At 70.8% G+C, this 453,532-nt stretch carries 409 protein-coding genes, 8 tRNA genes, 1 other RNA gene, 8 pseudogenes and 1 riboswitch (2 of these 427 only partly in view); of the genes and pseudogenes, 199 read left to right on the top strand and 227 right to left on the bottom strand.

The features are described 5' to 3' along the window. Both HGN31_RS02415 and HGN31_RS02410 read right to left on the bottom strand, forming a co-directional pair. On the bottom strand, positions 1-124 hold the 5' end (the start) of the coding sequence (locus tag HGN31_RS02415; RefSeq protein WP_168782216.1) for a DUF6538 domain-containing protein. 584 nt of this gene lie to the left of the window's left edge; only the first 124 of its 708 coding nucleotides appear in the window; it begins with the start codon at positions 122-124; its stop codon lies beyond the left edge, outside the window. A gap of 113 nt (positions 125-237) precedes the next feature. After that, positions 238-312: transfer RNA gene (locus tag HGN31_RS02410), tRNA-Gln, on the bottom strand. Positions 313-617: 305 nt separating this feature from the next. On the opposite strand from HGN31_RS02410, the gene HGN31_RS02405 reads away from it, so the two are divergent. Next, positions 618-1,823: a BaiN/RdsA family NAD(P)/FAD-dependent oxidoreductase gene (locus tag HGN31_RS02405; protein WP_168782215.1), complete on the top strand. Its 1,206-nt coding sequence runs from the start codon at positions 618-620 to the stop codon at positions 1,821-1,823. Here the strand turns inward: HGN31_RS02405 and kdsA are convergent. From kdsA to HGN31_RS02390, 3 genes are read right to left on the bottom strand one after another with little or no spacing between them, the layout of a single operon-like run. Further along, positions 1,820-2,713 carry a 3-deoxy-8-phosphooctulonate synthase gene (kdsA, locus tag HGN31_RS02400; protein ID WP_168782214.1) on the bottom strand — a complete coding sequence of 298 codons (894 nt, stop codon included), beginning with the start codon at positions 2,711-2,713 and terminating at the stop codon, positions 1,820-1,822. The two genes, HGN31_RS02405 and kdsA, sit on opposite strands and share 4 nt — an antisense overlap. Beyond that, entirely contained in the window at positions 2,710-4,587 is a 1,878-nt protein-coding gene (locus HGN31_RS02395) for a KpsE/RkpR family capsule polysaccharide export protein (protein ID WP_168782213.1), read from the bottom strand. Before HGN31_RS02395 ends, kdsA begins: the two co-directional genes overlap by 4 nt. After that, the gene (locus HGN31_RS02390; protein ID WP_036705915.1) at positions 4,571-5,224 is read right to left on the bottom strand and encodes an ABC transporter ATP-binding protein; all 654 of its coding nucleotides are present in this window, start codon (positions 5,222-5,224) and stop codon (positions 4,571-4,573) included. The genes HGN31_RS02395 and HGN31_RS02390 overlap by 17 nt, the downstream gene beginning before the upstream one ends. A gap of 235 nt (positions 5,225-5,459) precedes the next feature. On the opposite strand from HGN31_RS02390, the gene HGN31_RS02385 reads away from it, so the two are divergent. Next, positions 5,460-6,164: a uracil-DNA glycosylase family protein gene (locus tag HGN31_RS02385; protein ID WP_168782212.1), complete on the top strand. Its 705-nt coding sequence runs from the start codon at positions 5,460-5,462 to the stop codon at positions 6,162-6,164. Further along, positions 6,161-6,925: an SseB family protein gene (locus tag HGN31_RS02380; protein ID WP_168782211.1), complete on the top strand. Its 765-nt coding sequence runs from the start codon at positions 6,161-6,163 to the stop codon at positions 6,923-6,925. Before HGN31_RS02385 ends, HGN31_RS02380 begins: the two co-directional genes overlap by 4 nt. A gap of 65 nt (positions 6,926-6,990) precedes the next feature. Here the strand turns inward: HGN31_RS02380 and HGN31_RS02375 are convergent, their stop codons facing one another. The 16 genes and pseudogenes from HGN31_RS02375 to HGN31_RS02300 all read right to left on the bottom strand — a co-directional run bounded on the left by HGN31_RS02375 (position 6,991) and on the right by HGN31_RS02300 (position 23,970). Then, positions 6,991-7,911 (bottom strand): 2-hydroxyacid dehydrogenase, encoded by a 921-nt coding sequence (locus tag HGN31_RS02375; protein WP_168782210.1) that lies wholly within the window; start codon positions 7,909-7,911, stop codon positions 6,991-6,993. A gap of 40 nt (positions 7,912-7,951) precedes the next feature. Continuing rightward, entirely contained in the window at positions 7,952-9,094 is a 1,143-nt protein-coding gene (rodA, locus tag HGN31_RS02370; protein WP_168782209.1) for a rod shape-determining protein RodA, read from the bottom strand. 42 nt (positions 9,095-9,136) lie between these two features. Next, on the bottom strand, positions 9,137-11,083 hold the full coding sequence (gene mrdA / locus HGN31_RS02365) for a penicillin-binding protein 2 (RefSeq protein WP_168782208.1): 1,947 nt from the start codon (positions 11,081-11,083) through the stop codon (positions 9,137-9,139). A 65-nt stretch (positions 11,084-11,148) separates the two neighbouring features. Further along, positions 11,149-11,688 carry a hypothetical protein gene (locus HGN31_RS02360; RefSeq protein ID WP_036711685.1) on the bottom strand — a complete coding sequence of 180 codons (540 nt, stop codon included), beginning with the start codon at positions 11,686-11,688 and terminating at the stop codon, positions 11,149-11,151. 4 nt (positions 11,689-11,692) lie between these two features. Then, positions 11,693-12,688, bottom strand: a complete 996-nt coding sequence (gene mreC / locus HGN31_RS02355) for a rod shape-determining protein MreC (RefSeq protein WP_074825958.1) — start codon at positions 12,686-12,688, stop codon at positions 11,693-11,695. Positions 12,689-12,696: 8 nt separating this feature from the next. Continuing rightward, entirely contained in the window at positions 12,697-13,731 is a 1,035-nt protein-coding gene (locus tag HGN31_RS02350) for a rod shape-determining protein (RefSeq protein ID WP_036704714.1), read from the bottom strand. A gap of 184 nt (positions 13,732-13,915) precedes the next feature. Further along, positions 13,916-15,250: a glutamine synthetase family protein gene (locus HGN31_RS02345; RefSeq protein ID WP_036712070.1), complete on the bottom strand. Its 1,335-nt coding sequence runs from the start codon at positions 15,248-15,250 to the stop codon at positions 13,916-13,918. 6 nt (positions 15,251-15,256) lie between these two features. Further along, positions 15,257-16,081: an ABC transporter permease gene (locus HGN31_RS02340; RefSeq protein ID WP_036704716.1), complete on the bottom strand. Its 825-nt coding sequence runs from the start codon at positions 16,079-16,081 to the stop codon at positions 15,257-15,259. Further along, the gene (locus HGN31_RS02335; protein WP_036704717.1) at positions 16,078-16,962 is read right to left on the bottom strand and encodes an ABC transporter permease; all 885 of its coding nucleotides are present in this window, start codon (positions 16,960-16,962) and stop codon (positions 16,078-16,080) included. Before HGN31_RS02335 ends, HGN31_RS02340 begins: the two co-directional genes overlap by 4 nt. Positions 16,963-17,208: 246 nt before the next feature. Beyond that, positions 17,209-17,931, bottom strand: a pseudogene (locus HGN31_RS02330) (transporter substrate-binding domain-containing protein); the annotation flags it as partial. A gap of 26 nt (positions 17,932-17,957) precedes the next feature. After that, positions 17,958-18,785: an ABC transporter ATP-binding protein gene (locus tag HGN31_RS02325; protein WP_168782206.1), complete on the bottom strand. Its 828-nt coding sequence runs from the start codon at positions 18,783-18,785 to the stop codon at positions 17,958-17,960. A gap of 73 nt (positions 18,786-18,858) precedes the next feature. After that, positions 18,859-19,311 carry a tellurite resistance TerB family protein gene (locus HGN31_RS02320; protein WP_043133758.1) on the bottom strand — a complete coding sequence of 151 codons (453 nt, stop codon included), beginning with the start codon at positions 19,309-19,311 and terminating at the stop codon, positions 18,859-18,861. Positions 19,312-19,413: 102 nt separating this feature from the next. After that, positions 19,414-19,722 (bottom strand): DUF1330 domain-containing protein, encoded by a 309-nt coding sequence (locus HGN31_RS02315; RefSeq protein WP_168782205.1) that lies wholly within the window; start codon positions 19,720-19,722, stop codon positions 19,414-19,416. Next, entirely contained in the window at positions 19,722-20,618 is an 897-nt protein-coding gene (gene ppk2, locus HGN31_RS02310; RefSeq protein WP_036712058.1) for a polyphosphate kinase 2, read from the bottom strand. Before ppk2 ends, HGN31_RS02315 begins: the two co-directional genes overlap by 1 nt. A 1,251-nt stretch (positions 20,619-21,869) precedes the next feature. Beyond that, positions 21,870-23,135, bottom strand: coding sequence for an ATP-dependent Clp protease ATP-binding subunit ClpX (gene clpX / locus HGN31_RS02305; RefSeq protein WP_036708137.1), 1,266 nt, complete (start codon positions 23,133-23,135; stop codon positions 21,870-21,872). 205 nt (positions 23,136-23,340) lie between these two features. Then, a complete protein-coding gene (locus HGN31_RS02300; protein WP_168782204.1) occupies positions 23,341-23,970 on the bottom strand; it encodes an ATP-dependent Clp protease proteolytic subunit in 630 nt (209 codons plus the stop codon). Positions 23,971-24,115: 145 nt separating this feature from the next. Between HGN31_RS02300 and pth the strand changes: the two genes are divergently transcribed. The 3 genes from pth to HGN31_RS02285 all read left to right on the top strand — a co-directional run bounded on the left by pth (position 24,116) and on the right by HGN31_RS02285 (position 25,940). Beyond that, the gene (pth, locus tag HGN31_RS02295) at positions 24,116-24,823 is read left to right on the top strand and encodes an aminoacyl-tRNA hydrolase (RefSeq protein ID WP_168782203.1); all 708 of its coding nucleotides are present in this window, start codon (positions 24,116-24,118) and stop codon (positions 24,821-24,823) included. Between the two features lie 90 nt (positions 24,824-24,913). Beyond that, positions 24,914-25,288, top strand: a complete 375-nt coding sequence (locus HGN31_RS02290) for a DUF2237 family protein (RefSeq protein WP_036708129.1) — start codon at positions 24,914-24,916, stop codon at positions 25,286-25,288. A 49-nt stretch (positions 25,289-25,337) separates the two neighbouring features. Further along, positions 25,338-25,940, top strand: a complete 603-nt coding sequence (locus HGN31_RS02285) for a DUF4893 domain-containing protein (RefSeq protein WP_168782202.1) — start codon at positions 25,338-25,340, stop codon at positions 25,938-25,940. Positions 25,941-25,971: 31 nt separating this feature from the next. Here the strand turns inward: HGN31_RS02285 and trpB are convergent, their stop codons facing one another. From trpB to lipB, 12 genes and pseudogenes are all read right to left on the bottom strand, one after another. Further along, complete coding sequence (gene trpB, locus HGN31_RS02280; protein ID WP_168782201.1) at positions 25,972-27,198, bottom strand: tryptophan synthase subunit beta; 1,227 nt, start codon at positions 27,196-27,198, stop codon at positions 25,972-25,974. Positions 27,199-27,249: 51 nt separating this feature from the next. Beyond that, entirely contained in the window at positions 27,250-27,705 is a 456-nt protein-coding gene (locus HGN31_RS02275; protein WP_168782200.1) for a GNAT family N-acetyltransferase, read from the bottom strand. After that, positions 27,702-28,373, bottom strand: a complete 672-nt coding sequence (locus HGN31_RS02270) for a phosphoribosylanthranilate isomerase (protein ID WP_168782199.1) — start codon at positions 28,371-28,373, stop codon at positions 27,702-27,704. Before HGN31_RS02270 ends, HGN31_RS02275 begins: the two co-directional genes overlap by 4 nt. Before the next feature lie 36 nt (positions 28,374-28,409). Then, positions 28,410-28,835 (bottom strand): lipopolysaccharide assembly protein LapA domain-containing protein, encoded by a 426-nt coding sequence (locus HGN31_RS02265; RefSeq protein ID WP_168782198.1) that lies wholly within the window; start codon positions 28,833-28,835, stop codon positions 28,410-28,412. A gap of 105 nt (positions 28,836-28,940) precedes the next feature. Then, positions 28,941-29,216, bottom strand: a pseudogene (gene ihfB, locus HGN31_RS02260) (integration host factor subunit beta); the annotation flags it as partial. A gap of 199 nt (positions 29,217-29,415) precedes the next feature. After that, positions 29,416-31,095: a 30S ribosomal protein S1 gene (gene rpsA, locus HGN31_RS02255; RefSeq protein ID WP_036700651.1), complete on the bottom strand. Its 1,680-nt coding sequence runs from the start codon at positions 31,093-31,095 to the stop codon at positions 29,416-29,418. A gap of 203 nt (positions 31,096-31,298) precedes the next feature. Continuing rightward, positions 31,299-32,606 carry an MFS transporter gene (locus HGN31_RS02250; RefSeq protein ID WP_168782197.1) on the bottom strand — a complete coding sequence of 436 codons (1,308 nt, stop codon included), beginning with the start codon at positions 32,604-32,606 and terminating at the stop codon, positions 31,299-31,301. A 177-nt stretch (positions 32,607-32,783) separates the two neighbouring features. Next, positions 32,784-33,275 (bottom strand): DUF2244 domain-containing protein, encoded by a 492-nt coding sequence (locus HGN31_RS02245; RefSeq protein ID WP_036700650.1) that lies wholly within the window; start codon positions 33,273-33,275, stop codon positions 32,784-32,786. Next, positions 33,265-33,717 (bottom strand): VOC family protein, encoded by a 453-nt coding sequence (locus tag HGN31_RS02240; protein WP_036700648.1) that lies wholly within the window; start codon positions 33,715-33,717, stop codon positions 33,265-33,267. The genes HGN31_RS02245 and HGN31_RS02240 overlap by 11 nt, the downstream gene beginning before the upstream one ends. A 63-nt stretch (positions 33,718-33,780) precedes the next feature. Beyond that, positions 33,781-35,460, bottom strand: coding sequence for a cytochrome c oxidase subunit I (locus tag HGN31_RS02235; RefSeq protein WP_168782196.1), 1,680 nt, complete (start codon positions 35,458-35,460; stop codon positions 33,781-33,783). A 302-nt stretch (positions 35,461-35,762) separates the two neighbouring features. Then, positions 35,763-36,311: a c-type cytochrome gene (locus HGN31_RS02230; RefSeq protein ID WP_036700645.1), complete on the bottom strand. Its 549-nt coding sequence runs from the start codon at positions 36,309-36,311 to the stop codon at positions 35,763-35,765. 125 nt (positions 36,312-36,436) lie between these two features. Next, a complete protein-coding gene (gene lipB / locus HGN31_RS02225; protein ID WP_168782195.1) occupies positions 36,437-37,144 on the bottom strand; it encodes a lipoyl(octanoyl) transferase LipB in 708 nt (235 codons plus the stop codon). A gap of 315 nt (positions 37,145-37,459) precedes the next feature. Here lipB and metH point away from each other — a divergent pair, with 315 nt between their 5' ends. The 8 genes from metH (at position 37,460) to HGN31_RS02185 (ending at position 48,399) form a co-directional block, all read left to right on the top strand. After that, positions 37,460-41,200 carry a methionine synthase gene (metH, locus tag HGN31_RS02220; RefSeq protein ID WP_168782194.1) on the top strand — a complete coding sequence of 1,247 codons (3,741 nt, stop codon included), beginning with the start codon at positions 37,460-37,462 and terminating at the stop codon, positions 41,198-41,200. Between the two features lie 49 nt (positions 41,201-41,249). Then, a tRNA-Leu gene (locus HGN31_RS02215) sits at positions 41,250-41,336 on the top strand. 192 nt (positions 41,337-41,528) lie between these two features. Next, a complete protein-coding gene (locus tag HGN31_RS02210) occupies positions 41,529-42,635 on the top strand; it encodes an ABC transporter ATP-binding protein (RefSeq protein ID WP_036731119.1) in 1,107 nt (368 codons plus the stop codon). 37 nt (positions 42,636-42,672) lie between these two features. After that, the gene (locus HGN31_RS02205) at positions 42,673-43,752 is read left to right on the top strand and encodes an ABC transporter substrate-binding protein (protein WP_036708104.1); all 1,080 of its coding nucleotides are present in this window, start codon (positions 42,673-42,675) and stop codon (positions 43,750-43,752) included. Between the two features lie 109 nt (positions 43,753-43,861). Then, positions 43,862-44,938 (top strand): ABC transporter substrate-binding protein, encoded by a 1,077-nt coding sequence (locus HGN31_RS02200; protein WP_036708102.1) that lies wholly within the window; start codon positions 43,862-43,864, stop codon positions 44,936-44,938. Between the two features lie 61 nt (positions 44,939-44,999). Further along, complete coding sequence (locus HGN31_RS02195) at positions 45,000-46,088, top strand: ABC transporter substrate-binding protein (RefSeq protein WP_168782193.1); 1,089 nt, start codon at positions 45,000-45,002, stop codon at positions 46,086-46,088. A 16-nt stretch (positions 46,089-46,104) separates the two neighbouring features. Continuing rightward, positions 46,105-47,421 (top strand): ABC transporter permease, encoded by a 1,317-nt coding sequence (locus tag HGN31_RS02190; RefSeq protein ID WP_168782192.1) that lies wholly within the window; start codon positions 46,105-46,107, stop codon positions 47,419-47,421. Positions 47,422-47,427: 6 nt separating this feature from the next. Further along, positions 47,428-48,399: an ABC transporter permease gene (locus HGN31_RS02185; RefSeq protein WP_168782191.1), complete on the top strand. Its 972-nt coding sequence runs from the start codon at positions 47,428-47,430 to the stop codon at positions 48,397-48,399. Positions 48,400-48,548: 149 nt separating this feature from the next. Here the strand turns inward: HGN31_RS02185 and HGN31_RS02180 are convergent, their stop codons facing one another. The 9 genes from HGN31_RS02180 to HGN31_RS02140 form a co-directional block, all read right to left on the bottom strand. Then, positions 48,549-49,493: an AEC family transporter gene (locus HGN31_RS02180; RefSeq protein WP_168782190.1), complete on the bottom strand. Its 945-nt coding sequence runs from the start codon at positions 49,491-49,493 to the stop codon at positions 48,549-48,551. Beyond that, a complete protein-coding gene (locus tag HGN31_RS02175) occupies positions 49,490-50,314 on the bottom strand; it encodes an MBL fold metallo-hydrolase (protein WP_168782189.1) in 825 nt (274 codons plus the stop codon). The genes HGN31_RS02180 and HGN31_RS02175 overlap by 4 nt, the downstream gene beginning before the upstream one ends. Next, positions 50,311-51,165: a TatD family hydrolase gene (locus tag HGN31_RS02170; protein ID WP_168782188.1), complete on the bottom strand. Its 855-nt coding sequence runs from the start codon at positions 51,163-51,165 to the stop codon at positions 50,311-50,313. Before HGN31_RS02170 ends, HGN31_RS02175 begins: the two co-directional genes overlap by 4 nt. Positions 51,166-51,194: 29 nt before the next feature. Further along, positions 51,195-52,304: a DNA polymerase III subunit delta' gene (locus tag HGN31_RS02165; protein WP_168782187.1), complete on the bottom strand. Its 1,110-nt coding sequence runs from the start codon at positions 52,302-52,304 to the stop codon at positions 51,195-51,197. 2 nt (positions 52,305-52,306) lie between these two features. Further along, positions 52,307-53,020, bottom strand: a complete 714-nt coding sequence (tmk, locus tag HGN31_RS02160) for a dTMP kinase (protein WP_168782186.1) — start codon at positions 53,018-53,020, stop codon at positions 52,307-52,309. Between the two features lie 20 nt (positions 53,021-53,040). Continuing rightward, the gene (locus HGN31_RS02155; RefSeq protein WP_052512846.1) at positions 53,041-54,210 is read right to left on the bottom strand and encodes a D-alanyl-D-alanine carboxypeptidase family protein; all 1,170 of its coding nucleotides are present in this window, start codon (positions 54,208-54,210) and stop codon (positions 53,041-53,043) included. A gap of 110 nt (positions 54,211-54,320) precedes the next feature. Continuing rightward, entirely contained in the window at positions 54,321-54,893 is a 573-nt protein-coding gene (locus tag HGN31_RS02150; protein ID WP_168782185.1) for a thymidine kinase, read from the bottom strand. Positions 54,894-55,010: 117 nt separating this feature from the next. Then, positions 55,011-56,258 carry a DEAD/DEAH box helicase gene (locus HGN31_RS02145; RefSeq protein ID WP_168783778.1) on the bottom strand — a complete coding sequence of 416 codons (1,248 nt, stop codon included), beginning with the start codon at positions 56,256-56,258 and terminating at the stop codon, positions 55,011-55,013. Between the two features lie 536 nt (positions 56,259-56,794). Next, positions 56,795-59,068: an adenosylcobalamin-dependent ribonucleoside-diphosphate reductase gene (locus HGN31_RS02140; protein WP_168782184.1), complete on the bottom strand. Its 2,274-nt coding sequence runs from the start codon at positions 59,066-59,068 to the stop codon at positions 56,795-56,797. 217 nt (positions 59,069-59,285) lie between these two features. Between HGN31_RS02140 and HGN31_RS02135 the strand changes: the two genes are divergently transcribed. Then, positions 59,286-59,648 (top strand): hypothetical protein, encoded by a 363-nt coding sequence (locus HGN31_RS02135; protein ID WP_168782183.1) that lies wholly within the window; start codon positions 59,286-59,288, stop codon positions 59,646-59,648. A gap of 36 nt (positions 59,649-59,684) precedes the next feature. Here HGN31_RS02135 and HGN31_RS02130 read toward each other — a convergent pair whose 3' ends face one another. Further along, positions 59,685-61,196 carry a class I adenylate-forming enzyme family protein gene (locus HGN31_RS02130; RefSeq protein WP_168782182.1) on the bottom strand — a complete coding sequence of 504 codons (1,512 nt, stop codon included), beginning with the start codon at positions 61,194-61,196 and terminating at the stop codon, positions 59,685-59,687. Positions 61,197-61,451: 255 nt separating this feature from the next. On the opposite strand from HGN31_RS02130, the gene HGN31_RS02125 reads away from it, so the two are divergent. The 9 genes from HGN31_RS02125 to HGN31_RS02085 all read left to right on the top strand — a co-directional run bounded on the left by HGN31_RS02125 (position 61,452) and on the right by HGN31_RS02085 (position 74,353). Continuing rightward, entirely contained in the window at positions 61,452-62,483 is a 1,032-nt protein-coding gene (locus tag HGN31_RS02125; protein ID WP_036701360.1) for a cysteine synthase A, read from the top strand. A 4-nt stretch (positions 62,484-62,487) separates the two neighbouring features. Continuing rightward, entirely contained in the window at positions 62,488-65,058 is a 2,571-nt protein-coding gene (locus tag HGN31_RS02120) for a DUF3772 domain-containing protein (protein ID WP_211096323.1), read from the top strand. 278 nt (positions 65,059-65,336) lie between these two features. Continuing rightward, a complete protein-coding gene (mgtE, locus tag HGN31_RS02115) occupies positions 65,337-66,722 on the top strand; it encodes a magnesium transporter (protein ID WP_036701362.1) in 1,386 nt (461 codons plus the stop codon). A 9-nt stretch (positions 66,723-66,731) separates the two neighbouring features. After that, positions 66,732-67,298 carry a 5-formyltetrahydrofolate cyclo-ligase gene (locus HGN31_RS02110; protein WP_231572709.1) on the top strand — a complete coding sequence of 189 codons (567 nt, stop codon included), beginning with the start codon at positions 66,732-66,734 and terminating at the stop codon, positions 67,296-67,298. Between the two features lie 419 nt (positions 67,299-67,717). Then, positions 67,718-71,353, top strand: a complete 3,636-nt coding sequence (locus tag HGN31_RS02105) for a vitamin B12-dependent ribonucleotide reductase (protein ID WP_168782181.1) — start codon at positions 67,718-67,720, stop codon at positions 71,351-71,353. Between the two features lie 12 nt (positions 71,354-71,365). Then, on the top strand, positions 71,366-71,554 hold the full coding sequence (locus HGN31_RS02100; protein ID WP_168782180.1) for a hypothetical protein: 189 nt from the start codon (positions 71,366-71,368) through the stop codon (positions 71,552-71,554). Positions 71,555-71,768: 214 nt separating this feature from the next. Further along, on the top strand, positions 71,769-73,433 hold the full coding sequence (locus HGN31_RS02095; protein WP_168782179.1) for a formate--tetrahydrofolate ligase: 1,665 nt from the start codon (positions 71,769-71,771) through the stop codon (positions 73,431-73,433). A gap of 72 nt (positions 73,434-73,505) precedes the next feature. Then, complete coding sequence (locus HGN31_RS02090; protein WP_168782178.1) at positions 73,506-73,997, top strand: GAF domain-containing protein; 492 nt, start codon at positions 73,506-73,508, stop codon at positions 73,995-73,997. Then, complete coding sequence (locus HGN31_RS02085) at positions 73,994-74,353, top strand: YigZ family protein (protein WP_168782177.1); 360 nt, start codon at positions 73,994-73,996, stop codon at positions 74,351-74,353. The genes HGN31_RS02090 and HGN31_RS02085 overlap by 4 nt, the downstream gene beginning before the upstream one ends. A gap of 7 nt (positions 74,354-74,360) precedes the next feature. On the opposite strand, the gene HGN31_RS02080 is transcribed toward HGN31_RS02085, so the two are convergent. Together HGN31_RS02080 and HGN31_RS02075 are read right to left on the bottom strand one after the other, a co-directional pair. Beyond that, positions 74,361-74,531, bottom strand: a complete 171-nt coding sequence (locus HGN31_RS02080) for a hypothetical protein (RefSeq protein ID WP_156114342.1) — start codon at positions 74,529-74,531, stop codon at positions 74,361-74,363. A gap of 26 nt (positions 74,532-74,557) precedes the next feature. Next, positions 74,558-74,633 (bottom strand) — tRNA-Ile (locus HGN31_RS02075). Positions 74,634-74,735: 102 nt separating this feature from the next. Here HGN31_RS02075 and purM point away from each other — a divergent pair. Together purM and purN are read left to right on the top strand one after the other, a co-directional pair. After that, positions 74,736-75,779: a phosphoribosylformylglycinamidine cyclo-ligase gene (purM, locus tag HGN31_RS02070; RefSeq protein ID WP_168782176.1), complete on the top strand. Its 1,044-nt coding sequence runs from the start codon at positions 74,736-74,738 to the stop codon at positions 75,777-75,779. Between the two features lie 77 nt (positions 75,780-75,856). Beyond that, positions 75,857-76,402 carry a phosphoribosylglycinamide formyltransferase gene (gene purN / locus HGN31_RS02065; protein ID WP_168783777.1) on the top strand — a complete coding sequence of 182 codons (546 nt, stop codon included), beginning with the start codon at positions 75,857-75,859 and terminating at the stop codon, positions 76,400-76,402. Between the two features lie 106 nt (positions 76,403-76,508). Here purN and HGN31_RS02060 read toward each other — a convergent pair whose 3' ends face one another. From HGN31_RS02060 to HGN31_RS02030, 7 genes and pseudogenes are all read right to left on the bottom strand, one after another. Beyond that, positions 76,509-77,852 carry a branched-chain amino acid ABC transporter permease gene (locus HGN31_RS02060; protein WP_168782175.1) on the bottom strand — a complete coding sequence of 448 codons (1,344 nt, stop codon included), beginning with the start codon at positions 77,850-77,852 and terminating at the stop codon, positions 76,509-76,511. A gap of 18 nt (positions 77,853-77,870) precedes the next feature. After that, the gene (locus tag HGN31_RS02055) at positions 77,871-78,872 is read right to left on the bottom strand and encodes a branched-chain amino acid ABC transporter permease (protein ID WP_168782174.1); all 1,002 of its coding nucleotides are present in this window, start codon (positions 78,870-78,872) and stop codon (positions 77,871-77,873) included. Between the two features lie 136 nt (positions 78,873-79,008). Continuing rightward, positions 79,009-79,476, bottom strand: a complete 468-nt coding sequence (locus HGN31_RS02050) for a hypothetical protein (protein ID WP_168782173.1) — start codon at positions 79,474-79,476, stop codon at positions 79,009-79,011. A gap of 3 nt (positions 79,477-79,479) precedes the next feature. Then, positions 79,480-80,160: an ABC transporter ATP-binding protein gene (locus HGN31_RS02045; RefSeq protein WP_216593447.1), complete on the bottom strand. Its 681-nt coding sequence runs from the start codon at positions 80,158-80,160 to the stop codon at positions 79,480-79,482. Between the two features lie 278 nt (positions 80,161-80,438). After that, positions 80,439-81,215, bottom strand: a pseudogene (locus tag HGN31_RS02040) (ABC transporter ATP-binding protein); the annotation flags it as partial. 145 nt (positions 81,216-81,360) lie between these two features. Next, entirely contained in the window at positions 81,361-82,545 is a 1,185-nt protein-coding gene (locus tag HGN31_RS02035) for an ABC transporter substrate-binding protein (protein WP_168782172.1), read from the bottom strand. A 147-nt stretch (positions 82,546-82,692) separates the two neighbouring features. Beyond that, positions 82,693-83,877, bottom strand: a complete 1,185-nt coding sequence (locus tag HGN31_RS02030; RefSeq protein WP_168782171.1) for an ABC transporter substrate-binding protein — start codon at positions 83,875-83,877, stop codon at positions 82,693-82,695. A gap of 219 nt (positions 83,878-84,096) precedes the next feature. Between HGN31_RS02030 and HGN31_RS02025 the strand changes: the two genes are divergently transcribed. Then, a complete protein-coding gene (locus HGN31_RS02025) occupies positions 84,097-85,518 on the top strand; it encodes a class II 3-deoxy-7-phosphoheptulonate synthase (RefSeq protein ID WP_052171723.1) in 1,422 nt (473 codons plus the stop codon). Between the two features lie 53 nt (positions 85,519-85,571). Here the strand turns inward: HGN31_RS02025 and HGN31_RS02020 are convergent, their stop codons facing one another. Both HGN31_RS02020 and HGN31_RS02015 read right to left on the bottom strand, forming a co-directional pair. Next, positions 85,572-86,396, bottom strand: coding sequence for a PAS domain-containing protein (locus HGN31_RS02020; protein WP_168782169.1), 825 nt, complete (start codon positions 86,394-86,396; stop codon positions 85,572-85,574). Between the two features lie 95 nt (positions 86,397-86,491). After that, positions 86,492-87,064, bottom strand: coding sequence for a LabA-like NYN domain-containing protein (locus HGN31_RS02015; RefSeq protein WP_036701386.1), 573 nt, complete (start codon positions 87,062-87,064; stop codon positions 86,492-86,494). Positions 87,065-87,192: 128 nt separating this feature from the next. Between HGN31_RS02015 and folK the strand changes: the two genes are divergently transcribed. The 4 genes from folK (at position 87,193) to HGN31_RS01995 (ending at position 91,177) form a co-directional block, all read left to right on the top strand. Further along, on the top strand, positions 87,193-87,708 hold the full coding sequence (gene folK, locus HGN31_RS02010) for a 2-amino-4-hydroxy-6-hydroxymethyldihydropteridine diphosphokinase (RefSeq protein ID WP_342355784.1): 516 nt from the start codon (positions 87,193-87,195) through the stop codon (positions 87,706-87,708). 101 nt (positions 87,709-87,809) lie between these two features. Next, positions 87,810-88,166 (top strand): DNA-directed RNA polymerase subunit omega, encoded by a 357-nt coding sequence (gene rpoZ / locus HGN31_RS02005; protein ID WP_036701390.1) that lies wholly within the window; start codon positions 87,810-87,812, stop codon positions 88,164-88,166. An 18-nt stretch (positions 88,167-88,184) separates the two neighbouring features. Continuing rightward, positions 88,185-90,305, top strand: a complete 2,121-nt coding sequence (locus HGN31_RS02000; protein WP_231565648.1) for a RelA/SpoT family protein — start codon at positions 88,185-88,187, stop codon at positions 90,303-90,305. Between the two features lie 182 nt (positions 90,306-90,487). After that, entirely contained in the window at positions 90,488-91,177 is a 690-nt protein-coding gene (locus HGN31_RS01995; RefSeq protein ID WP_139305877.1) for a DUF2062 domain-containing protein, read from the top strand. Here HGN31_RS01995 and HGN31_RS01990 read toward each other — a convergent pair. Beyond that, positions 91,174-92,484 carry an NAD(P)/FAD-dependent oxidoreductase gene (locus HGN31_RS01990; RefSeq protein ID WP_036736467.1) on the bottom strand — a complete coding sequence of 437 codons (1,311 nt, stop codon included), beginning with the start codon at positions 92,482-92,484 and terminating at the stop codon, positions 91,174-91,176. The two genes, HGN31_RS01995 and HGN31_RS01990, sit on opposite strands and share 4 nt — an antisense overlap. 130 nt (positions 92,485-92,614) lie before the next feature. On the opposite strand from HGN31_RS01990, the gene HGN31_RS01985 reads away from it, so the two are divergent. Beyond that, positions 92,615-93,106 (top strand): SRPBCC domain-containing protein, encoded by a 492-nt coding sequence (locus HGN31_RS01985; protein WP_036736465.1) that lies wholly within the window; start codon positions 92,615-92,617, stop codon positions 93,104-93,106. Positions 93,107-93,153: 47 nt separating this feature from the next. Here the strand turns inward: HGN31_RS01985 and gltA are convergent, their stop codons facing one another. Both gltA and gltX read right to left on the bottom strand, forming a co-directional pair. After that, on the bottom strand, positions 93,154-94,446 hold the full coding sequence (gltA, locus tag HGN31_RS01980; protein ID WP_036736464.1) for a citrate synthase: 1,293 nt from the start codon (positions 94,444-94,446) through the stop codon (positions 93,154-93,156). 139 nt (positions 94,447-94,585) lie between these two features. Then, on the bottom strand, positions 94,586-96,004 hold the full coding sequence (gltX, locus tag HGN31_RS01975) for a glutamate--tRNA ligase (protein WP_168782167.1): 1,419 nt from the start codon (positions 96,002-96,004) through the stop codon (positions 94,586-94,588). Positions 96,005-96,123: 119 nt separating this feature from the next. On the opposite strand from gltX, the gene HGN31_RS01970 reads away from it, so the two are divergent. Continuing rightward, positions 96,124-98,436: a ComEC/Rec2 family competence protein gene (locus tag HGN31_RS01970; RefSeq protein WP_244961107.1), complete on the top strand. Its 2,313-nt coding sequence runs from the start codon at positions 96,124-96,126 to the stop codon at positions 98,434-98,436. A gap of 550 nt (positions 98,437-98,986) precedes the next feature. On the opposite strand, the gene HGN31_RS01965 is transcribed toward HGN31_RS01970, so the two are convergent. Beyond that, positions 98,987-99,508: a VOC family protein gene (locus HGN31_RS01965; protein WP_244961187.1), complete on the bottom strand. Its 522-nt coding sequence runs from the start codon at positions 99,506-99,508 to the stop codon at positions 98,987-98,989. A gap of 127 nt (positions 99,509-99,635) precedes the next feature. Then, positions 99,636-100,505 (bottom strand): tryptophan synthase subunit alpha, encoded by an 870-nt coding sequence (gene trpA / locus HGN31_RS01960; protein WP_168782165.1) that lies wholly within the window; start codon positions 100,503-100,505, stop codon positions 99,636-99,638. Positions 100,506-100,682: 177 nt separating this feature from the next. Between trpA and ychF the strand changes: the two genes are divergently transcribed. Further along, complete coding sequence (gene ychF / locus HGN31_RS01955) at positions 100,683-101,780, top strand: redox-regulated ATPase YchF (protein ID WP_168782164.1); 1,098 nt, start codon at positions 100,683-100,685, stop codon at positions 101,778-101,780. Positions 101,781-102,148: 368 nt separating this feature from the next. Continuing rightward, positions 102,149-102,238, top strand: a tRNA-Ser gene (locus HGN31_RS01950). Positions 102,239-102,627: 389 nt separating this feature from the next. Here HGN31_RS01950 and HGN31_RS01945 read toward each other — a convergent pair. The 5 genes from HGN31_RS01945 to HGN31_RS01925 form a co-directional block, all read right to left on the bottom strand. Further along, positions 102,628-103,524, bottom strand: coding sequence for a restriction endonuclease subunit S (locus HGN31_RS01945; RefSeq protein WP_168782163.1), 897 nt, complete (start codon positions 103,522-103,524; stop codon positions 102,628-102,630). A 200-nt stretch (positions 103,525-103,724) separates the two neighbouring features. After that, positions 103,725-105,779: an HsdM family class I SAM-dependent methyltransferase gene (locus HGN31_RS01940; protein WP_168782162.1), complete on the bottom strand. Its 2,055-nt coding sequence runs from the start codon at positions 105,777-105,779 to the stop codon at positions 103,725-103,727. 183 nt (positions 105,780-105,962) lie between these two features. After that, positions 105,963-106,355 (bottom strand): hypothetical protein, encoded by a 393-nt coding sequence (locus tag HGN31_RS01935; RefSeq protein WP_168782161.1) that lies wholly within the window; start codon positions 106,353-106,355, stop codon positions 105,963-105,965. Then, entirely contained in the window at positions 106,352-107,662 is a 1,311-nt protein-coding gene (locus HGN31_RS01930; protein WP_168782160.1) for a recombinase family protein, read from the bottom strand. Before HGN31_RS01930 ends, HGN31_RS01935 begins: the two co-directional genes overlap by 4 nt. Next, positions 107,659-108,111 carry a DUF2924 domain-containing protein gene (locus tag HGN31_RS01925; protein ID WP_168782159.1) on the bottom strand — a complete coding sequence of 151 codons (453 nt, stop codon included), beginning with the start codon at positions 108,109-108,111 and terminating at the stop codon, positions 107,659-107,661. Before HGN31_RS01925 ends, HGN31_RS01930 begins: the two co-directional genes overlap by 4 nt. Positions 108,112-108,551: 440 nt before the next feature. Here HGN31_RS01925 and HGN31_RS01920 point away from each other — a divergent pair, with 440 nt between their 5' ends. The 16 genes from HGN31_RS01920 to HGN31_RS01845 all read left to right on the top strand — a co-directional run bounded on the left by HGN31_RS01920 (position 108,552) and on the right by HGN31_RS01845 (position 121,813). Further along, positions 108,552-109,484 carry an IS5 family transposase gene (locus tag HGN31_RS01920; RefSeq protein WP_168782158.1) on the top strand — a complete coding sequence of 311 codons (933 nt, stop codon included), beginning with the start codon at positions 108,552-108,554 and terminating at the stop codon, positions 109,482-109,484. Positions 109,485-109,525: 41 nt separating this feature from the next. Next, complete coding sequence (locus tag HGN31_RS01915) at positions 109,526-110,770, top strand: hypothetical protein (protein WP_168782157.1); 1,245 nt, start codon at positions 109,526-109,528, stop codon at positions 110,768-110,770. Next, positions 110,739-111,677, top strand: coding sequence for a uroporphyrinogen-III synthase (locus HGN31_RS01910; protein WP_168782156.1), 939 nt, complete (start codon positions 110,739-110,741; stop codon positions 111,675-111,677). Before HGN31_RS01915 ends, HGN31_RS01910 begins: the two co-directional genes overlap by 32 nt. A gap of 112 nt (positions 111,678-111,789) precedes the next feature. After that, the gene (locus HGN31_RS01905; protein WP_168782155.1) at positions 111,790-112,383 is read left to right on the top strand and encodes a sigma factor; all 594 of its coding nucleotides are present in this window, start codon (positions 111,790-111,792) and stop codon (positions 112,381-112,383) included. A gap of 13 nt (positions 112,384-112,396) precedes the next feature. Continuing rightward, on the top strand, positions 112,397-112,753 hold the full coding sequence (locus HGN31_RS01900; RefSeq protein WP_211096322.1) for a hypothetical protein: 357 nt from the start codon (positions 112,397-112,399) through the stop codon (positions 112,751-112,753). Between the two features lie 35 nt (positions 112,754-112,788). Next, positions 112,789-113,271 (top strand): hypothetical protein, encoded by a 483-nt coding sequence (locus HGN31_RS01895; RefSeq protein WP_168782154.1) that lies wholly within the window; start codon positions 112,789-112,791, stop codon positions 113,269-113,271. Between the two features lie 104 nt (positions 113,272-113,375). After that, positions 113,376-114,233 (top strand): ATP-binding protein, encoded by an 858-nt coding sequence (locus tag HGN31_RS01890; RefSeq protein WP_168782153.1) that lies wholly within the window; start codon positions 113,376-113,378, stop codon positions 114,231-114,233. Between the two features lie 22 nt (positions 114,234-114,255). After that, the gene (locus HGN31_RS01885; protein ID WP_168782152.1) at positions 114,256-115,032 is read left to right on the top strand and encodes a hypothetical protein; all 777 of its coding nucleotides are present in this window, start codon (positions 114,256-114,258) and stop codon (positions 115,030-115,032) included. 79 nt (positions 115,033-115,111) lie between these two features. Further along, positions 115,112-115,342 carry a hypothetical protein gene (locus HGN31_RS01880; RefSeq protein ID WP_168783742.1) on the top strand — a complete coding sequence of 77 codons (231 nt, stop codon included), beginning with the start codon at positions 115,112-115,114 and terminating at the stop codon, positions 115,340-115,342. A 140-nt stretch (positions 115,343-115,482) separates the two neighbouring features. After that, complete coding sequence (locus HGN31_RS16255; protein ID WP_211096309.1) at positions 115,483-115,710, top strand: DUF6511 domain-containing protein; 228 nt, start codon at positions 115,483-115,485, stop codon at positions 115,708-115,710. An 84-nt stretch (positions 115,711-115,794) separates the two neighbouring features. Further along, entirely contained in the window at positions 115,795-116,145 is a 351-nt protein-coding gene (locus HGN31_RS01870) for an HNH endonuclease signature motif containing protein (RefSeq protein ID WP_211096310.1), read from the top strand. Then, entirely contained in the window at positions 116,142-116,357 is a 216-nt protein-coding gene (locus HGN31_RS01865) for a hypothetical protein (protein ID WP_168782150.1), read from the top strand. The genes HGN31_RS01870 and HGN31_RS01865 overlap by 4 nt, the downstream gene beginning before the upstream one ends. Next, positions 116,354-117,151 carry a hypothetical protein gene (locus tag HGN31_RS16395; RefSeq protein ID WP_168782149.1) on the top strand — a complete coding sequence of 266 codons (798 nt, stop codon included), beginning with the start codon at positions 116,354-116,356 and terminating at the stop codon, positions 117,149-117,151. Before HGN31_RS01865 ends, HGN31_RS16395 begins: the two co-directional genes overlap by 4 nt. Then, a complete protein-coding gene (locus HGN31_RS01855) occupies positions 117,148-117,897 on the top strand; it encodes a hypothetical protein (RefSeq protein ID WP_168782148.1) in 750 nt (249 codons plus the stop codon). The genes HGN31_RS16395 and HGN31_RS01855 overlap by 4 nt, the downstream gene beginning before the upstream one ends. After that, entirely contained in the window at positions 117,894-119,213 is a 1,320-nt protein-coding gene (locus HGN31_RS01850) for an ATP-dependent DNA helicase (protein WP_168782147.1), read from the top strand. The genes HGN31_RS01855 and HGN31_RS01850 overlap by 4 nt, the downstream gene beginning before the upstream one ends. Before the next feature lie 8 nt (positions 119,214-119,221). Further along, the gene (locus HGN31_RS01845) at positions 119,222-121,813 is read left to right on the top strand and encodes a VapE domain-containing protein (RefSeq protein WP_168782146.1); all 2,592 of its coding nucleotides are present in this window, start codon (positions 119,222-119,224) and stop codon (positions 121,811-121,813) included. Positions 121,814-121,844: 31 nt separating this feature from the next. Here the strand turns inward: HGN31_RS01845 and HGN31_RS01840 are convergent, their stop codons facing one another. Further along, entirely contained in the window at positions 121,845-122,909 is a 1,065-nt protein-coding gene (locus tag HGN31_RS01840; protein ID WP_168782145.1) for a hypothetical protein, read from the bottom strand. 650 nt (positions 122,910-123,559) lie between these two features. On the opposite strand from HGN31_RS01840, the gene HGN31_RS01835 reads away from it, so the two are divergent. The 3 genes from HGN31_RS01835 to HGN31_RS16690 all read left to right on the top strand — a co-directional run bounded on the left by HGN31_RS01835 (position 123,560) and on the right by HGN31_RS16690 (position 125,472). Then, positions 123,560-124,024, top strand: coding sequence for a hypothetical protein (locus HGN31_RS01835; protein WP_168782144.1), 465 nt, complete (start codon positions 123,560-123,562; stop codon positions 124,022-124,024). Between the two features lie 63 nt (positions 124,025-124,087). Next, positions 124,088-125,277, top strand: a protein-coding gene (locus HGN31_RS01830; RefSeq protein WP_168781936.1) for an IS3 family transposase whose coding sequence is annotated in 2 segments (ribosomal slippage) — positions 124,088-124,340 and positions 124,340-125,277 — 1,191 coding nt in all. Because the reading frame shifts where the segments join, the coding sequence is not laid out codon by codon here. A 54-nt stretch (positions 125,278-125,331) separates the two neighbouring features. Continuing rightward, a complete protein-coding gene (locus HGN31_RS16690) occupies positions 125,332-125,472 on the top strand; it encodes a hypothetical protein (RefSeq protein ID WP_342355808.1) in 141 nt (46 codons plus the stop codon). 7 nt (positions 125,473-125,479) lie between these two features. Here HGN31_RS16690 and HGN31_RS01825 read toward each other — a convergent pair whose 3' ends face one another. Beyond that, positions 125,480-125,896 carry a type II toxin-antitoxin system VapC family toxin gene (locus tag HGN31_RS01825; RefSeq protein ID WP_021099075.1) on the bottom strand — a complete coding sequence of 139 codons (417 nt, stop codon included), beginning with the start codon at positions 125,894-125,896 and terminating at the stop codon, positions 125,480-125,482. Beyond that, complete coding sequence (locus tag HGN31_RS01820) at positions 125,893-126,177, bottom strand: hypothetical protein (protein ID WP_021099076.1); 285 nt, start codon at positions 126,175-126,177, stop codon at positions 125,893-125,895. The genes HGN31_RS01825 and HGN31_RS01820 overlap by 4 nt, the downstream gene beginning before the upstream one ends. Positions 126,178-126,691: 514 nt before the next feature. Between HGN31_RS01820 and HGN31_RS01815 the strand changes: the two genes are divergently transcribed. From HGN31_RS01815 to HGN31_RS01805, 3 genes are read left to right on the top strand one after another with little or no spacing between them, the layout of a single operon-like run. Beyond that, positions 126,692-128,011, top strand: coding sequence for a site-specific DNA-methyltransferase (locus HGN31_RS01815; RefSeq protein ID WP_168782143.1), 1,320 nt, complete (start codon positions 126,692-126,694; stop codon positions 128,009-128,011). Further along, positions 128,011-129,000 carry a DNA cytosine methyltransferase gene (locus HGN31_RS01810; protein WP_168782142.1) on the top strand — a complete coding sequence of 330 codons (990 nt, stop codon included), beginning with the start codon at positions 128,011-128,013 and terminating at the stop codon, positions 128,998-129,000. Before HGN31_RS01815 ends, HGN31_RS01810 begins: the two co-directional genes overlap by 1 nt. Positions 129,001-129,014: 14 nt before the next feature. Further along, positions 129,015-129,206 carry a DUF7220 family protein gene (locus tag HGN31_RS01805; RefSeq protein ID WP_425325324.1) on the top strand — a complete coding sequence of 64 codons (192 nt, stop codon included), beginning with the start codon at positions 129,015-129,017 and terminating at the stop codon, positions 129,204-129,206. A gap of 9 nt (positions 129,207-129,215) precedes the next feature. On the opposite strand, the gene HGN31_RS01800 is transcribed toward HGN31_RS01805, so the two are convergent. From HGN31_RS01800 to HGN31_RS01790, 4 genes are all read right to left on the bottom strand, one after another. After that, positions 129,216-129,416 (bottom strand): hypothetical protein, encoded by a 201-nt coding sequence (locus tag HGN31_RS01800; RefSeq protein ID WP_114076598.1) that lies wholly within the window; start codon positions 129,414-129,416, stop codon positions 129,216-129,218. Next, the gene (locus HGN31_RS16735; RefSeq protein ID WP_400176399.1) at positions 129,416-129,556 is read right to left on the bottom strand and encodes a DUF3489 domain-containing protein; all 141 of its coding nucleotides are present in this window, start codon (positions 129,554-129,556) and stop codon (positions 129,416-129,418) included. Before HGN31_RS16735 ends, HGN31_RS01800 begins: the two co-directional genes overlap by 1 nt. Continuing rightward, positions 129,520-130,005: a hypothetical protein gene (locus tag HGN31_RS01795; RefSeq protein ID WP_400176397.1), complete on the bottom strand. Its 486-nt coding sequence runs from the start codon at positions 130,003-130,005 to the stop codon at positions 129,520-129,522. The genes HGN31_RS16735 and HGN31_RS01795 overlap by 37 nt, the downstream gene beginning before the upstream one ends. A 95-nt stretch (positions 130,006-130,100) precedes the next feature. Further along, positions 130,101-130,373, bottom strand: coding sequence for a hypothetical protein (locus HGN31_RS01790; RefSeq protein WP_119000841.1), 273 nt, complete (start codon positions 130,371-130,373; stop codon positions 130,101-130,103). A 111-nt stretch (positions 130,374-130,484) separates the two neighbouring features. On the opposite strand from HGN31_RS01790, the gene HGN31_RS01785 reads away from it, so the two are divergent. The 9 genes from HGN31_RS01785 to HGN31_RS01745 are packed head-to-tail and all read left to right on the top strand — an operon-like array spanning position 130,485 to position 138,139. After that, the gene (locus tag HGN31_RS01785) at positions 130,485-131,069 is read left to right on the top strand and encodes a hypothetical protein (RefSeq protein WP_119000842.1); all 585 of its coding nucleotides are present in this window, start codon (positions 130,485-130,487) and stop codon (positions 131,067-131,069) included. After that, a complete protein-coding gene (locus HGN31_RS01780) occupies positions 131,017-133,011 on the top strand; it encodes a phage terminase large subunit family protein (RefSeq protein WP_211096321.1) in 1,995 nt (664 codons plus the stop codon). Before HGN31_RS01785 ends, HGN31_RS01780 begins: the two co-directional genes overlap by 53 nt. A gap of 3 nt (positions 133,012-133,014) precedes the next feature. Continuing rightward, positions 133,015-133,230: a phage head-tail joining protein gene (locus tag HGN31_RS01775; RefSeq protein ID WP_168782140.1), complete on the top strand. Its 216-nt coding sequence runs from the start codon at positions 133,015-133,017 to the stop codon at positions 133,228-133,230. 3 nt (positions 133,231-133,233) lie between these two features. Further along, positions 133,234-134,748, top strand: a complete 1,515-nt coding sequence (locus HGN31_RS01770) for a phage portal protein (RefSeq protein ID WP_244961105.1) — start codon at positions 133,234-133,236, stop codon at positions 134,746-134,748. Positions 134,749-134,758: 10 nt separating this feature from the next. Beyond that, the gene (locus HGN31_RS01765; RefSeq protein ID WP_168782139.1) at positions 134,759-135,784 is read left to right on the top strand and encodes a head maturation protease, ClpP-related; all 1,026 of its coding nucleotides are present in this window, start codon (positions 134,759-134,761) and stop codon (positions 135,782-135,784) included. Between the two features lie 4 nt (positions 135,785-135,788). Beyond that, positions 135,789-136,154, top strand: a complete 366-nt coding sequence (locus HGN31_RS01760) for a head decoration protein (protein WP_168782138.1) — start codon at positions 135,789-135,791, stop codon at positions 136,152-136,154. A gap of 25 nt (positions 136,155-136,179) precedes the next feature. After that, a complete protein-coding gene (locus tag HGN31_RS01755; protein ID WP_168782137.1) occupies positions 136,180-137,193 on the top strand; it encodes a major capsid protein in 1,014 nt (337 codons plus the stop codon). After that, on the top strand, positions 137,193-137,504 hold the full coding sequence (locus tag HGN31_RS01750; protein ID WP_007426706.1) for a head-tail joining protein: 312 nt from the start codon (positions 137,193-137,195) through the stop codon (positions 137,502-137,504). The genes HGN31_RS01755 and HGN31_RS01750 overlap by 1 nt, the downstream gene beginning before the upstream one ends. Before the next feature lie 5 nt (positions 137,505-137,509). Next, complete coding sequence (locus tag HGN31_RS01745; RefSeq protein ID WP_040610785.1) at positions 137,510-138,139, top strand: DUF6441 family protein; 630 nt, start codon at positions 137,510-137,512, stop codon at positions 138,137-138,139. A gap of 50 nt (positions 138,140-138,189) precedes the next feature. Here the strand turns inward: HGN31_RS01745 and merA are convergent, their stop codons facing one another. The 10 genes and pseudogenes from merA to HGN31_RS01700 all read right to left on the bottom strand — a co-directional run bounded on the left by merA (position 138,190) and on the right by HGN31_RS01700 (position 145,610). Continuing rightward, positions 138,190-139,626 (bottom strand): mercury(II) reductase, encoded by a 1,437-nt coding sequence (gene merA, locus HGN31_RS01740; protein WP_168782136.1) that lies wholly within the window; start codon positions 139,624-139,626, stop codon positions 138,190-138,192. Continuing rightward, complete coding sequence (gene merF / locus HGN31_RS01735) at positions 139,619-139,852, bottom strand: mercury resistance system transport protein MerF (protein WP_168782135.1); 234 nt, start codon at positions 139,850-139,852, stop codon at positions 139,619-139,621. The genes merA and merF overlap by 8 nt, the downstream gene beginning before the upstream one ends. 4 nt (positions 139,853-139,856) lie before the next feature. Beyond that, positions 139,857-140,162: a heavy-metal-associated domain-containing protein gene (locus HGN31_RS01730; RefSeq protein WP_168782134.1), complete on the bottom strand. Its 306-nt coding sequence runs from the start codon at positions 140,160-140,162 to the stop codon at positions 139,857-139,859. Positions 140,163-140,180: 18 nt separating this feature from the next. Further along, on the bottom strand, positions 140,181-140,570 hold the full coding sequence (locus HGN31_RS01725) for a mercuric transporter MerT family protein (RefSeq protein ID WP_040610800.1): 390 nt from the start codon (positions 140,568-140,570) through the stop codon (positions 140,181-140,183). Positions 140,571-140,674: 104 nt separating this feature from the next. Beyond that, positions 140,675-140,959: a DUF411 domain-containing protein gene (locus HGN31_RS01720; protein WP_211096320.1), complete on the bottom strand. Its 285-nt coding sequence runs from the start codon at positions 140,957-140,959 to the stop codon at positions 140,675-140,677. Between the two features lie 146 nt (positions 140,960-141,105). After that, positions 141,106-143,373, bottom strand: coding sequence for a heavy metal translocating P-type ATPase (locus HGN31_RS01715; RefSeq protein ID WP_231565656.1), 2,268 nt, complete (start codon positions 143,371-143,373; stop codon positions 141,106-141,108). A gap of 306 nt (positions 143,374-143,679) precedes the next feature. After that, positions 143,680-143,967: a cation transporter dimerization domain-containing protein gene (locus HGN31_RS16835; protein WP_462498360.1), complete on the bottom strand. Its 288-nt coding sequence runs from the start codon at positions 143,965-143,967 to the stop codon at positions 143,680-143,682. Between the two features lie 157 nt (positions 143,968-144,124). Beyond that, a pseudogene (locus HGN31_RS16830) lies at positions 144,125-144,661 on the bottom strand (cation diffusion facilitator family transporter); the annotation flags it as partial. 90 nt (positions 144,662-144,751) lie between these two features. Continuing rightward, the gene (gene copM / locus HGN31_RS16630; protein ID WP_036708062.1) at positions 144,752-145,249 is read right to left on the bottom strand and encodes a CopM family metallochaperone; all 498 of its coding nucleotides are present in this window, start codon (positions 145,247-145,249) and stop codon (positions 144,752-144,754) included. Between the two features lie 37 nt (positions 145,250-145,286). After that, the gene (locus HGN31_RS01700) at positions 145,287-145,610 is read right to left on the bottom strand and encodes a four-helix bundle copper-binding protein (RefSeq protein ID WP_211096319.1); all 324 of its coding nucleotides are present in this window, start codon (positions 145,608-145,610) and stop codon (positions 145,287-145,289) included. 408 nt (positions 145,611-146,018) lie between these two features. On the opposite strand from HGN31_RS01700, the gene HGN31_RS01695 reads away from it, so the two are divergent. The 3 genes from HGN31_RS01695 to HGN31_RS01685 all read left to right on the top strand — a co-directional run bounded on the left by HGN31_RS01695 (position 146,019) and on the right by HGN31_RS01685 (position 147,659). Beyond that, positions 146,019-146,375 (top strand): hypothetical protein, encoded by a 357-nt coding sequence (locus HGN31_RS01695; protein WP_134725741.1) that lies wholly within the window; start codon positions 146,019-146,021, stop codon positions 146,373-146,375. Then, on the top strand, positions 146,372-146,815 hold the full coding sequence (locus tag HGN31_RS01690; RefSeq protein ID WP_036700233.1) for a c-type cytochrome: 444 nt from the start codon (positions 146,372-146,374) through the stop codon (positions 146,813-146,815). The genes HGN31_RS01695 and HGN31_RS01690 overlap by 4 nt, the downstream gene beginning before the upstream one ends. Before the next feature lie 373 nt (positions 146,816-147,188). Beyond that, positions 147,189-147,659, top strand: coding sequence for a L,D-transpeptidase (locus HGN31_RS01685; RefSeq protein ID WP_211096318.1), 471 nt, complete (start codon positions 147,189-147,191; stop codon positions 147,657-147,659). Positions 147,660-147,695: 36 nt separating this feature from the next. Here HGN31_RS01685 and HGN31_RS01680 read toward each other — a convergent pair. Then, a protein-coding gene (locus HGN31_RS01680; protein ID WP_425325323.1) for an IS3 family transposase occupies positions 147,696-148,840 on the bottom strand; the annotation gives its coding sequence in 2 pieces (ribosomal slippage) (positions 147,696-148,579 and positions 148,579-148,840; 1,146 coding nt in all). An 80-nt stretch (positions 148,841-148,920) separates the two neighbouring features. Between HGN31_RS01680 and HGN31_RS01675 the strand changes: the two are divergent. Beyond that, positions 148,921-149,112 (top strand): annotated as a pseudogene (locus tag HGN31_RS01675) (L,D-transpeptidase); the annotation flags it as partial. A gap of 62 nt (positions 149,113-149,174) precedes the next feature. Here HGN31_RS01675 and HGN31_RS01670 read toward each other — a convergent pair. The 8 genes from HGN31_RS01670 to HGN31_RS01640 all read right to left on the bottom strand — a co-directional run bounded on the left by HGN31_RS01670 (position 149,175) and on the right by HGN31_RS01640 (position 154,482). Then, positions 149,175-149,690: a L,D-transpeptidase family protein gene (locus HGN31_RS01670; protein ID WP_036700235.1), complete on the bottom strand. Its 516-nt coding sequence runs from the start codon at positions 149,688-149,690 to the stop codon at positions 149,175-149,177. A gap of 23 nt (positions 149,691-149,713) precedes the next feature. Next, positions 149,714-150,169: a DUF411 domain-containing protein gene (locus HGN31_RS01665; protein WP_036732830.1), complete on the bottom strand. Its 456-nt coding sequence runs from the start codon at positions 150,167-150,169 to the stop codon at positions 149,714-149,716. Positions 150,170-150,177: 8 nt separating this feature from the next. After that, positions 150,178-150,807 (bottom strand): SCO family protein, encoded by a 630-nt coding sequence (locus HGN31_RS01660; protein WP_036700237.1) that lies wholly within the window; start codon positions 150,805-150,807, stop codon positions 150,178-150,180. After that, the gene (locus HGN31_RS01655) at positions 150,804-151,262 is read right to left on the bottom strand and encodes a copper chaperone PCu(A)C (RefSeq protein ID WP_036700241.1); all 459 of its coding nucleotides are present in this window, start codon (positions 151,260-151,262) and stop codon (positions 150,804-150,806) included. The genes HGN31_RS01660 and HGN31_RS01655 overlap by 4 nt, the downstream gene beginning before the upstream one ends. Before the next feature lie 10 nt (positions 151,263-151,272). Next, entirely contained in the window at positions 151,273-151,878 is a 606-nt protein-coding gene (locus tag HGN31_RS01650) for an SCO family protein (RefSeq protein ID WP_231555239.1), read from the bottom strand. A gap of 216 nt (positions 151,879-152,094) precedes the next feature. Continuing rightward, complete coding sequence (locus HGN31_RS01645; protein WP_036708058.1) at positions 152,095-153,276, bottom strand: ZIP family metal transporter; 1,182 nt, start codon at positions 153,274-153,276, stop codon at positions 152,095-152,097. Beyond that, positions 153,273-153,581 (bottom strand): multicopper oxidase domain-containing protein, encoded by a 309-nt coding sequence (locus HGN31_RS16385; RefSeq protein ID WP_342355782.1) that lies wholly within the window; start codon positions 153,579-153,581, stop codon positions 153,273-153,275. The genes HGN31_RS01645 and HGN31_RS16385 overlap by 4 nt, the downstream gene beginning before the upstream one ends. Then, positions 153,472-154,482, bottom strand: a complete 1,011-nt coding sequence (locus tag HGN31_RS01640; protein WP_244961103.1) for a multicopper oxidase domain-containing protein — start codon at positions 154,480-154,482, stop codon at positions 153,472-153,474. Before HGN31_RS01640 ends, HGN31_RS16385 begins: the two co-directional genes overlap by 110 nt. A gap of 118 nt (positions 154,483-154,600) precedes the next feature. On the opposite strand from HGN31_RS01640, the gene mntR reads away from it, so the two are divergent. Next, positions 154,601-155,056 carry a manganese-binding transcriptional regulator MntR gene (gene mntR / locus HGN31_RS01635; protein WP_036700249.1) on the top strand — a complete coding sequence of 152 codons (456 nt, stop codon included), beginning with the start codon at positions 154,601-154,603 and terminating at the stop codon, positions 155,054-155,056. 9 nt (positions 155,057-155,065) lie between these two features. Here mntR and HGN31_RS01630 read toward each other — a convergent pair whose 3' ends face one another. The 5 genes from HGN31_RS01630 to HGN31_RS01610 are packed head-to-tail and all read right to left on the bottom strand — an operon-like array spanning position 155,066 to position 159,483. Next, a complete protein-coding gene (locus tag HGN31_RS01630; protein WP_036708053.1) occupies positions 155,066-155,725 on the bottom strand; it encodes a DsbA family protein in 660 nt (219 codons plus the stop codon). After that, the gene (locus HGN31_RS01625) at positions 155,722-156,159 is read right to left on the bottom strand and encodes a disulfide bond formation protein B (RefSeq protein ID WP_081962575.1); all 438 of its coding nucleotides are present in this window, start codon (positions 156,157-156,159) and stop codon (positions 155,722-155,724) included. Before HGN31_RS01625 ends, HGN31_RS01630 begins: the two co-directional genes overlap by 4 nt. Continuing rightward, positions 156,146-156,631 (bottom strand): signal peptidase II, encoded by a 486-nt coding sequence (lspA, locus tag HGN31_RS01620; RefSeq protein WP_036700251.1) that lies wholly within the window; start codon positions 156,629-156,631, stop codon positions 156,146-156,148. Before lspA ends, HGN31_RS01625 begins: the two co-directional genes overlap by 14 nt. Next, positions 156,628-157,251, bottom strand: a complete 624-nt coding sequence (locus HGN31_RS01615; protein ID WP_168782133.1) for a methyltransferase family protein — start codon at positions 157,249-157,251, stop codon at positions 156,628-156,630. Before HGN31_RS01615 ends, lspA begins: the two co-directional genes overlap by 4 nt. 3 nt (positions 157,252-157,254) lie before the next feature. Next, positions 157,255-159,483, bottom strand: a complete 2,229-nt coding sequence (locus tag HGN31_RS01610; RefSeq protein ID WP_052042061.1) for a heavy metal translocating P-type ATPase — start codon at positions 159,481-159,483, stop codon at positions 157,255-157,257. A gap of 88 nt (positions 159,484-159,571) precedes the next feature. Here HGN31_RS01610 and HGN31_RS01605 point away from each other — a divergent pair, with 88 nt between their 5' ends. The 3 genes and pseudogenes from HGN31_RS01605 to HGN31_RS16380 all read left to right on the top strand — a co-directional run. Continuing rightward, positions 159,572-160,009: a MerR family transcriptional regulator gene (locus HGN31_RS01605; protein WP_036700253.1), complete on the top strand. Its 438-nt coding sequence runs from the start codon at positions 159,572-159,574 to the stop codon at positions 160,007-160,009. A gap of 460 nt (positions 160,010-160,469) precedes the next feature. After that, complete coding sequence (locus tag HGN31_RS01595) at positions 160,470-161,090, top strand: cation efflux transmembrane domain-containing protein (RefSeq protein WP_052042060.1); 621 nt, start codon at positions 160,470-160,472, stop codon at positions 161,088-161,090. A gap of 11 nt (positions 161,091-161,101) precedes the next feature. Next, positions 161,102-161,321 (top strand): annotated as a pseudogene (locus HGN31_RS16380) (cation diffusion facilitator family transporter); the annotation flags it as partial. A gap of 228 nt (positions 161,322-161,549) precedes the next feature. Here HGN31_RS16380 and HGN31_RS16245 read toward each other — a convergent pair. After that, complete coding sequence (locus HGN31_RS16245) at positions 161,550-162,272, bottom strand: M23 family metallopeptidase (RefSeq protein WP_211096317.1); 723 nt, start codon at positions 162,270-162,272, stop codon at positions 161,550-161,552. Between the two features lie 55 nt (positions 162,273-162,327). Here HGN31_RS16245 and HGN31_RS01575 point away from each other — a divergent pair. After that, a protein-coding gene (locus tag HGN31_RS01575; protein ID WP_168781936.1) for an IS3 family transposase occupies positions 162,328-163,517 on the top strand; the annotation gives its coding sequence in 2 pieces (ribosomal slippage) (positions 162,328-162,580 and positions 162,580-163,517; 1,191 coding nt in all). A 15-nt stretch (positions 163,518-163,532) separates the two neighbouring features. Here the strand turns inward: HGN31_RS01575 and HGN31_RS01570 are convergent. Next, a complete protein-coding gene (locus HGN31_RS01570) occupies positions 163,533-164,069 on the bottom strand; it encodes a DUF5930 domain-containing protein (RefSeq protein ID WP_244961101.1) in 537 nt (178 codons plus the stop codon). 577 nt (positions 164,070-164,646) lie between these two features. On the opposite strand from HGN31_RS01570, the gene HGN31_RS01565 reads away from it, so the two are divergent. Continuing rightward, a complete protein-coding gene (locus HGN31_RS01565) occupies positions 164,647-165,405 on the top strand; it encodes an alpha/beta hydrolase (protein WP_168782131.1) in 759 nt (252 codons plus the stop codon). 39 nt (positions 165,406-165,444) lie between these two features. Here the strand turns inward: HGN31_RS01565 and HGN31_RS01560 are convergent, their stop codons facing one another. Beyond that, complete coding sequence (locus tag HGN31_RS01560; RefSeq protein ID WP_168782130.1) at positions 165,445-165,918, bottom strand: pyridoxamine 5'-phosphate oxidase family protein; 474 nt, start codon at positions 165,916-165,918, stop codon at positions 165,445-165,447. Positions 165,919-166,006: 88 nt separating this feature from the next. Further along, positions 166,007-167,350, bottom strand: coding sequence for a polyhydroxyalkanoate depolymerase (gene phaZ, locus HGN31_RS01555; protein ID WP_168782129.1), 1,344 nt, complete (start codon positions 167,348-167,350; stop codon positions 166,007-166,009). Between the two features lie 748 nt (positions 167,351-168,098). Between phaZ and phaC the strand changes: the two genes are divergently transcribed. The 6 genes from phaC to HGN31_RS16375 all read left to right on the top strand — a co-directional run bounded on the left by phaC (position 168,099) and on the right by HGN31_RS16375 (position 174,469). Then, positions 168,099-169,922, top strand: coding sequence for a class I poly(R)-hydroxyalkanoic acid synthase (gene phaC, locus HGN31_RS01550; RefSeq protein ID WP_168782128.1), 1,824 nt, complete (start codon positions 168,099-168,101; stop codon positions 169,920-169,922). A gap of 201 nt (positions 169,923-170,123) precedes the next feature. Next, on the top strand, positions 170,124-170,597 hold the full coding sequence (locus HGN31_RS01545) for a hypothetical protein (protein ID WP_036708509.1): 474 nt from the start codon (positions 170,124-170,126) through the stop codon (positions 170,595-170,597). Positions 170,598-170,738: 141 nt separating this feature from the next. After that, positions 170,739-171,347 carry a polyhydroxyalkanoate synthesis repressor PhaR gene (phaR, locus tag HGN31_RS01540; protein ID WP_168782127.1) on the top strand — a complete coding sequence of 203 codons (609 nt, stop codon included), beginning with the start codon at positions 170,739-170,741 and terminating at the stop codon, positions 171,345-171,347. Between the two features lie 83 nt (positions 171,348-171,430). After that, positions 171,431-171,520 (top strand) — tRNA-Ser (locus tag HGN31_RS01535). 489 nt (positions 171,521-172,009) lie between these two features. Then, a complete protein-coding gene (locus HGN31_RS01530) occupies positions 172,010-173,821 on the top strand; it encodes a GmrSD restriction endonuclease domain-containing protein (protein WP_168782126.1) in 1,812 nt (603 codons plus the stop codon). Between the two features lie 9 nt (positions 173,822-173,830). Further along, positions 173,831-174,469, top strand: a complete 639-nt coding sequence (locus HGN31_RS16375; protein WP_244961099.1) for a hypothetical protein — start codon at positions 173,831-173,833, stop codon at positions 174,467-174,469. A 30-nt stretch (positions 174,470-174,499) separates the two neighbouring features. On the opposite strand, the gene HGN31_RS01520 is transcribed toward HGN31_RS16375, so the two are convergent. After that, entirely contained in the window at positions 174,500-175,165 is a 666-nt protein-coding gene (locus HGN31_RS01520; RefSeq protein ID WP_211096316.1) for a HEPN domain-containing protein, read from the bottom strand. Between the two features lie 23 nt (positions 175,166-175,188). After that, entirely contained in the window at positions 175,189-176,097 is a 909-nt protein-coding gene (locus HGN31_RS01515) for a helix-turn-helix transcriptional regulator (RefSeq protein WP_244961097.1), read from the bottom strand. Between the two features lie 202 nt (positions 176,098-176,299). On the opposite strand from HGN31_RS01515, the gene HGN31_RS01510 reads away from it, so the two are divergent. Together HGN31_RS01510 and HGN31_RS01505 are read left to right on the top strand one after the other, a co-directional pair. Further along, positions 176,300-176,578 (top strand): hypothetical protein, encoded by a 279-nt coding sequence (locus tag HGN31_RS01510; RefSeq protein WP_036700261.1) that lies wholly within the window; start codon positions 176,300-176,302, stop codon positions 176,576-176,578. 133 nt (positions 176,579-176,711) lie between these two features. Beyond that, positions 176,712-179,978, top strand: a complete 3,267-nt coding sequence (locus HGN31_RS01505; RefSeq protein WP_168782125.1) for a TM0106 family RecB-like putative nuclease — start codon at positions 176,712-176,714, stop codon at positions 179,976-179,978. A gap of 503 nt (positions 179,979-180,481) precedes the next feature. Here HGN31_RS01505 and HGN31_RS01500 read toward each other — a convergent pair. From HGN31_RS01500 to HGN31_RS01480, 5 genes are all read right to left on the bottom strand, one after another. Next, positions 180,482-181,519, bottom strand: coding sequence for a protein-glutamate methylesterase/protein-glutamine glutaminase (locus HGN31_RS01500; RefSeq protein ID WP_168782124.1), 1,038 nt, complete (start codon positions 181,517-181,519; stop codon positions 180,482-180,484). Positions 181,520-181,623: 104 nt separating this feature from the next. After that, the gene (locus tag HGN31_RS01495; RefSeq protein WP_244961095.1) at positions 181,624-182,373 is read right to left on the bottom strand and encodes a squalene/phytoene synthase family protein; all 750 of its coding nucleotides are present in this window, start codon (positions 182,371-182,373) and stop codon (positions 181,624-181,626) included. Next, the gene (cimA, locus tag HGN31_RS01490) at positions 182,370-183,983 is read right to left on the bottom strand and encodes a citramalate synthase (protein WP_168782123.1); all 1,614 of its coding nucleotides are present in this window, start codon (positions 183,981-183,983) and stop codon (positions 182,370-182,372) included. The genes HGN31_RS01495 and cimA overlap by 4 nt, the downstream gene beginning before the upstream one ends. A 7-nt stretch (positions 183,984-183,990) precedes the next feature. After that, positions 183,991-185,415 (bottom strand): cysteine--tRNA ligase, encoded by a 1,425-nt coding sequence (gene cysS, locus HGN31_RS01485; RefSeq protein WP_168782122.1) that lies wholly within the window; start codon positions 185,413-185,415, stop codon positions 183,991-183,993. A gap of 499 nt (positions 185,416-185,914) precedes the next feature. Beyond that, entirely contained in the window at positions 185,915-187,315 is a 1,401-nt protein-coding gene (locus HGN31_RS01480; RefSeq protein WP_168782121.1) for a diguanylate cyclase domain-containing protein, read from the bottom strand. Positions 187,316-187,439: 124 nt separating this feature from the next. On the opposite strand from HGN31_RS01480, the gene HGN31_RS01475 reads away from it, so the two are divergent. The 3 genes from HGN31_RS01475 to HGN31_RS16625 are packed head-to-tail and all read left to right on the top strand — an operon-like array spanning position 187,440 to position 189,299. Continuing rightward, the gene (locus HGN31_RS01475; protein WP_168782120.1) at positions 187,440-187,718 is read left to right on the top strand and encodes a DUF3572 family protein; all 279 of its coding nucleotides are present in this window, start codon (positions 187,440-187,442) and stop codon (positions 187,716-187,718) included. A 58-nt stretch (positions 187,719-187,776) separates the two neighbouring features. Then, entirely contained in the window at positions 187,777-188,343 is a 567-nt protein-coding gene (locus tag HGN31_RS01470) for a heme NO-binding domain-containing protein (protein WP_168782119.1), read from the top strand. 20 nt (positions 188,344-188,363) lie between these two features. After that, positions 188,364-189,299, top strand: coding sequence for a GGDEF domain-containing protein (locus HGN31_RS16625; protein ID WP_168782118.1), 936 nt, complete (start codon positions 188,364-188,366; stop codon positions 189,297-189,299). An 89-nt stretch (positions 189,300-189,388) separates the two neighbouring features. Here the strand turns inward: HGN31_RS16625 and HGN31_RS01460 are convergent, their stop codons facing one another. The 10 genes from HGN31_RS01460 to aptA form a co-directional block, all read right to left on the bottom strand. Then, positions 189,389-190,375, bottom strand: a complete 987-nt coding sequence (locus HGN31_RS01460; protein WP_168782117.1) for an ABC transporter substrate-binding protein — start codon at positions 190,373-190,375, stop codon at positions 189,389-189,391. Between the two features lie 55 nt (positions 190,376-190,430). Then, positions 190,431-191,249: an ABC transporter permease gene (locus tag HGN31_RS01455; RefSeq protein ID WP_244961185.1), complete on the bottom strand. Its 819-nt coding sequence runs from the start codon at positions 191,247-191,249 to the stop codon at positions 190,431-190,433. A 149-nt stretch (positions 191,250-191,398) separates the two neighbouring features. Continuing rightward, positions 191,399-192,262 carry an ABC transporter permease gene (locus HGN31_RS01450; protein ID WP_036700290.1) on the bottom strand — a complete coding sequence of 288 codons (864 nt, stop codon included), beginning with the start codon at positions 192,260-192,262 and terminating at the stop codon, positions 191,399-191,401. Then, entirely contained in the window at positions 192,259-192,732 is a 474-nt protein-coding gene (locus HGN31_RS01445; RefSeq protein WP_168782115.1) for a GNAT family N-acetyltransferase, read from the bottom strand. Before HGN31_RS01445 ends, HGN31_RS01450 begins: the two co-directional genes overlap by 4 nt. Further along, a complete protein-coding gene (locus tag HGN31_RS01440) occupies positions 192,725-193,504 on the bottom strand; it encodes an ABC transporter ATP-binding protein (RefSeq protein WP_168782114.1) in 780 nt (259 codons plus the stop codon). Before HGN31_RS01440 ends, HGN31_RS01445 begins: the two co-directional genes overlap by 8 nt. Continuing rightward, positions 193,501-194,196 (bottom strand): SDR family oxidoreductase, encoded by a 696-nt coding sequence (locus tag HGN31_RS01435; protein ID WP_168782113.1) that lies wholly within the window; start codon positions 194,194-194,196, stop codon positions 193,501-193,503. The genes HGN31_RS01440 and HGN31_RS01435 overlap by 4 nt, the downstream gene beginning before the upstream one ends. Continuing rightward, positions 194,196-195,650: a dihydropyrimidinase gene (gene hydA / locus HGN31_RS01430; protein ID WP_168782112.1), complete on the bottom strand. Its 1,455-nt coding sequence runs from the start codon at positions 195,648-195,650 to the stop codon at positions 194,196-194,198. Before hydA ends, HGN31_RS01435 begins: the two co-directional genes overlap by 1 nt. Positions 195,651-195,716: 66 nt before the next feature. Next, positions 195,717-196,982, bottom strand: a complete 1,266-nt coding sequence (locus tag HGN31_RS01425; RefSeq protein WP_168782111.1) for a Zn-dependent hydrolase — start codon at positions 196,980-196,982, stop codon at positions 195,717-195,719. A gap of 65 nt (positions 196,983-197,047) precedes the next feature. Next, entirely contained in the window at positions 197,048-197,329 is a 282-nt protein-coding gene (locus HGN31_RS01420; RefSeq protein ID WP_168782110.1) for a cupin domain-containing protein, read from the bottom strand. Continuing rightward, positions 197,326-198,651: an omega-aminotransferase AptA gene (gene aptA / locus HGN31_RS01415; RefSeq protein ID WP_168782109.1), complete on the bottom strand. Its 1,326-nt coding sequence runs from the start codon at positions 198,649-198,651 to the stop codon at positions 197,326-197,328. The genes HGN31_RS01420 and aptA overlap by 4 nt, the downstream gene beginning before the upstream one ends. A gap of 190 nt (positions 198,652-198,841) precedes the next feature. Here aptA and HGN31_RS01410 point away from each other — a divergent pair, with 190 nt between their 5' ends. Next, positions 198,842-199,453 carry a TetR family transcriptional regulator C-terminal domain-containing protein gene (locus HGN31_RS01410; RefSeq protein WP_168782108.1) on the top strand — a complete coding sequence of 204 codons (612 nt, stop codon included), beginning with the start codon at positions 198,842-198,844 and terminating at the stop codon, positions 199,451-199,453. 155 nt (positions 199,454-199,608) lie between these two features. Continuing rightward, complete coding sequence (locus HGN31_RS01405; protein WP_211096314.1) at positions 199,609-201,636, top strand: potassium transporter Kup; 2,028 nt, start codon at positions 199,609-199,611, stop codon at positions 201,634-201,636. 372 nt (positions 201,637-202,008) lie between these two features. Here HGN31_RS01405 and HGN31_RS01400 read toward each other — a convergent pair whose 3' ends face one another. The 6 genes from HGN31_RS01400 to mepK form a co-directional block, all read right to left on the bottom strand. Then, positions 202,009-203,331 carry a TRAP transporter large permease gene (locus HGN31_RS01400; protein WP_168782107.1) on the bottom strand — a complete coding sequence of 441 codons (1,323 nt, stop codon included), beginning with the start codon at positions 203,329-203,331 and terminating at the stop codon, positions 202,009-202,011. 3 nt (positions 203,332-203,334) lie between these two features. After that, on the bottom strand, positions 203,335-204,027 hold the full coding sequence (locus HGN31_RS01395; RefSeq protein WP_168782106.1) for a TRAP transporter small permease: 693 nt from the start codon (positions 204,025-204,027) through the stop codon (positions 203,335-203,337). A 100-nt stretch (positions 204,028-204,127) separates the two neighbouring features. Next, positions 204,128-205,120: a TRAP transporter substrate-binding protein gene (locus HGN31_RS01390; RefSeq protein WP_244961093.1), complete on the bottom strand. Its 993-nt coding sequence runs from the start codon at positions 205,118-205,120 to the stop codon at positions 204,128-204,130. Positions 205,121-205,287: 167 nt separating this feature from the next. After that, entirely contained in the window at positions 205,288-206,643 is a 1,356-nt protein-coding gene (locus tag HGN31_RS01385; protein ID WP_168782105.1) for an MATE family efflux transporter, read from the bottom strand. Between the two features lie 129 nt (positions 206,644-206,772). Continuing rightward, positions 206,773-208,203, bottom strand: coding sequence for a mannose-1-phosphate guanylyltransferase/mannose-6-phosphate isomerase (locus HGN31_RS01380; protein WP_168782104.1), 1,431 nt, complete (start codon positions 208,201-208,203; stop codon positions 206,773-206,775). A gap of 314 nt (positions 208,204-208,517) precedes the next feature. Then, the gene (gene mepK / locus HGN31_RS01375) at positions 208,518-209,075 is read right to left on the bottom strand and encodes a peptidoglycan L,D-endopeptidase MepK (protein ID WP_036703811.1); all 558 of its coding nucleotides are present in this window, start codon (positions 209,073-209,075) and stop codon (positions 208,518-208,520) included. A 278-nt stretch (positions 209,076-209,353) separates the two neighbouring features. Here mepK and HGN31_RS01370 point away from each other — a divergent pair, with 278 nt between their 5' ends. From HGN31_RS01370 to purU, 6 genes are all read left to right on the top strand, one after another. Beyond that, positions 209,354-211,033: a L,D-transpeptidase family protein gene (locus HGN31_RS01370; protein WP_244961090.1), complete on the top strand. Its 1,680-nt coding sequence runs from the start codon at positions 209,354-209,356 to the stop codon at positions 211,031-211,033. A 32-nt stretch (positions 211,034-211,065) separates the two neighbouring features. Next, positions 211,066-212,166 (top strand): UDP-3-O-(3-hydroxymyristoyl)glucosamine N-acyltransferase, encoded by a 1,101-nt coding sequence (gene lpxD, locus HGN31_RS01365; RefSeq protein ID WP_168782103.1) that lies wholly within the window; start codon positions 211,066-211,068, stop codon positions 212,164-212,166. 12 nt (positions 212,167-212,178) lie between these two features. Then, the gene (locus HGN31_RS01360; protein WP_036703809.1) at positions 212,179-212,445 is read left to right on the top strand and encodes an acyl carrier protein; all 267 of its coding nucleotides are present in this window, start codon (positions 212,179-212,181) and stop codon (positions 212,443-212,445) included. Between the two features lie 134 nt (positions 212,446-212,579). Beyond that, on the top strand, positions 212,580-213,788 hold the full coding sequence (locus HGN31_RS01355; protein WP_168783767.1) for a beta-ketoacyl-[acyl-carrier-protein] synthase family protein: 1,209 nt from the start codon (positions 212,580-212,582) through the stop codon (positions 213,786-213,788). 270 nt (positions 213,789-214,058) lie between these two features. After that, positions 214,059-214,382: a 2Fe-2S iron-sulfur cluster-binding protein gene (locus HGN31_RS01350; protein WP_036707208.1), complete on the top strand. Its 324-nt coding sequence runs from the start codon at positions 214,059-214,061 to the stop codon at positions 214,380-214,382. A gap of 4 nt (positions 214,383-214,386) precedes the next feature. Further along, positions 214,387-215,286, top strand: a complete 900-nt coding sequence (gene purU, locus HGN31_RS01345) for a formyltetrahydrofolate deformylase (protein ID WP_168782102.1) — start codon at positions 214,387-214,389, stop codon at positions 215,284-215,286. A 54-nt stretch (positions 215,287-215,340) separates the two neighbouring features. Here purU and HGN31_RS01340 read toward each other — a convergent pair whose 3' ends face one another. From HGN31_RS01340 to HGN31_RS01320, 5 genes are all read right to left on the bottom strand, one after another. After that, the gene (locus HGN31_RS01340; RefSeq protein ID WP_168782101.1) at positions 215,341-215,934 is read right to left on the bottom strand and encodes a TetR-like C-terminal domain-containing protein; all 594 of its coding nucleotides are present in this window, start codon (positions 215,932-215,934) and stop codon (positions 215,341-215,343) included. Between the two features lie 185 nt (positions 215,935-216,119). Continuing rightward, positions 216,120-217,937: a translational GTPase TypA gene (gene typA / locus HGN31_RS01335; protein ID WP_168782100.1), complete on the bottom strand. Its 1,818-nt coding sequence runs from the start codon at positions 217,935-217,937 to the stop codon at positions 216,120-216,122. Positions 217,938-218,107: 170 nt separating this feature from the next. Further along, positions 218,108-219,157 carry a hypothetical protein gene (locus HGN31_RS01330; protein ID WP_168782099.1) on the bottom strand — a complete coding sequence of 350 codons (1,050 nt, stop codon included), beginning with the start codon at positions 219,155-219,157 and terminating at the stop codon, positions 218,108-218,110. Between the two features lie 901 nt (positions 219,158-220,058). Further along, positions 220,059-220,823, bottom strand: coding sequence for a hydroxypyruvate isomerase family protein (locus tag HGN31_RS01325; protein WP_036704521.1), 765 nt, complete (start codon positions 220,821-220,823; stop codon positions 220,059-220,061). Next, the gene (locus HGN31_RS01320; protein WP_168782098.1) at positions 220,824-221,423 is read right to left on the bottom strand and encodes a DUF1285 domain-containing protein; all 600 of its coding nucleotides are present in this window, start codon (positions 221,421-221,423) and stop codon (positions 220,824-220,826) included. It abuts the gene before it with no gap. A gap of 63 nt (positions 221,424-221,486) precedes the next feature. On the opposite strand from HGN31_RS01320, the gene HGN31_RS01315 reads away from it, so the two are divergent. From HGN31_RS01315 to HGN31_RS01290, 6 genes are all read left to right on the top strand, one after another. Further along, on the top strand, positions 221,487-222,488 hold the full coding sequence (locus HGN31_RS01315; protein WP_036708504.1) for an AAA family ATPase: 1,002 nt from the start codon (positions 221,487-221,489) through the stop codon (positions 222,486-222,488). Continuing rightward, positions 222,488-223,378, top strand: coding sequence for a DUF58 domain-containing protein (locus HGN31_RS01310; protein ID WP_168782097.1), 891 nt, complete (start codon positions 222,488-222,490; stop codon positions 223,376-223,378). The genes HGN31_RS01315 and HGN31_RS01310 overlap by 1 nt, the downstream gene beginning before the upstream one ends. After that, complete coding sequence (locus tag HGN31_RS01305; protein WP_168782096.1) at positions 223,375-225,603, top strand: BatA domain-containing protein; 2,229 nt, start codon at positions 223,375-223,377, stop codon at positions 225,601-225,603. Before HGN31_RS01310 ends, HGN31_RS01305 begins: the two co-directional genes overlap by 4 nt. Positions 225,604-225,758: 155 nt before the next feature. Next, positions 225,759-226,853, top strand: a complete 1,095-nt coding sequence (locus HGN31_RS01300; protein WP_244961088.1) for a DUF4159 domain-containing protein — start codon at positions 225,759-225,761, stop codon at positions 226,851-226,853. After that, positions 226,850-229,000 carry a hypothetical protein gene (locus HGN31_RS01295; protein WP_168782094.1) on the top strand — a complete coding sequence of 717 codons (2,151 nt, stop codon included), beginning with the start codon at positions 226,850-226,852 and terminating at the stop codon, positions 228,998-229,000. Before HGN31_RS01300 ends, HGN31_RS01295 begins: the two co-directional genes overlap by 4 nt. 131 nt (positions 229,001-229,131) lie before the next feature. Next, entirely contained in the window at positions 229,132-230,634 is a 1,503-nt protein-coding gene (locus HGN31_RS01290) for a D-alanyl-D-alanine carboxypeptidase (protein ID WP_168782093.1), read from the top strand. A gap of 165 nt (positions 230,635-230,799) precedes the next feature. On the opposite strand, the gene HGN31_RS01285 is transcribed toward HGN31_RS01290, so the two are convergent. Beyond that, the gene (locus HGN31_RS01285) at positions 230,800-231,222 is read right to left on the bottom strand and encodes a tellurite resistance TerB family protein (protein ID WP_036701964.1); all 423 of its coding nucleotides are present in this window, start codon (positions 231,220-231,222) and stop codon (positions 230,800-230,802) included. A 90-nt stretch (positions 231,223-231,312) separates the two neighbouring features. On the opposite strand from HGN31_RS01285, the gene HGN31_RS01280 reads away from it, so the two are divergent. Continuing rightward, positions 231,313-232,896, top strand: a complete 1,584-nt coding sequence (locus HGN31_RS01280) for a lysine--tRNA ligase (RefSeq protein ID WP_168782092.1) — start codon at positions 231,313-231,315, stop codon at positions 232,894-232,896. Positions 232,897-233,061: 165 nt separating this feature from the next. Next, on the top strand, positions 233,062-235,353 hold the full coding sequence (locus HGN31_RS01275; protein WP_036731317.1) for a glycosyl hydrolase family 28-related protein: 2,292 nt from the start codon (positions 233,062-233,064) through the stop codon (positions 235,351-235,353). Positions 235,354-235,410: 57 nt separating this feature from the next. Here HGN31_RS01275 and HGN31_RS01270 read toward each other — a convergent pair whose 3' ends face one another. After that, positions 235,411-235,920: a HugZ family pyridoxamine 5'-phosphate oxidase gene (locus tag HGN31_RS01270; RefSeq protein WP_168782091.1), complete on the bottom strand. Its 510-nt coding sequence runs from the start codon at positions 235,918-235,920 to the stop codon at positions 235,411-235,413. A gap of 198 nt (positions 235,921-236,118) precedes the next feature. Between HGN31_RS01270 and acs the strand changes: the two genes are divergently transcribed. From acs to HGN31_RS01230, 8 genes are all read left to right on the top strand, one after another. Further along, the gene (gene acs, locus HGN31_RS01265; protein WP_052174938.1) at positions 236,119-238,071 is read left to right on the top strand and encodes an acetate--CoA ligase; all 1,953 of its coding nucleotides are present in this window, start codon (positions 236,119-236,121) and stop codon (positions 238,069-238,071) included. 370 nt (positions 238,072-238,441) lie between these two features. Then, a complete protein-coding gene (locus HGN31_RS01260) occupies positions 238,442-238,750 on the top strand; it encodes a DUF485 domain-containing protein (protein ID WP_036701957.1) in 309 nt (102 codons plus the stop codon). A gap of 8 nt (positions 238,751-238,758) precedes the next feature. Next, positions 238,759-240,498, top strand: coding sequence for a cation acetate symporter (locus HGN31_RS01255; RefSeq protein ID WP_036701976.1), 1,740 nt, complete (start codon positions 238,759-238,761; stop codon positions 240,496-240,498). Positions 240,499-240,566: 68 nt separating this feature from the next. After that, positions 240,567-242,051 carry a DUF294 nucleotidyltransferase-like domain-containing protein gene (locus tag HGN31_RS01250; RefSeq protein ID WP_244961086.1) on the top strand — a complete coding sequence of 495 codons (1,485 nt, stop codon included), beginning with the start codon at positions 240,567-240,569 and terminating at the stop codon, positions 242,049-242,051. Positions 242,052-242,146: 95 nt separating this feature from the next. Continuing rightward, the gene (locus tag HGN31_RS01245; RefSeq protein WP_168781928.1) at positions 242,147-242,419 is read left to right on the top strand and encodes a hypothetical protein; all 273 of its coding nucleotides are present in this window, start codon (positions 242,147-242,149) and stop codon (positions 242,417-242,419) included. Further along, positions 242,416-245,118: an ATP-binding protein gene (locus HGN31_RS01240; protein ID WP_168782090.1), complete on the top strand. Its 2,703-nt coding sequence runs from the start codon at positions 242,416-242,418 to the stop codon at positions 245,116-245,118. The genes HGN31_RS01245 and HGN31_RS01240 overlap by 4 nt, the downstream gene beginning before the upstream one ends. Then, the gene (locus tag HGN31_RS01235; protein WP_036701953.1) at positions 245,115-245,480 is read left to right on the top strand and encodes a response regulator transcription factor; all 366 of its coding nucleotides are present in this window, start codon (positions 245,115-245,117) and stop codon (positions 245,478-245,480) included. Before HGN31_RS01240 ends, HGN31_RS01235 begins: the two co-directional genes overlap by 4 nt. After that, on the top strand, positions 245,477-247,678 hold the full coding sequence (locus tag HGN31_RS01230; protein ID WP_168782089.1) for a 3'-5' exonuclease: 2,202 nt from the start codon (positions 245,477-245,479) through the stop codon (positions 247,676-247,678). Before HGN31_RS01235 ends, HGN31_RS01230 begins: the two co-directional genes overlap by 4 nt. 3 nt (positions 247,679-247,681) lie before the next feature. On the opposite strand, the gene HGN31_RS16365 is transcribed toward HGN31_RS01230, so the two are convergent. From HGN31_RS16365 to HGN31_RS01200, 6 genes are all read right to left on the bottom strand, one after another. Next, positions 247,682-248,266 carry a hypothetical protein gene (locus HGN31_RS16365; RefSeq protein ID WP_244961085.1) on the bottom strand — a complete coding sequence of 195 codons (585 nt, stop codon included), beginning with the start codon at positions 248,264-248,266 and terminating at the stop codon, positions 247,682-247,684. A gap of 43 nt (positions 248,267-248,309) precedes the next feature. After that, the gene (locus tag HGN31_RS01220) at positions 248,310-249,098 is read right to left on the bottom strand and encodes a TerB family tellurite resistance protein (RefSeq protein ID WP_081969332.1); all 789 of its coding nucleotides are present in this window, start codon (positions 249,096-249,098) and stop codon (positions 248,310-248,312) included. 71 nt (positions 249,099-249,169) lie between these two features. Next, positions 249,170-250,273, bottom strand: coding sequence for a non-hydrolyzing UDP-N-acetylglucosamine 2-epimerase (wecB, locus tag HGN31_RS01215; RefSeq protein ID WP_168782088.1), 1,104 nt, complete (start codon positions 250,271-250,273; stop codon positions 249,170-249,172). Beyond that, on the bottom strand, positions 250,270-251,151 hold the full coding sequence (locus tag HGN31_RS01210) for a sulfotransferase family 2 domain-containing protein (protein ID WP_168782087.1): 882 nt from the start codon (positions 251,149-251,151) through the stop codon (positions 250,270-250,272). The genes wecB and HGN31_RS01210 overlap by 4 nt, the downstream gene beginning before the upstream one ends. 3 nt (positions 251,152-251,154) lie before the next feature. After that, positions 251,155-254,691 (bottom strand): glycosyltransferase, encoded by a 3,537-nt coding sequence (locus HGN31_RS01205; RefSeq protein ID WP_168782086.1) that lies wholly within the window; start codon positions 254,689-254,691, stop codon positions 251,155-251,157. A gap of 215 nt (positions 254,692-254,906) precedes the next feature. After that, the gene (locus tag HGN31_RS01200; protein WP_036705771.1) at positions 254,907-256,283 is read right to left on the bottom strand and encodes an aminotransferase; all 1,377 of its coding nucleotides are present in this window, start codon (positions 256,281-256,283) and stop codon (positions 254,907-254,909) included. Positions 256,284-256,537: 254 nt separating this feature from the next. On the opposite strand from HGN31_RS01200, the gene miaB reads away from it, so the two are divergent. Further along, on the top strand, positions 256,538-257,845 hold the full coding sequence (gene miaB, locus HGN31_RS01195) for a tRNA (N6-isopentenyl adenosine(37)-C2)-methylthiotransferase MiaB (RefSeq protein ID WP_168782085.1): 1,308 nt from the start codon (positions 256,538-256,540) through the stop codon (positions 257,843-257,845). On the opposite strand, the gene HGN31_RS01190 is transcribed toward miaB, so the two are convergent. Beyond that, positions 257,842-258,069, bottom strand: a complete 228-nt coding sequence (locus HGN31_RS01190; RefSeq protein WP_168782084.1) for a CcdB family protein — start codon at positions 258,067-258,069, stop codon at positions 257,842-257,844. The two genes, miaB and HGN31_RS01190, sit on opposite strands and share 4 nt — an antisense overlap. A 188-nt stretch (positions 258,070-258,257) precedes the next feature. Next, positions 258,258-259,616 carry a proline--tRNA ligase gene (proS, locus tag HGN31_RS01185; protein WP_168782083.1) on the bottom strand — a complete coding sequence of 453 codons (1,359 nt, stop codon included), beginning with the start codon at positions 259,614-259,616 and terminating at the stop codon, positions 258,258-258,260. A gap of 190 nt (positions 259,617-259,806) precedes the next feature. Here proS and HGN31_RS01180 point away from each other — a divergent pair, with 190 nt between their 5' ends. The 5 genes from HGN31_RS01180 to HGN31_RS01155 all read left to right on the top strand — a co-directional run bounded on the left by HGN31_RS01180 (position 259,807) and on the right by HGN31_RS01155 (position 267,052). Continuing rightward, positions 259,807-261,387, top strand: a complete 1,581-nt coding sequence (locus HGN31_RS01180; RefSeq protein ID WP_168782082.1) for an AI-2E family transporter — start codon at positions 259,807-259,809, stop codon at positions 261,385-261,387. Between the two features lie 3 nt (positions 261,388-261,390). Then, entirely contained in the window at positions 261,391-262,077 is a 687-nt protein-coding gene (locus HGN31_RS01175; RefSeq protein ID WP_168782081.1) for a P-loop NTPase family protein, read from the top strand. 171 nt (positions 262,078-262,248) lie between these two features. Then, positions 262,249-264,540, top strand: coding sequence for an RNA degradosome polyphosphate kinase (locus HGN31_RS01170; protein WP_081969511.1), 2,292 nt, complete (start codon positions 262,249-262,251; stop codon positions 264,538-264,540). 41 nt (positions 264,541-264,581) lie between these two features. Next, positions 264,582-266,108: a Ppx/GppA family phosphatase gene (locus HGN31_RS01165; protein ID WP_036702040.1), complete on the top strand. Its 1,527-nt coding sequence runs from the start codon at positions 264,582-264,584 to the stop codon at positions 266,106-266,108. A gap of 74 nt (positions 266,109-266,182) precedes the next feature. Beyond that, positions 266,183-267,052 (top strand): hypothetical protein, encoded by an 870-nt coding sequence (locus HGN31_RS01155; protein WP_211096313.1) that lies wholly within the window; start codon positions 266,183-266,185, stop codon positions 267,050-267,052. Between the two features lie 349 nt (positions 267,053-267,401). On the opposite strand, the gene groL is transcribed toward HGN31_RS01155, so the two are convergent. Both groL and HGN31_RS01145 read right to left on the bottom strand, forming a co-directional pair. After that, the gene (groL, locus tag HGN31_RS01150; RefSeq protein WP_168782079.1) at positions 267,402-269,048 is read right to left on the bottom strand and encodes a chaperonin GroEL; all 1,647 of its coding nucleotides are present in this window, start codon (positions 269,046-269,048) and stop codon (positions 267,402-267,404) included. 45 nt (positions 269,049-269,093) lie between these two features. After that, positions 269,094-269,381, bottom strand: coding sequence for a co-chaperone GroES (locus tag HGN31_RS01145; RefSeq protein ID WP_036702044.1), 288 nt, complete (start codon positions 269,379-269,381; stop codon positions 269,094-269,096). A 236-nt stretch (positions 269,382-269,617) separates the two neighbouring features. Between HGN31_RS01145 and HGN31_RS01140 the strand changes: the two genes are divergently transcribed. The 10 genes from HGN31_RS01140 to HGN31_RS01095 all read left to right on the top strand — a co-directional run bounded on the left by HGN31_RS01140 (position 269,618) and on the right by HGN31_RS01095 (position 277,376). Next, positions 269,618-270,715 (top strand): TraB/GumN family protein, encoded by a 1,098-nt coding sequence (locus HGN31_RS01140; protein ID WP_168782078.1) that lies wholly within the window; start codon positions 269,618-269,620, stop codon positions 270,713-270,715. Beyond that, on the top strand, positions 270,712-271,053 hold the full coding sequence (locus tag HGN31_RS01135; protein WP_168782077.1) for a DUF4440 domain-containing protein: 342 nt from the start codon (positions 270,712-270,714) through the stop codon (positions 271,051-271,053). The genes HGN31_RS01140 and HGN31_RS01135 overlap by 4 nt, the downstream gene beginning before the upstream one ends. 3 nt (positions 271,054-271,056) lie before the next feature. Next, positions 271,057-271,746: a DUF1345 domain-containing protein gene (locus HGN31_RS01130; RefSeq protein ID WP_036731281.1), complete on the top strand. Its 690-nt coding sequence runs from the start codon at positions 271,057-271,059 to the stop codon at positions 271,744-271,746. 169 nt (positions 271,747-271,915) lie between these two features. Continuing rightward, the gene (locus tag HGN31_RS01125) at positions 271,916-272,833 is read left to right on the top strand and encodes a manganese-dependent inorganic pyrophosphatase (protein ID WP_168782076.1); all 918 of its coding nucleotides are present in this window, start codon (positions 271,916-271,918) and stop codon (positions 272,831-272,833) included. Between the two features lie 88 nt (positions 272,834-272,921). Further along, entirely contained in the window at positions 272,922-273,782 is an 861-nt protein-coding gene (locus HGN31_RS01120) for a TIGR01459 family HAD-type hydrolase (RefSeq protein ID WP_168782075.1), read from the top strand. Next, the gene (locus HGN31_RS01115) at positions 273,779-274,312 is read left to right on the top strand and encodes a VOC family protein (protein WP_244961084.1); all 534 of its coding nucleotides are present in this window, start codon (positions 273,779-273,781) and stop codon (positions 274,310-274,312) included. The genes HGN31_RS01120 and HGN31_RS01115 overlap by 4 nt, the downstream gene beginning before the upstream one ends. Positions 274,313-274,454: 142 nt before the next feature. After that, positions 274,455-274,913 carry a MaoC family dehydratase gene (locus tag HGN31_RS01110; protein WP_036702086.1) on the top strand — a complete coding sequence of 153 codons (459 nt, stop codon included), beginning with the start codon at positions 274,455-274,457 and terminating at the stop codon, positions 274,911-274,913. 53 nt (positions 274,914-274,966) lie between these two features. Beyond that, positions 274,967-275,908, top strand: coding sequence for a bifunctional riboflavin kinase/FAD synthetase (locus HGN31_RS01105; RefSeq protein ID WP_168783764.1), 942 nt, complete (start codon positions 274,967-274,969; stop codon positions 275,906-275,908). After that, entirely contained in the window at positions 275,908-276,348 is a 441-nt protein-coding gene (locus HGN31_RS01100) for a YcgN family cysteine cluster protein (protein WP_168782074.1), read from the top strand. The genes HGN31_RS01105 and HGN31_RS01100 overlap by 1 nt, the downstream gene beginning before the upstream one ends. Further along, a complete protein-coding gene (locus HGN31_RS01095) occupies positions 276,345-277,376 on the top strand; it encodes a threonine aldolase family protein (RefSeq protein WP_168782073.1) in 1,032 nt (343 codons plus the stop codon). The genes HGN31_RS01100 and HGN31_RS01095 overlap by 4 nt, the downstream gene beginning before the upstream one ends. Here the strand turns inward: HGN31_RS01095 and HGN31_RS01090 are convergent. The 3 genes from HGN31_RS01090 to HGN31_RS01080 are packed head-to-tail and all read right to left on the bottom strand — an operon-like array spanning position 277,373 to position 279,506. After that, positions 277,373-277,846 carry a CinA family protein gene (locus tag HGN31_RS01090; RefSeq protein WP_168782072.1) on the bottom strand — a complete coding sequence of 158 codons (474 nt, stop codon included), beginning with the start codon at positions 277,844-277,846 and terminating at the stop codon, positions 277,373-277,375. The two genes, HGN31_RS01095 and HGN31_RS01090, sit on opposite strands and share 4 nt — an antisense overlap. Then, entirely contained in the window at positions 277,846-278,334 is a 489-nt protein-coding gene (locus HGN31_RS01085) for a phosphatidylglycerophosphatase A family protein (protein WP_168782071.1), read from the bottom strand. Before HGN31_RS01085 ends, HGN31_RS01090 begins: the two co-directional genes overlap by 1 nt. Next, positions 278,334-279,506, bottom strand: coding sequence for a bifunctional 2-C-methyl-D-erythritol 4-phosphate cytidylyltransferase/2-C-methyl-D-erythritol 2,4-cyclodiphosphate synthase (locus tag HGN31_RS01080; protein ID WP_168782070.1), 1,173 nt, complete (start codon positions 279,504-279,506; stop codon positions 278,334-278,336). Before HGN31_RS01080 ends, HGN31_RS01085 begins: the two co-directional genes overlap by 1 nt. A gap of 140 nt (positions 279,507-279,646) precedes the next feature. Here HGN31_RS01080 and rpiA point away from each other — a divergent pair, with 140 nt between their 5' ends. The 5 genes and pseudogenes from rpiA to HGN31_RS01055 all read left to right on the top strand — a co-directional run bounded on the left by rpiA (position 279,647) and on the right by HGN31_RS01055 (position 286,405). Beyond that, on the top strand, positions 279,647-280,375 hold the full coding sequence (gene rpiA, locus HGN31_RS01075; protein WP_036702066.1) for a ribose-5-phosphate isomerase RpiA: 729 nt from the start codon (positions 279,647-279,649) through the stop codon (positions 280,373-280,375). Beyond that, positions 280,372-281,751, top strand: a complete 1,380-nt coding sequence (gene gorA / locus HGN31_RS01070; protein ID WP_168782069.1) for a glutathione-disulfide reductase — start codon at positions 280,372-280,374, stop codon at positions 281,749-281,751. The genes rpiA and gorA overlap by 4 nt, the downstream gene beginning before the upstream one ends. Before the next feature lie 128 nt (positions 281,752-281,879). Further along, positions 281,880-283,235 (top strand): FtsH protease activity modulator HflK, encoded by a 1,356-nt coding sequence (gene hflK / locus HGN31_RS01065; protein ID WP_168782068.1) that lies wholly within the window; start codon positions 281,880-281,882, stop codon positions 283,233-283,235. 61 nt (positions 283,236-283,296) lie between these two features. Beyond that, positions 283,297-284,092, top strand: a pseudogene (hflC, locus tag HGN31_RS01060) (protease modulator HflC); the annotation flags it as partial. 915 nt (positions 284,093-285,007) lie between these two features. Further along, positions 285,008-286,405, top strand: a complete 1,398-nt coding sequence (locus HGN31_RS01055) for a Do family serine endopeptidase (protein WP_244961183.1) — start codon at positions 285,008-285,010, stop codon at positions 286,403-286,405. Positions 286,406-286,504: 99 nt separating this feature from the next. Here HGN31_RS01055 and HGN31_RS01050 read toward each other — a convergent pair whose 3' ends face one another. Next, the gene (locus HGN31_RS01050; protein WP_168782066.1) at positions 286,505-287,425 is read right to left on the bottom strand and encodes an invasion associated locus B family protein; all 921 of its coding nucleotides are present in this window, start codon (positions 287,423-287,425) and stop codon (positions 286,505-286,507) included. A gap of 850 nt (positions 287,426-288,275) precedes the next feature. Here HGN31_RS01050 and HGN31_RS01045 point away from each other — a divergent pair. Then, positions 288,276-289,766, top strand: coding sequence for a helicase HerA-like domain-containing protein (locus HGN31_RS01045; RefSeq protein WP_244961182.1), 1,491 nt, complete (start codon positions 288,276-288,278; stop codon positions 289,764-289,766). A gap of 31 nt (positions 289,767-289,797) precedes the next feature. Here HGN31_RS01045 and HGN31_RS01040 read toward each other — a convergent pair whose 3' ends face one another. Continuing rightward, positions 289,798-290,115 carry a DUF6477 family protein gene (locus HGN31_RS01040; RefSeq protein ID WP_231565752.1) on the bottom strand — a complete coding sequence of 106 codons (318 nt, stop codon included), beginning with the start codon at positions 290,113-290,115 and terminating at the stop codon, positions 289,798-289,800. 215 nt (positions 290,116-290,330) lie between these two features. Between HGN31_RS01040 and HGN31_RS01035 the strand changes: the two genes are divergently transcribed. Then, positions 290,331-291,503: a DUF6456 domain-containing protein gene (locus HGN31_RS01035; RefSeq protein ID WP_244961083.1), complete on the top strand. Its 1,173-nt coding sequence runs from the start codon at positions 290,331-290,333 to the stop codon at positions 291,501-291,503. 174 nt (positions 291,504-291,677) lie between these two features. On the opposite strand, the gene HGN31_RS01030 is transcribed toward HGN31_RS01035, so the two are convergent. After that, a complete protein-coding gene (locus tag HGN31_RS01030; RefSeq protein ID WP_036704323.1) occupies positions 291,678-292,226 on the bottom strand; it encodes a peroxiredoxin in 549 nt (182 codons plus the stop codon). Positions 292,227-292,389: 163 nt separating this feature from the next. On the opposite strand from HGN31_RS01030, the gene lipA reads away from it, so the two are divergent. Then, complete coding sequence (gene lipA, locus HGN31_RS01025; protein WP_244961081.1) at positions 292,390-293,382, top strand: lipoyl synthase; 993 nt, start codon at positions 292,390-292,392, stop codon at positions 293,380-293,382. 67 nt (positions 293,383-293,449) lie between these two features. Further along, positions 293,450-293,535 (top strand) — tRNA-Leu (locus HGN31_RS01020). A 78-nt stretch (positions 293,536-293,613) separates the two neighbouring features. Here HGN31_RS01020 and preA read toward each other — a convergent pair. From preA to HGN31_RS00995, 5 genes are all read right to left on the bottom strand, one after another. Beyond that, positions 293,614-294,912, bottom strand: a complete 1,299-nt coding sequence (gene preA, locus HGN31_RS01015) for an NAD-dependent dihydropyrimidine dehydrogenase subunit PreA (RefSeq protein WP_168782065.1) — start codon at positions 294,910-294,912, stop codon at positions 293,614-293,616. Between the two features lie 4 nt (positions 294,913-294,916). Then, the gene (locus HGN31_RS01010) at positions 294,917-296,278 is read right to left on the bottom strand and encodes an NAD(P)-dependent oxidoreductase (RefSeq protein ID WP_052176455.1); all 1,362 of its coding nucleotides are present in this window, start codon (positions 296,276-296,278) and stop codon (positions 294,917-294,919) included. A gap of 275 nt (positions 296,279-296,553) precedes the next feature. Next, the gene (locus tag HGN31_RS01005; RefSeq protein WP_168782064.1) at positions 296,554-297,900 is read right to left on the bottom strand and encodes an ATP-binding protein; all 1,347 of its coding nucleotides are present in this window, start codon (positions 297,898-297,900) and stop codon (positions 296,554-296,556) included. After that, positions 297,897-298,565 (bottom strand): response regulator transcription factor, encoded by a 669-nt coding sequence (locus HGN31_RS01000; RefSeq protein ID WP_036711822.1) that lies wholly within the window; start codon positions 298,563-298,565, stop codon positions 297,897-297,899. Before HGN31_RS01000 ends, HGN31_RS01005 begins: the two co-directional genes overlap by 4 nt. Beyond that, positions 298,565-298,987: a PepSY domain-containing protein gene (locus tag HGN31_RS00995; RefSeq protein WP_168782063.1), complete on the bottom strand. Its 423-nt coding sequence runs from the start codon at positions 298,985-298,987 to the stop codon at positions 298,565-298,567. Before HGN31_RS00995 ends, HGN31_RS01000 begins: the two co-directional genes overlap by 1 nt. 135 nt (positions 298,988-299,122) lie before the next feature. Here HGN31_RS00995 and HGN31_RS00990 point away from each other — a divergent pair, with 135 nt between their 5' ends. After that, positions 299,123-300,049, top strand: coding sequence for a hypothetical protein (locus HGN31_RS00990; protein ID WP_168782062.1), 927 nt, complete (start codon positions 299,123-299,125; stop codon positions 300,047-300,049). A gap of 59 nt (positions 300,050-300,108) precedes the next feature. On the opposite strand, the gene HGN31_RS00985 is transcribed toward HGN31_RS00990, so the two are convergent. Together HGN31_RS00985 and HGN31_RS00980 are read right to left on the bottom strand one after the other, a co-directional pair. Further along, the gene (locus HGN31_RS00985) at positions 300,109-300,537 is read right to left on the bottom strand and encodes a protein tyrosine phosphatase family protein (RefSeq protein WP_168782061.1); all 429 of its coding nucleotides are present in this window, start codon (positions 300,535-300,537) and stop codon (positions 300,109-300,111) included. 179 nt (positions 300,538-300,716) lie between these two features. Further along, positions 300,717-301,586, bottom strand: coding sequence for a 3-hydroxyacyl-CoA dehydrogenase (locus HGN31_RS00980; protein WP_244961080.1), 870 nt, complete (start codon positions 301,584-301,586; stop codon positions 300,717-300,719). 183 nt (positions 301,587-301,769) lie between these two features. Here HGN31_RS00980 and HGN31_RS00975 point away from each other — a divergent pair, with 183 nt between their 5' ends. Together HGN31_RS00975 and grxD are read left to right on the top strand one after the other, a co-directional pair. Further along, entirely contained in the window at positions 301,770-302,012 is a 243-nt protein-coding gene (locus HGN31_RS00975) for a BolA family protein (RefSeq protein WP_036704664.1), read from the top strand. A 73-nt stretch (positions 302,013-302,085) separates the two neighbouring features. Next, a complete protein-coding gene (gene grxD, locus HGN31_RS00970; protein WP_036704661.1) occupies positions 302,086-302,448 on the top strand; it encodes a Grx4 family monothiol glutaredoxin in 363 nt (120 codons plus the stop codon). Positions 302,449-302,516: 68 nt separating this feature from the next. Here grxD and HGN31_RS00965 read toward each other — a convergent pair whose 3' ends face one another. Together HGN31_RS00965 and HGN31_RS00960 are read right to left on the bottom strand one after the other, a co-directional pair. Next, positions 302,517-303,245 (bottom strand): phage holin family protein, encoded by a 729-nt coding sequence (locus HGN31_RS00965; RefSeq protein WP_168782059.1) that lies wholly within the window; start codon positions 303,243-303,245, stop codon positions 302,517-302,519. Positions 303,246-303,249: 4 nt separating this feature from the next. Further along, positions 303,250-303,702 carry an ElaB/YgaM/YqjD family protein gene (locus tag HGN31_RS00960; protein WP_036707860.1) on the bottom strand — a complete coding sequence of 151 codons (453 nt, stop codon included), beginning with the start codon at positions 303,700-303,702 and terminating at the stop codon, positions 303,250-303,252. A 141-nt stretch (positions 303,703-303,843) separates the two neighbouring features. On the opposite strand from HGN31_RS00960, the gene arsC reads away from it, so the two are divergent. From arsC to HGN31_RS00940, 4 genes are all read left to right on the top strand, one after another. After that, positions 303,844-304,221 (top strand): arsenate reductase (glutaredoxin), encoded by a 378-nt coding sequence (gene arsC, locus HGN31_RS00955; protein WP_168782058.1) that lies wholly within the window; start codon positions 303,844-303,846, stop codon positions 304,219-304,221. A 66-nt stretch (positions 304,222-304,287) separates the two neighbouring features. After that, positions 304,288-304,995, top strand: coding sequence for a 4'-phosphopantetheinyl transferase family protein (locus HGN31_RS00950; protein WP_168782057.1), 708 nt, complete (start codon positions 304,288-304,290; stop codon positions 304,993-304,995). A gap of 119 nt (positions 304,996-305,114) precedes the next feature. Then, a complete protein-coding gene (locus HGN31_RS00945; protein WP_168782056.1) occupies positions 305,115-306,917 on the top strand; it encodes a Hint domain-containing protein in 1,803 nt (600 codons plus the stop codon). A 14-nt stretch (positions 306,918-306,931) separates the two neighbouring features. After that, positions 306,932-308,158: a glycosyltransferase gene (locus tag HGN31_RS00940; RefSeq protein ID WP_168782055.1), complete on the top strand. Its 1,227-nt coding sequence runs from the start codon at positions 306,932-306,934 to the stop codon at positions 308,156-308,158. On the opposite strand, the gene HGN31_RS00935 is transcribed toward HGN31_RS00940, so the two are convergent. After that, the gene (locus HGN31_RS00935) at positions 308,097-308,861 is read right to left on the bottom strand and encodes a WecB/TagA/CpsF family glycosyltransferase (RefSeq protein ID WP_074826689.1); all 765 of its coding nucleotides are present in this window, start codon (positions 308,859-308,861) and stop codon (positions 308,097-308,099) included. The genes HGN31_RS00940 and HGN31_RS00935 overlap by 62 nt on opposite strands. Positions 308,862-309,045: 184 nt before the next feature. Between HGN31_RS00935 and HGN31_RS00930 the strand changes: the two genes are divergently transcribed. From HGN31_RS00930 to HGN31_RS00920, 3 genes are read left to right on the top strand one after another with little or no spacing between them, the layout of a single operon-like run. Next, positions 309,046-315,414, top strand: coding sequence for a type I polyketide synthase (locus HGN31_RS00930; protein ID WP_244961078.1), 6,369 nt, complete (start codon positions 309,046-309,048; stop codon positions 315,412-315,414). Continuing rightward, complete coding sequence (locus HGN31_RS00925) at positions 315,411-316,388, top strand: glycosyltransferase (RefSeq protein ID WP_168782053.1); 978 nt, start codon at positions 315,411-315,413, stop codon at positions 316,386-316,388. The genes HGN31_RS00930 and HGN31_RS00925 overlap by 4 nt, the downstream gene beginning before the upstream one ends. Then, entirely contained in the window at positions 316,385-321,004 is a 4,620-nt protein-coding gene (locus HGN31_RS00920) for a MupA/Atu3671 family FMN-dependent luciferase-like monooxygenase (RefSeq protein ID WP_168782052.1), read from the top strand. Before HGN31_RS00925 ends, HGN31_RS00920 begins: the two co-directional genes overlap by 4 nt. Here HGN31_RS00920 and HGN31_RS00915 read toward each other — a convergent pair. Further along, the gene (locus tag HGN31_RS00915) at positions 321,001-322,236 is read right to left on the bottom strand and encodes a glycosyltransferase (RefSeq protein ID WP_168782051.1); all 1,236 of its coding nucleotides are present in this window, start codon (positions 322,234-322,236) and stop codon (positions 321,001-321,003) included. The two genes, HGN31_RS00920 and HGN31_RS00915, sit on opposite strands and share 4 nt — an antisense overlap. A gap of 116 nt (positions 322,237-322,352) precedes the next feature. Between HGN31_RS00915 and HGN31_RS00910 the strand changes: the two genes are divergently transcribed. Further along, positions 322,353-322,649, top strand: coding sequence for a hypothetical protein (locus HGN31_RS00910; RefSeq protein WP_168782050.1), 297 nt, complete (start codon positions 322,353-322,355; stop codon positions 322,647-322,649). An 84-nt stretch (positions 322,650-322,733) separates the two neighbouring features. On the opposite strand, the gene HGN31_RS00905 is transcribed toward HGN31_RS00910, so the two are convergent. Next, complete coding sequence (locus tag HGN31_RS00905; protein WP_168782049.1) at positions 322,734-323,411, bottom strand: sugar transferase; 678 nt, start codon at positions 323,409-323,411, stop codon at positions 322,734-322,736. A 250-nt stretch (positions 323,412-323,661) separates the two neighbouring features. Here HGN31_RS00905 and HGN31_RS00900 point away from each other — a divergent pair, with 250 nt between their 5' ends. Further along, positions 323,662-324,474 (top strand): hypothetical protein, encoded by an 813-nt coding sequence (locus tag HGN31_RS00900; protein WP_168782048.1) that lies wholly within the window; start codon positions 323,662-323,664, stop codon positions 324,472-324,474. Here the strand turns inward: HGN31_RS00900 and HGN31_RS00895 are convergent. From HGN31_RS00895 to HGN31_RS00880, 4 genes are read right to left on the bottom strand one after another with little or no spacing between them, the layout of a single operon-like run. Continuing rightward, positions 324,471-325,307, bottom strand: coding sequence for a glycosyltransferase family 2 protein (locus HGN31_RS00895; protein ID WP_168782047.1), 837 nt, complete (start codon positions 325,305-325,307; stop codon positions 324,471-324,473). The genes HGN31_RS00900 and HGN31_RS00895 overlap by 4 nt on opposite strands. Then, complete coding sequence (locus HGN31_RS00890) at positions 325,304-326,311, bottom strand: glycosyltransferase family 2 protein (RefSeq protein ID WP_168782046.1); 1,008 nt, start codon at positions 326,309-326,311, stop codon at positions 325,304-325,306. The genes HGN31_RS00895 and HGN31_RS00890 overlap by 4 nt, the downstream gene beginning before the upstream one ends. A gap of 7 nt (positions 326,312-326,318) precedes the next feature. Further along, positions 326,319-327,791 carry a GumC family protein gene (locus HGN31_RS00885; protein ID WP_168782045.1) on the bottom strand — a complete coding sequence of 491 codons (1,473 nt, stop codon included), beginning with the start codon at positions 327,789-327,791 and terminating at the stop codon, positions 326,319-326,321. A gap of 1 nt (position 327,792) precedes the next feature. After that, on the bottom strand, positions 327,793-328,524 hold the full coding sequence (locus tag HGN31_RS00880) for a CpsD/CapB family tyrosine-protein kinase (protein ID WP_168782044.1): 732 nt from the start codon (positions 328,522-328,524) through the stop codon (positions 327,793-327,795). Between the two features lie 462 nt (positions 328,525-328,986). On the opposite strand from HGN31_RS00880, the gene HGN31_RS00875 reads away from it, so the two are divergent. From HGN31_RS00875 to HGN31_RS00835, 9 genes are read left to right on the top strand one after another with little or no spacing between them, the layout of a single operon-like run. Next, complete coding sequence (locus tag HGN31_RS00875; RefSeq protein ID WP_168782043.1) at positions 328,987-330,399, top strand: hypothetical protein; 1,413 nt, start codon at positions 328,987-328,989, stop codon at positions 330,397-330,399. Continuing rightward, positions 330,396-332,090 (top strand): GMC oxidoreductase, encoded by a 1,695-nt coding sequence (locus HGN31_RS00870; RefSeq protein ID WP_244961077.1) that lies wholly within the window; start codon positions 330,396-330,398, stop codon positions 332,088-332,090. Before HGN31_RS00875 ends, HGN31_RS00870 begins: the two co-directional genes overlap by 4 nt. Positions 332,091-332,092: 2 nt before the next feature. Next, positions 332,093-333,457 (top strand): oligosaccharide flippase family protein, encoded by a 1,365-nt coding sequence (locus HGN31_RS00865; RefSeq protein WP_036702534.1) that lies wholly within the window; start codon positions 332,093-332,095, stop codon positions 333,455-333,457. A gap of 51 nt (positions 333,458-333,508) precedes the next feature. Beyond that, a complete protein-coding gene (locus tag HGN31_RS00860; RefSeq protein WP_244961076.1) occupies positions 333,509-334,051 on the top strand; it encodes a hypothetical protein in 543 nt (180 codons plus the stop codon). Positions 334,052-334,099: 48 nt separating this feature from the next. Next, entirely contained in the window at positions 334,100-335,149 is a 1,050-nt protein-coding gene (locus HGN31_RS00855; RefSeq protein WP_052176410.1) for a glycosyltransferase family 61 protein, read from the top strand. Then, complete coding sequence (locus HGN31_RS00850; protein ID WP_168782040.1) at positions 335,146-335,703, top strand: serine O-acetyltransferase; 558 nt, start codon at positions 335,146-335,148, stop codon at positions 335,701-335,703. Before HGN31_RS00855 ends, HGN31_RS00850 begins: the two co-directional genes overlap by 4 nt. Continuing rightward, positions 335,700-337,235 carry an AMP-binding protein gene (locus HGN31_RS00845; RefSeq protein WP_168782039.1) on the top strand — a complete coding sequence of 512 codons (1,536 nt, stop codon included), beginning with the start codon at positions 335,700-335,702 and terminating at the stop codon, positions 337,233-337,235. The genes HGN31_RS00850 and HGN31_RS00845 overlap by 4 nt, the downstream gene beginning before the upstream one ends. After that, positions 337,232-337,471, top strand: a complete 240-nt coding sequence (locus HGN31_RS00840; RefSeq protein WP_036736802.1) for an acyl carrier protein — start codon at positions 337,232-337,234, stop codon at positions 337,469-337,471. Before HGN31_RS00845 ends, HGN31_RS00840 begins: the two co-directional genes overlap by 4 nt. Beyond that, complete coding sequence (locus HGN31_RS00835; protein WP_168782038.1) at positions 337,458-338,666, top strand: alanine racemase; 1,209 nt, start codon at positions 337,458-337,460, stop codon at positions 338,664-338,666. Before HGN31_RS00840 ends, HGN31_RS00835 begins: the two co-directional genes overlap by 14 nt. Here HGN31_RS00835 and HGN31_RS00830 read toward each other — a convergent pair. Both HGN31_RS00830 and nudC read right to left on the bottom strand, forming a co-directional pair. Continuing rightward, positions 338,659-339,798: a GDSL-type esterase/lipase family protein gene (locus HGN31_RS00830; RefSeq protein ID WP_168782037.1), complete on the bottom strand. Its 1,140-nt coding sequence runs from the start codon at positions 339,796-339,798 to the stop codon at positions 338,659-338,661. The two genes, HGN31_RS00835 and HGN31_RS00830, sit on opposite strands and share 8 nt — an antisense overlap. A gap of 49 nt (positions 339,799-339,847) precedes the next feature. Then, entirely contained in the window at positions 339,848-340,795 is a 948-nt protein-coding gene (gene nudC / locus HGN31_RS00825; protein ID WP_168782036.1) for an NAD(+) diphosphatase, read from the bottom strand. Between the two features lie 89 nt (positions 340,796-340,884). Between nudC and HGN31_RS00820 the strand changes: the two genes are divergently transcribed. Genes HGN31_RS00820 through HGN31_RS00805 form a run of 4 tightly spaced genes read left to right on the top strand, consistent with a single transcriptional unit; the run spans position 340,885 to position 344,192 of the window. Next, entirely contained in the window at positions 340,885-342,702 is a 1,818-nt protein-coding gene (locus HGN31_RS00820; protein ID WP_168782035.1) for a DNA polymerase III subunit gamma/tau, read from the top strand. A gap of 4 nt (positions 342,703-342,706) precedes the next feature. Beyond that, a complete protein-coding gene (locus HGN31_RS00815) occupies positions 342,707-343,069 on the top strand; it encodes a YbaB/EbfC family nucleoid-associated protein (RefSeq protein ID WP_231572790.1) in 363 nt (120 codons plus the stop codon). A 17-nt stretch (positions 343,070-343,086) separates the two neighbouring features. Next, on the top strand, positions 343,087-343,686 hold the full coding sequence (gene recR, locus HGN31_RS00810; protein ID WP_168782034.1) for a recombination mediator RecR: 600 nt from the start codon (positions 343,087-343,089) through the stop codon (positions 343,684-343,686). Beyond that, positions 343,683-344,192 carry a thioesterase family protein gene (locus HGN31_RS00805; RefSeq protein WP_168782033.1) on the top strand — a complete coding sequence of 170 codons (510 nt, stop codon included), beginning with the start codon at positions 343,683-343,685 and terminating at the stop codon, positions 344,190-344,192. The genes recR and HGN31_RS00805 overlap by 4 nt, the downstream gene beginning before the upstream one ends. 116 nt (positions 344,193-344,308) lie before the next feature. Here HGN31_RS00805 and HGN31_RS00800 read toward each other — a convergent pair whose 3' ends face one another. The 6 genes from HGN31_RS00800 to HGN31_RS00775 form a co-directional block, all read right to left on the bottom strand. Beyond that, on the bottom strand, positions 344,309-344,794 hold the full coding sequence (locus HGN31_RS00800) for an Hsp20 family protein (protein WP_036710158.1): 486 nt from the start codon (positions 344,792-344,794) through the stop codon (positions 344,309-344,311). A gap of 156 nt (positions 344,795-344,950) precedes the next feature. Then, positions 344,951-345,385 (bottom strand): VOC family protein, encoded by a 435-nt coding sequence (locus HGN31_RS00795; protein ID WP_168782032.1) that lies wholly within the window; start codon positions 345,383-345,385, stop codon positions 344,951-344,953. Further along, entirely contained in the window at positions 345,382-346,689 is a 1,308-nt protein-coding gene (gene glcF / locus HGN31_RS00790) for a glycolate oxidase subunit GlcF (RefSeq protein ID WP_168782031.1), read from the bottom strand. Before glcF ends, HGN31_RS00795 begins: the two co-directional genes overlap by 4 nt. Further along, on the bottom strand, positions 346,689-347,744 hold the full coding sequence (locus HGN31_RS00785) for an FAD-binding protein (RefSeq protein ID WP_168783759.1): 1,056 nt from the start codon (positions 347,742-347,744) through the stop codon (positions 346,689-346,691). The genes glcF and HGN31_RS00785 overlap by 1 nt, the downstream gene beginning before the upstream one ends. Positions 347,745-347,748: 4 nt before the next feature. Continuing rightward, a complete protein-coding gene (locus tag HGN31_RS00780) occupies positions 347,749-349,197 on the bottom strand; it encodes an FAD-linked oxidase C-terminal domain-containing protein (RefSeq protein ID WP_168782030.1) in 1,449 nt (482 codons plus the stop codon). Between the two features lie 167 nt (positions 349,198-349,364). Beyond that, the gene (locus HGN31_RS00775) at positions 349,365-349,610 is read right to left on the bottom strand and encodes an HP1242/YdcH family protein (protein ID WP_036702688.1); all 246 of its coding nucleotides are present in this window, start codon (positions 349,608-349,610) and stop codon (positions 349,365-349,367) included. A gap of 101 nt (positions 349,611-349,711) precedes the next feature. On the opposite strand from HGN31_RS00775, the gene HGN31_RS00770 reads away from it, so the two are divergent. Continuing rightward, a complete protein-coding gene (locus HGN31_RS00770) occupies positions 349,712-350,422 on the top strand; it encodes a DUF599 domain-containing protein (protein WP_168782029.1) in 711 nt (236 codons plus the stop codon). A gap of 3 nt (positions 350,423-350,425) precedes the next feature. Here the strand turns inward: HGN31_RS00770 and HGN31_RS00765 are convergent, their stop codons facing one another. The 6 genes from HGN31_RS00765 to HGN31_RS00740 all read right to left on the bottom strand — a co-directional run bounded on the left by HGN31_RS00765 (position 350,426) and on the right by HGN31_RS00740 (position 356,706). After that, complete coding sequence (locus HGN31_RS00765) at positions 350,426-351,211, bottom strand: crotonase/enoyl-CoA hydratase family protein (RefSeq protein WP_168782028.1); 786 nt, start codon at positions 351,209-351,211, stop codon at positions 350,426-350,428. Next, positions 351,208-352,068, bottom strand: a complete 861-nt coding sequence (locus HGN31_RS00760; RefSeq protein WP_168782027.1) for a hydroxymethylglutaryl-CoA lyase — start codon at positions 352,066-352,068, stop codon at positions 351,208-351,210. The genes HGN31_RS00765 and HGN31_RS00760 overlap by 4 nt, the downstream gene beginning before the upstream one ends. Further along, the gene (locus tag HGN31_RS00755; RefSeq protein WP_168782026.1) at positions 352,061-352,711 is read right to left on the bottom strand and encodes a glutathione S-transferase family protein; all 651 of its coding nucleotides are present in this window, start codon (positions 352,709-352,711) and stop codon (positions 352,061-352,063) included. Before HGN31_RS00755 ends, HGN31_RS00760 begins: the two co-directional genes overlap by 8 nt. 82 nt (positions 352,712-352,793) lie before the next feature. Further along, positions 352,794-354,725: an ATP-binding protein gene (locus tag HGN31_RS00750; RefSeq protein ID WP_168782025.1), complete on the bottom strand. Its 1,932-nt coding sequence runs from the start codon at positions 354,723-354,725 to the stop codon at positions 352,794-352,796. Positions 354,726-354,807: 82 nt separating this feature from the next. After that, complete coding sequence (locus HGN31_RS00745; protein WP_168782024.1) at positions 354,808-355,095, bottom strand: hypothetical protein; 288 nt, start codon at positions 355,093-355,095, stop codon at positions 354,808-354,810. A 6-nt stretch (positions 355,096-355,101) separates the two neighbouring features. After that, a complete protein-coding gene (locus HGN31_RS00740) occupies positions 355,102-356,706 on the bottom strand; it encodes a carboxyl transferase domain-containing protein (RefSeq protein WP_168782023.1) in 1,605 nt (534 codons plus the stop codon). 230 nt (positions 356,707-356,936) lie between these two features. Here HGN31_RS00740 and HGN31_RS00735 point away from each other — a divergent pair, with 230 nt between their 5' ends. After that, positions 356,937-357,560, top strand: a complete 624-nt coding sequence (locus HGN31_RS00735) for an OmpW/AlkL family protein (protein WP_168782022.1) — start codon at positions 356,937-356,939, stop codon at positions 357,558-357,560. 77 nt (positions 357,561-357,637) lie between these two features. Here HGN31_RS00735 and HGN31_RS00730 read toward each other — a convergent pair whose 3' ends face one another. From HGN31_RS00730 to HGN31_RS00720, 3 genes are read right to left on the bottom strand one after another with little or no spacing between them, the layout of a single operon-like run. After that, positions 357,638-359,191: an AMP-binding protein gene (locus tag HGN31_RS00730; protein ID WP_168783758.1), complete on the bottom strand. Its 1,554-nt coding sequence runs from the start codon at positions 359,189-359,191 to the stop codon at positions 357,638-357,640. A 2-nt stretch (positions 359,192-359,193) separates the two neighbouring features. Beyond that, positions 359,194-359,745, bottom strand: coding sequence for a lysozyme inhibitor LprI family protein (locus HGN31_RS00725; RefSeq protein ID WP_168782021.1), 552 nt, complete (start codon positions 359,743-359,745; stop codon positions 359,194-359,196). Positions 359,746-359,799: 54 nt separating this feature from the next. Next, entirely contained in the window at positions 359,800-360,960 is a 1,161-nt protein-coding gene (locus HGN31_RS00720) for an isovaleryl-CoA dehydrogenase (protein WP_036702671.1), read from the bottom strand. Between the two features lie 410 nt (positions 360,961-361,370). Between HGN31_RS00720 and urtA the strand changes: the two genes are divergently transcribed. The 5 genes from urtA (at position 361,371) to urtE (ending at position 368,109) form a co-directional block, all read left to right on the top strand. Next, positions 361,371-362,654: an urea ABC transporter substrate-binding protein gene (urtA, locus tag HGN31_RS00715; RefSeq protein WP_168782020.1), complete on the top strand. Its 1,284-nt coding sequence runs from the start codon at positions 361,371-361,373 to the stop codon at positions 362,652-362,654. 535 nt (positions 362,655-363,189) lie between these two features. Then, positions 363,190-365,415 carry an urea ABC transporter permease subunit UrtB gene (gene urtB, locus HGN31_RS00710; RefSeq protein WP_244961074.1) on the top strand — a complete coding sequence of 742 codons (2,226 nt, stop codon included), beginning with the start codon at positions 363,190-363,192 and terminating at the stop codon, positions 365,413-365,415. A gap of 15 nt (positions 365,416-365,430) precedes the next feature. Then, positions 365,431-366,654 carry an urea ABC transporter permease subunit UrtC gene (gene urtC / locus HGN31_RS00705; protein ID WP_168782019.1) on the top strand — a complete coding sequence of 408 codons (1,224 nt, stop codon included), beginning with the start codon at positions 365,431-365,433 and terminating at the stop codon, positions 366,652-366,654. Next, positions 366,651-367,391 (top strand): urea ABC transporter ATP-binding protein UrtD, encoded by a 741-nt coding sequence (urtD, locus tag HGN31_RS00700; RefSeq protein WP_168782018.1) that lies wholly within the window; start codon positions 366,651-366,653, stop codon positions 367,389-367,391. Before urtC ends, urtD begins: the two co-directional genes overlap by 4 nt. 16 nt (positions 367,392-367,407) lie before the next feature. Further along, positions 367,408-368,109, top strand: coding sequence for an urea ABC transporter ATP-binding subunit UrtE (gene urtE, locus HGN31_RS00695; RefSeq protein ID WP_168782017.1), 702 nt, complete (start codon positions 367,408-367,410; stop codon positions 368,107-368,109). Between the two features lie 851 nt (positions 368,110-368,960). On the opposite strand, the gene HGN31_RS00690 is transcribed toward urtE, so the two are convergent. The 3 genes from HGN31_RS00690 to glmU form a co-directional block, all read right to left on the bottom strand. Next, the gene (locus HGN31_RS00690) at positions 368,961-369,659 is read right to left on the bottom strand and encodes a phosphatase PAP2 family protein (protein WP_168782016.1); all 699 of its coding nucleotides are present in this window, start codon (positions 369,657-369,659) and stop codon (positions 368,961-368,963) included. 179 nt (positions 369,660-369,838) lie between these two features. Further along, the gene (gene glmS / locus HGN31_RS00685; protein WP_168782015.1) at positions 369,839-371,656 is read right to left on the bottom strand and encodes a glutamine--fructose-6-phosphate transaminase (isomerizing); all 1,818 of its coding nucleotides are present in this window, start codon (positions 371,654-371,656) and stop codon (positions 369,839-369,841) included. Positions 371,657-371,659: 3 nt separating this feature from the next. Continuing rightward, positions 371,660-372,946: a bifunctional UDP-N-acetylglucosamine diphosphorylase/glucosamine-1-phosphate N-acetyltransferase GlmU gene (gene glmU, locus HGN31_RS00680; protein WP_052176460.1), complete on the bottom strand. Its 1,287-nt coding sequence runs from the start codon at positions 372,944-372,946 to the stop codon at positions 371,660-371,662. Positions 372,947-373,171: 225 nt separating this feature from the next. Between glmU and HGN31_RS00675 the strand changes: the two genes are divergently transcribed. Then, positions 373,172-373,864: an HAD hydrolase-like protein gene (locus HGN31_RS00675; protein WP_168782014.1), complete on the top strand. Its 693-nt coding sequence runs from the start codon at positions 373,172-373,174 to the stop codon at positions 373,862-373,864. Positions 373,865-373,867: 3 nt separating this feature from the next. On the opposite strand, the gene nagZ is transcribed toward HGN31_RS00675, so the two are convergent. The 4 genes from nagZ to HGN31_RS00655 form a co-directional block, all read right to left on the bottom strand. Continuing rightward, positions 373,868-374,833, bottom strand: coding sequence for a beta-N-acetylhexosaminidase (nagZ, locus tag HGN31_RS00670; RefSeq protein WP_244961180.1), 966 nt, complete (start codon positions 374,831-374,833; stop codon positions 373,868-373,870). A 77-nt stretch (positions 374,834-374,910) separates the two neighbouring features. After that, a complete protein-coding gene (locus HGN31_RS00665) occupies positions 374,911-376,116 on the bottom strand; it encodes an SPOR domain-containing protein (protein ID WP_168782013.1) in 1,206 nt (401 codons plus the stop codon). A 105-nt stretch (positions 376,117-376,221) separates the two neighbouring features. After that, entirely contained in the window at positions 376,222-377,967 is a 1,746-nt protein-coding gene (gene argS / locus HGN31_RS00660; RefSeq protein ID WP_168782012.1) for an arginine--tRNA ligase, read from the bottom strand. Between the two features lie 112 nt (positions 377,968-378,079). Then, positions 378,080-379,960, bottom strand: coding sequence for a cation:proton antiporter (locus HGN31_RS00655; RefSeq protein WP_168782011.1), 1,881 nt, complete (start codon positions 379,958-379,960; stop codon positions 378,080-378,082). A 178-nt stretch (positions 379,961-380,138) separates the two neighbouring features. Between HGN31_RS00655 and HGN31_RS16825 the strand changes: the two are divergent. The 13 genes and pseudogenes from HGN31_RS16825 to HGN31_RS00590 all read left to right on the top strand — a co-directional run. Beyond that, positions 380,139-381,608, top strand: a pseudogene (locus tag HGN31_RS16825) (DEAD/DEAH box helicase); the annotation flags it as partial. A gap of 997 nt (positions 381,609-382,605) precedes the next feature. Next, positions 382,606-384,159, top strand: coding sequence for an apolipoprotein N-acyltransferase (lnt, locus tag HGN31_RS00645; RefSeq protein ID WP_244961072.1), 1,554 nt, complete (start codon positions 382,606-382,608; stop codon positions 384,157-384,159). Between the two features lie 32 nt (positions 384,160-384,191). Then, positions 384,192-384,242: riboswitch (SAM-SAH riboswitch) on the top strand. Between the two features lie 3 nt (positions 384,243-384,245). Beyond that, on the top strand, positions 384,246-385,412 hold the full coding sequence (metK, locus tag HGN31_RS00640; protein ID WP_168782008.1) for a methionine adenosyltransferase: 1,167 nt from the start codon (positions 384,246-384,248) through the stop codon (positions 385,410-385,412). Positions 385,413-385,553: 141 nt separating this feature from the next. Continuing rightward, positions 385,554-386,936, top strand: a complete 1,383-nt coding sequence (gene ehuR, locus HGN31_RS00635; RefSeq protein ID WP_168782007.1) for a MocR-like ectoine utilization transcription factor EhuR — start codon at positions 385,554-385,556, stop codon at positions 386,934-386,936. Positions 386,937-387,026: 90 nt separating this feature from the next. Next, the gene (gene ehuA / locus HGN31_RS00630) at positions 387,027-387,812 is read left to right on the top strand and encodes an ectoine/hydroxyectoine ABC transporter ATP-binding protein EhuA (protein ID WP_036703565.1); all 786 of its coding nucleotides are present in this window, start codon (positions 387,027-387,029) and stop codon (positions 387,810-387,812) included. 28 nt (positions 387,813-387,840) lie between these two features. Further along, positions 387,841-388,680, top strand: a complete 840-nt coding sequence (gene ehuB, locus HGN31_RS00625) for an ectoine/hydroxyectoine ABC transporter substrate-binding protein EhuB (RefSeq protein ID WP_168782006.1) — start codon at positions 387,841-387,843, stop codon at positions 388,678-388,680. 167 nt (positions 388,681-388,847) lie between these two features. Then, positions 388,848-389,504, top strand: coding sequence for an ectoine/hydroxyectoine ABC transporter permease subunit EhuC (gene ehuC / locus HGN31_RS00620; RefSeq protein ID WP_168782005.1), 657 nt, complete (start codon positions 388,848-388,850; stop codon positions 389,502-389,504). Then, complete coding sequence (gene ehuD, locus HGN31_RS00615) at positions 389,504-390,160, top strand: ectoine/hydroxyectoine ABC transporter permease subunit EhuD (RefSeq protein ID WP_168782004.1); 657 nt, start codon at positions 389,504-389,506, stop codon at positions 390,158-390,160. Before ehuC ends, ehuD begins: the two co-directional genes overlap by 1 nt. Further along, the gene (locus tag HGN31_RS00610) at positions 390,157-390,948 is read left to right on the top strand and encodes an aspartate racemase/maleate isomerase family protein (protein ID WP_168782003.1); all 792 of its coding nucleotides are present in this window, start codon (positions 390,157-390,159) and stop codon (positions 390,946-390,948) included. The genes ehuD and HGN31_RS00610 overlap by 4 nt, the downstream gene beginning before the upstream one ends. A 24-nt stretch (positions 390,949-390,972) precedes the next feature. Then, entirely contained in the window at positions 390,973-392,154 is a 1,182-nt protein-coding gene (gene doeA / locus HGN31_RS00605; protein ID WP_168782002.1) for an ectoine hydrolase DoeA, read from the top strand. 4 nt (positions 392,155-392,158) lie between these two features. Then, positions 392,159-393,247 (top strand): N(2)-acetyl-L-2,4-diaminobutanoate deacetylase DoeB, encoded by a 1,089-nt coding sequence (gene doeB, locus HGN31_RS00600; protein ID WP_052176558.1) that lies wholly within the window; start codon positions 392,159-392,161, stop codon positions 393,245-393,247. Beyond that, positions 393,244-394,701: an NAD-dependent succinate-semialdehyde dehydrogenase gene (locus HGN31_RS00595; RefSeq protein ID WP_168782001.1), complete on the top strand. Its 1,458-nt coding sequence runs from the start codon at positions 393,244-393,246 to the stop codon at positions 394,699-394,701. Before doeB ends, HGN31_RS00595 begins: the two co-directional genes overlap by 4 nt. A gap of 9 nt (positions 394,702-394,710) precedes the next feature. After that, the gene (locus HGN31_RS00590; protein ID WP_168782000.1) at positions 394,711-396,084 is read left to right on the top strand and encodes an aminotransferase; all 1,374 of its coding nucleotides are present in this window, start codon (positions 394,711-394,713) and stop codon (positions 396,082-396,084) included. Positions 396,085-396,201: 117 nt separating this feature from the next. Here the strand turns inward: HGN31_RS00590 and HGN31_RS00585 are convergent, their stop codons facing one another. After that, entirely contained in the window at positions 396,202-398,952 is a 2,751-nt protein-coding gene (locus tag HGN31_RS00585; RefSeq protein ID WP_168781999.1) for a penicillin acylase family protein, read from the bottom strand. Positions 398,953-399,100: 148 nt separating this feature from the next. Between HGN31_RS00585 and HGN31_RS00580 the strand changes: the two genes are divergently transcribed. Together HGN31_RS00580 and HGN31_RS00575 are read left to right on the top strand one after the other, a co-directional pair. Then, positions 399,101-399,967, top strand: coding sequence for an NAD(P)-dependent oxidoreductase (locus tag HGN31_RS00580; protein ID WP_168781998.1), 867 nt, complete (start codon positions 399,101-399,103; stop codon positions 399,965-399,967). Beyond that, positions 399,964-400,410, top strand: coding sequence for a cupin domain-containing protein (locus HGN31_RS00575; RefSeq protein WP_168781997.1), 447 nt, complete (start codon positions 399,964-399,966; stop codon positions 400,408-400,410). Before HGN31_RS00580 ends, HGN31_RS00575 begins: the two co-directional genes overlap by 4 nt. Before the next feature lie 15 nt (positions 400,411-400,425). On the opposite strand, the gene HGN31_RS00570 is transcribed toward HGN31_RS00575, so the two are convergent. From HGN31_RS00570 to HGN31_RS00560, 3 genes are all read right to left on the bottom strand, one after another. Then, positions 400,426-400,502: transfer RNA gene (locus tag HGN31_RS00570), tRNA-Arg, on the bottom strand. 79 nt (positions 400,503-400,581) lie between these two features. Then, positions 400,582-401,064 (bottom strand): GNAT family N-acetyltransferase, encoded by a 483-nt coding sequence (locus HGN31_RS00565; RefSeq protein ID WP_244961070.1) that lies wholly within the window; start codon positions 401,062-401,064, stop codon positions 400,582-400,584. Continuing rightward, positions 401,052-401,363, bottom strand: a complete 312-nt coding sequence (locus HGN31_RS00560; protein ID WP_168781996.1) for an ETC complex I subunit — start codon at positions 401,361-401,363, stop codon at positions 401,052-401,054. The genes HGN31_RS00565 and HGN31_RS00560 overlap by 13 nt, the downstream gene beginning before the upstream one ends. A gap of 156 nt (positions 401,364-401,519) precedes the next feature. Here HGN31_RS00560 and HGN31_RS00555 point away from each other — a divergent pair, with 156 nt between their 5' ends. Continuing rightward, entirely contained in the window at positions 401,520-402,128 is a 609-nt protein-coding gene (locus tag HGN31_RS00555) for a superoxide dismutase family protein (protein WP_168781995.1), read from the top strand. A 108-nt stretch (positions 402,129-402,236) separates the two neighbouring features. After that, the gene (gene uvrB / locus HGN31_RS00550; RefSeq protein ID WP_052513143.1) at positions 402,237-404,429 is read left to right on the top strand and encodes an excinuclease ABC subunit UvrB; all 2,193 of its coding nucleotides are present in this window, start codon (positions 402,237-402,239) and stop codon (positions 404,427-404,429) included. 18 nt (positions 404,430-404,447) lie between these two features. Here uvrB and HGN31_RS00545 read toward each other — a convergent pair whose 3' ends face one another. The 3 genes from HGN31_RS00545 to HGN31_RS00535 all read right to left on the bottom strand — a co-directional run bounded on the left by HGN31_RS00545 (position 404,448) and on the right by HGN31_RS00535 (position 406,472). Further along, positions 404,448-405,230 carry a methyltransferase domain-containing protein gene (locus HGN31_RS00545; RefSeq protein WP_168781994.1) on the bottom strand — a complete coding sequence of 261 codons (783 nt, stop codon included), beginning with the start codon at positions 405,228-405,230 and terminating at the stop codon, positions 404,448-404,450. A gap of 131 nt (positions 405,231-405,361) precedes the next feature. Further along, positions 405,362-406,024 (bottom strand): ParA family partition ATPase, encoded by a 663-nt coding sequence (parA, locus tag HGN31_RS00540; RefSeq protein WP_052172101.1) that lies wholly within the window; start codon positions 406,022-406,024, stop codon positions 405,362-405,364. Between the two features lie 130 nt (positions 406,025-406,154). After that, positions 406,155-406,472, bottom strand: coding sequence for an antibiotic biosynthesis monooxygenase family protein (locus HGN31_RS00535; RefSeq protein ID WP_036712503.1), 318 nt, complete (start codon positions 406,470-406,472; stop codon positions 406,155-406,157). A gap of 182 nt (positions 406,473-406,654) precedes the next feature. Here HGN31_RS00535 and HGN31_RS00530 point away from each other — a divergent pair, with 182 nt between their 5' ends. Then, positions 406,655-407,704 (top strand): dipeptidase, encoded by a 1,050-nt coding sequence (locus HGN31_RS00530; protein WP_168781993.1) that lies wholly within the window; start codon positions 406,655-406,657, stop codon positions 407,702-407,704. A gap of 101 nt (positions 407,705-407,805) precedes the next feature. Here HGN31_RS00530 and HGN31_RS00525 read toward each other — a convergent pair. Together HGN31_RS00525 and HGN31_RS00520 are read right to left on the bottom strand one after the other, a co-directional pair. Beyond that, positions 407,806-407,880: transfer RNA gene (locus HGN31_RS00525), tRNA-Thr, on the bottom strand. Between the two features lie 43 nt (positions 407,881-407,923). Further along, positions 407,924-409,660, bottom strand: a complete 1,737-nt coding sequence (locus tag HGN31_RS00520; RefSeq protein WP_083388372.1) for an ABC transporter permease — start codon at positions 409,658-409,660, stop codon at positions 407,924-407,926. A gap of 232 nt (positions 409,661-409,892) precedes the next feature. Between HGN31_RS00520 and HGN31_RS00515 the strand changes: the two genes are divergently transcribed. Then, positions 409,893-410,765, top strand: a complete 873-nt coding sequence (locus tag HGN31_RS00515; RefSeq protein WP_036735515.1) for a hypothetical protein — start codon at positions 409,893-409,895, stop codon at positions 410,763-410,765. Positions 410,766-410,898: 133 nt separating this feature from the next. On the opposite strand, the gene HGN31_RS00510 is transcribed toward HGN31_RS00515, so the two are convergent. Beyond that, on the bottom strand, positions 410,899-411,147 hold the full coding sequence (locus tag HGN31_RS00510; protein ID WP_036704162.1) for a DUF2312 domain-containing protein: 249 nt from the start codon (positions 411,145-411,147) through the stop codon (positions 410,899-410,901). A gap of 115 nt (positions 411,148-411,262) precedes the next feature. Here HGN31_RS00510 and HGN31_RS00505 point away from each other — a divergent pair, with 115 nt between their 5' ends. The 4 genes from HGN31_RS00505 to dtd all read left to right on the top strand — a co-directional run bounded on the left by HGN31_RS00505 (position 411,263) and on the right by dtd (position 412,858). Then, complete coding sequence (locus tag HGN31_RS00505; protein WP_036704164.1) at positions 411,263-411,490, top strand: hypothetical protein; 228 nt, start codon at positions 411,263-411,265, stop codon at positions 411,488-411,490. A gap of 77 nt (positions 411,491-411,567) precedes the next feature. Then, positions 411,568-411,996 carry a YeeE/YedE family protein gene (locus tag HGN31_RS00500; protein WP_168781992.1) on the top strand — a complete coding sequence of 143 codons (429 nt, stop codon included), beginning with the start codon at positions 411,568-411,570 and terminating at the stop codon, positions 411,994-411,996. Continuing rightward, positions 411,993-412,406, top strand: a complete 414-nt coding sequence (locus HGN31_RS00495) for a DUF6691 family protein (protein WP_168781991.1) — start codon at positions 411,993-411,995, stop codon at positions 412,404-412,406. The genes HGN31_RS00500 and HGN31_RS00495 overlap by 4 nt, the downstream gene beginning before the upstream one ends. Further along, on the top strand, positions 412,403-412,858 hold the full coding sequence (gene dtd, locus HGN31_RS00490) for a D-aminoacyl-tRNA deacylase (RefSeq protein ID WP_168781990.1): 456 nt from the start codon (positions 412,403-412,405) through the stop codon (positions 412,856-412,858). Before HGN31_RS00495 ends, dtd begins: the two co-directional genes overlap by 4 nt. On the opposite strand, the gene ligD is transcribed toward dtd, so the two are convergent. From ligD to ileS, 6 genes are all read right to left on the bottom strand, one after another. Continuing rightward, positions 412,855-415,272 (bottom strand): DNA ligase D, encoded by a 2,418-nt coding sequence (gene ligD / locus HGN31_RS00485; RefSeq protein ID WP_168781989.1) that lies wholly within the window; start codon positions 415,270-415,272, stop codon positions 412,855-412,857. The genes dtd and ligD overlap by 4 nt on opposite strands. 6 nt (positions 415,273-415,278) lie before the next feature. Continuing rightward, a complete protein-coding gene (gene ku / locus HGN31_RS00480) occupies positions 415,279-416,196 on the bottom strand; it encodes a non-homologous end joining protein Ku (protein ID WP_168781988.1) in 918 nt (305 codons plus the stop codon). Positions 416,197-416,278: 82 nt separating this feature from the next. Further along, positions 416,279-416,641 (bottom strand): cell division protein ZapA, encoded by a 363-nt coding sequence (locus HGN31_RS00475; protein WP_036704172.1) that lies wholly within the window; start codon positions 416,639-416,641, stop codon positions 416,279-416,281. After that, positions 416,641-417,483: a hypothetical protein gene (locus tag HGN31_RS16240; protein ID WP_211096312.1), complete on the bottom strand. Its 843-nt coding sequence runs from the start codon at positions 417,481-417,483 to the stop codon at positions 416,641-416,643. Before HGN31_RS16240 ends, HGN31_RS00475 begins: the two co-directional genes overlap by 1 nt. A gap of 90 nt (positions 417,484-417,573) precedes the next feature. Beyond that, positions 417,574-417,936 (bottom strand): hypothetical protein, encoded by a 363-nt coding sequence (locus tag HGN31_RS00465; protein ID WP_168781987.1) that lies wholly within the window; start codon positions 417,934-417,936, stop codon positions 417,574-417,576. A 3-nt stretch (positions 417,937-417,939) separates the two neighbouring features. Continuing rightward, complete coding sequence (ileS, locus tag HGN31_RS00460) at positions 417,940-420,906, bottom strand: isoleucine--tRNA ligase (protein ID WP_168781986.1); 2,967 nt, start codon at positions 420,904-420,906, stop codon at positions 417,940-417,942. A 626-nt stretch (positions 420,907-421,532) separates the two neighbouring features. Here ileS and HGN31_RS00455 point away from each other — a divergent pair. Next, the gene (locus HGN31_RS00455) at positions 421,533-422,942 is read left to right on the top strand and encodes a hypothetical protein (protein ID WP_168781985.1); all 1,410 of its coding nucleotides are present in this window, start codon (positions 421,533-421,535) and stop codon (positions 422,940-422,942) included. Positions 422,943-422,950: 8 nt separating this feature from the next. Here the strand turns inward: HGN31_RS00455 and folE2 are convergent, their stop codons facing one another. Continuing rightward, complete coding sequence (gene folE2, locus HGN31_RS00450; RefSeq protein WP_168781984.1) at positions 422,951-423,916, bottom strand: GTP cyclohydrolase FolE2; 966 nt, start codon at positions 423,914-423,916, stop codon at positions 422,951-422,953. Positions 423,917-424,021: 105 nt separating this feature from the next. Continuing rightward, a complete protein-coding gene (locus HGN31_RS00445) occupies positions 424,022-425,215 on the bottom strand; it encodes an aminotransferase class I/II-fold pyridoxal phosphate-dependent enzyme (RefSeq protein WP_168781983.1) in 1,194 nt (397 codons plus the stop codon). A gap of 178 nt (positions 425,216-425,393) precedes the next feature. On the opposite strand from HGN31_RS00445, the gene HGN31_RS00440 reads away from it, so the two are divergent. The 3 genes from HGN31_RS00440 to HGN31_RS00430 all read left to right on the top strand — a co-directional run bounded on the left by HGN31_RS00440 (position 425,394) and on the right by HGN31_RS00430 (position 429,795). Next, positions 425,394-426,401: a TerC family protein gene (locus HGN31_RS00440; RefSeq protein ID WP_168781982.1), complete on the top strand. Its 1,008-nt coding sequence runs from the start codon at positions 425,394-425,396 to the stop codon at positions 426,399-426,401. Positions 426,402-426,445: 44 nt separating this feature from the next. Further along, positions 426,446-428,884, top strand: coding sequence for a UvrD-helicase domain-containing protein (locus tag HGN31_RS00435; protein ID WP_168781981.1), 2,439 nt, complete (start codon positions 426,446-426,448; stop codon positions 428,882-428,884). Between the two features lie 260 nt (positions 428,885-429,144). Further along, positions 429,145-429,795: an inner membrane-spanning protein YciB gene (locus tag HGN31_RS00430; protein ID WP_168781980.1), complete on the top strand. Its 651-nt coding sequence runs from the start codon at positions 429,145-429,147 to the stop codon at positions 429,793-429,795. Here the strand turns inward: HGN31_RS00430 and HGN31_RS00425 are convergent. The 5 genes from HGN31_RS00425 to HGN31_RS00405 form a co-directional block, all read right to left on the bottom strand. Continuing rightward, positions 429,744-430,658, bottom strand: a complete 915-nt coding sequence (locus HGN31_RS00425; protein WP_168781979.1) for an alpha/beta fold hydrolase — start codon at positions 430,656-430,658, stop codon at positions 429,744-429,746. The two genes, HGN31_RS00430 and HGN31_RS00425, sit on opposite strands and share 52 nt — an antisense overlap. 246 nt (positions 430,659-430,904) lie before the next feature. Next, a complete protein-coding gene (gene rpmG / locus HGN31_RS00420; protein WP_036700690.1) occupies positions 430,905-431,072 on the bottom strand; it encodes a 50S ribosomal protein L33 in 168 nt (55 codons plus the stop codon). A 135-nt stretch (positions 431,073-431,207) separates the two neighbouring features. Beyond that, a complete protein-coding gene (locus tag HGN31_RS00415) occupies positions 431,208-431,639 on the bottom strand; it encodes a PAS domain-containing protein (RefSeq protein WP_036700691.1) in 432 nt (143 codons plus the stop codon). Between the two features lie 142 nt (positions 431,640-431,781). After that, positions 431,782-432,198, bottom strand: an RNA gene (gene rnpB, locus HGN31_RS00410) — RNase P RNA component class A. 111 nt (positions 432,199-432,309) lie between these two features. Further along, positions 432,310-433,434, bottom strand: coding sequence for a DUF1223 domain-containing protein (locus HGN31_RS00405; protein ID WP_168781978.1), 1,125 nt, complete (start codon positions 433,432-433,434; stop codon positions 432,310-432,312). Between the two features lie 299 nt (positions 433,435-433,733). Here HGN31_RS00405 and acnA point away from each other — a divergent pair, with 299 nt between their 5' ends. Both acnA and HGN31_RS00395 read left to right on the top strand, forming a co-directional pair. Beyond that, positions 433,734-436,520, top strand: a complete 2,787-nt coding sequence (acnA, locus tag HGN31_RS00400; RefSeq protein ID WP_168781977.1) for an aconitate hydratase AcnA — start codon at positions 433,734-433,736, stop codon at positions 436,518-436,520. Between the two features lie 144 nt (positions 436,521-436,664). Next, positions 436,665-437,456: a calcium-binding protein gene (locus tag HGN31_RS00395; RefSeq protein ID WP_168781976.1), complete on the top strand. Its 792-nt coding sequence runs from the start codon at positions 436,665-436,667 to the stop codon at positions 437,454-437,456. A 49-nt stretch (positions 437,457-437,505) separates the two neighbouring features. Here HGN31_RS00395 and HGN31_RS00390 read toward each other — a convergent pair whose 3' ends face one another. The 13 genes from HGN31_RS00390 to HGN31_RS00330 form a co-directional block, all read right to left on the bottom strand. Next, positions 437,506-437,670, bottom strand: coding sequence for a hypothetical protein (locus HGN31_RS00390; RefSeq protein WP_168781975.1), 165 nt, complete (start codon positions 437,668-437,670; stop codon positions 437,506-437,508). Beyond that, positions 437,667-438,815 carry a YeeE/YedE thiosulfate transporter family protein gene (locus HGN31_RS00385; RefSeq protein ID WP_244961068.1) on the bottom strand — a complete coding sequence of 383 codons (1,149 nt, stop codon included), beginning with the start codon at positions 438,813-438,815 and terminating at the stop codon, positions 437,667-437,669. The genes HGN31_RS00390 and HGN31_RS00385 overlap by 4 nt, the downstream gene beginning before the upstream one ends. A gap of 4 nt (positions 438,816-438,819) precedes the next feature. Next, complete coding sequence (locus HGN31_RS00380; protein ID WP_168781974.1) at positions 438,820-439,803, bottom strand: sulfurtransferase; 984 nt, start codon at positions 439,801-439,803, stop codon at positions 438,820-438,822. 198 nt (positions 439,804-440,001) lie between these two features. Then, positions 440,002-440,547 (bottom strand): DsbE family thiol:disulfide interchange protein, encoded by a 546-nt coding sequence (locus tag HGN31_RS00375; protein ID WP_036700695.1) that lies wholly within the window; start codon positions 440,545-440,547, stop codon positions 440,002-440,004. Further along, positions 440,540-440,713, bottom strand: coding sequence for a heme exporter protein CcmD (gene ccmD, locus HGN31_RS00370; RefSeq protein ID WP_244961067.1), 174 nt, complete (start codon positions 440,711-440,713; stop codon positions 440,540-440,542). Before ccmD ends, HGN31_RS00375 begins: the two co-directional genes overlap by 8 nt. Then, positions 440,710-441,435: a heme ABC transporter permease gene (locus tag HGN31_RS00365; protein WP_043131119.1), complete on the bottom strand. Its 726-nt coding sequence runs from the start codon at positions 441,433-441,435 to the stop codon at positions 440,710-440,712. The genes ccmD and HGN31_RS00365 overlap by 4 nt, the downstream gene beginning before the upstream one ends. A gap of 44 nt (positions 441,436-441,479) precedes the next feature. Further along, entirely contained in the window at positions 441,480-442,136 is a 657-nt protein-coding gene (gene ccmB, locus HGN31_RS00360; protein WP_168781973.1) for a heme exporter protein CcmB, read from the bottom strand. Positions 442,137-442,233: 97 nt separating this feature from the next. Further along, positions 442,234-442,875: a heme ABC exporter ATP-binding protein CcmA gene (ccmA, locus tag HGN31_RS00355; protein WP_244961065.1), complete on the bottom strand. Its 642-nt coding sequence runs from the start codon at positions 442,873-442,875 to the stop codon at positions 442,234-442,236. Further along, positions 442,872-443,225, bottom strand: coding sequence for an Mth938-like domain-containing protein (locus tag HGN31_RS00350; RefSeq protein ID WP_168781972.1), 354 nt, complete (start codon positions 443,223-443,225; stop codon positions 442,872-442,874). Before HGN31_RS00350 ends, ccmA begins: the two co-directional genes overlap by 4 nt. Then, positions 443,225-444,220: a protein translocase subunit SecF gene (gene secF, locus HGN31_RS00345; protein WP_036700704.1), complete on the bottom strand. Its 996-nt coding sequence runs from the start codon at positions 444,218-444,220 to the stop codon at positions 443,225-443,227. Before secF ends, HGN31_RS00350 begins: the two co-directional genes overlap by 1 nt. A 12-nt stretch (positions 444,221-444,232) precedes the next feature. Next, positions 444,233-445,897, bottom strand: coding sequence for a protein translocase subunit SecD (gene secD / locus HGN31_RS00340; RefSeq protein WP_168781971.1), 1,665 nt, complete (start codon positions 445,895-445,897; stop codon positions 444,233-444,235). A gap of 12 nt (positions 445,898-445,909) precedes the next feature. After that, a complete protein-coding gene (gene yajC, locus HGN31_RS00335) occupies positions 445,910-446,242 on the bottom strand; it encodes a preprotein translocase subunit YajC (RefSeq protein WP_036700706.1) in 333 nt (110 codons plus the stop codon). A gap of 303 nt (positions 446,243-446,545) precedes the next feature. Then, positions 446,546-447,715: a M20 aminoacylase family protein gene (locus tag HGN31_RS00330; protein WP_168781970.1), complete on the bottom strand. Its 1,170-nt coding sequence runs from the start codon at positions 447,713-447,715 to the stop codon at positions 446,546-446,548. A gap of 149 nt (positions 447,716-447,864) precedes the next feature. Here HGN31_RS00330 and mazG point away from each other — a divergent pair, with 149 nt between their 5' ends. Beyond that, positions 447,865-448,614 carry a nucleoside triphosphate pyrophosphohydrolase gene (gene mazG, locus HGN31_RS00325; RefSeq protein ID WP_244961179.1) on the top strand — a complete coding sequence of 250 codons (750 nt, stop codon included), beginning with the start codon at positions 447,865-447,867 and terminating at the stop codon, positions 448,612-448,614. Here the strand turns inward: mazG and HGN31_RS00320 are convergent. From HGN31_RS00320 to benD, 6 genes are all read right to left on the bottom strand, one after another. Continuing rightward, on the bottom strand, positions 448,611-449,417 hold the full coding sequence (locus tag HGN31_RS00320) for a sulfite exporter TauE/SafE family protein (RefSeq protein WP_043131112.1): 807 nt from the start codon (positions 449,415-449,417) through the stop codon (positions 448,611-448,613). The genes mazG and HGN31_RS00320 overlap by 4 nt on opposite strands. Positions 449,418-449,540: 123 nt before the next feature. Next, positions 449,541-450,518, bottom strand: coding sequence for a tRNA dihydrouridine(20/20a) synthase DusA (gene dusA / locus HGN31_RS00315; protein WP_168781968.1), 978 nt, complete (start codon positions 450,516-450,518; stop codon positions 449,541-449,543). 443 nt (positions 450,519-450,961) lie between these two features. Continuing rightward, a complete protein-coding gene (locus HGN31_RS00310) occupies positions 450,962-451,831 on the bottom strand; it encodes a 3-oxoadipate:acetyl-CoA acetyltransferase (RefSeq protein ID WP_168781967.1) in 870 nt (289 codons plus the stop codon). Beyond that, positions 451,828-452,004, bottom strand: a complete 177-nt coding sequence (locus tag HGN31_RS00305; RefSeq protein WP_168781966.1) for a hypothetical protein — start codon at positions 452,002-452,004, stop codon at positions 451,828-451,830. The genes HGN31_RS00310 and HGN31_RS00305 overlap by 4 nt, the downstream gene beginning before the upstream one ends. A 58-nt stretch (positions 452,005-452,062) precedes the next feature. Continuing rightward, the gene (locus HGN31_RS00300) at positions 452,063-453,388 is read right to left on the bottom strand and encodes an MFS transporter (RefSeq protein ID WP_168781965.1); all 1,326 of its coding nucleotides are present in this window, start codon (positions 453,386-453,388) and stop codon (positions 452,063-452,065) included. Between the two features lie 44 nt (positions 453,389-453,432). Next, positions 453,433-453,532 carry the 3' end of a benzoate diol dehydrogenase BenD gene (gene benD / locus HGN31_RS00295; RefSeq protein WP_168781964.1) on the bottom strand. The gene runs 695 nt beyond the window's last position, so only the last 100 of its 795 coding nucleotides appear in the window; its start codon lies beyond the right edge, outside the window; it ends in the stop codon at positions 453,433-453,435.

Below are 453,532 nucleotides of genomic sequence, written 5' to 3'. Positions count from 1 at the left end.
GGGCCGCGCGAGGGTCGGTCGTGCAGAGACTGACCTGCAGCGACCCGGCCCCTGCGGCCGTCGGAACGCGGCGGCGCCAGACATAGGTCGCCTGCCGTCGGGTGACGTGATTGATCAGTCCCAAGGTGCTCTCCTTCAGAGCGCTCCTCGGCGGATGTCTCACACCCATGTACCACAGCCTGATTCTCAGGCCTAAACAGGCACATTATACAACGCGATCAACGGCTTGGATAAAAATGGCTGGGGCGGTAGGATTCGAACCTACGGTACACGGTACCAAAAACCGATGCCTTACCACTTGGCCACGCCCCAGCAGTGCGGGGGTGTTTAGCGGCAGCGGCGGGGGGGTGCAAGGGGCGGGTTGGAAAAACTTCGGCTCTCGAAGCACGTTAATCATTGGCTCGGTTTAGAAAGCTTCTTCGCGCGCCGACAGGGCGGTGTCGGAGCCACTCCTGAACACTGACCATGGCTCTCCCACAGCAACACGTGACCCGCCGCCCTGCCAGCTCGTAACCTTGGCCCTGAGCACCCCTACGACAGCGCCGCCCAGGGACGCCACTACCCCCACCATCCCCCCAAGCTTGCCCCCCCGTCCCCCCGCCTGTATCGCCCCAATGATGGAGTGCGTGGACATCCTCATTCTCGGCGGCGGCGCGGCGGGGTTGTTCTGCGCGGGCAGCCTCGCGGGGCAGGGGCGGCGGGTGCTGGTGCTCGAACACGCCCGCGCGCCGGGCGAGAAGATCCGCATCTCGGGCGGCGGGCGCTGCAACTTCACCAATCTCGCCACCGCGCCCGACCGCTTCCTCTCGGAGACCCCGCGCTTCTGCGCCTCGGCGCTGGCCGGCTACACCCCCGCGGACTTCGTGGCGCTCGTGGACCGGGCGGGCATCGCCTGGCACGAAAAGACCGAAGGCCAGCTCTTCTGCGACGGCAGCGCGAAGCAGATCGTCGAGATGCTGCGCCGGCGGATGGAGGGGGCCGAGCTGCGACTCGGCGTCGCGGTCGAGGGGATCACGGCCGGTACCCCGCACGTCGTCCACACCTCGGCCGGACCGATCCAGGCGCGCCATGTGGTGGTCGCCACCGGCGGCAAGTCGATCCCGAAGATGGGCGCCACGGGCATCGGCTACCGCATCGCCGAGACGACCGGGCACCGCCTCGCCGAAACGCGGCCCGGCCTCGTGCCGCTGACCTTCGGCGCGCATGAGCTGGCGCAGACCGCCCCGCTCGCCGGGCTGTCGGTCGAGGCGGTGGCCGAGACCACCACCGCACCGCGCAAGGGCCAGCGCCCGCCGCGATTCCGCGACCAGCTGCTCTTCACCCACCGCGGGCTGTCGGGGCCGGCGATCCTGCAGATCTCGAGCTTCTGGCGGCCAGGCGAGGTGCTGCGCCTTGACCTCGCGCCGGATCACGACCTCGCGGCGGAGCTGATCGCGGCCAAGCGGCAGGCTGGGCGCAGCCACCCGGCGGCGGTGCTGGGCCGAGTGCTGCCGGCGCGGCTCGCCAGCGCCATCGCCGACGAGATGGGGCTGGGGGCCGCCCGGCTCGCCGATGTCCCCGACCGGGTGCTGGCGACGCTCGCCGCGCGGGTGTCGGCCTGGACGATCAGCCCGGTCGGCTCCGAGGGCTATCGCACCGCCGAGGTCACGCTGGGCGGCGTGGACGGCCGCGACCTCGACGCCCGCACCCTCGAGTCCCGGCGCGTGCCGGGGCTGCATTTCATCGGCGAGGTGGTCGACGTCACCGGCTGGCTCGGCGGCTACAACTTCCAGTGGGCCTGGGCCTCGGCCCACGCCGCCGCCCGCGCCATCCTTGCGGCCTAGACCCGCAGCGGGTCGGCCTTGGCCAGCGCGTCGAACCGCATCAGGCTGGCGATCAGCGCCGGCATCCGGTCGAGCGGGATCATGTTCGGCCCGTCCGACGGCGCCGTGTCGGGCGTCTCGTGCGTCTCGATGAACACCCCGGCGATCCCCAACGACACGGCCGCCCGCGCCATCACCGGCGCAAACTCGCGCTGGCCGCCCGACGAGCCGCCCTGGCCGCCCGGCTGCTGGACCGAGTGTGTTGCGTCCATCACCACCGGCCAGCCGGTCCGCGCCATGATCGGCAGCGACCGCATGTCCGCGACCAGGGTGTTGTAGCCGAAGCTCACCCCCCGCTCGGTCAGCAGGATGCGCTCGTTGCCGGTCGAGGCGACCTTGTCGGCCACGTTGGGCATGTCCCAGGGCGCGAGGAACTGGCCCTTCTTGATGTTGACCACCGCCCCGGTGCGGCCCGCGGCCAGCAGGAGGTCGGTCTGCCGGCTGAGAAAGGCGGGGATCTGGATGATGTCGGCCACCTCGGCCGCCCGGACCGCCTGCTCGGCGTCATGCACGTCGGTCAGCACCGGGCAGCTGAAGGCGTCGCGCACGGCGGCGAGCATCTCCAGCCCCTCGTCGATCCCCACCCCGCGCCGCCCCGACAGCGAGGTACGGTTGGCCTTATCGTAGCTCGCCTTGAAGACGAAGCCCGCCCCGGCGGCGGCGCAGGCCTCGGCCAGCACCCCGGCCAGCCGCAACGCGTGGTCGCGCGTCTCGAGCTGGCAGGGCCCGGCGATCAGCACCAGCGGCAGGTCGTTGCCGAACACCACGTTGCCCGCGGCGACCGTCCGCTGGTTGCCGGCCGCCCCCGCGCCCAGCGTCCCCGGCGCTTCCGAGCCGTTGTCGCGGATCATGTGGACACCTGTTCGCGCAGGATCGAGGCGGTCAGCGACATCATCAGGTAAACTCCGGAAAAGATCAGGAACGCCACGATCGTGTTCTGCAGCGCCTTGGGATAGGTCGCCTCGTCGGGCGGCACCGGGGCCACCGAGAGCGACAGGTAGCGGACCTGCTTGTTGGCCTCGACCCGCGCGCTTTCCATCTGCGTCGCGGCGGCGGCCAGCAGCTGCTGGCGGGTGATGAGGTCGCTTTCCGCGATCCTCAGCTCGCCCGAGATCGAGGCGAGCGACGCCCGGTCGCCCTGGTTCACGGTCAACTGCGAGCGGGTCTCTGCGATCATCGTCTCAAGCCGGCCGATGTCGCCGCGCACGCCCTGCACCCGGCTCTGGTTCGGGCGCGGGTTGGCCTCGAGCTGGCCGAGTTCCAGCTGCTTCTTCGACAGCTCGCTCTCAAGGCTGGCGATGCGGCTCATCACCGCCCCGCTCTCGGCCATCGGGTCGAGCACGCCGAGCTTTTCCTGCAGCTGCTGGACGCGGTTCTGCGCGTCCAGAACCTTCTGCTCGGAATCCTCGTAGCGCTCGATCGCGCCCTTCATCTGGTCGTCGCGCAGCCGCGCGGTCATCTGGTCCACCTGCCCCTCGGCATAGCGGATCAGCGCCACGCTGAAGTCATGCGAGAGCGTCGGGTCGGGGGCGATGACGTTGAGGTTGATGACCCCCTCGGTCGGGTCGTAGCCGATCTTCACCGAGTCCTTGTAGACGCCGTAGGCCTGTTCCTGCGTGGCGTCGGCGGGCAGGCGCTTGAGCGGGTCGATGGCCGGGTCCTGGAAGGCGCGGGTGAAGCCCAGCTCCTCGTCCAGCCGCTGCATGGCGGCGCGCGAGCTGAGATAGGCCTGCACCGACACGCTGTCGGGGTTGGTGGCCAGCTGGGTGCCCGAGAACAGCCCGCCGAGTTCGCTGCCGCCGCCCGAGTCGGCCTGCTGGATCAGGAACTGCGAGTGCGTCTCGTAAAGCGGCGTCGCCTGGGTGAAGTAGTACCAGCCCGCGATCATCGTCGGCAGTCCGACGAAGAACGCCAGCCGCGCCATCAGCATCATCAGGTTGCGGCGGCGGCGGCGCGCGATGTCGCGCTGGATGCGGAAGATCTCGGCCGCGCGGCGCTCTTCGGTCAGCATCTCGCGCGAGGGCAGGCCGGGTGCGTTGGGCGGCCCGGGCAGGGCGGGGGGCGCGGCCTTGGCCAGATCGCGGCGCCGGGCGCGGGTCGGCAGCGCCGGGTCGGGCAAGCGCACCGGCGCCTGCGGCGACGGCGCGGCCTGCGCCTCGGTCCCGGCATCGGCGAGGATGCGGCCCACGGCGCCGCGGTTGAACGGATCGATCCCGCGGTCGCGCAGGCGCAGCACCGCCTCGACGTCGGTGGCGACCTCGATCCCGTGCATGGCGGCGATGCGGCGGGCGATGCGAAGCTGCCGGCCGGTCAGGTTCTCGGCCCGGATCGCGGCGAGCCGCTCGGCCTCGGTGGCGGGCGCGGCCGGGGTGGCCGGGGCGGCGGGGTCGGCGGATGCGGGTGCGCCCGGCGCAGGGGTGGCCTCGGGCTTGGGGGCGGCGCCCGGGAAGCGAGTGTCGCCGAAGCCGTCGTCGTTCTCGCCCGCGAACAGCCGGTCGATCCCGCCGGGCTGGGCCGCGCCGGGCAGGGGCAGGTTCGCCGCCGCCTCGGCCCCCGACCGCGCGCCGCGCTGCAGCTCGACCCGGATCGCCGCGCGGGGCGGCGTGCCCGCGGGCGGCTGGCTGGGTGCCGGGGCCGGGGCCGGGGCTGCGCTGCCGCGCACCGCAGCAACCGGGGATTCCGCGGCGCTCAGGTGAAACCGGCGGACCTTAGGCGGTGTAGTCATAATACTGCTTGGCCTCGTCGAGCGTGTCGAACATGAACAGACGTCCGTCGCGCAACACCGCCGCGCGCCGGGCAAACTTTTCCAGCGTCGCGGCCTGGTGCGACACCACCACCACCGTCGCCGTCTTGAGCCGCTCGAGCAGGACCGTCCCCGCCTTGCGGTTGAACTCGACATCCGTGGTCGAGGGCATCCCCTCGTCGATCAGGTAGATGTCGAGGTCGAGCGCCAGCAGCAGCGCGAAGGTCAGCCGCGAGCGCATCCCCGAGCTGTAGACCCCCACCGGGCGGTCGAAATACTCGTCGATGTCGCAGAGCCAGCGACAGAAGGCCGAGACGTAATCCGGGTCGAGCCCGTAGATCCGGGCGATGTAACGGGCGTTCTCATTGGCCGACAGGCGGTTGATGATCCCGCCGGTGAAGCCCAGCGGGAACGACACCCGGCAATTGGCGCGGATCCGGCCCTCGTCGGGTTTCTCCAGCCCGCACATCATGTTGATGATGGTCGTCTTGCCGGTGCCGTTGGCGGCGAGGATGCCGAGCGACTCGCCCAGGTTCACCCGGAACGAGGCCCGGTCGAGGATCACCTTGCGCTGGGTGCCGGTCCAGAAGGACTTCGAGACATTGTCGAATTCCAGCATGAGGCGGCGGGTCCTGGGCTCGGCGGGGTGGGGAACGGCGGGGTGGGGACGGCGGGAACGGCCGGCACGCGACCGGCCGGGGCAGACAGGGGCGGGTGAGCGGGCCGCACCGCGGATGAGACTGCGGCCCGTGCCCGCCTAGATAGTCCCGCAGGGCCGTTCTGTCCATCTGGGCACAGCGGATCGTGAAAATGCTGCCTGTAATTCCCCCGATGGGCGCCTATCTGTGGACCCCATGCCCAGACCCGATCCCTCCCCCGACGCGGCCGATCCAGCCGCCGCACCGCCCGCGGCTGAACCCTCCCCCGACCGCGCCGCGGCCGAGCCGCCGGTCGCGGCCGAGCTGCGCGCCTGCCGCCTCTGCGCCGACCGGTTTGCCGCCACCGCCACGGCGCACGCGCCTCGCCCGGTGGTGTGGTTCGCGCGCGGCGCCCGGGTGCTCGTCGCCAGCCAGGCGCCGGGGATGCGGGTGCATCTCTCGGGGCGGCCCTTCACCGATGCCTCGGGGCAGCGGCTCAGGGCGTGGATGGGGGTGGACGAGGCGACCTTCTATGACCGCACCCGCGTGGCCATCGTGCCGATGGGGTTCTGCTTTCCGGGCTATGACGCCGCGGGCGCCGACCTGCCGCCGCCGCGGCTCTGCGCCGAGACGTGGCGGGCGCGGGTGCTGACCGACATCGCCCCCGAGGTGACGCTGCTCATCGGCGGCCACGCGATCCGCTGGCATCTCGGGCTGCGCGACGTGACCGCGGCGGTGGCCGGCTGGCGGGACCATGCGCCGCGGGTCTGGCCCTTGCCTCACCCGTCGTGGCGGAATACCGGGTGGCTGAAGCGCAACCCGTGGTTCGCGGCCGAGTTGCTGCCGGCGCTGCAAGAGACGCTGGCCCGGACGCTGGACCCAGGACCCGCCCAGACGATGCCGGGAGAGACGACCCGATGACCGACGCCACCCCTCTCGACCGCCTGTCGGCCCGCGTGCCGTTCCACGATGCGGACCCGGCGCAGCGGGCGCTGGTCCTGCGCCAGCTGGCCGATACCGAGCTTTACGTGGCCCTCGCCCGCGACCCCGCCGGGCACCGGGCCGAGCTGCGGATGTTCGACCTGCCCGGTGGGCCGGTGGCGCTCGCCTGCGACGACGCGGCGGCGCTGGCGGGGTTCCTCGGCGGTCCGGTCGCGCATCTGGCGCTGCCGGGGCGGGTGCTCGCGGCCGAGCTTGCGGCGGCGGGGCAGGGGTTGCTGGTCAATCCGGGACGGGCGTCCGAGATGCTGCTCGACGCGGCGGCGCTGGGCTGGCTGGTCGGCGCGCTGGCGGGCGCGCCCGAGGCGGCCGAGGCCGCCCCGTTGCGCCTGACGCCGCCCGCCCCCGAGGCGCTGGCCGTGCTGGCTGAACCGCTGGCCGGGCGGCTTGGCGACATGGCGGGGATGATCGCGGGGGCCGCGCTGGTGGGAGCGGTCTGGCCGGACGGGCGGACCGGCCACCTGCTCGCGGTAGCGGGCGCGGCCGAGGCGGATCGCCCGGCCATCGCGAAGGCGCTGGCCGAACTCGCGGCGTTCCTGCCCGAGATTTCAGGCGGGCTGGACGTGACCTTCGAGACGCTGGCCCTGCCGCAGGGCGCGGTGACGATCGAGCCCGCGGCGCCCGCGCCTGCGCCCGCGCCGCCTCGGCGCGACCCCGACGCCCCGCCGCGGCTGCGCTGGTAAAGGGCGGCGCTGCCCCCCGTCCCTGCAGGACTCCCCCCCGGGATATTTGTGCAGACGAGACGCGGTCAGTAGCCGCGGCTGCGGTCCACCTGATAGAGCAGCGGGCGGCCGTCCATCGCCCGGCGCAGGTTCTCGGCCACCACGCGCGCGGCGGTGGCGGGCCGGGTTTCGGCGGCGATGTGCGGGGTCACGGTGATCCCGGGGTGGGCCCAGAAGGGATGCGCGGCGGGCAGCGGCTCGGTGCGGAACACGTCGAGCACCGCATGGCCGAGCCGGCCCGCATCGAGCGCGGCGATCAGCGCCTCCTCGACCACCAGCGTGCCGCGGCCGGGGTTGATCAGCACCGCGCCCTGCGGCAGAAGCGACAGCCTGTCCGCATCCAGCAGGTCGCGGGTCTCGGGCGTGTCGGGCAGCAGCGTCACGAGGATCTCGGCCCGCCCCAGCGCCTCGTCGAGGCGGGGCCCGGGCAGCACCTCAAGCCCCTCGACCGGCCGCCCCGAGGCCGACCAGCCGGTGACCCGGAACCCGAGCGCCGCCAGCGCCCGGCCCACCGCGGCGCCGAGTTCGCCCATTCCCAGCACCACCACCGACCGCTCGGCGGCGAGCGGCGGCACGGTGTCGTTGCGCCAGATGCCGTCCTGCGCATAGCGGTCCATGCCCAGATGGGCGCGCAGCACCCAGCCCGCGCAATACTCCACCATCCCCTGCGCCAGCCCCGGATCGACCATCCGGCAGAGCGGCTGGGTCAGGGTCGGGTTCGGGGCGATCCGCTCGACGCCGGCCCAGAGGCTCTGGACCAGCCGCGCGCGAGTGAAGGGGCGAAAGTCCATCGCCGTGCCGTCCTCGGGGTAGCCGGGGGCATAGATCACCGCGTCGAAGCCGGCCGGGTCGCCCTCGCGCGCGAGGTCGAGCTCTGGGCAGGCGGCGGTCAGCGCCGGGGCCCAGTCGCTCCACATGGCGGAACGGGCGGCGAAGAAGGCACGCATCAGCGGGTGCCTCTGGGCGCTTCACATGGCGGAACGGGCATCAGCGCGGCCGGTTGACGTGGGCGGACTGGACGATGCCGAACGCCATCAGCAGGATCATCAGCTGCGTGCCCCCATAGCTCACCATCGGCAGCGGCACCCCCACCACCGGCATCAGCCCCATCACCATGCTCATGTTGACGGCGAAATACAGAAAGAACGTGCCGCCGATCCCGAGCGTGACCATGCTGCCGAAGCGGTCGCGGTTGGTCAGCGCCGAGTAGAGGCAGAAGCCGATCACCAGCGCGTAGAGCGTCAGCAGGCTGATCGTGCCGACGAAGCCGAACTCTTCGGCGAGCGTGGTGAAGATGAAGTCGGTGTGCTTTTCGGGCAGGAAGTTCAGCCGCGACTGCGTGCCCTGCATGAAGCCGCGCCCCGACCAGCCGCCCGACCCCAGCGCGATCTGCGCCTGGGTGATGTTGTAGCCCGCCCCCAGCGGGTCGCTGGTCGGGTCGAGGAAGGTGTCCACCCGCCGGTACTGGTAGTCGTGCAAGAGCTGCCAGCTTGTCCCGCGGCTTTCGAGCACGGCCGCCACCAGCCCGCCCACCGCGCCGATCACGACGGCGAAGTACCACAGGCTCACCCCGGCCACGAACATCATGATCCCGCCCCCCGCGACCAGCATCACCGAGGTGCCGAGGTCGGGCTGCACCAGCACCAGCGCCGTGGGGGTCAGGATCAGCACCACCGGGATCAGCACCCAGAGCGGACGCGAGACCTTCGAGAGGTCGAGCCAGTCGTAATAGGCGGCCAGCACCAGGACGAGGGCGATCTTGGTGATCTCGGAGGGTTGCAGCTTGACCGGCCCGACGTCGAGCCAGCGCTGCGCCCCCATGGCGTTGTGCCCGAACACGTCCACCGCGAAGAGCAGCAGGACGCAGGCCACATAGGCCACGACCGAGATCGAGCGCCAGAACCAGATCGGCGTGAAGGCGAGCGCGATCATGGCGATCATGCCGACGACGAAGCGCTCGATCTGCGGCTCGGCCCAGACCTCGGCCCGCCCGCCCGAGACCGAATAGAGCATCAGGAACCCGGCCGAGGCCACCGCCGTCAGCAAAAACACGAGCGGCCAGTTCAGATACAGGATCTTGCGCCAGCCGGTGGGCGTCTGGTCGGACTTGTAGTCGAGATAGCTGCTCATGTCCTTAGCCTCATGCCGCGCTCGCGCCCGCTCATGCCCCGTTCATGCCCGCGCCCGGCCGGTCGCCTGCGCCACCGGCGCGGGCATCAGGCGCAGGCGGGCGCGCATCTCCTCGATGGCGCCGCGCTGGCCGGGGGGATAGGCCTCGAGCGGCGGCATCCCGCCGGCCAGCGCGAACAGCAGGATGTCGCGCGCGACCGGCGCGGCCACGGCCGAGCCGCCGCCGCCATGCTCGACCACCACCGCCACGGCATAGCGGGGTGCCTCGACCGGGGCGTAGCAGACGAAAAGCGCGTGGTCGCGGCGGATCCACGGCAGCTGGTCGTTCGAGATGACGCCGCGGGCGCGCTCGGCGGCGGTGATGTTGCGCACCTGGCTGGTGCCGGTCTTGCCGGCCATCCGCCACTCGGGCGCGACGATCCGCGACTTGGCCGCGGTGCCCCGGTCGCCGTTCATCACCGCGTCCATCCCGGCCCGCGCGATCTTGAGGCTGCTCTCGCCGAGCCCCAGGTCCGCGAACGGCGTCACCGGCACCGCCACCCCGTCCACCGCCCGGACGAGCCGCGGCATCACCTCGCGCCCCGTCGCCACCCGCGCGGTCATCACCGCCAACTGCAGGGGCGAGGCGAGCACATAGCCCTGCCCGATCGAGGCGTTGAGGCTGTCGCCGATCTGCCAGTCCTGATTGTGGCGGGCCTTCTTCCAGGCGCGGTCGGGGGCGATCCCCTCGGCGATGGCCGACATCGGCAGGTCGGGGCGCACCCCGATCCCCAGCCGCCGCGCCATCTCGGCGATGCGGTCGATGCCGATCTTCTGCGCCAGCTCGTAATAAAAGACGTCGCAGGACCGCTCGAGGCTCTGGACCGGGCCGACCGAGCCGTGGCCCCCCCGGCTCCAGCAATGGAAGCGGCGGCCGGCGACGGTGGTGTAGCCCGGGCAGTAGAAATGCGAGTTGGCGTTGATCAGCCCCGATTCCAGCCCGGCCAGCAGCGTGACCATCTTGAAGGTCGAGCCGGGCGGATAGACCCCCTGCACCGTCTTATCGGCGAGCGGGCGGTGGTCGTGCTCCATCAGCGCCTTGTAGTCGCCGCTCGAGATGCCGCGCACGAAGAGGTTCGGGTCGAAGCTGGGCGAGGACGCGCTGGCCAGCATGTCCCCCGTCTCGACATCCAGCACCACGGCGGCGGCGGATTCCTCGCCCAGCCGCTGCATGGCGAAGTTCTGCAGCGCTGCGTCGAGGGTCATCTGGACCGTCTCGCCCTGCTGGCCCTCGATCCGTTCCAGCTCGCGCATCTCGCGCCCGGCGCTGTTCACCTCGACCTTGCGGGTGCCGGCCTTGCCGCGCAGCTCGGTCTCGAGCTTGGCCTCGACGCCGAGCTTGCCAAGCTGGAACTCGGGCAGCATCAGCACCGGGTCGGGGTTCTCCATCTTCGAGAGGTCGAAGTCCGAGACCGGGCCGACGTAGCCCAGCACATGGGCGAAGTCGCCGCCGCGCGGATAGCTGCGCGACAGGCCGGATTCGGGCGAGACGCCGGGCAGCGCCGGGGCGTTGACGGCGATGGACGAGAACTGGTCCCAGCTCAGCCGGTCGGCGATCACGATGGGGGTGATGGCACTGCGGCGGTTGATCTCGGCCAGAAGCGCCGCCACGGCGGTGTCGGTCATCGGGATCAGGTGGCGCAGCCGGGCGATCACCAGCGAGGGGTCGCCGGCCTCCTCGCGCGTGATGGTGGCGCGGTAGTTGGCCTCGTTGCCGGCCAGCAGCACGCCGTTGCGGTCGTGGATCAGCCCGCGGGCCGGGGGCAGCAGCCGCAGTTTGATCGAGTTGCCGTCCGAGAGCAGCCGGAACTCGTCGGCGCGGTCGAGCTGCATGGTCTTGAGCCGCCAGCCGAGGGTGGCCACCACCGCCGCCTGGATCGCGCCCAGCATCAGCCCGCGCCGGGTGATCTGGCGGGAGCTGTCGACGATCTCGCGGGCGGATTTCTTCATCGGATCAGGTCATTCGCGGGTCAGGCAGGGCGGCGGGCAGGGGGCGGGCGAGGGGCGGGCGGGGGTCAGGCGAGGTCCATCTCTCCGGGTGCGGCGCGGCGCAGGCCGAAGGCGCGTAGCACCACCACGACCAGCGGATAGGCCGCGAGCGTGGCGATCAAGCGCAGGATATCCTGCCCCAACGGCGGCAGCGGCGCCAGCGCCGGGGGGATCACGAAAAGCGTCATCACCACCCGCTCGGCCAAAAGCCCGAGCGCCACGAGCGCGCCGACCCGCAGCCATTCGGCCACGAACCCCTGTTCGGCCCAGCGGGTCTCGCGCCGCCGCGCCGCCTCGGTCGCCACTACGGCGATGGCGGCGCCAAGCCCGATGGGACGCAGGAACAGCACGTCGGCCAGCAGCATGACGGCCGCCACCGACAGCACCGGCACCTGCTCGGGGCGGCGCAGCACCCAGGCGAGCGTCAGCGCCATCAGCCAGTCCGGCCCCGGCCAGCGGATCGCGCCGGGCGACAGCGGCAGCAGCGCCACGAGGATCAGCCCGAGGCTTGCGGCGAGGTAGAGGGCCTGGCCGATCAGCCGGCGCTGGCGGGGCGCGTCGAGCACCGGCTCAGTCCTCGGCCTGGACTTCACGGTCGGCCTCGGGCGCGGGCGAGTCGGTCGCCCGCACGGCACCCGCCGCGGCGGCGGCCTCGGCCGTGCCGACCGGCGAGGGGGCGGGGCGCGGGGGCAGGGGCGGGCCGATGAAGCTGGGCGGCGGCGGCGGGATCAGCCCGCCCGCGTCGGCCAGCTGCTCGGCCGGGTGCGAGCGCAGGACGCGCAGGAACTCGAGCCGGCCATAGTCGGCCGCGAGCCGCACCCGCATGCGCCGGTCGGACGCCTGCACCGCCTGGCCGACCAGCAGCCCCGGCGGGAACAGCCCGCCGTCGCCCGAGGTGATCACGCGGTCGCCGGGGCGCACGTCCTCGGGCGACTCCATGAAGTCGAGGACCGGGAACGGGGTGTTGTCCCCGGTCAGCAGCGCCCGCTGCCCCGAGGGCTGGATCGTCACCGGCAGCCGCGACGAGGGATCGGTGAGCAGCATCACCCGGCTGGTGGTCTGCCCCACGCCCGAGATGCGGCCGACGAGCCCCAGCCCGTCCATCGTCGCCCAGCCGTCAAGGATCCCGTCCCGCGCACCCCGGTTCAGCAGCACCGACTGGCGGAACGCCGTGCCTGCGTCAGTCATCACCACGCCCGAGACCGAGGTCAGCGCCGGGTCCAGCCGGACGTTGTTCTGCGCCAGAAGCTTGGCGTTCTCCTGCTCGAGCTGGACGGCGGCCTCTTTCCAGGCCGACATCTTCTGCAGCTCGCGCCGCAGCTCCTGGTTCTGCTGGTAGAGGCGCTGATAGGACTGCGCCCCCGCGACCATCCGGCTCGCGGCCGTGACCGGCGCCATCGCCCAGTCGAGCGACGGCACGAAGCGATCCACGAAGGCCGCGCGCATCCGCTCGGCCCGCGGGCTGTCGATGCGCCAGAACAGGAACATCCCGAACAGCACCAGCACCAGCAGCGCCACGAGGATGCGGCGCACGGGCGTCGCGTAGTCATGGCTGCGGCGCGCCATCGGCGGCCTCAGCTGTCGTAATCGATGACGTGGCGCAGCTGCTTTTCGTATTCCAGCGCCTTGCCGGTCCCCAGCGCCACGCAGCTCATCGGCTGGTCGGCGAGGCTGATCATCAGGCCCGTCTGCTCGCGCAGCGCAAGGTCCATCTCGCCCAGCATCGCGCCGCCGCCCGACAGCATCACGCCGCGGTCCACGATGTCGGCGGCGAGGTCGGGGGGCGTCGCCTCGAGCGCGATCATCACCGCCTCGCAGATCGCCTGCACCGGCTCGGCCAGCGCCTCGGCGATCATCGCCTGGGTGATCTCGACTTCCTTCGGGACGCCGTTCAAGAGGTCGCGGCCGCGCACCTGCATGACCGCGCCGCGCCCGTCGTCGGGCATCCGCGCGGTGCCGATCGAGGTCTTGACCTTCTCGGCGGTCTGCTCGCCGATCAGCAGATTGTGATTGCGGCGCAGGTAGTTGACGATCGCCTCATCCATCCGGTCGCCGCCGATGCGGACGCTGCGGGCATAGACCACGTCCCCGAGCGAGAGCACCGCGACCTCGGTCGTGCCGCCGCCGATGTCGACGACCATGCTGCCGGTCGGCTCGGTGATCGGCATCCCCGCGCCGATGGCCGCGGCGATGGGTTCCGCGATCAGCCCGGCCTTGCGGGCCCCGGCCGAAAGCACCGACTGGCGGATGGCGCGCTTTTCCACCGGGGTCGCGCCGTGGGGCACGCAGACGATGACCTTGGGCTTCGAGAACGAGGTGCGGCGGAACACCTTCTTCATGAAGTGCTTGATCATCTCTTCGGCGCTGTCGAAGTCGGCGATGACCCCGTCGCGCATCGGCCGGATCGCCTCGATCGAGCCGGGCGTGCGGCCCAGCATCAGCTTGGCGTCCTCGCCCACCGCCAGGACCTGCTTCTTGCCGTCCTTGACGTGATAGGCAACCACCGAGGGCTCGTTCAGGATCACGCCCTTGCCCTTGACGTAGATCAGCGTGTTCGCCGTCCCGAGGTCGATCGCGATATCGGTCGAAAACAGACCGCCGAATGCCATGTGCCGTAATCCTTCGTCTGCCCGTTTTCAGGCGGCCCGTTTGCCGCCTGCTGTCCCGAGGCCATTGTTGATCTGTGACCGCACGAGTCGCCCGCGCGCCCTGTCTGGCCGATGGCCCATATAGGCCGCGCGACCCAGCGGTGAAAGCTGTTTTCGCCCGGCTCGGCGGAACCCCGCGCCGCCGCTACACCGTGTCGAGATAGAGCTCGACGGTCTCCTCGTCCGACAGCTCGGCCATGTAGTGGGCCTCTTGCCGCTTGGTCATCACGAAGTTCTCGATCAGATGCGCGGGCAGGATGCGGCGGATCTCGGGCGAGGCCTCGAAGGCGTCGATGGCCGCGCCCCAGTCGGCGGGCAGTTGCTCGAGCGGGTGGTCATAGGCATTGCCGCTGATCGGGGCGGGCGCCTCGGCCCGGTCCTCGAGCCCGTTGAGCGCCGCCCCCAGGATCACCGCCGTGGTGAGATAGGGGTTCACGTCGCCGCCCGGCGTCCGATGCTCGATCCGCCGCGCCTTGGGGCCCGACGAGGGGATGCGGATCGCCGAGGTGCGGTTCTCGTAGGCCCAGCCGATGCCGGTCGGCGCATGGGCATTCGGCACCAATCGGTCGTAGGAGTTCTCGTGCGGGGCAAAGACCAGCGTCGAGCCGGGCATCGCGGCCAGGCACCCCGCGACCGCATGGCGCAGCCGGTCCGAGCCCGCGTCGGTGCCGTCGTCGAAGATGTTGTCGCCGTTCCGGTCCAGCACCGAGAAATGCATGTGCATCCCCGAGCCGTTGAACAGGTGATAGGGCTTGGCCATGAACGACCCGGCAAAGCCGTAGCGGCGCGCCAGACCCTTGACCAGCAGCTTGAAGAGCCACGCATCGTCCGCCGCCTTCAGCGGGTCGGGCTGGTGCATCAGGTTGATCTCGAACTGCCCCGGGGCGGCCTCGGAAATCGCCGTGTCGGCGGGAATGTCCATCGCCTCGCAGCTGTCGTAGAGGTCGGTGAAGAACTTGTCGAAGGCGTCGAGCGCCCGCAGGCTCAGCGTCTCGGCCCCGGTGCGGCGCTTGCCCGAGCGCGGCGAGGGCGGCACCTGCAGATGCCCCGACTGGCTGTCGTCGACGAGGAAGAACTCAAGCTCGGTCGCCACCACAGGGGTCAGCCCCGCGGCCTTGTAGCGCTCGACCACGCGGGCCAGCGCCTGGCGCGGGCAGCCGTCATAGGGCCGCCCGTCGGGGTGGAACATCCAGAGCGGCAGAAGCCCGGTCGGCGCGTCGAGCCACGGCATCGGCATGAAGCCGCGCTCGGTCGGCATCAACAGCCCGTCGGGATCGCCCGCCTGGAACACCAGCGGCGAGTTCTCGACGTCCTCGCCCCAGATATCCATGTTGAGCACCGAATAGGGGAACTTGGTCCCCTCGGTCAGCAGCTTGTCGGCAAAGCGCGCCGGGATGCGCTTGCCGCGTGCGACGCCGTTCAGATCGGCCGCCGCGACGCGGATCGTCTTGACCTCCGGGTGGTCCCTCAGCCAGTCCATGTTCGTTCACCTGATGAGCTTGGGCCGATACCTCAGCCGCTGGGCGGCGCCCGGCAGATGCCGGTTCAGCCGCCGGTTGACGACCCCGAAAAGGGCGATGAGCCCGAGGGTCAGAAGAATGAAATACCCCGCCACGATCGGATAGGCCACGAAGGGGTTGAAGGTCTTGTCGGCCAGATAGCTCGCGTAATACAGGCTGTCGCCCATCTGCTGCACGGCCGGAAACGCCGAAAAGAACACCAGCGTGGTGGCGTGGAAGAGAAAGATCGCCTCGTTGGTGTAGGCGGGCCACGACAGCCGCAGCATGGTCGGCCAGACGATGCGGCGGAACCGCGACCAGCCCGAGAGGCCATAGGCCTCGGCGGCCTCGAGGTCGCCCTTCGGGACATTTCGCAGCCCGCCGTGGAAGATCTCGGCCGAATAGGCGGCGGTGTTCAGGATCAGCACGATCAGCGCCCCGGCCCAGGCGCGAGCGAGCCACGCGGTGGGCACGGTGACGCCGAGCACGTTCAGCCCCTCGCGCGGCAGCAGCACCACCGCCGAATAGGCGAGGAAGAACTGGATGAAGAGCGGGCTGCCGCGGAAGACGAAGATGAAGGCCTCGGCCGGGCGGCGCAGCCACGGGTTGTCGCTGGCCTTGGCGAGCGCCAGCGCCGTGGCGAGGAAGAACCCCACCGCCAGCGCGAGGATGCCGAAGTAGAGGTTCCAGATCAGCCCCGAGCCGATCAGCACGAACTGGTGGCAGAGGTCGAAGTCGGTGCGCGGCAGGCCGCGCGCGCCGATCCCGATCGAGCGCAGGGCATAGTCGGCGAAGGTCTGCGCGCAGCTCATGGCGCGGCCCCGGCGTGGCGCATCCGCTCACCCGCCATCGTCGCCTGCCCGCGCGACAGCCGCCCCGAGAGCCGGTCGATCACCCGCTGCGAGATCCAGGTCATGCCGAGGTAGAACACCAGCAGCGCGAGGAAATACCACACCCGCCAGTCGCCGTGCGGATAGGCATAGGTCGAGGTCTTGGACCCGCCCAGCTCGCGCGCCCAGTAAACGATGTCCTCGACCCCGAGCAGGAACAGAAGCGGCGTGGCCTTGATGAGGATCATCCAGAGGTTCGAGAGGCCGGGCAGCGCATAGGTCCACATCTGCGGGATCAGGATGCGGCGGTCGATCTGCCGCGGGCTCATGCCGTAGGCCTCGCCGGTCTCGAGCTGGGCGCGCGGCACGGCCTGCATGGCGCCGTAGAGCACGTTGGCGGCAAACGCCCCGAACACGAACGAGAATGCCACGATGGCGAGCGTGATGCCGTAGAGGTCATGCACCCAAGGCGCGGCGTTCGACAGCGGCAGCTTGGCGGCCGGGCAGACGACGAACTCGTTGCCCTGCCGGACCGGCACCGAGGGGTCGCAATAGACGCGGCTGCGCAGCCACTCGAGCCCCTGGTCGAGCGCGATGGGCACGAAGAGGAAGAAGATGATGTCGGGCACGCCGCGGACGATGGCGGCGTAGGTCTTGCCCAGCCAGCGCAGCGGCGTCAGGCGCGAGCGTGCGGCCATGGCGCCCGCGAACCCCATCGCGAGCGCGATCGGCGCGGTGGCGACGAGCAGCAGCAGGACGATCCCGAACGAGCGATAGAACAGCAGGTGCGTCCCCGAGGTGAGGTAGCACAGCATCCAGGCGAGGCCGTCGAGGGCCTTGGGGTCGGCGCATTGGGCGAACATGGAGCGAGGCAAGGCCGCCGCCCCGAGCGCGGGACGGCGGCCTCGGTCAGGGCCGGATCAGTTGCTGGCCGGGGCCGCGGGGGCCGGGGCCGCCGCATCCGCCGCAGGCGCTGCCGCCGGGGCCGCGGGGGCCGCCGCCGGAGCCGTCGCGTCAGCAGCCGGAGCCGCCGCCGGGGCCGCTGCCGCAGGAGCCGCCGCCGGAGCCGCTGCCGCAGGAGCCGCCGCAGCCGCCTTAACCTCGGCGGCGAAGGTCTTGGCCTCGGGGCCGAACCACTTGCCGATCAGCGCGTCGAGGCTGCCGTCGGCCTTCATCTCCTCGATGGCCTTGTCGAACCGCGCCTTCAGCTCGGTGTCGGACTGGCGCATCCCGATGCCGATGCCTTCGCCCAGCGAGACGTTGTCCTGGCCGGTCACCCACACCAGCTCGCCGTTCGAATCCTTCATGAACGGGGCGAGGAAGTCCTTGTCGGCAAAGACCGCGTCGGCCTCGCCGTTGCGGACCGCGGCGATGGTCTCCTCGCCGGTGGCGAACTCGACCAGCGTGGCGCCGGTTTCGGCCACGTGGGCGGCCTGGATGGTGTTGGTCTGCGCCGAGACGGTGCCGTTGATGTCGGCATCGGCGGTCTTGGCGAGATAGGCCGAGGGCGGCGGCGGGGTGTAGGCTTCCGAGAAGGCAATCGACTTCTTGCGCTCGTCGGTAATGTTCATCCCGGCCATGATGGTGTCATAGTTCGACGCCACCAGGTTCGGGATGATCGAATCCCAGTCGTTCTTGACCCAGGTGCACTGGGCGTCGATCTTTTCGCACAGCGCGTTGCCGAGCTCGATCTCGAACCCGTCGAGCTGACCCTTGTCGTTGACGAAGTTGTAGGGAGGATAGGCGCCCTCGGTCCCCATCCGCAGGTTCTCGGCCATGCCCATCCCGGCGGTCAGGGCCAGCACGGCCCCGGCAAGCATCAGTTTCTTCATCACTCTCTCCTGTCGGTCGTGTTGTCTCAGGCGGCCATGGTCGCGCTGAGGAATTGGCGCAGCCGGTCCGTCCGGGGTGCGCGGAAAACCTGTTCGGGCGGGCCCTCTTCCTCGACCCGGCCCTTGTGCAGGAAGAGGACGTGGTCGCTCACGTCCGCCGCCAGCCGCATGTCGTGGGTCACGAGGATCATCGTCCGGTGCTCGGCGGCGAGGTCCTTGATGACCTTCACCACCTCCTGCTGCAGCTCGGGGTCGAGCGCGCTGGTCGGCTCGTCGAAGAGCAGCGCGCGCGGCTCCATGCAGAGCGCGCGGGCGATGGCGGCGCGCTGCTGCTGGCCACCCGAAAGCTGGGCGGGCCACGCCTCGGCCTTGTCGCCGATCCCCACCTTGTCGAGCAGCGAACGCGCCCGCGCCTCGACCTCGGCCGGGCGCTGGCCCAGCACCGTCACCGGCGCCTCCATCACGTTCTGCAGGACGCTGAGATGGGACCACAGGTTGAACTGCTGGAACACCATCGCAAGGTTGGTCCGCAGCCGGCGCACCTGCGCCCGGTCGGCGGGCTGGCGGGCGGGGCCGTCGCTGGTCCAGCGCACGGGCTCACCCTCGATCACGATCTCGCCGCGCTGGCTGATCTCAAGCAGGTTGCAGCAGCGCAGCAGCGTCGATTTCCCCGACCCCGACGAACCGATCAGCGTGACCACATGGCCGCGCGGCGCGGTCAGGTCGACGCCCTTCAGCACCTCGAGCGCGCCATAGGCCTTGTGCAGCCCGTTGATGCGGATGACCGGCGCCGCATCGGCAGCGGGGGCGGTGCCGGGCGGGGCGGGGGACGGCGAGGGAATGGCGGACGTCATGATCCGCCCATCTGGCGCAAAGCCGGGATGAAATGCAACGGGTTCGTGGCCGTGCCGGACGCGCCTCGGGCGGTCAGTTCAGGCTTCCGCCCTCGACCGACTGGCGGGCCAGCGCGCTGTCCACATCGTTGACGCCCAGAAGGCTCGCCGCCAGCCGGATCGCGGATTCCTCGGCCGCGCCGCGCGGCCCGTCGGTCAGGGCCACCGACCACATCGCGGCGATGACCGAGCGGCGCTGGTCGAGCGGGATCCGCTCCTTCACCGCGCGGGTGAAGCGGACGGTGTCGGGGGCCTCGGCCTCGAGCATCTCGGCCGCCGCCCGCCGGTCCGAGGCGAGCGCCGGGGTCAGCCCCTGCCGCCGCCCGAGCAGCGCGTCGATCCGGGCCTTTTCCGCCTGCGTGTAGTGGTTGTCGGCCCGCGCGATCCGCACCAGCAGCGCCGCGACGGCCATTTCGGCGTCATCCGCCGAAAGCCCGGTCTCGGGCGGCGTCTCACCAAACAGCCGTGGCAGCAGATTCCTGAACATGGGCCGAGTATCCAACGCGTCCGCGGCGGTTGCAACATGATGAAGATCATCGGCTTCAACCGCCCGCGGCGGGACGCGGGACTGGCGCGCGCGGAAGCTGCGTCAGGCGCCCGCGGCGGGATCGTCCCATCCGTCGACGATCACCACGTCTGCCTGGCTGCACGGGCGGCGCAGGGCGAGCGCCGCCTGATACTCGGCGCTCGCATAGCAGGCTTCGGCGTCGGCGCGGCTGGCGAACTCGATCACCACCGTGCGCGGGCGCGCCGTGCCCTCGACCACCGACTGCGGCCCGCCGCGGACGAGGAACCGGCCGCCGAAGCGGGCGAAGGCCGCGCCGTTGGCGGCCCGGTATGCCTCGTACCCCTCCGGGTCATCGACGGTGACGTGGGCCACCCAGTAGGCGCGGGGCATCAGTATTTCTCGGGCACGTAGAGCTCGCGCGGCAGCGTGTCCCGCTCGTAATCCGGGTTGAACACCCGGTCGGGCAGGCTGATCGGCTCATGCGCGATGTCGGTATAGGGGATCAGCCCCAGCAGGTGGCTGATGCAGTTGAGCCGCGCGCGCTTCTTGTCGTTGCCGGGCACGATGTACCACGGCGCCTCGGGGATCGAGGTGCGCTCGAGCATCTCCTCCTTGGCCTTGGTGTAGGATTCCCAGCGGACCCGGGACTGGAGGTCCATCGGCGACAGCTTCCACTGCTTGAGCGGGTCGTGGATGCGCATGAGGAACCGCATCTGCTGTTCCTCGTCGGTGATCGAGAACCAGTATTTCACCAGCCGGATGCCCGAGCGGACGAGCATCCGCTCGAACTCGGGCACGTCCTGGAAGAACTGCTCGACCTGCGGCTCGTCGGCGAAGCCCATCACCCGCTCGACGCCGGCGCGGTTGTACCAGCTGCGGTCGAAGAGCACGATCTCGCCCCCCGCCGGCAGATGCGGGACGTAGCGCTGGAAGTACCACTGGGTCTTCTCGCGGTCCGACGGCGCCGGCAGCGCCACGGTGCGGACCACGCGCGGGTTCAGCCGCTGTGTGATGCGCTTGATGACGCCGCCCTTGCCGGCGCTGTCGCGGCCCTCGAAGAGCACGACCACCTTTTCCTTCGAGTGGCTGACCCAGTCCTGGAGCTTGATCAGCTCGGACTGCAGGCGCAGCAGCTCGGTGTAGTAGATCTGGCGGGGCAGGGGGTTCGGATGCATCTCCTTGTAGGCGGCGGCGATCTGCTTGGGCAGCATCGCGTCCTCAAGGTCGAGCTCGAAATCCTCGTCGAGGCCTTCGTCGATGGCGAGCATGTCGAAATCGGTGGTCATCGTCGGTCCCTGTCATGGCGCGGCGGTTGGCCGGATCATGCGAAGCTTTCGCCGGCGGCGCAACCGGGCGGCGCGGGGCGCCGCGGCTGGCGCGGGCGAGGCGCGGGGCGGCATTTTGCCGCGCGGGTGTGGGGAGGGGGGGCTCGCCGAGATGGGTCGGCGTTGGGCAGGGGGAAAAGCCGAAACCTTCAGGAAGAATGCTGGGGCTCCTTCCGGCGCCGAGAGGCGCAGCGGCGGACCTCCGCTGGGAGCATCGCGGCACGGTAGGCACGTCGCACGGGGATGGAGTACGCGAGTGGCGCCGGATACCATGGCCCCGTCCGAGCTGCCCAGAACATGAGCCATCCGGCGAGCGGCACGCCTTCGTCAGGAAGGCCGAGGACGCGGGGAGTGCCGGATAATACATGGTCGCACGGTCCATCCACGGGGCGCTGAGGGCAGCCCATCCGCGCCAAGCCGCGTGCAGCGACATCCGCATCAACTGACCGCGGTGATCGAGCTCGTGGCTCGGGAAGACTTTCGCACGGTCTGACATCGGACAAGCGTTCGCTTGCGGCCTGCGATGGTCGATTCCCACGATTGTAGCCGCCGGCCGCTTAGGCCGAACCACCCGCCGCGATGCTTGCCGCCATCGCCTTAACTGCGGCGACATTCCCGTACCTAGACAGCGAAACGCGAGAGGCTTCCCCACTCAACGTGGTAGGACGCCCGGCTAAGCACCAACCTAGCCCGGCAGCGCCAGCCTGCCGCAGCCAGGTCCCTCTTCGGCTCGGCCTGTATGTGCAGCAGCTGGGCGGCGGGGTGGTCCACCGCCTCCTCGTTGACCGCCACCTCGGTCACGCTGCTCAGCTCCGGCCTGGCACCTAGGCAGGTCGCCGCCTTAGCGCCGCTAACTCCGCGGCGGCCGGATCTTTCTTCGGCTTGGCGTGGATCTGCAGCGGCTCGAGGCGGGGTTGTCGACTGCCTCCTCGTTCACCACCACCTCGGTCACGATGCACCCCGCTGGCAACTCGGCCAACGAGGCGAGCAGGTTGTCCAACTGTACGACACCGAACAAGTGTTCGCTCGCGTCCTCCCATGTTGGTCGCCGCGACCGGCGCGACCGGTCCATCGGGCCCATCACCCACCGCGATGCTTGCCGCGGTCGCCCAACGCGGCGCGATAGCCTCGTAGCGAGCAGTCGATACGCAAGAGGCGCCCCCCGCTCACCGTGGCAGGGCGCCCCCGTTAAACACCAAAGCCGACGCCGCCTTACCCCGCGGCGGCCGGCTCCTTCTTCGGCTCGGCGTGGATCTGCAGCGGCTTAGCGGCGGGGTTGTCCACCGCCTCCTCGTTGACCACCACCTCGGTCACGCTGCCCAGCCCTGGCAGCTCGAACATCGAGTCGAGCAGGATGTCCTCCATGATCGAGCGCAGGCCACGGGCGCCGGTCTTGCGCTTGATCGCCCGCCGCGCGATCGCCTTGAGGGCATCGTCGGTGAAGGTCAGCTTGACGTCCTCGAGGTCGAAGAGCCGCTGGTACTGCTTGACCAGCGCGTTCTTGGGCGCGGTCAGGATGGTGATCAGCGCCTCCTCATCCAGGTCGGTCAGCGTGGCGATGACCGGCAGGCGGCCGACGAACTCGGGGATCAGCCCGAACTTGAGCAGGTCCTCGGGCTCGAGCTGCTTGAAGAGCTCACCCACCCCGCGCTCGTCATTGTCCTTGACCGAGGCGCCAAAGCCGATCGCGGTGCCCTTGTTGCGTTGCGCGATGATCCGGTCGAGCCCGGCGAACGCGCCGCCGCAGATGAACAGGATGTTGGTGGTGTCGACCTGCAGGAACTCCTGCTGCGGATGCTTGCGGCCGCCCTGCGGGGGGACGCTGGCGACCGTCCCCTCCATGATCTTCAAGAGCGCCTGCTGCACCCCCTCGCCCGAGACGTCGCGGGTGATCGAGGGGTTGTCGGACTTGCGGGTGATCTTGTCGACCTCGTCGATGTAGACGATGCCGCGCTGCGCCCGCTCGACGTTGTATTCCGACGCCTGCAGCAGCTTCAGGATGATGTTCTCGACATCCTCGCCCACATAGCCGGCCTCGGTCAGCGTGGTCGCATCCGCCATGGTGAACGGCACGTCGAGGATCCGCGCCAGCGTCTGCGCCAGCAGCGTCTTGCCGCAGCCGGTCGGGCCGATCAGCAGGATGTTCGACTTCGCCAGCTCGATGTCGGTCTTCGACGAGTGGTTCAGGCGCTTGTAGTGGTTGTGCACGGCCACCGCGAGCACGCGCTTGGCGTGCTCCTGCCCGATCACGTAGTCGTCGAGCACCGCCATGATCTCGCGCGGAGTCGGCACCCCGTCGCCCGACTTGAGCCCCGAGGACTTCGTCTCCTCGCGGATGATGTCCATGCACAGCTCGACGCATTCGTCGCAGATGAACACGGTCGGGCCCGCAATGAGCTTGCGGACCTCGTGCTGGCTCTTGCCGCAGAAGCTGCAGTAGAGCGTGTTCTTGCTGTCACCGCCGGGCTGGTTGGCCATCGTCGTCGTCCTCGTTCGTCAGGTGCCCTGCGGCCGTGGCCCCGGGGTTCGTCGTCTAGCCGTCCCCTCGCCGGGCCCGCGGGCTGCGCCCAACGCCCGGTCCGGATGCGTCCGCCCATGTTAGGCAGCCCGCGCGGCGGTCACAATCCCGCATTTCCGTCGCAATCGACCGCTCGCCCCGCGAGGCGCGCCCGGCCGCGGGACCTCAATTCTCCGGGACCGCCTTGCCGCGGTCGGCCAGGATGTCGTCGATCAGGCCCCAGTCCTTCGCCTCCTCCGGCGACATGAACCGGTCCCGCTCCAGCGCCGCCTCGACCTCGTCCAGCGTCCGGCCGGTGTGCTTGACGTAGATCTCGTTCAGCCGCTGCTTCAGCTTCGAGGTCTCCTGCGCATGGATCAGGATATCCGACGCCGTGCCCTGGAACCCGCCCGAAGGCTGGTGGACCATGATCCGGCTGTTGGGCAGCGAGAAGCGCTGCCCCTTCTCGCCCGCGGCGAGCAGCAGCGAGCCCATCGACGCCGCCTGGCCGATCACCAGCGTCGAGATCCGCGGCCGGATGTACTGCATCGTGTCGTAGATCGAGAGCCCCGCGGTCACGTACCCGCCGGGGCTGTTGATATACATCGAGATGTCCTTGTTCGGATTCTCGGCCTCGAGGAACAGCAGCTGCGCACAGGCCAGCGTCGCCATCCCGTCATGCACCGGACCCGACAGAAAGATGATCCGCTCTTTCAGCAGGCGCGAGAAGATGTCGTAGGCGCGCTCGCCGCGCGACGTCTGTTCGACCACCATCGGGACGAGCGTGTTCATGTAGAATTCTGCCGGATCGTGCATCTCGCGCCTGTCGTCCCTGCCGTTGCCTGATGTGTGTCTCGAATCGCCGCTGGTCCCGGCCCTGAGGGACCTTTCATAGGGGCGAAAGGTTGACAGAGTCTTAGTTACGGGCAACGTCCGCCGCAAGGGACCGGGGATTTCCGTGATGCTGCTGATGGTAGGCCTGGGCAATCCGGGCGCGAAATATGCGGGCAACCGCCACAATGTCGGCTTCATGGCGCTGGACCGGATCGCCGCCGATCACGGTTTCTCGCCGTGGAAGTCGCGCTTCCAGGCCCTGACCGCCGAGGGGCGGCTGGGCGAGGCGCGGGTGACGCTGCTCAAGCCGCAGGGCTTCATGAACCTCTCAGGCCAGGCAGTGGGCGAGGCGATGCGCTACCTCAGGCTCACCCCGGCCGAGGTCATCGTGCTGCATGACGAGCTGGACCTCGCCCCCGGTCGGGTGCGGGTCAAGCAGGGCGGCGGGCACGCCGGCCACAACGGGCTGCGCTCGATCCACCAGCACATCGGCGAGGCCTACGGCCGCGTCCGCATCGGCATTGGCCACCCCGGCCACAAGGACCGGGTCGCGGGCTATGTGCTCTCGGACTTCGCCAAGGCCGAAGAGGCGATGCTCGACGACCTGCTGCGCGGGATCTCGGACGGGGCGCCGGCGCTGGCCGCGGGGGATGGCGCGCGGTTCCAGAACGCCGTCGCCGCCCGCACCGCGCCGCCGCGCAACAGCGGCACCCGCCCCGCACCGACGCCTGCGCCGGCCGCAGCCCCCGCCGCACCCCCCGCCGCGCCGCCTGCGCCCGACCCCGAGCCCGACCTCGCCAGCCGCCTGCGCGCCCTCACAGATCGCTTTCGCTGAACTCTTCCCTGCGCCAATATCCCGGGGTCCGGGGCAGCGCCCCGGTCCGGCCGCCGCAACCCGCGCCGCCCTCACCGGAAAGGACAGACGATGGAGCCTTCGCGCAACGTCCTCGGCACGCGGCTCGAGCCGTGCTCGACCGACCCGCTCACCGGCTTCTATCGCAACGGCTGCTGCGACACGGGGCGCGAGGACGCGGGCAGCCACACCGTCTGCGTGATCGTCACGGCCGAGTTCCTCGCGCTCTCGAAATACCTCGGCAACGACCTCTCGACCCCGCGCCCCGAGTACCGCTTCCCCGGCCTCAAGCCCGGTGACCGCTGGTGCCTCTGCGCCGCGCGGTTCCTGCAGGCGGCGCAGGAGTACGCCGCCCCGCAGGTGGTGCTCGAGGCCACGCACATCCGCGCGACCGACATCGTGCCGCTGGAACTGCTGCGCGCCCATGCGGTTGAGCGGGACCGCTGACGGCGGCTCAACTCTGCCGCCCAAGCCATTGACCGACAAGGAGATTTCCATGACCCGCCTCGCCCTTGCCGCAGTGATTTCGCTGCTTCCGCTGACCGCCACGGCCGCCGACCCGCTGGCCGATGGCACCCGGATCCGCCCCGAGGATGCCGCCCGGCTCGAGGCGCTCGACCGGGCGACCGGGGCGGCGCTGCGCCAGGCGCTGGGGCAGGGCAGCGCGGCCCAGGCGGCCGACGCGGCCGACACGCTGCGCGGCACGGCGCTGGCGGCCACGCCCGAGGCGCTCATCGGCGACTGGTCCTGCCGGATGACCAAGATCGGCGGGTTACAGGCGTCGGTCAGCTATCCGCCGTTCCGCTGCGCCATCACCCGCGACGGCACCGCGCTGCGTTTCGAGAAGCTGACCGGCTCGCAGCGCACGAGCGGGACGCTGCACCATGACGGCGGTGTCTGGGTCTACCTCGGCTCGACCTTCGTCGCGGGCGAGGCGCCGCGCCCCTATGCCGACTTCCCCGACGACATGGACACCCAGGGCACCGAGACGCTGCCCGATGTCGGCGTGCTCGAGCCGATCGACGCGGACCGGGCGCGCATCCTCTTCCCGCTGCCCTACCGCGAGTCGGTGCTGAACGTCCTCACGCTCACCCGCTGACGGGACACCGGCAACGGCGGGCGACCGAGGCTCAGCCCTCGATCGCCACGCCCAGGTGCCGTGCGACGGTGAAGATGTCCTTGTCGCCGCGCCCCGAGAGGTTGACCACGATCAGGTGCTCGCGCGGCAGGTCGGGCGCGATCTTGGCCACATGGGCCAGCGCGTGGGCGGGCTCGAGCGCCGGGATGATCCCTTCCGTCTCGCAAAGCTGGGTAAAGGCCGCGAGCGCCTCGGTGTCGGTGACGCTCACATACTCGGCCCGGCCCATGTCCCGCAGCCACGCGTGCTCGGGGCCGATGCCGGGATAGTCGAGCCCGGCCGAGATCGAGTGCCCCTCGAGGATCTGCCCCTCGTCGTCCTGCAAGAGATAGGTGCGGTTGCCGTGCAGCACGCCCGGCCGCCCACCGGTCAGGCTCGCGCAATGCTGCATCGTCTCGTCCACGCCCTTGCCGCCGGCCTCGACCCCGATGATCCGCACGTCGCGGTCGTCGAGGAAGGGGTGGAACAGCCCCATCGCGTTCGACCCCCCGCCGATCGCGGCGATCACCGTGTCGGGCAGGCGTCCCTCGGCCTCCATCAGCTGCGCCCTGGTCTCGCGGCCGATGACGGTCTGGAAATCCCGCACCATGCCCGGATAGGGATGCGGCCCCGCCACCGTGCCGATGCAGTAGAAGGTGTCGCGCACGTTCGTCACCCAGTCGCGCAGCGCGTCGTTCATCGCGTCCTTGAGCGTCCCACGGCCCGAGCGCACCGGCACCACCTCGGCGCCCAGAAGCTTCATGCGGAACACGTTGGGCTGCTGGCGCTCGACGTCGTGGGCGCCCATGTAGACCACGCATTTCAGCCCGAACTTGGCGCAGACGGTGGCCGTGGCCACCCCGTGCTGGCCGGCGCCCGTCTCGGCGATGATCCGGGTCTTGCCCATCCGCCGGGCAAGCAGGATCTGCCCCAGCACGTTGTTGATCTTGTGGCTGCCGGTGTGGTTCAGCTCTTCGCGCTTGAGATAGACCGTGGCGCCGCCCAGCCGCTCGGTCAGCCGGTCGGCGCGGTAAAGCGGCGAGGGGCGGCCGACATAGTTGCGCCACAGGTCGTCCATCTCGGCGGCGAAGGCGGGGTCGTTGCGGGCCCGCCCATATTCCGCCTCGAGGTCGAGGATCAGCGGCATCAGCGTCTCGCTGACGAAGCGGCCGCCGAAGATGCCGAAGCGGCCCTGTTCGTCGGGGCCCGACATGAAGCTGTTGACGAGATCCTCGGCCATGCGCGCGCTCTCCTGGCTGGGCCGCGCGCCAAGGGGCAGAGGGGCGCGGGGCTAGAGGGTCTTCTTAAATCCGATGTGCGAGGGCGTAAACCCGAGCCGCTGGTAGAAGCGCTGCGCATCCGTCCGCGCGGCATTGGTGGTGAACTGCAGGAGCGTCGCACCCCCGGCGCGCGCCCGCGCCTCGGCATCCGCGATCAGCGCCGCGCCGAGGCCCCTGCCGCGGCGTTCGGCGGCGACGCGGACCCCCTCGATCTGCGCCCGCCGCGCGGCCGAGAGCGACAGCCCGCTGATCAGCGTGATCTGGTAGCAGGCGACTACGCGGCCCTCGGCCTCGGCGACGATCAGGCGGTTGTCGCCCTCGCGCCGCATGGCGTCGAAGGCGGCGAGATAGGGGGTGAGGTCGGTGCCCTCGCGCCCGCGTCCGAGCACATCGTCGGCCAGCAGCGCCACCACGGCCGCGACATCGGCGCGGGTCGCCTCGCGCCACACGGGCGGGACAGGGGTCATGGAGACCCGGCGCCGGCCTCGGCCGCCGCATCCGCCCCGGCGGCGCGGGCAAAGGCGCGTATCAGGTCCGCGTCCTTGACGCCGGGCGCGCTCTCGACCCCGGACGAGACGTCCACGGCCGGCGCGCCCGTCAGGCGGATCGCCTCGGCCACGTTGTCCGGCGTCAGCCCGCCGGCCAGCATCCACGGCTTGAGGAACCGCCGCCCGACCAGCAGCCGCCAGTCGAAGGCGAGCCCGTTGCCGCCCGGCAGCGCCGCCCCCGGCGCGGGCTTGGCATCGACCAGCAGCAGGTCGGCCACCAGCCCGTAATCCCAGAGCCGGTCCAGATCGGCGGGCGCCGCGATCCCCACCGCCTTCATCACCGGCAGCCCGGTGCGCGCCCGCACCTCGGCCACCCGCGCGGGGGTCTCGCCCCCGTGCAGTTGCACGATGTCGAGCGGCACCTCGGCCAGCACCGCGTCGAGCGCCTCATCCGTCGGGTTCACGAACAGCCCCACGCGCGCCAGCCCCTCGGGCATGGCGCGGGCGAGGGCGGCAGCGCGCGGGACGTCGAGATGACGCGGCGAGCGGGGAAAGAACACGAGGCCGCCGAAGCGCGCCCCCGCCGCGGCGGCGGCGGCGGCATCCTCGGCGCGGGTCAGGCCGCAGATCTTGACGGCGGCGCTCATGCGGCGCGGCTTGTAGAGAGGGTGAGGGTCACGCGCTCAGCGCCGGACCAGCGCCGGCGCATTGGGGGTGCCGGGGGTCGTCGCGGTGGGCGCCGGAGCGGTCCCGACAGGACGGCGCGGCGCGTCCAGAATCGCCAGCACCTCATCGCGCGGCGCGGCGTGGGTGGTGCGCAGCCCGCCCACCTCACGCTCGAGCCGGGTCAGCTCGTGCGCCCGCCGCGCCGATTCCTGGCGCAGATGCGCCTCGCGCATCCACTCCCACACCAGCCCGAGCAGCATCCCGATCAGCAGCGACAGCAGGATGACAAGGAAAAGCGGCATCCGCGCCGCCCAGCCGCCGCCGAAATAGGCGTCGAGCTGGCCCGGGAACAGCCCGACCCTCACCAGCTGGCGGTTGGCCAGCGCCACCGTCAGCAGCGCCAACGCCAGCACCGCGACAAAGATCATGCGAAGATAGCGCATCCCGAACTCTCCGATTCATTCCGGCCCGGTACGCGCGTTGCGCCGCGCGCGGGCGCCCAAGAGCTGATCCGACAGGACTTGCCGCGCTCTGCCGTCGCTGTCCAGCCCGTTCAGCCGATCCCGCAGCAGCTTGCCGGTCTTGAAGAACGGGACGTGCTTCTGTTCGACCTCGACCGCCTCGCCGGTGCGCGGGTTGCGGCCCATGCGGGCGTCGCGCTTCTTGACCGAGAACGCGCCGAAGCCGCGCAGCTCGACCCGGTCGCCGCGGGCCATCGCCCCGGTGATCTCGTCAAAGACGGTGGCCACGATCCGTTCGACGTCGCGCTGGACCAGATGCGGGTTCTCGTCGGCGATCTTCTGGATCAGTTCGGACCGTATCATCGTTGCAAAACCCTTCATGCCTGGAACTGGGGGGCGAGGGTCCATGAGCTGCACCATGGACCGGCGCCGAGACTTGTCGCCCAACGCCGCGTCTCGGCTAAAGGTTGCAGAGGTTTCGCGCAACCCGCTGCCGCTGCACATGAAATGGCCGCCCCCACGCAAGGCGGGGGCGGCCGGTGTCTTCAGTCCAAGCCTCGGCTCAGCCGCGCGACTTCAGCGCCGCGCCGAGGATGTCGCCCAGCGACGCGCCCGAATCGGACGAGCCATACTGCTCGACGGCCTCTTTCTCTTCGGCGATCTCGCGCGCCTTGATCGACAGGCCCAGACGACGGGTCTTGGTGTCGATGTTGGTCACGCGGGCGTCGACCGTGTCACCGACCGAGAAGCGCTCGGGGCGCTGGTCCTGACGGTCGCGGGCCAGATCCGAGCGGCGGATGAACGACTTGACGCCGTTGTATTCCACCTCGATCCCGCCGTCCTCGATCGCCGTCACCGTGACCGACACGACCGAACCGCGCTTCACGCCGTCCACGGCCTCGGTCATGGTGTCGTTCTCGAGCGCCTTGATCGACAGGCTGATGCGCTCCTTGTCGGTGTCGACCTCCTGCACCACGGCCCGGACGACGTCGCCCTTGCGGTAGTTCTGGATCGCATCCTCGCCGCGCTGGTCCCACGACAGGTCCGACAGGTGCACCATGCCGTCGATGTCGCCGTCGAGACCCACGAACAGACCGAACTCGGTGATGTTCTTGACCTCGCCCTCGATCTGGGTGCCGGCCGGGTGGGTTTCGGCGAACACTTCCCACGGGTTGCGCATGGTCTGCTTGAGACCCAGCGACACGCGGCGCTTCTGCTCGTCGATCTCCAGCACCATGACGTCCACCTCCTGCGAGGTCGAGACGATCTTGCCGGGGTGCACGTTCTTCTTGGTCCAGCTCATCTCCGAGACGTGGACGAGACCCTCGATCCCGGCTTCCAGCTCGACGAAGGCGCCGTAGTCGGTGATGTTGGTCACGCGGCCCTTGTGGACCGAGCCGATCGGGAACTTCTCGGCCACCGTATCCCACGGATCGGACTGAAGCTGCTTCATGCCCAGGCTGATGCGGTGGGTTTCCTTGTTGATCTTGACGACCTGGACCTTGACGGTCTCGCCGATCGACAGGATCTCGGACGGGTGGTTGACGCGGCGCCAGGCCATGTCGGTGACGTGCAGCAGGCCGTCCACACCGCCCAGGTCCACGAAGGCCCCGTATTCGGTGATGTTCTTGACCACGCCGTCCACGACCTGCCCCTCGTGCAGGTTCGAGATGACCTCGGCGCGTTGCTCGGCGCGGCTCTCCTCGAGGATCGCGCGGCGCGAGACGACGATGTTGCCCCGGCGGCGGTCCATCTTGAGGATCTGGAACGGCTGCTTGAGACCCATGAGCGGGCCCGCATCGCGCACCGGACGCACGTCGACCTGCGAGCCGGGCAGGAACGCCACCGCGCCGCCGAGGTCGACGGTGAAGCCGCCCTTGACGCGGCCGAAGATGGCGCCGTCGACGCGCTCTTCCTTGGCATAGGCCTGCTCGAGCCGGTCCCACGCCTCTTCGCGGCGGGCCTTCTCGCGGCTGATCGAGGCCTCGCCCCGGGCGTTCTCGACGCGGTCGAGATAGACCTCGACCTCGTCGCCGACCGACAGGTTGGGCTCTTCGCCGGGGGCTGCGAATTCCTTGAGATCGACGCGGCCTTCCATCTTGTAGCCGACGTCGATGATGGCCTGGCCCGCCTCGATGGCGATGACCTTGCCCTTGACGACCGAACCTTCGTCCGGGGTGTCGATTTCGAAGCTTTCGTTGAGGAGGGCTTCGAATTCCTCCATGGTCGCGGCTTTTGCCATGCGGCTGATCAATCCTTTGACGTTGTTGCGGGCCGGGCGGTTGGCTCCGCCGGTCTGGTGATTGGCAGGCCCGTGGCAACGACAAAGGGTCGCGGCAAATTGCCCGACCCGAGTTCAAGCGGCCTGTTGTGGCCCCGTCACACCATCCCGTCGCCCGGGACTGGCGCGCGTATAGCGCAGACGGGCGCGCGGGGCAAGCCGCGCTAGGCCGCGCCGGGGGGGCGGCCCGCGGCCTCGGCCGGCGGCACCACCGCGCCGCGCGGCCGGTAGGCCCAGAGGATCGCCAGCGCCAGCACCATCATCGCCGCGGCGGCGACGAAGGGCATCCCCGGCGCATAGATCGGGGTGCTCTCGCGGGTGAAGAAGGCAAAGATCGCCGTCATGATCAGCGGCGAGATCCCCATCGCGATCGCCGCGACCGAAGAGAGCACGCCCTGCAGCTCGCCCTGCTGGTCGTCGCGGGCGATGTTGGACATGATCTGCTGCAGCGCCGGCCCGCCCAGCCCGGCGATGGCGGCAAGCGGCGTGAAGGCCAGCGCCAGCACCGGGTTGGTGACCACCCCGTAAAAGAGGAAGGCCACGATCTCGAGCGAGAAGCCCAGGATCACCGTCCGCCAGACCCCGAAGCGGCGGATCGCGGGGCCGACCAGCACGCCCTGGACGAAGGCCATGGCGATGCCGAAGGCTGCCAGCGACAGCCCGATGTGCAGCGGGTCCCAGCCGAAGCGCGCCTTGCCGAAGAAGCTCCACACCGCGGGATAGACATAGCCCGCGAGGTTGAAGAGCGCGAAGACCGCGAGCAGCGGGCGCAGCCCCGGCAGCCGCCCGATGGCCGCGAACGAGGCGAGCGGGTTCGCGCGCGCCCACGAGAACGGGCGGCGGATCGAGCGGGTGACGGTCTCGGGCAGCACGAACCAGCCGAAGACGAGGTTCGCCGCCGCCAGCGCGCCCGCGATCCAGAACGGCGCCCGCAGGTCGATGACCGAGGCGAGGCTGCCGATCACCGGGCCGAGCACGAACCCGACGCCGAAGGCCGCGCCGATCAGGCCGAAGTTGCGGCCCTTTTCCTCGGGCGTCGAGATGTCGGCCATGTAAGCCGCGGCGGTGGCATGGGTGGCGGCCATGATCCCGCCGATGATCCGCCCGATCAGGATCAGCGTGACGGTGTGCGCGACCGCCAGCAGGATATAGTCCATCGTCATGACGAAGAGCGCGGTCAGCATCACCGGCCGCCGCCCGTAGGCGTCCGAGAGGTTGCCCACCACCGGCCCGAACAGGAACTGCATGGCCGAATAGGCTGTCCCGAGGATCCCGCCCCAGACCGCCGCCCCGGCGAGGTTCTGGCCGGTCAGCTCTTCCAGCAGGTTCGGCATGACCGGGAAGATCAGCCCCATGCCGGTCGCGTCGATCAGCACCGTGAGCAGCACGAACATCCGCGCCGCCCGCCCGCCCTTGCGGCGGAACGCGGCGCGGCGTCGGTCGGCGCGGCTGCGGGGCAGGGTGGTGGTCATGGTCGGGTGATCTGGTCGGGCGAACTGCAGGGGCAAGGGGCGGGGCGCGCGTGACGCTCTCTGCCACGCCCGGGCGGTCGGCGAAAGCCTGTTGTGGCGCGGCAGGCGCCGCGCGGGCGGACGCGCGGGGTGCGGCTCGGCCAGTGGCTCAGCACCATAAGGCCGCGTTATCAGCCGTCAGCGCGGCGCCCGCACCTCGGCCAGCGCGTCCTCGATCTCGGCCCGCAGCGCCCGCCGCTCGGCGGGGTCGAGAAAGGCGCCGAGCTCGATCTCGCGGCTGCCGTCGGTCAGGGTCAGGTAGTCCTCGACCGGCCCGTCCCGGCGCAGCGCGAGGCGCACCCAGTAGGGATTGGCCTGCCACACCCGGTCGGCCCGTCCTGGATCGCGGCGGGTCACGGTCAGGCGCGCGGGCTCCAGCACCACCTCCTCGCGCGTCCCGCCGTTCTGCCAGCCGTGCTGCACCCCGCGCCACAGCCCCCACAGCGCCAGCGCCGCGAACGGCAGCAGCCCCCACATCACCGCCCGCCCGATCACCGCGACGAGCGGCAGCACCAGCGCCGCCGCCGCCCCGCCCATGACCCAGACGAAGCCCTCGGGCGTCAGCGAGCGGTGGCGCCAGAGCAGCACCCGCCGGCCCTCGGCAGAGGCGGGCTGCCACTCATAGGGCATGGCCGCCCTCCGCCGCAGGGCCCGCGCAGGGGCGGGTGCCCTGCGGCTCCGAAAAGCGCAGCAGGCAGCCTTCGGGGTCCGCAACGATGAACTGCCGGACGCCGATCTCGACCGCGCCGGCGCGGTACCACATCTCCTCGACCGGCAGGGCCAGCGGATGATCCCCCATCGCCGCCAGCACCGGCGCGAGCGCGGGCACCGTGATCTCGAGGTTGAGACCGCGCCCGAACGGCCGGTCGGCGGCCGTCAGGTCGGCGTCGAAGTTGCGCCCGGTCCGCATCCCGTCCAGCATCACCTCGGCCGCCTCCGGCGCCTCGCCCAGCCGCAGCAGGGCGAATTCGTCCTCGGGGCGGGCATGGACGACCGCCCAGCCGAGCCTGAGATAGAACGCGAGCGCGGCCGGGAAATCCGACACGCTCAGCTCGGGGACCAGCGCGGGCATCCTCACCTCCGACAGAAAAACGGCCCCGGATCGCTCCGGGGCCGCTTCAACCTCAGCGCACGCTCAGTGGGCGCGGGCGTGGTCCCAGTCCTCGCGCTTGGGCAGCTGCTCGAACGTGTGCTCGGGCGGCGGCGAGGGCAGCGTCCACTCCAGCGTGTCCGCGTACTCGTTCCAGTAGTTGTTCTCGGTCACGCGCTTGCCGGCGAAGAGAGTGTAGAACACCACGCCGATGAAGAACAGGAACGAGGCGAACGAGAGATAGGCGCCGATCGACGAGATGTTGTTCCAGTAGCCGAAGGCCTCCGGGTAGTCGATGTAGCGGCGCGGCATCCCCTCGCGGCCCAGGAAGTGCTGCGGGAAGAACAGCAGGTTCGAGCCGATGAACATCGCCCAGAAGTGCAGCTTGCCCGCCCACTCGGGGTACTGCCGGCCCGACATCTTGCCGATCCAGAAATACACCCCGGCGAAGATCGCATAGACCGCGCCCAGCGACATCACGTAGTGGAAGTGCGCCACGACGTAATAGGTGTCGTGATAGACCCGGTCGAGCGGGGCCTGGCTCAGCACCACGCCGGTCACGCCGCCGACGGTGAACAGGAACAGGAAGCCGAAGGCCCAGAGCATCGGCGTCTTGAACTCGATCGAGCCGCCCCACATCGTGGCGATCCACGAGAAGACCTTGATGCCGGTCGGCACCGCGATCGTCATCGTCGCCAGCATGAAATAGGCCTGCTGGGTCAGCGACAGGCCGGCGGTGTACATGTGGTGCGCCCACACGACGAAGCCGAGGATCGCGATCGCGGCCATCGCCAGCACCATCGGCAGATAGCCGAAGATCGGCTTGCGCGAGAAGGTGGCGATGACGTGGCTGATGATCCCGAAGCCCGGCAGGATGATCATGTAGACCTCGGGGTGACCGAAGAACCACAGGATGTGCTGGTAGAGCACCGGGTCGCCGCCGCCGGCGGGGTCGAAGAAATGGGTGCCGAAGTTGCGATCCATCAGCAGCATGGTGATGGCGCCGGCCAAGACCGGCAGCGACAGCAGGATCATCCAGGCGGTGATGAACACCGACCAGGCGAACAGCGGCACCTTGAAGAGCGTCATGCCCGGGGCGCGCATGTTCAGGAAGGTGGTGATGATGTTGATCGCGCCCAGGATCGACGAGGCGCCCGAGACGTGGACGGCGAAGATCGCCAGATCCATCGAATAGCCGCCCTCGGTGGTCGACAGCGGCGGGTAGAGCACCCAGCCCACGCCCGAGCCGTGCCCGTCGTTGCCGCCCGGCGCCAGCAGCGAGGCGATCCCCAGCGCGACGCCGGCGACGTAGAGCCAGTAAGAAAGGTTGTTCAGCCGCGGGAACGCCATGTCCGGCGCGCCGATGTGCAGCGGCATGAAGTAGTTGCCGAAGCCCCCGAACAGCGCCGGGATGACGACGAAGAACATCATCAGGACGCCGTGATAGGTGATCATCACGTTCCACAGATGCCCGTTCGGGGTGCAGACCTCACCGGCCGCGGCGGGGATCAGGCGCGCCCCCTCGAGGCACATGTACTGCACCCCGGGATGCTGCAGCTCCATCCGCATGTAGACGGTGAAGCAGACCGAGATCAGCCCGACGACGCCGGCGGTGAAGAGGTACAGGACCCCGATGTCCTTGTGATTGGTGGACATGAACCAGCGGGTGAAGAACCCGCGGGTGTCATGGTGCTCACCGTGGCCGTGAACGGCGGCGTCAGCCATGCGAATGCTCTCCTCAGAATCGGACCCGGCCCGGCTGGCGTGGCCGGCGGACTCCGGTCCGGTTCTAGGTCACGAATTCGAGTGAGGCAATGCGTCCGCGCAGCGGCGGCCGCAGATAAATGCAGCGGTGCCGACCGGCGGGGGCAGGGAGGCGATCCGGCTCAGGTCGCGCCTCGGCTAGCCCGCGCGGGGGCAAGAGGAACGCCCCGGATGCGTCCTGCATCCGAGGCGCGCTGTCAGGTCACTCAGGCCAGCGTGGCCGAGGCGCCGGTGGGGCGGAGCCGAGGCCCGCCCGCCGCGGCTCAGTTCGAGGCCGGGGCCGCGGGCGCCGCGCCAGCCGCCGGGGCCGCCGCCGCAGGGGCTGCCGCAGCCGGGGCCGCTGCCGCAGGCGCCGCCGCGGCAGGTGCCGCACCGGCGGCCGCGCCGGCGTCCGGCGAGTGCTGGGTGAGGAAGGCGATCACGTCCGCCTGACCCTTGGCGAGCTTGAAGGTCATCTTGGTCTTCAGCTTGTTGTCGCCGGTCTTTTCCTGCGTGTAGCTGTTCGGGTCGGTGATGTAGTGCATCAGGTCCTCGGGCGACCACACCTCACCGGCCTCGCCCAGCTTCACCAGCGCGTCCGAGTACTTGAAGCCCTCTTCGGTGCCCGCCTTGCGGCCGACGACGCCGTAGAGGTTCGGGCCGGTCTTGCCGCCCTTCACGATGTCGGTCCCGTCGGGCGCCTGCACCATGTGGCAGGCCTTGCACTTGTTGAATTCCTTCTCGCCCTTGACGGGGTCGCCCGCGGCGTCTTGGGCTGCGGCCGGAACGGCCAGGGCGAACATGGCGAGAGTGGCGTAAAGGCTGATCTTCATCGGGTCGTCCTTCCAGGGCGTTTGACGTTTGCTTGCGCGGCGCAGCGGCCCCTCGGGCGCGCCGTCATGAACAGCTCATAGCACCGCCTGCAATCCCGCAACACGACATAAGTCAAAGGGTTCGGTCAACCGGCAAAATGTCGCGGGAACGTGACCCTGAGCGCGGCGTCCAGATCCTCGATCCCGACCGGCAGGCCGAGATCCACGAGGCTCGTGACCCCGTGCCCGCTGATCCCGCAGGGGACGATTCCCGCATAATGCGACAGGTCCGGCTCGACGTTGATCGACAGGCCGTGAAAGCTGACCCAACGGCGCAGCTTGATGCCGATGGCGGCGATCTTGTCCTCGCGCATCGTCCCGCCGGGTAGGGGCGGGCGGTCCGGGCGGGCGATCCACACCCCCACCCGGCCCTCGCGGATCTCGCCCCGCAGCCCGAACCCCGCCAGCGCGTCGATCACCCACCCCTCGAGCGCCTGCACGAAGGCGCGCACGTCGCGCCCGCGGCGGTTGAGGTCGAGCATCACATAGACCACCCGCTGCCCCGGCCCGTGATAGGTGTACTGCCCGCCGCGCCCGGTGGGGTGGACCGGAAACCGGCCAGGATCGGTCAGGTCCTCGACCCGGGCCGAGGTTCCCGCGGTATAGAGCGGCGGATGCTCGACCAGCCACAGCGTCTCGGGCGCCGTGCCGGCAAGGATCGCCGCCACCCGCGCCTCCATCCACGCCACCGCCTCGGGGTGGCCGACGGGTTGGAAGGTGAGCAGCCATTCCACCGCGCTCCCCTCGAGCGGGGGCAGCGTCACGGTGTCGGGGGTGGGAAGCGGCGAGGTCATGGCGCCGAGGTGGCCCGACCCGGCGCCGCGCGCAAGGGGGCGTGGGCGGTGTCCGAGGCTGGTGGCGCGCGGTCGGCGGGTTTGCACGATCGTTCGCGTGAACTGTGCATGAACGCGGCATGAACATCAGGCGAACGGTGCACGGGATGTGTAGTGCCGTTTTCGCGGTGATCGCTGGTCGTCTCGCTGCCGGCGCCGTCGCGTCCCAACCCCGCAACGTGAAGCCCGCTCAACTTCACCCCGCACAACATGAGTTTTCCATTTTCCCCCGCGCGGCCTATATCCACCGCAAACCGCCCGCCCGGAGTCCGTCCCATGCCCCGCCTCTCTCCCGCCTTCGACGCCATCCGCGCCGCCGCCCGCGAGCGCATCCTGATCCTCGACGGGGCGATGGGCACGCAGATCCAGAACCTGCGCCTGGGGGAGGCGGATTTCCTTGGGGAATCAAGCCGTTCCGGGGGATGCGGCTGCCACCTGCACGCCGACCACCCGCAGCAGGGCAACAACGACCTGCTGAACCTCACCCAACCCGAGGCGATTGAGGCGATCCACCTGCGCTATGCGCTCGCCGGCGCCGACATCGTTGAAACCAATACGTTTTCCTCGACCACCATCGCCCAGGCCGACTACGGGATGGAGGGGCGGGTGTTCGAGCTGAACCGCGAGGGCGCCCGCCTCGCTCGCCGTGCCCTTAACGCGGCGACCGCGCAGGACGGCCGCCCGCGCTGGGTCGCGGGGGCGCTGGGGCCGACGAACCGCACCGCCTCGATCAGCCCCGACGTCAACGACCCGGGCTTCCGGGCCGTCACCTTCGACCAGCTTCGCGCGGCCTATACACAGCAGATTCAAGGTCTTGTCGCGGGCGGCGCGGACCTGATCCTGATCGAGACGATCTTCGACACCCTCAACGCCAAGGCCGCGATCTTCGCCGCCGAAGAGGTCTTTGCCGAGACCGGCCTGCGCCTGCCGGTGATGATCTCGGGGACGATCACCGACCTCTCGGGCCGCACCCTCTCGGGCCAGACGCCCACCGCCTTCTGGCACTCGGTGCGCCACGCGGCCCCCCTGACCATCGGCCTCAACTGCGCCCTCGGCGCGACCGCGATGCGCCCGCATCTTGCTGAATTGTCAGGCGTTTCGGACACGCTCATCTGCGCCTATCCGAACGCCGGCCTGCCCAACGAGATGGGCGAATACGACGAATCCGCCGCCCAGATGGCCGCCCAGATCGCCGGCTTCGCCGACGAGGGGCTGGTCAACGTGGTCGGCGGCTGCTGCGGCTCGACGCCCGAGCACATCGCCGCCATCGCCGCCGCCGTCGCCGGCAAGTCGCCCCGCCAAGTCCCTGACATCGCACCGAAACTGCGCCTCTCGGGGCTCGAGCCCTTCGTCAAGACCGAGGCCATCCCCTTCGTCAACGTGGGCGAGCGCACCAACGTCACCGGCTCGGCCCGCTTCCGCAAGCTCGTCACCGCGGGCGACTATCCCGCCGCGCTCGACGTGGCCCGCGACCAGGTCGAGAACGGCGCCCAGATCATCGACATCAACATGGACGAGGGGCTCATCGATTCGGCCGCCGCCATGACCGCCTTCCTCAACCTCATCGCCGCCGAGCCCGACATCGCCCGCGTCCCGGTGATGATCGATTCCTCGAAATGGGAGGTGATCGAGGCCGGGCTGAAATGCGTCCAGGGCAAGCCGGTGGTGAATTCGATCTCGCTCAAGGAAGGCGAGGCCGCGTTTCTCGCCCAGGCGCGGCTCTGCCGGCTCTACGGGGCGGCCGTCGTCGTCATGGCCTTCGACGAAACCGGCCAGGCCGACACCGAGAACCGCAAGGTCGAGATCTGCACCCGCGCCTACAACCTGTTGACCGAGATGGGTTTCCCGCCCGAGGACATCATCTTCGACCCCAACATCTTCGCCGTGGCGACGGGGATCGAGGAACACGACAACTACGGCAACGACTTCATCGGCGCGACCCGGCGCATCACCCAGACGTTGCCCCACGTCCATGTGTCGGGCGGCGTCTCGAACCTGTCCTTCAGCTTCCGCGGCAACGAGCCGGTGCGCGAGGCGATGCACGCGGTGTTCCTGTATCACGCGATCCAGGCCGGGATGGACATGGGGATCGTCAACGCCGGCCAGCTCGCCGTCTATGACCAGATCGACCCCGCCTTGCGCGAGGCCTGCGAGGACGTGGTGCTGAACCGCCGCCCCGCCGCCGGCGGCTCGGCCACCGAGCGGCTGCTGGAACTCGCCGAGCGGTTCCGGGGCGAGGGCGGCGCGAAGGGGCGGGAAAAGGACCTGCGCTGGCGCGACTGGCCGGTGGACAAGCGGCTCGAGCACGCGCTGGTCAACGGCATCACCGAGTACATCGAGGCCGACACCGAAGAGGCGCGGCTTGCCGCCGAGCGTCCGCTGCACGTCATCGAGGGGCCGCTGATGGCGGGGATGAACGTCGTCGGCGACCTCTTCGGCGCCGGCAAGATGTTCCTGCCGCAGGTGGTCAAGTCGGCCCGCGTGATGAAGCAGGCGGTCGCCCACCTGCTGCCCTACATGGAGGCCGAGAAGGCCGGCGGCGGCGCCCGCTCGGCCGGCAAGATCCTGATGGCGACGGTCAAGGGCGACGTCCACGACATCGGCAAGAACATCGTCGGCGTCGTGCTGTCGTGCAACAACTACGAGATCATCGACCTCGGCGTGATGGTCCCGGCGACGAAGATCCTCGAGACCGCGCGGGCCGAGGGGGTGGACGTGATCGGGCTGTCGGGCCTCATCACGCCGTCGCTCGACGAGATGGTCCATGTCGCCGCCGAGATGGAGCGCGAGGGCTTCGACATCCCGCTGCTGATCGGCGGGGCGACGACCAGCCGGGTGCATACGGCGGTCAAGATCGACCCCCGCTACCGCGCCGGGCAGACCGTCTATGTCACCGACGCGAGCCGCGCGGTGGGCGTCGTGGCGAACCTGCTGGGCGAGGCAAAATCCGGTTATGTCAGCCAGTTGCGGGCCGAATATCAGGATGTGGCTGAACGTCACGCCCGCGGCCAGACCGACCGCGAGCGCCTGCCGCTGACGGCGGCGCGCGACAATGCGCTGAAGCTCGACTGGGCGGCCTACCGGGCGACCGCGCCGCAGTTCACCGGCCCGCGGGTGGTGGAGGACTGGGATCTGGCCGAGATCGCCCGCTACATCGACTGGACCCCCTTCTTCCAGACATGGGAGATGAAGGGCGTCTATCCGCGCCTGCTCGACGACCCGAAGCAGGGCGAGGCGGCGCGCGCGCTCTTCGCCGATGCGCAGGCGATGCTGGCGCGGATCATCGACGAGGGCTGGTTCAAGCCCCGCGCGGTGGTGGGCTTCTGGCCCGCCAACGCGGTGGGCGACGACATCCGCCTGTGGACCGGCGAGGACCGCACCACGCCCCTCGCCACCCTGCACACGCTGCGCCAGCAGCTGCCCAAGCGCGACGGGCGGCCGAACGTGGCGCTGGCGGACTTCGTGGCGCCCGAGGGGCAGGCGGACTGGGTCGGCGGCTTCGTCGTCACGGCGGGGGACGAAACCGCCCGCGCCCAGGCCTACCGCGACGCGCATGACGACTTCTCGGCGATTCTCGTCCAGGCGCTGGCCGACCGCTTCGCCGAGGCGATGGCCGAGATGCTGCACGAGCGGGTGCGGCGCGCCTACTGGGGCTATGCCCCGGACGAGGCGCTCTCGACCGAAGAGCTGGTCGCCGAATCCTACCCCGGCATCCGCCCGGCGCCCGGCTATCCCGCGCAGCCCGACCACACCGAGAAATCCACCCTCTTCTCGCTGCTGGCCGCGACCGAGGCCACCGGCGTCGAGCTGACCGAGTCGATGGCGATGTGGCCAGGGGCGTCGGTCTCGGGCCTCTACATCGCCCATCCCGGCGCCTATTACTTCGGCGTGGCCAAGGTCGAGGCCGATCAGGTCGAGGATTACGCCGCCCGCAAGGGCATGAGCCTGGCCGAGGCCGAGCGCTGGCTGGCGCCGGTGCTGAATTATCTGCCGGGACGTGTCGTCGCCGCCGAATGACCCCTTTTCAAACCCGGCGGGCGCGGCTATGTCACGCCCACCACGGAATGCGGTCGTGGCGGAATTGGTAGACGCGCAGCGTTGAGGTCGCTGTTCCCTAACCGGAGTGGAAGTTCGAGTCTTCTCGACCGCACCATGAATGAGGGGCGCTCCGGGCAACCGGGCGCCCCTTTTTCCTGTCCGAAGCGCCCGCTCGCTGTCGCAATCCTGCCACCGAAATGACGCAAGCCTGCCGCGTTCATCGGCCCCTGACCGCTAGATTCGGATTGCGGCGCAAGGTGATCGCCGCTTAGTCTCGCACCGCATCGGACCGACCAAGGAGGGGCGCGTGGGTACGTCTTCGGCCAGGAGCGACGGTTTCGTCGTCTTCGACCATGTCCAGAAAAGCTATGACGGCCAGTCCCTTGTGGTGAAGGACCTCAATCTGGACATCGGCAAGGGCGAGTTCCTGACGATGCTCGGGCCGTCCGGGTCGGGCAAGACGACCTGCCTGATGATGCTTGCCGGCTTCGAGACCGCGACCAACGGCGAGATCCGTCTGGACGGCAAGAACATCAACGACGTCCCGCCCCACAAGCGCGGCATCGGCATGGTATTCCAGAGCTACGCACTGTTCCCGCACATGTCGGTGGGCGAGAACCTCGCCTTCCCGCTCGAGGTGCGCGGGATGGGCAAGGCCGAGCGCGAGAGCCGGATCGCCCGCGCGCTCGACATGGTGCAGATGGGCAAGTTCAAGAACCGCCGCCCGGCGCAGCTCTCGGGCGGCCAGCAGCAGCGCATCGCGCTGGCCCGGGCGCTGGTGTTCGACCCCAAGCTGGTGCTGATGGACGAGCCACTGGGCGCGCTCGACAAGCAGCTGCGCGAGCATATGCAGTATGAAATCAAGGCGCTGCACGAGAATCTGGGAATCACCGTGGTCTATGTGACGCATGACCAGGGCGAGGCGCTGACCATGTCGGACCGGATCGCGGTCTTCAACGACGGTCGCATCCAGCAGCTCGCGCCGCCCTCCGAGCTCTACGAGAAGCCGCAGAACAGCTTCGTCGCGGGCTTCATCGGCGAGAACAACAAGCTGTCTGGCGTGATCGAAAAGCTCGACGGCGAGCGCGCGGTGGTGCGCCTGCCGAACGGCGAGCTGATCGACGCGACCGCGGTCAACGTCCGCGAGGCGGGCCAGCCGACGCTCGTCTCGATCCGCCCCGAGCGGGTCGAGTTCAAGCCCGAGATGATGCCGCAGGGTGCCCACACCATCGACGCCGAGGTGCGCGACGTGATCTACATGGGCGACATCCTGCGGGCCCGGATGAAGGTGGCGGGCAGCGACGAGTTCGTGATGAAGTTCCGCAACACGCTGGGCCAGACCCGGCTGTCGCCCGGCCAGCACATCCGCATCGGCTGGAACCCGCAGGATGCCCGGGCGCTCGACCCGGTCTGACAGACCCAATCAACGACAAGACCAACAGGAGAGAGACATGAAGAAGCTGCTGATCTCGACCACCGCGCTGGTGGTGCTCGCCGGCGCTGCCTCGGCGCAGGACAAGGTCCTGAACGTGCTCGACTGGGGCGGGGCCTACGGCGAAAGCCACAAGGTCGCCTATAACGCCCCGTTCGAGGAAAAGACCGGCATCAAGATCACCGTGACCGACGCCGACAACCCGGCCACGCCGATCAAGGCGATGGTCGAGGCGGGCAACGTCACCGCCGACGTGGCCTCGGTCGAATATGCCGACGCGGTGCGGCTCTGCGACGAGGGCGCGCTGGAGCAGATCGACCCGGCGATCCTTTCGGCCGGTCCGGGCGGTGAGGCGGCCAAGGACGACTTCATCGAGGGCGCGGTGACCGAATGCTTCGTCGCCACTGACGTCTATTCGATGGTGCTGGCCTATGACGACAGCAAGTTCGCCGACGCCAAGCCCGCCACCCCGGCCGATTTCTTCGACACCGCCAAGTTCCCGGGCAAGCGCACCATGCGCAAGGGCGCCAAGTTCAACCTCGAGCTGGCGCTGATGGCCGATGGCGTGCCGGCGGCCGAGGTCTATCAGGTTCTGGGCACCCCCGAGGGCGTGGACCGCGCCTTCAAGAAGCTCGACACCATCAAGAAGGACGTGATCTGGTGGGAGGCCGGCGCCCAGCCGCCGCAGCTGCTGGCGGATGGCGAGGTGACGATGGCCTATGCCTTCAACGGCCGGATCTTCAACGCCGCCGTGGGCGAGGGCAAGCCGTTCAAGATCATCTGGGACGGCCAGATCTACGAGATGGAAGGTTGGGTGGTGCCGAAGGGCGCGCCGAACAAGCAGAACGCGATGGACTACATCGCCTTCTCGACCGAGGCGCCGCAGCTGGCCAAGGCAGCCGAGCAGATCAGCTACGGCCCGCCGCGCAAGTCGGCCTCGGGCCTCGTCGGCAACATCGCCGGCAAGGACCAGCCGATGGGGCCGCACCTGCCGACCTCGCCGGAGAACCTCGAGAAGGGCCTGAGCTCGAACCTCGACTTCTGGGTCGATCATGACGGCGAGCTGAGCGAGCGCTTCAACGCCTGGCTGGCTGGCTGACGAACGGTTGCAATGGTCCCCCGCGCCGCGTGGTGCGGGGGGTATCCGGGCCGCCGATGCGGGCCTGACCGGCGCCGGCGCCCATTTTCGTGGAGGGGAAAGAGACATCATGAAGACCAGACTGATCCTCGGCACCGCGCTGGCGCTGATCGCCGCGCCCGCCCTGGCCGAGGGGCCGCTGAACGTCACGACCTACGGCGGCGCCTTCGCCAAGACGGTCGAGGAGGCCTACGTCAAGCCGTTCAGCGAGGCGACCGGCATCCAGACGAGCGTGCTCGACGCCTCGGACCCGCCCGCCAAGCTCAAGGCCGAGGTCGAGGCGGGCAACATCACCTCGGACGTCTATGAGGTCGAGCAGTCGGACGTGATCCGGCTGTGCGACGAGGGGCTGATCGAGCCGATCGACCCGGCGGCGCTGGCCAAGGGCGCGGACGGCTCGGCCGCGGCCGACGACTATCTGCCGAGCGCGCTGAACGAGTGCGGCACCGCGATCATGGTCTGGTCCACCGCCATCGCCTATGACAAGGACGCCTTCCCGAACGGCGCCCCGCAGACGGTCGCGGATTTCTTCGACACCGCCAAATTCCCCGGCAAGCGCGGTATCATCAAGCGGCCGAAATACGCGCTCGAATTCGCGCTGCTGGCCGATGGCGTGCCCGCGGCCGAGGTCTATGACGTGCTCTCGACGCCCGAGGGCGTGGACCGGGCGTTCAAGAAGCTCGACACGATCAAGGGCGACGTCGTCTGGTGGGAAGCCGGGGCCCAGGCGCCGCAGCTTCTTGCCGACAAGGAGGTGTCGATGACGCTGGCCTACAACGGCCGGATCTTCGACGCCATCGTGGGCGAGGGCAAGAACTTCGGCTTCGTCTGGGACGGCGTGAACCTGGACATGGACTACTGGGTGATCCCCAAGGGCGCGCCCGGCAAGGACGCGGCGATGAAGTTCATCGCCTTCGCCTCGGACCCCGCGCGTCAGGCCGTGATGTCGAGCATGATCGCCTATGGCCCGTCGCGGAAGTCGGCGGCGGCCAGCGTCGGGAAGTACAAGGACGGTACGACCGACATGGCGCCCTATCTGCCCTCGACGCCCGAGAACGCCGAGAAGGGGCTGGTCAACGACGCCGCCTTCTGGGCCGACCACGGCACCGAGCTGACCGAGCGCTTCAACGCCTGGCTCGCCAGCTGATCCCGCGCGCCGGGGCGCCCCGTCGCGGGCGCCCCGGTCCCCAACTCACGGACCCCTCGCCATGCTGATGCGCCTTGCCCTTCTGCCGCTGCTCGTCTCGGTCGCCCCGGTGCCCTGGGCGGGCGCGGGTGAGCTGCGGGTGCTGTCCTGGGGCGGCGATTTCTCGGCCGCGCAGGAGGTGGCGATGGCCCGCCCCTTCACCGAGGCGACCGGGACGATGGTGCGGTTCTCGGACAGCGACGACCCCCACGGCATGGTCCACGCCGAGGTGCAGGCCGGCAACGTCACCACCGACGTGGCCAGCGTCGGGCAGGGGGCCGCGATGCGGCTGTGTGACGAGGGCGAGGTCGAGCCGATCGACCCCGCCACCCTCGTCCCCGCCCCGGACGGCACGGCCGCGGCGGCGGATTTCATGCCCGGCACGCTCGGGCCGTGCTTCGTGCCGACCGACATCTATTCGACCGTCATCGCCTATGACGCGCGCCGCGCCGCGCCGACGCAGGCGGCGGATTTCTTCGACCTGACGCGCTTCCCCGGCCGCCGTGGCCTGTCGCGCACCCCGCAGTTCACGCTCGAGCTGGCGCTGCTTGCCGACGGCGTCCCGCGCGAGCAGGTCTACCCGCTGCTCGCCACGCCCGAGGGGCAGGACCGCGCTTTCGCCAAGCTTGACACGATCAAGCACGAGGTCGTCTGGTGGGAGGCCGGCGCCCAGCCCGTGCAGCTTCTCGCCGATGGCGAGGTGGCGATGGCCGCGGCCTATAACGGGCGCATCTTCAAGGCGGCCGAGGTGGACGGGCTGCCGCTGGCGATCCTGTGGGACGCGCAGATCTACGAACTCGAGGGCTGGGTGATCCCCAAGGGCGCCCCGAACCGCGCCGGCGCGCTGGCCTTCGTCGCCGCCTCGACCGCGCCCGAGCCGCTGGCGCGCTTCGCCGAAGAGCTGCCCTACGGTCCCCCGCGGCTCTCGTCGCAGGCGATGGTGGGCAATTTCGCGGGCACCACCAAGCGCGGCGCGCCGGTGCCGATGACCCCGCATCTGCCCACCGCCCCCGCCAACGTCGCCACCGCCCTGGCGGTTGATCCGCAGTTCTGGGCCGAACACGAGACCGAGCTGCGCGAGCGTTTCGCCGCCTGGCTGGCCGCGGGCTGAGAGGAAGGACCCGAGCATGGCATCTGCACTCGACCCCCACGCCGCCGTGGTCGCCGGCGCCTCGGGCGCCAGCCCGACCGTGACCGCCCCCGGCGCGCCACTGACCACCGCCGACGGCCGCCCGCTCGCCCGGGCGCTGGCGCGCAGCCAGGCCAAGGCGCGGCGCCGCGCCTTCCTGCTGGTGCTGCCGCTGCTGACGTTCATCGTCATCACCTTCGTGATCCCGATCGGGCAGATGCTGCACCGCTCGATGTACAACGACGGGTTCTCGGCCAACATGCCGCAGACCTCGGCGTGGTTTGCCGCGCACAAGCCCGGCACCCAGCCCGACGAGGCCGCCTTTGCCGCGCTCGCCGCCGACCTGAAGGCCGCGGCCGACAACCGCACGGTGGGGATCGTCGGCACGCGCATCAACTATGACGTGCCGGGCACGCGCTCGCTCTTCACCGCCACCGGGCGGAAGGCGCGCGACGGGTTCGAGCCGCCCTACCGCGAGGCGCTGCTGGACGCCGACCCGAAATGGGGCGAGCCGATGCTGTGGCGGGCGATGCGCAATGCCTCGACGGCCTACACCGCGAACTTCTACCTCGCCGCGGTGGACCGGACCCGCGACGAAGCCGGCAACTTGGTGATGGCCCCTCCCCAGCAGCAGGTCTACGTGATGCTGTTCAAGCGCACGCTGATGCTGTCGCTGCTGATCACCTTCACCACCTTCCTGCTCGGCTTCCCGATCGCCCATCTGCTGGCGACGCTGCCGATGCGGAAGTCGAACCTGCTGATGATCCTCGTGCTGCTGCCGTTCTGGACCTCGCTTCTGGTGCGGACCACGGCGTGGATGGTGCTGTTGCAGCAGCAGGGGGTGATCAACGACCTGCTGGTGTGGCTGGGGGTGATCGGCAACGAGCAGCGTCTGCAGATGATCTACAACCAACTCGGCACGGTCATCGCCATGACCCACATCCTGCTGCCGTTCATGATCCTGCCGCTCTATTCGGTGATGCGGACCATCAACCCGAGCTACGTGCGCGCCGCCAAGTCGCTGGGCGCGACCTCGTGGACGGCGTTCCGGCGGGTCTATTTTCCGCTGACGCTGCCGGGGCTGGGGGCCGGGGCGCTGCTCGTCTTCATCCTCGCCGTGGGCTACTACATCACGCCCGCGCTGGTCGGCGGCTCGACCGGGCAGCTCATCTCGAACATGATCGCGATGCACATGACCGAGACGCTGAACTGGTCGATGGCGGCGGCGCTGGCGGCGATCCTGCTGGGTGCGGTGCTGGTGCTCTACTGGATCTACGACCGGCTGGTCGGGATCGACAATCTCAAGCTGGGGTGATCCGACATGGCGCTGCCCACCTACGCCTCGCCGCTCGAGCGGGTCTGGCACTGGACCTACATCGCGATCTGCGTGGCGATCTTCGTGTTCCTGATCGCGCCGATCATCGTGGTGATCCCGCTCAGCTTCAACGCCGAGCCCTACTTCACCTTCACCGAGAAGATGCTGTCCTTCGACCCGGACGGCTATTCGATGCGCTGGTACGACACGCTGCTGACCTTCGGGATGTCACGGGCCGACGCGCCGCGCGACGCGAGCTGGTGGGCGGACGCCTGGGCCAACGCCAAGTGGCTGAACGCGGCGAAGAACTCGCTGATCGTCGGGTTCTTCTCGACCATCCTTGCCACCGTGCTGGGGACGCTGGCCGCGCTCGGGCTGTCGCGGCCCGAGATGCCGTTCCGGCGGATCATCATGGCGGTGCTGATCTCGCCCATGATCGTGCCGATCATCATCACCGCGACGGGGATGTTCTTCTTCTACTCCTCGACCTGCGTGGACACGACAAGCACCATCGGCCGGCTGCTGGCGCCGATCCTGTCGAACTCGGGCTGCCTCGCCAACACCTATCTCGGCGTGATCCTTGCGCATGCGACGCTCGGGATTCCCTTCGTCATCATCACCGTGACGGCGACGCTGATCGGCTTCGACCAGTCGCTCAACCGGGCCGCGGCCTCGCTGGGGGCGAACCCGCGGACCACGTTCTTCAAGATCACCATGCCGCTGATCCTGCCCGGCGTGATCTCGGGGGCGCTGTTCGCCTTCGTCACCTCGTTCGACGAGGTCGTCGCGGTTCTCTTCATCGCCGGCCCCGACCAGCAGACCATCCCGCGGCAGATGTGGAACGGTATCCGCGAGCAGATCTCGCCCGCCATCCTCGCGGTGGCGACGCTGCTGGTGATCTTCTCGATCGCGCTGCTGGCGACGGTCGAGGTGCTGCGGCGCCGCGGCGAGCGGCTGCGTGGCCTGACCCCGGCTTGAGGGCGCGTGGGTGGGGTCGACGACCCCACCGCCCGGCGCTCGGCCGGAGCCCCCCAGAGCCTCGCCGCGTTCGACCACGCCGTGGGGCCGCATTGCTGCGTTCAGGACGACCCCCCCGGCCCGGCGTGAGGCCGTTCCGGCGTCCGAGCCTAGGGCAGCAGCGCGAGCCACCCCCAGATCGTCAGGATCGACAGCGCCGTGGCGATGAGGACCGAGGACGCCGCCGACCGGATCGCCGACTGGTAGAGGTTGGCAAACAGATAGGCATTGACCCCCGGCGCCATCGCCGCCGTCACCACCGCCGAGCGCAGCCCCGCCACGGGCAGGCCCAGCATCTGCCCCAGCCCCCAGGTCAGCGCCGGGTGCAGGATCAGCGAGCAGGCGCAGATGAGCGCGATCGAGGCCGCGTCGCCCTGCGGCTTGTAGCGCAGCAGCACGCCCCCCAGCGCAAACAGCGCCGCCGGCAGCGCCGAGCGGGCGATCATCTCGACCGCCGCCCAGAACCCGCCCGGCAGCACCAACCCGGCCATAGTCAGCACGTTCATCGTCAGGCCGCTGAGGATGCCGATCACCAGCGGCGTCCTGAGCACCCCCCTGAGCGCCCGCCCCGCGACGCGCCCCGCCGAGACCCCGGTGCCGCGGGCGCGCGTGAACTCCATCACCGTGATCCCGAGCGTGTAGAGCATCGGCGAATGCAGCGCGATGATGGCGAAGTTGCCGGCGAGCGACTCGGTGCCGTAGGCGCGCTCCATGATCGGGATGCCGAGCAGCAGCGAGTTCGAGAAGAGGCAGGCGAAGGCGACGGCGACGGAATCCTCGGGGCTCCGGCCGATGACGCGGCGCGCGACGACCCAGCCGACGAGGAACGAGGCGAGCGCGCCGGCGTAGAACGACACCAGCAGCCGCGGGTCGAACTCGGCCGAGAGGTCCAGCGCCGCCATCGACTTGAAGAGCAGCACCGGCACGCCGAAGTTCTGCGCATAGCGCTGCAGCCCGTCCACCGCGGCCGGCGCGAAAAGCCCCCGCCAAGCCACGAGATAGCCGAAGCCGATGACCAGGAAGACCGGCAGGATGACGTCGAAGAGCGCCGTCACAGCCGGATGTCCATCCCGTCATGGGCCGGGACGATGTGGTCGGGGGTCTCGGCCATGACGGCGTCATGGTCGAGGTCGATGTGCATATTGGTCAGCACCCCGCGCCGCGCCCGCGACCGCGCGATCCACTCCAGCGCCAGCGCGAGATGCGCGTGGCTCGGGTGCGGGGTGTAGCGCAGGGCGTCGCAGATGAAGACCTCGGGCTCCATGATCGCGGGCCAGGCCGCCTCGGGGATTTCCAGGACGTCGGGCAGATAGACGAGGGCAGGGGCGCCCGCGCCGGCGCTGATCCGGAACCCCAACGCCGGGGTGCCGCCGTGATCGACGGTGAAGGGGGTGAGGTGCAGCGCGCCGCCGGCGCCCTCGATCGCGAAGGGGCCGTCGATCCGGTTCAGCGTCACGATCGGCGGATAGCCCGAGCCGGGCGGCGTCTCGAAGACATAGCCGAAGCGGGTCCGCAAGGCGGCCTCGGTCGGGGCGTCGGCCCAGCCGGGCAGCAGGCTGTGGCGGTTGTGGACGATCTGGCGCAGGTCGTCGATGCCGTGGATGTGGTCGGCGTGGGCATGGGTCCACACCACCCCGTCCAGCAGCCCGACGCCCGCGTCTGTGAGCTGCGGCACGAGGTCGGGGCCGGTGTCGACCAGCACCCGCGTGACGCCGCGGGGGCCGTGGCGCTCGACCAGCAGCGCGCAGCGGCGGCGGCGGTTCTTCGGGTTTGCCGGGTCGCAGGCGCCCCAGTGCCCGCCGAGCCGCGGCACGCCGCCGGACGACCCGCAGCCGAGGATGACGGCGCGAAGCTGCCCCTCGGCCGGCGCGCTCACCCCGTAACCCCCGCGGCGCGCGTGAACAGGCGGTCGAAGTTGGCGCTGGTCAGGGCGGCGAACGCGGCCTCCTCCATCTCGAACAGCGCCGCGCCCACCCTGGCGGTGTGGGCGACGTAGGCGGGCTCGTTCCGCTTGCCGCGGTGCGGGGGCGGGGCGAGGTAGGGGGCGTCTGTCTCGACCAGGATGCGGTCGCGGGGGGCGGCCGCGAAGATCTCGCGCAGCTCGGTCGAGCGCGGGAAGGCCGCGATGCCCGACATCGACAGGTAGAAGCCGATCCCGAGCGCCGCCTCGGCCAGCGCCGGCCCCGAGGTGTAGCAGTGCATCACGCCGGTAAAGCCGCCCGCCGCGTGCTCGCGGGTCAGGATCGCCGCCATGTCGTCGTCGGCGTCGCGCGCGTGGATGATGAGCGGCAGGCCCGTGCGGCGCGCGGCCTCGATGTGCACCAGCAGGCTCTCGGCCTGCCGGGCGGCGCTTTCGGCGGTGTAGTGGTAGTCGAGCCCGGTCTCGCCGATGCCCACGAATTTCGGGTGACGGGCGAGGGCGACGAGATCCTCGACCGTCGCCAGCGGCTCTTCGGCGGCATACATCGGGTGGGTGCCGGCGGCGTAGAAGACGCCGTCATGGGCTTCGGCGATGGCCCGGACCGAGGGTTCCAGCCGCAACCGGGTGCAGATCGTCACCATCCGGGTGACGCCTGCGGCGCGGGCGCGGTCGACCAGCGCCGGCAGCTCGCCGGCGAAATCGGGGAAATCGAGGTGGCAGTGGCTGTCCACGAGCTGCGGACGGTCCGCAGGGTTCTGCGCCACGGGTTCGGGGGACCGGGCGGGCCGGGGTGCGTCGGTGCTCATCGGATCGGTCCCGGCTGCGGGGTCAGCGTTCATCCCCGCGCGGGCGCGTCGGCGCCGGTCTGGGCGAGGGTCATGAGCATATCCATCACCAGCGCCGCGGGGTCAAGGTTGACCGCCCGGCCGCGCCGGGCCCGCGCCGACAGCTCGGCCTGCGCCTCGGCCCAGCGGCGCGCGGCGGGCTCGTCGGGGGACAGGCGGGCGAGCAGGGCGGCCTCGCCGTCCGCGGCCTCGGGCAGGGGCGGGCCCATCAGCCCGGCGCGGGCGGCGCGGGCGAGGAAACGGTCGAGAAGCGTCATGGTCAGGTCGAAGGGATCGCCGTCCGGGCCCGGCCGCCCACCCGCCGTCTCGGCCAGCGCCGCGGCGCGGCTGCGGTCCATCCGCGGCAGGGTCTGGAACAGCGCCACGAGGTCGGCGTAGCGCGAAAGCCCGTCCTGCCCGGCGAGCCGCAGCGCCTCGCCCACCGAGCCTGCGGCGAGCGCGGCGAGGCGGGCCGGGTCGCCCTCGACCTCGAGCGGGGCGAGCGCCGCGGCCATGTCGTCGGGCGAAAGCGGCCCGAGGCGCAGCTGCCGGCAGCGCGAGCGGATCGTGGGCAAGAGCCGCCCCGGCTGGTGCGAGATCAGCAGCAGCATGGCGTCGCGCGGCGGTTCCTCGAGCATCTTGAGGACCGCGTTCGCGGACTGGGGGTTCATGTCGTCGGCGGCGTCGATGATCACCACCCGGCGGCCGCCGTCGATCGCCGAGAGGTGGAAGAACTCGATCATCCGGCGGATGTCGTCGATGACGATCTCTGCCCTGAGGCGGCCCTTGTCATCCTCGCTGCGGCGCACGAGATGCAGCCGCGGCTCGGCCAGCGCCCGCATCCGGCGGGCGGCGGGGTGGTCGGGGTCGACCTCGAGCCGGCCGGGTTCGCCGCCGGCGATGAGCCAGCGGGCGATGGCCCAGGCAAGCGTCGCCTTGCCGGTGCCGCGGGGGCCGGTGATGAGCCAGCCGTGGTGCAGCCGGCCGGCGGCGGCGGCGTCGAGGAAACCGGCCGCGGCCTCGTCCTGGCCGATGACGCGGGGCGTCTCGCGCGGGTGCGGGGCGCCGGGGACGCGGTCGGATTCGACCGGCGGGTCGTCGGGGGCGAGGTCGCGGGCCATCCTCAGAGCGCCGCGCGGACGCGGGCGGCGACTGCCTCGGCCGGGCCGCTGCCGTCGATCAGGCGGATGCGGTCGGGATGGGCCGCGGCGAGCGCCCGGAACCCGTCGCGCAGCGCGCGTTGGAACGGCAGGCCCATCGATTCGAAGCGGTCCTCGGCGGCGGCATCGTCGCTTGACGGAAGGTGGGTGCCGGCGGGCACGGCCGCGACCGGCGGCGCGGCGACGGCGCGCGCGGCCGCCTCGGCCAGCTCGGCGGCGGGCGGGAGATCGCCCGGTTGCTGCCGGCGCAGGGTCCGTGCCAGCGCCTCGGCCGGGTCGAGGTCGATCACGAAGGTCCGGTCCGGCTCGACCCCGATCATCAGCGCGTGCAGCGCATCGACCGCTCCGCGCAGGTCGCCGCGGGTCGCCCCCTGATAGACGCGGGTCGAGTCGGCAAAGCGGTCGGTCACGACCCATGCCCCGCGGTCGAGCGCCGGGCGGATGGTCCGTTCGAGGTGATCGCGGCGCGCGGCAGTGAAAAGCAGCAGTTCGGTCTCGGCCGACCAGCGGTCGGCGCTGCCCTCGACCAGCAGGCGGCGGATGTCCTCGGCCCCCGGCGCGCCGCCGGGCTCGCGGGTCAGCACGACCTCATGCCCCTCGGCCCTGAGCGCCTCGGCCAGACGCCGGGCCTGGGTGGACTTGCCCGACCCGTCGATGCCCTCGAGGCTGATGAACACCGTCCGCGGGCCCCGGCGCGTCAGCCGCCGACGGCGGCGGCGGCCTGCCGGCCCAGCCGCATCGCGGCGTTCTGCATCCGGCCCATGAAGCCTGCACGCGGCACGTCGTCCGCGGCGACCAGCGGCAGGCGCGACTGCACCGACCCCGGCACCGTCACCACGAGCTCGCCCAGCCGCTGCCCGGCGGTGATCGGCGCCTCGATCGGGCCGTCGAACACCGCCTCGGCGGTCACGCCCGCGGCGGCCCCGGCCGGGATCAGCACGTTCACCCCGTCCTGCGTGGTCAGCGCCACCCGCCGCGCGGCCCCCAGCCAGACGGGCGCCCAGGCCACCCGCTCCCCCTTCGGCACCACGGTCTTCATGGTGAACTGGCGGAAGGCCCAGTTGACGATGCGCTCGGATTCCTCGGCCCGCGCCTTTTCCGACCCGAGCCCGCTGAGGACGAAGATCACCCGCCGGCCGTCCTGCACAGCCGAGCCGACGAGGCCGTAGCCCGCCTCTTCGGTATGGCCGGTCTTGAGCCCGTCGGCGCCGATCCCCAGCCCGAGGATCGGGTTGCGGTTGTGGCGGTTGGCGGGGGCGCGGTTGTCGAAGGCGTATTCCTTGATCGCGAAGTTCTTGTAGAGCTCGGGGAAGTCCGTGATCAGGTGCTGCGCGAGCACGCCGAGGTCATGGGTGGACATCCGGTGCCCGGGGTCCGGCCAGCCCGAGGCGTTGGTCAGATGCGTCTCGGTCAGCCCCAGGGCCTTGGCCCGGGCCGTCGCCTCGCGGGCGAACGCCTCTTCGGTGCCGGCCAGCCCCTCGGCCACGACCACGCAGGCATCGTTGCCCGAGAGCACGATGATCCCCTTGATGAGCTCTTCCACCGTCGGGCGGTCGCGCTCGTTCAGGAACATCGTCGAGCCCTTCATCTGCCGGGCCTTGGTCGAGACGGGGAAGCGCGTGTCGAGGCTGACGCGCCCCTCGTGGATCGCCTCGAACAGCATGTACACGGTCATCAGCTTCGACATCGAGGCGGGGGGAATCGCCCGGTCGGCGTCCTTTTCCATCAGCACCGTGCCGGTCGCCACGTCATAGACCCAGGCCGCGCGGGCGGTGGTGTCGAACGCCGCCGCAGGCAGCGCGGTCAGCGCCAGGATCGCGGCAGCAAGCGCGCCACGGGCGGTGCAAGAAAGCGATGAAAGCCGCATGGGTCGTCCTTTGCCGGTTCGGCGTCAGGGTTAACGCAGCCGCAGCCCTGCCGCAACGCTCACCCCCGGTCTCGTCCTACAGCGCGGCGGTAAAGATTCCCTGAACCGCCTCAGGCGCCCATCGCCGCGCGCCAGTGGCGGCGGCAGAGCGAGACGTAGCTCTCGTTCCCGCCGACCTGGATCTGGGCGCCCTCGCGCAGCACCGCGCCGTCCGGCCCGAGCCGCACCACCATCGTGGCCTTGCGCCCGCAATGGCAGATCGTGCGCACCTCGCGCAGGTCGTCGGCAATGGCGAGCAGCGCCGCCGAGCCGGGGAACAGCTCGCCGCGGAAATCGGTGCGCAGGCCGTAGGCCATGACCGGCTGGCCGCAGTCGTCGGCCACCCGGGCGAGCTGCCAGACCTGCGCGGGGGTGAGGAACTGGGCCTCGTCCACGAAGATGCAGGCGGCGTCGGGGCCCTCGGCCGCGATCAGCGCGAAGAGGTCGGTGTCGGCGTCGAAGGCGATGGCGTCGGCGCCCAGCCCGATGCGGCTGCCGATCCGCCCCGGCCCCGCGCGGGTGTCGAGCGCCGCGATGAGCAGCAGGGGCGTCATGCCCCGCTCGCGGTAGTTGTGGGCGGCTTGCAGCAGGAGCGTGCTCTTGCCGGCATTCATCGTCGAGTAGTGGAAATAAAGCTTGGCCATGCCGCGGGGTGCCAACTCGGCGCGGCGGCTGCAAGGGGCGGGCGCACGGGGGGGCCGAAAAGATCCAGCCCGACGCGGGGGGGCGCCGGGCTGGACGGGGTCGAGGCGGGCGCGGGGTCAGCCGCGCTGCTGGCCCTTCGGCGCGCGCGAGGGGCGGCGCGCCGGGCGCTTGCGGGCGGCACCGTCGCCCTGCGGGCGGGCGCCGGGCTTGCGCGGGCTGGGCACCGGGCCGGCCGGCGGCTCGCCGCCGATGACCGGGATCTGCGCCTTCATGGCCTTTTCCACGGCCCTGAGCTCGCCGACCTCGGCCGGGGCGCAGAACGCCACGGCGCGGCCGTCACGCCCGGCGCGCGCGGTGCGGCCAATGCGGTGGACGTAGTTCTCGGGCACGTTCGGCAGGTCGAAGTTGTAGACATGCGCAACCTGCGGGATGTCGAGCCCGCGCGCCGCGACGTCGGTCGCCACGAGCACCTGCGTCTCTTCCGAGCGGAAGGACGAGAGCGCCCTCTCGCGCTGGCCCTGCGACTTGTTGCCGTGGATCGCGGCGACCGAGAAGCCCCATTTCTCGAGCAGCTTCGACAGCTTCTCGGACCCGTGCTTGGTGCGGCCGAAGACGATCGCAAGCTCGCCCGGGTGCTTGGAGAGATACTCGGCCAGCAGCGCCGCCTTGTCGCCCTGGTTCACGAAGTGGACGCCCTGGTCGATCTTTTCGGCGGCCTTGCCCGGCGGGTTCACCGCCACGCGGACCGGATCGGTCAGATAGCTGTCGGCCAGCTCTTCCATCAGCTTCGGCATGGTGGCCGAGAAGAGCATCGTCTGACGCTCGGCCGGCAGCAGCTTGGCGATGCGGCGCAGCGCGTGGATGAAGCCGATGTCGAGCATCTGGTCGGCCTCGTCCAGCACCAGATAGCGGGTCTGGTCGAAGCGGACAGCCTTGCGCTCGATCAGGTCGATCAGGCGGCCGGGCGTGGCGATCAGCACGTCGACACCCCGGGCGAGGCGGTCCACCTGCGCGTTGATCGAGGCGCCGCCGACGACCCGGAAGCTGCGGATGCCGGTGCCGCGGGCAAAGGCCTCGACGTTCTGGGCGATCTGGGTGGCCAGCTCGCGGGTGGGGGCGAGGATCAGCGCCTTGCAGCTCAGCGGCTCGGCCCGCTCGCCCTTGGTGACGAGGCGGGTCAGCATCGGCAGGCTGAAGGCGGCGGTCTTGCCGGTGCCGGTCTGGGCGAGGCCCAGCAGGTCACGGCCCGCGACCAGCGCCGGGATGGCCTCGGCCTGGATCGGCGTCGGCTCGTTCAGCCCCAGCTCTGGCAGGTTGATCGCCACGCGCGGGTCGATGCCCATGCGGGTGAAGGCCGTGTCCATCTCGGGGATGGCGCGGCGGATGAAGGGCTCGGCCTGGCCTTCGGCGCGCGCCTTCTTGGCGCGGCCGGGGCCGCGGCGGGCGCCGAAGCCCGCGGATTTCGGCTTGTCGGCGTCGAAGCGCGACTTGCCGCGCGGGCCGTCGGTGCCGTGCGCGCCCTCGCGGGGGCCGCGATGGGGGGCGTCGCCGCTGCGGCGGGGTTTCTGGGTGCGCCCGGCCGGGTTGGCGGGGCGGGCTTGGGTCATGTTGTCAGTCATCTTCTCATGGTCCTGTGGCGCCGCCCCCGTATCGGGCCGCGCGGAAAGATCACGCCGACGCCGCCCCGGTCAGGGGTCGGTCGCGGCAACGTCAGGGGCGCGGGGCGATACGAGGTCCCGCGGGCAACCCTGCGTGAGAGGGGAAACCGATTGAGCGTCCGGCCCTTGGCAGTCAGACTGCGGCTGCTCACGCGGCAGCGGGTTCCTGGACGTGGACTAGATCGGGGCCGGGGGGCCGAAAGTCAAGGGCGGATGCGGCAGAAACCCTGCCGCATCCGGCGTCAGCCGCATTTCGAGTGGCCGCAGCTCGGGCAGGTCAGGCAGCCCTCGACCATCCGCATTCCCGGCATCCCGCAGGCCGGGCACGAGGGGCCGACGGGGACGGCCCCCGGCGCGGGGGGCGCGGCGTCGGCGGTGGGGTCGGCCTTCAGCCCCGCGCCCTCGGCGGCGAGGAAGCCGATCGCCACCATGTGCCGCTCGATCACGCCGCCGATCGCGGCGAGGATCGAGGGGACGTAGCGGCCCGCGATCCAGGCCCCGCCGCGGGGGTCGAACACGGCCTTGAGCTCCTCGACCACGAAGGACACGTCGCCGCCGCGCCGGAACACCGCCGAGATCATCCGCGTCAGCGCCACGGTCCAGGCGTAATGCTCCATGTTCTTCGAGTTGATGAACACCTCGAACGGCCGCCGCCGGCCGCCCTCCTCGATGTCGTTGAGGGTGATGTAGATGGCGTGCTCGCTGCCCGGGAACTTGAGCTTGTAGGTCGCCCCCTCGAGCGCCTGTGGCCGGTCCATCGGCGCCTCGAGATAGAACGCCGGCAGCTGCTCTGCGGGCACGGCGGCGGGGGCGGCCGCGGGTTCGGCCACCGACAGGACCGACCCGGTCACGGCGTTCGGGCGATAGGTGGTGCAGCCCTTGCAGCCCTGGTCCCACGCGGCGAGGTAGACGTCCTTGAACGCCTCGAACGGAATGTCGGGCGGGCAGTTGATGGTCTTCGAGATCGAGCTGTCCACCCACTCCTGCGCCGCCGCCTGCATGGCGACATGGTCGAGCGGGTCGAGCGTCTGGGCGTCCACGAACCAGTCGGGCAGGGGGGCGTCGCCCATCCGTTCGCGCCAGAGGCTGGCGGCATAGTCCACCACCTCTTCCTCGCTGCGGGTGCCGTCCTTCTGCAGGATCTTGCGGGTGTAGCTCAGCGCGAACACCGGCTCGATCCCCGAGCTGACGTTGCCGGCGTAAAGCGAGATCGTCCCCGTGGGCGCGACCGAGGTCAGCAGCGCGTTGCGGATGCCGTGGGTGCGGATCGCGGCGCGCACGTCCTCGTCCATCCGCTGCATGAAGCCGGAGGCGAGGAACGCCTCGGCGTCGTAAAGCGGGAAGGCGCCCTTTTCCCGCGCCAGATCGGCGCTGGCGAGATAGGCCGCGCGGGCGATGCGGCGCATCCAGCGGCGGGTGGCGGCGGCGGCCTCGGGTGCGCCGTAGCGCAGCCCGACCATCATCAGCGCGTCGGCGAGCCCGGTGACGCCCAGCCCGATGCGCCGCTTGGCGCGCGCCTCGGCCGCCTGCTGGGGCAGGGGAAAGCGGCTCGCGTCCACCACGTTGTCCATCATCCGCACGGCGACGGTCACCAGCTTGGCGAGCGCGTCCTCGTCCAGCGCGGCCTCGGGGCCGAAGGGGTCGCGGACCAGCCGGGCGAGGTTCACCGAACCCAGCAGACAGGCGCCGTAGGGCGGCAGGGGCTGTTCGCCGCAGGGGTTGGTCGCGGCGATCGTCTCGGCATAGCCGAGGTTGTTCATCGCGTTGATCCGGTCGATGAAGATCACCCCCGGCTCGGCATAGTCATAGGTCGCCCGCATGATCCGGTCCCACAGATCGCGGGCGCGCAGCGTGCGGTAGACCTGCCCGCCGAAGACCAGCGGCCAGTCGCCATCGGCCTTGAGCGCAGCCATGAAGTCGTCGGTGACCAGCACCGACAGGTTGAACATCCGCAGCCGGGCGCTGTCCTGCTTGGCGGCGATGAACGCCTCGATGTCGGGGTGATCGCAGCGCATGGTGGCCATCATCGCCCCGCGGCGCGAGCCCGCCGACATGATCGTGCGGCACATCGCGTCCCAGACGTCCATGAACGACAGCGGCCCCGAGGCATCCGCCGCCACCCCCGTCACCGGCGCCCCCTTGGGCCGGATGGTCGAGAAGTCGTAGCCAATCCCGCCGCCCTGCTGCATCGTGAGCGCGGCTTCCTTGAGGGACTGGAAGATGCCCTCCATGCTGTCGGGGATGGTGCCCATGACGAAGCAGTTGAAGAGCGTCACCGACCGCCCCGTGCCGGCGCCCGACAGGATGCGGCCGGCGGGCAGGAAGCGGAAATCCTCGAGCGCGGCGTAGAAGCGGTCCTCCCACGCGGCGGGGTCGGCCTCGACCGAGGCGAGGTCGCGGGCGACGCGCCGCCAGCTGTCCTCGACCGAGCCGTCGCGCGGCGTGCCGTCGGCGTCGCGCAGGCGGTATTTCATGTCCCAGATCTGTTCGGCGATGGGGGCGGCAAAGCGGGTCATGGGCGGTCCTGCGGGTCGGGAGAGGGTCGGGGGCACAGGGCGCCTTGTTGCGGCAACCGCCCGGCGCAGGCAAGCCTGCGGTGAGGTGACGCCGTGGGGCGTCGGCGGACGGGCGGCGGCACGGGCTGACAGGCGGGGGTGCGACAATCCGGCGCAGTCCTGTTACCTTAGCAAAGAGATAAGGATTTCCGGCAACCAGCCCGAGAAGGCCAACCGAATGATCCGCAAAAGGATTTCCGCCGGCATCCTTGCCGCAACCGTGCTCGGCGCAGCCCCGGCCCTCGCCTCGCAGCCCGGCGAGATGGAGACCGGCCCGCAGACCGCAGGCGTCGCCGCGCCGATCAACCTCGTCCCCGCCCGTCCGGTGCCGATGGCGGTGATGACCTACGAGGTGTTCGAGGCGACGGTCGACCACGCCGACCTCGCCGAATGCCCCAAGGCGCTGGCCCGCGAGGGGCGGTTCTGCCGGGTGGTGCTGCACGGCGACGCGCTGCACGTCTTCGCCTTCAGCGAGGACCTCGACCAGCCGCTGCAGGCGGTGATGGAGTATCCGCTGGACGTGATCCGCTTCCCCGAGTGAGCCGGGGACAGGCCCGCCCGCGGCGTCAGCCGGGGGTCAGCCGGGGTGGGGCCGGTGCGCCTCGCGCAGCGCCCGGCGGTTGACCTTGCCGGTCGGCGTGCGGGGCAGGGCGTCGACGCGGACGTAGCGCCGCGGCTGCTTGTAGCGGGCCAGCCCCGCCTCGGCCGCGGCCTCGAGCGCGTCCTGCGTCGCGTCGCCGGTCCAGAACGCGGCGATGATCGACGCCCCGCCCGCCACGGTCAGCTCCGCCGCCGCCACGTCGCCCGCGCCGGGCACGGGGGCGAGCACGTCCTCGACCTCGGCGGGGGCCACGCGGAAGCCGCCCGCGTTCATCATGTCGTCGGCCCGCCCGAGCGTCGAGATCGCCCCGTCCTCGGCCGCCACGGCCAGATCGCCGGTCAGGAACCAGTCGCCCTGATGGCGGGCCGCGGTCTCCTCGGGCTGGCCCAGATAGCCGAGAAACAGCCCCGGATCGCTGCGATGGACGGCGAGGACGCCGGGCGTGCCGGGCGGGTTCTCGGCCCCGTCCTCGGACAGGATCGCCACCCGCCGCCCGGGCTGCGGATAGCCCGCCGTGCCGGGCGGCGCGGGCCGCGCGGGCGAGCCCGAGAGGAACGTCGAGCACTCGGACATCCCCATCGCCTCGTGGAGTTCCGTCCCCGTCCGCGCCCGCCACGCGTCGCGCAGCGCGGGGTCGAGCCGCTCGCCCGCGGTCAGCCCGTGGCGCAGGCTGGGGACCGGCGCCCAGTCGGCCCGCAGGATGCGGCGGAAGACGCCGGGGGCGGTGGCGAGGATGGTGGCGCCGTGGCGGGCGGCGAGCAGAGGGATCTGTTCGAGCGCCGTGCCCTCGGCCGGGATCAGCGCGGTGGCGCCGACCGTCCACGGGTCCATCAGCCCGGTGCCGAGGGTGAAGGTCCAGTTGAAGGCGCCCGCGTGCATCAGCCGGTCGTTCGGCGTGAGCCCGTACCAGCCCTGAAACATCATCGCCCGCGCGAGGATGGCGCGATGCGCGTGCATCACCGCCCGCGGCTGGCCCGAGGTGCCCGAGGTATAGACGATATAGGCCAGCCGGTCCGGGTCGCCCTCGGCGAACTCCCCCGGGGGCAGGGTCGCCATCGCGGCCAGCTCGGCCACCGGCAGGACCGGTGCGGTGTCGCCCTCGGGCAGGGCGATGCCGGGGCCGGCGATGGTCAGCGCATGGGTGATCTCGGCCGCGATCTTGCCCACCTCGCGGGCGGTGAGCATGGCCGAGGTCGGCACGGGCACCAGCCCCGCCGCGATGCAGCCGAGATAGGCGATGGGGAACGCGGGCTCGTTGCCGATCCTGAGCAGCACCCGGTCGCCGGGGTTGAGCCCGCGGGCGAGCAGCCCCGTCGCCGTCCCCCGCACCGCCGCCGTCAGCCGCCCGTAGGACCAGCGGTCGGCCCGGGTCGGCGAGACGACGGCGAGGGCGAGCTTGTCGGGCGTGGCCTGCCCCGCCGCCAGCACATGCGCGGCGAGGTTCAGCGGGCGCGAAGGGGCGGGGGCGGGGGGCGGCGTCTGGGTCATGGCGGCAGGATGATCCTGCCCGCGGGGCGGGTGCAAGGGGCCGCGCGAGGGGGGCGGGCCGCTGTGGCGCAACGCGCGCCCCCGGACCCGGCGCGGAGCGACCGCGGTCGACGGCCCCGGCGCGCCGACCGCGACCGCCCGCACGCCTCAACTCTGCCCACGATCGCGTGCGCCCGCGCCCCTCGCCGGCGGCGGACGGGTTGCCGCGCTCGTCCCCGGCTGGTTAAACGGCAGGATCAACAGCGAGGGCTGACCATGCGCAACGCATCCGATCTCGCGGCCCTGATCGGCCGCACGCCGCTCATCCGGCTCAACCGGGCCTCCGAGGCGACCGGCTGCGAGATCTGGGGCAAGTGCGAGTTCATGAACCCCGGCCAGTCGGTCAAGGACCGCGCCGCGCTCTACATCATCCGCGACGCCGTGGCGCGGGGTGCGCTCGGCCCGGGCGGCACCATCGTCGAGGGCACCGCGGGCAACACCGGCATCGGCCTCGCGCTGGTCGGCGCCTCGATGGGCTTCCGCTCGGTCATCGTCATCCCAGAGACGCAGAGCCAGGAAAAGAAGGACATGCTGCGCCTCGCCGGCGCCGAGCTGGTCGAGGTGCCTGCCGCCCCCTACCGCAACCCCAACAACTACGTCCGCTATTCGGGCCGGCTGGCCGAGGCGCTGGCCGCCACGCTGCCGGGCGGGGCGGTCTGGGCGAACCAGTTCGACAACACCGCCAACCGGCAGGCGCATCTGGAAACCACCGGCCCCGAGATCTGGGACCAGACCGGGGGCGGGGTGGACGGGTTCATCTGCTCGGTGGGCTCGGGCGGGACACTCGCCGGCGTCGGGATGGCGCTGCAGCCGAAGGGGGTGAAGATCGGCATCGCCGACCCCGAGGGATCGGCGCTGTTTGCGTGGTACACGCAGGGCGAACTCGACGCGCCCGGCAACTCGATCACCGAGGGGATCGGGCAGGGGCGGGTGACCGCGAACCTCGACGGCTTCACCCCCGATTTCGCCTGCCGGGTGCCCGACAGCGAGGCGCTGCCCATCCTCTACGACCTGCTCGAGCACGAGGGGCTGTGCCTCGGCGGCTCGTCGGGGATCAACGTCGCGGGCGCCATCCGCATGGCGCGCGAGATGGGGCCGGGCAAGACCATCGTCACGGTGCTCTGCGATTCGGGGACGCGCTACCAGACCAAGCTCTGGAACCCGGTGTTCCTGCGCGACAAGGGCCTGCCGGTGCCGCACTGGCTCGAGACGCGCGAATCGGCCCTGCCGGACGTGACCGAGGCCTGACGGGATGGCTGCTGCACTGACTGCCCGCGCCACCCCCGCGCCCTGCCGCCGCTGGTCCGCCGTCCTTCTCGCCGCGCTGGCCGCGCTGTGGCTGGCGCTGGCGGTGGCCCCGCCGGCGCTGGCCCAGACCGAGCCCGACTATCAGGCGTGGAACCAGATCGCGAGCCGCGCCGAGGAAGAGGTGGACGCCGGCGGCGCCACCACCGAGACGCTGCAGCGGCTGCGCGCCGACATCGTCTCGTGGCGCGACCGCTTCCTGCAGGCGCAGTCGCTCAACGCCCCGCGCATCGCCACGCTGCGCGACCAGATCTCGGCGCTGGGCCCGGCGCCCGCCGAGGGCGAGACCGAGGCCCCCGAGATCGCCGAGCGCCGCAAGGAGCTGACCGAGCAGCTCGCCCAGTTGCAGGCCCCCGGCCTGCGCGCGGTCGAGGCCTACAGCCGCGCCGACAGCCTCGTGCGGGCCATCGACGAGACCGCCCGCACCCGGCAGGCCGACGCGATCCTCAAGCTCAGCCCCTCGCCGCTGCTGCCGTCGAGCCTGGTCGCCGCGGCCTCCGAGGGGATGACGGTGCTGAACGGCATCGCCGGCGACGTCCGCGACCGGACCTATGGCGCCGCCGGGCGGGCGCTGATCGGGCGGCTGCCGCTGATCGGGCTGTATCTGGCGCTGGCGCTGGGGCTGCTGATCTACGGGCGGCGCTGGATCGACTCGCTGCCCTCGCGCCTCGGCTCGCGGGCGAGCGACTATGCCCGCGACGCGGTGGCCTTTGCCGTGTCGCTGGGGCAGATCGCCATCCCCACCGCGGGCGCCTATCTGCTGGTCCGCGCGCTCGACACCACCGGGCTGGCCGGGTCGTGGGCGCGGCCGCTGCTGATGGTGCTGCCGGTGGCGGCCCTGCTGTTCTTCACCGGGCGCTGGCTGTCGCTGCGGTTCTTCACCCTGACCGGCGACCCGCCGATCTGCTACCCCGAGGTCCAGCGCCAACGCGGCCAGTTCTACGGCATCTCGATGGCCGCCGCGCTCGCGGTCCATCACATCGCCGGGCAGGCGGTCCTGCCGCTCTCGGGCATCCGCACCGATCCCGGCACCGGCAGCCGCATCCCGCTCGAGGTGAGCGATGCCGCCGCGGCGGTCTGGCACCTGCCGCTGATCGTGGTCGGGGCGCTCTTGCTGTTCCGCCTCGGCCTGGTGCTGCGCCACCGGCCCGAGCACGACGCCTCCGAGCAGACGGGCTATGCCGGCAAGGTCATGGCCGCGCTCGGCGCCGCGGCGCGGCTGATCGCGCTGGCGAGCCCCGTGCTGGCGGTGATCGGCTTCGTGACGCTCGCCAACTCGATCCTGTGGCCGGCGGCCCTGACCATCGGCCTCGCCATGCTGGTGATCGTGCTGCAGGAGTTCGCCACCGACCTCTGGTCCGTGGTCAAGCGCGACCGGGGCATGTCGCGCAACGCGCTCGCGCCCGTGCTCATCGGTTTCGGCCTCGTGGTGCTGGCGATGCCGCTGCTGGCGCTGATCTGGGGGGCGAGCAACTCGGACCTCGGCGAGGCGTGGACGAGCCTGCGCAACGGCTTTTCGCTCGGCGGGGTGAAGCTCTCGCCCGGGGCCGTGCTGACCTTCGTCGTGGTGTTCACGCTCGGCTACATGGCGACGCGGGTGGTGCAGGGGACGGTGCGGACCTCGATCCTGCCGCGCACCCGGCTGGACATCGGCGCCAAGAACGCCGCCGTCTCGGGCCTCGGCTACGTCGGCATCTTCCTGTCGGCGCTGCTTGCGGTGACCTCGGCCGGGATCGACCTGTCGAGCCTTGCCATACTCGCCGGTGCCCTGTCGGTCGGTATCGGTTTCGGCCTGCAGAACATCGTGTCGAACTTCGTCTCGGGGATCATCCTGCTGGTCGAGCGTCCCGTCGCGGTCGGCGACTGGATCCAGGTCGGGCAGTCGCAGGGCTACGTCAAGCGCATCTCGGTGCGCTCGACCCAGATCCAGACCTTCGACCGCACCGACGTGATCGTGCCGAACTCGGACCTGATCTCGAAAGAGGTCACCAACTGGACGCGCGGCAACCTGCAGGGGCGGATCATCATCAAGGTGGGCGTGGCCTACGGCAGCAACACCCGCCGGGTGGTCGACATCCTGCGCGAGATCGCCGAGGACCAGCCGACGGTGCTGATCAACCCGGCGCCGAACGTGCTGTTCATGGGCTTCGGCGCCGACAGCCTCGACTTCGAGATCCGCGCCATCCTGTCGGACATCAACCAGGGCATGGGCGTGCAGTCCGAGATCCGCCACCAGATCATCGAGCGCTTCGCCGCCGAGGGGATCGAGATCCCCTTCGCCCACCGCGAGGTCCGCATCGTCAACGCCGAAGAGCTGGGCGAGGGCGGCAAGAAGGCCCTGGGCGCCCCCGCGGGGCCGGGCGCCCCTGCCGCGGCGGACGACGCCGAGGCCGAGGCCGCGACGGCCCGGCCGCGGGGCGAGGAGCAGCAGGACCCGCGGATCACGCAGGCGACCTCGTCGGGCCTCGAGATCGCCGAGGGCGGCAGCGACGGCGACGGCGACGGCGACCGGGGCTGAGGCACGGCGGAGCGACAGCGACGGCGACGGCGACCGGGGCTGAGGCACGGCGGGGGCGCGGCTCCCCGGCGGCCGGACGGCCGCCTCCCCCGGGATAATTCGGCGAGGACGACGCCGCGCGGAGGCTGGGCGTGCCGCGTGATCCGGCGGCCTGAGCCGGTTTTTGGCGGCGAAATGACAGCTTGCGTCGCGGCGCCCGCGGCCCCGGTGCATTGTCTCGGGGCGGGTGAACGGCCTATGGTCGCGCCGCAACCCACCCTCTGCCGAAGGCCGCCCGCATGACCGACCCGCGCCCGCGCGACAACGACCCCGAGGACGACGACTTCGTCCCCGCCCGCGCGCTGGTGGCCGAGGTCGTCGAGGCCATCGACGCGGGCGACGCGGCCGGGCTGAACGCGCTGCTGGAACCCGTCCACGGCGCCGACATCGCCGACCTGATCGAGCAGTTGCCGCCGCACCGGCGGCGCGAGTTCATCCGCCTCTACTCGGGCGAGATCGACGCCGAGATCCTGACCGAGATCGACGAATCGCTGCGCGAGGAGGTCATCGAGCAGCTCCCGCGCGAGGTCGTGGCCGAGGCCGTCCGCGAGATGGACACCGACGACGTGGTGGACCTGCTCGAGGACCTCGACCCGCCCGAGCGCGAACAGATCCTCGCCGCGCTCGACGCCGAGGACCGGGTCGCGGTCGAACAGTCGCTGACCTATCCCGAATACTCCGCCGGCCGCCTGATGCAGTCCGAGGTCGTGACCGCGCCGCAGCACTGGACGGTGGGCGAGACCATCGACTTCCTGCGCCGCGAGGACTGGCTGCCGGACCAGTTCTACCACGTCATCCTGGTCGATCCCCGCCGCCACCCGGTCGGCTACGTGACGCTCGGCCGGCTGCTCTCGGCGCAGCGCACGACGCGTCTGGCCGACATCGCCGAGGACAGTTTCCGCACCATCGGCGTGCTGCAGGACGAAGGCGACGTGGCCTATGCCTTCAACCAGTACCACCTCATCTCGGCCCCGGTCGTCGACGCCGACGACCGGCTGGTGGGCGTCATCACCATCGACGACGCGATGGGCGTACTCGACGAAGAGCACGAAGAGGACATGCTGCGCCTCTCGGGCGTGAACGAGGAGAGCCACGTTTCGGACGGCGCCTTCGCCACCGCCCGCCAGCGGTTGCCGTGGCTGGTGGTGAACCTCTTCACCGCGTCGCTTTCGGCCATCGTGATCTCGCGCTTCGAGGACACGATCTCGTCGCTGGTGATGCTCGCCGCGCTGATGCCGATCGTCGCCTCGACCGGCGGCATCGCCGGGACCCAGTCGCTCGCGGTCGCGGTGCGGGCGCTCGCCACCCGCGACCTGACCTCGAGCAACGCCCGCCGCGTCGTGCGGCGCGAGCTTTTCGCGGGGATGCTGAACGGCATGGGGCTGGCGCTGATCCTCGGCCTTGCCGGGACGCTGATCTTCGGCGATCCGAAGCTGGGGATGGTGCTGGCGATGGCGATGATCGTGAACCAGATCGTGGCCGCGCTGGGGGGCGTCTTGGTGCCGCTGACGCTCGAGCGGCTGGGGCTCGACCCGGCGCTGGCCTCGGGCACGTTCGTCACCACGCTGACCGACGTGATGGGGTTCCTGGCCTTCCTCGGCCTCGCCACCGTGATCCTGTTGTGAGGGTGCGCCGTGGGCGGTGACGTGGACGCGGATGTCGTGGCGCAGAAGACGGCGCTGCGGACGCAGGCGCTGACCGGGCGGCTTGCGGGCGGCGATGCGGCGGCGCTGGCGGCGAACCTGAGGCGGGCGCTCGCCCCCCACGCGGGGCGGGTGCTCGCCGGCTACTGGCCGATGCGCGGCGAGGCCGATCCCCGTCCGGCGATGGAGGCCCACGACGGCCCGCTGTGCCTGCCCGTGGTGCCGGGGCGTGGGCAGCCGCTGGTCTTTCGCCTCTGGCGCGGCGAGGCGCTGGTGCCGGGCAGCTTCGGCACCTCGAACCCGCCCGATTCGGCGCCCGAGGTCACGCCCGAGGTGCTGATCGTGCCGCTGGTCGGGTTCGACGCGGCGCTGCAGCGGCTGGGCTACGGCGGCGGGTTCTATGACCGCACGCTGGCCCGGCTGCGCGCCGCCGGGCCGGTCACGGCGATCGGGCTCGGCTGGGCGGGGCAGCAGCTGCCAGCGATTCCCGCGACGGCGACGGACGAGCGGCTCGATGCGATCGTCACCGACCGTGGCATCCTCGCCACCCCGGCCTGATCGCCCCCGCAGGGGGCGCACTGTGGATGGCCCTGTGGACAACCCTTGATAACTGCTGAACGACCGCCCCCAAGGCGCGCGCGGGGCTGATTTTTTCGGCTGCGCCGCGGTGATCCCCAGCCCCCGTTAACCTTCGAGTCGCGGCCCGATCGGGACGCCGCAACCCCTGCGTGTCAACCACCGATGTCCGTCGAAGGCGCAAATAAACCGCTTGAAGACAGGGCTCAGACGCTTCACTTTGTGTGGACCGGCGGACGAGACCACCACATCTAGTTGCCGGCCGAGGGATGACACGACAACCGACAGCGCCGCGGCGGCACCCTCGCCGCCCGCCTTCCGCCAGCCGTGCGGGGGGCGTGCAAGCGGCCCGGACCAGACCAACCAGCGCGGCCCGAGACCGCGGACCAGAGGGGCGAAGGATGAAGATCGACCGGCGTTACACCACCACCGAAACGGGCGCCTACGGCGGCATCGACTTCGTCACCACCACCTCGGAAATCCGCAACCCGGACGGCACCGTGGTGTTCCGCAACGACGCCGTCGAAGTCCCCGAGGGCTGGAGCCAGGTCGCCAGCGACGTCATCGCGCAGAAATACTTCCGCAAGGCGGGGGTGCCCGCGCGCCTCAAGCGGGTCAAGGAAAAGGGCGTCCCCGAGTTCCTGTGGCGCTCGGTCGCCGACGAGGCGGCGCTCGCCGCGCTGCCCGAGGGTGAGCGGAACGTGGGCGAGACCTCGGCGCGGCAGGTGTTCGACCGGCTGGCCGGCGCCTGGGCCTACTGGGGCTGGAAGGGCGGCTACTTCACCACCGAGGCCGACGCCCGCGCCTATTACGACGAGATGCGCCACATGCTCGCCCGGCAGATGGGGGCGCCGAACAGCCCGCAGTGGTTCAACACCGGCCTGCACTGGGCCTACGGCATCGACGGCCCGAGCCAGGGGCATTTCTACGTCGACTACCGCACCGGCGCGCTGGTCAAGTCCGACAGCGCCTATGAGCACCCGCAGCCGCACGCCTGCTTCATCCAGTCGGTCTCGGACGACCTGGTGAACGAGGGCGGGATCATGGACCTGTGGGTCCGCGAGGCGCGGCTGTTCAAGTATGGCTCGGGCACCGGCACCAACTTCTCGTCGCTGCGCGGCGAGGGTGAGAAGCTGTCGGGTGGCGGCAAGTCGTCGGGCCTGATGGGCTTCCTCAAGATCGGCGACCGCGCGGCGGGCGCGATCAAGTCGGGCGGCACCACGCGGCGGGCGGCCAAGATGGTCATCTGCGACATGGACCACCCCGACATCGAGCAGTTCATTAACTGGAAGGTCATCGAGGAGCAGAAGGTCGCCAGCCTCGTCGCCGGCTCGAAGCAGCATGAGGCGAAGCTGAACGAGATCTTCGCGGCGATCCGCCAGTGGGATGGCAGCGCAGACGGCGCCACCGATCCGGTGCAGAACGCGGCGCTGAAGGGGGCGATCCGCGCCGCCAAGCGCGCCATGATCCCCGAAACCTACATCAACCGGGTTCTGCAATACGCCCGCCAAGGCTTTGATTCGATCGAGTTTCCGACCTACGACACCGACTGGGACTCGGAAGCCTATGCCTCGGTGTCGGGCCAGAACTCGAACAACTCGGTCCGCGTCACCGACGCCTTCCTCAAGGCGGTGCGCGAGGATGCCGACTGGGCGCTGATCCGCCGCACCGACGGCAAGACCGCCAAGACCGTCAAGGCGCGCGAGCTGTGGGATCAGATCGGCCATGCCGCCTGGGCCTGCGCCGACCCCGGCATCCAGTTCCACGACACCGTGAACGCCTGGCACACCTGCCCCGAGGACGGGCCGATCCGCGGCTCGAACCCGTGCTCGGAGTACATGTTCCTTGACGACACGGCCTGCAATCTCGCGTCGATGAACCTGCTGACCTTCCTGAATGGCGGGCAGTTCGACGCACAGGGTTACGTGCACGCCACCCGGCTGTGGACCGTGACGCTCGAGATCAGCGTGCTGATGGCGCAGTTCCCGTCCAGGGAGATCGCGCAGCGCAGCTACGACTTCCGCACCCTCGGCCTCGGCTATGCCAACATCGGCGGACTGCTGATGAACCTCGGGCTTGGCTATGACAGCGACGAGGGCCGGGCGCTCTGCGGGGCGCTGACCGCGCTGATGACCGGCGTCAGCTACGCCACCTCGGCCGAGATGGCGGGCGAGCTCGGGCCCTTCCCGGGCTATGCGAAGAACGCCGACCACATGCTGCGGGTGATCCGCAACCACCGCGCCGCGGCGCACGGCACCGAGGCCTACGAGGCGGTGAACGTCGCCCCCGTGGCGCTGGACGTGGAGAACTGCCCCGACCCGGAGCTCGCCGTCATGGCGCAGCGGGCCTGGGACAAGGCGCTCGCGCTCGGCGAAGAGCACGGGTTCCGCAATGCCCAGACGACGGTGATCGCGCCGACCGGCACCATCGGCCTCGTCATGGACTGCGACACCACCGGGATCGAGCCCGACTTCGCGCTGGTGAAGTTCAAGAAGCTGGCCGGCGGCGGCTACTTCAAGATCATCAACCAGTCGGTGCCGGCGGCGCTGGAAACCCTCGGCTACGGCTCGGCCCAGATCGAGGAGATCGTGGCTTACGCCGTCGGCCACGCCTCGCTCGGCAACTGCCCCGGCATCAACCACGCAGCCCTGGTCGGCCACGGCTTCGGCCCGCGCGAGCTGGAAAAGGTGGACGCGGCGCTGGCGTCCGCCTTCGACATCCGCTTCGTCTTCAACCAGTGGACGCTGGGCGAGGATTTCTGCAAGGGCACCCTCGGCATCCCGGCCGAGAAGCTGTCGGACCCGGGCTTCGACCTGCTGCGCCACCTCGGCTTCACCCGCGCCCAGATCGACGCGGCCAACGACCACGTCTGCGGCACGATGACGCTGGAAGGCGCGCCGTTCCTCAAGCCCGAGCATTACGCCGTCTTCGACTGCGCCAATGCCTGCGGCAAGAAGGGCACCCGCTACCTGTCGGTGGACAGCCACATCCGCATGATGGCCGCCGCGCAGTCCTTCATCTCGGGCGCGATCTCGAAGACCATCAACATGCCGAACTCGGCCACCATCGCCGACGCGCTCGCGGCCTATGAGCTGTCCTGGTCGCTCGGGATCAAGGCCAACGCGCTCTACCGCGACGGCTCGAAGCTCTCGCAGCCGCTCGCGAGCGCGCTGGTCGAGGATGACGACGAGGCCGCCGAGGTGCTCGAATCCGGCTCGGCGCAGGAAAAGGCCACCGTCATCGCCGAGAAGATCGTCGAGCGCATCATCGTCAAGGAGGCCATCCGCTCGAACCGCGAAAAGCTGCCCGCGCGCCGCAAGGGCTATACCCAGAAGGCGATCATCGGCGGCCACAAGGTCTATCTGCGCACCGGCGAATACGACGACGGCAAGCTGGGCGAGATCTTCATCGACATGCACAAGGAAGGTGCGGGCTTCCGCGCCATGATGAACAACTTCGCCATCGCCGTGTCGGTGGGCCTGCAGTACGGCGTGCCGCTCGAAGAATTCGTGGACGCCTTCACCTTCACCCGGTTCGAGCCGGCGGGGATGGTGCAGGGCAACGACTCGATCAAGAACGCGACGTCGATTCTCGACTACATCTTCCGCGAGCTGGCGGTCAGCTACCTCGACCGGACCGACCTCGCCCACGTCAAGCCGAACGGCACCAGCTTCGACGACCTGGGTAACGGCCACCGCGAAGGCCAGCCCGAGCTGGTCCCGGCCGAGACCGGCGCCTCGAAGTCGGTCGAGCTGCTCAAGCAGATCAGCTCGACGGGCTACCTGCGCAAGCGGATGCCGCAAGAGCTGATGGTGCTGCAGGGCGGCGTCTCGACCGTCGCCGTCGCCTCGGGCTTGGCCGAGGAGGCCGCGGTCTTCGAAAGCACCACCGTCGCCGTGACGATGGACGCGCGCACCAAGGCCAAGATGCAGGGCTACGAGGGCGATCCCTGCGGCGAGTGCGGCAACTACACGCTGGTGCGCAACGGCACCTGCATGAAGTGCAACACCTGCGGCGGCACCTCGGGCTGCAGCTGAACGGAGGGCGAGATGGCGACCAACACCGGAGACGGCTATCGCAAGGGATCGGTCACCGACCGCACCCAGACGCAGCACCCCTCGGGCGACTGGGTCAAGCGCGACACCAGGACCGGCGAGTTCATGGACCGCAAGTCCTCCGACGGCCCCTTCAAGGGTGTCGCCAGGGAACCGGACGGGCGCCGCAGCCCGCAGAAATGACCGGCCACGGCCGGCCACGACCTCCGACCCGGGACGGGGCGGGGAACCTGTCGAGTTGAGCCAAGACGCGCGGAGTAACCGCGGGACAGGGACAGATCGCCGTCCGGGGCCAGCCTCGGGCGGCGATGCCGTGTCGGGCTTGGCGGCACCGCGCCGCCGCGGCTAGAGTGCCGCCACCCGGCGTCCAGACCGGGGCCGACCACGGGGGGACATCATGCTGACCGACATCGAGATCGCGCGCGCCGCGACCCCGCGCAACATCGCCGAGATCGCCGCACGGCTCGACATCGGGGCCGGCGACATCCTGCCCTACGGCCACGACAAGGCGAAGATTTCGCGGGATTTCATCGCCGGTCTCGACGGCGCGCCCGAGGGGCGGCTGGTGCTTGTCACCGCGATCAACCCGACGCCCGCGGGCGAGGGCAAGACCACCACCACGGTGGGGCTGGGCGATGCGCTGAACCGGATCGGCAAGGCCGCGACGGTCTGCATCCGCGAGGCGAGCCTCGGCCCGAACTTCGGGATGAAGGGGGGCGCCGCCGGCGGCGGGCGGGCGCAGGTGATCCCGATGGAGGACATGAACCTTCACTTCACCGGCGATTTCCACGCCATCACCAGCGCCCACAACCTGCTGGCCGCGCTGATCGACAACCACATCCACTGGGGCAACGCGCTCGACATCGACCCGGGGCGGGTGGCGTGGCGGCGGGTGATGGACATGAACGACCGGGCGCTCAGGGCGATGGTGCTGGGGCTGGGTGGCCCCGCGAATGGCACCCCGCGGGAAAGCGGCTTCGACATCACCGTCGCCTCCGAGGTCATGGCGATCCTGTGCCTTGCGAACGATCTCAATGACTTGCAGGAGCGTCTGGCGCGGATCATCGTGGCCCGGACCCGCGACGGGCGGCCGGTGACGGCGCGCGACCTCAAGGCGGACGGGGCGATGACGGTGCTGCTCAGGGATGCGTTGCAACCAAACCTCGTCCAGACGCTCGAGAACAACCCGGCGCTCGTCCACGGCGGGCCGTTCGCCAACATCGCGCATGGCTGCAACTCGGTCATCGCCACGCGGACGGCGCTGCGGCTGTCGGATTACGTCGTGACCGAAGCGGGCTTCGGGGCCGACCTCGGGGCGCAGAAGTTCTTTGATATCAAGTGCCGCGCGGCCGGGCTGCGGCCGGCGGCGGTGGTGCTGGTGGCAACCGTTCGGGCGCTCAAGATGAACGGTGGGGTGGCGCGGGCCGACCTCGGGACCGAGGATGTCGCGGCGGTCCGGCGCGGGTTGCCGAACCTCTTGCGGCATATCGAGAACCTGCGCCTCTACGGTCCGCCGGTGGTCGTGGCGATCAACCATTTCTCGAGCGATTCCAAGGCCGAAGCGCAGGCGATCATCGACGCCGCCGTGGCGGTCGGGGTGACGGCGGTCGTCTGCCGCCACTGGGCCGAGGGGGGGGCAGGGGCCGAGGACCTGGCCCGCGCGGTCGTCGCCGCCGCCGAAACGCCGAGCGATTTCAACATCTTGTACCCCGACACCCTGCCGCTGTGGGAGAAGGTCGAGACGATCTGCACCCGCATATACCGCGCCGACCACGTCGAGGCGCCGCCCGCGGTGCGCCGCCAGCTCGACGAGTGGCAGGCCGCCTTCGGCCATCTGCCGGTCTGCATGGCCAAGACGCAGTACAGTTTCTCGAGCGATCCCAAGCTCTTGGGCGCGCCCGAGGGCCATGTCATCCCGATCCGCGAGGTCCGGCTGTCGGCCGGCGCAGGCTTCGTCGTGGCGATCTGCGGCGACATCATGACCATGCCCGGCCTGCCGCGCGAACCGGCCGCCGACCGCATCGGCCTCGATGCCGCCGGTCAGGTCGTCGGGCTGTTCTGATGTTCGTGCAAGGTTCGTGCAGCGTTCATGCACGGTTCATGCGAATGCCATGCCTACGAAAGCGCCCCTCCCATGAGCCATGATCTGAGCGCAGCCCTTGCCGATCCCGACCCCCAAGCGGCGCTCGCGGCGCTCGAGGCGCTGGTGCAGGCGACGGTCGGGGCGCGGCTCTACACCGTCATGGCGCTCGACCCCGACACGGGGATGGCGCGACGGGTCTGGACGAGCGACCCCGACACCTACCCGGTCGGCGGCGAGAAGCCGCTGCCTGAGAACCGCTGGACCGAGATCGTCATTCGCGCCCGCCGGACCTGGGTCGCCAACACGCCCGAGGAGGTCGCCGAACTGCTCTTCGACCACGCCACCATCGCGCGGCTCGGCTGCGGGGCGGCGCTGAACCTGCCGGTCACGGTCGGCGGGCGGGTGATCGGGACGGTCAACCTGCTCGACCGCGCCGGGCATTTCACCCCCGACCGCGTGGCCGCCGCCGAGGCGTTGCGGCTGCCCGCGCAGGCGGTGCTGATGCGGGTGGCGCTGGCCCGCGCCGCGGACGGGGCGGCATGACCCTGACGACCTTCGACCGCATCATCCGCGACCGCGGCTCGGTCTATGCCGTCTCGGGCGGGCCGGTCGCCGACCGCGCGGCGATCGAGGCGGCGCTTTCCGCGCTGACCGCGCAGCGGCGGTTCGCCAAGGCCACCCACAACTCGTGGGCGGCGCGGCTCGGCGGCGAGGGGCTCAAGGCCGACGACGGCGAGGCGGGCGCGGGCGCGATCATCCTGCGGATGCTCGAGACCGAGGGGCTTGACGACCACCTGGTCGTGGTGACGCGCTGGTACGGCGGCAAGCACCTGGGCGGCGACCGCTTCCGGCACGTCATCGGCGCGGTGCGGCATTACCTCGCCGAGCGGCCGCGCTAGGCGCGGGCTAACGGCGCTGAAGCTCCGCCAGAATCCACGCCAGAGCGAGCAGGATCAGCCCGAAACCAAGACTTATCGCTGTGAAGAAGGTCCGGGCCTGACTGTCTGGCAGGATCATGTTGGCGATGGCCACGGCGATCTGAAGCCATCCCATCACCTGAAGAAATCCGGTCTTCACCGCGTGACTCCGCGTGCTGCTGAACGTGGTAGGGCCGGAGGGACTTGAACCCCCAACCAAGGCGTTATGAGCGCCCTGCTCTGACCATTGAGCTACAGCCCCACGCCTTTCGCCTAGTCAGCCGCGGCGCCCGGGTCAAGCGCGGCGCGTTGCGGGCCGCACGGGCTTGCGCTATCGGGGGGCAGCATCACCGAGGGGGCCCCGATGACCGAGAACAGCGCCTTGACCTATGCCCAGGCGGGCGTGGACATCGATGCCGGCAACGCGCTGGTGGACCGGATCAAGCCGGCCGCGAAATCGACCGACCGGCCGGGGGTCATGGCGGGGCTGGGCGGGTTCGGGGCGCTGTTTGACCTCAAGGCCGCGGGCTATGCCGACCCGGTGCTGGTCGCCGCGACCGACGGGGTGGGGACCAAGCTCAGGATCGCCATCGACACCGGGATCGTCGCCGGCGTCGGCACCGACCTGGTGGCGATGTGCGTCAACGACCTCGTCTGCCAGGGCGCCGAGCCGCTGTTCTTCCTCGACTATTTCGCCACCGGCAAGCTCGACGTGGCGCAGGCGGCCGCGGTGGTCGAGGGGATCGCCGCGGGCTGCAAGGCCGCCGGCTGCGCGCTGATCGGCGGCGAGACCGCCGAGATGCCGGGGATGTATCACGGCGGCGACTTCGACCTCGCCGGCTTCGCGGTCGGCGCGATGGAGCGGGGGGCGCATCTGCCGCAGGGCGTGGCCGAGGGCGACGTGCTGCTGGGTCTCGCCTCGAGCGGGGTGCACTCGAACGGCTATTCGCTGGTGCGCCGGATCGTAGAGCGGACCGGGCTTGGCTGGGACGCCGCGGCGCCCTTCGGCCGCGGCAAGCTGGGCGCTGCGCTGCTCGAGCCGACGCGGTTTTACGTCCGCCCGGTCCTTGAGGCGATGCGCGCGGGCGGGGTCCATGCCGCGGCCCACATCACCGGCGGCGGGATCACCGAGAACCTGCCGCGGGTGCTGCCCGAGGGGCTCGGCGCGATCGTCGACCTGGACGCGTGGGAGCCGCCGGCCCTGTTCCGCTGGCTCGCCGAAGAGGGCGGGGTGTCCGAGGCCGAGATGCTCAAGACCTTCAACTGCGGGATCGGCATGATCCTCGTCGTGGCGCGCGACCGGGCGCAGCCGCTGGCCGCGGGCCTGCGCGCCGCGGGCGAGACGGTGCGCGAGATCGGCGAGGTCGGCGGCCGCGCTGGCGTAGGCTACACCGGCACGCTGTGGTGAACGGCGCCGTGGTGGGCGGGGCCGTCACCGAGGGTCCGCGCCGGGTCGCCATCCTGATCTCGGGCGGCGGGTCGAACATGGTCGCGCTGGCCGACAGCATGACCGGCGACCATCCGGCGCGCCCGGTTCTGGTGCTGTCGAACGACCCTGCCGCCGGGGGGCTCGCCAAGGCCGCCGCCCGCGGCATCCCGACGGCCGCCGTCGATCACCGGCCCTTCCGGGGCGACCGCGCGGCGTTCGAGGCGGCGCTGCTGGGGCCCCTCGAGGCGGCGCGGCCGGACATCATCTGCCTTGCCGGGTTCATGCGCATCCTGACGCCAGCCTTTGTCGCGCGCTTTGGCGGGCGGATGCTGAACATCCACCCCTCGCTGCTGCCGCTCTATCCCGGGCTCGACACCCATGCCCGGGCGCTCGCGGCCGGCGATGCCGAGGCGGGGGCGAGCGTGCATCTGGTGACGCCGGAACTCGACGGCGGGCCGATCCTAGGGCAGGCGCGGGTGCCGGTCGTGGCGGGCGACACGCCCGAGACGCTCGCGGCGCGGGTGCTGGCCGCCGAGCACCGGCTTTACCCCGCCGTGCTGCGCCGCTTTGCGGCGGGGGAGACCGGGCGGCTCGACCTCTGACGGGCGCGCGCTGACCCGCGCGAGGCGCGGGCGGGACCGCCGGATGCCTCCGGCGGGGATATTTTTATCCAGCCCGAAGCGAGGCCGCGGGGCTGGCCGCCGCGGCTCAGCGCTCGGGCAGGAGGCCGCGCGGGGCGAAGCGCAGCACGGCGAGCAGCAGCAGCCCCATGGCGAGGAAGCGCATCTGCGGCGCGGTCTCGGTCAGGTGGCGCAGCAGCGGGCCGTCCGAGAGCGGCAGGGTCAAAAGCGACATGAGCGCCGGGCCCCAGACCTCGGCCTTGATCCACAGGAACCAGATCAGCACCGCGCCCAGCACCGCGCCCCAGTTGTTGCCCGAGCCGCCGACGATCACCATCACCCAGATGAGGAAGGTGTAGCGCAGCGGGTTGTAGCCGCCCGGCGCCATCAGCCCGTCGAGCGTCACCATCATCGCCCCCGAAAGCCCGATCACCGCCGAGCCGAGCACGAAGAGCTGCAGGTGGCGGCGGGTCACGTCCTTGCCCATGGCGCGGGCGGCGGTCTCGTTGTCGCGGATGGCGCGCATCATCCGGCCCCAGGGCGAGTGCAGCGCCAGCTCGGCCAGCAGGATCAGCGTCAGCACCACGGCGACGAAGATCGCGAGATAGCAGAGCTTGACGTAGATCCCCGAGAAGGTCGCGGCGTCATAGCCCCAGCGGGCGGCGGCGGCGACGAAATCGGGGTTGGACTGCAGTTGCAGCTCGTAGGGGACCGGGCGCGGGATGCCGGTGATGTTGAGGACGCCGCGCGCGAGCCAGCCCTCGTTCTTGAGGATGGCCACGATGATCTCGCCGATGCCCAGCGTGGCGATGGCGAGATAATCCGAGCGCAGCCCCAGCGCGACCTTGCCCACCCCCCAGGCGGCGAGCGCGGCGAAGACCATGCCGACCGGCCAGGACAACAGGACCGGCAGCCCGAGGCCGCCGATGTTGCCGGCGTTGGCGGGGTTGTTGGCCTCGATCGCGGCGATGGCGGGGTCGAAGACCTGCCGGGTGAGGATGTAGCCGCCGATCAGGATCGCCGCCGGCACCCAGATCCGGGCGGCGCGGCGCAGCCTCCCGGCGGCGGCGATGGCGAGAACCAGCGTGGCGAGGCCGAGCGCGAGCGCCAGCATCAGCCGCGGCCCGCCCGCCGCCCAGGCGCCCGCGACCGGCTGGGTCGAGATCAGCACCGGCGCGAGGCCGCCAAGGGCCACGAAGCCCACGACGCCCGCGTTGAAGAGCCCGCCATAGCCCCAGATCATGTTGACCCCGAGCGCGGTCACCGCCGAGATCAGGCCCATGTTGAGGATGGCGAGCGAACTGTTCCACGACCCCGAGAAGAGCGCGTTCGAGACCGTGCCCTCGAGGACGAAGAGCACCGCGAGCACGGCAAACAGCAGCGGCGCGCGCAGCGGGCTGGCGGTGGGATCGGCTTGGCGCGAGGAGGACATCGGCGGCGCTCCGGGGGGCTAGTAGGCCTTGCCGCGGAACAGCCCCGTGGGGCGCACCAGCAGCACGACGATCAGGATGACGAAGCTGACGGCCAGCTTGTATTCGGTGCCGAGCATCTGGAGCAGGCTGGTCGGCTCGAACCCGAGATATTCGGCGATCTTCTTCCACGGATAGGTCAGGGCGACCTCGGAGAAGGCGATCAGGAACCCGCCGGCGATGGCGCCCATCGGGTTGCCCAGGCCCCCGACGATGGCGGCCGCGAAGATCGGCAGGAGGATCTGGAAATAGTTGAAGGCCTTGAAGGACTTGTCGAGACCGTAAAGCGTGCCCGCCGTCACCGCGAGGGCGATGGCGATGATCCAGGTCAGCCGCACCACCCGGTCGGGGTCGATCCCCGAGAGGAGCGCGAGATCCTCGTTGTCGGCATAGGCGCGCATCGCCTTGCCGGCGCGGGTGCGGTTGAGAAAGCGAAACAGCGCCCAGACCGCGATGGCCGCCACCACCAGCGTGATGACCTGCGTGGTGCGCAGCGCCAGCCCCTCGGCCAGCCCGCTCCATTCCCGGAACTGCGGGACCGAGATCACGAAGCGGGTGCCGTCGGCGAACTGGATCTCGCCCACGCCGATCAGCAGGCGAGTGAGACCGTTCATCACGAACATCACCCCCACCGAGGCCATGACGACGACGATCGGCGCGGCCTTGACGCGGCGGTAGTGGCGATAGACCCAGCGGTCGGTCAGCAGCGCCAGCACCACCGTGAGCGCGATGCCCAGGGGCAGCGCCAAGAGCGCCGTCGGCAGCGGGCCGAAGCTGACCCCCATCGACTGCAGCCACCAGGTCAGCAGGATCACGATGGCGGTGCCGAAGGCCATGGTGTCGCCATGGGCGAAGTTCGAGAACCGCAGGATGCCGTAGATCAGCGTGACCCCGAGCGCGCCGAGCGCGAGCTGCGCGCCGTAGGCCGCGGCGGGGATGACGACGAAGTTCAGGATCGCGACGAGCGCGTTCAGCAGGTCCATCAGCTCTCTCTCGAGGGGGCGTCGCGGTGACGCGCGGGCGCAGAGGCGGCGCGCTGCGGGGGGCGGATCGCGGGCGGGGCCGCGGGATGCCTCCGGCGGGGATATTTCTGTCCAGCCCGAGGGGGGGCAGAGGGGGTCATGGCGTCACCCGGCAGAGGCCGCGCAGGTTCTGGACCGCGCGGGGCGTGCTGAGGCTCAGCGTGGCGTGGTGGTGGTCGCGGTCGATGTAGAGGACCGTGCGACCGGCGTCGAAGATCAGCGTGCGGCCGCGCTTGAAGAACCGCGCGGGGCGCGGGCCCTCGGGGCCGATCAGCATCGGGGCGGCGGACCACGGGTGGACGACCGCAACGCTGCGGGCGGTGCCGTCGGGGGCAGGGTCGAGCGCGCAGGCGATGCCGCGCACGCCCGGAGCGCCGGGCAGGATCGCGTCGGCGGGCAGCGCGGTGGCGGGGTTGACAGCCGCCGGGTCGTGGATCGACGGCGGGTCGGCCAGCGCCGCCACCGCGGGCGGCAGCGTCGCCGGGGCCGGGGCCACGGGCGCGGACTGCGCCAGTGCGGCCGCGGGCAGGGCGAGGGCGAGGGTCAGCAGGGCGAGCCGGCGCATCGGTCAGCCCCCGAGGAAGGTGCGGCGCACCTCGGGGTCGGCCATCAGCTCGGCCCCGGTGCCGGTGTAGCGGTTGGTGCCCTGCACCAGCACATAGCCGATGTCGGCGATTTCGAGCGCCTGACGGGCGTTCTGTTCGACCATCAGGATCGAGATGCCGGTGCGGGCGATCTCGATGATGCGGTCGAAGAGCTCGTCCATGACGATGGGCGAGACGCCCGCGGTGGGCTCGTCCAGCATCAGAAGCTTCGGCTGGGTCATCAGCGCCCGGCCCACCGCGACCTGCTGGCGCTGGCCGCCGGACAGCTCGCCCGCGTTCTGGCGCCGCTTGTCGGCCACGGCGGGGAAGAGGTGGTACACCTGCTCCATCGTGGCGCGGAAATTGTCGTCGCGGATATAGGCGCCCATCTCGAGGTTTTCCTCGACCGTCATGGTCGGGAAGACGTTGGCGGTCTGCGGCACGAAGCCCATGCCGCGGCGCACCCGGTCCTGCGGGGTGAGCCCGGCGATGTCGTGCCCGTCGAGCGTCACCGTGCCCTCGCGCAGGTCCAGCATCCCGAACACGGCCTTCATCGCGGTGGACTTGCCGGCGCCGTTGGGGCCGACGATCACCGCGATCTCGCCGCGGTCCACGCTGAGGTCGCAGCCGTTCAGGATGTCGGCCTTGCCGTAGCCGCCGCGCATCCCGGTCGCCGAGAGATAGGGCAGGGTGCCGTCCGGGCGGGTGCCGGCGGCGCCGGGGCGCGGGCGGGCATGGGCCGGCGTCTGGGTCTGGGTCTGGGTTTGCGTCTGGGTCTGCATCATGGCCGCACCTCGGTGCCGGGGTCGTCGAGTTCGCCCAGCGGTCCTCGGGTGGTGCCCGGCGAGGTCGCAGCCCCCGACGCGCTCACGGGACGGCCCGCCTCGGCGCCGAGGCCGGGCTGGGCGCCGTGGCCCTCGTGGCGGCGGGTTTCCTCGGCCATCTCGGCCTGGACCTTGTTCTTGAGGCCGCGGCCGAGATAGGCCTCGATCACCGCCTCGTTCTGCATGATGCTGTCGGCCGAGCCCTGCGCCAGCACCTTGCCCTCGGCCATCACGATCACCGGGTCGCAGAGCTTGCCGATGAAATCCATGTCGTGCTCGATCACGCAGAAGGTGTAGCCGCGTTCCCTGTTCAGCCGCAGGATCGCGTCGGCGATGGTCATGAGCAGCGTGCGGTTCACGCCCGCGCCGACCTCGTCCAGGAACACGATCTTGGCGTCGACCATCATGCAGCGGCCGAGTTCCAGAAGCTTCTTCTGCCCGCCCGAGAGGTTGCCGGCCTTTTCCTCGGCCACGTGGCTGATGGTGAGGAAGTCCAGCACCTCATCCGCGCGGGCGAGGAGCGCGCGTTCCTGATCGGCGATGCGCTTGCGGCCGAACCAGGTGTTCCACAGCGTTTCGCCCGACTGCGCGGGCGGCACCATCATCAGGTTCTCGCGCACGGTCATCGAGGAGAACTCATGCGCCATCTGGAAGGTGCGCAGCAGACCCTTGTGGAAGAGCTTGTGCGGGGCGAGGCCGGTGATGTCCTCGCCGTCCATCACCACGCGCCCCGAGGTGGGCGGCAGGACGCCGGCGATGACGTTGAAGAGCGTGGACTTGCCCGCGCCGTTCGGGCCGATCAGGCCGGTGATCGAGCCGGTGGCGATGGTCAGGCTCGCCCCGTCCACGGCGCGGAAGCCCCCGAAATGCCGGTGCAGGTCATGGACCTGGATCATGCGTCCCTCGTTTCCCTCTCGCGCCCGGTGGCCGTTCCCGCCGGGGCCGCGGCGCCCCGCAGGGCGCCGCCAATCTGGTCCGGTGCCGCCCCCGCCTGCGGCGGCTGGCGCGCGGCCCCCGCACCGGGCGGGCGCCGCGTCCGGATCAGTGCGTCTTGACCGCGTTGAGCGTGCCGCCCTTGAAGTCGACCTCGCGGTAGGTGCCGGCGCTTTCGCCCGGGCCGACCAGTTCGACGGCGCTCGCGCCGACATAGTCGATGTCCTTGCCGTCGGCCAGCAGCTCGAGCGCCTTGGCCAGTTCGCCGGGCATGATCTTTTCGCCCGGGGCGTTGGCCACGTCCATCACCTTGTCCTTGTAGACCTTGGGATCGGCCGACTTGGCGGCCTGCATGGCCAGGATCAGCAGCGCGGCGGCGTCATAGGCCTCGGCGGCGAAGGCGTCCGAGCCCTCGAAGCCCGCGTCCTTGGCCTTGGCGATGAAGGCGTCGCGGCCCTCGCCCTCGGCCGAGGGGTTCTGGCCGAACGAGGTCTCTAGTTCCTTGCCGAACTTGTCGACGAGGGTCTGGCTGACCATGCCGTCGGTGAAGACGAAGGTGTTGAAGGCCCCCGAATCGAGCGCCCCGCGCACGATCCCCGAGCCGCCCTGGTCGACGTAGCCCGCCACGACCAGCGCGTCGCCGCCGGCGGCGGCGAGCGCCGCGACCTCGGCCGCATAGTCGGCCTTGCCGTCGTCATGGGCAGCGGTGATGGTGATCTTGCCGCCCTTGCCCTCGTAGGCCGACTTGAACGACTCGGCGAGGCCCTTGCCGTAGTCGTTGTTGGTGTAGGTCACGGCGACCGACTTGATCCCGCGCTCGAGGATGATGTCGGCCATCACCTCGCCCTGGCGCGCGTCCGAGGGCGCGGTGCGGAAGAAGAAGCCCTTGTCGTCGATCGTGGTCAGCGCGGGCGAGGTGGCCGAGGGGGCGATCATCACGACGCCGTTCGGCACCGCGACCTTCTCCAGGCTGGCGATGGTTTCGCCCGAGCACATCCCGCCGACGATGCCCGCGACCTTGTCCGAGGTCACCAGCCGCTCGACCGCGGTCACGGCGGCGGCGGCGTCGGCGCAGGTGCTGTCGGCCTGGACGATCGAGAAGGTGGTGCCGTCCATCGCCTTGCCCGAGTCGTTGGCTTCCTTGACCGCCATCTCGACGCCCTTGAGCATCGACGGCGCCATCGACTCGAGCGGGCCGGTGAAGCCAAGCGAGACGCCCAGCTTGACGTCGGCGGCCAGCGCGCCCGAGGCGGTGAGGGCTGCCACGGCGGTGGCGAGCATCAGGTTCTTCATTCTGGTCTTCTCCCTGCTGTGTGTGCGGCGGCGGTCCGTTGATGGCCGCCTTGTCCGCGGGTTCCGCCGCGCCCCGGGCGGGGGCACGGCGTAGGTCCGGCGACCGCCGCGGCCGGGGACGGGCCCCGGACTGCGGCGGCGCGCGTGTCAGCGCATCTTGACGACGTTGAGCGTGCCGCCCTTGAAATCGACCTCGCGGAAGGTGCCGGCGCTTTCGCCCGGCTCGATCAGCTCGACCGACGAGGCGCCGTCATAGTCGATGTCGGTGCCGGCGGCCAAAAGCTCGAGGCCCTTGGCCAGCTCACCCACGCCGATCTTCTCGCCGGGGCCGTTCGCCACCTCCATGATCTTGTCCTTGTAGACCTTGGGATCGGTGGACTTGGCGGCCTGCATCGCCAGCAGCATCAGGGCGGCAGCGTCATAGGCCTCGCCCGAATAGACGGCGCTGCCGTCGAAGCCGGCGGACTTGGCGAGTTCGGTAAACTTGTCGCGGCCCGCGCCCTCGGACGAGGGGTTCTGGCCGAACGAGGTCTCGAGCTCGGCGCCGAACTTGTCGATCAGCGCCTGGCCCACCATCCCGTCGGGCATGATGAAGGTCGAGAACGCGCCGGAATCGAGCGCCCCGCGGACGATCCCCGAGCCGCCCTGGTCGACGTAGCCGACCACGGCCAGCGCGTCGCCGCCGGCGGCGGCCAGCGCCGCGACCTCGGCCGAATAGTCGGCCTTGCCGTCGTCATGCGCGGCGATCATCGTGACCTTGCCGCCCTTGCCCTCGTAGGCCGTCTTGAACGCCTCGGCGAGGCCCTTGCCGTAGTCGTTGTTGGTGTAGGTGATCGCCACCGACTTGACCCCGCGCTCAAGCGCGATGTCGGCCATGACGTCGCCCTGGCGGGCGTCGGACGGCGAGGTGCGGAAGAAGAAGCCCTTGTCGTCGATGGTCGAGAGCGCCGGCGAGGTGGCTGAGGGCGAGATCATCACCATGCCGTTCGGCACGGCCACGCGCTCGAGGCTGGCGATCGTCTCGCCCGAGCACATCCCGCCCATGATCCCGTTGACCTTGTCCGAGGTCACCAGCCGCTCGACCGCGGCGACCGAGGCGGCGGCGTCGGCGCAGGTGTTGTCGGCGCGCACGGCCTCGACCTTGGCGCCGTCCATCAGCTTGCCCGACTCGCTGATCTCCTTGATGGCGAGCTCGGCCCCGTTGGCCATCTGCGGCGCCATCGACTCGAGCGGGCCGGTGAAGCCCATCGAGATGCCGATCTTGACGTCCTCGGCGGTGGCCATGCCGACCGAAAGCGCGGTGGCGGCGGTGGCGAGCAGCAGTTTCTTCATGGTGTTCCGTTCTCCAGACACAGTCTGGAACGAGAGACTAGGCAGGTTGCCGCCGAAAGGAAAGCACCCGCTGCATAGCCGCTATGCAGGGCCGTCCGTGCGCCCCTCGGCCCACCGGGTGCCGCGGACCGGCTTTCCTCGCCCGCGCGGCGTCACTATATTCGCCCGGTGTTTCATCGAGGATCGTCCGTCATGCCGCAGGATACCAGTTCGACCGCCATGCCGCTCAGCGCCAAGACCGAGGCCCCCCGCCGTGCCGCGGGCGCCCCGGACTGGACCCGGCAGGGCTGGCGCACCCGGCCGCGCGTGCAGATGCCCGACTATCCCGACGCCGCCCCCCTGAACGCCGTCGAGGCGCAGCTGTCGCGCTTTCCGCCGCTGGTCTTCGCCGGCGAGGCGCGCCGCCTCAAGGCGCATCTGGCCGATGCGGCCGCGGGGCGGGCGTTCCTCTTGCAGGGCGGCGACTGTGCCGAGAGCTTCGCCGAGTTCTCGGCCGACAACATCCGCGACACCTTCAAGGTGATGCTGCAGATGGCGGTGGTGCTGACCTGGGGCGCGCAGATGCCGGTGGTCAAGGTCGGCCGGATGGCCGGGCAGTTCGCCAAGCCGCGCTCGGCGCCGACCGAGGTGATGGGGGGCGTCGAGCTGCCCTCCTACCGCGGCGACATCATCAACGGCTTCGACTTCACCGACGCGGCCCGTGTGCCCGATCCGCAGCGGATGCTGCAGGCCTACACCCAGGCGGCGGCCTCGCTGAACCTGCTCAGGGCATTCTCGACCGGGGGTTATGCCGACATCCACCGGGTGCAGAGCTGGATCGCCGACTTCACCGGCGGGCCGGAGGCGGCGGAGTATCGCGCCATCGCCGACCGGATCAGCGACGCCATGGCCTTCATGCAGGCGGCCGGGGTGTCGTCCGAGACCGCGCACGAACTGGGCACCGTCGAGTTCTACACCAGCCACGAGGCCTTGCTGCTGGAATACGAAGAGGCGCTGGCGCGGATCGACTCGACCACCGGGCTGCCGGTGGCGGGCTCGGGCCACATGCTCTGGATCGGCGACCGCACCCGGCAGCCGGACGGCGCCCATGTCGAGTTCCTGCGCGGCGTGCAGAACCCGATCGGGCTGAAATGCGGTCCCTCGATCAGCGAGGATGACCTCAAGCGGCTGATCGCCACGTTGAACCCGACGAACGAGGCCGGCCGGCTGACGCTGATCGCGCGCTTCGGGGCGGGCAAGGTGGGCGACCACCTGCCGCGGCTGATCCGCACCGTGCAGGCGGAAGGGGCCAACGTGCTGTGGTGCTGCGACCCGATGCACGGCAACACGATCAAGGCGGCCTCGGGCTACAAGACCCGGCAGTTCGACCAGGTGCTGCGCGAGGTGCGCGAGTTCTTCGCCGTCCATGCCGCCGAGGGCAGCGTGCCAGGGGGCGTTCATTTCGAGATGACGGGGCAGGACGTGACCGAGTGCACCGGCGGCGTCCGGGCGGTCACCGACGAGGATCTGTCGAGCCGTTATCACACCGCCTGCGACCCGCGGCTGAACGCCAGCCAGTCGCTGGAGCTGGCGTTCCTCGTCGCCGAAGAGCTGCGGGCGCGGCGCACCGGCACCCCGGTCGGGCTGCGCGACGCCGTCTGACGCCGACCGGCCTTGCCGAAACCGAAGGGCGCCCCGCGGGGCGCCCTTTGTCGTCAGTCGTTCGAGATGACGCGGAAGCGGGCGCGGCGCTCTTCGGGGGTCTCATCCTCGCGGATCGCCGGGCGCGGCGCGGGGGCGTCGAAGAGCGGCGGCATCGTCGGCAGCGACGGGGGCCGCCCGGCCGCGGGACGGCGCCGGGGAACGGGGGAGGGGGTGTCGGCGTCGTCGGCCGCGAACGGCTCGCCCCGCCACGGCGCCGGCGGCTCGGCGAAGCCGTGCATCGAGGGCTGCGGGGTGAGGACGCGGGCGCCCTCGACCACCGGCATGGCGCGGTCGGCGGCGATGTCGAAGCGGCGCGGGGCGGTGCCGACCTCGCCCTCGGTCGCGAGGCAGCCGAGCGCGCGGGACACGTCGCCCAGGTCCGACTTGAGCGGCATGAGCAGCATCCGCCCGGTCAGCGCCGGGCGCCCGTAGCCGACCGGCCCGATCAGGTCCAGCTCGGCGATCTGCGGGCCCTTGAACACCGCCTCGAGCACGTCGCTCAGCCGCCCGCGCGAAGGGGCGTTGAGAACCGAGCAGAGCGGCATGCCCCGCACCTCCATCCCCATCAGGTCGACGAGATGGCGCCCGGCGAGGCGGAAGCGCGCGGCCCCGGGGGCCACCCGCTCGAGGATGAAGGCGAAAGGCAGGGCGGCGCGCAGCCCGGCCGGCTCGACATCGGCGCGGGACGGCACCGCCCGGCCGCGGCGCAGCGACAGCCAGTAGTCGCGCAGCGCGCCCGCGACCCGGTCCGGGCTGCGGGCGTCGAAGTCGGACAGGCGCAGCAACCGCTCGGGTCCGAGCGGGGCGGTCTTGCCGTCGTCGTCGTTGCGGGTCATGGCACAATGGTCCTCGATACGGCTCGGATCATAACGCGGCGGCGGCGCGAACGTCTCGGCCGATCTTACCCAAGGGTTAAGATCGGCGGTTGAGATCAGGCCTCGACCGCCGGGGCAGGCTCGGCAGGGTCGCGGGTCTCGCGCGGGGGGCGGCCGATGATCTCGCGCAGGGCGTCGAGTTCGATGAAGTTGTCGGCCTGCCGGCGCAGCTCGTCGGCGATCATCGGCGGCTGGCTGCGCATGGTCGAGACGACCGAGACCCGCACCCCCTGGCATTGCAGCGCCGCCACCAGCGGGCGGAAGTCGCCGTCGCCCGAGAACAGCACCGCATGGTCGAGCCGCGGGGCCAGCGCCAGCGCATCGACCGCGAGTTCCACGTCCATGTTGCCCTTGACCCGGCGCCGGCCCATCGAGTCGGTGTATTCCCGCGCCGGTTTCGAGACGATGGCGAAGCCGTTGTAGTTCAGCCAGTCGATCAGCGGCCGGACCGGCGAGTATTCCTCGTTCTCAAGCAGCGCCGTATAGTAGTAGGCGCGGACCAGCTTGCCGCGCCGCTCGAATTCCTGCCGCAGCAGCTTGTAGTCGAGATCGAACCCGAGCGCCTTGGTCGCGGCATGAAGGTTCGCGCCGTCGATGAACAGCGCCAGTCGGTCGTCCTTGTAAAACAATGCCCCAGTCCCCTGCCGAACAAACCCAAGCCGGACCCGCCAACCCACCGCGGATGCTGCGAGAAAACCTAGCCCTGCTCGCCCTTGGCGCAAACCTGTCCTGTTGGGCAGGTCCGCCCGAGGCCGCCGTGCGCGTGGCGCTGGGCCGGCTGGGCGCCGAGGGGCTGGGGCTGCGCGCGGTCAGCCGATTCTGGCGCACCCCCGCCCACCCCGCGGGGTCGGGGCCGGACTACGTCAACGCCGCCGCGGTGGTGGCGGCGGGGGCGATGTCGTCCGAGGCGGTGTTGGCCGCGCTGCACCGGGTCGAGGCGGATCTGGGCCGGGTGCGGGACGGGACGCGCTGGGGGGCGCGGGTGATCGACCTCGACCTGCTGGCGATGGGGGGCGAGGTTCGCCCCGACGCGGCGACGCAGGACCGCTGGCGGGCCCTCCCGGCGGCGGCACAGGCGCAGGTGGCCCCCGACCGGCTGATCCTGCCGCACCCGCGGTTGCAGGACCGCGGCTTCGTGCTGGCGCCGCTGGCCGAGATCGCGCCCGGCTGGGTGCATCCGCGCCTGGGGCGGACGGTGGGCGCGATGCTGGCCGCGCTAGGCCCCGAGGGGCTGGCCGGGATGGTGCCCGAGGGCGGGCGCGCGCAGGTGTGACTGGCGCCTGCAACCCTCCCGGGCCAGCGCGGCTTGACTTTCCCGGTCCGCACCCCCACCTATGCCGCCTTGCCCCACCAGTCGATTCGGAAAGGTAGCTCATGGCCCGCGTCACAGTCGAGGATTGCGTTGACAAGGTTCCGAACCGGTTCGACCTGGTGATGCTCGCCGCCCACCGCGCCCGCGAGATCGGCGCCGGGGCCACGCTGTCGGTCGAGCGGGACAACGACAAGGACCCGGTCGTGGCGCTGCGCGAGATCGCCGACGAGGGCCAGCCGGTCGACGAGCTGCGCGAGCGGATGATCGAGCAGACTCAGACCCAGATCGAGGTGGACGAGCCCGAAGAGGACGCGATGGCGCTTCTGCTCGGGGCCGAGATCGACCGTCCCAAGCCCGCCGACGAGGAATCGGAAGAGCGGATGCTGCGCATGATGCTCGAGGCGCAAGGCCGCGGCTGAGGTCAGAGGCGGCACGGGTTGGACCGGATCGACGTCGAAGACCTCGTCGCGCTGGTCCGCAACTACAACCCGCGGACCAACGAGGACCTGATCCGGCGGGCCTATGACTATGGCCGCCGGATGCACGAGGGGCAGTTCCGCCACTCGGGCGAACCCTATTTCACCCATCCCGTCGCCGTCGCCGCCATCCTGACCGAGATGCGGCTGGACGATGCGACCATCGTCACGGCCCTTCTGCACGACACGATCGAGGACACCCGCTCGACCTGGGGCGAGGTGGCCGAGCTGTTCGGCCGCGACGTGGCCGACCTCGTGGACGGGGTGACCAAGCTCACCAACCTGCAGCTTTCCGGCACCCACTCGAAGCAGGCCGAGAACTTCCGCAAGCTCTTCATGGCGATGTCCCGCGACCTGCGGGTGATCCTCGTCAAGCTCGCCGACCGGCTGCACAACATGCGCACGATCCGCTCGATGCGGCCCGACAAGCAGGTGCAGAAGGCGCGCGAGACGATGGACATCTTTGCCCCCCTCGCCGGGCGGATGGGGATGCAGTGGATGCGCGAGGAGCTTGAGGACCTTGCCTTCAAGGTCATCAACCCCGAGGCGCGCAACTCGATCATCCGCCGCTTCGTGACGCTGCAGAAGGAAACCGGCGACATCATCCCGCGGATCACCGCCGACATCCGCGCGGCGCTGGACGCCGAGGGGATCGAGGCCGAGGTCTTCGGCCGCGCCAAGCGCCCCTACAGCGTCTGGCGCAAGATGCAGGAAAAGCAGCTCAGCTTCTCGCGGCTCTCGGACATCTACGGCTTCCGCATCATCACCCGGTCCGAGGCCGACTGCTACCGCGCGCTGGGGATCATCCACCGCCGCTGGCGCGCCGTGCCGGGGCGGTTCAAGGACTACATCAGCCAGCCCAAGTCGAACGGCTACCGCTCGATCCACTCGACCGTCTCGGCGCGCGACGGCACCCGCGTCGAGGTGCAGATCCGCACCCGCGCCATGCACGAGGTGGCCGAGGCCGGGGTCGCCGCGCACTGGGCTTACCGCGACGGGGTGCGGTCGAAGAACCCGTTTGCGGTCGATCCGGCCGAGTGGCTGGCCAGCCTCACCGAGCGCTTCGGGGAAGAGGATCACGACGAGTTCCTCGAGGCCGTCAAGCTCGAGATGTATCAGGACCAGGTGTTCTGCTTCACGCCCAAGGGCGACGTGATCCAGCTCCCCAAGGGGGCGACGCCGATCGACTTTGCCTATGCGATCCACACGCGGCTGGGCAATTCCTGCGTCGGCGCCAAGGTGGACGGCATCCGCGTGCCGCTGTGGACGCGGCTGAAGAACGGCCAGTCGGTCGAGATCATCGCGGCCTCGGGCCAGCGCCCGCAGGCCACCTGGCTCGACATCGTGGTGACGGGCCGGGCCAAGGCTGCGATCCGGCGCAGCTTGCGCGAAGAGGACCGCTCGCGCTTCATCCGGCTCGGGTCCGAGCTGGTGCGGGTGGCGTTCGAGCACGTCAACCGCAAGGTCACCGACAAGGCGCTGCGCACCGCCGCCAAGGCGCTGGCGATGCCGGGCGCGGACGAGCTGCTGGCCCGGATCGGCGCGGCCGAGATCTCGGCCCAGCAGGTGATCGGGGCGCTCTGGCCCGACCTCGCGCCCTCGGCCGACGAGATCGACGCAAGCCGTGCCGTCGCCGGGTTGCAGGCCGATCAGGAGTTCACCCGCGCCCCCTGCTGCACCCCGTTGCCGGGTGAGCGGATCGTGGGCATCACCTATCGCGGCAAGGGCGTGGTGATCCACGCCATCGACTGCCCGGTGCTGGCGGGGTTCGAGGACCAGCCCGAGCGCTGGGTCGACCTGCGCTGGCGCGAGGGGCGGCACCCGGCGGTCTACTCCTCGCGGCTGAACCTGACGATCCGGCATGACGCAGGTGTGCTGGGGCGCATCTGCACGCTGATCGGGGCGCAGGGGGCGAACATCTCGGACCTCGAGTTCCTGGACCGCAAGCCGGACTTCTACCGCCTGCGGGTGGACGTGGACCTGCGCGACAGCGAGCACCTGCACGCGCTGATGACGGCGCTCGAGGCGGAGAGCGACGTGGCGCAGGTGGCGCGGATCCGGGATCCCTCGGCGGTGGTCTGAGGGGGCCCTGCGGGGTGCGGGGGGGCGAACCCGAACGGCGTTAGGGGCGGAGGCGTGATCAAGAGCGGTCCCGCTGGAAACTCGTTGATCCGGCGCAGCCACGTTCGCGCCTTGCCGCACCGTTCTGAAGCACCCCGCCCGCCACACACTCCCGCGATCCGGTTGCCCTCCGCGGACGGCTGGTGGACAGTGGCGGACACACCGCCATCCGCCCGCCCGAGACGCCCATGTTCCGCCGCAAGCCCCGCAGCTATTCGCAGATGGCCAGCGACATCGTCTATCCGCGCGGCGGGTGGTGGCGGGCGATCAAGTACCGCGTGCACCGGCTGCGCCGCCTGCCGGACCCGCCGCAGCGGGTAGCGCGCGGGGTGGCGGCGGGGGTGTTCATCAGCTTCACGCCGCTCTTCGGGCTGCACGTCGTGGGGGCCATGGCGCTGGCGCTGGCGATCCGCGGCAACGTGCTCGCCTCGGTGATCGGCAGCTTCGTCGGCAACCCGCTGACGATCCCGGTGATCGCGGTCGTGGCGATCACGCTCGGGCGGTGGATGCTGGGGCAGGGGGGCAGCATCGACCCGATGCTGATCCTCGAGGCGTTCTCGGGCGCCACGCGGCAGTTCCTGCGCAACCTGCTCGCCGTGCTCGACGGCCGGCCGGCGGAATGGGACCGGCTGGTCGACTTCGCCCAGGCGGTGTTCCTGCCCTACATGGTCGGCGGGCTGATCCCGGGGCTGATCGCCGCGCTCCTCTTCCACCGCCTGACGGTGCCGCTGGTCGAGGTCTATCACCAGCGCCGGCTGGCCCGCCGGGCGCGCAAGGCGCGCGCCGAGGGCGCGGTGGGCGACGACCCCGGCCGGCCTGACGCCGCGCCCTAGACGCCCAGCCGGTCGCGCAGCGAGTACCAGCCCATCCCGGCCACCAGCAGCGGCCAGCGCAGCCCGGCGCCGCCGGGAAACTGCCGCGCGGGCAGGGCGGCCATGGTGTCGAACCCCTCGGATTGCCCCATCACCGCCTCGGCCATCAGCCGCCCGGCGAGGTTCGAGAGCGCCACCCCGTGGCCCGAGAACCCGCTCGCCGACAGGCAGTTCGGCGCGGGGCGGGCGAAGAGCGGCAGCCGGCTCATGGTGATCGCCAGCGTCCCGCCCCAGGCGTGGGTGATCCGCACCCCCCTGAGCTGCGGGTAGACCTGCTCAAGCGGGCCGCGGACCTTGGCCGCGATGTCGCGGGGGAAGCGGTAGCCCAGCGTTTCGCCGCCGCCGAAGACCAGCCGCCGGTCGTCCGAGAGCCGCCAGTAGTTCACCACGAAGCGGGTGTCGTGGACGGCGACGTTCTCGGCCATCAGCGCGTCGGCGCGGGGGCCAAGCGGCTCGGTGGCGACGACGTAGTTGTTGATCGGCATGACCCGGGCCGCCACGCCGAGGTCGAGGTGGCCGAGATAGCCGTTGGCGGCGAGGATGACGTGGTCGCAGAGCACCCGCCCGGTGCCGGTCTGCACGATGGTCGTCTCGGTCGCGCGACGGGCGTGGCGGATGGCGTGGACATGGGCGCCCTCGTGGATCACCGCGCCCGCGTCGCGGGCCAGCCGCGCCATCCCCAGCGCCAGCGCCAGCGGGTCGAGGTGCCCGGCGCCGCGGTCGAGGTCGCCGCCGGCATAGACGCCGGTGCCGATCAGCGCCGAAAGCGCCGGGCCGTCCAGCGGGGTGATGCGGTCGTAGCCGTAGTCGCGGGCGAGGCGGGCGGCATTCTCGTGCGCGTGGGCGACCTCGGCGGCGCTGCGGGCGGCGTGGGCGATGCCGTCGTGGACCGCGACCCCGGCCTCGGCCGCGTGGGCGCGGGTCAGGGCCTTGGCCTCTTCGGCCATGTCCCAGAGCCGGCGGGCGGCGGGCTTGCCGGCCAGCCGCTCGAGGTCGGCCACGTCGAGGCGCTGGCCGGACCCCATCTGCCCGCCGTTGCGGCCCGAGGCGCCGAACCCCACCCGCTGCGCCTCGAGCACGATGACCCGCCGCCCGGCGCGCGCGAGGTGCAGCGCGGCGGAGAGGCCCGTGTAGCCCGCACCGACGACCACCACGTCGGCCCGCGCCTCGCCGCGCAGGGGCGGGAAGGGGGGCAGCGGCGGGTTCTGCTCGGCATAGAGGCTGGGCGGATAGGTCCCGCGCCGGTCGTTGGCGAACAGCAGGTTCATCGCGCGCCCCCTTGTCGCAGCCGGATCACGGCAAGGCCTAGCACGTCGCCGCCCACCGCGGAACCGGGGCCTTGACGGTCGCGCGGGCGACGCCTCACCCTGTCCCGGACCGCTGAGGGGAGCGTCCGCCATGCCAGCCACGACCACGACCGAGGGCAACGACCTTGTCATCACGCGGCGCATCGACGCCGCACCCGAGGCGGTGTGGGCCGCCCTGACCCACCCCGAGCAGCTGTCGCGCTGGTTCGCGCCGCGCCCGTGGCGGGTGACCTCGGCGGTGGTCGAGCCGCATCCGGGCGGGGCCTTCGACATCCAGATGGAGGGGCCGGACGGCGCGGCCGAGGACTGCGCCGCAGATGCGGAGGGCGAGGCGGGCGGCTGCGTGCTGGTGGCCGAGCCGCCGCAACGGCTGGTGTGGACGGACGCGCTCTCGGCCGGGTTCCGGCCAGCCAGGACGCCGTTCATGACCGCCGAGTTGACGCTCGTGCCCGACGCGGGCGGCACGCGGCTGACCGCGCGGGTGCTGCACGCGTCGGCCGAGGACCGCGACCGGCACGCGGCGATGGGCTTTGCCGAGGGCTGGGGCGCGACCTTCGCGCAGCTCGCCGAACTCGTGGAATGAAAAAGGGGGCCGCGGCGGGCCCCCTTCGTCTTGACGGTCGGCGCGGCTCAGCGCTTGTCGACGTCCAGATAGTCGCGCCGGTCGGCACCGACATAGAGCTGGCGCGGGCGGCCGATCTTGTTGTCCGGGTCGCCCAGCATCTCCTTCCACTGCGAGATCCAGCCGACGGTGCGCGACAGCGCGAAGATCGGGGTGAACATCGAGGTCGGGAACCCCATCGCCGACAGGATGATCCCCGAGTAGAAGTCGACGTTCGGATAGAGCTTCTTCGAGACGAAGTACTCGTCCTCGAGCGCGATCTTCTCAAGCTCCTTGGCGACCTGCAGGGTGGGGTTGTTCTCGATCCCGAGGATGTCGAGCACCTCGTCGGCCGATTCCTTCATGATCTTCGCCCGCGGGTCGAAGTTCTTGTAGACCCGGTGACCGAAGCCCATCAGCCGGAAGGGATCGTCCTTGTCCTTGGCGCGCTTGATGTATTCGGGGATGCGGTCGACCGAGCCGATCTCTTCCAGCATCTCGAGCGCGGCCTGGTTGGCGCCGCCATGCGCCGGCCCCCACAGGCAGGCGATGCCGGCCGCGATGCAGGCGAAGGGGTTGGCGCCCGACGAGCCCGCGAGCCGCACGGTCGAGGTCGAGGCGTTCTGCTCGTGGTCCGCGTGCAGGGTGAAGATGCGGTCCATGGCGCGGGCCAGCGCCGGATCGACGTGGTAGGGCTCGGCCGGGACCGAGAAGCACATGTGCAGGAAGTTCGAGGCGTAATCGAGGTCGTTCCTCGGATAAACGAACGGCTGGCCGATCGAGTATTTATAGGCCATCGCCGCGATCGTCGGCACCTTGGCGATCAGCCGCATCGAGGCGATCTCGCGCTGGTTCGGATCGTTGATGTCGGTCGAATCGTGGTAGAAGGCCGACATCGCGCCCACGACGCCGACCATGGTCGCCATCGGGTGGCTGTCGCGCCGGAAGCCGCGGAAGAAATAGTGCATCTGCTCGTGCACCATCGTGTGGCGGGTGACCCGGGTCTCGAAATCGTCCATCTGCGACTTGTTCGGCAGCTCGCCGTGCAGCAGCAGGTAGCAGACCTCGAGGTAGTGCGACTTGGCCGCCAGCTGCTCGATCGGATAGCCGCGGTACCACAACTCGCCCTGGTCACCGTCGATGTAGGTAATCGCGCTTTCGCACGCCGCCGTCGAGGTGAAGCCGGGGTCGAAGGTGAACACGCCCCCCTGGCCATACAGCTTGCGGATATCCACGCAGTCCGGCCCGACCGTGGGGGTCAGCACCGGCAGGTCGATGTCCTTGTCGTTCACCGTGATCCGGGCAGTCTTGGCTTCGGCCATCGCACGTTCCTTTTCGCCTCTTGGTCCCGCGGGACCGGGTCACTCGTCGGGCGGCACCGGGCCGCCTTTGTCCTCGCATCGGCGCGCGGGCGCGCCGGTCACCCCTGCGGCAGCCGCCGCAGACCCCCTCGGCGCGGCGTCAGGACGCCGCGTCCGCCAGCCGGGCCAGGCTTTCCTCGCGGCCCAGAGCCAGCATCATGTCGAATACGCTGGGGGTGGAACTGCGCCCGGCCAGCGCGGCGCGCAACCCCGCCGCTATCTTGCCGAGCCCCACGCCGTGCGCCTCGGCGATCCGCTGCGCCGCGGCCTCCAGGTCGTCGCGATTCCAGTTAACATGCTGCAACGCAGCAGTCAATTCTGGCAGTATACCATCGGATACCGCATCCAGCCCCGCCTGCGCCTTGTCGTCGCGCGCGACGGGGCGGTCGACGAGGGCGAAATGCGCCTGCTCCATCAGTTGAGGCAGGGTCCGGGCCTTGGCCTTGAGCACCCCGAGCGCCGGGGTCAGCCACTCAGTCTGACGCGGCGTCAGCGCGGCCTCGCCGGTGGCCTGGCGGAAGGCCGCGATCTCGGCCAGTAGGGCGGCGTCGTCCATCTGCGCGATATGGTGCGACGAGACGTGCTCGAGCTTCTTGAAGTCGAGCCGCGCCGGCGCCTTGCCGATCCCGTCCAGATCGAACCACGCCTGCGCCTCGGCGTCCGAGAACAGCTCGTCGTCACCGTGGCTCCACCCCAGCCGGGCGAGGTAGTTGCGCATCGCCGCCGGCGGATAGCCCATTGCGGCGAACTCGTGCAGCCCGACGGCGCCGTGGCGCTTGGACAGCTTCTTGCCGTCGGTGCCGTGGATCAGCGGGATATGGGCGAAGACCGGCAGCGCCCAGCCGTTCGCGGCATAGACCTGGGCCTGGCGGGCGGCGTTGGTCAGGTGGTCGTCGCCGCGGATGATATGCGTCACGCCCATGTCGTGGTCGTCCACCACCACCGCGTGCATATAGGTGGGTGTCCCATCCGAGCGCAGCAGGATCATGTCGTCGAGCTGGTCGTTGCGGAAGGTCACGTCGCCCTGCACCGCGTCGTGGATCACCGTGACGCCCTCGCGCGGGGCGCGCAGGCGGATGGCATAGGGCGCGTCGGGCCGGGTGGCCGGGTCGGCGTCGCGCCACGGGCTCTGGAACACCTGGTTCGGGTGCGCCTCGCGCCAGGCGGCGATCTCGTCGGCGGGGGTGTAGCAGGGATAGGCGGTGCCGGCGGCGAGCATCTCGCGCGCGACCTCGGCGTGGCGGTCGGCGCGCCCGGCCTGGCTGATCGGCTCGCCGTCCCAGTCGAGGCCGAGCCACGTCAGCCCCTCGAGGATCGCCGCCGTCGCCTCGGGCGTCGAGCGGGCGCGATCCGTGTCCTCGATCCTGAGCAGGAAGCGCCCTCCCCGGCCCCGGGCGTAAAGCCAGTTGAATAGCGCCGTGCGCGCGCCGCCGATGTGCAGATAGCCGGTCGGCGAGGGGGCGAAGCGGGTGACGACGGGCGCGTCGGGGGCAGGCTGGCTGGGGGCGGGGGGCGTCATGGGTCGGTCCTGTCTCTCGGCCGCGGCGGTGGTCACCCGGGCGGGCGTTAACCTTCTGGAAAGGCCGCGCGGTTAGGGTTGGCCGAGGGATACGCGAAGCGGACGGGGAGAGACAAGGATTGGCGGCGCTCGACGCAGGGCTGACACCACGGCAGGCGCGGGGGCCGCGGGCGCTCGGGCTGCGGCTGTGGCAGGCGCTGGTGCGGCGCAAGGCGCGGCGCGAGGAGCTGGCGGGCGACGACACCCGGGTCGGGCAGGCCGGGCTGATCGTGTGGGCGCCGTTGTTTCTATCGCTCGGTATCGGGCCGTGGTTCGCCCTGACGGTCGAGCCGGGTGCCCGCGCCTATACCGCCGCTGGGTTGCTGATGCTGGTGGGGCTGGGGGCCGGATGGGGCGTCCGCCGCGCGGCGCTGGCCGGGCGGATCGGCTGGGCGCGCGCCGACCCGGTGCGGATGGCCGGCCTGGCGCTGGCGCTGGTCGCGGGCGGGTTCCTGTCCGCGGGGCTCAGGGCGCATCTGGTCGCCGCGCCGGTGCTCGACTTCCGCTACTATGGTCCGATCGAGGGGCGGGTGGCCGACATCGACCGCTCGGCCCGTGACCGGATGCGCCTGACGCTCGACGAGGTGCGCCTGCGCGACACCGCCCCCGAACGGACGCCGCGCCGGGTGCGGATCTCGCTGACCGAGCCGCAGGCGCTGCCGCCGCCGGGGACGCGGGTGATGCTGACCGGGCATCTGGGGCCGAACCCCGGCCCAGCCGAGCCCTGGGGCTTCGACTTCCGCCGCGCCGCCTTCTTCGAGGGGCTGGGCGCGGTCGGCTATACCCGGACGCCGATCCTGACCGTCGCGCCCGCCCCACCGCGCTGGCTTGACGCGACGGCCCTGCGGCTGCGGCTGGGGGCCGCGATGCGCGACGCGATCGGCGGGCAGGAGGGGGCGGTCGCCGCCGCGCTGATGACCGGGGACCGGTCGGGCATCGCCGAGACGACGAACCAGCTGATGCGCGATTCGAATCTCTACCACATCGTCTCGATCTCGGGCCTGCACATGAGCATGGTCGCGGGCTTCGTCTACGCGGCCCTCAGGCTGGCGCTGGCGGGGCTGATGGCGAGCCCGGCGGGACGCGACCTCGCCGGGCGGCCGCTGCACAAGGTGGCGGCGCTGGGGGCGCTGGCGGCGGCGGGGGCGTATCTGTGGCTCTCGGGCGGCGGGGTGCCGACCGAGCGGGCGTTCCTGATGGTGGCGGTGATGCTCGGGGCGATCCTGCTCGACCGCCGCGCGCTGTCGCTCAGGACCGTGGCGGTGGCGGCGCTGGCGATCCTCGCCGTGGCGCCCGAGGCGCTGGTGACGCCGGGGTTCCAGATGAGCTTTGCCGCCACCGCGGCGCTGATCCTCGTCTTTCCTGCCTGGTCGCGGCACGCCGACCGGCTGCCCTGGGTGCTGCGGGTCGTGGCGCTGCTGGTGCTGTCCTCGCTGATCGCGGGGCTGGCGACGGCGCCGCTGGCGGCGGCGCATTTCAACCGCTCGGCCCAGTACGGGCTGATCGCCAACCTGCTGGTGGTGACGGTGATGGGGGCGGTGGTGATGCCGGCGGGCGTGATCGCGGCGCTGCTGGCGCCGCTGGGCCTGGCCTGGCCGGCGCTCTGGGCGATGGGGTGGGGCACGCGCTGGATGCTGGGCGTGGGCGAGATGGTCGCCGGCTGGGCTGGGTCGGTCGCCACCGTCAGCGCGCCGCACTGGGCGGTGCTGCCGCTGGGCGGGACCGGGGCCACCGTGGCGCTGCTGGCGCTGAGCGCGCCGCTCGGGCGGTGGGCGGCGCGGGGACTGGCGGGGGTGGCGCTGGCGGCGGTCGCGCTTGCCGCAGGGATCTGGGTCGCGGGCGCGCGGCCGACGCTGATCGTCGCGGGGGACGCGAGCGCCGTGGGGGTGATGGCGGCCGAGGGGCGGGCGCTTTCGAAGCCCGCGGGCGCGTTCGTCGCCGACAGCTGGCTGCGCGCCGACGGCGATGCCGCGAGCGCCGAGGCAGCCGCCGCGCGGCCCGGCTGGACCGGCCCACGCGGCGAGCGGGTCGGCCGCGTGGGCGGGCTGGCGCTGCACCACCTCTCGGGCAAGGGCGCCGCGGCGGCACTGGAGCGCGCCTGCACCGGCGGGGCGGTCGTGGTGATGCAGGGCCGGGCGGCAAAGGGGCGGCGGGACTGCGTCCTGCTCGACGAAGCGCAGCTGCGGGCGACCGGGGCGCAGGCGGCGTGGGTGCGCGAGGGGCGGTTCACCTGGCTCACCACCGCCGAGGCGACCGGCGCGCGGCTCTGGACTTCGGCCGCGGTGCGGCGCCGGGCGGGGTTAGGTGGCGGGGGGTGGGCGGGGAACGCGACGGTGGAGCAGGGCGTCGAGGCGCGGGGCGCGGCAAAGGGCGGCAGGACGCGGCAGCGGTGAGGGCGAGGCGGGTCGGGTGGCCGGCTCCGCGGGGCGGAGTGGATTGCGACGGTCGGCGAGGTGACTGGGGGCGCAGCGCTGGCTTGAGCCGCGAGATTGAAGTGGCGCAGCGCTGGTTTGATCCGGGAGGTCAAAAGTGCGCAGCGCCGGCGCGATGCGCGAGGTTGGAGCCGCGCGCCGTGGCCCATTCACGTGCTGACGACCCTTTGGAGCGGCACGCCAGCGTGCGGTCGAGGGCTGAGTGGCCCGGTGCGCGGTAAGCGATTGCGCTTCCGGCGGCAGACGACCGATCTCATTGGGTCGGTGCGCCGAGAAACTGCGGTGGACGTTGAGCGCCGCCCGCGTCCAGCGCGCCCCCCAATCTCTCTGCCACTGAGCCCAAAACCTGCGACCGGGACGGGGCCGCACGCCGTAAGGCCGAGCAACGCGCCGTGGCTCCTTGTGCATGGGCAACCTCAGGCGACCTGAGGCCGAGCACCTCCCCGCCGCTCAACAATCGCAACCGCATCAACTCGCACGACGCCCGCCTGGTCGTCGCCCCAACGCGGCGCTACAGCCACACCGCCCCGCGTGGCGTCTCGATCAGCGCCCGCAGCGGGACTGCGCCCGGTCCGATCTCGATCCGCGGGTCGGAGGTGGCGGCCCATTCCGGCCAGCGGCCCGCTAACCCCAGCGCCAGCCGGGCCAGCCGCAGGCCGCGGTCGGGCAGGCGCGGCGCCGGGTGGGGGCCGCCCTGCCAGTCGATCAGCATTGGCAGCGCGCCGCCCGCCATGGGGCGGCCGTCCTCCGGCAGCGCGATCTGCCAGCGCAGGTCGCCGCGCGACTGCGCCGAACCCGAGGTGCCCGGCGGCGGGTGCAGCGCCGACGTCCGCGCCACCCAGCCGACCAGCCGCGGCGCGCCGCGAAACCCGTCGAGCCCGAACCAGCGCGGCCGGTCCGGGGCCGGGGCCGCGGGGTCGATGGCGATCAGTTTGAGATAGGCCTCGGGCCCCAGCGAGAGCAGCCGGTTGTGGGTTCCCATGCGGGGATGCGCGCCGCCCGGGTCAGGCGCGACGCCGAGCCGCGCAGCCAGAAACGCCGCCCCGGCCTCGAGCGTCTCGGCCGCGACTGCGAGATGGTCGAAGGTAATGGCGGCGCGAGCCGTTGCGGCATGGCCGTCCGCCCCGCTTACCCTGCCACCTCGTCGCGACGCGGACGCCTCACCCCGTCGGGCCTGCCCGGTGGGCACCGGCGGCGAGGCTTTCGACATAGCCCAGCACATCGGCCACCGGCTCACCCGCCCCGATCCGCGCCACGATGGCCGAGCCGACCACGCAGCCGTCCGCGACTCCGGCCAGCGCCTCGGCGGCCTCGGGCGAGGCGATGCCGAAGCCCACGACGACCGGCAGCCCTGCGGCGGCCCGGACGCGGGCGATCTCGGGGGCGACGTCGGCGGCGTTGGCGGCCGCGCCGCCGGTCGTGCCGGTGACCGACACGTAATAGACGAACCCCGAGGTGTTCTCGACCACCGCCGGCAGCCGCCGGTCGTCGGTCGTCGGCGTGGCGAGGCGGATGAAGTTCAGCCCCGCGGCCTGCGCGGGCAGGCAGAGCTCGGCGTCCTCCTCGGGCGGCAGGTCCACCACGATCAGACCGTCCACGCCGGCCGCGGCGGCCTCCTCGAGGAAGCGGGCGACGCCACCGCGGCGGGCGTAGATCGGGTTGTAATAGCCCATGAGGACGATGGGCGTGGTCGCATCCTCCTCGCGGAACGCGCGCACCAGTTCGAGCACCCCGGTGACCGTGCCGCCTGCGGCAAGCGCCCGCTGCCCTGCCGACTGGATCGTCGGTCCGTCCGCCATCGGGTCGGTGAAGGGCATCCCCAGCTCGATCACGTCCACCCCCGCCGCCGGCAGGCCGCGCAGGATTTGCAGCGAAGTCTCGCGGTCGGGGTCGAACGCCATGACGTAGGAGACGAAGGCCTTGCGCCCCGCGGCGCCCAGCCGGGCGAAGGTCGCGTCGATGCGGGTCGTCGCCGGGGCGTTCGGGCTCGGGTCGCGCTGATCGGGGTCGCGGTGGCTGGGGGCGGTCATGCGGGCTCCTCGCGGTCGGGTCTGGCCCGTCATAGGCAAGCAGGGCTGCGAGGGGAAGGGCAGGGACCGCACGGCCCGGCGGCCGCTGCGGGGGCAGGGGGCGGCCGTCCGGCACGCTGGACGCAGGGCCGCCGCTGCCCTAGAAGGCCGCGACACGCGCATCGAAGGGAATGGAACATGGGCTTTCGCATGGGGATCGTCGGGCTGCCGAACGTGGGCAAATCGACCCTGTTCAACGCCCTGACCCGCACCGCCGCAGCGCAGGCGGCCAACTTTCCCTTTTGCACCATCGAGCCCAACGTGGGCGAGGTGGCGGTCCCCGACCGCCGGCTCGAGCGGCTGGCCGCGATCGCGGGATCCAAGCAGATCATTCCGACCCGCATCACCTTCGTCGACATCGCGGGGCTCGTGAAGGGCGCCAGCAAGGGCGAGGGGCTCGGCAACCAGTTCCTTGCCAACATCCGCGAGGTGGACGCCATCGCCCATGTGCTGCGCTGTTTCGAGGACGGCGACATCACCCATGTCGAGGGGCGCGTGGACCCGGTCGCCGACGCCGAGACCATCGAAACCGAGCTGATGATCGCCGACCTCGAATCGATCGAGCGGCGGCGCGCGAACCTCGCCCGCAAGCTCAAGGGCGGCGACAAGGAGGCTGCGGCCCAGGACAGGCTGCTGATGGCCGCGCAGGCGGTGCTCGAGGCCGGACAGCCGGCGCGGACCGTCACGGTCGCCGAGGACGACCGCAAGGCGTGGGACATGCTGCAGCTTCTGACGGCGAAGCCCGTGCTCTACGTCTGCAACGTCGAAGAAGCGAAGGCCGCGACCGGCAACGCCCAATCCGACCGCGTCGCCGAGATGGCGCGCGCGCAGGGGGCCGGCCACGTGGTGATCTCGGCCCGCATCGAGGAGGAGATCAGCCAGCTGCCCGAGGACGAGGCGGCGCTGTTTTTGGGCGAGATGGGGCTGGAGGAGGCCGGGCTCGACCGCCTGATCCGCGCGGCCTATGCGCTGCTGGGGCTGCAGACCTATTTCACCGTCGGCCCCAAGGAGGCCCGGGCCTGGACGATCCACGCCGGCACGCTCGCCCCGCAGGCGGCGGGCGTGATCCACGGCGACTTCGAGAAGGGCTTCATCCGCGCGGAAACGATCGCCTACGAGGATTACGTCTCCGGCAACGGCGAGGCCGGCGCCCGCGAGGCCGGCCGGTTCCGCGTCGAGGGCAAGGGCTACGAGGTGCAGGACGGCGACGTGCTGCATTTCCTGTTCAACGCTTGAGGGGGTGGGGCGCGCGGTGGGTACGCGCGGTGGCCGCTCGGTGGTCGGGAACACGTCGTCGGGAAGGCGTCGAATGGCATGGTGTGGACGGTTGGGCGGTGAGGCCGCGGGGAAACCTAGTGCACGTCGTCGGCAAGACGCTGAGTGCATGGGTTTGTGGTTGGTTGAACGAAGCCCATCGCGGATTAGCGCGTTTTTGTCGGGGAATTTGCGTGGTCAGCGCCCGATGGATAACCTTCTCCGGAGCCGGGTGAGCGGGTCGGGGCGGGAGACAACGTTCGGTTCGGCCCGTACCGGTCAACGAACATCCTGCAGATGCTTCGATTCACCCTTGTTCTCCAGCCGCTGCCGCTGATAGACCCGCCGGCGGAGTGGTGGCCGAGTGGTCGAAGGCACACCCCTGCTAAGGGTGCAGGCGGGAAACCGTCTCGAGGGTTCGAATCCCTTCCACTCCGCCACTTGCCCTCGCGAAAGCGTTCTCCCGATCAGGCTGCGGCCGGATTTTTCCCTTGTTTTCGAGGGTTATGCGGGAGGGGCTGAACACCGACCCCGGCGCCAGGAGGCTTGGACGCGGTCTCTCGGGGCTGATATTCTCTGGACCTGTTGCCTTCGCAAGTTTAGTGAATTGTTTGCAAGCATCTGAAAATATGGGGCTTTTCGAGCTCGTCGCTGAGCACTTCGATTCCAGGAGCGTTTGGTAGATGGCACACAAATCGAACGCGCTGGTCGTCATACTGCAGCGCGACGGACGAGTCTGATGATCAGAGCTCGGTGCACATGGTCGCGTAGATCCATACTCCGACGCTTCGTAGCGCGTCCCAAAAACACCGTCTGAACACGACCCTAGTCAGACTGCGATATCCTCCACACGCAAACGTCCTCTCAACAGCTCCCCTAGCGCTGTGGAGGCAGCTTTACGGGCATTGTCGAGTGCTTCCATACGGTTCGCCATCTTTCGTTGCGCCTCAAGATCGAACTTTCCCGTGTTCGTATCGACAGGAACGGTCACTTCGACTTCAGCTCGAACGTTGCCGAGACTAGCTCGGAACACGCGGTCAAAGCCGTAGCGCTCCCGCGTTGCCTTGAGGTGCCAGTAAACATATCGCGCGTCCAGGCCGTCATCTAGCACCTGAATACGCCCGCAATGATCCGTGGTCGCAAAAGCTTCGCCGGCAGGGATAAAATTGAGATCGAACACCCCATCGATGCCCCATAGGATCGAGGGGCGCGAGAAGTCGCTGAGGTTTGAAGAGATGACATGACCAAAGGGAACCAGTGCGTTGGCACTGTAAGCGGGAATCCCCGAAGCGACGTGGCTTGAGCGAAGGACTCGCTCGCCAATCGAGAGTGAGAATAGCGCCTCGTCGCCTAGGCTCACCGCCTGTGTTGGGCCTTCGGGGTCAACTGCTAGCACAGCACGGTCCAATTGATCGGCTGCTGTTGTCATTCCTATCCGAGCGGCTTCGACCCGGCGCAACTTCGTTCCAATGGCCGCCATAGCCGCATAGTCAGGCGCGCCGTCCGTCCCAATTGGCACGGGGAACGTGACCTTGCCCGCTTCTTTCGGGTAGACTTTCGTGTAATTGTTTTTCCGACCCTCCACGATTCGGCCCACGGCCGCAGCCACAAGTTGCGGTTCTGCTGCAAGGCGCACGTACGCCAGATCAGGTGTGCGAACATCCTGGCGCGGCACCAAAATCCCCCGGTCGCGGGTAGCCGAAAAGCGCCCCTCGATCTCCTGCATGTGCCCTCCATAGCCATTCATGACCCAAGTAAGGCGTGGCCCTTCATGATCGAAGGTTGCGATGTGGCCGAACGGCCGCAAGAGCGATGCTGAGTAGACCGGATAAGGCCCCGGACTGGCCTCCGTGCTATCACGCGTGTGGGCGGCCCGCCCTTGGACAAGGCTAAAGAAATCCTCTAATGTGGCGTCTACATACTTTGTCATTTCACCGCATCCCTGAGGGCTTGGAGTGCTGATGCTGCCTCGTCGATCAGTTTCGACATCGTCGCGCCATCCACCTCAAAAACCTCTTCAGCAATTCCGAGGGCTACTTTCTCTTCGTGCGTCCAGATACGGTCAACTAACCAAGTTCTTAAAGTATCAAATTCATCCCACTTCAGCACTTTGCAGCGCGGATCGGTGGGAGCAAATTTGCTCGGCGCCGATCTGAAGTAACCGTAGGCAAGTTCCATGCCCTCAAGGTCATTATCCGCGATCGGCACTCGACGTGTATCACGCGATTCGCCAATCTCTGAAACGAGGTAAGTAAAAACAGGATCAGCTTGAACTTTACTCTCGTCACGTTTCTTGCGAAGCGCCAAAATGTAGGTCTTCTTCGGCGTAGAGTAAAAGGTCCGGCTAGGTAGTGCCGCTATCGCAAGAACGTCGCAGGTGGCCTTGATGTGATCGAGCATGGGCGCCTGGTTTAGCAGCCCATCCGGCGCAACGATCAAAGCCTCGCCACTAGGCTTGAGATGCCGAATGATCCACTGCAGAGCCAGAGATTCTGTGCCCCGCCCGCCCACGGCGTAGTGATCCCCGAGACCTTGTCCTTCAATCTCGCTACGAAGACTAGATGTGCCGCTGGTGACATATGGCGGATTCGTTAATATCAGATCGTAAAGCTCCTCGGCATCGACCTGGCCGAAGGTGCCGAGGTTTGTTCGAAGAAGTCGGAATACGTCGTTAAATGCGCCTGCAAACTCCTTCATGTGCTCTTCGGAAGGGTATCGATCCATAAGATCGGAGAGATAGACCAACATATTCGCCTTGGCCAAGATGATTGTACGCTCATCCTCCTTCTCGTCCGTGCCTTTGTCGTAACCGCGCAGCGCAATCCGAGGCTCTACCTTGCCGTCTTTCGGCTCAAATTCAGCCATCAAATGCGGATTTTCTGCAATGGCCTCAAGAATGAATCCGCCTACGCCGCTAAATGGGTCGCATATGCTTGATCCGGCTGAAAGCTGGCTAGCGTTTGACATGCGCACCATGCTTTGCACGACGTTTCGCGGTGTGAAGTACTGTCCGAGAGACTTTACGCCCGCCGATTGACGCAGGAATACCTCGTAGAGGCGGGTCTTGAAGTTTCGGTCAATGTGGCGCATGGAGCCGTTGTCGTTGTCGAAGGCTTGGAAAGCGCGAATAACCTCCCCGAACAAGCCTGCCTGCGACATGTTTGGCTGGCCGGCTTCATTTACGAATATCGTGCCATTTATCACTGTCGTATTGTCTTCTCCAGCGGGAAACAGCTTCCGGATCCGGTCTCGAATGACCTTGGCGTAGTGATCTAGCGCCTCTTCATCCTTTGCGCGTCCGCCCGGTGCGATGATCTCGACCACACGCTTGAAAGCATAGTTATCGGTCAGCACGCCAAGATCGCTTAGGAATTTGAAGACAAGTATTTCTACAACGTTGTAGAGGCACTTTTCGGGTTCCTTGCCTGTCTGAATCCAGATTTTTTGCCAGACTGCCTTGGCTAAGGGAGTGGGATCGATATGGCGGATGGATTCGAAGCGGTCGTTAGTATCCGACAAGCTGTAATCAGCCTTGTCGATAAATTCGGTAATCTCGCGCACCGCTTCAGGCGTAATGCGCCCCCCCTCGATCATCGATGGCTGTACCAGCGCCTTCACAGGCGTTCCATCCGCGTCGAGGACAGGATTGCCTGTCAGCGCGTTGTACCAGAGGGAGCGTTTGCCGTCCGTCAGAATCAACAATTTACATGATGCGCCCAATGCGATCGGGCGATAGTCTTCGACAAGAGTGGGGATGTTCTTGTCCCGCATCTCAGCCGGCGTCTTGACTTCAACGACCGCCTTTACATCCCCTAGGGGAAGATAGATCAAGGCGTCCGGCTTACGCTGCGCATGCTCAGGGGGTACGGCCCTGCGGAGAATTTTTGCGCGCTTAAGCTGCCCGAGCGTAGCTGAGCCCAAGCGCCGGTAGGCGTACCGACCAAGCGGCCGCGGCGGGCCTGAAACCAAGTCTTCGCTCAAGACATGCACCTTTGACTTCTCTGCGTCGAGATGCAAGGTGCCATGTTTCATCGACCGCCACAACCCGCTCGGGATGGCGATTTTCGCTAGGCTGCGACGCCTAGCACAATCCCGCTCAGCTGAGAAGCCCGCGACGCTGGCCCGGTTACCTTTCGAGGAGCCTTGGCGGCTTGGTGCCCGAGCTCAGGGACTGGGGTTGAACGACATTTCCTGCCGCTGCCACTCTACCGGGAACGGCTCCAGCACTTGCGCCAGCGTCACCTCCGGCCCCTGCGTCCCGTCCAGGATCGCTTCGATGATTTTGGGCGCGAGCAGAGTCAGGCGCAGGACCCGGGTCATGTAGGAGGGCGCGATCCCCTCGCGCTCGGCCAGTTCGGCGATAGTGGCGTACTCGCCCGACTCAAGCATCGTCTTCCAGCGGAAGGCGCGGGCAAGCGCCTTGAGCAGCGCACTATCGGTGCGCCTCGGCTGCGCGGCGCCATCCGGCAATTGCATCTCCTTTCGCCCGCCGCGCTTCACGATGCGGAACGGAACATGGAGCGTCACCGTGTCGGGGATGGGAGCCCCGCGGTTCATGCGGCCGCCTCGACGCCGCCAGCTAGCATTTCGCGTGCGAGGCTGCCGAGCCCATCCACGCGCAGCCGGACGTTGAGGCCGTCCGTGCCGATGTCCACCCGCTCGACCAGCAGCGCCACGATGCGGGCCTGCTCGGCGGGGAACAGTTCGTCCCACAGCGGGTCGATTTGTTGCAGGGCCGCACGGGCGTCAGCCTCGGTAATGTCGTCAGCATGGATGCGGGCGGCCTTCCACGTGCCCGCCACGATCTCGGGCTGGCGGAATACGGCGCGCAGCTGGTCGACGACGGCCGCCTCGATCTCGCCGGCGGGCACACGGCCGACCGGGCAGGACCCCGCGCCGTGCTTCAGCACTGTCTGGCTGACGTAGTAGCGGTAGAGCCTGTCGCCCTTGCGGGTGTGCGTCGGTGAGAAGGCCGCGCCGTCGGGTCCGAACAGCAGCCCCTTCAACAGCGCGGGCGTCTCGGCGCGCGTCCGGGCGGCGCGCTTGCGTGGGCTTTCCTGCAAGATGGCGTGGACGCGGTCCCATGTCGCGCCGTCGATTATCGCGTCATGCTCGCCGGGATAGCTTTCGCCCTTGTGCACCGCCTCGCCGATGTAGGCGCGGTTGTTCAGCATCCGGTAGAGGTACTTCTTGTCGATCCGGTTGCCGCGGGGCGTGCGGATCCCACGTTTCGCGACTTCCCGCGCCAGTTCGGTCCCCGAGCCGATCTCGAGGAAGCGGGCGAAGATCCAGCGGACGTGTTCGGCGGCGCCTTCGTCGATCGACAGTTTCCTGTTTTCGACCCGGTAGCCGTAGGGCGGGACGCCGCCCATCCACATGCCCTTCTTCCGGCTGGCGGCGACCTTGTCGCGGATGCGCTCGGCCGTCACCTCCCGCTCGAACTGGGCGAAGCTGAGCAGGATGTTCAGCGTCAGCCGGCCCATCGACGTGGTGGTGTTGAACGACTGCGTCACCGAAACGAAGGTCACGCCGTTCCTGTCGAACACCTCGACCAGCTTGGCGAAGTCTGCGAGCGAGCGCGAGAGTCGGTCGATCTTGTAGACCACCACGACATCGACCAGCCCGTCCTCGATGTCGGCCATGAGCCGCTGCAGGCCGGGCCTTTCCAGCGTGCCGCCCGAGATGCCGCCATCGTCGTACTGATCGCGGACCAGCACCCAGCCCTCGGAGCGCTGACTGGCGATGTAGGCCTCGCAGGCCTCGCGCTGGGCGTGGAGGCTGTTGAACTCCTGCTCCAACCCTTCCTCGGACGATTTGCGCGTATAGATCGCGCAGCGCTGCTTGCGGACGATCGGCTTCGTCATGTCCGCGCCCTCCGCGATTTCAAGCCGAAGAAGACCCACCCGTTCCAGCGCGTGCCGGTGATCGCACGGGCGATAGCCGACAATGACTTGTAGGGCCGCCCCTGCCATTCGAAGCCGTCCGCAGTGACGGTGACGACGTGCTCGACGCCCTGCCATTCGCGGATCAGCCGCGTGCCGGCGATCGGCATGGTGTCGGCGCGGACGCGGCTCTTCTTCCGGTCGCCGCCGTCCAGTTCCTCGCCGAGCCGTTCGAGGCGCCGGATCGTCTCGGGTTTGAGCCCGCCATAGGCAAGTTCCTGAATGCGGTAGGCCAAGCGGCTTTCCAGGTAGCGGCGATTGAACGGCGGCGGCTCGCTGTCGAACAGGTCGCGCCACTGCGCCTTCAGCTCCGGCGTCGTCGCGGTCTTCAGCGCGGCGAGGCGCGCGGGGATGGGATCGGGCTTGTTCATGCATTTCTCCGGTGAGTTGGAGTTGCATGACGGCATTGGTCGGGCGGATAGTGTAGGCAACGTTCTCCAGTATCGTCAGATACTTCGCCCCCATCCCGCATCCGCAACCGAACCAGCCCGAGCGCCAGCAGGCCGCATAGCTCAGTGCGGCGCTCTGCGGGCGTCATCTGGTCGGGCGGGAGCGGATTGGGTCGTTTCATGCGGGCCTCGGAGCGGTCGTCTCCTCTGGCCTCTACTCACCGTGATCGCGAACCGTCCCACGGAGTCCGGAAAGGCGCGGGTAGAGCCGCCTCGGACTCGACTCCCGGTTGTCCGGTCGGGTAGAACATAATCAGAACATGTCCGGTATTAGCGAGGTGAAAAAATGGGTTCAGACCGGCTCTGTTGCACAAATCGCGTGAGGGATTCACGTTGTGAATCCAGCGTGGTAGCTGCGGAACATGAGCAGACCCACACCCACAGCCTACAAGACCAGAAACTGGCCAGAGTATAACAAGGCGCTCAAACGCCGCGGCTCGCTGACGATCTGGTTCGATCCCGCCATGACCTGGGAAGCCGCGCCCACCGGCAAGCGCGGGCGGCAGCCCGACTACAGCGACGCTGCCATCCAGACCTGCCTGACAATGAAGGTGCTGTTCGGCATGGCGCTGCGGCAAACGACCGGGTTCGTCGAGAGCCTGCTGCGCCTGATCGACCTGGATTGGGAGGTGCCGAACTTCAGCACACTGTCACGGCGGCAGAAGACCCTGAAGGTCAACATTCCCTATCGGGGATCGGATGGGCCGTTGCACCTGCTGGTGGACAGCACCGGGATCAAGGTGGAAGGCGAAGGGGAGTGGAACGCCCGCAAGCATGGCGGCACCAAGCGCCGCGTCTGGCGCAAGATCCACATCGGGATAGATGAGAAATCCTTGGAAATCCGGGCCGCCGAGTTCACCACCAGTGAGATCGGCGATGCGCCCATGCTGCCCGAACTGCTGGACCAGATCCCGCCCGCACAGGAGATCGGCAGCGTCACCGCCGATGGCGCCTTCGACACCCGCAAGTGCCACGACGCCATTGCCGCCCGAGGTGCCGCAGCAATCATCCCGCCTCGCAAGAACGCCAAGCCGTGGAAACCCGACACCGCAGGAGCCATAGCCCGGAACGAAATCCTGCGGACATCGAAGCGTGTTGGCCGGACGATCTGGCGACGATGGAGCGGGTATCACCGCCGAAGCCGCGCCGAGACCAAGATGCACTGCGTCAAACTGCTGGGTCAGCGCCTGTCCGCAAGGGACTTCAACCGTCAGGTCGCGGAGGTCCAGGTTCGCGTCGCCGTCCTGAACGGCTTCACCGCGCTCGGCACACCCGTCACAGAGGTCGCAGGATAGGTCTGTCCGAGGGAAGGGGAACTCCGACCCTCAGCCGATTTGTGCAACAGAGCCGTTCAGACCTCAAGAAATTCGTCAATCCAAAATTCCTGAAGACCATCGATCTTGGCCTCATCAAGGAACTCTTTGCACGGCACTTCGAGTCGAAGGACGTGCCAATCGATTTCGATGGCGAAGATTCAGATGTCCGATCTGCGCTCGCGAAGCATTTCGAGGCGGCCGTCACCGCCTGGAACGAGGGCATGGTGGCCGATCTCCACCGGGTGGCAGACCTCGGAAGCAACGAGGGCATGCAGATCATCCTGAACGAGGCGCGGCGGCAGGGCGTGGTGCTCTATCCCGATCCCGAGCCGGACGAGAAGGAGTCTGCGCCAGCCAGACACGACCCGAAGCATGTCGCGCTTCACACCTACCTGCATCACAAGAGCGTCTTCGAGGCGGCGGCCGACTTCCACGCGCTGCGGGCCCCGACAGCACTGGCCGAGTTCCGAGGGCCGGAGCGCGACGTCAGCGCCGACCTGACGCCGGAGATCATCGACGCCTTCAAGGCCGCGGCGATGAAGCTTTTCGCCCGCGATCTTCAGGGCGAGTATTGCCGCCTCGGTCCCTACGAGGAGGACGGCGAGATCAACCTCGTCGTCAGCCATGGAGCCCCGGTCGCGACGACACCCGTGGTGGACGGCGACCAGGAGAAGATCATTCCGCTTCGCGCCGTGAAATACGCCACGCTGCGCTACTCGCCGGTGGAGGCGCGGTTGTTCATCGGCGGGGTCGCGAAGGCCCAGCAGGCGGATCTCGCCGAGATCTTCGCAAAGCACGTCCTTGGCCGTCCCGGCTTCTTCTCTGGCAAGGACGCCCGCGATCTCTATACCCTCGATCCGATCAGCGAGGCTGGCCCGGATTTCGCATTCGATCATCGCTACGACGACCGCATCCTCGACGTGCGGATCGTGGCCGGCGCCGCCGATCATTTCGAGTGGGACGAGGACGAGGCAAAATGGCGGTACGTCCGGACCTGGGAATCGAAGGACGCAACCGGCGCGCTGCGGCACTTCAAGGGCAGCGAAGTGCAGTTCGGCAAGGGCTGGCGGCTCGGCGAGATCTCGTTCCGCGTATTCTTCAAGTCGGAGGGCAAGCGGCCTGTGCAGGTCACCGTGAAACTGAAACCGCCGGGCACGCTCGCTTTCCGCAGGACGCGGTTCGAGAAGACGGTCCACACGCTGATCGCGCGGCACGGGCTGGAGAAGGATCGCGATGCTGGCATGGTTGTGGACGCGGCTGAGTGACGGCGGCCCGGAAGTCTCGATCTCGGGCCGGGCGCTGCGCCGGTTTCCCGAGCGCGAGGTCGAGCGCCTGCTGAGGACGCGCGTGCTGATCGAGCTTCCGAAGGCGGACAGCTGGTCGGTCTGTGCGCATTGCGACTGCGGTCTCGATGTTCGCCCGATCCGGCAGATCGGCGACGAACTGCGCGCATGCTGTCCGCACGATGCGGCACAGGACGTTGTTCTCGAGGATGGCGACCTGACGCGGTTCGGCGTCGATGCCAACCGGCTTGCAGGACGGATCGGCGCGAGCGGCGGTCTCGCCGGCGGGGTCTCGGCGGTCGTGGATGGGGTCTGGACGATCGGCTCCGGGCCTGCCGGTCGGGTGTTCATGCTGTGCGACGACGCGGACCGGTTGGAGGCGCCGGGCGCAATCCTCGCGCTGAAATCCGCGGCGGCGCCGCGGCCGCTGACCGTCATCGCCAAGGAGCCGGAGCCGGCACTGGTGCTGCGGCTGCGCGAGGCCGGGATCGAGGTCCGGGCGCTTGCCGACGTGGTCAAGGCAGATCGGGAGGGCGTCGACCGCCTCATCCTCGACGACGGGCGCATACCGAGCGGCGGAGTAAGGCTCGTCCTTCATCGCCAAGGGCAGTTCGCGGTGCTGGACGGTCGCCGCCTCGATCTTGCCCCGCAGATGTTCGCTCTCTTCAGAATGCTTGTCGAACGGTCGGTGCAGCGCGATCCCGTGCTCAAGGCGCAGGAGATCGAGGCGCAGTTTCAGCGAACACCGCGAGAGATCGTCCGAGACCTGCGCAGGGCCCTGGTCACCTGCGGGCTCACAGAAAAGGAGGTCGAAACGCTCGTGGGGACCGTCCGGTCGCGCGGGTACCGCCTTGGCCTCGCGCCGTCAGAGGTCGTCATGGAGGACTGAGTGCCGTCGGTCACACACCCGGCACACATCAAACACACGCCAATCACACCGGCAGACCGGCAGAGGCCGGCAGTCTCGGAGCATCAGAAACGACGTTCCGAGGCTTTCACCGATGTATCCCCCGATTTCCCCCTCCGACCTTGCCACGCTGATCGACGAGACAGACGTCGCGGCGCGGCGTCTGCACCGCAAGCTGGCGCTCCCTGCCGCCGATCTCGACGATCTCCGCCAGGACCTCCTGATCGATGTGATCTGCCGGCTGCCGGGCTTCGACAAGCGCCGCGGCTCCATCGGCGCCTTCGCCGGTCTCGTTCTCCGCAACCAGTGCTCGCGCATCGCGATCCGGCACCACCGGCAGCGCCGGGCGCAGGGCGGCACGGTGCTCTCGCTCGACGCGCCCGTCTCCGGCAGCGCCGAGCCGCTGGGCTGCCTGCTGGCGGAGACGGACGGGCTGGCCGCCTGGCACGGCCAGGATCGTTGCGCCGCGGCGGACGTGGAGACCCGCCACGATCTCGCCCGGGCGCTCGCCGACCTGCCGGAGGATGTCCGCGGGCTCTGCGCCGCGCTCGGCACCTGCGCCGTCGCCGATCTGGTCGGCCGCGACGGCATCTCCCGCTCCGCCCTCTACCGCCGCCTCGCACGCCTCCGGCTCGAGCTCGCCATGCGCGGGCTCGGGGGGCGGTGGGACGCCTCGCGAGCCGCGTGAGTAGAGGGAGGACATGGAGATGCTCGTCATGCCCCCAACAGCTTTCACCCCGGCGCGGCCCCGGCCGCTGACCGACATCGAGTTCTGCGCCTGGATCGGACAGGCGATGCCCGGCGACCGGCTGGAATACCACCGCGGGTTCCTCGGGATCGACACGACGGCCGTGATCTCGACGCTGCCGGAACCGGACCGCCGCCGGCTGGCCGCGCTGGCCGGCGCCGCGCACCGGGCCTTCGAGGTGGGCCTCGTCCACCTTGTTCAGGTGCGGCTCGGTCCGGACCGCTTCGCCTATCTCGCCATCGCCCGGACCAGGCCGCGCCGCACGCCGGTGCCGCTCGCCCGCCTGATCGAAGACGCCGAGGCCGCCTGATGGCCCTGCCATTCCCCTCCAATGGAGACCCCGCCATGCCGCATCCCGACAATGCCCCCCGTTTCGACGACCTCGAAGGTCTCGCCCTCGGCGACATCGCGGCGCTGCCGCCCGGGATGCTGCTGGATTTGCAGACGACGGCGCTCGCCGAGACCGCCCGCGTGAAGCGGCTGCGGGACCGGCTCGAGGCCGGGATCGCGCAGCGCTATGAGGCCGCCGTCGCGGCCGAGCGGGCCGCTCAGGGCAAGACCAGCGGCACCGTGAGGGTCGAGGACGAGGGTGTCGTGGTTGTCGCGGACCTGCCGAAGAAGGTTTCCTGGGATCAGGACCGGCTTGCCGCCATGGCCGAGCGCATCCGCGCCGCGGGCGACGATCCCACCGAGTATCTCGAGATCGCCTATCGCGTTCCCGAGCGGCGCTACGGCGCCTGGCCCGCGGCGATGCGCGAGGGCTTCGCGGACGCGCGCAGCGAGACCACCGGCAAACCCGTCTTCCGGCTCGAGGCTCGAGACCGGTGACGCGCGGCGGCGGGACGCCCGGTCGGCAACGCCGGGCAGGTTCCCCTTCGGCACCCGGTCACCCCCGCCGCCGCGCACCCTGAACGCAACTCCCGGAGAACCCCATGGCCTTCCGCATCATCACCGCCGACGAACGGCTCTCGGCCGCCGAGAACAAGACCTCGCTGGCCATCTTCGGCCCGCCCGGCGTCGGCAAGACGACGCTGCTGAAGACGCTGCCCGCCGAGGAGACGGTCTGTCTCGATCTCGAGGCCGGCATGAAGTCGGTGCAGGACTGGCGCGGGGACTCGATCCCGGTGCGCAGCTTCACCGATTTCCGCGACCTCGCCGTGCTGATCGGCGGCCACGATCCGGCGCAGCATCCGCAGTCCTGGTACGGCGCCGAGTATCACGCCTGGCTGCAGCAGCAGTATCTCGGCACCGGCATCGAGGACTTCCTCGCCCGGAAGCGGATCGTCTTCGTCGACTCGATCACCGACCTGACGCGGCAGGCCATGGCCTATGCCCGCCAGCAACCCGAGGCCTTCTCCGAGCGGACCGGCAAACCGGATGTCCGTGGCGCCTACGGGCTCCTGGGTCGCGAGGTGATCCAGGCGCTGAAGCACCTCCAGCACGCCCGCGGCAAGACGGTGATCTTCGTCGGCGTGCTCGAGAAGGTGACCGACGAATTCGGCGCGACGACATGGCAGCCGCAGATGGAGGGCACGAAGGCCGGGCGCGAATTGCCGGGCATCGTCGATCAGGTCGTCTCCATGCAGCTCTTCGGCCGCGACGCCAAGGGCGACTGGACCCTCGACGAGACCTCCGCCGAGCGCCGCCTCGTCTGCCGCTCCGGCAACCCCTGGGGCCTTCCCGCCAAGGACCGCTCCGGCCGCCTCGATGTGACCGAGCCGCCCGATCTCGGCGCGCTAATCGCGAAGATCGACGGCCGCGCACCTGCCCACTCCGCAAATCCCTCCTGATCCAGACGCAAAGGACAGATCCATGAGCTACGATCTCAATGATGCCCAGCCGCAGATGGCCCCCATCGGCGAGCTGATCCCCGACGGCACCTTCGCCAAGGTCCGCCTGACCGTGCGCCCCGGCGGCGTGGACGGCGCCACGCCGATGGACGCGAAGCTCCTGAAAGCCTCGCAGTCGAGCGACGCGAAGATGCTGGACTGCGAGTTCACCATCCTCGAGGGGCCGCATGCCCGGCGGAAGTTCTGGCAGAGCTTCACCGTGGCGGGCGGCAAGGTCGACGAGAAGGGCCAGTCGATCGGCTGGAAGATCTCGAAATCCACCTTTCGGGCGATGGTCGACAGCGCTCTCGGGCTCGATCCCAGGGACGAAAGCCCCGACGCCAAGGCCAAGCGGGTGCTGCCCGGGCTCAAGCATCTCGACGGCATCGTCTTCGCCGCGCGGATCATGGTGGAGCCCGCCTCGAACCCGCAATACCGCGACCAGAACCGCATCGCCAACGTCGTTCTGCCCGACGAGCCGCAGCACGGCCCGATCATGCGCGGCGAAGCCGTTCCTCCGGAGCCCGTCAACGCCCCGCCGCGCAAGGCCGCGAGCGCGCCGGCGCCGGGCTGGCAGGCGCCCACGCCGGCATGGGGCGCGCAGCCGCAAGCCCCGGCGGCGGCTCCGGCCTGGGGCGCGCCGGCGCCGGCTCCGCAGCAGCCCCCACAGCAACCGCCCGCCCAGCAGCCGCCGGCGTCCCCGCCCAACGCGCCGGGCGGAGCGCCGGCGACCGGCATGCCCGCTTGGCTCAATGGCTGAGGCGCGGTCGGCAGCGCGGCGACGGAGGTCAAACCGGCCTTCGCCGCTGCCCGAGGCCCGGCGCGATCCTGCCGGGCCGATGACCCCGGATGAATGGCAGGCGCATGTGACGCGCGAGGCGGCGCTGGAGATCGGACGATGGCTCGAGGCCCGAGGAAGACTGCACGCCCCCATCGCAAGCCTCGGCCTCGGAGACCTCGAAGCCATGGCCAGCAACGCGATCTCGCGCTGGATCGTGCTCCAGTCCGAAAAGCTCCGGAGGGCGGGCTGGCCGCCCGAGGACCCGATCGCGACCTTCTTGCTCGGGTAGCGCTCTGCGCCGTCTGCGCCCGCGAGGCGCGCGGCTTCGGCTACTGCCACGGCCTCCGCTGGGATCGCCACCCCTACCACCGCTTCTGCTCGCGCCGCTGTCAGGACGTGGGCAGCGCCATCGCCCAAAGGAACAACGGCATGATCGACAAGACCGCGCGCGAGGCGCAGGCGATCCGCGATGCGCGGACGCTCTTCGCCGAAGCGCTCACCGATCTGGGGCTCATGGAGCCCTTCTTCCATCGCAGCGCCCAAGACATCGACCGCCTGATCGAGGCGGCCGTCACCGGCTACATCGACAGCATGCAGGACCAGGCCGCGCGCAAGGAGCGCACCGGCACGGTCCTGGATGACCCTCTGCCATTCTAGTCGGAGAGCGAAATGACCAACGGTGAAATCTGGAGAACCGTCCCGAGCGCCCCCGACTTGCTAGTGAGCAGCGAGGGGCGCGTGATGCTCGCGCCCTATCGCGGTCCGATGCCCAAGGGCGGCGAACGATCCTACGGGGGCACGCCGACGTTCGGCGTGTGGAACAAGCAGGATGCCCGCTTCATCATCGTGGTGCGCGGAACGACCTACAAGGTCGCGAGGCTCGTCGCAGAGGCGTTCCACGGACCCGCGCCATTCGACCGCGCCGTCGTCATGCATCTCGACGAGAACGCCGCGAACAATCGCGCCGACAACCTCGCGTGGGGGACGCAGCGCGAAAACCTGAACGCGCCTGGTTTCCTCGAATACTGCCGTGGGAGGGCCGGAGATCGTCATCCCGTCGCCGTCGGCAAGCGTCGGAGGGCACGGTCATGATCGACCTGAACGACGACACCGCGTCCTGCAGCTGGAAGCACCTGCTCGAGGCCGCCACCGAAAACGCCGTCACCGACTTCGAGATCGAGTTCTGCGACAGCCTCCACGAGAAGCTCGCGCGGTTCGGCGAGAACGCCCGGCTGACGGACGCGCAGTTCCACAAGCTGACCTGCATCGCGCAGGCCGGCGGGTTCTGGGAGCGCGAGCGATGATCGACCTCAACCATGGCTCGGGTTTCCTCTACGGCGCCGGCGCGCCACGTCCTCCCATCGCCGAAGCCGTGTCTGCCGCCATCGACACGGCGCTGTCCGCGCGCAACCGCGCCGAACGCCCGCGCACCTATGTAAGCTCCTCGGGTCTCGGCCGCGACTGCCTGCGCCAGATCCAGTACGACTTCCTCGCGGTGCCCAAGGACGAAGGCCAGGAGTTCGCGCCGCGCACGCTGCGCATCTTCGAGGCGGGCCATCGGGCCGAGGACATCGTCGCGGGCTGGTTCCGCATCGCCGGGTTCGACCTGCGCACCGAGCGTCCGGACGGCCGCCAGTTCGGGTTTGAGGCCCTCGGCGGCCGGTTCAAGGGCCATATCGACGGCTGCCTCGTCTCGGGCCCCGTCGCGATGGTCTATCCCGCGCTCTGGGAGAACAAGGCGCTCGGCGCTGCCAGCTGGAAGGACGTGGTCAAGCGCGGCGTCAGCCTGGCGCGGCCGGTCTATGCCGCCCAGATCGCGCTCTATCAGGCCTACATGGACCTGCCGGCCCCGGCGCTCTTCACAGCGCTCAATCGCGACACGATGGAGCTGCATGCCGAGCTCGTGCCCTTCGATGCGCATCTCGCGCAGGAGATGTCGGATCGCGCCGTTGCCGTGGTGCGAGCCTCCGAGGCGGGGGAATGGCTGCCGCGCGCCGCGGCTGAGCCCACGGCGGTCCTCTGCCGCGGCGGCATGGCGGCGGGCAAATGGCACGCCCCCTGTGCGTGGGCGAAACGGTGCTGGGGTGAGCGGCGATGATCCCTGACGCCTATGAGCTCAAGCGGATCGTGCGCGCGCATCGCGAGCGGTTCTGGTGCTCCGACCTGCTCGGAGCGGCGGAGTTCGCGCCGATCTATTTCTTCGACGATCAGGCCGCCTTCGATGGCGATATCGTCGACCGCGCGATGACCCGGGTCTTTACCGGTCCGCTCCGGCTGCCGCATCCGTCCGTGATCTTCGAGGTTCGCGAGCAGCGCGCGTCTCCCTCTGGCCTGATCGTCTGCGCACGCGCCGACGGCGACATCGTCGAGGCCACGTTCCTCATGCGCAAGCGGGCGCCGCGCGGCTGGACGGATTGCCTGGTGCGGGTCTGGATGCATCCGGACGGCAAGGCGGAGATCGAGGGCAACCCGGCCGAGCGGAGCGACGAGACGGTCCGCGGTCACGGCGAAGTCGCCGCCGGCATCGTCTGGCGCGCGCTGACCATCCTCGGCGCCTCACCTGAAATCCGCGACCGCAAGGTGTCGCCTGCAAAACGGTCCCGCCTGTCCCGCGAGGGCGTGCGCGGATGGGTCTGGCGCCAGGTCGCCATCGATCCGGAGCGCCTGCGCGCGGCGACGCCGCCTCAGGGCGGCAGTCACGCCAGCCCACGCTGGCACATCCGACGCGGTCACTGGCGGCAGCTGGCCGACGGGCGCCGGGTCTTCGTCCGTCCGTGCGAGGTGGGCGATCCGACCCGCGGCGGGATCGTCAAGGATTACGCAGTGGAGGCACCCCATTCATGACCGAGTTCACCCCATCCGCCACGCAGGCCACCGCGATCCGCGAGATCAAGGAGTGGTTCGAGACCCGCACCGAGCAACAGCAGGTATTTCGCCTGTTCGGCTATGCCGGGTCCGGCAAGACCACCGTGCTGAAGTTCGCGCTCGACGAACTCGGGCTCTCGCCCCACCGCAGCGCGAAGGACGGCCGGTGCGTGCCGGGCGTCGTCACCGCCACCTTCACCGGCAAGGCCGCGCTGGTGCTGACCCGCAAGGGCACGCCGGCGCGCACCATCCACAGCCTGATCTACTCGGTGATCGAGGCGACCGAGGAGGAAATCGAGGAAGCCGCGAGGAAGATCGCGCTGGCCGAACGCGACGCGCTTCGCCTCACCGGGTTCGCGCGCACCACGGCCGATGCCGCGATCGAGGCGATGCGCCGGGGCCTCTCGGCGATGAAGCACCCGCGCTTCGCCCTGAACCCGCAGAGCGACGCCGCGGACGCCCGGCTCATCGTGCTCGACGAGGTGTCGATGGTCGGCGAGGAGATGGCGCGCGACCTGATGAGCTTCGGCAAGCCGATCCTCGTGCTCGGCGATCCCGGCCAGCTGCCGCCGATCCGGGGCGAAGGCGCCTTCACTCGCGACGAGCCGGACGTGATGCTGACCGAGATCCACCGCCAGGCGGCCGAGAGCGCGATCATCCGCCTCGCCACCATGGCGCGCGAAGGCCGGCCCATCGGCTTCGGCGTCTACGACGACCATGTCGCGAAGCTCCGCAAGGGCGATATAACGCCGGAACAGGCGCTCCGCGGCGGCCAGCTGATCTGCGGGCTGAACGCAACGCGGCTGCAGATCAACAACGCCATGCGCGCGGCGGCCGGTCTCGGCGGGACCTGGCTGCCCACGGGGCCGGCCGAGAAGATCATCTGCCTGAAGAACCAGAACGATCTGGGGCTGATCAACGGCATGTTCGTGACGCTCGAGGACATCGTCGACGAGGGGAGCCTCTACTTCTCCGCCGTCGTCCATGACGAGGACGGGCGCCGCATCGGCGAGCCCTATGAGGACGGGCGCCCGGGCCGGCTGCGCATCTACAAGGGGCATTTCGAGGACCATGTCGCCTACGACGACAAGCGTCACGACCGCGACTACAAGGAGAAGCGCCTCCTGACCGAGGCGACCTTCGGCTGGGCGATCACGGCCCACAAGGCGCAGGGCTCGCAGTGGGAGAATGTGATCGTCTGGGACGACGGGCTGGGTCGCACCGAGATCGACCGGCGCCGCTGGCTCTACACCGCGATCACCCGGGCCGAGCGCGGGCTCGTCCTTCTGGCCTGAGGGGTGCGATGATCGATCTCAACGACATCGCGGTTCCGAAGACCCGGCACGATCTGGCGGCGGTGAAGGAGCGGCTCGCCTACACGGCCGCCGACTGGCTGCCGGGGCTCTTCCCCGAGGCCCGGCTCGCGCGTGACCGTCGATCCTTGCGCTGCGCAGACCTCTCCGGGCGCCCGCCGCGCAAGGAGGGCTCCTGCACCATCCATCTCGACGGGCCCTATGCAGGCTGGGGCTTCGACTACGCCACCGGCGAGCGGGCCGGTCCCATCGACCTGATCGCGCAGGCGACAGGGCTCTGCGACGGCGCGCTCTTCGACGAGGCGGCGCGGCTTGCGGGGATGGACCTGCCGGCGCCGCGGCCCGCGCCGGCGTCGCCCATGCGCGCGCGCCCCGACCATACCGCCGAGATCGCGCGGCTGGTCGGCGGGGCCGTGCCGATCGCGGGTACGCCTGGCGAGACCTATCTGCGCGCCCGCGGGGTCTCGGATCCCGGATCGCCCGACCTGCTGTTCCATCCCGATCTTCCGGACTTCGACAGCTGCCGCGGCTGGCCCGGCCTGATCGCGATCCTGCGGCTGCCGGGCGGGGAGCGCGCGCCGGGCATCCACCGCACCTTCCTGCTCGACGACGGCAGCGCCAAGGCGCCTCCGGGCAAGAAGATGCTCGGCAGCGTGAAGGATGCGGTCGTTCGTCTGTTTCCTATGCCGGAGGATGGGCACATCGGCATCGCCGAGGGGATCGAGACGGCGCTCGCCGCCCACGCGCTCTTCGGCACACCGGTCTGGGCAGCGCTGTCGGCCGACGGTCTGGCGCGGTTCCAGTGGCCCGAGGGCACCCGGCGCGTCACCATCTATGCCGATGCCGGAGACGCGGGCTGCCAGGCGGCTGCGACGCTCTCGGACCGCCTGAACCGGGCCGACATCCCGAACGAAATCGTCGCGCCACTCCATGGCGACGACTTCAACGACGATCTGCTGCGCGGGGCCCGCGCCGAGGATTACGCGCGCGGGACAGATGCCGCAGCCGAGCCGCAGACCGAAGATCCGGTCGACGCCGAGACGGCCACGCCCGTCGTCACCTCTGCCGACGATCCCGCAACGCTGATTGCCGCGGCCGAGGCGCTGACCAACCCGCCCGAGTTCGAAGCCCTGTCCACGCTGCTCGGGCGCATCGCGCTGGCGAAACTCGACCCGCTGCCCGAACGGCAGGTCGTCGCGCGGATCAAGTCCGCGACCGGGATCGGCATGTCCGTCCTGACCCAGCAGCTGGCCGAGCTCCGCCGCAGGATCAACGCCACCGGCGATCCAAACGCGCCGATCCCGAAGCCTGCCTGGTTCAGGCGCCTTCGGCTCGATCTCGCGGGCGCGCCCGAGCGCAACGAGGCCAACGTCATCGTCGCGCTGACCTCCGACCCGGCCTTTGCCGGCGTGCTGGCCTTCGACGAGTTCGGGCAGGAGATTGTCGTGCGCCAGCCGCTGCCGTGGGATTGCGCCGCCGCGACCCTGCCGCGCCCGTGGGAGGACGCCGACGACATCCGCACCGCCGAATGGCTGCAGCTGCGCGGGATCAACGTGGCGCCGGTGGTCGTGAGCCGTGCCGTCGGCGCCGTCGCCCGCGAGCTGCGCATCCATCCCGTCCGCGACTGGCTCGACACCCTGAAATGGGACGGCACGCCCCGGATCGAGACCTGGACCAGCACCTATCTCGGTGCTGCGCCGACCGCCTTCCATCACACCGTCGGAGCGCTCTGGCTGATCTCTGCCGTCGCCCGGATCTACCGCCCCGGGGTGAAGGCCGACCACATGCTGATCCTTGAAGGGCCGCAGGGCGCGCGCAAATCCACCGCGATCAAGGTGATGGCGGGCGAGGACTGGTTCACCGACGAGCTGCCCGAGCTTGGGTCGAAGGACGCCGCACTGCACATGCAGGGCGTCTGGATTGTGGAGATCGCCGAGCTCGACGCCATCGGCCGCGCCGAGGTCTCGCGCATCAAGGCGTTCCTGACCCGCACCACTGACCGCTTCCGCCCGCCCTATGGCCGATACACGGTCGAGGTTCCGCGCCAGTGCGTCTTCGCCGGCACCGTGAACCCCGACACCTATCTGCGCGACGAGACCGGGAACCGCCGGTTCTGGCCCCTCCGCTGCGGCGCCATAGACATCGCGGCGCTCGCCCGCGACCGGGACCAGATCTGGGCCGAGGCCGTCCATCGCTTCCGGGCCGGCGCGATCTGGTGGATCGACGACCCGGCGCTGCTGGCCGAAGCCCGCGAGGAACAGGACCGTCGCTACCAGTCCGACGCCTGGGACGACCTGATCGAACACTGGCTGACGCACGAGATCTGCACCGTCTCGGACGGCTTCCCCGACTACGGCAACTCCCGCACCGAGAGCGTGCCGCGCCCCGAGCCGCTTGTCGACGTGTCGGTCGGCGAGATCCTCGAGGAAGCCATCGGGCTCGAACCTGCACGCTGGACCCGCGGCGACCAGATGCGCGTCTCGGCCTACCTCAAGGCGAACGGATGGGAGCGTTACCGGCGTCGCGACGAGGGTGGGCGCGAGGCGCCGCGGGAGTGGCGGTATAGGAGAGGGGCAGGATGATCATTGAACCGGAGCTTCTAGTTGGCCTTGATCAGTCATCCTTCGTCCAACCAGCGTGACCTTCGCAGAACTCGCAGCCGGTATGATAGCTGTATTCCAAATCGCCGCCTCCTATCTGCCGTTCGTTGCACCAGTCGCATTGGGGCGCTGAATCTTCTGAATAAAGGCATTCAGTACATACAAAGGTCTCGCCGTGCTGCACTACGCTGCCAAGACTGGAACATTGGGCGCAATTGATCTGGGGCTCAAAGTCTGACGGATCGGAGAATTCCGTGTCCAAGGCTTCTGACAGGTCTTCGCGCGTCACCTCGTATCCACATTCCTCGCAGGTCATCCCGGAGACGTTGTGCCCGTCGATGTGCAGTGTTGCACCGCATTCACCCGGGCAAGGTATCTCGATATACGACTCACCCAAGCCGCAGACCTTGCATCTTTGTTCAAAGAAAACCTCTGAAACTTCGGCTACGGCTGCCGCTTCGAACCCACAGCCGGAACAGGTCTTGAATACCGTGCCTGCCTTCTTTTCCGCGTCAATTTCCGGTTTCAGCCGGTCGAACGCCACCTGCAAATAGGCGCGAAGTTGGTTCATTCGCCAAGTTACGGTCGAGATTTCTTCTTCGAATTGATCAAATTGATCATCCCAATCGGAGAGCAGGCGTTCGAGGTGAAACCAACACAGGCACAACTCCTTGACGATCTCCTCCGTCATCTTGTCGTCGGCCTGTCTTTTTGCGGCCTCGTGGAAAAAATGGATCATACGATTCCGGTGTGCGGCGATCTGGGCAAACTGCGTCACTGCATCCTGCGGAATGTTCTCACCGCAGGCGTTCTTCAGCCTTTTGATCGCATCGCCTTGTGTGACAGTCTTCGCCTTCCCCGACAGGAAGTCTTCAACCGATACGTCCGAAGTTCGTTCGACTACGAGTGTCCAGTGTTCCCGCATCAGTCGAGCCTTCAGGATTAGTTCAACCGCCGTGGCGAAGTGGATCACAGAGTACTTCGGATGAGCCTTGATCTCCTCCACCGACCGTTCAAGGAAATCGAAGGCGCTTTCGGACAGGTTGTGTAGGGCAGTACTCAATTTTTTCTTTGACACGGTTCACTCCGTCAACGGCTTCGCACGGCGACATACTTGGCCCATTGCTATTGTTCCTTTACCGGCCCCGCAATGACACATGGAGCACGACTCCAGCGCGACCGACGGTTGGCCGCATACCAGGCATTTCTGCGGTCGCTCTGCCGCGGTGCAGTCTGGTCGCTTTCCGCCCTTTGCTAACCCTTGAGCGTTTCGGCTTCAGCCTCCCCTCGGAACAGAGTCTTGTCCCAACCTCCCCGGTGGCCCCAACCCTGGCCCAACCTCCCGAGGAGGTTGGGGACACAAAAAGCCGTTCAAAAACAAAGGTGTCCCCAACCTCACCCCGTGGTCCCAACCTTTTGCTACACATTCATGTGGGAGAACGGAAAAGGTCGGGAACATGTTTTTCTATACGAAAAGAGAAGGACCCCCGTTGGGGACACCGAGGTTGGGACCACATCCGTTCAAGCCATTGTAGTGAAACGATAAAAGGCTGTCCCAACCCCCTCGAAGGTTGGGGCCACGCGTTCGGAGGTTGGGACCGGAGCGTGCCGAGCGTCGATCACTGCCCGCTGCCGCGGCCCTGGTCGTTTTTGCTTTGGTCGTGGGCCGTCCGATGCTACATCTTGCGCTGACCGAAGCCGAAGGCCCACAGCTTGTGAGCCTTCACGATGAACACACCGATCCCCGCGCAGGACGTCCGTCCGGACCCGGGCGCTATCTCACGGTCCTGCATCCTCGCCCTCGATCTCGGCACCACGACCGGCTGGGCGCTTCGCAGCCATGACGGACTGATCACCAGCGGCACGGTCAGCTTTCGACCCGGCCGCTTCGACGGCGGTGGCATGCGGTTTCTCCGCTTCACCAACTGGCTGACCGAACTCGACCGGGTGTCCGGGCCCATCGCCGCGATCTGGTTCGAAGAGGTCCGCCGGCACGCCGGCACTGACGCGGCGCATGTGTTTGGAGGTCTCCTCGCGACGCTGACCGCATGGGCTGAACTGCGGGGCATCCCCTACCAGGGCGTTCCGGTCGGCACGATCAAGCGCCACGCCACCGGCAAGGGCAACGCGCCCAAGGAGGCGATGATCGCCGCGGCGCGAGCCAGAGGCTTCTCACCCGCCGACGACAACTGACCTGCCACGGGCTTTTTCCTCCATCTGTGACTAGAGTCCGGCCCAACGAGAGGACGGACGAAGATGAAGAAGGCACGACGGACCGAGGAACAGATTATCGGTATCCTTCAGGAGCATGATGCCGGCGCGAAGTGCGCAGATCTGTGCCGCAAGCACGGCATGTCGGAAGGCACATTTTACGCTTGGAAGGCGAAGTATGGCGGGATGACGGTGTCGGAGGCGAAGCGGCTGAAGGCACTCGAGGACGAGAACGCCAGGCTGAAGCGCTTGCTGGCTGACCAGATGCTCGACATGGCTGCGATGAAAGAACTGCTGTCAAAAAAGTGGTAACGCCCGCCGTGAAGCGCGAGGCTGTCGCGCACCTGAAGGCCCATCTCGGGCTGTCGGAGCGGCGGGCGTGCCAGATTGCCGGGGCGGACCGGACGATGGTGCGCTACCAGTCCCAGCGAGCGCCGGACACGGCGCTGCGCGGGCGGTTGCGGGATCTGGCCAACGAGCGGCGCAGGTTCGGCTACCGGCGGCTGTTCGTGCTGCTCAGGCGCGAGGGAGAGCCATCCGGGATCAACCGCATCTATCGGCTTTACCGAGAAGAGGGCTTAACCGTGCGTAAACGCAAAGCGCGCCGCAAGGCCCTCGGAACGAGGGCACCGATCCTGATCGAGACACGAGCCAATGCACGGTGGTCGCTGGACTTCGTCCATGACCAGTTCGCCTGCGGGCGGCGCTTCCGGGTGCTGAACGTGGTTGACGACGTCACCCGCGAATGTCTGGCGGCGATCCCGGACACCTCGATTTCGGGCCGCCGCGTGGCTCGGGAACTGACGGCGCTGATCGAACGCCGCGGCAGGCCTGGAATGATTGTCAGCGATAACGGGACAGAGCTGACATCGAACGCGATCCTGAAGTGGTGCGCCGAGCACAAGGTCGAATGGCATTACATTGCGCCGGGCAAGCCGATGCAGAACGGGTTCGTCGAAAGCTTCAACGGCAGGATGCGGGACGAGCTTCTGAACGAGGCCCTGTTCCGCAACATCGCCCATGCCCGTGACCTGATCGCTGCCTGGGTCACGGATTACAACACCGAAAGGCCCCACTCGGCCTTGGGCTACCAGACCCCTGTAGGGTTTGCCGCGAACCTGAACCCCGCAATCGCCCGCCCCGCTGCGCGAGATGAAAGCTCCGCGCGCCGGGCGATTGCTCAACCCGCGCCAACAGGCGTAAACAAAAACCGGGCTCAGGTCGCCGTTGGATGAAAGTTCAGTGGCAGGTCACTCTGGCTCCGGGCGAACCGGAAGCCGTGGAAACCGATCTGCTGGGAACTCGGCATCAGCCGTGCCACCGCGAACCGGCGCTGGCAATACGGGATCGTCGTGATCGTCTGGCGGCTGAATGGGAGGCAGGTGCCGAAGAAGCGGTCGATGGATTTCGTGGTCGGGCGTGCGGGATGAGCGCGCCTTACGTCGCCTCGAACGGGTTCAGCACCTCCACGTCCAGCCCGGCCACGTCCGCCCCGTTGCGCGTGACGAGCGTCAGGCCGTTGGTCTTGGCCGTCGCCGCCAGCAGCGCGTCGACGACCGGCACCGGACGGACCGCGTTCATTCGGCCCCATTCCTCCGCCACGGCCGTGTCGACGGGCAGAACCCGGTCACCGAAGCCCGCAATCACGTCCCCGAGCCACGCCTCGAGCGCGGCGGCCTTCGTGGGATCGCGGCGGCGCGCCAGTTCCACGCCCTTGCGGATCTCGCCCAGCACCAGCGCGCTGAGCCACAGGTCGTCCTCGGCGACGCCCGACCACCAGGCCGCCACGGCCGGGTCGCAGCGGTCGCCCTTGCGCACTTCAGAGATGATGTTCGTGTCGATCAGGAAGCTCACAGGGAGACGTCGCGCCCGAAATCGCGGGGACGGTCGAGATCGATCCCTTCGAGCGGCGCCGAGGCGAGCAACGCCTTGAGACCGCCGCTGCGGGGCGTGGCGATCCTCTCGCGCAGGATGGCGCGCGTCTCGCTCTCGCGTTCGGGATCGCCGAGAGCGGTGGCGACGTCCCGGACGAGGGCGGCATCCTCCTTGCGGACCTGCACTTCCACGCGCACGAAGCCCTGCCGCTGACGGCGCTTGCGCCACTGGGTGACGGGGGAAGGATCGGTGCTGGCCATGCTGCCCTCCATTTCCGGAAATACTACCGGAAAGATGGGGGCGCGGCAACGGGCTTCAAGATCGCGCTGTCAAGTCACAACGAACCCGCGAGACATTTTCCCGCGAGACACCGGAAGGCGAGACGCCGAAGCCCAGCCACGCTATCAAATCACTAGACTCGGAGTTGTGCGCTCGGGCGAACCGACGCTCATCCCGAGGTGGACACCGGGGCTGGCTTCCGGGGTCCAGCCGGGGTCCAGGCTGCCAAGCCGTTGTTTTCCGGTTCCTTTCCGGGCCCGCACGTATGCTGGCGGGCTTGGCTCGGCATTTCGCCAGCGACAGGGCCGGATTTTTGGGAAGCCACCGGAGTCCAGCGTCCAGCAGCGACGCCACGAAACCCTCGTGAATTCAAACTTCTGACCGGCCGCCCAGGGTGGATACCCCGCGGATGCCGGAGTCCGGCCGGAAGCCGGTGGACCCCTCCGTGCCGGAGTCCACCCGGCGGATGCCGATCCACCATCGACAGGAACCTGCATGACCCTCGCCTTCGCCCCCGAGCGGATCGAGATGTGGCCGCTGGCCAAGCTCCAGCCCTACGCGAAGAACGCGAAGGTGCACGGGGCCGACCAGGTCGCGAAGATCGCCGCCAGCATGGCCGAGTTCGGCTGGACCGTGCCGTGCCTCGTCGGTGAGGACGGGGAGCTGATCGCCGGCCACGGGCGCGTGCTGGCGGCGACGCAGCTCGGGCTGACCGAGGCGCCGGTGATCGTGCTGGGCCACCTGACCGAGGCGCAGCGCCGGGCCTATCGGATCGCGGACAACAAGCTGACGGAACTCGGCAGCTGGGACGAGGCGCTGCTCTCGGCCGAGCTGCAGGACCTGCTCGCGGACGACTACGACCTGTCGCTGGTCGGCTTCTCGGACGGCGAACTCGACAAGCTGCTGGCCTTCGATCCGGACGGGGGCGGTGAAGAAGAAGGTGGCGCCGGGGGCTCTGTGCCTCCGGTGACCATCCCAGAGCCGCCGCGCAACCCGGCATCGCGAACGGGCGATCTGTGGAGACTCGGCGACCACCGGCTGCTCTGTGGCGACAGCACGAACCACGACGATGTGCGCCGCCTGATGAACGGCGAGCGCGCGATCCTGTTTGCGACCGACCCTCCGTATCTCGTTGACTATGACGGCTCGAACCACCCGACCCGCAACAAGGACTGGTCGCAGTCCTACGGCGTGACCTGGGACGACAGCAGCCAGGGCGCGGACCTCTACGACGGTTTCATCGCCGCGGCTGTGGCCGAGGCGATCACCGAGGATGCCGCCTGGTACTGCTGGCACGCCTCCCGCCGCCAGGCGATGCTCGAGGCCTGCTGGGAGAAGGCCGGCGCCTTCGTCCATCAGCAGATCATCTGGGTGAAGGACCGCGGTGTCCTGACCCGGTCGCATTACCTCTGGAAGCACGAGCCCTGCTTCATGGGCTGGCGCCGTCCGAACCGCCCGCCGAAGGTCGCCGAGCAGACGCTGCCCTCGACCTGGGAGATGCCGTCCTTCGCCAAGGACGAGCGCCCCGACCACCCGACGCCGAAACCGCTCGACGCCTTCGGGATCCCGATGCGCCAGCACGTCGCTCGGGGCGGCCTCTGCTACGAGCCGTTCTCGGGCTCGGGCTCGCAGATCATGGCGGGCGAGGCCAACGGCCGGCGCGTCTTCGCGATGGAGATCAGCCCGGCCTACGTCGATGTCGCCGTGGAACGCTGGCAGGCCGAGACCGGCCGCGACGCGATCCTCGACGGCGACGGTCGGACCTTCGCGCAGGTGAGCACCGAGCGGCTGGGCGACGATGCCGATGCCGCCTGATGGCCGTCTACTACAACGATGCCGACCCCGCGGCCTGTGCATGGCTGCGGGAGTTGATCGCGGCCGGGCTGCTGACAGATGGCGATGTGGACGAGCGTTCCATCCTCGACGTCGAGCCCGCCGACCTGCGCGGCTTCGCGCAATGCCATTTCTTCGCCGGAATCGGCGGCTGGCCCTACGCACTGCGCCTCGCGGGAGTGGCCGAGAGCCTGCCGGTTTGGACCGGCTCGCCGCCCTGCCAGCCCTTCAGCCAGGCCGGGCAGCGCAAGGGACAGGACGATGACCGCCATCTCGCCCCGGCATTCCTGCGGCTCGTCGCAGCCTGCCGCCCGGAGTTCGTCTTCGGCGAGCAGGTCGCGAGCGCGGCAGTGCTCGGACCGGTTGGCAGAAAGTCTCGCGCGGCAGTTGAGGGACCGACTGGCTGGGCGTGGTTCGACGCTCTGGCGGCTGACCTGGAAGCGGCATCTTACGCCGTCGCGGCGGCTGATCTGCCGGCTGCGGGCATCGGCGCGCCGCACATCCGCCAGCGCCTGTTCTTCGGCGCCGTCGCCTTGGACGCAGTCACTCGCGGGTTGGGCGACGGCCTCGGCGAGGGATCACAAGGACGGATCGGAATGCCGGTCGGTGCCGATCAATGCGCTGCTCGGCCGACAGGTCTGGCTGGCGGGTTGGCCGACGGCGATGGCGGGCTCGCCCGCCACGAAGCGATACAATGCGGCCGGCAACACCGATGCGAGCCGCAGGACGGTGAAGCTGGTGGACTGGTCGATGGCGCCGACCCTGCCGGGGCCAATGCGACGGACGGCGTCTGGCGAGATCCGGACTGGCTCCTCTGCCGCGATGACCGCTGGCGGCCCGTTGAGCCCGGAACATTCCCGCTGGCTGATGGGATACCCGGTCGCATGGGGCTGCTGCGGGGCTACGGCAATGCGATCGTTCCGCCGCTCGCGGCGGAGTTCGTGACGGCCTTCATGGAGAGCCTGCGATGAAGCAGAGCCGGACCATGTCGATGGTCGAGGCCGCGGCAAACGTTGTCGTCGGCTACGTTTTGGCCATCGCCACGCAGATCGTCGTGTTCCCGTGGTTCGGGATCGAGACGGGATTTGCGGAGCATCTGACCATCGGCCTTGCCTTCGTCGGCGTGTCGTTGGCGCGGGGTTACCTGCTGCGACGACTGTTCGAGCGTTGGCGATAGCGCCGGGCATCACACATCGGCGGGCTCGACTGCCGTGATGTAGGCGGGGCCTGCATTCCACGAACCCTCATCAAGGTTCCAGAAGGCGTCCTCCATGTCGGCCAGCGCCACGAAGGCGACGGCTTGCGCCGCCTCCGGGGACAGTGCCTCGACGGTCACGCGGGTGCTTTCGGTGACGGCACGGGTGATCTTGACCCTGTACCGCGGCATCAGACGGCGTCCTCGATGCGGTAACAGCGCCCTCTTCCTTCGACTTTCTCCGAGGTGACGGTCAGACCGAGCTTTTTCTTTAGCGCGCCGGCAAGCGCACCCCTCACCGTGTGCGGTCTCCAGTCCAAGGCCGCGACCATCTCGTCGATGGTCGCGCCGCCCTCGGTGCGGAGCATCTCGACAGCTTCGCCTGCTTGGTGCCCGTGCGCGGTGTGCGCGCCTTGGGCGCGGGGTCGGGCTTGGCGGGGGTGTCCTGCGGGACCTCCGCACTCCGCGCCTCGTCGGCGCCCGTGGGCGCGGTGTCGCCGTCCTCCGGCTCGATGCCGATGGCGGCGAGGCCGGCGTCGGTGATGTGCAGGAGGATCGCGCAGCCGTCCTCGTTGTTGCGCCAGATCCGGTTGAGCGCGGCGTCCGCCTTGGTCTGGCTGTCCGTCGCGGTCTCCGCGATCAGCCCGCGGGAGAGCAGCGCGCCGACCACCTTGGCGGCCGCGCCGCCGCGGAGGGAGCCGGGGAGCGGCAGGACGTTGCGGTCCTCGCGCTGCGCGGCGGCGCTGAGGATCACGAGCTGGGTGTCGGAAAGCTTGGTCATGGGGCCGTCTCCGTATTCCGGCCCGCGTGATGCGGCGCCTTCTACGACCCCGAGCCGCGCAGGGCGCGCGGCGGGAGTTCCGGCAGTGCCGGAGATCAGCGGGCGTGTTCGCCTTCGCCGAAGGCGCTGTCGGTAATGCGCTTCAGGAGGCTGGCGTAGTGTTCGAGGGTGCCGACCATGGCCCAGCCCGCCTCGTCGGGGGCGCAGTTGAAATGGTCGTCGCTGAGCGCCTGCAGGCGCGCGAGCATCGCGTCGATCTCGGCTTTCTTGCCGATGAAGGCGGCCAATGCCGCCTCCTTGTTTCTGCGCGCCTTCTCGGCGCGGACCTCAAAGCGCGGGGTGGTGATCGGGTTCAGGCGGGTTGTCATCGTGGTGGCTCCGGGTGAGTTGCATCGTCCTTGTGGGATCGAAGTTCGCTCTGTCCGCGAGACTTATCAACTCGATAAGCGCATGATCTTGAATGATAATCGGAGCCGTCGATGCAGGGCATGAGCGAGCGCCAGTACGCCGCGCATGTCGGGCTATCGCGGGGCGCGATCCAGAAGGCGAAGACCGCCGGCCGGCTCGTGCTGCATGAAGATGGCAGCATCGACGCGGCGGCATCCGACAGGCTCAGGGCCGAGACGACGGACCCGTCGAAGACCCGCAAGCCGCCCGCGCCGAAGCTCAAACCCGTGCCCGAGGCCGCCGTCGCCGCCGTCGGCGACACGCTAAGAGAACAGGGGCTGTCCACCCCGGCCGTCGGTGGCGGTACGACGTTCCTGCAGGCCAAGACCGCGAACGAGGTGCTGAAGGCGCAGGAGCGGCGTATCCGGCTCCAGAAGCTGAAGGGGGAACTGGTCGACCGTGCGCGGGCGGAGACGCTGATGTTCCGGCTCGCGCGCGACGAACGCGACGCCTGGGTGACCTGGCCGGCGCGGGTGGCTGCCCTGATGGCCTCGGAGCTCACCGTGGCGCTTGGGGACACATGCGAGGTGGAGGCGGCGCTGATGCAGAAGGTTCTGGAGGCCCATGTCCGCGCTCAGCTCGACAGCCTCGCCGAGATCCGACCCGGGCTTGGATGACGATCTTGTCGGGTTCGACGGCGCCGCCGCGCTGATCCGCGCATGGTCGCGGGGCCTGCGCCCCGACCCGGATCTGACGGTCTCGAGCTGGGCCGACCGCCACCGGAAACTCGCCTCGCGGGCCTCGGCCGAGCCGGGGCAGTACCGGACTGCGCGCACGCCCTACATGCGCGAGATCATGGACCGGCTGTCGCCGGGCGATCCGACCCAGCGGATCGTGTTCATGAAGGCCGCGCAGGTCGGCGCGACCGAGGCCGGCAACAACTGGATCGGCTTCGTGATCCATCAGGCGCCGGGACCGATGCTGGCGGTCCAGCCGACGGTGGAACTGGCCAAGCGGAACTCACGCCAGCGGATCGACCCGCTGATCGACGAAAGCCCCGACCTGCGGGAACGGGTCAAACCGGCCCGGTCCCGCGACGCGGGCAACACGATGCTGTCGAAGGAGTTCGCGGGCGGCATCCTGATCATGACCGGGGCGAACTCGGCGGTGGGGCTGCGCTCGACCCCGGCACGCTACATCTTCCTCGACGAGGTCGATGCCTATCCGGCCTCGGCCGACGAGGAAGGCGACCCGGTCACGCTGGCGGAAGCCCGTTCGCTGACCTTCGCCCACCGGCGCAAGGTGTTCCTGGTCTCGACCCCGACGATCCGGGGGCTGAGCCGGATCGAGCGCGAGTTCGAGGCGTCCGACCAGCGCCGGTTCTTCGTGCCGTGCCCGCATTGCGACGCGATGCAGTGGCTGAAGTTCGACCGGCTGCGGTGGCAGACGGGCCGTCCGGAGACGGCCGAGTATCTCTGCGAGGGCTGCGAGCGGACCATCGCGGAGCACCACAAGACGCAGATGCTCGAGCGCGGCGAGTGGCGCGCGACCGCCACCGCCACCGACCCGACGACGGTCGGCTATCACCTCTCGGCGCTCTATTCGCCGGTCGGGTGGCTCACCTGGCAGCGGATCGCGCGGGCGCATGAGGCGGCACGGGGCAGCGACGAGGCGATGCGGGCGTTCCGGAACACCATCCTCGGCGAGACCTGGATGGAGACCGGCGAAGCGCCCGACTGGCAGCGGCTGGCCGACCGGCGCGAGGCATGGACGCCGGGCACGGTCCCGGAGCGCGGCCTGTTCCTGACCGCGGGCGCCGACGTGCAGAAGGACCGGATCGAGGTCGATGTCTGGGCCTGGGGTCGGGGTCTGGAAAGCTGGCTCGTCGATCACCTCGTGCTCGAGGGCGGCCCCGGCGATCCGGCCTGCTGGCAGCAGCTGACGGATCTGCTCGGGCGGACATGGACGCATGCTTCGGGTCAGCGAATGACGCTCGCCCGGCTCGCGATCGATACGGGCTACGAGACCAGCGCAGTCTATGCCTGGTCGCGCCAGGTGGGGTTCGCGCAAGTCGCGCCGGTGAAGGGCGTCGAGGGGTTCTCCCGGACGAGCCCGGTGACCGGGCCGACCTATGTCGACGCGACCGTTGCGGGCAAACGGCTCCGGCGCGGCGCCCGGCTCTGGACCGTGGCCACCTCGACCTTCAAGGCCGAGACCTATCGCTTCCTGCGGCAGGACCGGCCGACGAGGGAGGAACAGGCGGCGGGCGCGCTGTGCCCGCCCGGCACGATCCATCTGCCGGACTGGGCGGACGGCGAATGGCTGAAGCAGCTGACCGCCGAGCAGCTGGTGACGGTGAAGGGCAAGCGTGGCTTCACGCGGCTCGAATGGCAGAAGCTCCGCGAGCGCAACGAGGCGCTGGACACCCGGGTCTATGCCCGCGCGGCCGCGTGGATCCTCGGGGCGGATCGCTGGCCCGAGGCGCGGTGGGCCGATCTGGAAGCGCAGCTCGGGGTGGCGAAGCAGGACGGATCCGAAGCCGGTCCGGCAACGGCGCCGGCCGTCCCGACACGAACGATGCACCGCCGGCGCGCGGTGCGCTCGAGCTACATGAGGTGATCCATGGCCACGGCCGCCGAGCTCCGCGCCCGCCGCGACGCGCTGACCGCGCAGCGGTCCTCGGGCGTGGCGCGGGTCAGCTATGACGGCAAGACCGTGGATTATCGCAGCGTCGCCGAGATCGACCGGGCCATTGAGGCGCTGGATCGCGAGATCGCCGCGGCCGAGGGGCGTCGGATCGTCCGGCAGGTCCGCGTGACGACGACGAAGGGGCTTTGATCCATGAAGCTGTTCGACCGCTTTCGCCGTCGGTCCGCCGGCGCCCCCGCTGCCGTGCGTGCCCGGCTCGAAGGCGCCATGGCGAAGCGTCGGCTGCGCGGCTGGAACCCGCCGCTCGAGAACATCAACGCGCTGGTCGCCTCGGGCGGTCCTCGGCTCTTGGCGCGGTCCCGCGAACTGGTGGTGACCAATGGGTACGCCGCCAATGCCTGCGAGGCCTTCGCCGCGAACCTTGTCGGCGACGGGATCAAGCCGTCCTCGCTCATCGGGGACGCCGGACTTCGAGACCAGGTGCAGCGCCTCTGGCTCGCCTGGACCGACGAGGCCGATGCGGATGGGTTGACCGACTTCTACGGCCTGCAGGCCATGGTCGCGCGCGAGATGTTCGTGGCCGGCGAATGCTTCGTGCGGCTGCGTCCGCGCCGTGCCGAGGATGGTCTGCTGGTCCCGGTGCAGCTGCAGCTTCTCCAGTCCGAGATGCTGCCCTTCGAGAAGACCGAGACCGCGGCCAACGGCAACCGCATCCGATGCGGGATCGAGTTCGACGGGATCGGCCGGCGCGTGGCCTACCACTTCCGCCGCCGCCATCCGGGCGACAGCACCGACCAGGGGGCGGACATTCCGGAGACGGTGCGCGTGCCGGCGGCCGACGTGCTGCACATCTACCGGCCCATCGACGCGGGCCAGATCCGGGGACTGCCGCATATCGCACCCGCGATGGTGCGGCTGTTCCTGCTCGATCAGTACGACGACGCCGAACTCGACCGGAAGAAGACCGCGGCGATGTTCGCGGGCTTCATCACCAAGACCGCGCCGGAAGAGCCCATGATGGGCGAGGCCGAGGCGGATCTCGACGGGGCGGCCATCGCGAGCCTCGAGCCCGGCACGATGCAGGTGCTGCTGCCCGGCGAGGACGTGAAGTTCTCATCGCCGGCCGATGTCGGCGGCGGCTACGAGGCGTTCCAGTACCGCACGCTGCTGGCGGTCTCGGCCTCTCTGGGGCTGCCCTATCATCTCGTCACCGGCGACGTCCGGCAGGCGAATTACTCGTCCCTGCGCGCCGAACTCGTCGAGTTCCGCCGCCGCATCGGCCAGCTGCAGCATGGCGTGATCGTGCACCAGCTCTGCCGCGCGGTCTGGATGCGCTGGCTGGAGACGGCGGTGCTCTCGGGCGCGCTCGATGCCGATCCCGCGACGGCGCGGCCGGTGCAATGGATCCCGCCGCGCTGGGACTGGGTCGATCCGCTGAAGGACATCCAGGCGCAGGTGCTGGCGATGGAGGCCGGCATCACCTCACGGCGCAAGGTGGTGGAGGCCACCGGCTACGACATCGAGGAAGTGGATCGCGAGAACGCCGCCGACGCCGCGCGGGCGACAGGTCTCGGCCTGCGCTACCGCACGAGCCCCGGCGAGACGCAGGGCGCACGGGCAACGCCGGCGACGCGGGCCGAGCCCGGCGATGGCGCCGACAACGACACGGACGACGGAGCGGCGACGACCGATCCGGCCACCGAATAGGAGTGACGACATGGCAAGCTGGTATGCGATCCGCGCCCGCGGGACCGGTGCGGAAGTAGCGATCTATGACGAGATCGGCGCCTACGGGGTCTCGGCGAAGGGGTTTCTGGCAGAACTGGGCGCGCTGCCCGACGGTACCCCGGTCGATCTGCGGCTGAACAGCCCCGGCGGATCGGTCTTCGACGCAGTCGCGATCCACAACGCGCTGAAGCGACACGAGGGCACCGTCACGGTCTGGATCGACGGCATCGCCGCCTCGGCCGCCTCCTACATCGCGATGGCAGGCGACGAGGTCGTCATGCCCGAGAACGCATTCCTGATGATCCACGATCCCTCCGGCCTCGTGATGGGCACGGCCGAGGACATGCGCGCCATGGCCGAGGCGCTCGACAAGGTGAAGGGCAGCCTCGTCTCGGGCTACGCTGCGAAATCCGGCCGGACGCCCGAGGAGGTCTCCGCGCTCATGGCAGCCGAGACCTGGTTCGACGCTGGCGACGCCGTGGCGCAGGGCTTCGCCGACCGCCTGATTGAGCCTGTTCGGATCGCCGCGAACTTCGACATCGGGCGCTTCCGGAACGCGCCGCCGGTGTTGGTCGAGACCGTCGAAGCGGAAGCGGACGCCGGCGACGAGACCGATGGCGCCGAAACCGAAGCGGACAAAGGCAACACAGAGACAGCGGAGAACGATGAGGTCTCGGACGCCGACGACGAGCAGGAGGCTGCCCCCGACGCCCCTCAGCCACCGGCCAATACGCCGCCGCCGGGCGGCGCGCTGCCGGACCCCGCCGCGATCCGGGCAGAGGCCATCGGGCACGCCCGGGACGTCGTCGATCTCTGCCGTCTCGCGGGTCAGCCGCAGATGGCGGGCCGCTTCCTCGAACAGGACGCCAGCCTCGACGAGGTGCGCGCCGCGCTCCTCGCCGCCAAGGCCGAGGCCGAGCCCGAGATCGCACCCCATCACCCGCAGCCGGGGCGCAGTTCGGCCGCGCGCCCCTGGCGCGAGATCGTCGCCCGCAGCTTCAATCTGAAAGGATGACACCATGACCACGCTGGTCGAAGGCACGCACCCCGGCGGCTTCCTCGTCTGGGAAGCCTTCCGCGACTACACCCGCGAGACGATCACCGTCGCCGCGGGCACGCTCGAGCCCGGCACGGTGCTGGGCCAAATCACCGCCTCGGGCAAATACGCCGCCCACGACCCGGCCGCCGTCGACGGCACCGAGACAGCCGTCGCGGTGCTCTGGGGCAAGGCGGATGCGTCCGGTGGCGATCCGCCCGCCGTCGCCGTCGTTCGCGGCCCCGCCATCGTCAACCGTCACGACCTCGTCTTCGCCGGCACGCCCAGCGAGGGCGAGATCGCGGCCGCCCATGCGGCGCTCCTCGCCGCGGGCATCCTCGTCCGCTGATCCAATTCCGACAAGAGGCATCCTCATGGCCACCATGGACATCTTCGAAGGCGATGCCTTCACCATCGTCGAGCTCACCCGCGCGCTCGAGAACATTCCCTACAAGCCCGCGCTGCTCTCGGGCTCGAACCTCTTCAGCCCGCGCGGCGTGCGCTCCCGCACCGTCGTGATCGAGAGCCGCGACGGCACGCTCTCGCTGATCCCGTTCTCCGAGCGCGGCTCGGCTTATGAGCAGCAGATCCCGGATCGGCGCGAGATGCGCGCCTTCGTCTGCCGCCAGTTCAAGAAGCAGGACGTGCTCTGGGCCTCCGAGATCCAGTCCGTTCGCGACTTCGGCTCGGAGAGCGCCACCCAGCAGGTGCAGACCGAGGTGGCTTATCGGCTCAGGAAACTCCGCCAGGATGCCGAGACCACCTTCGAATACCACCTCCTGAATGGCATCCAGGGGCTGGTGAAGGACCCGAAGGACCACGCGACGGTGGTGAACTACTTCACCGAGTTCGGCATCTCGCCGGCGGCCGAGATCGACTTCGACCTCGACAATGCGAGCCCGGCCTCCGGGGCGCTCCGCAAGCGCTGCCAGGCGCTGATCGAGAGCGTCGAGGACTCGATGGGCGGGCTCTCGGCCGGCGCCGTGCAGGTCCGCGCGGAATGCGGCTCGGCCTTCTTCGCCGATCTCGTGGCGCACAAGGAGGTGCGGGAGACCTATCTCAACACCGCCGCGGCAGCCGATCTGCGCGGTCGCGTCGCCGACGAGGTCAGCTTCGGCGGCATCACCTTCCGCCGCTACCGGGGCGGCGTCGGTTTCACCGTGCCCACCGACAAGGCCTTCTTCTATCCCGAAGGCATCGAGGGGCTCTTCGAGATCTACTACGCCCCCGCCGACACGTTCGAAACGGTGAACACCCTCGGCCAGCCGCTCTACGCCCGTACGATCCCCGACCGGGATCGCGACGAATGGGTGCGGCTCGAGATCGAGTCCAACCCGCTGCCGATCTGCACCCGGCCGCAGGTGCTGCGACAGGCCAGGCGGACCTGATGACCGCTTTCGCCGCCGCCCTCGACGCGCTCTTCGCCGACGCGCATCTCGCGCGGGACGTGGTGTACACAGCAGAGGGCGGTGCGCCATCGCTGGTCCGCGCCATCCTGCGCCGGCCAGACGATGTCACCGGCTTCGGCGAGGCGCGCATCTGGTCGGAAACCACACGGCTGGATCTGCGCCTTTCCGAGGTGGCGAACCCGCGGCCCGGTGACCGCATCGAGATCGACGGCGAGGCATTTCTCATCCAGGGCGAACCCGTCCGCGACCGCGAGCGGCTCGTCTGGACTGTGGATCTGCGTCCGGCATGATCGCGATGAAGCTGAAGCTCGACATCACGCCGGACCTCGTCGCCGCCATGGCCGCCGAGGTGAAGGCCGGCGAGAAGGCCGTGACCGCCGCCATGCGCGAGGCCGGGACCGGGCTCAAGACCGCGTGGCGCGGCCAGATCACTGGTGCTGGGCTCGGCCGGCGGCTCGCGAACTCGATCCGGAGCCAGACATATCCGAAGGCCGGCGAGAGCCTGAACGCCGCGGCACTCGTGTGGTCCAAGGCCCCGGTCATCGTCGGCGCGCATGACACCGGCCCGCTGATCCGCTCGAAGGACGGGTTCTGGCTGGCGATTCCGCTCCCCGCCGCGGGCAAGTCCCTGCGCGGCGGCAGGATCACCCCCGGCGAATGGGAACGCCGCCGCGGGCTGCGCCTGCGCTTCGTCTATCGCCGCACGGGCCCGAGCCTGCTGGTGGCGGAGGGACGGCTGAACACGAAGGGCCAGGCGGTCGTGTCGCGCTCCAAGACCGGGCGCGGCAAAGTCACCGCGCCGATCTTCCTGCTGGTGCCGCAGGTCAAGCTGCCGAAGCGGCTGAACCTCGCGCGGGATGCAGACCGGGCGCACGACAGCGTTCCGGGGCTGATCGTGGCCAACTGGGTGGAGGGTAGGTTGTGATCGCGTCGATGCGCAATCTTGCTCGGCAGCCACGAGATCGACGGATCGGATCACCCCGCGCAGCACGACAGCTTCGCGACATCCTTGTCGAAGGTCTGCGCGGCGAGCTTGAGCCCCTCGACCGTTGTGAGATAGGGAAAGATCGTCTCGCCGAGCGCCTTTGTCGTCATGCCGAACTTGAGCGACATGGCGAGCGTCTGGACACTGTCTGCCCCCTCCGGCGCCATGATCACGCCGCCGAGAAGTCGGTCGGTCGCCCGGTCCACGACCAGCTTGATCAGGCCGCGCGTGTCGCGGGCGGCGAGCGCGCGGGGCACGTTTTCGAGGGTCAGCACGCTGGCCTTGACGTCATGATCCGCCGCGCGCGCCTGCGCCTCGGTCAGGCCCACGCCTGCAACCTGCGGATCGGTGAACACCACCCAGGGCATCGCGGCGTTATCGTAGCGCTCCGCCCGACCCAGAACGGCGTTGCGCGCCGCGAGCTTGGCGCCATAGGCGGCCATGTAGACGAACTGGTCGCGGTCCGTGACGTCGCCCGCCGCAAAGATGCCGCGCGTCGTGGTCTGCATGTCGTCGCCAACCCGGATCGCACCGCGTGCGTCGGTCTCGACGCCCATCTCCGCGAGTTCCAGCCCCTCGGTGTTGGGTGCGCGTCCCGTCGTCAGGACGAGGCGGTCGGCCGTCAGATCGCGGTCTGCGCCGTCCACCGTCACGGTCAGAACCGCACGGTCTCCGTCGCGCCGCGCGGCGTGATAGGTTGCGCCGTCAAGAACCGTGACACTCTCGGCGCGCAAGACCTCGGTGAGCGCTTGCGCCACCTCCGGCTCGGTGCGCGGCAACAGGCGCGAGCGGCAGACGATGGTGACGCGGGTGCCCATCCGCGCCATCATCTGCGCCAGCTCCACGCCGATATAGCCGCCGCCGAGGAAGATCAGGCTTTCGGGCAACCGGTCCAGCTCCAGCAGCGACGTGCTGTCGAGCGTTGGTGCGTCCTGGATACCGGGGATGTCGGGCACGGCGGGTCGGCCACCGGTCGCGACGATCACTTTGGGAGCCGTGATCTTGCGACCGCCGACCTCGACCCCGCCGGGGATGAGCCGTGCCGGACCCTCGTCGACATAGGTCACACCGTAGTAGCCCGGCAGCAGGTCGGCGTACTTCTTCTGGCGCAGCGTCGCGACCAGATCGTCCTTGGCCGCGACCAGCGCAGCCCAGTCGGCGACCTGCGCCTCGCCGCGAAGGCCCGGGAATCGGGACGCCGCCTGCGCGCAGTGCACGGCTTCGGCCGCTCGGATCATCGTCTTGGAGGGCACGCAACCCACGTTCACGCAGGTCCCGCCGATGGTTCCATGGCCGATCAACGCGACGCGCTTGCCTCCCTCGGCGGCGGTGATCGCGGCCGAGAAGCCGGCCGATCCGGCGCCGATCACGGCAAGGTCAAAATCGCCCTTGGGCGCGCAGCAATCGTCTTTCATCAAGTCATCCATCCGTTCGAGTTGTCTGGCGCCGCTGCCGTCTCCAGACCGCGTACACGGTCAGCCCGACAAAAAAGGCGAGCGCGGGCAGCAGCGCATAGTCGAGCCAGCCAAGCCAGGCCGACAGGCCCACGGCGCCGAGAAGAACGACCAGGATCGGCGTGAAGCAGCAGAGCGCTGCGATGACGGTGCCGACGACACCTGTCCCGATCAGCTTGCGGTCGGACTGCTCGGTCATCCCGTCAGCCCGCCACGCGCGCCGGGTAACCTGCATTGGCCGACGCGGTCGCGATGGCGTCGGCGCTGGTCGCGGCGGTATCGAAGACGACCGTGGCGGTGCGCGCCTCGAAGTCGATCTCGACGGCGCGCACGCCCGCGACGCCCTCCATCGCGCGCTTCACCGTCACTGGGCAGAGCGCGCAGGTCATGTTGTCGACCGCAAATGTCACGGTCTGCTCGGCGGCGACGTCCTGCGCTGCAGCAGGGATGGCCGTGATCGGCGCAACGGCGGTCAGGCCAAACAGAACAAGGGCAAGGATCTTCTTCATGAGGGTGTCCTTTCGGGATCAGTAGAGAAGCGGGGCCCACCAGTCGATGGTGAGCGCGGCGACAACGAGAACGAGCGAGGCCCAGAGCGCGCTCTTGGTGATGCGCGCCGATGCTGGCCTTGCGCAGTAGGAGCCGGGTTCGCAGACGGTCGGCTTGCGGAAATAGACCTGCCAGAAACCCGCCCCGATGAAGCCGAGCGCGATCACCGCGAAGATCGGCTTGTAGGGCTCCAGCGCCGTGAGATTGCCGATCCAGGCCCCCGAAATGCCGAGGGTCAGCAGCACCAGCGGCCCGATGCAGCAGGCCGAGGCGAGAAAGGCGGCCACCACCCCGCCCGCCGCAAGCCAGCCCTTTCGGGCGGGGCGATCCGCCCCCGTGCTGTCCGTTCGGTCGTCCGTCAGCGCCATGTCGCGCACCTCTCGTCTGCGATTGAGGAGAGGTGTAGGGTCTGTAGCAACTACAGGCTCAAGGGGAAACCTGCCCATGACCGATCACGAGCGAGAGAGCGGCTTCACACGCGGCGACCTGGCCCGGGCGACCGGCTGCAACATCGAGACGATCCGCTACTACGAGAAGACCGGCTGAACACGTCGTCCGAGTCCACGACCCGCACCGGAAAGCCCGCGGCTTCGATATGCGCGATCCAGCCGTCGCAGCAGCCGCAGGACGGATCCTTGGTGACGGTCACGAGCGGCAGGGCCTCGGCCCGCGCCCACGCCGGCATCGACAGCAGGAACGGAAGTGCGGCGGCGGCCGCGAGAACGGCCCGCCGGCCGATGGTGTGATCGTTCCGCATCGTCAAACCTTTCTTCGTGGACTCCATGATCTCACCGGCTAGTCCGGAGCGCGACCCACGAACGGGTGAGAATGCGCCGGCGTCCCGCGGCATGATGTCGCCTGTCAGATGCGCTCGCGGGAACGGCCCACGATGCCACCCGGACATCACAGCTTCACGCCCCGCAGCCGAGACGCATTCGCGATCACGCTGACCGAGGATAGCGCCATGGCGGCTGCCGCGATGATCGGCGACAGCAGGATGCCGAAGAACGGATAAAGCACCCCCGCGGCGATCGGGATACCGAGCGCGTTGTAGATGAAGGCGAAGAAAAGGTTCTGGCGGATGTTGCGCATCACCGCCTGAGACAGTCGCCGCGCCCGAACAATGCCGGTGAGATCGCCCTTCAGGAGGGTGACGCCCGCGCTCTCCATCGCCACGTCGGTGCCGGTGCCCATGGCGATGCCGACATCCGCGGCCGCGAGCGCAGGGGCATCGTTGACGCCGTCGCCCGCCATCGCCACCACCTCGCCCGCCGCCTTGTGCCGCTGCACGACCTCGCTCTTCTGGTCCGGCAGGACCTCCGCCTCGACCTCGTCGATGCCCAGCTGTCGGGCGACCGCCTTCGCTGTGGTCCAGTTGTCGCCGGTGAGCATGACCACGCGGATGCCTTGGGCCTTCAGCGCGGCAAGCGCTTCAGGCGTGGAGGGCTTGACCGGATCGGCGATGGCGAAGATTGCGGCGACCTCTCCGTCCACGCCCATGAAGATCGCGGTCGCCCCGTCTTGGCGCAGCCGGTCAGCCTGCGCGGCCAGCGGCGTCACATCGACCCCTTCTTCGGCCAGGAAGTTTGCGTTGCCGAGGGGAATGCGCTTGCCCTCGACCGTGCCATAGGCGCCCTTCCCGGTCGGCGAGTCGAAATCCGCAACCGGTGCGGTCGCGATCCCCCGCTCCTCTGCCGCGCGCACGATGGCGAGCGCCAGCGGATGCTCGCTCGCCCGCTCGACGCTGGCGGCCAGGCGCAGCACCTCCTCCTCGGTAAGACCGGCAGCGGGAACGATGGCCGTGACGGCGGGACGCCCCTCCGTCAGTGTGCCGGTCTTGTCGACGATGATCGTGTCGACCTTCTCCATGTGCTCGAGCGCCTCGGCGTTCTTGATCAGGACGCCATTCTGCGCGCCGCGGCCGACGCCGAACATGATCGACATCGGCGTCGCCAGACCCAGCGCGCAGGGGCAGGCGATGATCAGGACCGAAACCGCCACGACCAGCGCATAGGCGAAGCGCGGCTCCGGGCCCCAGATCGACCAGGCGATGAAGGCGAGCACCGCGACCACGATCACCGCCGGCACGAACCAGCCCGACACCTGGTCGGCAAGTCGCTGGATCGGGGCACGGCTGCGCTGTGCCTCTGCGACAAGCTGGACGATCTGCGACAGCATGGTGTCGCGTCCGACCTTGCGGGCCTCGATCACCAGCGCGCCGGACTGGTTCATGGTCCCCCCGATCGCCCGCGAGCCGACCTCCTTGGTCACCGGCATGGATTCGCCCGTCACCATCGACTCGTCGACGGCGCTGCGGCCTTCCAGCACCTCGCCATCCACGGGCACCTTCTCGCCCGGCCGCACCCGCAGGCGGTCGCCGACATGGACAGTGTCGAGCTGCACCTCTTCTTCGGTGCCGTCATCACGGATGACCCGTGCGGTTTTCGGGGCGAGATCGAGCAGCGCCCGGATTGCGCCGCTGGTGCTTTCCCGCGCCCGGAGTTCCAGCACCTGTCCGAGCAGCACGAGCACGGTGATGACCGCTGCGGCTTCGAAATAAACCGCGACCGACCCGTCATGCTGGCGGAAGGCGTCCGGGAAGATGTCTGGCGCGAGCGTCGCAACGACGCTGTAGATCCACGCCGCCCCCGTGCCCATGGCGATCAGGGTGAACATGTTGAGATTGCGCGTGACCAGCGACTGCCAGCCGCGCTGGAAGAAGGGCCACCCGGCCCACAGGACGACCGGGGTCGCGAAGAGCAGCTGGATCCAGTTCGAGGTCTGCTGATCGATGTAGCGGTCCAGCCCGAGGAAATGGCCGCCCATTTCCAGAATGAATACAGGGACCGTCAGCACCAGCCCGATCCAGAAGCGGCGCCGCATATCGATCAGTTCGAGATTGGGCTCCGCCTCGAGGCTGACCAGCACAGGCTCCAGCCCCATGCCGCAGATCGGGCAGGATCCCGGCCCCACCTGCCGGATCTCTGGGTGCATGGGACAGGTGTAGATCGTCCCCTCGGGCACGGGCTCGGCCTTTGCCGCCGCAGCGGCCGGGTCGAGGTAGCGGTCCGGCTCGGCCAGGAACTTCGCGCGGCATCCGGCCGAGCAGAAGTAATACGGCCGCCCCGCATGCTCGGCCTTGTGCTGCGTCGCATGGGGATCGACCATCATGCCGCAGACCGGGTCCTTGACCCGATGCACGCTGTCTGTCGGAGTCGCCTCCGCAGCGTGCGAATGCTCCGTCCCGTGGTGCCCCGAGTGAGCATGCCCGTGTTCGTGAGAATGTCCCGGCCCGCGATGCTCATGGCCGCCGACGCGAGAACTGCTCTCCATGTGGAGGGGGGCAGGGTGTTGGTCTTTGCTCTTGCTGGCCATCATGTACCTCGTCCGGGAAGTGCCCGAGAATCGTCCTCATTCGTCCTGCACCTTCCTGTCGTTGGAAGGTCAAGAGTAAGCCGCCAGGCGGAAGCCGCGGCGTCAGTGTTCATGCTGGGCGCTCCCTTCTTCCGGTCTTGCCCGCACGGCCTGCCGGGACTTCGCCTTCGGCCGCGTAACATCGATCTCGGCAGCTCCCTCCTCAACGGCAAGGCAGTATTCCTCGATCTGCGTGGTCGAGAAGTAGACCTTGAACCGGTCGCGCAGGAGGTTGTTCACCTCCCTCAGCACCCGCTCGCCATCCTGCCAGTCTCGAACGCAGACGTGGCTCGAGAACACGTTGCGCCCGGACGTCAGGCTCCAGGCATGGACGTGATGCACGTCCGTCACGCCCTCCAGCTCCCGAATGGCCGCGATCACAGCCTCGAGATCCAGGTCCTCCGGCGTGCCTTGCAGCAGGATGTGCAGCGACTCGCGCAGGATGCCCCAAGGAAGCCCAGAGCAGCACCAGTCCGAAGGCCATGCCGAGCAGCGGGTCGACGGCGAGGAAGCCGGTAAAGCGGATCACCAGGGCCGAGATGATGATGAGGAAGCTGCCGACGAACGTCTGCAGGATGTGCCAGTAGGCGCCCCGCATGTTCAGGTTGTCCTTCTGGCGCTCGTACAGGAGCCAGAGGGCGACAAGCTCGGTGGCGATGCCCCCCGCTGCCGCGATCAGCATCGGCGTGGTGGCCAACTCGATCGGCTCCATGAGGCGCATCGCGCCCATCCACAGCACGAAAATGGCCATTCCGACGAGAAAGAGGCCGTTGAAGAGGGCGCCGAGGATCTCCGCGCGAATGTAGCCGAAGGTGCGCGCCGGGCTGGACTTCCGCTCGCTCAGGCGCATGGCGACCAAGGCGATGAGCACGCCGCCGACGGCCGAGAAGGTGTGGAAGGCATCCGACATGACGGCGACTGAGCCCGTCCAGATGCCGATCCCGAGTTCAACGATGAAGTAAAGGCCGGTGAGCCAGCCGGAGATGACAAGCGCTTTGCGATCACCGCTCGCGGGCAGGTGGCCCGTATGGCTGCCGTGAGACATCGACATGGGTTCGCCTCCTGCTGACCGCGCATCATGCATCGTCGCGGTCGTTGAGGCCGCCGCAGCTCCAAGCTCCGGCGGCCCGAGTCCTTACTGCTGGCCCGCGTTCTCCTCGACCCAGGCGGTCATCTCCTCGATTTCCGGGCCTTGGGCGTCGATGATCTTCTGAGCCATCGCTTTCGACTCCTCATCGTCGCCATACTTCAGCTCGACTTCTGCCATGGCGATGGCGCCCGCATGATGCGCGATCATCCCGCAGTGGAAGGCGAGGTCGGGATCCTCGATGGTGTGGGTGGCCATCATCGGACCGTTCATCTCCATCATGGCCTGCATGGAGGCTTGCTGGGCCTCATCCATGCCCTCCATGCCTCCCATCATGGCGGACATGTCCATGCCCTGCATCATCCCCGGCATCCCGGACTGCTGGATGGCGTCCTGGCAGCCCTGCGGCAGGATCGACAGGTCGGGCATGGGACCTCCCTGTCCCGCCATGTGGCCAGCCTGCCCGCCTGTCCCGCTCTCCTGAGCGAAAGCCGCGGGCGCGGCGAGAAGGGCAGCAACGACGGCGGCTAGTTCAAACTTGCGCATAAGGGTTCTCCTTTGATGTAACTGGTTTCGGTGGGGATCAGGCCGCCATTTTCCGGCAGCTCTCGGCGCACCGGCGGCACGCATCCACGCATTCCTGCATGTCGCCGACCTGCTCGCAGCTCCGGGCGCATTCCTCACAGATCTCGGCACACTCACGGCAGAGATGCTTGTGATGACTGGTGCCGATCAGCATGAAATTCGCCGCGGTCTGGCAAATTTCGGCGCAGGCGATCATGAGCCGGAAGTGCTCCGGCTCGACATGCCGGCCACCTGCCTCAAGACAATGGTTCATGGCCATGCTGAGGCAAGTGCTGTGGCAGCTCAGGCATTCGTCGATGCAGCTCTGCATTTCAGGGGACATCTGGTGCATTTGTATTCTCCATCTTCGGAAAGCGCCGGGAAGAGAAGCAGCAAGCGTGGCGCTCGGCACTCGCAGCCAGCGATGACACGAAAAGACTTTCCTGGCGTCTTCAGACCGTCTTCTCATCCCTCCGGCGCGAGCGACGCCAGGCAGCAAGGCGCGACACGCGCTCACGATGGGTAACGATCAGATCAGATGGTGGTCCCGCGGCGGACGGCGCGGCCCATCCGGGGCAAGCCCGCTGAGCAAGGAGACTGGCATCACAAACTTCTGATCGCTCCTGCGCGGCTCTTTCAGATCGGCGGTTCGGCCGGGGATCAGCGCTGCCAGGCACGCATCTCCGCAACAGGCGAGCGTGTCATGGTTGTCATCGCTGGGCTCCTCCCCCACAGCCATCGAAGGAGCGTGATGCGGGACGGGGTCCGCCACGTTCGTCGCCGTCGGCGAAGATTCGGCGTGGACGGAGATGTGGGCATGACTGTGGGGCACCAGACTTCCGGCCGCCGCGCCATGGGCGATGAGCATGGCAGTTGCAAGAAGCGCCAGTGCGTTCGCAAGCTTCTGCCAGACGAATCCGGCTTTCGTCCGGGGGGTCCGCCGTTGCATCCTGTGGGAACGGCCGAGGAGGCGAAGTGTTCCGCTGATCATGGTGCTGCCGACATGCGTTCAGACCGTTTCTGCCATCAGTCTGCCGAAGTCACCGGCGACGAACAGCACGCGCGGATCGTGTTCCTGCAGGACTGGCTCGCCCAGCATGCCAAATGATGCTCCGGATACCAACCCTCATCGGCCTCACCGCCTCCGCGCTCATCGCCACCTGGATCCTTGTCGGGCTGCGGGCGGATGCGGAGAATGCCGAGACGATCGCACTGGGCCGCACCATTTACGAGACCCAGTGCGCCGCATGTCATGGCGCGCAGCTTGAGGGGCAGCCGGACTGGCAAATGCCTCTGCCCTCCGGGCGCCTGCCGGCTCCCCCGCACGACGCCACCGGCCACACATGGCATCATCCGGACGACATCCTGTTCCGGATCGTCAAGGAAGGCACCGCCGCCATCGTGGGAGGCGGATACGAGAGCGACATGCCCGGGTTTGCCGATGTCCTCAGCGACGCCGAGATCCGGGCCGTGCTCGCCTACATCAAGAGCACGTGGCCGGAACGCGAGCGGAGCTATCAGGCCGAGACGAGCGCGCGAGGCCGATAGATGGGTGGTCGGCGCGGTGTGGCAGGACATCATCCTCCTTGGGGTACGTCATTGTCGAGCTTGTGGCTCACGAAAGGGGCCTCCGTAGAACTCTTCGGTGACACTGCATTCTTCCCGCCCCCAGAAGCCGTGCGCGGGTGCAGCAGGCGCAACCAGTGCCCTCGACGACGTGGACGGCCAGCACGGCTGCAGCCCGTAGCGAAGGAGGCCACCTGAGGTGCAGCCCAACCCAGCGCCAACACCAGGTCACGTCGACGTGAGACACTTCGCCTATCCGTCTCACGCAGGCGTTATGGGTCATGATCTCCATTGTTCTTGAAGGGCAGCAGTGGGCAGCTAGCATCGCAATGAAAACAATAGCGAAAGGTGGGACATGACACAGGCAGATCGATCGAGCGGGCGCCGACAGTTCTTGACCGGACTGATGGCCACGGCGCTCGTCCTTCCGGCCGGACGGAGTTTCGCACAGAATATCGACCCTTATACCGGAATGCCTGTCTACGGTTCCGCCGGAGGGGCGGCCCCCGACCTCGGCGTGTTTCAGGTAGACCCGGACGCCGATCAACGCCGCAATCAGTCGTCATTTCGCGCGTGGCATTGGAGCGATTTCTATCCGAGTCTGGGAAAGGGCGTCATCCTTGCTGATGTGACCTCGCGGGCGCTGCATTACTGGTCTGCCGACGAATCGGTATACTTGTTGTTCCCTACAGCGGTACCCGTATCCGAGGATCTGACCCGCAGAGGAAAGACCGAGATCGTCAGAAAAGCGGAAAACCCTCCGTGGACCCCGACCCCGAGCATGCGCGAGAGAGATCCTTCGCTGCCGCAACGCGTCGAAGGATGAGCTACTCCCCATCGGTTGGACAGTTTAGGGAATGATTTAAGCTACTCTCTGCCCCTGCTGGTCGGTTTCGATCTGGTTGAAGTAGACCACGGCGGGCGGCTGTCCGCCATGGGCTGCATGGGGCCGCTGGTGATTGTAGAAGGTGATCCATCGGCCAACGCCGGCCTTGGCCTGCGAGCCGGTTTCCCATGCATGCAGGTAGACGCATTCATACTTCAGCGACCGCCAGAAGCGTTCGATGAAGATGTTGTCGAGGCAGCGCCCTTTCCCGTCCATCGATATCCGCGTGCCGATCCGCTTCAGCCGGTCCGTCCAGGCGAAGGACGTGAACTGCGAGCCCTGGTCGGTGTTCATGATCTCGGGCGGGCCGAAGCAGTGGACCGCCTCGTTCAGTGCCTCGACGCAGAAGTCCGCCTCAAGTGTGTTCGAGATGCGCCAGGCCAGCACCTTGCGGGTGAACCAGTCCATGATGGCCACCAGGTAGAGGAAGCCTCGTCGCATCGGCAGGTAGGTGATGTCGGCGCACCAGACCTGGTTGGGCCGATCGACCCGCAGCCCGCCCAGCAGGTAGGGATAGGTCTTGTGCCCCTTCGCGGGCTTGCTGGTGTTGGGCTTCTGGTAGATCGGCATCAGGCACATGAGCCGCATCAGCCGCCGGATGCGCTTCTGGTTCACAGGATGGCCCTCGTTCTGCAGGTGCCAGGTCATCTGCCGAACACCATAGAACGGGGTTTCCAGGAACCGCCGGTCGATCAGCCGCATCAGCGCGAGGTTCACCACGCTCTCGCCCCGCGGCGCGTAGTAGAACGACGACCGCGAGATCGACAGCAGGCGGCATTGCGCCCCGACCGACAGCTGGGGGTGATGGCGTTCGATCATCCCGCGCCTCACTTGCCGGTCCAGGGCTTGAGCTTTCGTGACAAAAAATCGTTGGCAACGGCCAGCTCTCCGATCTTGGCATGCAGCGACCGCACCGTATCTTCGTCGACCTCGGCCTTCTTCTTGCTGCCACGCTCGAAGATGTCAGGCGCCCCCTCGAGAAGGGCGCGCTTCCACTGGTTGATCATCGTCGGATGCACGCCATGTTCCGAGGCCAGTTCCGACACGGTGCGCTCGCCTTTCACGGCCTCGAGCGCCACACGGGCCTTGAAGCCCGCATCATGGTTCCTGCGCTTCGACATCTCTGGTCTCCTCGTTCTTGAAGACCAGCAGATGGCAGATCGTAGCTTACGTCACTGTCCGATTTTCGGGGGGTAGCTCAGGAGGCGTGCCAGAAAATCCGCTGGGCGTCCGCGGCCTTTATCTTTCATGGCCTGCATATCTGATTCACGGAACCCACGACACCCGGAAGATCGGCCGCAAATCGTCGAACGGATGCTACGGTCTTTATAACGAGCATGTCCTGAAACTCTACGAGGTCGCCGAGATAGGCACACAGGTCGCGGTCTTCTGATCTACCATCGAAGGGCGGAGCCGGAGACATCTCCGGCCCGCCCTCACCTACGAGCCATGATATCAGGGGTAAATCATCACCGGCACCCCGAGGCGCAGCATCGCGAAGATATCTTCGACCTCGTCGTCGCTGACCGTGATGCAGCCCGCCGTCCAGTCCCGCTTCTGTCTGACCAGACGCTTTCCCTCCGGCCCGCGGCCATGGATCATGATATCACCGCCCGGATCCAATCCGAACTGCTCCGCAAAAGCTCGGTCCCGCTCATTCGGATAGGAAATCCCCACTGAAAGATGGTATCGACTGCGGGGATTGAAACGGTCGATGTAATAGAGGCCCTCCGGGGTCTTTCCGTCGCCTTCAAACTGCTTGTGGCCGATGGGCTCGTTTCCCAGTCCGAAGTCATACGATTTCAGGACCGTCTGCCCGCTGAGCAGGTACATTCGGCGCCGCTCCTTCTGAACGACGACCTGTGTCACCGGAGGCCCCAGGTACCTCTTCAAGACGGGGGGTTGCGTGCCGCACGCGGCCAGAGCCGCGAGCATCGTGAGCGAAAAATGACGGCGGTTCGGTCGAAGCATCGGCAATTTATATCATCCGGAGATTATTGCGCGGCGGCGTAGTGCGAGAACACCTCAACCGAGCCATCCCGCTTAACAAGATTGACGTCGTAGGCTTTACGCTTGTTTTCGGGTCCCATCCCGGGACTGCCATAGGGCATTCCGGGAACCGCGAGCCCTGCGGCATCCGGCCTCTCTTTCAGAAGGCGCTCGATGTCGGCCGCGGGGACATGGCCTTCTATGAAATAGCCGTCGATCTCTCCCGTATGGCACGACAACTGACTGGTCGGGACGCCCAAGTCCATTTTGTGCCGGATCAGAAGAGCACCGTAGCGTTCCTCGGATGTCACCTCGAAGCCGTTCTGGCGCAGATACTCGGTCCACTGGGAACAGCATTCGCAGCCGGTCCCTTCGACCACATGGACCGTTCCGCGATCGGCGGCCATGGCGGCCGAGGTCGTCGTCAGCAGGACCGCTACGCCCTGCGTGAAGCGTCGAATACGATCAATCATGGTTGCTCCTTTTTCATGGCCCGCCGGATCTTGGGAACGGCGAACCTTCGGTCCTCGTGAAAGTCGATGATGCTGCCAAAGCTTCCGTCGGCCCGGAACAGGAACACACCGGCAGTATGATTCATGGTGTAGTCACCGTTTACGTCCTCGATGCGCTCTGCCTTCGCGCGGAAGTCGCCAAGAATGCGGGCGACCTCGCCTGGCTCTCCGGTCACACCGACGATGCGCGGATCGAAATAGCCGAGGTAGTCCGCAAGAACCTCCGGCGTGTCACGCTCGGGGTCCACAGAGATCAGAGCCACGTTGAGGCGGTCGGCGTCTGGCCCCAGCTCCTCCAGCCAGAGCGAGATGTCCGAGAGCGTGGTGGGGCAGACGTCGGGGCACCAGGTGAAGCCGAAGAAAACCAGGCTCGGCCTGCCGACCCAGTCCGAGATCGTCACCCGACGGCCCCGATGGTCCGTGAGCGTGACGTCCATTTCGCCCAGCGGTCGAGGCAGGTTGCGGGTAGGGCTCGCCGGCTGCGCCGCGCCGGGCCCGTCCACTTGCCACCAGCCCAGACCCAGCGCGCCGGCGCCGAGTGCCGTGACCGCGCCCGCGCCGAGAAGGAGCCGGCGCGAGAGGCTCATTCCGCAGGTCCCGTGGCGCCCGGTCCGAACACATGCACCTCCACCGTGACCTCGCCCGCGGCCTCGAAGGCGAGCGTCAGCGGGAAGGTGGCACCCTCCCGGAGAGGTGTGGCCAGTTCCATCAGCATGACGTGCATCCCGCCCGGCTCGAGTGTGAGTTCGCCGCTCGCGGGGATCTCGGCCGCCTCCACATGGGCCATCCGGGAGATGCCCTCGGAAAGGGTGGTCTCGTGCAGCATGGTCATGGTCGAGACCGGCGAGGACAGGCCGATCAGGCGATCGCCCTCGTCGCCGAAGTTGCGGACGGTGAAGTAGGCGGCGCCCGGCCGCGAGGTACCGATCGAGGCGCGTGCCCAGGCCGCGTCGATCTCAAGGTTGCCCTGCCGGACGGGTTCTGCTTGGGCGAGGCCGGCGGAAAGGCCGAAGGCAAAAACGGCAATAACAGGGAGCTTCATGGTGATGTTCCTAGAGGCGGTTCTGGAGGTCGGCAAGGATGTCGGCGGCGGGCGTGCCATAGGTGAACTGACGCAGCCAGTCCCCCTCCGGCCCGATGAGGTAAAGCGCGGGGCTGTGCGACATGGAATAGCCGTCGGGCGCGGCGGCATCGTCTTCGCGCGCGTAGTGAATGCGGAAGCTGTCCGCCGCAGCCCGGGTCTGGTTCGCATCCCCGGCAAGCCCGAGGATGGTGGGATGGAAGGCAGCGGTGAATTCGGCAATACCCAGCCTGCGGTCGCGCTCGGGGTCGATGGATATGAAGAGCGGCTGCACTTGCGTGGCCTCGTCGCCCAGATCGTCCATGACCTGAGCGACATCGGCCAGCGTCGTGGGGCAGACGTCGGGGCAATTGGTGAACCCGAAGAAAACCAGAATGTGTTTCCCCCCGAATTCCGTCGGGGTCCGCAGGCGCCCTTCGGCGTCGGGGAGTGCGAAGGTGGGACGGAACGGGGCCTCGACCACCGGCGCGGGCAAACGGTCTGCAATCAGAAACATCGTCCCGTAGCCCAGCATGGCAATACCCGCCGCCGCCCAGAGGCTTTTTTGCAGCCGTGTCAATCGCATCCGATCCGTCACTCCTCTTCTTGCGTCCTCCCTAAAGCCTCCAGTGACTTGAGGTTCAAGAGCGAACTCCTGTCGTCACACAACGGTGAGCCGTCGGCGGAGCAGAACGCTGCGCAGAAAGCTCATGTTCACGGCGACGATTGTGTCAGCGACAAGCGCGCGGATTGCGCCCGGCAAAAGCCGGTGTGCCGGATCTCGCCATGATCCGACGCCGGGGAATGGTCCGGGTCACACCTTGATCAGCGCCGCCGTCGCGTACATGAAGGCGAGCCCGCCAAGAAATCCGCCAAGAACGGCGGGGGAAAACAGTGCCGCTTGCCGGTCGCTGTTCTGACGCATCAGGTAGGCGCTGACCTCGACCATGACCTGCAGGATCGCACCGGCCCCGACCGCCAGCGCCAAGGCCGACCATTGCGGCGCATAGGCCAGACTGCCCGTCCACATTCCCAGCACGGCCGGGCCGCCAGCCAGAAGCGTCAGGGCTGCGAAGGTCCAGAGCGGCGGTCGAATCCGCAGCATCGGCGCTGCAATGCCGATCCCCTCGGTCACATTGTGCAGCGCAAAGCCGAGGACGAGGAACGTGCCAAGCCCCGCCGATCCGGCGGCAAAGGCGCCCCCGATCGCCAGCCCCTCGCCAAAGTTGTGCAACCCGATCCCGAGGGCGATGTAGAAGGCGAGCGCCAGACCCTCCGGTTGGCCGCGCCAGCGTCCGATCGCCATCAGCAGCAGAAAGCACGCCAAGGCCGTCAGCCAGACCATGGCCGAGCCTTGGAACAATGCGGCGGCTCCGGCTGAAAGCTCCAGCGCCTCTAAGGTCATGTCGATGAGCAGGAAGGCCAGCAGCCCGACGGTCAGCGCGAGCAGGAAGTTCATCCCGGTCCGCCCGACACCGCGCATCGCCGGATAGAACATCAGGCCGAGCGCCACGGGCAACAGGCCGACAATCGCCCCGACCAGCGCCTGAATGCGCAGCTGGCCCGCCGTGGCCTTCGGCGTCGGCACGGCTACGGCGATTTCATGTTCAAACGCCGTGCCGGTGTTGGACAGCAGCGCCACACGATGCGCCTCACCCAGCACCCATGGGTAAGGGATGCGAACCCAGACGGCAGTGCCACGCGCGACGGCCCCCGGAGGGGCCTGCGTGAACGTCCAATAGGCATCGTCGACGGCAACCTGCGCAATCTGCATGGCCTCTGAACCGCCCGCGCGCACCAGAATCTGGATGCCGGTCTCGTCCAGAATCGTCCGCTCCACCGTCAGCGCCTCGACCGGAGGCGCGCCATTGTTGAAACTGCGGAGGGGATCGAGCGACGCGATCCAGACGAAGGCGCCAAGCATGACCGCCAGCGGCACAAACAGAAGCAGCAGCCGGATCATTGCGGGGCGGGTGGGTTGGCTCTGGTCGCTCATGCTTCTGGCCCCCGAACGTCGAACATCCCGACCCAACCAAGCTCGGTGAATTCGGACTGGTGGGCGTGGAACATGTACATGCCGTCCTCGTGCTCGGCGAAGCTGAACTCGAGGATCCCGCGCTGCGCCTGACACTGCATGATCAGATCGACCGTGCGCAGCGACGGCGTCAGGGTGGTGCCGGTATCGTAGTAGTCAAAGAAATTCGCATGCAGGTGCAACGAGTTGATCGGGTCGAACTCGGTCACGTTCACCAGATAGATGCGCACAGGCCGCGACTTGTCGATGCGGATCGGCGCGTTCATGTAGGCCCTGGCCCACGGTGTTGACCGCGTAAATCTCGTTTGCTCCGTCGAAGTTGGTGTCGAAGGCGTTCATCACCATCGCCAGTTCCTGCCATCGAGCATTCTCGGGGCTGCCGAGCACGCGCGAGGCTGCCACGGCCGCATTCTCGGGGTGCCGGGCGGGATCGGGGTCAATCACGAACAGGCCATACATGCCCTTGTGAATGTGCCGCTTCAGCGGCAGGGCGTGGCAATGATAGAGGTGGCATCCGAACGGCTTGGCGTCGAACTCGTAGATGAACTCTTCGCCGGGACCAATCAAACCGGCACCAGGAACGCCGTCCATTCGCGCCGAATGGATGCCGTGGAAGTGCATCGAATGCGGGTGCGATCCATAGTTGCGGAAGATGATCCGCAACCGCTCGCCTTCCTTCGCCCTCAGTGCCGGTCCGGGCACGCGGTCATTGAAGGTCCAGGCCGGAAAGAAGATGCCGGGCGCGATCTCGATCTCCCGGTCGATGGCAGCGACTTCGAAGGTGCGCAGCGTTCGGCCATCGGGCAAAAGATCGGTCAGGCCCGTTTCCCACTCCGTCAGCATGGTTGTCGGGTCGAAGCCGTTCCGGTCGTGATCGACCACACCGACCGTTGTCATGTTGCCATGCGCCATGCCGGGCATGGGTGCTGCATAGGGGTCGGTCGGCATGGCGGACATGTCGTGGCCCGCCATCGGGTCTGGCGCGGCCTGGGACCGCGCGACACCCGCTATGATGGCGGCGCCACTCGCGGCGGCCAGTCCACCGACCAGCAACGCGCGTCGGGACGTGTCAACCGACCCTGCGTTGCCGTCAGGCGGAGCGATGGACCGGGACGCCTCCAATTCGGACGGCGCATCGCGCGCTTGCTTCCGGACATTGGCAGTCATGGGGAAGGCTTTCCCTGTGGGCAGCACGCCAAAGCCTCGGCGCGACAAGTTAGACAAGGCTAATAATCATCCCTGTGGCTTTACGTGTCAATCCGGTTCGTGCGAGACTGGAAGGATGATGGCTGATGACCACACTGAAGCAGAAGCTCTCGAGCCCGAGGCGCGCCCCGCCGACCCACGCGCGGAGGCGTTCCAAGGGGTGCGAGAGGCGCGGCGCAACGAATTGGCGGAAGACTACGTCGAACTGATCGCGGAACTGATCCACGAACACGGCGAGGCACGGCCGGTCGATATCGCGACCAAGATGGGTGTCACGGCGCCCACCGTCGCCAAGACACTCGGCCGTCTGGCCCGGGACGGCCTGATCACCCGCGCCAAGTACCGCTCGGTCTTTCTGACGGAAGAGGGCCGGGCGCTGGCCCGGGAATGCCAACAGCGGCACGAGATCGTGTTGCGGTTCCTGCTCAGTCTTGGTCTTGATCCCGAGACAGCCGAGCGCGATGCCGAAGGGATCGAGCATCACGTGAGCGAGCGAACGCTCGCCTTGTTCGCGGCCTTTGCCGACCGTTCCTGAGCCTTCCGTTCAGGCATTCTCCACGGCAGATCGCACAGCGGCGACAAGGCTTTCCGCGCTGAAGTTTTCCAGTCGCGTGCCGTTCAGAAAGAACGTCGGCGTCTGGCCGACGCCGAGGGCTTCAACATCGGCCATGTCCTGATTGAGGATGCCGGTGATCCCCGGAAACAGCCTGTCGCTTTCGGCCCGCTCGAGGTCGAGGCCAGCAGCTCCCGCGACCTGCCAGGCCACGTCCAGTCTCGGCATGCCATGCACTGCCCACTGGGGTTGCCGCTCCAGCAGCGCATCAAGCACCGGTTCGAGCTTGTCCTGCATCCGCGCGGTTTCGAGGATGCGCACCGCTTCGTCCGAGCCTTCGTGGAACACCGTGTAGCGCAGCACGACCCGGACCTGCTTCGGGAACTGCCGCCGGATTTCCTGTACCACCGGATGATAGGCTCGGCAGGCTTCGCAGGAGGGGTCGAAGAACTCGACCAAGGTAACCGGAGCATCCTCGGGGCCGAAGCTGGGGGAATGGGCGCGGATCAGAAGGGATGGATCCACCGCGGGGGTGGCGGCAGCGAGCGCTTCGGCCTCGGCCTGACGCTGGCGGTTCAGGATGGACGCACCGCCGCCGAATGCGACAAGCCCAAGAGCCGGAGCCCCGATCAAGAGAGTGCGGCGGTTCATATGCGGTTTCCTTTGGGCAAGATGAGACAGGCAAGGATCGCGGCAAAGGCTGCCAGCGACAGGTAGGGAATAGGCAGGCCCAGAATGATCTGCGCCGGACCAGAGCAGGACGGGCCATCCTTGGTGCAGGGTGCGATGTCCTGCGGGATTAGCCCCATGTAAAGCCCGGAATGCCAGGCGGCCAACGCCAGACCCGCCAGCGCCAGCGGCAGGGCGTATGGGCGGGCCATGCCGTCGCTTCGCCACAGCGACAGGCCAAGGATCGGCACCAGCGGGAACATGGCGATGCGCTGATACCAGCAGAGCGTGCAGGGCGTCTGTCCCAGCACCTCGCCGATGAAGAGCGCGCCAAGTGTTGCCGCCAGCGCGATCAGGAATGCGGCCGTAAGGTGCAAGTCGTCGTGGGACAGGCTCTGTACGTCAGTGTTGGTCAAGAACAGGCTCCTTGCGACGGCGTGCGGGAAGAGAGGCTGCGAGGATGCACACCGCGCCAAGCGTGATGGCAATATCCGCGACGTTGAACGTGGGCCAATGCCAGTCGCGCCAATAGAGGTCGAGGAAGTCGGTCACGGCGCCCTGCCGCAGCCGGTCGATGATGTTGCCAAGCGCACCGCCAACGACCAGCGCAAGACCGGCCCGCTCGAACGGGCGCGGCGCCCGGACTGCCATGACGGCGAAGATCAGGGTCAGAAATCCTGTCAGGGCCGCCATCAGCAGTGGCTTGCCCGCCATTACGTCCGACAGCATGCCGAAGCTCGATCCCTCGTTGAAGCCGAGCGTCAGGCTGAAGCCGGGAAGAACGGGAACCGTCTCGTCGCGAGAGAGCAGCGCCAGCGCCGCCGCCTTCGTCAGTTGATCGGCCAGCGTGGTGATACCGATCAGGGCAACGATCAGCCGGGTGCTCATTTGACGCTCCTGCGGCGCAAGCCGATCCAGCGCGGGACTGAAGCCGCGTAGCGCTCATACTCCGCGCCAAGGGACTGGCGCAGGACAGCTTCCTCGGACCGGATCTGCAAGGAGGCCGATCCGAGGAAGAGCAGCGGCGCAAGGATCGTCGGGAGTGAAGGGATTGCGAAGCCGACGCCCGCAAGCAGCGCGAACTGCCCGAGGAAGGTCGGATTGCGGCTGAACCGGTAAAGCCCGCCCGAGACGAGATCGCCCGTGGCATCGCTTGCGACCCCGACGCGCCTCGATGTGCCCATCGACATCTGCGCGGCAAAAGCCACCATCGCGCCGACCCCGGCGAGGAACACGCCAACCGCACCAAGCGCAGCCACCTCTCCCTCGGTCCAGAGCGGGTCGGCCTTGTGCAGGATCGGCCAGGCCAGCCAGAAGAGTGGCCCGAACAAGGCGACGACGAAGGCCGCACGAAAGCCGAAGGCCGCCCAGCGGTCGCGTCCGGACGCCCGCCCGAAAAGCCAGACAGAGCGGCCAGATGCATCTGCCGCGATGGCGATGCCCCAGAGGAACAGCGCCAGATAGCCGAAGATCAGGACCAGGACGGCCCAGCCAAAGCCGGAGATCATGCGTCATGCCTCGCGTTCGGGCTTGAAAGCGAGAAGCCGCAGCGCATTGAGCGTGACCAGCACCGTTGCGCCGGTATCGGCGAGGATGGCAATCCAGAGCCCGGTGATCCCGAGGATGGTCGTCACCAGAAACACCGCCTTGAGGCCGAGCGCGATCGCCACGTTCTGCCGGACGTTGGCCATTGCCGCACGGGCGAGCCGGATCATCGCCGGGATATCGATCACCCGGTCGCGAAGGATCGCCGCATCGGCGGTTTCCAAGGCCACGTCGGTTCCTGACCCCATAGCCACGCCGACATCCGCCTGTTTCAGCGCGGGGGCGTCGTTGATCCCGTCGCCGATCATCATCACGCCACCGTGCTCGCTCATGTCGCGGATCGCCGTGAGCTTGTCCTCGGGCATCATGTCGGCCTGGAACTCCATGCCGAGGCCCCCGGCAATGGCAGCGGCCGTGCGCGGATTGTCTCCGGTCAGGATGACCGGGGCGACACCCATGTCCTTGAGCTGCCGGACCGCCTCGGCCGCGTCCTTGCGGGGTTCGTCGCGCATGGCGATCAGGCCGAGCGGGGTCTTTTCACGGAACACCGCAACGGCGGTCTTGCCCTCTTCTTCGAAGACGGTGGCCTGGCGCAGGCCAGGATCGTCGAGGCCGCCGTTCTCCATCGCATGGCGGGGGGAGGTCACCCAGGCCGCTGCGTCCCCGACTGTCGCGATCACGCCCTTGCCCATCAGCGCCCTGGCATCGCGCGACGGCAGGGCTGCAACGCCCGCTTCCGTGGCCTTGTTCAGGATGGCGATGGCCAGCGGATGGCTGGATCCGGTCTCGACGCCCGCCGCCACGGCCAGAAGCTCGGCCTCGGTGGTGGCGCCGAAGGTCACGATATCGGTAACCATCGGCCGCCCGTGGGTCAGGGTGCCGGTCTTGTCGAAGGCGATGCGGCTGACCTTCGAGGCCGCCTCGATCACCGCGCCACCCTTCATCAGCAAGCCGCGCCGCGCGCCGGTGGATAGCGCCGAGGCGATTGAGGCCGGAACCGAGATGACCAGCGCGCAGGGGCAGCCGATCAGCAGAAGCGCAAGGCCACGATAAATCCAGGTATCCCAAGGCTGAGCGAAGGCCAGCGGCGGCACCAGCACGACCAGCGCCGCCACGGTGACGATGGCGGGCATGTACCAGCGGCTGAAGCGGTCGATGAAGCGTTCGGTCGGCGCGCGGGCCTCCTCGGCTTCTTCGACCAGACGGATGATGCGGGCGATGGTGTTGTCCTCGGCCGCCTTCGTGACCATTACGCGCAGCACGGCCTCGGTGTTGATCGACCCGGCAAAGACCGGATCGCCCGGCCCCCGCGTTTTCGGCATGCTCTCGCCGGTGACCGGGCTTTCGTCGATGCCGGATGTGCCCTTGGCGATCTCGCCATCCGCCGGGACGCGGTCGCCGGGGCGGACGAGCACGAACTGCCCGACCCGCAGGCTGGCGGCCGGAACCTCTTTCGTGACGCCATTCAGTTCAAGAAATGCGGTCTTCGGCACCAGATTGGCCAGAGCCCGAATGCCGTCCCGGGCCTTGCCCGCCGCGACACCTTCCAGAACCTCGCCGACCGCGAACAGGAACACGACCAGTGCCGCCTCCTCGGCCGCGTCGATGAAAAGGGCGCCGATGGCAGCCACGGTCATCAGGCTTTCGATGGTGAACGGTTGGCCCAGCCGCAGGGCGGCAAAGGCGCGTTGCGCCACCGGTGCCACGCCGATCAGGCAGGCGGCGACAAAGGCCCACTTGCCGAACTGAGGCGCCAGCAACTCTATGCCCCAGGCCACCGCCAGTAGGAGAGCGGTAAAGATGACGAGCTTGCCCTTGCCCGTCTGATACCAGCGCTTGCCGCGGTCTGCCGGGTCGTCATGGACATGGCTGGGGCTGCCGTGGCCGCTTTCGTCTCGTGTCGCGGCCGTGCCGGCCTTCGGGCCGCCGGGCATCACAAACTCGTTCTTGGCCGCCGCGGCGCGTGGTGCGATGCCGTATCCAAGGGCCCGGACCGTCTTTTCAACCTTGTCGCGGCCGGTCTGCGCCTCGTCCAGGGTCAGGCGCAGACGCTCGGACATGATGCCGACCTCCACGCCGCTGACGCCGGGGAGGCGCCCGACCGCATCCTTGATCTTGGTCGCGCAGGAGCCGCAATCCATGCCCGAAACGGTCCAGTCGCAGGCCGTCGCTGTTTCCACGTCGGTTCCCGTCATCGTCTTTCCTTCGCCCCGATCGGGCAGTTGCCTTCATCGAATCGGGAACTTAATGTCTCTAGCTACTGTAGCTTCAAGAGGGAATCTGATGCTCACCATCGGAAAACTGGGTGAGGCGGCCGGGGTGAAGGTGCCGACCATCCGCTACTACGAGCAGATCGGCCTCCTGCCCGAGCCGGAGCGCAGCGCCGGCAACCAGCGTCTATACGGAAAGTCCGCACAGGATCGGCTGGCTTTCATTCGCCACGCGCGCGAACTCGGGTTTCCGCTGGACGCCATCCGCGACCTTCTGAGCCTCTCCGACCAGCCCGACCAATCCTGCGCAGCCGCCGACATCATCGCGAAGGAGCAACTCGCTGCGGTGAAGGCCCGGATCGCGCAGCTGACGGCGCTGGAAGCCGAGCTGGAGCGGATGATCCGGCAATGCGCACAAGGGACCATCGCCGACTGCCGCGTAATCGAGTCGCTGAGCGACCATTCCCACTGCGCACATGACCACGACGTGCCGACGGCGGCGGCTGAATGACGGCGCTGCCGACCTTGACGATCTATGCCGCCGCGGCTTTGGCGCGAGATCGCGGGCTGTTTCGCCATTGTGGCGCCTCGGCGCCTCCGCGGCTTCGCTCGGGCCGGGCGTGGCGAGCCTGATCGCCTTCGGCCGGTTCCTGGCGCAGATCGACTCCGAAGCGTCTGCATCGTGGCGTCGATCCTCTGGACGTGGCTGGCCGAGCGACCCGATCGCCCGGACGTGACAGGCGGCCGCGTCTGCCTTGCGGCGCTGCCGTGAACCCGCCCGGCCCGCGCAGCGCTGGGCATAAATCCACGCGCCGCCCTCGAACTTCTGGGGACCAGAGGAACCAAAACTGTCTCTCGACCGATTCTTGGGCAAAGGGCTACCCTTTTCCGGCGAGGATCGAGTGGTTTGCGCCTGCAGGGTGGATGGAGCCGCCTTGATCCGCCGGCCAGTACGAACGGAGGCGAACCTGATGTCCAGAAAACTGTCAAAGGATCCGGATGAACGTCAGCGCCGTACGCTCTGGACGGTTCTGCTGCTGAATGTTGCCATTGCGTTCGGCTTCTTCGCGACCGGCGCACTGGGCGACTCCAGTGCGCTGATCGCCAACGGTCTGGACAACACCTCCGACAGCTTCGTCTACGCCATCAGCCTTTTCGCGCTGTCTCGTTCGGACAAATGGAAGCGTTGGGCCGCGAACTTGTCGGGGGGCCTGCTGCTGATTCTGGCGGTTGGCATCCTGATCGATGCTGTTCGTCGCTACTACACCGGTTCCGAGCCGCTCGGCCCGCTCATGATTTCCATGGCGCTCATTGCCGCGGTCGTGAATGGCGTCTGCATCCGGCTTCTTGGTCGACTCGAGGATCCGGACGTGAATGTCAGAGCGGCCAACACCTTCAGTATCAACGACTTCATTTCAAACGGCGGAATTCTCGTCGCAGGCGGTCTCGTCTGGTGGCTGGGCAGCAATTGGCCCGATCTGGTGGTCGGTATCGCCGTCGCCGGCGTCGCCGCTTGGGGCGGCATCGGAATCCTGCGCGACGCGCATGGCGAGCACCACAAGGCGGTCCATCAAGGTGACGCCGAGACCTGAGAGAGAAGACGATGCCTCACGATCACGGCCACGCCCATATCAGCCCCGCGTCCCGCGACCGGCGGGTCACCATTGCTTATCTGGGCCAACGCGCTTGACCGGCGCCCAGATTGTCTGCCGAATCCTCTCGGGCAGCCTCGCCCTCAGCGCCTTCGCGCGCGCAAGATCGCACGGCGGCCGGCGGACGAGCGCATGACCTTCGGTCATGATCGGATCGACGTTGTCGCAGCAGGCTCACCAGCGATCTCCAGTGTCTTCCTCGGGCGGCGGACAATCTCGTACTGGATTTCGGGCTCGCCGTACTGCAGGCAGTGCAGTTCCCGCGTCATGCCGCGAACCGGGCCCAAGCAAGTTCCATGACCTTCAGTTCGAGATCGTCGAGCACCTCTACGTGCAGTTCGACGCCCCTTCGCCTCACTGACGTAGCAAGAGCCCGGCTACCGGCGCGCGCGGGCGCGCTCAGAGGAGGTCCCGGCCGGCGCGAATGTAGCCCATCGGATCGACCGCTTCACCGTTCACGCGCACCTCGTAGTGGAGGTGGGATCCCGTGGAGCGGCCCGAGTTACCCATGTCGCCGACCCGCTCGCCGCGCGCAACTTCCTGGCCCACCTCGACGCGGATGGCGTTGAGGTGCGGGTAGCGGGTCTCCAGACCGAAGGGGTGGCGAACGATGATGATCCGCCCGTAGCCGTTCTGCCAGCCGGCGAAGGTGACGACCCCGTCGGCCGTGGCGTAGACGGGGGTGCCGACAGGCCCTGCCATGTCGACCCCTTTGTGCATTTGCCCCCAGCGCCGGCCAAAGGGCGAGGTGTACCGGAAGGCGTCCTGGACCGGCATGGCGAGCGGCAGCGATTCAAGGGCCAAGCGATAGTGGCTGAGCTCGTCGAGCCGCTCGAGAATGCGGTTCGCGCGCACGGTCTCGTCATCCAGCGAGGCTATTCCCCTCGTGGAGACCGCAAGGGGAACCAAGGCTTCCTTCGGGGCTGAGTGACCATCGCCAGCGGATGCGAGTACCGCCTCAGAGTCCAGTCCGGCCTCACGGAGCACCTCGTCGAGCGGCTCCACCGAGGCGATCAGAGCCTCCTCGATCTGCAGCAGGATTCGATTACTCTCGGATTTTCTCAGCCGCAGATCGAACTCCAGCTCGCCGGCAAGAAGAACGGCCTCCTTGTGACCTGCCACGGGCTTTTTCCTCCATCTGTGACTAGAGTCCGGCCCAACGAGAGGACGGACGAAGATGAAGAAGGCACGACGGACCGAGGAACAGATTATCGGTATCCTTCAGGAGCATGATGCCGGCGCGAAGTGCGCAGATCTGTGCCGCAAGCACGGCATGTCGGAAGGCACATTTTACGCTTGGAAGGCGAAGTATGGCGGGATGACGGTGTCGGAGGCGAAGCGGCTGAAGGCACTCGAGGACGAGAACGCCAGGCTGAAGCGCTTGCTGGCTGACCAGATGCTCGACATGGCTGCGATGAAAGAACTGCTGTCAAAAAAGTGGTAACGCCCGCCGTGAAGCGCGAGGCTGTCGCGCACCTGAAGGCCCATCTCGGGCTGTCGGAGCGGCGGGCGTGCCAGATTGCCGGGGCGGACCGGACGATGGTGCGCTACCAGTCCCAGCGAGCGCCGGACACGGCGCTGCGCGGGCGGTTGCGGGATCTGGCCAACGAGCGGCGCAGGTTCGGCTACCGGCGGCTGTTCGTGCTGCTCAGGCGCGAGGGAGAGCCATCCGGGATCAACCGCATCTATCGGCTTTACCGAGAAGAGGGCTTAACCGTGCGTAAACGCAAAGCGCGCCGCAAGGCCCTCGGAACGAGGGCACCGATCCTGATCGAGACACGAGCCAATGCACGGTGGTCGCTGGACTTCGTCCATGACCAGTTCGCCTGCGGGCGGCGCTTCCGGGTGCTGAACGTGGTTGACGACGTCACCCGCGAATGTCTGGCGGCGATCCCGGACACCTCGATTTCGGGCCGCCGCGTGGCTCGGGAACTGACGGCGCTGATCGAACGCCGCGGCAGGCCTGGAATGATTGTCAGCGATAACGGGACAGAGCTGACATCGAACGCGATCCTGAAGTGGTGCGCCGAGCACAAGGTCGAATGGCATTACATTGCGCCGGGCAAGCCGATGCAGAACGGGTTCGTCGAAAGCTTCAACGGCAGGATGCGGGACGAGCTTCTGAACGAGGCCCTGTTCCGCAACATCGCCCATGCCCGTGACCTGATCGCTGCCTGGGTCACGGATTACAACACCGAAAGGCCCCACTCGGCCTTGGGCTACCAGACCCCTGTAGGGTTTGCCGCGAACCTGAACCCCGCAATCGCCCGCCCCGCTGCGCGAGATGAAAGCTCCGCGCGCCGGGCGATTGCTCAACCCGCGCCAACAGGCGTAAACAAAAACCGGGCTCAGGTCGCCGTTGGATGAAAGTTCAGTGGCAGGTCACTTGGCCTTGGTGGCGGCCTGATCACGCTCGACCACCGTTTCGGTCAGGGCGAGGGTCAGTAGGTCGAGTGTGGCGGCGAGTTCCTCAGATCTCGGGTCCTGCGACGCAGACACTGCGGCAGCGCGCGCGTCCATCGTACGGCGCAGAGTGGCCTGGGCCGCCTGCAACTCGCTCTCCATCTCGCGGCGGCGGGTCTCGAGCGCAAGCAGGTCGCTCTGCATCGACGACATCTGCACCGTGGCGGCTGCAAACCGCTCTTGGGCCGCGAGTGCTTCCATCGCCTGCTGGTCGCGCTCCCCGCCGAGTGCGAGAGCGCGGTCCTCAAAGAGCGCCTGCTCTCGCTTGGCCTGCTCGCGCATGGTTAGGAAGTCGATGGAGTTCATGATCAGGACTGACGTGACCGTCAGGCACCACGCCACCAGAAACGCTCCACCAGCCCAGGCGAGGGCCTGCCTTCCGGGGCTCAGGCGAACGAACCGGACATGGTCGCCGGACCGGATGAACAATCTTCGCTCCGGAAGGACGCAACCCACAAGCGTGCGTAGTCCTCGGATTGGTCGAAGGGTCAAATGTCGTCGTCCCACGTTGACGCGGCCTTGCCCGCCGTCCGCGTGTCCGCTTAGTTGGGAGGCGCTCGCCTCGCAACCACCCACGTCCTTCCGGTCAGCCGACTAGAGCCGAAGACGCACAAATCGGCGGAAGGCTGCCTGCGGACCTGTAAAAGGAACCCGGTTGCCACGGGTGCAACTAGCCCCGTAGCCGGTCGCCATGACTCAGCGATCGCCCTTCCGCTACTTCAAGACCTCGCCCGAGAGCCGTAACGCCACCGTCCCGCGAGGGGAAGGAGGTCGAAGCCGGGGAACTCTCGCGCTTGCGCGTCATTCGTTGTGGAAGCGGGGCCCATCGACGTCAAAGCACAATCTGAAGGAGATCGCCTGGAATTCGCACTAATGAATCAACGTGTTAAAGGGCAGAGAAGGTTCGACGGCAGGCCCATCCCCTCCGCCAGTTTCCGACGCTGACGCAACCTTATGCGCCGTCGCCCCACGGGCGAAGTGGCGGACCGGCCTCGCCTTGCGTATCCCTGAGCGGAATTGACGGGAGACGACCATGACAGCTTTTCACGAGACGCGGCACGGGCGGCGACTGGCGTACCGAGCGCTGCCTGCCGTGGCCGAGGGGCCCGGCGTGGTGTTCCTGCACGGGTTCCGGTCCGACATGGAGGGGACGAAGGCGCTCGACCTTGCCGACTGGTGCGGGGCGACGCGGCGGGGGATGCTGCGGTTCGATCTGTCGGGGCATGGGCTTTCGACCGAGCAGGGGGCGGTCGAGGACTTCGGGATCACCGACTGGCTCGAGGATGCACGTGACATCATCGCCGCGCGGGCGCCGGGGCCGCAGGTGCTCGTGGGGTCGTCGCTCGGCGGCTGGCTGGCGCTGCGGCTTGCGCGCGAGGCGCCCGAACTGGTGGCGGGGCTGGTGACCATCGCCGCCGCGCCGGACTTCACGACGCGGATGGAGCAGGGGTTCACCGACGCCGACCGGGAGGCGCTGCGCACGCAGGGTGCGGTCACCCGGCCGAGCGCCTATGGGGCCGATTACGTCTTCTCGCGCCGGCTGTTCGAGCAGGGCGCGGCCGAGCGGCTATTCGACCAGCCGCTGCCGTTGCCGATGCCGGTCCGAATGTTCCAGGGGACGGCGGACGAGGATGTGCCGATGGGCGAGGCGCTGCGGCTTCTCGATCATGCGGAGGGGCCGGACATCCGCCTGACGCTCGTCAGGGGCGCCGATCACCGGTTCAGCGAGCCGGGCCAACTGGCGCTGATCCGCGCGGCTGTGGCCGAACTCACCGGCGCCGAGGCGCAATAAGGAAAAGGCAGGCGCCACCGCGCCTGCCCTTGGTCTCGATCAGACGAAGCTGATCTCGAAATGCTCGCCCATGTCGGGCTTTGCGCCGGTCAGCTTGGACTTGGCGATCTGGTACATGAACCCCAGCCCGCCGTCGGTCGACCACACTTCCGCCGCGCTGAGCGACAGGCGCAGCAGCCGGACGTCGTCGTCCTGCTTGCCGTCCTCGAACCAGCTCGAGGCGACCGCATTCCAGATCTCGTCCAGCTTCTCGCGGTCGTCCGACAGCGACAGCTCGCCCTCGATCCGCGCGTACAGCTTGCCGCCCTGGCTCGAGACGACATGGACCGCCTTCTTCGCGCCGCCGGCGACCGCTTCGGCGAGGTCGGTGCCCTCGGCGGTGATGAACCACAGCGCATCCTCGTCGGGGTCGGCGTAATGCGACATCGGCACCAGCCGCCAGTCGGGGTCGCAGCCCAGCATGCCGGCGTTCACGTCGTCGAGGCGTTTCCAGAAGGTCTCGCGGTCGCTCATCTCGGGGTTCCTTTCGGGTTGACCCCCTAGAAACGAGGCCGCCCGCCGGCGGTTCCGGCGGGCGGCGAGAGATGCGGCGGTGTCTGCCTCAGACGGCGATCTTGGAATCGTCGTCCGGGCCGAGCGGGCGGGTGTCGCCCTTGACCTGCCCGCCGCGCTTGCGCTTGGCTTTGGGCGTCTGGGTCTTGCCGGTGTGCTCATCCATGAAGTCGAGCACCAGCGGGCGGATGTTCAGCCGCCAGCTCTTGCCGGCGAAGATGCCGTAGTGGCCGGCGCCCGGCTCAAGGTGCTGGGCCTTGCGGTCGTCGGGCACGCCGGTGCAGAGCGCCAGCGCTGCGACGCACTGGCCGGGGGCCGAGATGTCGTCGTTGGCGCCCTCGACCGTCATCACCGCCACATCGCGGATGGCGCCAATGTCCACCGGCTTGCCATCGACCGAGAAGCTGTTCGAGGCGATCTCGCCGCGCTTGAAGATGCGGTCCACGGTCGAGAGGTAGAACTCGGCCGTCATGTCCATCACGGCGAGGTATTCGTCGTAGAACTTGTTGTGCTTGTCGCCCTCGGACCCGGCGCCGGTCGCCTCGGCGAAGATCTTGTCCATGAAGGCCTTGCGGTGGGTGTCGGCGTTCATGGCGATGAAGGACGACAGCTGCGCGAGGCCCGGATAGACCATCCGGCCGGCGCCGCGATACTTGAAGCCGACCTGCTGGATGGCGAGGTGCTCGAGCTCGCCCATCGTCACCCGGTTACCGAAGTCGGTGACCTCGGTCGCGGCGGCGTCGGGGTCGATCGGGCCGCCGATCAGGGTCAGGGTGCGGGGCTGCGCGTCGGGGTTCTCGGCCGCGAGGATCGCGGTCGCCGCCAGCGTCAGCGGCGCCGGCTGGCAGACCGCGATGACGTGCAGGTCGGGCCCGAGGTGGGACATGAAGTCGACGAGGTAGCGGGTGTAGTCCTCGACGTCGAACTTGCCCTCGCTCACCGGGATGTCGCGGGCGTTGTGCCAGTCCGTCACCCACACGTCGCAGTCTGGCAGGAGCGACGTCACCGTCGAGCGCAGGAGCGTCGCGTAGTGCCCCGACATCGGCGCGACCAGCAGCACCTTGCGCTCGGCCGGTTCGCGCCGGGCGACGCGGAAGCGGACAAGGTCGCCGAAGGGGCGCTCGATCTCGGGCTCGACATAGACGAGGTGGTCCTGGCCTTCGGACCCGGGGATCGGCGGGATCTCCCAGTCGGGCTTGATGACCATGCGGGCGAAGCTGCGTTCCGTCACCCGGCCCCAGGCCGAGAGCAGCTTGAACATCGGGGACGGGACCAGCGCGAAGATCGGGTAGGACGCGATCGCCCTGGCCGAGGCCCCCATCCATTCGTTGGTGTTCCGAAACGTCTCCATCGCGTCGTACGACACGATCCCTCGATAACCCTTGTACGCCATATGCACCGTCCCTTTCCGCAGGCCGACATGCAAAGTCCGGTTTACGCCTTTCGTCAACCGAGTCTTAATGGGGGTAGGGTAGGGAGGACAGCACGACATGGCCACGACGCGGGACGAGGGCGCACGGGATCAGGCGGACGGCAAGGGTCCGGCAGGCGGGGCCGAGGGGGGCGCGACGGCGCCGCGCCGCGCCTCGGGTGCGGCGGCCCGGCGTCCGGCGAAGGCGCCGGCGTCTGCGAAGGCCGCGGGCGCGGGCGAGTCTTCAGGGGCTGACGCGGGCGCTGGCGCCGACGGCGCGGCCGGGAAACGCGGGCGCGCCTCGGGATCGCGCGGGTCGAAGTCGTCCGCGGACGGGGCCCGGCGGAAGGGCGCCCGGGCGGCGGCTGAGGCCGCCGGCGCGGCGGCGGCGCGTGGGGCAGGGACCGCCGAGGCGAAGGGCGGTGGCGAGACGGCCGGACGGCGCGGCAAGGGTCCGGCCAAGACGGACGGTGCCGCGACGAAACCGGAGGGTGAGACGAAACGCCGCACTGCAGCAAAGTCGGATGCTGCACCTGCGAAGGCGGCGACCGCGACGGCGCGGGGCCCCCGCGGCGCGGGGGGCGAATCACGGCCTTCGACTGATTCTTCGGGCGCCGAGGCCGCCGCGACGACCGCCAAGCCAGACACGGAACGGACCGAGGAACGCGCCGAGACCGCCGCCGAATCCCAGCGCGCGCCGCAGTCCGGCCCCGCCGGCTACCGCGGCGACATGGCGACCGCCGCCAGCACCCTCGCCGCCACGGCGCCCGCCGACGACGAGGCCGCGCGCAACCCGCTCGCCATCGCCGGTCTGCCTGCCCGCCTGGCCGAGAACATCGAGCGGATCGAGGCCCTCGGGCAGCGGCTGCTGGCCGCGATGGCGGCCAAGCCCATGCACAGCCCCGCCGTCGAAGGCCCGGGGCCGGAGCTATACGGCTCGGTCGCACAGGCGTGGCTGAAGCTTGCCACCGAGCAGCCGGCGCGGCTGATCGAGCAGCAGGTTCGCTACTGGGGCGAGACGCTGCGCCACGTCGCGGCGGCGCAGGGCGCCTTTGCCCGCAACCTCGCCGCGCCCGAGACCGACACCCCGCCTGACCGGCGCTTCAAGAACCCGCTGTGGACCACGAACCCGTTCTACAGCTTCGTCATGAACCAGTATCAGATCAACGCCGAGGCGATCCGCAAGGCGGCCGCCGATCTGGACATCCCGGACGAGACCGACCGCCGCCGGATCGACTGGTTCACCCGCCAGATGATCGACATGCTGGCGCCGACCAACTTCCTCGCCACCAACCCCGACGCGCTCGAGCGGGCGATCGAGACCGAGGGCGAGAGCCTCGTGCGCGGGCTCGAGAACCTCGTGCGCGACATCGAGGAGAACCGCGGCGACCTCGTCGTGTCGCTGTCGGACCGCAGCGCCTTCCGCGTGGGCGAGAACATCGGCACCACGCCGGGCGAGGTCGTCTATCGCACCCCGATGCTTGAGCTGATCCAGTTCCGGCCGAGCACCGAGACGGTGCACCGGACCCCGGTGATCGTGTTCCCGCCGTGGATCAACAAGTACTACATCATGGACCTCAAGCCGCAGAACAGCCTGCTGCGCTGGATCGTGGCGCAGGGCTATACGCTCTTCGTCGTGTCGTGGAAGAACCCCGGCACCGAGGCGGCCGAGCAGTCGATGGACGACTATGTCTCGGCCTATCTGGACGTGGTTGGCAAGGTGCTTGAGCTGACGGACGAGCCGCAGCTCAATGCCGTCGGCTACTGCATCGCCGGGACCACGCTCTCGACCACGCTGGCACTGATGCAGCAGAAGGACGACGACCGGATCAAGTCGGCAACGCTCTTCACCACGCTGACCGATTTTTCCGATCAGGGCGAGTTCACCACCTTCCTGCAGGACGATTTCGTCGGCGGGATCGAGGACGAGGTGGCGCGCACCGGCTATCTCTCGGCGCAGCTCATGCAGCGGACCTTCAGCTTCCTGCGCGCCAACGACCTGGTGTGGGGGCCGGCGATCCGCAGCTACATGCTGGGCGAGGCGCCGCCGGCGTTCGACCTGCTCTACTGGAACGGCGACGGCACCAACCTGCCCGGCAAGATGGTGACACAGTATCTGCGCAACCTCTGCCAGAAGAACGCGCTCGCCGGCGAGGGGTTCGAGATCCTCGGCCACACGCTGCACCTGCGCGACGTGAAGGTGCCGATCTGCGCCGTCGCCTGCGAGGCCGACCACATCGCCCCCTGGCTGCACAGCTGGAAGGGCGTGGCGCAGATGGGCTCGGACGACCGGCGGTTCATCCTGTCCGAGTCCGGGCACATCGCCGGGATCATCAACCCGCCGACCAAGGTGAAATACGGGCACTACACCTCGGAGGCCGGGTTCTCGGGCAGCGCCGACGACTGGCGCAAGGCGGCGGAGTACCACGAGGGCAGCTGGTGGAACCGCTGGGGTGACTGGCTGGCCGAGCGGTCCGGCCCGATGGTCCCGGCCCGCACGCCCGCCGAGTCGCTCGGGCCGGCGCCGGGAACCTACGTGCTCGAAAAGGCTTGATTGTTTGCCCGGGCCGGTGCGCCGGCCCGGGCTATCCCCAAGCTGCGGCGCGCGCGCTTGCGGCGACCGCGGCGGGGACGGGAGAGGGGCAGAAATATTTTGCTGCACCGCAGCAAACCCTGTTGAAATGCTGCGACGCAGCATTTATCAATGAGGGCAGACGACAAACCCGCGACCACCACGCTTACGAGGATGACTTCGATGGCCAAGACCCCCGACTTCACCAAGCCGTTCCAGGACATGATGCAGAACTTCCCGGTCGACACCTCGTCGATGACCGAGGCGTTCAAGACCCAGTCGCAGCTGGGCGAGAAGATGACCCGCGTCGCGCTGCAGGCCGCCGAGCGCTCGACCGAGATCTCGGCCGCCTGGGCCAAGGACACCATCGCCCGCATGGGCGAGCTGGCGACCTCGAAAGAGCAGCCGGCCGACTATGCCAAGGCGATGTCTGACTTTGCCTCGGCCGCCGCGGAACTCGCCGCCGAGCACATGTCGGCCTATGCCGAGGTTGCCAAGCGCGTGCAGATGGACACCGTCGATCTGCTGATGAACGCCGGCAAGGAAGCCCAGGGCGACATGCAGCGCATGGCCGACACCGCGGCCCGCAACGTCAAGGACGCGACCCGCAAGGTGCAGGACGCGGCCGCCGAGGCGACCAACAAGGCCAAGGGCTGATCCAGCCCTGTTGTACGGCTCGCCCTGATGGGCGGGCCGGCCCGGTTCACGAGGACGCGCGCCCCCGCGAGGGGCGCGTTTTTCTTTTGCAATTGCAACGCTTCGGCCGCAAACTTGCCGCAATTGCACAGGACGCGGCCCATGCCCCCCGAGAAGCCTACCGAGACCGACCAGCCCCCCCAGCCGCTGCTGATCAAGCGCTATGCGAGCCGCCGGCTCTACAACACCGAGAGCAGCGACTACATCACGCTGGACGAGATCGCCCGGGTGATCCGCGAGGGGCGCGAGGTGCGGATCGTCGACCTGCGCTCGGGCGACGACCTGACGCGGCAGTACCTGCTGCAGATTATCGCCGAGCACGAGGCCCGGGGCGAGAACGTCCTGCCGGTCGACGTGCTGACCGACCTCGTGCGCAGCTACACCGCGCAGGCGCAGTCGGTGGTCCCGCAATTCCTGGCCGCGAGCTTCGAGATGCTGAGAGACGGGCAGTCGAAGCTGCTCGAGCAGATGACGAGCCTGCAGCATCCGATGGCGTCGATGCCCGGCTTCGCCGAGATGCAGCGCCAGCAGCAGGCCTTCCTGCGGGCGATGATCGGCGGCTGGTCCGGCAGCAGCGGACCCGCGCCGGACGACGACGCCGAGGCGCCGCAGGGCAAGCCGGCCGCCGAGGCTGCCCGGTCCCCCGCCGCCGAGGCCGAAGAGATCCGCCGCCAGCTGGCCGCCCTGCAGGACCGCATCGCGCGGCTTTGACGCCCGACCCGACGGGTCGTGCTGTGGTGGCTGTTCGTCCCCGCTTGCGCACTTTCCTGCCCCAAGCTAAACCCCACCGGCACGGACGGTTGGCCGAGTGGTCGAAGGCGCACGCCTGGAAAGTGTGTAGGCGGGGAACCGTCTCGAGGGTTCGAATCCCTCACCGTCCGCCATCATCCGAATACTGAGTATGGTCATCTGTGCTGAGCAGACGATCGGCATGATCTTTCGCGAAGATGAGCGTAATTTCGTCAAGGTCGACGCAACGACGTTGTGCGCCGCAGTCTGCGTCTCTATATGATCGCCACGCCGCGAATTACGGTGACGGTGCGAAGAGGTCCGCTTGCGCCATTTCTGATCGCACCGACCCCTTGCACGAACCGTCCCCCCCGGGCGGTTTCGGCGCAAGCCGGCGCGTCGCGGAAAACCAAGGCGGCGATCAGGGCCTCATTGCTCGGATCCAATGTGGCGAAACCTCCCGAACGCCTTGACATCGAACCGTGAAAAGCTGCTCTAGTCTGACCGAGACACAGTTCAGGATGCGGAACAACTTAAGAAGAACCATTGCTCCCGCCTCCTAGCGCTCGACGATTGCGAGCAGCCGTCCCGAATGCGCGACGTGTGATGAAACACATTGTTGCGCTCAATTAGACCAGATCCCCATGTCCTATGCCTCTCGCACCATTGGTGCCGTGATCGATGACGTGAATCGAACCTATTTCCTGCCTGCGATCCAGCGTCCCTATGTATGGTCCACCGGCCAGATCACCGCGCTGTTCGATTCGCTGCTGAAGGGTTATCCGATCTCCAGCTTCATGTTCTGGGCGGTGGATGAGGACACCAAGGCTGAGCTGAGCTGCTACAAGTTCATCGAGAACTATCAGCCCGACTTCATGAACGAGCCTACCCGCGCCGAGGGGCGGCAGGTCATCCTGGTGCTTGACGGCCAGCAGCGTCTGACCTCGCTTCTGGTAGGTTTGCGGGGGACCTTTTTGGAAAAGGCCAAGGGTAAAAGGCGCAGCAATCTCGCCGCCTGGTCGTCCAAGAGCCTGTACCTCGATCTTTTCAAGGATCCCGACCCCCGAGCTCTGGATGAGGAAGACGGCGACGAATTCGGCGTGACCTATGGCCTTGCCTTCCACGAGCGTCGTCCAGCAAACAACCATCGCAGACATTGGTTCAAGGTTGGTTCGATCCTGGATTATCCCACCGAAGAACGGCTGGAAGCCTTGATCGCGAAGGTAAAGACCGAGTTCCATCCCGGCGTCTCGGACTGGGAAAAGACCCTTGCCGAAGACACGCTGCGCCGCCTTTATCGGGTGATCTGGCGCGACGAGGGCATCAACTTCTACACCGAAAACGATCAGTCCGCCGACCGCGTGCTCGACATTTTTGTGCGCGCGAACGACGGCGGCACCAAGCTGTCAAAGGCCGATCTGCTGATGTCGATGATCACCTCGAAGTGGTCCAGCGGAACGGCGCGCGAGGATATTGGCGGCCTTGTTGACAGGATTAATAAAGGGATCGGCGCCCCGAACAAGATCACCCGAGATCTCGTGCTGAAAGCCTGTCTCGTGGTCTGCGATTACGATGTGGTCTATAACGTCCGCAACTTCACCACCGAAACCATCGCTGACATCGAGCGCAACTGGGATCGCATCGGACTGGCCATCGAAAACACGTTCCGGTTGCTCAACCGGCACGGCCTGACCGGCGACAACCTCGGGTCTTTGAACGCGGTTCTGCCCCTCGTCTATTACATCTACCACACGCCGGAATTTGACTTCCGCGGCTCGACCGAGTTCGAGCGGGTGAATGCGTCAGCGATGCACTATTGGCTTCTGAACAGCCTGTTGGTCAGCGCCTTCGTGGGGCATTCGGACCAGACCATTGCCACGGCCCGCGCAACCGTTCGGGAACATCTGCGTGTCGCCCGCGACTTTCCTACGCATAAGCTTTTCGAGGCAATGGGGAAGGGGGGCCGGCTGTCGAAGGTGGATGAGCGGACTGTCGAAGAACTGCTCGAAATGCAATACGGCAAGCCACGCACCTTTGTGGCGCTGTCACTGCTCTATCAAGGTGTCGACTGGAACGGGTCGACTTGGCATGTCGATCACATCATTCCACAGGCCGATGCGCAAAAGAACGTCCTGCGCGGCCGCAATCTGCCCGAACACCGTATCGAGGAGATCGTTGCTGCCTCGAACAGTCTTGGGAACCTCCAGCTCTTGCGCAGCGACGAGAACATCGAGAAAGGTGCGCTTCCGTTCAGATCCTGGATTACCGGCAGACGCAGGGATTTCTACGCACAGCACATGATCCCTGAGCGCCTGGAACTTTGCGATGTCACCTCGCTTCCGGAGTTTGTCCGAGAACGAGAAAAACTGATCCGCAAACGACTTTTGCAGCTGCTTGGCGGCGGAGAGGCCATGAGCGAGGCGCCTATGCCGTATGCCCTGGAAGACCAGAGATAGGGCCCGGCAATGGGTGTCATCATGATTATCCTTGTCGTGGTCCTGATAATCTGGATTGTCGGCGCTATCGTCGTCGTGGGGCCTCAGCGCAGAAGGGATCGACTGGCCGTTCAGGCTGACCTGCCTCCTCGCTGTCATATCGTTCCCCATCAACGAAACGATGGCGTCGTTGCGATCGATCCAACAGAAGCCACTGATTTGGCCGAGGCAATGGTCAGCCCTCCGACCCGGGCCGAAATCAGCGTAGACATGCAAGGACGCGAAGAGCTGAAAGCCCAGTGTCTGGCGCTTCTGAAAGAAGCTGCGCATGAGCATCCGGCTGGGCACAGCAAACTCGTTGCGCGCTACGTCATGCGATCACGGAACGACAATCGGATCGAGTTGATGTTTGAAAAGAGCGACAAAAGTCGCGCCAACCTCTGGCTCGCAAGCCGGTACGGTGCCGAGCTGATGGATGTCGGTATCCGCTGTCGCGCCTATCCAGCCTCGGCGATTTATCAGGATGCAGCTCCTGGCGGAAAGAAGGTCTATGGCCGTCACTCCGCCCTGAAATCGATGCGTGATCTGGCCCACGCAGATCTCATCCGGCTCACGATCGATCGTCCCGCGCAGATGGAGACTATTCTCCGAAAACTGGATGCGGCGTGACCCGAATTGGATTTCGGTGATCTCCGTCCCTCACGGCAACACCGGATAGAACGGGCGCCCCCAGTCGTCGTTGGGGTTTTCCATCATCAGGTCGGCAAAGATCGGGAGCAGGAACGTGAGGATCGCCGCGCCGTCGCGGACCTGGGCGCGGTTGATGCTGCTGTTCCATGTCGCCCCGCCGTGGACCAGCTGGTTGCGCAGGACGTAGAGGCGGTCGAACACGAAGCTCAGCACCCGGGCGGTGTCGCCGCTCTGGAACGCCTGGGCGAACGACTTCGCCGACGCCTTGAAGCGCTCCTCCCAGTCGGCGAACCCATCGATCCCGTTGTGGTGCTGCCAGAAGGGGTGGAAGACGTACCGGTTCTCGAGAAGCAGCCGGACGGGGCCCGAAAACCGCTGCCAGACGGCCTTGTAGATGCGACGGTCACTGTCCAGCGCCGTCAGGCGATCGAAGTAGCCGAGGAAGGCCGCGCGTTCGCCCTGCGGGACCGACTGGAAGGCGCGCTCGTCGGCATAGGCGGCATTGAAGGCGATCCAGAGGAAGATGAAGCGCGCGTCGTCGTCGCCCTCGCAGGCCTCGGCGCGGCCGATCCAGCTGATGGCGCGGTGGACGCGCAGGCCCATCGTCTGGGGGAACCCCGCCCGGATGGCCCGCTGCTTGTCCTTGAGCGCGGCGAAGGTCAGGGTGTCGGGCATCGGCGGCCTCCTTTCGGGATCGATCACGGCATGGCGGCAAAGTCGGGGCGGCGGTAACCCTCGACGAGGTCACGCAGCGCCTGCGGCGCGACGACCTCGACCTTGTCACCCCACTGGTAAAGGTGCCACGCCATCTCGAGCCAGCCCGCGGCGTGGAAGCGGACGATCAGGCTGCCGTCCGGCTGCGGTTCCAGGACCTGCCGCGGGTGAAAGCGGAAGCCCGCGGCGCGGTCGGCGGCCTCGCCGGCGAAGCGCCAGACGACCTCGCCGTATTGCGCGGGGTCCTGCCAGACGCCGAAGGCCTGGGCGGCGTAATCGGCGATCGAGAACCCGTCGACGAAGGCGAAGCTCTCGTGCGGCGCCTCGGCCTCGTGGATCAGGTCGATGCGGAAGTTCCTCACCTCGTCGGCCTTGGCCGGATCGCGCGCCGCAAGATAGGTCCGGTGGCCCAGCAGCACCCCGTGCGGTTCGAGGATGCGGGGCGCGGCGTCCCGGCTGTAGCGCACGCGCAGGCGGAAGGGACCGCGCAGCGCCTCGATGATCGCGTCGAGGATCTCGGGCCGAAGCCGGACCTTGGGTCCCGGCCGCGTCACCTGGCCCATCGCCATCAGCACGGCCTCGGCATCCGCCTCGACCCGTGCCCGCGCTTGCGCTCGGGACAGGAGACCGTCGCGCAGGTCGTCGAGCGCCCGCGCATGGCGCAGCCGCCCCTCGGTCTGGGCCGTCCGGGCCGCGATCTCGAGCGCCTCGAGCCCGGTCTCGTAGCGCAGTTGCAGCGCGGAGAGGCCGGGGTCGCGCAGCCGCCAGCGGCGCTTGCGGTCTTCGCCCTCGGTGACCTCGACGTTGCCGAAGCTTTCCTCCAGCGCCGCGGTCATGCGCTGCGCGGTGCGGTGCGAGATGGCGAACTCGGCGCGGATGTCGTCGAGCGTCACCCCCCCCGCGCCGGGCAGCGGCCATCTGCGCCAGACGGATGAGACCCTGCGCCTTGGAAAACGACATGAGGTGCGCAAACCTGTCAGGAATTGACACCCCGGCAGGCTAGGTGTGTCACCGCGTCCTGTCGAGCCGATTCACGAGTGCTCGTTCTGGCGTCGGGGCACGGCAGGGCGCACCAGAGAGCATAGGAGACTGCACATGGCTGGTCGGGTGATCAGGATTGAACGGGTTGCGCCGCGCAAGGGCGTCGTGGAGGCGCCGGTCCGGACGGAAAAGGGGTATCAGCTGGCCGATCCGGCGCACGGCGCGGACAAGCACAAGGTCGCGCACGCGGTGTACGTGGAGACGCTGGAAGAGGCGGCGTCGCTCATCGCGCGCGGTTTCTCGCTGCGCATGGGGGCCAAGGGAAAATCGCCGTCGCTCGTCGCACGGGACAGTCTGCGGATCGTGCGCGAGGAAGCGGCTCAGGCCGGCTGACCCTTGCACGCGCGCTGGCGACCGCGCCCCGTCAGCCGCCCGCCTTGCCTGCGCGGCGTAGGTGATCGAGCAGAAGATCCGACGCGAGCACGTCGCGTCGGATCGCAACGTTGCTAGGGAAAGGAGCACCACCATGCGGCATCTCGACGGCGACATCCTCCTGTCGGCGACCGACCTGATGCGGTTCATGGGCTGCGCCCATGCCACCACGCTCGACCTGGGACGGCTGCGCGGCGAGGGGCCTGAGCCGGGCGAGACGACCGAGGACGCGCTGCTGCTGCAGAAGCAGGGCGACGCACACGAGTCGGGGCATCTGCAGAAGCTCAAAACCGCCGGGACATCGGTGATCGAGATCCCTCGCAGCGATCTGGCCGCGGACGCGCAGGCCACCCGTGCCGCGTTGGCCGAAGGCGCCGAGGTGGTGTTCCAGGGCGCCTTCCTGTCCGGCAACTGGGGCGGCTGGTCGGATTTCCTGCAGCGCGTCGACCGTCCCTCGGATCTGGGTCCGTTCAGCTACGAGGTGGCCGACACCAAGCTGAAGCGCAGCGTGCAGCCCAAGCACGTGCTGCAGCTCGTGCTCTATTCGGACCTTCTGGCCAAGGTGCAGGGCGTGGCGCCCGAGTTCGCCCACGTCGAACTCGGCAGCGGCGAGCGCGCCACGCTGCGGTTGGCGGACTTTCAACACTACGCCCGTGCGGCGCGGGCGCGGCTCGAGGCGTTCGTGGCCGACCCCCGGCCGACCCGACCGGTCCCGTGCGCCGATTGCGCGCTCTGCCGCTGGGCGGGACACTGCGAGGGGGTCTGGCAGGCCGAGGACAGCCTTTTCAACGTCGCCAATGTCTCCCGCGGGCAGGTCAAGAAACTCGAGGCCGCGGGCGTTGCCACCATGGCGGCGCTGGCGGCCTTGACGGAGCCGGTGCGCGGCATGGCCGCGGGCACGCAGGCGCGGCTGGTGACGCAAGCGCGCCTGCAGCATGGCCGCAAGTCCGGCGCGCCCGCCTTTGAGCTGCGCGCCCCGGAACCGGGCAAGGGCTTCGACCTGCTGCCTGAGCCGCAGCCCGGCGATCTCTTCTACGACATCGAGGGCGACCCGCATCACGAGGGCGGCCTCGAATACCTGCACGGTGTCTGGGCCGATGGCCAGTTCCGCCCCTTCTGGGCGCATGACCATGCGGCCGAGGCCGAGGCGCTGGTCGCCCTGCTCGCCTTCTTCCGCGAACATCTCGAGGCGTTTCCGACGGCGCGCATCTATCACTACGCGGCCTACGAGATCACCGCGCTGCGCCGCCTGACCACGAAATACGGGATCAGCGAGGCGTTCCTCGACCGCCTGCTGCGCGAACGTCGGTTCGTCGATCTGTTCGCCGTGGTGCGCGGCGGGCTGTTCGCATCGGAGCCGAATTATTCGCTCAAGTCGCTCGAGGCCTTCTACGACCTCGTCCGTGCCGGCGAGGTGACGACGGCGGGCGGCTCGGTCGTGGCCTATGAACGCTGGCGCGAGACGCACGAACAGCGGATTCTGGACGAGATCAAGGATTACAACCGCATCGACTGCATATCGACCGAGGCGCTGCGCGACTGGCTGGTCGGGATCCGTCCCGCAGGTGCGTGGCCCGCGCTGGCGCCCGAGGCCGCGCTGAAAGAGGCGGAGGAGGACGCCGAAGCCCAGGCCCTGCGCGACCTTTTGTCCGGGTCGGATCTGCCCGAGGAGAGGCAGGCGATGCTGTTCGACCTCGGCCTCTTTCACAAGCGCGAGGCCAAGCCTGCCCAGTGGGCGGTGTTCGACTTGGCGGCGCGGGACGATGACGAGCTGATCGACGAGCTGGATGCCCTCTCTGGGCTCGAGGCCATCGGGCCGGTGCTGCCGGTCAAGCGGTCGTTCACGCGCAGCTATCGCTACCCGCCGCAAGAAACCAAACTGCGCGCCGGCCAGAAGGCGACCGTCAGCGTGCCGGATGGGGCGCCCGTGTCGGTGCTGATCGACAGCCTCGACCGCCGCTTGCGGCAGATTACGGTCAAGGTCGGTCCCGGCAAGGAACATCTGCTGACCCCGCGTCTGACGCTGGGCCCCGACTGGCCGCTGAACACCGATGTGATCGCGTCGGCCCTGCGCGACGTGATCGCCGATCAGTGCGGCCCGCGGACCTATCGCGCCGTCGACGATCTGCTCGCGCGGACGGCGCCGCGTCTGACGAGCGGGCCGCTGCTGCCGGTGGCCGACCCCGTGGCCGGCACGATTGCGGCCGTGGGTGCGATGGACGAAACCGTGCTGCCCATTCAGGGCCCGCCCGGCACGGGCAAGACCTATGTCGCGGCCCGGGCGATCCTGTCGCTCGTCCGTCAGGGCGCGCGCGTGGGCGTGACCTCGAACAGCCACGAGGCGATCCGCAACGTCCTGATGGGCTGTCTCAGCGCGCTGGAGGACGAGGATCTGCCGTTCGCGCTCGATCTCGTTCACAAGACCAGCGGGGACGTCGACGGCTATCCCGACGATTGTCCGGTCCGCCGCACCGGCAGCAATGACGAGGCCGCCGACGCCCGCCACGTCGTCGGCGCCACGGCCTGGTTCTTCACCCGCGACGAGAACGTGCAGGCCTTGGACTGGCTGTTCGTGGACGAGGCCGGACAGGTCGGGCTGGCCAACATGGCGGCGATGGGCCGCGCCGCGCGCAACATCGTGCTGATCGGTGACCCGCGCCAGTTGCCGCAGGTGATCCAGGGTGCCCACCCCGAACCCGCGCACCTGTCGTGCCTCGACTGGATGCTGGGCGAGCACGCGACCGTGCCGCCGGACCGCGGCATCTTCCTGCCGGTCACGCGGCGGATGCACCCGGCCGTCTGCCGCTTCATCTCCGATCTGGTCTACGAGGGGCGTCTGGCGAGCCACCCGGATACGGGCCGGCAAGCCGTGCGCGGCACCCGCTTCCCCGAGGCCGGCGCGCACTGGGTCCCGGTGCCGCACGACGGCAACGCGCAGATCGCGGCCGAGGAGGTGATCGCGATCCGCTCGGCCGTGGCCGAGCTGCTGACAGGCAGCTGGACCGACAAGGACGGCACCACCCGGCCGATGCAGGCCCGCGACATCATCGTCGTCGCCCCCTACAACGCCCAGGTGAACGCCCTGCGCGACGCGCTGCCGGACGACATCCGCGTCGGAACGGTGGACAAGTTCCAGGGGCAGGAGGCGCCGGTCTGTCTCGTGTCGATGACCGCGTCCTCTGCCGAGGAAACCTCGCGCGGCATGGAGTTCCTGTTCTCGCTCAACCGGATCAACGTGGCCGTCTCCCGTGCCAAGGGGCTGGCGCTGGTCTTCGGCGCGCCGCGTCTGCGCGAGGCGAAGTGCGACACGGTCGAGCAGATGCGGCTGGTGAACACACTTTGCGCGCTTCCGGCGCTGTGAGGCTGGGAGCGCGTGCTAGAGGCGGCATCGGCGGCTGCTGGCAGGGCAAAAGTGGTCGGCGGCGCAGTTGCGGTGCGATGCGGTGAGCGCTGGCGCGGCCCGCCGGTGGCCTGATCACACGTTACACCGCTGGCCTGCGGAGGCTCACGCTCGCCCCTTCCGACCTGATACGCAGCGTCTTCCAGCCTCACTTTCGTTGACACCCTGTCCGGGTTGGATCGCGCTGTGTGTGCGGTTCGCGGGCGAACAGACCTCCCAAGCGAAAGCGCTCACGCTGACACGTTAACCACTCTTCGCAGCTGCCAGTCGCCGTCGAGTGGCTTCGGCCCGAGCGTCGTCCGGCTCATACGCAAGTGCTCAACTTACCGCCCGGCGAAACGGACCAACCTTACCCTCTGGCGCCGGGGAGAAAGGCCATCCTCTCCGCAACCTTCTACCTTCAAACTCACAGCTTCTTCTTCCCCCGTTCCAACGCTCGCCCCGCAAAACCCAATCCTCCCGCCTCACGCCCGCACGCGGCGGCCGGCGAGCGTCAGAATCTCGTCGGCGATCTGCGGCAACGGCACGAGCCGATCCACCGCCCCCAGTTCATGGGCGACACGCGGCATCCCCCAGACCACCGAAGTCGCCTCGTCCTGGGCGAGGCACGTCGCGCCGGCGCGGCGCAGGGCCAGCATCGCCTCGGCGCCGTCGCGGCCCATGCCGGTCAGCATCACCCCGATCGCCCGCTCGCCGAGCGCCGCCCCGCTCTCGAACAGGAAGTCCACCGAGGGCCGGTGGCCGTTGCGCTTGTCGTCCTCGACCAACTCGCAGACCGGGGCGCGGGGCTGTCCGAGCCGCAGATGCGTCTCGCCGCCGGGCGCGATGTAGATCGATCCCTGCTGCACCGGCAGGCCAGTCTCGGCGAGCCGCACCCGCGGCGCGATCCGCGCGTCGAGCCGCTGGGCGAAGTTGGCGAGGAATGCCGGCGGCATGTGCTGGGTGATGAGGGTCGGCGGGCAGTTCGACGGAAACTCGGCCAGGATGCGTTCGAGGGCATCCACCCCGCCGGTGGAGGACCCGATCAGCACCACGCGCCCGTTCCAGGCGAAACCGCGGTCGCGGGGCTCAGCCGACGCCGGAGGAGGCGCCGGGCGGGGCCGGGCGCTGATGCGGGCGCCGGCGGCGGCGACGATGAGGTCCCGCAGCCCCGCGAAATCCCCCGACTGCGGCGCCGAGGGCTTGCCCACGCAGTCGACCGCGCCCAGCGACAGGGCCTGCACCGCCGCCGCGCTGCCCGATTGGGTGAGCGTCGAGACCATGACCACCGGCATCGGGCGATCGACCATCAGCCGCTCGAGGAACGCGAGGCCGCTCTCCCCCGGCATCTCGACGTCGAGCGTGAGCACGTCGGGGCGCAGCTCCGCAATCCGCGCGGTGGCTTGGGCGGTGTCGCGGGCCTCGCCCACCACCTCGATGCGCGGATCGTCCGACAGCGCCAGCCGGATCAGCCGCCGCATCGTCATCGAGTCGTCAACGATCAGGACCTTGACCGGGCGCATCGGGTCAGGCCGGGCGGGTGAGAGGAACGGGAAGATCGTGGCGCATCGGCGGTCCCTGCGATTCGGCGTCTCTCGAACCGTCGCAGAAACTGTTGAAGAACCAGTTAAATCCACCAGCGTCCGGTGAGGGCGAGGCGCGCCAGCGCCGCCCGACGGGCGAACTCGCTGGGGCCGGCGGGATCGGTGCCGGCCGCCGCACTCCGCAGCGCCGCCCCGACCGCGGCGCCGGGAAAGAGCACCGCGTGGGCCCCGCGGGGCACGCGGCGACGCTGCCCGCGCGCGGATGCGAAGGCCTCGCGCGCGGCCTGCGCCAGCGCCGGCAGCGCCGCCGGGTCCGTGCCGGGCAGCGCCAGCCCCAGCGCCGCCAGCGCCGGGCGGGCGCGCAACCACGCCACCAGCCCCGCGCCGCGCCCCTGGTCGCGGAACACGGCGGGCTCGCCAGCGCCGAGGGCCGCGCCGGCACGCTCCATCAGCGCGCCGCCGGTGGCGTCGGCATAGGCGACCACCGCCTCGGCGTCCGGATGCGGCAGGCGCGCCGCGTCGTGCATCCGCGCCTCGGCCAGCGGGGCAAGCGTCGCCGCCTCGCGGCCCCAACCTGCCCAGAGCGCGTCGAGGAGCGCGTGCGCCGGCGGCGGCCCGTCGGCCATCGCCGCGAGCCGGTCCGCCCACCAGCGCACCCGCATCTCGGCCACCAGCGGCTCACGGGCCGCGAGCGCCGTGCGCGCCAGCTCGTCGTTCAGCGCGTAGAGCCCGAGCAGCCGCAGCCGCGCCGGACGGGGCGCGAGCAGCGCCATGGCGAGCCGGTCGGGATCGGCCTGCCGCAGCCCGGCGATCAGCGCCTCGGCGCCGCTCACGCCGCGCCGTCGCGGATCAGCTTCCAGCGGATCGCGTCCACCAGCGCCTCGAAGCTCGCGTCCACGATATTGGGCGAGACGCCGACGGTGGACCACGCCGCGCCGCGGCTGTCGGCGGAATCGATCGTCACCCGCGTCACCGCGTCGGTCCCTGCCCCGATGATCCGCACCCGGAAGTCGGTCAGCGCCATCTCGTCGATCGACCGCTGCCACGGGCCCAGATCCTTGGCCAGCGCTCGCCAGAGCGCGTTGACCGGCCCGGCGTCCTCGCCCGTCTCGCCCAGCGAGTCGCTCACCGACATCACCCGCTGGTCGCCGATGCGGACCACGACCACCGCCTCGCTGACCGAGATCCGCCGCCCGATGGCGTTCAGCCGCCGCTCGACGGTGACCCGGTAGCGCTCGACCTCGAACAGCGCCGGCATCTGGCCCAGCTCGGCCCGCGCCAGCAGCTCGAACGAGGCCTGGGCGGAGTCGTACGCATAGCCCTGATCCTCGCGCGCCTTGACGGCCGAGAGGATGCGGGCGAGCGCCGGATCGCCCGGCTCGACCGCGATCCCGGCCCCGGCGAGGCGGGCGCGCAGGTTCGACTGCCCCGCCTGGTTCGACATCGGGATCACCCGGGCGTTGCCGACGAGCGCGGGGTCGACGTGCTCATAGGTCTGCGGCGCCTTGAGGATGGCGCTCGCGTGCAGCCCCGCCTTGTGGGCAAAGGCCGAGGCGCCGACATAGGGCGCGGCCCGGTCCGGGACGCGGTTCAGGATCTCGTCGAGCCGCCGCGAGATGCGGGTCAGCGCCGCCAGCCCCTCGGCCCCCACGCCGAGCGAGAGGGTGCTGCGGAACGGCTCTTTCAAGAGCAGGTTCGGGATCAGTGTGGTGAGGCTCGCGTTGCCGCAGCGCTCGCCCAGACCGTTGAGCGTGCCCTGCACCTGCCGCGCACCGGCGGCGATGGCGGCGAGCGAGCCTGCCACAGCGTTGCCGGTGTCGTCGTGGCAATGGATGCCCAGCCGGTCGCCGGGGATGCCGGCGGCGATGACCTCGGCCGTGACGGCGCCGATCCGGTCGGGCAGGGTGCCGCCGTTGGTGTCGCAGAGCACGATCCAGCGCGCCCCGGCCTCGGCCGCCGCCCGCAGGCAGGCCAGCGCGTAGCCGGGATTGGCCGCGTAGCCGTCGAAGAAATGCTCGGCGTCGAAGATCGCCTCGCGCCCCTGCGCCGCGACATGGGCGATCGAGCTGCCGATCGTCTCGAGGTTCTCGTCGAGCGTGATGCCGAGCGCCTCGCGGACGTGGTAATCATGGGTCTTGCCCACGAGACAGACCGCGGGCGTCCGCGCATCCAGCACCGCCGCCAGCACGTCGTCGTTGCCGGCCGAGCGGCCGGCGCGGCGGGTCATGCCGAAGGCGGTCATCACCGCCCGGGTCCGGGGCGGGTTGGCGAAGAACTCGCTGTCGGTCGGGTTTGCCCCCGGCCAGCCGCCCTCGATGTAGTCGACCCCCAGCTCGTCGAGCATGGCGGCGATCTCGGCCTTCTCCGTGGCGGTGAACTGGACGCCCTGGGTCTGCTGGCCGTCGCGCAGCGTGGTGTCATAGAGGCTGAGGCGGTCGGTCATGGCGGCCTCAGACGGGTGCGGGCAGACGCGCCGGGTCGAACCCCGGCCCGGGGACCAGATCGACGCCCGAGGCCGTCATCCGCACCTCGACTCCGGCCGAGATCAACGCCGCCTTAAGCGCATCGACCGGGGCGAAGTCGCGGCTCTGCTTCGCGGCCGCGCGCAGCGCCGCGAGCCGGCCGGCCAGCGCCGTGAGGTCCGGGGCCGCCGTCGCCCACGCGCCCAGCTCGGGGGTCAGCAACCCGAGAAGCTGGGCCGAGCCGACGAACGCGGGCGCCGTCGGGCCGGGCAGGGCGCGCGCCATCTCGTGCAGCCGGGCCAGTGCGCCTGCGGTGTTCAGGTCGTCCGCCAGTGCGGCGACCACCGCCGGGTCAGGGGCGCCGGGCGGAGTGTCCCCTGCCAGACCGCGCCACTTGCGCAGCGTCGCCTTGGCCTCGCGCGCCTTGTCGGCGGTCCAGTCCATCGGCTTGCGGTAGTGCGTCATCAGGAAGACGAAACGGATCACCTCGCCCGGCACGCCCTGATCCAGCAGGTCGCGGACGGTGAAGAAATTGCCGAGGCTTTTCGACATCTTCCGCCCCTCGACCTGCAGCATCTCGTTGTGCAGCCAGATGCGGGCGAACTCGGCCTCGGGGTGGGCGCAGCAGCTCTGCGCGATCTCGTTCTCGTGGTGCGGGAACTGCAGGTCGATGCCGCCGCCGTGGATGTCGAAGCTTTCGCCCAGCAGCGCTGCCGACATCGCCGAGCACTCGATGTGCCAGCCCGGGCGACCGCGGCCCCAGGGGCTGTCCCACCCCGGCAGATCGTCGTCCGAAGGCTTCCAGAGCACGAAGTCCATCGGGTCGCGCTTGAAGGGCGCGACCTCGACCCGGGCGCCCGCGATCATGTCGTCCACCGACCGGCCCGACAGCGCCCCGTAGTCCGGGAACGACCGGACGTCGAAGAGCACGTGCCCCTCGACGGCATAGGCGTGGCCGTCGGCGACGAGCTGGCCGATCATCGCGATCATCTGCGCGATATAGTCCGTGGCGCGCGGCTCGGCCCGGTCCGTCGCCTCGCCCCGCAGCGCCGGGCGCAGCGCGCCGAGCGCGTCCATGTCGGCGTGGTACCAGTCGATTGTCTCGGCCGTGCGGGCGCGGATCAGTTCTTCGAGCGTGCCCGTCGCCCCCCCCTCGCGCCGGGCGAGGGCGGCGGCGTTGATCTTGTCGTCGACGTCGGTGAAGTTGCGCACGTAGCTGACGTGCTCGGCGCCATAGACGTGGCGCAGCAGGCGGAACAGCACATCGAACATGACCACCGGCCGAGCGTTGCCGAGATGCGCGCGGTCATAGACGGTCGGCCCGCAGAGATACATCCGCACGTCGTCGGCGCGGATCGGCGCCAGCGCCTCCTTGCGGCGGGTGCGGCTGTTGGTGAGCCTGATCTCGGTCATGAGGTCCCCCTGCGGCGGGGGTCGCGTCGATACCGGACGTCCCGCCTGGCTGAATGTCAGACGATCCGGCAGCAGAAAAGAGTGGCGCGCGCGTCCATGGGGGCGGTGTTACCAGCGGGGCGCGGTTCGGGCAAGCGGCGCGGGGGGTGGGGAAGGCGTGGCGCTCGGGGCGCATGTTGAGGTCGGGGTGATGGACATACCTTGAACACCCGCACACGTTCCCAGCACCCAGCACCCAGCACCCAGCACCCAGCACCCAGCACCCAGCACCCAGCACCCAGCACCCAGCACCCAGCACCCAGCACCCAGCACCCAGCACCCAGCACCCAGCACCCAGCATTGTGCAACAGCAGGGGGCAATCGGCCCTAGGCTAGGGGGTGGGCGCGGCGCCTGCCTTAGGCTGGCTCGGGTTACTGCCAAGGAGTGGTAAGCGCCGAAGCACCTCCAGTCGGTCCGGGCAAGCGGAGAGCGTGTTAAGTGTGCTGGCCCTCCCTCCGCTCACGCCACCGCGTCGAGCCCCGCGACCATCAGCCGGTTCCGCCCCGCCCGCTTGGCCGACATCAGCGCCCCGTCGGCGCGCAGCAGCAGCGCCGCGGCCCGGTCGCGCCCGGCCCCGCACAGGTCCGGCGTCAGCGTCGAGACGCCCGCCGAGATGGTGATCGAGAGCGTCACCCCGGCGCCCCCGGCCGAGACGGGACGCGCCGACACGGCCTGCCGCATCGCCTCGGCAAGCGCCGCCGCTTCGGCGGGGCTGGTGTCCGGCAGGGCGGCCAGGAACTCCTCGCCGCCCATCCGCGCGACGAAGCCGGAGGGCGGGACGACGCGCTCGATGCGCTCGGCCACCTCGATCAGCACCGCGTCGCCCGCCGCGTGGCCGTGGTGGTCGTTCACCTGCTTGAAGCGGTCGATGTCGATCGCCACCACCGCACAGCCGCGCCCGTCGCGCGCCGGGGCATCGCACATTCCCGCCAGCCGGGGCAGGGCAAAGCGGCGGTTCACCAGCCCCGTCAGCGGATCGATGCGCGCCAGCGTCCGCTCGTGCTCGGCCGCTGCCCTGTTCTTGTCGGCCGAGCGCTTGCGCCGGATCAGGCCCGACAGCCGCAGCGCGGCCTCGTCGGCCACGGCCTCGGCGGCGAAACCCGCCGCCAGCACGTCGCCGGCGCCGAGGTCGAGCGCCACCGACATCATCTCCTGCCGGTGCGAGGGCAGGACGACCGCGAAGCTCGCGTTCCGCGAGGTCCGCCGGCAGCGCAGTTCCGACAGCAGCCGCAGCCCGTCTCCCGGCAGGCTCAGGTCCGCGGCGATCACGTAAAGATCCGGGACCAGCCCCACGGCGGCGTCTGCCAGCGCCCGGTCGGCATCCGCCACCGAGAGCCGCGCCGCCAGCCGCGGCGCGAGCGTGCGACGCCAGCCGAGCGCCGTCGCGGTGTCCCCGGCCACCAGCAGCACGGAGGGCGGCGGCAGCGCCGGCAACGCCGGCTCGAAGGCGAAGGTCGCCTGGTCCTCTGCCAGCCCCGCCAGCAGCGGACGGGGCGCTGCATCGGCCTCGTCCCGCATCAGCCCGCGGATGCGCGCGAAAAGGTTCAGATCGTCCACCGGCCCGTCGAGCACCGCCGCCGCGCCCGCCTTGAGCGCCGCGATCCGGTCGGCCTGGGGCACGATCATCAGCACCGGCACCCCCGGCCAGCCGGCCGCGATTCGCCCGCACAGATCGACCGCGCCCATGTCGCCCGGCTCGCCGCCGATCAGCACCAGCGTCGGGCGCGCCCGGGCCAGGATCGCCAGCGCTTCGACCCCCGTGCGCGCGGTGAGCGGGTCATAGCAGGCTGCGGCCAGCCTGACCTTGAGCGTGATTCGATGTGTCGCCGTGCCGTCAACGACGAGGATCTGACCCGACATCCGTGGCCCTCTGGGGTTTCGTAAGGACCACACTCCCTTAGAAAGATTAACAAATGGTTTGCGTCCGCGCCGCTCACGCGCTTGTGCTTGCGCCGCGGCTCGCACCATCGCTAGACCTGCCGTCATGATTTCGCGCGCGACCCTCGACCAGCTGACCCAGGACCTGCTCGCGCATCTCGCGGCCGCACCCGACCTGGTCGGGGCGCTGTCCGCCGAGACGGGCCTCGCGCCGGGCGACCTACGGCGGCTCGCGGCGCGGACGCCCGAGGATCTCTCGGCGGCGCTGCTCGACTTCATCTGCTGTGACGACTCGCGGCTCATCGGCTTTGCCGAGGCGAGCGGCTGGCCCGCGGCGCGCGTCGCCTACGCCCGCGCCGCGCTCGAGGCGGGCGCGGTCGGCTGATCTTTACCCGGCCTTAACCCCTGCGCGGCTATGGTGCGGCCGAGCGGAAGGGTGAGCTATGCACGGGCTGGTCAATCGGGCGATCGAGGAATTCACGCGCAGCACCTATGGCGACGGGATGTGGGCGGGTGCGGCGGCCGCCGCGGGGGTCGATCCCCGCGGCTTCGTCGTTATGCGCGTCTATGGTGACGCCACGACGCGCACGCTGATCGCCGAACTCGCCCGGCGACTGTCCCGCAGCGAGGGTGACCTGGCCGAGGACATCGGCGCCTGGGTCGCGCGGATCCCGACGATTCGCCGCCTCCTTCGCTTTGCAGCGCCGGATTTCGCCGGGTTCATGACGGTCCTGCCCGAGATGGGCGACCGGATCACGATGGTGGTCAGGGGGTTCGAGCTGCCCCGCATCCGGGTCCGGGCCGCCGCGCACGGCTGGTGCGTGGCGATCGGGGGGGACGGTGTGTGGCCGCATGTCCTGAGCGGCATCCTTCATGCCATGGCCGACGATTACGGGGTGCTGGCGGTGATCTCGGTGCGGCCCGAGGGGCTCTCGGTCTCGGTGCCGCTCACCGATTTCAGCGAGGGACGGCCGTTCTCGCTCAGCGATCCGATGGTGGGGCTGGGATGAGCGGCGGGGCTGAGACTGTGATGACGACCGCCCTTAGGCTGATGCCGATGCACCTGCATCTCGACGCCGATCGCCGCATCCTCTCGGCGGGGACCACGCTGCGCCACCTGATCGGCGAAGCCGCAGATTTCGACGCCGCCTTCGAACCTGCCGGACCCGAGGGGCTGGCAGGCGCGGGGGCCACGGGACGGGTGTTCCTGCGGCTGCTCGGCGACGACGGCATCATGCTCAGGGGGCAGGCTGCCCCGGACGGGCAGGGGGGGACGCTGCTCAACCTCGGGTTCGGCATCGGCGTGGTCGAGGCGATCCGCCGCTTCGGTCTCACCGACCGCGACTTCGCCCCGTCCGAGCTGGTCATGGAGGTGCTGTTCCTCACCGAAGCCAACAACGTCATGACCGACGAGCTGACCCGCGCCAACCTGCGGCTGGAAGAGGCGCGCAGCAAGGCCGAGGCCGAGGCCTTCACCGACCCGCTCACCGGGCTCTCGAACCGTCGCGGGCTCGAGCTGGCGTTCGAGGCGCTCCGCCGCGCTGCGGTGGCGGACCCCGAGCGGCAGTTCGCGGTGCTGGTGCTCGATCTCGACCGCTTCAAGGAACTGAACGACAGCATGGGCCACGCCGCGGGCGATGCGATGCTGCGCGCCGTGGCGCAGCGGCTGCGGGTCGTCACGCGCGACGAGGACACCATCGCGCGCACCGGTGGCGACGAGTTCGTGCTGCTGATCCCCGGCCTCGCCGATGCGCGCCAGCTCGAGGCGCTGGGGGCGCGGATCTGCGCGGCAATCACCCGTCCGGTGCCGATCGGCAGCACCGTCCAGTCCTTGTCCGCAAGCGTCGGCGCGGTGCTGTCGCGCGACTGCCCCACCCTCGACTGGACCGCACTCGAGGCCGCGGCGGACGAGGCGCTCTACGCCGCCAAGCGGGACGGGCGCGGCTGCCTGCGGGTGTCGCGGTGACGGCCGGCACGGCAAAGGGCGCTGCCGACGCAGCGCCCTTTCGAAGTGTCGAACCTCTGCGGGAACCGGCCGGACCCGCCGCGCCGGCTCTACTTCAGCGCCTTGTCGGTGATCGCGCTCGTCCACGCCCCCTCGGGCTTCTTCGAGATCACCGGGTCAGAGCCGCCCGAGAGCAGCGTCTCGACCGTCCGCTCGGCGTCGGCGGGGTCGAGCGCCCCGTTCGAGCCGGCGGTCAGCTTGGCGACCTCCTGCATCATGCGGACCTGATGGGCCTCGGTCTGCGCGCCGGTCTCATCGTTGTCGAGCACGATCTGCGCGGCTTCCTCGGGGTGCTCCTCGGCGTATTTCCAGCCCTTCATGCTGGCCCGGACGAAGCGCACCAGCTTGTCCTCCATCGCCGGGTCCTTGAGCTTGTCCTCGAGCGTGTAGAGCCCATCCTCGAGCGTGGCCACGCCCTGATCCTCGTACTTGAACGTCACGAGATCCTCGGGCTTCAGCCCCGCATCCAGCACCTGGCCGTACTCGTTGTAAGTCATGGTCGAGATGCAGGCCGCCTGCTTCTGCAGCAGCGGATCGACGTTGAAGCCCTGCTTCAGCACCGTCACCCCCTCGGGGCCGCCGTCGGTCTTGAGCCCGAGGTGGTTCATCCACGACAGGAACGGGAACTCGTTGCCGAAGAACCAGACGCCCAGCGTCTTGCCCTTGAAGTCGGTCTTGGGGTCGGTGATGCCGCTTTCCTTGAGGCAGGTCAGCATCATCCCCGACGCTTTGAACGGCTGGGCGATGTTGACGATCGGCAGCCCCTTCTCGCGCGCGGCCAGCGCGGCCGGCATCCACTCGACCGTTACGTCGGCCCCGCCGCCGGCTAGCACCTGCGTCGGCGCGATGTCGGGACCGCCGGGACGGATGGTCACGTCGAGGTTCTCGTCGCCGTAGAACCCCTTGTCCTTGGCCACGTAGTAGCCGGCGAACTGGGCCTGCGTCACCCATTTGAGCTGCAGCGTCAGCGGATCGGCGGCCCACGCCCCGCCGGCGAGCAGTGCGAAGGCGGCGGCACTCGTCATCAGTCTGGTCATCGCATCCTCTCCTGTTGGCGCGGGGTCGTTGCCCCGCAAGCTTCCGTCCATGCGGTCACTGGCGCTGCGAGGGGTGCCAGAAGGTCACCCGGCGCTCGATCAGCGCAACGAGTCCATAGAACAGCGACCCGGCGATGGCCGCCATCAGAATCTCGGCCCACACGAGCGCGAGGTCCATCTGCCCCACGGCCGTCGAGATGCGGAACCCCATCCCGCGGGTCGGGCTGCCGAAGAACTCGGCAACGATGGCGCCGATCAGGGCAAGCGTCGTGGTGATCTTCAACCCGTTGAAGAGGAACGGCATCGCCGCCGGCAGCCGCAGCTTGACGAGGGATTGCCAGTAGCCCGCGCTCCAGGTGGCCATCTGGTCGCGCTGCAGCGCGTCGGTGGCGGCGAGCCCCGCGACCATGTTCACGAGGATCGGGAAGAACACCATGACCACGACCACGGCGGCCTTGGACTGCCAGTCGAAGCCGAACCACATGACGAGGATCGGGGCGATGCCGACGATCGGCAGGGCGGCGACGAAATTGCCGATCGGCAAGAGGCCGCGCTGCAGGAACGGCGAGCGGTCGATGGCGATGGCGGTGCCGACCGCGGCGGCGGCGCCGATCAGCCAGCCGGTCAGCGCCCCCTTGATCAGCGTCTGCCACAAATCGCCCAGGATCATCGGCAGCGCCGTGACGAAGCGGGCGCCGATCACCGAGGGGGCGGGCAGGATGACCGAGGGGACGGCGAAGACCGTCACCGCCGCCTCCCACAGAGTGAGGAGCGTCAGGCCGAAGATCGCCGCCACCGCGAACCGGCGCAGGCGCGCCCAGGCGGGCGCGACCTGCAGCGTGGCGACGCGCGTGTTCGCGCCCCACAGGCCCATCCAGACCAGCACCAGCCCCGCCGCACGACCGGCCGCACCGAAACCGGGGCTCGCCCACAGCACGGCGATGCCCGCAAGCGCCACGCCAAGCGGCACCCACGCTGCCAGGCTGCGCCCCGCGCCGGCCCCGGCCGCCTTGCCGCGCGCGCTCATCGCGCCAGCCCCATGCGGGTCAGCGTCAGGCGCTCGACCAGCCCGATCAGCATCACCAGACCGGCCGCGAGGATCGCCGCGGCAAACAGCGCCGCCCAGATCTGGATCGTCTGGCCGTAGTAGCTCCCCGACAGAAGCCGCGCCCCGAGACCCTGCGAGGCACCCGCGGGCAGCTCGCCCACGATGGTCCCGACCAGCGCCGCCGCCACCGCCACCTTGAGCGAGGCGAATAGATAGGGCAGCGAGGCCGGCAGCCGCAGATGCCGCAGCACCTGACCCGCACTCGCATTCCACGACCGCATCAGGTCAAGCTGCATCGCGTCCGGCGCCCTGAGGCCCTTCACCATACCGACGAGCACGGGAAAGAACGACAGCCACGCCGCGATGAAGGCCTTGGGCAGGAGCCCGGTGACCCCGGCGCTGGCGAACACCACGATCACCATTGGCGCGATGGCGAGGATCGGCACGGTCTGCGAGGCGACCGCCCACGGCATGATCGACATGTCCATCGCCCGGTTGTGGACGATGCCCACCGCCAGCAGCACGCCGGCCGCCGCGCCGATGGCAAAGCCCGCGAGCGTCGCCGACAGCGTGATCCAGCCGTGCCAGACAAGGCTGCGGCGCGAGGTGATCTTCTGTCCCGCGACCCCCTCCCACAGGCCGGCGGCGACCTGGTGGGGGGCGGGCAGGACCGGGCGCTCGAGGCTGAGGGTCTCGCGCACCAGCGCCGAGGTCGAGACCGTCTCGCCGCTGCGGGCGGCCTGATCGCGCACCCAGGGTGCGTTCATCAGCACGGCGGCGGCGTACCAGACCACCGTGATCACGGCGAGGACCGTCAGCACTGGCAGCAGGCGCCTCATGCGGGCGCCCCCAGGTCCGGCGTGGACATCCCGGGCCACGCCATCTCCCACACCGGCAACCCGTCGGCATCGACGCTCTCGCCGGCCACGGCGAGCCCCTCGCGCTCATAGAATCGGCGCGCGGCGGTGTTCGGCTGCCAGACGTTGAGCACGAACCCGCCCGGCGCCTCGGCCTTGATCCGGTCGAGCATCTGCCGCCCGACCCCGCGCCCCTGCGCCGCGGGCGCGAGGTAGAGCGAGGCGAGAAACGCCGTCGCCGGGTCGAGCGAGGCATAGCCCACCACCGTGCCGCCCTGCTCGGCGACCAGCACCCGCCGCCGCTCGAGCAGGTCGGGCGAGAACATCGCCGCGATCTCCTCGGCCGGGCGGGCGCGGGGCAGCCAGTCGGTCGCGTCGATATAGGCGTTGATGATCGCCGCGCAGGCCGGCAGGTCGGCGGGCCGTGCGGCCCGGATCACCGCGTCAGTCATAGCTGTGCCCCGCGCGCAGCCCCTCGCGGACGCGGTGGGCGATGTCGATGAACGCGGCGCTGTCGCGGATGTCGAGCGGGCGCTCGCGGGGCAGGGGGCTTTCGATCACGTCCGCGATCCGCCCCGGCCGCGGGCTCATCACCACGATGCGGGTCGAGAGATACACCGCCTCGGGGATCGAATGGGTGACGAAGCCGATGGTCTTGCCGGTCTTGGCCCAGAGCGCCAGCAGCGCCTCGTTCAGCCGGTCGCGCACGATCTCGTCGAGCGCCCCGAACGGCTCGTCCATCAGCAGGATGTCGGCGTCGAAGGAGAGCGCGCGCGCGATCGAGGCGCGCTGCTGCATTCCGCCCGAGAGCTGCCAGGGGTATTTGCCGCCGAACCCCTTGAGGTCCACGAGGTCGAGGACCCGCGCCACCCGCTCGGCCCGGTCGGCGCGGGGAAACCCCATGATCTCGAGCGGCAGGGAAATGTTGCCGGCGATGCTGCGCCACGGGTAGAGGCCGGGCGCCTGGAACACATAGCCGTAGGCGCGCTCGCGCCGCGCCGCGTCCGGGGTCATGCCGTTCACGGTCAGGGTGCCGCCCGTGGGCGTCTCGAGCCCGGCGATGCAGCGCAGGAAGGTGGTCTTGCCGCAACCCGAGGGGCCGATGAAGCTAACGAAATCGCCCGCCGCGATGTCGAGCGAGACGTCCTTCAGCGCATGAACCGGGCCGTCCGCGGTCGGAAAGGTCAGGCTGACGTCGCGGGCCTGGATGACGGGGGTGCTCATACCGACCTCATCAGCCCGCCGTCCACGCGGAGGTTCTGCCCGGTGATGTAGGCCGCCCCCTCCGAGGCGAGGAACGCGACGGTCGCCGCGATCTCCTCGGCGGTGCCGTAGCGGCCGAGCGGCACCATCTCGCGGCGTTCCTCGGTCGCGGGCAGGCTGTCGATCCAGCCGGGCAGGACGTTGTTCATGCGGATGTTCTGGCCCGCGTGCTGGTCGGCGAAGAGCTTGGCGAAGCTCGCGAGCCCCGCCCGGAACACCGCCGAGGTCGGAAAGGTCGCCGCCGGCTCGAACGCCCAGGCAGAGGAGATGTTGATGATCGCGCCCCCGCCCTGCGCCGCCATCAGCGGTACGACCGCGCGGGTGGCGCGGACGACGTTGAGGAAATAGACCTCCATCCCCTCGTGCCACTGGTCGTCGGTCAGCTCGAGCACCGGCGCCCGCGGCCCGTGCCCGGCCGAGTTGACCAGCACGTCGACCCGACCCCAGCGCGCCTGCGCTTCGTCGACCAGCCGGGCGATGTCGTCGGCCGAGCGGTTCGAGCCGGTGACGCCGAGGCCGCCGAGGTCGCGCGCCAGCGCCTCGCCCTTGCCCGAGGAGGAGAGCACGCCGACGGAGAACCCGTCCGCGGCCAGCCGGCGGACGCAGGCCGCGCCCATGCCCGAGCCGCCTGCGGTGACGAGGGCGACCCGCATCACACCCCCGTCGCGGGGATGCCCGCGCGCTCGACCGGGCGCGGCGAGCTCAGCGCCTTCCACTCGGACAGCGCGCGGTTGACGGCGCCCTTGGGCTCGCGGGCGACGAACTCGCCCCAGCCCTCGCGCCCGTCGAGCTTGCCCTCGGTCAGCGCGACCCGCCCGCGGGTGAGCGTGAAGCGTGGCAGGCCGATCACCTCGTGGCCCTCGAACACGTTGTAATCGATCGCCGATTGCTGCGACCTGGCCGAGATGGTCTTCTTCGCCTTCGGGTCCAGCACGACCAGATCGGCGTCCGCGCCCACCAGCACCGCGCCCTTCCTCGGATACATCCCCATGATCTTGGCGATGTTAGTCGAGGTCACCGCGACGAACTCGTTCGGCGTCAGCCGCCCGGTCGCCACCCCGTGCGTCCAGAGCATCGGCAGCCGATCCTCGAGCCCGCCGGTGCCGTTCGGGATCTTGGTGAAGTCGCCCACCCCGAACCGCTTCTGCTCGGTGGTGAAGGCGCAGTGGTCGGTCGCCACCGCGGACAGCGAGCCCGACATCAGCCCCGACCAGAGCGACTCCTGATGGCGCTTGTCGCGGAACGGGGGCGACATGACGCGGCGGGCGGCATGGTCCCAGTCGGGGTTGAGGTATTCGCTTTCGTCCAGCGTCAGGTGCTGGATCAGCGGCTCGCCCCAGACCCGGCGGCCGAGGGCGCGCGCCCGGCGGATCGCCTCGTGACTGTCCTCGCAGCTGACGTGGACGACGTAGAGCGGCACCCGCGCCATGTCGGCGATCATGATCGCGCGGTTCGTCGCCTCGCCCTCGACCGCGGGCGGGCGGGAATAGGCGTGCGCCTCGGGGCCGGTGTTGCCCTCGGCCAACAGCCGCGCGCACATCTCGGCCACCACGTCGCCGTTCTCGGCGTGGACCATGGCGATCCCGCCCAGCTCGCCCACCCGGCGGAACGACGCGAACAGCTCGTCGTCGTTCACCATCAGCGCGCCCTTGTAGGCCATGAAGTGCTTGAAGCTGGTGATCCCGCGATCCACGACCTCGGCCATCTCGGCGTGGATGCCCTCGTTCCAGCCGGTGATCGCCATGTGGAAGGAATAGTCGCAATGCGCCCGCGCGGTCTTGTTGTCCCAGACCTTGAGCGCGTCCATCAGGCTCTGGTCGGGCGAGGGCAGGGCGAAGTCGATCACCATCGTCGTGCCGCCAGCCAGCGCCGCCCGGGTGCCGCTGTCGAAGTCATCGGCCGAATAGGTGCCCATGAACGGCATCTCGAGATGCGTGTGCGGATCGATCCCGCCCGGCATGACGTAGCAGCCGGTGGCGTCCAACACGGTGTCGCCCGAGAGGTTCGGTCCGATCTCGGCGATGCGGCCCCCCTCGATCCGCACATCCGCGCCATAGGTGAGGTCTGCGGTGACGACGGTGCCGCCCTTGATGACCGTGCTGCCCAAATCCGTTTCTCCTTGACGCAAATATCCTCCGGGGGTGCGGGGGTGGAAAACCCCCGCTTCGGCGGCTCAGTCCGCGCTGCCCGCCACCTCGAGCACCGCGTTCAACAACACATCCGCCCCGGCCGCGGCCCATTCGGGCGTGATCTCCTCGGCCTCGTTGTGCGACAGCCCGTCCACGCAGGGGCACATGATCATGACGGTGGGGGCGACGCGGTTGATCCAGCAGGCGTCGTGGCCGGCGCCCGACACGATATCCATGTGCGAATAGCCCAGCCGTTCGGCCGCGCCGCGGACTACCTCGACGAGCTTGGGGTCGAAGGTGACGGGGTCGAAGTGACCGACCGGCTCGATCGAGATCCCGAGCCCCAGATCACCGGCGATCACCGCCGCCTCTTCCTCGAGCCGCGCCCGCATGGCGTTCAGCTTGCCCAGGTCGGGCGAGCGGAAATCGACGGTGAACACCGCCTTGCCCGGGATCACGTTGCGCGAGTTCGGCCAGACGTTCGCCTGCCCCACCGCGCCCACCGCGGCGGGCTGGTGGTCCATGGCGATGCGGTGCACCGCCTCGATGATCCGCGCCATGCCGAGCCCCGCGTTCACCCGCATCGCCATGGGGGTCGAGCCGGTGTGCGCGTCCTTACCCGTCAGCGTCACCTCGAGCCACCAGAGCCCCTGGCCATGCGTCACCACGCCGATCTCGCGGCCCTCGGCCTCGAGGATCGGGCCCTGCTCGATGTGATATTCGAACATCGCATGGATCGGGCGACCGCCGACCGGCTCGTCCCCGCGCCAGCCGATCCGGTCGAGTTCGTCGCCGAAGCGCTTGCCCGCGGCGTCCACGCGGCTGTTGGCGTAATCCTCGGTGTGGATGCCCGCGAACACGCCTGAAGCGAGCATGGCAGGGGCAAAGCGCGCGCCCTCTTCGTTGGTCCAGTTCACCACCACGATGGGGCGGCGCGGGGTCACGCCCATGTCGCGGATGGTCCGCACGACCTCGAGCCCCGCGAGCACGCCCAGCACCCCGTCGAAGCGCCCGCCGGTCGGCTGGGTGTCGAGGTGGCTGCCGATCATCACCGGGTCCGCGTCGGGGTCCGCGCCCTCGAGCCGCATGAACATGTTGCCCATCCGGTCGAGCGCCATGCTCATGCCCGCCGCCTCGCACCACGACTGGAACAGCCGCCGCCCCTCGGCATCGGCATCGGTCAGGGTCTGGCGGTTGTTGCCGCCGGCGACGCCGGGCCCGATCTCGGCCATCTCCATCAGAGATTCCCACAGGCGTTCGCCGTTCACCCGGGTGTTGGCGGCCGAAACCGGCCCGCTGTCGCTGGTCATGCTCATGTCTCCCTGTCGCGGCCCGCCGCCCGTCTGCCGGGGCGGTCGGGACAAATGCCGGCCGGCTACTTCAGCTCGACCTCGATGAAGGCCATCGGCGCGGTTCCGGCGTTGATGACGTTGTGCTCGGTCCCCTCGGGGCGCGTGTACGCCTGCCCCGCCGGGATCACGCTGTCGCGCGTCTCGCCGCCCGGCAGCTCAAGCCGCAGGTGGCACTCGGTCAGCGTGGTGATGACGTATTCATAGGGGTGGACGTGCCAGCCCGTCTCGTCGCCGGGCTGGAAGTCGAAGCGGGTCACGCGCACCCGTTCGTTCTCCATCAGCGGGGTGCCGACCGCCGCGCTCATGCCGCGGCCTTCAGGACCTGACCGAGGGTGCCGATCAGCTCGTCGATCTGCGCCTCGGAGATGATGAGCGGCGGCGACAGCGCGATGATGTCGCCGGTGACGCGGATCAGGATGCCGGCCTCGTAGGCCTTGAGGAAGGCGTCGAAGGCGCGCTTGCCCGGCTGGCCGTCGATGGGCGCCAGCTCGACCGCGCCGATCAGCCCCATGTTGCGGATGTCGACGACATGGGGGTGGTCGGCCAGCCCGTGCAGGGCATTCTCCCAATAGGCCTCGAGGTCGGCGGCGCGGGTCAGCAGCCCGTCGTCGGCATAGGTGTCGAGCGTGGCGATGCCGGCGGCGCTGGCGATCGGGTTGCCCGAATAGGTGTAGCCGTGGAAGAGCTCGATGACGTGCTCGGGGCCCTGCATGAAGGCATCGTGGATGGCGGCCGAGGTCAGCACCGCGCCCATCGGGATCACCCCGTTGGTCAGGCCCTTGGCGCAGGTGATCATGTCCGGCACGACGCCGAAATGCTGGGCCGCGAAGGGCGAGCCGAGCCGCCCGAAGCCGGTGATGACCTCGTCGAAGATCAGCAGGATGCCGTGCTTGCGGGTGATCTCGCGCAGTTTTTCCAGATACCCCTTGGGCGGCATCAGCACCCCGGTCGAGCCAGCCATCGGCTCGACGATGACGGCGGCGATGGTCTCGGCCCCGTGCAGCGCCACGATGCGTTCGAGGTCGTCGGCGAGATGCGCGCCATGCGCGGGCTGGCCGCGGGTCATGCGGTTCTCGGGCAGATGGGTGTGGGGCAGGTGGTCCACCCCGGCCAGCAGCGAGCCGAAGAAGCGGCGGTTGTTGACGATGCCGCCGACCGAGATGCCGCCGAAGCCCACGCCGTGATAGCCGCGCTCGCGCCCGATCAGCCGGGTGCGCTGCCCCTCGCCGCGGGCGCGGTGATAGGCGAGCGCGATCTTCAGCGCCGTGTCGACCGCCTCGGAGCCCGAGTTGCAGTAGAAGACGTGGTCGATCCCGTCCGGCGCGATGTCGACGATCCGGTTCGCCAGCTCGAAGGCCGCCGGGTGGCCCATCTGGAACGCCGGCGCATAGTCGAGCGTCCCGGCCATCTCGCTGATGGCCTTGGTGATCCGCGGCCGCCCGTGGCCGGCGTTGCAGCACCAGAGCCCGGCCGTGCCATCCAGCACCTGCCGCCCGTCGGCGGTGGTGTAGTGCATGTCCTGCGCCGCGACGAGCATCCGCGGCTGCGACTTGAACTGCCGGTTGGCCGTGAACGGCATCCAGAAGGCGCTGAGGTCGTTCGGGGCGGGCTTGTGGTCAAGTGCCATGGCGGACCCTTGCTGGCTGGAAGTTTCACGCGGGAATTGACCAGTTGGTCAGGATCACGCTAGCACGGGACAAGACCCAGTCAAGCCGCCGCAAGTGGGGGCGATGCCGCAGCCCGGCCGCACCCCGACCCGGACGCCGGCCCCGTCTCTGGGGCGATTGCGGGACGCGACCAACGGAAGAGCCTGCGCCATGCCGCACGACCAGCCCCTCAGCCGCATCCAGACCCGCAACCGCCGCGTGATCCTGGACGCCGCGCTCGAGGAGTTCGCCGCCGCGGGCTTCGCCGGCGTGACGCTCGACCGGATCGCGGCGGCGGCGGGGCTGTCGAAGCCGAACCTGCTCTATTACTTCGCCTCGAAAGAGGCGATCTACACGGCCCTTCTGGACGATCTGCTCGACCTCTGGCTGGCGCCGCTGCGCGACCTCGACCCCGGGGGCGAACCGCAGGCCGAGATCCTGACCTATGTGCGCAAGAAGCTGGCGCTCTCGCAAAGCCACCCGCGCGAAAGCCGGCTCTTCGCCAACGAGGTGCTGCAGGGCGCGCCGCGGCTCGGGCCGGTGATCGCGGGGCCGCTGGCGCAGCTCGTCGCCGACCGGGCGGCGCTGATCCGCGGCTGGGCCGAGGCCGGGCGCATCGCCCCGGTCGATCCCCATCACCTGATCTTTTCGGTCTGGGCGCTGACCCAGCATTACGCGGATTTCGAGGCGCAGGTGCGTGCGGTCCTCGGCCCCGCGCATGATCCCTATGCCGAGGCCGGGCCGTTCCTCGAGACGCTTTACCGGCGGTTGCTGGCGGTCTGACCGGCGTGCCCGCGCGGCGGGCAGGGTGGAAACGGGCCGGGCGCGGGCGGCTGTGTGGCGCGGACGCCGGGACTTGCGCGCGCAGGCGAATGGCTCTCTTGTCTTGTCACCAGACGCGGGTCAGAACGCGCCGGCTTTAGACCAGAGGCGAATCGATGCCCGAGCCCCGCGACCCGGCCGCCCCGCAGCGCGCAGCGTCCCGTAAGCCGACCTCCCCGCAGCCCCCCGAACCCGAGGCCCCCGCCGCTGCGGCGGCGACGCCGCCCGAGGGCGTGGCGTCCGAGGCCGGGGCCGCGCTGCGGACGCCCGAGCATCCGGGCAGCCACGTCGACGCCAAGGCCACGCCGGCTCTGGTGCTGTCGTGCCTCGGGGTCGTCTTCGGCGACATCGGGACATCCCCGCTCTATGCGCTGCGCGAATCGCTTGTCCATGCCCACGAGCATCACATGGCCGAGACCGCGGTGATCGGCATCGTCTCGATGCTGTTCTGGACCGTGGTGCTGATCGTGACGCTGAAATATGTCACCCTGATCCTGCGCGCCGACAACAACGGCGAGGGCGGCACGCTGTCGCTGGTCGCCAAGGCGCAGGGCGCGCTCGGGCGGCGGGCCTGGTGGCTCTATCTCATCGGCATCGTGGGCGTGTCGCTGTTCTTCGGGGATGCGATCATCACGCCGGCCATGTCGGTCATGTCGGCGGTCGAGGGGATGGACCTCGTCGTGCCGGGCTTCGGCGACTGGGTGGTGCCGGTGACGCTCTTCATCGTCATCGTGCTGTTCTGGGTTCAGCGGTCGGGGACCGAGGCGGTCTCGCGCCTCTTCGGGCCGGTGATGCTGGTCTGGTTCGGGACGATGGCGACGCTCGGGGCGCTGCATCTCTTCGACGACGCGCGCATCCTGCAGGCGCTGAACCCGCTGCGCGCGGCGGGCTTCATCGCCACGAACGGCTTCGGCGCGCTGCCGGTGATGGGCTCGGTGTTCCTCGCCGTGACGGGGGCCGAGGCGCTTTACGCCGACATGGGCCATTTCGGCCGCAGCCCGGTGCGCGTCTCGTGGCTGGCCATCGTGTTCCCGGCGCTGACGATCAGCTATTTCGGGCAGGGCGCGATGGTGCTCGCGCACCCCGAGACCGCGTCCAACCCGTTCTTCCTGATGGCGCCCGGCTGGTTCACCCTGCCGCTGGTGCTGCTGGCGACCGGGGCCACGGTGATCGCCAGCCAGGCGGTGATCTCGGGCGCCTTCTCGGTCAGCCAGCAGGCGGTGCAGCTGGGTCTGCTGCCGCGGCTCGAGATCCAGCACACCTCGGACACCCAGGCCGGGCAGATCTACATGCCCAAGGTCAACACGCTCTTGATGATCGGGGTCTGCGCGCTGGTGCTGGCGTTCGGGTCGTCCTCGGCGCTGGCGAGCGCCTACGGGATCGCGGTGACGGGCGACATGGTGATCACCTCGATCCTCGCCATCATCGTCTTCCGCTTCGCCTGGGGCTGGCGCTGGCCGGTGGTACTGGGGATTATGCTGCCGATCCTCGCCATCGAGCTCGTGTTCTTTTACGCCAACATCCTCAAGGTGCCGGACGGCGGCTACATCCCGCTGATGTTCGCGGCGGTGGTCATCACCTTCATGGTGGTGTGGATGAAGGGCACGCAGCTGATCCAGCAGAAGCTGTCGGCCGAGTCGGTGCAGATCGACTTCCTGGCCAAGAAGCTGTCGGACAGCCCGCCGGTGATCGTGCCCGGCACGGCGGTGTTCCTGACCGCCGACCCGGCGCTGGCGCCGCCCGCGCTGATGCACAACCTCAAGCACAACCGGGTGCTGCACGAGCGCAACTTCATCGTGAAGGTCGAGACCGCGCCGCGCCCCGTGGTGGCCGAGGCCGACCGCCTGCGGATCGAGCAGATCGCCCCGCGCTTCTGGCGCGTCTGGCTGCGCTTCGGTTATATGGAGCAGCCGAACGTCCCCCGCGCGCTCGCCATCGCCCGCGAGCACGGGCACCGCTTCGACATCATGTCCACGTCCTACTTCCTGAACCGCCGCTCTCTGCGGGTGGGCAAGGCGCACATGATGCCGCTCTGGGCGTCGCGGCTCTATGCCGGGATGTATCGTTCGGCGTCGGAACCCACGAACTTCTACCGCCTGCCCTCGAACCGGGTGGTGGAACTGGGGCAGCAGATCAACATCTGAGGCTGCGCCGCGGTCGGGGCAGGGGCGCCCATTCGCGGGGCTTCCGATGCCTCGCGTGCCCCCGTGTCCCGTATTCGTGCGTTTGGCAGCCCTCGTCAGCTAGGGTGACGGGTCAGAGACTGGCGACGAAACCCCAGCGCCTCCACAGACGGCTGAGATCACACACTGCGCCAGCTCAGAACCGGCCGCCAGACCCTAGCCGCTGCCGACCCGTCCGAACGTCTGGCGGACGACTCCATCAGACAGAACGCCCCACGTGTGCTCCCGAGCAAGGGACAGGCCCCAGCCAATGCCCCACCGCAAGCGCCCGCAAAAAAGAAAGCGGTCCTGCGCAGGGGGCCGCCTCCAGACGTCTAGGCCATGCCGCCCGGCCTACATCCCCAGCGCGTGGGGCAGCCACAGCGACAGCGCCGGCACATAGGTCACCAGCACCAGGAACAGCAGCATCGTGAGCAGCCACGGCCAGACCGCCACGGTCAGCTCGGTGATCCCCATCTTGGTGATCCCGCTCGCCACGTAGAGGTTGAGGCCCACCGGCGGGTGGCACATCCCGACCTCCATGTTGACGACGATCATGATCCCGAAATGCACCGGGTCGATCCCCAGCCGCACCGCGACCGGGAACAGGATCGGCGCCATGATCAGGACGATCGAGGACGGCTCCATGAAGTTGCCGGCCGCGAGCAGCAGGATGTTGACCACGATCAGGAACATCCACCACGAGAGCCCCGCGTTCACCATCCACTCGCCCAGCGCCTGCGGGATGCCTTCCGAGGTCATCAGGAAGCTGAACAGCACCGCGTTGGTGATGATGTAGAGCAGCATGGCGCTCATGTTCGCGGAGGCCAGCAGGACGCGCGGCACGTCGCGCAGGCTCATGTCCTTGTAGACGAAGACCGCGATGACGAAGGCATAGACCGCCGACATGGCCGCGGCCTCGGTGGGCGTGAAGATGCCGGCGTAGATCCCGCCGATCACGATGACGATGAGGAAAAGCCCCCACATCGCCTTGCGGAACGCATCCCACCGCTGGCGGAAGCTGGCCTTGGGCAGCCGCGGATAGCCGAAGCGGCGGGCCCGGTTCCAGGTGGTGAAGGCCAGGAACCCCGCCAGCATCAGACCGGGGATGACGCCCGCCATGAAGAGCTCGCCCACCGAGGCGCTGTCGACCGGCTGGCCGTCCGGCCCGACCGCCTGCATCCCCGAGGTGGCGACCGAATACATCACCATCACGATCGACGGCGGGATCAGAATGCCGAGCGCGCCCGAAGTGGTGATGACGCCCGCGCCGAACTGCTTGGGGAACCCCTGCGCCACCATCGCCGGCAGGATCACCGAGCCGATGGCCACCACCGTCGCGGGCGACGAGCCCGACACGGCCGCAAACAGCGCACAGGCGATCACGCCCGCAAGCCCCAAGCCCCCGTGCCAGTGCCCGACCATCGAGGTGGCGAAGTTGATCATCCGCCGCGCCACGCCGCCGTGGGTCAGGAAGTTGCCGGCGAGGATGAAGAACGGGATCGCCATGATCTCGAACTTCTCGATCCCGGTGAAGAGCTTCAGCGCCACGGTGTCGAGCGGCACGGTGGTCATGGTGAAGAGGAACGTCAGCACCGTGAGGCCGAGCGCGATCGAGATCGGCATGCCCGTCAGCATCAGCGCGACGAGGATGCCAAAGATGATGAGTGCGCTCATGGCTCAGCGGTCCTTCCGGTCTTCGGTGAGGTCGCGGGGGGTCAGGGGGCTGTCGATCATCGCCTCGCCCACCGGGTCGACCCCATCGGCGAGGTTCGCCGGGTCGTCGGTGATCCCGTCCACGTGGCCGTGGTCGTGATGCGGCAGCTCGCCCGTGTGCCAGAAGGACCACGCCACCTGCAGGAAGCGGAAGCACATCAGCGACGAGCCGAGCGGGATCGCCAGATAGACGATCCACTGCGGCAGCCCGAGGTCGGGCGAGAACGAGGACGCCAGCCGGACGTGATAGACGAACTTCGCCCCCATCGCCGCGATGATGCCGGTGAAGAGCGCCCCAGCCAGCAGCCCGAACAGGATGAAGAAGCCGCGCGCCCGCGGCTTGAGCCGGTTGATGAGCACGTCGATGCCGACATGGATGCCGGTCCTCACGCCGTAGGCGGCGCCGAACTTGGCCATCCAGACGAACATGATGATCGTCAGCTCCTGCGCCCAGATCAGGTTCACCGACTTGATGGTCATGAACGCCGAGCGCGCGAACGCGGCCAGCCCGTCCATCTCGTGGCCCCGGGCCCAGCGCATCGTGCTGGCCGCCAGATCGAGCGAGTAGCGCTGTGCGACCGACACGAAGATCAGCAGCGTGGCCGCAGCGATCAGCGTGGCGATCAGGATTTCCTCGAGCCTGTCGAGCACCTTCATGCCCGCGTCCCCCTGATGAGCCTTGTTGTGGTTGGTGGCAGACGGGCCGGACCGCGATGGTCCGGCCCGCCCGCAGGTCAAACCGCCGCGCGGGCGGCGATCACTGGGCCGTGGCCGCCTCGATCGACTTGATCAGGTCGGCGCCGATGCGGCCCGCCATCTCCTCGCGGACCGGCAGCAGCGCGGCGCGCCAGGATTCCTTCTCCTCGGCGGTCAGCTCGTGGAACTCGGTCTTGCCCGCGGCCTTCATCGCCTCGAGCGCCTTGTCGTTCTCTTCCTTGGCGATGCCGTTGCCATAGGCGGTCGCCTCGGCCACCGCCTTGTCCAGCTGGCCGCGCACGTCCTCGGGCAGGCCGTCCCAGAACGCCTTGTTCACGATCAGCGCATAGCCCAGATAGCCGTGGTTCGAGATCGTGGCGTGCTTCTGCACCTCGTGCATCTTCTGGGTGAACATGTTCGAGGGCGGGTTCTCGGTCCCGTCCACGACCCCGGTCTGCAGCGCCTGATAGACTTCCGAGAAGGCCATCACCTGCGGCACCGCGCCCAGCGCGTTCATCTCGGCCTCGAGCACCTTCGAGGACTGGATGCGCATCTTCAGCCCCAGGAAATCGTCCGGCGTGTGCAGCGGGCTGTTGGCCGACATGATCTTGAAGCCGTTGTCCCAGTAGGCGAGGCCCTTGATCCCCTTGTCCTCGAGCTTGGCGAGCATCCCCTTGCCCACCTCGCCGTCGGTCACCTTGCGCAGCTGGTCGTAGCCGTCGAAGATGTAGGGCAGGTCGAACGCCTCGAAATCCGGGATGCCGAGCGGGCCGAACTTGGCAAGGCTCGGCGCGAGCATCTGGACCGATCCGAGCTGCAGCGCCTCGAGCTCTTCCTTGTCCTTGTAGAGCTGGCTGTTCGGATAGACCTCAACCTTGACCTTCCCCTCGGTGTACTGCTCGGCGAGCTCCTTGAACTTCTGCGCGGCCTTGCCCTTGGGGGTGTCGGGGGCGACGACGTGGCTCAACTTGATGGTGATGTCCTGCGCCACGGCGGGCACGGCCAGCGCCGCGGCGACGATCGCGGCAAAGCCGGTCTTGATGAGCATGTTCATGGTGTCGGACTCTCTCCCTGAGGTTCTGGCAGCCCGGCGGGCTGGGTCTCTGACGGCGCACCTTAGGCGCGGTCACCCGATCTGAAAAGGGCGTGAGCGGCCGCTGCGACACTGTTGACAGGGCCGCGCGGCCGGACGGCAGGGGCAGGGGGCGGAGACGCCGCCCCTCAGACCAGCGCGGTGATCTTCCGCTTGCGCCAGACGAAGGTGTAATAGGCCCCCTGCGCGACCATCAGCGCCGCGAAGCTCGCCACATAGGCCCACCAGATCCCCTCGAGCCCCATCGAGCGCGAGAGCAGCACCGCCAGCGGCAGCTCGACGAAGGCCACGCAGCCCATGGCGATCAGCATCGGCGGGATCACCGTCCCCGAGGCGCGCATGATCCCCGAAAAGATCGTCCCGGCCCCGAACATCAGCGCCGACCAGCTGACGATGTGCAGCAGGTGCTGGGCCAGCTCGACCACCTCGGGATCGGCGATGAAGGCCTGCACGAGCAGGCGCGAGAAGAGGTAGACGAGCGCCACCAGCCCGCCGGTCAGCACGAGGTTCATCACCATCGCGGTGCGCAGCACCACGGCCAGCCGGTCGGGCCGCCCCGCGCCGATCGCTTGGGCCCCGAAGATCGAGGCGGCGATGGCGATCGAGAGCGCCGGGAACTGGGCGTAGTTCTGGACCTGGCTCACCGCGCCGTAAGCCGCGGTCGCGTCCGAGCCGAAGCGGTTGATCAGCCCGACGATCACCAGCCCGGCGAGCGAGCCGACGACGAGCTGCGCCCCGGTCGGCAGCCCGATCCGCAGCACGGTCCGCAGAAGGCCCCAGTCGGGCCACAGCGCCCGCAGCAAGCCGGCGCCGGGGGCGAGCGGATGCGCGCGCGCCCGAAGCCACAGCGCCAGCACCACCAGCGCCGCGCTCTGCGCCACCCCGACCGAGAGCGCCGCGGCCGCCACCCCGAACCCCATCTCGGCCACCATGACGATGGTCAGCCCCGCGGCGACCCCGGTCGCCACCGCCTGCACGACCAGCGGGCGCACCGAATCGCCGGTCCCGCGCAGAAGCGCACCGGCGGCGATGAACAAAAACAGGATCGGCATGGTCGCAAAGGCCGTCCGGGCGTAGGAAATCGCCGGCGCCATGACGTCCGCGGGCGTGCCCATCCGCGCCAGCATCCACGGCGCCAGCGCGATCCCGGTCGTCCCGATCACCAGCCCGATCGCCAGCGTCGCGCCCAGCGCCGTGCCGCCGATCCGGCGCACGAGGTCGATCTTCTGCGCCCCCCAGGCCTGCCCGATCAGCACGCTGGCCCCGGCCGTGACCCCGATCACGAAGGCGATGAAGAAGAACGCGAGCGGCATGAACGTCGCCACGGCCGCCAACGCCCCGGTGCCGAGCATCTGGCCCACGACGATGCTGTTGATCGTCATCCCCAGAGATTGCAGGATGTTCTGCCCGATCAGCGGCAGAAGAAAGACGAGAAAGCTCCGCCACAGCGGGCCTTCCTGGATCGAGGGGCGTCTTGGGCTCATGGGATATCCGGGGGCGGCGCGCCGGACCCTGCCGGCGCCGCAGCTTGGCCTAAGCCCGCCGCGCCTGCGACGCAAGGCCGCGGGGCGGGCGCCGGCGGAGAGGCGCGCGGCCGGCCGCCACCCCGGCCGTCACTTGCGGGCGTAGACGTCATCGTAGCGGATGATGTCATCCTCGCCGAGATAGACGCCGGTCTGCACCTCGATCAGGATCATCGGCACCTTGCCGGGGTTCTCCATCCGGTGGATCGCGCCGAGGGGGACGTAGATCGACTGGTTCTCGGTCACCAGCGTCACCTTGTCGTCCACCGTGACGCGGGCGGTGCCGCTGACCACGATCCAGTGCTCGGCGCGATGGACGTGGCTCTGCAGCGAGAGCGCCGCGCCGGGGTGGACGACGATCCGCTTGACCTGGAAGCGGTCGCCCATCACCAGCGTCTCGAACCAGCCCCAGGGGCGGTGGTCGCGCAGGAACGACTCGGCCTGCCGGACCCCGCGCCCCTTCAGCGCCGTGACCGCCTGCCGGACGTCCTGCGCGCGGTTCATATCCGCGACCAGCACCGCGTCGCCGGTGGCGATCACCATCGTGTCGCGCAGCCCGATCCCCACCACCTGCATGTCCTCGTCGTCCGAGCGCAGCAGCACGTCGTCGCAGTCGATCGCCGTCGAGCGCGCGTCGGTGACCACCCCGCGCCAGGCCGGCGCGTCGATCTGCGCCTCGCGCCAGACGGCATCCCAACCGCCGAGGTCGGACCAGTGCTCGGCGAAGCGGACGACCGACAGCGCGTCGGACTTCTCCATCACTGCGTAGTCGACCGAGAGGTCGGGCAGGCTGTTCCACGGCTCGGGCGCGAGGCGCAGGAACCCGAGGTCGGGCGTGGCCTCCGCCAGAGCCGCCTCGACCGGGGCGACGAACTCGGGGGCATGGGCGCGGAACGCCGCGATCATCGTCCGGGCGGTGAAAAGGAAGATGCCGGCGTTCCACAGGAAATCGCCCTCGGCGAGCATCTGCGCGGCGGTCGCGGCATCGGGCTTTTCGACGAAGCGGCGCAGCGGCGCGGTGTCGGGGTCGGCGCTGGCGTCGAGTTCCAGCCAGCCGTACCCGGTCTCGGCGCGGGTCGGCTGGATGCCGAAGGTCACGATCCGTCCCGCCTGCGCCAGCGGCACGGCCCGGTCCACCGCCCGCCCGAAGGCCTCGGCATCGGGGACGACATGATCCGAGGGCGCCACGAGGATCAGCCCGTCGGGGTCCTGCGCCGCCACGTGCAGCGCCGCGGCCAGCACCGCGGGGGCGGTGTTGCGGCCCGACGGCTCGATGAGCACCCCCTGCGGCGCGACGCCGATCTCGGCCAGCTGCTCGGTGACGATGAAGCGGAAGTCGGCCCCCGTCAGCACCAGCGGCGCGGCATAGCGCGGCCCGGCCAGCCGCAGCGCCGAGGCCTGAAACAGCGACTGCGCGCCGATCAGTGGCGCGAACTGCTTGGGGAACGATTTTCGCGAGACCGGCCACAGCCGGGTGCCCGAGCCGCCGGCCAGAAGGACGGGGACGACGCCGTGGGTCATGCATTTCTCCTTGACCGCGATCCGCGCGGCTTATCTCAGCGCGGAGCCCCGCGCGGTTGGTCCGACTCTGCCTTGGCACCGAGGGGCATGGCAAGTCGGGCGCGCGGGGGAAGAGGGGGTGCTGAGCGGTGGTGAAGCTGCAGTCGCCCCAGACAGACGGACCGGCCCGACGGATCGACGTCGCATGGGGTCGACTCGGGGTTCGACCAGCCGATGAACTCCGGGCCAACGCTTGGGCACGTTCTCCCGAAAAATCAAAAAGCCCGCACAACGGCGGGCTTTTCTCTCAACTCATGCCAGACGGCGCGAACCCCTCAGCCGCCCCAGGTGCGCAGCGGGCCGCAGTCCATGTGCACGAAGTTCGAGCGCGAGTACTTTCCCACGCCCCCGGCGCGGCACGACGTCACGGCCTTGTACATCTGCGCGACCGAGCGCGACTTGAGCCGCATGTCGGCGGCCTTGCCCGACATGTGCAGCGAGTTGCGCGCCACCGCGCCGCTGCGCGAGCGCAGCATGGCGTTGGTCTTGGGCGAGCGGTAGCCCGACAGCATCATGTAGGGTTCGTTGGTCTGCAGCAGCCGGTGGCTGGCCGCGGCGATGTCCACGGTGCGCGGGTCGATGCCGATCACCTGACCGGTGCGCCAGTCGCGCATGAAGATGTTGATCTCGTTCAGGGCGTCGCGGATGTACTTGCCCTCGACCCAGTAGACGGTGTCGATGCTTTCCCCGGTGCGACCCGAATACATCCGGATGCGGCGATAGTCACCGGCGCCGCGGATGATGCCGAAGGCATTTGCCATCACAGGGGCGGCGGCCACGGTCGTGGCTGCGAAGACGCCGAGAATGCCGCGACGCGAGAATTCGAAGGTCATGTTCAGATCCGCCTGTCCTGCGTTCGTTTTCTGTGCCAGCGATTGGCTTGTCCGGTGTACCCCGGAATGATTGACAATATGTCACCAGCGCCCCGGTTGCGGAACTGTGAGTTCCATCGTGCAGCAAGATCGTGCCAATGTCGGCGGAAACTTGCCGATAACTTCGGGGTCGTTGCGCAAAAGCCGCGCCAAACCCGGGTTTCGCAATCGTGACCTGCCCGCTTGACGGGCACGGCGTTACCCTCGGGACCGCCTTCAACCGCCGAAAGAGACCCAGCGTGACCCAACCGCCACTCAACCGCAGCGCGAATCGATCCCCCCGTCCGCACGGCAAACGGGGGGCCGAGTCGCGGCGCGGACTGCGCTGCGGACGGCGGCTCGCCCTCGCGCTGATGCTGGCGCTGCCGAGCGTGGCGGCGGCCCAGGCGCCGGCGCCGCGGCTCGACTTTTCCCCCGACGAGATGGCGCTGGCCCGGGGCGTCGCGCGCGACGCGGGGCTGGCGGCGTGGTACGGCCGCACCGGCCTCGCGCCGGTCTTCACCGTCCCCGAGGCCGCCCCGCGCCGTGCCGCGCTCATCGCCGCGGTCGCCGGTGCCGCGAGCCACGGTCTGCCCGACGTCTATGATGCCCGCGGCCTCGCCGCCCTCGACGGCCAGACCGGTCCGCGGGCCGAGGCCGCCTTTGCCCGCGCCTTCGCCCGCTGGACCCACGACGTGGGCGGCGGCATCCTGACCCCGCGCCGGGTCGAACCCGGCATCCGCCGCGACGTCCCGCGGGTGGCGACCGAGACCCTGCTCGCCCGCTTCGTCGAGGCCCCCGATCCCGCGGCGATGCTCGAGACCGTGCCGCCGCAGTCGCGCGACTACCGGGCGCTGCGGGCCGCACTCGCCGCGGCGATCGGGCCGACGGTCGGCGCCGACGTGCCGCCCGCACCCGAAGGCACCTGGCGCGAGGGGATGAACGACCCGGCCATCGTCGCGCTGCGCGCCCGCCTCGCCGCGCTCGGCTTTGACGCGGGCGCCCCCGGCTCGCCCGCCTTCGACGCACCGCTCGCGGCCCAGATGGCCGCCTATCAGGCCCGCGTCGGCCTCGCCCCCGACGGCGTCGCCGGTCCGCGCACCATCGCCCGGATGAACCACAGCGGTGGCCAGGCGCCGCGCGGCCTCCTCATCGCGCTTGAGCGGATGCGCTGGATGGGCACGCATGACCTCGACGGCCGGATGGTCTGGGTGAACCTTCCCGAGTTCGTGGCCCGGGTGCGCGACGGCGGCGAGACGGTGTTCCAGACCAAGGTGGTGATCGGCAAGTCCGACCCGGCCGACCAGCGCACGCCCGAGTTCTCGGACGAGATGGAGTATGTCGTCGTCAACCCGCGCTGGAACGTGCCGCGCTCGATCACGGTCAAGGAATACCTGCCGCGGCTGCAGAAGAACCCGAACGCCGTCGCGCATCTCGACATCGTGGACAGCCGCGGCCGGGTGATCCCGCGCGGCAACATCGACTTCGGCCGCTACACCCCCGCCAACTTTCCCTACCGGATGCGGCAGAAGCCGAGCGACGACAATGCCTTGGGCGAGGTGAAGTTCATCTTCCCGAACAGCATGAACATCTATCTGCACGACACGCCCTCGAAGGGGCTGTTCGGCGAATCGCGGCGCGCCTTCTCGCATGGCTGCATCCGGGTGGCCCGGCCGGTGGACCTCGCCCACGAGCTGCTCAAGGGCTCGGCCGCCGATCCTGCAGCGCGCTATTCGCGGGCGCGGGCGTCCGGCAACGAGAGCTTCCTCGAGCTGACCCCGCATCTGCCGGTGCATCTGGTCTATTTCACCACCACCGTGGCCGAGGACGGCTCGCTGCGGCAGTTCCCGGACGTGTATGGCCGTGACGCTGCGGTGTGGGCGGCGTTGCAGCGGGCGGGTGCGGCGCCCGGACTGGAAACCGCGGCGCTGACCGATTAGCTCTCGCGGGCGAGGGCGGAACGGAGGCGCCGATGACCATCACCCTGGCCGACCTGGCCCGCGCGCTCGACGCGACGCTGTGGGGCGACGGCAGCCTGCGGGTGACCGGCGCGGCCGAGCCGGCCGAGGCTGGGGCGGCCCGCGACGGTTCCGCCCGCGTCGCGCTGGCGATGAGCCCCGCCTATGCCGCCCATCTTGTCCCCGGCGCCGCCGCGCTCATTGGCGCCGGCATGGACCCCGAGGCCTACGGGCTGGCCGGCGCGGTGATCGTCGCCCGGCCGCGGCTGGCGATGGCGGGGGTGACCCGCGCGCTGGACGCCGGGCCGGGCTTTGCCCCCGGCATCCACCCCAGCGCCGTCATCGACCCCTCCGCCGAGATCGGGGACGACCCCGCCATCGGCCCCTTCGTGGTGATCGGCCCCGGCGTGCGGCTTGGCCCCCGGGCGCGGATCGGCTCCCATGTCAGCATCGGCGCGGGCACCGTGGTCGGCGCCGAGGCGCTGATCCACGCCGGCGCCCGGCTCGCCCACGGCGTCACGGCCGGGGACCGGCTCATCGTCCAGCCCGGCGCGGTGATCGGCTCGGACGGGTTCTCGTTCGTCACCCCCGAGCCGTCGGGGGTCGAGGAGGTGCGCGGCACCCTCGGCCACCGCGGCGAGTTGCGCGACCAGCACTGGGTCCGCATCCACTCGCTCGGCGGGGTCAGCTTGGGCGATGATGTCGAGGTCGGCGCCAACGCCACCATCGACCGCGGCACGATCCGTGCGACGTCAATCGGTTCCGGCACCAAGCTCGACAACATGGTCCATGTCGGCCACAACGTGCAGGTCGGCCGCGACACGCTGCTTTGCGGGCAGGTCGGGATCGCCGGGTCGGCGCGCATCGGCGACCGGGTGGTGCTCGGCGGCCAGTGCGGGGTCAGCGACAACATCTTCGTCGGCGACGACGTGGTGGCCGGCGGAGCCTCGAAGATCTTCACCAACGTCCCCGCGGGCCGGGTGATCCTCGGGTCGCCGGCGGTGAAGATGGACACCCAGATCGAGATCAACAAGGCCGTGCGCCGGCTGCCGCGGATGGCCGCGCAACTGGCCGAGCTTCAGAAAACCGTTACACGCCTGATGCAGAAGGACTGACCAGAGGTAGCCATGACCCAAGACACCGTCCGCGACCGCATCATCGCCATCATCGCCGAGCAGGCGATGCTCGACCCGTCCGAGATCACCCTCGAGGCGACCCCGGCCGACCTCGGGATCGACAGCCTCGGGCTCGTCGAGTCGATCTTCGCCATCGAGGAGGCGTTCGACATCTCGATCCCCTTCAACGCCAACGAGCCCGAGAAGTCCGAGTTCGATATCTCGAACATGGGCGCGATCATCGCCGCGGTCGAGGCGCTCGTCGCCGCCAAGGCATGAGCGCGCGCAAGGTCAAGCGCGGGGCAGGGGCGAAGGGCGGCGACGGCGCCGCGGCCGCGGTCCCATCCACACCACCCGTCGCTCCCCCCGCCGCGCCTCATGTCGCGCCCGCGGCGGCGCAGGGCAGGGGCGGGCTGAGGCGGGTGGCGATCACCGGCATGGGCACGGTCAACGCGCTCGGCCGCAACGTGCCCGACACGCTGACCGCGATGCGCGAGGCGCGCTGCGGGATCGGCGAGCTCGAGTTCCAGGACGTGGACCGGCTCTCGGTCCGCATCGGCGCGCAGGTCCGCGACTGGGACCCCGAGGCCTATTTCAACCGCCAGCAGATCTCGCTTTACGACAAGTTCACCCAGTTCACGATGATCGCCGCCAAGGAGGCCGTGGCCCAGTCCGGCCTCAGCTTCCACGGCGAGCTCGGGCTCTGCTCGGGCGTGATCCTCGGCACCGCCGGCGGCGGGCTGAACACCTGGGACGAGAATTACCGCATCGTCTACGAAGAGGGGAAGAACCGCGTCCACCCCTTCGTCGTCCCCAAGCTGATGAACAACGCCGCCGCGAGCCATGTCAGCATGGAGTTCGGGCTGCGCGGCCCGGCCTTCACCGTGGCCACCGCCTGCGCCTCGTCGAACCACGCCATGGGCCTCGCCTTCCAGATGGTGCGCTCGGGGGCGGCGCGGGTCATGCTCGCCGGCGGGTCCGAGGCGATGCTCTGCTTCGGCGGCGTCAAGGCGTGGGAGGGGCTGCGCGTCATGTCCCGCGACGCCTGTCGCCCGTTCTCGGCCAACCGCAACGGCATGGTGCAGGGCGAGGGGGCCGGGGTCTTCGTCTTCGAGGACTGGGACCACGCCACCGCCCGCGGCGCCGAGATCTTCGCCGAGGTGGTGGGCTTCGCCATGTCGGCCGACGCGCAGGACATCGTCATGCCCTCGGCCATCGGCGCCGAGCGGGCCATCGCCGGGGCGATGGTGGATGCCGGGCTGAACCCCTCGGACATCGGCTACATCAACGCCCACGGCACCGGGACCGCCGCCAACGACAAGACCGAATGCGCTGCCGTGGCCCACGCCTTCGGTCCCCACGCCGACCGGCTGATGCTGTCGTCCACCAAGTCGATGCACGGGCATCTGATCGGCGGCACCGGCGCGGTCGAGCTGCTGGCCTGCGTCATGGCGCTGCGGGACGGCATCATCGCGCCCACCATCGGCTATGAAGAGCCCGACCCGGAATGCGCGCTCGACGTGGTCCCGAACGTCGCCCGCGAGGCGCGGGTTGAGGCGGTGCTGTCCAACGCCTTCGCCTTCGGCGGGCTGAACGCGGTGATCGCGCTGCGCCGGGTCTGATCCCTGTCGCCCGCGCTCCCACCGCTCTCCGCGGTGTCCAGCCGCGCGGGCGGCCAGCCCTGCCGCCGCCGCGCCTGCTGGCGCTGCCTCATGCGCCGGTGTCCCTGCCGCGTCATCTGATCCCTCCGTCCGCTCACCGGACTCATGCCACGGACCCCTTGCCATCCGGTTAACGCGGCCGATCTTTCCATCCCCCCGCCGATACAATATCCCCTCGCTCGACCAGAACGACCGACCCGGCCCCCGCCGGGCAGACGCAGGACAGGACAGATGGCCCGGATCACCTACATCGAATGGAACGGCACCCGGCACGAGGTCGACGTGCGCCCCGGCATGACCGTGATGGAGGGCGCCCGCGACAACGGCATCCCGGGGATCGAGGCCGATTGCGGCGGCGCCTGCGCCTGCTCGACCTGCCACGTCTACGTCGCGCCCGAGTGGGTGGACCGGCTGCCGCCCAAGGACCCGATGGAGGCCGACATGCTCGACTTCGCCTACCATCCCGACGCCGAGCGCTCGCGCCTGACCTGCCAGCTCAAGGTCACCGAGGCGCTCGACGGGCTGGTCGTGCAGATGCCCGAAAAGCAGATCTGAGCCGATGGCCGACCCCGCCACCAAGGACCTCGTCCTGACCGTCGCCTGCGCCTCGCGCCGCGGCATCGTCGCGGCCGTCGCAGGCTTCCTGGCCGAGCACGGCTGCAACATCACCGACTCGGCGCAGTTCGACGACCTCGCCAACGGCCGCTTCTTCATGCGGGTGAGCTTCCGCAGCGAGACGGGCGCCGCGGCCGAGGCGCTGCGCGAGGCGTTCGTGCCGGTGGCCGAGGGCTTCGGCATGGACTGGGCGATCCACGATCCCGCTGGGCGGATGCGGGTGCTGCTGATGGTGTCGGGCTTCGGCCATTGCCTGAACGACATCCTGTATCGCTGGCGGATCGGGGCGCTGCCGATCGACATCGTCGGCGTCGTCTCGAACCACCTGACCTATCAGAAGCTGGTGGTGAACCACGATCTGCCGTTCCACCACATCCCCGTCACCAAGGCCCGCAAGGCCGAGGCCGAGGCCCGGCTGATGGAGGTGGTCGAGGAGACCGGCACCGAGCTCGTGGTCCTCGCCCGCTACATGCAGGTGCTGTCGGACGCGATCTGCGCGCGGATGTCGGGGCGGATCATCAACATCCACCACTCGTTCCTGCCGAGCTTCAAGGGCGCCAACCCCTACCGGCAGGCCTATGACCGGGGGGTGAAGCTGATCGGCGCGACGGCGCATTACGTCACCGCCGATCTCGACGAAGGCCCGATCATCGAGCAGGACACGGTCCGCGTCACCCACGCCCAGTCGCCCGAGGACTACGTGAGCCTCGGCCGCGACGTCGAGGCGGTGGTGCTGTCGCGGGCGATCCACGCCCACATCAACCATCGGGTGTTCCTGAACGACGCCCGCACGGTGGTGTTCCCGGCCAGCCCCGGGGGCTACGCCTCCGAGCGGATGGGCTGAAGCAAGCCGGCCCTTGACCGAGGGATCAGCCCCTCCGGCGGTGCCGGGTGGGGCTCACGCCGTCGCCCGCGGCGGGCTCATCAGCAGGTCCACCATCTCTTCGACCGCCTGCCGGATTGCGGTGTCGTCGTCCATCCCGGTCGGCTTCCAGATGGAAAAATGGTCGTCGAGCACGATGTCCGCGAGCCCGAAGACGAAGGCCCGGCCCAGCAGCGGCCGCAGGCTGCCGGTGTCACGGCTGACGCCCAGGTGGCGTTCGACCAGCACCCGGAACCCGGCGTCGTAGCCGGCGTAGTTCACCCCCTCGCGGTGGAAGATCTGGTGGCCGACGACGCGGTAAAGTTCGGGGTTCGCCCGCGCCCAGTCGACGTAGGACACGCCCAACGCCACCAGCCCCGCCCGCGCGTCCCCGGCCGGCGCGTCGATCAGCGCCCGCGAGATGTGATCGGTGAGCCGCAGGATGCCGAAGCTGCCCACCGCATCATGCAGCGCGTCGTCGGTGGGAAAGATCGTCCGGGCAATGGCGATATCGATGCCCGCGCGCCCGGCCGCATCGTCGAGCCCGGGCATGGTCGGCGTCTCGCCGAGCATGGCGCAGACGACCTCCTGAATCAGACGGTCGGTCAGTGTCTCGCCGGGCTTGGCCATCGCCGCAATCTCCGCTTGTCACGGCGCCACAGTCGCGCCGAACCGGACGGGTGGCAAGACCGCGCGGCGGTCAGGCACGGCCCTCGCCGCGACGTCCCGCCCCGGCATGGCGCCGCGGCCACAGCTCTGTGGTGGGAGCCGACGGACGAAACCCGGGGCGACCGCGCCGCGCTGCCTCGCGAGCCTTACTCCGCCCGCGCCTGCCGCTTGCGCTCGTGCGGGTCGAGGTAGCGCTTGCGCAGCCGGACGATCTTGGGCGTCACCTCGACCAGCTCGTCGTCGTCGATATAGGCGATCGCCTCTTCCAGGCTCATCCGCACCGGGGGCGTCAGCCGCACCGCCTCGTCGGTCCCCGAGGCGCGCACGTTGGTCAGCTTCTTGCCCTTGAGCGGGTTCACCTCGAGGTCGTTGTCGCGCGAGTGCTCGCCGATGATCATCCCCTCGTAGACCTGCTCCTGCGCGCCGATGAACAGCTTGCCGCGCTCTTCGAGGTTCCACAGCGCATAGGCCACCGAGACGCCGTTCTCCATCGAGATCAGCACCCCCTGGCGGCGGCCGGCGATCGGGCCCTTGTAGGGCGCCCAGGCGTGGAAGATGCGGTTCAGGACCCCGTTGCCGCGGGTGTCGGTCATGAACTCGCCCTGATAGCCGATCAGCCCGCGCGAGGGGACGTGGGCGACGATCCGCGTCTTGCCGTGGCCGGCGGGGCGCATCTCGACCAGGTCGCCCTTGCGCGCGCCGGTCAGCTTGTCGATCACCGCGCCGGTGTATTCGTCATCGACGTCGATGATGACTTCCTCGATCGGCTCCATCCGCTCGCCGTCCTCGTCGCGGAAGATGACGCGAGGCCGCGAGATCGACAGCTCGAAGCCCTCGCGGCGCATGTTCTCGATCAGCACGCCCATCTGCAGTTCGCCGCGACCCGAGACCACGAAGGCGTCGCCGCCCCGCGTGTCCTCGACCTTGATGGCGACGTTGGTCTCGGCCTCCTTCATCAGTCGTTCGCGGATCACCCGCGACTGGACCTTGGTGCCGTCGCGGCCGGCCAGCGGGCTGTCGTTGATCCCGAAGGTGACGCTGATGGTCGGCGGGTCGATGGGCTGAGCGGGCAGGGCGGTCTCGACCTCGGGGGCGCAGATCGTGTCGGCGACGGTCGCCTTGGCCATGCCGGCGAGCGTCACGATGTCACCGGCCTCGGCCACGTCGATCGGGGTCTGGGTCAGGCCGCGGAACGCGAACACCTTCGAGATGCGGAACTGCTCGACCCGCTCGCCGTCGCGGCTGAGTGCCTTGACCGTGTCGCCGGCCTTCGCGCGCCCCGCCTCGACCCGGCCGGTCAGCAGCCGGCCGAGGAACGGGTCCGCCCCCAGCGTCACGGCGAGCATCTGGAACGGCTCGGCCTCGCGGGCGATCTGCTTCGGCGGCTCGACGTGGCGCAGGATCAGGTCGAAGAGCGCGCTCATGTCCTGCTTCGGGCCGTCCATCGTCTCGTCGGCCCAGCCGTTCACGCCCGAGGCGTAAACATGCGGGAAGTCCAGCTGCGCATCGCTCGCCCCGAGGTTGGCGAAGAGGTCGAAGACCTCGTTCAGCGTCTGGTCCGGCTCGGCCGCGGGCTTGTCGACCTTGTTCAGTACCACGATGGGCCTGAGGCCGAGCGCCAGCGCCTTCGAGGTCACGAACTTCGTCTGCGGCATCGGCCCCTCGGCCGCGTCCACCAGCAGGCAGACCCCATCCACCATCGACAGGATCCGCTCGACCTCGCCGCCGAAATCGGCGTGGCCGGGGGTGTCGACGATGTTGATGCGCGTCCCCTTCCACTCGACCGAGGTCGCCTTGGCGAGAATGGTGATGCCGCGCTCACGCTCGATGTCGTTCGAATCCATCGCCCGCTCGGCGACGGCCTGGTTCTCGCGGAACGACCCGGACTGCTTGAGCAGCTGATCGACCAGCGTGGTCTTGCCGTGATCGACGTGGGCGATGATGGCGATGTTGCGGATGTCCATGCGGCGGGCGGTCCTGATCGGAAAGGTTGCGGCCCCCTAGCGCAGACCGGGCCGGCGCGCCACCCCCGGAGTGGGCGGGGCGTGCCGACAAATGAGCGCGACCGGAGTCCTGCGCGCCATGAAAAAGGGCCGCATCGGATGATGCGGCCCTTTCGGTAGGTTCGGGTGACTCAGCGGCGACGCAGCGGCTTGTGCGTGAAGCCGGCCCAGACGCGGCCCTCGTCACGATGCAGACCACCCTTCTGGCCGCCGATAAAGGCAGCGACCGCGGCGACCAGCGCCGACGCGGCGAGCGCGAAGGCCAACAGCACGCCCGCGCGGCGGGCATCCTCGGCAGTTTCGACGGCCTGCACGCGCAGCTCCTCGACCCGGGCCGCAGCGTCGTCGCGCAGCTTCTGCGCTTCGGCGCGCAGCTCTTGCGCACGGGCCACGCCCTGATCGATGCGCGCGCTCACCTCCTGCTGCGAGAGCTGGGTGCGGGCGGCGACGGCACGCTCAAGATACGCGCGGTCCTCGGGGTTGATCTCGCCGGTGCGGATCACGTCGGCGAAGATCGTGGCGACCTCGCTGCGGATCGCCTCGTTCGAGAACTCGGCCGGGGCCTGCGCCTCGCTGCGCAGCAGCCGATCGGTGATCCCGTCGAGCGGATTGGGCAGGTCGATCCCGCCGTTCTGCGCCGCATCGGCCGCGCCCTGCGCCGCCTGGCCTGCGCCCTGAGCCACGCCGCCGACCAGCTGGCCCGCGCCCTGCGCAAGACCGCCGGCGACCGAGCCCGCCGCCTCGACGGCCGTGCCCGCCGCCGAACCCGCCGCCTTGACGGTGCCCGAGACGACGTTGCCCAGCACCATCGCCGAGAGCAGCATCCCCAGACCCCAGACGACGAGGCCGTGCATCCCGTCGCGGGTTGCGCTTTCCTCGGCATTGGCGCCATCGACCCGACGCCGCATCCGGCCGGCGAGATAGCCGCCCGCCATGTACGAGGCAACGATGGTGATGACCATGAAGAGGCCGGTGAGGATCACCGAGCCGAAGCCGAGCCCCTGACCCTCACGGGCCGAGATCGACCCGAGCCCGACGCCCGCGCCGAACGCGGTGAACACCGCCGAGAGCCCCGCCGCGATGACCGCACCCGCGAGGATGCTGCCCCAGTCCACGTAGCCGCGGTCCGTCTGCTGCGCGGGCACAGCGCTGTCGCGGATGCGCGCTTCCGAGCGCTCCATCAGCGCAGACCCAGCATCGACAGGATGAACAGGACGACGACGACCAGTCCGACGATGTAGATGATCGAATTCATGATTGGTTTCCTCTCGTGTCAGGGGCGCAGAGTTTGCCTTGAACGCCTGCCACCAAACCTGTCTCATTCCCGTCCCGTTCCTTGGAGAGGCTGATTTTCTTCGGCGGTTGCGGTCCAGCGGGCTGGACCGGCGCGGGTCAACTTAGTTGAGGCGGGTGATCTGAGCGGGGTCCGGAAACCTAGATTGGTGGGATGGTCCAGGATCAACCGCGGGCGGCGGCACGGCGCATGGCGATCCCGGCACGGTTGTGAAGCGGGCAACAGCCGGCCCCTCGCCGCGTGGGAGTATGCCTCGGGCCGCGCGGCGAAGGCCGCGCAGGTTCACGGTGTTGCGGTGGCGACTGGCGCCTGCAACGCCATACATCCGGGCCGGTGAACGGGCGGCTGACATTATCTCCGGCCCGCAAAAGCTTGCGGGTGGGGGCGAGAGGAAGGGTATGAGTTTGTGGCTTTATCTCGCCGAAGCAACGCCGGGCGGCATCCCCTTGACCGTCCACTGCCTGAGTGCGCGGCGGTATCTAATCGCAAAGCGCCGAGTGCCAGTCCGCTTATGACCGCGACTAAGCGGGCTCACGGCACCTGACGCCGGCCCCGACACCGGCGCCGCTCTGGTGGGGCTGGCCCATCAAAACACGCTGCGTCACGCGGGCACCCGCCTGCGTCGGACTTTTGCAAACGAGGTTTACGGCTCTGGTCAAACCCGACAACCAATTGCCGACCTTATCGCCCGCCAGCCTGCTGAGGCCGCATCTCCGCCGCGCAGCCAGCATGTAGGCTCGGCACACACCCACCACCCAAGCGCCACCCTCAGCGTCCGCCAGCCCCGGTCAGGCCGCCGCACCACCGCGCAGCCAGCGCAGCCCGGCCTCGGTCGTGGTCAGCGGCACGTATTCCGCGCTCACCCAGCCGCGATAGCCGGCGGCGTCCACGCGGCGGAAGAACTCGCCATAGTCGATCTCGCCCACCCGCGGCTCGTGCCGGCCCGGGCAGCCGGCGATCTGGATGTGGCGGACGAGCGGCAGATGCGCCTCCCACGCCGCGGTCAGGTCGCCGCTGATCAGATGGGCGTGATAGGCATCGAAGAGCAGCCCCAGGTTCGGCGCGCCGACCTCGGCGATCACCTCGGCGGCCAGGTCGAGGCTCGACAGGAAATAACCCGGCAGGTCGGCGGCATGGACCGGCTCGATCACGAGGCTCGCGTGCGGCGCGCGCGCGCAGGCCCAGCGCAGGTTCTCGATCAGGCAGCGCCGCGCGGCCGGGCCCTCGGCCTTGCCGGCCATGACGTGCAGGTGGCGCGACCGCAGCGCCTGGGCGAAGCGCAGCGAGCGGTCGAAGTCGCGCCGGAACCGCTCTTCGCTGCCCGGCACGGCGGCGAAACCGCGCGGCCCCCCGGCCCAGTTCGGGGGCGGGGTGTTCAGCAGCACGAACTCCAGCCCCGCGCCGTGGCAGGCCGCCGACAGCTCGCGCGCGGCGAGGTCATAGGGAAACAGCACCTCGGCCCCGTCGAACCCCGCCGCCTTCGCCGCGGCGAAGCGGTCGAGCATCGGCAGCTCGGTGAAGAGGAACGTCAGGTTGGCGGCGAAGCGGGCCATTCACCCCTCCAGCGCGAAGACCGCGCCCTGCGAGCGCAGGACCAGCCGGCCGTCGGCGTCCGGCTCGGCCGCGGCGACCAGCCGGTAGAAGCTCTTGCGGTCGATCAGCGCCTCGAGCCCGCGGCGGACGTGAACATAGGGCCGGGGGACGCCGTCGCGGTCCTCGACCCGGATCGGGTGCTCGGGTCCGGCCACCACCTCGTCGCCGACGTTGGTGGTGAAGGCGATGCGATCCGGCCCGATCTCGGCATCGATGGCCAGGAACGGCGCGTCCACCACCCGGATGCCCAGTTTTTCGACCGGGGTGACGAGGAAGAAGCGGTCCCCCTCGCGCTTGAGAACGGACGCGAACAGCCGCACCATCGCCGGGCGCCCGATCGGGCTGCCCTCGTGGATCCACGCCCCGTCGGGCCGGATCTCGAGGTCCATCTCGCCGCAATAGGGCGGGTCCCACAGATGCACCGGCGCCGGCCCGCGCCGGCCCTTCGCCGCCACCGCCACCGCCGCGGCAATCCCGCCGCCGGCCCCGGCCCTGCCCGCAGCCGCGCCCGCCGCCCCATCCGCCGCCTCTCGCGGCGATTTGTCGCCCGCTTGCGTCATTGCCGGTGGAGCCTCCTGCCGTCCCCTCATATGCTGTCCATAGGACAGTCCGGGGACGAAGTCATGGCCGCAGAAGATAAACTCGTCGCGGATATCGCGGCGCTCTCGGACCGGCTGGCCGAGGCCCGCGCCAGCATCGAGCGCCGCTTCGTCGGTCAGCACGCGGTGGTCGAGCAGGTGCTGGCCGCGATCCTTGCCGGCGGGCACGCGCTGCTGGTCGGCCAGCCCGGCCTCGGCAAGACGATGCTGGTCGATACGCTCTCGACCGTGCTCGGGCTCGACAGCGGCCGCATCCAGTTCACCCCCGACCTCATGCCCGCCGATATCCTCGGGGCCGAGGTGCTCGACATCCTGCCCGACGGCACCCGCGCCTTCCGCTTCATCGAGGGGCCGGTCTTCACCCAGCTTCTCATGGCCGACGAGATCAACCGCGCCAGCCCCCGCACCCAGTCGGCGTTGCTGCAGGCGATGGCCGAGGGCGAGGTCACCATCTCGGGCGCCCACCGCCCGCTCGGCCGGCCCTTCCACGTCCTCGCCACCCAGAACCCGATCGAGCAGGAGGGGACCTATCCGCTGCCCGAGGCGCAGCTCGACCGCTTCCTCGTGCAGGTCGAGATCGGCTACCCCGACCGGGCCACCGAGCGCGCCATCCTGCTAGCCACCACCGGCAGCGTGCAGGACCGCCCGCACCGGGTGCTCGACGCCGCGGCGCTGATCGAGGCGCAGGCGCTGGTCCGGGCCATGCCGGTCGGCGAGGCGGTGACGGCCGCGATCCTCGACCTCGTCCGCGCCGCGCGGCCGGGTGAGCCCGACGCCCCCGGCTGGCTCGCGGACACGCTCGTCTGGGGCCCCGGGCCGCGGGCGGCGCAGGCGCTGATGCTGCTGACCCGCGCCCGCGCGGTGCTGCACGGCCGGCTGGCGCCCTCGCTCGACGACGTGGCGGCGATGGCGGCGCCGGTGCTGCGCCACCGCATGGCGCTGTCCTTCGCCGCCCGCGCCCGCGGCGACGGGATCGAGGCGGTGATCGCCCGTCTGGTGGAGCCTGCGCTCGGCGCGGCGGCCTGATGGCGCAGGCGCCCGACCCCCGGCCCGCGGTGGGCCTGCGGCTGGACGCCGAGGCCGCCGCCGCCGCCGTCCCGGCGCTGCTCATCGCCGCCGAGCGGCTGGCCGCCAGCGTCGATCCCGGCGCCCACGGGCTGCGCCGGGCGGGCGCGGGCGAGGAGTTCTGGCAGTACCGCCCCGCCGCCCCCGGCGATCCGGCGGGGCTGATCGACTGGCGCCGCTCGGCCCGCTCGGACGCCGCCTTCGTGCGCGAGCGTGAGCGGCAGAGCCCGCAGGCCGCGGCGCTGTGGGTCGCGGGCGACCCCGGCATGGCATGGACCGGCGACCCCGCCCGGCCGCTCAAGCGCGACCGCGCGCGGCTGCTGGCGCTGGCGCTGGCGCTGGTGCTGTTGCGGGGCGGAGAGCGCGTCGCGGTCGGCGCCGACGACGCCCGCGCCGGGCGACTGCGCGCCGAGGCGCTGGCCCGCGACCTGCTGACCGCTGCACCCGACCCGCTGCCGCCCCCCGGCACGCTGCGCCCGCAGCGCCGGGTGGTGCTGCTCGGCGATTTCCTCGGCGATCCGGCACCGCTGGCCCGGTTCCTTGCCGAGGCCGCCGCCACGGGGTGCCGCGGGGTGCTGATGCAGGTGCTCGACCCCGCCGAAGAGAGCTTTCCCTTTGCCGGCGCGCTGCGCTTCCACGCCCCCGGGGCCGGCGTCCCCCGCCACCAAGAGACCCGGCACGAGACCCGCAACGCCACCGCCCTGCGCCCGGCCTATCTCGCCCGGCTGGCCGAGCGGCGGGCGCTGCTTGCGCGGCTGGCGGGCGAGGCGGGGTGGCAGTTTGGCACCCACGACACCGCCGCCCCGCCCGCCGCGGCGGTGCTCTGGCTGGCCGAGGCGCTGTCGGCATGATGATGCTCGGCCCGCTCGGGTTCGCGGCCCCGTGGCTGCTCGCCGCCGGGCTGGCGCTGCCGGTGCTGTGGTGGATGCTGCGCGCCGTGCCGCCCCGCCCGCGCGAGGTGAGCTTTCCCGGCACCGCGCTGCTGGCGGGGCTCGCCGATCCGGCCCCGGTCGCGCGCCGCACCCCGTGGTGGCTGCTGGCCCTGCGGCTGGCCGCGGTGGCGGCGTCGATCCTGGCGCTCGCCGGGCCCGTCTGGCGCCCCGCCGCGCCGGTCGCGGGGGACGCGCCGCTGCTGATCCTCGTCGATGCCGGCTGGGGCGCCGCCCCCGGGTGGGAGGGCGCCCAGTCCCGCGCCCGCACCGCGCTCGATCAGGCGCAGGCCAAGGGGCGGCCGGTGGCGTTGTGGCTCGCGGACGGGCAGGGCGGGCGCGGGGATGGCCCGGTGTTCGCCCCGGCGGGTGAGGCCGCCGCCGCCCTGCGCGCCGCCGCCCCGCAGCCGTGGGCGACGCGCTACCCGGCCGATCCGGCCGCCTTCCTCGCCGCAGCACCCGCGGGGTTCGATACGCTCTGGATCGCCGACGGGGCCGCCCACCCCGGCCAGGCCCCGCTGCTCGCGGCGCTGGCCGCCCGCGGCGCGGTCACCGTCGTGCCGCCCGCCCGGCCGCTGCGGGCGCTGGCGACCGACCCCGGCCCCCGCCCGGCGCTGCGCGTCACCGCGACCGCGCCGGGGCCGCTGCCGGCAGTGCTCGCCATCGGTCCCGACCCGCAGGGCACGCCGCGCCCGCTCGCCCGCCTCACCCCGCCCGACGCCACGGCCGAGGGCGAGGGGTTCGCCGCCACGCTGCCCCTCGACCTGCCGCCTGAACTGCGCAACCGCGTCATCCGCTTCGCGCTCGAGGGCGAGGCCTCTGCCGGGGCGGTGGTGCTGGCCGACGACGCGCTCAGGCGGCGCAAGGTGGCGCTGGTGGGCGACGCCCGCGCGACCGAGGGGCAGGCGCTGCTCGCCCCTCTGCACTACCTGCGCGAGGCGCTGGCGCCCGCGACCGACCTGATCGAGGGCGGGCTTTCCGAGGTGCTTCCCGCCCATCCCGACGTGCTGGTACTGGTCGACGCCCCGGTCGGCGCGCAGGCCGAGGCGCTCTCGGACTGGGTCGCGGGCGGCGGGATGCTGGTCCGCTTCGCCGGGCCGCGGCTCGCCGCGATGCCCGACCTCGCCGCCGAGCCGCTGATGCCGGTGCGGTTGCGCCCCGGCGGCCGGGCGGCCGGCGGGGCGCTGAGCTGGGGCGAGCCGCGCGAGATCGCCCCCTTCGCCGCCGACGGCCTCTTCGCCGGGCTGACGATCCCGGCCGAGGTCCGGGTGCGCGCCCAGCTTCTGCCCGAGCCCGACCCCGAGCTGCCGGGGCGGGTGCTCGCCGCGCTGTCGGACGGCACGCCGCTGGTGACGCGCGCGCGACTGGGCGAGGGGCAGGTGGTGCTGGTCCACAGCTCGGCCAACGCCGAGTGGAGCAATCTGGCGCTGTCGGGGCTGTTCGTCGGGATGCTCGAGCGGCTGGTGCAGTCGGCGCGGGCGGGCGGCGCGGGGGACGCCGGGGCAGGGGGCGACGCCCGGGCGCGGGACGCGGTCGGGCTCGCCGGCATGACGGGCTCTGCGGGCGCTGAGACGGGGGCCGCGTCGGGCGCCCAGACGAACACCGCCAACTCATCTGATATGGGCGCCGACGCGGATAGCTTGGCGACCCCCGGTCAGGGCTCAGGGCGAGGCGTTGAACCGGGCGCCGAGGCAGGCGCTGACCCCAGCGCCGCATCGGGCAACCCCGCAGGCGCACCCCGGCCCGCCGGCGCGGCCGCGCCGACTGCCGCCCCCGCGGGCCCCGGCCGCCGTCCCGAGGCCCCGCACTGGCGCCCCGAGCTGGTCCTCGACGGCTTCGGCCGCCCGCAGCCGCCCGGTCCCGGTTCGGCGCCCGTCGCCGCCGCCGACTTTGCCGCCGGCCCCGCCCCCGGCGCCCCGGCCGGGCTCTACGCCGCGGGCGAGCGCCGCGCGGCGCTCAACGCCGGCGGGCCCCTCGCGCCCGCCCGCTGGCCCGGCGCAACGGTCGAATCCGCCGCCAGCCCGCCCGGCGAACTGCTGGGCGGCTGGCTCCTCTCGCTCGCCGCGCTGCTGCTCGGCGCCGACGCGCTCGGCAGTGCGGCGCTCGCCGGCACGCGCCGACGTCGCCGGGCAGGGGTGGTGGCGTGATGCGGGTGGTCTCTCTTGACGCGCAGCCTTGGGCGGCTGGCGCTGGGGCGCAGCCTTCCCGAGGGCCCGCCGCGTCCAAGACCGCCACCCTGCTGCGGGTGCTGACCGCTCGACCACAGCTTTTCGCTGGCTGGCGGCCGACGTTTGCCATTCCGGTGTCAGCTCCGCCGCACCCCCCGGCGATCACACCGGCGACGGCGCACCCCCCCGCCGCTTCCGATCCTAACCATGCCCCCCGCTCGCGCGGTGGCCTCTCCGCGCGCCTCGCCCCCCAAGCTATCGTCGAGGCACTCCTCTCCTCCGCACACCGCTCCCGCCGCGCTTCCCTCGCACCGCGGCTCCGCCCCGCCGCGCTGCTCACCCCACTCCTCATCGCCCTCCTCGCCGCTCCCGCGCTGGCCCAGGACGCCCCACCCCCGGCACCGGGGCCAGCCGCCGCGCTCACCCCCGCAGACCCCGACCCGCGCCTCGCCGAGGCCGCGGGCACCGGGGCGCTCGCCTATGTCGTCACCGGCGACCCGCGCGTCGACGCCGCCTCCGAGGCGGGGCTGAACGGCCTCTCGCAGGGCCTGACCGAGCGCACCACCGTCGAGCCCGGGCCGCCGGTCGGCGTCGATCTCGACACCGACGACCTGTCGCTGCTGACCTTCCTCTACTGGCCGGTGACCGAGGACCAGCCGCTGCCCGGGCCGCCCGCCTACGCCGCGCTCAACCGCTTTCTGCGCACCGGCGGGATGATCGTCTTCGACACCCGCGACGGCGACCTCGCCGGAACCGGGGCGCCGGACGCGAGCGCCGCGCTCCAGCGGCTCGCCGCGCCGCTCGACATCCCGCCGCTCGCGCCGCTGCCGCCCGATCACGTCCTGACCCGCGCCTTCTACCTGCTCGACAGCTTTCCCGGCCGCTGGACCGCCGCCCCGCTCTGGGTCGAGGCGCCGCAGTCGCCCGAGGCGACCGACGCGGGCTTCGCCCCCTCGAACGACGGCGTCTCGCCGGTCATCATCGGCGGCAATGCCTATGCCGAGGCCTGGGCCACGACGCCCGAGGGCCTGCCCGCCTACGCCATCGGCGCGGGCTACGACGGTGAGCGGCAGCGCGAGCTGGCGCTGCGCTTCGGCATCAACCTCGTGATGTATGCGCTGAGCGGGAACTACAAATCCGATCAGGTCCACGTCCCCGAACTGCTCGAGCGGCTGGGGCGCGAGGCGCCGCGCACGCCGGGGCTTATCGGGCAGGGGGCGATCCGGTGACGCGGCTGACCTTCGATCCGGCGCTGCCCTGGGCGGCGGTCGCGGCCCTCGCCGCACTGGCGCTGGCCGCCGCGGCGCTGGCCTGGGCGCGGCGGCTGCCGGGCTGGCCGTGGCGCGGGCTGGCCGGGCTGGCGCTCGCCGCCGCGCTCGCCGGGCCGGGGGTCGAGACCGGCGTGCGCCGCGCGCTCACGGACATCGTCCTGATGATCGAGGACCAAAGCGCGAGCCAGTCGCTGCCCGGCCGCCCCGCCCAGACCGCGGCCGCGGCCGAGCGCCTCGCCGCCGCCGTCGCCGCGCTGCCGGGGACCGAGCTGCGCCGCATCCCGCTGGGCGACGACCCGGACGGCACAAGGCTCGGCGCGGCGCTGACCCGGGCGCTCGCGGCCGAGCCGGCAGCGCGGCTGGCCGGCGTGCTGGTCCTGACCGACGGGCTGGCTCACGACCCCGCGGCGATCCCCGCCGCGCTGCCTGATGGTGCGCCCGCCCCGGTCCATGTCCTGCTGACCGGCGCCCCCACCGACTGGGACCGCCGGCTGGTGATCGAGGAGGCCCCGGCCTTCGGCCTCATCGGCCAGCCCGTGACCCTGCGGGTCCGGGTCGAGGATCAGGGCACGCCGCCCGATGCCGTGGCCGGGCGCGCGGCGACGCTCAGCGTCTCGATCGACGGCGCGCCGGCCGCGCAGGTGGCGATCCCGCCGGGCGTCCCGCTCGAGATCCCCGTGACCCCCGCCCACGCGGGCCAGAACGTCGTGGCGCTGTCGCTCGACGACCCCGGTGGGGCGCCCGCGCAGCTCACCGACCTGAACGACCGCGCCGCCGTCACCATCGCCGGGGTGCGCGACCGGTTGCGGGTGCTGCTCGTCTCGGGCGAGCCGCATCCGGGCGAGCGCGCCTGGCGCAACCTGTTGAAATCCGACCCGAACGTGGACCTCGTCCACTTCACCATCCTGCGCCCGCCGGACAAGATGGACGGCGTGCCGGTGGACGAGCTGGCGCTGATCGCCTTTCCGACCGAGGCGCTGTTTCAGGACCGGATCGGGGATTTCGACCTCATCATCCTCGACCGCTACCGGATCCGCGGCATCCTGCCGCCGGCCTATTTCGACAACATCCGCCGCTATGTCGAAGAGGGCGGGGCGCTGCTCGTCGCCTCCGGCCCCGAGATGGCGGGGGTCGAGAGCCTGCACCTGTCGCCGCTCGCCCCGATCCTGCCCGGCCGGCCCACCGGCCGGCTGATCGAGGCGCCCTTCACCCCCTGGCCCACCCCCGCCGGCCAGCGCCACCCGGTGACCGCGGGCCTGCCGGGGGCGCCCGAGGGCGCGGAGGGCGGCGCCACGCCCCCGTGGGGCCGCTGGCTGCGGATGGCCGAGGTGATCCCCGACCCGCTGGCCGAGGTGCTGCTGACCGCGCGGCCCTCGGCGGCGACCGGCAGCGTGCTGGACGCCGACTCGCCGCTGCTCATCGTCAACCGGGTCGGCCGCGGCCGGGTGGCGCTGCTCGCCTCGGACCAGGTCTGGCTCTGGGGACGCGGCTTCGAGGGGGGCGGGCCGCAGGCCGAACTCTTGCGCCGCATCGCCCACTGGTCGCTGAAGGAACCCGAGCTCGAGGAAGAGGCGCTGGACGTCGCCGCCGCCCCGGGGATGCGCCTCGTCGTGACGCGCCGCACGATGGGCGACAGCGTCGGGGCGGTGACGATCACCCGGCCCGACGGCGGCACCGAGGCGCTGACCCTCGCCCCCGCCGGGGCCGGGCGGTTTGAGGCGGTCTATCAGGCCCCCGCGCCGGGGCTCTATCGGCTGGCCGAGGGCACGCTCAACCGCGTCGCCGCGCTCGGCCCCCCGGCCCCGCGCGAGTTCGAGGAGACCGTGGCCCGCCCCGACGCGCTCGCCCCGCTGGTCGCGGCCAGCGGCGGATCGGTGCACCGCCTGTCGGACGGGGTGCCCGACCTGCGGGTGGTGCGCCCCGGCCGCCCGGCGCAGGGCGAGGGCGTGGCCCGCCCGTGGATCGGGATCACCCCCCGCGAAGCGGCGGCGGTGGACGGGCTCGCGGTGCGGCCGCTGCTGCCGCCGTGGGGCTGGCTCGCGCTGATCGCGGGGCTGGCGCTGGCGGCGTGGCTGGCCGAGGGCGGGCGGCTGCGGCGGCGGTGACGGGCGGCCAACGGCGTGGCGGGGGTATCTGCCTGCGACCACCCGATCCCCCGCCGGGGCCCACCGGTTTCCCCTTGGGGCGCTTTCCGCTATCCCCGTCCGCACCCGACCCGCAGGCCACGAGGACCGCCATGCCCCATCCGTCGATCTCGCGGCGCGCCGTTCTGGCCGCCGGGCTGGTGCCGCTGCTCGCCGCGGGGCTGGGCGGGCCTGCGCTGGCCGAGGCGCTGGTGCCCGTCGCGCGGCGGCCCCGGCTCCGGCCCGCGCTTGGGCCCGAGGCGCTGCTGGCGCGGGCGCGGCTGGGCGCGGCGCGGCTCGGCGCGCTGGCGGTCGATCTGGGGACCGGGGCGCAGGTGCTGGCCCATGACCCGCAACTGGCGCTGCCGCCGGCCTCGACGCTCAAGACCGTGACGGCGCTCTATGCGCTCGACCGGCTGGGCGAGGGGCACCGCTTCGCCACCCGCATCCTGCGGGCGGGCGACACGCTGATCCTCGCGGGCGGCGGCGACCCGGAACTCGACAGCGACGCGCTGGCCATACTCGCGGCCGACACGGCGCGGGCCGTGGGCGACTGGCGCCCGGCCCGCTTCGCGGTGTGGGAGGGGGCGCTGCCGCGGCTGGCCGAGATCGCGCCGGGGCAGGCGGCGCAGCTCGCCTACAACCCCGCCGTCTCGGGGATCATCCTCAACTTCAACCGCGTGCACCTCGGCTGGCGGTGCGAGAGCGCCTGCACCCTCTCGCTCACCGCCCGCGCCGCGCGCGCGGCACCCCGCGCCTACGGCATCACCGCCGCCACCCGGCCCGGCGGGGGCGCATGGCGGGTCGCGGCCGAGGACGGCTCCCCGGCCGAGCGGTGGGAAGTGCCGCGCGCGGCACTCGGCGCCTCGGGCAGCCGCTGGCTGCCCGTGCGGCGGCCGGGGCTCTACGCGGGCGACGTGTTCCAGACGCTGGCCCGCGCCGCGGGGCTGCCGCTGCCCGCGCCCGAGATGCTGGGCGCGCTGCCGGCGGATGCGGCCGAGATCACCCGCCGCGACAGCCGCCCGCTGGCGGCGATCCTGCGCGGGATGCTCGAGTTCTCGACCAACCTCACCGCCGAGGTGGTGGGGCTGGCGGCGAGCGGCGCGCCGGACCTGAGGGCCTCGGCCCGCGCGATGGCCGACTGGGCGACGCGCGCGCTGCCGGATGCGCCGGCGGATGCGGGCGGGGTGGTGTTCGAGGACCACTCGGGCCTCGGCGCCGGCAGCCGGATCAGCCCTGCGGCGCTGGTGGCGCTGCTCGCGCGGCCCGACAGCGCCGCGCGGCTGCGGCCGCTTCTGAACCGCGATCCGCTGGCCGAGGCGCTGGGGCGCGAGGGGGGCGGCGACGGCGCGCACGGGCGCCCGCTGGTCGAGGCCAAGACCGGGACGCTGAATTTCGTCTCGAACCTCGCGGGCTACGCGCGTGGACCGGACGGGGCCGAGCGCGCCTTTGCGGTGATGGTCGCGGACCTGCCCCGCCGCGCCGCGACCGAGGGGCAGGAACTGCCCGAGGGCGTGCTCGGCTGGACCGCGCGCGCCAAGCGGCTGCAACGTGACGTCGTGGCCGCGGCGTGCGCCGGGGCCGAGCCGACGGGGCCGCTGCCGCCCGAGATCTGACGCGGGGTGCGCCCGGGCGTTCGCATGAACTGTGCATGAACATCGCCCGAACGATGCAGGAACGGTGCATCGTCTGTGCATCAGGGTTTTTCGTTTGCGGTCAACGGGTCGCAGGCGGTACCTCACCCGTTGCCGCACGTTGCGCAACGTTCGCGCGCAACGCCCTCAGAGCCGCCGATGGCGCGCCTTCGCCGCCAACTCGATCGCCGCGGCGTGTAGCCGGTCGAGCTCGAGCACCTCGCGGATCTCGCCCAGCATCCGCAGCTCGTCCTCGGTCAGCCGCCCGTCCGCCGAGGCCACGTCGCAGGCCAGCACATAGGCGGTCTCGAACAGCCGTCCCGGCAGCGCCGAGCCGATCAGCCCGAACAGCGCGTCGAGCCCGTCCTCTTCCTCGAAAAGCGTAATAACCGTCTGCGAAACCGCGCGAATCCGGTCGATGTCGTAGTCGGCGAAGACCGGGGTGTGGTTCACGATCCGCTCGATCGCGACGAGTTCGGCGGTGCGCAGGTTCTGGTCCGAGGCCGACACCGCCACCATCACCGCAACGAGCGCGTCGCAGGGCGAGAACGAGGGCAGGTCGGTGGTCATGGGCTTTCTCTCGGATGCAAGCGGGGCTGGACAGATTGACGCGGGCCGACCCCGCGGCTACGGCAGGGGCCGATGTGACGGAGACGGACGATGACCACCCTGCGCGATGCGGCGATGAATTCCAAGGCCTGGCCTTTCGAAGAGGCCCGCCGGGTGCTGAAACGCTATGAAAAGCGCGATCCCGAAAAGGGTTACGTGCTGTTCGAGACGGGCTATGGCCCCTCGGGCCTGCCCCATATCGGCACCTTCGGCGAGGTCGCGCGGACCACGATGATCCGCCGCGCCTTCGAGATGATCTCGGACATCCCCACGCGGCTGTTCTGTTTTTCCGACGACATGGACGGGATGCGCAAGGTCCCCGACAACGTCCCGCAGACCGAGATGCTGCGCGAGCATCTGCAGAAGCCGCTGACCTCGGTGCCCGATCCGTTCGGCGAATACCCGAGCTTCGGCGACCACAACAACGCCATGCTGCGCCGGTTTCTCGACACCTTCGGCTTCGCCTACGAGTTCATCAGCGCCACGGATTTCTATAAATCCGGCCAGTTCGACCCGACACTGCGGCTCGCGGCCGAGCGCTATGACGCGATCATGGAGATCATGCTGGCGTCGCTGCGCGAAGAGCGGCAGCAGACCTATTCCTGCTTCCTGCCGATCCACCCCGAGACAGGGCGCGTGCTCTATGTCCCGATCAAGCACGTCGACGCCGCCAACGGCGAGATCACCTTCGACGACGAGACCGGGCGCGAGTGGACGCTGCCGGTCACCGGCGGTCAGGTGAAGCTGCAGTGGAAGCCGGATTTCGGCGCCCGATGGGCGGCGCTCGACGTCGATTTCGAGATGTACGGCAAGGACCACTCGACCAACACGCCGATCTATGACGGCATCTGCGAGGTCCTGGGGGGCCGGGCGCCCGAGCATTTCACCTATGAGCTGTTCCTGGACGACAAGGGCCAGAAGATCAGCAAGTCCAAGGGCAACGGGCTCTCGATCGACGAGTGGCTGACCTATGCGGCCACCGAGAGCCTGTCCTACTTCATGTATCAGAAGCCCAAGACCGCGAAGAGGATGCACTTCGACGTCATCCCCAAGGCGGTGGACGAATACCACCAGCAGCTGCGCGCCTATCCGGGGCAGACGCCCGAGCACCAGCTCGCCAACCCGGTGTGGCACATCCACGGCGGCGAGGTGCCCGCCTCGGACATGGTGGTGCCGTTCGGGATGCTTCTGAACCTCGCCTCGGTGGCGGGGGCCAAGGACAAGGACGGGCTCTGGGGCTTCATCCGCCGCTACGCGCCCGAGGCCTCGCCCGAGACCAACCCGCAGATGGACGAGGCGGCGGGCTTCGCGGTGCGGTATTTCAACGACTTCGTGGCGCCGGCGCGGGTGTTCCGGGCGCCGGATGCGCGCGAGGCGGGGGCGCTGGCCGACCTCGCCGAACGGCTGGCGGCGTGGGATGCGCCCGCCGACCCGGAGAAGCTGCAGGAGATGGTCTATGCCGTCGGCCGCGACCACGGGTTCGAGCCGATGAAGGACTGGTTCGCGGCGCTCTATCAGGTGCTGCTCGGCGCCGATCAGGGGCCGCGCTTCGGCGGGTTCATCGCCCTCTACGGGGTGGCCGAGACGCAGGCGCTGATCGCGCGGGCGCTGCCGGGCGAGCTGACCGCGAACTGACTCGCGGGCTGCCCCCGAACTGACGGGCGGGGGCCGATTTCACCCCTGCCGTTGCGCGGGACGGTGTTGCGGCGGGCGGCGGGTTAACCGCGCGTCAACCGCGGCCCGGCAGGGTCCGGCCTGATCGCGGGGCGCTGTCGTCCTCGCTACGTCAGGAGGACGCCCATGAACATCGCCGTCACCGCCGGACTGCAACTGATGCCGCCGGGCTTCTCGGCCGGGCTCTACAACTGGTCGCGCGCCAATGGCGTGGCCAACGACCCCACCTGGTCGGGGGCGACGAACGCGGCCATCGTGCCGGCGGATCAGGACTTCGGGCCCTGCCTCGAGATCCAGAAGCTCGAGACCGTCACCCGCATCCGCTATATGGGCGAGACGCCGATCATCCCCGGCACGTTCCTGCGCGTCTCGGCGCGGGTCAAGGGCATCGCCGGCAACCTGCCGCAGGTGCGGGTCGCGGGCTGGCCGGGGACGGCGCAGCGGGTGGTCGTCTCGGGCGTCCCGCAATCGAGCGACGCGGTGAGCCTGCCCGGCTACGGGCGCGTGGTCGAGGTCTCGGCCATCATCGCCACGGCGACCCGGCAGGGCGTGGACATGAGCTGGGGGCCGACGGCGACCATCGGCCATCTCGGGCTCGACCTGATCGGGCCGAACGGCGGCGCGGTGCGGATCGAGAACCTGCGGATCGAGGATGTCACGGCCGAGTTCGTGCCGGCGATGATCGACTGGGTGGACGTGCGCGACTATGGCGCGGTGGGCGACGGGGTGGCCGACGACCGCGCAGCCTTCCTGCGCGCCGATGCGGCGGCGGCGGGCGGGCAGGTGCTGGTCCCGGCCGGCACCTACCGCATCAACGGCGACCTGACGATGAACGAGCCGGTGCGCTTCGTCGGCACGCTGCGGATGCCGCGGACGGCGCGGCTGTCGCTCAGGCGCAACTTCGATTTCCCGAGCTATGCCGACGCCTTCGGCGACGAGACCGAGGGGATGAAGAAGGCGCTGCAGGCGCTGCTGGATTATTGCGACCACAACATCCTCGACCTCTGCGGGCGCAAGGTGGACCTGACCGAGCCGCTGGTGATTGGCGACCTTGCCCCCGGCGTCACGGCGTTCTCGAGCCGCAGGGTGGTGGCGAACGGGCAGATCGCCATCGTCCCCGGCCCGGCGTGGAACAGCCGCACGGTGACGGCGGCCGCGACCTATGACCCGAACGACGGCTACAGGCTGAAGAACGTGGGCCAGCTTTCGGCGATCGAGGTCGGGTCGCGGGTGACCGGCCCCGGCGTCGGGCGCGAGGTCTATGTCACCGCCCGCAACCTGTCGGACGGGACGATCACGCTCTCGAACCCGCTGTTCGGCGGGGCGGGGACGCGCAACTACACCTTCATCCGGCGGCGCTATGCGTTCGATTTCTCGACCATCCCGCAGGTGGACCGCTTCTACTTCATGAACGTCGAGTTCGGGCTAGAGGGCAACGCCAACGGGGTGATGCTGCCGCCGTCGGGGGGGCTCTGGTCGTTCCGCGACTGCTTCTTCACCCGGCCGCAGGACCGCTGCATCACCTCGATCGGCGAGGCCTGCCAGGGGATGCTGATCGACCGCTGCGAGTTCATGTCGGACGACCTCGACCTGCCGGCCGGCAACCGAACCAGCATCGCGCTGAACATCAACGCCAACGACACCAAGATCCGCGATAACCGCTTCGTCCGCTTCGGGCATTTCTGCGTGGCCTCGGGGACCGGGCACCTGATCACCGGCAACCACTGGTTCCAGGGCGACGGCTCGACCGGGGTGCGGGTCGCGGGGCTGGTGCTGACCGGCCGGGTCGCGCAGGTGACCGTGACCGGCAACTACATCGACAATGCCAGCATCGAGTGGACCAACGAGCACCACCCGACCCCGAACGCGCTGACCCCGCAGGCGTCCTTCGGCGGGCTGACGATCACCGGCAACACGTTCCTGTGCTCGAACACCGTGTCGAACTTCTCGTGGATCGTGATCAAGCCCTACGGCTCCGGGCACACGCTGTCGGGTTTGACGGTGATGGGCAACGTGTTCAAGTCGCTCTATGCCAACATCGACCGGGTCGAGCGGGTGGACACGAGCTACGCCAACCTGCGGATGGACAAGATGCAGGGGGTGCGGTTCGAGGGGAACACCTTCTACGGCATCCGCACCCCGACGACCAACCCCCTTTACGTCACCCACACCCAGAACACCGCGGCAAGCCGCTGGCTCGTGGGGACGGACGCGGCGCTGCCCTTCAACGGGCAGTCACTCAAGGTCGAGGCGGTGGTGCCCGAGGGCACGATCACCGACGCGTCGGGGGGGCGCAACAACGACCTGCCCTCGGTGCAGCTTGCGCAAGGATCGGGGCGGAACCAGGTGGCGCTGGACTTCTCGGCGCCGGTGAAGGGCACGGTGAGCCTGCGGGTGCGGATGGACACGCCCGAATAGGGCCTTAGGTCCAACTCAGGACGGGGCGTCCGCGGAGCGATCCGCGGGCGCCCTTTGTCATTCCGCGATGGGCGCGGCGAGGTCGGCGGCGGTGAGCCGGAAGGCCGCGCCGAAGCCTGCGTTGAAGAGGCCGGCGCGGACCGTGAACCGCCAGAAGCGGAAGTCGGGCAAGCCGAGATAGACCGCCGCCTTGGGATCGCGGGCGCGCCAGAGGGTGCGCAGCGCGACCTCGTCGGCGGGGGGCACCAGCGCCGCCTCGACTTGCAGCGAAAGGCGCGGGCGGGTCAGGGCGCTGCCCTTGGTCGCGGCGTCGTCGGTCAGCAGCAGCGCCGCGCGGGGGTCACGCGACAGCGCCGCGCTGTGCAGCGCCAGCCCCGAGAGTAGCGCGAGCGGCGTGCCTGCGGCGTCGGTCTGCAGAGCGATCCGCGAGGTCATCGGCCAGCCCTCGGCGTCGAGGACGGCCAGCACCGCATCGCGGGCCGAGCCGAGCAGTGCCCGGGCCGCGGCGCGCGCCTCGGCGTCCGCCGCGCGGTGCGGCTCGGGGCGGGGCGCGGGCCGCTCGGTCACGGTCGCACCGGGGTCGGCTGAGGTTTACAGGTCACGCAGAGGCCCCCGAACTGTTTGCAATATTTGCATATGACAAGCTTCCGGCGATCTTCTACGGTCAGCCCAGCCGGTCCCGCAACTCTGCGTGAACGGCGCCCGCGGGAGGAGCGCGCGGGTCGGACTCGCGACGACGCGTTACGGAAGTCACTGGGAGGATTCATGTCTGACGCCATTGCCAAGCACCCCATCCCCGAGGGCTTTACCAAGGCCCATGTCACGCCCGAGGACTACAGGGCGCGCTATGCCGAGTCGATCAGCGACCCGGACGGTTTCTGGGGCCGCGAGGGCAAGCGGCTGGACTGGATCGAGCCCTACACCAAGGTCAAGAACACCGACTTCACGCTGGGCAACGTCTCGATCAAGTGGTTCGAGGACGGGGTGCTCAACGCCTGCGTGAACTGCGTGGACCGCCACCTGCCGCAGCGCGCCCGGCAGACCGCGATCATCTTCGAGCCGGACGATCCGGCCCAGCCCGCGCAGCACATCACCTATGCCGAGCTGTCGGAGAAGGTGCAGCGGATGGCCAACGTCCTGCTGAGCCAGGGCGTGATGCGCGGCGACCGGGTGGTGATCTACCTGCCGATGATCCCCGAGGCGGCCTATGCGATGTTGGCCTGCGCCCGGATCGGCGCCATCCATTCCATCGTCTTCGCGGGCTTCTCGCCCGACGCACTGGCCAACCGCATCAACGACTGCGGCGCCAAGCTGGTCATCACCGCCGACACCGCCCCGCGCGGCGGCCGGCGCACGGCGCTCAAGTCCAACACCGATGCGGCGCTGCTGCATTGCTCGGACCGGGTGCGCTGTCTCGTCGTCAAGCACACCGGCGACCAGACCACCTGGGTCGATGGCCGCGACGTCGACGTGAAGTACCTGATGGAGCACGCGAGCCCCGAGTGCCCGCCGCGCCCGATGGGGGCCGAGGACCCGCTGTTCATCCTCTACACCTCCGGCTCGACCGGGCGGCCGAAGGGGGTGGTGCACACCACCGGGGGGTACCTGACCTATGCGTCGATGACGCATCAGTACACCTTCGACTATCAGGACGGCGACGTGTTCTGGTGCACCGCCGACGTGGGCTGGGTCACCGGCCACAGCTACATCGTCTATGGCCCGCTCTCGAACGGCGCGACCACGCTGATGTTCGAGGGGGTGCCGACCTATCCCGACGCCGGCCGCTTCTGGGAGGTCTGCGCCAAGCACAAGGTCACCCAGTTCTACACCGCGCCGACCGCGATCCGCAGCCTCATGGGCCAGGGGCCCGAGTGGGTCGAGAAGCACGACCTGTCGAGCCTGCGCATCCTCGGCTCGGTCGGCGAGCCGATCAACCCCGAGGCGTGGGTCTGGTACGACAAGCACGTCGGCAAGGGCCGCTGCCCGATCGTCGACACCTTCTGGCAGACCGAGACCGGCGGCCACATGATCACCTCGATCCCCTATGCGATCGAGACGAAGCCGGGGGCGGCGACGCTGCCCTTCTTCGGGGTCAAGCCGGCGGTGCTGGACGCCGCCTCCGGTGCGCTGATCGAGGGCAACGGGGTCGAGGGGGTGCTGGCCATCGCCGACAGCTGGCCGGGGCAGATGCGCACCCTCTGGGGCGACCACCAGCGCTTCGAAGAGGCGTATTTCCAGCAGTATCCGGGCTATTACTTCACCGGCGACGGCTGCCGTAGGGACGAGGACGGGTATTACTGGATCACCGGCCGGGTCGATGACGTGATCAACGTCTCGGGCCACCGGATGGGCACGGCCGAGGTGGAATCGGCGCTCGTCGCCCACCCCAAGGTCGCCGAGGCGGCGGTCGTGGGCTACCCGCACGACCTCAAGGGGCAGGGCATCTACGCCTATGTCACGCTGATGAACGGGATCGAGCCCTCGTCCGAGCTGCGCAAGGAGCTGGAGGGCTGGGTCCGCACCGAGATCGGGCCGATCGCCAAGCCGGACCTGATCCAGTGGGCGCCCGGGCTGCCCAAGACCCGCTCGGGCAAGATCATGCGCCGCATCCTGCGCAAGATCGCCGAGAACGACTATGGCGCACTGGGCGACACCTCGACGCTGGCCGATCCGTCGGTCGTGGACGAGCTGATCGAGAACCGGATGAACCGCGCCTGAGGGGATGGGGCGGCGGGTCCGGGCGGCACGCGCCGCCTGCCCGCCGCGCTTGAGGACCCGGTCGCGGCGCGGCGGCGTGACCCGCCGACCGCCCCGACCGGGAGAGAGGACGGGCCGGAGGAGGGCCGCACGGCGCCCCGACGCGGGGCAGCCACGGGACGACGCCAGACGCGGCGGAGGGGCGGACCTGCGGGGCAGGGACGGCCCGCCGCAGGTGCCCGGCCGAAGTCCCGTGACCTGCCCGAGGCAGAGGGGCCACGCGCCGCCGCCGCACTTGCGGGGCGCACGGACGGCACCGAGGACGGACCGAAGGGACTGCCAAACCAACCGGCCGCACGAGCTGGAAACTCCCGGAGGAGGGACAACGACAATGCAGGATACGATGCTCGAACGCATCGCGTCCGACCCGAACTACCAGAAGCTGCGTTCTCGGCGGCTGAGTTTCGGTTGGACGCTGACCATCGCCATGCTGGTGGTCTATTACGGGTTCATCGCCATCATCGCCTTCGACAAGGCGCTGCTTGCCAAGCGGATCGGCAGCGGGGTCACGACCTGGGGCATCCCGGTCGGGTTCGGCGTCATCCTGTTCACCATCGTGATCACTGCCATCTACGTCATGCGCGCGAACAGCGAATATGACGAGCTGGCCGAGCGCGTGCGCCGCGAGGCCCTGAAATGAAGTTTCCGATGACCACGGGCCGGTTTCTCGGCCTTTCCGCGCTGCTCGTCGCGCCCTCGGCGGTGATGGCCGCAGGCGCCCTCGAGGGCGAGGTCGTCCAGCAGGCGACCAACTGGACCGCGATCACCATGTTCGGGGTGTTCGTCGTCCTGACGCTGTTCATCACCAAGTGGGCCGCCGGCCGCACCAAGTCGGCCGCCGACTTCTACACCGCCGGCGGCGGCATCTCGGGCTTCCAGAACGGCCTTGCCATCGCCGGGGACTACATGTCCGCGGCCTCGTTCCTCGGCATCTCGGCCGCGGTGATGGCCAACGGCTTCGACGGGCTGATCTACTCGATCGGCTTCCTCGTCGGCTGGCCGATCCTGACCTTCCTGATGGCCGAGAAGCTGCGCAACCTCGGCAAGTTCACCTTCGCCGACGTGGCCTCGTTCCGCTTCGAGCAGACGCCGGTGCGGCTGTTCGCGGCGATCTCGACGCTCGTCGTCGTGGCGTTCTACCTGATCGCGCAGATGGTCGGCGCGGGGCAGCTCATCAAGCTGCTGTTCGGGCTGGAATACTGGATGGCGGTGATCATCGTCGGCGCGCTGATGATGGTCTACGTGCTCTTCGGCGGCATGACCGCGACCACTTGGGTGCAGATCATCAAGGCCTGCCTGCTCTTGGGCGGGGCCTCGTTCATGGCCTTCATGGTCATGCAGCACTTCGGCTTCAGCTTCGAGCGGCTGTTTGCCGAGTCGGTGCGGATCAAGACCGATCTCGCCGCGACCACGCCGGTCCCCGACAAGCCCCTGCCCACGCCCGAGGAGGCCGCCGCGGCCGGCCAGGCGATCATGGGTCCGGGCACCTTCGTGAAAGACCCGATCTCGGCCATCAGCTTCGGCATGGCGCTGATGTTCGGGACCGCCGGCCTGCCGCACATCCTGATGCGCTTCTTCACCGTGCCCTCGGCCAAGGAAGCCCGGAAGTCGGTGATGTGGGCGACGATCTGGATCGGCTACTTCTACCTGCTGACCTTCATCATCGGCTTCGGCGCCATCGCCTTCGTGCTGACCAACCCCAGCTTCATCGAGATCAAGGACGGGGTCCGCGGGCTCATCGGCGGCAACAACATGGCGGCCGTGCATCTGGCCAACGCGGTCGGCGGCAACGTCTTCCTGGGCTTCATCTCGGCGGTGGCGTTTGCGACCATCCTCGCGGTGGTGGCGGGTCTGACGCTCTCGGGCGCCTCGGCGGTGTCGCACGACATCTACTCGAGCGTCGTGAAGAAGGGCCATGCCGACAGCGCTGCCGAACTGCGTGTCTCGCGCATCACCACCATCTGCCTCGGCATCGTGGCGGTGATCCTCGGGATCGCGTTCGAGAAGCAGAACATCGCCTTCATGGTGTCGCTCGCCTTCGCCATCGCGGCGTCCGCGAACTTCCCGGTGCTGTTCCTGTCGATCCTGTGGAAGGGCATGACCACCCGCGGCGCCGTCATCGGCGGCTTCATGGGGCTGATCTCGTCGGTGGCGCTGACCGTCGTCTCGCCCTCGGTGTGGGAAGCGACGCTGGGCAATCCCAAGGGCTCGGCGCTGTTCCCCTATACCTCGCCCGCGCTCTTCTCGATGACGCTCGCGTTCCTCGGGATCTGGTTCTTCTCGGTCACCGACAAGAGCCGCCGCGCCGCGATCGACAAGGCCGGCTACCTGGCGCAGGAGGTCCGGTCCGAGACCGGGATCGGCGCCTCGACGGCCTCCTCGCATTGAGCACGCCGCGCGCCCCTTCGGCGCCGGAGACGGCGGCGGCCGGACCCTCGGGTCCGGCCGCTTCCACCTTGGCCGGCGCAGGGCGCGCGCCGGACCAGCCCGGCCTCACCGCCGCCGGCAGCGACCACGGGCGGCGCGAGACGCTGTCGCTCATGGCCTCACGCGTGGGCGAGGCGTATCTGCGCCAGCCCCTGATCGTGCCGGGCGACACCGACGTGCTGTCGCTCTGCCAGCAGATGGCCGCCCAGGACGCGAGCGAGGCGCTGGTGCGCGACGGCGACCGGCTGGGCGTCTTCACCACCACCAACCTGCGCGACGTGGTGCTGATGGACCGCGCGCCCGCCAGCCTGCGCGTGGCCGAGGTCGCGAGCTTCCCGACCGTCGAGATCGCCATCGACGACGACCTGTTCACCGCGATGATCCTGATGCTGCGCCACCGCGTCCACCGCGTCGTGGTGCGCGGGACGGACGGCAGCATCGCGGGCGTGCTGAGCCAGCTCGACCTGATGAGCTTCGTCGCGAACCACTCGCATCTCATCGCCATGCAGGCCGCCGACGCCACCGACGTCGCGGCGCTGCGCCGGGCCGCCGACCAGATCGAGCCGCTGATCCGGGTGCTGGCCTCTGACGGCGTCCGGGTCGAGGTCATCGCCGGGCTGGTGGGCGAGCTGAACCGCGCCGTGTTCCGCCGGCTGTGGGAACTCGTCGCGCCCGAGACGCTGCGCGCCCGGTCCTGCCTCATCGTCATGGGCAGCGAGGGGCGGGGCGAGCAGATCATCCGCACCGACCAGGACAACGGCCTGATCCTTGCCGACGACGCCGACCCGGCCGAGGCCGCCGCGGCGACCGAGGCCTTCACGGCGGCGCTCGTCAGCTTCGGCTATCCGCCCTGTCCGGGCGGGATCATGGCCAACCAGCCGCTGTGGCGGCAGACCGTCACCGGCTTCCGCCAGACCTTCGGGCGCTGGATCTATGACGAGCCGGCCGAGGGGATGGGCGAGGGGCCGATGAACCTCGCCATCTTCATGGACGCGCTGGCGGTCGCGGGCGACGCCCGGCTGCTGGAGGAGGCCAAGGCGGCGCTGGTGGCGCTGATGACGGACTCGGACGCCTATCTGGCGCGGTTCGCGGCCGCCGTGAACAGCTTTTCCGAGGATCGCAGCTGGTGGTCGCGGCTGCCCGGCGTGCGCGGCCGGGCGAGTGCCGAGATCGACCTCAAGAAGCTGGGCCTGTTCCCGATCGTGCAGGGGGTGCGGGCGCTGGCGCTGAAATACCGCGTGCCGGCGCTGGCCACGACCGAGCGTCTCGCGGCCCTGGTCGCGGCCGGACGGGTGCCCGAGGGGATGGCGCGCGACCTGACCGACGCGCTACATTTCCTCATGGGTGCGAAGCTCGACACCAACCTGCGCCAGATCGCGGCCGGCCGCCCGCCGGGCAACCTCGTCAGCCTCGACGAGCTCGGCACGCTGGACCGGCAGGCGCTGAAGGATTCGCTCGCCATCGTGCGCGGCTTCCGCGACTGGGTGAGCCAGCAGTTCCGGCTGCCGGGATGAGGCGCGGCGGGACGGGGTCGGCGGGCGGACGGTCCGCGGGCGGAAGAAGTGGCGGCGGACGATCCGGGGGCGGCGGGCCGGACAGCGCGCGGCTGGTGGCGCTCGCGGCGCTGGCCGTGGTGGCGCTGAACTTTCCGCTGCTGCTGGTCTGGGACCGCACGGCGAGCGTGCTGGGCCTGCCGCTGCTCGGGGTGGCGGTGTTCGTGATCTGGGCCGGGCTGATCGCGGCGCTGGTGTGGGTGACCGAGCGGGCGCCATCGCCGCCCCGCGCTCGAACCGGCGTCACGGATGCCTCCCTGATGCCCGAGGCGCCCGCCCCGGTCGCACCCCCCGCGTCCCCGACCAACCCGCCCGAGGCCCGCCGATGATCTCCGGCAGCCTCGTCCTCGCCGTCTCGCTCGGCTATCTCGCACTGCTCTTCGCGGTCGCGGCGCTGGCGGACCGGCGGGCGGCGGCGGGGCGGTCGGTGATCGCGAGTCCCTGGATCTATGCGCTCTCGTGGGGCGTCTACTGCACCGCCTGGACCTATTTCGGCAGCGTCGGGCGCGCCGCTGCGGGGGGGATCTGGTTCCTGCCGATCTACCTCGGGCCGACCGTCGCCATGCTCTTGGCGTGGATCGTGCTGCGCAAGATGGTGCGGATCGCGCAGAGCTACCGCATCACCTCGATCGCCGACTTCATCGCCAGCCGCTACGGCAAGAGCCCCGGCCTCGCCGCCGCCGTCACGCTGATCACCGTCGTCGGCATCGTCCCCTACATCGCGCTGCAGGTGAAGGGCGTCTCGGCCGCCTATCAGCTTCTGCTGGGCGGGCATCGGGTTGCCGGCGGCTGGTGGCAGGACGGCACGCTGTGGGTGACGCTCGCGCTCGCGTTCTTCACCATTCTGTTCGGCACCCGCCACCTCGACCTCTCCGAGCGGCACGAGGGGATGGTCGCGGCCATCGCGCTCGAGTCGCTGGTCAAGCTGGGCGCGTTCCTCGCCGTCGGCATCTACGTCACCTGGGGGCTGTTCGACGGCCCCGCCGACATCTGGGCGCGGGCGAGCGCGGTGCCGGACCTCGCCCGGCTGATGCGGCTGGGCGGCGGCGAGGGCTTTGCCTATCCGCAGTGGTTCGCCATGAGCCTGCTCGCCATGCTCTCGGTGCTGCTGCTGCCGCGGCAGTTCCAGATGATGGTGGTCGAATGCGGCGACGAGCGGATGATACCCCGCGCGGCCTGGGTGTTCGCGGCCTATCTCTTCGCCATCAACCTGTTCGTGCTGCCGCTCGCCATCGGCGGGATGCTGATCCTCGGCCCCGGGGCGGATGCCGAGACCTTCGTGATCTCGCTGCCGCTGTCGCAGGGCGCGGTGGGGCTGGCCCTGCTTGCGGGCCTCGGGGGCATGTCGGCCGCGACGGGGATGCTGATCGTCGAGACGGTCGCCGTCTCGACCATGGTCTGCAACGACTTGGTGATGCCTGCGCTGCTCAGGGCCGGCCTTGTCGGGGGGCGCGCCGGTGGCGACGTGACGCGGCTGCTGCTCGCCATCCGGCGGGTGGCGATCGTCGGGCTGCTGCTGCTCGGCTACGTCTATTTCCGCGTCGCGGGCGACGTCTATGCGCTGGTCTCGATCGGGCTCATCAGCTTCGCCGCGGTGGCGCAGTTCGCGCCGGCGCTGTTCGGGGGCATGTGGTGGAAGGGGGGCACCGCGCTGGGGGCGATGGCCGGGCTGCTCGGCGGGTTCGCGGTCTGGGGCTATACGCTGATGCTGCCCGCGATCGCCAAATCCGGCTGGCTGCCGGACGGCTTCCTTGACCACGGCCCGCTGGGCATGGCCGCGCTCAGGCCCGAGGCGCTGTTCGGGCTGACCGGCCTCGACAACATCACCCATGCGCTCTTCTGGTCGATGCTGGTCAACGTCGGGCTTTACGTCGCCGTCTCGCTCGCCCGCCCGCCCGGCGCGCGCGAGGCCGCGCAGGCGGTGCTGTTCGTCGATGTCTATGACCGCGACGAGGGGGCCGCGCGGCCGGTGTTCTGGCGCGGCCGGGCGCGGGTCGCCGACCTCGACGCGCTGGCCCGGCGGCTGCTCGGGCCTGAGCGCGCGGCCCGCGCCATGGCGGGCGCGGACGGTGCGGCGCCGGCCAGCATCGCGGACGCGGCGCTGGTCGAGCGGGTCGAGCAGCAGATTGCCGGCGCCATCGGCGCGGCCTCGGCCCGCGTCATGGTCGCCTCGGTCGCGCAGGAAGAGCCGCTGACCCCCGGCGACGTGCTGGAAATCCTCGACGAGGCCTCGCAGATCCGCGCCTATGCCCGCGCGCTCGAGCAGAAGTCGGTGACGCTCGAGGCCGCGACCGCCGAGCTGCGGGCGGCGAACGAGGCGCTGACGAGCCTCGACCGGATGAAGGACGACTTCATGTCCTCGGTCACCCATGAGTTGCGCACGCCGCTCACCTCGATCCGCGCGCTGGCCGAGCTGATGCTGGACGCGCCCGACATGGAGGACGCGCAGCGCGAGGAGTTCCTGCGCATCGTGGTCGGCGAATCGCAGCGGCTGAGCCGGCTGGTCAACCAGGTGCTGGACATGGCGAAGCTCGATTCGGGGCAGGCCGACTGGACCAGCGCCGACGTCGATCTGCCCGGGCTGGTCGCCGACGCGGTGCGGGCCACGGCCGAGCTGTTCCGCGCCCGCGGCATCGTCGTGGACCTCGAGCTGCCGCCGTCGATGCCCACGGTGCGCGCCGACCCGGACCGGCTGATGCAGGTGGTGATGAACCTGCTGTCGAACGCCGCCAAGTTCGCCCGCAGCCGGGTCACCGTGGCGGTCCGCCCCGGCCCCGACACGGTGTTGCTTCGCGTCACCGACGACGGCGAGGGGATCGCCGCCGAGGACCACGAGGCGGTGTTCGAGCGCTTCCGCCAGGTCGGCCCCGGCCAGGATCACCCCGGCGGGACCGGGCTCGGCCTGCCGATCAGCCGCCGCATCGTCGAGCATCTGGGCGGGGCGATGTATGTCGATTCGGCGCGGGGGCAGGGGGCGACATTCCTGACCCGCCTGCCCTATGATGGCAAAAGGGGGGATGCGGGATGAGCCACAAGGTGCTGATCGCGGATGACGAACCGAACATCGTCATCTCGCTTGAGTTCATGATGAAGCGCGAGGGCTATCAGGTCTCGGTCGCCCGCGACGGGGCCGAGGCGCTGGCCGCGATCCGCCGCGACCGCCCGGCGCTGGTGCTGCTGGACGGGATGATGCCGGCGCTCTCGGGCTTCGAGGTGTGCGAGGCGGTGCGCGCCGACCCCGAGATCGCCGCGACCCGCATCCTGATGCTGACCGCGAAGGGGCGCGAGACCGACATGGCGCGCGGCCTCGGCGCCGGGGCCGACGCCTACATGGTCAAGCCGTTCTCGACCCGCGAACTGGTCGAGCGGGTCCGCGAGCTGATCGGATGAGGCCGACGCGGGGGCTGATCCTGACGCTGCTCGCGCCGGGGCTGGCGCTGGCCGCGTGGCTGGCGGTGGCGCTGTTGGCGGTGCGGCTCGTGACCGGCGGCAGCGGGATCGCGGTTGCGCCGGCGGTCGCGGGGCCGGTCGGCGCGGTGCTGCTGGCCCTGTGGCTTGCTGCGCTGGCCGGGGGCGCGTGGGTGATGCGACGGCTCTGGCAGGCCCATGTGCTCGACGCCGCGCGGCTCTTGAACGCGACCCGGATCGTCACCGCCGACCTCAGCGCGACTGAGCTGCGCTTCGTCCCCGACGGCGCCCCGGTGCTGCGCGCGCTGGGAGAGGAGATCGGCCAGCTCGCCCGGCAGCGCGACGAGCTGCGCATGGACATGGCCCGGCTGGTGGACGAGGCGAGCCGCTCGGTCTCGGACCAGCGCGACCAGCTCGCGGCGCTGATGGCCGAGCTGGATCACGCGGTCGTCGTCTGCACCCGCGAGGGGCGGGTGCTGCTCTACAACGCCCGCGCCCGGGCGCTGGCGGCGCGGCTTGCGCCCCGCGCGGTGGGGGCCGAGCCCGCGGCGCCGGGCGGGGTGCTGCTGGGGCTGGGGCGCAACATCCACGATTTCCTCGACCCCGCGGCGGTGGCGCACGCGCTCGAGACCGTCGAGGGGCGGATGGCGCGCGGGGTTGCCGCCGCCGCCGCCGGCGCGCAGTTCGTCACCGCGTCCGAGACCGGGCAGCTTCTGCGGGTGAGCCTTTCGCCGGTGCGCCCCACCGGGGCGGATGCGGCGGAGGCAGCGCTCTCGGGCTATGTGCTGCTCATCGACGACATCACGCTGGACCAGCAGCAACAGTCGCGGCGCGATGCGGCGCTGTTGAGCCTGACCGAGACGAGCCGGGCGGGGCTCGCCAACATGCAGGCCGCGCTCGAGATGCTCGACTATCCCGACCTCGAGCCCGAGGACCGGGCGCGGTTCCTCGCCGTGGTGCGCGACGAGGTGGGGGCGATGGGCGGCCGGGTCGCGGCGCTGGCCGACAGCGGCATGGCCGACCTCGCCACCCGCTGGCCGCTGAGCGACATGCTGGGCGCCGACCTCGTCGCCGCGGCGGTGCGGCAGCTGGGCGAGGCGACGGGCACGCCGATCACCACGACGCCGGTCGAGGACGACCTGTGGCTCAGGATCGACAGCTTCGGCCTGATCCGGGCGCTGGCGCATCTGGCCGCCGAGATCCGCGAGATGGTCACGGACCCCGTGCTGTGGCTGCGGCTGACCCGCACCGGGCCGCGGGCGCACCTCGACCTCGGCTGGGTCGCCCGCCCCGGCGCGCCCGCCGCCGACGCCGCGCGGCTGACCGCGCTGCCGACGCAGGAGATGCGGGCCGGCGGGCAGGGCACCGGCGTCTCGGTCCGCGAGGTCGTGGACCGCCACGGCGGCGAGGTCTGGCTCGACCGCGGGCGGGGCATCGACGGGGAAAGCGGGCAGCCGTTCTTCCGGTTGCTCTTGCCGCTCGCCGCGGTGGACGTGGCCGCACCCGAGGCGCAGATCGGCAGCCGGCCCGAGTTCTACGACTTCGACCTGTTCACCGCGGGCGCAGGGACGGCCGCCGACGAACAGCCGCTCTCCGCCCTCAGCTTCACGGTGTTCGATTGCGAGACGACCGGCCTCGACCCCGCGGGCGGCGACGAGATCATCCAGATCGGCGCGGTCCGCATCCTCAACTCGCGCATCCTCAAGGGCGAGACGATCGACCAGCTCGTGGACCCGCAGCGCTCGATCCCCGAGGCGGGCATCCCGATCCACCACATCCATCCGCACATGGTCCGCGGGATGCCGACCATCGGGCAGGTGCTGCCGGTGTTTCACCGCTTCGCTGCGGGCAGCGTGCTGGTCGGCCACAACGTCGCCTTCGACATGAGGTTTTTGAAACTCAAGGAAACCGCGACCGGCTGCGTCTTCGATCACCCGGTGCTCGACACGCTGCTGCTGTCGTCCATCGTACACCCGGCGGGCGAGAGCCACAGCCTCGAAGCGATTGCCGACCGGTTGGGCATCACCATCGGCGGCCGGCACACGGCGCTGGGGGATGCGCTGGCGACGGCCGAGGTCTTTGCCCGGCTGATCCCGCTGCTTTCACGGCAGGGAATCGAGACGCTGGGGCAGGCGCGCGAGGCGGCGAGCAAGTCGCAGTTCGCGCGGCTGAAGTACTAGCGCTCAGAGATCGACGGTCGAGCCAGCCGGCGGAGTCATGAGCGGGGTGCCATCGCCGGGCGCGGGCGGGGCTGCGCCACCCTGCTCGGGCGTCTGACCGCGCTCGAGCAGTTGCGGCAGCTCGGTCAGCGGCGGGGGCGGCGGCGCGTCGGCCTTGCGGCGGATCAGGATGTCGCCGTTCGGCTGGCGCTCGGGCGGCATCTCGTAATTCTGGATGTCGTCGATCAGCCCGCCCAGCTCCTCGAACATCGGCGAATATTCCTCGACCAGCCCGCCCATGTCGCGGGCCAGCCCCTCGAGATGCGGCTGGGCGCGGCTGAAGATGTTCTCCATCAGCTCATCGAGCGGCGAGGGCGCAGGTGCCGCCCCGCCGGGGGCGGCGTCGTCGGCGCGCGGCATCTCGAACGGGGTGGAAGGCGTCGGCGCGGGTGTCACCTGAGGGGTCTGCGGGGTCGCCGGCGCCGGGGTCTGGGCGGGCGCCGGGGCGGCGGCGAGCGTGGCCGCCAGCAGGGCGGCGAAACCGAGCGAGGCTGACGCGAGACGCGCGGCAGATGGGAGGGTCACGGCCCGGGTCTGGAAACGAAGCATCGGTGAGCCTTTCCTAGCGCTGCGGCGCGGACGCCGCCTTGCGTCAGAAACCGGCCCCGCCCCCCGCGGGTTCCCCGCCGCGCCGCGGGGGCGCGAAGCGGGCGCGGTAGCTGGCCCAGGCCGCGTTGATCGCGCGGGTGCGCGTCTCGGCCAGTCGCACCGCCTCGGGCGGCAGGCCGTGGGCCAGCGCCCGGTCGGGATGATTCTCGCGGATCAGCGCGCGGTAGCGGGCCCGCGCCTCGTCCAGCGGCGTGCCGTTCGGAATGCCCAGCACCTCGCAGGGCGGGCATCCGCGCTGCGGCAGGCGGCTGGCGCGGATCGCCTCGACCACCGGCTCGGGGATGGCGAAGATGCCCGCCACGGTGTCGAGGAACCGTTCCTCGCCCGGGTGCAGGTTGGGGTGGTCGGCGGTGGCGATCACGTAGAGCCCGTCGAGCACATCGACCAGCACCGGGTCGCCGGGCGGAAACATCCCCGCGATCCGGGCGGCCCAGAGGTCGAAGCCCGCCACGTCGCGGCGGGCGAGGTCGAAGACGTGGGCGGCGTGGCGTTCCTCGGTGCGCGGGATCTTGAAGATGCGGCGGAAGGCCGCGACCTCCTCGCGCGCCACCCGGCCGTCGGCCTTGGCGAGCTTGGCGCCGAGCGCGATGACCGCGATGGTGAAGGCGACCGAGCGCTCGGGCGGGACGGCCGCGCGCGGGCGGCCGATCATCGCCGCCAGCCGGTCGCCGATGCGCTGCCAGAACCCCCGCGGCGCCGGCAGGTGCGGCGCGCCGTCGGCGCGCCGGCCGGGGTCGCCGGCGGGGTGGGGGGTGTGGGTCAGCTCGTCCATCGGGGGCGAGGCTAGCCAAACCCTCGGCCCAGCGAAAGCGAAACCGGGAGGGCCCCGGCGGCACGTCTTCGTCAGACGAGGTCGCGCCGCAAGACCTCGACAATCCGCCCCGCGGCCTTGCCGTCGCCATAGGGCGAGATCCGCTGCGCCATCGCGGCATAGGCGGCGGGGTCGTCCAGAAGTTGTTGCGCCGCGGCCCGAATGGCGTCGGTCTGCGTGCCGACCAGCCGCGCGGCGCCCGCGGCCACTGCCTCGGGGCGCTCGGTCGTCTCGCGCAGGACCAGCACCGGCTTGCCCAGGGCCGGGGCCTCCTCCTGCACCCCGCCCGAGTCCGACAGGATCAGCGTCGCGCGGTCCATCACCGCCACGAAGGCGGCGTAGTCCAGCGGCTCGCACAGGATCACCCGGTCCATGCCGCCGAAGCGGTCCTGCACCACGCCGCGGACGTTCGGGTTGTGGTGGACCGGCAGCACCATCTGCAGGTCGGGGTTCGCCGCCATCAGCCCGGCCAGCGCGTCGCAGATCCGCCCGAGCGGGGCGCCGAAGTTCTCGCGCCGGTGCAGCGTCACGAGCAGCAGGCGCTTCGCCGGGTCGAGCGGCAACCCGCTGTCGGGTGCCAGCGCCACGGTGTGGTGCAGCGCGTCGATCACGGTGTTGCCGGTGACGTGGATCGCCTCGGGCCGGTAGCCCTCGGCCGCCAGCCGGTCGGCTGCGGTCCGGGTGGGCGCGAAGTGCCAGCGCGTCAGGTGGCTGGCGACGACGCGGTTCATCTCTTCGGGGAAGGGGTTGAGGATGTCGCCGGTCCGCAGCCCCGCCTCGACATGGCCGACCGGGATGCGGTCGTAGAAGGCCGCGAGCGCGGTGGCGAGCACGGTCGTCGTGTCGCCCTGCACCAGCACCGCGTCGGGACGCTCGGCCGTAAGCACCCGCTCGAGCGCGATGAGCAGACGGCCGGTCAGCCCGGTGAGGGTCTGGCCGGGCTGCATGATGTCGAGGTCGATGTCGGGCACGATGCCGAAGAGCCCGAGCACCTGGTCGAGCATCTGCCGGTGCTGCGCGGTGGCGAGCACCCGGCAGTCGAGGTCCGGGTCGGCCTTCAGCGCCTGGATCACCGGCGCCATCTTGATCGCCTCGGGGCGGGTGCCGACGGTCACCAGCACGGTCTTGCGGGTCAAGGCCGGTGGTCCTTCTCGATCAGCGCCACGGCGCGGTCGTAAAGCATCATGTCCTGGGCGTTCGCCGCCTCGATCCGGCGGCGCAGCGCCGGGGGCAGCGCGCCGAGCAGCGCCTCGACCCGCGCATCCGTCGTCTGGCCGTGGTTGTCGGTGACGTTCTTGCGGGTGTCGTCGGGCAGGGCGAGGGGCAGGCCGAAGCCCGCGAGAATGTCGGCGAAGCGCCCCACGTCGGCCTCGAACGCCTCGGTGCGGCCGAGCAGCTCGACCCCGGCGAGGGTCCGCAGCGCGGTCGACAGGTCGTAGCTCAACCCCGCCGGGCCACGCCGCAGCAACGGGCGCGAACGCGGCACGCCCGAGAAGAAGCGGGTCTGCGCATTCGACACATGGACGATCTCGGACGGCGTCGACAGGCAATGGTCAAGCCAGCCGGCGAAGTCGTGCTGGCGCGCCGCCTCGGCCGTGCTGGTGGTGTCGAGGCTGTCGGCCAGCTCGACATACTCCCCCCGCGCCTCGAGGACGCGCACCCGCTCCTCGCGCGGCAGATGCGCGAGCGGGGTGCCGTCGTCGGCGTCGGGACCGCGCTTGAAGCGGTAGATCGAGGCAATGCGCAGGAAGGGGTTCCGCACGAAGATGGCGCTGAGGGGGCGGTAGTCGAGCGAACTCGGCGGCGGCAGGGTGATCTGGTGGGACGAGAACGCGACCGCCGCCGGACGGCGCAGGATGATCCGGTCGAGCTGCTCCTGATCGATCGAGAAGAACGGGTAGGGGCCGTCGAAGCTTTCGTGCCGGTCACCGAAATTGTGGCTGAGCACGTGGTCGAAGGACGTGCCCGCGTTCTTGTAGATGTGGTAATGCAGGATGATCGTGCGCTGGCTCATCGCCTATCCCCTGTCGAGCGTCGAGGCCGGCCGCCCCTCGCGGTAGCGGTGCGGCACCCAGGCCCCCCAGCGCGCCTCGTAAAGCGCCTTGTTGCGCTGGAACAGCGCCTGTTTCTCGCCCGAGGGCAGGGCGTCGAAGGTGGCCGACAGGTGGTGGTGGCAGAACGCATCCTCGGCCAGCCCGGTGGCGAGCCCCGCCTCATGGAAAGTCGCGCAGTGGTCGTCGTCCTCGAACATCCCGCGGCCGTAGATCTCGGGCAGCAGCCCCAGCCGGTCCAGGTCGGCGCGGCGGAACATGGCGCAGAAATAGGCGCAGACGGCGATCGGCGTCCACTGGCCGCGATGCCCGGTGGCGAGGTCGCGGGCGGCGTGGGCCATCTGGTCCATGTCGGCGTAGGCGATCTCGATCCGCGCCTCGTTGCCGATGTTGTTGGTCATCGGCCCGACGATCCCCAGCTCGGGGTTGCGCTGCAGATGCCGGACCATCGCCAGCAGCGCGCCGGGCGCGAGGAAGGTGTCGTTGTTCAAAAGCAGCACGAACTCGCCCGTGGCGGCGCGGATGCCGGCGTTGTTGCCGCGGGCGAACCCCAGGTTCTCGCCGTTCTCGACCAGCCGGATGCGGTCGTCGGCGGCGGCGCGGTCGCGCAGGACGGCCAGCACCTCGGGCGCCGAGCCGTTGTCGACCAGCACCACCTCGAGGTTCGGATAGACCTCGCCGGTGCCGAGCATGGCGTGCAGCGCGGCCAGCGTCATGTCGGTGTCGGCGCCGTAATGCAGGACCACGACCGACAGCTTCGGCTCGCGCCCCATCTCGGCCAGCATGTCGGCGGCGCGGAAGCGCCAGTCGTTGTCGAGCGCGTATTGCCGCAGCCGGGCGCCGAAGTCCGGGTCGCGGGCGAGCGGCGCGGCGCGGCGGATCTGCTCGGCAAAGCCCTTGGCGTCCGAGGCGCGGAACACCAGATCGCCCGCCCGCGCCAGCTCGGGCAGCGGGGTCGAGACGGTCGGGCGCTTCACCGCCGAGTATTCGTAGAACTTGACCGGGTCGCAGGCCTTGATGATCGGCAGAAGCTGGAACGGGATGATCAGCACGTCCATCTGCCGGTGGAACGCGGGCACGTCGGCGTAGGGGATCTCGCCGTGCAGCGTCACGTTCGCCAGCGCGTCGAGCCGCATCGGCGCCTCGGCGGTGACCGCGCCGCAGAGGTGGATGTCGAAGTCGGGATTGTCGCGCGCCATCCGCTCGAGCAGGTCGGTGTCGAACCACTCGGCGATGGCGCCGACGTAGCCCACCCGGATCGTCCCCGGGCGCAGCCGGCCCTCGAGCCAGCGCGGCGCGGGCACCTCGTCGGGGTCGCGGGTGAAGTGGCTCACATCGGTGCCGTTGCGCACCATCGCCACCCGGCGCGCGGCCCCGAACTTGTCGAAGAGATACTGCGAGCTGACGATCATCTTGTCGGCCCGCTCGATCATGTCGAGCTCGGCCTCGAGGACATGGGCCTCGGTGTTCGAGAAGCCGCCGATGTCGTCCATGCAGTCGAAGGTGATCTGGTACTCGGGCGAGAGGTGCCGGGCGAGGTGCCACCAGTAGGGATGCTCGACCACCACATGGGCCACGGGGGTGCTGCCGACGGCATCGGCGAAGGCGTGGAAATGCCCGACCCAGGCCCGCGCCGCGTCGGGCGAGGGCACGCCGGTATAGGCGGCAAGGCCCCGCATCCCGCGGTTCGGCAGCCGGACCACATGGACCCCGGGCGCGACCGCGCGCACCGTACCCTCGCGCGGGTTCGTCTCCATCTCGAGGAAGAAGACGCGGTGCCCGGCGGCCGCCATCTCGGTCGCCAGGTGCTGCGGGCGCTGGGTGCGGAAATCCCAGTTGATGATCGACAGGATGAAGATGTCGGGCTTGCCCGGGGCGCCCGGGGGGACCGCCGCATAGGCCTGGGCCGGGGCGGCCTCGGACGGCAGTGGGACGAAGGCCAGCCCGCGGGGGATCCCGCCCGGCACCGGCAGGCGGCGCTTCAGCCGCTCGACCAGCGCCCCGGGCATCGCCCGGCGCAGCGCCCGCCCGCCCACCGAATAGGCCCGGCGGTAGAGCGGCTTGAGGATCGTGCGGCGCTCGAGTTCCAGAAACGCGCGGGTCTCGTTCAGAAGCTGGTCCGAGGCGGCGATGTGGGCGCTGGCATGGGCGAGGCGGTCCTGAAGGTCCTCGATGACGGCCCAGCGATCATCCGCGAGCGCGGTCATCTCGTCGCGCTGCGCCTCGGTCGCGGTCAGAAGCGCCAGGTGGGCGTCGCGCATCTGCTCGGCCTCGGCGAGGCTCAGCCGCAGACTGTCGGCGCTTGCGGCGGCGGCGTCGCGCTGCGCCTCGGTCGCAGCAAGGCGCTGGGTGACCGCGGCCACGGCCCCGTCACGCTGCGCCTCGGCAGCGGCGAGTTGCCGCTCCATCTCGGCGGACAGTTCGTCGCGCTGCGCCTCGGTGGCGGTCAGCCGCTCGGTGAGGGCGGCGGCGATCTGCTCGCGCTGGCGCTCGGTCGCGGCCAGCCGCTCGGTCAGGGCCGCGACCGCCGCCTCGCGCTGCGCCTCGGTGGCGGCAATGTGGCGCTGGAGGTCGGCGGCGTCGGCCAGCCGCGCCTCGACGTCCTGGCCCAGCTGCTCGATGCGCGCGTCACGCGCTGCCAGCGTTTCGGCATCGGCGACGAGGCGTTGCCCGTGGATCGCCTCGACCCCGCGGGCGGCGGCCGAGAGCGTGTCGAAGCGCGCACGGAAGGGGGCGAGGGCGGGGGCGTCGGGGACGGTGCCGGCGTCGGCGGCCCCGCGCAGAAGGGCAAAGACCTCGGCGGCGAGCGTCGCGATGGCGCCCTCGGCAGCGTCGGTGTCGCCGCGCCCGTGGACGGCGTCAGGCTGGAACGCCTCGCCCACCAGCGCGCGGGCGGCGGCGGGGACCGGCGTTCCGATCAGCCCGGCGATGCGGTCGAGCGTCGCGTCGGGCGCGGCGGTCCAGTCGGGGAACACCACGAGCGCGCGGGGCAGGCCCGCGCTTGCTTCGAGTGCGCCGAGCGTATGGGCGAGCCACGAGAGGATGGCGGCGTCGGGGTCCATCCCGTCGCGGCGGGCCAGCGAATGGGCGGCCTCGCGCGGGTCGCGCAGGGCGATCAGCACCGCCGCGCGGGTGCCGCGCGCCTCGGCCCAGGCGCGCCACAGCGGCAGGGTCAGCGACAGCCGCGGGTCCTTGACCATGATCCGGTGCGCGTCGCCGAAGCTGGTGGCGATGGCGGCGTCGATCTGCGCAAATAGCGCGTCGTCGGACGGCGGCAGCGCGGGCGTTCCGATCCGCTGCCAGAGCGCCCCGGCCCGGGCGAGAATCGCGTCGTTCAGCGCGACGACCGCCAGCGGCTCGAAATGCCCGCGCGGGTTGTCGGAGGCGGGACCGCCCCGGTCCTGCGGCAGCGTGAGCCCGAGGGCGCCGCAGCATTCGCCCAGAAACGAGGTGCCGCTGCGATGCATCCCGGCGACGAAGAGAGCGAACTCGGGGCTGTGCAAGATGGTGTGATCCGCGTGAGATGCTGAGGCGTCGGCTTATCCATGGTTGCGCAAACTATCAACATGTCGCCTTTGGCGCGCGCGCATTCCCGCCGAGCAAAGTCGCGTGATCTTTGGGTCTTGGCGCCCCATCCGCAACGCAGCGGGGGCGGCGCCGTGCCGCCCCCGTATTGCGGGTCATTCCCCGGGCAGGCGTCCCGGGGTGCCCCTGTGGCTCAGGCCTCGCCTTCGGCCCTGAGCCCGTCGAACACCCGCGTCAGCGCCGCGTCCAGCTTTTCGAACATCTCGTCCATCTGCGCGTCGGTCAGGATGAACGGCGGGCAGAGCACGATCGACTGCCCGAGCGGCCGGCAGATCAGCCCGAGGTCGGTGCAGGTGTTGGCGATCCGTTCGCTCACCGAGAGCTTGCCGGGGAAGGGCTCTTTCGTCTCGGCGTTCTTGACCGCCTCGAGCGCCCACATGTAGCCGATCCCGCGCAGCTCGCCGATGTTGGCGTGCTTCTGCATGATCCGGCGCAGCCCCGCCTCCATCCGCGGGGCGCCCTTGACCACGTTCTCGGCCAGCCCCTCGTTCATCACCACGTCGATGGCCTTGAGCGCGATGGCGCAGCCGACCGGGTGGCCCGAGGCGGTGAAGCCGTGCGGGAACTCCTCGATCGCCTCGATGGCGGTGTCGAGCCGGTCCGACAGCTCCGGCCCGAGGATCACCGCGCCCATCGGGAAGAGCCCGGCGGTCAGGTTCTTCGAGCTGATGATCGCATCGGGCGTGAAGCCGTAGGTCTCGCAGCCCCAGGTCGAACCGGTGCGGCCGAAGCCGCAGATCACCTCGTCCGAGATCAGCGGGATGCCGTGCTTCTTCAGGATCGGCTGGATGGCCTGGAAATACCCCTCGGCCGGCGGGATCACCCCGCCCGCGCCCTGCACCGGCTCGGCGAAGAAGCCGGCGATGGTGTCGGCGCCTTCACGGGCGATGGTGTCCTCGAGCTCGGCGGCGAGGCGGGCGACGAACTCGGCCTCGCTTTCGCCCGGGTTGCCGTAGCGCCAGAAATGCGGGCAGGTGAGGTGGATGAAGCCCTCGAGCGGCAGGCCGAAGACCTCGTTGTAAGGCTTGCCGGTCATCGACGCGCTGACCGCGGTGACGCCGTGATAGGCGTTCCAGCGGGTCAGGATCTTGCGCCGCTGCGGCTGGCCTTCGCTGCGGGCGAGGAACCACAGCATCTTCACCATGGTGTCGTTCGCCTCGGACCCCGAGTTGGTGTAGAACACCTTGCCGCGGGCGAAGGGCGAGACCTCGACCAGCTTTTCCGACAGCATCACCGTCTGGTCGGACATCCGGCCGAAGAAGGCGTGGTAGCCGGGGAAGCGGTCGTACTGCGCCTTGGCGGCCTCGATCAGGCCCTTGTGGTCGAAGCCCGCGACCATGTTCCAGAGCCCCGAGTTGGCGTCCAGCCACTTGCGGCCCTCGGTATCGAAGACATAGGGGCCTTCGCCGTGGGTCAGCACGATCGTGCCGCGGTCGTGCACGCTCGGCAGGTCGGTGAAGCCGTAAAGCGAATATTCCTCGGCCCGTGCGGCCCAGCTCTTGTCGTCCATGAGTGCCTCCAATGCGTTGGGCGCAGGGTAGCCGGGCGGCCGGGCGGGGGCAACGTGGGCCGCGGCGGCGGAATGGCCGGTCGTGCGGGCAGGGTGCCGGTGCGCGGGCTGGCACGGCCGGACCGGGGGTTTTCCACCCCCGGACCCCCGGAGGATATTTGGGTCCAGCCCGAGGGGCGCGGGCGAGGGTTCCGTTCGCGGGCTGTGGGTGCTATCAGCGCCCATCCCGCGACATCGAGAGCCCGCCCCCGGCCATGACCGACCAGAGCCCCAAACGCCTGTTCATCAAGACCTACGGGTGCCAGATGAACGTCTATGACAGCCAGCGCATGGCCGAGGCGCTGGGGGCCGAGGGCTATGTCGAGACCGACCGCGCCGACGACGCCGACATGGTGCTGCTCAACACCTGCCACATCCGCGAGAAGGCGGCCGAGAAGCTTTACTCCGACCTTGGGCGCCTGAAGCCGCTCAAGGCCGAGCGACCGGACCTCAAGATCGGCGTGGCGGGCTGCGTGGCGCAGGCCGAGGGTGACGAGATCATCCGCCGGATGCCGCTGGTCGATCTGGTCGTGGGCCCGCAGGCCTATCACCGCCTGCCCGCGATGGCGCGGGGCGAGGCGCCGGCGGTGGACACCGAGTTCCCGGCCGAGGACAAGTTCGACCACCTGCCCGAACGCCGCGCGACCCGCCGTCATCCGGCCGCCTTCCTGACCGTGCAGGAGGGCTGCGACAAGTTCTGCGCCTTTTGCGTCGTTCCCTATACCCGCGGCGCCGAGGTCAGCCGTCCGGCCGCGCGCATCCTGTCCGAGGCGCGCGATCTGGTGGCCCGCGGGGTGCGCGAGATCACGCTGTTGGGCCAGAACGTCAACGGCTGGCATGGCGAGGGCGCCGCGGGCCTGGGCGAGCTGATCCGGCAGCTGGGCGGCATCGAAGGGCTCGACCGCATCCGCTATACCACCAGCCACCCCAACGACATGGCCGACGACCTGATCGCCGCGCACCGGGACGTGCCGCAGCTCATGCCCTATCTGCATCTGCCGGTGCAGTCGGGGTCGGACCGGGTGCTCAAGGCGATGAACCGCAAGCACACGCGCGACGACTATCTGCGGCTCGTCGAGCGCATCCGGGCGGCGCGGCCGGACATCCTGCTGACCTCGGATTTCATCGCGGGCTTCCCGGGCGAGACGGACGAGGACCACGCCGACACGCTGCGGCTGATCGAAGAAGTGGGGTTCGGCACCGCGTTCTCCTTCAAGTATTCGCCGCGCCCGGGCACGCCCGCGGCCGGGCGGGCGCTGGTGCCTGAGGCGGTGGCGGATGCGCGGCTGCACGAGATGCAGGCGCTGCTCGCCCGCCAGCAGAAGGCGGTGCAGGAGGGGATGGTCGGGCGCACCCTCGGGGTGCTGTTCGAGAAGCCGGGGCGGATGCCCGGGCAGATGGTCGGCAAGTCGGACTATCTGCATTCGGTCTTCGTCCAGGCGCCCGAGGCGGCGGTGGGGGATCTGGTGCAGGTGCGCATCATCGCCAGCGCGCCGAACTCGCTGGAAGGGGTGCTGGACTAGAAGCCGTGGCTCAGCAGGACGATGGCGCGGAACAGCTCGTCACGGAACACCGCCGCCGAGCCCACCGCCTGTCCCAACCCGCGCGCCGGCACACCGGCCATCTGCGGCATGATCGCCAGCCACGCGCGGTCGTCGTGTTCAATGCGCGGTGTCAGCAGCGACACGTTGAGCCGCGGGGACAGCCGCAACATCGGCGCGACCAGCCGGCTCTCATGAATGTCCATCAGGTCGGTCTGCAGGTCGCCCGGATGTCGGCTGTCCCGCAGCCGGCTGGCCGCCCCGGCGTGGGCCGGGATGTGTATCGAGAAAGCGCATGGCGGCGTGGCCCGTCAACCCTGCCCGTCGGCCGGGTTGGTCGACCCGGCCCCTCAGCTTCCGCTAAAAGGTCGGATCCCCACACGGCCTCCTCGGCTCAGCCCCGATACGCCGCCGCGAACACCGGGGCGTAGATGTCGGCGAGACGGGCCACGGCCTCGCTGGCCGAGACCTCGACCGACTCGCCGGTCTTGCGGCTGGTCAGCTCGACCACGTTCGCGGCCAGGCCGCGCGGGCCGACGGTGATCCGCCACGGCAGGCCGATCAGGTCCATGGTGGCGAACTTGGCGCCCGCGCGTTCGTCGCGGTCGTCGTAGAGCACCTCGAGCCCGCGCGCGGTCAGCTCGCGCTCCAGCGCCTCGCAGGCGTTGTCGGTCGAGGCGTCGCCCTGCTTGAGGTTCACCAGCCCGACGTGGAACGGCGTGACCCCCTCCGGCCAGATGATGCCCTTGTCGTCGTGGCTCGCCTCGATGATCGCGCCCAGAAGGCGGCTGACGCCGATCCCGTGGCTGCCCATGTGGACCGGCACCCGCGCGCCGTCCGGGCCGACCACGGTCGCGCCCATCGGCTCGGAATACTTGGTGCCGAAATAGAAGATCTGCCCGACCTCGATCCCGCGGGCCGAGCGGCGGCGATCCTCGGGGATGGTCTCGAACACCGCCGGATCGTGGGTCTCGTCGGTGCGGGCGTAGCGCGAGGTGAACTCGTCCAGCACCGCGCGGCAGGCGGCGGCGTCGTCATAGTCGATGGCGCGGTCGCCGAAACGCAGATCGGTGATCTCGCTGTCATAGAAGACCTCGGATTCGCCGGTCTCGGCCAGCACGAGGAACTCGTGCGTGTCCTCGCCGCCGATGGGGCCCGAGTCGGCGCGCATCGGGATCGCCTGCAGGCCCATCCGCTCGTAGGTGCGCAGATAGCTGACCAGGTGGCGGTTATAGGCGTGCAGCGCGTCCTCCTTGGTCAGGTCGAAGTTGTAGCCGTCCTTCATCAGGAACTCGCGCCCGCGCATGACGCCGAAGCGGGGGCGGACCTCGTCGCGGAACTTCCACTGGATCTGGTAGAGCGTCAGCGGCAGGTCTTTGTAGCTGTTGACGTGGGCGCGGAAGATGTCGGTGATCATCTCTTCGTTGGTCGGCCCGAACAGCATGTCGCGGTCGTGGCGGTCCTTGATGCGCAGCATCTCCTGCCCGTAGTCGTCGTAGCGGCCGCTTTCGCGCCACAGGTCGGCCGACTGCATGGTGGGCATCAGGACCGGGATGTGCCCGGCGCGGCCCTGTTCCTCGTGCACGATCTGCTCGATCCGGCGCAGCACCTTGAGGCCGAGCGGGAGCCAGGAATAGATGCCCGCCGCCTGCTGCTTGATCATCCCCGCCCTGAGCATCAGCCGGTGGCTGACGATCTGCGCCTCGGAGGGGTTCTCTTTCAGGACAGGCAGGAAATAGCGCGTGAGACGCATGGGGCAGCACCTTGGATGATTGCCCGCCTGCGTTAGCGGATCGGGGCCGTCCCGGCAACGGCAAGGGACGGGCCGGGGGCGGATGCGCGAAGGGCCTTGCCCAAGACCCTTGCGCGCGAGGGGCGGGGACTGCATCACCGCAGGCATCGGGGCGAGGGCCCCCGGGACGGGATCGAGGGCGGGGACGCAGATGCAGATGTCGGCGACGAAACAGGCGCTCTGGTGGGGCGGCGCGGCGGCGGTGCTGCTGCTGGCGCTGTGGCTGCTGGGCGGGGCGATCCTGCCCTTCGTGCTCGGCATGGGGATCGCCTACATGCTCGACCCGGTGGCCGACCGGCTCGAGCGGGCGGGGCTCTCGCGCACGCTGGCGGTGGTGTTCATCACGCTGATCGTGGTGCTGGCGCTGGCGGCGCTGCTCTTGTGGCTCGGGCCGCTGCTGGTGCGGCAGGCGGGCCAGCTGGTCGAGTCGACCCCCGACCTGCTCAACAGCGTCCAGTCGATCGTGCGCAACCGCTTCCCCGAGTTCATGCCCGACGGCGGCATGATCGACACCGCGGTCGAGCAGATCCGCACCACGCTGACCAACTCGCTGGGCGGGCTGATGGGCACGCTTATGGGGTCGCTGCGCAGCGTGGTGGGGGTGTTCATGGTGCTGATCATCGCCCCGGTCGTGGCCTTCTACATGCTGCTCGACTGGGACCGGATGATCGAGCGCATCGACAACCTGCTGCCGCGTCAGCACGCGCCGACGATCCGCCGCATCTTCGCCCAGATCGACGACAGCGTGGCGGGGTTCGTGCGCGGCGAAGCGCTGGTGATCCTGATCCTCGCCACGCTCTATTCGACCGGGCTGATGCTGATCGGGCTGCCCTTCGGGATCGTCATCGGGGTGGCGGCGGCGCTCTTGTCCTTCATTCCCTATGTGGGCACGCTGGTCGGGGGTGTGCTGTCGATCGGGGTGGCGGTCGCGACCTTCTGGGGCGACTGGCCGCGGATCGGCGGGGTGGCGGCGATCTTTGCCGCCGGCCAGATGCTGGAAAGCAACGTGCTGCAACCCAAGATCGTCGGCGGCCATGTCGGACTGCACCCGGTCTGGCTGATGCTCTCGCTGTCGGTCTTCGGGGTGATGTTCGGCTTCCTCGGCCTGCTGATCGCGGTGCCGGTGGGGGCCGCGGTGGGCGTGATCGTCCGCTTCATGGCCGAGCAGTACAAGGAAAGCGCGCTCTACACTGGGCGTGAGGTGATGCCCGCGCCCGCGCCGCCGATGCTGGTCGAGATGGTCCCCCCGGGCACCACCGCCGAGGCGCGGCGCCGGTCCGAGGTCGCCCACCGTGCCGCCGCCGCCGAGGCGCGCGTGGACGAGGCCCGGTTCGAGGCGCGCGTCGCCGCCCGCGACGCCGCCCGCGCCGACGGGGCCCGGGTGGCCGAGGCGCGGATGGTCGTCCGCGGCGAGGGAGCCGAGGCTGCCGCCGCCGCCGAGTCCGACGCGCCCGAGGTCCGCACCTGGGGCGGCAAGACCCCCGACGGCACCGACCCCGCCGACCCCGAGGGTAAGGAGGCGCGCAAGGACGCCGCCGAGGACCGCGAGGAGGCCGACGACGCCCGGCGCGCGGCCGAGGCGTTCCGCGAGGGTCCGGTCCGGCCGGTGGCCGACGGCGTGCTCGAAGTTCCCATCGCCGACGTCCCGGCCGACCCGCGCGCCGAGGCCCGCCCGATCGCGGCGCCGCAGGAGGCGCCCGTCGCGCGCCCCGGCGACGCGCCGCGCGGCTGACGCGTGGCCCGCCAGCTCGCCCTCGATCTCGGCAGCGCACCGGCCCTCGGCCGGGGCGACTTCCTGCCCGCGCCGGCGAACGCCGCGGCGCTCTCGCTGGTGGACCGGCCGCAGGACTGGCCGCAGGGGCGGCTGCTGCTGGTCGGGCCGGAGGCCTCGGGCAAGTCCCACATCGCCGCCTTCTGGGCCGCCGAGCAGGGCGCCCAGCGGGTGCGCGCAGGCGCCCTGCGGGTCGAGGCGGTGGACTTGCTCGCCACCGAGCAGGGGGCGCTGGTGGTCGAGGACGCGCAGCGCGTCGCCACGGCGGCGGGGGCCGAGCAGGCGCTGTTTCACCTGTGGAACCTCGCCGCGGCGCGGGGGACGTGGCTTCTGCTCACCGCCCGCACCCCGCCGCGCGACTGGGGGCTGACGCTGCCCGACCTCGCCTCGCGGGTGCAGGCGATGGCGGCGGTGACGCTGGGCGCGCCGGACGAGGCGCTGCTCGGGGCGGTGCTGGTCAAGCTGCTGGGCGACCGGCAGCTCACCCCCGGCCCCGGGGTGATCGAGGCGCTGGTGCGGCGCATGGACCGCGACCTCGGCCTCGCCCGCCGGCTGGTTGCCGAGATCGACCGCGCCGCGTTGGCCGAAGGGCGCGCGGTCACGCGGCCGCTGGCGCTCGAGACGCTGGGGCGGTTGCAGGGGGCCGGTTGAGGGCGCGCACCCTTGAAACGCTGGCGCGCCGCGCCTCCCTTGCGCCGTTTCGGACCCTGGCGCGGGCCGCGCCACACCACGGGCAGCCCGGCCCAACGGTTTGACAGCCCCGGCCCGGCGGGCCACACGGGTTGGTGCGACCCCCCACTTGGCAAGCCGCCCGCAGAATCGATGACCCAGGCCGATTTCCTCACCTCGGACTTTCCCGCGCCGCGCAGCCTGCCCGACGGGCCGCCGGTCGGACCGGCCCGGTTCTTCAACCGCGAACTGTCGTGGCTCAGCTTCAACTGGCGAGTGCTGGACGAGGCCCGCAATCCGCGCGTGCCGCTGCTCGAGCGGCTGCGGTTTCTGTCGATCTCGGCCACCAACCTCGACGAATTCTACACCGTCCGCGTCGCCGGCCTGCGCGAGCTGGTGCGCGAGGGGAACACCTCGCCCTCGGACGACGGCCTGACCCCGGCCGACCAGCTCACCCTCATCAACGCCGATGCGCGCCGCCTGATGGACGCCCAGCAGACCGTCTGGAACCGCCTGCGCCGCGAGATGGAGGGCGAAGGGATCGTGATCCTGTCGCGCTCACGCGTGACCCGGGCCGAGGCCGCGTTCCTGCGCGAGCATTTCATGGCGCAGGTGTTCCCGGTCCTGACGCCGCTGGCGATCGACCCGGCGCACCCGTTCCCGTTCATCCCCAACACCGGCTTCTCGCTGGCGCTGGAACTCGCGCGCGAGTCGGACGGGCGGCAGATGCAGGCGCTGCTGCCGATCCCGGCCCAGCTCAAGCGCTTCATCCCGCTGCCGGGCGGGCAGCGGTTCCTGCGGCTCGAGGACCTGCTGCTGATGCATCTGTCGCGGCTCTTCCCCGGCTACCGCGACATCGGCCACTGCGCCTTTCGGGTGCTGCGCGACAGCGACCTCGAGGTCGAGGACGAGGCCGAGGACCTGGTGCGCGAGTTCGAGACGGCGCTGAAGCGGCGCCGCCGGGGCGACGTGATCCGCTGCAAGATCACCGAGGGCGCCCCCGACCGGCTGCGCCGCGCGATCATGCAGGAACTCGCGGTCGGCCCCGACGAGGTGGTCGAGGTCGAGGGGCTGCTGGGCATGGCCGACGTGCGCGAGCTGGTGCTCGACAGCCGCCGCGACCTGCAATGGCCGTCCTTCACCCCGCGGGTGCCCGAGCGGGTGCAGGACCACGACGGGGACATGTTCGCGGCGATCCGGCAAAAGGACATGCTGCTGCACCACCCCTACGAGACCTTCGACATGGTCATCCGCTTCCTGAGTCAGGCGGCGCGTGACCCGGACGTGGTGGCGATCAAGCAGACGCTCTACCGCACGAGCTGGGACAGCCCGGTCGTCTCGGCGCTGTGCGAGGCCGCCGAGGCGGGCAAGTCGGTGGTGGCGCTGGTGGAACTCAAGGCGCGCTTCGACGAGGCCGCCAACATCCGCCAGTCGCGGCGGCTGGAACGCTCGGGCGCGCACGTCGTCTATGGGTTCGTGAACTACAAGACCCACGCCAAGATCTCGACCGTGGTGCGGCGCGAGGGTGACCGGCTGGTGACCTATACCCACTACGGGACCGGCAACTATCACCCGATCACGGCGCGCATCTATACCGACCTGTCGCTCTTCACCTGCGACCCGGCGCTGGGGCGCGACGCGACCAAGGTCTTCAACTTCCTGTCCGGCTACGTCCAGCCCGAGGGGCTCGAGAACCTCGCCATCTCGCCCATCGACCTCAAGTCGCGGCTGCTCGAGCTGATCGGGCGCGAGGCGGACCTCGCCCGCCGCGGCCGCCCGGCCGCGATCTGGGCCAAGATGAACAGCCTGATCGAGCGCGACGTGATCGAGGCGCTCTATGCCGCCTCGGCCGCCGGGGTGAAGATCAACCTCGTGGTGCGCGGCATCTGCGGGCTGCGGCCGGGGATCGCGGGGTTGAGCGAGAACATCCGGGTCAAGTCGATCGTCGGGCGCTTCCTCGAACATTCGCGCATCGTCTGCTTCGGCAACGGCCACGGCCTGCCGTCCCGCAAGGCGCGGGTGTTCATCAGCTCGGCCGACTGGATGGACCGCAACCTGTCGCGCCGGGTCGAGACGCTGGTCGAGTGCCTGAACGACACCGTGAAGGCCCAGATCACCAGCCAGATCATGGCCGCCAACATGGCCGACGAGGCGCAGAGCTGGATCCTTCAGCCCGACGGGCGCTACCTGCGCTATCTGCCCGAGGGCCGGGACGATCTGTTCAACTGCCACCGCTTCTTCATGGACCACCCGTCGCTGTCGGGGCGCGGCAGCGCGGGCGCGGGGGACGTGCCGGCGCTGACCCACGGCACCGAGGGCAGCGGCGAGCCCTCGGGCGAGACCCCGGCCGAAGCGGCGGTCGAGGCCGCCGCCGAGCGCGCGGCCGCCCCCGCCGCGACGGCCGCCCCTGCCGCCGCCAAGACATCCGACCCGGACCGGGGCTGAGGCCCGGGCCGCCCACCACGCCACACGCGAGGAACACCAGGATGAACGTGACCACGACCTCGGGGCAGAAGGTCTCGCCCTTCGGCAAGGGCGGGCTGCCGGTGCGCCCGGCGCGCGAGCTGAAACGGGTGGGCGTGGTCGATGTCGGCTCGAACTCGATCCGCATGGTGGTGTTCGACGGTGCCGCCCGCAGCCCGGCCTATTTCTACAACGAGAAGGTCATGGCCGGGCTGGGGCAGGGGCTCGCCACCACCGGCCGGCTGAACCCCGAGGGCGTGGTGCGCGGCATGGCCGCGCTGCGGCGGTTTGCGGCGCTCGCCAAGGGGATGGGGATCGAGGCGCTGACCTGCGTCGCCACCGCCGCCGTGCGCGAGGCCGAGGACGGGCCCGCCTTCCACCAGGCCGTGGCGAAGGAGACCGGCCTCAAGCTGATCGTGATCGACGGCGAGGAAGAGGCGCGGCTGTCGGCGCAGGGGGTGCTGCTCGGCTGGCCCGACGCGCGCGGGCTCGTCTGCGACATCGGCGGCAACTCGATGGAGCTGGCCGAGGTCGGCGACGGCGCCATCGGCCGGCGCGCGACCTCTCCGCTCGGGCCGTTCCGCCTGCAGCAGGTCGAGGCGAAGGACCTCAAGAAGCACATCTCGCGGATCGTCGGCGGGCTGGCCGAAAGCTTCGGCACCGATCACGAGCGGCTCTATCTCGTCGGCGGCTCGTGGCGGGCCATCGCCCGGCTTGATATGGAGCGGCGGGCCTATCCGATGACGGTGCTGCACGAATACCGCATGACCCCCGAGGACGTGCTGGCGACCGTCAAGTGGATCGGCGAGCAGAGCCTCGCCGACCTCAAGTCGCGCACCGGCATCGGCTCGGGCCGGATCGAGCTGGTGCCGCTGGCGATGCAGGTGCTGCGCGAGCTGGTCTCGACCCTCGCGCCGCCCGAGATCGCCATCAGCTCCTACGGGATCCGCGAGGGGCTGCTTTACGAGCAGATGTCCGACAGCATCCGCAAGCGCGATCCGCTGATCGAGGCGGCGCGGTTCACCGAGCGGCAGATGGCGCGCATCCCCGGCTCGGGCAAGAAGCTCTACCAGTTCCTGTCGCCGCTGTTTGCGGATGCGCCGCCCTCGCACGAGCGGCTGATCCGGGCCGCCTGCCTCCTGCACGACACGAGCTGGCGGGCGCACCCGGACTATCGGGCCGAGGCCTGCTTCGACAACGTGACGCGCGCCAATCTCGCGGCGCTCAGCCACCCCGAGCGGGTGTTCCTGGGGCTCGCGCTTCTGCACCGCTACAAGAACAGCCGGGCCGGGTCGGCGATGGCGCCGCTCTTCACGCTGCTCGACGAGGCGCAGATCCGCGACGCCGAGACGCTGGGCAAGGCCATGCGGTTCGGGGCGATGTTCTCGGTCGGCGACCCATCCGAGGCGGGCGAGCTGATCCTCGACCGCGAGGCCAAGCGCCTGACCCTCAAGCTGACCCGCACCGGCCGGGCGCTGATGGGTGAGGTCGCGGCGGCGCGGTTCCAGTCGCTCTGCAGCGCAATGGGGGTCGAGTGCGTGGTGCAGTGAGCGCTGCGCTTTCAGCACATCTTCCCGAGGTCACGGCGCCGTGATTGTCTTCCGCCGCTAACGCCGGAGAGATCATGGAAAACCTGGGGCTTTTGTTGCCGATTCTGGCGGTGTTTGGCGTGGCCACACTCGCCGACGCCTTCCGCGACGATAACGATGACGATGACGATGTGGCGCCGGAGCCCGAGCCCGGGCCTGACCCGGAGCCTGAGCCCGAGCCGGAGCCCGAACCTGAGCCTGAGCCGGAACCCGAGCCCGAGCCTGAGCCGGAACCCGAGCCCGAGCCTGAACCCGGCGACTCGCCCACGATCGTCGACGGTGCCGAGGTCTATCGCGGCACCGACGGCCCCGACGACGTGCGGGCCTATGGCGACGGCGGCGACGTGGACGGGCGTGGTGGGGACGACCACCTCGTGTCGGGCGACGGCGCCACGCGCCTGGCGGGCGGCGACGGCGACGACGACATCGAGGGGATGCGCAGCCGGCTTGCCGACTCGCCGACCTCGTTCGACCTGCACGAGTGGCGGGTGGACGACGCGGCCGACACGCTGGACGGTGGGGCCGGGGACGACAGCATCCAGTTCTCGCAGCTCGATCTGGTCACCGGCGGCAGCGGTGAGGACGAGCTGGAGGGTTGGGTGACCCCCGCCGACACCGGCCCGGCCGTGGTCGGCGACTTCGCGCAGGGCGAGGATCACCTGTCGCTGGTGGTCGAGGACGAGAGCGCCTCGATCCAGGACTTCGGCGCCCGGTTCGAGGTGGTCGAGTCGGACGGCAGCACCGAGATCCTGCTGGACGGCACCCATGTCGTCACCCTGACGGGCGCGACCGGCCTGACGATCCGCCTGTCCGAGAACGGCGAGGGGCCGTATTACGACCTGAACGGCAACCGCACCGACGAACCGGCGGACGTGACCCTCACGACCTGGCAGAACGTCTATTGACCTGACGCGGCGGCTCGCTGCGACAGGCGACCGCGACGAGGGCCGCCCCGAGGGGCGGCCCTTTCCGTTGCGGACGTGGCTTGGCGGTCCGGCGAAACGACCTCTGCAGGAGAGGCCATTGCCCGCAATCCGGCGGTGGGCTCCTTCCTCAAGCCCCGGTGCAGGATTGAAGCCGATCTCGCTGCGTCGTCAGCCGGCATCATCGAGTCACGCGAGCGGGCCGGGCACCATCCACCCCCACACCGCATCAGGGATAGGCATCCACCCCGGTTGCCCCGCCCCACCAAAGAAAAAGGCCGCCCCGAGGGGCGGCCTTTCCTGTCCAGCCGTCAGACGGCCGGGCGGGACATCACATCATGTCCATGCCGCCCATGCCGCCCATGCCGCCGCCCATGCCGCCGGCGGCAGCCTTGGGCTCGGGCTTCTCGGCGATCATCGCTTCGGTGGTGATCAGCAGGCCGGCCACCGACGCGGCGTCCTCGAGCGCGGTGCGGACGACCTTGGCCGGGTCGATCACGCCGAACTTGAACATGTCGCCATATTCTTCGGTCTGGGCGTTGAAGCCGAAGCTCTTGTCCTGGCTCTCGCGGACCTTGCCCGCGACCACCGCGCCGTCGACGCCGGCGTTCTCGGCGATCTGGCGCATCGGGGCCTCGAGGGCGCGGCGGACCAGCGCGATGCCGGCGTTCTGGTCGGCGTTCTCGCCCTCCAGACCTTCCAGCGCCTTGCCGGCCTGCACCAGCGCGACGCCGCCACCGACCACGACACCTTCCTGCACCGCGGCGCGGGTCGCGTTCAGCGCGTCATCGACGCGGTCCTTGCGCTCCTTCACCTCGACTTCGGTCATGCCGCCGACGCGGATGACGGCGACGCCGCCGGCGAGCTTCGCCACGCGCTCCTGCAGCTTTTCCTTGTCGTAGTCCGAGGTGGTTTCCTCGATCTGCTGGCGGATCTGCGCCACGCGGGCCTCGATCTCGGCCTTCTCACCCGACCCGTCGACGATGGTCGTGTTGTCCTTGTTGATCGAGACCTTCTTGGCGCGGCCCAGCATGTCGATGCCGACATTCTCGAGCTTCATGCCCAGGTCTTCCGAGATCACCTGGCCGCCGGTCAGGATCGCGATGTCCTGCAGCATGGCCTTGCGGCGGTCGCCGAAGCCCGGCGCCTTGACGGCTGCGACCTTCAGCCCGCCGCGCAGGCGGTTGACGACCAGCGTGGCCAGCGCCTCGCCCTCGACATCCTCGGCCACGATCAAGAGCGGCTTCTGGGTCTGGATGACGGCTTCCAGCAGCGGGACCATCGGCTGCAGCGACGAGAGCTTCTTCTCGTGCAGCAGGATGTAGGCGTCCTCGAGCTCGGCCACCATCTTGTCGGGGTTGGTCACGAAGTAGGGCGAGAGATAGCCGCGGTCGAACTGCATCCCCTCGACGACTTCGACCTCGGTCTCCATCCCCTTGTTCTCTTCGACGGTGATGACACCCTCGTTGCCGACCTTCTGCATCGCCTCGGCGATCTGCTCGCCGATGAACTTCTCGCCGTTGGCCGAGATGGTGCCGACCTGGGCCACTTCGGCCGAGTCCGAGACCGGGCGGGCGGCCGACTTGATCGACTCGACGACGCGCGCGGTGGCCAGATCGACGCCGCGCTTGAGGTCCATCGGGTTCATGCCGGCGGCGACGGCCTTGAGGCCTTCCTTGATGATCGCCTGGGCGAGCACGGTGGCGGTGGTGGTGCCGTCCCCGGCCTCGTCATTGGTGCGCGAGGCGACTTCGCGGACCATCTGCGCGCCCATGTTCTCGAACTTGTCCGAGAGCTCGATTTCCTTGGCGACCGAGACGCCGTCCTTGGTGATGCGCGGGGCGCCGAACGACTTGTCGATCACCACGTTGCGGCCTTTCGGGCCGAGCGTGACCTTGACCGCATCCGCGAGGATGTTGACGCCCTTGAGCATCCGGTCGCGGGCGTCGGTGTTGAACTTGACTTCCTTGCCAGCCATTTATCTCTTCCTTGTCAGAGGGTTGTAAGCGCTACCTGCGAGGGATCAGCCGATGATCCCGAGGATGTCGCTTTCCTTCATGATGAGCAGCTCTTCGCCGTCCAGCGTCACTTCGGTGCCCGACCACTTGCCGAACAGGATGCGGTCGCCGGCCTTGACCGAGGGGGCGATCAGCTCGCCCGAGTCCTTGCGGGCGCCTTCGCCCACCGAGACGATCTCGCCTTCCGAGGGCTTTTCCTTGGCGCTGTCGGGGATGATCAGCCCGCCCTTGGTCTTTTCGTCCGACTGGACGCGGCGGACCAGGACGCGGTCGTGAAGCGGCTTGAATGCCATCGTGAACACTCCGGTTATTCAGGTTGCAGTGTTGCGTGCTGTTGGCACTCGATTGGGGTGAGTGCCAATGGCCGCGATGTAGGGGCCGGATCCGGGCCTGTCAACGGGGCGTGATCGCGGCGGGCGGGCTGATCAGCGCGGATCGCGGCCGGCGGGACGGCGCCCGGACGGGGTGGACCTCAAGGCGGCGCGGGGCCATGCTGCGGCGAAAGCCAGGGCGCGAGCGGGGTGCGCAGATGAGTTGGCACGAGCGGATGTGGGGGGCGGTGGTCGGGGCGCTTGCGGCCTGCGCGGTCGCCTCGGCCGGGGCGGCGGCCACCGCCGATCCGCCGCCCGGCGTGGCTCAAGCCGTGCCCGCGGAGGACGCGCCGCCGGCCGTCTGCGCCGGCGCCGACCTGATGCAGAGCCTGCCGGCCGAGACCCGCGCCCGCATCGACGCCGCGGTCGCCGCCACGCCCTATGCGCAGGGCACCCGCTTCACCGCCCGCAAGGGCGACGCGCGGATCGAGATCATCGGCACCTATCACTTCGACGACCCCCGCCACGACCCGATGGTCGCGGCCCTGACGCCGGTCATCGCCTCGGCCGACGCGATGCTGGTCGAGGCCGGACCCGATGAGGAGAAGCGCCTGACCGCCGCACTTGCCCGCGACCCGTCGCTGATGGTGGACACCGAGGGGCCGACGTTGCCCGAACGGCTCGGGGACGCGGCGTGGCGCGAGCTGGGCGAGGCCATGTCCGCGCGCGGGATGCCGCCCGTCATGGTCAGCCGACTGCGGCCCTGGTACGTCTCGATGATGCTGGGGATCTCGCCCTGCATGATGGGCCAGATCAAGGCGCGGGGCGACACCGCGGGCCTCGACCACCGGCTGATGCAGGTCGCGGCCGACGCGGGCGTGCCGGTCCGCGCGCTCGAGCCGTGGGACACGGTGCTGACCCTCTTCGACGGCATGAGCGACGCCGAAGAGCTGGACATGATCCGCGCCGCGCTGCCCGCCGCGCGGCTGGCCGAAGACTATGCGACGACCACGATCGAGGCGTATTTCCGCGGCGACATCTGGGCGATCTGGGAGTTCGGGCGGCTGGACGCCTATGACCACGCCGGGATGGACCGCGCGAGCGTCGACCGGCAGGTGCAACTGGCCGAGGACCGGCTGATGACCGGCCGCAACCTGGGCTGGATCGCGCCGTTGACCGAGGCCGCGACGGCCGCGGCGGCGCGCGGCAAGCCGGTGGTCGCGGCCTTCGGGGCGCTGCACCTGCCGGGCGAGGACGGGGTGCTGCGGCTTCTCGAACGGGACGGGTGGACGATCACGGCAGGGGGCGCGTCATGAGCCGCAGCGAGAACCGATGGGCCGACGAGACGGCGTGGTGGACGATGGGCGCGGCCGAGGCGCGGCGCCGGATGCACCCCGCCTGCGTGATGATCCTGCCCCGCGGCATCCTGCAGGGCCGCGACATCCTGTCGGCGCTCGACGGCCCGCGGTGGGAGGGGGTGACGCTGGGCGAGCGCCGCTTCGTCGAGACCGAGGACTGCATCGTGCTGGCCTATCGCGTCGCGGCCAGTCGCGGCGGGCGCGCCTACCGCGCCTTCTGCAGTTCGACCTGGGTGCGCCAGCACGAGGACTGGCAGATGATCGAGCACCAGCAGACGCCGTTGGCCGAGGACTGAGGGTTGCGCGGCTCGCTGCGCCGCCACGCGCGGTTTCACGGCGCCTTCGCCGCGGGGCTGGCGGCGGCGCTGCTGGGCGGCGCGCTGACGCCGACCGACCGCATCCTGATCGGGGCGGACCTCTTCTTCGTCGTCTATTTGGTGGCCACCGCCATCTGGATGCGGGGCCGCAGCGGCGACGACCTGCGGGCGCATTTCGCCGACGCCGACGAGGGCGGGGCGCTGATCGTGCTGATGGCGACGGGCGCGGTCGGGGTCAGCCTCTATGCCATCGCCCAGACGGTGCTCGCCTCGGCCGATCCGGGGGCGCTGCGGCTGCGCCCGGTGCTGGCGCTCGGGGCGGTGCCGCTGGGCTGGGCGACGGTCCACGCGGTCATGGCCTTTCACTATGCGCGGATGTTCTACACCCCCGACCGGGACGCGGGCAGGGCAGCGGGCGGGACGGCAACCCAAACGGGCGCGCGCGACAGCGGCGGGCTCGACTTTCCCGGCGGCCCCGCGGCGCCGGGCCCGTGGGAGTTCCTCTATTACAGTTTCACCCTCGGGATGACGGCGCAGACCTCGGACGTGGGCCTGACCTCGACGCCCTTCCGGCGGGTGACGCTGGCGCACTCGGTGCTCACCTTCTTCTATAATGCGGTGATCGTGGCGCTGGCCGTCAACGCCGGCCTTGCGCTGGGGCAGGGGGGCTAGGCGCCCGGACGCGCCCGGCGCCGCCTGAGGGGACGGAACGGCGCCCCATGCCTCAAGGGCTCCCCGGTCCTCCGCCGCAGGCTCTCGCTCACACCCCTCTGCCGCTTGAGCCGCACGCGGCCCGCGCCTATAACCCGCGCCGACCCGTTTTGCGCAAAGGCTGTCTCACATGATCCAGGTTCTCGGCCACAAGGCCCCCGACACCGACTCGACCGGCTCGCCGCTGATCTGGGCGTGGTACCTGTCCGAAGTCCGCAAGACCCCGGCCAAGGCCGTGCTGCAGGGGACGCCGAACACCGAGGCCGTGTGGATGCTGGGCCGCTGGGGGCTGGACCTGCCCGAGGTGATCGCCGACCTCGCGCCCGGCGACCAGTGCGTGATCGTCGACACCAACAACCCGGCCGAGCTGCCCGCTGGCATCAACGACGCCGAGGTGATCGAGATCATCGACCACCACCTGCTCGCCGGCGGGATCAAGACCCGGCTGCCGATCAACATCACCATCCGCCCGCTGGCCTGCACCGCGACGATCATGCACGACCTGATCGGCGGCGACCTCGACCGGGCGCCGGCGTGGGTCAAGGGCGTGATGCTGACCTGCATCCTGTCCGACACGCTCGAGTTCCGCTCGCCCACCACCACGCCGCATGACCGCTGGGTGGCCGAGAAGCTGGCCGGCGAGCTCGGCCTCTCGATCCCCGAATACGCCACCGAGATGTTCACCGCGAAATCGGACGTCTCGTCCTTCTCGGACGCGGCGCTGCTGAAGATGGACAGCAAGGAATACGAGCTCGGCGGCAAGCAGATGCGGATCTCGGTGCTCGAAACCACCGCCCCGCAGGTGCTGCTCGATCGCAAGGCGGCACTGCTGGCCGCCATGCCGGGCGTCGCGGCCGAGGACGGCGCCGACGAGGTGATGCTGTTCATCGTCGACATCCTGAACGAGCGCTCGACCCTGCTGGTCCCCAACGACTTCGTGCGCGCCGTCGCCGCCGCGTCCTTCGGCGTCCCGGTCGAGGGCGACAGCGTGATCCTTCCCGGGATCGTCAGCCGCAAGAAGCAGATCATCCCGGCGCTGAAGCTCTGAGGACGACCGCCGGCGTGGGGGTGTCCGACCCCCACACCCCGCAAGACATCCGCCGCGCCTCGACGGTGCGGCCAGCAAAGGGGTGGACATGACCCGGATCATCGACAGCCTGGCCGAGATCGCCGACGGCTATGACGTGCTCTTCTGCGACCTCTGGGGCTGCGTGCACAACGGCAAGGTGGCCTATCCGGCCGCCATCGCCGCGCTGCAGGCGTTCCGGCAGGGCGGCGGCAAGGTGGCGCTGATGACCAACGCGCCCCGCCCGCGCCGCTTCGTGGCCGAGCAGATCGACCGCCTGGGCGTGCCGCAGGACGCCTGGGACGACATCGTGACCTCCGGTGACGCGGCGCAGGACGCGATGTTCGCGGGCCGGGTCGGGCAGAACGTCTGGCACGTCGGGCCCGAGCGCGACCTCGGGTTCTTCACCGAGACCAGCGATCCCCGCGCGCCCGGCATCCGCCGCGTGGCGCTTGAGGATGCCGAGGGGATCGTCGTCACCGGCCCCTACGACGACATGACCGAGACGCCCGAGGACTACCGCGCCCGGCTGGAGGCCGCGCAGGCCCGCGGGCTGCCGCTTCTCTGTGCCAACCCCGACATCGTGGTGGATTACGGCGAACAGCGGCTCTACTGCGCCGGCGCGCTGGCCCAGCTCTACGAAGGGATGGGGGGCGAGGCGCTTTATTTCGGCAAGCCGCACGCGCCGATCTATGACCTCGCCCGGCGCCGGCTGGGCGTCAGCGGCGGGCGCGAGCTTGCCATCGGGGACGGAATCGGCACCGATGTTGCAGGGGCCGTCGCGCAGGGGATCGATTCGATCTTCGTCACCGGCGGGCTGGCGGCCGAGCACATGGGGGGCGACGTGGAACGACCCGAGGACAGCCTGCTGCGCGCCTGGCTCAAGGCCGAGGGCATCGCCCCGACCTATGCCATCGGGCGGCTGCGGTGAGCGCCCGCCCGATCGCCTCGCCGCCTGATCCCGCGCCCGCCGCGACGCGGGTGGGGCACGTCCACCTCAAGGTGGCCGACCTCGACCGGGCGATCGCCTTCTATTCGGGCGTGCTGGGGTTCGAGGTGATGCAGCATTATGGCACCCGCGCGGCCTTTCTCGGCGCCGGCGGCTATCACCACCACATCGGGCTCAATACGTGGGAGTCGGCCGGGGCCACGCCCCCGCCGCCGGGTCACACCGGGCTCTATCACAGCGCCTTCCTGTATCCCGACCGCGCCGCGCTCGGGCGGGTGCTGGCGCGGGTGCTGGCCGCGGGCATCCCGCTCGACGGCGCGGCCGACCACGGGGTCAGCGAGGCGCTCTATCTGCGCGACCCGGACGGCAACGGGGTCGAGCTCTACCGCGACCGCCCGCCCGCGGAGTGGCCGGTGGACGCGGAAGGCCGGGTGCAGATGGGCAACGCGCCCCTCGATCTCGCGGCGCTGCTGGCCGAGGGCGGCGCGCTGCCGGACACCGACGCCCCGTGACCTGACGTCGCAACATTATTATCCCCCACGCCGCGACGACGGTATATTCTTGCCCGACGGTCATCGACCTGTTACGCCGCAATGCAGCGAACGGGCCTTTTGACGGGCCAGTGAACGGGCCAGCGAACCGGGGATACCCATGATGCTCGACAATCCGCCGCGGGATAACCAGTTTCGGGGCACCATCGTCATCGAGGACCTCGAGGTGGGCATGATCCGCACCCTGCAGAAGCAGGTGACGGACGCCGACATTGAGATGTTCGCCACCATCTCGACCGACCGCAACCCGGTGCACCTGGACGAGGAATACGCCCGCGACACGATCTTCGAGGGGCGGATCGCGCACGGGATGCTGACCGCGGGCCTCATCTCGGCGGTGATCGGCGAGCAGTTGCCCGGCCACGGCACGGTCTATCTGGGCCAGACGCTCAAGTTCATGGCCCCCGTGCGCCCCGGCGACGTGGTCCGGGCCGAGGTGCAGGTGGACGCCATCGACCATGCCCGCCGGCGGGTCACCCTTGCCACCCGCTGCCTCGTCGGCGATACCGTCGTGCTGAAAGGCGAGGCGGTGGTTCTGGCGCCGTCCCGCAAGTTCGACTGAGGGCCGCGCTCCGGCCCGCTCTCCCGCGCGTGAGGCCGATGCAGAACCCCCCCATGCATATCCACCGCGACTGGCGCGGCCTGCCAGCGTCGGCGCGCGGCGCCAGCGTGGCGATGGGCAATTTCGACGGCGTCCACCTGGGCCACCGCGCGGTGATCGACGCGGCCCGCGCCGCCCGGCCCGACGCGCCGCTGGGGGCGGTCACGTTCGAGCCGCATCCGCGCGAGTATTTCGCCCGCGCCGCCGGGCGCAGCGAGCCGCCGTTCCGGCTGATGAACCCCGAGGCGCGGGCCAACCGGCTGGCCCGGCACGGGGTGGCGCAGCTCTACGAACTGCCCTTCGGCCCGACGCTCGCGGGGCTGACCCCCGAAGAGTTCGCCCGCGAGGTGCTGGCCGAGGGGCTGGGCGTCGTCCACGTCGCCGTGGGCGCCGATTTCCGCTTCGGCCGCGGCCGGGCCGGGGACAGCGCCGCGCTGGCCGAGCTGGGGCAGGCGATGGGCTTCGGGGTCACCATCGTGCCGCTGGTCGGCGGCGACGAGCCTGCCAGCTCGACCGCGATCCGCGTCGCGCTCTCCGAAGGGCGGCCGCGCGATGCCGAGGCGATGCTCGGCCACTGGCACCGGATCGAGGGCGAGGTGCTGCACGGCGCGCAGCGCGGCCGCGAGCTGGGCTATCCGACCGCGAACATGGCGCTGGACGGGCTGCATCTGCCGAAGCTTGGCGTCTATGCGGTGCTGGTCGAGGTGCTGACCGGCCCGCACCGCGGCCATTATCGGGGCGTCGCCAGCCTCGGCGTGCGGCCGATGTTCGGCGAGAACACCCCGAACCTCGAGACCTATCTCTTCGATTTCTCCGGCGATCTCTACGGCGCGCATCTGTCGGTGGCGCTGGTCGACTACCTTCGCCCCGAGGCGAAGTTCGACAGCCTCGAGGCGCTGGTGGCGCAGATGGACGACGACGCCGCCCGCGCCCGCGCCATCCTGGCGGCCGGCTGATGCGCCCGCGCTTCTGGGAACTGCCGCTGGCCGAGCTCAGCGCCGCCGAGTGGGAGGCGCTCTGCGACGGCTGCGGCAAGTGCTGCCTGAACAAGATCGAATACGAGGACGACGGCAGCGTGGATTTCACCCGCGTCGCCTGCCGCCTGCTCGACGGGCAGAGCTGCCGCTGTTCGTCCTATCCCAACCGCCACGACTTCGTGCCCGACTGCGTGGTGCTGACGCCCCAGAAGCTGCGCGACATCGCCTGGTGGCTGCCCGCGACCTGCGCCTATCGGCTGCGCGCCGAGGGCAAGCCGCTCTACGACTGGCACCACCTGATCTCGGGCGACCCCGAGGCGATCCACCGCGCCGGCGCCTCGGTCCGCGGCTGGACGGTCAGCGAGCTGTCGGTGACCGAGGACGAGTGGGACCAGTATGTGATCGAGGATCAGTCATGAACTTCGGCTCGGACAACGCCTCGGGCGTCCACCCCCGGATCATGGCCGCGCTGGCGGCGGCGAACGAGGGGGCGGCCGCCTCGTATGGCCGCGACGCGCTGACCGCGCAGGCGGTCGAGGCGGTGCGTGAGATGCTGGGCGCGCCCGACGCGGCGGTGTTCCTGCTCGGCACCGGGACCGGGGCGAACGCGCTGGCGTTGGCGCAGCTCTGCCCGCCCTGGGGGCGGATCTTCTGCCACCGCACCGCGCATATCGAGACCTCGGAAAGCGGTGCCCCGGCCTGGATGGCGGGCGGCGCGCAACTGGCGCTGGTCGAGGGGGACGCGGGCCGGATGACAGCGGCGACGCTCGCCCAGCGGATCGCGGACTACCCGCAGGTCGACGAGCACGACGGGCGGAACGCGGCCGTCTCGATCACCAACGCGACCGAGTGGGGGACGGTCCACGACGCGGCCTCGGTCGCGGCGCTGGCAGGGGTCGCGCGCGAGGGCGGGATGGCCGTCCACATCGACGGCGCCCGCTTTGCCAACGCGGTGGCGGCGACCGGGGCGGCGCCCGGGGATCTGACGTGGCGCGCGGGCGTCGACGCGCTGTCGCTCGGGGGGACGAAGAACGGCTGCCTCGCGCTCGAGGCGGTGGTGTTTTTCGACCCCGACCGGGCCCGCGACTTCGCCTTCCGCCGGATGCGGGCCGGGCATCTGTGGTCCAAGCACCGCTTCCTCGCCGCGCAGATTCTGGCCTGGCTCGAGGGCGGGCTGTGGCTCGACCTCGCCCGCCACGCCAACGCCGCCGCGGGCGAGGTGGCGGCAAGGCTCGCCGCAGCGGGCCACACCCCGCTGGTCCCGGTCGAGGCGAACGAGATCTTCGTGCGGCTTCCCGTGCCCGAGATCGCCCGCCTGCGCGCTGCGGGCCTGCGCGCGGCCGACTGGCCGGCCGAGGGCGACGACGCCGGGGCGGCGACGATCCGGCTGGTGACGAGCTGGGCCACCACCGACGCCGAGATCGCGGCGCTGGGGGCGGCGCTCTAAGCCAGCGCGCCCAGCACCATCCGCAGCGCGTGCTCGACCGTTGCCGCGCGCACGGCGTGGCGGCCGCGGGGGCCGAACTCGACCGTCTCGGTCCGCACGCCCGCGGGCGTGGCGAGGCCGAAACAGACCCGGCCCTCAGGCTTGAATTCGGACCCGCCGGGCCCCGCGATCCCCGTCACCGCGACGGCCATCCCGGCGCCTGACCGCGCCTGCGCGCCGGCGGCCATCTCGGCCGCGACCGCCTCGCTCACCGCGCCGTGGGTGGCGAGCGTCGCAGCCGACACCCCGAGCATCCGGGTCTTGGCGGCGTTCGAGTAGGTGACGAAGCCGCAGTCCACCACGTCCGACGACCCCGGCACCTCGGTCAGCGCCGCGGCGATCAGCCCGCCGGTGCAGCTTTCCGCCGTGGCGAGCGTCACGCCCCGGGCGCGCGCGGCGGCGAGCACCTCGGCCGCGAGCCCCTCGGCCATCACATCAGCCCGTGCGAGATGCCTGCCGCGACGATGGTGGCAAGCGCCGCAAAGAGCCCCGCCCAGAGGTCGTCGAGCATCACCCCGTCGGCGTCCGCGCGGGCATCGGCGCGGCCCACGAGCCACGGCTTCCAGATGTCGAAGAGCCGGAAGAACAGGAACGGCGCCACCAGCCCCGGCCAGGGGATGACCGAGGCGGGCAGCCCGGCGAACCAGAACCCCGCCGAGGCGGCGCAGAAGGCGATGAGCTGGCCCGCGACCTCGTCGATGACGATCTCGCTGCGGTCCTTGTCGGCCATGCCGGCCGTGAACCGCCGCACCGACCAGAACCCAAGCGCGATGGCCGCCAGCGTCGCCGCCGCCACGAGGGGGAAGTGCCCCACCCGGTGCAGGGCGTAGCCGAGCCCGATCGTCACCGCCGAGGCCCAGGTGCCGGGCGCGGGGCGCAGGTGGCCGATGCCGAAGAGGGTGGCAATGGCGCGGTCCATCAGACGCCTCCGATCAGGGTGGCGGTGGCGAGGGCGGCGATGCCTTCCTCGCGCCCGGTGAAGCCGAGCCGTTCCGAGGTGGTCGCCTTGACGCTGACGCGGGCGGGCTCGACCCCCATGATGTCGGCCAGCCGCGCCTGCATGGCGGCGGCGTGGGGGCCGATCTTCGGCCGCTCGCAGACCAGCGTCACGTCGGCGTTGCCGAGCCGGAAGCCGCGCGACCGCGCCAGCTCGGCCGCGTGGCGCAGGAAGATCTCGGACGCCGCGCCCTTCCACTGCGGGTCCGAGGGCGGGAAGTGCCGGCCGATGTCGCCCTCGGCCAGCGCCCCGTAGATCGCGTCGGTCAGCGCGTGCATCCCCACGTCGGCGTCGGAATGGCCGACCAGCCCGCGCTCATGCGGGACCAGCACCCCGCAGAGCCAGACGCCCTCGCCGGGGCCGAAGGCGTGCACGTCGTAGCCGTTCCCGAGCCGCACATCCATGCCGGCCTCCATTATCCGTCCGGCGCGTTCGAGATCGCCGGGATAGGTCAGTTTCAGATTGTCCTCGTCGCCCGCGACGATGGTGACCTCGATTCCGGCGCGGCGGGCGAGTTCCACGTCGTCGGCCGCCCCCTCGGTCGCGGCGCGATGGGCGGCGAGGATGGGGCCGAGCGCGAAGCCCTGCGGGGTCTGGGCGCGGAACAGCCCGTCGCGGGCGGCAAACCCCGTCACCCGGTCGCCCGCGCCGCGCCACAGCGCGTCGGTGACGGGCAGGGCCGGGGCGGCGGCGGGCGCCCCCTCGGCCAGCGCCGTCAGGACCCGGGCGATCACCGCCTGCGAGACCAGCGGGCGGGCCGCGTCGTGGATGAGCACACGGGTCACGCCCGCGCCCTCGAGCGTCTCGAGCCCGGCGCGGACGCTCTCGGACCGCGTGGCGCCGCCCGCGACCAGCACCACGGGGCCGGCGAGTTCCTCGACCGCGCGCTCCATGTCCTCGGGGGCGACGATGACCACCACCCGGGCGAAGCCGCGAAAGGCCGCGATGCTGCGGGCGATGACGCTTTGCCCGGCGAGGCTCTGCCACTGCTTCGGCGCCGCGCCGCCCATCCGCGTGCCGCGCCCGGCGCCGGTGACGAGCACCGCCGTGGTGGCCGCAAGGGGCGGCAGGGGGGAAGGGGGACCGTTGCGCATCGCCCTGCGGATACGCCAAGCCCGCCCGGGTCGCAACCGCGCCCCGCGGGCGGGCTCCCATCGCCCCCCCCCCTCGCACCCGGGCCGGATCGCCGCTATATCCCCTTCGCATCACCCGCCGCCGCGACAAGGAGCCCGCCATGGCCGACCCCACCCCCTCGGATGCCGCCAAGGACGCCGCCGCCCGCGCCGCGGTGGCGCTGGTCGAGGACGGGATGCGCCTCGGGCTCGGCACCGGCTCGACCGCGGTGTTCATGGTCCATCGCCTGGCCGAGCGCATCCGCGCCGAGGGGCTGCGCCTGCGCTGCGCCGCGACCAGCCGGGCGACCTGCGAACTCGCCGGCCAGCTAGGCATCCAGATCGAGGAGCTGGACGCGATCGGCTGGCTCGACCTGACGCTCGACGGCGCGGACGAGATCGACCCCGACCTGAACCTGATCAAGGGCGGCGGCGGCGCGCATCTGCGCGAAAAGATCATCGCCGCGGCCTCGGACCGGATGGTGGTCATCGCCGACCCGACCAAGGTGGTCGAGCAGCTCGGCGCCTTTCATCTGCCCGTCGAGGTGCTGGGCTTCGGGGTCGAGGCGACGCGCATCCACATCCAGCGCCTGCTCGACGCGATGGATCTGAGCCAGCGCCCGATGCTGGTGCGCCAGCGTGACGGCGCGGCGTTCCGCACCGACGAGGGCAACCTGATCCTCGACCTGTCGCTCGAGTGCATCCCCGACCCCGCGGCGCTGGCGCGCGGGCTGAACGCGGTGCCGGGCGTGGTCGAGCACGGGCTTTTCCTGAACATGTGCCAGCTGGCGCTGATCGGCAGCCCGGACGGCTCGGTCATCGAGCTGACCCGGACCGAGGATTTGACATGAGCTTCGACTACGACCTCTTCGTGATCGGCGGCGGATCGGGGGGCGTGCGCGCCGCCCGCATCGCCGCCTCGCAGCACGGCGCCCGCGTGGGGCTGGCTGAGGAAAGCCGCATGGGCGGCACCTGCGTGATCCGCGGCTGCGTGCCGAAGAAGCTGATGATCTTCGCCTCGGGCGCCCCCGCCGCCGCCGTCGAGGCGCGCGGCTACGGCTGGTCCGGGGCGACCGAGGGGCGCTTCGACTGGCCGCTCTTCCGCGGCAAGCTGCACGAGGAACTCTCGCGGCTCGAGGGGCTCTACGCGGGCGGGCTGCGCGCCGCGGGCGTGGACATCCACCCCCAGCGCGCGAAGCTCGCCGATCCGCACACGGTCGAACTGGCCGACGGGACGCGCCTGACCGCCAAGCACATCCTGATCGCGGTCGGCGGGCGCCCGAGCCTGCCCGGCATCCCCGGCGAGGAACTGGGGCTGATCTCGGACCACCTGTTCGATCTCGACACGCTGCCCGCGCGGGTGCTGATCGTCGGCGGCGGCTTCATCGCCTGCGAATACGCGACGATCCTGAACGGTCTCGGCTGCGACACCACCATCGCCTATCGCGGCGACAAGCTGCTGCGCGGCTTCGATGGCGAGTGCCGGACGCTCGCCACCCACCAGATCGAGAACCTGGGCATCACCCTGCGGCTGAACGACAGCCCGACGCGGCTGGACCGCGACGGCGCGGGCATCCGCGCCAGCTTCTCGGGCGGCGGGGCCGAGACCTATGACGCGGTGATGTTCGCCACAGGCCGCGCGCCCTACACTGGCGGGCTGGGGCTGGAAAACACCGGCGTCATCGTGGGCGCGCGCGGCCAGATCGAGGTGGACCAGTGGTCGCAGACCGCGGTGCCCTCGATCTACGCGGTGGGCGACGTGACCGACCGGGTGAACCTGACCCCGGTTGCGATCCGCGAGGGGCACAGCTTCGCCGACACCGTGTTCGGCGCCCAGCCGCGCTGCGTCGATCACAGCCTGATCGCCAGCGCCGTCTATCTGCGCCCGCACGAGCTCGGCACCATCGGCCTGACCGAGGAAGAGGCCGCGGAACAGGGCCCGATCGAGGTCTATGCCGCGAGCTTCCGCCCCATGCGGTCGCTGTTCGCCGGGTCCGAGGCGCGGGCGCTGATGAAGCTGATCGTCTGCGACCGGACGCGGCGGGTTCTCGGCTGCCACATCTTCGCGCCCGAGGCGGGTGAGATGATCCAGCTCGTCGCCGTGGCGATGGGGATGGGGGCGACCAAGGAACAGTTCGATGCGGCGATGGCGGTCCACCCGACGCTGGCCGAAGAGCTGGTGACGATGCGCGCGCCGGTCCGCCGGGCCGGGGGCGCCACGGTCTGAGAGGGCGGCCCCGGGTGACCTGCGGCGCGGCGGGCGGGGAGCCCGCGGCCGAGGTTCGGGGCGGTTGGCACTTGTCCTCACGGGGTTTCCCCCTAGTTAGGACCAGAGTTTGGACGAAAGGCGTGACGATGGCACAAGGACCTTGGGGCGGCGGCAGCGGCGGCAACGACGACGAGCGTCCGCCGCGCCCGCAACCTCCGCGCCCCGAGGGCGGGCGCGACGGGGGGCGTGACGGGGGCCGCCCCGACCGGGGCGAGACGCCGCGGCCCTGGGGCCAGCCGGGGGGACAGCAGCAGCCGCCGCAGGGTGGCCGCCGGCCCGAGACGCAGGTGCCCGAGATCGAAGAGCTGATGCGCAAGGGCCAGGACCGCCTGCGCGTGCTGATGGGCGGGCGCGACGGCGCGCCGCGTCCGGGCGGGCCGCGCGGCCCGATGGGCACCGGCCCGACCCTGCCGCGGATGGACCGTGGCAAGTGGGGGATCGCGGCGCTGGTCGCCGTCGGCCTCTGGGCCGCCTCGAGCTTCTATACCGTCGACACCGGCGAGAAGTCGGTCGAGCTGATGTTCGGCCGCCCCTATGCCGTCCGCGACGAGGGTCTGAACTTCGCGCCCTGGCCGCTGGTCACCCGCCAGCTTGTCGCCGTCACCGGCGAACGCACGATCGAGATCGGCGCCGGGCGCGACGCGCTTGACAGCGGGCTGATGCTGACCCGCGACCAGAACATCGTCGACATGAGCTATCAGGTGGTCTGGAACGTCTCGAACCCCGAGCAATTCCTGTTCAACCTCGCCGACCCCGAGGGCACCATCCGCGCCGTCGCCGAAAGCGCCATGCGCGACATCGTGGCGCGCTCGGAACTCGCCCCGATCCTCAACCGCGACCGCGGCCAGATCGCCCGGGACGCCGAGATGGCGATCCAGGCGACGCTCGACAGCTATCAGTCGGGGATCAACGTGGTCCGCGTGAACCTCGGCCGCGCCGACCCCCCGCAGGAGGTGATCAACAGCTTCCGCGAGGTGCAGGCCGCCCAGCAGGAACGCGACCGGCTTGAGAAAGAGGCCGACGCCTATGCCAACCGCGTGCTCGCCAACGCCCGCGGTGAGGCCGCGGCGATGGTCGAGCAGGCCGAGGCCTATCGCGCCCAGGCCGTCAACGACGCCCAGGGTGAGGCCGCGCGCTTCAATTCGGTGCGCGAGGAATACGTCAAGGCCCCGGACGTCACCCGGCGGCGGATGTATCTCGAGACGATGGAGCGCGTGCTCGGCAGCGTGAACAAGGTCATCATCGAAAGCAGCGCCCAGGGCGGGCAGGGCGTCGTGCCCTATCTGCCGCTCGACCAGCTCCGCCCGCAGGGCGGGCAGGTGGGCCAGCAGCAGATGGGCCAACAGACGGGGCAGGTGGCCCCGCAGATGGGCCAGACCGGACCCGTGGACCAGTCCGCAACCCCGGCGCTGCCGGGCCAGACCGTGATGGGGGGCAACTGACATGCGCCGCGCGCTTTCCTTCTTTGCCCTGCCGGTCGTGGTCGTCGTCGGCCTTCTGGTGATGGCCTCGATCTACATCGTCGACGTGCGCGAAAAGGTGCTCGTCCTGCGCTTCGGCGAGGTCGTGGCGGTCCGCGAGGAGCCAGGCCTCGGCTTCAAGATGCCGGTCATCGACCGGGTGGTGCGCTATGACGCGCGCATCCTCGGCCTGCCGACCGACCCGATGGAGGTCACGCCGCTCGATGACCGCCGCCTCGTGGTCGACGCCTTCGCGCGCTGGCAGGTGAACGACCCCGTGACCTTCCGCCGGGCCACCGGCGAGGGCGGCATCGACTTCGCCCAGAACCGGCTCGCCGGCATCCTCAACAACGCCATCCGGCAGGTGCTCGGCTCGGTGCCCTCGACCGCGGTGCTGTCGCAGGACCGCACCAACCTGATGGGCCAGATCCGCGACGCCGCCCGCGGCGAGGCCGAGGCGCTCGGGGTGCAGATCATCGACGTGCGCCTGACCCGCACCGACCTGCCCGAGCAGAACCTGACCGCGACCTACGCCCGGATGCGGGCCGAGCGCGAGCGCGAGGCCGCCGACGAGATCGCCCGCGGCGGCGAGGCCGCGCAGCGCGTCCGCGCCACCGCCGACCGCACGGTGGTCGAGCTGACCTCGGACGCCCGCCGCCGGTCCGAGATCGTCCGCGGTGAGGCCGATGCGCAGCGCAACGCCATCTACGCCCAGGCCTTCGGGCAGGACCCGGAGTTCTTCGCCTTCACCCGCTCGATGACCGCCTATGAGCGGGCGCTGCGGGGGCAGAACAGCTCGCTCGTGATCAACCCCGAAGGCGAGTTCTTCAGCTACCTCGGCGCGGGCGGCAATCCGAACGGGGTGAGCCCGGTCGCGGTCCCGCCCGAGGTCGCAGCGGCCGTGCCCGCCGACGCGCCCTCGACGGCCGAGGTCGCAGCCGAAGCCGCCGCCCAGGCCGCCGCGGCGGCCGAGGCGGCTGCGGCGACCGCCGCCCGCGCCGAGGGCGGCGCGGAAAGCGAGCCGGGCGAGGCGACCATCGCGGTTCCCGACGCGGTCGGCACCGTCCCGGGCCTTGAGGGTGAGTCTGCGGTCGGCACCGCGACCGACGCGGCCCCCGGCACCGTCCCCGCCACTACGGCCCCGGCCGACGCGCCGGCGCCGGCGCCCGAAGCTACGGCGCCTGCCGCGGACCCGGTGGCGACCCCCGCCGCCCCGGCCGATTCGGTGCCGCCGGCCAACTGACGCGTCCCGCCATCGCGCAGGGATCGAGGCGCAGCCCCCCGGGGCTGCGCCTTTTCGCGTCGCCCCGTCCGCTCGGCGCTTGCGTCAACCGCCTGCGCCCCTCACGATGAAATGACGATCCGCACTGTTGCCTTGTCGCCACGAGCGACCACATTGGCCGCACCCGACCCGCCGCCGGACGGGCTCACGATCCGGTCACCTGACGGAGATCAAACGCATGACATTCCACGGACTTACCCGGCGCACGGGGCTCGCCGCCTCGACCCTCGCGCTGACGCTCGCGCTGGCTGCGCCGGGCCTGGCCCAGCAGGCCCAGCCGACGCCCCCCGCGCCGCCGCCGGGCGTCGAGCAGCAGGTCCTGCCGCCCGCGGGCAGCGCCATGGCGCCGCAGGACATGCCGCAGACGACCACCACCCCCGACCAGCCGATGAACGGCAAGGTCCCCGAGGCCGCCAACGCCAACGCCCCGATCGACGTGCAGAAGGCACCGGTCGCCAGCGGCCAGTCGGTCATGCCCGACAGCTTCGCCGACATCGTGGCCCAGGTCAGCCCGGCGGTCGTGAACATCACGACCACCGCGGTCGTCTCGCGCCCCGTGGCGCAGGGGCCGATGTTCCCCGAGGGCAGCCCGTTCTCGGACCTGTTCCGCGACTTCGGCATTCCGGGCGTGCCCGGAATCCCCGGCGGGCCTGACCAGGGCTCGCCCTTCGGCAACCGCGGGCCGATGCAGCAGGAACGCTCGAACGCGCTCGGCTCGGGCTTCGTGGTCTCGGCCGACGGGTTCATCGTCACCAACAACCACGTCATCGACGGCGCCGACGAGATCGAGATCGAGTTCTACTCGGGCGCCAAGCTGCCCGCGAAACTGGTCGGGACCGACCCCACCACCGACATCGCCGTGCTGAAGGTCGAGGCGGAAAAGCCGCTGCCCTTCGTCAAGTTCGGCAACTCGGACAGCGCCCGGGTGGGCGACTGGGTGCTGGCGCTCGGCAACCCGCTGGGGCAGGGGCTGTCGGCCTCGTCCGGGATCATCTCGGCGAAAAGCCGGGCGCTGACCGGCACTTATGATGACTTCATCCAGACCGACGCCGCGATCAACCGCGGCAACTCGGGCGGGCCGCTCTTCAACATGGCGGGCGAGGTCGTGGGCGTGAATACCGCGATCCTGTCGCCCAACGGCGGCTCGATCGGGATCGGCTTCTCGATGGCCTCGAACGTTGTCAGCAAGGTCGTCGACCAGCTGCGCGAGTTCGGAGAGACGCGCCGCGGCTGGCTGGGGGTCAAGATCCAGGACGTGACGCCCGACATCGCCGCCTCGCTGGGGCTCGCCTCGGAAACCGGGGCGATGGTGACGGACGTGCCCGCGGGGCCCGCGGCCGACGCCGGGGTGAAGGCGGGCGACATCATCACCCGCTTCGCCGGCGGCGATGTGGCCGACACCCGCGACCTCGTACGCCGGGTGGCGGACGCGCCGGTGGGCGAGGCCGTGGACGTGACCGTGCAGCGCGCCGGCCAGCCGGTCGAGCTGAAGATTACCCTCGGGCGGCGCGAGCTGGCCGACGCCGACGGCAGCGGCGAGGGCAACGACGGCGCTCAGTCGCAGGGCGGTGACGGCCGCACCGTCCTCGGCATGACGCTGGTGCCGATCACGCCCGAGCTGGCCGCCCGGCTGCGCCTGCCCGAGGGGGCCAAGGGCCTTGTCGTGCAGGACATCGACGCGACCAGCGACGCTTCGGCCAAGGGGCTGCAGACCGGCGACGTGATCGTCGAGGCGGGCCAGCAGCCGGTGACGACGCTGGCCGACCTGAACGCGCGCATCGCCGAGGCGAAGGACGCGGGCCGCAAGTCGGTGCTGCTCTTGATCCGCCGCGAGGGCGAGCCGCGCTTCATGGCGCTGTCGATCGAGTAAGGCCGCGCGCCACGCCGGCACGCAAGGGGCGCCCGCGGGCGCCCCTTTCTTCATCCGGTCCGCGGCGCGCGCGTCGGGCGCGCACCGCGGGGGCAGGGCTCACTGGTTCGTCGCGACCGTGGCTTCCAGCGCGGTGAAGCCCGCGGTGAAGCCCTTGAGCGACATCGTCAGATTCACGAGGTCCTTGGCCGGGTCGGCGCCGAAGGGCAGCAGCGTGACCTTGCCCGAGCTGCCGCGCTTCATCGCGCCCAGCTCGTCGGCGGTCATGCCGATGCGCGAGACGCAGCCGATCGGGGCGCAGACGAGGAACGGGTAGCGGTGCTCCTTGCCGGTGTCGATCTGCAGCCCGAGCGCGGCCTGCAGGTCGGTCTCGAGCGGGGCGACGAAGTTCAGGATCGCCGCGGCCTTGCCCGAGAACGGGATGATCGAGACTTCCGCGACCGGCTTCTGCCCCTCGTCCTTGAGCAGCTGGTAGAGCTCGCACGGGTCCTTGCCGTCGGCGGTCTTGAGGCAGCGCAGCAGCCAGTCGTCGTGGGTCGACTTGGTGTAGTAGCTGCCGACCGCATCCGCGGCGGGCGCAGCCGGGGCGGCGCCGGCCGCCGGGGCCTCTGCGGCCGGGGCCGCAGGGGCGGCGGCGGCGTCAGCCGCGGGGGCGGCGCCGGCCTCGGGCGTCGCCGCGGGGGCGGTCGCAGCCGGGGTGGCCTCGGCGGCCGCGGCAGCATCGCTCGCAGCTTCGGCGGCCGAGTCGGCGGCGGCTTCGGCGGCCTTGGCCGCGTCGGTCGCGGTCGCCGCGGCATCCTTGGCCGCCTCGGTCGCGGTCGCGGTGGCGTCCTTGGCGGCTTCGGTCGCGGCGGCGGTGGCGGCGTCGGTGGCGGCGTCGGTCACGGCTTCGGCCGCGGCGGGTGCGGGCGGCACCACGACCGGGGCGGTCGTCGTCGCATCGGTCGCGGTCTGCGCCAGTGCGGCGAGCGGCGCGACGGCCAGCAGTGCGGCCAGGACGGCGGTTGAGGTTCGAGCCATGTCTGTTCCTTTCAGGGCAGGGCGCTGTCAGCGCGAAAGACGCTGGCCGCGCTGGTAACACGCCGGATCGGGACTGTCAGGGGTGGGGCAGTCACCTTTGTGTAGAGCCGGCGGCGACCCGCGCGGGGCAGGGGGTGCTGGGTCACACGGGCGTTCCATCGCGCCGTTGACCCCGGTCAGAACGGCCGACCGCCGCATCGCAACCCCTTGTCACGGAAAGGGGGATGCGGCGCGAGCGCTGCATCCCCCTCGTCCCCTGTAGGACTTGGCCGTTTCTGCGCGTGACGTTAGTCGCAAGCCACCCGCCCGTCAATGCGCCCGAGGGCCGCCCGAACGGCCGGTTTCGCCCCGCGACAACGTGCCGCCGGCGTCCTCCGGCGAGGCTCGATCGGCCGCTCGGCGACCCTCCCCTCCCCGCGCCGCGGGGCACACAAAAAAGCCGCGCCCGGAGGCGCGGCCAGTGGGTACGGAGGAAGCATCGGACCCTCGCCCGTCAACGATCCGACAGGGACACTCTGGCACCAAGTCGTTAATTTTGTATTGTTGTCCCGCGCGCCCCGTTGCGGCGCACCCGACCCGCTGCACGAAGGCCGCCCCCGTGACCCACCCGACGCCCCAAGACCCGACCGCCCGTCCGGACACGCCCGATGCCGCGGCAGACCGCGCCCCCGAGGCCGCGCCCCAGACCCCGCCGCCGCTGCCGGGGCGCGCACCCGACACCCCCCCGCCGCTTCCGACGTCCGCCGACCCGGCGCCCGCGCCGCCGCCCGCCCCCCACCCGGTCGTCGATTTCGATGCCGGCCTCGTCTTCGTCGGCGGCGGCGGCCCGGACTACGCCACCCCGCAGTCGCTGATCCTGAAATACGCCAACCGCCACGGGCTGATCGCCGGCGCCACCGGCACCGGCAAGACCGTCACCCTCCAGACCCTGGCCGAGGCGATGTCGCTCGCCGGCGTCCCGGTGGTGCTCGCCGACGTCAAGGGCGACCTCGCCGGCATGGCGGCGCCGGGCGGCACCGACCCCAAGCTGCTCGCCCCCTTTGCCGAGCGCGCCGCCCGAATCGGCGCGCCGCTCGACTATCGCGCCTTCCCGGTCACCTTCTGGGACGTGTGGGGCGAAAAGGGCCACCCGGTCCGCACCACCCCGGCCGAGATGGGGCCGCTGCTGCTCGCCCGCCTCATGGGCCTGACCGACGTGCAGGAGGGGGTGTTGAACATCGCCTTCCGCGTCGCCGACGAAGAGGGGCTGGCGCTCGCCGACCTCAAGGACCTGCAGTCGATGCTGGTCTGGGTCGGCGAGAACGCCAAGGAGCTGAGCCTGCGCTACGGCAACGTCGCCACCGCCTCGGTCGGCGCGATCCAGCGCGCGCTCTTGGTGCTGGAACAGCAGGGCGGGGACCGGCTCTTCGGGGAACCGGCGCTGGAACTCGCGGACCTGATGCGCACCGACGCCTCGGGCAAGGGGATGGTCAACATCCTCGCCGCCGAGCGGCTGATGAACGCGCCGCAGCTCTACGCCACCTTCCTGCTGTGGCTGCTGTCGGAACTCTTCGAGCAGCTGCCCGAGGTGGGCGACCCCGACCGCCCGCGCCTCGCCTTCTTCTTCGACGAGGCGCATCTGCTGTTCGACGGCGCCCCCCCGGCGCTGGTCGCCAAGGTCGAGCAGGTGGCGCGGCTCATCCGCTCCAAGGGGGTGAGCGTCTGGTTCATCACCCAGAACCCCGCCGACCTGCCCGATTCGGTGCTGGGCCAGCTTGGCAACCGCGTCCAGCACGCGCTGCGCGCCTTCACCGCCAAGGACCAGAAGGCGCTGCGCCAGGCGGCCGAGAACTACCGCGCCAACCCCGCCTTCGACACCGCCGACGCGATCCAGCACGTCGGCACGGGCGAGGCGGTGACCTCGTTCCTCGGCGCCAAGGGCGCGCCGGGGGTGGTCGAGCGCACGCTGGTCCGCCCGCCGCTGTCGCAGCTCGGGCCGATCCCCGACGCCGACCGGGACCGGATCATGCAGCTGTCGCCGCTGGGGCTGAAATACGCGACCCCGGTGGACCGCGAGAGCGCGTTCGAGCTGCTCGCCCAGCGGACCGCCGCCGCGGCCGAGGAAGCCGCCGCCGCCCAGCGGCGCGCGGCCGACGCGAGCCTCTTCGAGATGCGCAAGTCCGACGGCTATAGCCCCGGCCGGACCAGCACCGGCATCCAGATCGGGCCGCCCGCCACCCCGGCGCGGCGGGGCGATTCGATCGCCGAGGCCTTCGGCAAGAGCGTGGTCCGCACCATCGGCACTCAGGCCGGGCGCGAGATCGTGCGCGGCGTGCTCGGGACGCTGTTCCGGGGCCGCTGACCCGGCCAGCGCTCGCTGCCCAGCCCAAACCTCAGGGCAGGGCGCGCAGCGGCGCGGCGGCGGGCAGCAGCCGCGATTCCGCCAGCACCGCGATCATCAGCAGAACGTGCTGGTGCAGGTCGTACTCGGCCGCGCCCTCCTGCCGGGCGGCGTTCATCCGGTCCTCCTCCGCCCGCAGCCGGGGCAGGGCATGACCAGGCGCGGGCAGCGTCTCGCTGCGCAACAGCCGGCGCAGGTCGCGCTCGCGCCGCCAGCGGGCCTGCCCGGCGACCGCCGCCCGCACCAGTGCGGCAGGACGGCGCAGCGGCTGGCGGACCGGCTGGGCGGGAAAGGTCAGGATGTTCGACATCAGGCTCATTGGAACTCTCCGGTCCGAGGGCTGTTGTGTCCTTTGTGCTCTCCCTTGGGTTGTTGTTGCGCAACCAGTGCACGCAGCGCGCGACGTGGTTAACTCTCTTTAGGGAATCTTAGCGCTTCATGACCGAACTGTTCGGGGACCTGTCTTTTTCGACAGGGCGGACACCCAGGGCCGGCTGGCCCAAGGACATGAGGGGAAGCTTTGAGATGATGATTCTGACGGGCGATCTTTCCGCAGCCGCTGCCGTGACGCCCGAGGGCGAACCGGCCGCGGTCGCACAGCCCGCCGCGGCTGCGGCCGTCGCGGCCGATGACCTGCCCGAGGACGCCCGGCTCTACCTGCGCCACGTCGAGGGGGGTGAGACGATCCGGGCTCTGGCGCGCGAGGCGGGGTGCCACGCCTCGACTATCCTGCGCCGCATCCGCCGGTTCGAGACGCGCCGCGACGATCCGCTGATCGACCGGGCGGTGGACCCCGGCGCCCGGGCGACCGCCGGCAGCGCCGAGCCGGCCGAGCTGCGCCGGGTGCTGCGCCGGCTGGCCGAGCCGGGGGCGGTGCTGGCGGTGGCCGAGGGGATGGACAAGGCGATCGTCACCCGCTCGGACATCCGCACGGCGGTGCTCGACCGCAGCCTGGCCGAATACCTCGCGCTGCGGGGCTGGGTGGCGCTGGTGGGGCAGGGGCGGATCACCCGCCACGCGCTGACGCCCGCGGGCCGGGCGGCGCTCAAGGCGCTGGTCGCGGGGCGGTTCCCCGGCCTGCCGCAGGCGGGGGTGCTGACCCCGGCCGACGCCGAGGCGGTGGGCGGCCCCGACCGGCCGGGCCTGGCCGAGGCCGCCGCCGCCTTCGACATGGGCCCTGCGGCGGCGCAGCGGCACCGGATCTATGAGGACCGGACCCTCGATGACCCCGAGACGGGCGGCCCGCGCCGGATGCGCGTCAACATCGCGGAAAGCCCCCTGCTGGTGCTCGCCCGCCGACGCGACGCCAACGGCCAGCCGTTCCTCGACCCCGGCATGGTCCGCGCGGGCGAGCGGCTGCGCGAGGATTTCGAGCTGGCGCAGATGGGGCCGCGGGTGACCCAGAACTGGGACGGGTTCCTGACCGCCGGCTGCGCGGCCGCGGTGCCGGCCGGCGGCAACCTCGGCGGCGGGTCCGAGACCGCCCGCAGCCGCGTGGCCGAGGCGCTCCGCGACCTCGGCCCCGGCATGGGCGATCTGGTGCTGCGGGTGTGCTGCTTCCTCGAGGGGATCGAGCTGACCGAGCGGCGGCTCGGCTGGTCGGCGCGCTCGGGCAAGGTGGTGCTGCGCCTCGCGCTGATGCGCCTCGAGCGGCACTACCGCGAGCGCTACGGCGCCGGCAGCCCGCTGATCGGGTGAGGCGCGGCGGTCGCTGAGACGCCCTGACATCGGGCCGGGTCCGCGACGACCGTGGCCTGACGCAAGCCCGACCGCAGGCTCCTCACCCGCCCCGGCAACGAAAAGGGCCCGGCCGATCCCCCGGCCGGGCCCTTTCCTGTCATGCGCCGCAAGGCGCGCTCAGCGCATCGCCGATCAGGCCGCCTGCTGCTGCTTGTGGGTGCGCAGATAGGCCAGCACCGTCTCGGGCGACGATTCGCCATAGGGGTCCTCGGCGTGGTTGTCGCAGCGCCCCGGCTCTTCGAACAGCTTCTCGACCACACCGTCGGCGATCACCGCCGCATAGCGCCACGAGCGGCACCCGAACCCGAGGTTGTCCTTGCGCACCAGCATCCCGACCCGCTCGGTGAACTCGCCCGAGCCGTCCGGGATCACCTGGACGTTCTTCAGCCCCTGGGCCTTCGCCCACTGGTTCATCACGAAGCTGTCGTTGACCGACAGGCAGTAGATCGCGTCGATCCCCAGCTCGGCCATCTCGGCCGCCGCCGCCTCGAACCCCGGCAGCTGGTAGGTCGAGCAGGTCGGCGTGAACGCGCCCGGCAGCGAGAACAGCACCACGCGCTTGCCCTTGAAGTAGTCGTCGGTCGTCACCGCTTCCCAGCGGAACGGGTTCGGCCCGCCCACCGCCTCGTCGCGCACGCGGGTCTGGAACGTCACCTGGGGCAGTTTGTCGCCGGCTTTCATCGCATCGTCCTTTCCATCCGTCTGCCGCATTCGCAGCACCAGATGCTGCGACGCAGAAATCCAGTCCCGTATCTGGCAAGCCGTTGCCGGTTGATCAACCCCTTGCGAGGGTTTACCTCGGGTCAGACCCGCTTCCGCAGCGCCCGTCCCGAGGGGGCCCCTCATGCCGACCGTTCCGCCCGTCCTGCCCGCCGCCGGCGTCCCCGACGCCCCCGCCGCGCCGCCCGTCCTGCGCCACCCCGAAAAGGCCCACCGCCCCGACCAGACGCAGCCCAAGAAGCCCGCCTGGATCCGCGTCAAGGCGCCGACCTCGCAGGGCTACAAGGACACCCGCGACATCCTGCGCGAGAACCGCCTGTCGACCGTGTGCGAGGAGGCCGGCTGCCCCAACGTCGGCGAATGCTGGTCGCAGGGCCACGCCACCATGATGATCATGGGCGAGATCTGCACCCGCGGCTGCTCGTTCTGCAACGTCATCACCGGCAAGCCGCAGGCGCTGGACGTGTTCGAGCCGGGACGGGTCGCGCACGCCGTCGCCAAGCTCGGCCTCAATCACGTCGTGCTGACCTCGGTCGACCGCGACGACCTCGACGACGGCGGGGCCGAGCATTTCGCCCAGACCATCCGCGCCATTCGCCACCGCTCGCCCGAGGCGACGATCGAGGTGCTGACCCCCGACTTCCTCAAATGCGGCCCCGCCGCGCTGGAAACCGTGGTCGCGGCCCGCCCCGACGTCTTCAACCACAACCTCGAGACGGTGCCCGGCCTCTATCCCACCGTCCGGCCGGGGGCGCGCTACTTCCACTCGCTGCGGCTGTTGCAGCGGGTGAAGGAGCTCGACCCCGCCATGTTCACCAAGTCCGGCATCATGGTCGGCCTGGGCGAGGACCGGCAGGGCGTCCTGCAGGTCATGGACGACATGCGCGCCGCCGACATCGACTTCCTCACCATCGGCCAGTACCTGCAGCCGACCCCCAAGCACCACCGCGTGGACCGCTTCGTCACGCCCGAGGAGTTCGCGGGCTACGAGAAAGCCGCCTACGGCAAGGGGTTCCTGATGGTGTCGGCCACCCCGCTCACCCGGTCGTCCTATCACGCCGGCGACGACTTCGCCCGGCTCCGCGCCGCCCGGCACGCCCGCCTCGCCGGCGGCTGACCCGCACCCCCCGCCGCGCCGGCGCGCTTGCGCGCGGCGCCCCGCGCGGCTATCTGGAACCGGCGTTGCCCGAGTGGCGGAATGGTAGACGCAGCGGATTCAAAATCCGCCATCCGCAAGGATATGTCGGTTCGAGTCCGACCTCGGGTACCACGCGAAAAGCCCCCACCGGACGCCGGCGGGGGCTTCTTTCTGACCCCGATCCCCATTGGCCGCGCCACCCCGAAGGGGTCACTCCGCCGCGGTCACCATCGGGTTGTTCGGGTGCTGCGTCCAGTTCCGCTGCCCGCCCGCGACCTGGCCGGTGCGCGCATCGACCTCGCCCGGCGCCAGCTCGCGCATGGTGATGCAGTCCTCGACCGGGCACACGTCCACGCAAAGGTTGCAGGCCACGCACTCCTCCTCCTTCACGCGGAACACCCGTCCCGGGTCGATGGCGATCGCCTGGTGGCTGGTGTCCTCGCAGGCCGCATAGCAGCGCCCGCACGAGATGCACTTGTCCTGATCGATCACCGCCTTGGTGATGTAGTCGAGGTTCAGGTACTGCCAGTCGGTGACGTTCGGCACCGCCCGCCCGATCAGGTCCGACAGCGCCATCTCGCGCGCGTCGAGGTAGTCGCGCAGGCCCGAGATCATCTCCTGCACCACCTTGAAGCCATAGGTCATGGCGGCGGTGCAGACCTGCACGTTGCCGGCGCCCAGGGCGAGGAACTCGGCGGCGTCACGCCAGGTCGTGACGCCGCCGATCCCCGAGATCGGCAGTCCGCGCGTCTCGGGGTTCCGGGCGATTTCGGCCACCATGTTCAGCGCGATGGGCTTCACCGCCGGGCCGCAATAGCCGCCATGCGACCCCTTGCCGTCGATGGTGGGCTGGGGCGCAAACAGGTCCAGATCGACCGAGGTGATCGAGTTGACCGTGTTGATCAGGCTCACCGCATCCGCCCCGCCGCGCTTCGCGGCCTCGGCGGGCTTCCTCACATCGGTGATGTTCGGCGTCAGCTTGACGATGCAGGGCATCCGCGAGTACTGCTTGACCCAGCGCGTCACCATCTCGATGTACTCCGGCACCTGGCCCACGGCCGAGCCCATGCCGCGCTCGGCCATGCCGTGCGGGCAGCCGAAGTTCAGCTCGACCCCGTCCGCGCCGGTATCCTCGATCCGCGCCAGGATCGACTTCCACGATTCCTCGTCGCAGGGCACCATGAGCGAGATCACCAGCGCCCGGTCGGGATAGTCCCGCTTGACCGACTTGATCTCGTCGAGGTTCACCTGCAACGGCCGGTCGGTGATCAGCTCGATGTTGTTGAGCCCCAGCACCCGCCGGTCGGCGCCGTGGATGACGCCGTAGCGCGGCCCGTTGACGTTGACGACGGGCGGCCCGTCGAGGCCCAGCGTCTTCCACACCACCCCGCCCCAGCCGGCCTGAAAGGCGCGGCGGACGTTGTATTCCTTGTCGGTGGGCGGCGCCGAGGCGAGCCAGAACGGGTTGGGCGAACGGATGCCCACGAAGTCGCTGCGAAGGTCAGCCATCGCCTCAGCCCCTCATGTCGGGCGCATCGACCGGGGCAGGGGGCGTGGCCCCGCCGGTCAGATGCGCGTGGATGTCCTCGGCCGCGTCGCGCCCCTGCGCGACGGCCGTCACGGTCAGGTCCTCACCCCCCGCGGCGCAGTCGCCGCCCGCCCAGACCCCGGCGCGGCTGGTCCGGCCCGGCCCGGTCACGGCGATCTTGCCGCCGTCCAGCGCCAGCCCCTCGGGGACACCCGCGAGTTTCTGGCCGATCGCCGTCAGCACCATGTCGGCGGGGACCGACACCGTCTCGCCGGTGTTCAGCATCCCGCCATCGGGCAGGTCCTCGGTCCGCCCCAGCACCACGCCGCCATCCCCGGCCCGCGCCGCGACCACATTGGTCATCAGCCGCACGCCCGAGGTCACCGCGTGGTCCTGTTCGTGCCCCGAGGCCCCCATCCGGTCCTGCCCGCGCCGATAGGCGATGGTCACCGTCTCGGCGCCGAGCAGCTTCGCCTGCACCGCCGCATCGACCGCCGTCATGCCGCCGCCGATCACCAGCACGTCGCGCCCGACCGGCAGGGTGGCAAGGTCCGCCGCCTGCCGCAGCTCGGCGATGAACTCGACCGCGTCACGCTGGCCGGGGGCCTCGATCCCCAGCGCGTTGACGCCCCCGAGCCCCATCCCGAGGAACACCGCGTCATATTCGGCCGCGAGCGTCTCAAGCGTCACCGCCTCGCCCAGCACCGCGCCGGTGCGCAGCTCGATCCCGCCGATCCGCAGCAGCCACTCGACCTCGGCGGCGGCGAACCCGTCCACCGCCTTGTAGCTGGCGATGCCGTATTCGTTCAGCCCGCCGGGCTTGGGCCGGGCCTCGAACACCACCACCTCGTGCCCCTTGGCGGCGAGCCGGTGCGCGCAGGACAGCCCCGCCGGCCCCGCGCCCACGACCGCGATGCGCTTGCCCGTGGGGGCGCCGCGGCGGAACGGGTGGCCCTCGCCCAGCACGATCCCGTCGGTCGCATAGCGCTGCAAGGCGCCGATCTCGACCGGGCGGCCCTCGGCCTCCATCCGCACGCAGGCGCCCTCGCACAGAGTCTCGGTCGGGCAGACCCGGGCGCACATCCCGCCGAAGATGTTGTCGTGCAGGATGGTCATCCCCGCCGCATCCGGCGTGCCGGTGGCGATCTGGCGGATGAACAGCGGGATGTCGATGCCGGTGGGGCAGGCGGTGATGCAGGGCGCATCGTGGCAGAAATAGCAGCGATCGGCGGCGACGCGCGCCTCGTGATCGTCGAGCGGCGGGGCGACATCGGCAAAGTTGGCCGCGTAATCCCCGGGCGCGAGACGCCCCGGCACGATGCCCGGCGTCATCCTGGTCGTGGTCATGAGACCTCCCTGAAGCTGGCCGTTGTGCTGGCTCTTGTCCGTCAAGGCTGACACAGGTCGGAATTTTATCAAGAGGTAAAATTATGGCGGCCGCGTGTGGGGCCGGTGGGCGAGTTGGCGACTGGAAGTGACGCGAGTCGAACGCTGCGTTGCGCGCCGAACGTTCGCATGAACTGTGCATGAACATCGCACGAACGTCGCATGAACCCTGCATGGGTTGTGCATGATGTCGGATTGCGCCAGTCATGAAAAATCAATGCGTTGACCACGCAACATCAAGCAGCATGTGAGTTTCCGCCACCGCCCGCCGCCGGCAGAGCCAGCCGCGCCGCCAGCCCGCCCTCCGTGGCGCGCGAGAGCGTCAGCCGTCCGCCGTGCAGCGCCGCGAGATCGGCGACGATGGCTAGTCCCAGCCCGGCCCCCGGAGGTCCCGCCTCATCCAGCCGCCCCCCGCGGCTGAGCGCCGCGGCGTGATCCGTTTCGGCCATCCCCGGCCCGTCATCACTGACCGCGAGAACCAGCTCCAGCCCGTCGACAGTCGCCTCGACGCGGACTGAGGAGCGGGCGTATTTCACAGCGTTTTCAATCAGGTTGCCGGCCATTTCCTCGAGGTCCTGCCGCTCGCCCGCGAACCGCACACCGGGCGCACAATCCACCGTCACGCGCAGCCCGCGCGCCTCGGCCGGGCGTCGCAGGACCAGCAGGATGTCCTCGATCACACCTGCCACCGGCGTCGCTTGCCCCAGCAGCCGCGGCACCCCCGCGCTGCGCGCCCGCCGCAGGTGCCAGCCGATCTGCCGGTCCATCCGCGCGATCAGGGCCTGCCCCGGATGGTCGGGCGCAACGCTGTTCGCCAGCGCCGCCATCGGCGTCCTGAGCGAGTGCGCGAGGTTGCCCAGATGATCCCGCGCCCGCCCGATGACCGAGCGGTTCGCGTCCAGAAGCGCGTTGATTTCCAAGGCGATAGGACGCAGTTCTTTGACCGGGGGCAGGGGCAGCGCCTCGGCGCTCCCGGCCCGGATCGCCCGGATGTCGCGCCCCATCGCGTCCAGCGCCCGCAACCCCAGCGTCACCTGCGCCACGCTCGCCGCCGCCAGCCCCAGCCCGAGCACCGCCAGCGCCAGTGCCAGCGGCCGCAGCACCCGCGCCAGCGCCGCGTCGATCTCGTCCTGCGGCGCGGTGACCGTCACCGAAAGCGGCCCGTCGAGCCCCGGCAGCGTGAACGCCCGGCGCATCACCCTGAGCCGCTCACCCTCCGGCCCCAGCCCCGCGCCGCCGCTGAAAAATCCTTGCGGCGGTTGAAGATAGAGGTCGAGCAGCGACCCGGCCCGGGCGATCACCGCGCCGTCCGGCCCCTGCAGCTGCCAGGCCCAGAGCGACAGCGGCATCTCGAGCCGGGGGTCGGTCGGAGGCCGGGCGAGAGTCACGCGGCCCGTCGCGTCGACCTCGGTCCCGGCGATCACCGTCTCGGCGATTGCGTCGGCCTCGGCGTCGAAGCGGTCGGTGACGAAGCCCGTCAGCACCCCGCCGATCACCCACCACGCGCCCAGCAGCGCCAGCGTCAGCCACAGCGCCGCCGCCGCCAGCAGCCGGGCGCGGATGGAATCAGTGAGCCATCTCATGGGGTTGCGCCCGAAACCAGGACGTAGCCCTCGCCGCGCCGGGTCTCGATCAGCCCGTCGCCGATCTTGCGGCGGAGGCGCCCGATGACCACCTCGATCGACTTGAAGTCCCGGTCGCTGCCTGCGTCATAGAGATGCTCGGAGAGCTCGGTCCGGCTGACCACGCGTCCCGGGTGGTGCATCAGATAGCCGAGGATGCGCGTCTCGAAGGCCGTCAGCCGCAGCGCCACCCCGTCGCGCGTGATCAGCCCGAGCTGCGTGTCGAAGCTGAGCGGCCCCGCGGTCAGCACCGCCCGCGCGTGGCCTGCGGCGCGCCGCACCAGCGTCTGGGCGCGCAGCACGACCTCGTCGAGGCGGAAGGGCTTCACCGCATAGTCGTCGGCCCCGGCGCGGAAGCCCGCGACCTTGTCCGTCCAGTCGCCGCGCGCGGTCAGGATCAGCACCGGCATTGCCACCCCCGCCGCCCGCCAGCGCGTGAGCACCTCGATCCCGGGCAAGCCCGGCAGGCCGAGATCCAGGATGGCGACGTCGTAAGCCTCTGTCGCGCCAAGGAATTCCCCCTCGGCGCCATCGTGGGCGAGGTCGGCGACAAACCCCCCCTCGCGCATCGCGGCAGCGATCTGGTCGGCCAGCAGCGGGTCATCCTCGACGATCAGGCAGCGCATCAGTCGTCCTTCCTGCGGGAGGGTTTGGGCTTCTGGCGCGCGGCAGTCAGGTCGGTGCCCGCGACCTCGACGAAGCGGCCGCTCACCGCGTCCATGCGGATGTCGAGCACCGCCCGCGCGGGCGTCAGCAGGCGCAGCCGATAGATCAGGTTCGTGCCCTGCGCCCGCTCGGCCGGTCGCGCGGGCACGAGGTCGATCGCCAGCACCCGGCCGTCGAACCGCGCCTGCGCCCGCCGCACCGCCTTGTGGCGCGGCAGCAGGTCGTCCATCGCCACCGCGAACTCGTCGGGCAGGGGGGGCAGGGGGCGCGCTGAGGCATGGGCCGGAGGGCGCGGGGCGTCCGGGGCGCGCAGCCGCTCCAGCGCGCCGAGCCCGAAGAGGACCGCCCCGAGGATGAGGCCAATGACGATCAGCCGCCGCATGGGATCCTGTAGTAGGGCGAACCCAAACGGAAGGGAAACGGTCCGTTGGCGGTTCGTTCGGTCAGCGTGAGGTAACGAGACGACATCCGGGGTGGTGACAGCCGCCTCGCGACGCACCTATGAAAGGGAATTGAGATGATTCGGATGCTTCGGACCTCGGCTGCGACGGTGGCCGCGACGTCGATCCTCGCGCTGCCGCTGATGGCGCAGACCGCGCCGGTGGTGACCGCGCCTGTCGCGCCGCCGCCGGCGGTGACCGCGCCCGCCACCCTGGCGGCGCCCCCGGCGGTCACGGCGCCTGCCACCCCGGCGGCGCCTGCCGTGACGGCACCGGCCCAGGGCGGGTTGCCGGCCGCGCTGACGGCGCTGGGGATCACCGACGCCACCGTGACCGCGGGCCGCAAGGGCGGACAGCGCGTCGAGGGCACGCTGCCGGGCGGCGGCGCGTTCCAGGCGATGGTCGATCCTGCCGGGGCGCTGCGGATGATCCGCACGACCGACAACGCGGCGCTGCCGGCCCCCGTGGCCCAGGCGCTGATCCCCGAGGCGGTGCGCAACGCGCCGATCTTCGCCGAGTTTGCTCGCGTCGAGGGCATGGCGCAGGGCGACGAGGGGGTGATGGTGTTCGGAGCCGACACGGCGGGCGAGCCGCTCCGCGCCGGGTTTGCCGCCGACGGGACGCTGCAGCGCTTCGGTCGGGGCGAGATGGAGGGTCATAAGCACGGCAAGGGCGACCACGGCCGCAAGGATGGCGACCGGAAAGACCGCGGCAAGGGCCACGGGAAAGAGATGCACGGCAAGGAGATGCGCGGTGACAGAACCGGCCCGCGCGGTACGCGTCCCTCTGGGATGGACGGGATGGGTCAGCAAGGCGCGGGCCAGCCGGCGCCGCTGGACGATGCGGCGGTCAACCGGGTGCTGACCGAGGGCGGCTATACCGCCGTCGGCGCCATCACCCGCAACGGCCCGCGCGTCGAGGCCAAGGCGACCAACCCCGAGGGCGAGGCCGTGACGGTCACCATCAACCCGCGCGGCGTCGTGGTACGCGAACTCGCCCGCTGAGCCGCACGTCAGACGATCGAGGGCCGTCCCGTCCGGGGGGGCCCTTTTTCATCATGATTTCAAGAGAGATAGCCGGCAAGGCCCCAAAGATCGTAGCCGGCGCGGGCCGCCGTCTCGAGAATCTCGGCTCGCGGTCGCCGGCCCGACTGGCTCAGCGCCCAGGCGCTGGCCGACCGGGTGCCGGAGCGACAATAGGCGAGGATCTTGTCGCCGGGTTCGGCGCCTTGCGCGGCCTCGTCGATCAGGCTGCCCAGCCGGTCCGCGAGCGCCGGGGTCAGCCCGCCTGGCTCGATGGGCAGGTAATGGAACGCCAGCCCGGCGGCCTGAGCAGCCTCGGCCATCCGGGCGCTCTGCAGCGCCGCCTCGATCTCGCCGTCGGGCCGGTTGTCGATCAGCGTCGTGAAGCCGGCGTCCGCCAGCCGCGGCAGGTCGGCGATGTCGATCTGGGGGGCGACGAAGATCGTGTCGGTCAGGCGGCGCAGATCCACGGTGGGCCTTTCTTTGTCGTCCTCGCTTATGGCGAGGTTGGCGCTACAGCGAGGTCACTGTGGCAAACCGTGCAAGGGTTTGGCAACCTTGGTCTGCGGAGCGTAGCATCTCGGTCGAAGGGCGAGAAGCACAGCTGTCCGCGCCAATCCCGATACATCCATATCTTACATAATACGGATTATCGAGTATTCGGGTCAGTCCCGCCGTAGCGATAGAACCCCTCACCGGAACTCATCCCGAGTTTGCCCTTGTCCAGAAACTCGCTCTTCAGCCGCTGGGCGAAGGCCTGCGCCTTGGCGTCGCCGACCGCCGAGATGTGCCACGCGGTGTTCAGCCCCACGACGTCATAGATCTGGAACGGACCCACCGGCGCGCCGGTGGCGATGCGCCACACCTTGTCGATGTCTTCGGGCTGGGCCACGCCGTCCACCCACAGCGCCGAGGCCGACTGCAGGAACGGCACCAGCATCGAGTTCAGCACATAGCCGGGCTGTTCCTTCTCAAGCACGATCGGCTCCATCCCGATGGCGCGGGCAAAGGCGGTCACCTCGTCGCGGACCGCCGGGTCGGTGCCCGGGTGGCCCATGATCTCGGCGACATTATGCAGCCAGATGCGGTTGGCGAAATGCAGCGCGAGGAAGCGCGCGGGCCGCCCCGTGGCCTCGGCCAGCGCCGAGGGCAGTAGCGTCGAGGAGTTGGTGGCGAAGATGGTGCCCTCGGGCGCCAACCGGGCCAGCCTGGCGTAGAGGTCGCGCTTGATCTGCGGGTCTTCGGGGACCGCCTCGATGATCAGGTCGGCGGCCTCGACTGCCTTAGCCAGGTCCGAGGTCAGCGTCAGCCGCGCGCGGGCGGCGGTCATCTCGTCGGCCGGCAGGTCCAGGTCGGCCTGCATCTGGGCCGCGATCTGCGCGACCGCGCCCTCGGCGCGCGCCACCGCCTCGTCCGAGACGTCCTGCGCGATCACGTCGAACCCGTGGCGGGCGGCCTGCAGGGCGATCTGCACGCCCAACACACCGGCGCCGATCACGGTCACGTTGCGGATGGTCATGGCCTTGCCTCCGATGAATATCATATGATATTTATATATCATTTGAGCTGTCAGATTTCAAGGGTGGCGAGCGAAAGTCCGGCCCTGCCCCTCGCCGCGCGACCCCGTTGGCCCCTGCCCTTGCAGCGCCCCGGTCACCCGCTTAAGTCAGTCGGGATGTCTGCCGACCCGGAGGAGTTGCCGATGGCCATGGAAGCCTATGAGATCGAAGCGCTGATCCGTCAGGCCTTTCCTGACGCTGCGGTCACGATCACGGACCTTGCCGGCGACGGGAACCACTATGCCGCCGAAGTGGTGGACGAATCCTTCCGGGGCCTGAACCGCGTCCAGCAGCAGCGGCTCGTCTATGCGGCGCTGCAGGGCAAGATGGACGGGCCGAGCGGCGCGCTGCACGCGCTTGCGCTCACCACCAAGGCGCCGGACTGACGCGGGCGCGCCGCGTCCAATTTCACCCGCCGTGCCGACGTGCGGCCCTACCTCATCACGGGACACCTCTGCCATGACCGACATCCGCTCGCAGATCCAGGAAACCATCGACGGCAACGACGTCGTGCTGTTCATGAAGGGCACGCGCGAGGTTCCCCAGTGCGGGTTCTCGAGCCGCGTGGCCGGGGTGCTGAACTACATGGGCGTGGCGTTCCGCGACGTTAACGTGCTGTCGAGCGACGAGATGCGCCAAGGCATCAAGGACTTCTCGGACTGGCCGACCGTGCCGCAGCTCTACGTCAAGGGCGAGTTCGTCGGCGGCTGCGACATCGTCACCGAGATGACCCTCTCGGGCGAGCTCGACCAGCTCTTTGACCGGGCCGGCGTCGCTTATGACAAGGCCGCCGCCGAGAAGATCCGCGAAGCCAACAGCTGATCACGCAGCGCTGAATGCGAAAAGGGCCGCCCGGTGGGGCGGCCCTTTTCCATTCGGTGGCTCGACGCTCAGCGATAGAAGCCGTCAGCGTCGTAACGATCATCGTCGTCGTAATCCGCTTCGACGAAATCATACTCATCGTCGTCCCGGTGACGCCAGCTCTGCAGCTTCGAGGCCAGAGCCACGCCCACGGCAAAGGCGCCCATCAGCGGCGGGATGGTGGCCGCGTTCGAGTCCTTCACGCGCGACAGGGTGTCCCGCGTGTCGGCGAGGAACTGCGGCGTCAGCCCGACCCGGTTCGCCGCTTCGCCCGCGACCTTGCGGGTGAAGCCTTGGACCTTCGCCTCGGCGTCACGGGCGAACCCGTGCACCTTGGCTTCGGCATCGTCGGCGAACTTCGCGGCCCGATAGGACACGTCGTCGACCAGCGATGCGACCCGACCCTCGACGTTGTCCACGACCTCGGTCGCCTTCAGCCGCGCCTTCTCCAGCGCCGCGTCGGTGGCGAGGCTCACCCGCGCCTCGACCTCGGCACGAAGCTCGTCGGTCGACGGCACCGGATGCTTCACCGTCTTCGACATCGAGATCAGCACGACGCCGATGATGACGAACAGCAGGCCGATGGCGAGGGACGCCCCCAGCGAACCCCAGTGAAGGTGGTAGGCCAGGAACGTCCAGAGGGCGGCGACCAGAAACCCGGCGCCGATCAGCGCGACGACCCCGGCAGCGGCCTTCATTCCGGCGCGGCGACCCGCGTCGGAAAGGGCCAGCTGCATATTGCGCGCGTAATCGAACATCGGATCAGCGGCGGGCGAGGATCAGGCCGACCAGGAAGCCGACGCCGGCCGCGATGCCGAGCGCCTGCGCGGGCTTGCGGCGCACCATGTCGGACATCTCGTCGTAGTAGTCGCCGGCGTACTGCGCGACTTCGGTCGCCTTGCGCTCACCCGCGCGGTAGAGGCGGTCGGCCTCTTCACGAGCGCGCTCGGCGTACTCGGCGCCCTTCTCCTTCGCGGCCTCGACGTACTCGGCGCCCTTGTCCTTGGCGGCGTTCGCCATGTCGGCGGCGGCGTGCTTGACGTCGTCAGCGGCGCGGCGCGCCTTGTCAGCCGCGGTGTTGTCGGTCGCCTCGTTCCAGGCGTCCTTGGCGTCGCGGGCCAGCTTGTCCACGCCCGACTTGACGTCGTCGGCGGTTTCGCGGGCGGCGTCCTTGACGTCTTTCTTCAGATCCGAGGCGGTGTAATTGTTGGCCATGGTGCGGCTTCCTTTCCCGATAGAGGGTTCGTTTCGTTGCGGTTCTTGAACGGCCGACTCTGGCGTTTCGTTCCATCGGCGTGACAAGTAATCTCCCTGTCGACGGCCCGACGCTGGGTCACGATCTGAAGGGACCGGACCATGACCGTGACGATCTATCACAACCCCCGCTGCTCGACCTCGCGCCGGGTGCTGGCCACGCTGCGCGCGGGGGGCGAAGAGCCGCAGGTGATCGACTACCAGCGCACCCCCCCGGACCGGGCAACGATCCGGCGCCTGATCGCGGACGCCGGGCTGACGGTGCGCGCCGCGCTGCGACAGTCGGGAACGCCGTATGACGAGCTGGGCCTGGGTGACCCGAGCCTCGACGACGAGGCGCTGCTCGATGCCATCGAGGCGCATCCGATCCTGCTCAACCGCCCGTTCGTGGTGACCTCGCGCGGCACGGTGCTGGCGCGTCCGCCCGAGCGGGTGCTCGAGATCATGGAGAACCCGCCCGCCCACGTCGCCGAGGCGTGAGCCTGCGCGCCCTGAGCGCCCCCCTGCCCGGTCCTCGGTCCGCACGGCCCGCGGGGCGGCGTGACGATGCCGCATCCCGGCGTGGGTGACCCCGGCGCAGCCCCCGAAAGCGCCGCGCTCGCGCGGCTGATCGCGGCGCAGGATCACCCGTGGCTGGCGAAGCTGGCCGTTGCCACCGCCGACGTTGGGCCCACCCCCGCCCCGCTCTGGCCCGGCGAGGGCGCCGCCGTCGCCCGCGCCATTCCCCGCCGCCGGGCCGAGTTCGCCGCCGGGCGGGTCGCCGCGCGCGCGGCACTCGCCCAACTGGGTGAGCCGCCCGCGGCGATCCCTTCTGGGCCCGACCGCGCCCCGATCTGGCCGCGCGGTGTCGTGGGCAGCATCAGCCACGCCGGCGCGGTCGCCATCGCCGTCGCCGCGCGGACCGCGGACAGCGGCATCGCCGCGCTCGGCGTCGATGTCGAGCCGGACCGCCCGCTCTCCCCCGACCTGATCGGCGACATCGCGGACGACGCGGAAATCGCCCGTCTCGCCCCACTGCCCCCGCCGGTCGCTGCGCTGCGGATCTTTTCGCTCAAGGAGGCCGCCTACAAGGCGCAGTATCGGCTGACCCGGCAGCTGCTCGGCTTCCCCGACCTGCGGCTGACGCCCGATGGGCTGGTCTTCGCGCACGCGGTCCCGCCCTTTGCCGCGGGCGCGCTGCTGCCGGCGCAGCAATGGGTCGGGGGCGGGCTCTGCCTCTCGCTCTGCCTGCTCGAGGCCGCGGACACTCCGTGACCTGTCCAAAGTGATCCTGTCCAAAAGGTCAGGTGACTGCGGGGGCGGCCGCGTGATGTAGTCTTTCCGACTCTGCGTGTTTCCATTTTTTACCAGTTGGCCCTCGAAAGGCAGTTTTCATGGCGCATCTTGTCGGAACCGTCGGCGACGACACGCTAGTCGGAACGCCCGACGACGACCTGATCGATGGTCTGGCCGGCAACGACCGGATCGTCATCGGCGATGCCCCGGGCAACGACACGATCCTGGGCGGGGACGGCGGCGACACGCTCGACGCCAGCGGGCAGACCGCGGGTGCCACGGTGAGCTATTCCGGCGCGGGCGAAGGCACGCTCGTGCAGGGGGCGGACAGCGTCAGCTTTTCGGGGATCGAGCGGCTCAATCTCGGGTGGGGCAACGATGCCGTCACGGCGGCCGGCACCTCGGCCGGGATCGACGTGAACACCGGCGCCGGGGATGACACCATCATCGGCAGCGACGCCCGCGACACCATCGACGGCGGCGCGGGGAACGATCTGATCGACAGCGGCGACGGCGACGACCTGATCGAGAGCTCAACCGGCAACGACACCGTCCATGCCGGGGGCGGCGACGACGGCGTGCGGTGGGGCAAGGACGTCGACAACCAGACCGGTCACGACGTCCTCTACGGCGGCGAGACGGGTGAGACGAGCGGCGACGCGCTGAACGCGTGGACGTACGACGGTGTCGCGGTCGAATTCACCGGCGCCGAGTCCGGCACGCTCGCCGACAACCACGGCAACACCGCCGAGTTTCACCAGTTCGAGCGCATCCTGACCGGCGAGGGCGACGACAGCATCGACGCCTCGGGCGCGGTGCTGACCGGCACGACCGGCGTGAACGTCCTGACGCGCGAGGGCGACGACACGCTGATCGGCAGCGCCGGCGACGACACGCTGAACGGCGGCCACGGCGCGGACGTCATCAACGGCGGCGCCGGCGACGACATCATCTCGCTCAACGGCAATCTCTACGGCGACCCGACGCAGCCCGACAAGTTCGCCGATGTGCTGGTGCTGCAGGACGGGTCGGGCGACGACCGGGTGCTGGACTTCCGGATCCCGGTTCGGCAGCCCGACGGCAGCATCGTCTCGACCGACCGGCTCGACGTGAGCGCGCTACACGATGCCTCCGGCAACCCGGTCGACCTCGACGACGTGACGATCACCGCGGACGGCGACGGCAATGCCGTCCTGACCTTTCCGAACGGCGAAAGCATCACCCTCGTCAGCGTCACCCCGGCGCAGCTCGGCAGCCGGCGGCTGCTTAACGCAATGGGCATCCCCTGCTTCACCGCCGGGACGCGCATCGCCACACCGCGCGGCGCGGTCCCGATCGAGGCGCTGCGCGCCGGGGACGCAGTGCTGACCCGCGACCACGGGGCGCGACCGCTGCGCTGGGTCGGGCGCCGGAGGCTGGGCGCCGCGGCGCTCGCCTCGGCCCCGCATCTGCGCCCGGTGCGCATCCGCGCCGGGGCGCTGGGGCCGGGGTGCCCGGCCGCCGACCTGACCGTGTCGCCGCAGCACCGGATGCTGGTGACCTCGCGCATCGCCCAGCGGATGTTCGGCACCGCCGAGGTGCTCGTCGCGGCCAAGCAGCTGACCTCGCTGCCCGGCATCTCGATCGACACCGAGGCGACCGAGGTCGAGTACATCCACCTGCTCTTCGACGACCATGAAGTCGTCACCGCCAACGGCGCCGCAAGCGAGTCGCTCTACACCGGGGCCGAGGCGCTGCGGGCCGTGGGCCGGGCCGCGCGCGCCGAGATCCTCGAACTGTTCCCCGCGCTCAGGCACGGCGTGCCCGGCGCGCCGGCACGACCGCTGGTCCGCGGCCGACAAGCCCGCAGCCTGGCTGCGCGTCATCTGCGCAACCTGCGGCCGCTCGTCGGGATGCACTGACGGGCGGGTCCGACATGGCCCGCCCCCTGCTGGTCATCTTCGTGACGGCCGAAGCCGCGCGTGAGGGCCGGCTGGTCCACCTCGACGACAAGTTCGTCGAGGGCATGGCGCTGTATTGCCGCGAGTGGGACGGCCAGGTGAGGGTCGTCATGCCCGAGGCCCCTGCCCCGCCCCCGTTCAGTCACGCCCGCGATCCGACCGCGCTGGGGTTCGATCTGGTGCTGATGCCGCCCGCCACCCCGCCCGGGGCGCTGCTGCCGCCCGAGGCGGGGATGGTCCTCGGCTCGGCCGATTCCGCGGCGCAGCTTGGGTTGGCCGATCTCTGCCGGGCGCGCGGCGTGCCGCTGGTGTTCGGGATCGAATACACGCTCGGGACGCGGCTCAGGATCGCGCGGATGGACCCGGCGCGCAACGCAGCCCGGCGGCTCTGGTCGGCGGGCTGGAACCTGCGGCAAGAGCCGCGCCGCCGGGCCGCGCTCGCCCGTGCCGACGGGGTGCAGATGAACGGCTTTCCCGCGGCCGCCGCCTATGCGGGGCTGAACCGGCGGAGCCTGCTCTACCTCGACAACCGGATGACGGCGGCGATGATGGCCACGCCGGCCGAGATGGCGGCGCGGGCCGCCCGCCACGCCAGGCGGGCGCCGCTGCGGTTGATCCACTCCGGCCGGCTCGAACCGATGAAGGGGGCGCACCTCATCGCGCCGCTGGTGGCCGCGCTGGATGCGGCTGGAATGACCTACAGCCTCGACATCTACGGCGAGGGCAGCGTGCTGCCGGCCCTTAAGGCCGCGCTGGCGGCGCTGGGGCACCGCGCGGGCGGCAAGGAGCATGTGCGCCTCCACCGCCCCCTGCCCTTCGCCGACGGGCTGGTGCCGGTCTCGCGGCGCGAGGCGGACTTGTTCGTCAGCCTGCACACCCAGTCCGACCCGTCGTGCAGCTACATCGAGGCGATGGGCTGCGGCCTGCCGGTGGCGGGCTTCGACAACCGGATGCTGACCCCGCTGGTGGCGCGGTCAGGCGGCGGCTGGACGGTGCCGATGGGCGACGTGCGCGCGCTCGCCGCCCGGATCAGGGCGCTGGATGCCGACCGCGCGGCGCTCATGCGGGCGGCCGAGGCCGGGCTGGCCTTTGCCGCCCGCCATGATTTCGAGCGTGAGTTCACCGCCCGCACGGACCAGCTCAAGGCGATCTGCGATGCCGCGACCGCCAGGCGCGGCGGGCGTGGCCCGGCAGGATCATGAAGCCCCTCGCATAGCGCCCGGCGAGCCGGCGCGGATCACTCAGCATCCGCCACAGCCACTCCATCCGCGCTCGGCGCACGAGCCGGGGGGCGCGGCGCTGGTCCCCGGCGAGGAAGTCGAGCCCCGCCCCGATCGACGCAAACCCGACCCCCGGCAGGCGGCGGCGGGCGAAGGCGGCGAAGATCTCCTGCCGCGGCGCGCCGAGGGCGAGCAGGCACAGCCCCGCGCCCGACCGCGAGATGCGGTCGGCGACCGCCTCGGCCTCGGCGCCGGTCGGATCGAAGGGGAACCCCGGGGCATGGGTCAGGACGATGCGCGCCCCCGGCACCTCGCGCCCCAGCCGCGCGGCGGCGCGCACGAGGCTCTCGCCCCGCCCGCCGATCAGCGCCACGCCCACCCCCGCCGCCGTGGCGGCCCGGACCAGCGGCACCACGAGGTCCGAGCCGGGCACCAGCCCCACCGGCCGGCCGGAAAGGCGGGACAGCCACACCACAGGGTTCCCGTCCGCCACCACCAGATCATGCGCCGCATAGGCTGCGCGGAACCCCGCCTCCCGCCCCAGTTTCTCGAGGTGATCGACGTTCAGCGTCGCCAGCGCGAACCCCTGCCCCGCCTCAAGCCGCGCGGCGACCTCGGCCAGCAGGCTCGGGGCGTCGGCGTGGGTCAGCCGGACGCGCGCCCCGTCGGGATATGCAAACTCCACCTGCCCCTCCTCTCGCCCGGCGCCCCGGACCTGCATGAAAAGATAAGCCCGCGCGTCTATACTTGGCTCTGTCCTGCGGCCTATACTCGGGGCGTTGTAGTTGTTTGTTTGAATGAGTTTGGCCGTGAACGAGGGGTCGTCAAGCGTATCCCGCCCCGGGCACGATCAGTTTGCGATCGTCGGCATGGCAGCCCAGCTTCCGGGCGCCGAGACTGTCGGAGCCTACTGGCGCAACCTGTGCGAGGGGGTCGAGTCGATCGCGCGCCGGTCGGCCGACGAGCTGGCGGCGGCGGGCGAATCCGCGCTGCATCTGCGCGATCCGCATTACGTTCCGGCCGCCGCGATCCTCGACCAGTTCGACGGCTTCGACGCCGAGTTCTTCGGGCTCTCGCCCAAGGACGCGGCGATCATGGACCCCCAGCACCGCAAGTTCCTGGAAAGCTGCTGGAACGCGCTCGAGGATGCGGGCCACGTCCCCGAGAGCTTCCCCGGACCCATCGGCGTCTTCGCCGGCTGCGGGATGGGCAGCTATTTCTACTTCAACCTCTGCTCGAACCGCGAGCTGGTGGACGGCGTGGGGATGTTCCTCTTGCGCCACACCGGCAACGACAAGGATTTCCTCGCCACCCGCGCCAGCCACCTGTTCGACCTGACCGGGCCCAGCGTGAACGTGCAGACCGCCTGCTCGACCTCGCTGGTCGCGGTGCATCTGGCCTGCCAGTCGCTCGCGTCGGGCGAGTGCGACATGGCGCTGGCCGGCGGGGTGACGATCGAGCTGCCGCACGGGCGCGGCTATCTCTACAAGGAAAACGAGATCCTGTCGCCGGACGGGCATTGCCGGGCGTTCGACCACCGCGCGCAGGGCACCGTGTTCGGCAGCGGGACGGCGGTGGTGGTGCTGCGCCGGCTGGCCGATGCGCTGGCCGACGGCGACCACATCTGGGCGGTGGTGCGGGGCAGCGCGATCAACAACGACGGCGCCGCCAAGGCCGGCTATCTCGCCCCCAGCGTCGAGGGCCAGGCCGCGGCGGTGGCCGAGGCGCTGGTGATGTCGGGGACGCCCCCCGACAGCGTCGGCTATGTCGAGTGCCACGGCACCGGCACGCCGCTCGGCGACCCGATCGAGATCGCCGCGCTGAACCACGCCTTCGCCCGCGTCCCCGCGGCCGCGGCGCGGGCGGGGCCGTGCCTCGTCGGCTCGGTCAAGACCAACATCGGCCACCTCGACACCGCGGCGGGGACGGCCGGGCTGGTCAAGGCGGCGCTGGCCGTCCACCACGGGCGCATCCCGCCCACGCTGGGGTTCTCGGCCCCGAACCCCGCGATCGACTTTGCCGGCGGACCGTTCCGGGTCGCGGACCGGCTGGCCGACTGGCCCGAGGCGATGCGTCCGCGCCGCGCGGGCGTCAACTCGCTCGGCGTCGGCGGCACCAACGCCCATGTCGTCCTCGAGGAACCCCCGCCCCCCGCCGCGGCCGAGGACTCCGACTGGCCCTTCCATATCTTCACCGTCTCGGGCCGCAGCCGCGCGGCGCTCGACGACAATGCGGCGGCGCTGGCCGGCTGGCTCGAGGCCCATCCCGACGCCGATCCCGCCGACATCTCGCACACGCTGGTCCGTGGCCGCCGCCGGTTCGAGCGGCGCCGAGTGCTCGTCGCCCATGACCCGGCCGAGGCGGCGGCGCTGTTGCGCGGGGGCGCCGACAACCGCCGGGTGTTCGACGCCCAGAAGGCCGGCGACGACCCGCGCGTCGTCTTCATGTTCCCCGGCGGCGGGGCCCAATACGCAGGCATGGCGCGCGGGCTTTACGACACCGAGCCGGTGTTCCGCGAGTGGATGGACCGCGGGCTGGCGCATCTGGCCACCCTCGGCCCCGACCTGCGCCCGCTCTGGCTGCCCGAACCGGACGCCACCGCCGCGGCCGATGCGGCGCTGATGCGGCCCTCGGCGCAGCTGCCGCTGCTGATGATCGTCGAATACGCGCTGGCGCGGCTGTGGATGGCCTGGGGCGTCACCCCCGCGGCGCTGATCGGCCACAGCATGGGCGAGAACGCCGCCGCCTGCCTCGCCGGGGTGATGAGCTTCGAGGACTGCATCGGCCTCGTCCATCTGCGCGGGACGCTGTTCGACGGGGTGGCGCCGGGCGGGATGCTGTCGGTGCCGCTGGCACCCGAGGGGTTTGCGGCCGAGCTGGGCGATCTGGATCTTGCCGCGGTGAACGCGCCGTCGCTGTCGGTCGTGTCGGGGCCGCAGGCGGCGCTCGACGATTTTGCCGCGGCGATGGCGGCGCGGGGGGTCGAGACGCAGAAGATCGCCATCTCGATCGCCGCCCACTCGCGGATGCTCGAGGACATCCTGCCGCGCTTCCGCGCCTATCTGGCGGGCATCCGCCTTTCAGCCCCGCAGATCCCGATCATCTCGAACCGCACCGGGCGGCCGCTCACCGACGCCGAGGCGACCGATCCCGACTACTGGACCGCGCATCTGCGCGGCACCGTCCATTTCGCCGAGGGCATCGCTCATCTGTCTGCCGACCCCGCGACGCTGTTCGTCGAGGTCGGGCCGGGCCGGGCGATGTCGTCGATGGCCGGGGCCAATCCCGGGGTGCGGCCCTTCCAGGTGATCTCGACCCTGCGGCACCGCGACCAGGCGGTGGGCGACGATCTCTTTTTCATCAACGCGCTGGCCCGGCTGTGGGCGGCGGGGGGCGACTTCGACTGGGCGCAGATCTGGGGCGACGCCGCGCGGCGGCGGCTGCCGCTGCCGGGCTACCAGTTCCAGCGCAAACGCTATTTCATCGAGCGCAGCGCGGCCTCGGCGGCGGTCGAGGACGAGGCGCCGGCGCGGATCGAGGACCCGGCGGGCTGGGGCTGGCGCCCGGTCTGGCGCCTCTCCGCCCCGGCGGTCGAACTGGACGCGCTGGGCGCGCCGCTGCACCCGCCGCTGCGCTGGCTGGTGCTGGCCGACGAGATGGGGGTCGCCGATCGGGTCGCGGATCGGCTGCGCGCGGGCGGGCACGCGGTGACCCTGCTGCGCGCCGGCGACCGGGTGGCGCAGACGCCCGAGGGGCTGACGCTGCCGCCCGAGGCCGGGCGCGACGGCTATGCGCAGATGCTGGGGATGCTCGACGCGCCGGTGGACCGGATCGCGCATTTCTGGGGCATCACCTCGGGGCAGAGCTGCCGCCCGGGGTCGAGCGTGCCGATGGCCCATCTCGAGCGGGGGTTCTTCAGCCTGCTGCATCTGGCGCAGGCGCTGGGGTCCGAATGGCCCGACGCGAACCCGGCGCTGATCGCGGTCTGCAACGACGCGCTGAGCGTGGCGGGCGAACCGGCCCCGCATCCCGAAAAGATGACGGCGACCGGCCCGGTGCGGATGCTGCCGCGCGAGGGTGGCGGCCCGGCGCGGCTGGTCGATGTCCGGCTGCCGCCGCCGCGCCGCGGGCTGATCGGGCGCACCCAGCCCGACGAGGCCGGGCTCGACCGGCTGGCCGATGCGCTGCTCGAGGAATTGCTCGCCCCGGTCAGCGGGGACGAGCCGCTGGTCGCCTGGCGCGGCGGGCGACGGCTCGTCCAGCAGCTCGCCCCCCTGCCCCTCGCGCCCCATCCGCCCGCGGCCATCCCGCCCGGCGCAGTGACGCTGATCACCGGCGGCTTCGGCGGGATCGGGCAGGCGCTGGCGCAGGATCTCGCCCGGCGCGGCTGGGCGCGGCTGGTGCTGACGACGCGCGAGCCTCTGGACGGGCAGAGCGCCCGCAGCCGCGCGGTGCTGGAGGCGGTCGCGGGCTTGCGCGCGGCGGGGGCCGAGGTGCTCGCCGTGACGGCCGACCCGAACAGCGCCGAGGACATGACCGCGGCGGTGGATGCGGCGGTTGCGCGGTTCGGCCCCGTGGACAGCGTCCTGCACGCCGCGGGCCTGACTCGCGACGGGCTGATGGCGGGCAAGAGCGACGACGAGGCGTGGGACGTGCTCGCCCCCAAGATGCACGGCACCGACGCGCTGATCGCGGCGCTGCGCGGCCGCCCGCCGCGGCTGACGGTGCTCTTCGCCTCGACCAGCACGGCGATCGCGCCGGCCGGCCAGGCGGACTATGTCGCGGCGAACGAGTATCTGAACGCCATAGCCCGGCAGGCCCCGCCCGAGCTGGGCCGGGTGGTGGCGGTGAACTGGGGGGTCTGGGCCGACACCGGCATGGCCGCTCGCGCTACCGGCGCGGTGCGGGCCACGCCTGCCGAGCCGGTGGCGCACGCCGTTGGCGCGGCGCCCAACCCTGCAACGACGAGCCATGAGCCTGAGGCCGGAACACCTGCGTCCGGCCCGCTGCTCGGGCTGCGCCTGCCGGGAGATGACGCGCTGCGCTTCGTCCGCCGCCTCAGCGCCGCGGACTGGGTCATCGACGAGCACCGGACCGAGTCGGGGCAGGCGCTGCTGCCCGGCACCGGCAGCCTCGAGATTCTGGCCGAGGCGGCGCGCGAGGCGGGCCTCGCCCTGCCGCTGACCCTGCGCGGCGTCGAGTTCCTGCGCCCCGTACTGGTCCCCGACGGGGCCGAAATGCGGCTCTCGGTCGAGGTTGCGCGGGTCGAGGATGCCGCCCGCATCACCCTCTCGGACGGGGCCGGCGACGGGGCGAACGTCACCGCACTGGTGGTGCCGCTGGCCGATCCCGCCCCGCCGCCGCCCCCGGCGCCACCCCCCGCGCCGGGGGGATGGGACGAGGACGGCGGCGGCCGGCCGCTCGCCTCGGCGCAGGCGCCGCGGATGCGGTTCGGCCCGCGTTGGCAGGTCCTGCGCCGTCACCGGATCGCGGGCGACGCCGGCGTGGCCGAGCTGGCGCTCGACCCGGCCTATGCCGGCGATCTCGCGCAGGGCTATCTGCTGCACCCGGCGCTGATGGACATCGCCACCGGCTGGGCCATGCCGCTGATCCCGGGCTGGACGGCCAGCCATCTCTGGGTGCCGCTCGGCTACGACCAGCTCGACCTCTGGCGCCCGTTGCCGGCGCGGGTCACGAGCCACGTCCGCCTGACCGCCGCCACCGGCGGCATGGCGCGCTTCGACGTGACGCTGACCGATCCCGAGGGCGCCGTCTGCTGCCGCATCACCGGCTTCGCCCTGCGCCGCCTCGACACCGCCGCGGCGGGGTTCACCGCAGGCCCCGAAGCCGCCCCGGCGCACAGCGCCCACCCCGTCCACCACGACCCCGGCGAGCGGCGGCTCGCCCATCTCGTCGCGCAGGGCATTCCCGCCGCCGAGGGGCCGCGGGCGCTCGACCGCGCGGTGGCGAGCGGGCTGCCGCAGCTCTACATCTCGTCGATGGACCTGCCGGCGCTGGTCGCCGACGCCGCCCGCCCGCCCGAGGCCGACCGCGGCGGCCAGAGCTTCGAGCGCCCCGAGATGGACGCCGACTACGTCCCCCCCGCCCCCGGCACCCAGTCCGAGCTGGCGACGATCTGGGCCGAGCTGCTGGGCGTGGCGCAGATCGGGGCCGAGGACAGCTTCTTCGACCTCGGCGGGCACTCGCTGATCGCGGTGCGGATGTTCAACCAGCTGCGCAAGGTGTTCGGGGTCGATCTGCCGATCTCGACGCTCTTCGAGACCCCGACCATCGCCGGCCTCGCCCGGCTGGTCGAGGAGCGCGCCGGCCCCCGCGCCACCCCCGATGCCGCGGGCACCCCCGGCACCCAGCCCGCGCCTGTGCCCCACGCACCCACCCGCCGCCACCTCGTCCCGATGGGCGGCCAGGGCGGCGCCACGGGGGGCACGCCGTTCTTCCTTGTCGCCGGGATGTTCGGCAACGTGATGAACCTGCGCCACCTCGCCCAGCGGGTCGGTGCCGACCGGCCGTTCTACGGGCTGCAGGCGCGCGGGCTGTTCGGCGAGGACCGCCCGCACGAGGATTTCGCCGAGGCCGCCCGCGACTATCTGGCCGAGGTGCGGCAGGTGCAGCCGCGCGGCCCCTATCTGCTCGGCGGCTTCTCGGGCGGTGGCCTGATCGCGCTCGAGATGGCCCGCGCGCTCAAGGCCGAGGGCGAGGCGGTGGCGCAGCTCGTCCTGCTCGACACGCCGCTGCCGCAGCGCCCGGTGCTGAGCCGCCGCGACAAGCTGATGATCCGCACCCAGCAGCTCAAGGCCGAGGGGCCGGCGTTCCTCGCCGCCTGGGCGCGCGACAAGCTCAGCTACGAGCTCGCCCGGCGCCGGCAGGCGGGGGCCGCGAACGAGCCCGAGGCGTTCCACGACCGCGCCATCGAGGCGGCCTTCCGCGCCGCCCTGCCCCGCGTCGCGCTGGCCCCGTGGGAGGGGCCGGTGACGCTGTTCCGCCCGCCGCTCGACCGGCGCTGGAAGGTCTCGGGCGACCGCTGGGTCACGACCGGGCGCGAGTATCTCTACGGCGACAACGGCTGGGGCGACTGGATGCCCGCGCTGCGGGTGGTCGAGGTGCCGGGCGACCACGACTCGATGGTGCTCGAGCCGAACGTCCGCCGCCTCGGCACGGTGCTACGCGACATCCTGCGCGCCGCCGACCGGACCGGACCCCGGATGGCCGCCGAATGACCGCCCCGCACGTCCTGCACACGATCATCCTGAACTGGCGCACGCCCGCGCTGACCCTCGCCGCCGCCGAGGCCGCGCTTGAGGCGATGGAGGGGATCGCAGGCGGCATCACCATCGTCGACAACGACTCGGGCGACGGCTCGGAAGCGCTGCTCGCCGCCGAGGCCGCGGCGCGGGCGTGGACCGCGGGCGGGCGGCTGGCCGTCGTCGGCTCGGGGCACAACGGCGGGTTCGGCGCGGGCAACAACTTCGCCATCCGCCGCGGCCTGCCGGACGGCCGGCGGGCCGATCTGGTCTATCTGCTGAACTCGGACGCGATGCCCGCGCCGGACGCGATCCGCGCGCTCATCGCCCATCTCGACGCTCACCCCGAGGCGGGGATCGCCTGCTCGCGCCTGCACGGGCCCGCGGGCGACCACCACGACACCGCCTTCCGCTTTCCCTCCGTCGCCGGCGAGTTCGAGGCGACCGCCCGCACCGGCCCGGTGACGAGGTGGCTCGCGCGTCACGTCGTCGCGCTGCCGCGGCCCCAGGTCTCGGGGCGGGTGGACTGGTCGGCGGGCGCCTCGATGATGATCCGGCAGGCGGTGATCGACGAGATCGGCGACTTCGACGAGGGGTTCTTCCTTTATTTCGAGGAAACCGATCTCTGCCGCCGCGCCGCCGCCCGCGGCTGGCAGACCCATTACGTCGTCGAAAGCAAGGTCGTCCATGTCGGCTCGGCCAGCACCGGGATGAAGACCTGGGCGCGCGTCCCCGACTACTGGTACGCCTCGCACGACCGCTATTTCCGCAAGCACCACGGCCGCCGCGGGGCGCTGGCGGCCGCGATGGCCCATGTCGCGGGCGGCGGGCTGTGGCGGCTGCGCTGCCTGATCGAACGCCGCGCGCCGGGCGTGCCGCCCGGCCACCTGACCCGCATGGCCCGCGGCGCCGTCGCCCGTGCCGTCCGGCCTGAAAGGAAGACGCCATGACCCGGTTCTCTGCGATCCTCGTCGGCAACGAGCTGCTGCTGCGCCACGCCGCCGACCTGCTGCGCGCGCGCGGTCACGAGGTGCGGGCGATCATCACCTGCAACCCCGACCTGCGCGCCTATGCCACGAGCCACGGCATCCCGGTCGAGGATCAGGACGCCGCCGCCCTGACGGCGCCCGACGCCGACTGGCTGTTCAGCATCGCCAATCTCTCGATCCTGCCGCGCGAGACGCTGGCCCGCGGCCGGCTGGGGGCGATCAACTTCCATGACGGCCCCCTGCCGCGGATGGCGGGGCTGAACGCGCCGGTCTGGGCGATCATCGGCGGGCACGCGCGGCACGGCATCTGCTGGCACCTGATCGAGGGCGGCATCGACGAGGGCGACGTGCTGGTGCGCCGCGACTTTCCGATCCGCGCGGACGACACCGCGCTGACGCTGAACGCGCGCTGCTTTGCCCAGGCCGCCGACAGCCTGCCGGAGCTGGTCGAGATGCTGGAAACCGGCGATCTGCGCCGCGAGCGGCAGGATCTGGGCCAGCGCAGCTATCTGCCCAAGGCCAAGCGGCCCGAGGCCGGCGGGCTCGTGGACCTCTCCGGTCCGGCGCAGCGGGTGGTCGATCTGGTCCGGGGGCTCGATCACGGCGCCTACTGGAACCCGCTGGCCGAGCCGCGGCTGGCCCTGCCGGGCGGGCGGGTGGCGACGGTGACGCAAGCGGATCTCGTGGACGGCGGCGGGGTGCCGGGCACGGTGCTGGCGGCCGGCGACCGCAGCCTGACCGTCGCCTGCGCCGACCGCGCCGTGCGGCTGGCGCTGCGCGAGCCGCTGGACCTGCCGCCGCCCGGCACGGTGCTCGGGACCGATCCCGCGCTGCGCGCGCAGCTGGGCGCGTTCGCCGCCGCGGCGGCACCTCACGACGGCTACTGGCGCAAGCGTCTGGCGCGGATGGACCCGCTGCACCTCGCGGACCTGCCGCCGCAGGCCGAGGCCGCCGGCGCCCCGCGCAGCCGGATCGCCATCCCCGCACAGGGGAGCGATGCCCGCGCCACACGGGCCGCCGTGGCCGCGGTGCTGGCCCAGATCGCCGGGCGCGCCGGCGCCACGGTCGCGCTGCGGCCCGAGGGTCACCCCGACGACCCCACCGGCATGGTCAGCGACTGGGTGCCGCTGGCGCTGCCCGACGCGCCCGACCTCGCCGGCATGGCCGCGGCGCTCGACACGGCGCTGGCGGCGCAGGCCGGTCGCGGGGCGTTCATGGCCGACCTGCGGCACCGCGCGCCCGAGCTGCGCCATGCTGCGATCCCGGACGTGGCCCTCGACCTCACCGGTCGCGGCCCAGTGGCCGAGAGTGCCGCCACACTGTTCCTGTCTGGGACCGGCGTGACGCTCGACCACGACCCGGCGCGGCTCTCGCCCGCCGCGGCGCAGCGGCTCGCGGCGCGGATCGGCTGGGCGCTCGAGGCGGCACCCGCGACCGCCGTCCGAGACCTGCCGGTGATGGACCCCGCCGCGCGCGAGGCGCTGCTGGTCGGGCGCAACGACACCGCGCGCGACATCCCCCCCGCCTGCATCCACGACCTCATCGCCGCGACCGCCGCCGCCGACCCCGAGGCCGTGGCGCTGGTGTTCGAGGACCAGAGCCTCAGCCGCCGCGCGCTTGACCGCGCCGCCAATGCGCTGGCTCACCGCCTCATTGCGGCGGGCGTCGGCCCCGACCAGCCGGTGGGGCTGATGGCAAGGCGCGGGCCCGAGCTGGTCATCGGTGCGCTGGCGATCTGGAAGGCGGGCGGCGCCTACCTGCCGCTCGACCCCGACTATCCGGCCGACCGGCTCACCTATTACCTCGCCGACAGCGGCGCTCGCGTGGCCCTGATCCAGCCGGGACTGGCGCTGCCCGCGGGGGCCGAGGGGGTCACCGCGCTGCCGATCGAGGCGGGCGAAGCCGAGGCGCCGCAGGTCGCGGTGACGCCCGCGCACCTCGCCTATCTCATCTACACCTCCGGCTCGACGGGGCGCCCCAAGGGGGTGATGGTCGAGCACCGGCAGGTGGCGAACTTCTTCGGCGGCATGGACGCCGAGATCCCGGTCGCGCCCGGCGACGCCTGGCTGGCGGTCACGAGCCTGTCGTTCGACATCTCGGTGCTCGAGATCTTCTGGTCGCTCGCCCGCGGTCTCAAGCTGGTCATCGCCGGAGAGGAGAGCCGCCTGGCCGTCTCGGCTGCCGCGAGTGGCCGTCCGGCCGGGGCGGCCCCCGGCAGCCCGGGGATGCAGTTCAGCCTCTACTACTGGGGCAACGACGACGGGCCGGGGGCGCTGAAATACCGTCTGCTGCTGGAAGGGGCGCGGTTCGCCGACGACAACGGCTTCGTGGCGCTCTGGACGCCCGAGCGGCATTTCCACGCCTTCGGCGGCCCCTACCCCAACCCCGCCGTGACCGGCGCGGCGGTGGCGGCGGTCACCAGCCGCATCTCGGTCCGCGCGGGCAGCTGCGTGGTGCCGCTGCACCACCCGGCGCGGGTGGCCGAGGAATGGGCGGTGATCGACAACCTGACCGGTGGGCGGGCGGCGATCGCCGTCGCCTCGGGCTGGCAGCCCGACGATTTCATCCTGCGCCCCGAGAACGCGCCGCCCCACAACAAGACCGCAATGATCGAAAGCGTGGATACGCTGCGCCGGCTGTGGCGCGGCGAGGCGGTGGCCTTTCCGCGCGCCGACGGCTCGATGCACGCGGTGGTGACGCAGCCCCGGCCCGTGCAGCGCGAGCTGCCGATCTGGGTGACGGTCGCCGGCAACCCCGAGACCTGGGCCGAGGCCGGCCGGCTGGGCGCCAACGTGCTGACTCACCTGCTAGGCCAGAGCATCGACACCGTGGCCCAACGGATCGGCGAATACCACGCCGCCCTGCGCGCGGCGGGGCATGATCCGGCCGACTTCACCGTGACGCTGATGCTGCACAGCTTCCTCGCCGAGGACCGCGAGACGGCGCGCGAGATCGCCCGGGGGCCGATGAAGGACTATCTCCGCGCGGCCGCCGCGCTGGTCAAGCAATACGCGTGGGAGTTTCCGGCCTTCCGCCGCCCGGCGGGGATGACCAACCCGATGGCCATCGACCTCGGCACACTGACCGAGGAGGAGCTCGACGGCATCCTCGAGTTCGCCTTCCTGCGCTATTTCGAGGACTCGGGGCTGTTCGGCTCGCTCGACGACGCCATCGCGCGGGTCGAGCAGCTCAAGGCCATCGGCGTGGGCGAGATCGCCTGCCTCATCGACTACGGCATCGCCCCCGATGTGGTGGCCGGGTCGTTCCCGCTGCTGGCCCGGCTACGGGCGGCGACCGGGGGCGATACCGGTGAGGCCGATCCCGGCGATTACTCCATCGCCGCGATGATGCGCCGGCACGGGGTCACGCATCTGCAATGCACCCCGAGCATGGCGCGCATCCTCGTCGCTGACCCGGCGGTGGCCGGGCCGTTGGGCGGGCTCAAGGTGCTGATGCTGGGCGGCGAGGCACTGCCGCCGCCGCTGCTGGGCGAGCTGCGCGGGCTGACCGGCGCGCGGATCATGAACATGTACGGCCCGACCGAGACGACGATCTGGTCGACCACGGCGGTGCTCTCGGCCGAGGTCACGGGCGCGCCGATCGGCCGGCCGATTGCCAACACCACGGTCTATGTGCTCGACGCCGACGGTCGCCCGGTCCCCGAGGGGACCGAGGGCGAGCTGTGGATCGGCGGCGACGGGGTGACGCGCGGCTACTGGAACCGCCCCGACCTGACCGAAGCGGCGTTCCGCCCCGACCCGTTCCGCAGCACGCCTCAAGGCGGGCGGATGTACCGCACCGGCGACCGGGTGCGCTGGCGGCCAGACGGCGGGCTCGACTACCTCGGGCGGATCGACCAGCAGGTGAAGCTGCGCGGCTTCCGCATCGAGCCGGGCGAGATCGAGGCCGCGCTCGCCCGCCAGCCCGGCGTGCGCGAGGCGGTGGTGATCGTGCGCGAGGACACCCCGGGCGATGCCCGGCTGGTCGGCTATGTGACCGGCACGCCCGGCGACGAGGCCGGCTTGCGCGCGGCGCTCGAGCGCGACCTGCCGGCGCATATGGTGCCGGGGCGGATCGTCCGGCTCGAGCAGCTGCCGCTGACGCCCAATCGCAAGATCGACCGCAAGGCCCTGCCCCCGCCGGGCACGGTCGCCCCCGCCCGCGTCGCCGCCGCGCCGACCGCCGCTGCCTCGGCGCCCGCCGAGAGCACCATGCCCCCGGCGCAGACCGGCGACCGCGCGGCTGCGATCCGGGGGATCTGGTGCGAGGTGCTGGGCGTGTCTGAACTCGGCGTCCGGGACAATTTCTTTGCCGCCGGTGGGCACTCGCTGCTGGCGATCCAGATGCACCGGACGCTGCGCGACCGGCTGGGGCTGGCGCATCTGGGTGTGACGGACGTGTTCCGCTTCCCGGTTCTGGGGGATTTCATCCGCCACGCCGAGGGCGGCCCGGCGGCCGCGGCCCCGCCGCCGCGGGCCCCGGCCCCGGCCCCGGCGACTGGCGTGGACCCCGCGGAGGACAGCATGGCCGCCCGCCGTGCCCTGCGGGCCCAGATGCGCCAGCAGCCCCGGCCCTAGCGCGCGGGCTGCCCGTCCCGGCGGGTGGCCTCGCCCGCCTGCTGGAACAGCGCCGCAAGCTGGGCCGCCGACTGGCGGACGTCGTGGCGCGCCACGACCCGCGCGCGCGCGCTGTGCCCCATGGCCGCGAGCGTCTCGCGCGGGCTGTCGGCGACCGCGACCATTGCGGCGGCAAGCGCCGCCTCGTCCCCCGCCGGGACCAGCCAGCCGTCGTGGCCGGGTCGCGCCAGTTCGGGGATGCCCGCGATCATTGTGGCGACCACGGGGCGCCCCAGCGCCATCGCCTCCATCATCACCACCGGCAAACCCTCGGCGAAGCTCGGGACGACCAGCGCATCGGCCGCGGCGAGCGCGCGGCGGACGCCCGCCCGGTCCTGCCAGCCGGCCAGCTCGACCGCCTCGCCCAAGCCGGCGGCCGCCAGCATCGCCTCGATCTGCGGGCGCAGAGGCCCGTCGCCGACCAGCGTGAGGCGCAACCGCGGGCGCTCGGCGCGCGCCCGGGCGAAGGCGCGGACGAGCAGGCCGAAGCCCTTCTGCTCGGCGAAGCGCCCGACCGCCACCAGCCGGCCCGGATCGGCCGGCAGCGGCAGGGGGGCGGGAAACTCGTCCAGGTCGATGCCGCAATGGACGACATGGACCCGGTCCCAGTCCTGCGGCGCGGCCCACCGCCAGAGCTGCGAGCGGCCGAAGCTGCTGACGGCGACGGCAAAGGCCGCGGACGCGATCTTGCCGCCGAGGTCGAGCTGGACGGGGGCGTCGAACTCCTCGGGGCCGTGGACGGTGAAGCTGAAGGGCGGGCCGCCGAGGCGGCGCGCATACCCCGCGATCCGGGTCGAGTTGGTGCCGAAATGGGCGTGCAGATGGTCGAGCCCCAGCTCGCGCGCCCGCCGGGCGATGACGGCGCCCTCGGCGAGATAGGCGAACTGCCGCGCGAGGCTCGATTCACCGGCCGCCGCGCGCGTTCGCGCGAGCCGCAGGGCGCCGGCCACCGCGGCAGGCGCGGCCCCGCTTTCCCGCAGCAGCGCGTCCAGCAACCCGCGGGCGCCGCGGTCGTGCAGATGCTCGGTGCGGTCGTGCTCGGCTCGGTCGAGCGGGTCAGCGAGGGCCGAGCGGTCACCGCGCATGGCGAATCTGTGGACATCGTGCCCGAGCGATTCCAGCGCCGCGATTTCACATCGGATGAAGCTGTGGGACGGCAGCGGATAGCTGTTGACAACATAACCGAGGTGCATGAAGCGTCACCGATAGCCGCACTATTTCGTGGCAGTATCGATGTTTCCCGTCAGCTTTTCCACCTCCCGGCGGAATCTCGCCGGGGTTAACGGATTTTTAGGCAATTTTACGGACGATGAACCAACGCACCGAATCGATCGTTCCGGATAAGCGCCGGGGCGCGCATACTCAGATGGTGGCGGGTGATTTGAGACACGGGAGGGGCAAGGGCATGGTTGGCACGCTCCTGCTGGGTATGGCTCTGGCGGTGGCGAGTGCGGCTGGCAGCATCGTTCTGCTCGGCGTCCGCCCGCTCGTGGGCCTGCTGGTCTATTCGGTCGTCGGTGTGATCGCGGTACTGGTCATCGCGATACGCACCGCCGCCTGTTCCGACGCCATCGAGGCCGCCGAGACGGTCAAACCGAAGCCCTGACTCGGCGCAGCGCAGGGGAATCACATCGATCCGGCCGGCCGTCGCCTACCAGTCGCGGCAAAAACGTCCGGCGCCCCTCTGCACCTAGTATCCCGTGCAGCGCAGCACGGCGCTGACCGTGCGCTTTAGGATCGCCAGATCGCTGGCCAGCGACAGGTTGCGGGCATATTCGGCGTCGAACGTCGCCCGCTGGGCGAAGCTGCTTTCGTTGCGATCCGAGATCTGCCACAGGCCGGTCACGCCCGGCCGCATGTCATAGTAGTCCGACCCCGGGTACAGAACGGCCTGGTTCAGCATCATCGGCCGCGGCCCGACGATGCTCATGTCACCGATCAGCACGTTCCAGAGCTGCGGCAATTCGTCCAGCGACGACTTGCGCAGGAAACGCCCGAACGGGGTGATGCGCGGATCGCGCTTGAGCTTCTGGGTCGACTCCCACTCGGCGCGGGCAGATGGATCGCGGGCGAGATGCGCCGCAAGCCGGGCGTCGGCATCGGCGACCATCGTGCGCAGCTTCCACATCCGGAACGGGCGGCCGGAGCGGCCGACGCGCATCTGGGTGTAGAGCGGCCGCCCACCCCGCAGCATGATGCAGACGACCAGGATCAGGACCAGCGGAACGACGATCGGCGCCGACAGCAGCACACTCGTCACGTCGAGCGGGCGCTTCGCAATCCGGGCATAGGGCTCATCGAGCGCCTTGGACCGGGGGCCGTGAACGATCTTGGAAACAGGGTACTGGATACGCGGTTGCGACAACATAAGGGTCTTCCATCGCTAACTGCTGGTATCATACGTCATACGGTCACCCCACGGTATAAAAATCTGTCCGATTGTCCATAAAGGCAGGTATTCATTGGCTTCTCTGGTGGAAAAAATTCCCAGAAGATCGTAATATCAACTGGTTGGTAAAATTTTAACGATTGGGTGAAGGCCTGCCCCGCGGGCCGCCCGCTGCAAATCGCATTTCAATTGAATTGCGAAATACAGCCGTCAGTTGAAGCGAGGAACCATGGATCAGATGCTGCGCGAAATCGCCTCGGTGCTGTTCGTCGGCCACAGCCTCATCAGCCCGACTCTGCCGACCATGATGGACGATCTGCTCGAGGCCGAGGTCCATTATCAGATCATCAACGGCGCCCCGCTCGAATCGGCGTGGAAGGACTCGCGCAAGGCCGAGGGCGAGGATGGGCGCGCGCTTTTGCGCAAGGCGCCGGTCGACGTGCTGGTGCTGACCGAGCGGGTGCCGCTCGACCCGACGCTGCGCTGGCACGATCCGGCGCGCTTCGCCGGGCGCTGGGTCGACCTGGCGGTCAAGGCGAACCCGCAGACCCAGACCTATCTCTACGAGACGTGGCACAATATCGACAGCGGCACCGGGCGCGAGATCCCCTGGGACGACAAGGGGCACCTGCCCTGGCGCGAGCGCCTCGAGCTCGACCTGCCGGTGTGGGAGGCGATCGTGGACGACGTCAACCGCCCGCGGGCCGGCAAGGCGCCGCCGATGCGGCTCATCCCGGCCGGGCAGGGCATGGCGCGGCTCTACGATGCGCTGGCCGCGGGGGAGGTTCCGGGCGCGACGCGGATCCCGGACTTCTTTTCGGACGACATCCACCCGAACGACCTCGGGATGTATTACGTCGCGATGATCCATTACGCGACCATCACCGGACAGCCGGCCGAGGGCCTGCCGAGGCGGCTGACGGATGCCCACGGCGGGACGTTCCAGACCCCCTCGCCCGACCTCGCCGCGACGCTGCAACGGCTGGCGGACGAGACGGTCGCCGCCTATCGCACCCACGCCGAGACGCGCGGCGCGGACTAGCGCCCGCGTGCCCACCCGGCGGCGCCACCGCGCGCGCCGCCCAGTCGCACCGCGAGCGCCACGGCGGCATAGGCGGCGAACCCCACCGGGTCGGCCGCGGCCAGCCGTGCGAGCTGCGCCCGCCCCGGGCGGACCGGGCCGCTCTGCGCCATCAGCTCGGGGAAGCGCGCGGCGATCTCGCGCACCCCCGCGTCCTGCCGCCGGCGGACGCGGACCAGCCGCGCAAAGCCCTCGCTGAGCGGCCAGGCGTAGGGGATGTCGACCCGCAGCCGCTCGCCCGGTGCAAACTGCAACCGCACGAAGCTGTCGTCCGAGATCACCTCGGGGAAAGCGCCCCAGCGCGCCCGGCCCGGGCCGTTCACCGCAAACAGCCCCGCCGCGGTGACGCCCTCGGTCATGAACGGCAGCCGCGACCAGAAGCGGCCATAGGCCCGGCTGACCCGGCTCGCGGCCGGCGCCACGACCAGCCGACCGCCGGCGAGCCGCGGGCGCGGGTCGTCGAGCCCTTGGGCGAGACCGGACAGCAGCCCCTGCCCCATGCGGATGTCGGCGTCGAGATAGAGCCGCGCCGGGTGCTGCGCGCAGCCGTCGCCGTGGTTCAGCGCCCCGATCTTGCCGCCCGAAGCCAGCTCCTCGACCCGGAACCCCCAGCCCCGGGCGGCGAAGCGCGGCGCGTGGGCGCGGGCCCGTGCCGCGGTGGCGTCGGTGCAGCCGTTCGCCACCACGATCACCTCAACCGCGCCGGCGTGGTCCTGCGCGGCCAGCGCGCCGAGGCAGGCGTCGATATAGGCGGCCTCGTTGTTGGCCGGGATGATGACGCTGAGCGGGATCATTTGTATTCGATTAGCCGGGCGCGACCCCGGCCCCCCAGCCGGCGCAGGTGGAACTCGGCCACGCCCACCGCCTCGGGCAGCTTGCCCGCCACGGTGAGGACCGCGCGCCCCCAGCGGCGGTGCGGGCGTGGGTCGCGCCGGGCGATGCGGACGACCTGCGCGGGCAGCGCCGCCAGCGCCAGCCAGGCCCAGGGCGTCACCACCCCCGCGCCTGCGGCGACCAGCGGCAGCGCCGCCCAGCCCACCGCCCGGCGCGTCTCGCGCTGCCAGATCCGCTCGGGGCCGGCGCGGTGCAGCCACGACACCTCGGCGAAGGCGTGTCCCGCCCGCCGGCTGCGCCGCCACCACTGCGACAGGCGGTGCATGTCCGCGTCGTGCCGGGTCATCTCGGCGTCGAGGCGCGCGATCCCCCAGCCGGCGCGGGCGAGGCGCAGGCACAGCTCCGGCTCCTCCCCCGCGATCAGGCTTTCGCGGAAGAACCCCGCCGCCGCGAGCGCCGGCCAGCGCACCAGCATATCCCCCCCGACCGCGCGGGCGGGGCCAACGGGGGTGTCCCATTCGGCGTCGCAGGCGGCGTTGTAGAGCGTGGCGTCGGGCGCCCGCTCGCGCCGCCGGCCGGCTACCACGCCGAGGCGCGGGTCGGCGTCGAGGGCGGCGAGTCCTTGGGCGATCCACCCCGGCGCGACCTCGCAATCGCCATCGACGAACTGGATGAACGCAGGCGCCCCCTCCCGCGCCGCGGCCGCGGCGCCGGCGTTGCGCGCCCGGGCGGCGGTGAAGGGCCGGCTGAGATCCAGCGCCACCACCTCGGCGCCCATCCCGGCGGCGCGCGCGGCGCTGCCGTCGGTCGAGCCGGAATCGACGTAGATCACCCGCGCGAGGTCCGGTTGCGCCTTGAGCGAGCCGATGCAGCGGACCAGCCGCTCGCCCTCGTTGCGGCCGATGGCGACGGCCACCACGCGCGCGCCACCGGCGCGCGGCGCGGGCCCGGGCGACGTGGCCAACGGCGGCTCAGGCCGCCGCCGGCGCGAGGGCCGGGGCGACCAGCGTCCAGGAATACCACGCGCCCGCCGCGAGGATGAGCAGCGTCAGTGCCAGCCGCACGCTGCCCGCCATCCGGTCGGCGGGCATCTGCACCCGCCCCGCCGCCGCGATGGCGCTGACGCCGAGCGCGTGGCGCAACTGCCGGGGGGTGCGCAGGACAGGGCGCGCGAGTTCCAGCAGGAACCCCGCCAGCAGCGCCGCGCCGATGCTGGCCGCAAGGCCCAGCACGGCCACCCGGCGGCGGCTCGAGGACAGCGGGTTGTCGGGCACCTCGGCGTTCTCGAGCACCACCATCCGCTCGCCGTGCTCGCCCGCGACCAGTTCGCGGTCCAGTCGCGCGGCCGCGACCCTTGCGGCCACCGCATCGCGCTGGATCTCGATCTCGCGCATCTGCCGGGTGAGCGCGTCGAGCCGCTCGGCCACCTCGGGGATATGGGCGATGGCGGTGTCGATCGCCTCGAGCCGGGCGTCGAGGACGCTGCGCTCATCCTCCATCGAGCCGAGCTGCTCGTCGATCAGCGCGATCTGCTGGCGCACCGCGGGGTCGAGGTTCTGCACCCCGCCGCCTTGCAGCTCACCGATGGCGGTCTCGAGGCGGCGCACCTCGGGGTGGCTCTCGCCCAGCCGCCGGCGGGCCTGCGCCAGCTCGACCCGCAACCGGCCGATCTGGTCGGCGACGGTCACCGTGCCGCTGCCCGAGCCGCTGCCCTCGCTGACCTGAAGCGTGAGCCGCTCGCGCTCGAGCGTCTGGATGCTGCGCGTGGTGGCGACGCGCTGGCCGCGCAGCGTGGTCATCTCGGCCTGCAGCACCTCGAGGTTCTCGGGCAGGGCATCCGTCTCGCGCCGGCGGATGTCGTCGATCTTGGCCTGCACCTGCGCAGCCTCGTCCTCAACCCGGCGGCTTTCGACGTCGAGGGCCGAGACGAGGTTGGCGAGGCGGCGAGAGACGACCTCGCTGTTGCCGGTCACGATCTGGTTGGCGATGTCGTTGGCCAGCGCCGCGGCCACCGCCGGATCGCCGGCGTTGGCGGTCAGCATCAGCGCCGACACCCCGGCATCGGGCGACTGCGCCCCGCCGGCCGAGGGGATCAGGTCGATCCGCACGTCCTGCCGGAAGCGCCACAGCTGCTCGCTGCTGGTCAGCTCCGGGCGGTCCTCGAAGAGGTGGAAGCGCGCGATCATGTCGGTGACGTTCTGGCGCGACATCACCTGTTGCTCGATCAGCCGCAGCCGCGCCGGGGCCTCGGACACCTGCGCCTCGGTCCCGCCGCCGATCACCGAGGGCAGGATCTGGATCACGGTGCTCGCCTGATAGGTCCGCGGCATCGCGGTGACAAAGCTCAGCGTCCCGACGATCCCCGCCACCAGCACTGCGGCGATCACCGGCGCGCGGCGGGTCAGCATCGACAGGAACTCGGCCAGGCCGGTGATCGGGCCCATGTCAGACCTCGCCGTCGTAGAGAAACAGCCCGAGCAGCGGGCGGCGGGCCACCACGAACCCCTCGGCCGCGCGGACACGCGAGGGGGTGTCGCTGGTGCCATCGACGGCAAGCAGCACCGTCTCGGCCATGTCCAGCGCCGCCATCCCGGCGTCGGCCATCAGGATCGGCGGCAGGTGCAGGATGGTGAGGTCGGGGGCGAGGCTCTCGACCATCTCGGCCAGGCGGGCCTGGAACTGGGCCGACAGCAGCGTCTCGGCGCTGCGCCCGGGCGGGGCGGTGAAGCTTGCGAGGGCGAGGTTCTCGCCCAGGCGCGCACGGCTCCAGTGCAGGACGCGGTTGGGGGGCGGCAGGGCGTGGCCGAGCAGCCCCAGCACCGGTTGGCGGTCGAGGTCGAGGTCGACGAGCGCCACCCGCTGATCGGCGCGCCGGGCGACCGACAGGGCGAGGTTCAGCGCCACCGCGGGCGCCGCGGGGCCGCGGCCGGTACCGGTGACGCCGATCCGCGTCCAGCCGGCCGCGGCCATCGCCTGCATCGAGCGGGTGCGCAGCACGTCATAGGGCGCCACGGCGGCCAGCCCGGGGTGGTCGGGGGGCCCGCCCGCCAGCCGCAGGCGCAGCAGCGTGCGGTGCGGCCAGCCGAGCGCAGGCAGCGCCGCCCAGGCGGCGTCGCGGGGGGGCGCGCCGTCAGGCCGGGACGGGTCGGCAAGGAGCTGACCCGCGGGGCGCGGCATCTGGGGGCCGCTGACGAAGGACGGTCGAACGGCCGAGGGCGCCGTGGCCCGGCGCGAGGGGTCTGGCGGGGACGCCGTTTCAGCCGGCAAGGACGAAGGCGGGTTGATCGGGGACGCCGCTGCCGGCGCCCCGGACGGGTTGGGCGCCCCGGTTCCGGCCGTGCCGCGGCTCTGCGCCTCAGCCTCCGGGCGCGGGGCGTTGCGAGACGCCGCGGGGCGCTGTCGCATCCCGTCGGCGGGGCGTTCCATCGTCACTTCGACACCTGCAACAATACCCGAAACCAACAAAGTGATGATGACGCGGATGGCCCCGGCGCTCAACGCCCGGACGGCCCGCGCCGCCGGCAATGACCCCCTCAGTGATGCCACGTCGCGGGCCGCGGGCACACTGTCTTTTAAGGCAGGATTGCCGGAACCCCTCCCCGCCCCTAATCTCGGCTCAGGTTTTTAATGAGGTCGCGGTTGCATTCGCCGCTTGCGTTCATCGTGCTGACACTGTGGCCGGTCGCGGCGGGGGTGATGTTCTCGCGCCTCGACCGGGTGCAGGCGGTGATCTGGACGCTGCTCGGCGGCTATCTGCTGCTGCCGCCGGTGGTGGCGATCGACCTGCCGATGCTGCCGGCGATGGACAAGAACACCATCGCCGCCGTCTCGGCGCTGGTGGGGGTCGCGGTGCTCGGGACCGGGGCCGGCGCCGAGGCCCCGCGGATGCCGGTCTGGATCAAGGCGCTGCTGCTTCTGGCCGTGAGCGCGCCGATGCTGACCGCGCTCGCCAATCCCGAGCCGCTGACCGTGGGCAGCAACTTCCGCCCCGGCATGACCCCCTATGACGGGATCACCGGGGCGATGGGCGCGGTGCTCGAGCTCACGCCCTTCGTCCTCGGCTATCTCGTCCTCTCGTCGCCCGCGGCGCTGAGGTCGTGGCTGGCGGCGCTGGTCCTCGCAGGGTTCGCCTATGCCTGGCCGATGCTGCTCGAGATCCGGCTCAGCCCGCAGCTCAACGTGTGGATCTACGGGTTCTTCGCCCATGATTTCGGGCAGATGATGCGCTATGGCGGGTTCCGCCCGATGGTGTTCCTGTCGCACGGGCTGTGGGTCGCGCTGTTCGCCTGCATGGCGGTCCTTGCCGCGGCGGTGCGGCTGCGCGACCCGGCCGTGCGCCGTCCCGGCCGCGGGGCGCGGGCCGCGCTTCTCGTCTTCCTGCTGGTGGTGCTGGTGCTCTGCAAGAGCATGGCGGCGCTGATCTATGCGCTGCTGCTGGTGCCGCTGGTGCTGCTGGCGCCGGTGCGCCTGCAGTTCGCGGTGGCGGCGCTGCTGGCCGTGGTCGTGCTGTCCTACCCGCTTCTGCGGTGGGTCGAGGTGCTGCCGATCCGCGCGATCACCGACCTCGCCCACGACATCTCGCCCGAGCGCGGCCAGTCCTTCGGCTTCCGGATGACGAACGAGGACATGCTGCTCGCCCGCGCGGCGGAAAAGCCGTGGACCGGGTGGGGCGGGTGGAACCGCAACCACGTCGTCGACCCCTTCACCGGCCGCGTCGCGACCGTCACCGACGGCAAGTGGATCGTGCAGATGTCGTCGGCCGGATTGCTCGGGTTTGCCTGGATGTTCGGGCTGCTGTCGGGCTCGGTGCTGCGGGCGGCGCGGGCGGCGTGGCGGCGGCCCTCGGCCTCGGACCTGCCGGCGGCGGGGCTGGCGCTGATCCTGGCCGCGAACCTCGTCGATCTGCTGCCGAACGCCACGCTCACCTCGCTGAGCTGGGTCTGCGCCGGGTCGCTCGCCGGATGGGCGGTGCGCCGGCAGGAGGCCGCAGGCCCCGCGTCCACCCCCGCCGCGACGGGGCGCGCGGCCCCGCTGCGCGTGGTGCTGTCGTGAACGCCCCCACCCTCACCCCCCCGGCCGTTCCGGTCCCGCCCGCGGGGCAGCCGGTCTGGGACGTGGCGATCATCGGCGCCGGCCTTGGCGGCGGGCTGTGCGGCCGGATGCTGGCCGAGGCCGGGCTGTCGGTGCTGTTCATCGAGCGCGGGCGCGGCCACCCGCGCCGCGCCGGCGACACGCTCGACTGCACCGACGACGACCCCGAGGTGCGCCGCGCCCACGACTGCTGGCCCGAGCGGCTGCGCGGCACCGTCGATGGCCGCAGTTGCGACGGCTATCCGTTGCAGGGAACCGGCCTCGGCGGCACCTCGGTCTATTACGCCGCAGCCCTCGAGCGGCCCGAGCGCCACGACCTCGAGCCGACCCCGACGATGCCGCATCCGACCGGCGGCTGGCCGGTGGGCTACGACGCCTTCACCCCGTGGTTCGACCGCGCGCAGGCGCTGATGGCGCTGTCGGGCACGCCCGATCCGCTGCGCCCCGAGCCGCTGCCGCCGCTGCGCGACCCGCCGGTCCTGTCGCCGGCCGAGGCCGTCCTGGTCGAGCGCATGCGCGCCGCGGGCCTGCACCCCTACCGCACCCACCTTGCCATCCGCGGCGGCGACGGCTGCCGCGAATGCGTCGGCTGCAGCTGCCCGCGCGACTGCAAGATGGACGGCCGCTCGGCCGGGATCGAGCCGGCGCTGGCCACCGGCCGGGCGGCGGTCCTCGACGGCGCCGTGGTCCGCCGCCTCGGCGCCGACCGCCACCACGTCACCCACGCCGAGGTCGAGTGCGGCGGCGAGGCGATGCGGATCGAGGCCCGCGTGTTCGTGCTTGCGGCGGGCGCCCTCGCGTCACCCATGCTGCTGCTCGCCTCGGCCTCGGATGACTGGCCCGAGGGGCTGGCCAACGACAGCGGCCTCGCCGGGCGGTTCCTCATGTTCCACGTCGGCGAGCGGATCGCGCTCTGGGCGCCGCGCGGGCTCGACCACCGCGGGCCGCGCAAGACCATCAGCCTGCGCGATTTCTACACCGGCGACGGCGCGCGGCTGGGGCTCGTGCAGTCGCTGGGCGTGGGGGCGCGCTACGGCGTCGTGGTGCACGAGCTGAAGCAGCGCTACGACCGCTCGCCGCTGCGCCGCTTTCGCGCCGGCAAGCCGTTCATCCGCATCCCCGCAGCCATCGCATCGGCGCTGCTGGGCGAGGCGAGCGTCTTCGCCACCATCGTCGAGGATCTGCCCGATCCCGAGAACCGGGTGACCCACGACCCCGCGCACCCGAACGCCCTGACCTTCACCTATCGGATCCCGGCCGAACTGCGGCAACGCTCGGCGCTTCTGCGCCGCAAGCTGCGCGCGCAGCTGCGCGGCATCCGGATGCTGTTCCTGTCGTTCCAGCCCGAGCTGAACCTCGCCCACCCCTGCGGCACGCTGCGGTTCTCGGACGATCCGGCGCAGGGCGTGCTCGACCGCGACTGCCGCGCGCACGGGATCGACAACCTCTACGTCGCGGATGCCTCGTTCATGCCCACCTCGACCGGGGTGAACCCGAGCCTCACCATCGTCGCCAACGCCCTGCGGGTGGCCGACATCATCGTGCGCCACCACCCCCCCGCTGGCGCCGCGGACGGCAGCGCCACCCCGGCGCCCGCACCCGCCGAGATGCCCGACCTGCAATCGCCCGCCGTGTCCGCGGCGCTGCACTGACGATGCGGACCCGCCTGAGAAACCTGCGCCATGGCGAGGGATTGCTGCACCGCGCGGCCCGCGGCTCGGCGTGGACGGTGATCGGGGTGTTCGGCTCGCAGGGGATCCGGCTCGCCTCGAACCTGGTGCTGACGCGCCTGCTCTTCCCCGAGATCTTCGGGGTGATGACGCTGATCATGGTGGTGATCCAGGGGCTCAACAACCTGTCGGACGTCGGCATCGGGCCAGCGGTGCTGCAAAGCCGGCGCGGCGACGACCCGAGGTTCCTCGACACCGCCTACACGCTGCAGTTCATCCGCGGCATCGGGCTGTGGCTGGGCTGCTGCGTGCTCGCCTGGCCGGCGGCGCGCTTCTACGAGGTGCCCGAGCTCGCCTGGTACCTGCCGGTCGCTGGCTTCACCTCGGTGATCTGGGGGCTGCTGCCGACCCGGATCGAGCAGGCCAACCGGCATCTCGACCTCGGCCGGCTGACCCGGCTCGAGCTCGGCTCACAGGTCGTCACGATCCTCATCACCATCGCGCTGGCGGCGGCGATGCGCTCGGCTTGGGCGCTGGTCATCGCGCTCGTCATCGGCGCGGTGGTCAAGAAGGTGATGGCCGACCGGATGCTGCCCGGCCACGTCAACCGGCTGCGCTACGACCGCTCGGCCGCGGAAGAGATCCTGGGCTTCGGCAAGTGGATCTTCCCCAGCACCATCGTCGGCTTCGCGCTGTCGCAGGGCGACAAGATGATCCTCGGCAAGTACCTGAGCCTTGCCGCACTCGGCCTCTACAACATCGCCTTTTTCCTCGCGAGCTTCGCGCTGCAGATGGGGATCACGGTGATCTGGCGGCTGATGATCCCGGTCTACCGGGAATCGCCGCCGGGCGAGAGCCGCGAGAACTTCCTGCGCGTGCGCCGCATCCGCATGGCACTGACCGCAGGGTTCCTGCTGACGCTTGCGGTGATGGCGGCGCTGGGGCCGTGGCTGGTCGGGTTCCTCTACGACGACCGCTATGCCGAGGCGGGCGGGCTGGTGCGGATGATCGCCTGCGCCACCATCCCGCAGATCATCCTGCTGAGCTACGACCAGTCGGCGCTGGCGGCGGGCGATTCGCGCCGGTTCTTCGTGCTGACCCTGATCCGGGCGGTGCTGTTCCTCGGGCTGTTCTGGCTGGGGCTGCACACCCACGGCCTGCCCGGGGCGCTGGCCGGGCAGGCGCTCGCCACCATCCTCGCCTATCCGGCGACGGTCTGGCTGGCCCGCCGGCACGGGGCCTGGGACCCGCTGCACGACGTCCTGGCCGGGCTGGCGGGGATCGCCATCGCGCTGGTCTTTGCGGACAGTTTCGTCGCCGGCGCGGGTGCAGGCGGGGCGTTTCCATGAGAGGATCCGTGAAACCCGGGGCAAGCGGAGGGTCGGGCGATGTGGGCCTGCATGACGCACGACTGGCAGCCGGGCATCGGCGACCCGACCTGGCAGGGGTGGGCCACGGTGCTGGTCTATCTCGTCGCCGCGGCGCTGGCGCTGGCGGCCTCGGGCTCTGGGGCCGCGCGCGAGCGGTGGTTCTGGCGGCTGACCGGGGTGCTGCTGCTCCTGCTCGCGGTCAACAAGCAGCTCGACCTACAATCGGCGCTGACGGCCTATGGCCGCTGCCTCGCGATGGCGCAGGGGTGGTACGAGAACCGGCGCTGGGTGCAGCTTGGCTTCCTCGCCGCGCTGGCCCTGCTGGCGCTGTGGCTGCTCGTCGGGATGCTGCGGCTCCTCTCCGGGACCCTGGCGCGGACCGGGCTGGCCGCGGTGGGGGTCGCGGTCGTGGCGGGGTTCGTGATGATTCGCGCCGTCGGCTTCCACCACGTGGACGGGCTTCTGCGGCTGCCGGTTATGGGGCTGCGCGCCAACACCGTGCTCGAGTGGACCGGGCCGGTGCTCATCGCACTCGGCGCGCTCGGGGTGCTGCTCCGGCCGCGGCGGCGGTAGGCAGGATCACGAGAATATGATAAGATGTCGCAAGAAAGGGGGACGGCCATGTTGAGCTTTGCGCCTGCCGTCCAGCGCCTTCGGTCGCGGCTGGGGCGCGCGCTCCCCGACATCGCCGCCGTGGCCGAGATCGACGAGGCCGAGCCCGGCGGCCGGTTCGAGGTTCCCGCCGCCCTCGCCCTGCCCGGCATCTACGACCGCGTCCGCCGCACCGAGTTCGCCGACCGCGACAGCGCCCTACGCCACCTGCGCGGCGGCTACGCCGTGGACGAGGCGCCCACCCGCGTCCTGCGGCTCAGGGACGTGGATCTGGTGGACGGCACGCTCTACTGCGCCGGGGCGGCCCGGCCGCTGCGCCGGATGGCGGGGCGCCGCCCGGCCTATCGCCGCCCGGTCGAGCATTCCGGCGCGGTGCTGGCGGAAAGCTGGGTCGGCAACAGCTACTTCGGCAACTGGCTCGCCGATGACTGCGTGACCGCGCTGCTGGCCGAGACCCGCGCCCTGCCCCATGTCACGACCCGCTCCCCCGCGGGCCATGTGGCGGAGTACGAGCGCCGGATGGGCCTTAACCCCGCGCGGGTGACCGAGGCGCATTTCTGCCGGCTCGAGGTGATTGACGACCTCGGCGCGAACCCCTCGCAGCGCGCCCGTGCGCGCGCGCAGCGTGCGCGCCTGCTGCGCGGCGCTGACCCCGCCCCGCACCCCGGCGTCTTCCTGCTGCGCGGCCGTTCGGGCCATGTCCGCGAGCTCGAGGGCGAGCTCGCGCTGGCCGAGATGCTGGCGGCGCGGCGAGGGATCACCGTCATCGACCCGCAGCGCGAGGATGCCGCGACGCTGATCGACGCCTGCGCCGGGGCGCGGGTGGCGGTCGGGGTCGAGGGCAGCCAGATGGTGCACGCGCTGGTGGCGATGGGGCCGGGGACCGCGTTCCTCGCCCTCCAGCCGCCGGACAGGGTGGTGGCGGGAATGAAGCTGATGACCGACCGCCGCGATCAACACTATGCGCTGCTGGTCGGCGACGGCCCCCCCGAGGCCTTCCGCATCGACCCCGACGAGCTGCTGGCCAGTTTCGATCTTGCCGCCGAGGCCGCCGCATGACCGCCTATCGCCCCGTCCCCGACGCCCGAACCCTGCGCCAACTCGTCGCCGGCGACTACCGCCGCCACGGGGCGCGGCTCTCCAACCCGGCGTTCCAGGCGATGGCCGTGTTCCGCCTCGGCCAGTGGGCGATCTCGCGGAAGGGGCGGCTGGCGCGGCGGGTCGCGTCGAAACTCTACGGCTTTCTCAACTACTTCGTCTCGAACTGGGCGCGGGTCTATCTGCCGGCCGAGACGCGTGTGGGCGCCGACCTGCACCTCATCCACGCCGAGGGCTCGATCTCGGTCCATCCGGCGAGCGTTCTGGGCGACCGGGTGGGGCTGATGCACAACGTCACCATCGGCACGAACATGCACGCCGGCGCGCCGGTGATCGGCGACGACGTGTTCATCGGCGTGAACTCCTGCGTGCTGGGCGGGGTGCGGATCGGCCACCGGGTCCGCATCGGCGCCAACACGGCGGTCGTCACCGACGTGCCCGACGACCACATCGCCAACGGCTCGCCCGCGCGCATCCTGCCGCGCATGGGCCCCCTGACCTCGGGGCACGGATGACGCCCGCCGCCCTCAGCCTCGACCACCTGCTCTGGGACAATGCCGCGCTGCACCCCGACCGGGTGGCGCTGATCGACGCCGACCAGCCGGTCAGCTACGGCGCGCTGGCCGACCGGGCCGGGCAGGTGGCGGCGTGGCTTGCGGCCGCAGGGGTCCGTCGCGGTGACCGGGTGGTGGTCCACCTGCGCAAGTCGGCCGACGAGATCGCCGCGATGTTCGGCGCCGCCCGCCTCGGCGCCGCGGTGGTCAACATCGCCGCGCAATGGAGCCTCGACCAGCTTGCCTACGTGCTGAGCGACACCGAGGCGCGCGCGCTCGTCACCTCGGCCCCCGTCGCCGCCGCGCTCGCGGCGCGCCCCGAGGCGGAGGGGGTGGCCGTGCTGGCGCTGGGCCCCGGCGCCCCGCCCCTGCCCCCGACGACGGCCCCTGAGGCGGTGCCGGTGCTGGACAGCGACATTGCGATGATCCTCTACACCTCCGGCTCGACCGGGCGGCCCAAGGGGGTGATGCTGACCCATCGCAACGTGCTGACCGGTGCGCGGGCCGTGACGCGCTACCTCGGGCTCGGGCCCGACGACCGGCTGATGTCGGTGCTGCCGTTCTCGTTCGACTACGGGCTGAACCAGCTCACCACGATGATGCTGGTGGGCGGCACGCTGATCTGCCAGCCGGTGCCGCTGCCGGCCGAGATCGTGGCCAGCGTCAATCGCCACGCCGCCACGGGCCTCGCCTGCGTGCCGCCGCTCTGGGCGCGGCTCGCCGCCCATCTCGCCGCCGCGCCGACGCCGATGCCCTCGATCCGGCGCATCACCAACACCGGCGGCGCGATCCCCGGCGCGGTGCTCGAGGCGCTGCCACGGCTTTTCCCCGGCGCGGCGATCCACCTGATGTACGGGCTGACCGAATCCTTCCGCTCGACCCACCTCGACCCCGAGCGCTTCGCCGCCAAGCGCGGCAGCATCGGCCGCGCCATCCCGGCGGCCGAGGTCTATGTGGTCCGCGCGGGCGAAGGGTTGGCCGGCCCGGGCGAGACGGGCGAGCTGGTCCACCGCGGCCCGCTCGTCTCGGCGGGCTACTGGCGCCGCCCCGAGGCCACCGCCGAAAAGATCCGCCCCTGCCCCGAACTCGCGCCGCTGATCGGCGACGAGAAGGTGGTTCATTCGGGCGACATCGTGCGGATCGACGCCGACGGCGACCTGTGGTTCGTCGGCCGCCGCGACGCGATGATGAAGGTCATGGGCTTCCGCCTCAGCCCCGAAGAGGTCGAGGAGGTCGCCCACGCCTCGGGCCAGGTCATGGAATGCGTGGCCTTCGGCACCGACGACCCGCTGATGGGGCAGGCCGTCCACCTTGCGCTGGTGCCGCGGCCGGGGTTCGACCGCGCCGCGCTCGAGGGCCATTTCCGCCGCCACGCGCCCAGCTATATGCTGCCCCAGGCCCTGCACCTGTGGGAGGGCGAGATGCCGCGCATCTCCTCGGGCAAGATCGACCGCCAGGCCGTTGCGGCCCGCTTTTCAAAGGAGCCGACATGACCCGATCCGAACCGCTGACCGAACCCGAGCTGCTGGCCGAGCTGTCCCGGCTGGCCGGACAGGACGGGATCGCCGCCGACACGCCGCTGTTCTCGACCGGGTTGCTCGACTCGGTGACGATGATCCAGCTCATCGGCTATCTCGAGGACCGCACCGGGCAGAGCGTGGGCGCCGCCGACGTGACGCTCGAGAACTTCGACAGCGCCGGGCGGATCATGGCCTATGTCGGCGGCTGACCCGGCCGCCTGCGACGCCGCCCCCGACGCCGCCGCGCTCGCGGCGCTGGCCGAGCGGCACGGAACGCCGCTCTACGTCTACGACCTCGGCCGGGTCGCGGCCCGCGCGGCACGGCTGCGGGCCGCCTTCGGCGGGCGGGTAAGCTTGAGCTACGCGGTCAAGGCCAACCCCCATGGCGGCGTGCTGTCCGGTCTGCGCGGGCTCGTCGAGACGCTGGACGTCTCGTCCCTGGGCGAGTTCCGGCGTGCCATCGCCGCCGGCTGGCAGCCGGGGCAGATCAGCTTCACCGGCCCGGGCAAGCGGCCGGCCGAACTCTCCGAAAGCATCGGCGCCGGCCTCGGCGAGCTGGTGATCGAGCATCCCGCCGAGGCCCGCGCCGCCGACGCCATCGCGCGCGCCGCGGGCCGGGTGCAGGACGTGCTGGTACGGATCACGCCCCAGGCCGTGCCGCGCGGGTTCGGCGACACCATGGCGGGCCGCCCGGTCCCCTTCGGCATCGACGCCGAGGAGGCCGTCCCCGCCCTGCGCGAGATCGCCGCCCTGCCCGGGCTGCGGCTGACGGGGCTGCATTTCTACTCGGGCACCCAGTGCCTCTCGGCCCCCGCCATCGCCGCCAACTACCGCATCTTCCACGACCTCTCCGCCCAGCTTTGCGCCGCAACCGGCCTCATCCCCGCGCGGCTGGTGTTCGGGGCCGGGATGGGCATCCCCTATCACGAGACGGACGCGCCCCTCGACCTGCCCGCGCTGGGGGCGGAGGCGTCCGCCGACCTCGACCGGATGCGCGGCGTGCCGCAGCTCGCGGGGGCGGCGGTGGCGCTGGAACTCGGGCGCTATCTCGTCGGGCCGGCCGGCTGGCTGCTGACCCGCGTGATCGCCGTCAAGCATTCGCGCGGCCACCGCATCCTGATCTGCGACGCGGGGCTGAACAACCACCTCGCCGCGGCGGGGCGGTTCGGCATGGTGCTGCACCGGAACTACCGGATGAGCGCGCCGCTGGCCCACGGCGAGGCCGAGCCGCAGGATGTGTTCGGGCCGCTCTGCACCTCGCTCGACCGGCTCGCATCGGGGGTGATGCTGCCGCCGCTCGACCCGGGCGGGCTGATCGCCATCCACATGAGCGGCGCCTATGGGCTGACGGCCAGCCCCACCGGCTTCATCAGCCATCCGGTGCCGGGCGAGGTCGTCATCTGATCCCGACGGCCGCCAGATGGTCCAGCACCGCGGCGGCGGCCGCGGCGTGGTCGGCCTCGGTCGGGTGCCACAGGCAGGCCCCGAGGCTCATCCGCGGCAGGTCGATGAGGTCGAGCGCGGTCTCGCCCGCCGCCAACCGCGCCTCGCGCGCCCGGACCAGCGCGCGACGCAGCGGGCGGCCGTAGTTCGGCCACGCCACCAGCACGATCCGCGCCCCCGGCTGGGCCGCGCGCAGATCGGCCAGCAGCCGCTCCATTGCCGCTGCGAAATCCGAAGCGAGCGCCGCGCGGTCCGGCCAGCGCTCGCCGGGCTGCGGGGCGTCGTCGCTGAAGTCGTTGGACCCGAGCGCGATCAGGATCGCTGCCGCCGCCTCGTCGGCGGGCGGGGCGGGGTCCGCGGCCAGCCGGACCGGCATCGTAGGCGCCGGGTCGTTGGCGTAGTTGCGCACCAGGCCGATCCCCGACTGCGCCCTGAGCCGCAGCCCGGCCCCGAGCGCCGCGGCGACCCGCGCGGGCCAGGCGAGGGTGCTGTCGGTCGCCGCCCGCAGCTCGGCCGGGTCGCAGTGCCGGCCCTCGTGGCGGGAGCCGAAGCCGGTACTGTCCGAGTCGCCGATTACCTCGATCCAGCGCCCCGGTGCCGGCGCCGCCAGCGCCGCCCCGGGGGGGACGGCGAACCGGGGCAGCGCCTCCGGCGCCAGCCCGGACTCGCCCAGCGACACCAGCCGCAGGTCGTGCGGCCCCGGCCCCAGCCCGTCGATCTGCCAGCGCTCCTGCGCGGTCGCGTCGAGCGTCGCCGTCACCGCGCCGAGGGTCAGGCGGAACACCCCCTCGCCCGCGGGCAGCGTTACCGCCAGGCGGTCGCCCGCGAAGCGCCCGCGCAGGTCGAGGCCGGGCCACGGGCGCCCGCCCGCCGGGACGGGCGGGCTGCCCCAGCGGGCCAGCGGCAGCGGCACCTCGGTCGGGTCGGGCTGGAGGGGTGCCACACGGGCCGGGCCGGGCGAGAGCGCCAGCCCCTCGGCCAGCAGGCGCGGCGCGAGCGCCCCGGCCCCGCCGACCGCCAGCAGCATGGCGACCCCGCGCCGGGTCCAGAGAACCGCGGCGCGCCGGTCGCGCGAGGGGGTCGGGACGGCCATCGGGGCCTCTCTGCTCTGCCCTCAGGCTAGCGCCCTGCCCGCCCGCCTGTCAAAACGCCGCCGCCTCGCCCAGCCAACCCCGCATCAGCCACCCCGCGATCGCCCCCCGCCGCGGCGCCCGCAGCACCGGGTGCGTCCCGGCCATCACCGCCGCCAGATCGGCGCGCGACAGCCACAGCGCGTCCTCGAGTTCCACCGGATCGAGGGTGATCGCCTCGCTTGCGGCCTCGGCCACCAGCCCGATCATCAGCGAGGCGGGGAACGGCCACGGCTGGCTGCCGGCATAGCGCACCGCGCCGATGCGGATGCCGGTCTCTTCGGCGACCTCGCGGCGGACGGCAGCCTCGAGCGTCTCGCCCGGCTCGATGAAGCCGGCGAGGCAGGAATACATCCCCTCGGGCCAGCCGGGCGAGCGGCCCAGCAGCACCCGGTCGCCGCGGGTGACGAGCATGATGACGACCGGGTCGGTGCGGGGGAAATGGGTGCGCCCGCAGCCCGGGCAGCGGCGCTGCCAGCCCGATTGCGCGGCCTGCGTCTCGTGCCCGCAGGTGGGGCAGAAGCGGTGGGTGGCGTGCCAGCCAGTCAGCGCCCGGGCCGTCGCGGCGAGTTCCGCGTCGAGCGGCGACAGCCGCATCATCGCGCCGCGCAGCTCGACGAACCCGGCGCCGGGGATCGCCGGGTGGACCTGCTCGGAGGGGTCGAAGAACAGCTCGGTCTCGGGCAGGTTCGGCGGCGCCCAGGCGCTGATGTCGCAGACCGCGACCGCCTGCCCCGCCCCATCGCGGCCGAGCAGCACCGGCCCCGCCTCGCCCGTGTCGGCCAGCGCCGGGTGCCCGGACCCCAGCCGCACAAGCGCGCCGTCGGCATCGAGGCAGACCTTGCCGCGCCACACCGGGACCATCGCCGCCCCCGCCTGCCAGTCTGCACCGCCCCGCGCCTCGGCCGCGCGGTCCAGCCCGCCGCCGGCGAAGGCCAGCCCTGCCCGATCCCCGATCATCCCCTCACCCCGTCCCCTCTGCCGTTGCCCTCTGCCGTTGCCCTCGTCGGGCCGTCCCCCTACATTCCCCCGGTCAGACGAGGGAACCCATGACCGACACGCCCGCCTATCGGGTGCTCGCCCGGAAATACCGGCCCGAGACCTTTGCCGATCTGGTCGGGCAGGACGCCATGGTCCGCACGCTGAAGAATGCCTTCGAGGCCGACCGCATCGCGCAGGCCTTCATCATGACCGGCATCCGCGGCACCGGAAAGACCACCACCGCGCGGATCATCGCCAAGGGGATGAACTGCATCGGCCCGGACGGGACTGGCGGGCCGACCACCCACCCCTGCGGCGTCTGCGAGCATTGCGTGGCCATCGCCGAGGGCCGCCACGTCGACGTGCTGGAGATGGACGCGGCCTCGCGCACCGGCGTGGGCGACATCCGCGAGATCATCGAGAGCGTGCACTACGCGCCGGGCGCCGCGCGCTACAAGATCTACATCATCGACGAGGTGCACATGCTCAGCACCTCGGCCTTCAACGCGCTCTTGAAGACGCTCGAGGAACCCCCGCCGCACGTCAAGTTCATCTTCGCCACCACCGAGATCCGCAAGGTGCCGGTCACCGTGCTCAGCCGCTGCCAGCGCTTCGACCTGCGCCGGATCGAGCCCGAGGTGATGCTCGCCCTCCTGCGCCGCATCGCGGGGGCCGAGGGCGCGGCGATCACCGACGACGCGCTGGCGCTGATCACGCGCGCGGCCGAAGGCTCGGCGCGGGACGCGACCTCGCTTTTGGACCAGGCGATCAGCCATGGCGCGGGCGAGACGACGGCCGCCGAGGTCCGCTCGATGCTGGGCCTCGCCGATCGTGGCCGGGTGCTCGACCTCTTCGACATGATCCTGCGCGGGGCGGCGGCCGAGGCGCTGGCCGAGTTGCAGGCGCAATATGCCGAGGGCGCCGATCCGCTCGCCGTGCTGCGCGATCTGGCCGAGATCACCCATTGGGTGAGCGTGGTGAAGATCACCCCCGCCGCCGCCGAGGACCCCACCGTCGGCCCGGACGAGCGCGCCCGCGGCGCCGACATGGCCGCGCGGGTGCCGATGCGGGCGCTGACGCGGCTGTGGCAGATGCTGCTCAAGGCGCTCGAGGAGGTCGCGGCGGCGCCGAACGCGATGATGGCCGCCGAGATGGCGATCATCCGCCTGACCCATGTGGCCGACCTGCCAGACCCCGAGGCGCTGATCCGCCGGGTGCAGGCGGGCCAGGCGGCGGGCGAGTTCGCCCGCGGCCCCGCGGCCGGTGCAGGCGGCGGCGCCCCGCAGGGCGCGGCCCACGCGCCGCAGGCGGTGTCGGCCCCTGCCCCCGCGCTGCGCCGCGTCGCGGGCGGCGCCGCGATTGCCGCCGCGCCTGAGCCGCAGCGCGCCGCCGACGCGCTCGCCGCCTATCCCGACTTTCAGTCGGTCGTCGATCTGATCCGCCGGATGAAGGACGGGCTGCTGCTGACCCAGGTCGAGGACCACGTCCGCCTCGTCCGCTACACCCCCGGCCGGATCGAGTTCGAGCCGACGCCCGAGGCGCCCCGCGACCTCGCCCAGCGGCTGGCCGAGCGGCTGCGCGGCTGGACCGGCGGGGCGCGCTGGGGCGTCTCGGTCACCGCGCAGGGCGGCGGGCCGACGCTGTCCGAGCGCAAGGCCGAGGCGCGCGCGAAGGCCGAGGCCGAGGCGATGCAGAACCCGGTGATCGCCGCGATCTTCGCCGCCGCCCCCGGCGCGCGCTTTGCCGAGATCCGCGACGAGACCCCGCCCCCCGCCCCCGCGGGGCCCGAGGGCGAGGGCGAGACGCCGCCCGCCGATCCGCACGCCACCGCCGAAGGCGGGCTGGCCGCGGCCGAGGAATGGGACCCCTTCGAGGACGAGGAGTAAGCGCATGAAGAACCCGTTTGGCGGCATGGGGGGCCTCGGCGGCCTCGGCGACATGGCCAAGATGATGAGTGCCGCCCGCGACATGCAGGGCAAGGTCGAAGAGTTCCAGAAATCGCTCGAGGCGATCACCGTCACCGGCGAGGCCGGCGCCGGTCTGGTGCGCGTGACCGCCACCGCCAAGGGCGATCTGACCGGGCTCGAGATCGACCCGTCGATCTTCGTGCCCTCGGAAAAGCAGGTGGTCGAGGACCTGATCCTCGCCGCGATCAAGGACGTGCAGGCCCGCGCGACCGAGCGCGCCCAGTCCGAGGCCCAACGGCTCGCGCAGGAGATGGGCCTGCCGCCGGGGATGAAGCTGCCGGTCTGAGCCGGCAGCAGGCCGCGATGACCGAGGGCAGCGACGCCATCCAGACGCTGATCGCGCAGATCGCGCGGCTGCCGGGGCTTGGCCCCCGCTCGGCGCGGCGCATCGTGCTGGCGCTGATCCGGCGCCGGACCGGGCAGATGGCGCAGCTTGCCGCGCAGATGGCCGAGGTCGCCGCCCGCTCGCGCGAGTGTGCCCGCTGCGGCAACATCTGCGAGGCCGAGCTCTGCCCGATCTGCGCCGACCCGGTCCGGGCCAACGGGGCGCTCTGCGTGGTCGAGGACGTGGCCGACCTCTGGGCGCTCGAGCGCGGACGCCAGTTCCGCGGCCGCTATCACGTCCTCGGCGGCACGCTGTCGGCGCTGGACGAGATCGGCCCGGACGAGCTGGGCATCCCCCGCCTCGTCGCCCGCGTCGCCGACGAGGGGGTGACCGAGGTGATCCTTGCCCTCAACGCCACGGTCGAGGGGCAGACCACCGCGCATTATGTCGCCGACGCGCTCGCGCCCTCGGGCGTGACGGTGACGACGCTGGCGCAAGGGGTGCCCGTCGGCGGTGAGCTCGATTATCTCGACGACGGCACCATCGGCGCGGCGCTGCGCGCCCGGCGGCGGCTGTGAGCGTCGGGGGCGCGGTGCCCGCGCCGTTCAGTTCGGGGCCGCGCGACGTGCTGGCCGAGTGGGCGGATTACAACGGCCATCTGAACATGGCCTACTACCACGTGCTCTTCGACAACGCGATCGACGTGGTGCTTGACTGGCTGGGGCTGGGACCGGCGGTGGCAGCCGAGACGGGGCAGTCGGTGTTCACCGCCCAGGCGCAGGTCCATTATCTGCGCGAGGTCGCGCCCGGCAGTCGCGTCATCGTCGAGACGCGGCTCATCGCCCATGACGCCAAGCGCCTGCACTACGTCCAGACGATGCGCGACGCCGCCGAAGGCTGGGTCGCGGCGATCAGCGAGAACATCGTGCTGCACGTCGATCTGCGGGTGCGGCGGGTCACGCCGTGGTCCGCGCCGGTCGCCGCGCGGCTGGCGCAGGCGGTGGCGGCACACGGCCCCCTGCCCCTGCCGCCGCAGGTCGGACGGCGGGTGGAGCTGCCGGGCCGACCCGGCTTGTCAGGCTGACAGTTACAATATAACAATCCACCTGCGCCGGGGCTCCCTCCGGTCGCCGCCGTGCACAGGCGAAAAAGGGGCGCGAGTCCTCCGCTCGCGCCCCTCCATCCGGTGCTTAGACGCGATCAGGCGTCGAGCTTGCGGGTCTCGGCCTCGACCGTCTCGCCCGCCTCGATGGTCGAGGGCGCGCTGCGCGAGATGGCGATGCGGCGCGGCTTGAGCGCCTCGGGGATCTCGCGCACCAGGTCGATGTGCAGCATCCCGTCCACGTGGCTCGCGCCCTCGACGCGGACGTGATCGGCCAGCGCGAACTTGCGCTCGAACGCGCGGGTGGCGATGCCGCGGTGCAGGTAGGTGCGGGCCTCGTCCTCGGCGGCCTTGCGGGCCGAGACGATCACCGCGCCGTCGCGCATTTCCACCGAAAGGTCATCGGCGGCGAAGCCGGCCACGGCGATCGAGATGCGATAGGCGTTCTCGCCGGTCTTCTCGATGTTGTAGGGGGGATAGGTGGGCGCGGCGACCTCGGAGGTCAGGGCGCGGTCCATCAGGTCGGCGATGCGGTCAAATCCCACCGAAGCGCGGTAGAGCGGGGTCAGGTCCATGTTACGCATGATCCATCCTTTGCAGCGATGATGTTGTGATGCCCCCCGAAACCGGGCGGGCGCAGTCGCCGGACGCCACGTGGGGCCGCCCGACAGGGTTGATGTGGTTGCGTCGGCCGGGGTTTCAAGACCTCGCCACCGGAGCGCCGCACGCGTGCGCGGCGCTCAGGCCTCGGCCCAGATCGCCGGATCGGCCAGCTCGATCGAGTTGCCCGCCGGGTCGCGGAAATAGATCGAGCGACCGCCGTTCGGCCATTCAAAATCCGCCTCGATGGCGATGCCGTGGGCTTTCAGATGCGCCCGCCAGCCGTCCATCCGGTCCGGCGCCACCGCGAGGCAGGCGTGCCCCGGCCCGCGCGCCCCGTGCGGCGGAACGGGCAGCCGTGCGCCCTGCGCCGGCGGCTGTTCGGTCGCCGCGGGGTTGAAGATCAGCAGCACCTGCGGCCGCGGCTCGGACGCGGTGCGCAGGAACAGGTGCCGCCCCGGGACCTTGGTAATCACCGAAAGCCCCATCACCCCGGTCCAGAACGCCTCGGCGGCGTCGAGATCGTCGGCATAGAGCGCCGTCTCGAGCGTGCCGAGCACGGGCGGCGCGCTCATCGCCCCGCCTCGAGCGCGTCGGGGCGCGGCCCGCCGGTCGCCCAGTCGAGCAGCTCGACGGTGTGGACCACCGGCAGCGCGGTGCCCGAGCCGATCTGCATCAAGCAGCCGATGTTGCCCGCCGCCACCACCTGCGGCCCCAGCGCCTCGATGGTGCGCACCTTGCGGTCGCGCAGCCGCACCGAAAGCTCGGGTTGCAGCAGGTTATAGGTCCCGGCCGAGCCGCAGCAGAGGTGGCTGTCGGCCGGCGTGACGACGGCGAACCCCGCCTGCGCCAGCAGCGCCTTGGGGGCGGCGACGATCCGTTGCCCGTGCTGCAGCGAGCAGGCGGCGTGATAGGCGACCCTGAGCGGCGCGTCCCCGCCCCCGGGCCGGGTCACGGGGGGCAGGCCGTGGCTGGCGAGGAACTCGGTCACGTCGCGGGCGAGGGAGGCCACCCGCTCGGCCCCCGCCCGGTCGGGATCGCGCGCGAACATGTGGCCGTAGTCCTTTACCGTCGTGCCGCAGCCCGAGGCGTTGACGATGATCGCGTCCAGCGGCGCCTCGGCGTCCGCCGCCAGGAACGCCCCGATCGCCGCGCGGGCCTGCGCCATGGCCGTGCCCTCTTTCCCCATGTGATGGGTCAGCGCGCCGCAGCAGCCGAGGTTCCGGGGAACGACCACCTCGCACCCGGCGCGGGTCAGCAGCCGGATCGTCGCCGCGTTGATCGCGGGGTCGAGCGCCTTTTGCGCGCAGCCGGTCAGCAGCGCCACCCGCGCCCGCCGCGCCCCCTGCGCGGGGTAGGTCGCGCCGAGATCGTCGCGCGACGGCCCCGCGATCCGCGCCGGCGCCATCGCCAGCATGGCGCGCAGCCGCCGGTCGGGCATCAGCCGGGCGAAGGGCCGGGCGATCTTCGCGCCGAGCAGCGCCAGCCGGAACCGGCCCGGATGCGGGATCACCGCCGCGAGCAGCGCCCTGAGCGCCCGGTCCTGCCACGGCCGCCGATAGGTCCTCTCGACGTGGACCCGCGCGTGGTCGACCAGGTGCATGTAGTCCACCCCCGAGGGGCAGGTCGTCATGCAGGCGAGGCACGACAGGCAGCGATCGACGTGCAGCGCCGTCTTGGCGTCCGCCGGGCGGCCGGATTCCAGCATGTCCTTGATGAGGTAGATGCGGCCGCGCGGGCTGTCGAGCTCGTCGCCCAGAAGCTGATAGGTCGGGCAGGTGGCGGTGCAGAAGCCGCAGTGCACGCAGGTCCGCAGGATGCGGTTGGCGGTGGCGATCTCGGGGTCGGCGAGCTGTTCGGCGGTGAAGTTCGTCTGCATCAGAAGGCCCCCGTGAAGAGGCCGCGCGGGTCGAACCGGGCGCGCAGCCCGTCGTTCAGCGCCGCGACCGCGGGCGCCATCGGCGGCAGGCTGAGCGGCGTCGCGCCGGTCAGGCGGGTGGCGATGGCCCGTGTGCCGGTCAGGTCCGGGGTCTCGCCCGCGGGCAGCGCCACGCGGATCAGCCCGCCGCCCCAGTCAAGCGACAGCGGCTCGGGCAGGCGCTCGAGCAGCAGCGCGGCCTCGGACGGGCGGCAGGTGATCCGCCAGAGGTCGCGGGACCGGGGCGCTGCCCCGCACTCCGGGATATTTGGGTCAAGAAGACGCCAAGGGTCATCGTCGCGGCGCGTGACCCCGCCCCAGGCGCCAAGGCGCGCGGCAAGGCTCTCGGCGCGCCGCGCCACCGACCCCGCGAGCCCCTCGATCCGGATCAGCGCCCCGTGGCCCGGCAGCCATCCCGCCCCGGTCACGTCCCACGGTCCCGTCAGCGCCGCGGTGAGCGCCGGGATCGCCGCTGCGGCGCCCAGCCCCGGCAGCGCCAGCGTGGCCGAGGCCGGCGGGATCGGCTGGGTCTTGAGGCTGACCTCGGTCAGCACCCCCAGCCGCCCCCGGCTGCCCGCCATCAGCTTCACGAGGTCATAGCCGGTGACGTTCTTCATCACCCGCCCGCCGCTCTGGATCACCTCACCGCGCCCGTCCACGAACCGCACTCCGAGGGCCGAGTCCCGCGCCGCGCCGTCCTTGACCCGGCGCGGGCCGCTCGCGTTGGCGGCGATCACCCCGCCGATGGTCGAGCGCGTGAAGCGCGGCGGCTCGAACGCGAGGCGCTGGCCCTCGGCGGCGAGTGCCGCCTCGATCTCGGAGAGCGGAGTCCCGGCGCGGGCAACCAGCGTCAGCGCGGCGGGTTCATACAGGATCACGCCCGACAGCCCCGCGGTCGCAAGCCGCACCCCCTGCCCCTCACCGGGCGCAAGCCGCGTGCCGCCGCCGACCGGGGTCAGCGGGCCGCTCGCCCCCCGGATCATCGCCGCCAGCTCGGCCTCGGACTCCGGCCGCAGCATCTCAGGCGACATTGCGCAGCCCCTCGCGGCGGCTCGCCGAGACGTGCAGCGGGAACACCTTGGCTGCGTTCAGCAGCCAGTGCGGGTCGAAGACGTCCTTGACCCGCATCTGCGCCTCGAGATCGGCGTCGGTGAACTGCGCCGTCATCAGGTCGCGCTTCTCGACCCCCACCCCGTGCTCGCCGGTCAGGCAGCCGCCGACCTCGACGCAGAGGCGCAGGATGTCGGCGCCGAGCGCCTCGACCCGTTCCAGATCGCCCGGCCGGTTGGCGTCGAAGATGATCAGCGGGTGCATGTTGCCGTCGCCCGCGTGGAACACATTGGCGACCGGCAGCCCCGCCGCGTCCGACATCTCGGCGATGCGCCGCAGCACCTGCGGCAGCGCGCTGACCGGGATCGTCCCGTCAAGGCACATGTAGTCGCCCATCTGCCCCATCGCGCCGAAGGCCGACTTGCGGCCCAGCCAGATGCGGCGCGATTCCTCCTCGGACCGGCTTTCGCGGAACTCGACCGGGGCGAAGTCGTCGGCGATGGCGCGGATCAGGGAGAGCTGCTCGTTGATCTCCGGGGGCGTGCCCTCGACCTCGACGATCAGCAGCGCCTCGCAGTCGGGATAGCCGGGGGCGGCGAAGTTCTCGGTCGCGACGATACAGGGGCGGTCCATGAACTCGATGGCGACCGGCAGGACGCCGGCGCGGATGATCGCGGCCACGCAGGCGCCGGCGGTCTCACTCGAGTCGAACCCGATCAGCACGGGGCGGGCGCCCGCGGGCTTGGGCAGGATGCGCAGCGTCGCCTCGGTCACGATGCCCAGCTGGCCTTCGGCCCCGCAGACGACGCCCAGCAGGTCCAGTCCCGGCGCCTCGCCCATCGGGCCGCCCAGCTCGACCACAGTGCCGTCCATCAGCACCATGGTGACGCCCAGCAGGTTGTTGGTCGTCACCCCGTATTTCAGGCAATGCGCCCCGCCCGAGTTCATGCCGATGTTGCCGCCGATGGCGCAGGCGAGCTGGCTGGACGGGTCGGGGGCGTAGAAGAACCCGGCCTCGTCCACCGCGCCCGAGATCGAGAGGTTCGTGCGCCCCGCCTGCACCCGGATCTGCCGGTCGCCGTAATCCACCTCGAGCACCGCGTTCATCCGCGCGAGGCCAAGGACCACCGCATCCGCCGTGGGCATCGACCCGCCGGCGAGGCTGGTGCCGGCGCCGCGCGGCACGACCGGCACGCGCTCGGCGTGGCAGACCTGCAGGATGGCGGCGACCTCCTCGGTGGTGGTCGGCAGCGCGACGGCCAGCGGCGGGCAGCGATAGGCCGAGAGCGCGTCGCATTCGTAGGCGCGGGCCTCGACCGGGTCGTCGATCACGTCGCCCGCCCCGATGACGGCGCGCAGCCGCGCGACGATGGCGGCGCGGCGGGACAGGATCGCGGGGTCGGGGACGGGCATCTGCATCGGATCGGCCTTTCTCGCCCTCGGCGGGTCGGGGCCAGACTAGCAGAGCCGAGGCGGCGGGCGACACGCAAATCCGCCGCCCGGCGTTTCCCGCATGGCGAAAGGCCGCGCCCCGTCGGGCGCGGCCCTGCCGCGTATCAAGGGGACGTCATGAGCCCCGGCGCATCTCAGCCGGCCTGCGCGGCCGACAGCATCCGGGCGATCTCGTCCTTCAGATGCGCGCGCTTCTTGCGCAGCGCCTGCTCGGCCTCGTCCGACATCGGGGTCTGGCGGGATTCGGCGCCCGCGACCTCATCGTTGACCGAGTCGTATTCGTCGAGCAGCCGCGCGAAATGCGCGTCCGAGACCTTCAGCGCGTGGATGCGCTCGGCGTCGTTCGGGAACTCTTCGTGAATCGCGTGCGGTGCGGCCATGTCCTCGTCCTTTCCTGGTCGTCCGGTTCGCCCGAGGGGATAGCCGCCGCAGCGGGTGCTGGCAACGGGGCGCGGCCCGGCCTATCGTCGGGCCGATGCCCATGCCGCTGACCCTGCACCTGCCCCTTTCGTTGACCGCCACCGACCTCGTCGCGCTGGCGCTCTTGCTCGTCGCGTGGTTCGGCACCGGGCGGCTGATCGAAAAGCCGCCCACGTCCCGGCCGTCGGTCTCGATGCTGATGCGCCGCTACCGCCGCGACTGGATGGTGCAGTTCGTCCACCGCGAACCGCGGATCTTCGACGGCAACATCCTGTCGAGCCTGCGCGAGGGCACCTCGTTCTACGCCTCGGCCTGCATGATCGCGATCGGCGGCGGGCTGGCGCTGATCGGCAACACCGACCCGCTGGCCGGCATCGCCCGCGATCTCGAGGCGACCGAGGTCCCGTCCCTCGTGTGGAAGGTCAAGATCCTGCTGGTCCTCGGCTTTCTCGCCAACGCCTTCCTCAAGTTCGTCTGGTCGCACCGGCTGTTCGGCTATTGCGCGATCATGATGGCGGCAGTCCCGAACGACCCCCGCGCGGCCGAGGCCGAGACCCGCGCCCGCGCCGCGGCCGAGGTCAACATCCACGCCGCCCGCAACTTCAACATCGGCCTGCGGGCGGTCTATTTCGCGCTTGGCGCGATGTGCTGGATGGCCGGCCCCTGGGCGCTGATGACGGGGACGGCGCTCGTCACCGCGCTGACGCTCCGGCGCGAGTTCGCCTCGGGCTCGCGCCGGGCGATCCTCGCCGATCTCGGCGACCGGCGCTGAGGGCTACGCCTGCCAGCGCGGCTTTCGCTTGGCGAAGAACGCGGCGATCCCCTCGGGGGCCTCGTCATCCTCCCACACGGCCACCAGCGCGTCGATGCTGTCGGCGATCACCTCGGCGTCGATCCGCGGCCCGAGCCTGCGGGCCAGCCGCTTGGCCGCCGCCACTGCCTTGGGCGCGGTTGAGAGATAGGGCACCACCTCGTCCTCGATTGCCGCGTCGAGGTCCTCGGCGTCCACGACGTAGGAGAGCAGGTTCAGCCGCTCCGCCTCGGCCGCATCAAAGAGCCGCGCCGACATGAAGACGCGGCGGGCCCGGTCCTCGCCCATCCGCGCCACGACGTAAGGCCCGATGGTGGCCGGGATCAGCCCCAGCTTCGTCTCGGTCAGCCCGAAGGTCGCACCACGCGCCCCCACGGCCACGTCGCACACCGCCATCATCCCCACGCCGCCGCCGAAGGCGTTGCCCTGCACCCGCCCGATCAGCGGCTTCGGCAGTTCGTTGAGCGCATTCAGCATCCCCGCGAGTGCCGCGGCCCCCGCCCGCCGCGTGGCGGCATCGGCGGTCATCTGCGCCTGCATCCAGCCCAGGTCGCCGCCGGCGCAGAAGCTCTTGCCCTCGGCGGCGAGGATCACCGCCCGCACCGCCGGGTCGGCGCCCAGCTCGCCCGCCGCGGCCGTCAGCTCGTCGATCATCTGCGCCGACAGCGCGTTGTGCTTGTCGGCGCGCGCCAAAAACAGGGTCGCCACGCCGCGGGCGTCGGTCTCGATGCGGATCGTCTCATGGGTCATGCGGGGGCTCCTGAACGCAAGCTGCGGGCGAAGGCGGCGGCGCGGGCCAGCACCGCGGGGTCGAGGCCGGTCTGGTGGCCGGCGGCGGCGAGATGCGCCGCCACTGCCTCGGTCGCCACGTTGCCGGCGGCGCCGGGGGCGTAGGGGCAGCCGCCGAGGCCCCCCACGGCGGCGTCGAAGACCCGCACGCCGCGGGCGATGCTCGCGTCGATGTTGGCGAGCGCCCGGCCGGCGGTGTCGTGGTAATGCCCGGCGAGCTGCCCGGCCGGCACCACGTCCAGCACCGCGGCCAGCATCGCGTCGATGGTCTCGGGGCGGCCTTGGCCGATGGTGTCGCCCAGGCTGATCTCATAGCAGCCCATCTCGAACAGCCTTGCCGCCACACGGGCCACGTTGGCGGGCGGGGTCGGGCCGTCGAAGGGGCAGTCGGTGACGACCGAGACATAGCCGCGCACCGGGATGCCGTCGGCGCGCGCGGCCTCCATCACCGGGGCGAAGCGGGCGAGGCTCTCGTCGATCGTCGCGTTGAGGTTGGCCTTGGAAAACCCCTCAGAGGCCGAGGCGAACACGGCGACCTCGTCGGCCCGCGCCGCCCGCGCCCCCTCGTAGCCCTTGAGGTTCGGGGTCAGCGCCGCGTAGCGCACGCCCGGCGCGCGGGTGATGCCGGCCAGCACCTCGGCCGCGTCGGCCATCTGCGGCACCCATTTCGGGCTGACGAAGCTCGTCACCTCGATCCGCCGGAAGCCCGCCCCGCTCAGCAGATCCACCAGCGCGATCTTGTCGGCGGCGGGGATCAGCCGCTTTTCATTCTGCAGCCCGTCGCGCGGGCCCATCTCGAAGATCTCGATCTCAGCCATTGGGAATCTCGTAGAAGTCACGGTCGAACATCTCGCCCCCCTCACGGTCGAGCGCGCGGGCGCAGGCCGGCCGCGCGCGCATCCGTTCCCACCAGCCGAAGACGGCGGGATAGTCGGCCTTGGGCAGAAAATACCCCAGCGACCGGACGTTGAAGCCGAACATGCAGTCGGCGGCCGAGAATCCCGAATCGAGCAGATGCGCCCGCCCCGTCAGCCGCGCCTCGAGCGCGCGGGCCGTCACCGCCAGCCGCCGGGTTTCCAGCTTAATCGTGGGGATCGAGCGCGCCTCGGCCGGGCGGATGAAGTTGTGCTGGATGTTGAGGTTCTGGAGGCAGATCGCCTGGGTCTCGGCGAAATGCAGCCATTGCAGGAAATCGGCCCGCTCGGGCTCGCCGGGCTTCGGCGCCAGCCGCCCGGCCTGCTCGGTCAGAAGCTGGACGATGGCGCCCGATTCAAACAGCGCCGCCCCGTTGATCTCGAGCGCCGGCACCTTGCCCGCGGGCGAGCGCGCCAGATGCTCGGGCGCCCGCAGGCTGCCGTCGGCAAAGTCATACCGGGTCAGCGCGTAGTCGAGCCCCAGCTCCTCGAGCAGCCACAGAACCCGGAAGCTGCGCGACCCCCGCGCATGATGCAGATGGATCATCGCGCTCCCTTCTTTCTTGCCCAAATATCCCGGGGTCCGGGGCAGCGCCCCGGTCCGGCGCTGCACCAGGCGCGGCGGCGGGTCACGCCGCGGCCTCCTCGTCCGCCAGGCGGATCAGCGGCGCGCCGGCCTCGACCTGGTCGCCCGCCGCCGCCAGCACCTCGGCCACCACCCCGTCGCGGGCGGCGGTCAGCGTGTGCTCCATCTTCATCGCCTCGAGGATGGCCAGCCGGTCGCCCGCCGCCACCGCCTGCCCGGCCGCGACGAACACCGCCTTGACCAGCCCCGGCATGGGCGAGAGCGTCTGCCCGCCCCCCGCCGCCTCGGCCTGCCGGTCGAGCGGGTCCTGTGGCACCAGCGTCAGCGAGCGCCCGCCGAAGACGCTCACCCCCGCCGGATGGGTCACGATGCGCGAGCGGCGCGGCGCGCCGTCCACCCACCAGCGCCCGCCCTCGTGCGCGACCTCATGCACCGCACCGTCCAGCGTCACCCGCGCCGCGCCGGGGCCCAGCACCTCGACAATGCCCTCGCCCCCGTCCCACGTCACCGTGCGGCGCAAGGGGGCCCAGAGCGTCACGCCCCCCCGCACCGCCGGGTCGTGCAGCCCGGCGACGCCGAGCGCGGCCAGCGCGCGTGTCTCGGGCGAGGGCTCGGCCTGGTCGAGCAGCGCGTCGAGATCGCGGGCAATCAGCCCGGTGTCGACCTCGCCCGCGCGGAACCCCTCGTGGCGGGTCAGCGCGATGAGGAAATCGAGGTTCGTCACCGTCCCCGCCACCTCGGTATCGACCAGCGCCTGTTCCAGCGCCCGCAACGCGATGGCGCGCGTCGGCCCGTGTGTCACGATCTTGGCGATCATCGGGTCGTACCAGGGCGAGATCGCGTCCCCCTGCCGCACCCCGGTCTCGTTCCGCGCGCCCTCGGCAAAGCGCAGATGCGCGAGCCGCCCGGTGGCGGGCAGGAACCCTGCCGGCACGTCCTCGGCATAAAGCCGCGCCTCGAAGGCGTGGCCGCGGATCGTCAGGTCCTGCTGGCGGGCGGGCAGCGGCTCACCGCTCGCCACGCGCAACTGCCACTCCACGAGGTCGATGCCCGTGATCGCTTCGGTCACCGGATGCTCGACCTGCAGGCGGGTGTTCATCTCCATGAACCAGAACCCGTCCGGGCGCAGGCCGTGGCTGCCGTCGACGATGAACTCGATGGTGCCCGCGCCCGCGTAGCCGATGGCTTCCGCCGCGCGGACGGCGGCGGCGCCCATCGCGGCGCGGACCTCGGGCGTCATGCCGGGGGCCGGGGCCTCCTCGATCACCTTCTGGTGTCGGCGCTGCAGCGAGCAATCGCGTTCGAAGAGATGCACCGCGCGCTGGCCGTCACCGAACACCTGCACCTCGATGTGGCGGGGGGCGGTGACGTATTTTTCGATCAGCACGGCGGGGTTGCCGAAGGCCGTCTGCGCCTCGCCCTGGGCGCTACCCAGCGCCTCGGCGAAGCCCTGGGGCGCGTCCACCCGGCGCATCCCCTTGCCGCCGCCGCCCGCCACGGCCTTGATCAGCACCGGATAGCCGATCCGGTCCGCCTCGGCGGCCAGATGCGCCGCGTCCTGGTTCTCACCGTGATAGCCGGGGACGACGGGGACGCCCGCCTCTTCCATCAGCGCCTTGGCGGCGTCCTTGAGGCCCATGGCGCGGATCGCCCTGGCCGAGGGGCCGATGAAGACGAGCCCCGCCGCCTCGACCGCATCCACGAACTCGGGGTTCTCGGACAGGAAGCCGTAGCCCGGGTGGATCGCCTCGGCGCCGGTCGCCAGCGCCGCCTCGATGATCGCGTCGCCGCGCAGATAGCTGTCCTTGGGCGCCGGGCCGCCGATGTGGACCGCCTCGTCGGCCAGCGCCACGTGGCGCGCGCCGCGGTCGGCGTCGGAATAGACGGCCACGGTCGCCACCCCCATCCGGCGGCAGCTGTCCATGACGCGGCAGGCGATCTCGCCGCGGTTGGCGATCAGGATCTTGCTGAACATGGCGTTCCTCTCGTGACGGCGCAGGACCCGGGGCGGCGCCCCGGCCCCCGGAGAATGTGGATCGAGACGCAGCCGGCGCGCCTCACGTCGGCGACCCGAGGCTGAGCGTCGTGCCGGTCAGCCCGGCGGGGTCGTCGAACAGCCGCGCGTCGGGCGTCACGATCAGCGTGACCACCCGCCCCGCGGGCAGCGGAAAATCCGGCGCCTCGGGCCGATGCTCGATCATCGCCTCGACCTCGTACTCGGCCCCGCCGGCGTGGAAGCGCTGGCCCGGAAGGGCCGTGCCCTCGGCGTCCGCGACCGCGAGACCGGCGCGCGCGGCGCCCCTGTGAACGACCGGGTAGGCCCCGGCAATCTTGCCCTTGAACATGATCCCTCACATCCTGAAGACGCCGAAGCGCGTGGGTTCGATCGGCGCATTGAGACTGGCCCTGAGCGACAGCGCCAGCACGTCGCGGGTCTTGCGGGGGTCCACCACCCCGTCGTCCCAGAGCCGGGCCGAGGCATAGAGCGGGTGCGACTGGCGGTCGAACATCTCGATCGTCGGGCGCTTGAACTCGGCCTCGTCCTCGGCCGACCACGTCCCGCCCTTGCGCTCGATCCCCTCGCGCCGGACGGTGGCGAGCACGCCCGCCGCCTGCTCGCCGCCCATGACCGAGATGCGGCTGTTGGGCCAGGTCCACAGGAAGCGCGGCGAATAGGCGCGCCCCGCCATGCCGTAGTTGCCGGCCCCGAAGCTGCCGCCGACCAGCATGGTGATCTTGGGCACCGCGGTCGTCGCCACCGCCGTCACCATCTTGGCGCCGTGCCGGGCGATGCCCTCGTTCTCGTATTTGCGCCCGACCATGAAGCCGGTGATGTTCTGCAGGAACACCAGCGGGATACCGCGCTGCGAGCAGAGCTCGATGAAATGCGCGCCCTTGATCGCGGCCTCGGAGAACAGCACCCCGTTGTTGGCCACGATCCCCACCGGGCAGCCCTCGAGATGGGCGAAGCCCGTCACCAGCGTCTCGCCGAAGCGCGGCTTGAACTCGTCGAAGCGCGAGCCGTCGACCACCCGGGCGATGACCTCGCGGATGTCATAGGGCGTCCGCAGGTCGGCGGGCACCACGCCCAGGATCTCGTCGGGGTCGTAGGCGGGCGGCTCGGGCGATTGCCACACCACCGTCTCGGGCAGGCGGCGGTTGAGGTGGCTGACCGCGCGCCGCGCCAGCGCGAGCGCGTGGGTGTCGTCTTCGGCCAGGTAATCCGCGACGCCCGAGAGACGCGTGTGCACGTCGCCGCCGCCGAGGTCTTCTGCGCTGACGACCTCGCCCGTCGCGGCCTTCACCAGCGGCGGCCCGGCCAGGAAGATCGTCCCCTGGTTCCGCACGATGATCGACACGTCGCACATCGCCGGCACATACGCCCCGCCTGCGGTCGAGGAGCCCATGACCACGGCGATCTGCGCGATCCCCTTGGCCGAGAGATTGGCCTGATTGTAGAAGATGCGGCCGAAATGCTCGCGGTCCGGGAACACCTCGTCCTGGTTGGGCAGGTTCGCCCCGCCCGAATCGACGAGGTAGATGCAGGGCAACCGGCACTCGCCCGCGATCTCCTGCGCGCGCAGGTGCTTCTTGACCGTCATCGGGTAGTAGGTGCCGCCCTTCACCGTGGCGTCGTTGGCGACCACCATCACGTCCTGCCCGTGGACCCGCCCCACCCCGGCAATCACCCCCGCGCCGGGCGCGGCCCCATCATACATCCCGTGCGCCGCCGTCGCCCCGATCTCGAGGAACGGCGAGCCGGGGTCGAGCAGGTTCGCCACCCGCTCGCGCGGGGGCATCTTGCCGCGGCTGGTGTGGCGGGCGAGCGCCTCGGCCCCACCCCCACCGGCCGCCGCCTCGGCCGCGGCCCGGATCGTGGCCAGCATCTCGAGGTGGGCGGCGCGGTTGGCGCGGAACGCCTCCGACGACGGCAGGGCAGAGGTCTTGAGTTTCATGCGGCGGACTCCTCGGAAGGCAAACGGACGGGCAAGGGGAACGGCGGGGGCGGGACCGCGCATCTGCCAAGGGCGCGGCGCACTGTCGCAGGGGCCCGGTTCGCGGCCCCGGATTGATCCAGATCATGCAGCAAGGCCGCGGAATCGTTCACGTCCGCAGCATCAGGCACGGGCGACGCCCGGCCCGCCATCCTATCGAACGCCACTTCACTGAACGACGGAGAACGACGATGACCACCCCTCGCGCAACCTTGATCCCCGTGGCCCTGGCGGCCGCGCTGCTGGCCGGGCCTTCGCTGGCGCAGTCGGCGGGCGAATGGACGGTCGGCATCGGCGCGGCCAGCGTGCAGCCCAAGGGCGACAACGGCCGGCTCGCGGGGACCTATGACACCGAGGTCGGCAACGACGTGCGCCCCTCGCTGACGCTGGAATACTTCGTGCGCGACAACGTCGGCGTCGAGCTGCTGGCCGCGACCCCCTTCGAGCACGAGGTCAAGTTCGACGGCGTGGGCAAGGTCGGCACCGTCAAGCACCTGCCGCCGACGCTGAGCCTCAACTATCACTTCGAGACGAACACCCCGTTCAAGCCCTACATCGGCGCCGGTCTGAACTGGACCAGCTTCTGGGGCGAGAAGACCAGCGGCCCGCTGGCCGGGGCCGACCTCGACCTCAAGCACAGCTTCGGCGTCGCGCTGCAGGCCGGGGCGGACTACTGGGTGAACGACAAGTCGGCGATCCGCGGCACGCTGCGCTGGATCGACATCGACAGCGACGTCTATCTGAACGGCGCCAAGGTCGGCACGGTCGAGATCGACCCGCTGGTCGTGCAGGCGGCCTATGTGATGAAATTCTGACCCGCCAGCTTCCCGGCGGTCTCCCGGACGGCGCGCCCCCGTGGCGCGTCGTCTCGTTTGCGGGGGGCGGGCGCCGTTCATGACGCCTCCGCCAGCCGGCGCAACTCGCGCCGCATCACCTTGCCGGTGACGGTCATCGGCAGCGCGTCGAGGAACCGCACCTCGCGCGGATAGGAATGCGCCGCGCAATGGACGCGGGCGTGGTCCTGCAATTCCGCGGCGAGCGCGTCCGACGCCGCCTGCCCGTCGCGCAGCACGACATAGGCCACCACGATCTCGGTTCGCAGCGGATCGGGGCGCCCGATCACCCCCGCGGCGGCGACGGCGGGGTGCTTGAGCAGCACGTCCTCGATCTCGGACGGGCCGATGCGATAGCCGGCCGAGGTGATCACGTCGTCGTCGCGGCCGACGAAGCGCAGATAGCCGTCCTCGATCGCCCCGCGGTCGCCGGTCAGCATCCAGTCGCCGCGGTACTTCTGGGCCGTCGCCGCGGGGTTCTGCCAGTAGCCGAGGAACATCGACGCCGCCCCGCGGCGGATGGCGATGTCGCCCTCGGCGCACGTGGGGGTGCCGCCCGCGTCGATCACCTGCACGTCGAAGCCCGGCACCGGCTTGCCGATGCTCCCCGGCCGGGGCGGAAACAGCGAGGCCGCGGACGAGGCGACCATGTTGCACTCGGTCTGGCCGTAGAACTCGTTGATCGTCAGCCCCAGCGCTTCGCGGCCCCAGTCGAGCATCTCGGCGCCCAGCGTCTCGCCACCCGAGGCGACCGAGCGCAGCCCGCCGATGCGCGCCCCCGCCGCCCGCAGCATCCTGAGCGCGGTCGGCGGCAGGAATGCCGCGGTCACGCCGCAGTCGGCGATCACCCGGGCGGCGGCGTCCGCGTCGAACCGCGGCAGCCGGGCGGCCACGACCGGGATGCCGAGCGCCAGCGCCGGCATCGCCACGTCGAAGAGCCCGCCGATCCAGGCCCAGTCGGCCGGGGTCCACAGCACGTCCGCGCCGGGGCTCAGGCGGTCGTGGCTCATCTCCACCCCCGGCAGATGGCCGACGAGCATCCGGTGACCGTGCAGCGCCCCCTTGGGCGCGCCGGTGGTGCCCGAGGTGTAGATCATCACCGCCGGGTCCTCTGGGCCGGTGTCGGCGGCGGCAAAGGGCCCCGCGTCGGGCAGCGCGTCCTCCTCGGGGACGATCACCCTGAGGCCGAAGGGCGCGAGCATCGCCCGCCCCTCGGGGTCGGAGATCACCGTCTCGATCCCCGCATCGCCCAGCCGCAGCCGCAGCGCCTCATCCCCGAAGAGCTTGAAGAGCGGCACCGAGATCGCGCCGGATTTCCAGATCGCCGCATGGGCGGCCGCGGTCCAGGCCGACTGGGTGCGCAGCACCCCGATCCGCGCCCCCGGCGCCGCGGCGAGCGCGTGCGCCAGCCGGTCGGTCATGTCGCGCAGCGCCGCCCGCGTCGTCACCGCCACCCGCCCCTCGGCCCAGTCCAGCACCGCCGGCGCCTCGGGGTCGGCCGCAGCGGGGGCATCGACCACCTGCGCGCCCATGTTCATCCGCGCCGGCAGGTCCCAGCGGAACGCCGCCCGGGCGGTGTCGTAGTCGCCGTCCGGCAGGGTCGGGCGCAGCATCGTCATGGCCCCGTCACCGCCTGCCCCTGCGGCTCGAGCGAGAGCACCCGCTGCGCCACCCCGCGCATCCGGCATTCAGCCGTGGCGACGGTGGCGGCCTCGGGATCGAAGCCCTGCGCGTACCATGCACATTCCGCCGCCCGCCACGCCGCCCAGGCGTCCTGCGCCCGGGTCAGCGCCGAAAGCCGCGGCCCCGGCGGGGCGGCGGGGGCGGCGGTCGGCACCGTTCCGGCCATCCCGGGCTCGGGCGCGGCGCCCACCGCATCCGCCGCGGCGGCATCGCCCCGCAGGCTCACCAGCGCCGCGTCGAGGCGACCCTGCCACGCCGCCCGCTCCCGGTCATAGCAGGCCGCGACCGTCTCGACCGTGCCGGCCTGATCCCCCAGGCAGCCGCTCGACAGCACCCCGATGCAGGCATGGGCGTCCTCGGCCTCGCTCACGCAGGCCTCCAGCGCCGCCGCATCCTCGGACGACGGGCCCTCGGGTGCCGGCGCCTGCGCCAGCGCCGGGGCGCCGCCCAGCAGCGCCAGCAGGGCGAGACTACCGCCCCGCATCGCACCGGGTCCGCGGCGCACGTGCGTGCCTCGCAAGGGCCGGGCCCGTCCGCATCACTCCAGCGCCATCAGCTCGCGGCCGATCAGCATCCGCCGGATTTCCGAGGTGCCGGCCCCGATCTCCATCAGCTTGGCGTCGCGGAAGAGCCGGCTGACGGTCGAATCGTTGAGGAACCCCGCCCCGCCCAGGGCCTGCACCGCCTGGTGCGCCTGCACCATCGCCTGCTCCGAGGCATAGAGCACCGCCCCCGCCGCGTCCTGCCGGGTGACCTTGCCCGCGTCGCAGGCCTTGGCGACCTCGTAGACATAGGCCTTGGCGGTGTTCATCGCGACATACATGTCGGCGATCTTGCCCTGCATGAGCTGGAAGTTCCCGATCGGCTGGCCGAACTGCCGCCGCTCGCGCGCATAGGGCAGCACCGCATCGAGGCAGGCGGCCATGATCCCGGTCCCGATCCCCGACAGAACGAGGCGCTCATAGTCGAGCCCCGACATCAGCACCCGCACGCCCTTCCCCTCGGCGCCGAGCACGTTCTCGAACGGCACCTCGGCGTTGTCGAAGATCAGCTCGCCGGTGTTCGAGCCGCGCATCCCCAGCTTGTCGAAATGCGGCCCCTGGGTGAACCCCTTGATCCCCTTCTCGACGATGAAGGCGGTGATGCCCTTGCTGCCCGCCTCGGGGTCGGTCTTGGCATAGACGACCAGCGTGTCGGCGTCCGGCCCGTTGGTGATCCAGTATTTCGAGCCGTTGAGGACGTAGTAGCCGTTCCGCTTCTCGGCCCTCAGCTTCATGCCGACCACGTCCGAACCCGCCCCTTCCTCGGACATGGCGAGCGCACCGACGTGCTCGCCCGAGCAGAGCTTGGGCAGGTATTTCCGCTTCTGCTCGTCGGTCCCGTTCAGCTTGAGCTGGTTGACGCAGAGGTTCGAGTGCGCGCCGTAGCTGAGGCTGATCGAGGGGCTGACGCGGGCGATCTCCTCGACCGCGACGGTGTGGGCGAGGTAGCCCATGCCGGTGCCGCCGAATTCCTCGGGGACGGTGATCCCGAGCAGGCCCAGCTCGCCCATCTCGCGCCACAGCTCGGCCGGAAAGACGTTCTCGCGGTCCACGCGCCCGGCGATCGGGCCCAGCCGGTCCTGCGCCCAGCGGTGCACCATCTCGCGCAGCGCGCCCACATCCTCGCCCAGATCGAATTCCATCCCGCGCGTGAACATCGGCGCAACCCCTCCCGGTTATTGAACGGCCGTTCATATACCGGCGTTATGACGCACCCCGCCCCCGCCGGTCAAGAGAGTTTAGCGGCCCGACCGCCCCGCCCGGCAAGCGGTTTCGCAGCGCCGCGCGCGGGCCGCGCGAAACGCCGCCTGCCCGTTTTGGCGGCAACCCCCGCAGCAGCGCGACCGGAAAAGCGCCACAGGCGGAATCCGCGCCGCGATTGCGCCGTGCCGCGTTGCCGCATGGCGCGCGGCCGGGCTTTCTGCAGGTGCAAAGGGCGCCGCCCGAGCCTGCCGGGACGGACCGCCCGCCCGCTGCCAAAAAGACCGAATCGACCGTGCACTCACCCTGCACCGCCCCGCCTGCCGCGGGCGGATGGGGGGCGCGCGGCCCGCGAACAGGGGACAGGATGAACCGCTACACTCACCTCATGGCCGGCGCCGCGCTGGCGCTGGCGCTGGCCGGACCGGCCGCGGCGGCCGACGACACGATCAAGATCGGCGTGCTGCACTCGCTGTCCGGCACCATGGCGATCTCGGAAACCACGCTCAAGGACACGGTCCTGATGATGGTGGACCAGCAGAACGCCAAGGGCGGGCTGCTGGGCAAGAAGATCGAGGCGGTGGTGGTCGACCCCGCCTCGGACTGGCCGCTCTTTGCCGAAAAGGCGCGCGAGCTGATCTCGGTGCAGGGCGTGGACGCGATCTTCGGCTGCTGGACCAGCGTCAGCCGCAAGTCGGTGCTGCCGGTCGTCGAGGAACTGAACGGCCTGCTCTTCTACCCCGTCCAGTACGAGGGCGAGGAATCCTCGAAGAACGTCATCTACACCGGCGCCGCCCCGAACCAGCAGGCGATCCCGGCCGTGGACTACATGGCCGACGAGCTGGGGGTCGAGAAATGGGCGCTGCTCGGGACCGACTACGTCTATCCGCGCACCACCAACACGATCCTTGAAAGCTACCTCAAGTCGAAGGGCGTGGCGCAGGGCGACATCTTCGTGAACTACACGCCCTTCGGCCACTCGGACTGGTCGAAGATCGTGGCCGACGTGGTGGCGCTCGGCAAGGACGGCAAGAAGGTCGGCGTCGTCTCGACCATCAACGGCGACGCCAACGTGGGCTTCTACAAGGAGCTCGCCGCCGCCGGCGTCTCGGCCGAGGACATCCCGGTGATGGCCTTCTCGGTCGGCGAGGAGGAGCTGTCGGGTCTCGACACCAAGAACCTCGCCGGCCACCTTGCGGCCTGGAACTACTTCCAGTCGGCCGACACGCCCGAGAACAAGGCTTTCATCGAGGGCTGGCACAAGTTCACCGGCAACGACAAGCGCGTGACCAACGACCCGATGGAGGCGACGAAGCTCGGCTTCGAGGCTTGGGTCAACGCGGTCGAGAAGGCCGGGTCCACCGACACCGACAAGGTGCTGGACGCGATCGTCGGGGTCGAGGTGCCGAACCTGACCGGGGGTGTGGCCAAGGTGCTGCCCAACCACCACCTGACCAAGCCGGTCCTGATCGGCGAGATCCGCGACGACGGCCAGTTCGACATCGTGAGCCAGACCGAGCCGGTCGCCGGCGACGCCTGGACCGACTTCCTGCCCGAGAGCGCCAAGCTCGACGCCGACTGGCCGGGCAAGAAATGCGGGATGTGGAACACCGAGACGCAGAGCTGCGTGCAGGTGAAGTCGAACTACTGACGGGATCGGGGCGGCGTCCCGCGCGCCGCCCCTGCCCCCGGGTTCGCCTGTGATGCCGGTGCGTCGGATGGGTCGGGTCACCTTCGAATTGCGGGATGGTCCTGTGCTGTTCGGCAGCCCCGCTCGGTCCCCGCGGAGCGACTAGCCCAAGGTTCGCGCGGTCCCCGCGGAGTGTCTGGTCCAGGTCCCGCTCGGTTGGCCCTCCAACGTGGCTCGGCGGGTCGCCAGACGTCAGGGTCCAAGAGCGGCGACAGACAGTCGGTCGAACGCAGCCCTAACCACCCTCGGCCAGATCGCCGCGCGGGCGGCGCCCGGTCCGCCTCGCCTTCGCCTCGGCCACCCGGCCCGGCAACCCGGGACGCCCGGCCTTGCCCGCCCCCGGGCGCCGTTCGCTCAGGTCGCCCTGCGTCCTGATCGCGTCGCCCCGACCCCGGCTCGGGCCAACTCACGGCCCGCGCCCCTCACCGCCGCCCCGCCCCGCAGCGCCTCACGGTCGCCCGGGGCGAGGCCCCCCTTCCTGAACCTCGGCAGGTCCATGCGTCCCCTGATCCACGCCCTTCTCGTGCTGCTCGCGCTCCCCGCCCTTCCCGTGATGGCTCAGGTCACCGCGGAGACGCCGGTCGAAGCGCCATTAGCCGCGACGCCCGCAGCGGCCCCTGCTGACGCCGAGCCCGCACCCGCGACCACGGTTGACCCCGCAGCGGCTCCCACAGCCGCGCCGACCGCTGCTCCAGTCGGCGACGCCACTCCATCCCCGGCGACCCCGGCCGCATCGGCCCCCGCCGCCGCGCCGACCGCCTCCCCGGCGACGCCGGCTGACCATGCACCGGCCCCCGCCGCAGCGCCGTCCACTGCTCCCGCCGCCGACCCTGCGCCTTTACCAGCAGCCACGTCCGCCCCCAACCCCGCCGCCCCCCTCGCCGAGGCCCTCGCCACGCACGCCGACCAGATCGCCCGCCCCTCGCGCCAGACCGTCGCCCCCGCCATCGCCGCCCTCGCCGCCGCCGGCGGGGCCGAGGTGCTCGCCGCCTGGCAGGACCGCCGCCTCGGCCGCACCCCAGACGGCCGCTTCGTCATCGTCGCGGCCGACACGCCCGACACTGCCACCGACGCCATCACCGGCGCCCCGGTCACCGCCGAGTGGGAGGTGCTGAAACCCAACTCCGGCGTCCGGGCGCTGATCGCCGCGGCGCTGGTGCCCGCGCAGCTCTCGGACCCCGACCCGGCCCGGCGCGCCGCGGCGCTTGACGCCATCGCCCGCGCGCCCGAGGCCGCGCATCTCGCCGCCATCCGCTCCGCCGCGCCCGAGCCCGACCCGGCTCTCGCCCAGCGCCGCGACCGGCTGGGGCGGCTGCTCACGGTGCGCTTCGACACCCAGCAGACCGCCCGCCTCGCCGCCATCGACAGCTTCGGCCGCGACACCGGCGCGGATTTCCAGGCGGTGCTCAACCCGCTCCTCGCCACCACCCGCATCGCCGCCCCCGCCCTGCCCGAGGGCGCCAACGTCGCCGCCACCCTGACGCCGGGCGAGGACATCGGGCGCGAGGCCGCCTATGCGCTGCTCGTGGACCAGGGCCTCGCCCCCGCGCCCCTCGACCCCGCCGCGCAGAAGGCCGCGCTCGCTGCCCATCTCGCCGACGGCGCCGTGGGCGGGGTGCCGGTCGCGGACCTCTCGGACCCCGCCCGCCGCGATGCCGCCTACGAGGCGCTCGCCGCCGCGCGCCGCGTCCCCGACGCCGCCACCACCGCCGAGATCGACGCGGCGCTGGCCGCCCACCGCTTCGCCGATGTCTATGTCGAGCCGGACCCTGCCGTGACCGACGCCGCCCGCGCCGCCCTGCGCGGCATGGCGGTCCGGCAGGGCGCGGCGCAGGCCGCCGACCTCGCGCTCGACGCGCTGTCGCTGGCCTCGATCTACTTCCTCGCCGCCATCGGCCTCGCCATCACCTTCGGCGTCATGGGCGTCATCAACATGGCGCATGGCGAGTTCATCATGATGGGCGCCTATACCGGCTACGTCGTCCAGACGCTGATCGCCAACCGCACGCTGTCGCTGATCGTGGCGCTGCCGGCGGCGTTCCTCGTCACCGCGCTGGCCGGGGTGGTGCTCTACCGCGTCGTCATCCGTCGCCTCGCGCGCCGCCCGCTCGAGACGCTGCTGGCGACCTTCGGGGTGTCCATCGCGCTCCAGCAGATCGCCAAGAACGTGTTCGGCACCCAGGCCCGGCCGCTGACCGCGCCGGCCTGGCTCGAGGGGTCGGTCGGCTGGGGCGAGACGATCCAGATCTCGTCGATCCGGGTGGCGATCTTCGTCCTCGCGCTCATGTTCCTCGCCCTCTTCGTGGTCATCATGAACCGCACCCGCCTGGGGCTGCAGGTCCGCGCCGTGACCCAGAACCCCGGCATGGCGGCCAGCATGGGGATCGACCCCGACCGCATCGCCATGCTGACCTTCGGCCTCGGCTCGGGCATCGCCGGCATCGCGGGCGTGGCCATCGGCCTCTTCGCCAAGGTCACATCCGAGCTCGGCAGCGACTACATCGTGCAGAGCTTCATGACGGTCGTCGTGGGCGGGGTCGGCAACATCTGGGGCACGCTCGCCGGCGCCGCCCTGATCGGCGGGCTGCAGAAGGGGATCGAGGTCATGAACCCCGGCAACACGCTCGCCGCCCAGACCTTCATGATCCTCTTCATCATCGTCTTCATCCAGTTCCGGCCGCGCGGGATCATGCCGCAGCGGGGCCGGGCCGCCGCGGCCTGAGGGAGGGGCCCACCCATGCTGATCCGCCGCCACCCCGCGCTGCTCACCGCGCTCACGCTGCTGGCGCTCGCCACGCTCGCCATCACGCTGGGGTCCGAGGCCTACGGCTTGGGCGCGCTCGCCACCTCGACCGTCAAGCTTCTGGGCAAGACCCTCTGCCTCGCGCTTGCTGCGGTGGCGATGGACCTCGTCTGGGGCTACGCGGGCATCCTGTCGCTCGGCCACATGGCCTTCTTCGCGCTCGGCGGCTACATGATCGGCCAGTGGCTGATGTATGCCCGCACCGCCGAGGGCGTCGCGGCGACGCTGGCCACCGCCCCCATCCCCCCCACCCCCGCCGAGCTGGCGCAGGGCACCGCCGCGCAGATCTTCGGCGTCGTCGGCTCGACCGACCTGCCGTGGAGCTGGGCCTTCGCCCACTCCCTGCCCGCGCAACTCGTGCTCGTCCTCGCCGTGCCCGGCCTGCTGGCCGCGCTCTTCGGCTGGCTCGCCTTCCGGGCGCGGGTCAACGGGGTCTATCTCTCGATCCTGACCCAGGCGATGACGCTGGCGCTGGCGCTGTGGCTCTTCCAGAACGACGCGGGCTTTCGCGGCAACAACGGGCTGTCGGGCTTGCAGAACATCCCCGGCGCGGCCGACGTGCCGCAATCGGTGATCTCGATCCGCTTCCTCTGGGCGTCCGCCTTCGCGCTCGCCTGCGGGATGGTGCTCGCGACCTGGATCACCGGCGGCAAGTTCGGCAGCGTGATCCGCGCCATCCGCGACGACGAGGCGCGGGTGCGCTTCCTCGGCTATCCGGTCGAGACCTTCAAGCTGACCGTCTTCACGCTCTCGGCGATGATCTGCGGGGTGGCCGGCGCGCTCTACTACCCGCAGGCGGGGATCATCAACCCGGCCGAGCTGATGCCCATCGCCTCGATCTACCTCGCCGTCTGGGTGGCGATCGGCGGGCGCGGGCGCATCTACGGCGCCATCGTCGGCGCCATCGCCGTGTCGCTGCTGTCGAGCTGGTTCACCGGCGGCCGCGCCCCCGACCTCACCCTCGGGCCGCTGACCATCCGCTGGGTGGACTGGTGGCAGGTGCTGCTCGGCTTCGGCTTCGTCGCCGTGACCCTGCTGGCGCCGCGCGGGCTCTCGTCGCTCTGGGATGCGCTCATGCGCCTGCGCCCCCCACGCCGGCACGGCGCCGACCTCGGCCCCGACCTCGGCGCGCTGCGCGAACGCGAGGCCCAGGCATGAGCGCGCTTCTTGAAGTTTCCGGCGTCAGCAAGACCTTCGACGGGTTCCGCGCCATCAACGGCCTGTCCTTCGCCATCGGCCCGGCCGAGCTCCGCGCCATCATCGGCCCGAACGGCGCCGGCAAGACCACCTTCATGGACATCGTGACCGGCAAGACCCGCCCCGACACGGGCGACGTGCTGTGGGGCGAGCGCTCGGTCTCGCTGGTCGGGATGTCCGAGGCGCGGATCGCCCGCGCCGGCATCGGCCGCAAGTTCCAACGCCCCACGGTGTTCGAGGATCAGAGCGTTGCCGAGAACCTGACCCTCGCGCTCAAGGCCGCGCGCGGGCCGCTGGCGGTGCTGCGCTGGCGCCCGACGTCCGCCAGCCGCGCCCGGGTGGCGGCGCTCGCGGCCGAGGTCGGGCTGGGGGACCAGCTTCACCGCAAGGCCGGCGAGCTGTGCCACGGGCAGAAGCAGTGGCTCGAGATCGGAATGCTGCTCGCGTCCGAGCCGAGGCTGCTGCTGGTGGACGAGCCCGCCGCCGGCATGACGCTCGCCGAGCGCGAGGCGACCACGGCGCTCTTGCGTCGTCTGGCCGAGACCCGCGCCGTGGTGGTTGTCGAGCATGACATGGAGTTCGTGCGCCGCCTCGACTGCAAGGTCACCGTGCTGCACCAGGGCGCGGTGCTGGCCGAGGGGTCGCTCGACCACGTCTCGGCCAATGCGCAGGTGATCGACGTCTATCTGGGCCGCTAGGGAAGGGAACACCGCGATGATCGAGGCCGAGAACGTGACGCTGCACTATGGCGGCAGCCAGATCCTGCACGGCGTGTCGCTGAGCGCCGCCCCGGGCGAGGTCGCCTGCGTGATGGGCAACAACGGCGTGGGCAAGACCTCGCTGATGAACCTGCTGGCCGGGCGCCACCCCCGCTCGGGCGGCGAGCTGCGGCTGATGGGCGAGCGGCTGGGGCGGGTGACCGCGCAGGGCATGGCCCGGCGGGGCGTCGCCTATGTGCCGCAGGGGCGGGCGATCTTTCCGATGCTGACGGTGCGCGAGAACCTCGAGACCGGGCTCGGCTGCCTGCCCCGCGGCGCGCGGCGGGTGCCGGATGCGGTCTACGACAGCTTCCCGGTGCTGGCCGAGATGGCCCACCGCCGCGGCGGCGACCTGTCGGGCGGCCAGCAGCAGCAGCTCGCCATCGCCCGGGCGCTGGTGATCCGGCCGAAGGTGCTGTTGATGGACGAGCCGACCGAGGGCATCCAGCCCAACATCATCGCCCAGATCGGCCGGGTCATCACCGCGCTGCGCGACGCGGGCGAGATGGCGATCGTGCTGGTCGAGCAGTATTTCGACTTCGCCTGGTCACTCGGCGACCGCATCACGGTGATGGACCGCGGCCGCGCGGTGCTGTCCGGGCCGCGCGGCGACGTAGAGCGCGAGGCGGTGCGGCAGCGCCTGTCGGCGATGGGGTGAGGTGGATGGGTCCGGTGGGGTGAGGGCGCTGCACCGATTGTGCGGCCGGCGAGATCAGCGTCGGGCGATGGCGTGCGGGTCATAGACGATCTGCCCTACTCCTAAGGTCTGCTTGCTTGCCCGCACCGATTTTCGCACACCTTAGTGGGCAATGGCGCAGGTCGGAGGCCATCCCACGAGGCAGCCATGCGTTTCGAGGAACCGGCCACACATCAAAGCGATAGCATCGTTCGGCACACCGCCGTAAGCCTTTAAGCGTGGGGCCCACCGGCAGCGCTACGAGCCCGGGCGCCGGAGCATCCCCTGCCGCTCAAGACGCTGTGCGCGGCGTGCCGGCCCCGTCCCCCTCGTCCGATCGCAGCAGCCACGTGTGTCACGCTCCATAACGCCCCTCTCGGTCAACACGCCCGGCCCCGACCGTTCCCACCACTCCTCTCGTCTGATTGCGGGAGCGGCGCGCGTCCGGCGCCATCGCACCCCTGCGCGTCCGACCCGCTGGGCGAGTAACGTGCGCCCCCGCTCCCTAGCCGGATCTCGGCGCAGAAGGCAGCAACAACTACACTGAGCGAGACCTCCCCGCCCCGCCTGCGTGCTTCCGATGGACGCCCTCCACCGGCCCATTCTTCCTTGCCCAAATATCCCGGGGGAGTCGGCCCGCAGGGTCGGCGGGGGCGGAGCCCCCTTTACGGGCCAAGCCGCCTAAAAGGACCGCCACCCCGGCACGCGCCAATTGAAGCCACGCCCCAACCCCGGGGGATGGCGCGCCGCGAAAGCGCTGCTACAGACTGGAGGCCGCATGGCACGCCCGGCATCTCTCAACGTCACCCGATCACACCGCCCTCCCGCCCCACTCACCCCCGACCCGTCCGCTCCTCGCCACGCCCCGCGCCCGGCAGCCACGAACGCCGCGCCACGCCCATCCGCACCCGCCGCATCTCCTCTTGCGGGATCACCCCAATCGCGGCCGCGACGGCGGCCTCGGCGGCGACGCCGACCGCCGCACCCGCCACCACATCCGCGAGATGATGCGTCGCCCGCGGCACCTGGACCAGCCCGATCAGCGCAGCGAGCCCCAGCGCCGGTCCCCGCAACCCCGGCGCCACCCGCCCGATCGCCTGCGCGGCGGCAAAGGCGTCCGCGGTGTGGCCCGACGGGAACGAGTTGTAGGGGTGCTCATCCGGGCCGCCGACGCCAGTCTCGTAATGCCCCTCGTCCAGCAGCTTGTAGGGCCGGGTGCGCACCACCGCCTTCTTGATCGCCGCCTTGGTCTGGATCGCCACGGTCAGGGCGAGGAACGCCCGCACCCCGCCCTCGGCCAGCCGCGGCCGCCCGGCGAGCACCCCGGCCGCCACAGCCAGCGCCGCGAGTTGCAGCGCCGGGGGCTGGTCGGCGATCTCGCTCGCCGCGCCCGCCGCCTCGACGAGCGGATGGTCGCGCAGCTTCCCCGCCTCTTCTGACAGAGCCACGTCGGCGGCCTCGATCCGCTCGATCAGGCCGACATCCTCGTCTGCCTTCGGCGCGCCCGTGTCGCGGACTGTGCGGTCGTTCATGGCCTGATCCCCTTGCGATGCCGCCACCGAACCCGCGATGCGCCGCTCGGGTTGCACCGCGGCTGGTCACGCCGCGACGCGTTCGCATGAACTGTGCATGAACATCGCATGAACGATGCACGAACCCTGCAGGGATCGTGCATCGCTGTTTCCGCCCTGTCCGGGGTCGCCGGGCGGCGCTACTCGACCGTCACCGACTTGGCGAGGTTGCGCGGCTGGTCCACGTCGGTCCCCTTGGCGACCGCCGTGTGATAGGCGAGCAGCTGCATCGGCACCGCGTGCACGATCGGCGCGAACGCCCCGCCCCCGGCCGGCATCGTCAGCGCGGCGTGCACCCCCTCGCCCGCCGCGGCAATCCCCTCGGCGTCCGAGACGAGCAGCACGGGCCCCTGCCGCGCCATCACCTCCTGCATGTTCGAGACGGTCTTCTCGAACAGCGGGTCGGACGGCGCCACGACCACCACCGGCACCATCCGGTCCACGAGCGCGATGGGCCCGTGCTTGAGTTCGCCCGATGCATAGCCTTCGGCGTGGATATAGCTGATTTCCTTGAGCTTCAGCGCCCCCTCGAGCGCGATCGGATACAGCGCCCCGCGACCCAGGAACAGCACGTCCTGCGCCTCGGAGAGCCAGCCCGCCAGCCGCTTGCAGTCGTCGCTCGTCCCCACCGCCTGGCTGACCAGCGCCGGGATCGACAGCAGGTCATCCAGATGCGCCGAGAGCGACGCCGGGTCGAGCACGCCGCGATCCTGCGCCGCCTTGAGCGCCAGCACCGCAAGCACCGCCAACTGGCAGGTGAAGGCCTTGGTTGAGGCCACGCCGACCTCGACGCCCGCCATGATCGGCAGCGCCACGTCGGCCTCGCGCGCGATGGCCGAGGTGCCCACGTTCACCACCCCGAGCGTCCGCGCCACCTTGTCCTTGCAGTAGTGCAGCGCCGCGAGCGTGTCCGCCGTCTCGCCCGACTGGCTGACGAAGATCGCCCACGAGCGCGGCGACAGCGGCGGCTCGCGGTAGCGGAACTCGGACGCGACATCGACCTCGGCCGGCAGGCCCGCGATCCGCTCGAACCAGTATTTCGCCACCCAGGCGGCGTAATAGGCGGTGCCGCAGCCGACCAGCGTGACGCGCTCGACGCCGGTGAAATCGACGGTCTCCGGCATGACGATCCGCCCGTCCTTGATGTAATGCGACAGCGCGTCGGCCAGCACGCCGGGCTGCTGGGCGATCTCCTTGGCCATGAAATGGCGGTAGCCGCCCTTGTCGATGGCGGTGGTGCCCACGTCGATGCGCGCGGCCTCGCGGTTCACCAGCCGCCCCTCGGCATCATAGACCTGCGCGCCGCCGCGGGTCAGGACCACGTGATCGCCGTCCTCGAGATAGGTCACGAGGTCGGTGAACGGCGCCAGCGCGATGGCGTCCGAGCCGAGGAACATCTCGCCCTCGCCATGCCCGAGCGCGAGCGGGCTGCCCTTGCGGGCGCCGATCATCAGGTCGCCCTCGCCCTCGAAGAGGAACGCGAGCGCGAAGGCGCCGCGCAGCCGCGAAAGCGTCGCGCGCACCGCGTCGAGCGGCGCCATCCCCTGGGCCATGTGGTGCCCGGTCAAGAGCGCCACGGTCTCGGTGTCGGTCTCGCTTTCGGGGACGATCCCCTCGGCAGCGAGCTCGGCGCGCAACTCGCGGAAGTTCTCGATGATGCCGTTGTGGACGACCGCGACGGGCCCGTGGCGGTGCGGGTGGGCGTTGCCCTCGGTCGCGGCGCCGTGGGTGGCCCAGCGGGTGTGGCCGATCCCGCTGCGCCCCTCGAGCGGGTTGAGCACCAGCCGGTCCGACAGGTTGACGAGCTTGCCCACCGCACGGCGGCGGTCGAGGCGGCCGGCGTCGTCCACCGTCGCCACCCCGGCGCTGTCATAGCCGCGATATTCGAGCCGCTGCAGCGCCTCGACCAACTGCGGCCCGACCTGGTGGTTGCCGAGGATGCCGATGATTCCACACATGATTTATCGTCCCTTGGCGGCGCGCAGCGCCTGCATGATGCGGGCCGCGAGGCCGGGTTTCGTCACCTGCCGGGCGCGGCCGAGCCCCAGCGCGTCGTCGGGGATGTCGGCCGTGATCACCGAGCCCGAACCGGTCATCGCCCGCGCCCCCACACGCACCGGCGCCACCAGCATCGTGTCCGACCCGATGAAGGCGTCCGCGCCGATCTCGGTCCGGTGCTTGCCGACGCCGTCATAGTTGCAGGTCACCGTGCCCGCGCCGATGTTGGCGCGCTCGCCCACATGGGCGTCGCCGAGATAGGTCAGGTGGCCGACCTTCACGCCGGCGTCGAGCACGCTGTTCTTGATCTCGACGAAGTTCCCGACATGGACGTCGCCGCCGAGTTCCGCGCCCGGGCGCAGCCGGGCGAACGGGCCGACCGTGGCGCCGGCGCTGACGTGGCAGCCCTCGAGATGGCAGAAGGGCAGGATCTCGGCCCCGCTCTCGACCGTCACGCCGGGGCCGAACACCACGTTCTGCCCGATCACCGCATCGCGGCCGATGGCGGTGTCGGGGGCGAACCAGACCGTCGCGGGGTCGGCCAGCGCCACGCCCGCCTCGACGGCCTCGGCGCGCTTGCGGGCCTGGAACGCGGCCTCGGCGGCGGCGAGTTCGGCGCGGGTGTTGATCCCCAGCGTCTCGGCCTCGTCGCAGGTCACCACGGCCGCCGTGCGTCCCTCGGCGCGGGCAAGGCCCACGATGTCGGTGAGGTAGTATTCGCCGGCCGCGTTGTCGTTGCCGAGCCGGCCGACGAGCTCGGCCAGCAGCGCCGCCTCGACCGCCATGACGCCCGAATTGCAGAGCGCGACCTGCCGGGTCGCCTCGTCGGCATCCTTGAACTCGACGATCCGGTCGAGCGTGTCGCCCTTGACGATCAGCCGCCCGTAGCGGCCGGGATCGGCGGCCTCGAACCCCAGCACGACCACGTCGGCGGGGTGCGCGGCCAGCGCCGCCAGCGTCTCGGCCGAGATGAAGGGCGTGTCGCCGTAAAGCACCACGACCCGGCCCGCGAACCCCTCGAGCAGCGGCAGCGCCTGCGCGACCGCGTGGCCGGTGCCGAGCTGCTCGGCCTGCAGCGCCACCTGCGCCTCGGGGTCGAGCTTGCCGACCGCCTTCGTCACCGCCTCGGCGCCGTGGCCCGCGACCACGACGACCCGCGCGGGATCGAGGCTGCGCCCGGCGGCGAGCGCGTGGCCGACCAGCGGCACGCCGCCCAGCCGGTGCAGCACCTTGGGCAGGTCCGACAGCATCCGGCTGCCCTGCCCCGCGGCCAGCACCACCAGCGCCACCGGCTGCGTCGGAGCGGGCGCCCCGCGCGAGTCCCCGGCGGCCACCTGTTCCGAATGGCCCTGCCCGGCCGCGCGTTCGTCCGCCATCATCCTGCCGTCCCGTCGTTTGTCCGGGGACTTCTAGCCACGCCGGGCGCGGTGTGAAAGGGTGCGGCCGCTCACAAGGTTTGACGAAAGGTTACGGGCGTGACGCAGAACGGCAGGGATCGCGGAACGGTGGTGTTCGACCTCGACGGAACGCTGGCCGATACGGCGGGCGACCTGATCGCCGCGGCCAACGCCTGTCTGGCCGCGCGCGGGCTGGGGCGGCCCCTCGACCCGGTGGCGGATGCGGGCATCGCCTTTCACGGCGGCCGGGCGATGCTGCGCGCGGGCTATGCGCGGGCCCCCGCCGACATGCTGCTGCCGCCCGGCGCCGAGGACGAGGATTTCCCGCTGCTGCTCGACCACTACGGCAACTGCCTCGCCGACACGACGCGGCTCTATCCCGGCACCGAGGCGGCGCTCGAGGCGCTGGCGGCGGCGGGCTACGCGCTCGCCGTCTGCACCAACAAGCCCGAGGCGCTGGCCGAGCGGCTGCTCGTCGCGCTGGGGGTGCGGGAGCGGTTCGCCTCGCTCGTGGGGGCCGACACGCTGCCGGTGCGCAAGCCCGACCCGCGCCCCTACGCCGAAAGCGTGGCGCGGGCCGGGGGCACGGTGGCGCGGTCGTTCCTCGTCGGCGACACCGAGACGGATCTCAGGACCGCGCGCGCCGCGGGCGTGCGGGTGGCGCTGGTCGGGTTCGGGCCCGAAGGCGAGGGGATCGCGCGGCTCGGGCCGGACGCGATGCTGGGGGAGTTTGCCGCCCTGCCGGCACTGGCCCGCGACTGGCTCGGCTGAGGCTCAGGCGCGGCGGGTCAGCGCGTCGAGTTCGGCCCTGAGTGCGGCGGGGTCGGCCTCGTCCGGCGCGCCGCGGCGGGCGAGCGCGGCCGTCACGCGGGCGGCGGCGGCCTCGGTCATCGGGCCTGCGGCCTCGGCCACGGCGGCGAACTCGGCCCGCGTCAGGTTGCAGGCCAAGACGAGATCGCAGCCCGCGGCAATGGCGGCGGCGGCGCGCTCGGCCGGGGTGCCGGACAGCGCGTTCATCCCGATGTCGTCGCTCATCAAAAGCCCGCCGAACCCGATCCGCTCGCGGATCAGCGCGATGGCGGCCGGCGAGGCCGTCGCCGGGCGGTCGTCGAGCGCCGTCAACCGGATATGCGCGGTCATCCCGAGCGGCAGATCGGCGAGCGCCCGGAACGGCGCGAAGTCGCGGGCGTCGAGCGCGTCGAGTGCGACGTCGAGCACCGGCAGGTCGTGGTGGCTGTCCACCCGCGCCCGCCCGTGCCCCGGCATGTGCTTGACGATCGGCAGCACGCCCGCGGCCATGAGCCCGTCGGCCGCCGCCCGGCCCATGCGGGCCACGGTGTCGGGGTCGGTGCCGAAGCAGCGGTTGCGCAGGAAGGGATGGGTCTCGGCGTCCGCCACGTCGAGGCAGGGCGCCGCGTCGGCGTCGATGCCCACCGCCCGCAGCTCCTGCCCCATCAGCCGGTGGCGCAGCGCCACCGCGCGGGCGCCGTCTGTGGCCGAGTCCATCGCCGCGGGCCAGTCGGTCCAGTGCGGCGCGGTGAGGCGCTGGACGCGCCCGCCCTCCTGATCGACCATCACCACCGCGTCGCGGCCCACCGCCTCGCGCAGGTCGGCGGTCAGGCGCGCGAGCTGCGCGGGGTCGGCGACATTGCGGGCGAAGAGGATGAAGCCCCAGGGATCGGCGTCGCGCAGGAAGGCGCGCTCGTCCGCGCCGAGCGTCAGGCCCTCGACGCCGAGGATCGTGGCGCCGTGCGCCGGACCCGCGGACGCGAACGCCCCGCCCGAGGGGGGCGGGGCGGCATTCGCGGGCGTCAGGCTCACTTCGCCGCCGCGGGGATGCAGTCGGTGCCGGCGGCGATCAGCGCGGCGCAGAACTTGCGCGCCTCGTCGCGGGTCTCGAACCCGGCCACGCGCAGGCGGTAGAAGGTGCGCCCGCCGGCCTTGTGCTCCTGCACCAGCGGCAACTTGCCCGAGAACAGGTCGCCGTAGCGGCCCGACACGCGGCTCCATTCGTTTTCGGCGATGGCGCCCGAGTCGAAGGCGCCGATCTGGACCAGCGGCGCGCCGGACTTGACCACGGCCGGGGCGACGGCGGCGGCGGGCGGCTCGGCGGCGTCCGGGGTGGCCGCGGGGGCCGCCTCGGTGCTGGCCTGCGCCTCGGGGGCGACGGCGGCCAGCGGCGCGGCGTCGTTGGCGACCGGCACCTGGCTCGCCGCGGCGATGCGGCGCGGGCGTGGCAGCGGCCGGGTCGGCGTGGTGACGGCCGGCGCGGCCCCGGCCTCGGCCAGCGCGGCGGTGATGGCGGTGTCCTGGGTCGGCAGCCCGGCCACGTCGGTGACGGCGGCCGAGGCGGCGACGCTGTCGGCCTCGAGCGGGGCGACCGCGGGCACGGCGGCCTGCTGTTCCGCGGCGAGGCGCGCGGCCTCGCTGTCGGTCAGCGCGATGGCGGCGGGGGCCGGGGCCTCGACCGCCTCGCTCGTCACGGTGGGGTTCTGGGCGGTGGCGCCGAGTTCGCCCATCGCCACGTCCTGCCCGTCGAGCGCGGTCGGCGCGGGGGCGATCGCCACCTTCTCGGCAGCCTTGGCGTTGCCGCCGCCAGCGACGGTGTTCACCGCCAGCCCGGTGCGGTCGGTCAGCTCGCCACCCGGCTCGTCGGGGGCGGTGCGGGCCTCGCCCTCGACCGCGCGGATCACCGGGACGCCCGAGACATCGCGGACGATGAGCTGGTAGCCCCAGACCGCGAGCCCGACCATCAGCCCGACCGAGACCAGCGCGCCGAGGTAATGCGTCAGCCGCGCCACCCGGCCCAGCACGCCCTCGCGGTCCGAAAGCCGCGCGGCGCTGCCGGCGGCGGCGTAGCGGGTGGCGTCCCAGTCGTCGTCGTGCCAGTCGGGGTGCCATTCGGTCGCGGGCTCGCCGTGGCGGGCGCCATGCCAGTGGGTCGCGTGGCCCGGCGCGTCATCGGACAGCTGCCCGTCACGCGCATCCGCGTATCCGCCCGAGCGGAAATCCAGCACCGTCATCGTCGTGTTCCTGCCTGTCCGCCGGGTGGTCCCGGTCGTCGTTCACTGCTCGTGCCCCGACAGGCTGCGCCGTTATCTCGTGCCCCGGTGGTCTGACCGGGGCCCTCAGCGCATTTCCGTCGCCGGAGTCACGCCCAAGATACCCAAGCCCGCCGAAATGACAACGCCGACCGCACGGGCGAGCGCAATTTTCGCGGCTGTTGCAGACGGGTCACCCTCGGTGACGAAGCGCAGCTCGACCTCGTCGTTGCCGCGGTTCCAGAACCCGTGCAGGTCCGAGGCGAGCTCGTAGAGGAAGAAGGCCACCCGGTGCGGCTCATGCGCGCGGGCCGCGATCTCGACCGTGCGCGGCCACTCGGCCAGCTTGCGCATGAGCGCCAGCTGCGCGGGATGGGTGAGCGGCGACAGGTCCGCGGCGGCCAGCGCCGCGTCCGAGGTATCCACCCCCATCTCGGCCGCGCGGCGCAGGACCGAGTTGATCCGGGCGCTGGCATACTGGACGTACCACACCGGGTTGTCCTTGGACTGCTCGAGCACCTTGTCGAAGTCGAAGTCGAGCGGTGCGTCGTTCTTGCGGGTCAGCATGTGGAAGCGGGTCACGTCGCGGCCCGCCTGCTCGACCACGTCGCGCAGGGTGACGAAGGTGCCGGCGCGCTTGGACATCTTGAACGGCTCGCCGTTCTTGAACAGCCGCACGAGCTGGATCAGCTTGATGTCGAGCGGCACCCGCCCGTTCGAGAGCGCGTGCACCACCGCCGTCAGCCGCTTGACGTAGCCGCCGTGGTCGGCGCCGAAGACGTTGATGAGTTGGTCGTAGCCGCGGTCGATCTTGTCCCAGTGATAGGCGATGTCGGGGGCGAAATAGGTCCAGGCGCCGTCCGATTTCTTCACCGGCCGGTCCACGTCGTCCCCGAACGCGGTCGAGCGGAACAGCGTCTGCTCGCGCGCCTCCCAGTCCTCGGGCAGCTTGCCCTTGGGGGGCTCGAGCGTGCCTTCGTAGATCAGTCCGGCGCTTTCCAGACGCGCGATGGCGGCCTCGATCCGGCCGGTGCCGTAGAGCGCCTTTTCCGACGAGAACACGTCCATCTCAACGCCGAGCAGGGCGAGGTCGGCGCGGATCGTCTCCATCATCGCCTCGGTTGCGACCTCGCGCACCTCGGCCAGCCACTCGGCCTCGGGCTTGTCGAGGAGGCTATCGCCGAACCGCGCCTTGAGCGCCTCGCCCACCGGGATCAGGTAGTCGCCGGGATAGAGCCCCTCGGCGATCTGCGGCTCGAGCCCGTGGGCCTCGCGGTAGCGCTCATAGGCCGAGCGGGCGAGCACGTCGACCTGCGCGCCGCCGTCGTTGACGTAGTATTCGCGCGTCACCTCGTGGCCGGCGAAACCCAGCAGGCTGGCCAGCGCGTCGCCGAAGACCGCACCGCGCATGTGGCCGACGTGCATCGGGCCGGTCGGGTTGGCGCTCACGAACTCGATGTTGATCCGCTCACCCGCGCCCTGCGGCACGCGGCCGAAATCTGCGGGCGCGGCCAGCGCCGCGGCCATCACCTCGCGCCAGAGCGCGGGCGCGAGGCGCAGGTTCAGGAACCCCGGCCCGGCGACCTCGGCGGCCTCGATCCGCGGGTCGGTACCGAGCCGGGCGGCCAGCGCCTCGGCGATCTCGCGCGGCTTCTTCGCGGCGGGCTTGGCCAGCACCATCGCGGCGTTGGTCGCCATGTCGCCATGCGCCGGATCGCGCGGCGGCTCGACCGCCACGGCGTCGAAGCTGAGCCCGGCGGGCAACTCGCCCGCGTCGGTCATGGCGGTGAGCGCGTCGAGGACGAGGGCGCGGATGTCGGCGAAGAGGTTCATGGATCACTCGGAATGCAGCTTGACCCTGCGATAGCGAAGCCGCCCCGCCACCGCAACCGCCCGCCACCGCGGGCGGCGCCCGCCGCAGCGGGCCAACCGCGGGGCGGGGCCGTCAGACGTCCAGCGCGTCGGCGTTGTCGTCGGCGGCGCGCTGCAGCCGGGTGTCGTTGGCCGCGGCGCGGATGCGGGCGGCGAGTTCCGGCGGGATGAGCGACACGATCCGAAGCCCGGGCTGGTCGGGGATGCGTTCGGGGTCCGACACCATCACGATCCGGTCGGCCTCGTCGTCGAGCGTCACCAGCGGGACGGCGCCCGGCCGGGCCGCGCGCCACTCCTCGACCCCGTATTCCTTGGTCAGCCGCGTGGTGCGGAACACCCAGCCCTCGGCCAGCATCTCGTTCAGCCGCGCCAGCGTCAGCCCGCCGCCGAACCCCTGCCCGCGCAGCTGGCTGGGCAGGCTGTGGCGCGGCCGGTCGTCGTTCTCGCGCGCGACCTGCCAGATTACCTCGCGGCCGAAATCGGGCGCGAGGTCGGTCGCCACCAGCGTGTTGTAGGCGTCGTTGTCCGAGGCCGCGACGACGTAAGTGTAGGCGAGGAACTCGACGTTCGTCTCGGCCGCCTCGCCCAAGACGTCGCCATAATAGGTGGGCACTCCCGCCGTGCGGGCCGAGCGCAGGTGGTCGCGGTTGGGGTCGGTGACGAGCACCTCGACCCCCTCCTTGATCAGCGCCTGGGCGAGGCCGGTGGCGAAGGGCGAGCCGCCGACGATCATCACCCCCGGTGTGTCGCCCGACGTGAGCCCCAGCCGCCGCGCCAGCGGCCCGAGGGTGAAGCCGTGCAGGATGACCGTCGCCAGCACGAGGCAGAAGGCCAGCGGCGCGACCATCCCGCCGTCGGGCACGCCCTCGGCCACCAGCCGCTCGGCGAAGATCCCCGAGACGGCGACCAGCACCACCCCGCGCGGGCCCGTGAAGGCGATGAGCAGCCGCTCTTTCATCGGCAGGTTGGTCCCGATCAGCGACAGCATCACGGTCGCCGGCCGCACCAGCAGGATCACCGCCGCGATCAGGAGGAACGCGCGCCACGACAGCTGGGTGAGCTGCGAGAACTGGATCCCCGCCGCCAGGATGATGAACACGCCCGAGACGAGCAGCACCGTCGCCTGTTCCTTGAACCGGTAGAGCTCGGTGTAGGACGGCAGGTTGGCGTTGGCGACGATCAGCCCCATCAGCGTCACCGCCAGCAGCCCGGATTCGTGCAGGATCGAGTCGGCCGCCGTGAAGGCGCCGATGACGGTGACGAAGAGCACCGGCACCTTCATGTATTCGGGCACGATGTGGCGGCGGAACGCCTGCACGATGGCCCAGCCGGCGGCGATGCCGATGAGGCAGGCGGCGAGCACGCCCGGCACCACGCGGGCGAGCGCCTGGCCCCAGAAGAGCCCGGCGTTGGCGACCAGCACGATCTGCATCGCCAGCGCCGCGGCGAGCGCGCCGATGGGGTCGTTGACGATCCCCTCCCACTGCAGGACCTGGGCCGGGCGGGTGACGAGCTTGGCCTGCCGCAGAAGCGGCGCGATTACGGTGGGGCCGGTGACGATCATGATCCCGCCGAAGACGAGCGACGCCTTCCAGCTGAGCCCGCCGATCCAGATCAGCGCCAGCGTCGAGAGCAGCCAGCCGAGCGGCGCGCCGACATAGACCAGCCGCCGCACCGCCGGGCGCGCATCGGCGAGACGGTGGAAGTTGAGGGTCAGCCCGCCCTCGAACAGGATCACTGACACCGCCAGCGACACCATCGGCGCGATCAGCGGGCCGATGTCGCGGGCGGGCACGAGGATGCCTGTGACCGGCCCGAGGACGAGCCCCGCGGTCAGCATCAGCACGATCGCGGGCATCCGCAGCCGCCACGCCAGCCATTGTGCGCCGACCCCGGCCACGCCGATCACGGCAAAGGCCTCCATCGCGCTCAGTCCCGTCGTCGGTGTCGCCATCCGGCCTGTTTCCCTCTTGCGACGACTCGGCGCCGGAATTGACCTTGTGCCGGTTTTGCGCTAGGGGCCGCAAGCCCGCGTCCGGCGGGCAAGCCGAGGGGCGCATGGATGAGCCGCGTCCCGTGACCGCGCCCGAATGGCGCGTCGGACCGCGACGATACTCAACCGAAAGACCCCGATGACCAAGTTTTCCGATCTCAAGCTCGACCCCAAGGTGCTCAAGGCTGTGGCCGAGGCGGGCTACGAGACCCCTACCCCCATCCAGCTCGGGGCGATTCCCCCGGCGCTCGAGGGGCGCGACGTGCTGGGCATCGCCCAGACCGGGACCGGCAAGACCGCGTCCTTCACCCTGCCGATGATCACCCTGCTCGGCCGTGGCCGCGCCCGCGCGCGGATGCCGCGCAGCCTAGTGCTGTGCCCGACGCGCGAACTCGCCGCCCAGGTGGCCGAGAACTTCGACACCTACGCCAGCCACACGCGACTGACCAAGGCGCTGCTGATCGGCGGCGTCTCGTTCGGCGAGCAGGACAAGCTGATCGACCGCGGCGTGGATGTGCTGATCGCCACCCCCGGCCGCCTGCTTGACCATTTCGAGCGCGGCAAGCTGCTGCTCACCGGCGTGCAGATCATGGTCGTGGACGAGGCCGACCGGATGCTCGACATGGGGTTCATCCCCGACATCGAGCGCATCTTCCAGCTGACCCCGGCGCTGACCCGGCAGACGCTGTTCTTCTCGGCCACCATGGCGCCCGAGATCGAGCGGATCACCAACACCTTCCTGAACGCCCCGGTGCGGATCGAGGTCGCGCGCCAGGCCACCACCAGCGAGACGATCACCCAGAAGCTCGTCGAGCTGACCCCCACCCGCAAGGACCAGAGCGCCAAGCAGAAGCGCGAGCTGCTGCGGGCGCTGATCGACGCCGAGGGCGAGGGGCTGAAGAACGCGATCATCTTCTGCAACCGCAAGACCGAGGTCGACGTGGTGGCGAAGTCGCTCAAGAAGCACGGCTATGACGCGGCGCCGATCCACGGCGACCTGGACCAGCGGGTGCGGATGGCGACGCTTGACGGGTTCCGCGACGGCACGCTGCGGTTCCTCGTGGCCTCCGACGTGGCGGCGCGCGGGCTCGACATCCCGGCGGTGAGCCATGTGGTCAACTTCGACCTGCCGAGCCACGCCGAGGATTACGTCCACCGCATCGGCCGCACCGGCCGGGCCGGGCGGCTCGGCACCGCGATCTCGATCGCGACGCCGGCGGACGAGAAGTATCTGGCGGCGATCGAGAACCTGGTGAAGCAGTCCCTGCCCCGGGCCGAGAAGCCCGAGGGGTTCAGCCTGTCCGAGGCGGCGCAATCCGCCCCCCGCGAGCGGAGCGAGCGCGAGCGCGGCCCCCGGGCCGGCAGCCGGGTGCGCACCCGCGGCCGGCGCAGCGAGGCGGCGGCGAAGCCCGCGGCCGAGGCCGAGGCGCTGCCCGAGGCCGTCGAGGTCGCGGCGAGCCCCGAGCCGCGCCGTGACGAGCGCCGCGATGAGCGCCGCGACGAGCGCGCCAGCGACGACCGCCGTGGCGACGACCGCCGCACCGATGACCGCCGCGGCGAGGATCGGGGCGAGCGCCGCTCGGGCGAGCGCGGCGAACGCAACGGCGACCGCCGCAACGACCGCGCGGCGGACCGCAACGGCGACCGCCGCGAGGATCGCAACGCGGATCGCAACGGCGACCGCCGCGACGAGCGTCGGGACGAGCGCAAGGATGATCGCCGCGACGACCGGCGCGAGCGTTACCGCGACCGCGACCGCGGCCCGGCGGTGCTCGGCATGGGCGATCACGTCCCCGAGTTCCTGACCACCAGCTTCGCCGAGGCCATTGCCATCACCGACGCCCGCTCGGCCGCCTCGGCGCGCGCCGAGGCCGCGGGCGCCGAGCGGACCGGCGACGACACCCGCAGCGAGGCCCAGCCCGCCGAGCGCCCGGCCCGGTCCGAGGGCGACGAGGCCGCGCCCCGCAGCCGCTCGCGCCGCGGTCGTGGCCGGGGTCGGGGCAGCGATGCCGCGTCCGACTCCACCCGCGAGGCCGAGGGCGCTGCCGAGGCGCCGGTCCACCAGACCAGCCCCGAGGCGACGCCCGCTGAGGTGACCGTCGAAGCCGTCACCGAAGCCCCCGCGCCCGAGGCCGCCGAGGCCGCGCCCGAGGCTCCGGCCAAGCCGCGCCGCACCCGCACGCGCCGCAAGCCCGCCGCCGAACTGCCGGAAGAGCGCGAGGCCCGCGAGGCCGAGGCCACCCCGGCGGGGAACGCCGAGCCCGCGCCCGTGACCGCCGACCCCGCACCCGACGCGCTGCCCGAGGAACGCGCCGCGCAGGAGGGCGAGACCGACGGCAGCACCGACACCGGAGCCGACAACGCTGCCGAGGCGGACGCGAAGCCCGCGCCGAAGCCCCGCAAGCCGCGCGCCCCGCGCAAGCCGCGGGCGACCAAGGCCAAGGCCGACGCTTCCGACGACGCCGCGCCCGCCGCCGCGCCGGTGGCCGAGGCCACCTCGGGGACCGTCGCCGGCGCGGAGTGATCCGCGCCGCCCGGACCCGGCCATGAGCGGCCGCCCGCACGACCCGAGGCCCCTCCCCCCCGCCCCGCGGGCGGGCGGGGTTTTGCCCTCCCGCCCCCTGCCCGCACCCGCCCGCCTCACGCTCGACGTGGGTCTGGGGGTGGCGGCGGCGCTGGGACAGGCGCCGTGGGGGCTCTGGCCGGTCACGCTGATCGCGCTCGCCGCGCTGCTCTGGCGCATCGGCGGCGCCCCCTCGGCCCGCGCGGCGTTCCTGCGGGCGCTGGCGGGCGGCGCGGGGCATTTCGCTCTCGCGCTCTTCTGGATCACCCAGCCCTTCCTCGTCGAGGCCGAGATCTACGGCTGGATGGCGCCGTTTGCGCTGGTGCTGATGGCGCTCGGCGGGGGGCTGTTCTGGGCCATCCCGGCCGCGGCGCTGCACCCGCTCGGGCACGACCGACGGACGCGGGCGCTGGGTCTGGCGCTGGGGCTGGTCGTCTCGGACTGGCTGCGCGGCTGGATCTTCACCGGCTTTCCCTGGGCGCTCAGCGGCCACATCTGGATCGACACCCCCGCGGGCCAGATCGCGGCCTGGGGGGGCGCGCTGGGGTTGTCGGCGCTGACGCTCGCCGCCGCTGCCCTGCCCGCCTGGGGTTGGACGCCCGCCCGTCCCGGCTGGCGGGCCTGGGTGCTTGGCACGACGCTCGCCGCGATGCTCGTCGCCGCGGCGTGGGTCGCCGGGCTCGCGCGGCTCGCGCAGCCGCTGCCGCCCGACCACTCTGCGGTGATCCGGCTCGTCCAGCCCAACGCCGACCAGACGCTGAAATGGACCCCCGAATGGGCGCCGGTGTTCTACGCCCGGCTGCTCGAGCTCAGCGCCCTGCCCGTCGATCCGCGCCTCGGCGGCGGCCGCCCCGCGGCGGTGGTCTGGCCCGAAACCTCGGTGCCGTTCCTGCTCAACGAGGCGGACCCCTTCCTGCCCGAGATCGCCGCCGCCGCCGGCGCCCCGGTCCTCGCCGGCATCCAGCGCGGCGAAGGGGGGCGCTGGTACAACAGCCTCGCCGAGTTCACCGCCGAGGGCGGCATCGGCCCGGTCTACGACAAGTTCCACCTCGTCCCCTTCGGCGAATACATCCCCTGGGGTGATGCGCTGGCGCGCTTCGGGGTCTCGGCCTTCGCCGCGCAGGCGGGCAACGGCTATGCGCGCGGGACGGGGCCGACGGTGCTGACCCTCGCCGGTCTGCCGCCGGTGCAGCCGATGATCTGCTACGAGACGATCTTCGAGCGCGACCTCGCCCGCCCGCCCCGGTGGGCGGGTGAGCGGCCCGCGTGGCTGTTGCAGGTCACGAACGACGCCTGGTTCGGCAGCTGGTCGGGCCCCTACCAGCATCTCGCGCAGGCGAGGCTGCGCGCGATCCAGACCGGGTTGCCGCTGCTGCGCGCCGCCAACACCGGCGTTTCGGCGGTGATCGACGCACAGGGGCGGGTGCGCGACCGGCTGGCGCTGAACGGGGCCGGCGTGCTCGACGCGCGGCTGCCGGGCGCGCTGCCCCCGACGCTCTGGTGGCGTTGGGGCGACGCGCCGCTGCTGGCGCTGCTCGGGCTCGCGCTCGCGGCGCTCATCGCCCGCCGTCCGCGGCGGGCCCGCAGCGGCCGTTGACGCCGCCGTGCGGTTGGCGTAGCTGCGGGCTTCGGCCCCCACAACGGCTTCCTGGCGTGGCGCGGCCCTGACCCAATGGAGCAATCATGTCCCGTCAGAATTATGTCTTCACCTCGGAATCCGTCTCCGAGGGGCATCCCGACAAATTGTGCGACCAGATCTCGGACGCCGTCCTCGACGCGCTCTTGACCGAGGAAGAGCAGGCCCGGGTGGCGTGCGAGGCCTTTGCCACCTCTGGCATGGTGGTCATCGGCGGTGAAATCGGGCTGCGGGACAAGGCCCGGCTCACCTCGATGATGGGCCGCATCCCCGAGATCGCCCGCGGGGTGATCAAGGACATCGGCTACGAGCAGGAGAAGTTCCACTGGAACACCTGCCACGTCCTGAACTTCCTGCACCAGCAGTCGGCGCATATCGCGCAGGGCGTGGACAAGGACGGCGCCGGCGACCAGGGGATCATGTTCGGCTATGCCGTGGACGAGACGCCCGAGCTGATGCCCGCGCCGATCCAGTATGCCCACGCGATCCTGCGCCGGCTCGCCGAGGCGCGGAAGTCGGGTGAGCAGCCGACGCTCGGCCCCGACGCCAAGTCGCAGCTGTCGGTGCGCTACGAGAACGGCAAGCCGGTGGGCGTGACCCAGATCGTCGTCAGCCACCAGCACCACGACGAGTTCCAGACCTCGGACGACATCCGTGCCATCGTCGAGCCCTATGTCCGCGAGGTCCTGCCCGAGGGTTGGCTGACCAAAGAGACGGTGTGGCACGTCAACCCGACCGGCAAGTTCGTGATCGGCGGGCCGGACGGGGACGCCGGGCTGACCGGGCGCAAGATCATCGTGGACACCTACGGCGGCGCGGCCCCGCATGGCGGCGGGGCGTTCTCGGGCAAGGACGCGACCAAGGTGGACCGCTCGGCGGCCTATGCGGCGCGCTATCTGGCCAAGAACGTGGTTGCGGCGGGGCTGGCGAAGCGCTGCGTGATCCAGCTGTCCTATGCGATCGGCGTGGCCGAGCCGCTGTCGATCTATGCCGACACCTTCGGCACCGGCGAGATCCCGAATGCCGAGATCGAGCGCGCGGTGCGGGCGGTGATGGACCTCAAGCCCTCGGGCATCCGCGACCACCTGAACCTGAACCGCCCGATCTACCGCCGCACCGCCGCCTACGGCCACTTCGGCCGCGCCCCTGAGGCGGACGGCGGCTTCAGCTGGGAACGCACGGACCTGGTCGAGGCGCTGAAGGGCGCGGTCTGACCTCCTCGCCGATAGCGGAAACGATGCGCCCGCCGGTCCCGCCCGGCGGGCGTTCTTCTTTGTCGCCGCCTGTCGCAAATAGCATGACAATATCGCCGCGTGGGCTATGATTGACATGATCCTTCACGACGGCGTTCGTTCATGCAATGGCATCCCGATCCCCAGCGGCTGGCCCGTCCTGTCTACCTGTCGCTGGCGGAGCAGTTCACCCAGGCCATCCAGACGGGGCGGATGGGGGCGGGAACACGGCTGCCGCCGCAGCGCACGCTGGCGGATCGGCTGGGCGTCTCGCTGCAGACCGTATCGCGCGCCTATGACGAGCTCGGCCGCCGCGGCATGATCGCGGGCGAAGTCGGGCGCGGCACCTTCGTGCTGCCGCAGTCGGCCGAGGCGCCCGCGCCCTATCTGAACCGGCGGACCGGCGGGGTGGTGGATCTGTCGATCCTCAAGCCCGTCACCGACGCGCTGCATCTTCAGAAGATGCGCGAGGGGCTGGCCTGGCTGGCCGAAAACCTGCCGCCGCAGGCGGCGCTGTCGTTCCGGCCGACCTCGGTGATGCCCGAGCATCTCAAGACCGCCGCCGCGTGGCTGGCGCGCGGCGGGATCGACGTCGCGCCCGAGCAGATCGTGATCACCGATGGCGCGACGCCGGCGATCACCACGGCGGTGATGACGGCCGTGCCGCCGGGCGGAACGCTCGCCGCGGCCGAGCTGACCCACCACCTGCTGCAACCCCTGACCCGCTATCTCGGTCTGCACCTCGAGCCCTTGCCGCTGGACGACCACGGCATCGTGCCTGCCGCGCTCGAGCAGGCGGCCCGGACCAAGGGGCTGTCGGCGCTCTACCTCCAGCCCGCGGCCATCAACCCGCGGGGCGTTCTGTCGCCGGCCGAGCGGCGGGCCGAGATCGTCGCCATCGCCCGGCGCCACAACCTCGCGCTGATCGAGAACGACATCCTGAACCAGCTTCTGACCGACCGCCCGACGCCCTATGCGGCGCTGGCGCCCGAGCGGGTGCTGCACATCAACGGCTTCACCAAGATCAGCCTGCCGGGGCTGCGGGTGGCCTATCTGACGCTGCCCGAGCGGCTGGCCCGCGCGGCCGCCAACCGCCATCTGGTGACGAACTGGATGGCGACGCCGATCATGGTCGAACTTCTCGGCCGCTGGATCGCCGACGGGACCATGACCGGGCTGATCGGCTGGCAGCGCCAGGCGCTGGCCGAGCGGCACGCCATCGCCCGCGCGGTGCTGCCGGAGGGCCTGTGCCGGTCCCACGCCCAGGCACTGCACCTCTGGCTCGAGCTGCCGGCCGGCATCCGGGAAGAGGAGTTCGTTGCCATGGCGCACCGGCGCGGCGTCGCGGTCGCCTCGAGCCAGTCGTTTCGGATTGGCGGGCAGCCCGGACCGGGGGCATTGCGCATCGCACTGGGTCCGCCGAGCCGCGACGATCTGAGCCGGGGCCTCGCCACCGTGGCCGAGCTGCTCGCCGAGTCGGACGAGCCGATCCTGCCGCTGGTCTGACAACCCGCCTCATATTGTCATGATACGATATTGTTGATTGACATGATTTGAAGCGACGCCGATGCTGGGCCGAACGTTGGTGCGGGGGCCATGGACCAGCCAGTCATCCGGGTCGAGAACCTCAGAAAGTCGTTCGGCGCGCTGACCGTCATCGACGGGTTGTCGTTCGACGTGGCGCGCGGCGAGAAACTGGCGCTGATCGGGCCCTCGGGATCGGGCAAGACGACCATCCTGCGCATCCTCATGACGCTCGAGACGATCTCGGGCGGGCGCATCGAGATCTGCGGCGAGCCGCTGTTCCACATGCGCCGGGGCGGGGCCGAGGTGCCCGCCGACGAGGCCCATCTGCACAGGATGCGCCGCCACATCGGCATGGTCTTCCAGCACTTCAACCTGTTCCCGCACAAGTCGGTGCTCGACAACATCACGCTCGCCCCGATCCTGACCAAGGGCGAGACGCGCCCGGCCGCCGAGGCGCGCGCCCGCGAGCTGCTCGAGATGGTCGGGCTTTCGGACAAGGCATCGGCGATGCCCGCACAGCTGTCGGGCGGGCAGAAGCAGCGCGTGGCGATCGCCCGTGCGCTGGCGCTCAACCCGCAGATCATGCTCTTCGACGAGGTCACCTCGGCCCTCGACCCCGAGCTGGTCGAGGAGGTGCTCGAGGTGATGAAGCGGCTCGCCGCCGAGACCGACATGACCATGCTGCTGGTGACCCACGAGATGGGCTTCGCGCGCGAGTTCGCCGACCGGGTGCTGTTCTTCGACGGCGGCCGGATCTGCGAACAGGGCCCGCCCGAGCAGCTTTTCACCAATCCCACGCAGGAGCGCACCAGAACCTTCCTGCGCAAGATCATCGCTGCGGGTCACCGCGTGTGATGCCCCCCAACAGGAGAGAGATGCGACCATGAAAGCCAGTATCCTCGCGGCGTTCGCCATCGCCGTCCCGGTCCTTGCGGTGCCGACGCTCGCCGCGGCCGACAAGCTCGACGACCTGAAATCAGCCGGCAAGGTCACGATCGCCATCGGCAACGAGCCGCCCTTCACGGCCATCGCCCCCGATGGCGCCGTCTCGGGCGCCGCCCCGGACGTGGCCCGCGCGGTGTTCCAGAAACTCGGCGTCGATACGCTCGGCGCGCAGGTGATCGAGTACGGCGCGATGATCCCGAGCCTTCAGGCGGGCCGCGTGGACGCCATCGCCGCCGGGCTCTTCATGAAGCCCGAGCGCTGCGCCGCGGTCGCCTATTCCGAGCCAGTGCTCTGCGACGCCGAGGCGATGCTGGTCGCCAAGGGCAACCCCAAGGGCTTCAAGTCCTACGCCGACATCGCCGCGGCGGACGGCGCCCGCATCGGCGCGCCCGGCGGCGGCACCGAGGAGAAGCTGGCGCTCGAGGCGGGCGTGCCGCGCGACCGGGTGATCGTGGTGCCGGACCCGCAGTCGGGGCTGAAGATGCTGCAGGACGGCCGGCTCGACGCCTATTCGCTGCCGGTGCTGTCGATGAGCGACCTGATGAAGAAGGGCGGCGAGGGCAGCGTGGACCTGATCGCGCCGGTCGAGGGGGCGCCGGTTTCGTGCGACGGCGTGGCGTTCAACCGCAACGACACCGCCCTGCGCGATGCCTTCGACGTCGAGCTGGCGAAGCTGAAGGAGTCGGGCGAGTTCGCGAAGATCGTCGAGCCCTACGGCTTCTCGGCCCAGGCCGCGCTGTCGACGACCCGCGACAAGCAGTGCGCCGCGCCGCAGTGACGCGCGCGCCCGGGCCGTCGCCCTGACGGTCCGGCGCCACCGGGGCGCCCCCGCCCCCACCGGCCACGGGGCAAGTGCGCCCCCGGCCCCGATCCCCGCCCGATGGGCCGCGGCTGACCCGTGGCCCCGGGTGACCCCTTGGCTTCCAACAGGCGGACCGCATCCCGATGGGCGACTGGGCAGGCTATCTGACGCTGATCCTCGACGGCGCCTGGGTCACGGTCAGGCTGACCGTGATGGGCGCCGCGGTGGCGCTGGTGTTCGCCTTCCTCGCCGGCCTCGGCCGCCTGTCCCGCCACGCGGCCGTGCGCTGGCTCGCCACCGCCTACATCGAGTTCTTCCGCGGCACCTCGATCTTCGTCCAGCTGTTCTGGATCTACTTCGTCCTGCCGCTGACCGGCGTCACCCTGACCCCGATGCAGGCGGGGGTGATGGCCCTCGGGCTGAACGTCGGGGCCTACGGGGCCGAGGTGGTGCGCGGCGCGATCCTGTCGGTTCCGCGCGACCAGTATGAGGCGACGACAGCCCTCAACCTCACGCGCTGGCAGCGGATGCGCCACGTCATCCTGCCGCAGGCCCTGCCGCTGATGCTGCCGACCTTCGGCAACAACGCCATCGAGCTGCTCAAGGCGACCTCGGTGGTGTCGCTCATCTCCCTGTCGGACATGACCTTCCAGGCCCAGGTCGTGCGCTCGCAGACCGGCAACACGCTGATCCCCTTCGTGACCGTGCTGGTGCTCTACTTCGCACTCTCCATGACCATCGCCGCGGCCGTGGGCGCGCTCGAGCGGCGCGTCACCCGCGGGCTGGACGGGGTGCGCTGATGGATTGGGACTGGTCCTTCGCCTGGTCGATCATGCCCCAGCTTCTCGCCGGGGTCCGCATCACCATCCTCGCCACGATCCTCGGCGCGGCGGTGGCGGCGGTGCTGGGGCTGGTCTTCGCGATCCTGCGCCGTTCGCCGAACCGCTGGATCGCCCGGCCCACCGCCTTCGTCGTGCAGTTCATCCGGGGCACGCCGCTGCTGGTGCAGCTCTATTTCATCTTCTACGTGCTGCCCGACATCGGCATCCGCCTGCCCGCGCTGGCCGCGGGCGTGCTGGGCATGGGGCTGCACTACGCCACCTACGCGGCCGAGGTCTATCGCGGCGGCATCGAGGCCGTCCCCCGCGGCCAGTGGGAGGCCGCCCGCGCCACCAACCTCACCGCCCGCCAGACGTGGGTCCACGTCATCCTGCCGCAGGCGGTGCCGCCGATGATCCCGGCGATGGCGAATTATCTTCTGGCGATGTTCAAGGAAACGCCGCTGCTGTCGGCGATCACCGTGCTCGAGCTGATGAACCAGGCGCGCTCGGCCGCCAACTTCTCGTATCGCTACGTCGAGCCGATGACGCTGGTGGGGGTATTCTTCCTCGTCATCAGCCTGATCTCGGTGGCGATCCTGCGCTGGCTTGAGCGTCGCTACGCGAGGCGCACATGAGCGGCGCGGGGGTGGGCACGGGCTCGGGCGGGGACGTGGCGCTCGACGACCGGCCGATGCGGGCGCGGGTCGGGCTGGTGGTGCTGGCCACCGACCACACGACCGAGCCCGATTACGCCCGCATCGTCGCCCCGCAGGGGATCGGCGTCTATGCGACCCGCATCCCCTTCGCGAACCCCGTCACGGCCGAAAGCCTTGCCGCGATGGCCCCCGACATCACCGCCGCCGCGGCGCTAATTCTGCCGGGCGAGGCGCTTGACGCGGTGGTCTATTCCTGCACCTCGGCCTCGGTCGCGATCGGGGACGCCGCGGTGCGGGCGGCGCTCTGCGCGGGCAAGCCGGGGGCGCGGGCGATCACACCGCTCTCGGCCGCCTTCGCGGCGTTTCAGGCCCTCGTCGCCCTGCGTGTGAGCCTGCTCACCCCCTATGACGACGCAACGACGGCGGCGATGGCGGGCTGCCTCGAGGCCGGGGGCGTCTCTCTCGGTGCCGTCACCGGCCTCGGTCTCACCGACGACCGCGACATGGCCCGGCTGAGCCGCGCGACCCTCGTCGAGGCCGCGGCCCGCGCCACCGCACCCGGGTCCGAGGCCCTGTTCGTCGCCTGCACCGCGGTCCGCGCCGCGGCATGGGTCGAGGCGCTCGAGGCGGCCGCGGGCGTCCCGGTCGTCACCGCCAATCTCGCCACCGCCTGGGCCGCGCTGCGGCTCTGCGGCCACGCAGGCCCGGCCGCCCCGGGGCGGCTGATGACCCTGCCCCTCAACGACACCTACCCGACCACGCCCTGACCGCGCCCCAACCCCAGGTGCCCCATGCCCGACATCCCGCTGAACTTCTCCCGTGCCGAATACGCCGCCCGCCTCGACAAGACCCGCCGCGCAATGGAGGCGGCCGGGGTCGAGTTGCTGGTCGTCACCGACCCCTCGAACATGAACTGGCTGACCGGCTATGACGGCTGGTCCTTCTACGTCCCGCAAAGCGTGATCGTCCCCCCGCACGGCGAGCCGCTGTTCTTCGGCCGGGGCATGGACGCGGTCGGCGCACGCTTCACCGCCTGGATCGGCGAGGAGTCGATCATCGGCTATCCTGACGACTACGTGATGAACCCCGCCAAGCACCCGATGGAGCTCTTGGCGCAGATCCTGACCGACCGCGGCTGGGGGCGGCTCAGGGTCGGTGTCGAGATGGACAACTGCTGGTACACCGCCCGCAGCCATGCGGCGCTGGCGGCCGGGCTGGCGGACGCGCGGCTGAGCGACACCACCGGCCTCGTGAACTGGCAGCGGGCGGTCAAGTCGCCTGCCGAGCTCGACTACATGCGCAAGGCCGGCGAGATCGTCACCGCGATGCACGCCCGCATCCTCGAGGTGGTGGCGCCGGGCGTCCGCAAGAACGACCTCGTGGCCGAGATCATGGCCACCGGCGTCCGCGGCGTCCCCGGCGCGGGCGGCGACTACCCGGCCATCGTGCCGCTGCTGCCCTCGGGGCGCGAGGCAGCGGCGGCGCACCTGACCTGGGACGACCGGCCGATGCGCGCGGGCGAAGGTACCTTCTTCGAGATCGCCGGCTGCCATCACCGCTATCACTGCCCGCTGTCGCGCACCGTGTTCCTCGGCAAGCCGCCGCAGGTCTTCGTCGAGGGCGAAAAGGCGGTGCTCGAGGGAATGGAGGCCGGGCTCGAGGCCGCCCGCGCCGGCAACACCTGCGAGGAGTTCGCCGGGGCCTTCTACGCCGTGCTGAAGAAGCACGGCATCACCAAGGACGGCCGCACCGGCTATCCGATCGGGGTCAGCTATCCGCCCGACTGGGGCGAGCGCACGATGTCGCTGCGCCCCGGCGACCGGACGGTGCTGGAACCCGGCATGACCTTCCACTTCATGACCGGACTCTGGTCGGACGACATGGGGCTCGAGATCACCGAGAGCCTGGTGATCACCGAGGGCGCGCCCGAGCTGCTGGCAAACGTCCCTCGCCAGCTCTTCGTCAAGGACTAGGGCAATGGAGGCGACGCTCCGCCCCTCTCCGGTGCTGGCCACGGTCGATTACGACCGGCCGGGCGTTCAGCACGGGTTCCTGCGCCTGCCCTATAGCCGCGACGACAGCGCCTGGGGGTCGGTCGTGATCCCGATCACCGTGATCCGCGGCGGCGAGGGGCCGACGGCGCTGTTGACCGGCGCCAACCACGGCGACGAATACGAGGGGCCGCTGGCGCTCTTCGACCTCGCGCAGACATTGCGCCCCGATGAGGTGGTGGGCCGGGTCATCATCGTCCCGGCGATGAACTATCCCGCGTTCCTGGCCGGCACCCGGACCTCACCCATCGACCGCGGCAACCTCAACCGCAGCTTTCCGGGCCGCCCGGACGGCAGCGTGACCGAAAAGATCGCGGACTACTTCCAGCGGGTGCTGCTGCCGCTGGCGGACGTGGTGCTCGACTTCCATTCAGGCGGCAAGACGCTGGATTTCCTGCCGTTCTGCGCGGCCCACATCCTGCCCGGCGAGGGGCCCGAGGTGCGCGCGCAAGAGGAACGGGCCTTCGCGCTGGTGCGCGCCTTCGCCGCGCCGTTCAGCGTGCGGATGCTCGAGATTGACGCGATCGGGATGTATGACACCGCCGCCGAAGAGATGGGCAAGGTATTCGTCACGACCGAGCTGGGGGGCGGCGGGACTGCGACGGCGCGCACGGTTCGGATCGCGCGCGAGGGTCTGCGCCGGGTGCTGGCCGCCGCCGGGGTGACCCGCGGCCCGGGCGCTCCCGCGCCCGCGCCGCTGCCGCCGACCCGCTGGCTCGACATGCCCGACGCGGACTGCTTCGTCTTCGCCGAGGACGGCGGGCTGGTCGAGTTCCTGGCCGATCTGGGCGACAGCGTGGCCGCCGGCGACCCGGTGGCGCGGCTGTGGCCGCTGGGCCGCACCGGCGTCGCCCCCTCCGAGCTGACGGCGGCGCGGGCGGGCGTGCTCTGCGCGCGGCACGTCCCCGGGATCGTCAAGCCAGGCGACTGCGTCGCGGTCCTCGCGGTCGAGGTCGCGGACGCCTCGCAGCTCGAGGGTCCGGGCCCGCGCGAGCTCGAGGGGGTGGTGCCATGACCGCGCTCGCGCTGAGTGACCCGACCCTTCTGCGGCGTGAGGGGTTGCTGGACGGGCGCTGGCAGGGCGCCCCGCAGAGCTTCCCCGTCACCGATCCCGCGACCGGTGCGCGGGTGGCCGACGTCGCCCGGCTGGACGCCGACGCCGCCCGCGCCGCGGTCGAGGCCGCCCATCGCGCCTTCGACGACTGGGCCTGGGCGCTGCCGCAGACCCGCGCGACCTTGCTGCGGCGCTGGTTCGACCAGATCACCGCGCACCGCGAGGACCTCGCCCTCATCATGGTGGCCGAGCAGGGCAAACCCCTCTCCGAGGCGCGGGGCGAGATCGACTATGCCGCGAGCTTCGTCGAGTTCTACGCCGAAGAGGCGCGCCGCCCGAACATCGAAAGCGTCACCTCGCATCTCGCCACGGCCGAGATGGAACTGTGGCGCGAGCCCGTGGGGGTGGCGGCGCTGGTCACGCCCTGGAACTTCCCCGCTGCGATGCTGACCCGCAAGGCGGCTGCGGCGCTGGCGGCGGGCTGCACGGTCGTCGCCCACCCCTCGGCCCAGACCCCGCTTTCGGCGCTGGCGCTGGCCGAGCTGGCGCAGCGCGCGGGGTTTCCGCCGGGGCTCTTCAACGTCATCCCGGGCGACGCGGCCGAAATCGTCGGCGCCTGGTGCGCCGCGCCGCGGGTTCGGGCGCTCAGCTTCACCGGCTCGACCGAGATCGGGCGGCTCATCTACCGCCAGTCCGCGGATACCGTGAAGCGGCTGGTGCTCGAACTCGGCGGGCACGCGCCGTTCCTCGTCTTCGCCGAGGCCGATCAGGAGCTTGCGGTGACCGAAGCGATCAAGGCCAAGTTCGCCACCTCGGGGCAGGATTGCCTCGGCGCCAACCGCTTCCTGATCGAGCGCCCGGTCTATGACGCCTTCTGCTCGGCCTTCACCGCCCGCGCCCGGGCGCTGACGCTGGGACCGGGGACGGCGGATTGCGACCTCGGGCCCTTGATGAACGAGGCCGCCGTGGCCAAGCAGGAGGCGCAGGTCGCGGATGCGCTCGCCCGCGGGGCGCGGCCGCTTTGCGGCGGTGCGCGGGATCCGCAGGGGCCGCTTTTCTACCCCGCGACGGTGCTGGCCGACGTGCCGCCCGACGCGCTGATCTTCCGCGAGGAGACCTTCGGCCCGGTCGCGGCCCTCGCCCCCTTCGACACCGAGGACGAGGCAGTGCGGATCGCCAACGACACCGAATACGGGCTGGTGGCCTATCTGCACAGCCAGGACCCGCGCCGGATCTATCGCCTGACCCGGGCGCTCGACTTCGGCATGGTCTCGGTCAACCGCACCAAGGTCACCGGCCCGCCGATCCCCTTCGGCGGGATGAAACAATCCGGCCTTGGCCGCGAGGGGTCGCGCCACGGGCTCGAGGCCTTCACCGACATCAAATACGTCTGCCGCGACTGGTCGGACGGTTAGGAGGACCACATGCTGACGAATGACGAGCTGGCCCAGTGGGACCGCGAGGCGTTCATGCACCCCTCGACGCATCTGGGCCAGTTCGCCCGTGGCGAGGCGGCGCAGCGGATCATCCGCACCGGCGAGGGCAGCACCATCGTCGACCGCGACGGCAACCGGCTGCTCGACGGGTTCGCCGGGCTCTATTGCGTCAACGTGGGCTATGGCCGCCCCGAGATCGCCGAGGCGATCGCCGCGCAGGCCCGCGAGCTGGCCTATTACCACGCCTACGCCGGGCACGGGTCCGAGGCCGCGATCACGCTGGCGCGGATGGTGATGGACCGCGCGCCGGCGGGCATGGCGCGGGTCTATTTCGGCCTCTCGGGGTCGGACGCGAACGAGACCAACATCAAGCTCGTCTGGTACTACAACAACATCCTCGGCCGGCCCGAGAAGAAGAAGATCATCTCGCGCTGGCGCGGCTATCACGGCTCGGGGCTGATGACCGGCAGCCTGACGGGGCTCGAGCTGTTCCATCGCAAGTTCGACCTGCCGCTCGCGCAGGTGATCCACACAGAGGCGCCCTATTACTACCGCCGCGCCGACACGGGCCTGACCGAGGCCGAGTTCACCGCCCATTGCGCCGCCGCGCTCGAGGCGCTGATCGCCCGCGAGGGGGCCGAGACCATCGCCGCCTTCATCGGCGAGCCGGTGCTCGGGACCGGCGGGCTCGTACCGCCGCCGGCGGGATATTGGGACGCGATCCAGACGGTGCTCGCCCGCCACGACATCCTGCTGATCGCGGACGAGGTGGTGACGGGGTTCGGGCGGCTCGGGACGATGTTCGGCTCGGACCACTACGGCCTGCGCCCCGACCTGATCACCTGCGCCAAGGGTCTGACCTCTGCCTATGCGCCGCTCTCGGCCAGCATCGTCGGTCAGCGGGTCTGGGACGTGCTGATGCAGGGCACGGACGAGAACGGGGTGTTCGGCCACGGCTGGACCTATTCGGCCCACCCCATCGGCGCCGCGGCGGGCGTGGCCAACCTGCGGCTGATCGACGAGCTGGGGCTGGTCGGCAACGCCGCCCGGGTCGGCGGACATCTCACCGCCGCGATGCGCGCCGCGGTCGGCGACCACCCCCATGTCGGCGAGGTGCGGGGCGAGGGGATGCTCTGCGCGGTCGAGCTGGTCCGCGACCGCGACCCGCGCACCTTCTTCGCCGCCGACGAGGGCATCGGCGCCAAGGTCGTCGCCGCCATGCTGCGCCGCGGGGTGATCGCCCGGGCGATGCCGCAGGGCGACATCATCGGCCTCGCGCCTCCGCTGTGTCTGACCGAGGCCGAGGCCGACCGCATCGTCGCGGTGACGGCCGAGGCGATCGGCGAAATCCTCGGGGCTTAGCGTCTTTACGGCGGGACCGCGCTGCGGGGATTGGGGTCAGTTGAGAGGCGGCTCGCCAGACGAAAGCCGGTGAGCGCAGGCTTGAGAACGTACTCCGGCGCGTCGCAGGGACCGGCGCTACTGCGCCGGCCTCAGCCAAGTCACCCCCGACGCCCCCGCCCGCGCCAGCGTGGGGTCAAGCGACATGGCGATGTACTCCCCCCGCCGCCAGCGTTCGGCGAGGTCGTCGTAGTGGCGCGAGAGCGGGTGCCCGGACTGCCCGGTCGAGATCACGAAGACTGAGCTGTCCGGGTCGGCGAGGTCATAGACGCCGCGGAACCCCGCCCCGGTGACCGCCTGCCACGGGTCGGCCCCCTCGCCCAGCGTGCCGGCGCGCGCGAGGCTCGAGCCGTCGCCCGAGATCGACTGCACGAGGTTAACCACCCAGGCCACCCCCGGCATACGGCCGAGCGCCGGGTGCAGGTGGCGCGCGGCGTGGACGTCGCCCCAGCGCCAGCTCGTCACGTCGGGGCCGAAGCGGGCGGTCAGATCGACCAGCGCCGCGTCGAGCGCCCGGCGGGCGATGGTCGCGCAATCCTCGACCGGCGCCGACTGCACCACGTCGCACCACACCGCCGCGCCGCCGGTGTTGCGGAACACCCGGTCGATAAACGCCGGTCGTAGCCGCCCCGCGACCACGGGGGCGAGCGCCCCCAGCTCGTCATGCACCAGCCGGTCCTGCAGCGCGGCCATCCAGGCGGCGTAGATCAGCGGCTCGGGCAGGTGCTCGCCCATGTTGCCGTCCCACTCGGCCAGCAGGCCGAGCGCGTCCTGCCGCTGGCGCTCGGGCGTGCCGGGGGCCGCGGGCTCTCCGGTGAACCACAGGTCGGCGCCGACCAGCGGCAGCAGGGCGCGGGCCGCCGGGCTCACGGTGTCGAGCTGGGCGTCGATGAAGCTGTCGCGCGAGTGGATCTCGCGCGCCGCGAGCAAGCGGCGCAGGCGCGCGAGGCGCAGCGGGTCGTCGCGGTCGAAGCCGAGGGCGAGCGGGCCGGTGGCGGGGGCCGTCGCGGGACCGGCGGGCGCGGGCGCGACGGTTGGCGCGGGCGCAGGCTGGGCGGTGTCCGGCGTTGCGGGAGCTGCCTCGCTAGCAACGGCACCCGGTGCAGCGGCCACCGCTCCAACGCCTGTAGCCGTGCCGAGGCTCGGTGCCCCGATCGCGCCGATGGGCACAGCCGTCGCACTCCCACCGGGCGCCGCCGCACCGGGCGCAGCCGCGCCCGCGGCCACGGCGCTGCCCGGGATTTCTCCCCCGGTCGCGGCCACCAGCCCCTGCGCGGGCTGCGTCTCGCGGCGCGGGTCGCCCGGGGGCACCAGCCCCTGCCACGTCGTGCGGGGATCGCTGCCCGGGGCCGGCATCCGCCCGCCGGTCGGGTGATCGCCGCGGATCGGGATCGCCCCGGCCAGCACCTGCGCCACCCCGGCCTTGTCGGCCAGCGTGACCTCGACCGCGGGGGCCACCACGGCCTCGACCGCGCGGCGGGCGGCGGCGCGGTCCGGGGCGGCCATCAGCGCCACCAGCGCGCTCATCGTCCGGTCGTCGGTGGCGAGCCCCGTCCAGCGCAGCGCCGGGACGAACCCCGCGGGCGTGACCGAAGCGAGCCCCAGATGCGCCGGCGGGATCACCGGCCCGGCCAGCGATTCGCGCAGCGTGATGCGACGCGGCTCGGCGTCGCGCACCCGGATGATCTCGTGCGTGGTGACGAAGTCGCGCCAGCCGCCGGGACCGAGATAGCGGTCGGGCGCGCCGGGCTGCACCTCCTCCATCACCAGATCCTGGTCGTCGATCGCGGCCGGGGTCAGCCCCCAGGCGAGCGTCGGGTTGCGGCCCGAGAGCACCGCCGGGATGCCCGGGATGGTGCCACCGATCACGCTGCCCGCGCGCAGGTCCATCCGGGCGAGGTACCACAGCGACGGTGCCGTCAGCGCCACATGGGGGTCGTTGGCGAGGATCGGGGCGCCCGCCGCGGTGCGCTCGGCCACGGCGGCGAAGGCGTTGGCCGAGGTGCCCTCGAACAGCGGCACATAGCCCAGCAACCGCGCGGCCCAGGCGGCCGCGGCATCGCCCGGACCCGCCGGGCGCGCGGCGTCGCCCCGCGCCCCCTCGGCCCCGCCGGGGGCCAGCGGCTGGAACAGCGCGCCCTCGCCGAAGAGCGCGGCATAGGCGGGCAACGGCGGCTCACCCGCTGCGCCGACGAGGTCCGCGGCGCGCTCGGGGACGGCGAGCGACACCTGCGCCCGCTCGATTTCGGCCACCGCCTGCGTGGTGGCGCCGGCCGCGATCAGCTTGAGGATGGCGAGCGAATCCGCCGGCTGCCAATAGGTGATGTCACCGGGCAGCAGGAAGAACTCGGGCGCGCCGCGGCCGCGGGCGCCGCTGTTGACCTGCTCGACCCAGGCGTTGACCCCGTCGGCATAGGCCTTGAGCGCCGCCTGCGTCGTCTCATCCTGCGCGGCGAGCGAGGCCTGCGCCGTGCGCCACAGCCCGAGCCGGCGGGCGAGGTCGTCGCTGGCATAGGCGCGGGCGCCGAACAGCTCGGCCAGCCGCCCCTGCGCGGCGCGGCGCAGCACCACCATCTGGAACAGCCGGTCCTGCGCATGGGCGAGGCCGAGCGCGAAGAACGCGTCGTGGTCGGTCTGGGCGAGGATATGCGGCACCCCTTCGGTGGTGCGCACGATCTCGACCGGCTGCTCGATCCCGGCGAGGTCGAAGCTCTCGTCATAGCCCGGCAGCGAGCGGACGGCGAAATACCAGACCAGCGCCACGGCCGCGACAAGCCCGAGGATCAGCCCGATCGTCAGCCGGACGAGCCAGCGAAACAGCGTCAGCATGGTGGGGGGCTGGTCCTTGGAAGCGTCGGCAGGCCGGTTGACCGTCCCGCGGGGGCGATGGAATGTGGCCCTGCTGATAGGCCAGCCGGCGCGGGTTTTCAACGCGCGAGGGGCGGGCGGCGCGCAGACGGGCAATCGGGGGGACGGCATGGCACGGGTGGCATTTCTGGGGCTGGGGGTGATGGGGTTCCCGATGGCCGGGCATCTGGCGGCGGTGGGGCACGAGGTCACGGTCTACAACCGCACCCCTGCCCGCGCCGCTGACTGGGCGGCCCGCCACACGGGCCACACCGCCCCCACCCCGCGCGCGGCGGCCGAGGGCGCCGAGGTGGTCATGGCCTGCGTCGGGAACGACGACGACCTGCGGGCGGTCTGCCTCGGCCCGGACGGCGCCTTTGCGGGCATGGCCGCGGGGGCGCTCTTCGTCGATCACACCACCGTCTCGGCCAAGGTCACGCGCGAACTGGCCGAGGCCGCGCGCGCCGCGGGGCTGGGCTTCGTCGATGCCCCCGTCTCGGGCGGGCAGGCGGGGGCCGAGACCGGCCAGCTTTCGATCATGTGCGGCGGCACGCCCGAGCATTACGCGCGGGCCGAGCCGGTGATCGCCGCTTATGCCCGGATCTGCCGGCGGATGGGCGACAGCGGCGCGGGGCAGCTGACCAAGATGGCCAACCAGATCGCCATCGCGGGGCTGGTACAGGGCCTCGCCGAATCGCTGAACTTCGCCGAGCGAGCCGGGCTCTCGATCCCCGAGGTGGTCGAGGTGATCAGCCAGGGCGCCGCCGGCAGCTGGCAGATGGTGAACCGCCACAAGGCGATGGCCGAGGGGGCCTTTGACTTCGGCTTCGCGGTTGACTGGATGCGCAAGGACCTGGGCATCTGCCTCGACACCGCGAACGAGACCGGCGCCAGCCTGCCGGTCACGGCGCTGGTGGACCAGTTCTACAAGGAGGTGCAGGCGATGGGCGGCGGGCGCTGGGACACCTCGTCGCTGATCGCGCGGCTGAGGCGGTGACGATCGCCGCCCATCAGCGGCCGCTGCTCCACCGCGCAGCGGGCCCGGCCGACCCGGCGTGGTTCGAGCGCCGCTTTAGCGCCAACGGCTGGTCGGGGACATGGCGGGGCGGCGTCTATGCGCGCCACCACTTCCACGCGACGACGCACGAGGTGCTGGGTTGCTATGCCGGCACCGCACGGCTGCAACTCGGCGGCCCCGCGGGCGAGGTCCACGACATCGCCGCCGGCGACGTGGTGGTGATCCCGGCCGGGCTCGCCCATTGCAACCAGGGCTCGAGCGCGGATTTTGCGGTGGTGGGCGCCTATCCCGGCGGGGTCTCGCCCGATCTGCAGGACGGGGCGGGCGATGCGGAGGTCGCGCTGCCCCGGCCGGCGCGCGATCCGGTGCTCGGGGCGGGCAACGGATTTGCGGCGGATGCCGTGCCCGTAACGCGCGGCTGAAGGGTGGAGGGTGAATGGCGGGCCCGGAAGGGCTCGAACCCTCAACCTGCCGATTAGAAGTCGGCTGCTCTATCCAGTTGAGCTACGGGCCCGCGCTGCCGGTTTCTCTGCGGCAAATGCCGCGCGCGTGCAAGGGACAGGCCGGGGCGACCTGCGGCCCCGGCCCCCCGGTCAGATCACCCGCGTCATGAAGACGCTCATCGGATCGGGGCGATAGTCGCCGAAGGGCGGGCACTCCGCGAACCCGGCGCGCGCGTAGAGCGCGCGGGCGGGCGCGAAGCTCGGCTGCGCGCCGGTCTCGAGCGACAGGCGCGCGAGCCCCATTTCCCGCCCCGCCTCGACCAGATGCGTCACCATCAGCGCGGCGAGGCCGCGGCCGCGGGCCTCGTCGAGGACGTGCATCGACTTGATCTCGCCATGCTCCGCGCCGATCCGCTTGATCGCCCCCATCGCCAGCGGTTGCCCGGCATCGCGCAGCACGAACAGCGCCACGCCCTCCGCGGCAAGGCCCGCGCGGTCCATCATGTGGATCGACTCGGGCGGCGTGTCGGCGTGGCAGAAGGCGTGATGGCGCTCGAACAGCAGCCCGAGGTCGGGGGTCAGCGGGTCCTCGCGCCCGACCGTCAGGCGGTCGTCAGAGGTCAGTGGGTCCACGGTGCCCGCCGGTCGGTGGCGAAGTTCTCGCCGTAGCCGCGCGGGCGCACGTTCGGGGCGCGCTTGTTCGGCTCGACCACCACGTAATCGAGTTCGTTGGCCTTGGCGTAGGCCTCGGCCTCGGCGCGGGTGGCGAAGCGCAGGCGGACCTGCGACTGGGTGTCGCCGCTCGACGTCCAGCCCATCAGCGGGTCGATGGCCCGGGGGGCGTCCTGCGGAAACTCCAGCACCCAGCCGCGGGTGCGGGCGGTGCCCGACTGCATCGCGTTGCGGGCAGGCTGGAAGATGCGGACGCGCATGGGAAACGACCCTTCGGGCTACAGGCTTGCGTCCGTCTTGTGCCGCAGCCGCGCGCCGGGATCAAGCGGGCGGATCGGGGCGTGCGGTCAGGCGGCGGGAACGCGGGCGGCGTCCTCGCGTTGAGCCCTGCCACCCGTCATCGAGAGGATACGCCCATGACCCGCCCCCATGCCGCGACCCGCGCCGAGACCCTCCCCGCCCCGCGGATGCTTGGCGCGCTGATGCTCGGCGCCGCGCTCGCCCTCGTCCCGCTCTTTGCCCACGCCCAGGCGCCCGCGGCCCCGGCCGCGACGACCGAGGCGGCCGCCGCGACCCAGCAGGCTGCCGCCACGCTCAAGGGCGCGGACGGGGCCGAGATGGGCAGCGTCACGCTCTCCGACACGCCCTCGGGAACGCTGCACGTCATCCTGCACCTCGCCAAGCTGCCCGATGGCCCGCACGCCATCCACATTCACGAGACCGGCAAATGCGAAGGGCCGGACTTCAAGTCGGCCGGCGGGCACCTCGCCGGGGGCAAGCAGCACGGCGCGCTACACCCCGAGGGGATGCATTCGGGCGACCTGCCCAACATCGACTCGGCCGGCGGCGGGCCGATCAATCAGGAGTTCTTCCTTGAGGGCGTGAAGCTCGCCGACGTGATGGACGCCGACGGCGGCAGCTTCATCGTCCACGCGGACGCCGACGACTACGTCTCGCAGCCGGCCGGCAATGCCGGCGACCGCATCGCCTGCGGCGTGTTCGAGGCGACGGCCGCCACCAACTGACCAAGGCGCCCGCGCGCCTGAGGGCCGTCCCGTCATGGGGCGGCCCTTCGGCTTGCAAACACCCGTCGCGACCCCCACCCTTCTGGGCGTCCCCCGCAAGGTCCCGTCATGGCTCACAACAACACCAACGCCCCGATGCCGCTGCTTCTGACCCCGTCGAAGCCGCGCGAGAAGCTCGAGGGCGGGCGCCGCTTCGTCATGCACAGCGAGTTCCAGCCCGCGGGCGACCAGCCGACCGCCATCGTCGAGCTGACCGCAGGCGTGCGCGCGGGCGAGCGCGACCAGGTGCTGCTCGGCGCGACGGGCACCGGCAAGACCTTCACCATGGCCAAGGTGATCGAGGAAACCCAGCGCCCGGCGATCATCCTCGCCCCGAATAAGACGCTGGCCGCCCAACTTTACGGCGAGTTCAAGGGCTTCTTCCCCGAGAACGCGGTAGAGTATTTCGTCAGCTACTACGACTACTACCAGCCCGAGGCCTACGTCCCGCGCTCGGACACCTACATCGAGAAGGAATCGCAGATCAACGAGGCCATCGACCGGATGCGCCACTCGGCCACCCGCGCGCTGCTGGAGCGTGACGACGTGATCATCGTGGCCTCGGTGAGCTGCATCTACGGCATCGGCTCGGTCGAGACCTACTCGGCCATGACCCAGGACATGGTCGTTGGGCAAAGCTACGACCAGCGCCAGTTCATCGGCGAGCTGGTGGCCCAGCAGTACAAGCGCCTCGACACCGCCTTCCAGCGCGGCGCCTTCCGGGTCCGCGGCGATCTGGTCGAGGTGTGGCCCGCCCACCTCGAGGACCGCGCCTGGCGGTTTTCCTTCTTCGGCAACGAGCTTGAGAGCATCACCGAGTTCGACCCGCTGACCGGCGCGAAAGAGGCCGAGTACAAGCAGATCCGCATCTACGCCAACAGCCACTACGTCACCCCGCGCCCGACATTGCAGCAGGCGATCAAGGGGATACGCATCGAACTTGAGAACCGGCTGAAACAGCTGACCGACGAGGGCAAGCTCTTGGAGGCGCAGCGGCTGGAACAGCGCACCAACTTCGACCTCGAGATGCTTGAGGCGACGGGCGTCTGCAACGGGATCGAGAACTACTCGCGCTACCTGACCGGCCGCGCGCCGGGCGAGCCGCCGCCGACGCTCTTCGAGTTCATCCCCGACAACGCCATCGTCTTCGCCGACGAAAGCCACGTCAGCGTGCCGCAGATCGGCGGCATGTACCGGGGCGACTTCCGGCGCAAGTTCACGCTGGCCGAGCACGGCTTCCGCCTGCCCTCGTGCATGGACAACCGCCCGCTCAAGTTCGAGGAATGGGACGCGATGCGGCCGCAGTCGGTGTTCGTCTCGGCCACCCCCGCGGATTGGGAGCTCGACCAGACCGGCGGCGTCTTCACCGAGCAGGTGATCCGCCCGACCGGGCTTCTGGACCCGGTGATCGAGATCCGGCCGGTCGAGACGCAGGTGGACGACCTGCTGGACGAGGTCCGCAAGGTCAGCGCCCAGGGCTACCGCACGCTGGTCACCACGCTGACCAAGCGCATGGCCGAGGATCTGACCGAATACCTGCACGAACAGGGAATCCGGGTGCGCTACATGCACTCGGACATCGACACGATCGAGCGGATCGAGATCCTGCGCGACCTGCGGCTGGGCGCCTATGACGTGCTGGTGGGGATCAACCTGCTGCGCGAGGGGCTCGACATCCCCGAGTGCGGGCTGGTGGCGATCCTCGATGCCGACAAGGAGGGGTTCCTGCGCTCGGAAACCTCGCTGATCCAGACGATCGGGCGGGCGGCGCGGAACGTCGACGGGCGGGTGATCCTCTATGCCGACCACATCACCGGCAGCATGGAACGCGCCATGGCCGAGACCGAGCGGCGGCGCGCCAAGCAGATGGCCTATAACGAGGAACACGGCATCACCCCGCAGACCGTCCGCAAGAACGTCGAGGATGTGCTGGCCGGTCTCTGGCAGGGCGACACCGATCAGGCGCGGATCACGACCAAGGTCGACAAGCCGCTGGTCGGCGGCAACCTCGCGGCCCATCTCGACGCGCTGCGGGTGCAGATGCGCAAGGCCGCCGAGAACCTCGAGTTCGAGGAGGCCGCGCGGCTGAGGGACGAGGTCAAGCGGCTGGAAGCGGTCGAGCTGACCATCGCCGACGACCCGCTCGCCCGCCAGCAGGCGGTCGAGGAGGCCGCCGAGGCGGCGGTCGCGGCGTCGGGACGCTCGACCGCCGGCCGGGCGGGCCAGCGCGGCGGCAACAAGCGCAGCAAGCGGCGGGGCTGAGGCCCCGCGGCGGCCGCCTCAGCGCCGGGCGAGGAACGAGCCGCGACCGGGCGTCGGGTCGGGAATGTCCTCGATGGTGGTGAACTTGCACTCGTCCAGCATGTCGCGGACGCAGGCGCGCGTCGGGAACCACTTGCGGATGTGGTGCACCCCCTCGGCCGGCGGCTTGAAGTGGATGAAGCTGCCCTCGCCGTCGTGCAGCGTGGTCTCGAGCCACAGCAGGTCCGAGGCCTTTGCGATCCGTTCCAGATCGTGGAACGGGTGGCGCAGGTGGTAGAGCAGCCCGAGGCAGAGGATGGCGTCGTAGCGCTCGCCCTCAGCGATGGCGTTGACGTCGCCCACGCGGGTCCAGATCCGGTCCTGCGTCCCCGTCGCCTGGGCGGCGAAGCGCAGCCGCTTGATCATCGCGCCCCAGAAGTCCTGGGCGAGCACATGGGCGCCGCGGCGCGCCATCTCGATGGCGAAGAACCCGTCGGCCGAGCCGAGGTCCAGCACCCGCATCCCGGTCATGTCGGCAGGCAGCACGTCCTCATAGACGTGCCAGCGGCGCAGCGGGTGATCGGCCGGCTGCGGGCCGACGCTCGGGGCGATGGCGCGGGTCTCGACCCCGGGGGAGAGGCGGATGTTGTGAAACCAGGGCCCGAGCGCGGTGACCTGCGCCCGCAGCGCCTCGTCGTCGAGGGGCGCGTCGAGCGCCGGGATCGCGGTCGCCCCGGCGATGTCGCTGAAATCGGCCCCGTGCGGCGCGGGATCTTGTCCCGCGGCGGGCGTGGTGTCCTGGTCGATGGTGGTCTCGGTCATCTGCTGCGCTCGCGCTCATCCCCGGCCGATGCGGCCATGAGGGATTTGTGTGGCCCGGCCCGCGGCGAGAGTCGAGAGGTCAGCGCGGCCGCCGGCACCCGACGCCGGCGCAGATTTCGCAGCCCGGCGGCTCAGCCCGCCCGCACGGTCCGCGCCCCGGCGCCGCCGGCGTGGGACATGACCTCGTCGGCCAGCGCCGCGATCTCGTCGCGGGCCGGGCCCTTCGGGCCTTCGGCCACCGCGCTGCCCTGCCCCAGCGTCTCGGCATAGGCGACGCGGTTGGCCACCGTCGTCTCGGCCACATCGACGCCGAGCGCCGCCGCCCCCGCGGCGACCTCGGCCCCGAGGCGGGTGTTGGGGCGCACCCGGTTCAGCACGATCAGCACCGGCCGCTTCTCGCGTTGGGCAAGGTCCAGCACCCCTTCGGTCGCCCACAGATCCACCTGGCTCGACGCCACCGGGACCACGATCAGGTCGGCGATCCGCAGCGCCGGGCGCAGGTCGCTCTCGATCTTCGGGGGCGTGTCGATCAGCACCACGTCGAAGCGGCGCTTGAGCTTCTCGCCCTCGTAGCTCGCCCCCCAGGCCGACGAGGTGGTGAACTCGAGCCCCTCGTCCTCGCCCACCCGATCCATCCGCTCGATGAACCAGCGCCCGAGGCTGCCCTGCGGGTCGGTGTCGAGCACCGCCACGCGCAGCCCCTGGCGGCGCAGCGCAATGGCGAGGTTGACGGTGAGCGTGGTCTTGCCGGACCCGCCCTTCTGCTGGGCGACGGTGATGATGCGTCCGGTCATCTGGCTTCCCCTGGCCGTACTGCCTTGGAAACGACGTCGCACGGGCGGCCGCGAAGGGCAAGGCTGCGCGGCCCCGCGCGCCGTAGGTTCGGGTGCTGCGGCCGCGCGCTGCCCGCCCGGCCGGCAGCGATCAATAGACCGAGGCAACCTCGTACATCACCGGCTCGAAGCTGCGGCACATGGTGTGGATGACGCGGTTGCGCTCGCGCATCTCTGGGGTGCGCAGCATCGCCTGATAGTCCTTGCGGTCGGACCATTGCGAATAGGTGGCGATCCGCGTCTGGGCGTCGTTGAGGTGCACCGCGGCGGCGATGAACCCCGCCTGGCGCGAGATCACCGCGGCATAGGCGTCGTTCAGTGCGTCGAGCACGTCCTGCGCCGTGCCCGGGGTGACGTCGAAGGTGCAGATCACCGTCTGGCCGACGGCGTCGGTGCTGATCTGGGGCATGGCGGGCTCCTTTGTCGCGTCAGGCTGTCCTGGGCCGCAGTCTGCCACGGGTGCCGGCACCGGGCCACCCCCTCGCGCCACCCCGCGGGGCCGGGTCCCGGGCCGCCCGCGCGGCCTTGCATCGCCCGGCGCGGGGTGAAACACCTCGACCGCCCAGCCCTGACCTGCCCGAGGAGAGGCCCATGATCCCGGTGTTCGACGGCCACAACGACTATCTGCAACGCGCCGTGGCCGCGGGGCCGGACGGCCCGGCGCTGTGGCTGGAGGGCGACGGGACCGGCCACATGGACCTGCCGCGGCTCAGGCGCGGCGGCATGGCGGGCGGGTTCTTCGCCATGTGGATCCCCGACCCCGAGACCGGCGACATCGAGGCGCTGCTGAAGGCGAAGGAGAACCCGCCCTTCGCCCTGCCCCTGCCCGACCCCGTCCCCGCCGCCACCGGGCTGCCTCAGGCCTTCGCCCAGGCCGCGGCGCTGTTCGCGCTCGAGCGGACCGGGACGCTCTCGATCTGCCGCAGCGCCGCCGACATCCGCGCGGCGATGGACGCCGGGCGGATCGCGGCGATCCTGCACATGGAGGGGGCCGAGGCGATCCCGAGCCTCGACGCGCTGCATCTGTGGCACGGGCTGGGGATGCGCTCGCTGGGCTTCGTCTGGTCGCGGCCGACCGATTACGCGACCGGGGTGCCCTTCGCCTTCCCCTCGTCGCCCGACCGCGGCGACGGGTTGACTGCGGCAGGCAAGGCGCTGGTGCGCGAGTGCAACGCGCTGAAGATCCTGATCGACCTGTCGCATCTGAACGAGAAGGGCTGCGACGACGTGGCGGCGCTCTCGGATGCGCCGCTGGTCGCCACCCATTCCGGTGTGCACGCGATCTCGGCCAGCTCGCGCAACCTGACCGACCGCCAGCTGCGCCAGATCGCCGACAGCGGCGGGGTGGTGGGGCTCAACTACAACACCGGCTTCCTGCGCCCCGACGGCCGGCGCGAGCGCTTCGCCGGGTTCGACCTGCTTCTGCGCCACCTCGACCACCTGCTCGGGATCCTCGGCGAGGGGGGCGTGGCGCTGGGATCCGACTTCGACGGGGCGGTAATGCCCGCCGACCTCGGCGACGCCGCCGCCCTGCCCGGGCTGGTCGCGGCGATGGAGGCGCATGGCTACGGCCGCGCCCTGACCGAGCGCATCGCCTGGCGCAACTGGGTGGATGTGCTCGAGCGGACCTGGGGCGGGTGAGTCGGCTGTAGCTCTCAGGCGACACCGCCGCGCGGGGGCTGCGCGCCCCCGCCCCCCCCGCGGGATATTGGGGCAGGGAAGAAGGGTGCTGGCCAGGGGCTTGGTGCCGGCTGAGGGATTTGAACCCCCGACCCCCTGATTACAAATCAGACGCTCTACCACTGAGCTAAGCCGGCGCCGCCCCGAGATAGGACCAGCGGGGCCGCGGCGCAAGCGCGGTCAGCCGCGCCCCCGGCCGAGGTTGGTGCGGGCCAGCAGCGCCACCGCCACCAGCCCCACCGCCATCACCAGAAGCGCGGCGGGGGCGGCGTTGCCCAGATCCTCGAGGCTCGCCTTTTCATGCACCCGCGTGGCGAGGGTCTCGTAGTTGAAGGGCCGCAACAGAAGCGTCGCCGGCAGCTCTTTGGTGCAGTCCACGAACACCACCAGCAGCGCCGAGGCGACCGAGCCGCGCATCAGCGGCACGTAGAGATCGCGCAGCACGCCGCCCGCGTCGCGCCCGAGGGAGCGCGCCGCCATCGGCAGCGACGGCGGCACCCGGGTGAAGGCCGCGTCGAGCGCCCCCTGCCCGAGCGCGAAGAACCGCACGACATAGGCCACGATGATGGCGAACCCGGTCCCGGTCAGCAGCAGCCCGGGGTCCCGCCCGGTCAGCGCCTCGATCGCATCGGCGACCCGGTGGTCGAGCGCTGCGAGCGGAAAGAGGATGCCCACCGCCAGCACCGCGCCGGGGGCGGCGTAGCCGATGGTCGTGACCGGCAGAAGCAGCCGCGGCAGGCGCAGCCCCGACAGCCGCACCCCGTAGACCATGAACATCGCCGCCAGCACCGTGACCACCGCCGCCCCGCCGCCCAGCGTCAGCGTGTGGCTGAGCGCCTTGGCCAGCCCCGGCCCGAACCAGCCCTGCGGATAGGCGATGGCGTAATGCCCGATCACCGCCACCGGCAGCACGAATCCGACGAGGAACGGCGCGAGGCAGGCAAGCGTCGCCGCCGCCCCCGCGAGGCCCGTGAGGCGCGTGCGGATCACCGGACGGGGATGGCGGGCGCTCTGGTGATAGCGCGCCCGCCGCCGCCCCGCCCGCTCGAGCAGCATGATCAGCGCGACGAGCCCCAGGATCACCAGCGCGATCTGCGCCGCCCCGCCGGCGTTCTGGCCCTCGAGCCAGGTGGTGAAGATGCCGGTGTTGAGCGTCTGGACGCCGAAATAGCTGACCACGCCGTAGTCCGCGACCGACTCCATCATCGCGATCGCGGCGCCCGCGACGATGGCGGGCCGCGCCAGCGGCAGGCCCACCCGGCGGAACAGCCCCCAGCCGCCGGTGCCAAGCGCGCGCGCGGCCTCGTAGGCCGAGGCGGATTGCTCGAGCCACGCGGCGCGGGCCAGCAGGTAGACATAGGGGTAGAGCGAGGCGGCCAGCACCACCATCGCCGCCTCGATCGAGCGGATGCGCGGGAACCAGTAGTCGCGGGCCGAGGCATAGCCCATCGCCTCGCGCAGCGCCGTCTGCACCGGGCCGGAATAGTCGAGGAAATCCGCGAGCGCATAGGCGCCGATATAGGCCGGCACGGCCAGCGGCATGAGCAGCATCCACTCGAGCGCGCGGCGGCCGGGGAACTGGAACATGGTGACGAGCCAGGCCGCCCCGGCCCCCGTCGCCGCCGCCATCAGCCCGGTCCCGAGCGCAAGGATCAGCGTGTTGGTCAGGTAGCGCGGCAGGGTGGTGGCGATCAGGTGCGGCCAGATGTTGTCGGTCGGGTTCAGCGCCATGACCGCGACCGCCACGACCGGCGCCAGCACGAGGGCGGCGATGGCCAGCGCTCCGAGCGACCAGCCGATCCCGGCGCCGTGCCGCAGCTCCTGCACCGCGCGGCGGGCGGCGGGTGCGGGTGCGGGGGCGGGCCCCGGCGGGGGGACGGGCGCGGGCGGACGCGGGGGGGCAGCGGCTGCGGGCATCGTGGGCTCACCCTGTCGAGGACGGCGACCGGGTCGGGCGCCTTGGGGGAACGTCGCGGGGACGTCAACGGGACCGGCCCGCGACGCCGAAGGGACGGCCCCGGCTATCGCAAAGCGGTTTGACTGTCCACGCCGCGCCGCTAAGTTGCGGCCCGCAGCGGCGCGCGAACCGCCCGCCTGTTCCATCCGCCACGCCCGTCCCGCTTGGGGCAGCCCGCCCGAGGAGCCCCAGATGCAGGTCGCCATCCACTTCGGCACCCACGGCACCGAGCCCGAGCGGATGATCCGCACGCTGATGGAGAACCGCGACTGGCTGCTCGGTGCGGGCGTCGAGGTGGTGCCGCCCGGCAGGTACAAGGGGGTGCTCGACGAATCGCTCAGCTCGCTCAAGGGCGGCGAGGCGCCGCCGGCGATGGAAGAGGTGATCTACGACGCGCTGCTCGAATCCGACCAGGTGCGGCGGATGGTGCTGAGCCAGGCCTCGCTGATCGGATCGCCCGCGCGCTGCCTCTCGGACCGCGGCTTCTTCGCCGCCGCCGGCGGTCGGATCCGGGCGGTGGCCGCGCTCTTCCCCTCGGCCGAGGTCGAGGTGTCGCTGGCGATCCGCAACCCGGCGCTGCAGATCCCGCATCTGATCGAGCGGATCGGCGAGCCCTACGACAAGGTGATGCCCGGCGTGGACCCGCGCAGCCTGCGCTGGGGCCCAGCGATGCAGGCGATCGTCGCGGCCTTCCCCGGTCGCCGGGTGATCGTCTGGTGCTACGAGGACACGCCGCTGATCTGGCCCGAGGCGGTGCGGCGCATCGCCCGGATGCCGGCCGACGTGCCGCTGAAGTCGGGTCTCGCGGTGCTGGGCGAGCTCTTGCCGCCCGAGGGCATGACCGAGCTGCGCGATGCGCTGTCGGCGGCCGGCCGGCTGACGGTCGAGGCGCGGCGCAAGATCTTTGCCGAGATGCTGGGCCGGCACGCCCGCCCCGAGGCGGTGCTGGAGACGGTCACCCTGCCCGGCTGGACGCAGGACCTCGTGGACGAGATGACCGACCTCTACGAGGAAGACGTGGCGATGATCGCGGCCCTGCCGGGGGTGGAGTTCCTCGCCCCCTGAGTCTGGGGCTGATCCCGAAAACCGGCCGGGGGCGGCGGTCGGGCGTGTCCGGCGCGCGACGGAAGGCCGAGCCGTCGGACGTCGCCGGGCGTCCGTCGAGCGGCCGACAAACGGCCGCCCGCCCGGCCCGCCGTCACATCCCCAGCGCGGCCTTGTACATCTCGAGGATCGCCTCTTCCTCGGCCACGTCGTCCTTGTCGCGCTTCCGCAGCGCGATGACCTTGCGCATCACCTTGGTGTCGTAGCCGCGCGCCTTGGCCTCGGCCATCAGCTCTTTCTGCCGCTCGGCGATGTCGGCCTTTTCGGCGTCGAGCTGTTCGAACTGTTCGATGAACTGGCGCAGCTCGCCGGCTGCGATGCCGTAAGCCTGGTCGTCGCTCATGGGGCCTCCTCGGGGGCTGGCGGTTGAGGCGCCGTTCCTAGGCCGTCTTGCCGCCCCGCGCAATCGCCGCTAGGGCCGGGCGGATGAGTGGGGCCAACGGCAAGGGGGACGCGCGATGACGGTCTGGGACGTGCTGATCTGGGGCGGCGCAGGGCTGGCGGCACTAGGTCTGGCCGGGATCGTCTGGTGCATCGCCGCGGTGCTGGGCGCCCGCCGCCGGGCGCTGGACGACGCCGCCATGCGCGCCGTCATGCGCCGGGTGGTCGCGGTGAACATGGCCGCGCTCGCGGCGTCGATGCTGGGGCTGATGGCGGTGGTGCTGGGGATCATGCTCGGCCGCTGAGCCGGGCCCGCAGCTGCGTTGACATTCGCAACACCGAATATATCTTTGCGCAAACCCGTGAACGATGGAGGGGCGCGATGCCGCTGGACTGGATGATGGGGCTCGCCGGCGGGCTGATGATCGGGCTGGCCGCGGCGGTGTTCCTGCTCGGCACCGGCCGGATCATGGGCGCGAGCGGGCTGATCGCGGGCGTGCTCGCGCCCGGCGACGGCGCGACGCCGTGGCTCGAGCGGGCGCTGTTCGTCATGGGCCTCGTCGGCGCGCCGGCGCTGCTGGTGGCGACGGGCGCGGGCCAAGGGGTCGCGCCGCTCGTGGGCCTGCCGGTGCTGGTCGTGGCGGGGCTGCTGGTCGGCTTCGGCTCACGGCTCGCCAACGGCTGCACCTCGGGGCACGGCGTCTGCGGCGTCTCGCGGCTGGCGCCGCGGGGGCTGGCCGCAACCTTCACCTATCTCGGCTTCGGCGTCGTCGGCGTGCTGATCGGCCGGGCACTCGGGGTCGCGCCATGAGCGCGCTGCGGCTGATCCTGCCGCTGCTCTGCGGCGCGCTGTTCGGGGCCGGGCTGCTGGTCGCGGGGATGACCGACCCGGCCAAGGTGCGCGGGTTCCTCGACCCGTTCGGGGCCTGGGACCCGACGCTGGCCTTCGTGATGGGCGGCGCGGTGGCGGCGATGGCGGTGGCCTGGCGCGTGGCGGGGCGGATGACCCGTGCCGCGACCGGCGCACCGCTGCCCGGCCCCGCGCCCCGGCAGCTCGATGCGCCGCTCTTCGTCGGGTCGGCGCTGTTCGGGCTCGGCTGGGGGCTGGCGGGCTACTGCCCCGGCCCCGCAGCCGCCTCGGCGCTGATCGCGCCCTGGCCGTTCCTCGCCTTCCTGGCCGCCATGCTGGCCGGCATGGCCGCCGCGCGGCTGGTCCGGTGAGGGTCCTGATCCAGCGCGTGACCGAGGCCGAGGTCACGGTCGCGGGCCGCTCGGTCGGCCGGATCGGCCCGGGGCTGCTGGTGCTGGTCTGCGCGATGGCGGGCGACGATGCGGGCACCGCCGAGCGGCTGGCCGGGCGCGTGGCGCGACTGCGGATCTTCCGCGACGCGGCCGACAAGATGAACCGCTCGGTGCAGGACGTGGGCGGGGCGGTGCTGGTCGTGAGCCAGTTCACGCTGGCCGCCGACACGCGGACCGGGAACCGCCCCGGCTTCTCGACCGCCGCCCCGCCGGACGAGGGCGAGCGGCTCTACCTCCACTTCGCCGAGGCGCTGCGCGGGCTGGGCCTGCCGGTCGAGACCGGGGCGTTCGGCGCGGACATGAAGGTTTCGCTGTTCAATGACGGGCCGGTGACGATCTGGATGGACAGCGCCGACCGCGACCGCGCCTAGTCGCCGACGAGCGCCCGGGCGACCTTCTCGATGCCGACTGGCGCCGCCCGCGCGGGCGCGATCCGCGGTGCGGCCTCAAGCGCGGTGCGGACGTCATAGGCCGCCGCGCTCGTCTCGGCCTCCAGCGCCGCCCACGACAGCGGCACCGCCACCGTGGCCCCGGCCCGTGCGCGGCAGGAAAACGGAGCGATCGCGGTGGCTTGCGTGTCGTTCCTTAGCCAGTCGATAAAGATTTTCCCCTCGCGCCTGGCCTTGGACATCACCGCCACGTAACGCTCGGGCGCCTCGGCGGCGAGCAGATGCGCGAAGCTGCGGGCGAAGAGCTTGACGACCTCCCACCCCGCCGTGCGGCGCAGGTCGCCGACGACGTGGATGCCCTTGCCGCCGGTCAGCATCGGCCAGGTCGGCAGCCCCAGTGCGGCAAGGCGGTCGCGCAGGTCGAAGGCCGCGGCTTTCACCTCGGCGAAGCCCAGCCCCTCGTCGGGGTCGAGGTCGAACACGATCCGGTCCGGCCGGTCCGGCCGGTCACGCAGCACCCCGCGGATGTGGTATTCGACGACCCCCATCTGCGCCCCAGCAACCAGCCCCGCGGCCGAGGTGACGTAGAGCGCCGGTTCGTCCTCGCCCGGGAGGTCGGTCTGGGCGATCTGGGCGGGAAATCCCTTGCCGGCGTGCTTCTGGAAGAAGCTCTGCCCACCCATCCCCTCGGGCAGCCGCACCAGCGACAGGGGCCGGTTGGCGCAATGCGCCAGCATCAGCGGGGCGGCGGCGGCGTAGTATTCGGCCAGCTCGCCCTTGGTGACGCCCGGCTCGGGGAAGATCACGCGGTCGGGGTTGGTGATGGTGACGCCCGCCACCTTGCGCCCGGCCGTCACCCGCTCGACCCGGACGACGGGCGGCTCAGACGGCGCGGGGGGCGCCATCTTGTCCTCGCGCAGGCCCTGGAAGCTCGCGTGACGCAGGATGCCGCCGGTGGTCTCTTCGGCATAGCGGACCTCGGCCATCAGCACCGGCTCGACCCAGGTCACGCCGCGGGTTTCGCTGCGCGGGACCGCGGCGGGGGCGGTCTTGCGGGTCAGCGGCGCCATGCGCGCGGCAAGGTCCGCCTGCACCTCGGCCGAAAACCCGGTGCCGACCCGGCCGCGATAGCGCCAGCCGTCGCCCTCGGGGCTCGCCAGCAGCAGCGAGGCGAATGGGCGGCCGGGGCGGTCGGATTTCGCCCAGCCGATGACGGCAAAGGCGGTGCGGCGGTCGCACTTGATCTTGCGCCACGAATCACTGCGCCCGGCGCGATAGACGCTGGCCGCGCGTTTCGAGACGATCCCCTCGCCCCCCGCCGCGCAGATGGCGCCAAGCGCCGCCGCGCCGTCGCCGGGCAGCGCCACCGACATCTGCAGGATCCCCAGAGGCGGCTGGTCGCCGAGCAGCGCCGCAAGCGCCGCGCGGCGCGCGGTCAGCGGCTCGCGGCGCAGGCTGGCGCCGTCGAGTTCCAGCAGGTCGAAGGCGACGTAGCCAAACGGCCCGCCGTCGGTGATCGCCTGTTGCAGCGCGGCGAACCCCTGCGCCCCGGCGCCCGCGACGATCTCGCCGTCGATCAGCGCCGCACGGGCCGGCAGGCTCGCCAGCACCGGCACCAGCGGCGCAAAGCGGTCGGTCCAGTCGAGCCCGTTGCGGGTGCGGATCACCGGCCCGCCGCGGCCCAGATGCACCAGCCCGCGGTAGCCGTCGATCTTGACCTCATGCAGCCAGTCGTCGCCCTCGGGCGGGTCGGTGACCAGCTTGGCCAGCATCGGCTCGGCCGGTTTCGGCAGCGCCAGCGGCTCCGCCGGTCCGGGCGGCACCGCCTTCGCCCCCGCGGCGATGGCGGCGAAGTCCCGGCCCGAGGCGATGCTGGTGGTGTAGCGCGCCACCGGGTCGGGCTGGTGGGCGGCGGCATCCTCGGCCTTGACCATCAGCCAGTTCTCGCGGCCCTTGTCCGACGGCTTGCCCTTGATCCGCACGAGATCCCAGAGCCCTGTCAGCCGCCGCCCGTAAAGCTGGAAGCGCAGGTGCCCCTTGGTCAGGCCGCGGGCGGCATCCTCGACCGGGCGCCAGTGGCCGATGTCCCACAGCATCACCGTGCCGGCGCCGTACTCGCCCTTGGGGATCGTCCCCTCGAAGGTCAGGTAGGGCAGCGGATGATCCTCGGTCCGCACGGCAAGGCGCTTGTCGGCGGGATCGAGCGACGGGCCGCGGGTCACCGCCCAGCTGAGCAGCACCCCCTCCCACTCGAGCCGCAGGTCCCAGTGCAGGCGGGTCGCGTCGTGGTTCTGCATCGAATAGCGCAGCGCCCCGCCCGAGGGGGTGCCGGGCTCGAACGGCTCGGGCGTCTTCGCGGGGTCGCGCTTGGCGGCGTAGGGCGCGAGGCGGTCCAAACCCGATCAGCCCGCCTTGCGGGCGCGGGGCTTCGCAGCAGGCTTGGCGGGCTTCTCGTCCTCGTCCGCGGCGGCCTTGGCCTTGCCGGCCGCCGGTTTCTTCGCCGCCGTCTTGCCGCCCGAGGCACCTGCCCCCGCCCCGCCCGAGGCCTTGAGACTGTCCTTGAGCGCCTGCATCAGGTCCACGACGTTGTCGGCCGAGGGCCGCTCGCCCGAGGCGGTGACCCGCGGCGCCCGCCCCTTGCGCTTGTCCTCGATCAGCGCCCGCAGCGACTTGTCGTAGTTGTCGGTGAAGGCCGCGGCGTCGAAGGGCGCGGTCTTCTTGTCGATCAGCGCGGTGGCGACCGACAAAAGGTCCGGGTCGGCCTCGTCGTCCTCGATGGTGCTGAACAGCGGGTCGGCGTCCTTGATCTCGTCGGCGTAGAACAGCGTCTCCATCAGCAGCCCGTCGCCGCAGGGGCGCACCGCGCACAGATGCTCGCGCCCGCGCAGGGTGAGCTGGCCGATCCCGGTCTTCTGCGCCTTGCGCAGCGCGTCACGGACCACGCGATAGGCGTCCTCGGCCAGATCGTCGGCGGGGACGATGTAATAGGGCTGGTCGTAGTAGAGCGGCGAGATCTCGTTGGTGCCGACGAACTGCACCAGCTCGAAGGTCTTCTTCGTCTCGAGCTTGATCGCGTCGATCTCTTCGGGGTCGATCAGCAGGTATTCGTTGTCGCCCAGCGAATAGCCCTTGAGGATCTCGTCGGACGAGACCTTGCCGATGCCCGGCACGGTCTTCTCATAGTTCACCGGCTTGCCCGAGGGGCCGTGGATCTGCCGGAAGGCGACCCGGCGGCCGGTCTTGGTCGCGGTGTGGATCTCGATCGGGATCGACACCAGCGAGAGCCTGAGCTGCCCCTTCCAGACCGCGCGCGACGCCATGACCGTTCCCCCTCGCAAGATGCCTCGCGCCGAACGCCCCGGCGCCCGGCGCGGTTGCATCGCGCGCACGGGCGGCGCGGGGTCAGACGTCCAGCGTTTCCTCGGCCTTCTCGGCCAGCGCCTCGGCCCGGGCGGCGAGTTCGGCCAGCGCCTCGCCGATGGCCGCGGGGACCACCGGCACCTCGATGCGGGGCGGATTGGCCTTGAGCCGCGCCAGCTCGCGCTCGGCCGCCGCGGCCCGATCCTCGAGCGCCGCGGTGCGGTCGGCGAGCATCAGCCCGGCCAGCAGCAAGAGCCGCGGCTCGGGCATCCGCCCGGCCTGGTCGAGGATCGCCCGCGCCTCGGTATCCAGCATCGCCGCCGCGCGTTTGAGCAGCCGCTCCTCGCCCTCCTGGCAGGAGAGCGTGTAGTCCTTGTGGCCGATGGAGAAATCGACGGTGGGCATCAGCGGCGCCCTCCTTCCTGGTCGAGCGGATCGGCGGTCAGGTCTTCGGGAAGTTCATCGGGCAGGTCATCGGTCGGGTCGGCATCCTCGTCGAGCCAGTCCTCGCCCGCCCGCAGCGCGTCGGGGTCGGGGTCCACGATCAGGTCGCGGGGGGTGTCCTGCGGCGGGGTGCGGTCGGTCGGGGTCGGGCTTTCCGGGGCCGGGCTGTCCGGGGCCGCGACGGCGGGCGCCTCATCCGCGGCGGTTGCGACATCCGGGGCGGCGCGCTCCGCGGTGGGCTCGCCACGCACAGGCGCGCGGCTACGGTCCGTCGCGGGGCGCCCGTTCGTGCCGGGGCGGCCCCGCGCGGCCGAGGAATGGCTGCGCGGCGTCGTCGTCACCCCGAGCATCCGGTCGAGCGCGTCGAGGATCTCGCTCATCTGCGCAACCTCCGCCGCCCGCGCCGCGTGCTGGGCCTCGATCTCCGCCTCGAGCGCCGTGCGCACCGGGTCGTCGCCCGCGCCCTCGCCGTCGATCGCCGCGATCAGCGCCCGGTTGGCGCGCGCCAGTTCGTCGTTGGCGGCCGCGAGCCGCGCCGCCTGCTCGCCCGCGCCGGCCAGCCGCTCATGCGCCTCGGCCAGCCGCATCTGCATCGCCTCGAGCGTCGCCGCCTGCCGGTCGCGCAGCGCCGCGATCTCGGCCGAGGGCTCGGCGTCGTCGGGCGATGCCGGGGCGGCAGCGGTGACGGGCGCTGCAACGGCAACCGCGGCGGGCGCGGGCCTGCGGGCGGCACGGTCGAGGCTGTGGTCAAGCCGGTCGAGCGCGGCGCTCAGGCGCCGCTCGGCGGCGGAGATGTCGGTCATGGGACGGTCGGTCCTCTGGCTAGGCAACCCGTTCTCGCAAAGCCGGGCGGTTCTGGCAAGCGCCGGGGCCCCCGCCCCCCGACGCCCGGCTCAGCCGTCCAGCGGCGCCTGCGCCGAGAGCGCGCACCAGACCGCCGGATCGGCGTCGGGCGCCGCCGTGCAGTCGCCGATCCGGTCCAGCGGCTCGACCGCCGCCGCGCCGGTCGCCGGCACCGTCACGCGGTAGGCGTGGGGGAAGACGCTGGCGCCGTGATCGTAGGGGGCGAAGCGGGCGTCCGTCTCGACGCACGCCTGCGCGCCGATCCGGTAGCCCGAGCCGGTCAGGATCGCCCCCAGCCGCTCACCCTTGGCCGCGCAGTCGGCGGCATCCTCGGCGGTGCTGAACGACACATGCGGCGGCTCGCCCGCCGACAGCGTCACCAGCACCAGCACGACCGACAGCGCGCCCGCCACCCCTCAGACCCCCGCCGCGTCCAGCACCGCGTCGCAGCGGGCGCAGGTCGCGGGATGGTCGTGGGTGCCCACGTCGGGCAGGATCTGCCAGCAGCGCTGGCATTTCTCGCCCTCGGCCAGCTCGAACACCACGCCGATCCCCGGCACCTCGGGCAGCCGGAACGCCTCGGACGGCGCCGGATCGCCCGACAGCCCCACGTCCGAGGTGATGCACACCGCGGCGAAATCGACCGAGCGCAGCGCCGCCAGCGTCGCGGCATCCTCGACATGGACCACCGGCGCCGCCTCGAGGCTCGCGCCGATGGTCTTGTCGGCGCGCCGCAGCTCCAGCGCCGCCGTCACCACCCGGCGGGCGCGGCGGATGCCGTCCCACTTGGCGGCCAGCGCGGGGTTCAGCCACTCCGCCGGCGTCTCGGGGAAGTCGTGCAGGTGCACGCTGTCATCCTCGGACGGATGGCGCGAAAGCCACACGTCCTCGGCCGTGAAGGGCAGGATCGGCGCCAGCCACAGCGTCAGCCGCTGGAAGAGCGCGTCGAGCACCGTGCGCGCGGCCCGCCGGCGCGGGCTGGTCGGCGCGTCGCAATAGAGCGCGTCCTTGCGGATGTCGAAGTAGAAGGCCGAGAGATCGCCGGTGGCGAAGTCGAAGAGCGCCCGGAACACCCCCTGGAAGTCATAGGCCGCGTAACCCGCCCGCACCCGGCTGTCGAGTTCCGCCAGCCGGTGCAGCATCAGCGCGTCCAGTTCGGGCATCTCGGCCAGCGGCAGCCGCTCGGCCGCGTCGAAGCCGGCCAGCGCGCCCAGCATGAAGCGCATGGTGTTCCTGAGCCGCCGATAGGCGTCCGCGGTGCCTTTCAAAATTTCCTTCCCGATCCGCAGGTCGACCGTATAGTCCGACTGCGCCACCCACAGCCGCAGGATGTCGGCGCCGTACTGGTCGATCACCTCCTGCGGGGCGACGGTGTTGCCCAGCGACTTGGACATCTTCATGCCCTTCTCGTCGAGCGTGAAGCCGTGGGTCAGCACGCCCCGATAGGGCGCCCGGCCGCGCGTCGCACAGGCCTGCAGGAGCGAGGACTGGAACCAGCCGCGATGCTGGTCGGTGCCCTCGAGGTAGAGGTCGGCGATGCCGTCCGGCGCCCCGTCCGCGCGGTCGCGCAGCACGAAGGCGTGGGTCGAGCCCGAATCGAACCACACGTCGAGCACGTCCATGACCTGCTCGTACTCCGCGGGGTTCACGATCCCGTCGAGGACGCGCTCCTTGAAGCCGTCGCGGTACCAGACGTCGGCGCCGTCGCGCTCGAACGCCGCGAGGATGCGGGCATTCACGCGGTCGTCGCGCAGCAGGAAGTCGGCGTCGTCGGGGCGCGCGCCCTTGCGGGTGAAGCAGGTCAGAGGCACCCCCCAGGCGCGCTGCCGCGACAGCACCCAGTCGGGGCGGCCTTCGACCATGCTGTGGATGCGGTTGCGCCCCGAGGGCGGGGTCCACGTCACCAGCTCGTCGATCGAGGCGAGCGCCCGGGCGCGGATGGTCTCGCCATGCGCGTCCATCCCGTCCGCCAGCGGCTTGTCGATGGCCGCGAACCACTGCGGCGTGTTGCGATAGATCAGCGGCGCCTTGGACCGCCAGCTGTGCGGGTACGAATGCTTGAGCTTGCCCTTGGCCAAGAGCGCCCCCTGCCCCGCCAACGCCTTGATGTTGCTGACGTTCGCCGGGCCCTCCTTGCCGTCGGCGGTCAGGATCGCCTGCCCCCCGAAGACCGGCAGGTCGGCGCGGTAGCTGCCATCGGGCAGCACGTTGTGGGTCATCTTCAACCCGTGCTTCAGCGCCAACTGATAGTCGTCGTCGCCGTGGCTGGGCGCGGTGTGCACAAAGCCCGTCCCCGCGTCCTCGGTCACGTGGTCGCCGGGCAGCATCGGGATGTCGCCGTCCCACTCGCCCGCGCCCCCCTCGATCCCGCGATAGGGATGGGCGAGGACCAGCGAGGCCAGCTCGTCGGCCGGCACGTCGCGCAGGCGGCGATACATCCCCGGTTCAAGCTTGGCTGCGCGGAACGTCTCGTCGGCCAGCCTGTCGGCCAGCAGGTAGGTGCCGCCGATCCGCGCCATCGACGCCTCGGGCCGGCCCGTCACCTCGTAAAGCCCGTAGGCGATGCCCGGCCCGAAGGCGACCGCCCGGTTCTGCGGGATCGTCCAGGGCGTCGTGGTCCAGATCACCACCCGCGCGCCCAGCAGGTCGGTGCGGAGGCAGCCGTCGAGCGGCGCGAACTCATGCTGGGCCACCACCGGGAAGCCGACCCAGATCATGTGGCTGGTGTGGTCGTGGTATTCGACCTCGGCCTCGGCCAGCGCGGTCTGCTCGACCGGCGACCACATCACCGGCTTCGAACCCTGGTAGAGGCTGCCGTTCATCACAAGCTTCATGAACTCGCCCGCGATCACCGCCTCGGCGTGATAGTCCATGGTCAGGTAGGGGTCGTCCCACTTGCCGGTGACGCCGAGGCGGCGGAACTCGTCCCGCTGCACCTCGACCCAGCCCTCGGCGAAGCGGCGGCATTCCTGCCGGAACTCGACCACGTCCACGGCGTCCTTGTCCTGCCCGCGGGCGCGATAGGCTTCCTCGATCTTCCACTCGATCGGCAGGCCGTGACAGTCCCAGCCCGGCACGTAGCGCGCGTCCCGGCCCATCATCTGCTGGCTGCGGGTGATGAAGTCCTTGAGCACCTTGTTGAGTGCATGGCCGATGTGCAGATGCCCGTTGGCATAGGGGGGGCCATCGTGCAGCACGAAGGGCTGCCGCCCCGCCGCGCGCGCGCGCAGCCGGTCATAGACGCCGAGCCGGTCCCAGCGGGTCAGCCACTCGGGCTCGCGCTGCGGCAGGCCCGCGCGCATGGGAAACTCGGTCTCGGGCAAAAAGACGGTGCTGCGATAGTCGGGGGCGGCGTGGTCTTCGGTCAGGGTGTCGGCGGGCATCGGGAATCCTCGGGGGCGGGCGCGCTAGGGCAGACGGCAACGGGCAGGCAACGACCCGGCAGGCGCGAGACGCTCACGCCGCCGGGCGGCTAATTCGGGATATCCGGGCCGCGGGAACCATGCCGGGCTTATAGGAACCGCGCCCGGCCCCTGCAAGGCGGGGCGGCAGGGGGGGGCATGGGGGTGCGGAGGCGGATCGGTTGAGGGCACGCTGGCACCCACAAGGTCGGGATGCGCGGTACCTGCCCCGGGTCAAGCAACGCTAACGCGCAGGGAGACCGCCGCAAGCGGCGCCGCCGCTTCCATCGCATGTGAGACAGGTCACAGATCCTCGCCGCGTGGGGGCAAGAGGGGTGGGCATTAGAGCATTATCAGGATGCGGCTGAATCAGGATGCGGCTGGCCTAGTCCGCACCGCGACCCCGCAACACGCGCGCCGGGCACCGGCCGCCCGCCGCACCTCCACCGCCCGTCGCCCCCCACCTTCCCAAGCCAGCCATGCACCCACCGCATGGCACGCGCCACCGATGCGGCAGCCGGATTGCGCCCGTCCCGTCCCCGCCCCAACGTGGCCCGCATGACCGACTCGCGACGCCCCTGCCCCCACCCCGCCCGCCGATGATCGACGTGCCGCCCCGCTCGCGCGCCGCGCTCGTCTCGCAGGCCTGCATCTGCGCGGTGATCGCCGTGTCGCTGGCCGAGATCGTGCACCCTGCCCCGGCCCTCGGCTGGATCGCGGGCGCGGCCATCGCGGTCTATTTCGCGCTCGAGTGGCGGCGCTTCACCCTCGCCTCGTGGGTGCCGGTGGGCCTGTCGGCCGCGCTGCTCGCCCTCGCGCTGGCCCGCGGCGTCGCCCCCGCCGCGATCGAGGACGGGCTGGCGCGCATGGCCTTTCTCGCCTCGCTGCTGGCGCTGCTCGGGATCCTGCGGGTGGTGGCGGGCGACGCGCCGGCGATCGCCGAGGCGGGGCGCTATCTCACCGCGCAGCCGCCGGGGCGGCGCTACCTCGCGCTCGCCTCGGGCGGCAATATCTTCGGGCTGCTCATCAACCTCGGGGGGCTCGCCATCCTGCTCGAGATGGCGGTGCGGGCGCTCGACGCCGACACCCGCGCCTCGGCGGCGGTGCGGGCGGTGCGGCTGAGGCGGATGACCGTGGCGGTGTTGCGCGGCTTCAGCCTGCTGCCGCTGTGGTCGCCCTTCGGCTTCGGGATGAACACCCTGCTGCTGGCCATGCCGGGCCTGAGCTACGCCCGGCTCGGGCCGCCGGGGATCGCGGTGGCGCTGGTGTTCCTGGCCGCGGGCTGGGTGCTCGACCGCGCCACCGCGCCGGCGCGCACGCCCGGGGTGACCCCCGCCCACGCCGAGCCCGGCGACCGGGCCGGGCTGATCCGGCTGATCCTGCACGTCGCAGCCCTCGGCGCCCTGGTCTTCGCCATCGGCGAGATCGCGCGGCAGGATTTCCAGCACGCGCTGCTGCTCGCGGTGCCGGCCTACAGCCTCGGCTGGGCGGCGGTCCTCGGCCGCCACCAGCCGGGCGGGGCGGGCGCCGCCGTCCGACGCACCGCAGTGATGACCGTGCGCCGCTTCCCCCTCGCGGCGGGCGAGATCGCCATCTTCGCCTCGGCCGGGCTGCTCTCGGTGCTGGCGCTCGAGCTGATCCCGGTCGAGCGGGTGCAGGCGCTGGTCGCCAGCCTCCACGCCAGCGGCGGGGTGGTGATCGTGGCGCTGAACCTCACGCTCTTCGGCCTCGCCAGCCTCGGGATCAACCCGATCATCACCGCCGCGGTGGCGGGCGCGCTCGTGACCCGGCTCGACATCCCCGGCCTCACCGACCTCGCCGCCGCCCTCAGCCTCGCGGGATCGTGGAGCCTGGTGATGATCTTCTCGCCCGTGATCACCACCGTTGCCTATGCCGCGGCGCTGGTCGGCCAGACGCCGGTGACGGTCGGGCCGCGCTGGAACGGAGTCTATTGCCTCGCCGGGCTGGTGCTCTGGACCGGGGCGATGGCCGGGCTGGTGACGCTGGGCTGGGTCTAGGCCCGCCCCTACGCCCGCAGCCCGGCGAAGGTCGCGGGGTCGAGCGAGGTCTGCGCGAAGGTCTCGCCCTCGGTCAGCAGGCTCACCGCGTCATGCGAGTGCAGCGATTCCTGGTGGCTGGCGATGATGCGGAAATCGCCCACCCGCGGCTCGGCCTCGAGCTCGCGGGCGAAGGCGCGCACCGCGTCCTCGACGAAGATCGGGTTGGCGGCGTTCAGCTCGGCGAAGGCCTGCTCGTCCTCGCGCTTGACCATCACCTGCGTCTCGGTCGCCACCGCCCGGCGGCAGAGCGCGATCATGTCCTCGAACCACAGCTTCTCCTCGCCCAGCATCACCGCCGAGATCCGCGCGACCGAGCGCTGCGAGTGCGGCGTGGCAAGCTGCCCGCGCCCCGCCCGCGCGTGCTCGGACAGTTCCAGCGAGCAGGGGCAGGTCGAGGAATAGACGTAATCGGCGTGCAGGATGCGCAGCCGCTCGCCACCCTGGTCCACCATCTCGAGCGCGAGGTCGTAATACTGCCACCCCTCGAGCCCCGAGCGCAGCGAGCCGACCCGCATCGGATAGCTGAGCCGCATCTGGATGCGCGCGTCGAACGCGTCGAGGTGGTCCTTGTAGTCCGACAGCGCCGCCGCCATCACGCCGAGCGAGAACTGCTTGTCGGCGTGGGCATAGAAGGACCGCATGATGCGGCTCATGTTGATGCCCTTGCGGTCCGCCTCAAGGCTGACGGTGCCGGTCACGCTGGTCTCCAGCGTGATCTCGCCGCCGTCCTTCTGGCGGTAGCGGATCGGCAGGCGGAAGTTCGAGATGCCGACGTGCTGGATCGCCTTGCGGGCGCCGACGATCAGGCTCGCCGGGCCGTTCTGCAGGTCGGGCAGGCTGGCGCGATAGGCCTCGTCCACGCGGAAATCGGCCGGATAGTCGCGGCGCAGCGCCGGATAGGCGGGGGACGGGGTGGGCGTGGTCTGGGTCATCGGCGCCTCGGGCGGTTCGGACGGTCCCGATATGGGGCCGCCGCGGGCGAAATCAAAGCGGCAGGCGCGGTTTGGACAAAGGCCGCCGAGACGGGCGGCCCCGGCTCAGCCGATCGCGCCGAGGATGTCGGCGGCCAGGTCGTCCGCGTGTTCCAGCCCGACCGACAGGCGGATCAGCCCCGGCCCGATCCCCATCGCCGCGCGGTCGTCCTCGGACAGGCGCTGGTGGGTGGTCGTCGCCGGGTGGGTGGCGATGGACTTGGCGTCGCCGAGGTTGTTCGAGATCGACACCAGGTCCATCCGGTTCAGCGCCGCGAAGGCAGCCTCCTTGGTGCCGAGGTCGAGCGCGATCATCGTCCCCCCCGACCCCATCTGCCGCATCGCCAGCGCGTGCTGGGGATGGGCGGCAAGGCCCGGATAGATCACCCGCACCCCGGCGCCCTCAAGCGCCAGCGCCAGCGCCAGCGCCCCGTCCGCCATTGCCCGCACCCGCAGCTCGAGCGTCGAAAGCCCGTTCAGCATGATCCAGGCGTTGAAGGGGCTGATCGCCCCGCCGGTGTGCTTGAGATAAGGCTCGGCCACCTCGCGCACGAACTGGCGGGTGCCGCAGATCACCCCGCCGAGCGCCCGCCCGCCGCCATCGACGTGCTTGGTCGTCGAATAGATCACCACATCCGCGCCCTGATCGACGGCGCGCGAGAAGACCGGCGTGGCGAAGACGTTGTCCACCACCACCAGCGCGCCCGCCGCATGGGCGATGTCGGCGATCCCCGCGATGTCCATCACCTCGAGCGTCGGGTTCGAGACCGTCTCGAAGAACACCGCCCGCGTCCCCGGCGTCACCGCCGCCCGCCACTGGTCGAGGTCGGTGCCGTCGAGCAGCACCACGTCGACCCCGAAGCGCTTGAGGATGTCGAGCACATAGAGGCACGACCCGAAAAGCTGCCGCGCCGCCACGATCCGCTCGCCCGGTCGCGCGATCGCCATCAGCGCCCCGTTGACCGCGGCCATCCCCGAGGCGGTGGCAAAGGCATCCTCGGTCCCCTCGAGGCTCGCCATCCGGTCCTCGAACATCCGGCTCGTCGGGTTGCCGTAGCGGGCATAAATGAACTCGTCCGGCCCCGACTTGATGAACCGCGCCTCGGCCTCCTCGGCGCTGGCGTAGGCGAAGCCCTGGGTCAGGAACAGCGCCTCGGCCATCTCGCCGTACTGGCTGCGGCGGATGCCGGCATGGACCGCCCGGGTGCGGGGGTGCCGGGCGGACGCGGGGCGCGGGGGGGAATCGGAGTTCTCGGCCATGGCCGCGGAATACGCCCGGCGCGGAAAAAGCGCAACGTGGCCGCCGCGTCGCTCTTGACGCCGACGCGGCGTGCCCTAAGTCGCGTCGGGACCGGGCCCCTCTGGCGATCTTGGCGGATCGTGATGTCGGTCGCATCACCTCAACCGCCGCAAGGCCCGCCGCAAAGGATCGCCACCCGTGGATTTCCTGACTTCAACGATGTTTCTCGGCCAGCCCGTCTGGATGTGGGCCGTCTTCCTCACCGCCGTGGTGGTGCTGCTGGTCCTCGACCTCGGCGTCCTGAACCGCGGCAACCGCGAGATCGGGGTGCGCCGCAGCCTGATGCTGTCGGTGATGTACATCGCCCTCGGGCTCGGTTTCGGCGGCTTCGTCTGGTGGCAGATGGGCCAGCAGCCCGCGCTCGAGTACCTCACCGGCTTCGTGGTCGAGAAGTCGCTGGCGATGGACAACGTGTTCGTCATCGCCATGATCTTCGGCGCGCTGGCCATCCCGCGGCAGTACCAGCACCGGGTGCTGTTCTGGGGCATCCTCGGCGTGATCGTCCTGCGCGGCATCATGATCGGCGTCGGCGCCACGCTGGTCGCGCGCTACGAGTGGATCCTGCTGATCTTCGCCGTCTTCCTGATCGCCACCGGCATCAAGATGCTGCTGTCCTCGGGGGACGAGGATCACGACGTGGGCCAGTCGCGCATCCTGCGCTGGCTCAAGCGCAACCTGCGCGTCACCTCGCGACTGCATGGCGAGCGCTTCTTCGTCCGCCGCGCCGATCCCCGCCCCGGCCGCCGCGGCAAGACCCTGCTCTTCGCCACGCCGCTGTTCCTCGCACTGGCGATGGTCGAGATCGCCGACGTGATCTTCGCCGTCGACAGCGTGCCCGCGATCTTCGCGATCACCACCGACCCCTACATCGTCTACACTTCGAACATCTTCGCCATTCTCGGGCTGCGCGCGCTCTACTTCGCGCTTGCGGCGATCATCCACCGCTTCGCCTATCTCAAGCAGGCGCTGGCCGTGCTGCTGGTGTTCATCGGCGGCAAGGTGATCGTGGCCGAGATGCTGGGGATCGAGAAGGTGCCGCCGTCGGTGTCGCTGTCGGTGACCTTCGTGATCCTCGCCGCGGGCGTCGCCTACTCGCTGTGGCGCACCCGCGGCGCGGCCCACGCGGAGCTGACGAACAAGGCGTGAACACCGCCCTTTCGTTGCGAGGCTGAACGGCCTATGTTGGCGTCATGAGCCAGTTCGACGACGCCGACGCCTTCGAGGCCGCAGCCTCCCGTGCCCCCGCCCCCCGCCCGTCGCTCAGCGCGCGGGCGATGGGGATCGGGGCGCAGGCGGCGCCCGCCTATCTCGACGGGCTGAACCCCGCGCAGCGCGCCGCGGTCGAGGCGCTGGACGGCCCGGTCCTGCTGCTCGCCGGCGCCGGCACCGGCAAGACCCGCGCGCTCACCACCCGCATCGCCCATCTTCTGACCCAGGGCCGGGCCACGCCGGGCCGCATCCTCGCCGTGACCTTCACCAACAAGGCCGCGCGCGAGATGAAGGCGCGGATCGCGAAGCTCCTGGGCGAGACGATCGAGGGGATGCCGTGGCTCGGCACCTTCCACTCGGTCAGCGTCAAGATCCTGCGCCGCCACGCCGAACTCGTCGGCGTGGGCGACCTGCACCTGAAGTCGAGCTTCACCATCCTCGACACCGACGACCAGCTGCGGCTGCTCAAGCAGCTCATCGCCGCCGAGAACATCGACGAGAAGCGCTGGCCGGCGCGGATGCTGGCCGGGCTCATCGACGACTGGAAGAACCGCGCCCTGACCCCAGGCCGCGTGCCCGCGTCCGAGTCCCACGCCTACGACGGCAAGGGCGTCGCGCTCTACACCCAGTACCAGCGCCGCCTGATCGAGCTGAACGCCACCGACTTCGGTGACCTGCTGTTGCATTGCGTGACGATCTTCCAGGCCCACCCCGACGTGCTGGCGCAGTGGCAGGACCGCTTCCGCTACATCCTCGTCGACGAGTACCAGGACACCAACGTCGCCCAGTATCTCTGGCTGCGGCTGCTCGCGGCCGGGCACCGCAACATCTGCTGCGTGGGCGACGACGACCAGTCGATCTACGGCTGGCGCGGCGCCGAGGTCGGCAACATCCTGCGGTTCGAGACCGACTTCCCCGGCGCCCAGGTGATCCGGCTGGAACAGAACTACCGCTCGACGCCGCAGATCCTCGCCGCCGCCTCGGGCCTCATCGCCGCCAACAAGGGCCGGCTGGGCAAGACGCTCTGGACCGAGGCCGAACCGGGCGAGAAGGTCCGCCTCATCGGCCACTGGGACAGCGAGGCCGAAGCCCGCTGGATCGGCGAGGAGATCGAGGCCTTCCACGGCGGCCACCGCCATTCCGTCGGCCGCCGCAGCCTCAACGACATCGCCATCCTCGTGCGCGCCGCCCACCAGATGCGGGCCTTCGAGGACCGCTTCATGACCATCGGACTGCCCTACCGCGTGATCGGCGGCCCGCGCTTCTACGAGCGGCTCGAGATCCGCGACGCGATGGCCTATTTCCGCCTCGCCGTCTCGCCCACCGACGACCTCGCGTTCGAGCGCATCGCCAACACCCCCAAGCGGGGCCTGGGCGACAAGGGCCTGCAGACCATCCAGCGGGTCGCCCGCGCCGAGGGGCTGTCGCTGCTGCAGGGGGCGGCGGCGGCGGTCGCCTCGGGCGACTTGGGCGGCAAGGCCGCGGCCCAGATGCGGCTCTTCACCGAGGCGATGGGCCGCTTTCACGCCGACGCGCTCGACAGCCGGGTGAGCCACGTCGAGCTGGCCGAGCGCATCCTCGACGAGACCGGCTACACGGCCATGTGGCAGGCCGACAAGTCGCCCGACGCGCCGGGCCGCCTCGACAACCTCAAGGAACTCGTCAAGGCGCTGGAAGAGTTCGAAAACCTGCAGGGCTTTCTCGAGCACGTGGCGCTGGTGATGGACGCGGCCGAGGGCGAGCAAGCCGAAGAGGTGTCGATCATGACGCTGCACGCCGCCAAGGGCCTCGAATACCCCATCGTCTTCCTGCCGGGGTGGGAGGACGGGCTGTTCCCCAGCCAGCGCAGCATGGACGAATCGGGCCTGAAGGGCCTCGAGGAAGAGCGGCGGCTCGCCTATGTCGGCCTGACCCGGGCCGAGGACCTCGCCACCATCAGCTTCGCCGGCAACCGGCGGATGTATGGCCAGTGGCAGTCGTCGCTGCCCTCGCGCTTCATCGACGAGCTGCCCGAGGACCAGATCGAGGTGCTGACGCCCCCCGGCCTCTACGGCGGCGGCTACGGCGCGGCCGCGCAGGGGTTCGGGCAGCCCTTCACCCCCTCGGCCATGCACGACCGCGCGAGCCGCGCCGACGTCTACAACTCGCCCGGCTGGAAGCGGATGCAGGAACGCGCGGCGGCCCGGTCGGCGCCGACCCACCGCACCCCGATCGTCATCGACGCGACCCCGGGCGAGCGCTTCGCCGTGGGCGAGCGGGTGTTCCATCCGAAGTTCGGCACCGGCACGGTCCAGGGCATTGCCGAGGACACGCTGACGGTCGAGTTTCCCGCCGGCTTCAAGACCATCAAGGCGGCCTACGTCCAGCCCGCCGCCGAGGCCGCCCGCGACATCACCCCGTCGGACGACGTGCCGTTCTGAGGCTGAGCCGAAGGGCTCCCGCCCCGCCGCCCACGCGCCGACGCGCGGCGTGGCCCACCCGGCGGCCTCGCTGGCTCAACCCATTCCGCTGACGGCTCTGCGGGGGTCCCACACCCCCGATTCCCCCTGCCCGCCGGTTAGCCGCACCGCCCCCTCGGGCTGGACCCAAATATCCCGGGGTCCGGGGCAGCGCCCCGGCCGGCGTCGCCGCTCGCCGCTTCCGCTTGCCCCTTGGCCACGCTTGCGCGAAAACCCCCGCCATGACCGATCGCACCCCCGCCTCCGCCCCGCGCGCGCCCCTGCCCCACAGCCTCAAGCTGGCGCTCGACTACGGCCCGCTCGTGGCCTTCCTCGTCGTGTTCCTGCTCTATCGTGACCGCACCGTGCATTGGGGCGGGCAGAGCTATCCCGGGCTGATCGTCGCCACGCTGGTGTTCGTGCCGCTCACCATCGCCGCCAACGCCGTGCTCTGGGCACGCACCCGCAAGCTCTCGGTCATGCAGCTGGTCACGCTGGTGATCGTGGTGATCTTCGGCGGGCTGACGATCTGGCTCAATGACGAGCGGTTCATCAAGATGAAGCCGACCTTCATCTACCTGCTGCTGGCCGGGATGCTCGGCCTCGGCCTCGTGCTGCGCCGCAACTGGCTGGCGCTGGCGATGGGCGAGATGGTGCCGCTCGCCCCCGAGGGCTGGCGGCGCCTGACCCTCAGGATGACCGGGCTGTTCCTGACCCTTGCGGTCCTCAACGAGATCATCTGGCGCACCCAGTCCGACACCACCTGGGTGCTGTTCAAGACCGTGGGTCTGATCGCGCTGACCTTCGTTTTCCTGATGGCCAACGTCCCGCTGATCCAGCGCTACGCACTGATCCCCGAGGAGAACGCGGGCGAGGACGGCACCCCGCGCTGAGGCGCCATCAGCCGCGACCAGCGCCGCGCCGGCCGCGCTGGCCCCGCCGCCGCCAGCAGCGGCAGCGGCAGCGCGGCGGGCGTGCAGAGCACGCAGCGCCACAGGTCGAAGAGCCCGGCGCGCAGATAGGGCGACCAGTGGCAGGCGCGGCTCGCGCGCGGGTCGATCGCGAACCCCAGCCGCCCCAGGCTCGCGAGCGTCGCCGCATCGTCGATCTGCAGGTCCACCCAGTTCCGCCGCGGCTGGCCGAGCCCGAACCCCAGGGCCCGATGCCGCCCGGCCGACAGGATCAGCTCGAGCGCGAGGTCGAACGGGTCGTTCTCGCGCGAGGTGACGTTGACGACCTCGGCCAGCATCCCGGCTGGGCTGGCGATGGCCGCCTCGGCCCGCGGGCGCAGCTCGGCCGCGGCGAGCAGCACGACCCGCCCCACCGCTCCCGGCGCGGCGCGCCCCAGCGCTGCCAGCGCCACCCGGGCGCCGAGCGAATGGCCGATCAGCGCCACTGGCCGCCGCGCCGCGAGCGCGAGCCGGTCGATCAGCGCGGCGAGTTCAGCCCCGACCTCGGCCGCCCGCCCATGCACCGCCCTCAGCCCGCCGCAGCTGTCCCAGCCAAGCGCCACGCCCAGCCCCTCGCTCCCCTCGGCGCTGAACCCGAGCGCCGCGGGCCAGGACAGCGCCCGGCGCGCGCCCGGATCGGGGGTGAGCGACAGGATGTGGTGATGGGGCGAGCGGTCGGGGACGGACGGGGTGAAGCGGTAGCCGTGGATCATCACCACCACGGGCCGGTCCGGGGGCAGCGTCTCGGCGCGGCGCCACAACTCCGCAGGGACCGGAGCCCCGCTGTCGATCCTGACCAGCGCCATGTCGCACCTCGTCGATCTCCTGCGCCGAGGCTGCGCGGATTTCGCAACCGCAGCATGACGCGCGGGTGACGGTCGGGTGACGGAGGGGGCGTGACGCCTGCCATGCGCCGGGTCGTTCGCATGAACCGTGCACGAACATCGCACGAACGTTGCACGAACGGCGCAGGGATGGTGCATGGCCCCAAAACGGAAAACCGCGCCGCGGCAGGGCCGGGCGCGGTCGGGTCGTCTCAAAAGGGGGCGATCTTACTTGATCTTGCCTTCCTTGTACTCGACGTGCTTGCGGAGGACGGGGTCGTACTTGTTGACCGTCATCTTCTCGGTCATCGTGCGGGCGTTCTTCTTGGTGACGTAGAAGTGCCCGGTTCCCGCCGTCGAGTTCAGACGGATCTTGATCGTCGTCGGCTTCGCCATTGGTCCTGCTCCTGCTGCGGGGCGGGCCTCTGGGCCGCTGTCCGATTACCCCGTCCTAATCTGTGAAGCCCGCCTTTTAAGCGTGCCCACCCGGGTGTCAACCGGATTCGGCTCGAAATGCCGCCGAAAACGCCCTCAGCGCGCCCTGAGCAGGCACATGACCTTGGCGACGCCCCCGCCCGCATCCTCGATCGGCACCAGCACCGCGGTCGAGGCGACCGCACGGCGGCAGTCGAGCGTGACGCGCACCGTCTCGCCGCCCGCCGCCTCGGCCAGCGCGCCGCGCAGGGCGAGCCCATCGGCGTGGGGCCAGAGCTGCCACCAGAAGCGGCCGCCGGGGCCGAACCGCCCCGGCTCACCCGGCATCAGCAGCGACTGCGCAGCGGGGTTGAGCTGGGTCACGCGGCCATCTGGGTCCATCAGGATCACCGGCTGGACCATGTGGCGCATGAGCGCGAGCGCCAGCCGCGTGCCGCGGTCGGCGCCGGGGGTGGAGGACAGCGCGAGGCCGGCGGCCAGGTCGACCGGGATGGCATCGCGCAGGACGGATTCGGGGTGCGGCAGCATGGAATCCCTCGCGAAACTGAAAATGGGTACGACAATCCCTGCAACTTTAGCATGAGTTGCGGAACCGACAGACACAATTTTCATCAGTCGGTCTGCCGCCGCGACTCGGGCGGTCGCGTGCGGGGCCGGGCAGGAGTGGGAAACGCGCGGACGGCCTGTAAGCCGGGTTCTGTCCAAGGGGCTTGCACCCCTCTGGATGACCATTCCTCTCGGCCCGCCATTGCTGACGGGCTCAAGCTGCCAACCCGGATCTGCTGGGGCGCAGGCGGCCCTGCGGGGTTGCCCCCGCGCGCGATCCCTATTCGGCATTGCTCCCGGTGGGGCTTGCCGTGCCGGTCCGGTTGCCCGTCCCGCGGTGGGCTTTTACCCCACCGTTTCACCCTTGCCTGCGGCTGGTACCCCGAAGGGGCCTGGCCGCTGGCGGTCTCTTCTCTGTGGCGCTTTCCCTGGGGTTGCCCCCGCCGGGCGTTACCCGGCACCGTGCCTGCATGGAGCCCGGACTTTCCTCGCGCGGCCCCGCCCCGAAGGTCGGCCCGCCCGCGGTCATCCAGCCATCCGCGCAGGCGCCGAGATAGGGGGGGCGGCGGCCCCGGTCAAGCGCGGCCTCACCGCTCGGGCGGTCGAATGATCCATGAGCACGGACGGCGGGGGCAAGCGGCCCCCTGCCCCGTCAGTCGAGCCGCAGCGCCGCGAGGATCGGACCGGGGCGCCCGCCGCGCAGCGGCTGCTGGACGAGGATCGCGTGGCGGGTGTCGGCGGGGTAGCCGCGGCTTGCCATGGTGCCCGGCCGCACGGTCAGGCGCAGCGGGGTGCGGGCCGGCCAGGCGCTCAGCTTTTCGACCCCCACGACGATGTTGCGGTAGAGGATCGAGTGGCCGCGGTTCTCGCCGCCGTCGATCCGCACCTTGCGCTCGGGCAGGTAGCGGACCAGCAGCACGTCCACGCCGCCGGGGATCGCCGCCCGGGGGGTCAGGTCGATCACCGGGTTGCCGCCGTCCTCGGCCGCGGTGACCATGACGGCGGGCGGGCGGCTCGCATGTTCGTCGATGAGGGCGAGCAGCCCCATCCGGCCGACGCCGATCAGCGTGTCCTGCCCGTCCACGATGATCTGCGGCGTATAGACCCCGCGCTCGCCGGCGGCGGCGGCGTAGCCCTCTTGCCGGGTGGTGTGGCGGGGGTCGGCGAAATTGTCGGTCCAGCCGAGATAGTCCCAGTAGTCCACGTGCCAGCTGAGCGGCAGCACGCCCGGCAGGTCGGCGAGCCCGGCCAGCAGCGCATCCGCCACCGGGCAGGTCGAGCAGCCCTGCGCGGTGAAGAGCTCGACCACCACCGGCGCCGCGATGCTGCGCGCCATCGCCGCGCGGGGCGCCGGGGCGGCCTGTCCGCGCATCGGATCGGCACGCTCTGGGACGAGGGCAAAGCCCTCTCCGCCCATCGGCATGTCCTCGACGAACCCCTCGCCCGGGACGGTGTAGCCGTTGTCGTCGGGGGCCTCGATCACCGCGATGTCGCCGGGATCGACGGCGTCACCCATGTCGCCCGGGTCGAAGCCGGGATCGAAGTCGCCGGTGTCGGGCGCGTCGCCCACCTGCTCCTGCCCCGGCGCGCCGTCGAATGGGTCGGCAGAGAGCGGGTGCGGCGCCGCGGTCAGCGAGACGAGCAGCACCGACAGCGCGAGTGCCAGCGCCTTGAGCGGCGTCCGGCCCGGCCCGGCGGAGGGGCCCGATGACGGGGCGCAGGCCAGCCGCGAAGTCGGGACGGGGTGGCGGAGTGGGGTCGGCGCGGCGCAGGACATGGCCTGTCTTTAGGACCAATTCGTCGGAGCGGCCAAATCAACGCTTCGTTAGACCCGCGCGCTGTGGCGTGTGCGCCGCACCCGCGATGTTCGGCGTCCCGGTCGCACCCCGCCGCCACGGTTCGGCCCCGCGGCAATGCCGCGCTTGCAGCGCCCGCGCAAAATGTATACTATGGCATACAAAGACGCACCCCGGAGGCCGCCGACCCGCCATGCAGCGCTTGCGCTGCGCGGCGGATCGGGGCAATCGGGGCGCAGACCCGCCCTCCCGCCAGCTCTCCACCGTTGAAAGGACAGCCATGCCGATCGTCACCGGAACCGACACCGCCAAGACCCGCCGCGAGCTTTCCGCGGGCGGCGCGACCTACGCCTATTACTCGATCCCGGCCGCGACCGAGGCGGGCTTGGGCGACTTCTCGCGCCTGCCCGCGGCCCTCAAGGTCGTGCTCGAGAACATGCTGCGCTTCGAGGATGACGGCTTCACCGTCAGCGTGGACGACATCAAGGCCTTTGCTCAGTGGGCGCAGGACGGCGGCAAGTCGGACCGCGAGATCGCCTATCGTCCGGCCCGCGTGCTGATGCAGGACTTCACTGGCGTTCCGGCGGTCGTGGACCTCGCCGCGATGCGCGACGGGATCAAGGCGCTTGGCGGCGACGCGCAGAAGATCAACCCGCTGAACCCGGTCGATCTGGTCATCGACCACTCGGTGATGGTGGACGAGTTCGGCACCCCGCGCGCCTTCCAGCGCAACGTCGATCTGGAATACGACCGCAACATGGAACGCTATCAGTTCCTGAAATGGGGCCAGGGCGCGTTCAACAACTTCCGCGTGGTGCCGCCCGGGACCGGCATCTGCCACCAGGTGAACCTCGAGTATCTGGCCCAGACCGTCTGGACCGACACCGATCAGGACGGCAAGACCGTGGCCTATCCCGACACGCTGGTCGGCACCGACAGCCACACCACCATGGTCAACGGCCTTGCGGTGCTCGGCTGGGGCGTTGGCGGGATCGAGGCCGAGGCGGCGATGCTGGGCCAGCCCGTGTCGATGCTGATCCCCGAGGTCGTGGGCTTCAAGATCACCGGCGCGCTCAAGGAAGGCGTGACCGCGACCGACCTCGTGCTCAAGGTCGTCAAGATGCTGCGCGACCACAAGGTGGTCGGCAAGTTCGTCGAGTTCTACGGCGCCGGCCTCGACAACATGCCGCTGGCCGACCGCGCGACCATCGCCAACATGGCCCCCGAATACGGCGCCACCTGCGGCTTTTTCCCCGTCGATGACGAGACGCTGCGCTACCTGCGCCAGACCGGCCGCGACGAGGACCGCATCGCGCTGGTCGAGGCCTATGCCAAGGCCAACGGCCTGTGGCGCGACGCGGCCTATGAGCCGGTCTATACCTCGACCCTGTCGCTCGACCTGGGCGACGTGGTGCCGGCCATCTCCGGTCCCAAGCGGCCGCAGGACCACGTGGCGCTCGACGCCGCGGCGCAGACCTTCAAGGCCTATATCGAGGGGCTGAAGCCCGCCCCGTCGGTCCCGAAAGAGCAGAAGTTCGAGATGACCGAGGAAGGCGGCGCGCCGTCGCCCTCGTCGGACCAGATCCCGGGCGGCAACCGCGGCGGGGCCGAGCTGTTCGGCGCCCCCGTCGAGGGCCGCGACTTCACCCTCAACGACGGCTCGGTGGTGATCGCGGCGATCACGTCGTGCACCAACACCTCGAACCCCTATGTGCTGATGGCCGCGGGGCTCGTCGCGCGGAAGGCGCGGGCGCTGGGGCTGACCCGCAAGCCGTGGGTCAAGACCTCGCTCGCCCCCGGGTCGCAGGTGGTGGCGGAATATCTCGACGCTGCCGGGCTGCAGGACGATCTCGACGCGCTGGGGTTCAACCTCGTGGGCTTCGGCTGCACGACCTGCATCGGCAACTCGGGCCCGCTCGAGCCCGAGATCAGCAAGGCGATCGCCGAGAACGACCTCGTCGCCGTGTCGGTGCTGTCGGGCAACCGCAACTTCGAGGGGCGGATCTCGCCCGACGTGCGCGCCAACTACCTCGCCAGCCCGCCGCTGGTGGTGGCCTATGCCATCGCGGGCGACATGAACATCGACATCACCCGCGAGCCGATCGGCCAGGACAAGGACGGCCGCGACGTGTTCCTCAAGGACATCTGGCCGACCTCGGCCGAGGTCTCGGACCTCGTCCACAAGGTCGTCACCCGCGAGATGTTCCAGTCGAAATATGCCGACGTGTTCAAGGGCGACGAGCGCTGGCAGGCGGTCGAGACCACCGACAGCGAGACCTATGACTGGCCGGCGACCTCGACCTACATCCAGAACCCGCCCTACTTCCAGGGCATGAACCGCGAGCCGGGCGTCATCACCGACATCGAGGGCGCGCGGGTGCTGGCGGTGCTGGGCGACATGATCACCACCGACCACATCTCGCCCGCGGGCTCGTTCAAACCGACCACTCCGGCCGGGAAATACCTGACCGAGCGTCAGGTCGCGCCCGCCGACTTCAACAGCTACGGCTCGCGCCGCGGCAACCACGAGATCATGATGCGCGGCACCTTCGCCAACATCCGCATCAAGAACGAGATGCTCGAGGGAGTCGAGGGCGGCTACACCAAGGGGCCTGACGGCGACGAGACCTCGATCTACGACGCGGCGATGGCCTATCAGCAGGCCGGCACCCCGCTGGTCGTGGTGGGCGGCGTCGAGTACGGCGCCGGCTCGAGCCGCGACTGGGCGGCCAAGGGCACCAACCTCCTGGGCGTCAAGGCGGTCATCGCCGAAAGCTTCGAGCGCATCCACCGCTCGAACCTCGTCGGCATGGGGGTGATCCCGTTCGAGTTCACTGGGGGCGACACCCGCAAGACCCTGGGGCTGACCGGCGCCGAGGTGATCTCGATCCACGGGCTCGCGGACGACTTCAAGCCGCTCAAGATCGTGCCGGCGACGATCCGCTATGCCGACGGGACCGAGAAGACCGTTGACCTCAAGGCCCGCGTCGATACCGAGGTCGAGATCGAGTATCTGAAGAACGGCGGCGTGCTGCACTACGTGCTGCGGAACCTCGCCAAGAGCTGAGCCCGCGCCGGGCTGAGGATCGAAGGGGCCCCCAGGCGGGGCCCCTTTTCACATTCGCTTGGGCAAATGTTGAATTGCGCGGCCCGCGCGCCCCGTGCCAGCGTGACGGTTCTTCCAGTGTTCATGCAGCAAGGGATCTGACCGATGGCTACCATCAACGGCACCAACGAGAACAACACCCTCTATGGCACCGCCTGGGCGGACCTGATCCGCGGGTTCGACGGGGACGACCGGATCTACGGCCGGGCCGGCAACGACACGATTTATGGCGGCGACGACCACGACAGCATCTGGGGCGAGAACGGCGACGACATCATCGTGGCCGGCAAGGGCGAGGATCGGGTGTGGGGCGGGGCCGGTAATGACCGGATCACCGACGAAAGCGGCAACGACATGCTGGACGGCGGCGACGGCAACAACCTGATCAACGCCGGCGAAGGCAACGACACGATCCGCTCGGGGACCGGGTCCGACACCATCAACGCCGGCGAAGGCAACGACATCGTCAGCGCGGGCGCCGGGGGCGACCGGATCTTCGGGCTCGAGGGCGACGACCGCATCGACGCGGGCGCCGGCCACGACATCCTGATCGGCGGCGCGGGCAACGACACGCTGATCGGCGGGCTCGGCAACGACGACCTTGCCGCGGGCGAGGGCAGCGACTACCTGAACGGCGGCGCGGGCAACGACATGCTGCGCGGCGGCGAGGGCGACGACCGCTTCGTCTTCACCGCCGGTCTCGACACGGTGCGCAACTTCGACAGCGACGACGACGTGATCGACCTGCGCAGCTTCGCGGGCCTCGACAGCTATGCGGACGTGCGCGCGCATCTCGTGCAGGCCGGCAACCATGTCGAGTTCCGGCATGGCGCGGACGTGCTGCGGATCGAGTGGACCCGGCTCGGCGATCTCGGGTCCGACGACTTCAACTGGTAAGTCGGCTCACCCAAGGGGGCGCGCACCTGCAAGCGGTGCGCGCCCTCCGTCAGCGCGGCAGCGCGCCGCAGAACCCCCCGCTCGCCACCGCTCCCGAGCCGAGGGCCAGCATGGCCGGGGCGCGGTAGGGATTGGGCGGCGCGGCCGCGAGGTCCGCGCCGATCAGCGCGGCGAGCCCGGCAAGGCACAGGGCAGCCATCACGCGACGGGTCATTGCCGCCCCTCCATCCCGAGCCAGGGGCGCAGCCGGACACCGACCGCCGACCCGGCGAAGCCCATCACCAGCCATGCCCAGCCGTGCAGGCTGCCGGTCGAGATGCCCGAGAACAGCGCCCCCACGTTGCAGCCGAACGCGAGCCGCGAGGAGTAGCCGAGCAGCAGCCCCGAGACGACGGTGGCGACCCATGCCCGCGCCGGCAGGTCCGGCAGGCGCTGCGCCAGCCCGCCCCGCCAGAAGGCCACGAGCATCGCCCCGAGGATGGTGCCGAAGGCGGTGAGCGAGGTGATGTCGGTCAGCACGCTCTGCGTCACCCGCGCCGCGTTCCCCGGCGCCGACCAGAAGGCCGACGCGCTGAGGTCGACGCCGAGGCTCGCGGCCGCCTTGGCCCCCCAAAGGCCGAGGCCGTAGACCACGCCCCAGGGCTGGCCCGAGACGACGAGGTTCGCCAGCGCCAGCGCGGCCAGCAGCCCCGCCGCCGCGATCCAGCGGCCGGGAATGCGCCGATGCCCGGGCGCGGCCACGGCCAGCACCACCGCCGCGAGCACCGCCAGCAGCGCCAGCGTGATCCCGAGGCCGCTCGCCCCGCCCAGCACCACCACCGGCAGCGACCCGAGGTTCGTCCACCAGACGAGCGAGAACGACCCGAGGAAGCTGCCGAGGGCGAAGAACGGCAGCGCCACGACTGCGACCGGGTTGCCGCTGCCCGCGTTGACGAGGGTGCCCGAGCCGCAGCCCAGCACCACCTGCATCGCTGCGCCGAAGACGAAGGCCCCGCCGAGCATTGCCCAGCCGATCGGCGCGGCGGCGCCGGAAAGCTCGCCCGGGTTCGCGGCGATCAGCGGCATGGCAACCAGCGCGGTCAGCGCGATGGCAAGGATCTGCGCCAGCACGCCCCCCGCCTCGCGGCGCAGGATCAGCGCCCGCCACGGGCCGGCAAAGCCGAAGCGCAGCCCCTCGAGCGTGATGCCGAAGCCGAGGCCGATGGCCAGCAGCAACGCGAAGCGCGCGCCCACGAACAGCGCCACGGCGGCCAGCGCCGCGAGCGCCAGCGCCACCGCCGCGCTGCGGCTGGCGAGACCGGGGACGAGCGGGGTGGCGGGCGCCTCGCGCGCGCCCATCTGGCTGGTGACAGCGACCATGCGCTTACCCCCTGATCTGCCGCAGCAGGTTCTCGACCAGCCCCGGCCGGTTGGCGATCTCGTGGTCGCCCCGGGTATAGCCGACCATCGATTCGGGATACATCTTCACGTCCGGCAGCCCGGCGAGTTCCGAGAGCGCGAACCACTCGGTCGCGGCCCAGTGGCCGGTGTTGCAGAAGGTGACGATCTCGCGGTCAGGGCTCAGCCCCAGCGCGCGGGCCACGTCCGCGGCGGTGGCGGCCGGGGCAATGGCGGGCGTGCTGCCCGCGAACCATTCCGTGTGCGGCACGTTCTCGGCCCCCGGCACGGTCCCCGGCACCGAGGCCGCGGCATGGGCCTGGCGCCCCTCGTAGAAGCCCGGCGGGCGGGCGTCGAGCAGCACCGCATCGCCCTTGCCCGCGGCGATGGCCGCGACCTCGGCCTCGGTCGCGGTCCAGCGGTCGTCCCAGGTGATCTCGATCAGCGAGGGCGCGGGCGTGACCGGGGTGGTCTCGGTCGGCTGGCCGGCGGCGGCCCAGCCGTTCATGCCGCCGTTCAGGATGGCGATGTCCTGCACCCCGGCGGATTTCAGCGTCCAGTAGACCCGCGCGGCCGCGCCGAAGTCGTCCTGGTCGCTGCCCTGATGGACGACGACCACCGGGCGGTCGAGTTCGACCCCCAGCTGCGAGAGCGTGGCCTGCAGCTGCTCGGGGGCAACGGGGCGGCCGGGGTTGTCGGTCGGCCCGCGGAACAGCTTGTAGGGCGCATCGACCGCGCCGGGGATGTGCCCCTTGGCGTAGTCCGCGCCGCGGATGTCGAGGATCAGCGGCGCGCGGTCGGTCGCGGCCAGTTCGGCGGGCGTGACGAGCGGCCCGAGGTGCTGGGCGCGGGGCGCCTCGGCGGCCGGGGTCGCGGAAACGGGTGCGGTGGGGGCCGGCGCGGTCTGGGCCAGCGCCGGGACCGCCAGCGCCACGGCAGCGGCAGTCAGGAACGGGGCGATGAAGCGCATGGGACACTCACTGGGTCAGCGGGGTTGAGCGTCGAGATACGCAGCCCCGCCCGCCCCGCCAACCCGCGACGGGTCGGACGGGGGACCGGCAGGCCGACAGATCGTCGCCTGAGGACGGTTTTCCCGGATATGCTTCGCCGATGAGCGGGCTCGGGCGAAAATCGTCTCGCCGATCCGGCCCCGCCGCGAATGCTGTCCTTATTTCTGCGCCGCGAGCGCCTTGTCCAGCTCGGGACGGAAGCGGTTGGTATAGTCCTCGCGGATCAGCGGCCCGGCGTGGCGGTAGAGCACCCTGCCCTCGGCGTCGAGGATGAAGGTCTCGGGCGGGGCGGTCACGCCCCAGTCGATCGCCGCGCGCCCCTGCGGGTCGGTGGCGAGCCGGGCGAAGGGGTTGCCGTGCTCGGCGAGGAACCGCTGCGCGGCCGGCTCGGGGTCCTTGAGGTCGATGCCCATCACCGGGATGCCCTCGGCGGCGAGCGCGGTCAGCGTCGGATGCTCGGCCCGGCAGGGCGGGCACCAGCTGGCCCAGAAGTTGACCAGCGTCACCTTGCCGCTGCGCAGGTCGGCATCGGTCAGCGGCGTGGCGCCCGGCAGGGTCGTCGCGGGCACCGCCGGCGCCTCTTGCCCGATCAGGGTGGACGGGATCGCGGTCGGGTCGTCCCGGCCCATCCCCCAATAGAACATCGCGGCGAGGCCGGCGAACAGCACCGGCGGCAGGGCGACGAGGGGTGAGATCCTAGCCACGGCGCGACTCCTGCTGGCGATTGCGGGGCGGCTCGACCCGCTCGAGATCGCGCCGCGCGCGGGCGCTGGCGGCCAGCGTCTGGACCACCAGCGCCACGATCAGCGCCAGCGAGATCGCCCAGGCCGACAGCACCGGAACGGCGTATTTGCCGAGTTCGACGATCATCCCCGCACCTCGCGCGCCAGCAGCGCCGCGGTCCGGCGGCGGCGGATCTCGGTCCTTGTGCGGACCAGCAGCAGGGCGAGGAACAACAGGAAGAACCCGGCCATGCAGGTATAAAGCGGGTAGCTGTAGACCGAACTGATCCGGTCCCCCGGCGCGACGCTGATCGTCGCCCCCTGGTGCAGCCCCTGGTTCCAGAAGTTGACCGCGTAGCGCGAGAGCAGCGCGAAGACCGAGCCGACGAGGCACAGCACGCCCGTCAGGTCGGCGGCGCTGTCGGGGTTCTCGATCGCCGCCCAGAGCGCCATGTAGCCGAGGTAGAAGAGGAACAGGATCAGGAACGAAGTCAGGCGCGGGTCCCACTCCCACCAGGTGCCCCACATCGGCTGGCCCCAGACCGCCCCGGTGACGAGCGCGATCACCGTCATCACCGCGCCCACCGGGGCGGCGGCGCGGGCGGCGAGTGCGCTGACGTGGTGGCGGCGGATCAGCCAGATCAGCGAGGTGACGAGCATCATCACCCAGATGTTGATCGCCATCATCGCCGCGGGCACGTGCAGGAACATGATCTTGACGGTCGCGCCCTGCTTGTAGTCCTCGGGCACCGAAAAGCCCCAGATCAGCCCGCCGACCAGCGTCACGGCAGCAGCGGCGGTGACCCACGGCAGCACCGCGCCCGAAAGGCGCATGAACTTGACCGGGTTGGCGTATTCCCAAAGCGACATGCGGGTTGTCTAGCCGTCCGCGCGGGGGGGTGAAAGCCCCCTCCTCACCGCAGGTTGACCCTCAGCGCCGCGGCGGCGGCAAAGGGGATGGCCGCCAGCACCGCAAGGCTGATGCCGGCGAGCAGCACCAGCGGGGTCATCCCGTCCGCCCCCGCGGCACCACGTCGCACCGCCTCGGCCCCGAAGATCAGCGTGGGCACGTAGAGCGGCAGCACCAGCAGCGACATGAGCAGCCCGCCCCGCCGCAGCCCCACGGTGAGCGCGGCCCCGAACGCGCCCAGCATCGAGAGCGCCGGGGTGCCCAACAGCAGCGCCGCCACCAGCCACGGCAGCGCCGCGCCGGGCAGGTGCAGCAGGATGCCGAAGAGCGGCGCGGCCACGACCAGCGGCAGCCCGGTGGTGATCCAGTGGGCGAGCGCCTTGATCCCCACCGCCCCCTCGAGCGGCAGCGGAGAGGTGGCGAGCAGGTCGAGGCTCCCATCCTCCCAATCCAGCGCGAACAGGCGGTCGAGCGACAGCAGGCAGGCGAGCAGCGCGCCGACCCAGAGGATGCCGGGGGCGATGCGGGCGAGCGTCCCGCCCTCGGGGCCGACGCCGAAGGGGACGAGGGTGCAGAGGATCAGGAAGAACGCGAGGCCGAGCCCGAAGCCGCCGCCCGCCCGGGTGGCGAGCGCGAGGTCGCGCAGAAGCAGCGCTTTCATGGCCGCGCCTCATGGGGGTAGCGGGGCCGGATGGGGTATTCGTCCCAGAAAGAAACAGCGGACCGGCGCGCGGGTCGTGCACGGGTGCGGGCGGCGGTCATGCGAAGGCCTCGTCGAAGCTCGCCGGGGCGCGGTCGGTCGGGCGGTCCGGGTCGGCGCGGAAGCGGGCGAGGTCGAGGATGCGCGCCTCGGGCAGGCCGAGGTCGATGTGGGTCGCCACCAGCGCCGCCCCGCCGGCGGCGAGGTGGCCGCGCACCACCCGGGCGAAGAGCGCCACCGAGTCGGCGTCGAGCGAGACGGTCGGCTCGTCCAGCACCCAGACCGCGCGGCCGGTGACCATCAGCCGCGCCAGCCCGGTCCGGCGCTTCTGCCCGGCCGAGAGCATCGCCGCGGGACGCTCGGCCAGCGCGGCAAGGTTCATGGCCTCGAGCGCCGGGCCGATGGGCGGGCCGCCGAACACCGCGCGCCAGAAGTCGAGGTTCTCGGCCACCGTCAACGCGCCCTTCAGCCCGTCGGCGTGGGCGGCATAGGCGATGGCGTCGGGGTCGGCCTCGATCCGGCCCGCGGCGGGGGGCTGAAGCCCGGCCACGGTGCGCAGCAGCGTCGTCTTGCCGATCCCGTTCGGGCCGCGCAGGATCAGCGCCTCGCCCGGCGCGAGAGTGAAGGCGACGCGTTCGACCGCCCGCCGCCCGCCGCGGGACACGGCGAGGTCGTGGGCGGTGACCAGCGGCGCCGTCACACCGGCAGAAGCGCGCAGGCGACGCGCCGCCCCTCGGACAGGGTGACGTTGTAGCTGCGCGCGGCGGTGGGGGTGGCGGTCGGCTCGACCGCGAGGCCAGCGGCGGCGAGCGCCTGCGACAGCGCCGCGGGCGGCCGCGCGGGGTCGGCGCCCATGCCGAGGAACAGCACGTCCACCGTGCCCCCCAGCGCCTCGAGCGCGGCGAGGTCGTCCAGCCCGCCCCAGGGCCGCGGCCCCGCGGCGGTCACGATCACCGGCCCGTGGTGCAGCCGGCCGCCGACGCGAAAGAAACCGGGGCCGTAGCCGTCCACGGGGACCGCGCCGGCGAAGTCGGTTTCCTTCATCGCCATCAGGGGCGGTCCTGGAACGGCGTTCCGGCCAGGTCGCTGACCTCGCCCGCCGGGGTCTTTTCGGGCTTCGACCAGTCCCGCTTGACCCCGAGCCACAGCACGATGTTCTTAGCCACGTAGATCGTCGAGTAGCAGCCGACAAACACGCCCCAGAGCATCGCGAAGACGAAGCCCCGGATCACGTCGCCCCCCAGCGCGAGCAGCGCGGCGAGCGCGAGCGCCGTCGCCACCGCCGTCATGATGGTGCGCGACAGCGTCTCGTTCACCGTCAGGTTCATCACCTCGATCAGCGGCATCGTCTTGAACTTGATCAGGTTCTCACGCAGCCGGTCGAACACCACGACGGTGTCGTTGATCGAATAGCCGAGGATGGTCAGCAGCGCCGCGATGGTCGAGAGGTCGAACTTGATCTGGAACAGCGAGAAGATGCCGGCCGTCAGCAGGATGTCGTGGACGAGCGCGAACACGCCGCCCACCGCGAACTGCCACTCGAACCGCAGCCAGACGTAGAAGAGGATCCCCAGCGTCGCCGCGCCCACGGCATATAGCGCGGTCTTGATCAGCTCGCCCGAGACCTTGGGCCCGACCGACTCGACCGCGGCGAAGCGGACCTGCGGGTCGACGGTCTTCAGCGCCGCCTCGACCTGGTTCAGCTCTTCGGGGGTGACCGAGCCGGTCTCGCCCGAGGTGCCGATGCGGATCATGGCGACGTGCCGGTCGGCGCCGAAGGACGGGTCGAAGACCTCGGTGATCGAGACGTCCCCGAGGTTCAACCCGCCGAGCGCCTGCCGGTAGTCCGAGACCTCGAAGGCCGTCGGGCTTTCGGCGCGGATCGTCGTGCCGCCCTTGAAGTCGATGCCGAAGTTGAAGCCGTTCAGGAAGATGATGATCACCGAGGCGATCATCGCCACCGCCGAGATGCCGAAGGTCAGCTTCTGCCAGCGGAAGAAGTCGTAGTGGGTGACGTCGGGAACGAGTTTCAGACGAAAGGCCATCTCACGCCCCCCTTACAGAACGAGTGTCTTGGGCTTGCGCCAGTCGAGCCACAGCACGATCATCAACCGGGTGAGGAAGATCGCGGTGAAGACCGAGGTCACGAGGCCGATGGTCAGCGTCACGGCGAAGCCCTTGACCGGGCCCGATCCCAGGAAGAACATCACCAGCGCCGCGATGAAGGTCGTCACGTTGGCGTCGATGATCGCGCTCATCGCCTCGTTGAAGCCGTTGTCGATGGCGGCGGCGACGCGCTTGCCGGCGCGCAGCTCCTCGCGGATGCGCTCGTAGATGATGACGTTGGCGTCGACCGCGGTGCCCACGGTCAGCACGATGCCGGCGATGCCGGGCAGCGTGAGGGTCGCCCCCATCGCCGACATGATGGCCAGGATCATCACCACGTTCACGATCACCGCGATCGAGGCAAAGACGCCGAAGAGCCCGTAGCTGGCGACGATGTAGGCCACGACGAGGATGGTCCCGACGACCGCCGCGATCTTGCCGGCGTCGATCGAATCCTGTCCCAGTTCCGGCCCGATGGTCCGTTCCTCGAGGAAGGTCATCTCGGCCGGCAGCGCGCCCGCGCGCAGCAGCACGGCCAGGCGGTTCGACTCGTCGACGCCCATCGAACCCGAGATCTGCCCCGAGCCGGTGGTGATCGCGTCGCGGATCACCGGCGCCGAGATCACCTGGTTGTCGAGCACGATGGCGAAGGGCTGGCCCACGTTGGCCGAGGTATAGGCGCCGAAGCGGCGCGCGCCCTGCGGGTTGAAGCGGAAGTCGACCGAGGGCTGGCCGTTCTGGTCGAACGAGGGCCGCGCGTCGGTCAGCTCTTCGCCGGTGACCACGGGGGCCTCGGCGATGGTGTAGTAGACGCCCTGCTCGTCGAGCGAGGGGACCACGATGTTGCCGACGCCGGCCGGCGCGTTCGGGTCGGTGCCGCGGCCGACAACCGGGTTGAAGGTCAGCTTGGCGGTGGTGCCGATCAGCTTCTTGAGCTCTTCGGCCGAGCCGATGCCCGGCACCTGGATCAGGATGCGGTCCTTGCCCTGGCGCTGGATCGTCGGCTCGCGCGTGCCGACCTCGTCCACCCGGCGCCGCACGATCTCGAGCGACTGCTGGATGGTGCGGTCGTCGGTGGCGGCCTTCTCGGCGTCCGACAGCTTGATCATCATCGTCGGCCCGTTGGCCGTGATGTCGAGGCTCGACGACCCGGCGCCGGTCAGCGACACCACCGGCGCGGCGAGCGTCCGGGCGATCTCGACCGCGCGGGCCATCTGGTCGGGGTTGCCGATCTCGACCCGCAGCTCGTCCTCGGGGCCCGGCACGCGGCGCACGGCGCCGAGCGTGTCGCGCTCGGCCGCGAGCGCGTCGCGCAGCTCGGGCCAGAGGGCGGTCATGCGGGACTTGTAGACGTCGGCCGTGTGGACCTCGCCCAGAAGATGCGCCCCGCCGCGCAGGTCGAGCCCGAGGTTGACGAGGCTCGACGGCAGCCACGACGGCCAGAGGCCGCGCGCGGCGGCCTGCTCGGGCGTCTCGAACCCGGCGCGCTCGGCCGCGACGAGGGCGTCGTTATGGGCCTCGACGCGGGAATAGAACAGGTTGGGCATCGCATAGACGAAGGCCAGCGCCACGACGGCGAGGATCGCAATGCGTTTCCACAGCGGGATCTGCAGCATGATGGGGGCGGCTCAGCTGTTGGCGGCGACGGGCGCGGTACGGTTCACGACCTGCGCGATGCTCGACCGGACGACGCGGACGCGCACGCCCTGCGCCAGCTCGACGTCCAGTTCGTCGTCGCGCACGCCCACGACCTTGCCGATCAGCCCGCCCTGGGTGATCACCTGGTCGCCCTTCTTCAACGCCGCGACCATCGCCCGGTGCTGGGACATCTTCTTCTGCTGCGGGCGCAGGATCAGGAAATACATGATCACGAAGACCAGCAGCAGCGGGACGAACTGCGCGAAGGCGGCGGCGCCGCCGGGCGCGCCGGCAGCCTGGGCATAGGCAGGAGAGACGAACATGGGCGATCCTCAGCTGGGGCCGGTCATGAGGCCGGTCAGGGCATGATCCGCGGGCACGCGGCGGCAGGGCCGCGGCCGGGGCGCAAAGCGCGAATTGGCGCGGGTTCTAGTCGGGCGGGCGGCGCTTGTCCAGAAACGCCGTGGCCCCGCCGCCTTACCCCTTCGTGGGCGCGGCGCAGCCGTAGGGGGCGCCGCGTCGGGGCATCTTTCTGGCGCGATTACCCCGGGGGACGCGCCGGAACGGCGCGGAGGGCAGCGCCCCCGGCACCGACGGCCGCAGGTCGCCCGGCAACCCGCGCCCGCTCAGCCCACCGCGGCGGGCTGGGCACGCTCGACGAGGCGGGCAAAGAAACTCGCCCCGATCGGCGCGATCTCGTCGTTGAAGTCATAGGCGGGGTGATGCAGCCCTGCCCCCGGCCCCTGGCCGATGAAGACATAGGCCCCCGGCCGCGCCTCGAGCATGTAGCTGAAATCCTCGGCCCCCATCTCGCGCGGGCAGTCGCCGTCGACCATGTCGAGCCCCGCGACCTCGGCCGCGACCCCCGCGGCAAAGCTCGCGCAGGCCGGGTCGTTGACCGTCGCCGGGTCGCCCGTCTGGTAGTCGAGCACCGCCTCGACCCCGTAGCTCGCGGCCTGTCCGGCGACGATCTCCTCCATCCGGCGCATCACCATTGCCTGCACGGCGGGGTCGAAAGTGCGCACCGTGCCGTTGATCCAGGCGTCGTCGGGGATGACGTTGTGGGCCGAGCCGGTGTGGATCTGGGTGACCGAGACCACGAGGTCGTCGATGGCCTTGTGGTTGCGGCTGACGATGGATTGCAGCGCCTGCACGATGCCGACCGCGGCGATCACCGGGTCGGCGGTCTCGTGCGGCATCGCCCCGTGGCCGCCGCGGCCCTTGATGCGGATGTCGAAGGCATCGACCGCCGCCATCAGCGCCCCGCCGTTGGTCTGGAACGACCCCAGCGCCACGTTGGGCGAGTTGTGCAGCGCGAACACCTGGCCGATGTCGAAGCGCTCCATGATGCCTTCGTCCACCATGACCTTGGCGCCGCGTCCGCCCTCTTCCGCGGGCTGGAAGATCAGCGCCACGCGGCCCGAGAAGTTGCGCGTCTCGGCCAGATACTTCGCCGCGCCGAGCAGCATCGTGGTGTGCCCGTCGTGCCCGCAGGCGTGCATCCTGCCCGGCACGGTCGAGGCATAGGCCGCCCCCGTCGCCTCGATGATCGGCAGCGCGTCCATGTCGGCCCTGAGCCCGATGGTCGGCCCCTCGCCGCGCCCGTTGATGATCGCCACCATGCCGGTCTGCGCGATCCCTTCGTGCAGCTCGTCCACCCCGAACTCGCGCAGGCGGGCGGCGACGAAGGCGGAGGTCTCGCCGAGGTCGAACTGCAGCTCGGGGTGCTGGTGCAGATGCCGCCGCCAGGCGGTCATCTCGTCGGCGTATCCGGCGATGCGGTTCAGGACGGGCATGGTGGACTCTTTCCGGGTGCTTGTGTCTCTTGGCCGCACTCGAACCGAACGGGGCGCGAAAGTCCATGACCGACCGATCCGCAGACACCGCCGACGCCACGGCCGCGGCCAACTCAGCCACCGACGAAACGGCGCGGCTGATCGGGATCATGGCCGCGCTGCGCGACCCTGAGACGGGCTGCCCCTGGGACATCGAGCAGGATTTCGCCTCGATCGCCCCCTACACCATCGAAGAGGCCCACGAGGTCGCCGACGCCATCGCGCGCGAGGCTTGGGACGAGTTGCCGGGCGAGCTGGGCGACCTGCTGCTGCAGGTCGTCTTCCACGCCCAGATGGCCGACGAGGCGGGGATGTTCGGCTTTGCCGACGTGGCCCGCGCCATTTCGGACAAGCTGGTGGCGCGGCATCCGCACGTCTTCGGCACCGAATCGCGCGACAAGTCCGCCGCCCAGCAGGTGAAGGACTGGGAGGCGATCAAGGCCACCGAGCGCGCCGCCAAGGCCGAGAAGGGCGTGCTCGACGGCGTGGCGCTTGGCCTGCCGGCGCTCACGCGGGCGATCAAGCTGCAGAACCGCGCGGCGCGGGTGGGGTTCGACTGGCCCTCGGCCGACGAGGTGCTCGACAAGCTCGCCGAGGAGACCGCCGAGCTGCGCGCCGCCACCGACCCCGCCCACCGGGCCGAGGAATTCGGCGACCTGATGTTCGTGATGGCCAATCTCGCCCGCCACCTCGACATCGACCCCGAGGCCGCGCTGCGCGACGCGAACGCCAAGTTCACCCGCCGCTTCGCCGCCATCGAGGCGGCGCTGGCCGCGGACGGCCGCCGCCCCGAGGACTCGACGTTGGCCGAGATGGACGCGCTCTGGGATGCTGCCAAGGCGGCGGAGCGCGCGGGCTAGAGCAGCGCCTTCCGCAGCATGTTCAGGCCCACGGCGAGCAGGAACACGGCAAAGATCCGCCGCAGCCGCCGCGCGTCAGTCCCATGCGCGAGGTTCGCCCCGATGGGCGCGGTCAGCAGCGTCATCGCGATGGTCAGCGCGAAGATCGGCAGGTTGACCGAGCCGATGGTGCCGGGCGGCGCCCCGGCGGCGGGCACGAACAGGAACGCCAGCACCGAGGGCAGCGCGATCACCGCCCCGAACCCCGCCGAGGTCGCCACCGCGCGGTGCATCGGCCGCCCGTGCAGCGTCAGCATCGGCACCCCCAGTGACCCGCCGCCGATCCCCAGCAGCACGCCCACCAGCCCCACGGTGCCGCCGAGGGCGGCGCGGCGCGCGCCCTCGGGCGGTGTGTCGGCCAGCCGCCAGTCGGCGCGGCTGATCAGCATGAAGCTCGCCACGCAGAGCACCAGCACCCCGAAGATCGCCTTGAGCTGCTGGGTCGAGAGCCGCGAGACGAGCCACACGCCGACGATCGCGCCGAGCATGATCCACGGCGCCCAGGCCCGCAGGATGTCCCAGTCCACCGCCCCCTTGCGGTTGTGGGCCAGCACCGAGCGGATCGAGGTCACGAAGATCGTCGACAGCGAGGTGGCGAGGCAGACCTGCATGAGGTCGCCCGCCCCATAGCCCGCCGCCGTCAGGATCGCCGCGAAGGCGGGGACGAGGACGATGCCGCCGCCGACGCCCAGAAGCCCGGCGAGGATGCCGGCAAAGGCGCCCGCCGCCAGGAGGGCTGCGACATAAGGCAGAAGTTCGGTCATGACGGTCGTCCGTTGTTGCGTCGCGCCCGCTTAGCGCCGCGGCGCGGGCGGCGCCAGCGGGCGCGGCGGGGCCTGCCGCAGGGTCCGGTGGTGGGATGGCGCGTCGCGCCCCGACGCCGGCGCTCAGGCCGCGTCCAAGCTGACCGCCGCGAGCGCCGCGTCATAGTCGGCGAGTGTGCCCTGCGACGCGCGCTCGGACAGGATGCGCTTCCACTGCCGCGCGCCGGGGCGGCCGTGGAAGAGCCCGAGCATGTGCCGGGTGATCTGGTGCATCCGCCCGCCGGCGGCGAGGTGGCGGGCCAGCACCTCGCGCATCGCCTCGGCCGCGGCGACGGGAGAGGCGAGCGGCGGCGCCTCGCCCCATAGCCGGTCCGCCGCGCCGAGGATGGCCCAGGGCTCGTGATACGCGGCGCGGCCGATCATCGCCCCGTCCATCACCGCCAGCTGCGCCTCGGCCTCGGCCAGCGAGGCGATGCCGCCGTTGATCGACAGGTGCAGGCCGGGAAAGGCCGCCTTCATCGCGTGGACCAGCGGATAGTCGAGCGGCGGGATCTCGCGGTTCTCGCGCGGGCTCAGCCCCTCGAGCCAGGCCTTGCGGGCGTGGACGATGACCCGGCGGACACCGGCCGCCTCGAGCGTGGCGAGGAAGGCGGGCAGGACCTCGGCGGGCTCCTGCTCGTCCACGCCGATGCGGCATTTCACCGTGACCTCGACCGGCGAGGCCGCCTGCATCGCCGCGACGCAGGCGGCGACGAGGTCGGGCGACTTCATCAGCACCGCGCCGAAGCAGCCCGACTGCACCCGGTCGCTGGGGCAGCCGACGTTGAGGTTGATCTCGTCGTAGCCGTAATCCGCGCCGATGCGCGCGGCTTCGGCCAGCTGCGCGGGGTCCGAACCGCCGATCTGCAGCGCCACCGGCCCGTCGCCGTCATGGCCGAGCAGCCGGTCGCGGTCGCCATGCAGGATCGCCGGGGCGGTGATCATCTCGGTGTAGAGCAGCGCCCGACGAGAGAGCAGCCGGTGGAAGCCGCGGCATTGACGGTCGGTCCAGTCGATCATCGGCGCCACGCTCAGGCGGGCAGCGAGGGAAATGCTGGACATTCCTTCTTTTTCAGGGATTTCCAGCATACTAGGCCTTTCGGTGCTTGCTCGTTGTCTCCGATTCCGCGCCGTCTTGTCCGAAGCCACTTAGCCGCAAGCAGGCGTCTGGACCCTTGCAGGAGGGCTTCGCTGTATTCGATCGCCGTCCGGGCGACAACCGGCCTTCCTTGCCTATGCTCAAGCCCTGCGCAGGGCGGATGCGTCCGAGAAATGCGGCTGACTATCTCGTCGTATCTTGACCGGGTGGCGCTGCGATCTGTGGATCGCGCTTTCAGACGACCCACTTCCGACCGTGGCTCGACGACGAGCGTTCACTGATCTCGGTCAGCCGATCTCGTCATCGCCGCTTGGGTCGCCGGTCGGCGATCTCAATCCCGCCATTCGGTGGGGATGCCAGCTTTTACAGCCTTCGCGACACTGTCGTCACCCAGGGAACGACAAATTCATCCATGCGCACCCACCACCATGAGCTGTTCGCGGTGCACCTGACCGAGACCCAGAATCTCGTGCGCTTGTGCGGGCGTGGCGACGGGGCGGCCGTGGCGCGCCGCGATCTCGGCCGTCCGGCGCACCAGCGCGGCGTTCGACGGCGCAAGCGTCTTGCGGTCCAGACGGACGTTGTCCTCGAGACCCGTGCGCGCGTGACCGCCCGCACCGATGGACCAGTCGTTCAGCGTGACCTGATGCGCCCCGATGCCCGCCGCGCACCAGGGCGCGTCGGGCCCGACCAGCCGATGAACGGTGCGGATGTAGTAGTCGAACACGTCGCGATCGACCGGCATCGCGTTCTTCACGCCCATGACGAACTGGACATAGGGTCGCGCGGCGATCTGCCCGCGCTGCCACATTTCGTGCGCCTTGAGGATGTGGGACAGATCGAATGCCTCGATCTCGGGCTTCACTTCGTGGGCGATCATCTCGGACGCCAGCCAGTCCACCAGATCCGGGGGGTTTTCGTAAACGCGGGTGGGGAAGTTGTTCGAGCCCACGCTGAGCGACGCCATGTCGGGCCGCAGCCCCAGCATACCCCCGCGCGTCCGTCCCGCCCCCGAACGGCCCCCGGTAGAGAGCTGCACGATCATGCCGGGGCAATGCGTCCGCACCCCCTCCATCAGTCGGGCGAAGCGGTCGGGTTCGCTGCTCGGGCGGCCTTCGTCGTCGCGCACATGGGCGTGGACGATGGCGGCGCCTGCCTCGAACGCCTCGTGCGTGCTCTCCACCTGTTCGGCGATCGTGATCGGCACCGCAGGGTTGTCGGCCTTGGTCGGCAAACTGCCGGTGATCGCGACACAGATGATGCAGGGCGTGGTCATGGCGACGTCTCTCTCAGAAAGCGGGTGAGGATGCGGGACGGCGCCTCGGGCGCCTCGATGCAGAGAATGTGAGCGCCCTTGGCAATCCGGTCGAACCGAGCGCGGTGGCCGACATCTGCCGGGCCATCGGCGCGGATTGGCAGGTCAACACCATTCACGGTCACGCCGTGCATGATGGGTTCTCCCAGGGGAAAGCCCGGCGCGAGGGAATGGCCCCGCGCCGGGTCGAGGTCACTCCGCAGGCACCACGACAGGGGCGCGGGTGCGCGCGCTGGCCAGCGCAAAGACGAGCATGGCCAGTGCCGCGACGCCGGCGGGGATCGCGAAGATCAGGAAGTTCTCGCGCAGCGGCAGTTGCTGGGCCAGCAGCACGCCCCCCAACGTCGGGCCGACGATGGCCCCGATCCGCCCCACGCCCGAGGCCCAGCCGAGGCCCGCGCCCCGCACCGGCAGATCGTAGAGCTGCGCCACGCTCGCATAGAGCAGGATCTGCGTGCCGATGGTCGTGGCGCCCGCCACGAAGATCAGCGCAAACAGCAGGGCGGGCGAGGCGACAAAGCCCACCATCGCGATCGAGAGGGCGGCGGCGGCGAAGAACCCCACGACCACGCGCGGCAGACCGTAACGGTCGCCCATCCAGCCGCCCAGGATCGCGCCCACCATGCCACCGAAGTTGAGCGAGAACAGGCTCAGCAGGCTCGCGCGTTCGGCATAGCCCACCTCTTGCAGCAGCTTCGGCAGCCAGGACGACAGCAGATAGACGAGCAGCAGGCAGCAGAAGAACGCCACCCACAGCATGAGCGTGCCAAGCGCGCGGTTGTGGCGGAACAGCTCAGCCACCGAGGTCGAGCGGCTCTTGGTGTTGGTATAGACCAGCTCCACATGGGCTGGGGTTTCTGGGGCGATGCGGGCAAAGATGCGCCGCGCCTCGTCGTGCCGACCGGCGCGGATCAGGAAGCCCAGCGATTCCGGCAGACGCCACAGGATCAGCGGCAGCATCAGAAGGGGCAGCGCCGCCACCCAGAACATCGGGCGCCAGCCGTGAATCGGGATCAGCCAGACGCCCAGCCCGGCGGCCACCATGCCCCCCAGCGAGTAGCCCGAGAACATGATCGCCACCATGGTGCCGCGGAGGCGCTTGGGTGCATACTCGTTCATCAGCGCGACCGCGTTCGGCATCAGCCCGCCGCAACCCAGGCCCGCGACGAAGCCGGCGATCTTGAACTGCTCCGGCGTTTGCGCGAACCCGGTGATGACGGTGGCCGCCGTGAACAGGCCAAAGCAGATTGCCACGCCTTTCTTGCGGCCAATCCGGTCCGCCAGCGAGCCGAAGCCCAGCGCGCCAAACATCATGCCGAACAGCGCCCAGGCCTGCAGCATCCCGGCCTGCGGCTTTGTCAGCCCCCATTCCGCAATCAGCGTGGGCAGCACCGTGCCCGCCACAAACACGTCGTAGCCATCGACGATCAGCAGGACGCCGCACAGCGCGACGACCATCCACTGAAAGCCTCCGAACGGGCGCGCGTCGATGGCCGCGCCCACGTCAAGCGTTCTCATTTGGGGTTTCCTCCTCCCAGTTGGTCGTTGGGGGACCGGGCGTTTCAGCCCAGATCGCCCCCGGCCACCGGCAGGATGCTGCCGGTGATGTATCCCGCCTCGTCCGAGGCGAGGAACAGGATGGGCGCCACCTGTTCGTCGATG

The organism is Paracoccus sanguinis, assembly GCF_012689545.1.
In the GTDB taxonomy this organism is placed as follows: Bacteria; Pseudomonadota; Alphaproteobacteria; order Rhodobacterales; family Rhodobacteraceae; genus Paracoccus; species Paracoccus panacisoli.
This window is presented reverse-complemented; position numbering and strand designations above follow the sequence as displayed.

Coding starts and splice junctions, on each gene's coding strand:
- acs (WP_052174938.1), top strand. CDS start 236,119: ATGTCTGACGCCATTGCCAAGCACCCCATCCCCGAGGGCTTTACCAAG.
- HGN31_RS02285 (WP_168782202.1), top strand. CDS start 25,338: ATGACCCGCCTCGCCCTTGCCGCAGTGATTTCGCTGCTTCCGCTGACC.
- HGN31_RS02060 (WP_168782175.1), bottom strand. CDS start 77,852: ATGTCCTCCTCGCGCCAAGCCGATCCCACCGCCAGCCCGCTGCGCGCG.
- HGN31_RS01910 (WP_168782156.1), top strand. CDS start 110,739: ATGCTGGCATGGTTGTGGACGCGGCTGAGTGACGGCGGCCCGGAAGTC.
- HGN31_RS00300 (WP_168781965.1), bottom strand. CDS start 453,388: ATGAGAACGCTTGACGTGGGCGCGGCCATCGACGCGCGCCCGTTCGGA.
- glmU (WP_052176460.1), bottom strand. CDS start 372,946: ATGCTGTCGGACCTGCCCAAGGTGCTGCACCGGCTGGGCGGCGTGCCG.
- HGN31_RS02385 (WP_168782212.1), top strand. CDS start 5,460: ATGCCCAGACCCGATCCCTCCCCCGACGCGGCCGATCCAGCCGCCGCA.
- purN (WP_168783777.1), top strand. CDS start 75,857: ATGGTCGCGCTGGCCGACAGCATGACCGGCGACCATCCGGCGCGCCCG.
- acnA (WP_168781977.1), top strand. CDS start 433,734: ATGCCGATCGTCACCGGAACCGACACCGCCAAGACCCGCCGCGAGCTT.
- HGN31_RS02380 (WP_168782211.1), top strand. CDS start 6,161: ATGACCGACGCCACCCCTCTCGACCGCCTGTCGGCCCGCGTGCCGTTC.
- ku (WP_168781988.1), bottom strand. CDS start 416,196: ATGGCGTCGCGCGCGGTCTGGAAGGGGCAGCTCAGGCTCTCGCTGGTG.
- folE2 (WP_168781984.1), bottom strand. CDS start 423,916: ATGACCCAGACCACGCCCACCCCGTCCCCCGCCTATCCGGCGCTGCGC.
- HGN31_RS01530 (WP_168782126.1), top strand. CDS start 172,010: ATGTCCTATGCCTCTCGCACCATTGGTGCCGTGATCGATGACGTGAAT.
- lipA (WP_244961081.1), top strand. CDS start 292,390: ATGCCGACCGTTCCGCCCGTCCTGCCCGCCGCCGGCGTCCCCGACGCC.
- HGN31_RS00845 (WP_168782039.1), top strand. CDS start 335,700: ATGACGCCCGCCGCCCTCAGCCTCGACCACCTGCTCTGGGACAATGCC.
- HGN31_RS02055 (WP_168782174.1), bottom strand. CDS start 78,872: ATGGACCTGCTGAACGCGCTCGTCGCGATCCTGAACTTCGTCGTCATC.
- HGN31_RS01870 (WP_211096310.1), top strand. CDS start 115,795: ATGCTCGCGCCCTATCGCGGTCCGATGCCCAAGGGCGGCGAACGATCC.
- HGN31_RS16365 (WP_244961085.1), bottom strand. CDS start 248,266: ATGCTTCGTTTCCAGACCCGGGCCGTGACCCTCCCATCTGCCGCGCGT.
- ehuR (WP_168782007.1), top strand. CDS start 385,554: ATGCAATGGCATCCCGATCCCCAGCGGCTGGCCCGTCCTGTCTACCTG.
- HGN31_RS16375 (WP_244961099.1), top strand. CDS start 173,831: ATGGGTGTCATCATGATTATCCTTGTCGTGGTCCTGATAATCTGGATT.
- HGN31_RS00990 (WP_168782062.1), top strand. CDS start 299,123: ATGATTCGGATGCTTCGGACCTCGGCTGCGACGGTGGCCGCGACGTCG.
- HGN31_RS00320 (WP_043131112.1), bottom strand. CDS start 449,417: ATGACCGAACTTCTGCCTTATGTCGCAGCCCTCCTGGCGGCGGGCGCC.
- HGN31_RS01380 (WP_168782104.1), bottom strand. CDS start 208,203: ATGACCCACGGCGTCGTCCCCGTCCTTCTGGCCGGCGGCTCGGGCACC.
- HGN31_RS01435 (WP_168782113.1), bottom strand. CDS start 194,196: ATGCGGGTCGCCCTCGTCACCGCAGGCGGCTCGGGCATGGGCGCGGCC.
- HGN31_RS00350 (WP_168781972.1), bottom strand. CDS start 443,225: ATGGCGATGAAGGAAACCGACTTCGCCGGCGCGGTCCCCGTGGACGGC.
- HGN31_RS01545 (WP_036708509.1), top strand. CDS start 170,124: ATGGCCAAGACCCCCGACTTCACCAAGCCGTTCCAGGACATGATGCAG.
- HGN31_RS00395 (WP_168781976.1), top strand. CDS start 436,665: ATGGCTACCATCAACGGCACCAACGAGAACAACACCCTCTATGGCACC.
- HGN31_RS02350 (WP_036704714.1), bottom strand. CDS start 13,731: ATGGCATTCGGCGGTCTGTTTTCGACCGATATCGCGATCGACCTCGGG.
- HGN31_RS01455 (WP_244961185.1), bottom strand. CDS start 191,249: ATGGGCCTGTGGGGCGCGAACACGCGCGTCGCCACGCTGCAGGTCGCG.
- uvrB (WP_052513143.1), top strand. CDS start 402,237: ATGGCTCACAACAACACCAACGCCCCGATGCCGCTGCTTCTGACCCCG.
- HGN31_RS02130 (WP_168782182.1), bottom strand. CDS start 61,196: ATGACCCAGACGCCGCCCCCCGCCCCCGCCCCTTCGCGCCCGCTGAAC.
- HGN31_RS00905 (WP_168782049.1), bottom strand. CDS start 323,411: ATGTTGTCGCAACCGCGTATCCAGTACCCTGTTTCCAAGATCGTTCAC.
- HGN31_RS01405 (WP_211096314.1), top strand. CDS start 199,609: ATGCCCGAGCCCCGCGACCCGGCCGCCCCGCAGCGCGCAGCGTCCCGT.
- doeA (WP_168782002.1), top strand. CDS start 390,973: ATGCCCGACATCCCGCTGAACTTCTCCCGTGCCGAATACGCCGCCCGC.
- HGN31_RS01135 (WP_168782077.1), top strand. CDS start 270,712: ATGAGCCGCAGCGAGAACCGATGGGCCGACGAGACGGCGTGGTGGACG.
- HGN31_RS01835 (WP_168782144.1), top strand. CDS start 123,560: ATGAACACACCGATCCCCGCGCAGGACGTCCGTCCGGACCCGGGCGCT.
- HGN31_RS00885 (WP_168782045.1), bottom strand. CDS start 327,791: ATGGGCCCGATCACCGGCCTGGCCGAGTTCCTGTCGATGCTGACCCGC.
- HGN31_RS01645 (WP_036708058.1), bottom strand. CDS start 153,276: ATGAGCGACCAGAGCCAACCCACCCGCCCCGCAATGATCCGGCTGCTG.
- ileS (WP_168781986.1), bottom strand. CDS start 420,906: ATGCCCGCCGACACCCTGACCGAAGACCACGCCGCCCCCGACTATCGC.
- HGN31_RS02035 (WP_168782172.1), bottom strand. CDS start 82,545: ATGAAGAACCTGATGCTCGCCACCGCCGTGGCAGCCCTCACCGCCTCG.
- HGN31_RS00835 (WP_168782038.1), top strand. CDS start 337,458: ATGTCGGCGGCTGACCCGGCCGCCTGCGACGCCGCCCCCGACGCCGCC.
- HGN31_RS01755 (WP_168782137.1), top strand. CDS start 136,180: ATGGCCACCATGGACATCTTCGAAGGCGATGCCTTCACCATCGTCGAG.
- HGN31_RS02030 (WP_168782171.1), bottom strand. CDS start 83,877: ATGAAGAAACTGCTGCTCGCCACCGCCGCCACCGCGCTTTCGGTCGGC.
- HGN31_RS01785 (WP_119000842.1), top strand. CDS start 130,485: ATGCAGGGCATGAGCGAGCGCCAGTACGCCGCGCATGTCGGGCTATCG.
- HGN31_RS01145 (WP_036702044.1), bottom strand. CDS start 269,381: ATGGCATTCAAGCCGCTTCACGACCGCGTCCTGGTCCGCCGCGTCCAG.
- urtB (WP_244961074.1), top strand. CDS start 363,190: ATGCGTCCCCTGATCCACGCCCTTCTCGTGCTGCTCGCGCTCCCCGCC.
- rpiA (WP_036702066.1), top strand. CDS start 279,647: ATGGCCGACCCCACCCCCTCGGATGCCGCCAAGGACGCCGCCGCCCGC.
- HGN31_RS00590 (WP_168782000.1), top strand. CDS start 394,711: ATGCTGACGAATGACGAGCTGGCCCAGTGGGACCGCGAGGCGTTCATG.
- HGN31_RS02145 (WP_168783778.1), bottom strand. CDS start 56,258: ATGGACACGGCCTTCACCCGCATGGGCATCGACCCGCGCGTGGCGATC.
- trpA (WP_168782165.1), bottom strand. CDS start 100,505: ATGACCGCCCCCAGCCACCGCGACCCCGATCAGCGCGACCCGAGCCCG.
- HGN31_RS00585 (WP_168781999.1), bottom strand. CDS start 398,952: ATGCTGACGCTGTTTCGCTGGCTCGTCCGGCTGACGATCGGGCTGATC.
- HGN31_RS01010 (WP_052176455.1), bottom strand. CDS start 296,278: ATGACCACGACCAGGATGACGCCGGGCATCGTGCCGGGGCGTCTCGCG.
- HGN31_RS00730 (WP_168783758.1), bottom strand. CDS start 359,191: ATGCTGCGCCCGACCCTGCCGGACGGCGACTACGACACCGCCCGGGCG.
- merA (WP_168782136.1), bottom strand. CDS start 139,626: ATGGATGACTTGATGAAAGACGATTGCTGCGCGCCCAAGGGCGATTTT.
- HGN31_RS02315 (WP_168782205.1), bottom strand. CDS start 19,722: ATGCCCCGCGCCTACTGGGTGGCCCACGTCACCGTCGATGACCCGGAG.
- HGN31_RS01890 (WP_168782153.1), top strand. CDS start 113,376: ATGGCCTTCCGCATCATCACCGCCGACGAACGGCTCTCGGCCGCCGAG.
- HGN31_RS01815 (WP_168782143.1), top strand. CDS start 126,692: ATGACCCTCGCCTTCGCCCCCGAGCGGATCGAGATGTGGCCGCTGGCC.
- pth (WP_168782203.1), top strand. CDS start 24,116: ATGCTGCTGATGGTAGGCCTGGGCAATCCGGGCGCGAAATATGCGGGC.
- lspA (WP_036700251.1), bottom strand. CDS start 156,631: ATGAGCACCCGGCTGATCGTTGCCCTGATCGGTATCACCACGCTGGCC.
- HGN31_RS01390 (WP_244961093.1), bottom strand. CDS start 205,120: ATGAACATGCTCATCAAGACCGGCTTTGCCGCGATCGTCGCCGCGGCG.
- HGN31_RS01470 (WP_168782119.1), top strand. CDS start 187,777: ATGCACGGGCTGGTCAATCGGGCGATCGAGGAATTCACGCGCAGCACC.
- HGN31_RS01400 (WP_168782107.1), bottom strand. CDS start 203,331: ATGAGCGCACTCATCATCTTTGGCATCCTCGTCGCGCTGATGCTGACG.
- HGN31_RS01510 (WP_036700261.1), top strand. CDS start 176,300: ATGGCTGGTCGGGTGATCAGGATTGAACGGGTTGCGCCGCGCAAGGGC.
- nudC (WP_168782036.1), bottom strand. CDS start 340,795: ATGATCGGGGATCGGGCAGGGCTGGCCTTCGCCGGCGGCGGGCTGGAC.
- argS (WP_168782012.1), bottom strand. CDS start 377,967: ATGAACCTCTTCGCCGACATCCGCGCCCTCGTCCTCGACGCGCTCACC.
- HGN31_RS00925 (WP_168782053.1), top strand. CDS start 315,411: ATGACCGCCCCGCACGTCCTGCACACGATCATCCTGAACTGGCGCACG.
- mgtE (WP_036701362.1), top strand. CDS start 65,337: ATGACCGACCCGCGCCCGCGCGACAACGACCCCGAGGACGACGACTTC.
- gorA (WP_168782069.1), top strand. CDS start 280,372: ATGAGCTTCGACTACGACCTCTTCGTGATCGGCGGCGGATCGGGGGGC.
- groL (WP_168782079.1), bottom strand. CDS start 269,048: ATGGCTGGCAAGGAAGTCAAGTTCAACACCGACGCCCGCGACCGGATG.
- HGN31_RS01810 (WP_168782142.1), top strand. CDS start 128,011: ATGGCCGTCTACTACAACGATGCCGACCCCGCGGCCTGTGCATGGCTG.
- trpB (WP_168782201.1), bottom strand. CDS start 27,198: ATGGCCGAGGATCTCGTCAACAGCTTCATGTCGGGCCCCGACGAACAG.
- HGN31_RS00980 (WP_244961080.1), bottom strand. CDS start 301,586: ATGACCATCCGCAACGTGACCGTGATCGGCGCCGGTGTGTTGGGCGTG.
- HGN31_RS00505 (WP_036704164.1), top strand. CDS start 411,263: ATGACGGTCTGGGACGTGCTGATCTGGGGCGGCGCAGGGCTGGCGGCA.
- HGN31_RS01155 (WP_211096313.1), top strand. CDS start 266,183: ATGGAAAACCTGGGGCTTTTGTTGCCGATTCTGGCGGTGTTTGGCGTG.
- HGN31_RS01340 (WP_168782101.1), bottom strand. CDS start 215,934: ATGGCCAAGCCCGGCGAGACACTGACCGACCGTCTGATTCAGGAGGTC.
- HGN31_RS16240 (WP_211096312.1), bottom strand. CDS start 417,483: ATGACCGACATCTCCGCCGCCGAGCGGCGCCTGAGCGCCGCGCTCGAC.
- HGN31_RS02025 (WP_052171723.1), top strand. CDS start 84,097: ATGCCGCTCAGCGCCAAGACCGAGGCCCCCCGCCGTGCCGCGGGCGCC.
- HGN31_RS02345 (WP_036712070.1), bottom strand. CDS start 15,250: ATGGACTGGCTGAGGGACCACCCGGAGGTCAAGACGATCCGCGTCGCG.
- HGN31_RS01255 (WP_036701976.1), top strand. CDS start 238,759: ATGACCACGGGCCGGTTTCTCGGCCTTTCCGCGCTGCTCGTCGCGCCC.
- HGN31_RS02405 (WP_168782215.1), top strand. CDS start 618: ATGGAGTGCGTGGACATCCTCATTCTCGGCGGCGGCGCGGCGGGGTTG.
- HGN31_RS00560 (WP_168781996.1), bottom strand. CDS start 401,363: ATGCGCGTCCGCATCTTCCAGCCTGCCCGCAACGCGATGCAGTCGGGC.
- HGN31_RS00365 (WP_043131119.1), bottom strand. CDS start 441,435: ATGTCGCTTTGGGAATACGCCAACCCGGTCAAGTTCATGCGCCTTTCG.
- HGN31_RS01660 (WP_036700237.1), bottom strand. CDS start 150,807: ATGAGCCTCTCGCGCCGGCTCCTTCTCGGCGCGGGCGCGGTCACGGCA.
- ehuB (WP_168782006.1), top strand. CDS start 387,841: ATGAAAGCCAGTATCCTCGCGGCGTTCGCCATCGCCGTCCCGGTCCTT.
- HGN31_RS02135 (WP_168782183.1), top strand. CDS start 59,286: ATGATCCGCAAAAGGATTTCCGCCGGCATCCTTGCCGCAACCGTGCTC.
- HGN31_RS02085 (WP_168782177.1), top strand. CDS start 73,994: ATGACCCTGACGACCTTCGACCGCATCATCCGCGACCGCGGCTCGGTC.
- HGN31_RS00610 (WP_168782003.1), top strand. CDS start 390,157: ATGAGCGGCGCGGGGGTGGGCACGGGCTCGGGCGGGGACGTGGCGCTC.
- HGN31_RS00380 (WP_168781974.1), bottom strand. CDS start 439,803: ATGCGCTTCATCGCCCCGTTCCTGACTGCCGCTGCCGTGGCGCTGGCG.
- HGN31_RS01730 (WP_168782134.1), bottom strand. CDS start 140,162: ATGAAGAAGATCCTTGCCCTTGTTCTGTTTGGCCTGACCGCCGTTGCG.
- lipB (WP_168782195.1), bottom strand. CDS start 37,144: ATGACCTCGCCGCTTCCCACCCCCGACACCGTGACGCTGCCCCCGCTC.
- HGN31_RS01200 (WP_036705771.1), bottom strand. CDS start 256,283: ATGGACGACAAGAGCTGGGCCGCACGGGCCGAGGAATATTCGCTTTAC.
- doeB (WP_052176558.1), top strand. CDS start 392,159: ATGGAGGCGACGCTCCGCCCCTCTCCGGTGCTGGCCACGGTCGATTAC.
- HGN31_RS00580 (WP_168781998.1), top strand. CDS start 399,101: ATGGCACGGGTGGCATTTCTGGGGCTGGGGGTGATGGGGTTCCCGATG.
- HGN31_RS00390 (WP_168781975.1), bottom strand. CDS start 437,670: ATGACCCGTCGCGTGATGGCTGCCCTGTGCCTTGCCGGGCTCGCCGCG.
- HGN31_RS00555 (WP_168781995.1), top strand. CDS start 401,520: ATGACCCGCCCCCATGCCGCGACCCGCGCCGAGACCCTCCCCGCCCCG.
- HGN31_RS01080 (WP_168782070.1), bottom strand. CDS start 279,506: ATGCGCAACGGTCCCCCTTCCCCCCTGCCGCCCCTTGCGGCCACCACG.
- HGN31_RS01085 (WP_168782071.1), bottom strand. CDS start 278,334: ATGGACCGCGCCATTGCCACCCTCTTCGGCATCGGCCACCTGCGCCCC.
- HGN31_RS02275 (WP_168782200.1), bottom strand. CDS start 27,705: ATGACCCCTGTCCCGCCCGTGTGGCGCGAGGCGACCCGCGCCGATGTC.
- HGN31_RS16625 (WP_168782118.1), top strand. CDS start 188,364: ATGACGACCGCCCTTAGGCTGATGCCGATGCACCTGCATCTCGACGCC.
- HGN31_RS00535 (WP_036712503.1), bottom strand. CDS start 406,472: ATGCCCCAGATCAGCACCGACGCCGTCGGCCAGACGGTGATCTGCACC.
- HGN31_RS00510 (WP_036704162.1), bottom strand. CDS start 411,147: ATGAGCGACGACCAGGCTTACGGCATCGCAGCCGGCGAGCTGCGCCAG.
- HGN31_RS01725 (WP_040610800.1), bottom strand. CDS start 140,570: ATGGCGCTGACGGACGACCGAACGGACAGCACGGGGGCGGATCGCCCC.
- mazG (WP_244961179.1), top strand. CDS start 447,865: ATGGCCGCGCTGCGCGACCCTGAGACGGGCTGCCCCTGGGACATCGAG.
- phaC (WP_168782128.1), top strand. CDS start 168,099: ATGGCGACCGCCGCCAGCACCCTCGCCGCCACGGCGCCCGCCGACGAC.
- HGN31_RS00930 (WP_244961078.1), top strand. CDS start 309,046: ATGGCAGCCCAGCTTCCGGGCGCCGAGACTGTCGGAGCCTACTGGCGC.
- HGN31_RS00995 (WP_168782063.1), bottom strand. CDS start 298,987: ATGCGGCGGCTGATCGTCATTGGCCTCATCCTCGGGGCGGTCCTCTTC.
- cysS (WP_168782122.1), bottom strand. CDS start 185,415: ATGACCGAGATCAGGCTCACCAACAGCCGCACCCGCCGCAAGGAGGCG.
- HGN31_RS00895 (WP_168782047.1), bottom strand. CDS start 325,307: ATGATCCCGCTCAGCGTCATCATCCCGGCCAACAACGAGGCCGCCTAT.
- HGN31_RS00720 (WP_036702671.1), bottom strand. CDS start 360,960: ATGTTCACGCGCGGGATGGAATTCGATCTGGGCGAGGATGTGGGCGCG.
- HGN31_RS01985 (WP_036736465.1), top strand. CDS start 92,615: ATGCCAGCCACGACCACGACCGAGGGCAACGACCTTGTCATCACGCGG.
- HGN31_RS01760 (WP_168782138.1), top strand. CDS start 135,789: ATGACCACGCTGGTCGAAGGCACGCACCCCGGCGGCTTCCTCGTCTGG.
- HGN31_RS01505 (WP_168782125.1), top strand. CDS start 176,712: ATGCGGCATCTCGACGGCGACATCCTCCTGTCGGCGACCGACCTGATG.
- HGN31_RS02190 (WP_168782192.1), top strand. CDS start 46,105: ATGGCATCTGCACTCGACCCCCACGCCGCCGTGGTCGCCGGCGCCTCG.
- merF (WP_168782135.1), bottom strand. CDS start 139,852: ATGACCGAGCAGTCCGACCGCAAGCTGATCGGGACAGGTGTCGTCGGC.
- HGN31_RS01260 (WP_036701957.1), top strand. CDS start 238,442: ATGCAGGATACGATGCTCGAACGCATCGCGTCCGACCCGAACTACCAG.
- HGN31_RS01480 (WP_168782121.1), bottom strand. CDS start 187,315: ATGTCGGGTCAGATCCTCGTCGTTGACGGCACGGCGACACATCGAATC.
- HGN31_RS01565 (WP_168782131.1), top strand. CDS start 164,647: ATGACAGCTTTTCACGAGACGCGGCACGGGCGGCGACTGGCGTACCGA.
- arsC (WP_168782058.1), top strand. CDS start 303,844: ATGACCGTGACGATCTATCACAACCCCCGCTGCTCGACCTCGCGCCGG.
- HGN31_RS01900 (WP_211096322.1), top strand. CDS start 112,397: ATGGAGATGCTCGTCATGCCCCCAACAGCTTTCACCCCGGCGCGGCCC.
- HGN31_RS01945 (WP_168782163.1), bottom strand. CDS start 103,524: ATGCAGGAGATCGAGGGGCGCTTTTCGGCTACCCGCGACCGGGGGATT.
- HGN31_RS00530 (WP_168781993.1), top strand. CDS start 406,655: ATGATCCCGGTGTTCGACGGCCACAACGACTATCTGCAACGCGCCGTG.
- HGN31_RS02170 (WP_168782188.1), bottom strand. CDS start 51,165: ATGAGCACCGACGCACCCCGGCCCGCCCGGTCCCCCGAACCCGTGGCG.
- HGN31_RS02090 (WP_168782178.1), top strand. CDS start 73,506: ATGAGCCATGATCTGAGCGCAGCCCTTGCCGATCCCGACCCCCAAGCG.
- HGN31_RS01855 (WP_168782148.1), top strand. CDS start 117,148: ATGATCCCTGACGCCTATGAGCTCAAGCGGATCGTGCGCGCGCATCGC.
- HGN31_RS01030 (WP_036704323.1), bottom strand. CDS start 292,226: ATGAAAGCCGGCGACAAACTGCCCCAGGTGACGTTCCAGACCCGCGTG.
- urtE (WP_168782017.1), top strand. CDS start 367,408: ATGATCGAGGCCGAGAACGTGACGCTGCACTATGGCGGCAGCCAGATC.
- HGN31_RS00745 (WP_168782024.1), bottom strand. CDS start 355,095: ATGTTCAAGGGCAAGATTGCCGGGGCCTACCCGGTCGTTCACAGGGGC.
- HGN31_RS01395 (WP_168782106.1), bottom strand. CDS start 204,027: ATGAAGGTGCTCGACAGGCTCGAGGAAATCCTGATCGCCACGCTGATC.
- HGN31_RS00965 (WP_168782059.1), bottom strand. CDS start 303,245: ATGTTCGATTACGCGCGCAATATGCAGCTGGCCCTTTCCGACGCGGGT.
- phaZ (WP_168782129.1), bottom strand. CDS start 167,350: ATGGCGTACAAGGGTTATCGAGGGATCGTGTCGTACGACGCGATGGAG.
- HGN31_RS01320 (WP_168782098.1), bottom strand. CDS start 221,423: ATGACGCAAGCGGGCGACAAATCGCCGCGAGAGGCGGCGGATGGGGCG.
- HGN31_RS01090 (WP_168782072.1), bottom strand. CDS start 277,846: ATGGCCGAGGGGCTCGCGGCCGAGGTGCTCGCCGCCGCGCGCGCCCGG.
- HGN31_RS01775 (WP_168782140.1), top strand. CDS start 133,015: ATGGCCACGGCCGCCGAGCTCCGCGCCCGCCGCGACGCGCTGACCGCG.
- mreC (WP_074825958.1), bottom strand. CDS start 12,688: ATGGCGCGCCGCAGCCATGACTACGCGACGCCCGTGCGCCGCATCCTC.
- HGN31_RS02235 (WP_168782196.1), bottom strand. CDS start 35,460: ATGGCTGACGCCGCCGTTCACGGCCACGGTGAGCACCATGACACCCGC.
- HGN31_RS01325 (WP_036704521.1), bottom strand. CDS start 220,823: ATGGCCCGCTTCGCCGCCAACCTGACGTTCCTCTTCACCGAGCTGCCG.
- HGN31_RS01475 (WP_168782120.1), top strand. CDS start 187,440: ATGATTTCGCGCGCGACCCTCGACCAGCTGACCCAGGACCTGCTCGCG.
- dusA (WP_168781968.1), bottom strand. CDS start 450,518: ATGTCCAGCATTTCCCTCGCTGCCCGCCTGAGCGTGGCGCCGATGATC.
- HGN31_RS00515 (WP_036735515.1), top strand. CDS start 409,893: ATGCAGGTCGCCATCCACTTCGGCACCCACGGCACCGAGCCCGAGCGG.
- HGN31_RS02195 (WP_168782193.1), top strand. CDS start 45,000: ATGCTGATGCGCCTTGCCCTTCTGCCGCTGCTCGTCTCGGTCGCCCCG.
- HGN31_RS00665 (WP_168782013.1), bottom strand. CDS start 376,116: ATGACGGTGCTGGATTTCCGCTCGGGCGGATACGCGGATGCGCGTGAC.
- HGN31_RS00960 (WP_036707860.1), bottom strand. CDS start 303,702: ATGGCCAACAATTACACCGCCTCGGATCTGAAGAAAGACGTCAAGGAC.
- HGN31_RS02245 (WP_036700650.1), bottom strand. CDS start 33,275: ATGCCCTATGAGTGGCAGCCCGCCTCTGCCGAGGGCCGGCGGGTGCTG.
- HGN31_RS00915 (WP_168782051.1), bottom strand. CDS start 322,236: ATGCACCTCGGTTATGTTGTCAACAGCTATCCGCTGCCGTCCCACAGC.
- HGN31_RS01595 (WP_052042060.1), top strand. CDS start 160,470: ATGTCCAGAAAACTGTCAAAGGATCCGGATGAACGTCAGCGCCGTACG.
- HGN31_RS02300 (WP_168782204.1), bottom strand. CDS start 23,970: ATGCACGATCCGGCAGAATTCTACATGAACACGCTCGTCCCGATGGTG.
- HGN31_RS00690 (WP_168782016.1), bottom strand. CDS start 369,659: ATGAACGACCGCACAGTCCGCGACACGGGCGCGCCGAAGGCAGACGAG.
- HGN31_RS02165 (WP_168782187.1), bottom strand. CDS start 52,304: ATGGCCCGCGACCTCGCCCCCGACGACCCGCCGGTCGAATCCGACCGC.
- typA (WP_168782100.1), bottom strand. CDS start 217,937: ATGGACATCCGCAACATCGCCATCATCGCCCACGTCGATCACGGCAAG.
- cimA (WP_168782123.1), bottom strand. CDS start 183,983: ATGACCGACCGCCTCAGCCTCTATGACACCACGCTGCGCGACGGCCAG.
- HGN31_RS02395 (WP_168782213.1), bottom strand. CDS start 4,587: ATGACTACACCGCCTAAGGTCCGCCGGTTTCACCTGAGCGCCGCGGAA.
- HGN31_RS01120 (WP_168782075.1), top strand. CDS start 272,922: ATGACCCGGATCATCGACAGCCTGGCCGAGATCGCCGACGGCTATGAC.
- HGN31_RS00750 (WP_168782025.1), bottom strand. CDS start 354,725: ATGTTCAGCAAGATCCTGATCGCCAACCGCGGCGAGATCGCCTGCCGC.
- HGN31_RS01240 (WP_168782090.1), top strand. CDS start 242,416: ATGATCTCCGGCAGCCTCGTCCTCGCCGTCTCGCTCGGCTATCTCGCA.
- HGN31_RS00655 (WP_168782011.1), bottom strand. CDS start 379,960: ATGGCGACACCGACGACGGGACTGAGCGCGATGGAGGCCTTTGCCGTG.
- HGN31_RS00545 (WP_168781994.1), bottom strand. CDS start 405,230: ATGACCGAGACCACCATCGACCAGGACACCACGCCCGCCGCGGGACAA.
- HGN31_RS01140 (WP_168782078.1), top strand. CDS start 269,618: ATGAGTTGGCACGAGCGGATGTGGGGGGCGGTGGTCGGGGCGCTTGCG.
- HGN31_RS00780 (WP_168782030.1), bottom strand. CDS start 349,197: ATGCAGATGCCCGTCCCCGACCCCGCGATCCTGTCCCGCCGCGCCGCC.
- rodA (WP_168782209.1), bottom strand. CDS start 9,094: ATGAGCAGCTATCTCGACTACAAGTCCGACCAGACGCCCACCGGCTGG.
- HGN31_RS02250 (WP_168782197.1), bottom strand. CDS start 32,606: ATGACCACCACCCTGCCCCGCAGCCGCGCCGACCGACGCCGCGCCGCG.
- HGN31_RS01330 (WP_168782099.1), bottom strand. CDS start 219,157: ATGGAGCGCTCGGAAGCGCGCATCCGCGACAGCGCTGTGCCCGCGCAG.
- HGN31_RS02270 (WP_168782199.1), bottom strand. CDS start 28,373: ATGAGCGCCGCCGTCAAGATCTGCGGCCTGACCCGCGCCGAGGATGCC.
- HGN31_RS00945 (WP_168782056.1), top strand. CDS start 305,115: ATGGCGCATCTTGTCGGAACCGTCGGCGACGACACGCTAGTCGGAACG.
- HGN31_RS01605 (WP_036700253.1), top strand. CDS start 159,572: ATGCTCACCATCGGAAAACTGGGTGAGGCGGCCGGGGTGAAGGTGCCG.
- metH (WP_168782194.1), top strand. CDS start 37,460: ATGCCCCGCCTCTCTCCCGCCTTCGACGCCATCCGCGCCGCCGCCCGC.
- HGN31_RS00740 (WP_168782023.1), bottom strand. CDS start 356,706: ATGAAACTCAAGACCTCTGCCCTGCCGTCGTCGGAGGCGTTCCGCGCC.
- ppk2 (WP_036712058.1), bottom strand. CDS start 20,618: ATGACCACCGATTTCGACATGCTCGCCATCGACGAAGGCCTCGACGAG.
- HGN31_RS00500 (WP_168781992.1), top strand. CDS start 411,568: ATGCCGCTGGACTGGATGATGGGGCTCGCCGGCGGGCTGATGATCGGG.
- HGN31_RS01095 (WP_168782073.1), top strand. CDS start 276,345: ATGAACTTCGGCTCGGACAACGCCTCGGGCGTCCACCCCCGGATCATG.
- glmS (WP_168782015.1), bottom strand. CDS start 371,656: ATGTGTGGAATCATCGGCATCCTCGGCAACCACCAGGTCGGGCCGCAG.
- HGN31_RS02140 (WP_168782184.1), bottom strand. CDS start 59,068: ATGACCCGCTTTGCCGCCCCCATCGCCGAACAGATCTGGGACATGAAA.
- purM (WP_168782176.1), top strand. CDS start 74,736: ATGACCGAGAACAGCGCCTTGACCTATGCCCAGGCGGGCGTGGACATC.
- HGN31_RS01360 (WP_036703809.1), top strand. CDS start 212,179: ATGACCCAAGACACCGTCCGCGACCGCATCATCGCCATCATCGCCGAG.
- HGN31_RS00430 (WP_168781980.1), top strand. CDS start 429,145: ATGACCGATCGCACCCCCGCCTCCGCCCCGCGCGCGCCCCTGCCCCAC.
- ychF (WP_168782164.1), top strand. CDS start 100,683: ATGGGCTTTCGCATGGGGATCGTCGGGCTGCCGAACGTGGGCAAATCG.
- urtC (WP_168782019.1), top strand. CDS start 365,431: ATGCTGATCCGCCGCCACCCCGCGCTGCTCACCGCGCTCACGCTGCTG.
- HGN31_RS01180 (WP_168782082.1), top strand. CDS start 259,807: ATGCAGATGTCGGCGACGAAACAGGCGCTCTGGTGGGGCGGCGCGGCG.
- metK (WP_168782008.1), top strand. CDS start 384,246: ATGTCCCGTCAGAATTATGTCTTCACCTCGGAATCCGTCTCCGAGGGG.
- HGN31_RS01700 (WP_211096319.1), bottom strand. CDS start 145,610: ATGTCCCCTGAAATGCAGAGCTGCATCGACGAATGCCTGAGCTGCCAC.
- grxD (WP_036704661.1), top strand. CDS start 302,086: ATGACCGACATCCGCTCGCAGATCCAGGAAACCATCGACGGCAACGAC.
- HGN31_RS01040 (WP_231565752.1), bottom strand. CDS start 290,115: ATGTCGAACATCCTGACCTTTCCCGCCCAGCCGGTCCGCCAGCCGCTG.
- HGN31_RS01520 (WP_211096316.1), bottom strand. CDS start 175,165: ATGCCCGACACCCTGACCTTCGCCGCGCTCAAGGACAAGCAGCGGGCC.
- HGN31_RS01930 (WP_168782160.1), bottom strand. CDS start 107,662: ATGACGAAGCCGATCGTCCGCAAGCAGCGCTGCGCGATCTATACGCGC.
- aptA (WP_168782109.1), bottom strand. CDS start 198,651: ATGGCACTTGACCACAAGCCCGCCCCGAACGACCTCAGCGCCTTCTGG.
- HGN31_RS00865 (WP_036702534.1), top strand. CDS start 332,093: ATGCGGACCCGCCTGAGAAACCTGCGCCATGGCGAGGGATTGCTGCAC.
- HGN31_RS01720 (WP_211096320.1), bottom strand. CDS start 140,959: ATGCGGAACGATCACACCATCGGCCGGCGGGCCGTTCTCGCGGCCGCC.
- HGN31_RS01820 (WP_021099076.1), bottom strand. CDS start 126,177: ATGGCCAGCACCGATCCTTCCCCCGTCACCCAGTGGCGCAAGCGCCGT.
- HGN31_RS00815 (WP_231572790.1), top strand. CDS start 342,707: ATGAAGAACCCGTTTGGCGGCATGGGGGGCCTCGGCGGCCTCGGCGAC.
- HGN31_RS02185 (WP_168782191.1), top strand. CDS start 47,428: ATGGCGCTGCCCACCTACGCCTCGCCGCTCGAGCGGGTCTGGCACTGG.
- HGN31_RS02200 (WP_036708102.1), top strand. CDS start 43,862: ATGAAGACCAGACTGATCCTCGGCACCGCGCTGGCGCTGATCGCCGCG.
- HGN31_RS00330 (WP_168781970.1), bottom strand. CDS start 447,715: ATGCCCGTCCTGAACCGCATCGCCGGATACGCCGACGAGATGACCGCC.
- HGN31_RS02100 (WP_168782180.1), top strand. CDS start 71,366: ATGGCGACCAACACCGGAGACGGCTATCGCAAGGGATCGGTCACCGAC.
- ehuA (WP_036703565.1), top strand. CDS start 387,027: ATGGACCAGCCAGTCATCCGGGTCGAGAACCTCAGAAAGTCGTTCGGC.
- HGN31_RS02020 (WP_168782169.1), bottom strand. CDS start 86,396: ATGACCCGCAACGACGACGACGGCAAGACCGCCCCGCTCGGACCCGAG.
- HGN31_RS00770 (WP_168782029.1), top strand. CDS start 349,712: ATGCCGCTGACCCTGCACCTGCCCCTTTCGTTGACCGCCACCGACCTC.
- HGN31_RS00775 (WP_036702688.1), bottom strand. CDS start 349,610: ATGGCCGCACCGCACGCGATTCACGAAGAGTTCCCGAACGACGCCGAG.
- secD (WP_168781971.1), bottom strand. CDS start 445,897: ATGCTGCAGATCCCGCTGTGGAAACGCATTGCGATCCTCGCCGTCGTG.
- copM (WP_036708062.1), bottom strand. CDS start 145,249: ATGCGCAAGTTTGAACTAGCCGCCGTCGTTGCTGCCCTTCTCGCCGCG.
- HGN31_RS02045 (WP_216593447.1), bottom strand. CDS start 80,160: ATGCGCGGCGGCTACGGCAAGGCCGACATCCTGAACGGCTGCGACCTC.
- HGN31_RS01800 (WP_114076598.1), bottom strand. CDS start 129,416: ATGCCGCGGTACAGGGTCAAGATCACCCGTGCCGTCACCGAAAGCACC.
- HGN31_RS01460 (WP_168782117.1), bottom strand. CDS start 190,375: ATGACCAGACTGATGACGAGTGCCGCCGCCTTCGCACTGCTCGCCGGC.
- HGN31_RS01230 (WP_168782089.1), top strand. CDS start 245,477: ATGAGGCCGACGCGGGGGCTGATCCTGACGCTGCTCGCGCCGGGGCTG.
- HGN31_RS00435 (WP_168781981.1), top strand. CDS start 426,446: ATGAGCCAGTTCGACGACGCCGACGCCTTCGAGGCCGCAGCCTCCCGT.
- HGN31_RS01290 (WP_168782093.1), top strand. CDS start 229,132: ATGCCCCATCCGTCGATCTCGCGGCGCGCCGTTCTGGCCGCCGGGCTG.
- HGN31_RS02390 (WP_036705915.1), bottom strand. CDS start 5,224: ATGCTGGAATTCGACAATGTCTCGAAGTCCTTCTGGACCGGCACCCAG.
- HGN31_RS00975 (WP_036704664.1), top strand. CDS start 301,770: ATGGCCATGGAAGCCTATGAGATCGAAGCGCTGATCCGTCAGGCCTTT.
- HGN31_RS01450 (WP_036700290.1), bottom strand. CDS start 192,262: ATGAGGCGCCTGCTGCCAGTGCTGACGGTCCTCGCCGTGATCACGGTG.
- HGN31_RS02265 (WP_168782198.1), bottom strand. CDS start 28,835: ATGCGCTATCTTCGCATGATCTTTGTCGCGGTGCTGGCGTTGGCGCTG.
- HGN31_RS16735 (WP_400176399.1), bottom strand. CDS start 129,556: ATGGTCGCGGCCTTGGACTGGAGACCGCACACGGTGAGGGGTGCGCTT.
- HGN31_RS00855 (WP_052176410.1), top strand. CDS start 334,100: ATGTTGAGCTTTGCGCCTGCCGTCCAGCGCCTTCGGTCGCGGCTGGGG.
- HGN31_RS00850 (WP_168782040.1), top strand. CDS start 335,146: ATGACCGCCTATCGCCCCGTCCCCGACGCCCGAACCCTGCGCCAACTC.
- HGN31_RS02050 (WP_168782173.1), bottom strand. CDS start 79,476: ATGCGCCGGCTCGCCCTGCTGACCCTCGCCCTCGCCCTGCCCGCGGCC.
- HGN31_RS01445 (WP_168782115.1), bottom strand. CDS start 192,732: ATGACTGACGCGGTGATCCGGGCCGCACGGCCCGCCGACCTGCCGGCC.
- HGN31_RS01385 (WP_168782105.1), bottom strand. CDS start 206,643: ATGAGCCCAAGACGCCCCTCGATCCAGGAAGGCCCGCTGTGGCGGAGC.
- HGN31_RS02230 (WP_036700645.1), bottom strand. CDS start 36,311: ATGAAGATCAGCCTTTACGCCACTCTCGCCATGTTCGCCCTGGCCGTT.
- HGN31_RS01715 (WP_231565656.1), bottom strand. CDS start 143,373: ATGATGGTCGATCCCCATGCGACGCAGCACAAGGCCGAGCATGCGGGG.
- HGN31_RS01440 (WP_168782114.1), bottom strand. CDS start 193,504: ATGAGCACCCCCGTCATCCAGGCCCGCGACGTCAGCCTGACCTTTCCG.
- HGN31_RS02290 (WP_036708129.1), top strand. CDS start 24,914: ATGGAGCCTTCGCGCAACGTCCTCGGCACGCGGCTCGAGCCGTGCTCG.
- HGN31_RS01425 (WP_168782111.1), bottom strand. CDS start 196,982: ATGACCAGCGACAGCGGGCCGGTTTCGGCCGCCAACACCCGGGTGAAC.
- HGN31_RS01880 (WP_168783742.1), top strand. CDS start 115,112: ATGACCCCGGATGAATGGCAGGCGCATGTGACGCGCGAGGCGGCGCTG.
- HGN31_RS00840 (WP_036736802.1), top strand. CDS start 337,232: ATGACCCGATCCGAACCGCTGACCGAACCCGAGCTGCTGGCCGAGCTG.
- HGN31_RS02155 (WP_052512846.1), bottom strand. CDS start 54,210: ATGCGGCTTTCATCGCTTTCTTGCACCGCCCGTGGCGCGCTTGCTGCC.
- HGN31_RS01285 (WP_036701964.1), bottom strand. CDS start 231,222: ATGACCACCGACCTGCCCTCGTTCTCGCCCTGCGACGCGCTCGTTGCG.
- HGN31_RS00910 (WP_168782050.1), top strand. CDS start 322,353: ATGAACCAACGCACCGAATCGATCGTTCCGGATAAGCGCCGGGGCGCG.
- phaR (WP_168782127.1), top strand. CDS start 170,739: ATGCCCCCCGAGAAGCCTACCGAGACCGACCAGCCCCCCCAGCCGCTG.
- HGN31_RS01000 (WP_036711822.1), bottom strand. CDS start 298,565: ATGCGCTGCCTGATCGTCGAGGATGACCCGCTGCTGGCCGACCAGATC.
- mepK (WP_036703811.1), bottom strand. CDS start 209,075: ATGACCTTCGAATTCTCGCGTCGCGGCATTCTCGGCGTCTTCGCAGCC.
- HGN31_RS00725 (WP_168782021.1), bottom strand. CDS start 359,745: ATGCGGGGCGGTAGTCTCGCCCTGCTGGCGCTGCTGGGCGGCGCCCCG.
- urtA (WP_168782020.1), top strand. CDS start 361,371: ATGAACCGCTACACTCACCTCATGGCCGGCGCCGCGCTGGCGCTGGCG.
- urtD (WP_168782018.1), top strand. CDS start 366,651: ATGAGCGCGCTTCTTGAAGTTTCCGGCGTCAGCAAGACCTTCGACGGG.
- HGN31_RS01750 (WP_007426706.1), top strand. CDS start 137,193: ATGACCGCTTTCGCCGCCGCCCTCGACGCGCTCTTCGCCGACGCGCAT.
- HGN31_RS00940 (WP_168782055.1), top strand. CDS start 306,932: ATGGCCCGCCCCCTGCTGGTCATCTTCGTGACGGCCGAAGCCGCGCGT.
- HGN31_RS00800 (WP_036710158.1), bottom strand. CDS start 344,794: ATGCGTAACATGGACCTGACCCCGCTCTACCGCGCTTCGGTGGGATTT.
- HGN31_RS00900 (WP_168782048.1), top strand. CDS start 323,662: ATGGATCAGATGCTGCGCGAAATCGCCTCGGTGCTGTTCGTCGGCCAC.
- ehuC (WP_168782005.1), top strand. CDS start 388,848: ATGGGCGACTGGGCAGGCTATCTGACGCTGATCCTCGACGGCGCCTGG.
- gltX (WP_168782167.1), bottom strand. CDS start 96,004: ATGACGCCCCCCGCCCCCAGCCAGCCTGCCCCCGACGCGCCCGTCGTC.
- HGN31_RS02105 (WP_168782181.1), top strand. CDS start 67,718: ATGAAGATCGACCGGCGTTACACCACCACCGAAACGGGCGCCTACGGC.
- HGN31_RS01280 (WP_168782092.1), top strand. CDS start 231,313: ATGACCACCCTGCGCGATGCGGCGATGAATTCCAAGGCCTGGCCTTTC.
- HGN31_RS01745 (WP_040610785.1), top strand. CDS start 137,510: ATGAAGCTGAAGCTCGACATCACGCCGGACCTCGTCGCCGCCATGGCC.
- HGN31_RS01410 (WP_168782108.1), top strand. CDS start 198,842: ATGCCGCACGACCAGCCCCTCAGCCGCATCCAGACCCGCAACCGCCGC.
- HGN31_RS01110 (WP_036702086.1), top strand. CDS start 274,455: ATGCTCGACAATCCGCCGCGGGATAACCAGTTTCGGGGCACCATCGTC.
- HGN31_RS01935 (WP_168782161.1), bottom strand. CDS start 106,355: ATGAACCGCGGGGCTCCCATCCCCGACACGGTGACGCTCCATGTTCCG.
- HGN31_RS01165 (WP_036702040.1), top strand. CDS start 264,582: ATGAACGTGACCACGACCTCGGGGCAGAAGGTCTCGCCCTTCGGCAAG.
- HGN31_RS00305 (WP_168781966.1), bottom strand. CDS start 452,004: ATGCACGGCGTGACCGTGAATGGTGTTGACCTGCCAATCCGCGCCGAT.
- proS (WP_168782083.1), bottom strand. CDS start 259,616: ATGCGTCTCACGCGCTATTTCCTGCCTGTCCTGAAAGAGAACCCCTCC.
- HGN31_RS01630 (WP_036708053.1), bottom strand. CDS start 155,725: ATGAACCGCCGCACTCTCTTGATCGGGGCTCCGGCTCTTGGGCTTGTC.
- HGN31_RS02095 (WP_168782179.1), top strand. CDS start 71,769: ATGCTGACCGACATCGAGATCGCGCGCGCCGCGACCCCGCGCAACATC.
- HGN31_RS01670 (WP_036700235.1), bottom strand. CDS start 149,690: ATGCTTCGACCGAACCGCCGTCATTTTTCGCTCACGATGCTCGCGGCT.
- HGN31_RS01210 (WP_168782087.1), bottom strand. CDS start 251,151: ATGAGCCAGCGCACGATCATCCTGCATTACCACATCTACAAGAACGCG.
- HGN31_RS01420 (WP_168782110.1), bottom strand. CDS start 197,329: ATGAGCGCGGCGGTCGGCACCCCGCTGATGGAGAACGAACGGGTGCGC.
- HGN31_RS01925 (WP_168782159.1), bottom strand. CDS start 108,111: ATGAACAAGCCCGATCCCATCCCCGCGCGCCTCGCCGCGCTGAAGACC.
- HGN31_RS02125 (WP_036701360.1), top strand. CDS start 61,452: ATGCGCAACGCATCCGATCTCGCGGCCCTGATCGGCCGCACGCCGCTC.
- purU (WP_168782102.1), top strand. CDS start 214,387: ATGGCCGACCCCGCCACCAAGGACCTCGTCCTGACCGTCGCCTGCGCC.
- HGN31_RS02340 (WP_036704716.1), bottom strand. CDS start 16,081: ATGAGCTGCGCGCAGACCTTCGCCGACTATGCCCTGCGCTCGATCGGG.
- HGN31_RS00860 (WP_244961076.1), top strand. CDS start 333,509: ATGACGCACGACTGGCAGCCGGGCATCGGCGACCCGACCTGGCAGGGG.
- HGN31_RS02120 (WP_211096323.1), top strand. CDS start 62,488: ATGGCTGCTGCACTGACTGCCCGCGCCACCCCCGCGCCCTGCCGCCGC.
- HGN31_RS00495 (WP_168781991.1), top strand. CDS start 411,993: ATGAGCGCGCTGCGGCTGATCCTGCCGCTGCTCTGCGGCGCGCTGTTC.
- HGN31_RS01920 (WP_168782158.1), top strand. CDS start 108,552: ATGAGCAGACCCACACCCACAGCCTACAAGACCAGAAACTGGCCAGAG.
- HGN31_RS01005 (WP_168782064.1), bottom strand. CDS start 297,900: ATGAGATGGCTCACTGATTCCATCCGCGCCCGGCTGCTGGCGGCGGCG.
- HGN31_RS01780 (WP_211096321.1), top strand. CDS start 131,017: ATGTCCGCGCTCAGCTCGACAGCCTCGCCGAGATCCGACCCGGGCTTG.
- preA (WP_168782065.1), bottom strand. CDS start 294,912: ATGGCTGACCTTCGCAGCGACTTCGTGGGCATCCGTTCGCCCAACCCG.
- HGN31_RS01885 (WP_168782152.1), top strand. CDS start 114,256: ATGAGCTACGATCTCAATGATGCCCAGCCGCAGATGGCCCCCATCGGC.
- parA (WP_052172101.1), bottom strand. CDS start 406,024: ATGACCGGACGCATCATCACCGTCGCCCAGCAGAAGGGCGGGTCCGGC.
- HGN31_RS00920 (WP_168782052.1), top strand. CDS start 316,385: ATGACCCGGTTCTCTGCGATCCTCGTCGGCAACGAGCTGCTGCTGCGC.
- HGN31_RS00760 (WP_168782027.1), bottom strand. CDS start 352,068: ATGGCTGAGATCGAGATCTTCGAGATGGGCCCGCGCGACGGGCTGCAG.
- HGN31_RS01350 (WP_036707208.1), top strand. CDS start 214,059: ATGGCCCGGATCACCTACATCGAATGGAACGGCACCCGGCACGAGGTC.
- HGN31_RS01560 (WP_168782130.1), bottom strand. CDS start 165,918: ATGAGCGACCGCGAGACCTTCTGGAAACGCCTCGACGACGTGAACGCC.
- hflK (WP_168782068.1), top strand. CDS start 281,880: ATGGCACAAGGACCTTGGGGCGGCGGCAGCGGCGGCAACGACGACGAG.
- secF (WP_036700704.1), bottom strand. CDS start 444,220: ATGGCCTTTCGTCTGAAACTCGTTCCCGACGTCACCCACTACGACTTC.
- HGN31_RS00765 (WP_168782028.1), bottom strand. CDS start 351,211: ATGACCCATGAGACGATCCGCATCGAGACCGACGCCCGCGGCGTGGCG.
- HGN31_RS01770 (WP_244961105.1), top strand. CDS start 133,234: ATGAAGCTGTTCGACCGCTTTCGCCGTCGGTCCGCCGGCGCCCCCGCT.
- HGN31_RS00755 (WP_168782026.1), bottom strand. CDS start 352,711: ATGATCCATCTGCATCATGCGCGGGGGTCGCGCAGCTTCCGGGTTCTG.
- rpsA (WP_036700651.1), bottom strand. CDS start 31,095: ATGGCAAAAGCCGCGACCATGGAGGAATTCGAAGCCCTCCTCAACGAA.
- HGN31_RS01805 (WP_425325324.1), top strand. CDS start 129,015: ATGTCGATGGTCGAGGCCGCGGCAAACGTTGTCGTCGGCTACGTTTTG.
- HGN31_RS16385 (WP_342355782.1), bottom strand. CDS start 153,581: ATGAACGCGCCGATCCGCATCGACAAGTCGCGGCCTGTGCGCATCTAT.
- HGN31_RS01315 (WP_036708504.1), top strand. CDS start 221,487: ATGGCCGCAGAAGATAAACTCGTCGCGGATATCGCGGCGCTCTCGGAC.
- HGN31_RS02240 (WP_036700648.1), bottom strand. CDS start 33,717: ATGCCCGCGCTGGTCCCCGAGCTGAGCGTGTCGGATTTCCCGGCCGCG.
- HGN31_RS00425 (WP_168781979.1), bottom strand. CDS start 430,658: ATGGCGCTGGTCAGGATCGACAGCGGGGCTCCGGTCCCTGCGGAGTTG.
- HGN31_RS01275 (WP_036731317.1), top strand. CDS start 233,062: ATGAACATCGCCGTCACCGCCGGACTGCAACTGATGCCGCCGGGCTTC.
- mntR (WP_036700249.1), top strand. CDS start 154,601: ATGGCTGATGACCACACTGAAGCAGAAGCTCTCGAGCCCGAGGCGCGC.
- HGN31_RS01905 (WP_168782155.1), top strand. CDS start 111,790: ATGTATCCCCCGATTTCCCCCTCCGACCTTGCCACGCTGATCGACGAG.
- gltA (WP_036736464.1), bottom strand. CDS start 94,446: ATGGCCGAAGCCAAGACTGCCCGGATCACGGTGAACGACAAGGACATC.
- ccmB (WP_168781973.1), bottom strand. CDS start 442,136: ATGAAAGCGCTGCTTCTGCGCGACCTCGCGCTCGCCACCCGGGCGGGC.
- HGN31_RS00950 (WP_168782057.1), top strand. CDS start 304,288: ATGCCGCATCCCGGCGTGGGTGACCCCGGCGCAGCCCCCGAAAGCGCC.
- HGN31_RS01220 (WP_081969332.1), bottom strand. CDS start 249,098: ATGGACGAGCTGACCCACACCCCCCACCCCGCCGGCGACCCCGGCCGG.
- HGN31_RS00475 (WP_036704172.1), bottom strand. CDS start 416,641: ATGCCCACCGTCGATTTCTCCATCGGCCACAAGGACTACACGCTCTCC.
- mrdA (WP_168782208.1), bottom strand. CDS start 11,083: ATGAAGAAATCCGCCCGCGAGATCGTCGACAGCTCCCGCCAGATCACC.
- HGN31_RS00520 (WP_083388372.1), bottom strand. CDS start 409,660: ATGCCCGCAGCCGCTGCCCCCCCGCGTCCGCCCGCGCCCGTCCCCCCG.
- HGN31_RS01640 (WP_244961103.1), bottom strand. CDS start 154,482: ATGACTGCCAATGTCCGGAAGCAAGCGCGCGATGCGCCGTCCGAATTG.
- HGN31_RS00415 (WP_036700691.1), bottom strand. CDS start 431,639: ATGCTGCCGCACCCCGAATCCGTCCTGCGCGATGCCATCCCGGTCGAC.
- HGN31_RS00820 (WP_168782035.1), top strand. CDS start 340,885: ATGACCGACACGCCCGCCTATCGGGTGCTCGCCCGGAAATACCGGCCC.
- HGN31_RS01170 (WP_081969511.1), top strand. CDS start 262,249: ATGACCCAGGCCGATTTCCTCACCTCGGACTTTCCCGCGCCGCGCAGC.
- HGN31_RS01190 (WP_168782084.1), bottom strand. CDS start 258,069: ATGGACATTCATGAGAGCCGGCTGGTCGCGCCGATGTTGCGGCTGTCC.
- HGN31_RS01850 (WP_168782147.1), top strand. CDS start 117,894: ATGACCGAGTTCACCCCATCCGCCACGCAGGCCACCGCGATCCGCGAG.
- HGN31_RS02150 (WP_168782185.1), bottom strand. CDS start 54,893: ATGGCCAAGCTTTATTTCCACTACTCGACGATGAATGCCGGCAAGAGC.
- HGN31_RS01765 (WP_168782139.1), top strand. CDS start 134,759: ATGGCAAGCTGGTATGCGATCCGCGCCCGCGGGACCGGTGCGGAAGTA.
- rpoZ (WP_036701390.1), top strand. CDS start 87,810: ATGGCCCGCGTCACAGTCGAGGATTGCGTTGACAAGGTTCCGAACCGG.
- HGN31_RS01055 (WP_244961183.1), top strand. CDS start 285,008: ATGCCCGACAGCTTCGCCGACATCGTGGCCCAGGTCAGCCCGGCGGTC.
- HGN31_RS00445 (WP_168781983.1), bottom strand. CDS start 425,215: ATGGCCGAGAACTCCGATTCCCCCCCGCGCCCCGCGTCCGCCCGGCAC.
- HGN31_RS01990 (WP_036736467.1), bottom strand. CDS start 92,484: ATGAACCTGCTGTTCGCCAACGACCGGCGCGGGACCTATCCGCCCAGC.
- HGN31_RS01100 (WP_168782074.1), top strand. CDS start 275,908: ATGCGCCCGCGCTTCTGGGAACTGCCGCTGGCCGAGCTCAGCGCCGCC.
- HGN31_RS01695 (WP_134725741.1), top strand. CDS start 146,019: ATGCGGGACGGGGTCCGCCACGTTCGTCGCCGTCGGCGAAGATTCGGC.
- HGN31_RS01050 (WP_168782066.1), bottom strand. CDS start 287,425: ATGGCTCGAACCTCAACCGCCGTCCTGGCCGCACTGCTGGCCGTCGCG.
- HGN31_RS02375 (WP_168782210.1), bottom strand. CDS start 7,911: ATGCGTGCCTTCTTCGCCGCCCGTTCCGCCATGTGGAGCGACTGGGCC.
- HGN31_RS16395 (WP_168782149.1), top strand. CDS start 116,354: ATGATCGACCTCAACCATGGCTCGGGTTTCCTCTACGGCGCCGGCGCG.
- HGN31_RS01310 (WP_168782097.1), top strand. CDS start 222,488: ATGGCGCAGGCGCCCGACCCCCGGCCCGCGGTGGGCCTGCGGCTGGAC.
- glcF (WP_168782031.1), bottom strand. CDS start 346,689: ATGCAGACGAACTTCACCGCCGAACAGCTCGCCGACCCCGAGATCGCC.
- HGN31_RS00735 (WP_168782022.1), top strand. CDS start 356,937: ATGACCACCCCTCGCGCAACCTTGATCCCCGTGGCCCTGGCGGCCGCG.
- lpxD (WP_168782103.1), top strand. CDS start 211,066: ATGACCATCACCCTGGCCGACCTGGCCCGCGCGCTCGACGCGACGCTG.
- HGN31_RS01865 (WP_168782150.1), top strand. CDS start 116,142: ATGATCGACCTGAACGACGACACCGCGTCCTGCAGCTGGAAGCACCTG.
- HGN31_RS01125 (WP_168782076.1), top strand. CDS start 271,916: ATGATCCAGGTTCTCGGCCACAAGGCCCCCGACACCGACTCGACCGGC.
- HGN31_RS01690 (WP_036700233.1), top strand. CDS start 146,372: ATGATGCTCCGGATACCAACCCTCATCGGCCTCACCGCCTCCGCGCTC.
- miaB (WP_168782085.1), top strand. CDS start 256,538: ATGACCGACCAGAGCCCCAAACGCCTGTTCATCAAGACCTACGGGTGC.
- HGN31_RS00385 (WP_244961068.1), bottom strand. CDS start 438,815: ATGGTCGCTGTCACCAGCCAGATGGGCGCGCGCGAGGCGCCCGCCACC.
- HGN31_RS01795 (WP_400176397.1), bottom strand. CDS start 130,005: ATGACCAAGCTTTCCGACACCCAGCTCGTGATCCTCAGCGCCGCCGCG.
- HGN31_RS01235 (WP_036701953.1), top strand. CDS start 245,115: ATGAGCCACAAGGTGCTGATCGCGGATGACGAACCGAACATCGTCATC.
- HGN31_RS01035 (WP_244961083.1), top strand. CDS start 290,331: ATGATGATTCTGACGGGCGATCTTTCCGCAGCCGCTGCCGTGACGCCC.
- ehuD (WP_168782004.1), top strand. CDS start 389,504: ATGGATTGGGACTGGTCCTTCGCCTGGTCGATCATGCCCCAGCTTCTC.
- HGN31_RS01610 (WP_052042061.1), bottom strand. CDS start 159,483: ATGACGGGAACCGACGTGGAAACAGCGACGGCCTGCGACTGGACCGTT.
- HGN31_RS00310 (WP_168781967.1), bottom strand. CDS start 451,831: ATGACCACGCCCTGCATCATCTGTGTCGCGATCACCGGCAGTTTGCCG.
- yajC (WP_036700706.1), bottom strand. CDS start 446,242: ATGTTCGTCTCTCCTGCCTATGCCCAGGCTGCCGGCGCGCCCGGCGGC.
- HGN31_RS01895 (WP_168782154.1), top strand. CDS start 112,789: ATGCCGCATCCCGACAATGCCCCCCGTTTCGACGACCTCGAAGGTCTC.
- HGN31_RS16255 (WP_211096309.1), top strand. CDS start 115,483: ATGATCGACAAGACCGCGCGCGAGGCGCAGGCGATCCGCGATGCGCGG.
- ccmD (WP_244961067.1), bottom strand. CDS start 440,713: ATGATCGTCGAACTCGGCAAATACGCCGTTCCGGTGCTGTCGGCCTGG.
- HGN31_RS01655 (WP_036700241.1), bottom strand. CDS start 151,262: ATGAAGCTCCCTGTTATTGCCGTTTTTGCCTTCGGCCTTTCCGCCGGC.
- HGN31_RS00405 (WP_168781978.1), bottom strand. CDS start 433,434: ATGTCCTGCGCCGCGCCGACCCCACTCCGCCACCCCGTCCCGACTTCG.
- HGN31_RS02205 (WP_036708104.1), top strand. CDS start 42,673: ATGAAGAAGCTGCTGATCTCGACCACCGCGCTGGTGGTGCTCGCCGGC.
- HGN31_RS01790 (WP_119000841.1), bottom strand. CDS start 130,373: ATGACAACCCGCCTGAACCCGATCACCACCCCGCGCTTTGAGGTCCGC.
- HGN31_RS01500 (WP_168782124.1), bottom strand. CDS start 181,519: ATGCGCCCGGTCAAGGTCCTGATCGTTGACGACTCGATGACGATGCGG.
- HGN31_RS01845 (WP_168782146.1), top strand. CDS start 119,222: ATGATCGATCTCAACGACATCGCGGTTCCGAAGACCCGGCACGATCTG.
- HGN31_RS00880 (WP_168782044.1), bottom strand. CDS start 328,524: ATGCCGCGCCCCGCGGGTCAGCTCCTTGCCGACCCGTCCCGGCCTGAC.
- kdsA (WP_168782214.1), bottom strand. CDS start 2,713: ATGATCCGCGACAACGGCTCGGAAGCGCCGGGGACGCTGGGCGCGGGG.
- HGN31_RS01105 (WP_168783764.1), top strand. CDS start 274,967: ATGCATATCCACCGCGACTGGCGCGGCCTGCCAGCGTCGGCGCGCGGC.
- HGN31_RS00830 (WP_168782037.1), bottom strand. CDS start 339,798: ATGGCCGTCCCGACCCCCTCGCGCGACCGGCGCGCCGCGGTTCTCTGG.
- rpmG (WP_036700690.1), bottom strand. CDS start 431,072: ATGGCGAAGCCGACGACGATCAAGATCCGTCTGAACTCGACGGCGGGA.
- HGN31_RS02320 (WP_043133758.1), bottom strand. CDS start 19,311: ATGTTCAGGAATCTGCTGCCACGGCTGTTTGGTGAGACGCCGCCCGAG.
- HGN31_RS02335 (WP_036704717.1), bottom strand. CDS start 16,962: ATGTTCGCCCAATGCGCCGACCCCAAGGCCCTCGACGGCCTCGCCTGG.
- HGN31_RS01615 (WP_168782133.1), bottom strand. CDS start 157,251: ATGATCTCCGGCTTTGGCTGGGCCGTCCTGGTCCTGATCTTCGGCTAT.
- clpX (WP_036708137.1), bottom strand. CDS start 23,135: ATGGCCAACCAGCCCGGCGGTGACAGCAAGAACACGCTCTACTGCAGC.
- HGN31_RS00595 (WP_168782001.1), top strand. CDS start 393,244: ATGACCGCGCTCGCGCTGAGTGACCCGACCCTTCTGCGGCGTGAGGGG.
- recR (WP_168782034.1), top strand. CDS start 343,087: ATGACCGAGGGCAGCGACGCCATCCAGACGCTGATCGCGCAGATCGCG.
- HGN31_RS01305 (WP_168782096.1), top strand. CDS start 223,375: ATGATGATGCTCGGCCCGCTCGGGTTCGCGGCCCCGTGGCTGCTCGCC.
- HGN31_RS00795 (WP_168782032.1), bottom strand. CDS start 345,385: ATGAGCGCGCCGCCCGTGCTCGGCACGCTCGAGACGGCGCTCTATGCC.
- HGN31_RS01685 (WP_211096318.1), top strand. CDS start 147,189: ATGACACAGGCAGATCGATCGAGCGGGCGCCGACAGTTCTTGACCGGA.
- HGN31_RS02325 (WP_168782206.1), bottom strand. CDS start 18,785: ATGACGTCCGCCATTCCCTCGCCGTCCCCCGCCCCGCCCGGCACCGCC.